This window comes from Hornefia porci (assembly GCF_001940235.1).
GTDB classification, from domain to species: Bacteria; Bacillota; Clostridia; order Peptostreptococcales; family Anaerovoracaceae; genus Aminicella; species Aminicella porci.
Map to the genome: position 1 here is coordinate 632,653 of NZ_MJIE01000001.1, position 461,373 is coordinate 1,094,025.

435 protein-coding genes, 8 tRNA genes, 3 rRNA genes, 5 pseudogenes and 1 riboswitch (2 of these 452 cut by a window edge) are annotated in these 461,373 nt (G+C 51.9%); of the genes and pseudogenes, 91 read left to right on the forward strand and 360 right to left on the reverse strand.

The genetic code is table 11. The features are described from left to right. A protein-coding gene (locus BHK98_RS02980; RefSeq protein WP_075712118.1) for a Fur family transcriptional regulator crosses the window boundary here: on the reverse strand, positions 1–246 show its 5' portion. 138 nt of this gene lie to the left of the window's left edge; the window shows 246 of its 384 coding nt (coding positions 1–246); the start codon lies at positions 244–246; its stop codon lies off the left edge, out of view. A 232-nt stretch (positions 247–478) separates the two neighbouring features. Here BHK98_RS02980 and BHK98_RS02985 point away from each other — a divergent pair, with 232 nt between their 5' ends. Both BHK98_RS02985 and BHK98_RS02990 read left to right on the forward strand, forming a co-directional pair. After that, positions 479–1,789 carry an acetyl-CoA hydrolase/transferase family protein gene (locus BHK98_RS02985; protein WP_075712119.1) on the forward strand — a complete coding sequence of 437 codons (1,311 nt, stop codon included), beginning with the start codon at positions 479–481 and terminating at the stop codon, positions 1,787–1,789. 26 nt (positions 1,790–1,815) lie between these two features. Beyond that, on the forward strand, positions 1,816–2,925 hold the full coding sequence (locus BHK98_RS02990; RefSeq protein WP_192846821.1) for an aminopeptidase: 1,110 nt from the start codon (positions 1,816–1,818) through the stop codon (positions 2,923–2,925). Between the two features lie 202 nt (positions 2,926–3,127). Here BHK98_RS02990 and BHK98_RS02995 read toward each other — a convergent pair whose 3' ends face one another. From BHK98_RS02995 to BHK98_RS03085, 19 genes and pseudogenes are all read right to left on the reverse strand, one after another. Beyond that, entirely contained in the window at positions 3,128–3,673 is a 546-nt protein-coding gene (locus BHK98_RS02995) for a flavodoxin family protein (protein ID WP_075712121.1), read from the reverse strand. Positions 3,674–3,869: 196 nt separating this feature from the next. Continuing rightward, complete coding sequence (locus BHK98_RS03000; RefSeq protein ID WP_075712122.1) at positions 3,870–4,157, reverse strand: BMC domain-containing protein; 288 nt, start codon at positions 4,155–4,157, stop codon at positions 3,870–3,872. A gap of 58 nt (positions 4,158–4,215) precedes the next feature. Then, complete coding sequence (locus BHK98_RS03005; RefSeq protein WP_075712123.1) at positions 4,216–4,884, reverse strand: phosphate propanoyltransferase; 669 nt, start codon at positions 4,882–4,884, stop codon at positions 4,216–4,218. A 3-nt stretch (positions 4,885–4,887) separates the two neighbouring features. Beyond that, positions 4,888–6,564 carry an acetaldehyde dehydrogenase (acetylating) gene (locus BHK98_RS03010; RefSeq protein ID WP_083628022.1) on the reverse strand — a complete coding sequence of 559 codons (1,677 nt, stop codon included), beginning with the start codon at positions 6,562–6,564 and terminating at the stop codon, positions 4,888–4,890. A 442-nt stretch (positions 6,565–7,006) separates the two neighbouring features. After that, positions 7,007–7,273: pseudogene (locus BHK98_RS14180) on the reverse strand (BMC domain-containing protein); the annotation flags it as partial. A 41-nt stretch (positions 7,274–7,314) separates the two neighbouring features. Then, on the reverse strand, positions 7,315–7,995 hold the full coding sequence (locus BHK98_RS03020) for a cupin domain-containing protein (RefSeq protein ID WP_075712125.1): 681 nt from the start codon (positions 7,993–7,995) through the stop codon (positions 7,315–7,317). An 18-nt stretch (positions 7,996–8,013) separates the two neighbouring features. Beyond that, the gene (locus BHK98_RS03025; protein ID WP_075712126.1) at positions 8,014–8,562 is read right to left on the reverse strand and encodes a BMC domain-containing protein; all 549 of its coding nucleotides are present in this window, start codon (positions 8,560–8,562) and stop codon (positions 8,014–8,016) included. Between the two features lie 4 nt (positions 8,563–8,566). Continuing rightward, positions 8,567–9,895 (reverse strand): 4Fe-4S dicluster domain-containing protein, encoded by a 1,329-nt coding sequence (locus BHK98_RS03030; protein ID WP_075712127.1) that lies wholly within the window; start codon positions 9,893–9,895, stop codon positions 8,567–8,569. Between the two features lie 18 nt (positions 9,896–9,913). After that, complete coding sequence (locus BHK98_RS03035) at positions 9,914–10,177, reverse strand: EutN/CcmL family microcompartment protein (RefSeq protein WP_075712128.1); 264 nt, start codon at positions 10,175–10,177, stop codon at positions 9,914–9,916. After that, positions 10,164–10,475, reverse strand: a complete 312-nt coding sequence (locus BHK98_RS03040) for a BMC domain-containing protein (RefSeq protein WP_075712129.1) — start codon at positions 10,473–10,475, stop codon at positions 10,164–10,166. Before BHK98_RS03040 ends, BHK98_RS03035 begins: the two co-directional genes overlap by 14 nt. A gap of 18 nt (positions 10,476–10,493) precedes the next feature. Then, positions 10,494–11,348 (reverse strand): ethanolamine utilization protein EutJ, encoded by an 855-nt coding sequence (eutJ, locus tag BHK98_RS03045; RefSeq protein ID WP_075712130.1) that lies wholly within the window; start codon positions 11,346–11,348, stop codon positions 10,494–10,496. After that, positions 11,330–11,989, reverse strand: coding sequence for a hypothetical protein (locus BHK98_RS03050; RefSeq protein WP_075712131.1), 660 nt, complete (start codon positions 11,987–11,989; stop codon positions 11,330–11,332). The genes eutJ and BHK98_RS03050 overlap by 19 nt, the downstream gene beginning before the upstream one ends. Beyond that, a complete protein-coding gene (locus BHK98_RS03055) occupies positions 11,967–12,443 on the reverse strand; it encodes a EutP/PduV family microcompartment system protein (protein WP_075712132.1) in 477 nt (158 codons plus the stop codon). The genes BHK98_RS03050 and BHK98_RS03055 overlap by 23 nt, the downstream gene beginning before the upstream one ends. Continuing rightward, on the reverse strand, positions 12,443–12,802 hold the full coding sequence (gene eutS / locus BHK98_RS03060) for an ethanolamine utilization microcompartment protein EutS (protein WP_075712133.1): 360 nt from the start codon (positions 12,800–12,802) through the stop codon (positions 12,443–12,445). The genes BHK98_RS03055 and eutS overlap by 1 nt, the downstream gene beginning before the upstream one ends. Positions 12,803–12,825: 23 nt before the next feature. Next, the gene (gene cutD / locus BHK98_RS03065; RefSeq protein WP_083628023.1) at positions 12,826–13,770 is read right to left on the reverse strand and encodes a choline TMA-lyase-activating enzyme; all 945 of its coding nucleotides are present in this window, start codon (positions 13,768–13,770) and stop codon (positions 12,826–12,828) included. A 31-nt stretch (positions 13,771–13,801) separates the two neighbouring features. After that, positions 13,802–16,372 (reverse strand): choline trimethylamine-lyase, encoded by a 2,571-nt coding sequence (gene cutC, locus BHK98_RS03070; RefSeq protein WP_075712135.1) that lies wholly within the window; start codon positions 16,370–16,372, stop codon positions 13,802–13,804. 59 nt (positions 16,373–16,431) lie between these two features. Further along, positions 16,432–17,928: an aldehyde dehydrogenase family protein gene (locus tag BHK98_RS03075; protein ID WP_465250935.1), complete on the reverse strand. Its 1,497-nt coding sequence runs from the start codon at positions 17,926–17,928 to the stop codon at positions 16,432–16,434. A gap of 23 nt (positions 17,929–17,951) precedes the next feature. Next, on the reverse strand, positions 17,952–18,266 hold the full coding sequence (locus tag BHK98_RS03080) for a BMC domain-containing protein (protein ID WP_075712136.1): 315 nt from the start codon (positions 18,264–18,266) through the stop codon (positions 17,952–17,954). A 29-nt stretch (positions 18,267–18,295) separates the two neighbouring features. Continuing rightward, a complete protein-coding gene (locus BHK98_RS03085; protein WP_075712137.1) occupies positions 18,296–18,598 on the reverse strand; it encodes a BMC domain-containing protein in 303 nt (100 codons plus the stop codon). Positions 18,599–19,117: 519 nt separating this feature from the next. On the opposite strand from BHK98_RS03085, the gene BHK98_RS03090 reads away from it, so the two are divergent. Beyond that, positions 19,118–20,476: a DMT family transporter gene (locus BHK98_RS03090; RefSeq protein ID WP_075712138.1), complete on the forward strand. Its 1,359-nt coding sequence runs from the start codon at positions 19,118–19,120 to the stop codon at positions 20,474–20,476. 211 nt (positions 20,477–20,687) lie between these two features. Here the strand turns inward: BHK98_RS03090 and BHK98_RS03095 are convergent, their stop codons facing one another. Genes BHK98_RS03095 through BHK98_RS03110 form a run of 4 tightly spaced genes read right to left on the reverse strand, consistent with a single transcriptional unit; the run spans position 20,688 to position 23,960 of the window. Next, a complete protein-coding gene (locus BHK98_RS03095; RefSeq protein ID WP_075712139.1) occupies positions 20,688–21,515 on the reverse strand; it encodes a MerR family transcriptional regulator in 828 nt (275 codons plus the stop codon). 33 nt (positions 21,516–21,548) lie between these two features. Further along, complete coding sequence (locus BHK98_RS03100; RefSeq protein WP_075712140.1) at positions 21,549–22,193, reverse strand: DUF4125 family protein; 645 nt, start codon at positions 22,191–22,193, stop codon at positions 21,549–21,551. Between the two features lie 22 nt (positions 22,194–22,215). Continuing rightward, positions 22,216–23,151 (reverse strand): DUF4037 domain-containing protein, encoded by a 936-nt coding sequence (locus BHK98_RS03105; RefSeq protein ID WP_075712141.1) that lies wholly within the window; start codon positions 23,149–23,151, stop codon positions 22,216–22,218. After that, complete coding sequence (locus BHK98_RS03110) at positions 23,148–23,960, reverse strand: tetratricopeptide repeat protein (RefSeq protein ID WP_158024448.1); 813 nt, start codon at positions 23,958–23,960, stop codon at positions 23,148–23,150. The genes BHK98_RS03105 and BHK98_RS03110 overlap by 4 nt, the downstream gene beginning before the upstream one ends. Positions 23,961–24,121: 161 nt before the next feature. Between BHK98_RS03110 and BHK98_RS03115 the strand changes: the two genes are divergently transcribed. The 3 genes from BHK98_RS03115 to BHK98_RS03125 all read left to right on the forward strand — a co-directional run bounded on the left by BHK98_RS03115 (position 24,122) and on the right by BHK98_RS03125 (position 25,602). After that, entirely contained in the window at positions 24,122–24,508 is a 387-nt protein-coding gene (locus BHK98_RS03115) for a BMC domain-containing protein (RefSeq protein WP_075712143.1), read from the forward strand. 16 nt (positions 24,509–24,524) lie between these two features. Beyond that, positions 24,525–24,956 carry a BMC domain-containing protein gene (locus BHK98_RS03120; protein ID WP_075712144.1) on the forward strand — a complete coding sequence of 144 codons (432 nt, stop codon included), beginning with the start codon at positions 24,525–24,527 and terminating at the stop codon, positions 24,954–24,956. Between the two features lie 103 nt (positions 24,957–25,059). Further along, the gene (locus tag BHK98_RS03125; protein WP_245796813.1) at positions 25,060–25,602 is read left to right on the forward strand and encodes a EutP/PduV family microcompartment system protein; all 543 of its coding nucleotides are present in this window, start codon (positions 25,060–25,062) and stop codon (positions 25,600–25,602) included. A 26-nt stretch (positions 25,603–25,628) separates the two neighbouring features. On the opposite strand, the gene BHK98_RS03130 is transcribed toward BHK98_RS03125, so the two are convergent. The 5 genes from BHK98_RS03130 to BHK98_RS03150 form a co-directional block, all read right to left on the reverse strand. Further along, entirely contained in the window at positions 25,629–26,771 is a 1,143-nt protein-coding gene (locus BHK98_RS03130) for an acyl-CoA dehydrogenase family protein (protein WP_075712145.1), read from the reverse strand. A gap of 36 nt (positions 26,772–26,807) precedes the next feature. Further along, on the reverse strand, positions 26,808–27,614 hold the full coding sequence (surE, locus tag BHK98_RS03135; protein ID WP_245796814.1) for a 5'/3'-nucleotidase SurE: 807 nt from the start codon (positions 27,612–27,614) through the stop codon (positions 26,808–26,810). 125 nt (positions 27,615–27,739) lie between these two features. Then, entirely contained in the window at positions 27,740–29,170 is a 1,431-nt protein-coding gene (locus BHK98_RS03140) for an FGGY-family carbohydrate kinase (RefSeq protein WP_075712146.1), read from the reverse strand. 19 nt (positions 29,171–29,189) lie between these two features. Continuing rightward, on the reverse strand, positions 29,190–29,978 hold the full coding sequence (locus tag BHK98_RS03145; RefSeq protein WP_075712147.1) for an SDR family oxidoreductase: 789 nt from the start codon (positions 29,976–29,978) through the stop codon (positions 29,190–29,192). Positions 29,979–30,054: 76 nt separating this feature from the next. Beyond that, positions 30,055–31,314 carry an MFS transporter gene (locus BHK98_RS03150; protein ID WP_075712148.1) on the reverse strand — a complete coding sequence of 420 codons (1,260 nt, stop codon included), beginning with the start codon at positions 31,312–31,314 and terminating at the stop codon, positions 30,055–30,057. A 407-nt stretch (positions 31,315–31,721) separates the two neighbouring features. Between BHK98_RS03150 and BHK98_RS03155 the strand changes: the two genes are divergently transcribed. From BHK98_RS03155 to BHK98_RS03180, 6 genes are all read left to right on the forward strand, one after another. Continuing rightward, positions 31,722–33,188: an FAD-binding oxidoreductase gene (locus tag BHK98_RS03155; protein WP_075712149.1), complete on the forward strand. Its 1,467-nt coding sequence runs from the start codon at positions 31,722–31,724 to the stop codon at positions 33,186–33,188. Beyond that, on the forward strand, positions 33,188–34,063 hold the full coding sequence (locus BHK98_RS03160) for an electron transfer flavoprotein subunit beta/FixA family protein (protein WP_075712150.1): 876 nt from the start codon (positions 33,188–33,190) through the stop codon (positions 34,061–34,063). Before BHK98_RS03155 ends, BHK98_RS03160 begins: the two co-directional genes overlap by 1 nt. Further along, positions 34,060–35,007, forward strand: coding sequence for an electron transfer flavoprotein subunit alpha/FixB family protein (locus BHK98_RS03165; protein ID WP_075712151.1), 948 nt, complete (start codon positions 34,060–34,062; stop codon positions 35,005–35,007). The genes BHK98_RS03160 and BHK98_RS03165 overlap by 4 nt, the downstream gene beginning before the upstream one ends. Positions 35,008–35,166: 159 nt before the next feature. Continuing rightward, positions 35,167–35,820, forward strand: coding sequence for a glycerol-3-phosphate responsive antiterminator (locus BHK98_RS03170; protein WP_083628024.1), 654 nt, complete (start codon positions 35,167–35,169; stop codon positions 35,818–35,820). 26 nt (positions 35,821–35,846) lie between these two features. Continuing rightward, on the forward strand, positions 35,847–37,481 hold the full coding sequence (locus BHK98_RS03175; RefSeq protein ID WP_075712152.1) for a BCCT family transporter: 1,635 nt from the start codon (positions 35,847–35,849) through the stop codon (positions 37,479–37,481). Positions 37,482–37,583: 102 nt separating this feature from the next. Beyond that, the gene (locus BHK98_RS03180) at positions 37,584–38,138 is read left to right on the forward strand and encodes a YcxB family protein (protein ID WP_075712153.1); all 555 of its coding nucleotides are present in this window, start codon (positions 37,584–37,586) and stop codon (positions 38,136–38,138) included. Here the strand turns inward: BHK98_RS03180 and BHK98_RS03185 are convergent. The 10 genes from BHK98_RS03185 to BHK98_RS03240 all read right to left on the reverse strand — a co-directional run bounded on the left by BHK98_RS03185 (position 38,135) and on the right by BHK98_RS03240 (position 54,095). After that, the gene (locus tag BHK98_RS03185) at positions 38,135–38,989 is read right to left on the reverse strand and encodes a YitT family protein (RefSeq protein WP_075712154.1); all 855 of its coding nucleotides are present in this window, start codon (positions 38,987–38,989) and stop codon (positions 38,135–38,137) included. The two genes, BHK98_RS03180 and BHK98_RS03185, sit on opposite strands and share 4 nt — an antisense overlap. Before the next feature lie 266 nt (positions 38,990–39,255). Beyond that, entirely contained in the window at positions 39,256–40,551 is a 1,296-nt protein-coding gene (locus BHK98_RS03190; RefSeq protein WP_245796816.1) for an isocitrate/isopropylmalate dehydrogenase family protein, read from the reverse strand. A 2-nt stretch (positions 40,552–40,553) separates the two neighbouring features. Beyond that, positions 40,554–42,485, reverse strand: coding sequence for an aconitate hydratase (locus tag BHK98_RS03195; protein ID WP_075712155.1), 1,932 nt, complete (start codon positions 42,483–42,485; stop codon positions 40,554–40,556). Positions 42,486–42,487: 2 nt separating this feature from the next. Next, positions 42,488–43,192 carry a GntR family transcriptional regulator gene (locus BHK98_RS03200; protein ID WP_075712156.1) on the reverse strand — a complete coding sequence of 235 codons (705 nt, stop codon included), beginning with the start codon at positions 43,190–43,192 and terminating at the stop codon, positions 42,488–42,490. Beyond that, on the reverse strand, positions 43,185–44,549 hold the full coding sequence (locus tag BHK98_RS03205; protein WP_075712157.1) for a beta/alpha barrel domain-containing protein: 1,365 nt from the start codon (positions 44,547–44,549) through the stop codon (positions 43,185–43,187). The genes BHK98_RS03200 and BHK98_RS03205 overlap by 8 nt, the downstream gene beginning before the upstream one ends. A gap of 325 nt (positions 44,550–44,874) precedes the next feature. Next, positions 44,875–46,905: a threonine--tRNA ligase gene (gene thrS, locus BHK98_RS03215; RefSeq protein WP_075712159.1), complete on the reverse strand. Its 2,031-nt coding sequence runs from the start codon at positions 46,903–46,905 to the stop codon at positions 44,875–44,877. Positions 46,906–47,773: 868 nt separating this feature from the next. Next, a complete protein-coding gene (locus tag BHK98_RS03225; protein WP_075712161.1) occupies positions 47,774–49,378 on the reverse strand; it encodes a hypothetical protein in 1,605 nt (534 codons plus the stop codon). Between the two features lie 18 nt (positions 49,379–49,396). Beyond that, positions 49,397–51,838, reverse strand: coding sequence for a S8 family serine peptidase (locus BHK98_RS03230; RefSeq protein WP_158024449.1), 2,442 nt, complete (start codon positions 51,836–51,838; stop codon positions 49,397–49,399). A 230-nt stretch (positions 51,839–52,068) separates the two neighbouring features. Further along, on the reverse strand, positions 52,069–53,181 hold the full coding sequence (gene buk / locus BHK98_RS03235; RefSeq protein WP_075712163.1) for a butyrate kinase: 1,113 nt from the start codon (positions 53,179–53,181) through the stop codon (positions 52,069–52,071). Then, entirely contained in the window at positions 53,178–54,095 is a 918-nt protein-coding gene (locus tag BHK98_RS03240) for a phosphate acyltransferase (protein WP_075712164.1), read from the reverse strand. The genes buk and BHK98_RS03240 overlap by 4 nt, the downstream gene beginning before the upstream one ends. 224 nt (positions 54,096–54,319) lie before the next feature. Between BHK98_RS03240 and BHK98_RS03245 the strand changes: the two genes are divergently transcribed. Further along, positions 54,320–54,979 carry a GntR family transcriptional regulator gene (locus BHK98_RS03245; protein ID WP_075712165.1) on the forward strand — a complete coding sequence of 220 codons (660 nt, stop codon included), beginning with the start codon at positions 54,320–54,322 and terminating at the stop codon, positions 54,977–54,979. Between the two features lie 5 nt (positions 54,980–54,984). After that, the gene (locus tag BHK98_RS03250) at positions 54,985–55,920 is read left to right on the forward strand and encodes an SIR2 family protein (RefSeq protein WP_075712166.1); all 936 of its coding nucleotides are present in this window, start codon (positions 54,985–54,987) and stop codon (positions 55,918–55,920) included. A gap of 188 nt (positions 55,921–56,108) precedes the next feature. On the opposite strand, the gene BHK98_RS03255 is transcribed toward BHK98_RS03250, so the two are convergent. Further along, positions 56,109–57,140, reverse strand: a complete 1,032-nt coding sequence (locus tag BHK98_RS03255) for an NAD(P)H-dependent amine dehydrogenase family protein (protein ID WP_075712167.1) — start codon at positions 57,138–57,140, stop codon at positions 56,109–56,111. A 1,049-nt stretch (positions 57,141–58,189) separates the two neighbouring features. On the opposite strand from BHK98_RS03255, the gene BHK98_RS03265 reads away from it, so the two are divergent. Together BHK98_RS03265 and BHK98_RS03270 are read left to right on the forward strand one after the other, a co-directional pair. Continuing rightward, positions 58,190–59,842, forward strand: coding sequence for an ISL3 family transposase (locus tag BHK98_RS03265; RefSeq protein WP_158024447.1), 1,653 nt, complete (start codon positions 58,190–58,192; stop codon positions 59,840–59,842). Next, positions 59,839–60,030, forward strand: coding sequence for a hypothetical protein (locus BHK98_RS03270; RefSeq protein ID WP_075712099.1), 192 nt, complete (start codon positions 59,839–59,841; stop codon positions 60,028–60,030). The genes BHK98_RS03265 and BHK98_RS03270 overlap by 4 nt, the downstream gene beginning before the upstream one ends. A 244-nt stretch (positions 60,031–60,274) precedes the next feature. On the opposite strand, the gene BHK98_RS03275 is transcribed toward BHK98_RS03270, so the two are convergent. The 34 genes from BHK98_RS03275 to BHK98_RS03435 all read right to left on the reverse strand — a co-directional run bounded on the left by BHK98_RS03275 (position 60,275) and on the right by BHK98_RS03435 (position 91,993). Then, on the reverse strand, positions 60,275–60,778 hold the full coding sequence (locus tag BHK98_RS03275; protein ID WP_075712169.1) for a PIN domain-containing protein: 504 nt from the start codon (positions 60,776–60,778) through the stop codon (positions 60,275–60,277). A gap of 1 nt (position 60,779) precedes the next feature. After that, entirely contained in the window at positions 60,780–61,820 is a 1,041-nt protein-coding gene (locus BHK98_RS03280; RefSeq protein WP_075712170.1) for a helix-turn-helix domain-containing protein, read from the reverse strand. A gap of 161 nt (positions 61,821–61,981) precedes the next feature. Further along, positions 61,982–62,188 carry a ParA family protein gene (locus BHK98_RS13940; RefSeq protein ID WP_143404521.1) on the reverse strand — a complete coding sequence of 69 codons (207 nt, stop codon included), beginning with the start codon at positions 62,186–62,188 and terminating at the stop codon, positions 61,982–61,984. Further along, positions 62,181–62,759: a hypothetical protein gene (locus BHK98_RS03290; protein ID WP_075712172.1), complete on the reverse strand. Its 579-nt coding sequence runs from the start codon at positions 62,757–62,759 to the stop codon at positions 62,181–62,183. The genes BHK98_RS13940 and BHK98_RS03290 overlap by 8 nt, the downstream gene beginning before the upstream one ends. A 74-nt stretch (positions 62,760–62,833) precedes the next feature. Beyond that, positions 62,834–63,001 (reverse strand): hypothetical protein, encoded by a 168-nt coding sequence (locus BHK98_RS13455; protein ID WP_158024450.1) that lies wholly within the window; start codon positions 62,999–63,001, stop codon positions 62,834–62,836. Between the two features lie 642 nt (positions 63,002–63,643). After that, positions 63,644–63,719, reverse strand: a tRNA-Met gene (locus BHK98_RS03295). Positions 63,720–63,763: 44 nt separating this feature from the next. Continuing rightward, positions 63,764–63,852, reverse strand: a tRNA-Leu gene (locus BHK98_RS03300). Between the two features lie 10 nt (positions 63,853–63,862). After that, positions 63,863–63,937 (reverse strand) — tRNA-Asn (locus tag BHK98_RS03305). A 186-nt stretch (positions 63,938–64,123) separates the two neighbouring features. Next, complete coding sequence (locus BHK98_RS03310; protein WP_075712173.1) at positions 64,124–64,408, reverse strand: hypothetical protein; 285 nt, start codon at positions 64,406–64,408, stop codon at positions 64,124–64,126. After that, positions 64,405–64,701 (reverse strand): NifU family protein, encoded by a 297-nt coding sequence (locus BHK98_RS03315; RefSeq protein ID WP_075712174.1) that lies wholly within the window; start codon positions 64,699–64,701, stop codon positions 64,405–64,407. Before BHK98_RS03315 ends, BHK98_RS03310 begins: the two co-directional genes overlap by 4 nt. 84 nt (positions 64,702–64,785) lie before the next feature. Then, positions 64,786–65,727 (reverse strand): AEC family transporter, encoded by a 942-nt coding sequence (locus tag BHK98_RS03320; protein WP_075712175.1) that lies wholly within the window; start codon positions 65,725–65,727, stop codon positions 64,786–64,788. 9 nt (positions 65,728–65,736) lie between these two features. Beyond that, positions 65,737–66,765 carry a tetratricopeptide repeat protein gene (locus BHK98_RS03325; RefSeq protein ID WP_075712176.1) on the reverse strand — a complete coding sequence of 343 codons (1,029 nt, stop codon included), beginning with the start codon at positions 66,763–66,765 and terminating at the stop codon, positions 65,737–65,739. Then, a complete protein-coding gene (locus BHK98_RS03330) occupies positions 66,766–68,280 on the reverse strand; it encodes a B12-binding domain-containing radical SAM protein (protein ID WP_075712177.1) in 1,515 nt (504 codons plus the stop codon). Beyond that, the gene (locus tag BHK98_RS03335; RefSeq protein ID WP_075712178.1) at positions 68,280–69,152 is read right to left on the reverse strand and encodes a radical SAM protein; all 873 of its coding nucleotides are present in this window, start codon (positions 69,150–69,152) and stop codon (positions 68,280–68,282) included. The genes BHK98_RS03330 and BHK98_RS03335 overlap by 1 nt, the downstream gene beginning before the upstream one ends. A 103-nt stretch (positions 69,153–69,255) precedes the next feature. Further along, positions 69,256–70,977 carry an arginine--tRNA ligase gene (argS, locus tag BHK98_RS03340; protein WP_075712179.1) on the reverse strand — a complete coding sequence of 574 codons (1,722 nt, stop codon included), beginning with the start codon at positions 70,975–70,977 and terminating at the stop codon, positions 69,256–69,258. Next, positions 70,944–71,411 carry a 2-thiouracil desulfurase family protein gene (locus BHK98_RS03345; protein ID WP_075712180.1) on the reverse strand — a complete coding sequence of 156 codons (468 nt, stop codon included), beginning with the start codon at positions 71,409–71,411 and terminating at the stop codon, positions 70,944–70,946. The genes argS and BHK98_RS03345 overlap by 34 nt, the downstream gene beginning before the upstream one ends. A 17-nt stretch (positions 71,412–71,428) precedes the next feature. Next, positions 71,429–73,813: an endonuclease MutS2 gene (locus tag BHK98_RS03350; RefSeq protein WP_075712181.1), complete on the reverse strand. Its 2,385-nt coding sequence runs from the start codon at positions 73,811–73,813 to the stop codon at positions 71,429–71,431. A gap of 3 nt (positions 73,814–73,816) precedes the next feature. After that, complete coding sequence (locus BHK98_RS03355; RefSeq protein WP_075712182.1) at positions 73,817–74,278, reverse strand: cell division protein ZapA; 462 nt, start codon at positions 74,276–74,278, stop codon at positions 73,817–73,819. 24 nt (positions 74,279–74,302) lie between these two features. Then, positions 74,303–76,747, reverse strand: coding sequence for a phenylalanine--tRNA ligase subunit beta (gene pheT, locus BHK98_RS03360; RefSeq protein ID WP_075712183.1), 2,445 nt, complete (start codon positions 76,745–76,747; stop codon positions 74,303–74,305). Between the two features lie 73 nt (positions 76,748–76,820). Continuing rightward, the gene (gene pheS, locus BHK98_RS03365) at positions 76,821–77,843 is read right to left on the reverse strand and encodes a phenylalanine--tRNA ligase subunit alpha (RefSeq protein ID WP_075712184.1); all 1,023 of its coding nucleotides are present in this window, start codon (positions 77,841–77,843) and stop codon (positions 76,821–76,823) included. Between the two features lie 18 nt (positions 77,844–77,861). After that, positions 77,862–78,632, reverse strand: coding sequence for a TrmH family RNA methyltransferase (locus BHK98_RS03370; RefSeq protein ID WP_075712185.1), 771 nt, complete (start codon positions 78,630–78,632; stop codon positions 77,862–77,864). 72 nt (positions 78,633–78,704) lie between these two features. Continuing rightward, positions 78,705–79,841: a cell division protein FtsZ gene (gene ftsZ, locus BHK98_RS03375; protein WP_075712186.1), complete on the reverse strand. Its 1,137-nt coding sequence runs from the start codon at positions 79,839–79,841 to the stop codon at positions 78,705–78,707. A 72-nt stretch (positions 79,842–79,913) separates the two neighbouring features. After that, complete coding sequence (locus BHK98_RS03380) at positions 79,914–80,771, reverse strand: cell division protein FtsQ/DivIB (protein ID WP_075712187.1); 858 nt, start codon at positions 80,769–80,771, stop codon at positions 79,914–79,916. A 9-nt stretch (positions 80,772–80,780) separates the two neighbouring features. Then, positions 80,781–81,881 (reverse strand): undecaprenyldiphospho-muramoylpentapeptide beta-N-acetylglucosaminyltransferase, encoded by a 1,101-nt coding sequence (gene murG / locus BHK98_RS03385; RefSeq protein WP_075712188.1) that lies wholly within the window; start codon positions 81,879–81,881, stop codon positions 80,781–80,783. Next, positions 81,878–83,107 carry a putative lipid II flippase FtsW gene (gene ftsW / locus BHK98_RS03390; RefSeq protein WP_075712189.1) on the reverse strand — a complete coding sequence of 410 codons (1,230 nt, stop codon included), beginning with the start codon at positions 83,105–83,107 and terminating at the stop codon, positions 81,878–81,880. Before ftsW ends, murG begins: the two co-directional genes overlap by 4 nt. Then, a complete protein-coding gene (gene murD / locus BHK98_RS03395) occupies positions 83,108–84,481 on the reverse strand; it encodes a UDP-N-acetylmuramoyl-L-alanine--D-glutamate ligase (protein WP_075714951.1) in 1,374 nt (457 codons plus the stop codon). Between the two features lie 76 nt (positions 84,482–84,557). Further along, positions 84,558–85,520, reverse strand: coding sequence for a phospho-N-acetylmuramoyl-pentapeptide-transferase (gene mraY, locus BHK98_RS03400; protein WP_075712190.1), 963 nt, complete (start codon positions 85,518–85,520; stop codon positions 84,558–84,560). Between the two features lie 11 nt (positions 85,521–85,531). Then, on the reverse strand, positions 85,532–86,902 hold the full coding sequence (locus tag BHK98_RS03405) for a UDP-N-acetylmuramoyl-tripeptide--D-alanyl-D-alanine ligase (RefSeq protein ID WP_075712191.1): 1,371 nt from the start codon (positions 86,900–86,902) through the stop codon (positions 85,532–85,534). A gap of 11 nt (positions 86,903–86,913) precedes the next feature. Further along, positions 86,914–88,896: a penicillin-binding transpeptidase domain-containing protein gene (locus tag BHK98_RS03410; protein ID WP_075712192.1), complete on the reverse strand. Its 1,983-nt coding sequence runs from the start codon at positions 88,894–88,896 to the stop codon at positions 86,914–86,916. 112 nt (positions 88,897–89,008) lie between these two features. Beyond that, positions 89,009–89,335, reverse strand: coding sequence for an FtsB family cell division protein (locus BHK98_RS03415; RefSeq protein ID WP_075712193.1), 327 nt, complete (start codon positions 89,333–89,335; stop codon positions 89,009–89,011). Positions 89,336–89,344: 9 nt separating this feature from the next. Further along, the gene (gene rsmH / locus BHK98_RS03420) at positions 89,345–90,280 is read right to left on the reverse strand and encodes a 16S rRNA (cytosine(1402)-N(4))-methyltransferase RsmH (protein ID WP_075712194.1); all 936 of its coding nucleotides are present in this window, start codon (positions 90,278–90,280) and stop codon (positions 89,345–89,347) included. Positions 90,281–90,288: 8 nt separating this feature from the next. Beyond that, positions 90,289–90,720, reverse strand: a complete 432-nt coding sequence (mraZ, locus tag BHK98_RS03425) for a division/cell wall cluster transcriptional repressor MraZ (protein ID WP_075712195.1) — start codon at positions 90,718–90,720, stop codon at positions 90,289–90,291. A 194-nt stretch (positions 90,721–90,914) separates the two neighbouring features. Next, positions 90,915–91,160 (reverse strand): GIY-YIG nuclease family protein, encoded by a 246-nt coding sequence (locus BHK98_RS03430; protein ID WP_075712196.1) that lies wholly within the window; start codon positions 91,158–91,160, stop codon positions 90,915–90,917. Further along, positions 91,157–91,993 (reverse strand): acyl-[acyl-carrier-protein] thioesterase, encoded by an 837-nt coding sequence (locus tag BHK98_RS03435; RefSeq protein ID WP_075712197.1) that lies wholly within the window; start codon positions 91,991–91,993, stop codon positions 91,157–91,159. Before BHK98_RS03435 ends, BHK98_RS03430 begins: the two co-directional genes overlap by 4 nt. Positions 91,994–92,313: 320 nt before the next feature. On the opposite strand from BHK98_RS03435, the gene BHK98_RS03440 reads away from it, so the two are divergent. Together BHK98_RS03440 and BHK98_RS03445 are read left to right on the forward strand one after the other, a co-directional pair. After that, a complete protein-coding gene (locus BHK98_RS03440; protein ID WP_158024447.1) occupies positions 92,314–93,966 on the forward strand; it encodes an ISL3 family transposase in 1,653 nt (550 codons plus the stop codon). After that, positions 93,963–94,154 carry a hypothetical protein gene (locus BHK98_RS03445; protein WP_075712099.1) on the forward strand — a complete coding sequence of 64 codons (192 nt, stop codon included), beginning with the start codon at positions 93,963–93,965 and terminating at the stop codon, positions 94,152–94,154. The genes BHK98_RS03440 and BHK98_RS03445 overlap by 4 nt, the downstream gene beginning before the upstream one ends. 299 nt (positions 94,155–94,453) lie before the next feature. Here the strand turns inward: BHK98_RS03445 and BHK98_RS03450 are convergent, their stop codons facing one another. From BHK98_RS03450 to BHK98_RS03460, 3 genes are all read right to left on the reverse strand, one after another. Beyond that, positions 94,454–94,930: a hypothetical protein gene (locus BHK98_RS03450; RefSeq protein ID WP_075712198.1), complete on the reverse strand. Its 477-nt coding sequence runs from the start codon at positions 94,928–94,930 to the stop codon at positions 94,454–94,456. A gap of 15 nt (positions 94,931–94,945) precedes the next feature. Next, positions 94,946–96,217 carry an ArsB/NhaD family transporter gene (locus BHK98_RS03455; protein WP_075712199.1) on the reverse strand — a complete coding sequence of 424 codons (1,272 nt, stop codon included), beginning with the start codon at positions 96,215–96,217 and terminating at the stop codon, positions 94,946–94,948. 200 nt (positions 96,218–96,417) lie between these two features. Beyond that, positions 96,418–97,068, reverse strand: coding sequence for a GntR family transcriptional regulator (locus tag BHK98_RS03460; RefSeq protein WP_075712200.1), 651 nt, complete (start codon positions 97,066–97,068; stop codon positions 96,418–96,420). 204 nt (positions 97,069–97,272) lie between these two features. On the opposite strand from BHK98_RS03460, the gene BHK98_RS03465 reads away from it, so the two are divergent. Beyond that, positions 97,273–98,049, forward strand: a complete 777-nt coding sequence (locus BHK98_RS03465; RefSeq protein ID WP_075712201.1) for a dimethylarginine dimethylaminohydrolase family protein — start codon at positions 97,273–97,275, stop codon at positions 98,047–98,049. A 330-nt stretch (positions 98,050–98,379) separates the two neighbouring features. On the opposite strand, the gene BHK98_RS03470 is transcribed toward BHK98_RS03465, so the two are convergent. The 8 genes from BHK98_RS03470 to BHK98_RS03500 form a co-directional block, all read right to left on the reverse strand. Then, on the reverse strand, positions 98,380–102,138 hold the full coding sequence (locus BHK98_RS03470) for an LPXTG cell wall anchor domain-containing protein (protein ID WP_075712202.1): 3,759 nt from the start codon (positions 102,136–102,138) through the stop codon (positions 98,380–98,382). 344 nt (positions 102,139–102,482) lie between these two features. Continuing rightward, positions 102,483–105,686, reverse strand: a complete 3,204-nt coding sequence (locus BHK98_RS03475; RefSeq protein WP_075712203.1) for a Cna B-type domain-containing protein — start codon at positions 105,684–105,686, stop codon at positions 102,483–102,485. A 249-nt stretch (positions 105,687–105,935) separates the two neighbouring features. After that, positions 105,936–106,136 carry a hypothetical protein gene (locus BHK98_RS03480; protein WP_075712204.1) on the reverse strand — a complete coding sequence of 67 codons (201 nt, stop codon included), beginning with the start codon at positions 106,134–106,136 and terminating at the stop codon, positions 105,936–105,938. A gap of 19 nt (positions 106,137–106,155) precedes the next feature. Then, a complete protein-coding gene (locus tag BHK98_RS03485) occupies positions 106,156–107,016 on the reverse strand; it encodes a hypothetical protein (RefSeq protein WP_075712205.1) in 861 nt (286 codons plus the stop codon). Positions 107,017–107,029: 13 nt separating this feature from the next. Further along, positions 107,030–107,647 (reverse strand): TM1812 family CRISPR-associated protein, encoded by a 618-nt coding sequence (locus tag BHK98_RS03490; protein WP_075712206.1) that lies wholly within the window; start codon positions 107,645–107,647, stop codon positions 107,030–107,032. Between the two features lie 12 nt (positions 107,648–107,659). Then, positions 107,660–107,971 (reverse strand): hypothetical protein, encoded by a 312-nt coding sequence (locus tag BHK98_RS03495; RefSeq protein WP_075712207.1) that lies wholly within the window; start codon positions 107,969–107,971, stop codon positions 107,660–107,662. A 311-nt stretch (positions 107,972–108,282) separates the two neighbouring features. Further along, positions 108,283–108,450 (reverse strand): hypothetical protein, encoded by a 168-nt coding sequence (locus BHK98_RS13460; protein ID WP_158024451.1) that lies wholly within the window; start codon positions 108,448–108,450, stop codon positions 108,283–108,285. Further along, a complete protein-coding gene (locus tag BHK98_RS03500; protein WP_075712208.1) occupies positions 108,437–108,634 on the reverse strand; it encodes a hypothetical protein in 198 nt (65 codons plus the stop codon). The genes BHK98_RS13460 and BHK98_RS03500 overlap by 14 nt, the downstream gene beginning before the upstream one ends. 38 nt (positions 108,635–108,672) lie before the next feature. On the opposite strand from BHK98_RS03500, the gene BHK98_RS03505 reads away from it, so the two are divergent. Further along, a complete protein-coding gene (locus BHK98_RS03505) occupies positions 108,673–109,101 on the forward strand; it encodes an IS66 family transposase (protein WP_075712209.1) in 429 nt (142 codons plus the stop codon). A 233-nt stretch (positions 109,102–109,334) separates the two neighbouring features. On the opposite strand, the gene BHK98_RS03510 is transcribed toward BHK98_RS03505, so the two are convergent. Together BHK98_RS03510 and BHK98_RS03520 are read right to left on the reverse strand one after the other, a co-directional pair. Beyond that, positions 109,335–109,613: a hypothetical protein gene (locus BHK98_RS03510; RefSeq protein ID WP_075712210.1), complete on the reverse strand. Its 279-nt coding sequence runs from the start codon at positions 109,611–109,613 to the stop codon at positions 109,335–109,337. 708 nt (positions 109,614–110,321) lie between these two features. After that, a tRNA-Glu gene (locus BHK98_RS03520) sits at positions 110,322–110,396 on the reverse strand. Positions 110,397–110,496: 100 nt separating this feature from the next. Between BHK98_RS03520 and thrC the strand changes: the two genes are divergently transcribed. Together thrC and BHK98_RS03530 are read left to right on the forward strand one after the other, a co-directional pair. Next, positions 110,497–111,981, forward strand: a complete 1,485-nt coding sequence (thrC, locus tag BHK98_RS03525) for a threonine synthase (protein ID WP_075712212.1) — start codon at positions 110,497–110,499, stop codon at positions 111,979–111,981. A gap of 240 nt (positions 111,982–112,221) precedes the next feature. Next, positions 112,222–112,309, forward strand: a tRNA-Ser gene (locus BHK98_RS03530). Between the two features lie 142 nt (positions 112,310–112,451). Here the strand turns inward: BHK98_RS03530 and BHK98_RS03535 are convergent. After that, a complete protein-coding gene (locus BHK98_RS03535) occupies positions 112,452–113,618 on the reverse strand; it encodes an IS3 family transposase (RefSeq protein WP_075712213.1) in 1,167 nt (388 codons plus the stop codon). 303 nt (positions 113,619–113,921) lie between these two features. On the opposite strand from BHK98_RS03535, the gene BHK98_RS03540 reads away from it, so the two are divergent. From BHK98_RS03540 to BHK98_RS03580, 10 genes are all read left to right on the forward strand, one after another. Beyond that, complete coding sequence (locus BHK98_RS03540) at positions 113,922–114,239, forward strand: helix-turn-helix domain-containing protein (RefSeq protein ID WP_075712214.1); 318 nt, start codon at positions 113,922–113,924, stop codon at positions 114,237–114,239. Continuing rightward, the gene (locus tag BHK98_RS03545; protein ID WP_075712215.1) at positions 114,239–115,612 is read left to right on the forward strand and encodes an ImmA/IrrE family metallo-endopeptidase; all 1,374 of its coding nucleotides are present in this window, start codon (positions 114,239–114,241) and stop codon (positions 115,610–115,612) included. Before BHK98_RS03540 ends, BHK98_RS03545 begins: the two co-directional genes overlap by 1 nt. Positions 115,613–116,067: 455 nt before the next feature. Further along, entirely contained in the window at positions 116,068–117,018 is a 951-nt protein-coding gene (locus BHK98_RS03550) for a ParB/RepB/Spo0J family partition protein (protein ID WP_083628027.1), read from the forward strand. 129 nt (positions 117,019–117,147) lie between these two features. After that, positions 117,148–117,291: a hypothetical protein gene (locus tag BHK98_RS13625; RefSeq protein ID WP_168851741.1), complete on the forward strand. Its 144-nt coding sequence runs from the start codon at positions 117,148–117,150 to the stop codon at positions 117,289–117,291. Positions 117,292–117,382: 91 nt separating this feature from the next. After that, a complete protein-coding gene (locus tag BHK98_RS03555) occupies positions 117,383–117,814 on the forward strand; it encodes a hypothetical protein (protein WP_075712216.1) in 432 nt (143 codons plus the stop codon). 10 nt (positions 117,815–117,824) lie between these two features. Continuing rightward, positions 117,825–118,649, forward strand: a complete 825-nt coding sequence (locus BHK98_RS03560) for a ParA family protein (RefSeq protein WP_075712217.1) — start codon at positions 117,825–117,827, stop codon at positions 118,647–118,649. Continuing rightward, a complete protein-coding gene (locus tag BHK98_RS03565) occupies positions 118,603–119,544 on the forward strand; it encodes a ParB/RepB/Spo0J family partition protein (RefSeq protein WP_075712218.1) in 942 nt (313 codons plus the stop codon). The genes BHK98_RS03560 and BHK98_RS03565 overlap by 47 nt, the downstream gene beginning before the upstream one ends. Positions 119,545–119,795: 251 nt before the next feature. Beyond that, positions 119,796–120,857, forward strand: a complete 1,062-nt coding sequence (locus BHK98_RS03570; protein WP_143404522.1) for a prealbumin-like fold domain-containing protein — start codon at positions 119,796–119,798, stop codon at positions 120,855–120,857. 274 nt (positions 120,858–121,131) lie between these two features. Continuing rightward, the gene (locus BHK98_RS03575) at positions 121,132–121,422 is read left to right on the forward strand and encodes a transposase (RefSeq protein ID WP_075712220.1); all 291 of its coding nucleotides are present in this window, start codon (positions 121,132–121,134) and stop codon (positions 121,420–121,422) included. Beyond that, positions 121,419–122,315, forward strand: coding sequence for an IS3 family transposase (locus BHK98_RS03580; RefSeq protein WP_143404523.1), 897 nt, complete (start codon positions 121,419–121,421; stop codon positions 122,313–122,315). Before BHK98_RS03575 ends, BHK98_RS03580 begins: the two co-directional genes overlap by 4 nt. Positions 122,316–122,458: 143 nt before the next feature. Here BHK98_RS03580 and BHK98_RS03585 read toward each other — a convergent pair whose 3' ends face one another. From BHK98_RS03585 to BHK98_RS03595, 3 genes are all read right to left on the reverse strand, one after another. Continuing rightward, positions 122,459–123,589 (reverse strand): DUF917 domain-containing protein, encoded by a 1,131-nt coding sequence (locus BHK98_RS03585; protein WP_075712221.1) that lies wholly within the window; start codon positions 123,587–123,589, stop codon positions 122,459–122,461. A 56-nt stretch (positions 123,590–123,645) separates the two neighbouring features. Next, positions 123,646–124,980, reverse strand: coding sequence for a purine-cytosine permease family protein (locus BHK98_RS03590; RefSeq protein ID WP_075712222.1), 1,335 nt, complete (start codon positions 124,978–124,980; stop codon positions 123,646–123,648). 185 nt (positions 124,981–125,165) lie between these two features. Beyond that, the gene (locus BHK98_RS03595) at positions 125,166–126,722 is read right to left on the reverse strand and encodes a PucR family transcriptional regulator (protein ID WP_075712223.1); all 1,557 of its coding nucleotides are present in this window, start codon (positions 126,720–126,722) and stop codon (positions 125,166–125,168) included. A 371-nt stretch (positions 126,723–127,093) separates the two neighbouring features. Here BHK98_RS03595 and BHK98_RS13770 point away from each other — a divergent pair. After that, positions 127,094–127,417, forward strand: a pseudogene (locus BHK98_RS13770) (IS110 family transposase); the annotation flags it as partial. Between the two features lie 197 nt (positions 127,418–127,614). Here BHK98_RS13770 and BHK98_RS13775 read toward each other — a convergent pair. Next, positions 127,615–127,794: a hypothetical protein gene (locus BHK98_RS13775; protein ID WP_245796819.1), complete on the reverse strand. Its 180-nt coding sequence runs from the start codon at positions 127,792–127,794 to the stop codon at positions 127,615–127,617. On the opposite strand from BHK98_RS13775, the gene BHK98_RS13780 reads away from it, so the two are divergent. Then, entirely contained in the window at positions 127,793–128,158 is a 366-nt protein-coding gene (locus tag BHK98_RS13780; RefSeq protein ID WP_245796821.1) for a transposase, read from the forward strand. The two genes, BHK98_RS13775 and BHK98_RS13780, sit on opposite strands and share 2 nt — an antisense overlap. 324 nt (positions 128,159–128,482) lie before the next feature. On the opposite strand, the gene BHK98_RS03605 is transcribed toward BHK98_RS13780, so the two are convergent. The 7 genes from BHK98_RS03605 to BHK98_RS03635 all read right to left on the reverse strand — a co-directional run bounded on the left by BHK98_RS03605 (position 128,483) and on the right by BHK98_RS03635 (position 137,186). Further along, positions 128,483–130,192 (reverse strand): Na+/H+ antiporter NhaC family protein, encoded by a 1,710-nt coding sequence (locus tag BHK98_RS03605; RefSeq protein ID WP_075712224.1) that lies wholly within the window; start codon positions 130,190–130,192, stop codon positions 128,483–128,485. A 23-nt stretch (positions 130,193–130,215) separates the two neighbouring features. Continuing rightward, positions 130,216–131,937, reverse strand: coding sequence for a M28 family peptidase (locus BHK98_RS03610; protein ID WP_075712225.1), 1,722 nt, complete (start codon positions 131,935–131,937; stop codon positions 130,216–130,218). Positions 131,938–131,940: 3 nt separating this feature from the next. Next, the gene (locus BHK98_RS03615) at positions 131,941–132,888 is read right to left on the reverse strand and encodes a dimethylarginine dimethylaminohydrolase family protein (protein ID WP_075712226.1); all 948 of its coding nucleotides are present in this window, start codon (positions 132,886–132,888) and stop codon (positions 131,941–131,943) included. Between the two features lie 198 nt (positions 132,889–133,086). Continuing rightward, on the reverse strand, positions 133,087–134,472 hold the full coding sequence (locus tag BHK98_RS03620; RefSeq protein WP_075712227.1) for a sigma-54 interaction domain-containing protein: 1,386 nt from the start codon (positions 134,470–134,472) through the stop codon (positions 133,087–133,089). Positions 134,473–134,587: 115 nt separating this feature from the next. After that, on the reverse strand, positions 134,588–135,532 hold the full coding sequence (locus BHK98_RS03625; protein WP_075712228.1) for a dimethylarginine dimethylaminohydrolase family protein: 945 nt from the start codon (positions 135,530–135,532) through the stop codon (positions 134,588–134,590). A 464-nt stretch (positions 135,533–135,996) separates the two neighbouring features. Beyond that, positions 135,997–136,401 (reverse strand): transposase, encoded by a 405-nt coding sequence (locus BHK98_RS13785; RefSeq protein ID WP_245796910.1) that lies wholly within the window; start codon positions 136,399–136,401, stop codon positions 135,997–135,999. Further along, entirely contained in the window at positions 136,356–137,186 is an 831-nt protein-coding gene (locus BHK98_RS03635; RefSeq protein WP_075712230.1) for an IS110 family transposase, read from the reverse strand. Before BHK98_RS03635 ends, BHK98_RS13785 begins: the two co-directional genes overlap by 46 nt. 329 nt (positions 137,187–137,515) lie before the next feature. On the opposite strand from BHK98_RS03635, the pseudogene BHK98_RS14185 reads away from it, so the two are divergent. From BHK98_RS14185 to BHK98_RS03645, 3 genes and pseudogenes are all read left to right on the forward strand, one after another. After that, positions 137,516–137,782, forward strand: a pseudogene (locus BHK98_RS14185) (sigma 54-interacting transcriptional regulator); the annotation flags it as partial. Beyond that, entirely contained in the window at positions 137,783–138,139 is a 357-nt protein-coding gene (locus tag BHK98_RS14190; protein ID WP_465250956.1) for an AAA-type ATPase lid domain-containing protein, read from the forward strand. Beyond that, positions 138,136–138,357: a sigma-70 family RNA polymerase sigma factor gene (locus BHK98_RS03645; protein ID WP_075712232.1), complete on the forward strand. Its 222-nt coding sequence runs from the start codon at positions 138,136–138,138 to the stop codon at positions 138,355–138,357. Before BHK98_RS14190 ends, BHK98_RS03645 begins: the two co-directional genes overlap by 4 nt. Before the next feature lie 300 nt (positions 138,358–138,657). Here the strand turns inward: BHK98_RS03645 and BHK98_RS03650 are convergent, their stop codons facing one another. From BHK98_RS03650 to BHK98_RS03655, 3 genes are read right to left on the reverse strand one after another with little or no spacing between them, the layout of a single operon-like run. After that, positions 138,658–139,419 carry a nucleotidyl transferase AbiEii/AbiGii toxin family protein gene (locus BHK98_RS03650; protein ID WP_342718866.1) on the reverse strand — a complete coding sequence of 254 codons (762 nt, stop codon included), beginning with the start codon at positions 139,417–139,419 and terminating at the stop codon, positions 138,658–138,660. Beyond that, a complete protein-coding gene (locus tag BHK98_RS13990) occupies positions 139,367–139,510 on the reverse strand; it encodes a hypothetical protein (protein ID WP_342718721.1) in 144 nt (47 codons plus the stop codon). The genes BHK98_RS03650 and BHK98_RS13990 overlap by 53 nt, the downstream gene beginning before the upstream one ends. Further along, positions 139,507–140,100, reverse strand: coding sequence for a type IV toxin-antitoxin system AbiEi family antitoxin domain-containing protein (locus BHK98_RS03655; protein ID WP_075712233.1), 594 nt, complete (start codon positions 140,098–140,100; stop codon positions 139,507–139,509). The genes BHK98_RS13990 and BHK98_RS03655 overlap by 4 nt, the downstream gene beginning before the upstream one ends. 101 nt (positions 140,101–140,201) lie before the next feature. On the opposite strand from BHK98_RS03655, the gene BHK98_RS14055 reads away from it, so the two are divergent. After that, positions 140,202–140,456, forward strand: coding sequence for a sigma-70 family RNA polymerase sigma factor (locus BHK98_RS14055; RefSeq protein ID WP_075712234.1), 255 nt, complete (start codon positions 140,202–140,204; stop codon positions 140,454–140,456). A 1,377-nt stretch (positions 140,457–141,833) separates the two neighbouring features. Next, positions 141,834–142,373, forward strand: a complete 540-nt coding sequence (locus BHK98_RS03665) for a flavodoxin family protein (RefSeq protein WP_075712235.1) — start codon at positions 141,834–141,836, stop codon at positions 142,371–142,373. Positions 142,374–142,426: 53 nt separating this feature from the next. On the opposite strand, the gene BHK98_RS03670 is transcribed toward BHK98_RS03665, so the two are convergent. Beyond that, a complete protein-coding gene (locus tag BHK98_RS03670; RefSeq protein WP_245796823.1) occupies positions 142,427–142,894 on the reverse strand; it encodes a MerR family transcriptional regulator in 468 nt (155 codons plus the stop codon). A gap of 111 nt (positions 142,895–143,005) precedes the next feature. Between BHK98_RS03670 and BHK98_RS03675 the strand changes: the two genes are divergently transcribed. Then, positions 143,006–144,145 (forward strand): aldo/keto reductase, encoded by a 1,140-nt coding sequence (locus BHK98_RS03675; protein WP_075712237.1) that lies wholly within the window; start codon positions 143,006–143,008, stop codon positions 144,143–144,145. Between the two features lie 37 nt (positions 144,146–144,182). Here BHK98_RS03675 and BHK98_RS03680 read toward each other — a convergent pair whose 3' ends face one another. From BHK98_RS03680 to BHK98_RS03710, 7 genes are all read right to left on the reverse strand, one after another. Further along, positions 144,183–144,743, reverse strand: coding sequence for a hypothetical protein (locus BHK98_RS03680; RefSeq protein WP_075712238.1), 561 nt, complete (start codon positions 144,741–144,743; stop codon positions 144,183–144,185). Beyond that, positions 144,743–145,600 carry a metal ABC transporter permease gene (locus BHK98_RS03685; protein WP_143404605.1) on the reverse strand — a complete coding sequence of 286 codons (858 nt, stop codon included), beginning with the start codon at positions 145,598–145,600 and terminating at the stop codon, positions 144,743–144,745. Before BHK98_RS03685 ends, BHK98_RS03680 begins: the two co-directional genes overlap by 1 nt. Then, positions 145,600–146,307 (reverse strand): metal ABC transporter ATP-binding protein, encoded by a 708-nt coding sequence (locus tag BHK98_RS03690; protein WP_075712239.1) that lies wholly within the window; start codon positions 146,305–146,307, stop codon positions 145,600–145,602. Before BHK98_RS03690 ends, BHK98_RS03685 begins: the two co-directional genes overlap by 1 nt. Before the next feature lie 2 nt (positions 146,308–146,309). Beyond that, positions 146,310–147,317, reverse strand: coding sequence for a metal ABC transporter substrate-binding protein (locus BHK98_RS03695; protein ID WP_075712240.1), 1,008 nt, complete (start codon positions 147,315–147,317; stop codon positions 146,310–146,312). A gap of 75 nt (positions 147,318–147,392) precedes the next feature. Beyond that, the gene (locus tag BHK98_RS03700) at positions 147,393–147,764 is read right to left on the reverse strand and encodes a hypothetical protein (RefSeq protein WP_075712241.1); all 372 of its coding nucleotides are present in this window, start codon (positions 147,762–147,764) and stop codon (positions 147,393–147,395) included. Positions 147,765–147,804: 40 nt separating this feature from the next. Then, on the reverse strand, positions 147,805–148,599 hold the full coding sequence (cobI, locus tag BHK98_RS03705) for a precorrin-2 C(20)-methyltransferase (protein WP_075712242.1): 795 nt from the start codon (positions 148,597–148,599) through the stop codon (positions 147,805–147,807). A gap of 33 nt (positions 148,600–148,632) precedes the next feature. Next, positions 148,633–149,976, reverse strand: coding sequence for a Na+/H+ antiporter NhaC family protein (locus tag BHK98_RS03710; RefSeq protein WP_075712243.1), 1,344 nt, complete (start codon positions 149,974–149,976; stop codon positions 148,633–148,635). A 332-nt stretch (positions 149,977–150,308) separates the two neighbouring features. Between BHK98_RS03710 and BHK98_RS03715 the strand changes: the two genes are divergently transcribed. Then, entirely contained in the window at positions 150,309–151,658 is a 1,350-nt protein-coding gene (locus BHK98_RS03715; RefSeq protein WP_075712244.1) for a Na+/H+ antiporter NhaC family protein, read from the forward strand. Positions 151,659–151,916: 258 nt separating this feature from the next. Next, positions 151,917–152,603, forward strand: a complete 687-nt coding sequence (lexA, locus tag BHK98_RS03720; RefSeq protein WP_075712245.1) for a transcriptional repressor LexA — start codon at positions 151,917–151,919, stop codon at positions 152,601–152,603. 205 nt (positions 152,604–152,808) lie between these two features. Here the strand turns inward: lexA and BHK98_RS03725 are convergent, their stop codons facing one another. The 7 genes from BHK98_RS03725 to BHK98_RS03755 form a co-directional block, all read right to left on the reverse strand. Further along, on the reverse strand, positions 152,809–153,999 hold the full coding sequence (locus BHK98_RS03725; protein WP_075712246.1) for a vWA domain-containing protein: 1,191 nt from the start codon (positions 153,997–153,999) through the stop codon (positions 152,809–152,811). 4 nt (positions 154,000–154,003) lie between these two features. Further along, the gene (locus tag BHK98_RS03730; protein WP_075712247.1) at positions 154,004–154,813 is read right to left on the reverse strand and encodes an AAA family ATPase; all 810 of its coding nucleotides are present in this window, start codon (positions 154,811–154,813) and stop codon (positions 154,004–154,006) included. Between the two features lie 191 nt (positions 154,814–155,004). Next, positions 155,005–156,045: a LysO family transporter gene (locus BHK98_RS03735; RefSeq protein ID WP_075712248.1), complete on the reverse strand. Its 1,041-nt coding sequence runs from the start codon at positions 156,043–156,045 to the stop codon at positions 155,005–155,007. 133 nt (positions 156,046–156,178) lie between these two features. Beyond that, positions 156,179–157,165: a LysO family transporter gene (locus tag BHK98_RS03740; RefSeq protein ID WP_075712249.1), complete on the reverse strand. Its 987-nt coding sequence runs from the start codon at positions 157,163–157,165 to the stop codon at positions 156,179–156,181. Between the two features lie 33 nt (positions 157,166–157,198). Beyond that, positions 157,199–158,029 carry a hypothetical protein gene (locus BHK98_RS03745; RefSeq protein ID WP_075712250.1) on the reverse strand — a complete coding sequence of 277 codons (831 nt, stop codon included), beginning with the start codon at positions 158,027–158,029 and terminating at the stop codon, positions 157,199–157,201. Continuing rightward, entirely contained in the window at positions 158,022–159,113 is a 1,092-nt protein-coding gene (locus BHK98_RS03750) for an alanine/ornithine racemase family PLP-dependent enzyme (protein WP_075712251.1), read from the reverse strand. The genes BHK98_RS03745 and BHK98_RS03750 overlap by 8 nt, the downstream gene beginning before the upstream one ends. Before the next feature lie 329 nt (positions 159,114–159,442). Then, a complete protein-coding gene (locus BHK98_RS03755) occupies positions 159,443–160,660 on the reverse strand; it encodes an IS256 family transposase (RefSeq protein WP_342718868.1) in 1,218 nt (405 codons plus the stop codon). A 255-nt stretch (positions 160,661–160,915) separates the two neighbouring features. On the opposite strand from BHK98_RS03755, the gene BHK98_RS03760 reads away from it, so the two are divergent. From BHK98_RS03760 to BHK98_RS03780, 5 genes are all read left to right on the forward strand, one after another. Continuing rightward, complete coding sequence (locus BHK98_RS03760; RefSeq protein WP_143404524.1) at positions 160,916–161,374, forward strand: transposase; 459 nt, start codon at positions 160,916–160,918, stop codon at positions 161,372–161,374. Positions 161,375–161,521: 147 nt separating this feature from the next. After that, entirely contained in the window at positions 161,522–163,174 is a 1,653-nt protein-coding gene (locus BHK98_RS03765) for an ISL3 family transposase (RefSeq protein WP_158024447.1), read from the forward strand. Further along, a complete protein-coding gene (locus BHK98_RS03770) occupies positions 163,171–163,362 on the forward strand; it encodes a hypothetical protein (protein WP_075712099.1) in 192 nt (63 codons plus the stop codon). Before BHK98_RS03765 ends, BHK98_RS03770 begins: the two co-directional genes overlap by 4 nt. 254 nt (positions 163,363–163,616) lie before the next feature. Continuing rightward, entirely contained in the window at positions 163,617–164,840 is a 1,224-nt protein-coding gene (locus tag BHK98_RS03775) for a transposase (protein ID WP_075712254.1), read from the forward strand. Continuing rightward, positions 164,837–165,028, forward strand: coding sequence for a hypothetical protein (locus BHK98_RS03780; RefSeq protein ID WP_075712099.1), 192 nt, complete (start codon positions 164,837–164,839; stop codon positions 165,026–165,028). The genes BHK98_RS03775 and BHK98_RS03780 overlap by 4 nt, the downstream gene beginning before the upstream one ends. A 392-nt stretch (positions 165,029–165,420) precedes the next feature. On the opposite strand, the gene BHK98_RS13465 is transcribed toward BHK98_RS03780, so the two are convergent. The 4 genes from BHK98_RS13465 to BHK98_RS03795 form a co-directional block, all read right to left on the reverse strand. Then, positions 165,421–165,594 (reverse strand): hypothetical protein, encoded by a 174-nt coding sequence (locus tag BHK98_RS13465; protein WP_158024452.1) that lies wholly within the window; start codon positions 165,592–165,594, stop codon positions 165,421–165,423. A gap of 29 nt (positions 165,595–165,623) precedes the next feature. Continuing rightward, positions 165,624–165,872, reverse strand: a complete 249-nt coding sequence (locus tag BHK98_RS03785; protein ID WP_075712255.1) for a hypothetical protein — start codon at positions 165,870–165,872, stop codon at positions 165,624–165,626. 12 nt (positions 165,873–165,884) lie between these two features. After that, on the reverse strand, positions 165,885–166,481 hold the full coding sequence (locus BHK98_RS03790) for a hypothetical protein (RefSeq protein ID WP_075712256.1): 597 nt from the start codon (positions 166,479–166,481) through the stop codon (positions 165,885–165,887). Between the two features lie 105 nt (positions 166,482–166,586). Beyond that, positions 166,587–168,074 carry a transposase gene (locus BHK98_RS03795; RefSeq protein ID WP_075712257.1) on the reverse strand — a complete coding sequence of 496 codons (1,488 nt, stop codon included), beginning with the start codon at positions 168,072–168,074 and terminating at the stop codon, positions 166,587–166,589. A gap of 687 nt (positions 168,075–168,761) precedes the next feature. Between BHK98_RS03795 and BHK98_RS03800 the strand changes: the two genes are divergently transcribed. The 4 genes from BHK98_RS03800 to BHK98_RS03815 all read left to right on the forward strand — a co-directional run bounded on the left by BHK98_RS03800 (position 168,762) and on the right by BHK98_RS03815 (position 170,057). Beyond that, entirely contained in the window at positions 168,762–168,971 is a 210-nt protein-coding gene (locus BHK98_RS03800) for a hypothetical protein (protein WP_075712258.1), read from the forward strand. A gap of 152 nt (positions 168,972–169,123) precedes the next feature. Beyond that, positions 169,124–169,411: a hypothetical protein gene (locus BHK98_RS03805; RefSeq protein ID WP_075712259.1), complete on the forward strand. Its 288-nt coding sequence runs from the start codon at positions 169,124–169,126 to the stop codon at positions 169,409–169,411. 14 nt (positions 169,412–169,425) lie between these two features. Then, on the forward strand, positions 169,426–169,635 hold the full coding sequence (locus BHK98_RS03810) for a hypothetical protein (protein WP_075712260.1): 210 nt from the start codon (positions 169,426–169,428) through the stop codon (positions 169,633–169,635). Further along, complete coding sequence (locus tag BHK98_RS03815; protein WP_075712261.1) at positions 169,632–170,057, forward strand: ribbon-helix-helix domain-containing protein; 426 nt, start codon at positions 169,632–169,634, stop codon at positions 170,055–170,057. The genes BHK98_RS03810 and BHK98_RS03815 overlap by 4 nt, the downstream gene beginning before the upstream one ends. A 40-nt stretch (positions 170,058–170,097) precedes the next feature. Here the strand turns inward: BHK98_RS03815 and BHK98_RS03820 are convergent, their stop codons facing one another. The 38 genes from BHK98_RS03820 to BHK98_RS03995 form a co-directional block, all read right to left on the reverse strand. Then, the gene (locus BHK98_RS03820; protein WP_075712262.1) at positions 170,098–170,628 is read right to left on the reverse strand and encodes a hypothetical protein; all 531 of its coding nucleotides are present in this window, start codon (positions 170,626–170,628) and stop codon (positions 170,098–170,100) included. Continuing rightward, entirely contained in the window at positions 170,625–170,975 is a 351-nt protein-coding gene (locus tag BHK98_RS03825; RefSeq protein WP_192846833.1) for a restriction endonuclease subunit S, read from the reverse strand. Before BHK98_RS03825 ends, BHK98_RS03820 begins: the two co-directional genes overlap by 4 nt. Then, positions 170,935–171,840 (reverse strand): N-6 DNA methylase, encoded by a 906-nt coding sequence (locus BHK98_RS03830; RefSeq protein ID WP_158024453.1) that lies wholly within the window; start codon positions 171,838–171,840, stop codon positions 170,935–170,937. The genes BHK98_RS03825 and BHK98_RS03830 overlap by 41 nt, the downstream gene beginning before the upstream one ends. Beyond that, positions 171,804–172,286 (reverse strand): hypothetical protein, encoded by a 483-nt coding sequence (locus BHK98_RS13470; RefSeq protein ID WP_075712265.1) that lies wholly within the window; start codon positions 172,284–172,286, stop codon positions 171,804–171,806. Before BHK98_RS13470 ends, BHK98_RS03830 begins: the two co-directional genes overlap by 37 nt. Next, positions 172,283–172,846 carry an N-acetylmuramoyl-L-alanine amidase gene (locus BHK98_RS03840; protein ID WP_075712266.1) on the reverse strand — a complete coding sequence of 188 codons (564 nt, stop codon included), beginning with the start codon at positions 172,844–172,846 and terminating at the stop codon, positions 172,283–172,285. The genes BHK98_RS13470 and BHK98_RS03840 overlap by 4 nt, the downstream gene beginning before the upstream one ends. Before the next feature lies 1 nt (position 172,847). After that, the gene (locus BHK98_RS03845) at positions 172,848–173,120 is read right to left on the reverse strand and encodes a holin (protein WP_075712267.1); all 273 of its coding nucleotides are present in this window, start codon (positions 173,118–173,120) and stop codon (positions 172,848–172,850) included. Further along, a complete protein-coding gene (locus BHK98_RS03850) occupies positions 173,120–173,548 on the reverse strand; it encodes a phage holin family protein (protein WP_075712268.1) in 429 nt (142 codons plus the stop codon). Before BHK98_RS03850 ends, BHK98_RS03845 begins: the two co-directional genes overlap by 1 nt. 9 nt (positions 173,549–173,557) lie before the next feature. Next, a complete protein-coding gene (locus tag BHK98_RS03855) occupies positions 173,558–175,192 on the reverse strand; it encodes a phage baseplate protein (RefSeq protein WP_075712269.1) in 1,635 nt (544 codons plus the stop codon). Continuing rightward, positions 175,185–176,192: a hypothetical protein gene (locus tag BHK98_RS03860; protein WP_075712270.1), complete on the reverse strand. Its 1,008-nt coding sequence runs from the start codon at positions 176,190–176,192 to the stop codon at positions 175,185–175,187. Before BHK98_RS03860 ends, BHK98_RS03855 begins: the two co-directional genes overlap by 8 nt. Then, on the reverse strand, positions 176,193–179,240 hold the full coding sequence (locus tag BHK98_RS03865; protein WP_075712271.1) for a phage tail protein: 3,048 nt from the start codon (positions 179,238–179,240) through the stop codon (positions 176,193–176,195). Beyond that, positions 179,241–181,418: a hypothetical protein gene (locus tag BHK98_RS03870; protein WP_075712272.1), complete on the reverse strand. Its 2,178-nt coding sequence runs from the start codon at positions 181,416–181,418 to the stop codon at positions 179,241–179,243. Between the two features lie 197 nt (positions 181,419–181,615). Continuing rightward, on the reverse strand, positions 181,616–182,029 hold the full coding sequence (locus BHK98_RS03875) for a hypothetical protein (protein ID WP_075712273.1): 414 nt from the start codon (positions 182,027–182,029) through the stop codon (positions 181,616–181,618). A 39-nt stretch (positions 182,030–182,068) separates the two neighbouring features. After that, positions 182,069–182,647: a major tail protein gene (locus BHK98_RS03880; RefSeq protein WP_075712274.1), complete on the reverse strand. Its 579-nt coding sequence runs from the start codon at positions 182,645–182,647 to the stop codon at positions 182,069–182,071. A gap of 11 nt (positions 182,648–182,658) precedes the next feature. Next, positions 182,659–182,961 carry a hypothetical protein gene (locus BHK98_RS03885; RefSeq protein WP_075712275.1) on the reverse strand — a complete coding sequence of 101 codons (303 nt, stop codon included), beginning with the start codon at positions 182,959–182,961 and terminating at the stop codon, positions 182,659–182,661. Continuing rightward, positions 182,961–183,353: an HK97 gp10 family phage protein gene (locus BHK98_RS03890; RefSeq protein WP_075712276.1), complete on the reverse strand. Its 393-nt coding sequence runs from the start codon at positions 183,351–183,353 to the stop codon at positions 182,961–182,963. The genes BHK98_RS03885 and BHK98_RS03890 overlap by 1 nt, the downstream gene beginning before the upstream one ends. Next, positions 183,353–183,664, reverse strand: coding sequence for a phage head closure protein (locus tag BHK98_RS03895; protein ID WP_075712277.1), 312 nt, complete (start codon positions 183,662–183,664; stop codon positions 183,353–183,355). Before BHK98_RS03895 ends, BHK98_RS03890 begins: the two co-directional genes overlap by 1 nt. A 6-nt stretch (positions 183,665–183,670) precedes the next feature. Further along, entirely contained in the window at positions 183,671–184,000 is a 330-nt protein-coding gene (locus tag BHK98_RS03900; RefSeq protein WP_075712278.1) for a hypothetical protein, read from the reverse strand. 18 nt (positions 184,001–184,018) lie between these two features. Continuing rightward, on the reverse strand, positions 184,019–185,194 hold the full coding sequence (locus BHK98_RS03905) for a phage major capsid protein (RefSeq protein WP_075712279.1): 1,176 nt from the start codon (positions 185,192–185,194) through the stop codon (positions 184,019–184,021). Beyond that, positions 185,184–185,876: an HK97 family phage prohead protease gene (locus BHK98_RS03910; RefSeq protein WP_075712280.1), complete on the reverse strand. Its 693-nt coding sequence runs from the start codon at positions 185,874–185,876 to the stop codon at positions 185,184–185,186. The genes BHK98_RS03905 and BHK98_RS03910 overlap by 11 nt, the downstream gene beginning before the upstream one ends. Continuing rightward, on the reverse strand, positions 185,869–187,026 hold the full coding sequence (locus BHK98_RS03915; RefSeq protein ID WP_075712281.1) for a phage portal protein: 1,158 nt from the start codon (positions 187,024–187,026) through the stop codon (positions 185,869–185,871). The genes BHK98_RS03910 and BHK98_RS03915 overlap by 8 nt, the downstream gene beginning before the upstream one ends. Next, entirely contained in the window at positions 187,023–188,675 is a 1,653-nt protein-coding gene (locus tag BHK98_RS03920) for a terminase large subunit (protein ID WP_075712282.1), read from the reverse strand. The genes BHK98_RS03915 and BHK98_RS03920 overlap by 4 nt, the downstream gene beginning before the upstream one ends. Next, the gene (locus BHK98_RS03925) at positions 188,672–189,040 is read right to left on the reverse strand and encodes a hypothetical protein (RefSeq protein ID WP_075712283.1); all 369 of its coding nucleotides are present in this window, start codon (positions 189,038–189,040) and stop codon (positions 188,672–188,674) included. Before BHK98_RS03925 ends, BHK98_RS03920 begins: the two co-directional genes overlap by 4 nt. Positions 189,041–189,214: 174 nt before the next feature. Next, positions 189,215–189,973, reverse strand: coding sequence for a hypothetical protein (locus tag BHK98_RS13630; protein ID WP_075712284.1), 759 nt, complete (start codon positions 189,971–189,973; stop codon positions 189,215–189,217). A 148-nt stretch (positions 189,974–190,121) separates the two neighbouring features. Next, positions 190,122–190,553 (reverse strand): hypothetical protein, encoded by a 432-nt coding sequence (locus BHK98_RS03935; protein WP_075712285.1) that lies wholly within the window; start codon positions 190,551–190,553, stop codon positions 190,122–190,124. A 50-nt stretch (positions 190,554–190,603) separates the two neighbouring features. Then, positions 190,604–191,077, reverse strand: coding sequence for a single-stranded DNA-binding protein (locus BHK98_RS03940; protein WP_245796825.1), 474 nt, complete (start codon positions 191,075–191,077; stop codon positions 190,604–190,606). After that, positions 191,059–191,700 carry a hypothetical protein gene (locus BHK98_RS03945; protein WP_075712286.1) on the reverse strand — a complete coding sequence of 214 codons (642 nt, stop codon included), beginning with the start codon at positions 191,698–191,700 and terminating at the stop codon, positions 191,059–191,061. The genes BHK98_RS03940 and BHK98_RS03945 overlap by 19 nt, the downstream gene beginning before the upstream one ends. A 144-nt stretch (positions 191,701–191,844) precedes the next feature. Continuing rightward, a complete protein-coding gene (locus BHK98_RS03950; protein WP_245796827.1) occupies positions 191,845–192,270 on the reverse strand; it encodes a DUF1064 domain-containing protein in 426 nt (141 codons plus the stop codon). Continuing rightward, positions 192,260–193,105, reverse strand: coding sequence for a rolling circle replication-associated protein (locus tag BHK98_RS03955; protein ID WP_143404527.1), 846 nt, complete (start codon positions 193,103–193,105; stop codon positions 192,260–192,262). The genes BHK98_RS03950 and BHK98_RS03955 overlap by 11 nt, the downstream gene beginning before the upstream one ends. 78 nt (positions 193,106–193,183) lie before the next feature. Beyond that, positions 193,184–193,714, reverse strand: a complete 531-nt coding sequence (locus BHK98_RS03960; RefSeq protein WP_075712288.1) for a DUF551 domain-containing protein — start codon at positions 193,712–193,714, stop codon at positions 193,184–193,186. Beyond that, positions 193,711–193,971, reverse strand: coding sequence for a hypothetical protein (locus BHK98_RS03965; protein WP_143404529.1), 261 nt, complete (start codon positions 193,969–193,971; stop codon positions 193,711–193,713). The genes BHK98_RS03960 and BHK98_RS03965 overlap by 4 nt, the downstream gene beginning before the upstream one ends. 5 nt (positions 193,972–193,976) lie before the next feature. Further along, complete coding sequence (locus tag BHK98_RS03970) at positions 193,977–195,335, reverse strand: ParB/RepB/Spo0J family partition protein (protein WP_075712290.1); 1,359 nt, start codon at positions 195,333–195,335, stop codon at positions 193,977–193,979. Between the two features lie 60 nt (positions 195,336–195,395). After that, entirely contained in the window at positions 195,396–195,767 is a 372-nt protein-coding gene (locus BHK98_RS03975) for a hypothetical protein (RefSeq protein WP_075712291.1), read from the reverse strand. Then, on the reverse strand, positions 195,748–195,990 hold the full coding sequence (locus tag BHK98_RS03980; RefSeq protein WP_075712292.1) for a hypothetical protein: 243 nt from the start codon (positions 195,988–195,990) through the stop codon (positions 195,748–195,750). The genes BHK98_RS03975 and BHK98_RS03980 overlap by 20 nt, the downstream gene beginning before the upstream one ends. Beyond that, positions 195,987–196,250 carry a hypothetical protein gene (locus BHK98_RS03985; protein WP_075712293.1) on the reverse strand — a complete coding sequence of 88 codons (264 nt, stop codon included), beginning with the start codon at positions 196,248–196,250 and terminating at the stop codon, positions 195,987–195,989. Before BHK98_RS03985 ends, BHK98_RS03980 begins: the two co-directional genes overlap by 4 nt. Beyond that, the gene (locus tag BHK98_RS13475; RefSeq protein ID WP_158024454.1) at positions 196,247–196,411 is read right to left on the reverse strand and encodes a hypothetical protein; all 165 of its coding nucleotides are present in this window, start codon (positions 196,409–196,411) and stop codon (positions 196,247–196,249) included. Before BHK98_RS13475 ends, BHK98_RS03985 begins: the two co-directional genes overlap by 4 nt. Positions 196,412–196,426: 15 nt before the next feature. Next, positions 196,427–196,582 carry a hypothetical protein gene (locus BHK98_RS13480; RefSeq protein WP_158024455.1) on the reverse strand — a complete coding sequence of 52 codons (156 nt, stop codon included), beginning with the start codon at positions 196,580–196,582 and terminating at the stop codon, positions 196,427–196,429. 17 nt (positions 196,583–196,599) lie between these two features. Beyond that, positions 196,600–196,767, reverse strand: a complete 168-nt coding sequence (locus BHK98_RS03990) for a helix-turn-helix domain-containing protein (protein WP_083628035.1) — start codon at positions 196,765–196,767, stop codon at positions 196,600–196,602. 42 nt (positions 196,768–196,809) lie between these two features. Then, a complete protein-coding gene (locus BHK98_RS03995; protein ID WP_075712294.1) occupies positions 196,810–197,079 on the reverse strand; it encodes a helix-turn-helix domain-containing protein in 270 nt (89 codons plus the stop codon). 167 nt (positions 197,080–197,246) lie between these two features. Here BHK98_RS03995 and BHK98_RS04000 point away from each other — a divergent pair, with 167 nt between their 5' ends. The 3 genes from BHK98_RS04000 (at position 197,247) to BHK98_RS04010 (ending at position 200,335) form a co-directional block, all read left to right on the forward strand. After that, positions 197,247–197,624 carry a helix-turn-helix transcriptional regulator gene (locus BHK98_RS04000; protein ID WP_075712295.1) on the forward strand — a complete coding sequence of 126 codons (378 nt, stop codon included), beginning with the start codon at positions 197,247–197,249 and terminating at the stop codon, positions 197,622–197,624. Between the two features lie 44 nt (positions 197,625–197,668). Beyond that, on the forward strand, positions 197,669–198,952 hold the full coding sequence (locus tag BHK98_RS04005; protein ID WP_075712296.1) for a hypothetical protein: 1,284 nt from the start codon (positions 197,669–197,671) through the stop codon (positions 198,950–198,952). Between the two features lie 297 nt (positions 198,953–199,249). Then, positions 199,250–200,335: a site-specific integrase gene (locus BHK98_RS04010; protein ID WP_075712297.1), complete on the forward strand. Its 1,086-nt coding sequence runs from the start codon at positions 199,250–199,252 to the stop codon at positions 200,333–200,335. Positions 200,336–200,481: 146 nt separating this feature from the next. Here BHK98_RS04010 and BHK98_RS04015 read toward each other — a convergent pair. The 21 genes from BHK98_RS04015 to prmA form a co-directional block, all read right to left on the reverse strand. Next, positions 200,482–200,557 (reverse strand) — tRNA-Ala (locus BHK98_RS04015). A 261-nt stretch (positions 200,558–200,818) separates the two neighbouring features. Then, complete coding sequence (locus BHK98_RS04020; protein WP_075712298.1) at positions 200,819–202,273, reverse strand: aminoacyl-histidine dipeptidase; 1,455 nt, start codon at positions 202,271–202,273, stop codon at positions 200,819–200,821. Positions 202,274–202,275: 2 nt separating this feature from the next. After that, positions 202,276–202,644 carry a hypothetical protein gene (locus BHK98_RS04025; RefSeq protein WP_075712299.1) on the reverse strand — a complete coding sequence of 123 codons (369 nt, stop codon included), beginning with the start codon at positions 202,642–202,644 and terminating at the stop codon, positions 202,276–202,278. Next, a complete protein-coding gene (locus BHK98_RS04030) occupies positions 202,641–203,018 on the reverse strand; it encodes a PqqD family protein (protein WP_083628036.1) in 378 nt (125 codons plus the stop codon). Before BHK98_RS04030 ends, BHK98_RS04025 begins: the two co-directional genes overlap by 4 nt. Then, positions 203,002–204,945: an OPT family oligopeptide transporter gene (locus tag BHK98_RS04035; RefSeq protein ID WP_075712301.1), complete on the reverse strand. Its 1,944-nt coding sequence runs from the start codon at positions 204,943–204,945 to the stop codon at positions 203,002–203,004. Before BHK98_RS04035 ends, BHK98_RS04030 begins: the two co-directional genes overlap by 17 nt. A gap of 563 nt (positions 204,946–205,508) precedes the next feature. Next, complete coding sequence (ppdK, locus tag BHK98_RS04040) at positions 205,509–208,139, reverse strand: pyruvate, phosphate dikinase (RefSeq protein ID WP_075712302.1); 2,631 nt, start codon at positions 208,137–208,139, stop codon at positions 205,509–205,511. A gap of 25 nt (positions 208,140–208,164) precedes the next feature. After that, a complete protein-coding gene (locus tag BHK98_RS04045) occupies positions 208,165–209,556 on the reverse strand; it encodes a glycine--tRNA ligase (RefSeq protein ID WP_465250936.1) in 1,392 nt (463 codons plus the stop codon). A gap of 38 nt (positions 209,557–209,594) precedes the next feature. Then, entirely contained in the window at positions 209,595–210,803 is a 1,209-nt protein-coding gene (locus BHK98_RS04050) for a DUF4342 domain-containing protein (protein WP_075712304.1), read from the reverse strand. Between the two features lie 27 nt (positions 210,804–210,830). Beyond that, positions 210,831–211,592, reverse strand: coding sequence for a DNA repair protein RecO (gene recO, locus BHK98_RS04055; protein ID WP_075712305.1), 762 nt, complete (start codon positions 211,590–211,592; stop codon positions 210,831–210,833). Next, positions 211,592–212,494, reverse strand: coding sequence for a GTPase Era (gene era, locus BHK98_RS04060; protein ID WP_075712306.1), 903 nt, complete (start codon positions 212,492–212,494; stop codon positions 211,592–211,594). The genes recO and era overlap by 1 nt, the downstream gene beginning before the upstream one ends. A 15-nt stretch (positions 212,495–212,509) precedes the next feature. Next, positions 212,510–212,893, reverse strand: coding sequence for a cytidine deaminase (cdd, locus tag BHK98_RS04065; RefSeq protein WP_075712307.1), 384 nt, complete (start codon positions 212,891–212,893; stop codon positions 212,510–212,512). A 2-nt stretch (positions 212,894–212,895) separates the two neighbouring features. Beyond that, positions 212,896–213,378: an rRNA maturation RNase YbeY gene (gene ybeY, locus BHK98_RS04070; protein ID WP_075712308.1), complete on the reverse strand. Its 483-nt coding sequence runs from the start codon at positions 213,376–213,378 to the stop codon at positions 212,896–212,898. Beyond that, entirely contained in the window at positions 213,375–214,343 is a 969-nt protein-coding gene (locus tag BHK98_RS04075) for a PhoH family protein (RefSeq protein ID WP_075712309.1), read from the reverse strand. The genes ybeY and BHK98_RS04075 overlap by 4 nt, the downstream gene beginning before the upstream one ends. An 81-nt stretch (positions 214,344–214,424) precedes the next feature. Continuing rightward, a complete protein-coding gene (locus BHK98_RS04080) occupies positions 214,425–215,111 on the reverse strand; it encodes a CPBP family intramembrane glutamic endopeptidase (protein ID WP_075712310.1) in 687 nt (228 codons plus the stop codon). A 163-nt stretch (positions 215,112–215,274) separates the two neighbouring features. Next, positions 215,275–215,739, reverse strand: a complete 465-nt coding sequence (locus tag BHK98_RS04085) for a GatB/YqeY domain-containing protein (protein ID WP_075712311.1) — start codon at positions 215,737–215,739, stop codon at positions 215,275–215,277. Positions 215,740–215,777: 38 nt separating this feature from the next. Continuing rightward, entirely contained in the window at positions 215,778–215,963 is a 186-nt protein-coding gene (gene rpsU, locus BHK98_RS04090) for a 30S ribosomal protein S21 (protein ID WP_075712312.1), read from the reverse strand. Between the two features lie 202 nt (positions 215,964–216,165). Next, positions 216,166–217,173, reverse strand: coding sequence for a polysaccharide deacetylase family protein (locus tag BHK98_RS04095; RefSeq protein WP_075712313.1), 1,008 nt, complete (start codon positions 217,171–217,173; stop codon positions 216,166–216,168). Continuing rightward, entirely contained in the window at positions 217,174–217,434 is a 261-nt protein-coding gene (locus BHK98_RS04100; RefSeq protein ID WP_075712314.1) for a TIGR04076 family protein, read from the reverse strand. 31 nt (positions 217,435–217,465) lie between these two features. After that, positions 217,466–217,807: a histidine triad nucleotide-binding protein gene (locus BHK98_RS04105; protein WP_075712315.1), complete on the reverse strand. Its 342-nt coding sequence runs from the start codon at positions 217,805–217,807 to the stop codon at positions 217,466–217,468. Continuing rightward, a complete protein-coding gene (mtaB, locus tag BHK98_RS04110) occupies positions 217,800–219,167 on the reverse strand; it encodes a tRNA (N(6)-L-threonylcarbamoyladenosine(37)-C(2))-methylthiotransferase MtaB (RefSeq protein WP_083628038.1) in 1,368 nt (455 codons plus the stop codon). The genes BHK98_RS04105 and mtaB overlap by 8 nt, the downstream gene beginning before the upstream one ends. Further along, on the reverse strand, positions 219,119–220,099 hold the full coding sequence (prmA, locus tag BHK98_RS04115) for a 50S ribosomal protein L11 methyltransferase (protein ID WP_075712317.1): 981 nt from the start codon (positions 220,097–220,099) through the stop codon (positions 219,119–219,121). The genes mtaB and prmA overlap by 49 nt, the downstream gene beginning before the upstream one ends. A 173-nt stretch (positions 220,100–220,272) precedes the next feature. Here prmA and BHK98_RS04120 point away from each other — a divergent pair, with 173 nt between their 5' ends. Further along, positions 220,273–221,103, forward strand: coding sequence for a MerR family transcriptional regulator (locus BHK98_RS04120; RefSeq protein ID WP_075712318.1), 831 nt, complete (start codon positions 220,273–220,275; stop codon positions 221,101–221,103). On the opposite strand, the gene BHK98_RS04125 is transcribed toward BHK98_RS04120, so the two are convergent. After that, positions 221,075–222,529: an MFS transporter gene (locus tag BHK98_RS04125; RefSeq protein WP_075712319.1), complete on the reverse strand. Its 1,455-nt coding sequence runs from the start codon at positions 222,527–222,529 to the stop codon at positions 221,075–221,077. The genes BHK98_RS04120 and BHK98_RS04125 overlap by 29 nt on opposite strands. A 104-nt stretch (positions 222,530–222,633) precedes the next feature. Further along, a complete protein-coding gene (locus BHK98_RS04130; RefSeq protein WP_075712320.1) occupies positions 222,634–223,155 on the reverse strand; it encodes a CarD family transcriptional regulator in 522 nt (173 codons plus the stop codon). Between the two features lie 383 nt (positions 223,156–223,538). On the opposite strand from BHK98_RS04130, the gene BHK98_RS04135 reads away from it, so the two are divergent. Continuing rightward, the gene (locus BHK98_RS04135) at positions 223,539–223,916 is read left to right on the forward strand and encodes a hypothetical protein (RefSeq protein ID WP_075712321.1); all 378 of its coding nucleotides are present in this window, start codon (positions 223,539–223,541) and stop codon (positions 223,914–223,916) included. Positions 223,917–224,006: 90 nt separating this feature from the next. Here BHK98_RS04135 and BHK98_RS04140 read toward each other — a convergent pair whose 3' ends face one another. Both BHK98_RS04140 and BHK98_RS04145 read right to left on the reverse strand, forming a co-directional pair. Beyond that, complete coding sequence (locus BHK98_RS04140) at positions 224,007–224,567, reverse strand: hydrolase (RefSeq protein WP_083628040.1); 561 nt, start codon at positions 224,565–224,567, stop codon at positions 224,007–224,009. Beyond that, a complete protein-coding gene (locus BHK98_RS04145) occupies positions 224,564–225,007 on the reverse strand; it encodes an SseB family protein (RefSeq protein ID WP_075712322.1) in 444 nt (147 codons plus the stop codon). The genes BHK98_RS04140 and BHK98_RS04145 overlap by 4 nt, the downstream gene beginning before the upstream one ends. A 133-nt stretch (positions 225,008–225,140) precedes the next feature. Here BHK98_RS04145 and BHK98_RS04150 point away from each other — a divergent pair, with 133 nt between their 5' ends. After that, positions 225,141–226,382 (forward strand): arginine deiminase, encoded by a 1,242-nt coding sequence (locus BHK98_RS04150; protein ID WP_342718734.1) that lies wholly within the window; start codon positions 225,141–225,143, stop codon positions 226,380–226,382. A 205-nt stretch (positions 226,383–226,587) separates the two neighbouring features. Here BHK98_RS04150 and BHK98_RS04155 read toward each other — a convergent pair whose 3' ends face one another. Beyond that, complete coding sequence (locus tag BHK98_RS04155) at positions 226,588–227,811, reverse strand: hydantoinase/carbamoylase family amidase (protein WP_075712323.1); 1,224 nt, start codon at positions 227,809–227,811, stop codon at positions 226,588–226,590. Positions 227,812–227,981: 170 nt separating this feature from the next. Here BHK98_RS04155 and BHK98_RS04160 point away from each other — a divergent pair, with 170 nt between their 5' ends. Beyond that, positions 227,982–228,239: a TIGR03905 family TSCPD domain-containing protein gene (locus tag BHK98_RS04160; protein WP_075712324.1), complete on the forward strand. Its 258-nt coding sequence runs from the start codon at positions 227,982–227,984 to the stop codon at positions 228,237–228,239. 95 nt (positions 228,240–228,334) lie between these two features. On the opposite strand, the gene BHK98_RS13150 is transcribed toward BHK98_RS04160, so the two are convergent. From BHK98_RS13150 to BHK98_RS04185, 4 genes and pseudogenes are all read right to left on the reverse strand, one after another. Continuing rightward, positions 228,335–229,351 carry a GNAT family N-acetyltransferase gene (locus BHK98_RS13150; RefSeq protein ID WP_083628041.1) on the reverse strand — a complete coding sequence of 339 codons (1,017 nt, stop codon included), beginning with the start codon at positions 229,349–229,351 and terminating at the stop codon, positions 228,335–228,337. A gap of 127 nt (positions 229,352–229,478) precedes the next feature. After that, positions 229,479–230,893, reverse strand: a pseudogene (locus BHK98_RS04175) (IS5 family transposase). A 418-nt stretch (positions 230,894–231,311) separates the two neighbouring features. Next, on the reverse strand, positions 231,312–232,286 hold the full coding sequence (locus BHK98_RS04180) for a fibronectin type III domain-containing protein (protein WP_075712325.1): 975 nt from the start codon (positions 232,284–232,286) through the stop codon (positions 231,312–231,314). Between the two features lie 55 nt (positions 232,287–232,341). Further along, entirely contained in the window at positions 232,342–233,361 is a 1,020-nt protein-coding gene (locus tag BHK98_RS04185) for a fibronectin type III domain-containing protein (RefSeq protein ID WP_075712326.1), read from the reverse strand. Positions 233,362–233,544: 183 nt separating this feature from the next. Between BHK98_RS04185 and BHK98_RS04190 the strand changes: the two genes are divergently transcribed. Continuing rightward, a complete protein-coding gene (locus BHK98_RS04190) occupies positions 233,545–234,333 on the forward strand; it encodes a PHP-associated domain-containing protein (RefSeq protein WP_075712327.1) in 789 nt (262 codons plus the stop codon). A 2-nt stretch (positions 234,334–234,335) separates the two neighbouring features. Here the strand turns inward: BHK98_RS04190 and BHK98_RS04195 are convergent, their stop codons facing one another. The 4 genes from BHK98_RS04195 to BHK98_RS04210 form a co-directional block, all read right to left on the reverse strand. Next, positions 234,336–235,535 carry a pyridoxal phosphate-dependent aminotransferase gene (locus BHK98_RS04195; protein WP_075712328.1) on the reverse strand — a complete coding sequence of 400 codons (1,200 nt, stop codon included), beginning with the start codon at positions 235,533–235,535 and terminating at the stop codon, positions 234,336–234,338. Then, positions 235,532–236,110, reverse strand: a complete 579-nt coding sequence (locus BHK98_RS04200; protein ID WP_075712329.1) for an indolepyruvate oxidoreductase subunit beta — start codon at positions 236,108–236,110, stop codon at positions 235,532–235,534. Before BHK98_RS04200 ends, BHK98_RS04195 begins: the two co-directional genes overlap by 4 nt. A gap of 6 nt (positions 236,111–236,116) precedes the next feature. Beyond that, positions 236,117–237,898, reverse strand: coding sequence for an indolepyruvate ferredoxin oxidoreductase subunit alpha (gene iorA / locus BHK98_RS04205; protein WP_075712330.1), 1,782 nt, complete (start codon positions 237,896–237,898; stop codon positions 236,117–236,119). Positions 237,899–238,194: 296 nt separating this feature from the next. After that, complete coding sequence (locus BHK98_RS04210; RefSeq protein WP_075712331.1) at positions 238,195–238,533, reverse strand: winged helix-turn-helix transcriptional regulator; 339 nt, start codon at positions 238,531–238,533, stop codon at positions 238,195–238,197. Positions 238,534–238,652: 119 nt separating this feature from the next. Here BHK98_RS04210 and BHK98_RS04215 point away from each other — a divergent pair, with 119 nt between their 5' ends. Further along, complete coding sequence (locus BHK98_RS04215) at positions 238,653–239,279, forward strand: LysE/ArgO family amino acid transporter (RefSeq protein ID WP_075712332.1); 627 nt, start codon at positions 238,653–238,655, stop codon at positions 239,277–239,279. 92 nt (positions 239,280–239,371) lie between these two features. On the opposite strand, the gene BHK98_RS04220 is transcribed toward BHK98_RS04215, so the two are convergent. The 4 genes from BHK98_RS04220 to BHK98_RS13485 all read right to left on the reverse strand — a co-directional run bounded on the left by BHK98_RS04220 (position 239,372) and on the right by BHK98_RS13485 (position 243,887). Then, positions 239,372–239,800, reverse strand: a complete 429-nt coding sequence (locus BHK98_RS04220) for an Hsp20/alpha crystallin family protein (RefSeq protein ID WP_075712333.1) — start codon at positions 239,798–239,800, stop codon at positions 239,372–239,374. A 297-nt stretch (positions 239,801–240,097) separates the two neighbouring features. Beyond that, a complete protein-coding gene (locus BHK98_RS04225; protein WP_075712334.1) occupies positions 240,098–241,252 on the reverse strand; it encodes a YibE/F family protein in 1,155 nt (384 codons plus the stop codon). Between the two features lie 5 nt (positions 241,253–241,257). Then, positions 241,258–243,471: a metallophosphoesterase gene (locus BHK98_RS04230; RefSeq protein WP_158024457.1), complete on the reverse strand. Its 2,214-nt coding sequence runs from the start codon at positions 243,469–243,471 to the stop codon at positions 241,258–241,260. 257 nt (positions 243,472–243,728) lie between these two features. Next, positions 243,729–243,887 carry a hypothetical protein gene (locus BHK98_RS13485; RefSeq protein WP_158024458.1) on the reverse strand — a complete coding sequence of 53 codons (159 nt, stop codon included), beginning with the start codon at positions 243,885–243,887 and terminating at the stop codon, positions 243,729–243,731. 374 nt (positions 243,888–244,261) lie between these two features. Here BHK98_RS13485 and BHK98_RS04235 point away from each other — a divergent pair, with 374 nt between their 5' ends. Next, the gene (locus tag BHK98_RS04235) at positions 244,262–246,868 is read left to right on the forward strand and encodes a cation-translocating P-type ATPase (protein WP_075712336.1); all 2,607 of its coding nucleotides are present in this window, start codon (positions 244,262–244,264) and stop codon (positions 246,866–246,868) included. Positions 246,869–246,895: 27 nt separating this feature from the next. On the opposite strand, the gene BHK98_RS04240 is transcribed toward BHK98_RS04235, so the two are convergent. From BHK98_RS04240 to BHK98_RS04255, 5 genes are all read right to left on the reverse strand, one after another. Continuing rightward, positions 246,896–248,038 (reverse strand): Ldh family oxidoreductase, encoded by a 1,143-nt coding sequence (locus BHK98_RS04240; RefSeq protein WP_075712337.1) that lies wholly within the window; start codon positions 248,036–248,038, stop codon positions 246,896–246,898. A 47-nt stretch (positions 248,039–248,085) separates the two neighbouring features. After that, positions 248,086–248,886: a LytTR family DNA-binding domain-containing protein gene (locus BHK98_RS04245; RefSeq protein ID WP_075712338.1), complete on the reverse strand. Its 801-nt coding sequence runs from the start codon at positions 248,884–248,886 to the stop codon at positions 248,086–248,088. A gap of 173 nt (positions 248,887–249,059) precedes the next feature. Beyond that, positions 249,060–250,106 carry an MATE family efflux transporter gene (locus BHK98_RS04250; RefSeq protein WP_342718740.1) on the reverse strand — a complete coding sequence of 349 codons (1,047 nt, stop codon included), beginning with the start codon at positions 250,104–250,106 and terminating at the stop codon, positions 249,060–249,062. After that, positions 250,103–250,258, reverse strand: a complete 156-nt coding sequence (locus BHK98_RS13995) for a hypothetical protein (RefSeq protein WP_342718741.1) — start codon at positions 250,256–250,258, stop codon at positions 250,103–250,105. Before BHK98_RS13995 ends, BHK98_RS04250 begins: the two co-directional genes overlap by 4 nt. Before the next feature lie 360 nt (positions 250,259–250,618). Then, complete coding sequence (locus BHK98_RS04255; RefSeq protein ID WP_075712339.1) at positions 250,619–252,148, reverse strand: alanine/glycine:cation symporter family protein; 1,530 nt, start codon at positions 252,146–252,148, stop codon at positions 250,619–250,621. A 625-nt stretch (positions 252,149–252,773) separates the two neighbouring features. Between BHK98_RS04255 and BHK98_RS04260 the strand changes: the two genes are divergently transcribed. The 4 genes from BHK98_RS04260 to BHK98_RS04275 all read left to right on the forward strand — a co-directional run bounded on the left by BHK98_RS04260 (position 252,774) and on the right by BHK98_RS04275 (position 256,017). Continuing rightward, positions 252,774–253,895 carry a sensor histidine kinase gene (locus tag BHK98_RS04260; RefSeq protein WP_075712340.1) on the forward strand — a complete coding sequence of 374 codons (1,122 nt, stop codon included), beginning with the start codon at positions 252,774–252,776 and terminating at the stop codon, positions 253,893–253,895. A 44-nt stretch (positions 253,896–253,939) separates the two neighbouring features. Further along, positions 253,940–254,638 carry a response regulator transcription factor gene (locus tag BHK98_RS04265; RefSeq protein ID WP_075712341.1) on the forward strand — a complete coding sequence of 233 codons (699 nt, stop codon included), beginning with the start codon at positions 253,940–253,942 and terminating at the stop codon, positions 254,636–254,638. 171 nt (positions 254,639–254,809) lie between these two features. Beyond that, positions 254,810–255,403 carry a PepSY domain-containing protein gene (locus BHK98_RS04270; protein ID WP_075712342.1) on the forward strand — a complete coding sequence of 198 codons (594 nt, stop codon included), beginning with the start codon at positions 254,810–254,812 and terminating at the stop codon, positions 255,401–255,403. Between the two features lie 206 nt (positions 255,404–255,609). After that, positions 255,610–256,017 (forward strand): hypothetical protein, encoded by a 408-nt coding sequence (locus BHK98_RS04275; RefSeq protein ID WP_075712343.1) that lies wholly within the window; start codon positions 255,610–255,612, stop codon positions 256,015–256,017. 95 nt (positions 256,018–256,112) lie between these two features. Here BHK98_RS04275 and BHK98_RS04280 read toward each other — a convergent pair whose 3' ends face one another. The 5 genes from BHK98_RS04280 to BHK98_RS04300 all read right to left on the reverse strand — a co-directional run bounded on the left by BHK98_RS04280 (position 256,113) and on the right by BHK98_RS04300 (position 261,264). Beyond that, a complete protein-coding gene (locus BHK98_RS04280; RefSeq protein ID WP_075712344.1) occupies positions 256,113–257,420 on the reverse strand; it encodes a pyrimidine-nucleoside phosphorylase in 1,308 nt (435 codons plus the stop codon). A gap of 66 nt (positions 257,421–257,486) precedes the next feature. Beyond that, positions 257,487–258,665, reverse strand: a complete 1,179-nt coding sequence (locus BHK98_RS04285) for a phosphopentomutase (RefSeq protein ID WP_075712345.1) — start codon at positions 258,663–258,665, stop codon at positions 257,487–257,489. Positions 258,666–258,698: 33 nt separating this feature from the next. After that, the gene (locus BHK98_RS04290; RefSeq protein WP_075712346.1) at positions 258,699–259,400 is read right to left on the reverse strand and encodes a metallophosphoesterase; all 702 of its coding nucleotides are present in this window, start codon (positions 259,398–259,400) and stop codon (positions 258,699–258,701) included. 5 nt (positions 259,401–259,405) lie between these two features. Next, positions 259,406–259,981 carry a hypothetical protein gene (locus BHK98_RS04295; protein WP_075712347.1) on the reverse strand — a complete coding sequence of 192 codons (576 nt, stop codon included), beginning with the start codon at positions 259,979–259,981 and terminating at the stop codon, positions 259,406–259,408. 8 nt (positions 259,982–259,989) lie between these two features. Continuing rightward, positions 259,990–261,264, reverse strand: coding sequence for an O-acetylhomoserine aminocarboxypropyltransferase/cysteine synthase family protein (locus tag BHK98_RS04300; RefSeq protein WP_075712348.1), 1,275 nt, complete (start codon positions 261,262–261,264; stop codon positions 259,990–259,992). A 101-nt stretch (positions 261,265–261,365) separates the two neighbouring features. Here BHK98_RS04300 and BHK98_RS04305 point away from each other — a divergent pair, with 101 nt between their 5' ends. Further along, positions 261,366–262,481, forward strand: coding sequence for a YibE/F family protein (locus BHK98_RS04305; protein WP_075712349.1), 1,116 nt, complete (start codon positions 261,366–261,368; stop codon positions 262,479–262,481). Beyond that, the gene (locus BHK98_RS04310) at positions 262,478–263,251 is read left to right on the forward strand and encodes a YibE/F family protein (protein ID WP_075712350.1); all 774 of its coding nucleotides are present in this window, start codon (positions 262,478–262,480) and stop codon (positions 263,249–263,251) included. Before BHK98_RS04305 ends, BHK98_RS04310 begins: the two co-directional genes overlap by 4 nt. On the opposite strand, the gene aroQ is transcribed toward BHK98_RS04310, so the two are convergent. From aroQ to BHK98_RS04355, 9 genes are all read right to left on the reverse strand, one after another. Continuing rightward, a complete protein-coding gene (gene aroQ / locus BHK98_RS04315) occupies positions 263,214–263,654 on the reverse strand; it encodes a type II 3-dehydroquinate dehydratase (RefSeq protein WP_075712351.1) in 441 nt (146 codons plus the stop codon). The genes BHK98_RS04310 and aroQ overlap by 38 nt on opposite strands. Beyond that, positions 263,654–264,844 carry a shikimate kinase gene (locus BHK98_RS04320; protein WP_075712352.1) on the reverse strand — a complete coding sequence of 397 codons (1,191 nt, stop codon included), beginning with the start codon at positions 264,842–264,844 and terminating at the stop codon, positions 263,654–263,656. The genes aroQ and BHK98_RS04320 overlap by 1 nt, the downstream gene beginning before the upstream one ends. Before the next feature lie 25 nt (positions 264,845–264,869). Next, positions 264,870–265,136 (reverse strand): chorismate mutase, encoded by a 267-nt coding sequence (locus BHK98_RS04325; protein WP_075712353.1) that lies wholly within the window; start codon positions 265,134–265,136, stop codon positions 264,870–264,872. Positions 265,137–265,150: 14 nt separating this feature from the next. After that, entirely contained in the window at positions 265,151–266,293 is a 1,143-nt protein-coding gene (locus BHK98_RS04330) for a bifunctional chorismate mutase/prephenate dehydratase (protein ID WP_075712354.1), read from the reverse strand. Beyond that, positions 266,286–267,320: a chorismate synthase gene (locus BHK98_RS04335; RefSeq protein WP_075712355.1), complete on the reverse strand. Its 1,035-nt coding sequence runs from the start codon at positions 267,318–267,320 to the stop codon at positions 266,286–266,288. The genes BHK98_RS04330 and BHK98_RS04335 overlap by 8 nt, the downstream gene beginning before the upstream one ends. 3 nt (positions 267,321–267,323) lie before the next feature. Beyond that, complete coding sequence (gene aroA, locus BHK98_RS04340) at positions 267,324–268,523, reverse strand: 3-phosphoshikimate 1-carboxyvinyltransferase (protein WP_075712356.1); 1,200 nt, start codon at positions 268,521–268,523, stop codon at positions 267,324–267,326. Continuing rightward, positions 268,520–269,389, reverse strand: coding sequence for a prephenate dehydrogenase (locus tag BHK98_RS04345; RefSeq protein WP_075712357.1), 870 nt, complete (start codon positions 269,387–269,389; stop codon positions 268,520–268,522). The genes aroA and BHK98_RS04345 overlap by 4 nt, the downstream gene beginning before the upstream one ends. After that, positions 269,386–270,387 (reverse strand): 3-deoxy-7-phosphoheptulonate synthase, encoded by a 1,002-nt coding sequence (aroF, locus tag BHK98_RS04350; protein ID WP_075712358.1) that lies wholly within the window; start codon positions 270,385–270,387, stop codon positions 269,386–269,388. The genes BHK98_RS04345 and aroF overlap by 4 nt, the downstream gene beginning before the upstream one ends. 511 nt (positions 270,388–270,898) lie before the next feature. Next, on the reverse strand, positions 270,899–272,434 hold the full coding sequence (locus BHK98_RS04355; RefSeq protein ID WP_075712359.1) for an IS1634 family transposase: 1,536 nt from the start codon (positions 272,432–272,434) through the stop codon (positions 270,899–270,901). A gap of 666 nt (positions 272,435–273,100) precedes the next feature. On the opposite strand from BHK98_RS04355, the gene BHK98_RS04360 reads away from it, so the two are divergent. Both BHK98_RS04360 and BHK98_RS04365 read left to right on the forward strand, forming a co-directional pair. Further along, positions 273,101–274,858 carry an AMP-dependent synthetase/ligase gene (locus tag BHK98_RS04360; RefSeq protein WP_075712360.1) on the forward strand — a complete coding sequence of 586 codons (1,758 nt, stop codon included), beginning with the start codon at positions 273,101–273,103 and terminating at the stop codon, positions 274,856–274,858. A gap of 183 nt (positions 274,859–275,041) precedes the next feature. Further along, positions 275,042–276,355 carry a polysaccharide pyruvyl transferase family protein gene (locus tag BHK98_RS04365; RefSeq protein WP_075712361.1) on the forward strand — a complete coding sequence of 438 codons (1,314 nt, stop codon included), beginning with the start codon at positions 275,042–275,044 and terminating at the stop codon, positions 276,353–276,355. A 14-nt stretch (positions 276,356–276,369) separates the two neighbouring features. Here BHK98_RS04365 and BHK98_RS04370 read toward each other — a convergent pair whose 3' ends face one another. The 9 genes from BHK98_RS04370 to BHK98_RS04410 form a co-directional block, all read right to left on the reverse strand. Next, a complete protein-coding gene (locus BHK98_RS04370; RefSeq protein ID WP_245796829.1) occupies positions 276,370–277,182 on the reverse strand; it encodes a YlmH family RNA-binding protein in 813 nt (270 codons plus the stop codon). Continuing rightward, positions 277,139–278,068: a thiamine pyrophosphate-dependent enzyme gene (locus tag BHK98_RS04375; protein ID WP_075712363.1), complete on the reverse strand. Its 930-nt coding sequence runs from the start codon at positions 278,066–278,068 to the stop codon at positions 277,139–277,141. Before BHK98_RS04375 ends, BHK98_RS04370 begins: the two co-directional genes overlap by 44 nt. Before the next feature lie 3 nt (positions 278,069–278,071). Further along, a complete protein-coding gene (locus tag BHK98_RS04380; RefSeq protein ID WP_075712364.1) occupies positions 278,072–279,250 on the reverse strand; it encodes a pyruvate ferredoxin oxidoreductase in 1,179 nt (392 codons plus the stop codon). Further along, positions 279,250–279,555: a 4Fe-4S binding protein gene (locus tag BHK98_RS04385; RefSeq protein WP_075712365.1), complete on the reverse strand. Its 306-nt coding sequence runs from the start codon at positions 279,553–279,555 to the stop codon at positions 279,250–279,252. The genes BHK98_RS04380 and BHK98_RS04385 overlap by 1 nt, the downstream gene beginning before the upstream one ends. Before the next feature lie 28 nt (positions 279,556–279,583). Further along, complete coding sequence (locus tag BHK98_RS04390) at positions 279,584–280,171, reverse strand: 2-oxoacid:acceptor oxidoreductase family protein (RefSeq protein ID WP_075712366.1); 588 nt, start codon at positions 280,169–280,171, stop codon at positions 279,584–279,586. A 414-nt stretch (positions 280,172–280,585) separates the two neighbouring features. After that, positions 280,586–281,479 carry a PhzF family phenazine biosynthesis protein gene (locus BHK98_RS04395; protein ID WP_075712367.1) on the reverse strand — a complete coding sequence of 298 codons (894 nt, stop codon included), beginning with the start codon at positions 281,477–281,479 and terminating at the stop codon, positions 280,586–280,588. Continuing rightward, positions 281,476–283,020, reverse strand: coding sequence for an ATP-binding protein (locus tag BHK98_RS04400; protein ID WP_342718745.1), 1,545 nt, complete (start codon positions 283,018–283,020; stop codon positions 281,476–281,478). Before BHK98_RS04400 ends, BHK98_RS04395 begins: the two co-directional genes overlap by 4 nt. Positions 283,021–283,094: 74 nt before the next feature. Beyond that, the gene (locus BHK98_RS04405; protein ID WP_075712368.1) at positions 283,095–284,459 is read right to left on the reverse strand and encodes a vWA domain-containing protein; all 1,365 of its coding nucleotides are present in this window, start codon (positions 284,457–284,459) and stop codon (positions 283,095–283,097) included. Continuing rightward, positions 284,449–285,426: a hypothetical protein gene (locus tag BHK98_RS04410; RefSeq protein WP_075712369.1), complete on the reverse strand. Its 978-nt coding sequence runs from the start codon at positions 285,424–285,426 to the stop codon at positions 284,449–284,451. Before BHK98_RS04410 ends, BHK98_RS04405 begins: the two co-directional genes overlap by 11 nt. Positions 285,427–286,039: 613 nt before the next feature. Here BHK98_RS04410 and BHK98_RS04415 point away from each other — a divergent pair. After that, on the forward strand, positions 286,040–287,005 hold the full coding sequence (locus BHK98_RS04415; RefSeq protein WP_143404531.1) for a helix-turn-helix domain-containing protein: 966 nt from the start codon (positions 286,040–286,042) through the stop codon (positions 287,003–287,005). A 98-nt stretch (positions 287,006–287,103) separates the two neighbouring features. On the opposite strand, the gene BHK98_RS04420 is transcribed toward BHK98_RS04415, so the two are convergent. The 12 genes from BHK98_RS04420 to BHK98_RS04470 form a co-directional block, all read right to left on the reverse strand. Beyond that, positions 287,104–288,084, reverse strand: coding sequence for a helix-turn-helix domain-containing protein (locus BHK98_RS04420; protein WP_075712371.1), 981 nt, complete (start codon positions 288,082–288,084; stop codon positions 287,104–287,106). Further along, the gene (locus BHK98_RS04425) at positions 288,081–289,337 is read right to left on the reverse strand and encodes a hypothetical protein (protein WP_143404532.1); all 1,257 of its coding nucleotides are present in this window, start codon (positions 289,335–289,337) and stop codon (positions 288,081–288,083) included. The genes BHK98_RS04420 and BHK98_RS04425 overlap by 4 nt, the downstream gene beginning before the upstream one ends. A gap of 32 nt (positions 289,338–289,369) precedes the next feature. Then, positions 289,370–291,355, reverse strand: coding sequence for a Cna B-type domain-containing protein (locus BHK98_RS04430; RefSeq protein WP_143404533.1), 1,986 nt, complete (start codon positions 291,353–291,355; stop codon positions 289,370–289,372). Positions 291,356–291,656: 301 nt separating this feature from the next. Continuing rightward, positions 291,657–292,181 carry a DNA-deoxyinosine glycosylase gene (locus tag BHK98_RS04435; protein WP_075712374.1) on the reverse strand — a complete coding sequence of 175 codons (525 nt, stop codon included), beginning with the start codon at positions 292,179–292,181 and terminating at the stop codon, positions 291,657–291,659. A gap of 689 nt (positions 292,182–292,870) precedes the next feature. Then, a complete protein-coding gene (locus BHK98_RS04440; RefSeq protein ID WP_075712375.1) occupies positions 292,871–293,233 on the reverse strand; it encodes an arsenate reductase family protein in 363 nt (120 codons plus the stop codon). Further along, entirely contained in the window at positions 293,230–293,955 is a 726-nt protein-coding gene (locus BHK98_RS04445) for an AAA family ATPase (protein WP_075712376.1), read from the reverse strand. The genes BHK98_RS04440 and BHK98_RS04445 overlap by 4 nt, the downstream gene beginning before the upstream one ends. A 112-nt stretch (positions 293,956–294,067) precedes the next feature. Beyond that, positions 294,068–294,217, reverse strand: coding sequence for a hypothetical protein (locus tag BHK98_RS13490; RefSeq protein ID WP_158024459.1), 150 nt, complete (start codon positions 294,215–294,217; stop codon positions 294,068–294,070). A 196-nt stretch (positions 294,218–294,413) separates the two neighbouring features. Continuing rightward, entirely contained in the window at positions 294,414–294,740 is a 327-nt protein-coding gene (locus BHK98_RS04450; RefSeq protein WP_075712377.1) for a hypothetical protein, read from the reverse strand. 26 nt (positions 294,741–294,766) lie between these two features. Beyond that, a complete protein-coding gene (locus BHK98_RS04455; protein WP_075712378.1) occupies positions 294,767–295,087 on the reverse strand; it encodes a nucleotide pyrophosphohydrolase in 321 nt (106 codons plus the stop codon). 726 nt (positions 295,088–295,813) lie between these two features. Further along, positions 295,814–296,641 carry a GIY-YIG nuclease family protein gene (locus BHK98_RS04460; protein WP_245796830.1) on the reverse strand — a complete coding sequence of 276 codons (828 nt, stop codon included), beginning with the start codon at positions 296,639–296,641 and terminating at the stop codon, positions 295,814–295,816. A gap of 35 nt (positions 296,642–296,676) precedes the next feature. After that, on the reverse strand, positions 296,677–298,167 hold the full coding sequence (locus BHK98_RS04465; protein ID WP_075712380.1) for an ImmA/IrrE family metallo-endopeptidase: 1,491 nt from the start codon (positions 298,165–298,167) through the stop codon (positions 296,677–296,679). A 10-nt stretch (positions 298,168–298,177) separates the two neighbouring features. Then, positions 298,178–299,014, reverse strand: a complete 837-nt coding sequence (locus BHK98_RS04470) for a hypothetical protein (protein WP_075712381.1) — start codon at positions 299,012–299,014, stop codon at positions 298,178–298,180. Positions 299,015–299,247: 233 nt separating this feature from the next. On the opposite strand from BHK98_RS04470, the gene BHK98_RS04475 reads away from it, so the two are divergent. Next, the gene (locus BHK98_RS04475; protein WP_075712257.1) at positions 299,248–300,735 is read left to right on the forward strand and encodes a transposase; all 1,488 of its coding nucleotides are present in this window, start codon (positions 299,248–299,250) and stop codon (positions 300,733–300,735) included. On the opposite strand, the gene BHK98_RS13790 is transcribed toward BHK98_RS04475, so the two are convergent. The 3 genes from BHK98_RS13790 to BHK98_RS04490 are packed head-to-tail and all read right to left on the reverse strand — an operon-like array spanning position 300,732 to position 303,167. Then, positions 300,732–301,382, reverse strand: coding sequence for a type I restriction enzyme subunit R domain-containing protein (locus BHK98_RS13790; protein WP_075712382.1), 651 nt, complete (start codon positions 301,380–301,382; stop codon positions 300,732–300,734). The two genes, BHK98_RS04475 and BHK98_RS13790, sit on opposite strands and share 4 nt — an antisense overlap. Further along, a complete protein-coding gene (locus BHK98_RS04485) occupies positions 301,379–302,893 on the reverse strand; it encodes a DEAD/DEAH box helicase family protein (protein ID WP_075712383.1) in 1,515 nt (504 codons plus the stop codon). Before BHK98_RS04485 ends, BHK98_RS13790 begins: the two co-directional genes overlap by 4 nt. Before the next feature lies 1 nt (position 302,894). Next, entirely contained in the window at positions 302,895–303,167 is a 273-nt protein-coding gene (locus BHK98_RS04490; RefSeq protein WP_075712384.1) for a restriction endonuclease subunit S, read from the reverse strand. 233 nt (positions 303,168–303,400) lie between these two features. Here BHK98_RS04490 and BHK98_RS04495 point away from each other — a divergent pair, with 233 nt between their 5' ends. Next, a complete protein-coding gene (locus tag BHK98_RS04495) occupies positions 303,401–304,984 on the forward strand; it encodes a transposase (RefSeq protein ID WP_075712385.1) in 1,584 nt (527 codons plus the stop codon). Between the two features lie 115 nt (positions 304,985–305,099). Here BHK98_RS04495 and BHK98_RS04500 read toward each other — a convergent pair whose 3' ends face one another. From BHK98_RS04500 to BHK98_RS04590, 20 genes and pseudogenes are all read right to left on the reverse strand, one after another. Beyond that, on the reverse strand, positions 305,100–305,771 hold the full coding sequence (locus BHK98_RS04500) for an IS110 family transposase (RefSeq protein ID WP_075712386.1): 672 nt from the start codon (positions 305,769–305,771) through the stop codon (positions 305,100–305,102). Positions 305,772–305,857: 86 nt separating this feature from the next. Beyond that, positions 305,858–306,826 carry a DUF5688 family protein gene (locus BHK98_RS04505; RefSeq protein WP_075712387.1) on the reverse strand — a complete coding sequence of 323 codons (969 nt, stop codon included), beginning with the start codon at positions 306,824–306,826 and terminating at the stop codon, positions 305,858–305,860. After that, positions 306,813–306,965 carry a hypothetical protein gene (locus tag BHK98_RS13495; protein ID WP_158024460.1) on the reverse strand — a complete coding sequence of 51 codons (153 nt, stop codon included), beginning with the start codon at positions 306,963–306,965 and terminating at the stop codon, positions 306,813–306,815. Before BHK98_RS13495 ends, BHK98_RS04505 begins: the two co-directional genes overlap by 14 nt. Before the next feature lie 8 nt (positions 306,966–306,973). After that, a complete protein-coding gene (locus tag BHK98_RS14195) occupies positions 306,974–307,456 on the reverse strand; it encodes a VirB6/TrbL-like conjugal transfer protein, CD1112 family (RefSeq protein ID WP_465250937.1) in 483 nt (160 codons plus the stop codon). A gap of 27 nt (positions 307,457–307,483) precedes the next feature. Beyond that, complete coding sequence (locus BHK98_RS14200) at positions 307,484–307,810, reverse strand: hypothetical protein (protein WP_465250938.1); 327 nt, start codon at positions 307,808–307,810, stop codon at positions 307,484–307,486. A 184-nt stretch (positions 307,811–307,994) separates the two neighbouring features. Then, positions 307,995–309,326 carry an ATP-binding protein gene (locus BHK98_RS04515; RefSeq protein WP_075712388.1) on the reverse strand — a complete coding sequence of 444 codons (1,332 nt, stop codon included), beginning with the start codon at positions 309,324–309,326 and terminating at the stop codon, positions 307,995–307,997. 261 nt (positions 309,327–309,587) lie between these two features. Further along, positions 309,588–309,917: a hypothetical protein gene (locus BHK98_RS04520; RefSeq protein ID WP_465250939.1), complete on the reverse strand. Its 330-nt coding sequence runs from the start codon at positions 309,915–309,917 to the stop codon at positions 309,588–309,590. Positions 309,918–309,963: 46 nt separating this feature from the next. Further along, a pseudogene (locus tag BHK98_RS04525) lies at positions 309,964–310,464 on the reverse strand (type IV secretory system conjugative DNA transfer family protein); the annotation flags it as partial. Positions 310,465–310,977: 513 nt separating this feature from the next. Beyond that, positions 310,978–311,952, reverse strand: a complete 975-nt coding sequence (locus tag BHK98_RS04530) for an ORF6N domain-containing protein (RefSeq protein WP_075712390.1) — start codon at positions 311,950–311,952, stop codon at positions 310,978–310,980. A 480-nt stretch (positions 311,953–312,432) separates the two neighbouring features. Next, positions 312,433–313,347, reverse strand: a complete 915-nt coding sequence (gene tsf, locus BHK98_RS04535; protein WP_075712391.1) for a translation elongation factor Ts — start codon at positions 313,345–313,347, stop codon at positions 312,433–312,435. Between the two features lie 22 nt (positions 313,348–313,369). Then, entirely contained in the window at positions 313,370–314,128 is a 759-nt protein-coding gene (gene rpsB / locus BHK98_RS04540) for a 30S ribosomal protein S2 (protein WP_075712392.1), read from the reverse strand. A gap of 327 nt (positions 314,129–314,455) precedes the next feature. Further along, a tRNA-Glu gene (locus tag BHK98_RS04545) sits at positions 314,456–314,530 on the reverse strand. A gap of 19 nt (positions 314,531–314,549) precedes the next feature. Further along, a 5S ribosomal RNA gene (rrf, locus tag BHK98_RS04550) occupies positions 314,550–314,666 on the reverse strand. 76 nt (positions 314,667–314,742) lie between these two features. After that, a 23S ribosomal RNA gene (locus tag BHK98_RS04555) occupies positions 314,743–317,623 on the reverse strand. Positions 317,624–317,918: 295 nt separating this feature from the next. Continuing rightward, positions 317,919–317,994, reverse strand: a tRNA-Ala gene (locus BHK98_RS04560). 68 nt (positions 317,995–318,062) lie between these two features. Then, a 16S ribosomal RNA gene (locus BHK98_RS04565) occupies positions 318,063–319,578 on the reverse strand. Together the 16S, 23S and 5S rRNA genes with 2 tRNA genes alongside form the textbook arrangement of a ribosomal RNA operon. A 468-nt stretch (positions 319,579–320,046) precedes the next feature. Next, a complete protein-coding gene (locus tag BHK98_RS04570; RefSeq protein ID WP_075712393.1) occupies positions 320,047–320,406 on the reverse strand; it encodes a LytTR family transcriptional regulator DNA-binding domain-containing protein in 360 nt (119 codons plus the stop codon). Positions 320,407–320,765: 359 nt separating this feature from the next. Further along, entirely contained in the window at positions 320,766–321,125 is a 360-nt protein-coding gene (gene rpoZ, locus BHK98_RS04580; protein WP_075712395.1) for a DNA-directed RNA polymerase subunit omega, read from the reverse strand. After that, positions 321,126–321,758: a guanylate kinase gene (gene gmk / locus BHK98_RS04585; RefSeq protein WP_075712396.1), complete on the reverse strand. Its 633-nt coding sequence runs from the start codon at positions 321,756–321,758 to the stop codon at positions 321,126–321,128. It lies immediately after the preceding gene. A gap of 110 nt (positions 321,759–321,868) precedes the next feature. Then, positions 321,869–322,753 (reverse strand): YicC/YloC family endoribonuclease, encoded by an 885-nt coding sequence (locus BHK98_RS04590; protein ID WP_075712397.1) that lies wholly within the window; start codon positions 322,751–322,753, stop codon positions 321,869–321,871. A gap of 224 nt (positions 322,754–322,977) precedes the next feature. Between BHK98_RS04590 and BHK98_RS04595 the strand changes: the two genes are divergently transcribed. After that, entirely contained in the window at positions 322,978–324,672 is a 1,695-nt protein-coding gene (locus BHK98_RS04595) for an Rqc2 family fibronectin-binding protein (protein WP_075712398.1), read from the forward strand. 3 nt (positions 324,673–324,675) lie between these two features. Here the strand turns inward: BHK98_RS04595 and BHK98_RS04600 are convergent, their stop codons facing one another. The 15 genes from BHK98_RS04600 to sppA all read right to left on the reverse strand — a co-directional run bounded on the left by BHK98_RS04600 (position 324,676) and on the right by sppA (position 335,532). Further along, complete coding sequence (locus BHK98_RS04600; protein ID WP_075712399.1) at positions 324,676–325,392, reverse strand: GTP pyrophosphokinase; 717 nt, start codon at positions 325,390–325,392, stop codon at positions 324,676–324,678. A 296-nt stretch (positions 325,393–325,688) separates the two neighbouring features. Further along, entirely contained in the window at positions 325,689–326,621 is a 933-nt protein-coding gene (locus tag BHK98_RS04605) for an RluA family pseudouridine synthase (protein ID WP_075712400.1), read from the reverse strand. 5 nt (positions 326,622–326,626) lie between these two features. Continuing rightward, positions 326,627–327,082 carry a signal peptidase II gene (gene lspA, locus BHK98_RS04610; RefSeq protein ID WP_075712401.1) on the reverse strand — a complete coding sequence of 152 codons (456 nt, stop codon included), beginning with the start codon at positions 327,080–327,082 and terminating at the stop codon, positions 326,627–326,629. 71 nt (positions 327,083–327,153) lie between these two features. Beyond that, positions 327,154–327,954, reverse strand: coding sequence for a DivIVA domain-containing protein (locus BHK98_RS04615; protein ID WP_075712402.1), 801 nt, complete (start codon positions 327,952–327,954; stop codon positions 327,154–327,156). A gap of 20 nt (positions 327,955–327,974) precedes the next feature. Further along, entirely contained in the window at positions 327,975–328,259 is a 285-nt protein-coding gene (locus BHK98_RS04620; protein ID WP_075712403.1) for a YggT family protein, read from the reverse strand. Between the two features lie 3 nt (positions 328,260–328,262). Beyond that, entirely contained in the window at positions 328,263–328,814 is a 552-nt protein-coding gene (locus BHK98_RS04625; RefSeq protein ID WP_075712404.1) for a cell division protein SepF, read from the reverse strand. A 14-nt stretch (positions 328,815–328,828) separates the two neighbouring features. Further along, on the reverse strand, positions 328,829–329,533 hold the full coding sequence (locus tag BHK98_RS04630) for a YggS family pyridoxal phosphate-dependent enzyme (protein WP_075712405.1): 705 nt from the start codon (positions 329,531–329,533) through the stop codon (positions 328,829–328,831). A gap of 33 nt (positions 329,534–329,566) precedes the next feature. Further along, positions 329,567–330,538, reverse strand: coding sequence for a biotin/lipoyl attachment domain-containing protein (locus tag BHK98_RS04635; protein ID WP_075712406.1), 972 nt, complete (start codon positions 330,536–330,538; stop codon positions 329,567–329,569). 20 nt (positions 330,539–330,558) lie between these two features. Further along, on the reverse strand, positions 330,559–331,296 hold the full coding sequence (trmD, locus tag BHK98_RS04640; RefSeq protein WP_075712407.1) for a tRNA (guanosine(37)-N1)-methyltransferase TrmD: 738 nt from the start codon (positions 331,294–331,296) through the stop codon (positions 330,559–330,561). Then, on the reverse strand, positions 331,293–331,793 hold the full coding sequence (rimM, locus tag BHK98_RS04645; RefSeq protein ID WP_075712408.1) for a ribosome maturation factor RimM: 501 nt from the start codon (positions 331,791–331,793) through the stop codon (positions 331,293–331,295). The genes trmD and rimM overlap by 4 nt, the downstream gene beginning before the upstream one ends. A gap of 85 nt (positions 331,794–331,878) precedes the next feature. After that, positions 331,879–332,166 carry a KH domain-containing protein gene (locus BHK98_RS04650; protein WP_083628048.1) on the reverse strand — a complete coding sequence of 96 codons (288 nt, stop codon included), beginning with the start codon at positions 332,164–332,166 and terminating at the stop codon, positions 331,879–331,881. A gap of 17 nt (positions 332,167–332,183) precedes the next feature. Further along, positions 332,184–332,426, reverse strand: a complete 243-nt coding sequence (gene rpsP / locus BHK98_RS04655) for a 30S ribosomal protein S16 (RefSeq protein WP_075712409.1) — start codon at positions 332,424–332,426, stop codon at positions 332,184–332,186. A 141-nt stretch (positions 332,427–332,567) separates the two neighbouring features. Then, entirely contained in the window at positions 332,568–333,908 is a 1,341-nt protein-coding gene (gene ffh / locus BHK98_RS04660; RefSeq protein ID WP_075712410.1) for a signal recognition particle protein, read from the reverse strand. Between the two features lies 1 nt (position 333,909). Continuing rightward, positions 333,910–334,266 carry a YlxM family DNA-binding protein gene (gene ylxM / locus BHK98_RS04665; protein ID WP_075714969.1) on the reverse strand — a complete coding sequence of 119 codons (357 nt, stop codon included), beginning with the start codon at positions 334,264–334,266 and terminating at the stop codon, positions 333,910–333,912. Between the two features lie 210 nt (positions 334,267–334,476). Further along, positions 334,477–335,532 (reverse strand): signal peptide peptidase SppA, encoded by a 1,056-nt coding sequence (gene sppA, locus BHK98_RS04670; RefSeq protein WP_083628049.1) that lies wholly within the window; start codon positions 335,530–335,532, stop codon positions 334,477–334,479. A gap of 263 nt (positions 335,533–335,795) precedes the next feature. Between sppA and BHK98_RS04675 the strand changes: the two genes are divergently transcribed. From BHK98_RS04675 to BHK98_RS04685, 3 genes are read left to right on the forward strand one after another with little or no spacing between them, the layout of a single operon-like run. Then, on the forward strand, positions 335,796–336,197 hold the full coding sequence (locus tag BHK98_RS04675) for a GntR family transcriptional regulator (RefSeq protein ID WP_075712411.1): 402 nt from the start codon (positions 335,796–335,798) through the stop codon (positions 336,195–336,197). Continuing rightward, a complete protein-coding gene (locus BHK98_RS04680; protein ID WP_075712412.1) occupies positions 336,194–337,093 on the forward strand; it encodes an ABC transporter ATP-binding protein in 900 nt (299 codons plus the stop codon). Before BHK98_RS04675 ends, BHK98_RS04680 begins: the two co-directional genes overlap by 4 nt. After that, on the forward strand, positions 337,065–338,819 hold the full coding sequence (locus tag BHK98_RS04685) for a hypothetical protein (protein ID WP_143404534.1): 1,755 nt from the start codon (positions 337,065–337,067) through the stop codon (positions 338,817–338,819). Before BHK98_RS04680 ends, BHK98_RS04685 begins: the two co-directional genes overlap by 29 nt. 297 nt (positions 338,820–339,116) lie before the next feature. Here BHK98_RS04685 and BHK98_RS04690 read toward each other — a convergent pair whose 3' ends face one another. From BHK98_RS04690 to BHK98_RS04705, 4 genes are all read right to left on the reverse strand, one after another. Beyond that, a complete protein-coding gene (locus BHK98_RS04690) occupies positions 339,117–339,431 on the reverse strand; it encodes a putative signal transducing protein (RefSeq protein ID WP_075712414.1) in 315 nt (104 codons plus the stop codon). 60 nt (positions 339,432–339,491) lie between these two features. Then, positions 339,492–340,820, reverse strand: a complete 1,329-nt coding sequence (locus BHK98_RS04695; protein ID WP_075712415.1) for an LCP family protein — start codon at positions 340,818–340,820, stop codon at positions 339,492–339,494. Beyond that, positions 340,817–341,647 carry an ABC transporter ATP-binding protein gene (locus BHK98_RS04700; protein ID WP_075712416.1) on the reverse strand — a complete coding sequence of 277 codons (831 nt, stop codon included), beginning with the start codon at positions 341,645–341,647 and terminating at the stop codon, positions 340,817–340,819. Before BHK98_RS04700 ends, BHK98_RS04695 begins: the two co-directional genes overlap by 4 nt. Before the next feature lie 76 nt (positions 341,648–341,723). Beyond that, complete coding sequence (locus BHK98_RS04705) at positions 341,724–342,530, reverse strand: ABC transporter permease (protein WP_158024461.1); 807 nt, start codon at positions 342,528–342,530, stop codon at positions 341,724–341,726. A 358-nt stretch (positions 342,531–342,888) separates the two neighbouring features. Between BHK98_RS04705 and BHK98_RS04710 the strand changes: the two genes are divergently transcribed. Both BHK98_RS04710 and tagD read left to right on the forward strand, forming a co-directional pair. Beyond that, entirely contained in the window at positions 342,889–344,298 is a 1,410-nt protein-coding gene (locus tag BHK98_RS04710) for a CDP-glycerol glycerophosphotransferase family protein (protein WP_083628051.1), read from the forward strand. Positions 344,299–344,383: 85 nt separating this feature from the next. Continuing rightward, entirely contained in the window at positions 344,384–344,773 is a 390-nt protein-coding gene (gene tagD, locus BHK98_RS04715) for a glycerol-3-phosphate cytidylyltransferase (RefSeq protein ID WP_075712417.1), read from the forward strand. Between the two features lie 156 nt (positions 344,774–344,929). Here tagD and BHK98_RS04720 read toward each other — a convergent pair whose 3' ends face one another. From BHK98_RS04720 to BHK98_RS04740, 5 genes are read right to left on the reverse strand one after another with little or no spacing between them, the layout of a single operon-like run. Next, positions 344,930–346,573, reverse strand: a complete 1,644-nt coding sequence (locus BHK98_RS04720) for a CDP-glycerol glycerophosphotransferase family protein (RefSeq protein ID WP_075712418.1) — start codon at positions 346,571–346,573, stop codon at positions 344,930–344,932. A 12-nt stretch (positions 346,574–346,585) separates the two neighbouring features. Continuing rightward, positions 346,586–347,611 carry a ribitol-5-phosphate dehydrogenase gene (locus tag BHK98_RS04725; RefSeq protein ID WP_075712419.1) on the reverse strand — a complete coding sequence of 342 codons (1,026 nt, stop codon included), beginning with the start codon at positions 347,609–347,611 and terminating at the stop codon, positions 346,586–346,588. Further along, positions 347,605–348,318, reverse strand: coding sequence for an IspD/TarI family cytidylyltransferase (locus BHK98_RS04730; protein WP_075712420.1), 714 nt, complete (start codon positions 348,316–348,318; stop codon positions 347,605–347,607). Before BHK98_RS04730 ends, BHK98_RS04725 begins: the two co-directional genes overlap by 7 nt. Before the next feature lie 21 nt (positions 348,319–348,339). Then, positions 348,340–349,476 carry a CDP-glycerol glycerophosphotransferase family protein gene (locus tag BHK98_RS04735; RefSeq protein ID WP_075712421.1) on the reverse strand — a complete coding sequence of 379 codons (1,137 nt, stop codon included), beginning with the start codon at positions 349,474–349,476 and terminating at the stop codon, positions 348,340–348,342. Continuing rightward, positions 349,460–350,629: a CDP-glycerol glycerophosphotransferase family protein gene (locus BHK98_RS04740; RefSeq protein ID WP_075712422.1), complete on the reverse strand. Its 1,170-nt coding sequence runs from the start codon at positions 350,627–350,629 to the stop codon at positions 349,460–349,462. Before BHK98_RS04740 ends, BHK98_RS04735 begins: the two co-directional genes overlap by 17 nt. A gap of 215 nt (positions 350,630–350,844) precedes the next feature. Here BHK98_RS04740 and BHK98_RS04745 point away from each other — a divergent pair, with 215 nt between their 5' ends. After that, positions 350,845–351,417 carry a Maf family protein gene (locus BHK98_RS04745; protein WP_075712423.1) on the forward strand — a complete coding sequence of 191 codons (573 nt, stop codon included), beginning with the start codon at positions 350,845–350,847 and terminating at the stop codon, positions 351,415–351,417. Positions 351,418–351,424: 7 nt separating this feature from the next. On the opposite strand, the gene BHK98_RS04750 is transcribed toward BHK98_RS04745, so the two are convergent. From BHK98_RS04750 to larE, 34 genes are all read right to left on the reverse strand, one after another. Then, positions 351,425–352,936, reverse strand: coding sequence for a polysaccharide deacetylase family protein (locus tag BHK98_RS04750; RefSeq protein WP_143404535.1), 1,512 nt, complete (start codon positions 352,934–352,936; stop codon positions 351,425–351,427). Positions 352,937–353,002: 66 nt separating this feature from the next. Next, positions 353,003–355,645, reverse strand: a complete 2,643-nt coding sequence (locus BHK98_RS04755; protein WP_075712425.1) for a bifunctional glycosyltransferase/CDP-glycerol:glycerophosphate glycerophosphotransferase — start codon at positions 355,643–355,645, stop codon at positions 353,003–353,005. A gap of 255 nt (positions 355,646–355,900) precedes the next feature. Next, a complete protein-coding gene (locus tag BHK98_RS04760) occupies positions 355,901–357,208 on the reverse strand; it encodes an FAD-binding protein (protein ID WP_075712426.1) in 1,308 nt (435 codons plus the stop codon). 15 nt (positions 357,209–357,223) lie between these two features. Beyond that, on the reverse strand, positions 357,224–358,018 hold the full coding sequence (locus BHK98_RS04765) for an electron transfer flavoprotein subunit beta/FixA family protein (RefSeq protein WP_075712427.1): 795 nt from the start codon (positions 358,016–358,018) through the stop codon (positions 357,224–357,226). A gap of 19 nt (positions 358,019–358,037) precedes the next feature. Continuing rightward, positions 358,038–359,183: an acyl-CoA dehydrogenase gene (locus BHK98_RS04770; protein ID WP_075712428.1), complete on the reverse strand. Its 1,146-nt coding sequence runs from the start codon at positions 359,181–359,183 to the stop codon at positions 358,038–358,040. A gap of 355 nt (positions 359,184–359,538) precedes the next feature. Continuing rightward, positions 359,539–360,723 (reverse strand): tRNA uracil 4-sulfurtransferase ThiI, encoded by a 1,185-nt coding sequence (gene thiI, locus BHK98_RS04775; protein ID WP_075712429.1) that lies wholly within the window; start codon positions 360,721–360,723, stop codon positions 359,539–359,541. After that, positions 360,724–361,854, reverse strand: coding sequence for a cysteine desulfurase family protein (locus tag BHK98_RS04780; RefSeq protein WP_075712430.1), 1,131 nt, complete (start codon positions 361,852–361,854; stop codon positions 360,724–360,726). 68 nt (positions 361,855–361,922) lie between these two features. Continuing rightward, the gene (gene rny, locus BHK98_RS04785; RefSeq protein ID WP_075712431.1) at positions 361,923–363,467 is read right to left on the reverse strand and encodes a ribonuclease Y; all 1,545 of its coding nucleotides are present in this window, start codon (positions 363,465–363,467) and stop codon (positions 361,923–361,925) included. A gap of 197 nt (positions 363,468–363,664) precedes the next feature. Further along, positions 363,665–366,283, reverse strand: a complete 2,619-nt coding sequence (locus tag BHK98_RS04790; protein WP_075712432.1) for a CDP-glycerol glycerophosphotransferase family protein — start codon at positions 366,281–366,283, stop codon at positions 363,665–363,667. A gap of 6 nt (positions 366,284–366,289) precedes the next feature. Further along, the gene (minD, locus tag BHK98_RS04795) at positions 366,290–367,021 is read right to left on the reverse strand and encodes a septum site-determining protein MinD (protein WP_075712433.1); all 732 of its coding nucleotides are present in this window, start codon (positions 367,019–367,021) and stop codon (positions 366,290–366,292) included. A gap of 23 nt (positions 367,022–367,044) precedes the next feature. Beyond that, a complete protein-coding gene (gene radC, locus BHK98_RS04800) occupies positions 367,045–367,728 on the reverse strand; it encodes a RadC family protein (RefSeq protein ID WP_075712434.1) in 684 nt (227 codons plus the stop codon). Between the two features lie 125 nt (positions 367,729–367,853). Then, positions 367,854–368,525, reverse strand: a complete 672-nt coding sequence (gene cmk / locus BHK98_RS04805; RefSeq protein WP_075712435.1) for a (d)CMP kinase — start codon at positions 368,523–368,525, stop codon at positions 367,854–367,856. Further along, complete coding sequence (gene nrdR, locus BHK98_RS04810) at positions 368,512–369,045, reverse strand: transcriptional regulator NrdR (RefSeq protein WP_083628053.1); 534 nt, start codon at positions 369,043–369,045, stop codon at positions 368,512–368,514. Before nrdR ends, cmk begins: the two co-directional genes overlap by 14 nt. 172 nt (positions 369,046–369,217) lie before the next feature. Continuing rightward, positions 369,218–370,327, reverse strand: coding sequence for a trigger factor (gene tig / locus BHK98_RS04815; protein ID WP_075712436.1), 1,110 nt, complete (start codon positions 370,325–370,327; stop codon positions 369,218–369,220). 304 nt (positions 370,328–370,631) lie between these two features. Then, positions 370,632–371,402 (reverse strand): histidinol-phosphatase, encoded by a 771-nt coding sequence (locus BHK98_RS04820; protein ID WP_075712437.1) that lies wholly within the window; start codon positions 371,400–371,402, stop codon positions 370,632–370,634. Beyond that, a complete protein-coding gene (hisIE, locus tag BHK98_RS04825; protein ID WP_075712438.1) occupies positions 371,399–372,073 on the reverse strand; it encodes a bifunctional phosphoribosyl-AMP cyclohydrolase/phosphoribosyl-ATP diphosphatase HisIE in 675 nt (224 codons plus the stop codon). The genes BHK98_RS04820 and hisIE overlap by 4 nt, the downstream gene beginning before the upstream one ends. Before the next feature lie 3 nt (positions 372,074–372,076). Beyond that, positions 372,077–372,835, reverse strand: a complete 759-nt coding sequence (hisF, locus tag BHK98_RS04830; protein WP_075712439.1) for an imidazole glycerol phosphate synthase subunit HisF — start codon at positions 372,833–372,835, stop codon at positions 372,077–372,079. Positions 372,836–372,848: 13 nt separating this feature from the next. Next, positions 372,849–373,574: a 1-(5-phosphoribosyl)-5-[(5-phosphoribosylamino)methylideneamino]imidazole-4-carboxamide isomerase gene (hisA, locus tag BHK98_RS04835; protein ID WP_342718751.1), complete on the reverse strand. Its 726-nt coding sequence runs from the start codon at positions 373,572–373,574 to the stop codon at positions 372,849–372,851. Continuing rightward, on the reverse strand, positions 373,574–374,197 hold the full coding sequence (gene hisH, locus BHK98_RS04840; protein ID WP_075712441.1) for an imidazole glycerol phosphate synthase subunit HisH: 624 nt from the start codon (positions 374,195–374,197) through the stop codon (positions 373,574–373,576). Before hisH ends, hisA begins: the two co-directional genes overlap by 1 nt. Beyond that, positions 374,198–374,785, reverse strand: coding sequence for an imidazoleglycerol-phosphate dehydratase HisB (gene hisB, locus BHK98_RS04845; protein ID WP_075712442.1), 588 nt, complete (start codon positions 374,783–374,785; stop codon positions 374,198–374,200). It abuts the gene before it with no gap. Then, positions 374,782–375,852 (reverse strand): histidinol-phosphate transaminase, encoded by a 1,071-nt coding sequence (gene hisC / locus BHK98_RS04850; protein ID WP_075712443.1) that lies wholly within the window; start codon positions 375,850–375,852, stop codon positions 374,782–374,784. Before hisC ends, hisB begins: the two co-directional genes overlap by 4 nt. Next, positions 375,849–376,544, reverse strand: coding sequence for an ATP phosphoribosyltransferase (gene hisG / locus BHK98_RS04855; protein WP_075712444.1), 696 nt, complete (start codon positions 376,542–376,544; stop codon positions 375,849–375,851). The genes hisC and hisG overlap by 4 nt, the downstream gene beginning before the upstream one ends. Continuing rightward, complete coding sequence (locus tag BHK98_RS04860) at positions 376,537–377,658, reverse strand: ATP phosphoribosyltransferase regulatory subunit (protein WP_075712445.1); 1,122 nt, start codon at positions 377,656–377,658, stop codon at positions 376,537–376,539. Before BHK98_RS04860 ends, hisG begins: the two co-directional genes overlap by 8 nt. 166 nt (positions 377,659–377,824) lie before the next feature. Then, positions 377,825–378,052, reverse strand: a complete 228-nt coding sequence (locus BHK98_RS04865) for a hypothetical protein (protein WP_075712446.1) — start codon at positions 378,050–378,052, stop codon at positions 377,825–377,827. Positions 378,053–378,225: 173 nt separating this feature from the next. Continuing rightward, on the reverse strand, positions 378,226–379,224 hold the full coding sequence (locus BHK98_RS04870) for a GGGtGRT protein (RefSeq protein WP_075712447.1): 999 nt from the start codon (positions 379,222–379,224) through the stop codon (positions 378,226–378,228). A gap of 12 nt (positions 379,225–379,236) precedes the next feature. Then, on the reverse strand, positions 379,237–379,932 hold the full coding sequence (locus BHK98_RS04875) for an iron-sulfur cluster assembly scaffold protein (protein ID WP_075712448.1): 696 nt from the start codon (positions 379,930–379,932) through the stop codon (positions 379,237–379,239). Positions 379,933–380,244: 312 nt separating this feature from the next. Next, positions 380,245–381,660: a radical SAM/SPASM domain-containing protein gene (locus BHK98_RS04880; RefSeq protein WP_075712449.1), complete on the reverse strand. Its 1,416-nt coding sequence runs from the start codon at positions 381,658–381,660 to the stop codon at positions 380,245–380,247. Between the two features lie 273 nt (positions 381,661–381,933). Continuing rightward, the gene (locus BHK98_RS04885) at positions 381,934–382,353 is read right to left on the reverse strand and encodes a Fur family transcriptional regulator (protein ID WP_075712450.1); all 420 of its coding nucleotides are present in this window, start codon (positions 382,351–382,353) and stop codon (positions 381,934–381,936) included. 13 nt (positions 382,354–382,366) lie between these two features. Then, the gene (locus tag BHK98_RS04890; RefSeq protein ID WP_075712451.1) at positions 382,367–383,224 is read right to left on the reverse strand and encodes an arsenic efflux protein; all 858 of its coding nucleotides are present in this window, start codon (positions 383,222–383,224) and stop codon (positions 382,367–382,369) included. A 1,004-nt stretch (positions 383,225–384,228) separates the two neighbouring features. Next, the gene (gene coaBC / locus BHK98_RS04895) at positions 384,229–385,425 is read right to left on the reverse strand and encodes a bifunctional phosphopantothenoylcysteine decarboxylase/phosphopantothenate--cysteine ligase CoaBC (protein WP_075712452.1); all 1,197 of its coding nucleotides are present in this window, start codon (positions 385,423–385,425) and stop codon (positions 384,229–384,231) included. After that, on the reverse strand, positions 385,422–385,844 hold the full coding sequence (locus tag BHK98_RS04900) for a DUF3842 family protein (RefSeq protein ID WP_075712453.1): 423 nt from the start codon (positions 385,842–385,844) through the stop codon (positions 385,422–385,424). Before BHK98_RS04900 ends, coaBC begins: the two co-directional genes overlap by 4 nt. Further along, entirely contained in the window at positions 385,841–387,283 is a 1,443-nt protein-coding gene (gene larC / locus BHK98_RS04905) for a nickel pincer cofactor biosynthesis protein LarC (protein ID WP_075712454.1), read from the reverse strand. The genes BHK98_RS04900 and larC overlap by 4 nt, the downstream gene beginning before the upstream one ends. After that, positions 387,280–388,038, reverse strand: a complete 759-nt coding sequence (gene larB / locus BHK98_RS04910) for a nickel pincer cofactor biosynthesis protein LarB (RefSeq protein WP_075712455.1) — start codon at positions 388,036–388,038, stop codon at positions 387,280–387,282. The genes larC and larB overlap by 4 nt, the downstream gene beginning before the upstream one ends. Continuing rightward, on the reverse strand, positions 388,031–388,786 hold the full coding sequence (gene larE, locus BHK98_RS04915) for an ATP-dependent sacrificial sulfur transferase LarE (protein WP_075712456.1): 756 nt from the start codon (positions 388,784–388,786) through the stop codon (positions 388,031–388,033). The genes larB and larE overlap by 8 nt, the downstream gene beginning before the upstream one ends. A gap of 512 nt (positions 388,787–389,298) precedes the next feature. On the opposite strand from larE, the gene cbiM reads away from it, so the two are divergent. The 3 genes from cbiM to BHK98_RS04930 are packed head-to-tail and all read left to right on the forward strand — an operon-like array spanning position 389,299 to position 391,939. Beyond that, complete coding sequence (cbiM, locus tag BHK98_RS04920; RefSeq protein ID WP_075712457.1) at positions 389,299–390,327, forward strand: cobalt transporter CbiM; 1,029 nt, start codon at positions 389,299–389,301, stop codon at positions 390,325–390,327. Further along, positions 390,328–391,173 (forward strand): cobalt ECF transporter T component CbiQ, encoded by an 846-nt coding sequence (gene cbiQ / locus BHK98_RS04925; RefSeq protein ID WP_075712458.1) that lies wholly within the window; start codon positions 390,328–390,330, stop codon positions 391,171–391,173. It begins immediately after the preceding gene. After that, complete coding sequence (locus BHK98_RS04930; RefSeq protein WP_075712459.1) at positions 391,166–391,939, forward strand: energy-coupling factor ABC transporter ATP-binding protein; 774 nt, start codon at positions 391,166–391,168, stop codon at positions 391,937–391,939. Before cbiQ ends, BHK98_RS04930 begins: the two co-directional genes overlap by 8 nt. A 2-nt stretch (positions 391,940–391,941) precedes the next feature. Here BHK98_RS04930 and BHK98_RS04935 read toward each other — a convergent pair whose 3' ends face one another. Further along, positions 391,942–393,486, reverse strand: coding sequence for a PucR family transcriptional regulator (locus BHK98_RS04935; protein ID WP_075712460.1), 1,545 nt, complete (start codon positions 393,484–393,486; stop codon positions 391,942–391,944). A gap of 213 nt (positions 393,487–393,699) precedes the next feature. Between BHK98_RS04935 and BHK98_RS04940 the strand changes: the two genes are divergently transcribed. The 3 genes from BHK98_RS04940 (at position 393,700) to BHK98_RS04950 (ending at position 397,192) form a co-directional block, all read left to right on the forward strand. Next, positions 393,700–394,923 (forward strand): MFS transporter, encoded by a 1,224-nt coding sequence (locus BHK98_RS04940; protein WP_075712461.1) that lies wholly within the window; start codon positions 393,700–393,702, stop codon positions 394,921–394,923. A 151-nt stretch (positions 394,924–395,074) separates the two neighbouring features. Further along, the gene (locus tag BHK98_RS04945) at positions 395,075–395,902 is read left to right on the forward strand and encodes an SDR family NAD(P)-dependent oxidoreductase (RefSeq protein WP_075712462.1); all 828 of its coding nucleotides are present in this window, start codon (positions 395,075–395,077) and stop codon (positions 395,900–395,902) included. A gap of 63 nt (positions 395,903–395,965) precedes the next feature. Continuing rightward, complete coding sequence (locus BHK98_RS04950; RefSeq protein ID WP_075712463.1) at positions 395,966–397,192, forward strand: aldo/keto reductase; 1,227 nt, start codon at positions 395,966–395,968, stop codon at positions 397,190–397,192. 117 nt (positions 397,193–397,309) lie between these two features. Here the strand turns inward: BHK98_RS04950 and BHK98_RS04955 are convergent, their stop codons facing one another. The 15 genes from BHK98_RS04955 to BHK98_RS05025 all read right to left on the reverse strand — a co-directional run bounded on the left by BHK98_RS04955 (position 397,310) and on the right by BHK98_RS05025 (position 420,979). After that, complete coding sequence (locus BHK98_RS04955; RefSeq protein ID WP_075712464.1) at positions 397,310–399,919, reverse strand: DUF5722 domain-containing protein; 2,610 nt, start codon at positions 399,917–399,919, stop codon at positions 397,310–397,312. Between the two features lie 83 nt (positions 399,920–400,002). Then, positions 400,003–402,213, reverse strand: coding sequence for a hypothetical protein (locus BHK98_RS04960; protein WP_075712465.1), 2,211 nt, complete (start codon positions 402,211–402,213; stop codon positions 400,003–400,005). An 82-nt stretch (positions 402,214–402,295) separates the two neighbouring features. Beyond that, entirely contained in the window at positions 402,296–406,246 is a 3,951-nt protein-coding gene (locus tag BHK98_RS04965) for a DUF5722 domain-containing protein (protein WP_075712466.1), read from the reverse strand. Between the two features lie 439 nt (positions 406,247–406,685). Further along, positions 406,686–407,045, reverse strand: coding sequence for a 50S ribosomal protein L20 (gene rplT / locus BHK98_RS04970; RefSeq protein ID WP_075712467.1), 360 nt, complete (start codon positions 407,043–407,045; stop codon positions 406,686–406,688). Between the two features lie 59 nt (positions 407,046–407,104). After that, entirely contained in the window at positions 407,105–407,305 is a 201-nt protein-coding gene (rpmI, locus tag BHK98_RS04975; protein WP_075712468.1) for a 50S ribosomal protein L35, read from the reverse strand. Positions 407,306–407,326: 21 nt separating this feature from the next. Then, complete coding sequence (gene infC / locus BHK98_RS04980; RefSeq protein WP_342718752.1) at positions 407,327–407,824, reverse strand: translation initiation factor IF-3; 498 nt, start codon at positions 407,822–407,824, stop codon at positions 407,327–407,329. A 345-nt stretch (positions 407,825–408,169) separates the two neighbouring features. Beyond that, entirely contained in the window at positions 408,170–409,558 is a 1,389-nt protein-coding gene (locus BHK98_RS04985; protein ID WP_075712470.1) for an alanine/glycine:cation symporter family protein, read from the reverse strand. 276 nt (positions 409,559–409,834) lie between these two features. Further along, positions 409,835–413,278 (reverse strand): pyruvate carboxylase, encoded by a 3,444-nt coding sequence (locus BHK98_RS04990; RefSeq protein WP_075712471.1) that lies wholly within the window; start codon positions 413,276–413,278, stop codon positions 409,835–409,837. Positions 413,279–413,362: 84 nt separating this feature from the next. Further along, positions 413,363–414,181: a mechanosensitive ion channel family protein gene (locus BHK98_RS04995; protein WP_075712472.1), complete on the reverse strand. Its 819-nt coding sequence runs from the start codon at positions 414,179–414,181 to the stop codon at positions 413,363–413,365. Positions 414,182–414,193: 12 nt separating this feature from the next. Continuing rightward, positions 414,194–416,065 (reverse strand): translational GTPase TypA, encoded by a 1,872-nt coding sequence (typA, locus tag BHK98_RS05000; RefSeq protein WP_075712473.1) that lies wholly within the window; start codon positions 416,063–416,065, stop codon positions 414,194–414,196. Positions 416,066–416,176: 111 nt separating this feature from the next. Then, positions 416,177–416,554 (reverse strand): metallopeptidase family protein, encoded by a 378-nt coding sequence (locus tag BHK98_RS05005; protein WP_075712474.1) that lies wholly within the window; start codon positions 416,552–416,554, stop codon positions 416,177–416,179. Then, positions 416,548–418,500 (reverse strand): DUF2207 domain-containing protein, encoded by a 1,953-nt coding sequence (locus BHK98_RS05010; protein WP_083628054.1) that lies wholly within the window; start codon positions 418,498–418,500, stop codon positions 416,548–416,550. Before BHK98_RS05010 ends, BHK98_RS05005 begins: the two co-directional genes overlap by 7 nt. Further along, the gene (locus BHK98_RS05015; RefSeq protein WP_075712476.1) at positions 418,475–419,035 is read right to left on the reverse strand and encodes a LemA family protein; all 561 of its coding nucleotides are present in this window, start codon (positions 419,033–419,035) and stop codon (positions 418,475–418,477) included. Before BHK98_RS05015 ends, BHK98_RS05010 begins: the two co-directional genes overlap by 26 nt. Positions 419,036–419,039: 4 nt before the next feature. Continuing rightward, positions 419,040–419,717 (reverse strand): uracil-DNA glycosylase, encoded by a 678-nt coding sequence (locus BHK98_RS05020; protein ID WP_075712477.1) that lies wholly within the window; start codon positions 419,715–419,717, stop codon positions 419,040–419,042. 59 nt (positions 419,718–419,776) lie between these two features. Further along, entirely contained in the window at positions 419,777–420,979 is a 1,203-nt protein-coding gene (locus BHK98_RS05025) for an amino acid kinase family protein (RefSeq protein ID WP_075712478.1), read from the reverse strand. Positions 420,980–421,290: 311 nt separating this feature from the next. On the opposite strand from BHK98_RS05025, the gene BHK98_RS05030 reads away from it, so the two are divergent. The 3 genes from BHK98_RS05030 to BHK98_RS05040 are packed head-to-tail and all read left to right on the forward strand — an operon-like array spanning position 421,291 to position 423,990. Then, positions 421,291–422,340: an elongator complex protein 3 gene (locus BHK98_RS05030; protein ID WP_075712479.1), complete on the forward strand. Its 1,050-nt coding sequence runs from the start codon at positions 421,291–421,293 to the stop codon at positions 422,338–422,340. Then, on the forward strand, positions 422,337–422,612 hold the full coding sequence (locus BHK98_RS05035; protein ID WP_075712480.1) for an ACT domain-containing protein: 276 nt from the start codon (positions 422,337–422,339) through the stop codon (positions 422,610–422,612). The genes BHK98_RS05030 and BHK98_RS05035 overlap by 4 nt, the downstream gene beginning before the upstream one ends. Before the next feature lie 19 nt (positions 422,613–422,631). Continuing rightward, positions 422,632–423,990, forward strand: a complete 1,359-nt coding sequence (locus BHK98_RS05040; protein ID WP_075712481.1) for a PFL family protein — start codon at positions 422,632–422,634, stop codon at positions 423,988–423,990. A gap of 118 nt (positions 423,991–424,108) precedes the next feature. Here the strand turns inward: BHK98_RS05040 and BHK98_RS05045 are convergent, their stop codons facing one another. After that, positions 424,109–426,709 (reverse strand): heavy metal translocating P-type ATPase, encoded by a 2,601-nt coding sequence (locus BHK98_RS05045; RefSeq protein ID WP_075712482.1) that lies wholly within the window; start codon positions 426,707–426,709, stop codon positions 424,109–424,111. Between the two features lie 28 nt (positions 426,710–426,737). Then, positions 426,738–427,289: a metal-sensing transcriptional repressor gene (locus tag BHK98_RS14205; protein WP_465250940.1), complete on the reverse strand. Its 552-nt coding sequence runs from the start codon at positions 427,287–427,289 to the stop codon at positions 426,738–426,740. A gap of 153 nt (positions 427,290–427,442) precedes the next feature. Between BHK98_RS14205 and BHK98_RS05055 the strand changes: the two genes are divergently transcribed. Beyond that, positions 427,443–428,465 (forward strand): aldo/keto reductase, encoded by a 1,023-nt coding sequence (locus BHK98_RS05055; protein WP_075712483.1) that lies wholly within the window; start codon positions 427,443–427,445, stop codon positions 428,463–428,465. A gap of 1,009 nt (positions 428,466–429,474) precedes the next feature. Here the strand turns inward: BHK98_RS05055 and BHK98_RS05060 are convergent. From BHK98_RS05060 to BHK98_RS05105, 10 genes are all read right to left on the reverse strand, one after another. Then, complete coding sequence (locus tag BHK98_RS05060) at positions 429,475–430,533, reverse strand: fibronectin type III domain-containing protein (protein ID WP_075712484.1); 1,059 nt, start codon at positions 430,531–430,533, stop codon at positions 429,475–429,477. A gap of 21 nt (positions 430,534–430,554) precedes the next feature. Then, a complete protein-coding gene (locus BHK98_RS05065; protein WP_075712485.1) occupies positions 430,555–432,324 on the reverse strand; it encodes a fibronectin type III domain-containing protein in 1,770 nt (589 codons plus the stop codon). Positions 432,325–432,415: 91 nt separating this feature from the next. Next, a riboswitch (cobalamin riboswitch) is annotated at positions 432,416–432,609 on the reverse strand. A gap of 41 nt (positions 432,610–432,650) precedes the next feature. Beyond that, positions 432,651–434,018 carry a class II fumarate hydratase gene (fumC, locus tag BHK98_RS05070; protein WP_075712486.1) on the reverse strand — a complete coding sequence of 456 codons (1,368 nt, stop codon included), beginning with the start codon at positions 434,016–434,018 and terminating at the stop codon, positions 432,651–432,653. 147 nt (positions 434,019–434,165) lie between these two features. Then, positions 434,166–435,329, reverse strand: a complete 1,164-nt coding sequence (locus tag BHK98_RS05075; RefSeq protein ID WP_075712487.1) for an NAD(P)-dependent malic enzyme — start codon at positions 435,327–435,329, stop codon at positions 434,166–434,168. A gap of 69 nt (positions 435,330–435,398) precedes the next feature. Beyond that, positions 435,399–436,781 (reverse strand): argininosuccinate lyase, encoded by a 1,383-nt coding sequence (argH, locus tag BHK98_RS05080; RefSeq protein WP_075712488.1) that lies wholly within the window; start codon positions 436,779–436,781, stop codon positions 435,399–435,401. 54 nt (positions 436,782–436,835) lie between these two features. Further along, positions 436,836–437,672 (reverse strand): polysaccharide deacetylase family protein, encoded by an 837-nt coding sequence (locus BHK98_RS05085; RefSeq protein WP_075712489.1) that lies wholly within the window; start codon positions 437,670–437,672, stop codon positions 436,836–436,838. Further along, a complete protein-coding gene (locus BHK98_RS05090; RefSeq protein WP_075712490.1) occupies positions 437,672–438,535 on the reverse strand; it encodes a polysaccharide deacetylase family protein in 864 nt (287 codons plus the stop codon). Before BHK98_RS05090 ends, BHK98_RS05085 begins: the two co-directional genes overlap by 1 nt. A 146-nt stretch (positions 438,536–438,681) precedes the next feature. Continuing rightward, the gene (locus BHK98_RS05095; RefSeq protein WP_075712491.1) at positions 438,682–440,742 is read right to left on the reverse strand and encodes a sigma-54 interaction domain-containing protein; all 2,061 of its coding nucleotides are present in this window, start codon (positions 440,740–440,742) and stop codon (positions 438,682–438,684) included. A gap of 78 nt (positions 440,743–440,820) precedes the next feature. Next, positions 440,821–441,540: an aspartate/glutamate racemase family protein gene (locus BHK98_RS05100; protein ID WP_158024462.1), complete on the reverse strand. Its 720-nt coding sequence runs from the start codon at positions 441,538–441,540 to the stop codon at positions 440,821–440,823. Positions 441,541–441,554: 14 nt separating this feature from the next. Continuing rightward, complete coding sequence (locus tag BHK98_RS05105; protein ID WP_075712493.1) at positions 441,555–443,114, reverse strand: alanine/glycine:cation symporter family protein; 1,560 nt, start codon at positions 443,112–443,114, stop codon at positions 441,555–441,557. A gap of 311 nt (positions 443,115–443,425) precedes the next feature. Here BHK98_RS05105 and BHK98_RS05110 point away from each other — a divergent pair, with 311 nt between their 5' ends. Then, positions 443,426–444,634 carry an MFS transporter gene (locus BHK98_RS05110; RefSeq protein ID WP_206779521.1) on the forward strand — a complete coding sequence of 403 codons (1,209 nt, stop codon included), beginning with the start codon at positions 443,426–443,428 and terminating at the stop codon, positions 444,632–444,634. 102 nt (positions 444,635–444,736) lie between these two features. Further along, positions 444,737–445,762: a 1-aminocyclopropane-1-carboxylate deaminase/D-cysteine desulfhydrase gene (locus tag BHK98_RS05115; protein ID WP_075714977.1), complete on the forward strand. Its 1,026-nt coding sequence runs from the start codon at positions 444,737–444,739 to the stop codon at positions 445,760–445,762. A 76-nt stretch (positions 445,763–445,838) separates the two neighbouring features. On the opposite strand, the gene BHK98_RS05120 is transcribed toward BHK98_RS05115, so the two are convergent. The 14 genes from BHK98_RS05120 to BHK98_RS05185 all read right to left on the reverse strand — a co-directional run. Then, positions 445,839–446,483: a J domain-containing protein gene (locus tag BHK98_RS05120; RefSeq protein WP_143404537.1), complete on the reverse strand. Its 645-nt coding sequence runs from the start codon at positions 446,481–446,483 to the stop codon at positions 445,839–445,841. After that, complete coding sequence (locus tag BHK98_RS05125) at positions 446,473–447,324, reverse strand: DUF5685 family protein (RefSeq protein ID WP_075712495.1); 852 nt, start codon at positions 447,322–447,324, stop codon at positions 446,473–446,475. Before BHK98_RS05125 ends, BHK98_RS05120 begins: the two co-directional genes overlap by 11 nt. Positions 447,325–447,498: 174 nt before the next feature. Continuing rightward, a complete protein-coding gene (locus tag BHK98_RS05130) occupies positions 447,499–448,584 on the reverse strand; it encodes an ABC transporter substrate-binding protein (RefSeq protein WP_158024464.1) in 1,086 nt (361 codons plus the stop codon). Further along, positions 448,565–449,368: an ABC transporter permease gene (locus BHK98_RS05135; protein WP_075712496.1), complete on the reverse strand. Its 804-nt coding sequence runs from the start codon at positions 449,366–449,368 to the stop codon at positions 448,565–448,567. Before BHK98_RS05135 ends, BHK98_RS05130 begins: the two co-directional genes overlap by 20 nt. Beyond that, positions 449,365–450,177, reverse strand: a complete 813-nt coding sequence (locus BHK98_RS05140) for an ABC transporter permease (RefSeq protein WP_075712497.1) — start codon at positions 450,175–450,177, stop codon at positions 449,365–449,367. The genes BHK98_RS05135 and BHK98_RS05140 overlap by 4 nt, the downstream gene beginning before the upstream one ends. Further along, positions 450,170–451,243 (reverse strand): ABC transporter ATP-binding protein, encoded by a 1,074-nt coding sequence (locus tag BHK98_RS05145; protein WP_075712498.1) that lies wholly within the window; start codon positions 451,241–451,243, stop codon positions 450,170–450,172. The genes BHK98_RS05140 and BHK98_RS05145 overlap by 8 nt, the downstream gene beginning before the upstream one ends. A 195-nt stretch (positions 451,244–451,438) precedes the next feature. Next, entirely contained in the window at positions 451,439–452,602 is a 1,164-nt protein-coding gene (gene dnaJ, locus BHK98_RS05150) for a molecular chaperone DnaJ (RefSeq protein ID WP_075712499.1), read from the reverse strand. A gap of 250 nt (positions 452,603–452,852) precedes the next feature. Continuing rightward, a complete protein-coding gene (gene dnaK, locus BHK98_RS05155; RefSeq protein ID WP_075712500.1) occupies positions 452,853–454,739 on the reverse strand; it encodes a molecular chaperone DnaK in 1,887 nt (628 codons plus the stop codon). Positions 454,740–454,750: 11 nt separating this feature from the next. Beyond that, a complete protein-coding gene (gene grpE, locus BHK98_RS05160) occupies positions 454,751–455,347 on the reverse strand; it encodes a nucleotide exchange factor GrpE (protein WP_075712501.1) in 597 nt (198 codons plus the stop codon). Next, the gene (hrcA, locus tag BHK98_RS05165; RefSeq protein WP_075712502.1) at positions 455,337–456,389 is read right to left on the reverse strand and encodes a heat-inducible transcriptional repressor HrcA; all 1,053 of its coding nucleotides are present in this window, start codon (positions 456,387–456,389) and stop codon (positions 455,337–455,339) included. The genes grpE and hrcA overlap by 11 nt, the downstream gene beginning before the upstream one ends. Positions 456,390–456,559: 170 nt before the next feature. Further along, the gene (gene glpK, locus BHK98_RS05170) at positions 456,560–458,062 is read right to left on the reverse strand and encodes a glycerol kinase GlpK (RefSeq protein WP_075712503.1); all 1,503 of its coding nucleotides are present in this window, start codon (positions 458,060–458,062) and stop codon (positions 456,560–456,562) included. A 14-nt stretch (positions 458,063–458,076) separates the two neighbouring features. Beyond that, a complete protein-coding gene (hemW, locus tag BHK98_RS05175; protein ID WP_083628057.1) occupies positions 458,077–459,225 on the reverse strand; it encodes a radical SAM family heme chaperone HemW in 1,149 nt (382 codons plus the stop codon). After that, the gene (gene lepA, locus BHK98_RS05180) at positions 459,209–461,017 is read right to left on the reverse strand and encodes a translation elongation factor 4 (RefSeq protein ID WP_075712504.1); all 1,809 of its coding nucleotides are present in this window, start codon (positions 461,015–461,017) and stop codon (positions 459,209–459,211) included. Before lepA ends, hemW begins: the two co-directional genes overlap by 17 nt. A 117-nt stretch (positions 461,018–461,134) precedes the next feature. Next, a protein-coding gene (locus BHK98_RS05185; RefSeq protein WP_075712505.1) for a hypothetical protein crosses the window boundary here: on the reverse strand, positions 461,135–461,373 show its final stretch. It continues 376 nt past the right edge of the window; 239 of the gene's 615 nt are visible here — the last part of the coding sequence; its start codon lies beyond the right edge, outside the window; the stop codon is at positions 461,135–461,137.

Consider the following 461,373-nt stretch of genomic DNA (forward strand, 5'->3'; position numbering starts at 1 on the left):
CAGCTTGCCGCAGACATTGCATACCACATGGTCGTGACGCAGTGTCTTGTCGAAGCGATCCGGAGAGCCTTCAATCAGAAGTCTGCGAACCCGTCCTGTATCACAAAGCATATTCAGATTGTTATATACAGACGCCAGGACAATTCCGGGATACTCCTTCTTCATTCGCAGAAATATCTGTTCCGCAGTCAGATGATCATTGGAGCCGTCTACGATCTGTGCGATCTTTCTTGCGTATTTTGTCAATCACATCACTTCCTTTTAGAATTGTTCTAATTGTATATCTGATAGTTTCATTTGTCAACCCCTTTTTTGAAATATGGACATTTTATTTTTTTATGCTATACTGAAAAAGCGGGTTCTATTTTGTTGCAGGCGTATGTCTGACAGCGGAATATGACTGGAATTCCAACGGTCAGACTGCCTCTCTGCGGCAAAACCCGACACAAAAGACTATGCTGTAAGGAACGTGATAAAAATGAAAGACTCTTTAAAAAAGCTATTTGACGAAAAACTCGTCACCCCGGATGAGGCTGTACAATGCATCCGGAGCGGACAGACCGTCTATATCGGCACCTGCACCAGCACCTGCTATGAGCTGGCCCGCGCCCTCGGCCGCAGATCGGACGAGCTGGAAAACGTGACGATCGGGTGCTCCAACCTGTTCAAGCCGCTGGACATCATGACCGACCCGGACCGGTTCCGGATCATTTCATACTTTATGGGGCCGACGGAGCGTCAGGCACAAAAGGCGGGTTCACTGGATTATACCAGCATCCATCTGAGCCTCGTCGACATCTTCTGCCGCGAGACCTGCCCGCCGGACGTCGCCTTTCTGGAGGTCTCCCTTCCCGATGATGACGGGAACATGAGCTTCGGCGCGACCGGCGTCGCCCTGAACAAATTCATTCAGGAGCAGGCGAAAACCGTCATTCTGCAGATTAACAAATACGCTCCCTTTGTCTACGGAGAGGACAACCTCATCAATATCCGTGACTGCGACATGGCGGTCCGTTTCGACGAGGAGATCGCCGAGGTCCCCAATATGGAGCCCACCCCGGAGGTAAAAGCCATCTCCGAATATGTCATCGACCAGATCCCCGACGGCGCGTGCGTTCAGCTGGGAATCGGCGGTATCGGAAATGCGGTGGGATTCGGACTCCGTGACCGGAACGACCTGGGCATCCATACAGAGCTGATGACCGACTCCCTGGCTTTTCTGATGAAGAACGGGAACGTCACTAACAAAGGCAAACGGGTGCTTCCGGGAAAGTCTGTGGCAGCCTTCACCCTGGGAGAAAAGGCGCTGTATGAATTTGTCGATCATAACAAAGATATGTACTATATGCCCTTCACCATCGCCAACGATCCACGGATCATCGCCCGTAACGACCGCGCCGTCTCCGTCAACAGCGCCATCTGCATAGATCTGATGGGACAGGTCGCGGCGGACAACATCGCCGGAAGGCAGTTCAGCGGAACCGGCGGTCAGCTTGACTTTGTACGGGGCGCACAGATGTCCAGAGGCGGCAAGTCGTTTATCGCAGCAACCTCAGAAAACATCAGCAAACGTACAGGAAAGATCAGCAGCCGCATCGTTGCCGCTCTTCCGACCGGCGCGGCAGTCACCACGCCGCGCTCCGATGTACAGTACGTCGTCACGGAATACGGCTGTGTGAATCTGAAGCCGCTGACCATCAAAGAACGTGCTCACGCGCTGATCTCCATCGCGCACCCCGATTTCCGGGAGGAGCTGACAGAAGCGGCCAGAGAGGCCGGACTCTACTGACTTTTCTGAGACCAAAGGAGGACATAATGGATCCGAGAGACAGAAAACTGGCAGACCTGCTGGTAAACTATTCCTGCAAAGTGCAGAAGGATGAAAAGGTTTTAATCGAGTATGAAGGAGCCGAGTGCGTTCCCCTGATTCAGCAGATTGTAAGGGATGTTTACCGGGCAGGCGGAAAGCCCTTTGTAAACTGCAGCGACAGCCTCATCACCCGGGAGCTCCTTCTGGGCGCCGATGAAGATCAGCTGAGTTATATGAACGATTACAAGCTGTATCAGCTGAGAGACGTCGCCGCATATATAGCGGTACGCGCAGGTGCCAATACCGCGGAACTGGCCGACGTTCCCGTCGAAAAGCTGAACCTGTACAGCAGGAAGCTGACCCCTGCGACGGACTACCGCGTGGACAAAACAAAGTGGGTCGTCCTGCGGTATCCCAACGCTTCCATGGCACAGCTGGCCAATACCAGCCGGGAGGCCTTCGCGAATTTTTTCTATGATGTATGCACACTGGATTACGCGAAAATGAGCCGGGCCATGGATCCGCTGAAGGCGCTGATGGAGCGCACGGACAAGGTGCGCATTGAAGGTCCCGGAACTGACCTGACGTTCTCCATCCGGGGCATCCCGGCTGTAAAATGTGCCGGAGAATGCAATATCCCCGACGGAGAGCTTTACACTGCGCCGGTCCGGGAATCGATGAACGGCATCATCAGTTACAACACGGCTTCCCAGGAGCAGGGCTTCACCTTTGAAGACATCCGGTTTGAAATCGAAAACGGGAAGATCGTCAAAGCAACAGCCAACGACACGGCACGGATCAACCAGCTGCTGGATACGGATGAGGGCGCGAGGTATTTCGGCGAGTTCTCCTTCGGCTTCAACCCGTACATCCTGGAGCCCATGAAAGATACTCTATTCGACGAGAAGATCTCCGGAAGCTTTCATCTGACTCCCGGCATGTGCTATGAGGACGCCCCTAACGGAAACAAATCCGCGGTTCACTGGGATCTGGTCATGATCCAGCGGCCGGAATATGGCGGCGGTAAAGTCTGGTTCGACGACGTTCTGATCCGGGAGGACGGTCGGTTCGTGCTACCGGAACTGGAGGGCCTGAATCCCGAGAATCTGAAATAACGAATATAATAACGAACATCTTGCGCGGCGGAGGCTGAACGAATGCGCTGCTTTCCGCCGCCGGCTCGGTTTCAGCGGTTCCCGGTATATTTTCATTGATATTCACTCCCGGTGCGCATATTAAAAACAGAGCTGTCACACTGATTTCTGATTCAGTGCGGCAGTTCTGTTTATTTTACATGCTTACGCGCTTACGCGCCTGCTAAATCGCCTCGCCGATGCGTCTCATGCCGTCGACAGCCGGAGTTCTGAGAACATCTCCGGGTTCGCCGACTCCCGGAACGACAATGTGTCCGCGGTCTTCCCACTTCATGATGTCCGCGATTTTGTGATATGTCGTCACCGCTCCGTCACACGCCGACGGATCAGGCAGCTCGCAGCAGATAACCATGAAACTCTCCTTCACAGGAAGCTTTGTCCCGGAGCAGAAGAAGGAATACATCCTGTCGATGGCCGCCTTCACCTGTGCCGGGAAGGAAAACCAGTACAGAGGCGTGAAAATCGCCAGTGTATCCGCCTGCCGGAGACAGGACGCGAATTCTTCAAAATCGTCCTGATAGGAACATGGGTGCCCGGTGCTGAAACACGTCTTACATGCGACACAGCCGGTCACCTTTTTTCTTCCCGCGTCGAAACGCAGAATCCGGTGTCCCTGACTCTGTGCACCCTGAATAAACGCCTCCGCCATGAGGTCAGAATTTCCTCCCTGACGCGGGCTTCCGGTAAGGACTAAAATCGTTTTACTCATTTTTTTCGCCTGCCTTATTCGATTAAAACAAGTGTCTACTCCCGGAACCGGTCTCCGATTCCGCAAGCGCTGACACAGAACATCCAAAACGACGTGCGGCAGGAACTCCTTCCGCACCGCACGTCATATTTTCAGAATGGCTCGATTGAATTGTTAAGCGATCTTATGTCTGTTTCCTCCGTAAATCCCGGACCGCTTATTTTCCTTCAATCGACGGCAGGATTCCCTCAACCTCAACGTGCGGACGAGGAATTACGTGTACGGACAGCAGCTCGCCGACACGCTGCGCAGCAGCGGCGCCAGCGTCTGTAGCAGCCTTGACCGCACCGACGTCTCCTCTGACCATGACGGTTACCAATCCTCCGCCTACGAACTCTCTGCCGATCAGATATACATTCGCCGCTTTTACCATAGCATCTGCAGCCTCGATGGATCCAACCAGTCCCTTAGTTTCGATCATTCCCAATGCATCATACTTAGCCATTTTCTTATCCTCCTAATATTTCTAATTAAATTTTATATTGTTATTTAACATTTTTCAACTATTTTATGATCCTGAAATGCGATTTGGAGCTGACGCCGAAAGCGTTCGCTTCCTCCGTATCCACATGGCATTCCAGCGCGCTGGTGTCGGTTGCTCTGATGAGCACATTTCTCATGACGCCGCCGCGTTCTGTGTCAAAGTCGATGGAGACCACATCGCCGTCTCTGACGCCATATCGTTCCGCCTCTGCGGGAGTCATATGGATGTGACGCTGGGCAACAATCGTTCCCTCTGTCAGCACCACGCTCCCTTTGGGACCGACCAGCGTGACGCCAGGCGTGCCGGTCAGATCACCTGACTGGCGAACCGGCGCTTTGACGCCGAGTTTGAAGCCGTCTCCGGCCAGGATTTCAACCTGCGTCCTGCTTCTGACCGGACCGAGAACGCGAACCTTTTCAATCGCGCCTTTCGGACCGCAGACGGTCAGCGTCTCCTTACAGGCGAACTGCCCCGGCTGACCCAGATCCTTGATGGCGGTCAGCTCATATCCTGAGCCAAACAGCACATTCAGATCCTGCTGGGACAAATGCAGATGACGATTGGATACGCCTACCGGAATATCCGATCCGTCTGCACAGGTTCCTGCCCCGCAGCCGGCTCCGGTCTTTCCCGCGCCGGCCATGGCCGCATCGACAAGCTGTCTGATCAGCTGTTCATAATTCTCCATTTATCATTCTCCTTTCAGAGCCTTCACCATGGAATTAATCATGTCATTCAGCTGTGCAGTGTTGATTCCCTGATCCCCTGCCGCCGGCGCCGCCTGCGGTGCAGGAGTCGCAGACGCCGCTCCGTTCTGGATTTCAGAAGGAGACGGTGCTCCTGTGATATTCACCGGGCTGTAAGGAGCGCAGGTTCCGCAGGTTGGGCTGTATCCGATATAGCTCTGTACAGGTGCCGCGGGAGCCGGTGCGGCCTGCGGAGCAGTCTGTGTCGGAGCATATCCGCCGTTCAGTTCCGGATGGTTGAAGGTCGGATCGTTCGCCGCCAGGTTTGCACAGTCCACGAGGCCGTAAGCGACCCGTTTGACATTGATCAGGTGCAGCGGAGATACGTTCTCCGAGACGGAGCTTCCGCCCCAGGTTCCGCATCCCAGTGTGAAGGATGGAGCCAGACCGGTGCTCGCACCGACGCCGCCCATGCTTCCACCGGTGTTGACCAGAATTCTGGACGCCGGTTTCGCAGAGAATTCCATCACCATATTTCTGTCCTGCGTATGGATGCTCATCGTGTGACCGATTCCGTTCTGCAGGAGTTTCTTGCTGAGCTCGCAGGCTTCGTGCCAATCCTTCACTGTGTAGAACGCCAGCACGGAGGTCAGCTTCTCGAAGGACAGCGGATACTCTTTTCCAACGCCGCCCATCGGTCCGATCAGCACCTTTGTAGTGTCCGGAACACTGAATCCTGCCGCGTTCGCGATGACCAGCGGAGATCTTCCGACGAACTTGGCGCTCATGGATGTCGTTCCCGGCCGGAACAGGATCTTGCAGACCTTTTCAGTTTCCTCGGGGCTCATGAAATATCCGCCCTGCTTCCGGAATTCCTCGATGACCTGATCCTTGTTGCATTCCTCTGCGATGACAGACTGCTCGGACGCACAGATTGTGCCGTAGTCAAAGCTCTTGCTCGCGATAATGTTCTTCACGGCCTCTGCGACATTCGCTGTTCTCTCGATGTACGCCGGGGAGTTTCCCGCGCCGACGCCGAGAGCCGGTTTACCGGAGCTGTACGCCGCCTTGACCATTCCCGGACCGCCGGTGGCGATAATCATCTTGATATCCGGATGATGCATCAGCTCGTTAGTTGCGGGCATGCTGGGCATCGAAACGCATCCGATGGTGTTCGCCGGCGCGCCCGCCGCTTCTGCCGCCTCCTTCATCAGGACAGCCGCTCTGAGTGTACATTTCTTTGCCGACGGATGCGGAGCGAAAACAATCGCATTTCTCGCCTTGACCGCAATCATCGATTTGAAAATTGCTGTCGATGTCGGATTTGTGGAGGGAACAATTCCCAGCAGAAGTCCGACCGGCTCTGCGATCTCGATTGTTTTGTTGACCGGATCCTCCCGGAGAACGCCGGATGTCTTCATTCCCTTAATATAATTGTAGAGAACGGTTGAGGCGAAATGATTCTTGTAGGTCTTGTCCGGAACCTTTCCGAACCCTGTCTCCTCAACAGCCATCTGCGCCAGCTCATATGCGTGCTCTTCCGCTACGCGTACCATGTTCTGCAGGATCTTATCGATTTGCTCATCTGTGTATGTGGCGATCTGCTCTGTCGCGATCTGGCCGGCTCTGGCAAGATCCCTGGCCTCCTGTACGGAGCGCAGATCAAAATCCATATTCTCCATTATGCAGCACCTCCTTTTAAATTGCTAAAACTTGTTATTTCTTGTAGTATTCCTCGAACTGATCAATGAGCGCTGATTTGTTCGAGTGGGTAATTTCTCTGCCTGAGATGCCGAACTGTCCGTTATATTCACGGGCCAGTGTCCTCAGCTCCACTACCTTTTTCCCGGAAAGGATCTCCCGGACTGCGTCGGCGCCTCTGGCCTCAACAATCTCGTCGAGCTCTGCCTTATGGAGATTTTCAGGGACTTCGACCGTCCTGCTCTCCCCGGTCACTTCGATTTCCGCGGGCTCTTCCGATGTGTCCTCCGCGGGTTCTGCTGTCTCCTCTGCCGGCTCCGACGGAGTTCCGCCGCCTTCATTTTCTTTGTTCCGGCTACTTATGTGAGACTCCTCATCGTCAGGATCGGAGATTTCTTCATCATCCCCGGGGATCCTGTTCACGATCAGACCGCTGAGTGTCGAATGCGGTCTCGGAATGACGTGGGTGGAAACAATCTCGCCGCCCATTCTCTGAACCGCTGACGCCGCCGCGTCGACGGAAGCCTTGCAGGCCGCTACATCGCCGGCAATCACGATCGTCACAAGTCCGCCCTTTACGAATCTTCTTTCGATCAGCGTTACCTCCGCTGCCTTCAGCATCGCATCGGCACTTTCGATTGCGGGAACCAGCCCCTTTGTTTCAATCATACCAATTGCTTTCATAGTAATTGCTCCTTTTCAGATTACTCGTCGTTAACTGCTTTCATCTATTAATACGTTGCGTAGAACGTTTTGGCAAATGTATCGCCGCTGCTGAAGCGGACCTGCTGTCCCTTCTGGATGAAGAACGTGTCGCCCGGATAAGCTGTGTGCTCTTTTCCGTCGATAGTGATCGTCATCTGTCCCTCGACAACATAGTGCGTTTCCTGGATTTCCACCGGATAGTCGAATGTGCAGTGATCCACCGTCATGAAGCCGGACGACACTGAAGCGCCGTCATCCGCGCCGACGATCTCCTGGTACATGACCTTGCCGTAATCGGCAGGCACTCCGGTATCCAGGACCTCCATTTTAATTCCCTGTCCCCGGACCAGTTTCAGACCGTTCTCACATTCCGCGGTGTAGGGTGCGTTTCCGGACGCCGCGTTCAGGCTGTTGACGAATCCGTCCAGCAGTCCCTGATCCGCCAGCTTCTTCAGAACCTGATAGATCATATCGCTGCTCAGGCCGTCCCCTTCACATGCAGGCTGTGCTGCAGGTGCCGCGGACGCGGGTGCAGCCGGTGTACAGCAGGCGGCTGCCGGCGCACAGCCTTCCGTAAGCTCGATCCCGTTCGCACGTATCATGTCGCGGGCGGCCGGTGTGATCAGAGTGTTATCGTCAATGCAGATGCTCTTCTGTCCCTTCTCGATGAATTCTCTGACACACTTCTCAGTTATCAACGTTTTCATTTAGTTTCACTCCTTTCATTACAGTAGTGATTCTATCAATCGATCGGAAGGTGATGGAATAACTTCCGCGTTGACCAGAAGTCCCTTTTCCTTCGCAATTGCCATACCGGTATCGACGCCGGTCTGAACTGCCGCAACCTCTCCGGTAAAGGTGAAGTATGACTTGCCGCCCAATCCATTGCCGAGTCTCAGTTCGATGGGCTCCAGCTCCGCTGACTTGAGAATCTCATCTGCCGCAATGATCATCGTCGCCAGAGAGAAGGATTCCATAATTCCGACGGCGTCCAGCTTCTCCGGCATCGTTGCGCCGGTAATCGCCGGGAAAACGGATTCTGTTACATTCGGCACGACGATGGAATCCACAAAGAATTCCCCGGCCAGCTGCTCTCCCAATGTCACGGAGGACTGAACCGCCGCAACATCGCCGGTCACAATGGTGATGTACTTGCCCGGGCAGGTGCTGACCGACGTGACGATCTCCACCTCTGAGATCTTGACCATCTGGTCCGCTACATATATGCCGCGCGCAATGCTCGTAAATTCGACCATTCCTATCGCTCTCTGCATCCTGCTACCTCCTAATCGCGATGTACTTATCTGTGACTTCGGTTACTTCTCCACCGATGCTGGCGTGTACAGCCGCGCCTAAAGCATCCTCCGGAATTCTGCCGATCATCTGACCGGCGGTTACTCTATCGCCCGCGCGGACAATCGGCTGCGCGGGTGCGCCTACATGCTGAGACAGCATGATGTGCACTTCCTGCGGCTCCAGCCGGATGTCAGACATCGGCGCGGGAGCGTCAAATCCGGTGAGCCCGATCCTGGCGATCAGACGGTGACTCGGAACCAGACGCCAGTCTCTGTTCCTGTTCGGTCTGTATTCCCGGTTCTCGTCTCTCTGGAACCGGACTCCCGCCTTCATTGTCTCATCCTTCAGGGCCATATTGGCCATCTTGGGATGGAGCCCTATCGGACATGCGAAGTATTCACAAAGATTACACTGGCAGCAGAGCTGCCCGATGGTCTTTCCCTGCATGTCGTCTCCGCCGTAGAGCATGAACCGCATCGCTTTATGCGGCGCCGTATCGTGTCCGATCAGCGCTCTGGGGCACATATCCGTACACATACGGCACTGCTCACAGGTAGCGTGATTGATTTTCCGTGCCTGCGGATCAGTGACTTCCTTCTTTCTGATCAACGGATGATCCTTCTTCAGGATGACATATCCTTTGTTCTTCTTGACGACAAAACCATGGATATCCGCCAGCAGCGGTCCCATCATCGGTCCGCCGTCGATAACTTTGTATTCAGAGAAATCCGTGATTCCCGACAGCTTCAGCACATCCAGCACCGGTGTTCCCACCGGAACCTTCAGCGTCAGACGGCTGGGAATGTCGCCCGCCACCGTGACGTAGGTTTCCGTGACCGGAATGCCCTTTGATGCGTTGTAAACATTCAGCGCCGTCTCGGAATTCATGACGACACAGCCGCACATGATAGGGATCCCCGCCTCCGGAACCACTCTTCCGGTCAGCTGATAGACCAGAACCTGCTCGTCTCCCGCAGGATAGATATCCGGCAGAATCCCTACAGAAACGTAATCCGCGAAACCGATTCGGTCAATCGTGTCTCTGAGAATCTGAATTACGTCGCCATGCTTTCCCTTGATTCCGATGATCGCCTGTTTCGCGCCGACCATCCTGCCGGCCATCTCGAATCCCCTGATGATTTCCTCCGGGTACATGGCCATCAGCTGCTGATCCACGCGGAGCAGCGGTTCGCACTCCGCTCCGTTCATCAGAATGTAATCTGCATTTGATGTCAATTTGGCATGAGTCGGAAATCCGGCTCCGCCGGCTCCGATCACGCCCGCACTTTTGATTTGATCCAGAAGCGCCATACTATACCTCCCAGACTCCTAAAATTCACAGTCTTCATCTATGATGCCGACAATCGCGGCATCAACCGGTATGCTGTCGTCCTCCACCATTCTTCTGGCAGACGATCCCAGCGTTACCAGTACTCTGTCTCCGATTCCGGAACTGATGGTATCCACCGCCACAAGGCGCTGTCCATCATTCTTTCCTCCGCCGATCACCTCCACAAGCATCAGCTTGTATCCGTTCAGAAGCGGCGTCTTTCTGGTCGCCCAGATATTATCGATCAGCTTAGCCGTCAGCATTGTACTTACTCCCCTCTGCGTCCTCCCGAATCGCGCGGAGCGCTGATTCCACGGACGCTGTGTCTCCGAATATTGCAAGCATAATCATGTTCTGCGGACAGCTGCCTCTGATATCCTCCACCGTAACGCCTACGGTTTTTTCCGCGATGTCAGCGGCAACCACCATTTCAATCAGCCTGCCCTGCACAAGGCCTACGGCATCGATGCTTTCCGGTCTCTGAGAGGCGGGAGTTCCCTTCCGTCTCATCAGGATATCGAGCGTCCCCTGCGAGGGGGTCTTAATGATTCTGAATTCCATCTCTGCCTCTTCCCGTGTCTACCATTTCCCTTCGTATTCCTCCTGCCTGCAGCTGAGAGCGATTCCCAGCGGCGTGACGAACATCGGATTCCCGGGTTTATGTGTATAGATTCCTGTTTTCTTCTCGATGGTTCCTTCAATCCCGGTCAGACAGCAGGTTCCCCCGACAAGGGAGATTTCCTCAACCTGATGTCCCTCGATATGCTCGTTGATGATCGCCGCGACCTTTTCAATCACAGGCTTGAGCACCGGGAAGATTTCTTTGTGGTTGTCCGGATCACGCTTGAACACCTCTGCCTCCTCGAAGGGCATTTTGTAAGCGCCTGACAAAACCAGTGAGAAGTGTGTTCCACCTGTGGGTTCATCGGCGATATAGACCACCTTCCCGTCCTTGAAGATGGAGATTCCGGTCGTTCCTCCGCCGATGTCGACAACCGCTCCGTTCTGGATCTTCAGCACCTCGTTCGCAGCTGTGGGTTCATCCAGCAGATTGCTCAGAGTGAATCCGGCTCCCCGCACGACGTTCTCCACCGCGCCGGAATCAACCGTTTCCGTTCCCGGCGGGATTGCGGCCGCCGCGTAAATCAGCTCCGTATCCAGTTTCTCCTCCAGCTCCTGCTTCATTTCACGGACGATCTGAACTGCTCCGATGTAGTCTACGACCATGCCGTCTCTGACGACGTCGGCGTATTTGTAGCAGCCTGCCACCGGCTCGTAGTTCTCATCCAGCACCGCCACAACCACACAGGCGGTTCCGAGATCGACGCCGGTATAATACACCGACGATTTGTGAAGCTCCGGCTTTTCGCAGACCTGCTCGAATTTCTCCACCAGTTGATCGCAATACTCAAAGTTTACTCGTTTCTCAGACATTCTCCCCCTCCAAAGGCCTTGCATATCAGCTGCGAAATGCAGTTGATGATCTGATTCAGTCTTTCTGTCACTGCCTTGTTGGTACAATGGACTTCCATAACGGTGACCTGCACCTCATAAAGCTCGCAGCGCAGCCGGTGCAGCAGCAGGATCTGCCGCCCCTTCTCTGTCTGCATATGGAATTCTGTGATATCAAAGCAGTCGCCGATGTCACAGCAGAATGTCTCCGCCGTCATTCCTCCGCATGTTCTGAACGGAACCGGTTCGAAGGTCTTCCCCTCCTTCGCCATATACTTGATTTCCTCGAACTTTCTGCCCAGCTGCAGAACCTCCTGCGCCAGGACCACGTCGAGTTCCATCAGCTCCGATGCGGTCAGAAGAAACAGGGCCTCCGCGGATTTCAGACACGCTCCCAGCCTTCTGTCCTTCAGAAGATCCGGCGTGCCGACGCCCGGCTCTCTGCCTGCCACGACTCCATCGCCGACGTGCATCGCTGTTCCGTCCGCGAATACATTGATCTGTCTGTCCTGCAGGAACTGTCTGGCGCCCGGAGTCAGTCTGGCGCCCGGCTGGATTTCATAGCTTGTAAAAGGATCTTTTCTGTAGATGTCTCTCAGATCATCTTCCGTTATGAATTTCATGTTTCTTCGACCTTTCAATGATGTCTTTCAGCACGTATTCCTTCAGTTCCTCTATGCCTTCGCCCGTTTTCACACTGACCCGGAAATAAGGCTCCTCAACGCCGATGTACTTCAGCTGTTTCCGGCAGGTCTCCTCGTTCTCCGGGTGAAGATCACATTTGGTAATCACTCCCGTAACCGGATAGCGGAAAACCTTTGCGAATCCATGAGAATATTTGTCGACGGGATTGCTCTGATCCACAAGAATCAGAATATGTCCCGCATTGTTCTGTGCCGCGGATATGAGATGCTTGTACATCCACGGATTTTCCAGGTATGCGCCCGGAACATCTATGGTGTATTTCCCGAATATCATATCCTGCGTTTTTCTCGGCGGTCGTTTTTCTCCGTTGATGGCATCCACCAATGCCGTTTTTCCGGACTTTCCGGTACCGATCACCATTATTTTGCGCATCAGGTCTTTGTAACCTCCACTGTACTGAATCCCAGCAGATTGCACAAGGTGTCCGTTACCGCCTGCAGCGCCGTCTCCACGCTCTGCACGTCTCCGGAAATGACGACAGAGCCTGTAAATCTGTCGAGGAAGCCGATCTGGACGTCTGCGGCTTTCGTCGCGATATCGGCCGCGATGATCGCCGTCTCATAGGGGGACAAAGTCAGGATGCCGATGGCTCCCGCCTCGTCAATCCCAAGACGTTCGTAGATGTCCGTCATGGGCGCGGCGATGACATGAGCGATGGTCACCTGTTTGCCGGGGACCGATTCCTCTATGACACGCTGCAGTTCATCATTTGTTTCCTTGATTACACCCATAGCTACCTCAGAAAAATAACTGTCTAATGCCGGATCACCGATACCGGCAGATCGAACGGTCTGATATAACCTTCAATGCGATCCAGGTCCTCCTGTGAAAGACTCGGATCCTCCTTGATCTGGTACTCCATATCAAGCTGTCCGTACTTGTTTACTCCCATCTTGTGATACGGCAGCAGGTCGATCCCCTTGAAATTCTTCATATCCCTGAACGGAAGAAGGAATTTCATTGTATTCTCGATCTCTTCACGGCTGTCGTTCACGCCTTTCAGCATCGGCATCCTGATCTTTACATTATGCTTCGTGTTCAGAAGCTCCGTAAGATTCTTCAGGATGACCTCATTTCTGACGCCTGTCAGTTCACTGTGCCTGTCCGAATTGAAATGCTTGATGTCAAACAGGAACAGATCAACATATTCCGCGATTTTCATCAGTTTGTCATGGGGCGTATATCCGCAGGTCTCGATTGCGGTGTTGACGCCGTTCTGTTTCGCTGTCTGCAGGAGGCTGAGACATGCCTCAGGCTGCGCCGTGCATTCGCCGCCGCCCAAGGTCATACCTCCGCCGGACATATCGTAGAACATCCGGTCCTCCAGCACCACATCCATGATCTCTGAAATGATCCGAACCTCTCCCGCAATATCCAGCGCGTTATACAGACAGGCTTCCATACACTTCCGGCATCCGATACAGTCGATTTCCCGGTTTACAGTATGCCCCTGCTCCGTAATGCTGTGAATGCCTTTGGGGCACACCGGAACGCATGCCCCGCAGCTTACACAGGCGTCTTTCTTGAACATGACCTGGAACTTGCGTTCCAGCCCCTCCGGATTGGCACACCATTTACAGCGAAGCGGACAGCCTTTGAAAAAGACCAGCGTCCTTACCCCGGGACCGTCGTGCATATTATATTTTTGTATGTTGAATATAGTAGCTTTACGCTCCAGCGCTTCTCCGTTGCCGCTCATTATGCTGAACTCCCGCTTATATTATTATTGTTTAAAAATGTGTCAGCATGGTTCTGCTGATGATCTCATCCTGCACGTCCTTACACAGCTCTGTGAAGAACGCGCTGTAGCCGGCGACACGAACGACCAGATCTCTGTAGTTGTCCGGATCCTTCTGTGCGGCGATCATGTCTTCATTGTTCACGTAGTTGAACTGCATTTCGCCGTTCCCGAACAGGCAGGCGGTTCTCAGCAGGGTAATCAGTCCCTGCTCGCCCTCCGGCGTATCCAGGATTCCCGGCATCAGCTTGAAGTTGTGCACCAGACCGATGTTCATGTTGTCGTTGGACATCTTCGAGACGGACTTGATGATGGCCGTCGGGCCCTTCTTGTCCGCGCCCTGTGTCGGAGAAATTCCATCCGACAGCGGCGTCCACGCTTTCCGTCCGTTGGCGGAGGCGCCGGTCATCTGTCCGAACGGCGTGTTGTTGGAGATGGACAGCGTTCCGTGAGACATCTGCGCGAACAGAGTCTTGTACTTGCGGTGCTCCATCTCGGTGAAGTTGATCAGATCTGTGCAGATGTAATCCGCATAATCGTCGTCATTTCCGTATTTCGGCGCTGCCAGGCAGTCCGCTCTCATCTGCTCGTAGCCGACGAAGTCAGCCTTCAGACCTTCGTTCAGCTGCTCCAGCGTATATTTTTTGTCGTCGAATACCAGCTTCTTAATCGCCGCCATGGAATCCGCATAGGTCGCGAGTCCGCTCCAGACGACGCCCGGTCCGTAATTGTACATCGCGCCGCCGGCCTCAACGCCTCTTCCCTTTTCCATGCAGCCTTCAAACATGATGGACATCAGCGGCTTCGGCGCCAGATCTCTCTGTACTCTCTGGGAGATTACCGTCATAACGGCAGTCCACTTGGTGATGTACTGGATCTGCGCCTTGACCGCTTTGTCAAAGTCCTCATAAGTCTTATACTGCGTGAGAGGACCAAGATCAGGTGTGACCTGCTTGCCGTACCAGAGAGGTACACCGTGATTCAGCACCAGCTCGATGCAGATCGGCCACTGGGTATAGGAGGTGGAGGTCCACTGATACAGTCTTCCGGACTTCTGCGGTTCTACACAGCCCATCAGGCAGTAATCTCTCGCGTCCTCAATCGACACTCCCTTGGCAAGCATCATCTTAATATGAGTATCGTCGAAATGGCAGGCCGGGAATCCCATTCCCGCTCTTACGACGTCTACTATCTTCTCCATGTACTTCTGCGGCGATTTGTTATGGATCCGGCAGGCCAGCGACGGCTGATAGATCTTTGTGAATCTCACCGCGTCCATCAGCAGGTAGGTCAGATCGTTGGTCGCGTCGACGCCCTCACGGGTAACGCCGCCTACGCACATATTGACGAAGGGCTGATATCCCGCGAAGAACTTGGATGCGCCTTCACTGGTTACCCACATCATCTCGGACATCTTGATCAGCATGCAGCTCGCCAGCTCAAACGCCTGATACTGATTCATTCTGCCGGATTCCATATCCGCCTTGTAGAACGGATACATATACTGATCCACACGTCCGATGGACATGCCGGTCTGATTCTCCTCTACCGGAAGCAGGGACTCGATGGTCCAGACCGCCTGGATAGCTTCCCAGAAGGTTTCCGGCTTGTTTGCGGGAACCTTGGCGTTGATCTCTGAGATCTTCAGGAGTTCTGCTTTTCTCGTCGGATCGGTGCACTGTCCCGCCAGCTGCGCCGCGTAGTCGGACAGTCTCTTCGCGTAGATCATGACGCCTTCAGTCGTGTCGATCACGCCTTTATAGAAGTAGATTTTGTCAATGTCCGCCGGGTTGGAGTAATCCAGCTCTTTCAGATGCTCTCTCGCCTCCTGCTGGATGTCCTTCATGCCCTTCTTCATCAGAATCACGTCGTAGCCGGGGTTGGAATCGCCGCCGCCGTTCTGCGCGTGATAGGAGCAGTCTGAGACAAAGGATTCGCCGGAAAGCTCCCAGCCTCCGCATTCCTTGTACTGGTCTTCGCAGTACTCGTCAACGGATTTTCCTTCCCAGAAGGGGAACAGCTCCTCTTTCATGTATTTTTTGTCTTCATCGGAAATGTAGAACGGATCCTGGTCTCTGGTGCCGATGGTATCCAGCTCGTCTCTCATCCATTTCCAGGCGATGTCCGGAGCGAACGCGCCGACACGGGGACCGCCCGTCGGATTTCCGACGATCAGCTCATTATCCTGAATGATCAGTGGAGCGGTTTCGCAGCAGTGACGGAACGCCTTGGCTCTCAGGATGATCTTCGGCATTCCCGGATTCGCCTTTGTGATTTCGGTGACCGCTCTCGCACGGTATGTGGAAATCGACGGAACCTGCTTCCTGTAGTTATCCTTCAGCGCCTTGATTCTCGGCGTAGGTCCGTCCGGCTGCCAGTCCGGAGAAGACGGAGCCGGGGCCGCAGCGGCGGGCTGCGCTGCCGCCTGCGCCGGAGCTGCCGCTTCCTTGCGTTCCATTTCCTTAGTAACATTCTCAAACATGGACTTCAGTGCGTTGCGCTCTTCCGCCGACATGTCTTTCGTAGCTTCCGCCAGTTTGTTTGAAAAATCACGAATGTCCAATGGGTTACCTCTCTTTCGTTTCAGGTTTCCACCTTGTTCTTATATGTTATTTGCTCTCCTCAGCTCTTCTGTTCCACAGCCTCCCTGAGAAGTCCCTGTATTACCCTGACCTGTTCCGCAGTCTCAAGATCCTGCGTCTTTATTCTCGGTTCATCCGGAAGACGGTCTCTTCCGAAGAATTCACGATCCGCCGTCTCCACGCTCCGGACGCCGAATCCCACCTTTCTGACATAAATCAGATTTCTCGGGGACACATTGTCCGAGGTGATTCCCTGTCCGGCCGATCCGCTGCCGAGAGTCATCGCCGGAAACATATTCGTGGATGCTCCCATGCTCCCGAAGGTTGCCGGCGTATTGACAAGTATCCTTCCGACCGGTTTGCGAAGCATGAACTGCCGTATCACGTCGCCGTCCGTCGAGTGGATGACCAGCGTGTGTCCGCGTCTGTCCTTCAGCAGGAGCTCGATGCATTTCTCACAGGCGTGCTCCCAGTCCTCCTCGATGAAAAACGCCACCACAGGCGCCAGTTTCTCCCTCGCATAAGGGTTCTCCTGCGACGCGTACTTCTGCTCCGAAATCAGGAGCACCGTTTCCGGGGGAATGCTGAACCCTGCTCTCTTCGCCAGCGTCTCCGCCGTAACTCCCACCAGCGCGGTGTTGGCCGACCCGTCATGATTGAAAATCAGCTTCGCCAGCTGTTCGGATTCCCGATCAGTCATGAAATATGCATGATTCGCAAGGAACTCCGCTCTGACCTGTTCCGCGACGGGAGCATCGACTACGACGGACTGCTCAGCCGCCGGAAGAAGACCGTTGTCAAAAGTCTTGCTGCTGATGATGTCCCGGACCGCCTGACGCACGTCCGCGGTTCTTTCGATAAACGCCGGACCGTTCCCGGCTCCGCCGTAAATCAGCGGCTTTCTCGCTTCATACGCTTCATCGAGCATTCCCGGTACGCCGGTAATCAGAAGAAGAGATGCTGAAGGATGATGCATCAGCTCCACAGTACCGCTCTTTGTCACAGTATGCAGATAACTGAGCGCTCCCTCCGGAAGCCCGTTGGCCTCCGCGGCTTCAATCATGATATCCAGCGCCCTTCCGATCGTGTCCCTCGCTCTGGGATGCGGCGAGAAGATGATCGGATTTCCGGCCTTCACCGCGATCAGCGCTTTGTAAATCGTCGTCGACACCGGACTCGTCGCCGGACAGAGCGCCACGATCACGCCCACGGGAACGCCGACGTCCATCAGCCCCCTCTCAGGCTCCTCGTCGATCACGCCGACACACCGCATTCCCCGCAGCTGCTCCCGCAGATACCCGCAGACAAACCGGTCCTTCGCGTATTTGTCTTTCCAGTTGCCGTAATCAGTCTCTTCGCTGGACAGCACTGCGAACTCCTCGATGTGAGGCTCGACCGCGTCCGCCATGGCTTCCACGATCCGGTCCAGCTGTTCCTGTGTGAACAAAGCAAGCTCCGCCTGCACGCCGCCCGCGTTTTCCGCCAGAATACGCGCTTCCTGGATGGAGAGCAAATCATTGTCTATGATATTCATCATCGTCACTCCCTCCAGTCACATCTTTAATACGGCAACAGCTTATCCAGTGTATATCTCTCAATGATCTTTTCCAGTCCCGGATGGGGCGTCGCGATGACGCAGGAGCTGTAAACCTCTGCGCCCATCTCTTCGACGGCCTTGATTCCCGCCTCGACCGCCGACTTGCACGCTGCGACATCGCCTCTCGTGAGAATCGAGATGTAGCCCGATGCGGTATTTTCATAGCCGACGACTTCCACCTCCGCGGCTTTCACCATCGCGTCCGCCGCCTGAAGCATGAATACCAGTCCGAAGGTCTCAATCATACCCAGTGCCTGTCCCTGACCTTTATTACTCATGTTTAAATCCTTCCTGTACTGTATCGAAATCAATAACAATCGACATCGTGGCAAGATACGATATCGCCGATATCCGGAATCGGCCGCGGCATTACATTCTGCGCCGTCAGCGTTCCGATCGCCGCCGCCGCTCTGGCGCCTGCCTCTACGGAAGCTTTACATGCCGCAACGTCGCCCTTGACAATAATCGTAACCAGAGTGGATCCGATATTCTCATAGGAAATCAGCTCCACGTCTGCAGCCTTCAGCATCTTGTCACAGGCATCCAGCGCGGGAACCATGCCGATGGTTTCGACAAGTCCGATTGCCTGTTCGCCGTAATATCTGCTCATACGTAATCGCTCCTTTCTGCAAAGTCCATGTGATTACACTTCTTCAATCTGATTTCAGTTACTTTGATTCTACAGTTTCCCCCTACGGAAATGTCAATGACGGAAATGCTCCCGCCGGGAAAGCGTCTCGTTTTCGGTGCTCAATTTTCTGAAAATTATTGATTTTTCGGGGTTTTCAGGGCTTTTTTTTGCTTTCCGCGTTAGAACAAAAAAAAATGTCATGGGAGATTTTTACATAAATGAGACAAAAACCTTCCCCTTTGGGGAATAGTATTGCCATATTCTGGAAATTAAGGCGTGAATTTTTTTCTTCTTGTTAAGAAATTGACGAAACCGCTGTAATTCCTTAATTCTGCCGTTTCAAGCGGTCCGGGTCCGCCTCTGTTTCAGATGAATTCTCTGAAAAAAGCATTGACCGCCCCGCTTCCCTTAGAGTATAATCAACGCAACATTGTGTAGAATCGGAACCGACGATTCTCAGTATTAGTTCTTTGATTTTTTTATTTGTGAGGTGAAATTATGAGCAACTTAGCAAACGCTCCCGCAAACGCTCTGGCGGCAAAGGAAGCGCGCGACAAGTCCTTTCGCAAGAAGGGAATTCTGATCGCACTTTTATCCGGTTTCCTCTACGGTGGATACACCGCGTTCATGACGCACGGAATGGAGTCCGGCGTCTGGATCGACTTCTACGGTGCGACAGGCGTCGCCAAGGGTCTGTCTGCGTTCGCGCTGATCTACACGCTGAGCGCACTGGGTGCTGCGGTCAACGACCTCTGCTCCGCAGTCTGGTCTCTGATCTATGCGGCGATCATCGGTCGTCTGGGAGACTTCAAACGGTCCCTGAACACCAAGCCCGGGAAGATCCTGATCGTCGCGGCGATCATCGGAGGACCCTTCGCGTCCACCTGTTATGTAATCGGACTGCAGATGGCCGGTTCCATCATCGTTCCCATTGCGGCTCTGAACGCGGCGATCGGCGCGATCATCGGAAGATTCCTTTATAAGCAGAAGCTGTCCGCAGGCATGATTCTCGGTATCGTGATCTGCTTCTGCGCAGCGGTGCTCATCGGGAGCACCGGCATGACCGGACTTTCCTTCGACGGCAAGGCTGTTCTGGGTATGGCCGCGGCGTTCCTGGCAGCTCTCGGCTGGGGCATTGAAGGCGCAGTCGGCGGCTATGCGTGCTGCATCGTAGACTATGAGGTTGCGATTGTCATCCGTCAGTGCACCTCCGGAATCGTGAACGCGGTTATCCTGGTCTCCATCCTTTCCATTATGGGCGGCGACGAAATCGGAACCGGTTTCCGGCTTCTGGGCGCGGCTCTGACAGACGGTCCTTCCCTCTGGATGTTCTTCATCGCTGGTATGTTCGCGTCCTTCTCCTTCAAGTTCTGGTATAAGGGAGCATCGATGTGCGGCGCGGCGCTGGGCATGGGCTGCAACGGCACATATGCGTTCTGGGGTCCCTTCTGGTGCTTCATTGTCATCGGACTGGCCTTCGGAGTTGACGGTTACGCCATTCCGTGGCAGGGCTGGGTCGGCGCCCTCATCATGGTCGTCGGTATCGTCATCCTCGCTATTTCTCAGGACAAGGCTACAAAGGAGGCGCAAACTATGCTACCACTGAATATGGCAATTCTGAAATTCTTTACGAGCGGCAAGGAAGCCTGCCGCGCTGACGTGCAGGATGCGCTGAGATCCCAATACGGCACTTTCCGGGCCTTCAGCGACAAGCAGATGGACGAGGCTCTCCAGACCGCCTGCTCCAACGGCCTGATCGCCGAGAGCAGACTGGAGATGGACAGCAGCGGAAACCTGGTCATCTATTACAAATCCGACCAGGAGATGATTGACACGATTAACAAATACGTGGACTGATCTGTGTCAGTTCACATCAGATTAACCGCAATCGACAAAGAGGGGGCTGTCGCACTAAGCTGATTAGTGCGACAGCCCCCTCTTTCTGTACGCCTGTATGCTGTTTCAGAATCGTCGCGCCCTGTGTCGCGCAAACCGGCATCCGCCTCGTCTGCTCTGAACCGCAGACATCCGCATCCGTCCTCCGTCATGTGCAGATTCACATCCGTCTTCAGCGGTGCACCTCCAGCCGAATCTCCGTAACAAACATCTCTGTATTCTTTGTGGTCCAGTAATCGGTAACATACCGCTCCCAGGAAGAGTCCCCCAGAAGATAGCCGTGGCTCTGCGCCCAGTTCTCCATTTTATGATAGGTATCCGCGATTGTATCGTGGGGACCGATGTGGTAGCAGGACAGCATCATGCAGCCGCCCATCTGCACCAGATATTCTTTATGTCTGGGGCGGATCATCTTCTGCAGCAGCCGCATCCTGGTGCATCGGTTGTCGATCCGGTCTTTGTACGATGGGAATTCAATCATGACCGGTCCTGTAATCTCGACCGCGATCTGATCCAGAAATTCCGTCCACTCCAGGTTGATCACTGCTTCCTTGGGGTCTCCGATGTAATCCTGATCCATAAAGCCGAACTCATCCGGCTCGATGTACTTGACAGAGACCTCCCGGGCGTCGTTCAGAATGACGGTCTGCGCCTCCAGCAGCAGCGAATACCAGTCGCGCACTGAGGTCAGCTGTCCCTCGATACTGACCTGTTCTTCCTCCAGCTCGCCTATTTTCCGCAGAAAGCCGTGCTCGATTTCCTGATATTCCTCCGTCCCCATCAGACTTCTCATCTCTTCCAGCTTGAAGCCCATCTGCTTGTAGTACTTCAGAATCGTCAGGTTCAGAAGAGCCTCCCGGGAATAGAACCGGTAGTTGTTGCTGCCGATCTTGTCCGGGTGAATCAGTCCGATCTCATCATAAAAACGCATTGCTTTGCGGGATACGTTGCAAAGCCTGCTTACCTCGCCGATTGAATAAAATTCCTTGATCGTTTCCATTTTGTTCCCTCCGGAGAAGTCTGTCCTGCAGTCCTACCGTGACCGCCGACCGTCTTCTCTGCCGGCCAGCGCCTGTTCCGCGGCCTCCGGCCCGGAGTACCCGTAGAACTCCGCAATGCTCCGCTGGATATCCAGCACCATATCCGGATTCTGCTTTACATCCCGCAGCAGCAGCCGCAGCGTTTCCTCCGAATATGTCTTCAACTCGCCGATGGAATAGGATTTCACCGATGTCTCACCCCGATCCTCTCCGACCGGCCGGCCCGCACCCGCAATCCGTGGAAACTGTCCGGCGAATTTCCGGTGAGAGATCAGCTGAAGACCGACAATCTCCGCGATCAGACGTCCCTTCTGCTCCGAAAGAGCCGGCAGCGACGCCTGCAGGTGCTCCCGGTAATATTCCGGGTCAGTGAATTCCATCATATACGCATATTTTTCCGTCAGAAGGTTCCGCCCTGACGCCTCCGCCCGCTTCAGATCGTTCAGATAACTGCGCAGGGTGTCCTCGCTCCACGTCGCGTCCTGGCTGTACCGCATGATGTAAAACGTGTTCCAGTCGTCCTGACAGCCCGCCCGGCCCCCGATGTTCTCCACTCTCTGAAACATGTCCCATTCCAGCGCGATAATTTCATTGATCAGTCTGTCCTTCCCGCTGCCGTTTCTTTGTACCTGCCCCATAATCTGTTCCTTTCTCCGCTCCTCAGTCACAGTCTGCCATCACATGCAGCCTGCGGATCTCAGGATCCTGTATTCCCGCCATGATCTCGCCGCTGTGCGGTGCCAGGAAGGAATCTCCCGATGAGGAGAAGTCCTGCCGCCTCAGCTCTTCTGCCACTTCCGCACATATTCCCTCGATGAGGCTTTGCGCTTCTGCCGGAGGAACAACCTTCTCCAGATCAGCCAGGCGACGCAGACTCCGTACCGAGTCCCGCAGCGCCGGAAGTTCCTCCGCGGCCCGGAACGCCCATTTATAGAACGGCATATATCTGCGGTTCAGCAGAAACACCGCGGAAAGAGCTGCCTGAACAAATTCATTCATCGCGAAAAACGCAGCGCCCCTGTCTCCCCGCTGAACGCAGCGCGGATAGTTATACTGTCCCGCCTGCGCCATCACCGCGGCTCTGGCAGCCAGCTTCTTGCGAAGCACATCGGCCGGATAGAAAGCAAGCAGCTTCCGGCGGACATCAGTAAACGCCCCCTCAGGATCCGTGAAGACCTCACCGTTCGTCGCGACGGACAGAAACCGTTCCGGAACGTTCATCCACTGCATGTTGGTCTCCGGCGCTCCCGGACAGTTCGTGTACCGCTGATAAAAGTAATCTATGCGGAAAAGACCTACCCGTCCCTTCCCTTCCGGGGTTTCGTTCCGGGTATATCCCATGAATTCTTTCGGAAGACCGTCATACAGGGCCTGAATCTCCTTCCCCGCTCTGACTGCCGTATCCGATGTGACCCAGAGGCAGAAGCCCGGACCGAAATCGTGATCCTGTGAATATGCATCGTCATATCCGTAGCACTCGGATCCCTCGCCTACAAGGCCCGCCGCGATGCGGCCCTCATACTCCGGCAGCGCCTGACGGATCAGCGGCGCGCCCAGCTGCGTATAATACGCACGGGCCAGCTCCATGCCCTTCATTTTCTCATCTCCGATTCCACCATTTTCAGGTTGTTTTCAATCATCGTGTAGTAGGCGGATTTTCCGAAATCCCGCTGAATCAGCTCCAGCGCCTTTCTGTACCGCTCTGCGGCCGCCTCAAGGTTTCCCTTGTAGTATTCCAGCGCGCCCATCGCCGCGACAGCGGATGCATAATGAATGTCCAGCCCGCCCGCGTCATGCTCATAGATCGCCGCAGCCGTCCTCAGACTCTCCTCCGCCTCCCGGTATTTTCCGAGGCGGGTCTGCACCTCTCCCAGGTTGATTAAGCTTGTGGCCATATCCAGCCTCGCGTCCGGAATCTCGGAGATGATCAGGATGGACTTGCGCGCCATCTTTTCCGCTTCCTCCAGATCTCCGTTCTCGCGGTACAGCGAGCTGATGTTATTGCAGAGCGCCGCCATTCTGTAGTCTCTTCCCAGCCCCAGCTGTTCCAGAAGACCCTCCGCCTTTTTATACATACTCAGCGCCACATCATACTCACGCGCCGAATTATGGGAATTCGCCGCATTCATCAGCGCGGTCGCATAGTTCTCGTTCCGGTCCTGACCGATCGACTCCAGGGCCTCCAGAACACTGTCGTTCAGCAGCTTCGCCTCGTCCACCTTTCCGGCCGCACGGTAGAAACCTCCAAGTTCATTGCTGACCGCAATAATCAGCGAGATATTCATCTCCTCCTGCGCCGTCTTCAGACTCCCGAGAAGATACTTCTCTGTCTCCCCGTAATCGTGCCGCCCGTACATCCGGTCAAGCCCTTCGTAAAAGCTTTTTACGTCTATCGTCTGTGCCATATTCTCATCTCCGGTTCTCTGTATTTCTGAAATCAGTCTGTACATAAATTTTATCGCATAATGCGGTTTAATTCAATCCGCAATTATTGACAAAACCGTGTTTTCGAGTTATCCTAAATCCGATTATAACAAATGATATTACAAAATGGGGAGATTTTATCATGAATGACCAGTTTAATCAGGGCACAAAGGATTCCCCGGAACAGCTCCGCATCGTACAGGAGCTGGTAGCCGGAAAGGAAATCACCCTTGCTCATATTATCGGCGGTCCGCTGCCCATCGTATACCAGAAGCTGGGACTGAACCCGGAAATCGACTATCGCACCTCTGCCATCGGCATCATGAATATGACGCCGCCGGAGTCCGCGGTAATCGCCTCCGACATCGCCGTCAAGAGCGGAAACGTCTATCTCGGCTTCGCCGACCGTTTCAGCGGAACGCTGATCATCACCGGAGAAATCGCGGAGGTTACAACGGCGATTACGGAAATCGTCGAATATTTCCGCGAAACCCTCGGCTATGTCTGCTGTCCTATCACAAAGCGCTGAATCGGGGTGATCTGTCGTGCAGGAAGACATCGGAAAAACCACAGACCGTGAAAGACTTATCCGTTATATCCGGTCACATTCCAGAAACGGACAGGCCCGGGTCACGCATTCCTCTGTTCCCGCCAGGGAAATCACCCTTGCTCATATCATTGGAATTTCTGACCGCGCAGTCTATCATAACCTGGGACTCGACATTGGATTTCACGGGGGAAACGATCCCCGGGGAAGCTCCATCGGAATTCTTCACATGACTCCGCCGGAAACAGTGGTCATTGCCGCGGACATCTCCACCAAGACGGGAGAAATCGATCTCAGCTTCATGGATCGGTTCAGCGGCGCCCTGATTATTACCGGACCCCGCGCAGACGTTACAGTGGCCATCGAGGAATGCGTCCGGTACTTCAGAGAGGAGCTGCGTTACACCGTCTGCCCGATTTCAGACAGGTGAACCGGACTGCTGATATTTCAAACCTGTCCGACGGCCGGACACACACTGAATAAAACCGTTGAACACACTGACTTGCTGAATTGAATAAGCTGACCTGCTGACAATGAAGAAAATGAAGAAGAAGCTCTTCCTGGCCGGCCGGAGCGAAGCAGGCAAAACCTCGCTCACTCAGGCGCTGAAGGGCGAAAACGTCCATTATCATAAAACACAATATGTTAAAACCTGGGACATCACCATCGATACGCCGGGAGAATACGCCGAAACCAAAACCCTCGCGCTGGCCCTCGGCTGTTTTTCTTTTGACTCTGATGTGATCGGTCTGCTCTGCGCCGCCGACGAACCCTATAATCTGTTTGATCCCGCGATTATCGGCGTGAGCACGCGGCCCATGATCGGCATCATCACCAAAATCGATTCTCCGCTGGCCAACATTCCCATGGTTCGCCAGTGGCTGGAGGATGCCGGCTGCGAGCGGATTTTCCCGGTGAACAACGTGACCGGGGAAGGCGTCGACGCCCTGCGTGACTACCTGATGGAGGAGCCTGTCCCTCTCGATCTCGACAGGGTCATACAGAATCAGAGAAAAGGTCTGAAGGACTGGGACCGGAGCGGTGACACAGAGGTGCAGCAGTCTGAACCGGAATAAATCTGTGAACAGCAGATGAACAGCGGTTACCGCTCCCTCACCAGGGACCGGCCGACGATCAGCCTCTGAATCTCGTTGGTTCCCTCAAAGATCTGGAAGATCTTCGCGTCCCGCAGCAGCTTTTCCACCGGATATTCCTCACAGTAACCGTATCCGCCGAAAATCTGCACAGCTTCCGTTGCGCACTCCATGGCGGCGTCCGCCGCCAGGCATTTCGCGATCGCAGATTCCTTTGTTACCGCCAGACCCTTCTCAAGTCTCTCCAGAGCGGCACTGCAGCAGAGACGCGCCGCCTCTGTCTTCATTTCCATATCCGCCAGCTTAAACAGAATCACCTCATTCTCACTCAGCGGTTTACCGAACTGCCTGCGCTCCTTCGCATACGCCGTCGATTCACTGATCGCGCGCCGGGCCACGCCAAGTGCCGTCACGCCGCACCAGATCCGCGCCTGCTCCAGCGAACGGACCGCAAGGGAAAAGCCCCCGCCCTCTTCTCCGATTCTGTACCCGGCCGGAACTGACACGCGATTGAAACTGATCTCACAGGTTCCGGAATTCCGGATTCCCAGCTTATGCTCCGGGGCGCCGCGAGTCAGCCCCTCCGCATCACCGGGAACCAGAAACGCGCTCAGACTTTCCTTTGTTTCCCCATCCGGATCAGTCACAGCGAACGCCACGAAGATCTCCGCATCGGGCCCGTTCGTCACGAACAGCTTGTTTCCGTCCAGGATGTAGCGATCTCCCTGCCTGACCGCTCTGGTGCGGCAGCCGGAGATGTCGCTTCCCGCCTGATCCTCCGTCAGACAGAAGCCGGCAAAGCCTCCGTCGAGGAGCACGTCATACACCAGCTTTTTCTGAAGCGCACTTCCCGCGATTTCCACCGGAGCCTGAGCGAGACGGTTTGCCATGTATGACACCGCGAATCCGGCGTCGCATGCCGCAAGCTCCTCCAGCACTGCCGCCTGCTCCTGAAGTTCCAGGCCTGCGCCGCCGTATTCCTCTGCGATGAACGCCGCTCCGATCCCCATTTCCGATGCAGCCCGACAGGCCTCCGCCGGCCGCTCTCCGCTCCGGTCCGCAGCCCGCAGCTGAGCCTCAAGCGTTCTGTCGCACAGTCTCTTCACATCGTCCAGTACGTCCTGCCCAAATTCTGTAATCTGATATCCCATCTCTGTCTCCTGCTGTTTCCTAACAAAAACCTGTATTCACTCTTTTGTCAAATCCCATCCCAGCGGCGTCACCGATGTGACGCGATCCACGCACACCGCCCGGATATCTCCTTCAGGAATCAGCTCCGCCTCCTCAAACCGGATTTCAAAATCCATGGTAAACGGCCTGCTCCAGTCTCTCTCAGGCGGCTTTTTCAGGGCATAATAATTCTGACTGTCCAGGCGTGTCATCCTGAATTCCTCCGGTCCGATCCGCCTGTACGGAACGTTCACGTTCAGGATCTCCGCACCTCGCGGCATTCCCTGCCGGAGAATCCTTTCAATCCAGAACGCCGTAACCCTGCGGGCGCTGCTGAATTCGGTATCGTCCTCACTGAAATCGTTTTTCATGATCGTTTCCGCAGGGGTTTCCAGCGAAACCGCCAGGGAAGGAACGCCTTCACTGGCCGCTTCAAAGCAGGCGCCGAGTGTTCCGCTGCAGGTAATCGACCGCGCCAGATTCGCTCCCAGATTGATTCCGCTGACCACCAGATCCGGTTTTCTGTCCGCGATTTCTATTATACCATATGCCGCCGCGTGTGCGGGAGAACTGTGGATTCCGTAAGCGGAAATTTCCCGTTCCCTGACCCGCACCGGAATCCGTTCAATGACACCGAGGTCCGGATACCGCGGATAGGCCCGTCCCATCGAGGTCTGCTGGCTCACCGGAGCTGTAATCATCACCTCACCGAACGCTGCGGCGGCCTCCGCGGCCGCGGCGATTCCGGGAGAACGCACGCCGTCGTCGTTCACGACGAGGATCAGACGGTTCGCATCAAACAGCTCTGACCTGATTTTGTTCAACAGAAACACCTCCCCGAAAGAAAGCGACCCCGCGGGCCGGAGCAGCCGGCGCCGCAGGGATACGCTGTGGTTCAGCGCGCCCCGTCAGATCTGACGCCGACCTGACAGAGTGCGCCGCTTTTTTATTATTTGAAGATCTCATAGGTTTTCTTCAGAATTGCGTCGGTATGATTCGTGATGTCCCAGTAAATCGGATACATCTTGTCATAGACTGCTGTGTTCTCCGGAATCGGCCGGAACCGGTCAGAGAAGCGCACCATATTCGCGACAGCATCCTCGAAGGAAGGATAGACGCCTGCGGCGACAGCCGCGCAGATAGCCGCACCCAGTCCCGCCGCGCCGGTCACCTCATTCCGCACAGTGGGGATGTTCATGACGTCCGCGATGATCTGCATGAACAGATCGCTTCCCGAGCCTCCTCCGGTTACGATAATCTTTTTAATGTCAACTCCGACCTCATCCGTCATATCGAAGATATATTTCTTCATCGTCAGAGCGACCGCTTCCAGAATCGAGCGGTAGATATGCGCCCGGGTGTGCCGGCCGTCGAATCCGATCATGATTCCCTTCTTATACCGGGCGTCTACCCAGGGCAGCCAGTCCAGCACGGTCATCAGGCCGTCGCTGCCCACGGGAACGCCTTCCGCTTCCATGCTGAGCATCTCTTCTGCGGACATTCCCTTCGCAGCCGCTTCCTTCGCATAACCGTCGCCCAGAACATCCCGGAACCAGCTGACGGTCCACATGCCGCGCCGGATTCCCCAGGTGTCGTAAAGATATTTATCCGGAACGCAGGAGAACTTCGGCCAGGTATTCTTTGTATCCCGCAGAAATTCCCTGCCCTCCATCATCGCCGCAGTATATGTCCCCAGCGACAGGCACACGGTGTCGTCTCCCATACAGCCGGTTCCCAGGCCTTCAACCGCCTTGTCGTTCGCTGTCGCCACCACGGGAACGCCCTCCGGAAATCCCGTTGCGGCAGCCGCCTCCGCGGTCACACGACCCAGAACATCTCCCGGCTTCACCAGCTCGAACAGCATTTCCCGGGGCATACCGCAGTCCTTATACGCCTGCGGATCCTCCGACCAGGTCCAGGTATCCACATCCACCGGCCAGCCGCCTTCATAGTTGGCGACAGAATCCTTCTTCTCACCGGTCAGCCGGAACGTGATATATCCGGAGGATGCGACGATATACTTCACCTTCGGGTTTTCATGTACGTAAGGTGCGGAGACACGGACGTCCATCCAGGACAGCGCCGGCTGCGCCAGCATGCAGTTCTCGTCCAGGTAGGCGCGGCAGTAGCGTATGGTACAAAGCCCGATTCCGACGATATCCTTCGGATCTCCCCGGAAAGAGGCCATGCATTTTTTCGCGGCCCCGCAGATGGCGTCCCACCAGTCGTCATCCGGATGCTCAACATGCCCCGGCTCCGGCAGATTATACGGTTTAAGAGGATGCCTGCCCTCGCAGACAATATGTCCCTTTGTATCAAAGATTAAGATCTTCGCGCTCTGGGAGCCTTCGTCAATTCCAATGATGTATTTCTCACTCATTTGCTTCGCCTTCTCTCAATTATCGCACCAGATATCCGCCGTCCACAACCAGAACAGTTCCGTTCACATAATCCGCCGCCCTGCTGGCCAGGAATACCATTGCTCCCATCAGATCCTGCCGCTCGCCCCAGCGATCCATCGGGATATGTTCTTTGATCTTGATATATTTCGGATCGTCCTCGTTTCCGCTTCCGGTGCCGGCGGTCATCGCCGTCTGGAAGTATCCCGGCGCGATTCCGTTCACCGTGATTCCGTACTGTCCCAGCTCATCCGCATAGGCCTTGGTCAGACCCATCAGTCCGGCTTTCATGGCCGCATAGGCCGGAGAGCCCAGTCCGCCCAAGAAGCTGAACAGAGAGCAGATATTGATGATGCGTCCGCTCTTCTGCGGGATCATGTATTTCGCGACTGCGTGACTCATATCAAACGCGCCGGTCAGGTTGATGCCGATCATGGGATCCCATTCCTCTCTGCCGAAGTCCAGAACATCGGCGATCTTGCAGATTCCGGCGCAGTTCACCAGAATATCGACGCTTCCGAACATGCGGACACATTCCTCCGCGACCTTGTCACAGATTCCGTCCTCCATGATATCGCCCTGCATGAAATGATACTTTACGCCGCAGTCTTCAATCAGCTTCTGTGTGGTTCCGTCATCGTTCACCGCCGCGAAGCAGAAGATGTTCGCGCCGGCTTTGGCCAGCGCCAGAGAGAAGCCCTGTCCCAGACCGCTGCAGCCGCCTGTCACGATAGCGTTTTTGCCCTTCAGCGAAAAGAAATCCATTGAAAAATCATTGATATTACGCATTTTCGATACCTCCGTCTGTTTTATTATACCATAATCTCTGATCGTTATGTCACCGTCGGACATAAAGAGCGCTGAATTACGCCGCTCCGTTTTCCGCCGCGCCTGCTTTGCTGCGGATCACTCTGCTGAGCACCAGCGAAAGCACGATGCAGACGCCTGCAGCTGCCACCGCATAGCCCCATGTCATCTTGAATCCGGCCGCACCGTACTGGTCCATCCAGGATCCGACCAGAGTATACATGAACAGATCCGGCGTGTAGCCCAGCGCAGAAGCAATACCGGAAACTCTTCCGCTCATCTCCACCGGAATTCCGGCGTCCTGATGAACTGCGAAGTACTGGCTTCTGACTGCATAGATGAAGACCAGTCCGAAGAAGAAGTTTCCGATCACCGCGCCCACAAGTCCGGCCTGCACCGGCAGAACGATGTAGAGTCCGAAGGAGATCATCAGCAGCACACAGCCGCCCACGATGACTTTAATTCTGGAATGATACCGGTCGGCCAGGAATCCTCCGACAATCCCTCCGACGCCCTGGAGCAGATAGCGGATTCCGCCAAGCGTCGAGCCCATCGTTTCGGAAAGGCCGTAATAGGTGACCGCATACGTGTTGACATATCCGATCAGACCGTAAACGCTGTACGCCGCAAAGATAATGCCCACCAGCAGCCAGACACGCGGAATTGTAAGAGCCTTGAACAGTCCCTTTGTAAGCTCGATAACGCTCTCGCCTTCCTCATTCTTCTCGGTATCCTCGATGAAGATGAAGTTCAGAACGCCGATGATGATCACGACGATGGCGCATACCTTGATTGCGGCAGATGCTCCCGCGACTTCACCCGCCGTTTTGGAGATGTGCGCATACGCCGCGGTCATGCCGAATACCAGCAGAGCGTTCATGATGCCCCGCAGGCCCTCCTGCCATCCGAACAGGCGTCCCTGCTCATCCTCTGTTCCCAGCATTCTCGTCGCCTTGATGCATGCGGACCAGTAGGTGATGATGCTGGAAATTCCCATCAGTACAAAGATAATCCGCGCTGTGGTAAAGCTCGGGAACGTGGAAAACCAAAGTCCGAGAGCTCCCGTTGCGATAAAGGAAAAGGTCAGCAGCTTCCGTGCCGAAAATTTATCGGCGACAGCTCCTCCGATGAAATAGGACAGGGTCGCCATCGTCGCATATCCCGAGGACAGCAGCCCCATCTGGCTGTTCGTCAGATTCATCGCCTTCTGAATCTGCGGATAGAAGGTTTCTCTGATGTACGGCAGCTGGAAAATGATTCCCGCGCCGGCAGCGAGGAGCAGCAGCGTTCCCCACTTCTTTACGAATTCTCTGTTCATAATAATATTTCCTCCAAACGTTTCAGATTTCCGTGCGGGAGGACGGACCTGCGACTTAACGCGCGTCATCGCCCTTTGTAAACAAAAAGAAAGCGGCAATTCAGCGTACAGCAATGTACCTGAACTACCGCTCTCTGATCCGTCTCTCCCGGTAATTAATGCGATAATAGCACAAAGACGAAGCTTTGTCAATCCGCAAATTTTCAGAAACTTCCTGTTCCCCTGTTGACAAATCCGTCCGGGACTGGTAAGATTACCTCAGTTACGTTAAGAGATTCAGAGACGGTAACTCGTTCCACAGTGTTTGTTCTGTGTCCGACGAGTTATTTTTCTATTGCTCTGACAGAAGACAGCCGGCGGAACGATGAGACATTCGACCATACAGAAATATCGAAAGGAGATTCGTTATGTCACTCGCAAGGGAAGAAATCGTAAAAGGTCTGGTGAACATTCTCGGAGAGGACCGGGTAATCACCGATGAAACCGTACTGAAGGAAAGCAGCATCGACCGCTACAGAAAGTTTGAGCAGTGCCACGAGGTTTACACGCAGCCCATCCCTGCCGCTGTTGTATATGTAAAGAGCACTGAAGAGGTCAGAGACGTTCTGATGTTCGCCAATGAAAACGGCGTCAACGTGGTTCCCCGCACCGGTCATTCCGCCATCGAGGGCGGTCTGGAAACAGCGCTGGAGAATTCCGTCGTCATCGACGGTTCGGAAATGAATCAGGTTCTCAATGTCAACACGGAGAGCATGCAGGTCACCTGCCAGTGCGGTGTTCCTCTCCAGTCACTGGAAGACAGCCTTCGGGAGCAGGGGCTGACGACAGGTCATTCTCCGCAGTCCAAGCCGCTCGCACAGATGGGCGGGCTGGTGGCGACCCGCAGCATCGGGCAGTTCTCCACCCTGTACGGCGGAATCGAGGATATGCTGGTGGGCTGCGAAGTGGTGTTCCCGGGCGGACAGGTCTGCCGTATCAAGAATGTGCCGCGGCGTTCCGTCGGACCGGACATCCGTCACATCGTCCTGGGCAACGAGGGCGCGCTCTGCTTCATCACTGAGGTTACCGTTAAAATCTTCAAGTACCAGCCCGAGAACAACCGCTTCCTGGGCTACCGGATCAAGGATATGGAAAAGGGCTTCCAGGCTCTGCGTCAGGTCATGGTTGAGGGTTACAGGCCTTCTGTCGCACGTCTGTACGATCTGCAGGACGCCGAGATGAACTTCGACTGGGCAGACGGCGAAAACGTGCTTCTGTTCATGGCAGAGGGGCCTGCTTCTATAACAAAGGCAACTGCGGAAGGAATCGATGAAATCGTGAGGAAGATCGAAGGCGTCACCCCTGTGGACGCTTCTCTGATTGAAACCTGGTTCAACCACCTCAACTGGGGCGCTGAGCAGATCGCCCAGGAGAAGAAGGAGATCCTGGCGACCGACAACATCGGAATCACGACTGAGATCTCCGGCTGCTGGGACTGCATCTACAAAATCTATGCCTCCGTCGTTGAGCGGATCACCAACGAGGTTCCGGATCTGACCATGATCGGCGGACACTCCTCCCACAGCTACATCAACGGAACCAACATGTACTTTGTCTATTACTACAATGTCGTGGACTGCAAGCCGGAGGATGAAATCAACAAATACCATAATCTGATCAACCGGATCATCTGCGAGGAAACCGTACGGTTTGGAGGCTCCATCGCCCATCACCACGGACTCGGAAAAGCCAGAGCACATTACGTCTGGGAGGAATACGGTTCTTCCTTCTATATGCTGGAAACGCTGAAGCACGCCTTCGACCCCAACGGCGTCATGAATATGGGCACCCTGATTCCGGTAAAACACGACAAAGAACATCCCTGGAACTTTTAATGATGAATATACTGACTGTTTTCAACATAATACCTGACCTGGATCTGATATCGGAAGCCGAATGGGCTTCCGATATTGTCGATACGCGCCTGGATTTCCCGGGCGTGAAAACTGTTCCGGAGACTCAGGACGAAAGCGCGGCAGAACTGGCGCTGCGCTTCCGGGACGCTGCGGCGGCCGGCTCTGCTGATTCCGCGTCGGCCGCGTCCGTAACGGCCGGTTCTCCCGATTCCGCTGCGGCTGCAGCGGCCGGCGATGAAGTCCGGCTGTCTGCCGTCACGCTCGGAGACGCTGTGGCAGACAAAGCTCTGCGCACCCTGACGGCACTCGGATATCAGACCGCCGACCGGATCGATACCGATCGGCCCGGACCGGACAATGCGGAAGCGCACGCCGCCCTTCTGGCGGAATACTGCAGAGAAAGAGGACCTTTTGACCTGATTCTGACGGGCACGCAGAGTGGCGTAAGCGGATTCAGCCAGCTTCCTCTGCTCCTGGCAGAAGCTCTTCAGCTTCCCTGCATCACCGAGGTCACGGGATTTTCCGCCGGTGCGGAGGGACGCATCCGGGCAGAGCACCGGACAGACGCGGGAATTCTGTCTGAAGACCTGCCGACTCCTCTCCTTCTCACAATCGGCGATGTGCCGGACACCTGCCTGCGCATACCGACTCTTCGCCAGAGAAAGGCCTCCGGAAGCAATCCTCCGTCCGTGATTCCTGCCTCCGGGCTTTCCGGAGAGTTCCGGGAACACGGGATGAGACTTCAGTCCGTCTCCGCCATCGATCAGAGCCGCGCCGCGCGGCGGATGGAGGGCGACCCCGACGATGTCGCGAAACAGATTGTTCAGGAATATATCAGGGAGGGAGCACGATGAATTACACGCTTATCCTGCCGAATCCCGGATCCTCCGAGGAAGATCTGGCCAGACTGTCCGGATTCCTGCGAAGCTGCACAGACGATTCGCGAAATCCCCGAAAAATCACTCTGAACGGAGGAGCCTTCTGCCGGGCGGAAGCCGCGCTGATTCCCCTCGCCTCCTTATGCGCTTCAGACGATGTTCTCCTGTTTCCGGCGTCCATCGCCGGACGGGAGCTTGCGGTGCGGCTGGCCGCGAGACTCGGAGGCACCGCCGCCGTCGACGTGACTGAAATGAACTCCTGCGGCGACGGTCTTCATGTGGTGCGCTCTCTGTGTGCGGAACATATCCGGGGCGACTTTGTGCTCCGCCGTAGGCCTTTTTGTATCGCGATTAACAAAAGCTTCCCGGCAGGCTGTGCGCCGGGCGATGACATTGCGAGTCCGTCTGCTCTTTCGGGCGAGAATGCTTCGGCGCCGGCCGGACCTCCTCCGGACGGTGCACCGGAAGAAGACGCTCCGGAAGCCGTCACACTTTCCTCGGATCCTCTGAATCCGATAAATCAGAAGCTCGTTCCGCAGCACGTGTCCTCCTCTCTGACCGAGAGCCGCCTGGTCATTGCTGCCGGCCGCGGGCTGGGCAGCCGCGACGGTGCGGAGGAAGCAGCGGCGCTGGCAAAACAGCTCGGCGCAGCCTTCGGGGTGTCCAGACCTGTGGTCATGAACGCATGGCGTCCGATGGAGGAGCTTCTGGGCGTCAGCGGCAGCATGATCCATCCTGAGCTCTGCATCGTACTGGGGGCCAGTGGATCACCTGCCTTCTGCGCCGGCATTGCAGGCAGCGGAACCATTATCGCCGTGAACCGGGATCCGGACGCGCCGATCATGAAGAAATCCGACGTCTGCATCTGCGGAGACTGGAAAGATTTTCTCCGCGCTATGGCAAAGTATTGTAATTCATGATAAAATATACAGATTCAGTGTGTTTATTTGTCGCATGTGCAGCGCTACGGCGCATCCTGCCGCCGGACTGTGCGCCGCGACTCTGCAAGCAAACTATTGTCAGCGCCCATTAAGTCCGGCGTGACTTAATGAGCAGACACGATTTACAAGGAGAAAACAATGTCCTACTCTGAAAAACTGAATCTGGAAGTCGGCGACGCGCGGGCACAGGCGGAACTGGCCCGAAAAAAGAAAGAGCTTCTGAATTTCTTTTACGACAGCACCGAACGCTGCCCGGTCATCGCCGCCGTCAAGAATGACGAATGGCTGGAGAAAAGCAGTGCTTCCGTCTGCGAAATCGTCTATGTATTATACGGAAACATCTGTACCATCCGCGACATCGTGCACGAGATCAAAAAAGCGGGGAAGATGGCGGTGGTGCATATCGATCTGGTGTCAGGTCTGGCCAGCAAGGAGATCAGCGTGGATTTCATCCGGAAATTCACTGAAGCCGACGGCATCATCAGCACCAAGCCTCATCTGATCAAGCGCGCCAACGAGCTGGGGCTCTTCACGATCCAGAGATTTTTTATGCTGGATACCATCACCTTCAATAACATCAAAAAACATGTGCGCGACACCCGTCCGGACGTTGTGGAGATGATGCCCGCAGGTCTCGGCAAAATGATCCGCTACGCACTGGAGGAGGTGGACGGAAAGCCTCTGGTCGCCAGCGGACTCGTACTGGATTCCGACGATGTCATGGGGGCGCTCTCCGCCGGCGCCATCGCAGTTTCCACCACGAATCTCGAAGTGTGGAAATCCGTAGAATAAAGAACTGTCACAACTGGAGGTATTATATGAGTAACAATAAGCAGATACGCTGGGGTGTCTTCCTGATCCCATGGCTGCTGGCCATTGCGACGATCGCCCTGAACTTCATCAGCGGCAAGGCATTTAACGCGACCATCATGGCCATCACGAATTTCATTCTGGATAAATTCTCCTGGCTCTTCGCGCTGATGGCCTTTGCGTGCGTGATCCTGATTCTTGTGGCGTACATCTCTCCCTTCGGCCGGGTCCGGATAGGCGGGCGGAAGGCGAAGCCGATCATGAATATGACGAATTACGTCTGGATCGTCCTTTGTACGATCATGGCCGCGGGAATACTGCTGTGGGCCTGCGCGGAGCCGATGTACCATTACTACAATCCTCCCGCGTCAGTCAAGGCCCAGTCTCCGGAAGCGATCACCTTCATCATGAAGGATATCTTCCTGGAATGGACGTTTACTCCGATGTGCATCTACGGCGTTCCGGCGATTCTCTTCGCGTTCCTGTTCTATAACGCAAAGAAAAAATATTCCATCGGCAGCATGCTCTATCCGGCGCTTCCCTATTCCATGGCAGAAAAGGCCTCTCCGGTCGTCGACGTCATCTGCCTGCTGGCTCTGGTCTGCGGAATGGCGGCCAGCATGGGTTCCGCGGTGTTCCTCTGCTCTGACGGTCTCGCCAGCATCTTCGATTCCTTCAAGTCCAATGCGGCAACCTGGACCATCGTGGCCGCGATCATCGTAACAGCCTTTGTCGCCTCGGCATCCTCCGGCGTGATGAACGGCATCCGTATTCTGTCCACGATCAACTCCAGGATCTACATGGTGCTCGGCCTGTTCGTCTTCCTGTTCGGTCCCACCTTCTACATTCTGAACCTGACGATTGAAGGCTTCGGCGCATATCTGACGGATTTCTGCAAGCAGTCCCTCTTCCTCTCTGCCGCTGACGGCGACAAATGGGCAAACTGGTGGCCGATATTCTACTGGTGCAACTGGATGGCGTGGATGCCGGTCACTTCGGTGTTCCTCGGCAGAATTTCCCGCGGATTCTCCGTGCGTGAAGCGATCAGGACCATCGTCGTCTATCCGGCTCTGTTCTCTGTCGCCTGGCTGGGGCTGTTCTCCTCCTCCTCCATCTATTATGAGCTGGCAGGGAAAGGAATCAACAAAGCCATGACAGACGGCGGCACCGCCTCGGCAACCTATGCGGTTCTGCATCAGATGCCGGTTCCGGTCGTCACGATTCTGATCTTCCTGCTGATCGTGTTCGTTTCCTTTGTCACCGCTTCAGACTCTAACACAAACGCCATGTCAGGACTCTGCACCACCGGTCTGAGCGCAGAAGACACCGAATCTCCGACCTGGCTGAAAATCGTCTGGGGCGTTACGATCGGCGTCATGTGCGTGATCTTCATCACCGCCTTCAAGAGCACCGACGCTTTGAAGTACCTGTCCAATCTGGGCGGATTCCCGGTGGTGTTCCTGCTGATTCTGATCGCGGTATCCTTTGTGAAGGTCATGTCCAACCCGGCGAAATACGACACGTTCAGCGAGGACTACGATGAATACGGTCAGCCGCTGCCATCTCAGCGCCTGATGTCCGAGCAGGAGGAGGCACGGCAGGGAAAGAAAAATGCCGGAGCCGGAAAGAACGCGACCGCGTAGAGAGAACTCACCCGGCAACGACGCAGGGAAAACTCACGCAGCGTCGCCGACGGAACTCCGTCAGAAACGGCTGCACGGAAATCGCAGAACCAAGGAGCATTTATGAACAGACGAAACCAGCAACCGAAAACACCGATTTCAGAGATGCCCTCCGCGGCCTGCCGGTTTGACTACCGGCTCAGCTATGACGAGGCATATGAGGCGTTTTACCTTCTGTCCTTCAAATGGGACAGGAGGTTCCGTCTCTTTGCCGGGCTCGGGCTGTCCGTCATCGCGATCGTGCTGATGGTGCTGTTCGCCATGGACAACCGGAAGATTCACTATTTCTTTATCGTGATTCTGTGTGTTCTTCTTTTATTTTACCTGGTCTATATGCCCATTGTGAAAGCGCGCCGCGGCGCGCGGTCAGTCGCCCGGGCCGACGGTACATTCCGGGTCGTTCTCAGTCCGGAGGGCACTGTCGGGATTCCGGGACAGGAGCCGCAGGAGCTTGCGGGGGACAAAGATGCCCGCGCCATTGAAACCAGCGATATCTTTGTCATCCGTCCGGACAGCGCAAGCACCTTCTGTCTGCCCAAACGCATCATGAAGCCCGAAGAAATGAAGGATGTGAGAGCGATTCTCTCCGGTCACATGAAATACATCAGCATGGTTTAGGAATCCATGCTGACGGTAAATCCGCGGCCGTCCACCTCTCTCACACTGCTGATGGTCATGAACGCCTTGTCGTCAATCTCCAGAATCCGATCCTTCACATAATTCATGTACCGCACCGAAAGAATCGTAATCAGAACGTCCGTCTCATGGGAGAAATACGCTGTTTTTCCATGCAGAAGCGTGGCGCCGAAGCCCCTTTCCACAAGGAGCTTTTTTATTTTCTCATTCTGCGGGCTGAAAATCATGAACTGCACGTGCCCGCCGCCGGCCAGCAGTGTTTTATTGGCCACGACAGTGTACGTCAGCGTCATCAGAATTCCCAGAATGATCTCGTTCGGTGATGCCAGAAAGCCCTGAAGCACCAGAATCGCCACATCCAGACCGTACATGACCGGCGCGATGGGCAGCCTCGCTTTTTTGTGCAGAATCACAGGAACAACATCAGATCCTCCCAGACTGCCCCCGTTCCGGATCACCAGACCGATGCCGACGCCCATCAGACCGCCTCCGCAGAGCGCCGCCAGCAGCGGATCCTCCACCATATGCCGGATCTGCGGGATCCCTTCGAAAAAAGCCATCAGCACGGGATAGAGGAAGGTGCCCAGAATGATGGAGGCCGAGTACCGCCTGCCCATGCAGAAAAAAGCCAGCACGAGCAGGGCCGCGTTGACCCACATGACGCCCAGAGATACCGGCATATCCGTAAAATAGTGCAGAAGTCGCCCGATTCCGGTGGCGCCTCCCACCAGAATCCCATAGGGAAGACAGAACGCCTCCACCGCAAAAGCATTCAGCGCGATGCCCAGCAGAATCATAGAGATATTCACACCCGCTGTCCTGATTCTTTTCATTAGTCCTTTTCCTTTCGCCTGTCAATAATTTCCGCCGGCAGTCACAAAAAAAGAGACGTGAAGAAACAATGCTCCTCACGGTCTCTCTGATCTTCTCTCTCCGCTGCAGAATGTATATTCGTGCCTGACAAATGAATTTTATCACACTGCCCGCCGTTGTCAATATTCCGGTGCGGGATTTTACTTTATTTTAATCTTATGTTTTTCCGCTGATGCCCCCGCAGCGGAGGGCTCACGTCGGAGCGGAGTTCGCGCCGCTCTGCGCCTCAATCGAGTTTCCCGATCACATAATCCGCGAACTCCCTGCAGGTCGCGCCCTCCGGGAATCCGGTGACCACCACGCTCTTCTCGGTTTCCAGACACTCCTCCAGAATCTTTTCCAGACCGTTTGCCTTTGCCGTGAAGCCGATATGCCGGAGCATCATCACCACAGCCTTGAACAGACTGGCCGGATTGGCGTAATCACCCAGCCCGTCCTCAATCATCCGGGGCGCGCTTCCGTGGATAGCCTCAAACATCGCGTACTGATCTCCGATGTTGGCGCTCCCCGCTGTGCCGACGCCGCCCTGAATTTCCGCCGCCTCGTCAGTGATAATGTCGCCGTAGAGATTCGGGAGCACAAAGACCTGGAACTGACTGCGGATTTCCGGATTGACCAGATTCGCCGTCATGATGTCGATATACCAGTCTTCCATCTCGATTCCCGGATAATGCAGCCCGACCTCATGACAGATCCGGGAGAAATTTCCGTCTGTCTTCTTCATGATATTCGCCTTTGTGACAATCGCCACTTTGTCCTTGCCGTTGTCTCTGGCATAGTCAAACGCCTTTCTCGCGATTCTCCGGGTTCCCGGCTCTGTGGTCACCTTGAAGTCAAAGGAAAGCTTTCCGGGGACCTCGACGCCCTTGCTGCCCAGGACATATTCTCCCTCAGTGTTCTCACGGAAAAATATCCAGTCGATTCCCTCCTCCGGCACACTGACCGGACGGACATTGGCGTACAGATCCAGTTCTCTCCGGAGCGTCACGTTGGCGCTCTCCAGACTTCCGCCCTTCGGCGTGGTAGTGGGGCCCTTCAGCAGGACATCGCATTTCCGGATCTCCTCCAGAACCTCCTCCGGTACAGCCTCCATCTTCTGAAGGCGGTTCTCGATAGTCAGTCCTTCAATCGGCTTCAGCACGATACGGCCGGCGGAGATCTCATCCCGCAGAACGACCCGCAGAAGGCGCTCCGCCTGCTCCATGATAATCGGTCCGATTCCGTCGCCGGGGCAGATTCCGACAGTGATTCTGCTGAGCTCTCTGAAGTTTTTCGGAGGTCTGCTGTTCTCCTCCATCTCCATCACACGGCTGAGCTGATCCATCAGAAGATTCCGGAACTGTCCGGTCAGATCGGCAACCACCGCCATTTCATTCATTTCCTTGATACTCATATCTACAAGATCCGAGACGAAGGAAGACTTCTCCCGTGCTCTTTTTCTCTCCTTTCTGTTGGTTATTCTGATATTCCGCTGTCTGTTGCGCGCCGCGTTTTTCATATTGAGTCGCTTCCGGCCAAACATGTCTACTGTGCCTCCTTCGCCACATACTTCAGCAGACCTCCCGCACGCAGAATCTCTCTCTGCCGCTCCGTGTACGCACAGCGCAGCGGGAAACTCTTCCCGTTCGTTTCGTCCAGCAGCGTAATCGTTCCGTTTTCCATGCCCTTCCCGATACCGGACAGTTTCAGCTCGTCTCCCTGCTGAAGCTGCTCGTAATCCTCCGGATTTTCAAAGGTCAGGGGCATGATTCCGGCGTTAATCAGATTCGCCGCGTGAATCCGTGCGAAGCTCTTTGCGATGACCGCCCCCACGCCAAGATACAGCGGAACCAGCGCCGCGTGCTCCCGGGAAGAACCCTGTCCGTAATTCTCTCCGCCGACAATCATGCTTCTTCCCGCTTTCTTCGCCCGCTCCGGGAACCCGGGATCACAGACCTCGAAGCAGAACTGCGACAGATACGGGATATTGGAACGATACGGCAGAATCCTGGAACCCGCCGGCATGATGTGGTCTGTGGTAATATTGTCGCCGACCTTCAGCGCCAGCGGAGCTGAAAACTCATCCTCCACCGGCTCGCCCGCCGGGCATTCCCGGATATTGGGGCCACGCAGAATCTCGACCTCTGCCGCTTCCTCAACCGGCGCAGGCTGAAGAATCGCACTGTCGTCAATTCTGAACGCCTCCGGCATATGAATCGGAGGAAGCTCTCCCAGCTTTGCGGGATCGGTAATCTCACCGAAAATCGCCGCCGCCACCGCAGTCTCCGGAGAAACAAGATACACCTTTCCGTCCTTTGTTCCGCTGCGCCCCTCAAAGTTGCGGTTAAACGTCCTCAGCGACACGCCTCCGCTGTTCGGCGAAAATCCCATGCCAATACAAGGACCGCAGGCGCATTCCAGCACCCGTGCTCCGCTGGACAGGATATCCGACAGCGCACCGCAGTCCGCCAGCATGGTCAGAACCTGCCTGGATCCCGGCGAGACGGACAGGCTGACGTCCGGACTGATCACTCTGCCCTTCAGCAGCGCAGCTACCTTCAGCATGTCATACAGAGAAGAATTGGTACAGGAGCCGATGCAGACCTGATCCACCTTGGTCCCCTCGATGGACGCCACATCCACCACCGCATCCGGGCTGTGAGGACATGCGATCTTCGGCGTCAATGTATCGAGGTCGATGTCGATGATCCGATCGTAGACAGCATCCGGGTCGCTTGCCAGGGGAACAAAGTCCTCCCCGCGGCCTTCGGCTTCCAGAAACGCCTTTGTCACTTCATCAGAAGGGAAGATGGACGTGGTAGCCCCCAGCTCCGTTCCCATGTTGGTGATCGTCGCCCTTTCCGGTACGGAAAGTTCCCTGATTCCGGGACCTCCCCATTCAATAATCGCGCCTACGCCGCCCTTGACAGACAGAATACGCAGAATTTCAAGACTGATATCCTTCGCGGTGACAAAGGGCCGCAGCCGGCCCGTCAGATTCACTTTGTACATCTTCGGCATATTGATGTAATAAGCTCCGCCGCCCATGGCCACAGCGACATCCAGACCGCCGGCGCCCATCGCCAGCATCCCGATCCCGCCGCCGGTAGGCGTATGGCTGTCTGATCCGATCAGCGTTTTTCCGGGACGGCCGAACCGCTCCAGATGAACCTGATGGCAGATTCCGTTCCCCGGACGGGAAAAGCGGAGTCCGTATTTCCTTGCCATCGACTGAATGAATCTGTGGTCGTCGGCGTTCATGAATCCGGACTGAAGCGTGTTATGGTCGATGTACGCCACGGAAAGCTCAGTGCGGACCCTGGGAATCCCCATGGTTTCGAATTCCAGGTACGCCATGGTTCCCGTCGCGTCCTGCGTCAGCGTCTGATCGATGCGGAGGGCGATTTCCTCTCCCGGCTCCATCCGTCCGCTGACAAGATGCTCTCTGATAATTTTCTGTGCGATGGTCTCTCCCATTCTTATGCCTCCTCTTTCTCTGCTGCGTTCTCATTTTCTGCCGTCTTCCTGTTCCTCCGGCACTCTCTTTCCCTCACGACGCCCTTATATGCGTGTTCCACATGAACGAGCATCAGCGTCTCCACCTTGGTATCCTCGTGCTCCGCCAGTGCATCCAGAATCGCGCGGTGCTCCGCGATGGATTCCGGCACCCGTTTTTCATTACTCTGCAGCGACGCGTTGCGGAACTTCATGATCTTATGGTGCAGGGGGGAAAGAATTCCCTGCAGCACGGCGCTCCCGCAATACTCGTAGATTGTATCGTGAAACTCCGTGTCCAGATCTCTGACCTTGACTGTGTCGTTTTTCTGCGCATAAAATTCCTGCTGATCGATAATGTCGGAAAGCCTGCGGACGCCCTCTCCGTCGATGAGCTGGGAAGCCCACCGGGTCGCCAGCACCTCGATGCGCCGTTTCACCTCATACGCATCGTCCACGTCTTTGTCCGTGATGCCGAGAACGACCGTACCGCTGGGAGAGTCCGCAACCAGGCGCTCCTCCAGCAGCCGGCTCAGCGCCTCCCGGATCGGCGTTCTGCTCACGCCCAGCTCCGCCGCAAGCCGTTTTTCGCTGATGATCTCACCGATGGCGTATTCACCGCTCAGGATATTATATTCGATACGTTCAAATACCTGGTTTGCCAGGGATACACTTTTATATTCAATCATTTTGTTTCATCTCCTTCAGTTTCTCGCGAAGCTCACGATTGGATATATTCGTCGTTCTGCCCTCGTCATACTGCCTGTCGATCCATTCCTTCAGTTCGGCAACAATCGGATCCTCCTTGCGGATCTCATTCTCCCCCGTCAAATTGTAATGATCGTTGATCCAGTACGCGATTCCGGCAAGTCCGCTCGTCTTGCTCACCGTCACGCCCGGCTTGCGCTTCAGCAGCTTCTCCGTGTTGAAGATATTATAGACCTCCTCGTCCTTCAGCAGTCCGTCAGCGTGAATTCCCGCCTTGGTGACGTTGAAGTCTTCTCCGACAAAAGGCGTTCTCGGCGGAATTTCGTAGCCGATTTCCTCCTCGAAGTATTTGCCGATGTCAGTAATCGCCGTCGTATCCATCCCGTCCAGTGATCCCCGGAGCCCGGCATATTCAAACACCATGGCCTCCAGCGGAATATTCCCGGTCCGCTCTCCGATGCCCAGAAGGGAGCAGTTGACCGCACAGCAGCCGTAGAGCCAGGCGGTGGAAGCGTTTGATACCGCGTGATAAAAGTCGTTGTGCCCGTGCCACTCCAGCATCTCGCTGGGCACGCCGGAGTAATGCTGCAGTCCGTAAATGATTCCTGAAACGCTCCGGGGCAGCGCGGCGCCGGTGTACGGCACGCCGTACCCCATGGTGTCGCAGGCGCGAATCTTCACCGGAACCCCCGCCTCCTCCGAAAGCTTCATGATCTCGTTAACGAAAGGAACAACGAATCCGTAAAAGTCCGCTCTGGTGATATCCTCAAGATGGCACCGCGGAACCACGCCGGCGTCGAACGCGGAACGTATGGTTTCCAGGTAGTATTCCACTGCCTGCTTTCTGGTCATGTTCATTTTTTTGAAAATATGGTAGTCGCTGCAGGAAACCAGGATGCCTGTCTCCTTGATTCCCAGATCGCGCACCAGCTTGAAATCTTTTTTGTTGGCGCGGATCCATGTGGTGATCTCCGGAAACTTCAGACCGAGGTCCATACACTCCTGCACCGCCTGACGGTCCTTTTCCGAGTAGATAAAGAACTCTGACTGGCGAATCAGTCCGTAGGGCCCGCCCAGCCGGGACATCAGTTTGAAAAGATCCACGATCTGCTTGACGGTATAGGGCGCCATCGCCTGCTGACCGTCGCGGAACGATGTATCTGTAATCCAGATGTCCTCCGGCATGTTCATCGGCACGCGCCGCTGGTTGAACGCGATTTTCGGAGCCTCCTCATAATTGTACATATCGCGGTAGAGATTAGGCTCCTTTACATCCTGCAGGGAATATTTATAACTGGCCTGCTCCAGCAGATTGGTTTTCCTGGATATCTCCAACATATTGAAATGCCTCCCCCTTTAACACGTTAAACTGTTTCACTATGCATGTATACAAGTATATGCTCAAACGCGTCAAATGTCAAGTTTCCCGGCATGGCTGTATACCGGGATGTACCGGTACGATCCGGCATTTGCATACCCCGACTCTCCCGGTTTTCTCGTTTCCCGGCTTCGCACTTTCCCCGCTTCCTGCGAGAAGAGACCGCCGCCCGGCGTCTGAACGATCGGCGTATCAGATGTCGGGGCAGCGGCCTCTGTGCATTCATGCTGTTTTCTTTTGTGTTTCAGCGTCGGGAACAAAAGTGACCCGGCGCGTTTTTCGTTTTTATTTGCGGATTTCTTTGCGGATTTCTTTTGTGCGAATCTCCTCGCAGATCTGACCCACAAATTCGCTGAGAGGCTTAACTCCCTCGTCTCCCGCAAATCTGCTGCGGACGGATACCGTCCGGTCTTCCTCCTCTTTGGCGCCGACCACCAGCATATACGGGAGCCGGTCCATCTGCGCCTGGCGGAGCTTGTAACCCAGACGCTCTGCACTGTTGTCCACAGTGACGTCAACGCCGTTCCTGCGCAGCTCGCGGAAGACCTCCTGTGCGTAATCCTCGTACTTCTCCGATACAGGAAGGACGCGGACCTGCTCAGGACAAAGCCATGTCGGGAATTTTCCGGCATACTTCTCGATCAGCCACGCCAGCGTGCGCTCGTAGCATCCGATAGATGTTCTGTGGATGATATACGGACGCTTCTTGCTGCCGTCTTTGTCGATGTAATACATATCGTAACGTTCTGCCAGGAACATATCCAGCTGAATCGTGATCATGGTGTCTTCCTTGCCGTATACGTTCTTCGCCTGAATATCCAGCTTCGGTCCGTAGAAGGCGGCTTCGCCCTTCTCTTCCGTATACTCAAGCCCGATCTCATCCAGAATCACCTTCATCGCGTTCTCGACCTTATCCCATTCCTCCGCGGTTCCCAGATATTTATCCGCATCGTCCGGATCCCACTTGGAGAACCGGTACGTCACATCCTCCTCCAGACCCAGGGTGGTCAGGCAGTATTTCGCCAGCGCGACGCAGTTTTTGAATTCCTGATCGATCTGTTCCGGCGTACATACCAGATGACCCTCTGAAATGGTGAACTGGCGGACTCTCGTGAGGCCGTGCATTTCTCCGGAATCCTCGTTGCGGAAGAGCGTCGAGGTTTCGCCCATGCGGTACGGCAGATCACGATAGCTCTTCTGTGTCGCTTTGTACACATAGTACTGGAACGGGCAGGTCATCGGACGAAGTGCGTAGACATTGCTGTCCGCATCATTTTCGATCAGCGGAAGATCCTCCACGCCGTGGATCTGGCGTTCTGCCTCAGCGGCGCTGTTCAGCTGCTCTTTGTTCTCGTAGCCGAAGACGAACATGCCGTCCTTATAGTGGTACCAGTGATCGGAAATCTTATACAGTGCGGACTTCGCCATCAGCGGCGTTCTGGTACGGACATAGCCCCACTCATAATCCTCGGTGTCCTCAATCCATCTCTGGAGCTTCTGGATGATTTTGGCTCCCTTCGGCATGATCAGCGGAAGTCCCTGACCAACGACATCAGCCGTGGTGAACAGCTCCATTTCACGACCCAGACGGTTGTGGTCGCGGTTCTTGATGTCCGCCAGATATTCCAGATATTCTTCCAGATCCGCCTTCTTTGTGAATGCTGTGCCGTAAATTCTGGTCAGCATTTTGTTATGCTCGTCTCCCCTCCAGTATGCTCCGGATGTGGACGTCAGCTTAAACGCCTTGATCTGCCTGGTGCTCATCAGGTGCGGCCCCGCGCAGAGCTCGATGAAATCTCCCTGCTGATAGAAGGAGATGGTCGCGTCCTCCGGCAGATCGTTGATCAGCTCGACCTTGTACGGCTCCTGTCTCTCCTCCATCAGCTTCAGCGCGTCCTCCCGACTCAGCGTGTAATATTCCAGCCGGTCTCCCTTTTTTATGATTTTCTTCATCGCCTCTTCGATCCGGTCCAGATCGGAGCGGTCAAGCGGTTTCAGATCAAAATCGTAGTAAAAGCCGTTGTCGATGGACGGACCGATGGCGAGCTTCGCCTCCGGGAAAACCTGCTGCACAGCCTCTGCCAGCACATGGGCGCAGGTGTGGCGATAGGCCTTCTTTCCGGCGTCGGAATCGAATGTCAGGATGCTGACCTCGCTGTCCTTGTCCACAACAGTTCTCAGATCGACGACCTCGCCGTTCACCTCGCCGACGCAGGCGACCCGGGCAAGCCCTGCGCTGATGTCTTCGGCGATTTCATAGACGGAAAGGGGACTGCTGTACTCCTTAACGCTCCCGTCCTTCAGTGTGATTTTCATAAGTTTTACCTCCTTCTCGCTGTACGCCGGCAAAAACAAACAGCGTCCCTGCCGACATCATATCTGTCAGAAGGGACGCATACTGATCGTATCCGCGGTTCCACCCATCTTCCGGACGACGTGGATGTGTTCTCCGGCGGCGGATTCAGCTGCGGCGTTCCGCCGCGTCCCGCCAGTTCTGTGCCGTCCGACGCTCTTTTCGGCTTTTCACGCAGCCACGCGGGCATGATTGGTGCCACTCGGAGGGGGTCTTCAGTACGCTCCGGCCGGAATGCTCCCACCGTCCACTCCTCTCTGTGCACCGGGATGCGAACCTACTCTTCTCGTCATCGTGATGCCAACATAATACTACGCGGAAGAAAAAAAAGCAACAGGGAAAAACATATGAACGCAAAAAAGTCAAAAAAAAATTGAGCGGTTACATCTTATTTCACTCCGAAGGCTCCATCTTTCGTCCCTGCCCTTCCGCAGTTCCCGAAACTTTCCTCTTCAGCCCAGAACCTTGATCTCCTTTCCGGATAACCCTGGCTCCAATGATGTAACCGGCTCAATTATTCTGTTGCTCAAACACTTCTGGTGGACTCACCCTCCTTCATACGCCATATCAGCCAAGATATGACTTGATCTCAAGCGAACCTGCTTCGTCGCTTTACGCTTCCTTGCTTCTCGCTTTTCTTGTTTTTATTTTAGCACAATCGAAGGGAATGTCAAGTCAAAAACAGAATTTTCAATGTATTATTTCTTTCTCAGACAGAACGGCCTTAGGAAACAGAACGGCCGCGGAAAAGGATTTCCCGCGACCGAACCGTTCATTACCGTTCATTCAGCGATAAGCCCGATTTCCTGCTTTCACGCCATAGTTCCCGGATTACTGAAACACGACATAAACAGTATGGGCTTTCTTCACTGATTTAAACGTGTATTTGTTTTTCAGCTTCTTGTATTTTCCGTCGATTTTCACCGAAACCGTCCGGTGACCGGCGCGCGGCGTCACTTTTACAACGTATTTCTTGCCGTATTTGACTGTTTTAGATTTGCTCACTGTACCTGCTCCGCTCTTGCCGGTTTTAATCCGAAAACTGCGCAGAGTCTTCTTCAGAGCACGCGTATATGACTTGTACATATCGCGCAGATCCTCCGGATCCCTGCAGTCGCTGACCGCCTTTAACGCCTTGCGGACAATCGGCTTTGCCTTCTTCTGATTATACTTTTTCCCGTTCAGGTATTTCTTCAGATTCTTCCGGTATTTTTTCTTCAGCTTCTTCAGTTCCTTCTTTTTATCCGGAACCTTGTCCATCTCGGCCTTCATCTCATCGGCAACACTGTCGCGGACCTGCACCTGCAGATACATCATGTCGGCCCGGTCGATATATTTCCCGTAGATGGTTCCCAGCTTATCCCAGTTGTCGCTGCTGTAATCCCGCCTCTTGTACTGATAGAAGATCTGCTTCATTTTCTTCTTGAGCCGGACAATGTCTCCGCTAGACGCTTCCTCCATCTGGGATTCATCGATTCCCGCGGCCTTTGTCACATCCTGAATGAAGTGATCGTACCGCTTCAGCATGACGGTCATAATCTCATCCTTCTTCAGCTGCGCCTTAAAGGCCTTCAGCTGTCCGTCGAACGCATCCTTCTTTCCTTTGTAGCCCATATCAGGCAGATCCTGACGGATGTATTCCTTCGCCCATTTTACCAGCAGCTTCCGGGCGGCGGACATCTCTTTGTTCGTGTAGAGCCAGTTTCCGATGGAGATGCCTTCCTCTTCATCCTCTGAATCTTCATCGATCTCAATGTAGGAGTCATCCTCGTTCTCTTCGATTTCTTCAACCTCAGCTGCGACAATGGCGTATTCACCGAAGGTGCTCACCTTGTCGATTTTCTCTGCGAGTCCGGCCTTCCTGTCATTGATCAGCCCCCGGTAATAGGAGTTATAATCTGAAGCCTTGTAGCCGGAAAGGGCTTTTTTCGCATCCTTCTTCAGTTCCGTTTTCATATCCCTGAGGTCGGACGCCCCGGTTACATACTGCTTGGTCTGGCTTCCCAGAGCTTCTATGGTCTGAATCGGCTCCAGGATCTCATCGGGAACGATGATGAAAAAGAAGAAATATCCTTCGATTATCTCATCGGCCGAGGTTGCGTCGTTCACCCTCTTCATGACCGTATTGTATGCGGTCTGCATCTCATTCCATACCTCGGGACAATAGTCCTCTTCCTCTTCCACAGAGTCGTTCCAGGTGGATTTGATGGCGTCCCGGAGCATTTCCTTGATGTTTGTCAGGGAAACGTCTTCCTCATCGTTGCGGATTATCGCACCGATTCTCTTCTTGCTGAGTTTCTGTTTGCCGATGCTCACCTTACCGGTTTTTTCCGTGCTCGTTTTCGCAGAACCACTGTCAGCCGCAAAGGCCAGCGACGGCATAAATGTAACCGTCATCACTACGATCAGCAGCGCGATCATCGTCTTTTTTAACATCTTTCTACCGCCTCTCTGCTATTTCTTAACTACCGCCTTTACGACATTGGAATACCCGTAATAACAGGTCTTTCCGCCGTCTTTATAAAACGCTCTTACCTTGTAATATCCTTTTTTCTTCGTCTTGACGCTGCATTTCACGCGGCTGCCTGACGAAATCGTTTTCACTGTCCTGAACTTCCCGTTTCTGGAGTCGGAACGGCTGACGACGTACCCGGCGGCGACCGGATTCTTTTTCCATTTCAGTTTCACTGATGTTTTCTTCTTCTTCCCGTACTGCCGGAGATTATAGTCGCTCTTTCCTTTATACGTCTTCTTCGCGACGATCACTTTTTTGTATACAGTAATATCCGCATCCTCACCCGGCAGGCTGCTGTAGGATGCACTCAGATGGAACACGCCCGGTTTCTTCGGCGTGACCGCGCCCGTCCCGGAATCGACGGCAGCTACCGTACGGTCATTGACGGTCCAGGTTATTTTATCATTAGCAATGATGTCCGAGCCGCTTTTTCCGTTCTCATCCTGCAGAACAGCTCCGAACTCAAACGTCTTTCCCATCGGAATCCATTTGGCGGTCTTTGTGAAGACAATTTTCGCCGCTCTGTTCTTCACCGTGACGCTGATACTTCCTTTTATCATCTTCGGACTGCTCTCGGACAGTGCCGCCGCCGGAGCCGCAAATGCGTATCCGGTGATGGTGGCGGTTCCGGTTCCGACGCCTTCCACAGTTCCGCTCTCGTCTACAGTCGCGACAGACTCGTTATCGGATTTCCAGTAAATCTCTTTATTGCTGGCATTTCCGGGCAAAATCCTGGCCTTCAGATAGACGCTGTCTCCCACCGCGAGTTCATGGCTGGACGGCAGCTCCTTGCTGCTGACTGTCACAGACTCGACCGGCACGACTTTATTCACTGTAACCTCGCAGGCAGCCGTCTTTCCGTTCTCCGTCTTCGCGGTGACTGTCACCGTTCCCTCTGTCTTTCCGGTAACTCTGCCGTTCTGATCCACGGAAGCCACCGACGGGTCGCTGCTGGACCAGGTCACTTTTGACAAAGATGTCGCGGGCAGAACTCTGTATTCCAGACAGATATCATCTCCGGCGGTGACGGTCGCCTCCTTCAGCTTCTGTGTTATCGACTCTGCCTCCACCGAAGCGCTGGCGTTTTTGGCATTCTCCACGCACTTTTTCGCGTTCACCAGTCCGTATCCGCCGCGGTCCCTGCTGAATCCGTCAGACTTCACGGTCGATCCCTTGATGATATTCTGAACCTGCATTGCCGTCAGATCCGGGTTCGCGTCCAGCATCATGGCCGCGATGGCAGCCACCATCGGCGAGGCCATTGACGTTCCGCTCATCATCTCATACGAATCTCCCGGCGTGGTGCTCAGAACCGAGCTTCCCGGCGCCATCACGTCAATATAGGTTCCGTAATTGCTGTAGGAGTTGGCGAACACGCCCTTCTCATCTGCCGCCGCAACATCGATGACCTCTCCCATGCTCCCGGGATCGTTGTATGCGTCGTTTGCGTCATTTCCCGCTGCCGCGACAAAAACAACCTGCCTGTTGTTGACGCCGTCCAGAATCGCTTTTTCCTGCAGACGGTCTCTCGACTCGCCGCCGAAGCTCATGTTGATGACTCTGGCGCCGTTGTCGACGGCGTAATTGATGGCGTTGACGATGTCGAAGCTGTAGAAATATTCGCCATCCCGGCTTCCTCCCACCATCATGAATTTGACCAGATCATTCTTATACCCGGAGGCGACGCCCGCTCCGCCGTATCCGTTCCCGTAGTCGGCCGCGATAATTCCGGCCACATGTGTTCCGTGGTCAGAGGTGTCGTCCTTCGAGGTGATTTTCTGTCCGTTCAGCGTCCTGACATAGGCCGAAGATGCCATATTCGCCTGCAGATCCTGATGCTTCGTATCCATTCCGGTATCCACCGCGGCAACCTTTGTAACCGCATGAGACCCCGAAAGAACATCCCATGCGCCCCTGGCGTCCAGAAGACTGATCTGGTACTGATATTTGGCCGCGCGGGAGGGATTCAGATACGGGTCGTCGTTCCTGACTCTGTACCGGTAGTTCGGCTGTACATCCACAACCTTCCGGTCGTTCTGGAATTCCCGAATCGCTTCCTTCATGGAATCGCCCTGATCGAGCTTCACTCTGACGGCCTTCTCATCCTCGTTGGCCGTGATGATTTTCTTCGCGGTTCCGTCATGATTCTCCACATTTTTCCGAATACTTTTGTTCGAGATGCTGTCGTCATATGTGACAATCAGTTCCTGCTTCGCATACTTTCTTCCCTTGAGCAGCTCCGATGCGGTCTGCTGTCTGGCCGCCACATTACTTTCCGGGCCGGATGCCTCTGGTTTTTCCAACCCGAAAACGCCACAGCCCTGACTGATGATCAGTGCTGCGGAAAGCGACAGGGTAACGATAATCTTACTTCCTTTCACTGCGTCTCCTTTCCCAATAGCTGTGAACATTAACCTCCGGATGAAGGTCTATTCTCTCCACCCTTCCATCTAATTTTCTTATAATTCGCAATACCTGTCAAGTATTTTCTTTTTTATTCGCATGTTCAGCAGCAGCTTATCGGCAGAAGATGCTTGAAATTTCAATACAAAATCAGATCTGTTCTGTTGTCCTGCGGCAGGACTGTCTGTCAGTCGTCTCGCTCAGGAGCTCACGGCGCGGCGAAAGTCATCTGACCGGAGGCTCTGATATCGTCAAGGTGAAATTCCCTGCTCTCCTCTTTTCCGGTCATGATCCTGAGTCCCCCCAGCGCCAGCGCCTGCATCTCATGCTCTCCGGGATAAATATACACCGGTGCAATAAATCCCGCGTATTCCTCAATCATCGCCGTCAGCATCCCGGAATACGCAAGCCCCCCGGTCAGGATCACTCCGTCGCATTTTCCTTTGTGCACGATGGAGAGCTCCCCGATCCCCTTGGAGATCTGATAGGCCTGCGCCCGATACAGCAGCGCCGCCTCTTTGTTCCCGTCCGCAATCATTTTCTCGATTTCCCGGGCGTCAGAGGTTCCCAGATATGCCTTCAGTCCGCCGTTTCCGCGAATCATGGATTTCATTTCCTCATAGGTGTAGTTTCCGCTGTAACAAAGTCTGACGATGGGAAGGATCTGCGTAAACCCGGAGCGTTCCGGGGAAAAGGGACCGTCGTCGTCGCCGATGGAATCTACAATCTGCCCGTTTTCGATGGCACAAAGGGATACCCCTCCGCCCATATGGGCGATAATGAGTCTGAGGGAATCATACGCCACGCCCTGATCCTGCGCGAAGCGCTCCGCCATCGCGTGCATATTCAGCACATGGCAGCTGGATCTTCGTACAATTTCCGGAAATCCCGTGATCTGAGCCACCTTCGGCAGTGATGCGCCCGTAACCGCATCATAAATATATGCGTCGACGCCGGCTTCATCCCCCAGCATTTTACCGAGAATGCCGCCCAGATCGGAGGCATGAGGCGATGCGTACTCCTCATGAGACAGCGCGGTAACCAGTTCATCGTTCACCCGGTATCCGCCCGTCCCTATTCCCCATACCATACCGCCGCGGCACATTATATCATCAAAATCGGAAACGGACAGATTCTGTTTGTCAATGAACCGGCGAATCGCCTTCAGACGGAAGGGAATCTGTTCGTACAGACCGCCACAGGCGGCGAGCTCTTCCGGGGAATGAGAAACAGATTCCCCCGCAATTTCCTTTTCATCCTCATACACCGCCAGCTTCGTACTGGTGGATCCGGGATTGATAATCAGCTGACGGATACTCATAATTCTCCCCTTCCTGCGACCAGCGACGCCAGCGCCATCGATACGAATTTCTCCTCCGCAGACGCGCCTCTTGAGGTCAGCACCACAGGAACCTTCGCGCCTGTGACGATTCCGGCCATCTTTGTTCCTCCATGCAGAATCATCGCCTTGTGCATCAGATTTCCCGCGGACATATTCGGCACCAGCACCATGTCGAAATCGCCGCAGTAGGGACACTGAAAGCCCTTACGCTCAGCAATTTCCCGACTGAACGCGATATCGAAGGAGACTGGCCCCACAACCTCGCATCCCGGAAGCTCCCCGTTCCGGTTCATCTCCTCCAGAGCTGCGGCATCCACCGTCTCCGGCATCTTCGGATTGACCTTTTCGACCCCTGCGAGCACGGCGATGCTTGGATTTTCAACGCCCAGTCTGTGGAAGATATCCACCGCGTTCAGAATGATATCCCGTTTCTGTTCCAGAGTGGGATACAAAATCATGCCCCCGTCGGAGATCGCCAGCAGCCGCGACATCTGCGGAACCTCATTGTAGGAAAAAATATTCATCGTCCTGCCCGTGTTCATTCCGTTCTCTTTGTTCACAAGAGGCTTCAGCACGTCCCGCGTCTCCGACATGCCTTTCATGATAAAATCCGCGCATCCGTCGCGGACAAGCTCCACGGCCTTTTCACCGCAGTCCCCGGAATCTCCTCCGCACACGGTCTCGTACTGCTCCGGCTCTTCGCCGAACTGCTCCAGAAGCTCCCGGATCCGGGCCTCGTCTCCCACAAGAACAGGAACAGCGATACCTTCCCGCGCCGCGCGGATCACCGCCCGTATAACATGCTCCTCAGCAGCGCCCGCCACCGCGACCCGACGGGGCCGTTCATGTGCCTGACACTGCTCTACGATCTGAGAAAAACTGCTGTATTTCATCTTCCATATCACCCGCCTTCCGCGCATCGTGCATAATGCGTAATCTGATTCTTATTATATCGCATCTCCCCCGTCTGTCAATATTCAATACATGCTCTGCCATTGGCTCAGCCATTGAATTGTACGCGTTCCCATCGTTCTTGCACCGCTCCGTACCTTGACATCCCATTCGCACGTCCGTATAATGTACTAAAAATAATGTTTTGTGCACAAAGAAGGATTCCATGACTATCCAGAAAACAACAATCAGAGAACAGATCTATACAATCGTCCGTCAGCGCATCCTTTCCGGAGAACTTGGACTGGGCGAAAAAATCAACATCATGGCACTGTCCGCCGAACTGAACGTCAGCAACACGCCGGTGCGGGAGGCTCTCTCCATGCTGGAGCGCGACGGGCTCATCAAGGTCACTCCGAACGCCGGACCCCGGGTCATCGAATATTCACCTGAGCTTTTCGCGTCCGTGGAAAAGGCCGTGGAGGCGCTGATGCTGGGCGCCCTGGAGCTGAATATCCATACCGGGAAAAAGTCCGCTCTCTGCGATATGCTGCGGGAGGCTCTGACTCATCAGCTGGAAACTCACAAAACCGCACCTCTCCACGAATACACCCGGACCTCCATGAGGTTCGACGGCTGCTTCATCCGCTGCACAGAAAACGACTATCTGCTGAAGATGTATCTGGAGGTCATGGACATCTTCTACCTGGTCGCGCTGTACGACCAGTCCATCAGGGAGGAAGAACGTCTGATTATCATTGAGGAGCACAGAAAAATCCTCCGGGCCATCGAAGACGACAGGTACGAGGAGGCAAGACATCTGATTATGAAGCATTACGGCAGAATGAACGGTGACTCCGTACCGGAAGGGAAACAGACAAGGTGACTTCTATGCCTCAGACACTGACAGAACTTGACCTGAACACCTCCCCCAGAATCCTTCTCCTGGGGAACGGACTGAACCGCGCATATGAAGGCTTCTCCTGGTCGGACATGATCGCCGGCCTGGGCTACCGGGAATTTTCACTGCGGGAGCGCCGGGCCATCGCCAGTCTGCCCTATCCGCTGCAGACGGTAATCGCCACCGGAGACCGGATCGACACCAGACTGATGGAAAACGCTCAGAAATACGATACCGATCTCCTTCCGGCGCAGCAGGCGCTGTTTCAGTGCTTCACTGATCTGCCCTGGGACGCGGTGCTGACCACCAATTACACCTTTGAAATCGAAAAGGCCGTCGACCCCTCCTTCAATTGCCGTACAAAGGCTTATCTGCCTTTTCAGAGGAGAACGGTCGATGACGCGTCGGAAGAGGATACCTATGCCCTCTATCAGTATTACAAAATGGAGGATGCCGCGCCGATCTGGCACATTCACGGGGATCTGACGCAGCCGGACTCCATGATCCTGGGCCATTACTACTACGGAAACGCCATCAGCCGTCTGCACAACTACTCCCGTGTCTTCACAGAGGAAATCGCGCGGCGCGAAAAGGCCGGATCGTCCTTTGTCCCCCGTTCCTGGGTGGACTACTTCCTGCTTGGCGACGTATACATCGTCGGCCTGGGCATGGATTATTCAGAGTCCGATCTGTGGTGGCTGGTGAACTGCAAGAAGATCTTCGGACGCGGCTCCATCCGCCTCTACTACGCTACGGATGAGAAACTGAAACGGCCGGTGGAGCGCATCTCCTATATGCGGAAATGCCTGGCCAAGCAGCTTCTCTGCGAAGCCTACGCCGTGGAATACATCCCGGAGTCCCTGGAAAGCAGCGATTACGCGGACTATTACCGCAGAACTGCAGAGACCATCAGTCAAGATCTGTAAACGCCGGCAGAAAGAGCCATCGGTCAGGTTTTACAGACACCGGCAACAGGAACCGTCGGTCAGGTTCTGCGAACGCCGGCAGAAAAGCCCCGGACGGGAGCCGCAGACCGCCATCGAATCGAAGGCGCAAATCCGGCTATACCCGCCCCGGGGATTTTTTACACTTCAGAAAGGTCTTTTCAGAAGAATTATTCCTCCACATAAAACTCCATCGGATAGGGAAGATACGCGATCGGATCCATCTGATCCACTGTAACATATCCTGCCGGGGCGTTAATCAGCGTCGGAATCCGGTTTACGATGGTGGCGCAGGTGTGTTCCACCGTTGCCGGCTTCACAACGTAGTACTCCACATCCGGCTCTCCGCTTATCCACCAGTCGCACATATCCCCGTCCTCAGGACGGTAAACCTTTCCGATGGTCTCCTCCTCCACGGTAATCCCCTGCATGGTTTCCGCCGTTACCACGGCGGACATTCCGATGCAGCGTCCCGCCTGAATCTCTTTCCCCAGAGTGTCACTGTAAATATCCTCTTCCAGCGTGATCGGCACATGCTTCTGGTCGATGCTTCTGATGGTGAGGTGCAGCTTGTTACAGATGGCCTCTACAGAGTTCCATGCATAGGAGGCTTCAAATTCCTTAGGATGGGCTATATTCTTCTCAAATTCCTCCGGGGTGAGATCGCATCCGTGCGCGTTGGCAAGCGCCATTCCGTACTCATCCACATTGTAGCTGTAAGCTCCTTTAATCTTTGTCACCCTGTTAGAGCCCGCAGCCGCCATCGCCACCATGTTGATCCAGAATATGTCCTGCATCCCCGCGCCGGTAATTGTACATCCGGTCTCCTTTGCCAGCGCGTCCAGACGGTTGATTTCCGCTGCCGCCGTCGTCCACGGGTAAATCGCCTCCTCACAGGTCGTGATAACATTGATTCCCCGGGCAACGCACTTTTCCACCATCGGATAAATGTCTCTGATAAAACTGAATAAGGTCACGATAGCCACATCCGCGTCACATTCATCCAGAACCTTATCCGCATCGTCAGAGATGGAGACCCCGGTCTTGATTCCCAATTCCGCCCAGTCGCCGACATCCATTCCGATAATGTCCGGGTTCACATCAATTGCGCCGACAATTTCCGCCCCGTGCTCATGGGCATACCGCAGAATATACTTACTCATCTTACCGCAGCCATATTGCACAACTTTGATCTTTTCCATGTTTTACCTCCTCCCGTACCGATCAAACCGCGCGAAATAGAACCCGGTGGTACCTGTTCCGTGTCTCCGGTGCGGTGCTGGAATGCATACAAAGCCGGCAAAGAGGAAGCAAAGCATCTAACCATTGATGAAATAAAAGAAAAATATCATTTACATGATTTTGGCGGCCCGTTCTCCAAAAACGGATTAATTGATCTGAAGGAAAAAGGAACGTACCCGGTACGACGTTACAACATGTTTGCTATCCTTGATATCCCGCTGCTACCCTGGATCAAACTAAAAAAGCACCCGCGCGCCTATAAGATCGTTAAATACTCCGCGGTTGGCGCCCTTGTAGGGATTAGCTTTATATCAATCGCGCTTGTTGTAGGGATTATATTCTGTATATTTTTCCTCTTGTATATCGCGAAACTATAGAGCCGAGGATGCCGGCAATTATTTCGCCGCTCTCCGCAGCGGCCTTGGACACACGGCTGCCCGAATGTCCACCGGACATTCTCGCTTCACGCCGTGGCCTTTTCAGGTTCAAGTCCTTTTGATTAATCAATGTAATTAAAAGACGGTGGCACAAGCCACCGTCTTTAATTACATGGTTGCGGGGACTGTGTACGCATTCTGCAGAGCCTGCATTTTAAATGGTTGAGAGGCTCATCGCAGATTTTAATCCAAATACAATCCAATCTGATACATTACTAAATGCTTTAGCATCTGTGTATACCTGTCCTGACAATTTCCTTAAGTTCATCAAGTGATTGGATAATTACTTCTGCTATTTCCGGCCTCCTTTCGTTTTTATGCAATAAAAACCGGAAAGCCTATATGACCTTCCGGCATGTAATTTAGGGTAATCAAAGTTTTTGGGTAATCAAAGTTTTTTAGGGTCTCTGTTCATTCGGGTCTAACAGTGGGCTCCTTCCGTGGGGTCTGACAATGGGGGCAGTGCGTAGGGGCAAAAGAACTCAAAATGATTAGAGGAGGCCGTGATTGCCTCCTCTATGCTTCTTCATTTATCATATAACTGCAACGATTTTAAAATGAAAGGAGCATACATGAATGATATCATAAGATTTCTTGAATTAGAAGACCCTGCAATAACAATCGAGGACATCTCCACAGAGGGACGTGTCAAAACGGTTACGTTGTCGACACCACCGGAGATCAGATTCTGTCCCCGGTGCAGCTTTCGAATGCATTCCAGAGGGATCAGGATCCGAAGGGTCAATCATCCGATATTGCAGGACACGTATCAGTTAGTCCTTTTACTGAAGCAGCGGCGCTGGCGCTGTACGAACGGGCAATGTCGATATGAAGAAAATGAATCTTTTAATTTCATAAGTAAACACCGTCGGAACACAAACGCAGCCGACTTTCTCATCGTCAATGAATTCCGGGATCTGACTAAGTCTGCCGCAGATATCGCAAGGAAGTTCAACACTTCTGACACATACGCCATCAACGTATTTGACCGGTATGTCAACATGAAGAGGATTGCCCTGACGGATGCGATCAGCATCGACGAAGTTCATCTCGACATCGATCAGATATGTCAATATGCGCTGGTCGTTCAGGATTTTCATACAGGAGAAGTGATTGATCTGCTCGAAAGCCGCAGGCAGAATGTGACTGAACCATACTTCGCATCCATTCCAAAGGAAGAACGTTTTGCCGTTCAATATCTCATCACGGACATGAACAATGAATATCTTCGCTATGTTGAGAGATACTTTCCGAACGCAGTATCTGTCGTAGATTCTTTCCATGTGATCCAGTGGATCGTCAAAGAACTTGCGGATTTCATACGCGATCTGCAGAATACGATCAGAGAGCGTGACGAAATACGGCAGAAAAAACTGTCGGAAAAGGCCGGACACCAGGTAAGGCTTCCAATGTCCGATGAACTGTATCTGCTGAAGCACTACCGTTTCCTTTTACTTTCCAATGCAGATTCCATCACATATCACGAGGAACCACACATGGACCGGCACTTCAGATGCCTGATGAGAACCTCCGATTACAAGGAACGCTTTTTTCTCATTGATCCCGCGTTGAAAGAACTCCATGATCTGAAAGAGCGTTATGTGCGATTCAACACAGTAAATGCCGGCAAGCCTCAAAAGGCGGCAATCGAATTGAATCAACTGATCAATGACTACGCCCATTGCGATCACGACATCTTTATCCGTTTTTCCAGACTCCTGAAACGACACAGGGAACCTATCATCAACTCATTCGTTCTGATGGAACGGCTTGATAAAAACGGGGGCGCTATCATTTCGAGATTGTCCAACGGTCCTATCGAATCCACGAACAGAAAGGCCAAAGATCTGAAACGGATGGGGCGGGGTTTCCGTAATTTCAACCATTTTCGGAATCGGTTCCTCTTTGCTTCAAGAAACGATCCCCAATTAAACGGACGCGAGCCTGTCGGACAAGACCGGCCTCGTTCTTTAAGATACCGGAACACAGTTCCTAAGAGTAAACAGCGCGTCCTGAACGCTGAGCTCGAGTCGATTCTCGAAATGTACGACTGCTCAAAGGACGAGCTTCTTTCCCTTCGGCACTGGGTGGCTGAAGGCAACAGTCCTTTTAACAACCCGGATAGGATCCTCAATGAAGCGGGGCTTCCATGTGACTTCATTGCTGCCAGCAGAATACTGGACGAAGCCTTTCTTGACATCAATAAGGGAGGTGATTTGAGATGACCACCTATCAAGAACTGCATCAACATATCCTCGATCTTGAAACGGATCTCGATTTTCAAACAACGGAATTAAACTGCCTGTACGGATTCCTGTCCTGGATGAATCTATGGGATGAATTCATCTATTTCAGAAACCATGCTCATTCTGAACAAAATGAAGACGAACCCTTCCCACGTCTGGTACTTTAACCTAAACTCTCATTAAGAAAACTGACATCAGAATCGTTGCAATTCAAAGCGGAGATCACTTATCGATCCTCCGCTTGATTTTCCGTTCAGTTCTTGTTTGTTCAGACCCCATAGTTCGCCCCTAATGAACGACCCCACAGACTGTCCCTAACGACAGACCATAACGAATGACATCTGACCCTAATGCTTTCCCCCAAAAAACTTTGACAAACCCTAAAAAACTTTGATTACCCGTAATTTACTGTTACTCAATTAATTGTTCTATCATCAGTTCAATAATTCTTGATGGTAATCTGACCTTTCCACCATTGTAATGCTGCAGCTTTTTCAAGCAAGACAAGTATTCTTCTTTATCAATATAGAAATTATCATACAGCTCTTTCAGTATTCCTAGTGTCCCCTTTACTTCAACACCCTCCTTTTCCGCAGCTTTTCGGAGTGGTCCATCACCAGATAATAATACAATTTCTCTATTTTTAGCGATTGCAAGTGCTACACAATCAAATACTGATGGCTTTGCATATTTCATATTTAACTCTTCTGCGAGAAAAAATTCTTCTGTTGTCATTTCTGTAGGAACCAATCCATGCTCAATTAACCGTTCTCCCAAACCCTCTGGTTCTACAAGTTCGTTTCCAATAGCATCGCTATTCATTAAGAATACATATGGAAGCAGGAATGGCAGATTAATTTTGTCTATTGTCAAAAAATCTATCCAAACATTTGTGTCACTACTTATATATTCCATTCTATGCTCCTACAAAACAACAATGATTTGCAACTTCTTCAAATGGTATTTGTAATAGTTCTGCACCTTTCTGAATTGTTATTTCGTCCTCATTCACCGCCCTATAAACAAGTTGAGGAAATAAAGAAGGTTTTTCCATAGGAATCCTTGACTTTTCATTTTTTCTTCCACCTGTTCTGTTCAAATTAATAAAATAGTTTCTACAAACCGATTCATTAATAATACCACAATTTTTAGCACGCATTACTAACAAGGACATGGCTACACCATACTCTTCACAAATCATAAACATGTCAGTTTTTATTGATTTCCTGTGTACTCCAAGCTCTCTTTTAGCATCAATTTCTGGCAACAAAAATGCACCACTAATAGCTGTAGCCATCTTTTCTTTCTGATTTTCATCCATTTCATCAGGCCACTTAAAGGCAAAATGTGCAAGTTCATGACCTAAAGTGGTTCTCAATCGCTCAGCAGTCATATTCTTATTAACGGCAATATATGGGCGGTCATTTACTGTACCATTAATGCCAGAAAAACCATCATTCTCTATATCGATCATATAAACCAATACACCTTTGTTTTCAAGTAGTTCCATTAAATTTCCAACTGGTCCACTCTCTGCAAGCTTTAGATATCGCCTTAATCGTAACGCATTTTCTTCAATATCCTCACTAAGATCCACTGTATTGATTCTTGGGGCTTCAGGAAGAACTTCTCCACCTAAAAGTTCAACAGATTCAAAAAACCTGCTAAAATACTCTTCAACGGATTCCCTGACATAATCCTGTTGAGATTTATTTAGCTTCCCATTTTTACGGAACTCCTCATGTGAAAAAACAAGATTCTCATTTCTTGAAACTAAAAAGTCAGTAACCTTAACATTCAATGCTTCAGCTAATAATTTAATTACTGGCATATCAGGTCTACGTTCGCCGCTTTCATAATGAGTAATCGCCATAGTTGAAACACCTACCATAGAGGCAAGTTTTGTCTTTGTAAAATTATTCTTTAATCTGTAATATTTTAAGTTTTTATTAAACATTTTTCGCCTCCTTCCTTGCTCTTTAAGATTACATGGCGCAATTTATTCTGTTTATATTTTATCATTTCTTCAAAAAAAGTAAACACGTTTTGAATTCATTTTTCATAATTAGTATTATACTATGTATACGAGGCACGTAATTATGTGCCCCTTCTGTGTCTTCATATATTATTCTTACTGGTTGATATGGTTACGTCCAATGCATCAGGATTTGTGTAGTCGAAGCATATGGTAAGGTCTGCCTGTGGATCAAAGTCCACAAGCAGTACTCTATTACCTTGCCTTGCAAGTGCTACTCCAAGGTTTGTGGTACTCGTCGTCTTGGCTACACCCCCTTTTTGTGTACAGATTGAAATGACCTTACTCATCCTCATCACACCCTTTGTCATCGCAGCATTTGCATTCACAAGGATGAAGTGTGCCTTCAGCTATCTGATCACCAACCTTAAAGGAAAATGCGATTTCCTCAATTTCATGCTGGCATTTACAGCTATCACAGCTGCAGCATTCACACTCACATGAGTCCTCGTCATCTTCAAATTCGTCCTCATATTCTGCATCTGCCATATCCAGCTCATCCATAAAGGCTTCGATAGCACATTTTTTGAAGCTGTCATTGAATTTGTCAATTGCATCATTATTTCTTCTGCAAAGCACTCTGAGCTGTTCAGGAATGAAAGAGTAATCATGATCAATCAGAAGAATATCGATAAGGCTGATTGCATGTGCCGGTGAGATTTTCATCAGCTCCTCAAACAGATTCACGTAACCATTGAATATATGGAGTCCGTCTTCATACTCGCCGTGAAGTGTATAAAAGGTTTCTCTTGCTGAGAGTTCAACTGCCTCTGCAACTACTCCAGATAAATCTCTGATTTTCTCCTTCATTTCCTTTTCATTTGCAATAACTGTTTCTCTTTCGATTTTTTTGTTCTCCATTTTGTTTCCTCCTGTTTTTTGAAAATAAAAAAAACACACCCGTATTGGCGTGGTCATGTATAGTGAGGAAACTTTTATATATATTTACGTTTTGCATTCAGGAACTTGATAAGAGCATCATCAATAGCATCGGTATATTTACCTTCTCTGGTAAGTGCGTTTTTCCAGTTGATTAGACTGTATAGAGTAAGATCATGTATATCATCATCCATCGGAACCAAGTATTTATTCTTTCTCGTCATTTCCACCTCCCGAAGATATTGTAACCGAAACAGTTTGCTATTGGAATTATGCAATGAACAGAAAATCGCACATTCTGTCCCCACAAATAACTATGTATGGATGAACTCAGGGGCTCTCAGAAGCCCTCAGGTGCCCTCATATGCACAGTTTTTCTGATTTGCTGAAATCGATGAAACCATTGAAAATGCTGACTTCCCTTGAAAATAAAGAACTCGGAGCATTTGCTCCGAGTGTGAATCCTTGGTTACGGGGAAAGGACTGGCGCGTATGCTTACGCATCCGCCGTTCTGCGGCCGCTCTCTGCAGCGGCCTTGGACACACGGCTGCCCGAACGTCCACCGGACGTTCGAGCTTCACGCCGCGGCCTTTTCAGGTTCAAGTCCTTTCGATTAATCGATGTAATTAAAAGACGATGGTACAAACCACCGTCTTTTTATTACATGGTTGCGGGGAAAGGACTGGCGCGTATGCTTACGCATCCGCCGTCCTGCGGCCACTCTCTGCAGCGGCCTTGGACACACGGCTGCCCGAACGTCCACCGGACGTTCGAGCTTCACGCCGTGGCCTTTTCAGGTTCAAGTCCTTTCGATTAATCGATGTAATTAAAAGACGATGGTACAAACCACCGTCTTTTTATTACATGGTTGCGGGGAAAGGACTTGAACCTTCGACCTCCGGGTTATGAGCCCGACGAGCTACCAACTGCTCTACCCCGCGATATCATATTGTGTTGCTGTGACGCCCATTCTGTGTGATAGTAATGGTGCCGGCGACCGGGGTCGAACCGGTACGGGTATTACTACCCATGGGATTTTAAGTCCCAGGCGTCTGCCAATTCCGCCACGCCGGCAGAAAAAAATTGGCTCCGAGGGTGGGGCTCGAACCCACAGCCTACCGGTTAACAGCCGGTTGCTCCACCATTGAGCTACCTCGGAATAACGTTACTTTGTCCGCAACAGTTAGTATTATATAGCATAAACGGTAGGTTTGTCAACAGGAAAATTTGATATTTTTGGGTATTCTTCCACCGTTATTCCGCGCTCAGCAAAAACGTCAGATTTCGGCCGTTTTCATATCGTAATCCGCTTCCCTATCTCCATGTTTCAATGTTCTGCACAGCGTTATTCGGCGGTTTCACTGCACGCTGATCTGATGACCTCCGCGGCATCCTCCGGTGCGGTGATTCGGCAGATCTGCTCCGCGGTCAGTTCTGAAATATCCGCGCAGGCGCTGGTGCATCCGCAGATTACCAGAAGATATTTGTAGACGGTACCCGGTTCAGCGATATCAATCGCCCAGTCAGACCGCGCGTCCCGGATCTTCTGCAGAAGTGCGCCTCTGTCGTATCGTGGATTGCATCCTCCGCAGAATTTGACGCCGATCGTCACAGGCTCCGGCGCAGTCATCGCCCGCCGCCCTTCATCAGCGAACGGGCAAAGGCCATCATGTCCTCATCCACGGAGTTGTCCAGCAGGATCTCCCTGATTTCCGGCATCTCCCGGCGGAAAACTTCCTTTACAACGTTCTCCAGCGTGTCCTCCGCCGCATAGCAGCCGCCGCATGCGCCGGTGAACCGCACTGTGAGAACGCCGTCTTTGTAATCCCGCATTTCCATGCCGCCCATGTGGCTCTCCAGCACCGGATTTATCTTCTCATCGATAAGCGTCTGTATCTGTTCTCTTTTCTCGTTCTGCGCCATAGCAGCACCGTTTCCTTTCCTTCCGTGTCTCCATACGCGTTCTGTATGCGTTTCATGCGCGTTCCATGCTGCGGCTCCGGCCGCCTACATATACAGCTCCATCAGCGCCATGGCGGCCACCGGCAGAGTTGCCAGCGACATCAGCGTCGTCATCGCGATGCCCTTCGCCATCAGGTCTGCATTTTTGTTTTCCCTGGCGGCAATCGCAACGGAAATCACCGCGCCCGGAAAAGCCGAAGCAAACACCAGCGTCAGCTTGGCCCAGTTCGTGAGAGGCAGCCAGTTACAGCCCAGGAATGTCAGCACCGGCACAAGCACCACGTTGACAAGGCAGACAATAATAAGCTTCCGATCGGTGAAGGCGGATTTCAGATTGCTGTTGCTCAGCTGGATTCCCAGCACAATCATAGAGACCGGCACTGTTGCGTCCGCCAGAATTCCGAAAAAATCCGAGGCGATTTCTGGGAGCCGTATTCCTGTAATCAGAAGGACCAGTCCTATCAGTGCCGCCAGCATACACATGTTGCAGAGAGAGCGGAACACCGCGCGAATGTCCGCCCGTTTTTTTGTGCCGTAATTCAACTGCAAAACCTGCAGGAAATAGAGATAGAAAACGCAGGTGCAGTTTTCGATGACCATGAAATACAGCGCCTGGCTGCCGAAAATCGACGCCGTAACGGGAAATCCCATAAATCCGCTGTTTACGCTGGACATCAGAGCAAGAAGGACCCCCTGATCCTCCGGCGGCCGATACCGCAGTATCTTCAGTACCAGAAGACCCAGCAGCCATACAGCGAAAAACCAGATCAGCGTTCCCAGAAACACCTCTAATGTCGCCCGTTTCATTTCCGGCGTCAGCGGATTTTCCGACATGGAATCGATAATCATGGCCGGGATGGATATATACAGGAGAAGATTGACCAGATACTTGTTCGACTCTACAGGAAGAACACCTGCTTTGTTCGCGGCGTAGCCTACGGCAACGATGCAGAAAATCATAATAACCTTCAGAAAAACTGTCGCCATTTCCCCTCCTCAGGAAAGCCCCGGCATGACCGCCGCTCTTTTCTCTTCTCTGTCTTTTTCCGCGTTTTCCCGTACAATCCGGATTTTCTTCTCGTATTTGAGCCTCTTTTCCTCGTTTCCGCAGGCGTCATAGATTTCCACGAGTTCCCCCATCACATCGGTATTGCTGGGAGAATACTGCAGAGCCCGCAGGAACCTCTGCTCCGCCTCTTCCGGCAGTTCAAGGCCTTTATATGCCACGCCAAGATAATACCACAGCGGCCACCAGGTATTGAACCGTTCGTCGTCTTCATAATCCGACAGAATCGCAATACCCTCCTCATAACGTCCGCTGAGCACTGCGTTATATCCCTCTTCAATTTTGCAGGGCTCTGTGAGCTTATCCAGAAGCCCCCGGATTTCCGCCCGAAGCTCGCCGTCCTCCGACAGCTCCATGAAGCGGTCCCAGGTCAGCTTTGCCTTGATGTACAGCCCGAGATTGATATATCCGAATCCCAGGAAATAGAAGCCCATATCGTAGTCGGGGGCCTTCAATGTAAGCTTTTCAAAGGTTTCCAGCGATTCGGCCTTGAACCGCCCCACATATTCCTCGCCTTCCCCGTTCTCGTAGGCGTCTTTGCACGCGCGCCCGTAGCAGTAGAACGCATCCCGGTTTTCCGGATCCAGCAGGATTGCGGCCCGGAACAGGATACACGCCTCCTCATAGCTGTCATGCGCCGCCAGATCCACGCCTTCATTAATCAGGGGTTTTACAAAATCTGCCGTGAAGGTTCTCAGAATATACGCCTTGTAATTTTCCGCGTAACGGAAGTTGATGTCGCACCCGATCACATACGCCATGTTCCGGGCGATGGCCAGTGTCGAGAGACCCTGATCCAGCTCGGCTCTGCGGATTGGAACCGGAACGTCCTTCATAATGTCCCCGATACCGGCCCGGTTCAGATAATTGTCCGAAAGCTCGTCGAACAGAAATCCCTCTTCAATGCGGGGAATCAGATAATCTGAGATGCGATCCTTAAACTGCTGTTCCTTTTCCATTTACTTCAGTTCCCATCCTTTCTCCATAAACCGTCGGACGACCTCCGGATTCAGCGTGTCCATCAGATCCAGCGTCAGGAAATGCTCTGCTCTCGTGGAGATTCCGCTGAATTTCGCCTCCTGCTTCATGGCGAACCGGTACAGAATCCGGTACAGATCCTCCTTTTTATGAGAAGCCATATGATATTTTCCGGAATAATAGAAATCCGCCAGCCGCTCAAAGAAGCGGAACGGAGTGACTTCCATGTCTTCAATGAGGAATTCCAGCGTGCGCTGAAATCCGCCCCGGTTGTAGTAGAGATCAAGCACAGTCGTGACCATCTTCAGCTTGACAAAATCAATGGCGGACATGTATTTGTTACTGATCACCTCGTATGGCGCTTTGTTCCTGTAAACATACCCGTGCCTCTCTGCTTCCCTGCGGATCCTCGTGCCCTTCAGGAGCTTCAGAAACCCAAGCTGCAGTACCGACGGATGAACCGCATACACACGGTCGAAGGATTCCGCGAAGGACCGGTAATCCTCACAGGGCAGTCCCGCGATAAGGTCGACGTGAACCTCGATGGTTTCCAGTTCCATCAGCTTGCTGATGTTCTGCAGGACCCCGGCGGTTTCGGTCTTCCGGCTGATTTCCCTCAGAGTGTACGGGTTCGCCGACTGCACGCCGATCTCAAACTGAAAAAGCCCCTTCCGCGCTTTGGACAGGATCCGGAAGGAATCCGAATCGAGAAGATCTCCGCAGATCTCAAAGTGGAAGTTCGTGGTTCCGTTGTCTTTGTCGATGATATACTGCCAGATCTCTCCGGCCCGCGCTTTGTTATAGTTAAAGGTCCGGTCAATGAACTTCACCTGACGGATATTTTTGTACATCAGATACCCGATATCCCTGCGCACACGCTCCAGGGAAAGCTCCCTCACCGTGCTGTCCACGGAGGAAATACAGTAAGAGCAGCGGAACGGGCATCCCCGGACGGATTCGTAGTACACGATCTTGTCCGTCTCCACCTCCAGATATGTGTAGGGGAACGGGAGCCGGTCCATATAGGGAAGCGAGCCCGCCTCGTTGGAAATAACCGTGTCCAGACCCCAGTAGGTCAGACTGCTGACCTTGCTGAAGTCCCTGTTCCCCGAAATCAGCTCGCGGCAGAACTGGGAGAACGGCTTTTCGCCCTCTCCGCGGATGATGAAATCGGCCCACGGGTTGTCCCGAAGAAACCTCTCGCTTTCATAACTGACCTCTGGTCCGCCCAGAAGGATGCGGAGATCCGGGCGGGCCTTTTTCAGGTCGCTGCACAAAGAGCGGATCTGTTCTATATTCCAGACATAGCAGGAGAAACACACCAGATCATATCCGCCCCGCATGATTTCTCCGAACACGAGATCCCGTTCGTTATTGATGGTAAATTCGCGGAGCTCCACATCCAGCCCGGAATCCGCCACTACGGAATAGAGATATTTCAGCGACAGATTCGTATGGATATATTTCGAATTTAATGTCGTCAGAAGAATTCTCATTACAGCATCCTAAACCTTTCATCCTTCAGCATTCCGCTGTCCTCCATGGCCCTTCTCAGCTTCGCGAGCATCGCCTCTCTGTCCTCCGGAAGCGTGCCCTTCAGTGAAAGATAGTTGGAGGCATGATTGCTCCGGAACACACACGGCTTCTCCGGATTCATGTTCTCGATCATCAGGCAGGTTTCCGCGATCACCTCTTCCGGCGACAGCAGCCTGAACTCACCGCTCCGGATTTTTTCATAGAGCGGCGCCGCGGGTTCCACCATCAGCGTCAGAAGCGCCACATAGGACGCATTCATCCGGCTGATCATTCTGCCGCTTTCAATGGCGTGCTCGCGCCAGCCGTCTTTACCGGCCAGTCCGGAAATGAAGGTGACTGACGCCTGGATCCCGGAATCCTCAATTTTGTGAACCGCCTCGATGAGCTGTTCTCCGGTCACGCCCTTGCAGATATCCTTCAGAACCTTTTCGCTCCCGGACTCCGCGCCGATATAAATCATGCGCACTCCGTTTTCGTACAGCTCGCGCAGCTCCTCCGGCGTTTTGTGAAGCACATCGGCGGCGTTTCCGTAAACGTTTACTCTCCGGCATTCCGGAAACAGCTCCCGAATTTTCTGCAGAATCACCAGAAGTTTCCGGTTGGACAGGCACAACGCGTCCCCGTCGCACAGGAAGATCCGCTCTACATGCCGGTAAAGCCTCCTGGCCTCTTCCAGATCCTCCATGACCTCATCCATGTTCCTGAGATGAAACTTCTTGTTCTTGAACATGCTGCAGAATGTGCATTTGTTGTGTGTGCAGCCGACCGTTACCTGGACAAGCAGACTGTAAGCCTCGCTGGGCGGCCGGTAGATATCTCCTTCGTATCTCAAAATTTACTCCATTTCGTTTCTGTCTGATTCAGTCCGGAACTGTACCGCACGCTGCGGCGTTCCGCACGGTCTGTCACGGCAGACCACAAAATCCCCGTCCGGATTACATGCGTTCCGGCGCCTTCATTCCCAGCAGCGCCAGACCGTTCCGGATTCCGTTCTTGGCTGCGATGGTCAGTGCAACCTTGGCCACCCGCTCCTCTTCATTTTCTGAAAGAATGTGTTCATCATGATAGAAGCGGTTGTACGCCTGAGCGATGTTGACAATATGACGGGTGATGATGGAAGGCTCGAACTTCTCGCCGGCTTCCACAACAGTCTGCGGAAGAGCGTACAGCAGACGGGTCAGAGCGTACGCACTGTCGCTGTTCAGATAACTGAAGTCCACATCATCCAGATTCCACGCCTTCGCCACAGTTTCTTCGCCCGCCTTGCGGAGCACGCTTGCGCAGCGAGCGTGAGTGTACTGTACGTACGGGCCGGTCTCTCCGTCAAAGTTCAGAACCTTGTCCCACTTGAACACATAGTCCTTGATTTTGTTATTCGAAAGCTCCTGGAAGATCACCGCACCGATTCCCACCTGATGCGCCACATCGTCGATGAACGCCTCATCCGCAGCGGGATTCTTCTCTGCGATAATCTCCCGGGTCTTCTCAACCGCCTTGTTCAGAACGTCCTCCAGGAAGACCACGCGGCCGGCCCGGGTGGACATGGTTCCGTCCTCCAGGCTGACCATTCCGAACGGCACGTGAATGCAGTCCTTCACCCAGTCATAGCCCAGCAGCTCCACGACCTTCATCCACTGCTGGAAATACAGGTTCTGCTGCGAGGCGACCACATAGATGTTCTTATAGAAGTCGTAGGTTTCCTTCCGGTACACCGCGGTGGCAATATCACGCGTACAGTACAGCGTGGAGCCGTCTGATTTCGTGATCAGCGCCGGCGGCATGCCGTACTCCTCCAGGTCCACGATCTGCGCGCCTCTGGATTCCTCCAGCAGCCCTTTCTCCTTCAGCTCATCGATGAAGCGCTGCATCTTATCGGAATAGAAGCTCTCACCGTCCACCTCGTCGAACTCGATGTCCAGCATCTTATACACGCGGTTGAACTCCTTCATGGATTCCTCCCGGAACCACTTCCAGAGCTTAACTTCCTCCTCCTGCCCCTTCTCCAGATCCGCGAAAGCCTTTCTCGCCTCATCGTCCAGCTCGGGGTGCTTCTCCGCCTCCACATGGAATTTCGTATAGTATCCCAGCAGAGTGGTAATTGGATTATCCTTCACGTCCTGCTCATTTCCCCAATGCCGGTACGCGACGATCATTTTCCCGAACTGGGTGCCGTAATCGCCCACATGGTTCAGCCGTCTGACTTTGTAACCCAGCGCCCGGTAAATCAGATTGATGGAATTTCCGATCACGGTGCTGCGGATATGACCGATATGGAACGGCTTGGCGATATTCGGCGAGGAATATTCCACGATCACAAGCTTTCCGTCGCCCACATTCGTCTTTCCGAAGTTCTCCCCGTCCATCGCATCCTCCAGGGTTGACCTGGTATACATTTCCTTGGACAGGAACATATTCACATATGCGTTGACCTGCTCGACCTTCTCGAACAAAGGCCGGTCCGCGATCGCCTGAGCGATGTCTGCCGCGATGCTCTGCGGAGACTTGCGCAAAAGCTTTGCCAGGCGGAAGCACGGGAATGCGTAATCTCCCATTGCCGGATCCTGCGGGATCTCGACCAGCTCCAGAGCGTCCTCCTCGCTCAGCTCGCTGACCTGTCCGGCGATTATCTTTGATATTTCTTCTTTGTAGTTAACCATCTGTCGATCTCCTTTTCCGATATTACTTCTATTCCATGCTCTTTTAATATTCGTACAAAACATCCGTCGCCCGGGATCGTCGTTCCGGTAAAGGTTCCGTCATAGATCGATCCGCTTCCGCAGGATGGACTGTTTCCCTTCAATACGGCCCCTTCAACGGGCTCTCGTCGCTTCTCCGCCTGGCGCAGAACGTGCTTCCAGGATTCCTCCGCACCGCGCCGGAAGGCCTCGGTCACGTCTTTTCCGGCTCGATCCAGGATCCGTTCCCCGGAATATTCCGCCGGCGGACGGGGAGACTGCAGGCCTCCCGCAGTCTCCGGACATACCACGCAGCAGGAATGCGTCTGATAAAACCGGATCACATCCCCGTTCCGGTTATTTCCTCCGTTGTATTTACAATTATTGCCCAGCAGGCAGCTGCTTATGATATACATATTTCTCCCTACTCTGTCTAATCTGTTCTGAGGGTGACGATGGTCACGCCCTCTCCCCCCTCATTATAATTGCCGGGGCGGATCGATGCAACATGCCGGTTTCTTTTCAGCGACTGCCGGAGCCCCTTCTGCAGGATTCCCTCTCCCCGGCCGTGAATGACCGTGACCTCCTTCAGCCCGGCCATATACGCGTCGTCAATGTATTTATCCACGTCCATCCGCGCGCTGTCCAGATTTTCACCCTGCACATTTACCGAGCTGTGAACCGACTCCGTCTTCCGCTTCATCATGCCCCCGTAGCTTTTCCGCGCAGCGGGCTTCTTCGCCTTCGTCTTCTTTCCGTCTACCACCAGCATCAGATCGTCCAGATTTACTGTCACCTTCATGATGCCGACCTGCACCTGAAGTTCTCCCCGGTCGTCGGGCAGTGTGAGCACCTCTCCGTTCTGGTCCAGTGACAGAACGCGGACCCGATCGCCGACCCTCAGCTGAGACGCACTGACAGGTGCGCTGTTGACCTGACGGATCACACGTTCAGCGTATTTTTTCTCATTTTCCTTCAGCCTGCGGCGATTGCGGTCAAAGGCTTTGTTCCGCGCTCCCAGGCTGTCCATCCTGGACAGTTCCCGGAGCTCCTTTTGCACCTCGTCCGCTGTGGCTCTGGCTTCCCGGAGCATCTCTCGGGCCTCCTGACGGCTGTCAGCCATCAGAGTTTCCCTCTTCTTCCTGAATTCCGCCTGTTCCTCTGTCAGTCGCGCCTTTATCTGTTCCGCCTCGGCACGGATCCGTTCCGCTTCGGCCAGTTCTTCCTCAGCTCTTTTTTTGTCCCTGTCGATGGCGGAGATCACGTCCTCGAACTCGAGATCTCCCCGCTCGATCAGTTCTCCGGCGCGGGCCACAATATCTCCGGGCAGCCCCAGCTTGCCGGAAATCTCAAAGGCGTTCGACTTCCCCGGCGTTCCCAGCCGCAGCCGGTAGGTCGGACTCAGGGTTTCCACATCGAATTCCATAGAGCCGTTTTCCACGCCGTCAGTGGAAAGCGCGTACTTTTTAATCTCATTGTAATGGGTCGTCGCCACCGTCTGCGCCCCGCTGCGAAACAGCCGTTCCAGGATCGCGACGGCGAGGGCTGCTCCCTCTGTCGGGTCTGTTCCCGCGCCCAGCTCATCCAGAAGCACCAGAGAATTCTCTCCTGCCCGCCCGACGATTTCCACAATGTTTTTCATATGCGAAGAAAAAGTGGACAGGCTCTGCTCGATGCTCTGCTCATCGCCGATGTCTGCGAAGATCTCACTGTACACCGGTACCCGGCTCTGTCCCGAAGCGGGAATATGAAGACCGCTCTGCGCCATCAGCGCAAGAAGGCCGATGGTTTTCAGCGTCACGGTTTTCCCTCCTGTGTTGGGTCCTGTGATCACCAGCGTGCGGTATTGCTCCCCGATGGAAACTGAAACAGGAACGACGCTGTCCGGATCCAGCAGCGGGTGGCGCCCCTCCCGGATCACCAGCGCACCGTCTGTGCTGATTTTCGGTTCCTCGCCCTTCATGCGGAGGGAAAGCTTCCCCTTCGCCATTATAAAGTCCAGGCGCACCAGATTCTCCTGATTATTGCGCAAATCATGGCAGCACTCCCCTACCTGATCGGAAAGCTTCTGCAGAATACGGGAAATTTCAGCCTGCTCCGCAAGCTCCAGCTCACGCAGCTCATTATTCATGTTCACGATAGCCTGAGGCTCAATGAACAGAGTCGCGCCGCCCTTCGACTGGTCGTGCACGATTCCCGGGAATCTGGACCTGTGCTCCAGTTTCACCGGAATCACATACCGCCCGCCCTTGATCGTCACGATACTGTCCTGAAGATATGGTCTGTTCGCCTGACTGTTCACGATCTGGTTCAGGCGGCTGCGAATGGACTCATTCTGCCGCTGGATGCTCCGGCGGATCCCGCGGAGCTCCGCAGACGCGTTATCCGCCATCTCATCCTCCGACAGGATGCAGCGGTCGATATCCGCCTCAAGCCCCGGATGCGGCACAATCAGCTCCGCAAGAGACGAAATCAGCGGAACCGGGGGAACGTCCTCCTTCAGAAACCGGAGCACGTTGGAGGCCGCTGCCAGATCATAGTGAACCTGAAGCAGCTGTTTCATGGTCAGGCAGCCGCCTTTCCGCGCAAAAGAAACGATCCCGGCGATATCATAAATGCCGCCGACGGGCAGCGGCCCTTTACGCACAATAAGGTCAACCGCTTCCGTAGTTGACCTTAACTCTTCGGATACGCTCCGGGAATCTGTCTCCGGCGTCAGAGAAAGCGCCATTTCCCTCGCCATTTCACAGCCGGCCTCGTCCTTCAAAAGCTCTTTTATTTTATTGTACTCTAAGATATCGATCGCTTTTTCGTTCATTCATCAGCCCTTCTGAAGCTTTTCTATCTGACTTTTCAGCTGGATGTTTTCCATCTGCAGATCGAAGATCTGATTCTCAAACTCGGAGCATTTCGCCTGGAGCTCCTGGAACCGCTTGTCTTCCTTCTGTCCCTCCAGCTTCAGCTTTTCCATCGCCTCCCGGGTCTGCTTGTAATTCTTTTTCGCGTCCTCCCAGAGCTTGATGTAATGCGCGGAATCTCTCTCCAGCTGCTGATTCGCGACGCGGAGCCGCTCCATTTCCTCCTGCTGGTCAAAATACTCCTCCGCAATGTTGATGGAGGACAGCACCGCGACAGCGCCGGTGCCGTTCCGTCCCATCACTTTGGAAACAAGGTGCATACGATCATCCACATAATCCGCGATTCTCTCGATTTCCTCCTGAGTCTTATCTCCGGAAATACTGTAGGTCTGTCCGTAAATCTTAACTTCTACTTTGTCACCCATGGTTTCTCCTTTTTTCTTTGTTCCTTAATCACGCAGCACCGCATGGAAGCGCTCCTTCAGCATCTCGACGACCTCCGCATGAGCTCTGTCGGCTTCCTCGTCGGTCAGTGTCCTGTCGCTGTTCCGGTAGGTCAGGCTGAAGGCCACGCTCTTCTTCCCGCGCCCGACCTGCTCGCCGCGGTAGACGTCGAACAGACGGATGTCCTCCAGAATGCCGGCTTCCATCTCCTTCACCGCCGCTTCAATTTTTCCGACCTCCAGATCCTCATCGACAATCAGCGCCATATCTCTGGAGGTTGCCGGATATTTCGGCGGATGCCGGTACTGCACCTCCCGGTCTGACAGTGTCAGAATCAGGTCGAAGAACAGCTCCGCACAGTATGCTCTGGTTCCGATTCCGAAGTTTTCCGCCACGTCGGGATGCAGTTCTCCCATGATTCCCAGCTCCGTGTCGTCTCCGTTGCGGTCGCGGGCAATGATGCGTGCGCATCTGCCGGGATGATAGACGCCGTACTCGCTTTCTGTAACAAAGGTAAGTTCGCCGATGCCCATCTTGTCCAGCAGGGCGCAGACCATTCCCTTCAGCGTAAAGAAATTCTCCTTTTCCCCGTAGCATCCGATACTCAGATTGCAGGACTCGTCCGGAAGCCCGTCCGGCTCCAGCAGGTTTTTCATAAAGGTATTTCCGATCTCATAAGCCCGGACGGCCTCGATATTTCTGGCGTAGTTTCTGCCCAGAACCTCCAGCATTCCCGGCGTCAGAATCGTCCTCAGAGCAGAGGTGTCCTCTCCCATCGGGTTGATCATCCGAACGAAATTCCGTTCCCAGGAATCCTGATCGATCCGGCACTGATCCAGCACTCTGTCATTGGAGAAGGAGTAGGTCTGAATCTCGTTCGCGCCCATTCCGCAGAGGGTCACGCGGGCGAGTTCTCTCAGATCCCAGTCCTTCGGGAAAGGCGCGGCCGACGATGTGTCCGGAAGTGTCATCGGAAGATTGTCGTAGCCGTACATCCGGGCGACCTCTTCCACATAATCCACCTCCTCCAGCAGATCCTGCCGGACGGTCGGAGGAGTGATGTACATTTCGTCGCCTTCTCCTTCCACCTTCATTTCCAGTCCGTTGAAATAGGACACCATCTGCTCCCGGGAAATATCTGTTCCCAGCACTTTGTTGATGCGGCTCACTCGCGCCATGACCGTCGGCGCCTTCTCCGGGTTCGGATAAACATCGACGGAGCCGTCGAGGACTCTGCCACATCCGAGCATTTCCACAAGCCTGCAGACGCGGTCTGCCGCGGCGGAGCAGAGATTCGGATCAATGCCCTTCTCATACCGTCCGGAAGCCTCCGTCCGCATTCCCAGAGCCTTGGCCGTAAGACGCACACTGCTTCCGAGGAAGTTGGCGGATTCAATGACCACCGTATCGGTATCCTCCACGATTTCAGAGTTCAGTCCGCCCATGACGCCGGCTACTGCCACCGGCTTTTCCGCATCGTTAATCATCAGATTATCCGCATGCAGCGTCCGCTCTGTTCCGTCCAGCGTGGTGAAGCGCTCGCCCTCCTTCGCGGTGTCCACGATAATCTCCCCGCCGGCGAGACTTCTGATATCGAAGGCGTGGAGGGGCTGCCCGTATTCCAGCATAACAAAATTTGTAATATCCACCATGTTGTTGATCGGACGCATGCCGGCCGCCATCAGTCGCTTCTGCAGCCACCAGGGGGACTGCCCGATCTTCACATCCCGAATGACCCGCGCGGTATACCGCTTGCACAGCTCTGACCGAACCGATACCCGGATGTAATCTGCCGCGTTTTCTCCGGCCTTTTCGCATTCCGTGTCAGGATAGCGCACGGTCTTTCCGAAGGTTGCCGCAGCCTCTCTGGCCATTCCCAGCATGGACAGGCAGTCCGGACGGTTGGGCGTAATCTCGAAGTCCACGACGCTGTCCTCCAGTGCAAGGCATTCGGCGAAGTCCTGTCCCAGTTGTTCGTCCCAGTTTCCGGGCAGAATCCAGATCCCGTCTTTTGAAAACATCGGTGCAACCTTGTCATCGAATCCCAGCTCCTGCGCAGAGCAGAGCATACCGTCGCTCTCAACGCCCCGCAGCTTGCCTCGGGTGATCTTGACTCCGCCCTCTGTCTTGGGCTGGCCGTGAAGCGGTCCAGGAATCACGCTTCCGTGAACCGCGACGGGGACAAAGGCTCCCTCGAAGATATTTCCGGCTCCCGTTACCACCTGAAGAAGCTTCTCCTCGCCTATATTGATTCCGCATACCACAAGCTTATCCGCATCCGGATGCTTCTCTATTTTATCGATTCTTCCTACTTTAACGCCGCTTATTCCTGTTCCGATTTCCGTGCAGGTTTCAATGTTCGACCCGGACATGATCATCCGATCGCAGAACTCCTTTACCGGAACATCTATATCGACGTAGTCCCTTAACCAATTAACTGATACTATCATTCCTGCTGTGACCTCCTCATATTGTCAAATACAGATTGCGTATTTTTCAATGTTTCTTGCTTCTGACTGATTTCTATTTGAACTGATTGATGAATCTCATGTCGTTCTCATACAGAAGCCGGATGTCATCAATTCCGTATTTCAGCATCGCGATTCGCTCTACGCCCATTCCGACCGCGAATCCTGTGTATTTTTCCGTATCGATTCCGCCGACACGGTGTACGTGCGGATGCGTCATCCCGCAGCCCAGGATTTCGATCCAGCCGCTTCCCTTGCAGACGTTGCAGCCCTTCCCGCCGCACTTGAAGCAGGAAACGTCCATCTCTGCGCTGGGCTCGGTGAAGGGGAAATGGTGAGGGCGGAATTTGGTTCTCGTTTCCGGTCCGAACAGCTGTTTAGCCATATGATCCAGAGATCCCTTCAGATCTGCCATTGTAATGTTCTCGCCGATTACCATCATTTCCACCTGATGGAAGGTGGGAGAATGGGTGGCGTCCGGCGTGTCGCACCGGAAGCAGCGTCCGGGAATCACGATTTTATAGGGGAGCGGAAGCTCCTTCTCGGCCCGCACCTCACCGGAGGAGGTATGCGGACGGAGCACGATGTCCTTTCCGATATAAAAGGTATCCGACATGTCCCTGGCCGGGTGGAATTCCGGCGAGTTCAGTCCGTCAAACGTGTTGAACACGGTATCGACCTCCGGACTCTCGTAAACGGAATATCCCATGGAGCGGAAAATTCCGACAATCTCGTTTATGACCTGCGTAATCGGATGTTCAACGCCGATCGTGACCTGCACGCCGGGTTCAGTGACATCGATCTTCTCTTCCCTGAACCGGGCTTCTCTGGTCTTTTCGCGAACCTGTTTCACCCGTTCCCGGAGCATTTCCTCAAACTGGGCCTTCGCCCTGTTGGCGGCCATCCCCATTTCCTTTTTCTCTTCTCTGGAGAGCTTGCCCATTCCTCTCAGAATCTGGGTCAGCTGTCCCTTCTTGCCCAGGACGCGGACCCGGATCGCTTCGGTCTCTTCCAGAGTACCGGCTTCCTTCAGCTGCTCCCTTGCTTCCGCTAATACCTTTTCTAATTTTTCCTGCATGTTTTCTTTACCTCATATTTATTTTGTCCGCATGGCCTCGTACATCAAAATGCCGGCGGCCACGGATGCGTTCAGTGATTCCAGCGCTCCCTTCATCGGGATTCGGAGACGGACGTCCGCCTGATCGATCAGACTCCTGCTGGCGCCGTTCCCTTCATTTCCGATTACCAGTGCGATATTTTCTGTAAGGTTTACATCATAATAGATACAGTCGCCCTCGAGACACGTCACCACAAGACGTTTCTTCAGAGGACGTATCAGATCGAATAATTCCTGCTCGGAAGCCACCGTCAGGATCGGCATCCGAAACAGCGATCCGGCTGCGGCTCTCACCACCTTGGGAGAATATACGTCCGCCGTTCCCTTCAGGCAGATCACAGCTCCGTATCCGGCGCCCTCCGCAGTCCGGATAATCGTTCCGATGTTGCCGGGATCCTGAAGCCTGTCCAGAACCACCACATTTCTGCGGGAAAGCAGCATGGGCAGCTCATCTTCCCGGCAGCTCCGCTTCTTTACGATTCCCAGAATTCCCTGGCTCGTTTCCGTCTGCGCAAGCGTATCGAACAGTTTTCTGTCCATGACATAATAACGTACAGGGAAATCGGTACTCTGACTCCAATCTTCTCTCAGAATCAGCCGGTCCAGATCCGCGCCGTATTCAATGGCCTCCTGAATCAGATTCTCTCCCTCGATCAGATATCGTTCCTCCCTGTCCCGGTACTTCTTCCGGGTCAGCCGCTGACATTCCCTGTATATTCGGTTTTCCTTCGATGAAACCCTGTTTTCCATGTTGTAAAGCAACTTCCGGCAATAGTATTAAAAAGCCGGCTTGCACCACCGGCTTTTCAAAAGCTAACTTGATTATTTAGTGTTCAGAAAGGTCGGGATATCGAACTTGCTGTCCGATGGATCTTCCTCTCTGGCTCCTTCGAAAATTTTCTCCAGCGTAACCTCGGTGCCGTTGATGCCATCTTCCGTAACAATTTTCCTCGGCGAACGCGCGGATTCCGGCAGCTTGAAATCGCTGGTATCCGGTCCGGGCTGGCCGCTCTCGAAGCCTGTCGCAATGACCGTGATGGAAATCTCGTTGTTCATCTCCTCACTGACGGATGCGCCGAAGATCAGAATAGCCTCCTTGTCTGCCTGTTCCTCGACGAGGCTCGCGATCTCGTTCACCTCCATCATGCCCAGATCGTAACCGCCGGATACGTACAGCAGAATCGCCTTAGCGCCGTCGATTCTCGTCTCAAGCAGCGGACTCTCGATTGCCGCCTTGACGGCCTCCTTGGCTCTGTCCTCGCCGGAGCCGTGCCCGACGCCCATATGCGCGACGCCCCGGTCGGTCATGACCGATCTCACATCTGCGAAGTCCACGTTGATCAGCGCGAAGTCCGAAATCAGGTCGGAGATGCCCTGCACGCCCTGGCGCAGTACGTCGTCCGCCATCGCAAACGCGTCGATCATCGTCGTATTCTTCTCACAGTTCTCCAGCAGCTTGTCGTTCGGAACGATGACGAGTGAATCCACATATTTCTTCAGAAAGTCCAGTCCGAGATCGGCCTGTGCCTTCCGTTTCTTGCCTTCAAATGAAAACGGTTTGGTAACGACGCCTACGGTGAGGATCCCCATGTCCTTCGCCGCCTTGGCGATGATCGGAGCAGCGCCGGTTCCGGTGCCGCCTCCCATTCCCGCGGTGATGAACACCATGTCAGTCCCCTCAATGAGATCCGCAATCACATCCAGCGTCTCTTCCGCAGATTTCTGTCCGATCTCCGGATTTCCGCCGGCCCCCAATCCCTTGGTCAGTTTCTCGCCGATCTGAATCTTTGTTTCAGCATTACAGCGCCCCAGCGCCTGACTGTCTGTATTAACCGCGATATACTCCACACCCTGCAGGTTCGTTTCCAGCATTCTGTTAACCGCGTTGCAGCCTCCGCCGCCGACGCCGATCACCTTTATAACAGCTCCGCTCGTCTGTTCATTTTCAAATTGCAACATTTATACTGCCTCCTTGGATCCCATATTAGTGATATTTTATCATATAATATGGACATTTGCACGAATTTTTTATTAAAATGAGGGAGAAAACGATATATAATTATGATCTCCCAGCGATATCGTCCCGCGCTTTGTCTTATTCTGATACAGTTTGTTGATCACCTTCTGCAGGTTGCCGCTGTCGATGGCCTTTTTCATCTGTTCCGGCGTCCCCTTTACAATCAGCGTATCGTACACGTACGCCCGTATCGTGCGCTTCTGCACTTTTATCTTCTTGAAGTACAGATCGCCCCGGCTCATGGTGGAAACCATTTCCAGCGTCTCCCTCAGTGTTTCCTTCTCTTCCGCACGGACCGTTTTCCCGACTCTGATGCGGCTCAGTGTCAGACCGGAAAGCGTCGTAAGCTTGGGATCTGTTCTGGCGATCCGGAGCACCCGTCCCTCCTCGTCGATGACGACATAACGGTTGCCGTAAACGATTGCGGCGACCTGCTTTCTCTCTGTCACCTGTATCTCCAGCGTGGACGGCAGATGTCGCTTCACCTTCACCTTTGCAAAATAAGGATCCTGCAGGAGACGTTCCCGTATCTCTTTTTTCCCGGGACGGAACACCAGGTTTCTTCCGGTGACCGCACCGCTCATATTGATGACCTCCTCGTCAGTGTAATACACATTTCCCGATACCGTGACTGTCTTGATATTGAATACCGGTGACGCCAGAAACACGGCGCACACTGCAATGAGAATCAGCGCGATCAGAAACCGCCTCAGCAGATTCTTCTTTCTGCGTTTTTTCTTTTTCCGGGGGATCTCCCTGTACGGAATATCTTCCGCCGCGCCCGGATCTTCCATATTCGGCTGCTCCGCGTCCGATACCTCCGCGGATGCTGCTTCAGCGGAAGCAAGACGTGTGTATTTTTCCTGCTCCATCGTTTTCCCTCACAGGCTTTTCCTGATTTCTTCGTAAATAAGCTCCGCGGAATTATGGGGAACACAGCTTCGGCTCGCTTCTCCCATGGCGTTTCTTTTCTCCGGATCCGATTCCAGCCTGTTCACCTCGGCGATCAGCCGTTCCGGCGTCAGTTCTTTCTCCTCGATTAAGACGGCGCCGCCCCGGTCCGCAACTGATCTGGCGTTAAAATACTGATGATTTCCCGTAACGTTCGGTGAAGGAATCAGAATGGACGGACGGCCGCTGACACAGATTTCCGCCACAGACAGCGCCCCTGCCCGGCCGATCACCAGATCCGCCGCCGCAAGATAGCCCGGCATGTCGCTGATGTATGAGCATACACGGATATTCTGTCCGGTTTCAATCCCCTGCCTCCGGATTTCTTCACAGATTTCATCATAATACTGGCTGCCCGTTCCGAAGAGCAGAACCTTCCCGGAGCATCCCTGAAATGTTTTCATCAGTTCAAACACCACTTCATTGATGCGTTCGGCGCCCTGACTTCCGCCGAAGGAAAACACCGTGAACTGATCCTCTCCGATTTTCAGTCTGTCCCGCGCTTCTTTTCTTCCCACGCGGAAAAAACTGTCCCGCACCGGATTTCCGGTTACCACATGCTTCTCCGGTTCATGAAAATAATCCGACGCCTCCGGAAAACCCAGAAATACTTTGTCCACAAAACGCTCCAGGCTTTTGTTGGCCATGCCCGGAAACGCGTTCTGTTCATGAATAAAACACCTCGCACCGTAACGATGCCCCGCGTACAGCACCGGAAAGCACACGTAACCTCCGCTCCCGATGACCGCCTCCGGCCTGAACCGCTTCATAATGCGCATAGACTGACTGATCCCCCGCAGCGTCGTGAACCCTGTGTCCACGATCTTGAGGGCGTTGCTTCGGTCAATCCATTTCGCCGCAACCATCTCCATCGGATAGCCGGTTCCCGGCACGATGTCCTTTTCCAGACCGATTTCATTGCCGATATAGAGAATCTGCGAATCCGGCTCTCTTTTTTTTATCGCGTCCGCAATGGCGATGGCGGGATAAATATGTCCGCCCGTTCCACCGCCAGTTACAATCGCTCTCATATCAAACTCTCTCTTTCTCTGCGTTCACGCTCGCGCTCCCGCACGCGCTGGACGCGGTTCTGTTTCTTCTTTTTCTGTTCCGGGTTCAGCGTCCTGCTCTGTCTCGAGATATTCAGGACAACCCCGGCCATCCCCATGAATATCCACAGTGCGTTTCCTCCGTAGCTCACAAAAGGCAGCGCAATACCGGTAGGAGGCATGGAAGATGTGACCACCGCCACATTAAGCACCACCTGAATTCCGATCATCAGCGTAACGCCGCCGGCCAGCAGCATGCCGAACTGATCCGGCGCGTTTATGGCCACCATACTGCACCTCCATACGAGAAGCACGAACACAAGCATCAGGATCAGAACCCCCACAAGACCCAGCTCCTCGCCGATAATCGCGAGGATGAAGTCATTCTGCGGTTCGGGAAGATACAGATTCTTCTGCACGCTTTTTCCCAGCCCGAGGCCGAACAGCCCTCCGGTTCCCAGCGCCAGCAGCGACTGCACCGCCTGGAATCCGTCACCCTGCGCATCCCTGAACGGATCGGTGAAACTGGTCAGACGGTCTCCCCAGTAGGTTCCGGTCTGACTGAGGATGAACAGTCCGCCGCCGCCGAGCACGAACGCTCCGATGAGGTACCTCCACTGAAGCCCTGACAGAAACATCATTCCCGCAATAATTCCGACGACAGTGATCGCCGTGGAAAGATTCGGCTGCTTGATGATCAGCATCCCCAGCAGCGCCATGAGCGCCGCCATCGGAAGAACGCCCCGCTTCAGGGACAAAACCCGGTTCGGTTCATCCGCGAAAAAGGACGCCGTGAATAAAATCGCCGCGACCTTCGCGATTTCTCCCGGCATGATGGACAGCGGGCCCATCCGCAGCCAGCGCGTCGCTCCGTTCGTAGTCACGCCCAGCGGCGTAAACAGCAGCACCAGGAGCACGACGCTCAGAATCAGCAGTACCCAGTCAAACCTCCGGTAGAGATGATAGTCCACCACCGATGTGACATACATCAGCGCCGCGCCCGTCAGTGCGAAAAAAAGCTGTTTCCGCAGATATGTGTACGGCGTTCCGCTGTAGTTGATCGAATTATAATAACTCGCGCTGAACACCATCACGACCCCAAAGATCACCAGGATGACCACCAGAAGAAGCACCGTGAAGTCGCACTGTCTCAGTCTTTTCAGGATGCTGAGTTCCTCTGATAACTTCGTTCTCGACCGCTTTTTCATTTACACTCCCAACCGCGCGACACATTCCTTGAAATGCTCTCCGCGCTGTTCGTAGCTGTCATACATGTCCCAGCTCGCGCATGCCGGCGACAGCAGAACCGTATCGCCCGGTTCAGCCAGCTCCGCCGCTTTCTCCACGCACTCTGCCATGTCTCTGCAGTATACATAATCTGAAAATCCCGCCCGGTCGGCCGCCTCCTGAATCAGATGCGCGTCCCGTCCCAGCAGAACAAGCTTCTTCACTCTTCCCGGGAACTCTCTGACGAATCCGTCAAACTCCTGTCCCTTGGCGTCTCCACCCGCAATCAGAACAATGTTCCGTTCAATCGCCTTCAGCGCCGTAATCGACGCGTCCGTGTTCGTTCCCTTGGAATCGTTGTAATATCTGACGCCGCCGTGCTCACCGCAGAACTCAATCCGGTGCTCCACGCCCCGGAATTCACAGATCCCCTTCCGGATCGCCGCCGGATCGACGCCTGCGAAATAACAGATCGCCGCCGCCGCCAGCACATTCTGCAGATTGTGCTTTCCGATGATGCGGATGTCCTCTCTCCTGCAGATTTCTGTCAGCTCTCCGTCCCTTCCGCGAATCACCAGTCTGTCGTCTTTCACAAAGGCCCCGAACTCCAGCTCCTCCTCGACGCTGAACGGAACCACACCCGCTCTGCAGCCCTTCGCCAGCGCATAACAGGCCTTGTCGTCATAATTGATCACGAGCCATCCGTCCGCGGACTGATTGGCAAAGATTTTCGCTTTTGCCGCACCGTAGGCCTCCATCGTATGGTGCCGGTTCAGATGGTCCGGCGTAAGATTCAGGATTGCTGAAACCACCGGCTTGAAATACCGCGTCGTCTCCAGCTGAAAGCTGCTGCATTCCGTGACGAGCCAGTCCTGCTCTTCCGCTGCGGCAGAAGCGCTGATCACCGCAACTCCGATATTTCCCACGACATGGGTCTTTCTCTTCGCTTTGACAAAGATCTCGCCCACCAGCGTCGTTGTGGTCGTCTTTCCGTTGGTTCCGGTAATCGCCACATAATTCCCCCTGCCTATCCGATAGGCGATTTCAAGCTCTCCGATAATCTCCGCGCCTTTTTCCTTTGCCTCTTGAACAAAGGGAAGTTCCGGGCTCACTCCCGGGCTGAGCACCAGCATATCGAAGCAGCCCATATCCGGCGGCATCGTATTCAGATAAAACTGCGCGCCCTGGGTGCGAAAGAAATTCAGCAGGTTCCCGTCAAGGTCCTCTTCCTTCTTCGAGTCCTGCACCGACACCAGCGCCCCCAGCCGAAGCAGCGCCTGCGCCGCAGCGATTCCCGAACGGCCGAAGCCGACCACCAGGATCCGCATCCCCTTCATATTTTCTCTGTTCGTCATTTTCATCATCTCCATCCAGATCCTCAATGCTTTTCTCCTCCGGCAGAGACTGTCGCGGAGCACTTCATAATTCCTCTCAGATTTTCAGGATCCCGTATGCGACGGCACAGCAGACCGCCGCCGCGATCCAGAACATGAGGACAACCCTTTTTTCCGGCATTCCGCCTTCCTCAAAGTGGTGATGAATCGGCGCCATCCGGAACACGCGCTTTCCGGTCGTCTGGAACGAGACGACCTGAATGATCACCGACAGTGCTTCCATCACAAAGACAAAGCCCGCAAACGGGATCAGCAGTTCTGCCTTTGTCATCAGAATCGCCGCCGTCATGCCTCCGCCCAGAGCCATGGAGCCCGTATCGCCCATAAACACCCGGGCCGGATATTTGTTATATACCAGAAAACCGATGCACGCGCCGCAGACCGCGCACAGATAAAATGCGCTGGGATAGCTGGCGAATATGTTCGCGACGATCGCGAAGAAGAACGCGAAGATCGCGGATACTCCGCCACAGAGTCCGTCCATTCCGTCTGTCAGGTTCACCGAATTCGCCATCGCCACCAGAACAAAGGCGACGAAGGGCACAAACCAGATTCCGAAATCGACGTTGCGATCGATGAACGGCACCCATACCTGACTTCCCATGTCGGTGAACTTCATGATGTAGACGCCGAACAGGACTCCTGCCAGAATCTGCAGAACCAGCTTCTGCCACGCCCGCAGTCCGAGGTTGTGCTTCTCAGTGACCTTGATGAAATCATCCAGAAATCCGATCAGGCCGAACGCCAGACCGACCAGGATGATGATCCAGGTATCGCGGGTCGGGCGCGTACCGATAATCGTACACATGACGATGGCCGCATAAATTGCGATTCCACCCATCGTCGGCGTTCCCTGTTTCCTGAGATGGGACTTGGGCCCGTCCTCGCGGATGAACTGCTGGAACTGCCTGTGCTTCAGAATCGGAATCTCGATGGAGGTCAGCACCACACTTGCGATGACCGCCAGAACAATAACAACACCAAATTGATAAGCTCTCATGTTTCTTTCCCCTAACCGTTAATGATTTTGTCGGCGATCTCCCAGAAGTGTCTGGTCATGGAAGCTTTTGTCAGCACCAGATCGCCCTCCTTCAAAAGTTTCGGAAGCTCCGGATACAGATCTTCCTTTTCGTCAAAATACAGAGCGTCGCAGCCGGCTTCCCGTGCGCCTCTTACGATTTCCGCCGCCTTCGGCTCTATCCCGACGACCAGTGAAATCCCGTGTTCCGCCGCGTACCTGCCGACTTCATAGTGGAGTGCGGGCGTGTCGTCTCCCAGCTCGTTCATCGCGCCCAGGATCGCCACCCGGCGTTCCGCCGGCGTTGCCTCCATGGTGCGGACTGCGGACTTCACTGAATCCGGAGCGGCGTTGTAGGAATCGTCCAGCACGCGGATTCCGCGGGCCTCTCTGACCTTCAGACGCTTCCCGGTCAACTGCAGCTTACGCAGCCCCTCCGCCGCCTGATCCATAGTGACGCCGTACTGTGCGCACGCCGCGACCGCCAGTGCAGCGTTCAGAGCGTTGTGCGCGCCCGGAACGTTCAGCCGGAATTCCCGGGATTCTCCGCCCGCCGTAAGTGTGAAGCTCACGCCTTCCAGACCCATGTCCCGAATGTCGGAAACCACGTAGTCCTCCGTACCGGTCTCACCTGCGGTAATCACTTTATAATCGCCGTGAATCCTGCTGCGTTTCAGCAGATCGCAGGACTCATTGATAATCAGAACATTGTCTCTGCCGAAGAAATCGGTAATCTCCATCTTCGCTCTGTAAATATTTTCCCGGGAGCCCAGATTTTCCAGATGACTGATCCCCACATTCGTAATGACCGCCACCTCCGGCCTGGTCATATCCGCCAGGCGGTGAATCTCGCCGGCGTGCTCCATGCCCTCCTCCAGAACCGCCATCTCCATCGTGGAGTCGAAGGTGAACACGGTCAGCGGGATCCCCACATCACTGTTGTAGTTCTTGATGGGGCGTCCCGTCTTATACTTTTCGCTCAGGATATAATAGACCATGTCCCGGGTGGAGGTCTTTCCGACGCTTCCTGTCACCGCGATTTTTCCGACCCCGATTTTGTCCAGGTAATAATGGGTCAGTGCCTGCAGGCCCGCCAGTGTATCCCGCACCAGGATGACGTTCGCGTCAGCGAGTGCCTCTGCCGCATCACTTTCGGAAATCAGGAAGGTCTTTCCTCCCTGTTCCGCGACCTGACGGACAAACCGGTGCGCGTCCGTATTTTCTCCCAGCAGCGCCACAAACAGATCGCCCTGCTGAAAAATTCTGGAATCCGTGCACACGCCCGTGACAACAGCGTCTTCCTTCCCGGCCAGCAGCTGACCGCCTGTCGCGTCCACGATTTCTCTGATCGTAATGGCATCCATTTTACATTCCTCTACTTTCTGTAAAGATATACGGTATCGCCTTTATTGACTTTGGTTCCGGCCTTCGGATACTGATCCACAATTTTGAAATCAGTTTTTCCGTTCTTGACGGCCGGACTCACCTGATATTTAAGTCCCTTCTTACTCAGGATCGCCGCAGCCTGTGCGTAAGTTTTCCCGGCAAGTCCGGGCAGATAAACAACGTTCTGGCTTTTCTCTGAGGAGCTGGTGTATTTGGGACTTATCTCCATATAGGTCAGCGCCTTTTTGAAGAAGGTTCCTGCCACCGGTGCGGCGACCGCGCTTCCGTACTGGCTTCCCTTAGGACTGTCCACGACAACGAGAACCGCCAGTTTCGGATCCTCCATCGGCGCCATGCCCAGGAAGGAGGAATAAGTGTCCTTTGTGTACTTTCCGTTCACAACCTTGTCCGCGGTGCCGGTTTTACCTCCGATCCGGTAGCCCGCGACGGCCGCGTTTTTACCGCCGCCCTTTTCCACCACGTATTCCATGATATCCTTCATTTCGTTCGCGGTTTTCGTGGAGATGACCTTCCGGACTTTCTTTGTCTTAAAGGTCTTCACTGTCTTTCCGCTGCTGTCGGTCATCCTGCTGATGATCCGGGGCTGCATCAGAACGCCGTCGTTTCCGATCGCGCAGGCTGCCGTCAGAATCTGTATCGGCGTCAGCGCGATGCCCTGTCCGTAGGACATGGTCGCGAGATCCACATTGGTCAGCGAGGATTCGTTCTTGATAATCGCAGAGGTTTCCGCAGGCAGATCCACATGCGTCTTATCGGTGATTCCAAACATTTCCAGATAATTGTAGTATTTCTTTTTTCCGAGCTTCTCCACCAGACGAACCTGCACCGTATTGCAGGAATTTCCGACCGCCTGGGTAAGGGTCTGGTTGCCGTGCCCCGCTTTGTTCCAGCAGTACAGGCGTGTTCCGTTCACCAGAATGGAGCCGCTGTCATAATATCGCGTGGTCGGCGTCGTCACCCCTTCCTCCAGCGCCGCGGAGGTTGTGACCAGCTTGAAGGTGGAGCCCGGCTCGTAAAGATCGCTGACGATGGGGTTGCTCCACATCTTGCTGAGATAGCTCGTCTGCTGTTTGGTCGTCATCTTATTGAAGGCGGCGAGCTCCGTCCCGGAAACCGGCTCCGTCGCGTTGTTGGGATCAAAGGACGGATTAGTGACACACGCCAGAATATCTCCTGTCTCCGGATTCATGACAAGACACATAATCCGCTTCGCCTGTGTCTTTTTCATCGCGGCGGCCACCGCCTTTTCCACGTAATTCTGAAGCACCTCGTCGATGGTCAGATACAGATTGTATCCGTCCTTTGCCTGATAGAGCTTCTGCGAACCGTAGGACAGCGTATCTCCGTTGAGGTCGGTTTCCTTGATCCATCTTCCTGAGACTCCGCTCAGATAATTGTCGAACTGCGCTTCGATTCCGCTGCGTCCCACATTGTCATCGGTAACACTCCCCAGCAGTTTCGCGGCGGTCGTGCCCAGCGGATAGTAGCGCTTCGTGCCCTCCGTTATCTCAAGGCCTGTGATATCCAGTTCCCGAATCTTATCGCATTGTTTTTTGTCCAGATATTTCGCCAGGCGCACCAGATTCGACTTGGATTTCAGCCGGCTCTTAATAGTGGACGCCTTCATATCGAGGATCACCGCCAGCTTTGTGGAAATCTCATCCAGCTTGGTGTCGCTGACGTAGTTTTCTGTTATCTGCGCCGGCCGGACCCACACGGAATAACAGATGGCACTGGACGCCATCTCCTTCCCGTTTTTGTCATAAATCACCCCGCGGTTCGCCTCGATGGTACTGTCGCTCATCTGCTGGCTGATCGCCTTCTGGCTGTAATCCTCCGCCCTGACGATCTGAATCCACGCGGTCCGCAGTGCAAGCACCAGTACCAGCGCCAGTATCATCAGGAACACGATGATGATTCTCTTCTTGCTTTTCATTCCGACCTTTGACATATAGTCTGAACCACTCCTGTTCATTACGAAAAAACCAGACAGCCGTTTCTGTATGAAGTTGTCTGGTCACCGTCTATTCAATTATAATAGAAAACGCATCAAGAATAAAGGATTAATTGTATGCTTCCCTGCGGATCACCGCGGCGAAATTCCGCCTGGGCGTATCGCTGTCTTTCAGATAAACACAGTTGTCCGAGGTCGGATAAACCATCCCCAGTTTCGATTTCGCCACCTTCTCGATGTGATCTACGTTATTGGCTGTTTTGATTTTCACGTCCAGTGTATCCACTTCACCCTGCAGCGCTTTGTTCTTCGCGATCAGAGCATTGTTCTCACAGCGGATTTCCGCCGCGTATGCGGTCATCACCACCATCGCCACACAGACGCAGCCGATCATGACGATCGCCGCCAGTATTCTTCTCTTATCAATTACACTCATGATTGACCCCTAAATCTTCTCACACACCCGCAATTTGGCGCTCCGGGCGCGTGGATTCAAATCCAGCTCCGACGCTTCCGCCACGATGGGTTTCCGCGTCACCTTTCTGATATCGGCCTTTTTCCCGCATACACAGACGGGAAATTCCGGCGGACATGTACACGGATCCGCTCTTTTCTGCAGTTTCTGTTTGACGATCCGATCCTCAAGGGAGTGGAAGGTAATGATACAAAGTCTTCCGCCCGGATTCATCACATCCAGATACTCGTCAACCGCCCGCGACAGCTCGCCCAGTTCATCGTTCACTTCAATCCGTATCGCCTGAAACGTCCGTTTCGCCGGATGCGGACCTGACCGCCTCGCCCCGGCCGGAATGGCTTTCTTGATAATTTCCACCAGCTCCGACGTACTCTCTACGGGTTTTTCAGCGCGCGCCCGCACAATGAAAGCCGCGATTCTGGAGGCCCATCGTTCCTCGCCATACTCCCGGATGATCCGTGTCAGCTCATCACGGTCATAACTGTTGACCACGTCATACGCAGTCAGATCGTCCTCCCTGTTCATCCTCATGTCCAGCGGCGCGTCCTGCATATAGGAAAACCCCCTCTCCGCGTTATCCAGCTGAAAGGAGGAAACGCCGATATCCAGCAGCGCCCCGTCTATTTTCTCAATCCCTTTTTCCGCCAGTACCGTTTTGATGTCGGCGTAGTTGCTTTGAACAAAGTACTTCCTGCAGCTGAATTCCTGCAGCCGCTTCTCTGCCGCCTCCAGCGCATCCCTGTCTCTGTCGGTTCCGATCAGCGTTCCCTGCTCTGACAGACGTTCACAGATATGAAAGGAGTGTCCCCCTCCCCCTAACGTTCCGTCCACATAGACGCCGTCCGGTCTGATATTGAGATTTTCGATGCACTGATCCAGCAGCACCGGCGTGTGCCTGAATTCCATAGCCGCTCCTAAAAATTGTACTTCGCGAGAGCTTCTGAGTAGTCCTCCGTCTGCATGCTTCCCTCGTTGTCGGGAGTTTCCCATACCTCCCGGCTCCAGATTTCGATTTTCTTCATCGCCCCCATCGTCACCAGTTCCTTGGTGATTTTCGCGTAATCGATCAGAGGCTGCGGAATAACAATCCTTCCCTGCTTGTCGAATTCACACTCGACCGCATTTGCATAATGATCCCGGATGTATTCCCTGACCTTCGGATCCGACTCCGGAAGTTCCGCGATTTTCTCAGTGAGTTTATCCCACTCGTTCATGGAGTAAATGTACAGGCACGTATCTAACCCCTTCGTCAGGACGCATTTGCCTGCAAGCTGATCTCTGTGCTTCGAGGGCACGATCAGCCTGTTCTTCGCATCTATGGAGTTATAATACGTGCCCATGAACATTTTGGCTGAACTCCTCTTCTACCCCTTTATCTTTTGATACAAATCCATTCTACACCACTTCACACCACCTTTCAAACATTTTTCACCACTAAATTGTCATCTAACACCACTTTTCTCCACCAAACACCATTCTCTTTCCCAGGCATAACAAAAAAGCCACAAGATATTGTGGCTTTCCAAAAATCGTATCCCAATTAGCGGATCCCTTTTATGAGTTTTTCTTTTTCCTGCCGGGTGAGTTTTTTGATCGCCGCCTCCCGGCGCATCGCTTCGTTTTTTGTGTCAAAGGATTCATAATACGCCAGCTCCACGGGAAGCCTGGATCGGGTATATCTGCCGCCCCGCCCCGCGTTATGCGCCGCCAGGCGCTTCTCCAGATCGTTCGTCCATCCTGTGTACAGGCTTCCGTCGCCGCAGCGAAGAATATAGGTGTAATTCATTCCTCCCGACTCTCCGGTTTCTGCGCGGGCTCCGGCCGATCCTGCGTTTGCACTCTCTGCGCGGGCTCCGGCTGCTCCTGTGTTTCCGTTCTCCGCACCCCCATCAGGCACTCCACATTGGTCGCTCCGTTCACCCGGGTTCGAAACGCATAGAGTTCCTCTGCATCGTCATCCTGTCCGAGTGAAATCTCCGGCCGGGCCGCAAAGATCTCAATGTCAGTACCCAGAGCGGCTTCGCGCATAAAACGGATATTGATTGAAGTCACTTCCTTCTCACAGATCTCGGGGATATAGTTCCAGAGCAGATCAGAATAGTTCGCGTTGTTCATATGACGGTTCATATCGCAGTCGCTGTAAAAGACATGGTGCTCCCCCACCGGCTCGAACCGCAGATCCTTCGGGAAATGATACCGCCGGGGGATCGAAAGTGTCAGCGCCTCATCCTGTTCGTATTCTGTGATATCGATTTCATTCGTTCCACAGAGTTTTCCGGTGATCCGGTTGGCCACCGCCCATTCGCTGTATGCCTCCGCCACCAGCTCGTCCCCGCGCAGAATCTCATAGCAGCGCGGAAAAGTCGCCGCCTTCCCCGGACAGATCCACGTGTGTGCCTCTATTTTATCGTATTGCTGAAGCTGCGCGTGGATTTTGATGTTCATGCGGGTGACGATAAACGCCTTGCCGTCAAAAAAAAGGTCATAATACGACGGCTTGCGGTCCCTCATCTGATGGTTCGCCGTCTCCTGCATGTACCGGACGAGATTCGTCGGCTTGATATGATTGTTCTGATCTACATCATGACAGGTCACTTCATAGTGCTCTGAATATTTCATAATTCCCCCCTACTGTAAATGCGTACCTGAACACAGGCGTCAATCAGGGCGTGCTGGGTACGCCTTAATTATATAGCATACGCGAATTTCAAGTCAAACGACAGAACCCTTAATTTGTACAAAAACAAAAGGGTAATCAAAGTTTTTTAGGGTCTCTGTTCATTCGGGTCTAACAGTGGGCTCCTTCCGTGGGGTCTGACAATGGGGGCAGTGCGTAGGGGCAAAAGAACTCAAAATGATTAGAGGAGGCCGTGATTGCCTCCTCTATGCTTCTTCATTTATCATATAACTGCAACGATTTTAAAATGAAAGGAGCATACATGAATGATATCATAAGATTTCTTGAATTAGAAGACCCTGCAATAACAATCGAGGACATCTCCACAGAGGGACGTGTCAAAACGGTTACGTTGTCGACACCACCGGAGATCAGATTCTGTCCCCGGTGCAGCTTTCGAATGCATTCCAGAGGGATCAGGATCCGAAGGGTCAATCATCCGATATTGCAGGACACGTATCAGTTAGTCCTTTTACTGAAGCAGCGGCGCTGGCGCTGTACGAACGGGCAATGTCGATATGAAGAAAATGAATCTTTTAATTTCATAAGTAAACACCGTCGGAACACAAACGCAGCCGACTTTCTCATCGTCAATGAATTCCGGGATCTGACTAAGTCTGCCGCAGATATCGCAAGGAAGTTCAACACTTCTGACACATACGCCATCAACGTATTTGACCGGTATGTCAACATGAAGAGGATTGCCCTGACGGATGCGATCAGCATCGACGAAGTTCATCTCGACATCGATCAGATATGTCAATATGCGCTGGTCGTTCAGGATTTTCATACAGGAGAAGTGATTGATCTGCTCGAAAGCCGCAGGCAGAATGTGACTGAACCATACTTCGCATCCATTCCAAAGGAAGAACGTTTTGCCGTTCAATATCTCATCACGGACATGAACAATGAATATCTTCGCTATGTTGAGAGATACTTTCCGAACGCAGTATCTGTCGTAGATTCTTTCCATGTGATCCAGTGGATCGTCAAAGAACTTGCGGATTTCATACGCGATCTGCAGAATACGATCAGAGAGCGTGACGAAATACGGCAGAAAAAACTGTCGGAAAAGGCCGGACACCAGGTAAGGCTTCCAATGTCCGATGAACTGTATCTGCTGAAGCACTACCGTTTCCTTTTACTTTCCAATGCAGATTCCATCACATATCACGAGGAACCACACATGGACCGGCACTTCAGATGCCTGATGAGAACCTCCGATTACAAGGAACGCTTTTTTCTCATTGATCCCGCGTTGAAAGAACTCCATGATCTGAAAGAGCGTTATGTGCGATTCAACACAGTAAATGCCGGCAAGCCTCAAAAGGCGGCAATCGAATTGAATCAACTGATCAATGACTACGCCCATTGCGATCACGACATCTTTATCCGTTTTTCCAGACTCCTGAAACGACACAGGGAACCTATCATCAACTCATTCGTTCTGATGGAACGGCTTGATAAAAACGGGGGCGCTATCATTTCGAGATTGTCCAACGGTCCTATCGAATCCACGAACAGAAAGGCCAAAGATCTGAAACGGATGGGGCGGGGTTTCCGTAATTTCAACCATTTTCGGAATCGGTTCCTCTTTGCTTCAAGAAACGATCCCCAATTAAACGGACGCGAGCCTGTCGGACAAGACCGGCCTCGTTCTTTAAGATACCGGAACACAGTTCCTAAGAGTAAACAGCGCGTCCTGAACGCTGAGCTCGAGTCGATTCTCGAAATGTACGACTGCTCAAAGGACGAGCTTCTTTCCCTTCGGCACTGGGTGGCTGAAGGCAACAGTCCTTTTAACAACCCGGATAGGATCCTCAATGAAGCGGGGCTTCCATGTGACTTCATTGCTGCCAGCAGAATACTGGACGAAGCCTTTCTTGACATCAATAAGGGAGGTGATTTGAGATGACCACCTATCAAGAACTGCATCAACATATCCTCGATCTTGAAACGGATCTCGATTTTCAAACAACGGAATTAAACTGCCTGTACGGATTCCTGTCCTGGATGAATCTATGGGATGAATTCATCTATTTCAGAAACCATGCTCATTCTGAACAAAATGAAGACGAACCCTTCCCACGTCTGGTACTTTAACCTAAACTCTCATTAAGAAAACTGACATCAGAATCGTTGCAATTCAAAGCGGAGATCACTTATCGATCCTCCGCTTGATTTTCCGTTCAGTTCTTGTTTGTTCAGACCCCATAGTTCGCCCCTAATGAACGACCCCACAGACTGTCCCTAACGACAGACCATAACGAATGACATCTGACCCTAATGCTTTCCCCCAAAAAACTTTGACAAACCCTAAAAAACTTTGATTACCCAAACAAAAAAGAAAAGGCGCGGTTTTCACAAACCGCGCAGCATGCCGGAGGCATTTCCCCGGATGTCTATTCCGAAGCCTTTTTGTCTCCGTCACACAGATTTTTCTCCGCATCCTCCAGGGCCGCCAGCACCTTGTCAAGCGCCGCATCCACCCTGACCAGATCCACCTGATCTGCGTATTTATCCGACAGAAACAGCCTCTCTCTGATTTTCTTTGCCTTGTCCGCCTTGTCCGCAAGCTTCAGAAACAGTTCGAAGTTGCTGCTGTCGAACGCACGCCTGTAGCTGTCCAGATCCTCCTTGATCGCCGCAACCAGCGCATCCGTATTCTCAGGCTCCCCGATGAAATGCTCATAGGGCGTCACCCTCTGAAGGTAGATTGTCTCGTTCTCCTTCATCTCATACACATACTGAACGACGAAATCCTCCGAAAGCGCAAAGGTTACAATATTGATGTAGCCCGGCATCGTCTTGATCTTGGTCGCCCCCATCTGTCTCAGGATATTGTTGACAATATTGTCTGCCACCTGATCACTAAACATAGCATTCTCCTTTCACTACAGAATCGCAAAACGTACCAGCAGGAAAATCATTGCGATGAATACCGTGAGAATCATCATCGGGAATCCGACCTTGGTATATTCGTTGAAGGAAATCGGATAACCGTTCTTTCCCGCTATTCCGCAAAGCACCACGTTCGCCGACGCGCCGATCTGTGTGCCGTTTCCGCCCAGGCAGGCTCCCAGTGAAATCGCCCACCACAGCGGCGTGATATCCATTCCCTGCTTGCCCATGGCAATGATCAGCGGAATCAGAGTCGCCACAAACGGAATATTGTCCAGAATCGCAGACAGGATTGCAGAAGCCCACAGCAGAATCAGCATCATCACGATCGGATGTCCGCCGGACAGATCCATAATCATGGTCGCCAGCTGTTTGATGACGCCGGTCTCCACCATACCGCCGACCACGATGAACAGTCCGAAGAAGAAGAGGATCGTCGGCCACTCTACGTCCATGACCACCTCTTCGATATCCTGCTTTCCGATCACCATCATAATGGCTGCCGCCGTCAGCGCCACCGCGCAGCTCTCGATACCGAACTTGTCGTGCACCATGAACGCGATGATAATCAGTACGATCATCACGATCGCTTCCTTCATCAGAAGCGGATCGACGATCGCTTTTTTCTCATCCAGCTCCATGATTTCCTGCACCGCTTCCGCATCCGCGTTCAGATGCTTTTTGTACAAAAATTTCATGGCAAAGATCATCGCCACCAGCCCGATCACACAGGCAACTCCGGTGTTCTCAAGGAAGTCCGCGAACGTCAGACCCGCGGCGCTGCCGATCATGATGTTCGGCGGGTCGCCGATCATGGTCATGGTTCCGCCGATGTTGGACGCCAGTATCTGCCCCAGCAGAATCGGCACCGGATCGATTTTCATCATCTTGGCCAGCGTGATCGTCATCGGCCCCATCAGAAGAACGGTGGTCACGTTGTCCAGGAAGGCGGAACAGATGGCGGTAATCACGATGAACGCCACCATGATCTTCCACGGATCTCCATGAGACAGCTTAGCTGCTTTGATCGAGATGTATTCAAACAGTCCCGAGTGCTTGATTACGGCGACAAAGAGCATCATGCCTACCAATACGCCGATGGTATTGAAGTCAACATACCCGATTGCCGAGTTCACATCCAGAATCCCGAAGAGCAGCAGCAGAACGACGCCGGCCAGCGCGGCAGCGGTTCTGTGCACCTTCTCCGTAATGATCGCACCAATCACTACGACAAAGATCAGGATGGCAATAATTTCCTGATGCAAAACAAACCTCCAATAGTTACAAAAGTATTTTTCCCACAATTACGGATTGTACCACGGGGAATCTGGCAATGCAACCGGAAAAAACGTTTTTCTTCCTATATTTATAAAGTTTAATCAAAGTTTAAAGTCTGCTTCATCAACAGTTAATATTTCGGGCCCTCAATCCCTTCAAAACAGTCAACTTTCTGACATTTCAGTGTCTATTTGCTGACATCGTAGGCCGCGTTTTCCGGGTTCCAGTGAACCTTCATAAGATAATCGAACAATTCATCACCGGCCTGCCTCTTAAACAGTTCCAGCAACGCCCTGTGTTCTCGATTTGTCTGCAGCAGGATCTCCCTTGTCTTTCCTTCCGGATCGTCCACATAGCTCTTCTTCAGCAGTTTGCTTTTCATCTTCTCAAGCTGCTCAATCAGTGTATCATTTCCGCATTTCTGCGTGTACACATTGTGAAACGCCGTCTGCTGCATGTGATACATTTCAAAGTTCGCCGCCTTAATCGCCACATCCATGCTTTCCACATAGAAGGACATATTGGCGAGATCCTTTTCCGTCAGCTGCCCGCAGGCGCTTTTCGCGGCGTACCCGTCCAGAAGGCCAATTACCACGTAGAGCTCCTTCACCTCCCTCTCCGACAGCGCCCGCACCACGAAGCCCTTTCTGGCCCGGTTGTGCAGAACGCCTTCCGAGGCGAGCTGAATCAGAGCCTCCCGCACCGGCGTCCGGCTGATATTCAGTTCTTCACAGATTGCAGCTTCGTTAATCTTGTCCTCCGGCTCAAGATTCCCCTCCAGGATCTGCTCCGCAATATAATCGTAGACATGGTCCTTCAGAGATTTGTATTTCTCCATTTCTGCTCCTATAATCCAATCATCAGTCTTTGATCAGATTTTCTCCTTTCTCCCGTTTTCTCCTCCATCACACTTGATTTCTTCTTATTATAGCATATTTTAAAAAAATCAAAACCCTATTGACACTCAAAATATATTGTATATAATATATTATACATCGACCGATTACTAATTCATGGAAATCCAGGAACAGGAGGAACAACAATGAAGAAGTTCAATCATGTTATCGTAAGAAGACCCTGCAGAGCTCTGGTGGAGGGCATCACCAGCGGACTGTATCCGGGCAAACCGGATTATGAAAAGGCTCTGCGCCAGCACGACGACTACATCAGCGCGCTCAGCAGATGCGGCGTGGACATCACCATTCTTCCACCGGACGAGAGATATCCGGACTCCGTATTCGTCGAGGATCCGGCTCTGATCACCAGCAAGTGCGCGATCATTACTAATCCGGGCGCACCCTCCAGAAACGGGGAAAAGGAAGAAATCATCGACGCGGTGCGCAAGTTCTTCCCGGAGGACAAAATTGAGCACATCACTGCACCGGGAACCCTGGAAGGCGGCGACGTCATGATGGTCGGCGACCACTTCTACGTCGGAAGATCCGCCAGAACCAACGAAGAAGGCATCCGTCAGCTGACTGAAATCCTGGCGAAATACGGCATGACCTGCAGCGAGGTCAAGCTGGAGGAGGTTCTTCACCTGAAGACCGGCGTAAACTATCTGGAAGACAACAACATGCTGGTTTCGGGAGAATTCGTCAACAAACCTGACTTCGAAAAATACAACAAGACCGAAATCCCCGAGGACGAGGCCTATGCGGCGAACTGCATCTGGGTCAACGATACCGTCATCGTGCCGGAGGGCTATCCCACCGTACTGAAGAAGGTGCAGGACCTGGGTTACAAAACTCTAACCGTCGACACCTCCGAATTCAGAAAGCTGGACGGCGGACTCTCCTGCATGTCCCTGCGGTTCTGATCCCGCGGACCCGAGGCCTTATGGCACAAAACGCCAGATAAAAAGGCGACCGAATCACAATGTTGAACTCAGGAATTCAAACAAATTATGACGAGTGAATCCTTCATTCGTCTAACCTGAAAACAGCGGCCATACAAGCAAGCAGTAATTTGTATGGCCGCTGTTTTTATCGTGCGTGCCGCCGTGCAAAGGCAAAAAAGACATAGCCGCATATTTCGCGACTATGTCAATTTTCCCTGATTAAATTTCCCGGGCTGCACCGCCTTCCGGTCGTTCCTCTGTTCGCGCCCGAATCGACATACGTTCATTCAGCGCGTATCCGTCGGAATGTTATGACCGTCTTCTGCGCTTCAGTATCAGCCCTGCCGCGGCCAGGACCGCCAGCAGCGCTGTTCCTCCCCAGAGAAGAACAGAAGTCTGATCTCCGGTGAGCGGCCCTATGCCGCCCTCATCTTTTTTCTTTTCCGGATTCGTCGGCTTATCTGGCTTATTCGGCTTGTCCGGTTTGTCCGGTTTATCCGGCGTATCAGGTTTGTCCGGCGCCTTCTTCACAACGCTGATCGTGTACTGAATCGTTTTGCTGTCCGGATCCTGAATCATGAAATCCCGGCCCTCTTCAGTCTGCTCAGCCTTCCATCTGTAATTGAACGCCTTCAGCGTCCCCGCCTCGGAGATCGCCTCGCCGGTAAAGGTTCCGGTCACCTCACCGGTAACCTTCAGCTTCGTTCCGCCTTTCGTATCAGCAGGAATCTTCACACCCGGCACCTTCATATCCAGCGTATCGCTGACACCTGTAACATCCCGATAGAGATCGGAGAATTTTGTATACTCCTTTTTCAGTCCCATGACAATCGTCACGCGCTGTCCCTCGCGTTCCACACTGCGAATCTCGAAGAGATCGTTGTCTGTCAGAGATGCGGTCGGATTCTCCGGCAGAACCAGTCCGTCCTCCATCGTCAGGACCGCCGTAAATGTGCTTCTGACCCGGTCGGTCGTGATTTTGTCCGCATCCCCGCCGTAGTTGTCCTTCAGTGACTGTATCTGCTCCTTGATGGAGGATACGTCCAGTCTTCCGGTATATGTAACCGTGTCACCGGCGTTCACCTGATGCAGCGCCTCATGCTCCGTATCCTCTCCGATCAGGATGTCGCCGCCGAGAATCAGCTCCATCGGTTTGGAAATCAGCAGTGTGTGCTGAATCGTGTCTTTCCCCGTCGCATTTTCGTCTCTTCCGGTGTCGGACTGCGTCGCGCTCCAGGAAAAGCGGAACCGTTTCAGCTCGTCATTTTTCTTCGCCACTGCCGAAAAGTTCCCGTTCACCGTTCCCGTCACCGTCAGTTTCTGCTCATCGGCCGTTTTTCCGCCGTCTGTTCCGAGCCCTCCGACAGTCAGTGAAATCGTGTTCTTTCCCTGTGCCAGAGGCGATTCGACTCCTGCGGAATCAACCGCGTCCTTCAGTTTCTGATAATCCGTCAGACCGCCCCGCAGGGTAAACGTGACCGTTATTTTTTGTCCGTCCACGGAAGTTTTCCCCAGAACAAAGCAATCGCCCAGCCCCTCGGCGGAGACCTCGGGATCGTCGGGGATCTTCACTCCCTCCGGCATCGTGAGAACCGCCGTAAAGACAGACCTCGGATCCGTCAGGCCGATCGAAGCAAAGTCTCCCTGCACCTCCGAAAACATGTTTTCGATATAGGTCATCTTCTCCTTGACAGAGGAAATATCCACAGCTCCGGTCAGGCTGAAGGTTTCTCCGTCGCAGACGACCTCCGTTTTACTGCTGGTGCTCTGGCTCCTGCCCCAGAGATCGCCGGGAAGGTTCATCCCGGACGCTTCAATTGTCTGCACCCCGGGATCGTCCTTCCATTTCAGATAATACACCGTATCACCCGTGATTTCCGGATTATCCCCTTTCATCTCAAAGATCCCGAACAGCTTGTAGTCGTCGAACCGATATGATTTTCCGCTGCCGTCCTCGCCGGAATTCCAGTTATTCCGGTCTGCCAGAAGGGAACCGGTCTTCACCGCCCCGGCGTCCGGCTTCAGCTTATTGTAGTCGAAGCTGCCCAGCAGCTCGTGAAGCGTCTGTCCATAGGTCGCTTTGTTCCGGAGCACAGCCGTCTCGCCACCGTTAGCATCCTTCTGAATCTCAAATACATCCGGATTCTGCTTAAACACCGACGTGTCTGAGAACTGCCCGCCGTTGGCCGAGAAGCTCACCTGATACTGCAGATCGTCATACTGTGCATACAGATCGCAGCTGATTTCCCCCTGAGCGAAGCTCACCTCTGAACCGGGCAGAATCGCCTGTGTCTTTCCGGCCGCGTCCTTCGTCCAGTAGCGGAACTGTTTTCCGGGAACGGAAAACTCTGAACTCTGTTTTGTGATAACATCATAGCCCAGAACCGTCGTCTTCTCCTTATCGCTGCTCACCGGAGAAATAAACGTCTCGCCCCGTCCGTTGTGATAGACCACAGTCTTCATATCCCACTTGGCGTATACATCCCGATCCTCTGTGATTTTATCATCCCAGACGAACGCCTTTTCCGCGCCGCTGCTGTCGCGATAGAACCAGCCCAGGAATCTGCTCCCATCGCTGTCCGAAGGATCGCCCGGCCGGGTATTGCCGGTGACATCGTCCAGCCGGTAACCCCGGATCGTCTGCGCCGTTTTATTCTTTGTCGTTCCGTCGGCAAAGGAAGCGTTTCCGTTGTTCAGCCGGAATGTAACTTTGGCGGCAGGCACCCATACGTGCTTCTTTTGATCATCCGACGCCTTCGCCACGGAATACGTGTACGTTTCGCCTTTTTTGTTGATGGGATTCAGACCGGTGACACTCGTGTCGGTCAGAGTGAACAGCGTCAGTCGCTCGTTTCCGTTTTCCTCACCGTTGGTAGGCGTCGTCACGTCATAATTATAGCCTGCATCATAAGCAATTCTGAAGGAGCCTCCGGTGACGATATATTCCGCAGGACTGTCCGCGCCTCCGTTGTCTGCTGTCTTGTCCTTCGCCGGAGTATTGACGACAGAGTCCCCGGTAAACTTGATGAACTGCCCCTTCGGATCGTTCAGTCCCGCGCCGTAGAGCGGCGTACTTCTCATGTTCACGCCGGTCAGCGTGGAATTGGTGAACAAAGCAGTTCCGCCGTAGTTGATGTTCAGGCCGCCCGCGTAGCTGTTTTTAAACACCACTTCAGAATCGGTCACCTTCATCGCTCCTGTGTTCGTAATGCGGGAGCCGTCCGAGGTCAGCACCGACCCATTTTTAATCTCACTGGGACCGAAAATCGACATCGTCTGCTTATACGCAGAGGCGCCGGTGGCTTTATACGCATAGAAATCAGAATGATCCAGCGACAGTAATACGGTGTCTCCCTGCGGGTTGAAATAATACCAGACGCCCTTTGTCGTCAGAGACGCGTTCTCCAGGTGCAGTGCATTATACTGCTCGCTCAGTTCTTTGTTCGCCTGCACATCTACAGTGCATCCGATGAAACGCGAGGCCGAATCGTAACTGAACGCCCTTCCGCTGCTGTTCTTCGCGGAGACCGTCAATGCGCTTCTGCCGCTTCCCTGGAGTTTTCCCGTGCCGGACAAAGCAAACCCGATTTCGTTTCCGTCCAGCACGTATTTTCCATCCTGCACGATGCTCCCGGCTCCGACTGTGAGCGCAGTTTTAAACCCGCTCATCGTCAGAGATGCTCCGCCGGAGCACCGGAGCTTCGCTCCGTTGGACAGTGTGATTCCGTTCGCAGTTCCGTCTCCGTTAATCACGGCGTTTTCTGCAACATCAAGCGTGACGGCTTTGTTGACCGCCGCTCCCTTCGCCGCGGCTCCATCCTCCCGGAAATTCCCCTGAAGGTGGATAACGTCGCCCTCTCCCGCGGCCGCAACGGCCTTATCCAGCGTTTCGTAGGTCTGCTCCCTGTTTTCTCCGATCCAGATCTTTCCTGCGTCGCCGTCGCTTCCGGCCGGAGCAATGGCCGCAAAAGCACACGTGACCGACAGCGCCCCGGTCAGTACTGCCGCAGCAAGTATCGCCGCGTACCTGACAAGCCGCCGGTTCTTTCCCTTGTGATGATGATTCAATTTTTCCTTCCTTTCATGTCAGCTTTCTCAACAGCCGTCTGAACAAGCGCCGTGTCTGCGTAATGCGTGCTCCGCAACTGATTCGTGCTCCGCAGCGCTGCCGGCAGATTTTTACCGGCACCCGTTTGCCGCGCCCGTCAGTCCGACGGGGATGCAACGAGCGAAAACACGGCATATTTTGCGTCTTGTTCATCATCATAATCGGGTATGCTATGCGAGGTCAATTCATCCGGGAGCATTGTGTTTCATTAGGGCTGACATATATCCGTTCCGGGTCACGGAGGGGGGAGAAAGTAAAAATCAGCAGGTAAGAGGTTTTCTCCTGCCTGCTGATTAATTAGTGTTTATATCTGTTTTCTTTTCTTACCGATCAGGAAGAGAATGAATCCCAATGAAGCAATCATGATTCCTCCATATAGCAGAAGATTACTGTTGTCTCCCGTATCCGGCGTATTGGCCGGCGTCTTTGGCGTGTCCCTGGTATTCGTAATCACGAACCCCTTCTTGGCGTCACCATTGATCGCTGTAGTGTAACCGGACACTTTCTCTTCTTTGATGGTGTAGGCAATTTCCTTCCCATCCTTATACTGATCAAGATCTTTGAACGTATATTGCCAGTGATTATCCTTGGACAGCTTCTGTGTATCTATCTTTTTGCCATCCGCGTAGAGATTGACAGTAATGTTGCCTGTCGCGCCGCCAACCCACTTTTTCGTCACCGGTACAGATACCTTGCCGGAAATAGTATTTGTGATGGTAAAGCCATTTTCAGCTGTACCGGAAATGCCGGTTGTATAACCATCTACTTTCACTTCAGCAATTGTGTAAACAATCTCATGGCCATCCGTTTCATCATATTTCGGAAGGTCTTTGAATGTATGCTTCCAGTTTCCGTTCGCTGTCAAGGTGGCCGTATCTTTCTCAACATTATCCGCCAGAAGTTTCACTTTGACCTGATCGGTTTCCTTGCCGACCCACTGTTTGGTTACCGGCACAGATACCTTTTCCGTATTAATGTTCTTTACGGTATATCCGGAAGCTGCATTACCAGTGATTTCCGATTTGTAATTTTCAATAGAATCTTCTTTGATCGTATAGTTGATTTCTTCCCCATCTTTATACTTCTCAAGATTAGTGAAAGTATGCTGCCAGTTATTTGATTTATTCAGTGTAACAGAATCGACTTCTGTGCCGTCCGCATACAGACGAATCTCAGCAGAATCGCCTTCCTTGCCGACCCACGTCTTTGTTACCGGTATCGAAACTTTTCCGGTGATTGTATTGGTTACGGTAAATCCGGTTTCCGCTGTTCCACAGACGACGCTATTATAACCATCCAATTTGACTTCCTCGATAGTGTAATTGATCTTGTGTCCATCTACGCTGTCGTACTTCGGAAGGTCACTGAAACTGCCTTTCCATTGTCCGGCTTCATGCAGGGTAATCGTTTTTCCGGTATCCTTCTTATCTGCAAGAAGTTTTACTGTAACAGAATCTGTTTTCTTTCCCACCCATGACTTTTTTACCGGAATGGAAATTTTTTCTACATTGGTGTTAGTGATGGTATAACCGTCTTTCTGAGAACCAGTTACCTTATCTTCATATCCGGCAGGAACATCTTCTTTGATCGTATATTTGATTTCCTCGCCATTCGTCCGGTACTGCCTCAATCCGTCAAAGCCGTCTGCCCAGCCGTTGGCTGCATCCAAGGTAATAGCCTTGCCTGTGTCTTCACCATCTGCATAAAGATGTACGGTGACTGCGCCGCCTTCCTTTCCGATCCATTTCTTATTTACCTTGACGGAAATTTCCTTTGGCTCATTGCTGATGGTCTTAATCGCGCCCTCTGACCCGACCTTGACTTTGATCGGCTCTTTCAGCAGTTTGAATCCATCAGGCGCCGTAACCTCTGTGATGGTAAAATCACCCTGCGATGCTTCCTGCGAAGTGAATATGCGAGAATAAGTACGCCCGGTAGCATCCGTTGCCGGCAACGTAATTTCCTCGCCGCCTGGTGTTGTTACCTTAAAAACTGCTCCGGCAAGCATGTTTCCTGTCGACTCATCTACTTTATACAGTACAATCCTATACCCGACATCCAGCGTGATAGTCCCGCCTTCCGTTATTTTTGAGTTTCTGATGGTCGTGGTGCTGGTTTGCGTGCTGTCTGTGTTGACAGTAAGCTGTGTTTCATCCCCATACACTTCCACGGTATTTGCTACTGTCGATCCATCCGCCGGCGCAGTTGTGCTATAAGACAATTGATAGGATGCCGGCTTTCCGTTGGATGCCATCCGGGATGATGCGTTCAGGATTTTCAGTTCAAAATCCGTATAAGAACTATTGTATTCAATCGAATAGTCCACGCCCTCTGTTAATTCACCTTCTTTATGGAAAGAATACGTGGAATCATAATATCCATATATCACTTTCGCGGTTTCGGGGATATATTGCATTGGGGCGTGTTCCTTTGAAATCGAATCCACTACCGTAATGTTGTTATACGAGGCCTGACGGACATTCACTCTCACATACCAAGGATGTACGTAATTTCCGCTTTTCCCCAACTTCTCCGAAGTGTACGGCCTGTTTTCCAGAACTCCTCCAAACTTACTGAAATTCGCTTTCCCGATCGCCTCCGTGTAGTCGGTTGTTCCTTTTTCCTTTACGGTAATTTTATGAGTGATTACATCGGCCGTCTCTGTTGTGTTGTAGGTCACGGTCTTTTCTGTCATAATTTCAGATGCCGTGAAGTTCACATAGAATGTTCCTTTTAAATCTCTGACCTCATCCGCGCCTGTTTTTTCCAAGTATTTATCCAGATTCTGTAATGTTACTTTAACCGTTCCGCCCTTTCCTTCTCCGTTCGATGTAACAGTCGCCGCGCCGATCGCAATTCCTGTTTCTTTATGTGTAAGAGCAATCGTTCCGTCTTTGACTGTGAATGGTTCTGGGACCGTCAACGTGAAGGTATCTCCATTCTCCAGATCGCCGTTATAGGCACTCAGATCAAAATCCGTTTCAAAGCGATAACTGCTTCCCTTGACCAGCTGATAAGTATCATTCGTTTTAGTTACATACCGGCCTTCATTTGTATCCCACAATTTAATATCCGAAATGACTTTTGTCAATTCCTTCGCATTTTTGGCCGGAGTTTTTACTGTCGGGGCTCTTCGTGTTTGATTTCTAAGACGCAGAGCTCCTGATTTTATATTATTTTCTGCATCTCCTTCTGTCTCTGCGCTCTGTTGCTGATCATCCTGCACCTTTTCTTTATTCACTTTTACGATTTTCACCTGAGAATTGATCTCCTGCGTTACATTCTTTGTTGATGTCGTATTAACATCTTCCGCATAGACAAAAACATTCACTCCCTGGAATGCAATACTGCACACCACCAGAAGAGACAGCATTACGCCTAACCCTTTCTTCTTCATATCTTTCGTTCCCTTCATTAAATACTTGATATTGTAAATAGAGACTGTCGCAAAAAGTAGACTTTCTGTTTCATATGTACATGGCATATTTTGCGTCTTGTTCTTCATCATAATTGGGTATGCTATGCGAGGTCAATTCTTCCGGGAGCATTGTGTTTCATTAGGGCTGACATATATCCGTTCCGGGCCACGGAATATGCGGAGCATACAAAAAAGCCCGGGTAATCTCGAGCTTTCTTCGCCACTCATTTCGGACAAAACAAAAACCCCCGCGTGTTCCGCGAGGTCTGTCTTCTGATTGTCGTTCATGTCACCCTTTGTGAAAAAGTGCGACTGAACACACTTCCTCTTCAGGCATTGTCAGGGTTTTATACTTCTTTCTTGACAGCCCTCTTTAATCAGGGGTCCTATATAATCTAATACTTCCTGTGACAGCTTATCATGCACACGAAGAAATTCCATAATTTCTTCATAGGTCATGCTTTCGAAATCGATGGGCTCGTCATCAGCCTCCGGTTCTGGCAATTCTTCCAAACCAATCTCTTCGCCATTTATTAACATAACGGTTTTCCCCTTTTTCTCAATCCGTTTCTCTTATTTTTCCTATAAAATCCTTTATGGTTCGGCTGATACTGGCCTCATTACGTCCAAATTTCTCAGCAATTTCCCGCTGCGTCGGCAGCCGCCCGCTCTCAATCCACATCTCCATAACAGACTCGCTTATAAACGAGAATCTTTCTGTCATACGTCCTGTCAGCAGTTCACAAATGCGGATTGTAATCAGATCCGACACAATGGGCTTCTGTCGCGCTTGCAGCGAGCAAAACGCGTCTTCTATTCTGTCCAGAACAGACTCTATTTCTTCTTCACTTTCAAATCTCATGCTTATGTCTTCATCTGCGGGGATCTGATCCCATATACTCTGAGCATCACCTTCATCACTGATACATGTGTCTCCACCTACCGTCGTCCCACCAAGTTTTTCCAGTTCAATTATACGTTCAGGCGGCAGTTCCATCGCTTCAGACAATCTCTCGTACAGTTCCGCTGAGGATATATTTGAGCCTAGCTGTTCTGCAAGTCTGGTGTATTTCCGTACTGCCCGTCGATCCGCCTCAGTTACTTTGATACCTCTGTATTTATCATCCTGAGCTTTCACACCCACTATGTGTGAGTACTCCTGCTTCCATGCAGCATTGAAATAATGAAGAAACACGCCTTTATCCGGGCTGAAATTGTTTATGCATCTGGTCGCAGTCTCTGTGATTTCACATCCATACGGCTCATAGTCTTTTTCATTAATTGAGAGCAGATAACAATACAGATTTTCAACCATTCTATAGGATTCCCGCTTAAAAGCTGTATACTCTGTTTCCCTGTCAATAGAGAACAGCGGCGAGTTCATAATCAGCTGCTCATATTTTTTCTTATCATAATACATACGGACACCTATGTTACAAAGACAGAAGGGACTTCAACATAGACCTGGCTTTTTCCGGCTCAGTGCAGCGGATTGTATTTGTAATAGATCCGAGGCAATACAGCGGGACCATATCACAGATTTTTGTATCAACTGCCTTCCCGTCAACGAAGCTTGCCTGCCCATATACAATGCTATCAACCGTACACTCCAGAAACTTCTCAGCGAAATTAAGAGCTGTAAAAATCACAATCGGCAGATCCTTGGGACCATAAGTTATATCCGCAAAGATATGCGAACCAGTCGATAAGCCGTCCACAATTCTGCCCATCAGTCGCTCGTGGACAGAGCGCGCCTCGTCAAAATCTGTATCAATTACTGTATATTTGACAGCAGCGCCAATCTCAGAATTGGCCTCCTCAAGCTCCTGTTTAAAAAGTTCAGTATTTCTGCTGTAATGACCATAGCGATCCTTTTTTACGAGAATCAGCACCTTCAGCTCATCCTCCGGCTTCATGTTTTTTTCAAGGAATGCACAGATCGGATAGCGCACCTTCTTATCTGCCACAGGAAGGAACTTGTCATCGCTGGTGTACAGCACCGGATCAACATTTTCCTTCATAGGAATACTGCAAATAATTGTTTTCTTCATTCTAAGTACCTCTCACACGCATCTATTCATGCTGAAATTACAGTATCTGTTTTTCTTCTTTGTCTTCTCCAGAACTTCTATCCCATATTCCTTTTCGATGTATTTTACATACATCGGAATTTTGGACATCGTACGTTCTATCGCACTGTCTTTATGGGCTCTTGAATAGTTAATGGATTCGTTCAGCGATACCCCTCTCGAATAATATTCCTGGACGCCTTTGCGGTAATTCTGACTGAAAAGGTAATACTCATAGCCATCATTAACCATAAAGAATGAATGCACACCGCGCTCAGTTTGCTCACAGTAAATCGTTGTCATCATAGAATCACCCTTTCTTTCAAGGCACTACTTTTGTTCCTATTCTTATATAGTGACAAAAACAACGCGGTTTAACATTCTCACGGTTATTTTTCGGAATTATTTCGCCAATGTCATTCAGAGCACAACCAGGTATTTCACTGTTCCTGCAAGCACTCCGATACGAACATCCTCTGTTTTCCCAATTTCTCTTTGCGAAACAGTTGCTCCGTTTCGTATCATCTTCACTAATTTCATGAACTGTCACAGGTCTGTCCTGTAAGCCTGTCGCAGCATTACCCATCCTCCCGTCAGTGAACGAAATCCGTCATAATTCATTTCATAATCGGGATATTTTCTCTTATCTTCCGTTCAATCTCTCTTCTGTCTTCCCAGTACTCTTCTTTGACCCAGTCGGGAGCATCATCCCTTAGTTCTCCTATATAGGGTACCTTGAATTCTCCAATCAACCATAAGGGCCATTCTTTATCAAGAAATCTCACGCTTTACCGCCTCCTCATACATTCTTTCAACCTCTTCCATCATCAGTTTAACATTTTCAGAAGTTCTACTTTTTCGTATACCGTAAGCATCATGAAATGCCTCTGCAAACAACTCAGATTCATTAGTATCGGCATATATCGCTTGAATTATACTCAAAAAAATAGGTCTTTCAATGTTTTTCATTATTTCCTTATGCGATTTTTTGAAATCGATTTTTCAAAGTGCGTGGGGAAGATATCCGGGTATACCCTCTTCCTCAATCGGCGATTAACCGTTATTGCCGTTTAAAGTACTTACTGAGTAGACACTATTTACGAACATTCCTGAATGATCCGCGGGTTCCTCCGGATAACAACCTGGACGAACAGGCAATCAGGCCGTTTTGTGGTGGAAAGAAAAACCGGAAGCTGATTGACACCGTCAGCGGCACTCAGGCAAGTGCAATCCTGTACAGCATCGTAGAAACCGCCAAAGCAAACGACCTGAATATCTGCCAATATTTCAAGTTCCTTTTAACTGAGATTCCAAAGCACATGGACGATATGAATCTCGATTTCCGGTTCCGTTGCTGCCATGGTCCAAAAAACTCCCAGAAGAATGCCGGAAGGAAAGAACCAAGTCAAAGTAACAGAAACGCCGTCAAGTCATGAACCTGGTGGCGATATTTTTTCTATAACTCACTCTCGGGTAAGAATTTTTTTGAGCCAAGATACAGGCTATTTGCCGTTTACAGGAATCCCGCCCGGCGGGCGCGTCCTGCGACGGCGGCAGACATCAAATGAAAACGCGCCCCGGTGTGCAGAGGCGCCGATAATCCGATAATATTCTGTCATTGTCCCTTAGGATATTGCGCTTTTCATACATCCGCATTCCTGATTTCACATTATATCTCTATCAGAATAAGCCAGAGGGCATTGGCAAGTACAAAGAGCTGGTTGATGCGTACATCTTTTTTCACAAGAATCCGCCATTCCATCACTGTCATCCAGATAAAGGCCGTGGACAAAACAAAAAAATATACTCCCCACACATTAGAACTGACATATTTACCTGCGAAAATACAGAAAAACGCAGCGAGCAGCTCAAAGATATAATATGTCATCACATAACCGGGAATAAGCCGCAATTTTTGGATGACAGAGTTCACACTATTCTTTTCCATAGTAGCCATTCCTCCTGCCGTTAAAAAAATTCAGCCGAACCAAAGACAAAAAAGAAAAACAGGATGTTAATCAGAAACAAGTCGGGTGCAATCCTCCCATCATGCCTGACATATCGGCGATATACCATGAACAGGAACCATGAAACGGCGATTCCCGTTGTTATGATGAATATCTCCATATGGCTCTGCCGCCAAGTTCTCCCAAAGAACCAGATTAATGTATATGAAACCTCATACAGGAGATAAATCCATACATAGAAAGGGTGATTCCGAATATGTAAATTTCTTTTTTGCTTTTGTTTACTTCTCATATGTAAAGCATTCCCCCTGCATCAGAATTTAATATGTCCCCAAATTTGTGATTTTTCCTGTTACAGGTCAATAGCGCAAAACAACTGTTTATAGTTTACCATACAAAATTCGGTCTTGGTAGTTTTTTCACAGCTCTTATGCAAACCGGGCATTTTATTACCCACTGATATTCGGGTACGCCATATCGCGTATAGCGGAATAATTGATTTCCCTAGTTTTTTTTGACCTTTTCCTGATCAAAGCCATCATTTTATCTTTGTTCACAGCACCCCAGTATGTCATCCGCTTTCTCTTTAACTCTCATTGCCAAAAGGCTTGCAATTTGAAGTGTTATCAATAAGGAAATATAGAAAAAACACCGAATCCGCTGCGAATGCTCGAATCCGATGTTTTAACTGGTATCGCCTAAGGGAGTCGAACCCTTGATTCAGCCGTGAGAGGGCTGCGTCTTGACCACTTGACCAAGGCGACATATTTTCGTTTGCTCGTCTTGAAAACTGACGAATATTATTATATACTGTGAATTGGCTATTGTAAAGCAAAATTTTTATAGAACAGGAGATTTTTTTCTATGATGAAATATATCAGCACCCGGGGTATGGACAGCAGGCTGACAGGAGCGCAGGCAATCATTCAGGGAATCGCGCCGGATAAGGGGCTTTACGTTCCTGAGGAAATCCCCGCACTTCCCTTTGTTCCCGGAGAAATGACGGACCGTTCCTATCAGGAAATCGCGAAGGCTGTCATCGGCACATTCTTCGACGACTACACCGCAGAGGAAATGCAGCGCTGCATCGACGGCGCCTACGATGAGAAGTTCGAAGAGAAGGAAATCGTTCCGATTACCGAGGCCGGAGGCGCGTTCTTCCTCGAGCTCTACCACGGAAAGACCGCAGCTTTCAAGGACATGGCTTTGTCGATCCTTCCATATCTTCTGACCACTGCCACAAAAAAAGAACACGAGGATAAAAAAATCTGCATTCTGACGGCCACCTCCGGAGATACCGGAAAAGCGGCGCTGGAGGGTTTCGCGGACGTGCCGGGGACGGAGATTATCGTGTTCTTCCCGAATCAGGGCGTGAGCCAGGTGCAGGAACGCCAGATGATCACACAGGAAGGCTCCAACACCCATGTGTTCGCGATCGAAGGCAATTTTGACGACGCCCAGACCGGCGTAAAGAAAATCTTCAATGACCGGAATTTCGCAGTCAGACTGGCGGATATGGGCTGCAGACTTTCCTCCGCGAATTCCATCAATATCGGACGGCTTGTTCCGCAGGTCGCCTATTACGTTTACGGTTACATTCAGCTCATCGCCCGCGGTGTGATCCGGGACGGCGACCCGATCAACATCGTCGTTCCCACCGGCAACTTCGGCAACATTCTGGCAGCTTATTATGCTAAGCAGATGGGTCTTCCGGTGGCGAAGCTGATCTGCGCCTCCAACAAAAATAAAGTTCTGACGGATTTCATCTCCACCGGCGTGTACGATACAAACCGGGACTTTTATCTGACGAATTCTCCGTCCATGGACATTCTCATCTCCAGCAATCTGGAACGCCTGCTCTACCATCTGAGCGAGGGCAAAGGGCCGGAGATCCGCGATCTGATGGAGCAGCTGGAGTCCGCGAAGCATTATGAGGTTTCGGCCGCCATCCGCAGCGGACTGAAGGACTTCTACGGCGGTTTTGCAGATGTGGAGGCGACGAACAAAACCATCGGCGAGATGTATCGGAACAACGGGTACCTGATCGATACCCATACGGCGGTAGCCTACAAAGTCTATTCAGATTACCGCGAGACCACGGGTGACCGGACTCCGACGCTGATTGCATCTACCGCCAGCGCCTATAAATTCGCGGAAAGCGTCGCGAAGTCCATCGGTCTTCCCGAACAGCCCGACGGATTCCGCTACATTGAGGAGGTTGCCTCCGGAACCGGCGTGCGGGTGCCCCGCGGACTGAAGGACCTCGACAAAAAAGAAGTTCGTCACAGCGGTGTCATCGAAATCAGCCAGATGGAAGACACGGTAGCTGAAGCGCTCCGGACGCACTGACCACGCTGACACGCGAGGCTCGCGGGCGAAACAAATGTGAATGCCCCGTAATGATACTGCTCCGGATATGCGGGCCGCACCAGCACACGATGTTCGCGAGGTTTTCACGGAATCCCCGGGGGTTATAAAATTCTACGGGATTCGTAAGATTCAAGGGTTTCAAGAGTTTTTGAGGTTTTGTAAGTTTTCCTCTTGCAAAACCTCTTATTTTATGGTAAATTAGTTCGTGGACACTGATGTGGAGGATTGACCGAGTGGCTAAGGAGCTCGCCTGGAAAGCGAGTAGGGTGTAACAGCCTCGTGGGTTCGAGTCCCATGTCCTCCGCCAAATGAAGAGAGGTAACCTATACGAACAAATTAGTACGTTAGGACCTCTCTTTTATTATTTTTGAGCGGTTTCAGAGAATATGTTTCAATATCATAATTTCGAAAATGCGAATCAAAATGGTAAAAACCTAAAATATGAACCCTTAAGGCTGTTCTTTGCCAGACTTTTTTAGCATCAACTTCCTATAATAGTTCTCTTCGTATGTAGCCGGTGCTACATAACCTAACTCTTCGTGTAGTCGCTGTTCATTATAGAAATCAATATAATTCCTCACGGACTCTTTGAGTTCTCTTTCTGACCGATATCGCATCCGATATAGTTCTTCTTGCTTAAGTGTGGCAAAGAAGGATTCCATTACGGCATTATCGTATGGAGTGTACGGCTTGGAAAAAGATTGTGTGATACCAAGTGATAGTAAAAGTTTTTGTACAGCTTCAGATCGGTAGTTCGCACCTCTGTCGCTATGGAATATCAAATCCCTTGTTGGACAGCGATCATTATATGCTTGTCGTATCGTTCGTTTAACCAGATATGATGTGTTACTTTTACCGATACTGTACGCAATGATTTTTCGACTGAATAAATCTATTATTGCACATATGTAATATGGATTATCTTTAACTCTGAAATATGTTATGTCACTCATCCAAGTTTTGTTTGGTTCATCGGCTTCGAAGAACTGACATACATAGTTTTTGAACTGCGCCATCTCCTTGTTATATACATATTTAGAATATGATCTAACGGTAATAAGGCCTAACTCCCGCATTAAATCACGTATTAAATTCGGGCTGACACAAATGCCTTCCGATTTCAACTTGGCTGTAATCTTTCTTACACCATAAGTCTGATTTGAGTCATTGAATATCTTTTCGATTTTAGGTTTTAATTCTTCACGTCTAAGAAAATACCAGGCTTTATCTCGTTTGTTTCTTTTTATATGATTGTAGAATGTTCCCCTGGATATTTTTAAAGCTTCACACACAAGGTGAATGTTGTATTGAGGATATAATCGTTCTGCTTCTTCAAGTCGCACGCGGAGCGGAGCATTTGGAGTACAGTAAGATGCTTGCAGCACAGATATTACATCTTCCAGGTGATGGTTTTTCTTTATCAGATGACGGAAGTTCATAGGCGTGAATGTGTATGGATCATTAGATGACTGCCCTTCGTATTTTCGTAGCCATTGAGTAAAGGTGCTTTTGGGCACGCCTTCATCGATCAAAAAATCTTTTAATTGCTTTGTGCTGACTGCATATCTTGCTAAGATGGCTTCCTTTTGTTCTTGTGTATAGTGTTTTCGTTTCATAGCAATTCCTTTCGTTAGGGTATTATAAAAAGAATTATAATATCGAAAATATATATGAAATCGGCAACCAACATGAAAAATATTTGCTATTTTTGATTATCGCATATAATAAAAAGTAAGCAAAAGTTCCGTGAAGCGGCAAAGTCGACGTTGTTCTAAATACATAAAGCCACTTACGGTAATGTGAGAGGGTTGCATGTTAGCCCATACTCGGTCATTTAGTGTTAGCAATTCTAACATTGAGCGTTGATTTTTCCAACACAATAGATTATACTAATAATAGAAGATAAGGAGGAGTTAAGTATGAAGGAAATAAATGAAAGATTAAAAAACTATAGGAATCAACTCCATCTATCGCAAGAATATGTATCGAATTACTTAAATATTAACAGAGCATCATATTCTCAGATGGAAAATGGAAACAGAAAAATTACCGCGGATGAGATTGCTAAGTTGAGTAACTTATTTGGTATTTCAGCAGATTCACTTTTAGGTGCTACAGAGTATAGTGAGCCAGCGATGATATTTGCACGAAGCTTTGAAAAACTAAATGAAACTGACCAGGCGGAAATAATGAATTTAATTAGATTTAAGGAACAGATAAAATCACAGAGGTTATAATGACGAATATTTATTCAGATGCGTTAAGGTTTAGTGACCCGGAATTACTAGCAAGCGATTACCTAAATGCGTTCTATAATGCAACTCCGATATCATTTCCCATAAGCCCTTTCGAAATGTTAAATTACGAAAGGGTTACTTTTGTATTAAGAAATTTCAAAAAACTCGAAGGCGTATATATTCCTGCAAAAGGAGAAGATGATGTTCCGATTGTTTCAATAAATGCACGTCGACCAATAACAAGGCAAAGGTTTACTGCAGCGCATGAATTATGCCATCATCTCAAAGATTCAGATAATCAAATCGCGTGCGCAATAGGAGCACGTGATGCATCAGAAAAATTTGCAGACGCTTTTGCCTCGGCACTTCTAATGCCCATGTTTGAACTCAGAAAAAAAGTAAATCAGTATAGTGATGAAAACGGTAATGTTTCTTTAGAATCAGTTTTGCATATCGCAGATTATTTTGGTGTTAGCTTTGAATCATGCTTATATAGAATAGCCTATAAGATTCATGCTATAGACGGCGACACTTCTCCTGACAGTTTAAAAAAACGCATTAAAAAATTCAAACCAGACAATGTCAGGAAAATGCTAGGTCTTACATATTTGGACTTATATTGTGATCTCGTCGACAACTATGCAGAACAACTGAGATTCACTCCTAACGATAATGCAAGATACTTGTTTGAACATGAATACATTTACAATGATAGCCGAATGGAAGGAGCAGAAGTTACAATTGAAGAAGCATCTGAAATAGTAACAGATTTAAGATTAAATGCTCAAAACAGCACATACTGTAACGAAGAACACGAGGCATATATGTCAATTGCTGGTCATTATAAAATGTATCAGTCGATTTTTGAATCGCCGACAAAAGACACGTTAAGCATATATGATACATTTCTTCTAAACCGAGATTTGTTTTCATACTATCCATGTCCGGAATTTGGAGGTAATCCTCGTCAGCAAAATGTTCTCGTTCTAGGTGCAAAATTTGAAGCCGTTGATTTTAGAGACATTTATCCTGAATTGGCGAAGATTGATGTTGAGATCAAATCATTCTTTGAAAAAAGGCACGAACTCAAACCCAGTGAATACATAATGCATATTGCTCGAGTTCATCATCGAATTACGGTAATACATCCTTTCCCTGAAGGTAACGGCAGAACTTCTAGGGCATTTATGAATATGCAACTAGTTAGATCTGAATTAAGTCCAATATATATAAAGGTTGAAGAGAAAGATGAGTACATTTCAGCTCTGGAGTTAGCCGATAAAGAGGGAAATTATACTAATCTGTATGAAATTATATTCAAAGTTATGATTCGAGTTCATGCAGAAATGTACAGTTCAAATGCAAGCACTTAAGAACAAATGGGATAAATGGGATTTCACCGGTTTTGAATTCCCAAAACCCAGTGTTTATGCGGCCTCTGGGGTTCGAACACCGTGTCCTCCGCCAGATCGAGCAGCTTTTCGAAGCTGCTCTTTTTTTATGCAATTCCAAGGGATCCGTCGATTGCAACGGTTTGCGGGTTTCAGAGCATCCGGTTTTGCACCGCATATAACCGCATACAACGGTATATAACGGCATGTTTTTTGAGGATTTTGATGGGAGAAAATGTGCGAATTCGCATATTTTTGAGAGTCCGTGGAACTTGAAGCTGCGGAGTGGTCACACCTGTTGGGAGCGATTCTGCGATTTCGCATAATTGAAGCGGACCCTTTCAGTCCTTAATATCTGAGTATAGAAAAGTTCTGAGACAGAACCGGCAGCTGCTGCAGATCATACATTCAAAAGATATTGAAGGAGATGATACCGGATGACCGATGAAATATATCAGAAAACCAATCCACTGTTTATAGATGAGCCGTTAACCTTACCGGATGACAAGAACGATGCCGTTCAGAAGAAAATTCATCTTATTCCAATCAGTGAGATAGATCCCTTCCCTAAGCATCCGTTCCATGTCAGGGAGGACGAGGATATGAAAGCTCTGGTGGACAGCATCCGGATGAACGGTGTGCTCACTCCAGCCGCCGTCCGGAAAAAAGAAGACGGAAGATATGAACTGCTGTCCGGCCACCGGAGAAAGCGGGCCTGCGAAATTGCAGGACTCAGCACCCTACCCTGCAAAATCGTAGAACTGAATCAGGATGAAGCCGTCATCTTCATGGTGGACAGCAACCTGCAGAGAACAGAAATCCTTCCCAGTGAGAAAGCCTTTTCATATAAGATGCGGCTTGATGCCATGAAACGACAGGGAAAACGAACCGATTTAACTTCTGCACCACTGGAGCAGAAGTTGGAGCAACAAACTTCTCGGAATATTTTAGCCAATCAAATCGGTGAAAGTTCCGAACAAGTTCGCCGGTACATCCGCCTGACCCATCTCATTCCGTCTCTCCTGCGGATGGTGGATGAGAAAAAGATCGCCCTGCGGCCTGCCGTGGAGCTGTCCTATCTTCCACGAGAATGGCAGGAAGTTGTTGTTGCGGCCGTCCATTATCAAAAACGAACGCCCAGCCACGCTCAGGCAAAGGAATTGAGGAAACTGGCCGAAAGCAGCAGCCTCACCAGAGAGCTGGTCTATCAACTGCTGGGTGAGAAAAAGCCGAATCAGAAAGACCGGGTCATTCTGAAAACAGAGACGATCAGAACATATCTGCCGGAGAACCTTCCGGTTTCACAGCGTGAAGATTACATTATCAAAGCACTGGATCACTATGGCAAGTATCGGGCAAGGAGGGAACGGGCGAAGCATTCCCGTTAAGATATGAGAGGCATATTTACATGGGTCGGCTGCAGGAAAAAATAATTTTCCACTTGCTGCCTTCATTCGCATAATTGCCGGTGAATCATTTCTCCCATATGATAAAAGAAAAAAAGGGAGGTCACAAAGATGTTCGGAAACAAATATAAGCTGAGCTACGATGAACGCAGAATCATCGTCCTATGTCTGATCGAAATGAAAAACAAGCTGATACAGGAGAACCGCTACACCGATGCCATCGACGATCTCCTGGTAAAATTCCTTGACGATTAAGCTATCCTTTCAGCCGGAAGCTGAATACATGACCCTGCACAATCCGGTGCGGGGTTATTTTTCTATCCGGCTTTCGGAGAAAGGCTAAGAGATGGCTACAACAAAGGAAACAATGAAAATTATTGCAATGGGACTGGGAGAAACCGGAGCCCGTGAAACAGAAAGCTGCGCAGGCTGCCCTTTGGTGGATGCACTTGCCAGGAGAGCTGCAGAGCATTTTGCCGGTATGACAGAAGAGATGGATGAGGAAGTGGTCCTGGAGATCGTGCGCAAGCTGGAAACAGAGGCCTGTTCGGATGAACCGGGTGCTATGATCGCCCTTCTCGGCAGGATCTTTCGCCAGAATGGAATGGAATCCGCTGCAGCGGAAATGGAGGCACTGGATTACTGCATCAGTGAAGTTCCTGATGCCTGCGAAGTATTTGCCGACTCATTCTTTGATGACGGATATGTTGACTGGTACTGCGTGGAAGGCTGGCTTCGTGACATGTTTCCCAGTAAGGATCAGAAGCTGCTGAGTTAGGAGGTCAGGAATGGCAAAATACGAAACCATTGCGATCTGCAATCAGAAAGGCGGCGTGGGAAAAACCACCACGGCGCTGAATCTGGGCGTGGGTCTTGCCAGAGCCGGAAAGAAGGTGCTGCTCATCGACTCGGATCCACAGGGTGACCTCACCCAGTCTCTGGGATGGAACGGGGATGATCTGGAGAAATCCCTGGGCAGATTGATGTATCTGGTCACCAGAGACTGCAAACCCATCGTGGAGGATACGATCCTTCATCACGAGGAAGGCGTGGATCTGATCCCGTCCAATCTGGATCTCTCTTCTATGGAAGTCAGTCTGGTGAACGCCATGAGCAGAGAAAAGGTGCTGGATAACCTTCTTCAGCCGATAAAGAAAAACTACGAATATATTCTGATCGACTGCATGCCGTCATTAGGCATGATCACCATCAATGCGCTGACCGCAGCGGACAAAGTGATCATCCCGGTGCAGGCCCAGTATCTTCCTGCCAAAGGAATGACGCAGCTGATGAAGAGTATCGACCGGGTCAAGACCCACACCAATCCGGACCTGAAAATCGGAGGCATCGTCATGACGCTGGTGGACAACCGGACCAACCTGGCAAGAGATGTGATCAGCAGCATCCGGACCCACTACGGGATGGCGGTCCGGATCTTCGATACCCAGACCCCGGTGGCGGTGAAAGCGGCAGAGGCAGCCAAGTCCGGACAGAGCATCTTTGACTATGACGGAAACGGAAAAGTGGCAAAAGCCTATGAAGCACTGACGAAGGAGGTGATCCGCGGTGGCGAAAGAGAAAAGAGAAGAGATACAGTTTCCATCACTCGATGAACTGTTTTCCTCTCAGGAAGAACGGGATGACGCTAAACTCAAGCGGATCTACGAAATACCGCTGACTGAGATCGATCCCTTCCCGGATCATCCCTACAAGGTCCGGGATGATGAGGGCATGATGAATCTGGTGGAGAGTGTCCGCGTTAACGGGATCATTACTCCCGCGACGGTACGAAAAAAAGAAGATGGGCGGTATGAACTGCTGTCAGGACACAGGAGAAAAAGAGCCTGCGAGCTGGCCGGACTCCCCACTCTCCGTTGCGACGTCGTAGAAATGGACCGGGATGAAGCTACGGTCTTCATGGTGGAATCCAATTTTCAGAGAACGACAATCCTTCCCAGTGAAAAAGCATTCGCCTACAAGATGAGGCTGGAGGCGATGAATAGGCAGGGAAAACGAACTGATTTAACTTCGTCCCCACTGGGGACGAAGTTAGAAAGATCAAATATAGAATTATCTAATCAAGTTGGAGATAGTAAGAGCCAAATTCACCGATATATCCGCCTCACCGAACTGATTCCGGAAATTCTGGAACTGGTGGATGAAGGAAAGATTGCCCTACGTCCGGCAGTAGAACTGTCATATATCCCGAAAGAGATTCAGGAAGACATCTTAAACTGCATCGACATGGAGCAGTGCACTCCTACCCATTCTCAGGCGATCAGGATGAGAAAAATGGCTGGGGAAAGCAAACTGACTCCGGAATCCATCGAGGCAGTCATGCTGGAGGAGAAGCCTAACCAGAAGGAGCGCATCGTCTTCCGGGGAGACCGGATCGCAAAGCTTTTTCCAAGGGACCTGCCACTGTCCAAACGGGAGGATTTTGTTGCGGCAGCCATGGAGCACTACAACCGCTTTCTCCAGCGAAAAGCGAGGGATCAGGAACGGTAAAATGCGGGAGTACGCATTCCCCGTTTTCCCTCCCTGTAACCCTCCCTTTATTTACTACCAGTTACTACCCGAAGAAGAAAAATACTTAAAAGAAGAGAGGCAAACTGAGGCGTCTGTGTGAATGCACAGGCGTTTTTGCTTGCCCTATCACGGCGCTTCAGCGCCGATGAAGGTCAGCCGCAAGAGATTCCCAAATCTGTGATTTGGTGAATTTTACTGCGATTGCCCTGAAACGGAAAGAAGAAACGGTTTTGAACAGGAAAACAGAACTTAAGCAGAAATTCAAGCAGCTGCTCACCATCGCCTTTGCATCCATGATGGTGCTGGGATCCGCCCTTCCTGCAGTGACGGAGACGGCCAGCGCATTCACCGGCAAGGTGGGAAGCAGCTATACGGTCATTGACGGAGGCAGGATCACCTACGGCTCCGGTGACGGAGGCTACAGCAATTCCAGGAAATGCGATCTGGGCGACGGGCTGGGAAGCCGGTATACCTACTGCGTCCAGCCGGCCAAGGCATCGCCGCCTACAGGAAAGGTCACGGTAGACAAAGTGATCACCGATTCCGACGACAAGGGAAAATGGAATGCGCTCAGGAACATCGTATTCTACTCCCCGTCCTATCCGGGATATGAAAAGAATACCGGCAATATCAAGGGCGCATATTACACCGGAAACTTCACCAAAGACTGGGCTATCGCTCATCTTGCCATGGCTTATGTTTACGAAGGAAGGCCGTCCGATATGGCGACCTGGGGCGGAACGAAAGCTTCCGGCCTGGGGGATATCTGGACAAAGGCAAAGAAACTGGGAGACGGACTCTGGAATGCGGATTCGGAAAAAGATGAGGCCATCCCGGGAAATTTCAAGGTGTTCATCAGCACCATGAGCGGCGTGCAGGACATGGTGGCAGGATATCTGGAGGATATCCGGGGCGGATTCCGCCTGCAGAAGATTGATAACGATCTGGATGAACCGTATGCACAGGGAGATGCCACGCTGGAAGGCGCGGAATTCACCGCATTTAACAAAAGCGGTCATACGGTTTTCCTCGGAGAGAAGAAAATCAACCAAGAAGAAGCGGCAGTTACGATCAGGACGGACAAGAAAGGCCTTGCAAAGTCTGCTGCAGATGCCCTGCCATACGGCTCCCTGAAAGAGACCAAAGCGCCTTCCGGATATCTTCTGAATGAGAAATGGTCCAGAGCCATCAGCATCCGAAAAGACGGAGAGATCATCGACATTACTTCGGATCCGGTGAAAGAAAACGTGGGTAATCAAAGTTTTTTAGGGTCTCTGTTCATTCGGGTCTAACAGTGGGCTCCTTCCGTGGGGTCTGACAATGGGGGGCAGTGCGTAGGGGCAAAAGAACTCAAAATGCATAGAGGAGGCCGTGATTGCCTCCTCTATGCTTCTTCATTTATCATATAACTGCAACGATTTTAAAATGAGAGCGTTTTAGATTCAACTGCGAAAAGGATTTTAGGAGAGTATGAAACAATATTTGCGCAGTTTTGGAGTAGTATCATTTAAATGCAGTCGTTAAATCCACAAAAAGATGATAATATATCATCAGGGAGGTGGAGACATGAAATACGATAAGGAATTCAAACTGCAGGCTCTTGAACTGGCCGATGAAATCGGCGTCAAGGCAGCTGCGGAGCAACTCGGCATCAAGTATTACACACTTGCCGACTGGCGTCGCCAGCGCAAAGCTCACGGCGAAGAATCTTTCGTTGGCAGTGGTAACAAAATGATACCGCTCAGCGAAAAGGATCGTCGCATTAAGGAACTCGAAGCGGAGCTTCGGGAAACCAGGCGAGCTAACGATATACTCAAGGAGGCCCTCGGTTTTTTCGCACAAAGCCGGAAGAAGTGAGAGCCCGGAAACGCTTTGAGTTCATTCGTGAATACAGCAGCAGATGGCCTGTAAGCGTTATGTGCGATGTCCTGAACGTGAGCGAGACCGGTTATTACAGATTCAAAAGGAATCTCGGTAAGCCCGGCAAGGACGCTGTTCTTTCGGCAGTTATGCAGGAAATACTCGATGAGAATATATACAACGATAACTATGGTGTGGATCGAATGCAGATAGCACTTGGAAATCGCGGTTACAAGGCTGGTAAGCGCAGGACAGCCAGAATCATGAAGGAAAATGGTTGGCTCCATGAACGTAAGCGCCGTCCGAAAGGCTTAACCAGGGCAACTACTGAAATACAGGAGAAGGAAAACCTGATCAAACAGGATTTCAGGTCAGATCAGCCGTATCAGAAGTTGCTTACCGATATATCTCAGATAGCATGCCGTGACGGCAAACTATACATATCTCCAATAATGGATTGCTTCAACGGAGAAATACTTTCTCTGGTAATGCGAAGCAATATGTGCAAGGAACTGTGCATTGATACATTCAATGCAGCAGCCAAAAGGTTTCCTTTGAACGGAGCCATACTCCATTCAGATCGCGGAAGCCGGTATACAAGTGAAGCATTCCGTGAAGAACTCAATAATGCCGGTGTTCTGCAGAGCCTCAGCGGCGTGAACCATTGCTTTGATAACGCCCGGATGGAAAGCTTCTTCGCTACTCTCAAGAAGGAGCTCCTCTACAGGATTCCAACATACAAGATGAAGATGGAAGAAGTTAAAACAATCATCTTCAGGTATGTCTTTATCTACTACAACCAGATAAGGATATACACTTCAAATCCGGATGGTCTCCCGCCGGCAGCTTACAGGAGACGTCTGAAACAATCGTTAGCAGAAGCTGCATAATTTTGTGGGTTTAAAGACTGCACAAATATTGACATTTCCAGTTTTGATAAAATACCCATACACAATTCTCCTTATATCCACCAGATATAAAAGAGGAACCCGGCAATATCACCGGAGATCCCTCTGAAATCAATGCACACTCACTACTTTACAGTTTCCTCAATCGGAACGTAATCGAAATCAAACTTAAAGTATCTTGGCCCAAGAATAGCGACTCCTTTTTCCGAGCGGAATACCGGGTTTGCCTTTAAGCCTATTACACAAACCTCATCTCCTACTTTCAGAATCGGATTTGCATAAGGTCCCCCGGTTTTTGCATCCACCACAGTAATGATGTCGGGGCTAGAGACATAAGGTTTCTCATTCTTCCACATTACATGATTCTCGTTCTTAAAGAAAATCTTAAAGGTATTACCTGCGTCAACACCAGTTCCCTCAATGGTATGATATCCATAATAGTAGCCATCATCCCATGTCTCCTTGTTACTAACGGTACCGGTGGCTAGCAAATAACCATCCAACTCCTTAAGAACAGATTTGACAGGGTCTTGCCCTCCCTCTCTTGCTTCTCGAATCATCTTTCCAATATTGTAGCAAGTGCTCAAGGTTCCCTTATTGATACATTCCCTCATTTCCTTGCCGCTCATGATAAATCCCGCCTGTCCCACCAAGCCGTAGGCGCTCTCAGCAATTTTCTTTCCCAAACGTTCTACAATTCGGTAGTTCTTCGCTTTCTCAATATAGGAAATGTCATTGTATGCATCTACGGAAGCAACTGGCCAAAGAGTCTTTCCATGAAGGTAAGGTGTTGTTTGCTGAATTTCAGGAATAGCGCGGCCTGTATAATCACCGTCTACGCATACTGCTCCGCTAACAATGCCTGCTGTAACACCGCCGGGAGTATTGGCCCCACCAAGTTCAATTGGAACAACGGCATCAATCTTTGTTCCACAGAATTTTCCAAGGTATTCAATGGCTTTAGCAAGCATTTCTTTCTCAGAATAATTAGGATTCACGTAACCGAAATCTGTCATCTCCGCTTCAATCTCCGGGGTATGGGGTGCAATAGAGCCCATCAAGAAGGGGCAAGCGGTAGTTGCTTCATCAGGGATATCATCTGCATCTATCCATCCTACCTTAGTTCCTTTTTCAATCTCGCTCATCAGTGAGTCCAGCCCATTAGCCGGCAAACCGCCTCCTCCTGTTCCCATGAAAGTGCATCCACGAACGAAGTCCTCTGCCATCTGACGATTTTCCAAATACATTGTAGCCATAATAAGTTCTCCTTTCCTAGTAATATCTCATTTTGAGATTCTTTTCGCTACCTTTCCTACTCAACTTTCTTCAGTTCACCTCGTTCACTTTCCTCAAAAAGCCCTCCAAAATACATTTTTCCGGAATCATTCTTAAGGCAAGCGGACAACACAATGTGAACAACTGCTGCCACAACCATGCTGTTGATTGCTGCAATACCCCAGGTAACTGTAAATCCTACAGTGCACCCAGCGATCCAACTAATCAATGCTGGAGTAGAACAAAAATAATGTTTTACGCCGACACCAAAGTGATAATCCTTCTTCTTTACAAAGAAGTAATCAACAATTAAGATTCCTGCAACTGGTGGAATAGCAGTTCCCAGAAGGCCCAGCCAAGAAGTAAAGTAATTTACGATACCCATCGCTCCTGCAAAGGTTGCGATAATGCCGAATACAATTACGACATATTTTTTCTTCCACTTAGGCATTGCAACAACTGCCGCCAGAGAAGAGTAGTACAAATTGTTATCGTTGGTGGTCCACTGAGCAAGAATTAGAATCAACAATGACCATGTTCCAAGAATACCCAACAATCCGGTCGCTACGTCACTAGTTCCTACACTTGTGCACATAAAGTAGCCCGCAACAATGACAAAGGTGTTTGCAATCATGAATCCGAAGACAGCCCCTATAACACTATGGCTGCCCTTCTTTCCATAACGTGTAAGATCCGGCTGCAATACTGCACCCATTGCGTAAGCACCAATAACAGAAACAATTCCTACAGCTAAGGACATGGTTCCGTTTGTTTCCAATGTTATTTGGTTAAACGCATCCATTCCACCGACCTTTACAGCTGCAATGCCACATCCGACAATACACATCAATAAAATCAATGGGGATGCAATATTGCTGAGCATTTCCAGGCCTTTATAGCCAATGAATGCTGTGGTCATCATCAAGAAACCACCCCAGACTCCAGCAACTACAGGATCCGTAATTACTCCGGCATTGGGGAACATAACATGTATAGTCTGTCCAAAAAATCCACACTGATAGCCAAACCATCCAAGTTCTACCACGGCAGTAAGAATTGCAAGAATGTAATTCCCTACAACCCCAAAAGACTGACGCATAAGCATGGCAACACCCACGCCTGTCTTCGTACCGATGTAACTCAATAATCCGCCTAAGACTGACAGTATTGCGTTTCCAATCAAACAAGCAATCACAACCTGTGTCAATGTGAGTGCTCCTACGAAACTTGCTCCCACGTACATGGAACTAAGACAAATGATGCTTCCCACAAGAACCATCGCTAGTAAGAACGAAGACCGTCTTTTATCCATCGGCACTGGTATGGTCGCATAATCATTAACATACACTTCTCCATTTTCTGTGCTACTCATAATTCCGCCTCCTCACATATAATCGATTTAGGGCTAATAAAAGATTATGTCCAATAATGCCTACTGTTTATTCACCCTTAAGCCGTTGTAAGAATTATAACAATTATCAAAAAAACAGGCAATGTTCCAAAAACAAAAAAAGCAAGCCTCTTTCGTTTTCAGAACATTGCCACCTTCTTAGGGCTTCATCCTTCCATCATTCGATAAACGCACACAGCATGATATACTACATGCACAGCTGCAGTTTGGTTAAAATCAGTTCCCAGCAGGCTTTCTGCCTTTCGAATGCGGTACTGCGCTGTATTGGGATGAATATAAGTTAATTCTGCAACGTCTTTAAAGCTACGATTTGCATCTATTAAAAATGTAGACAGTGTCTCAATTAACAGTCCATCTCGCTGTTTATCATAATCAATTAGTGGTTTTAGAATTCTTCTTGTTTGCTCACGCGCTTCTTCCTTATCACAGTCTCGTTTGCATGCTACTGCCTCCATCAATTCAAAACGACCAAGCAAACTACGAGAACGGAATAAGTCACAGATAAAGGCCCACTCTTCTACAGTATCGCAAATCATTTGGAAGAGTTCGTGCTCATCACTTACGTTAGATGCATACACCAACTTTCCATCTTCTAGCGGCAAATCAAGATGAAAAAGTGGATCAATTGAGTTACTATTAACGTCAGCGTATTGATTATAAATAATGATTGAAAGGTTCTCTTTCTTTCCTTCTACGTAAGGTACACCTTCTCTTTGTAGCGTTTCTTTGACATTTTGAATTAGTGCGCACGAGGATTTACTCGTATCATACATAATAAAATGCCACGACATGCTCTCCTCTTGCCGATAAAACATCAACTCCCTGCGCGCTCGCTTCCACTCCTTCTGCACAATTGAATTGATTAAACTGTCTCCTTTTGTAAAGATTAAATTCAATCGCCAGAGGTTAATGCAAAAGCTCATACAAGAAAACATAAACTCAACCGGTACTTTTCTTTCACCTTTGGATGTTATTAAAACTAACGACAGTTCCAAATAACCAGAATAGTAACGTTGACCATAATACTGTGTCTCACCTGCCAATAATTCAAAACGCAACATGTTAAGCGGAAGGGTTCGCATTTCTTTATTTTCAAACTCGAATTCTTCCTTTTCCGACAACGTGCTGCATAATATTCTCTGCGAAGTCACATCTACCGCAACAATCTCCGCATGTCGATTTTTTACAATTTGACTCAGCGCCTCTTTTACGCTACCTCCATTTTGCTGAAGTTGTATCATTGAATTAATAGCGGCATGAAGCATCTCATCGCCCTCACCCCGCACCAACGCCTGGATATCGTTCAACACATCTGCATAGGCGACGCTAACTCGCTCATCATAGTCTATAACAATTAGCGGGAATTCTAGTTCGTTGCACAGCTCAACTACCTTCCTATCGAATTCCTTCACGACAAATCCATAGTAAAATACTATCAATCCAGAAGCCTTAAGTCTATTCATTGTCCGTATCGCAGTGCATTGGTCTTCCACATTATTTCTTATGTTATATAATGCGGTAATAAGAATTTCATTTTTTTTAAGAGACCCTTCCAGCAGCTCTTCTCCTCCGCCGCTCCCCATTTCTGTCAATTCTAAAATTGTGGCACCACTGACATGACAAGAAGAGCCTTGTTGTCCTGCAATCAGACGCCCTGTTTGCAAGCTTTGAAGTCGAAGAATATCTTGTACTGTTGTTTGCATCTATGTCTTGTATGATCAATATAGAAGCGAATTGACCATTTTTCCTTTCGTTTTCTAATCGTGATGCCATAATACATTCAGATACTGTGGATAAGTTATTTTTCCCTGTAGTGCGACTACTGGATAGGAGTGTATTACCGCTACATTATCTGAATCGTTTATAGCTGGATTTGCCGGAGCATGCCCTGAGCACTCATTTCCATCAAGTCTACGAAGGCGATCGTTAAAGTGGGCATCACAGTATCTCACTTAAGGAAGGGAGATGTTCCTATGAATTACGTTGGCATTGACATTGCCAAACTCAACCACTTCACCACTTCGCATCAGTCGTTCCGGACGATGGCAAGGTACTCGTTAAGCCGTTTGAATTCACAAACGACAATGATGGCTTCTATCCGCTGCTTTCAAAGCTCAATGTCTTTGATACTGACAGCCTCATCATTGATCTTGAATCTACGGCACACTACGTCAACAACCTGTTGTTCTTCCTCGTTTCAAGAGGCTTCAAGGTTTGCCTGATCAATCCGATCCAGTCGGCCGCCATGCGGAGAAACAACATCCGCAAGCCCAAGACTGACCGTATTGATACATTCATTATCGCTAGGGTCCTGATGAACGAGCCACATCGATTTGTTGAGTTGCAGGATGTTACCTACCTGCAATTGAAAAACCTGGGTCGAAACCGGATGAATCTGATCAAGCAGAGCTCCCGCCGCAAGATCCAGCTGACCACCTATGTGGATCAGGTGTTCCCGGAATTCCAGTACTTCTTCAAACCCAGCATTCATCAGAAAACCTGCTATGCCATCCTGAAAGAGGCACCATCGCATCAGCAGATCGCTTCCATGCATCTGACTCATCTAAAGAACCTTCTTGTTTCTGCCTCCCACGGTCACTTCAAGAAGGAAATGGCCTTAGAGTTAAGAGTTCTCGCACAGAAGTCGTCGGCATCAGCGACCATGCCCTGTCCATCCAGATCGTTCAGGCGATCGAGCAGATCGAACTGCTGGACAGGCAGATCAATGATGTGGACGCCGAGATGAAGGATATCGTTGATACCCTCCGTGATCATGACGATTCCTGGTATCGGATACATCAACGGCGGAATCATTCTCGGAGAGATCGGCGACATCCATCGCTTCTCATGTCCGGGCAAACTGCTTGCCTACGCAGGTCTGGATCCTGTGGTCTATCAGTCTGGTAAATTCAGAGCTGCCAAGACCAGAATGTCCACGAGAGGATCCCGTACGCTACGATTTGCTCTCATGAACGCTGCTCATAACGTCGTGAAGTACAACAAGACCTTTCATGACCTCTATGGGAAGAAACGTGCTGAGGGCCGCAATCACTACAATGCCTTGGGGCATTATGCCGACAAGCTTGTCCGTATCATCTTCAAGATTATGACTGACGAAGTTGCCTTTGATCTGGAGTAATACCGCTTCTAAATCATTGAGCACGTTGCTGTCAGATGGATCAGACCATCATTCCCGTGAGTGAAGAAATCTCTGTAAATCAGGATTTTCTATGATAATCTGAGAATAGAGCGGCCGACCCCTAGTGATCGGCCGCTGTTTACTAAATAACATAAATTGCCACGCATGTCAATAAAACGGCAAAATGTCAGCCTAGGGCAATTCAGTTTTCTGCCTCAATCCAGCAGTCTGTCGGGAAACATGATGGCTAACTCGCCACGTATTAATTTGAAGACCTTTTTCGGCTCTTTTATTTATTAGTTCTTGGATGTTATGACTCGGAGTCTACAAAATTTCTATTGACTCTTGTGCGGTCTCAGCCTGTAAATCTTCAAGTTTAGTGCTCTTTCCGAGGACTCTAACCACGATATACAATACAACGATACCGATAGGAATCAGAATGATAGGCGAAACGCCCAAGGAAGCCGGGATAAAGCCAATTACGCCCGCAACAACAGCGGCCGTTACTGCATACGGAATCTGTGTCCTTATGTGATCCATCAAGTCTGCTGCAGATCCCATAGAAGACATAATCGTTGTATCCGAAATCGGAGAACAATGATCTCCAAAGATGGCTCCGCTGGTTACAGATGCAATTGCAAGAACTGCATATTCATTGAAGGTTCCTCCTGTAACTCCCATAGCCAGAGGGAATGCAATCGGAATCATAATTGCAGTAGTTCCATACGAAGTACCCGTAGAGAAAGATACCAAGCAAGATACTGCGAAAATAATTACTGGAAGAACTACACCCGGAACATTGCCACCAACCAGTTCGGCAATGTAATCACCAGTTCCAAGTTCTCCCATCAGGTTTCCGGAAGTCCACGCGAACAGCAGGATGGTTACAGTCAAAAGAAGTTCTTTGCAACCGTCTAGCCATACATCGATAACTTCTCTCAGTGTCATGATTTTCTGTGCAACCGCCATGACAATACAAACAATCGATGACAGGATTACCGCATAGAAGATACTGGAAGCGGAATCACAATTTCCAAAGGAATTCTGAATGCCTTTGATATTCATTGGCTCCTTGTAACCTTTTCCGGTATACCACATTGCCAGAAGAGTCACCACGATAAATGTAACAATCGGAACAATTGCGTTGCACATTCTGAGTGGCACGCCTTCCTTTACATTCATTGCATCCAGTTCTTTGCTCATCATGGGTTTAGAATTATCCTCATAAAGTTTTCCGCTAAGGCGTGCACGCTTCTCTGCATTATACATCGGTCCGTAGTCTTTTTCTGTCAGGATCAGAATAATGACCAATGCGATAGCAAAGATATTGTAGAATCTGTAAGGAATGGTTTGCAGGAAAATTCCATACGCATTTGCTACAGTCATTCCAGCTGCTGTAAATGCAATTCCAATCATACCGATTTCATAAGCAACCCACGAAGAAATGAACGCCATATCCGTAACTGGCCCCGCGGTGGAATCAATGATATAGGACAGCTTCTCTCGAGATACATTCAACTCATCTGTAACAGGTCTCATCGTAGGTCCTACAATCAAGGAATTTGCCATGTCTTCAAAGAAGATGATAATTCCCATAATCCATGTTGCAATCATAGCATACTTTGCGGTCTTTGCTTTCTTAGCCATAGCCAATGCCATTGCCTGTGTTCCACCCATCCGGGCCATTACAGCAATCAGGCCTCCTACTGCTAAGATAAACAGAATAAGTGTAATATCCCAAGTATCTGTAACTGTTGCAATGATGTAGGTATCACAGGTCCGAAGGAATCCATAAAAGATGTTACCTCCGTTTAAGATAACAGCACCAACAAAGACTGCTGTTCCCAATGATAAAATTACCTGTCTTGTAATGAAAGACATCGCAATTGCGATAATCGGAACCACAAGGGACAAAACCCCGTAATTCTTTGTTTCGTCACCGTCATCCGCCAAAACAATATTGGTAAAAAGCAACATAGCAAAAACGAATATAATGGCTATTGCCCATCGTCTACCCGACACTTTCGTTAACATTTGTCTTCTCCTTTCGGTAATTGCTACTGTGTAGCCAAATCGAAATAGTTAATCGAAATTTGCAGTTCATCATAAACCATGTTACGAACTCTAAGTACTTGCGTCTCCCATTCGTAATATTCATCAGATCCTGCCTCTGCTTTGTTATACTTGCATAATGCTTTATCCAAAGCTGGGATTGCCTTCTCAGTCTGAAGAGATCCACAACCGTCCTGTCCGTATTTTCCAGACCAGCAACGGAACATCGTAGTCTGGCGCTCACACATCAAGGCGAGTTTATTAAACAGTTTTGGATTTGTTGTTCTAAGCGTTTCAACTTTTGCCATCTTGTCTGCATATTCTTCTACAACAGAATCGATTGTGGTTAATACATCCTCTGCACGTCCTGCCTTGCCTGTAACGGAAGCCCATTGACTCTTCACATCGTCACCAAGAGCTTTTAAGTCGTAAGAAACACTCTCACTATTGGCGAACTGATCTAACACATACAAGAAATACTCTGCATGTTTCTGTAACAAATCCCGGTCAATTTTATCAATAGTATCATTCGGAGTATGCAGCCAAGGACTATAAAATGCATAATTGAGTTCCTTCAATTTCTCCTCTGTGTATTCTGTTGCAAAAGAGTTATAAGGAACTCCTACACCGAAAAATGAGGAGTCTCCACCGCCCTTATATGCCTGATGCCAAACGCCTTCCTCTCCAAAGATTTTCTGGATTGCGTCCATTAATACTTCTTTTAATTCCGGCTGTCCCTCTACGCCAGGTACTGTAGTCCCCTGAATAGCAAGATTATCGATATTAATATAGCCAATGCAATTTTTTGTCATGTCCTTCCAGTAATTGTCGGTGTACCAAGTGGAACCACCACCTTCAGCAATCTCGTGTCCATCCCAGAAAACAAATTCTATATCCCTTAATAGTTCGTCCTTGTATTTATTGCAAATTCGCGCAATCTCCAAATTAAGCGCATCGCCAGAAGCATTACAAATTGCCGACTTTCCCCATGCGTCTACATGGCTACCTAACAAAACATATTCGCCATTACTCTTGCCGCCATGAACTCTTCCGACAGGCTGGCTTGCAGTAATCCATTCTCGCGTGGCCTGTGCCGTAATACGAACAGAAACGGTTCCTTCTTTACAAAGGCTTTCCAGTTCCTCTCCCTCTTTTCTGGAGATACTGATAACTGTCAGCCGAACAATTTCATCCTCATTTTCTGGAGTAGGATTTCCCCACTGGGTCTTTACGGCACCCATCTGAATCAAATCACTATCCGAAGTTCCCCAGTTCATGATAATTAATGCTTTCGCACCCATTTCCCAAGCGATTCTCGCTTTCTCCGGACGAGCAGGACTCCAATTCATATCGGTTAAAATAATCTTCCCCTGTGGGTCAACGCCTTTATAGTCTTCATAGCCACCAGAGCCAAGATAAATTACTTCGCCCTCTATTCCTCTATTAGGCGTAGAATCAATATGACACACTGGACGAGCCGGAATGTCCTTTTCGCAAGGAGATGTAACTTTCAAAGTCGCCTCTCCCGGGTAACTCATATACATCGGAAAATGATCGATTCGCCCATTACCGATATTCTCATTTAAACGTTTGCACAAATACTCGGTGGCTTTTGTCATTTCTTCCGAGCCAGAAAGTCTTTCACCGACCTCGTCAATCAGAAATGCCATGTCCTTGTAAATATTGTCCAGAGAAATTTCTGATTTAAGTTTTTCATAAATGTTCATGTTCTACCCCCTCTTCAGGAATGCGGTGCAACAATGCATTGCTCCATAACCTTTCATGACCTCTGAATAATCTACCGGAATAACGTTGATTCCATTCTTCTCTAGCAGTTCTTGAGACCTCGGATTTCCTTCCGGCATTACAATCGTTCCAGGTTCAATCGCAACGAAGTTAATCGCAAACGTTTCTTTTGCCTCAATTCTGGACGGGCATTCCAGAAGTTTGATTCCCTTCTTCTTTAACGCATCGCATACGTCGTACGGCACCTGAGATGCATGAATCATTGCCACATCATGACTCGCCATATTGAGAAGACCATCGATATGCGCATGGCCATAAGGAATCTGCATATGAAGAATGTCCGTTACACCCATTCTTTTCAGCTCATATTCAACCATCTCATATCCGTTTCTATTAGTTCTCACGCCAGAGGCAAGGACAATTGTATGACGGTCAATCCATAGACCCATCGCACCCTCAAAGGTTGCGTCTCCACAGATAGTCCGAATGATAGGAACGCCTAAGTCTGCAAGAGCCTTTGCCATATACCGTTCTTCTCCTCTACGTGCCTCCATTGCTGGCCGGGTAACAATAGCACCCTCTGGAGTCATCAGAAGCAAATCTCTGCAGAATAGCGCATTGGGTTTATCCACTCTCTGTTCTTCCACATAATGAACACGAACACCGTGGTCCCTATAGATCTGAGCTAAATTATCATGCTGAGCTCGAAATTTTTCCGGATCAATAGCGGATTTAAATCTCGCAGCTTGCCAATCAAAATTATCGATTTCCTTTCCTGGACGACGCATGATTACATCGCGAAGGGTATCTACTTCAGAGCATACGCCCCAATCCCCCCAGAGTTCTTTCATGTCATCAATGATTGTAGTTTCTTTCGCAAACCACCTTTCACCGGGGAGAGCATCAATGTCTCTAACCTTAGATAATTCCATAAACAAGCCTCCTTGTCTTAATGGTTTTACTGCTCACGTACAATTTCTAATTGTTACAAAATATATACCGCAAGAACAGTGCCAAGTGTTTTGGGTTGAATACAAGCTATTTAGTAAAAAAAATAGTACTTGGTAAAATTCTTTTTACTAAAAGTAAAGAATATTTTATCAAATACTATCATTAGAATCCAGAGCAGATTATTTCCCCAAGTTATATTTTCCCATCTTGTAATGCAACGACTGTTTAGTAATCCCTAATTGATTAGCCGCATCGACTAACGTTCTACTATTCTCTATTGCATCTTCAATCAGCGCTTTCTCATACGCATTTAAGGCTTCACTTAGGGTTTGTCCCTTTTGAAGAAGGGGTGTTGTTTCCCGATACGAATTTTCACGAGTAGACTTTGGCACAATGGGATTAATCAAATATTCGGGCAAATCTTTCTTCTGTATGAACTTGCTTGCCGATACATTAAACGCACCCTCTATAATATTCCTAAGTTCCCGGACATTTCCGGGCCACTCATATCCTTGAAAAATACGCTCTACCTCTTCATCGACACCCTTAATGTCTTTGCCTTGAACTTCATTGAAGTTTTCAATGAAGTAGTCAATAAGCAATACCAAATCATTCAGCCGCTCTCGTAATGGTGGAATATTAATCTGAACGACGCTTAATCGATAAAAAAGATCCTCCCTCATCTGACCAGTCTCTATGCAAGTAAGCGGCTGTACGTTTGCCGCAGAAACTATCTTGACATCTATTTTGATTGGGTCAAACCCTCCGAGGCGGCAAACTTGTTTTTCCTCAATTGCCTTCAGGATTTTCGCTTGCACGCCTATTTCCATCGAGTTTATTTCATCTAGAAATAGTGTTCCTCCATTTGCGATTTCAAACAGTCCAGCTTTATTTTCCGCACCAGTATAACTTCCTTTGGTAGTTCCAAAAAGAATGCTTTCTAGCAAATTCCCAGGTATTGCTGCACAGTTCTGAGACACAAATCTCTTGTTTTTTCGCTTACTGGAAGTATGGATAGATTGCGCTACTAATTCCTTTCCCGTCCCTGTTTCGCCATAGATTAAAACCGAAGAATCAGTATTTGCAACCATCGGAATTCGTTCTTTAATGATCTCCATACTTTTGGAAGCCGTAATTATATCGTCCAAGGTATAAAGATGACTTGTCTTTATTTCTTTCCTCTCTTTCAGCGTAATATTCTGTCGCCGATACGGTGAATCTAAATAGCGAGAAACATCAACAGCCCCAATAATTTCGTTGTTTTGCTTAATGGGCATAGTCGTATTGATAGCACGAATGCTTTGACCATTATAAGTCATTAACGTCTGATATTCATTTAGAATCGGCTCACCAGTTCTGAGGACTCGCATCACGCTACTAGTTTCGTTGGTAAGTCCTGGGTATACTTCAGTCACATGCTTATGGAGAATATTCTTCTCTTTAAGTTTGTTTACATCAGGTCTGAAAGACTCGAAATACTCAATGTATCCGTCTTTGTCTACAACCATGATGCCATCTATGTAATTATAAACATTGAGCAATTGCTCTACATATCTTCTTAGCATAAGGGCCTCGCTTGTCCTATTGTCTTAATACCAAATATTTTATTACAAACCCCCAGCGTTTGCAATAAACTGAAAGCCCTCACCAAATAAGGATGAAGGCTTTCGAGGTTAGTTACTATCCTCTCTTAAGATATGCAGTGATGCAATGTAGTGCACCCTTTCCCTTACGAATTTCGGAAATGTCAACGGTTTCAACCTTTACACCATTTTGCTCAAGTAACTCCTGTGTTCTAGGATTTCCATCTGGCAAAACGATATGTCCTGGTTCTAATGCAACAAAATTGCATCCAAAAGTTTCTCGAACTTCAGTCCGTGATGGGGCCTCCAGAATCTTGTACCCCTTTTTCTTTAGCATATCGATAATGTCATACGGAACTTGACCTGCATGGATTAAAACCATATCATTACTGATAGGATTCATCAATCCATCAATATGGATATTGCTGTAGGGTTGTTGCATATGATAAACTTCAACGCCCATACGTTCTAATTGATATTTGACTTGGTCATATCCGCTTTTGTTGCATCTTGATCCCGTTGAAACAACACACGTATGGCGGTCGACCCACATACCACATGCGCCTTCAAAGATTCCATCTCCAGCGATTGATGTCAGAATAGGAACACCAATTTTCGCTAAGGCTTGCGCTACGTATCGTTCCTCACCTCGTCTTGCAGCCATTCCGGGTCGCGCAAGAATTGCTCCTTCCGGCGTCATAAAAACTAAATCCCTACAAAAGACAGCATTCGGCCGATCTTCTCTCTGTTCATCAACATAAAAGACCTTTGCACCAAAGTCACTGTAAATCTTGGCAACGTCATCATGCTGTTTGCGAATCAGTTCAACATCCACAGGCTCATCTGAAAAACGAACTTCTTCTGCATTGAAATTTTCAATTTCTTTTCCCGGACGGCGCATCAGTACGGCCTTCAAAGTATCTACTTCTGAGCACACGCCGTAATCTCCCCAGTATTCCTTTATATCCTCTGTAAAAGTAGTTTCTTTTGGGAACCATCTTTCACCAGGTATTGCATCAATGTCAAATTTATTTTCCAGCATACGGTATAACCTCCTCCTACAAAATAATATCTCTGTTTTGTTTGTTCATGCACGTGAGCCGCATATATTCCTAAATCTGTTAATTGCAAGTCTCATGCCAAAGAATCTTTGCACATTTTCTCTCCCTACAAATAAAAAAGATTTTTCTCCCCTGTTATGAAGTGACCTTTGTCAAGAGGTAAATTTTGCATCCAACAAACTTTTTCTTGACGATCACATTTGTGTAATCTGTCAGCATCTGGAAGGAACCTTGATTTAACAGTTCCCGGCATATGGCCACTCTGTTATTCGTGGATTGGTTACCGACAGGCTAATGGTTCCGCCGTGAGCTCTGCGATCTAAAAGCGTGGATCACCGAAGTGCCAACATAGGAGATGGCGCAGATAGTTCGAACCTTACAGTGATCACAGCTTTCAGGTGCTGACAGGTATTCAATTGTTATTGTACTGGCAGCAAGCTGCAGTCTACTGCTGATTGCTGCTCAGGTGCGACTCATATCTGGGACGGATGGCTGTCAAGGGCCGCGCAGCGGTTCTGCTGATGTTACCGGTCATCATACCCCAGATAAAGCACGCAAGTTCCCTTGCCACATCAGCAACCGCTACATTTTTCTTCTTCACATGGCGGATCATTCTGTAATACTTGCTGCGTAGACGGGTATTCGCCTTATCGGCATAGGCAATGACCTCGGCTGACTGGCCGTTTTGTCTGGAGCAAAGTTCTTTGGACTTATGTCCTATGGCCCCTTTGCAGATACCATTTGCTACTTCAATCAGCAGGCAGCGCAGGTGTGCATTTCCTGCTTTGGAAATGCCAAGCCGGTTCACGCTTTTGGAACTGGAGTGTTCTCCGGGTGCCAGCCCAGAAATGCCGCATAAGTGTTCCCTTTGGCGAAACGGGTAAAGTCCCCGGTCTCCACGATCAAAGACAGCGCCGTGTGTGTACGAATGCCCAGGAAACATACCAGTTTTTTGGCATTTTCCTGATAGCGTGCCTCGGCAGAGATTTCTTCGATCCGCTTATCGTAACGCTCGATCTTTGCCTCCTGTTCTTCGTAGGAAGTCATGTATTCGTTCAACGTTTCCCGATACATCGGATCGAGTTCAAGTTTGTTAAGCCAGGTGACATGCTTGATGGTCCATTTCGTCCCGGCATACTGGTGACCGTGCCGGAGAACAAATGCATTGACCTGCTGTTTCATTTTTTTCAGTGCCAGCTTATGGTCGTCTCTCATCCGGACGTATTCTTTGACGGCATCATCTTCGCCGGTAGGGATATAAACCGGATGATACCCGCCATAACACAAGCATTGAGCGATCAGATGAGCGTCACGCTTATCTGTTTTGATCCGTTGCCCCTGCGGGGTGAGCATGGTGGTCGGCGCAAGAATAACACATTTAATCCCGGCTCCTGTGAGCCGGTGATAAATGGTATATCCGAGGCAGCCTGCCTCGTAACCGCATTCAATAGAATAATCGTTCTTGAGACCAAGTTTTAATTTCAAAGATTCAATAAAAAGAATGACCTCTTTGTAGTCCGGAGCGACCTGTATTTCTCCGAAGACCCGGTCTTCTGCTCCGATTGTGGGTTCCATCGCGCATAAAGTGTAGTTTGTACTATGGACATCCATTCCGATTTTGATTATTCTATACATAGGTGACCTCCTTTTGTATGCGGTAATCCCTGTTACCATTGATCTTGACAATCATCAGTATACAGGTAAATCCACGTTGCTACAAATGTGAGGTCACTTCATATTATCTAAAACTTTTTTTCGAAAAACGGTTCTTAAACTGCCTCCGAATGTCCGCTTATTAGTAGATGGGCACATGAGACACCTCGGAAAGAGAGGAACGTCTACGGGAGATGAAAAGGGAACCCACTCCGATGAAGAACTCATCGATGAACTTATCACCATCAGCGTTATCGCAAAACGTTTTGCTGAGAAACTCAGATGCCAAGTAGCCTGCAAAGGGAAGTTATACCGGGTCTATTGATAAACCCGGGTTATTTGAGGTTGCGGAAGGTGGAACATTGTTTTTAGATGAAGTAAACTCAATACCTCTTAATTTGCAGGGTAAACTTTTACGCGCCTTGGAAAACCATGCTATTCGTCGCGTTGGTGAAACATTTGAGCGTGAAACTGATGTGCGAATAATTGCTTCTACTAATGAGATGCTTTACAAAATGCTAGAAAGAGGCGAATTTCGTCGCGATCTTCTGTATAGACTGAAGGTTGCGAGTTTCACCATTCCTCCTCTCAGAGATCGAGCCGATGATATTCCGTTGCTATGCAATCACTACATTACACAGTTCAATAACAGACTGAACTTAAGCATTACCGGTATCGACGATGAAACAATGCTCTTTTTTAGCAAATATCCATGGGCAGGTAATGTTCGTGAATTGCGAAATGTCATTGAGTATGCATGCAGCATCAAACGCATCGGGATGATTACCCAGCGTGATATCCCTGATTATATGCATCTTGATTCTAATTACAAAGATTCTTCTATGTGTATTGTTGAAGCATCCTCGTTATCTGTGGGTACATCGTCAATATCTGAAAACGAATCATATGTGCAGAAGGTGATCCCTTTGCAATGATCGAAGAAGAAAAGTACAGGGATTACAAAGCGGACCATGAAAGAAGAATCGCAAAAGCGTTTTCCGAACTCAGCGTAAGCCAGCGGGACCTGTTGAAGGCTCTCTATGAGGATGGAATGTCAAAACAGGAATATGCAGATGCAATCGGCGTGTCTCCATCAGCCATTTCACACCGGCTTGAAACCATCAGAAAAAAATTAAAAAAAGTTTTGAGATGAGCCTAAGATTTTTCGCTTTTTTGTCTATAACATACCGTGTTTTGATAAAAGATCCCGTACCATTGCGGTACGGGATCGGTTTAGTCTTGGTTGTTCGTATTGCTTTCGTCTTCCCTGCTTCTTCAGCTACCCGGCAACGCCTGGGACCACAGGTGCAGGTTTTCCATAAAAGATATACCAAAAAAAAACGAAAACTCAGGCATAGACAAGGGTAAGCGGGCAAGCCCGATGACCCGATGATCCCGATTGACAAAATCGTGCTCTACGCCGTCAAATGGTCCATTGATAAGCGACCCTCAATTACTGCATGATTGCGTCCATAATGGTTTCTATGGTATTGCAGGTATCTTCAAAGGAAATGTCCTTGGCATATTCATATTCCCGGGTGTATTTGTTCCATAGCTTGCGGAGTTGATTGCTCCCGCGGATTTCTTTCATAATCTCCGGGTACTGCTCCATAATCCTACCACTGCCCCGTTTCTGTGTTGTCCGTTCCAGCGCATGGCGCAACGTAGTTTTGTCACATTCCGCACCCCGCAGCGCATATAAAATATGTACATCGTAATAATCTCTTGGGCGGGTATTGGCAATGTTGCGGGATAGCACCGTTTCAATTTTCTCTGCAAGCACCGTTTCAAGGTTGTAGGCAAGAATACTGATACTGCGGTTATCGAACAGCAGGGAGAATGTGTATTCTACTTCACGGGGGGTTATCATATCGCCCGTGGTAACATCCACCGTAAGCGGTACACTGATCGGCGGGTAATTAGCTTTCAGCGCAATGCGAATGCCAGGATAGTCGTCACCCTCGCGGATATCGGAAACTCCGGCGATCTCAAACTGTACGTCGTCCTCGATCTCAATGGCACAAATCTCCTGAAAGATAGAGTGGATTGCTTCATGCGTCAATGTAAATCCCTTAATTGTAGTGTCAAGATCCATTGTTGTCCGCGTGTCCAGCCCGACAATAGCAGAAATCAGAAAACTGCCTTTGAGAATAAAATTCTTCTTATACTTTGACAGAGAAATTAGAAATTCGTTCCAGCAGCCGCTCCAGCATATAGTTCTGCATGACGAGCTGTGCGGAAATATGTTTCTCTGCTGCTTTCTTTTTGATAAAGGCTTTCAGTTGCATTGGATTATTTGTAATCATAACAATACCTCCATGTAATGCAGCACTTTTGGCTTTACCCGAAGCTGCTCAGCGTACTGCATCAGTTTGTGAATGTCTTTTGTTTTCGACGCTGCATAGCGTTTCATTGCTTCTCCAACAATCTGAATATCGCTTCCACTGCCGCGAAGAATATCGCAAAGTGTCCGTTCCAAATCATAGACACGGATCGGATTACCGGATGGTGACTGAATTTCAATAATGCCAAATTCGTAGTTCTTCGGCACAACACGCTTGACGGTTATATTTTCCTGCTTAAGGGACGGCGTGTTATAGCCCTTGGGAAAGGTCATCGTATATTTGGCAGGAGTACGATCAGAATACCCCAGCAGATACAGGGCGGTATCGTGGGAATAGATCCCACGCTCATATTTTCGCTGCAGCAGATAGAAGTCATCCTCCCATGCGCTGCTTTTTACATACAGCCCGCGTCCGTAACGGTAAAGCTCTCCGCAGTCCACGAGTTTTTGCAGCACGCTGCGGTGCAAGCCCGCTTTTGTGACCTGGGCTGTGGTAATCGTTCCGTCCGTTGACGCTTGCAGCAGTTCATTGATTGTTTCATTGATTTCCATGTTGCTCACCTCACCTTGACATACACACATTAAATTATATGTAAATAATGTGCAGCCGTCAACAGTATGACGACAATCACACATTAAATAAATTAAAAAGAATGTGTGATTGTCAAAAGGCTTTTAGAGATTACAAAGCGGACCATGAACGACGAATCGCAAAAGCATTTTCCGAACTCAGCGAAAGTCAGCGTGAGCTGTTGAAAGCTCTCTATGAGGATGGAATGTCGAAGCAGGAATATGCAGATGCAATCGGCGTGTCTCCTTCAGCAATATCACACCGGCTTGAAACCATCAGAAAAAAATTAAAAAAAGTTTTGAGATTAGTCTCAAGTTTTTTGCTTTTTTGTCTATAGGGTGAGAGGCAAAATCGGGAAAGGCATCTGCAAAGAAATCATGACAGCCGGTGACCTCTCAAGATAACAAACTACACTTTGAAAACGGAATACACATTCATCAGGTACTTTCTCTCTGGTATATCGGGTAACACCGAAAGCATGTGAAGTGATGCGCCGGGACCCTTCGGGATAGCGATAATGTCTCACTTCAAAAGGCGGCATAGCGGCCGTCAGTGTGCGATGACAGCCGGGGAAGACAATGATACTTCCGTCCAGTCACAGCCCTGCAGGAATGCGGGATCACGCAATTAGGGCGGCTCCGGGAGAACCCCGGAGGAGCCGGCAGCTCATGAGAAGGAAGCAGCCACCCTTCGCCTGATTGTTTCCTGGGATCCGGGGCGTCGTGGACAAAATGGATCATGTAAAAACCCGGAATGCAGAATGATGATGCATTTCAAATGTGAAAATCTGAATTCTGCATTTCCGGTCAGTACATGCGCGGTCCATCACACCGGGAGAATCAGAGAATGTCGAATCCAAATCAGATGAAGGAATTCCCCTGATCTACCCTACTCTACTCTACCCTACCCCAATGAGCCTGGTAGATGAATGTGTATCCTTTTTCTACTACAATATATTTGTGGTTAATAATCCTTACCGCCAGATTGAGCAGCTTTTCGAAACTGCTCTTTTTTATGCAATTCCAAGGGATCCGGCGATTGCAACGGGTTGCGGGCTTTGAAGGCTGCGGGGGTGGTCATGCCGGAAGGAATTCTCATCCCTTTTCCGAAAGCCTTTTTGTGCCGCGACGAGTTTGTAGGTTTTGTGGGTTAATAATTAACCTACAAAACCTGTTTTGTCGTCAATTTCCAAAAACATTGTCGGGAGCCCCCAGGTACGGCAACTCGAGCTGCGCCGCAGTGGCTGCCTCGGTTGTGCAATCAGCTCTGCAACAGGCTGACACAGCGACGCGTGCTTTTTTCACAAGCGGAGAAACAGATATCGCAAGCTCCAAGATTAGCATCGAAACAGGAGATAGCCCAAACTCAAGTTCGTCAATACATCCGACTGGCCCGCCTTGCCCGCCTTATTCCACCAATCCTACGGATGATGGATGATCGAAAGATCGCCCTGCGGCCTGCATCAGTTTGTGAAGGTCTTTTGTTTGACGCTGCATAGCGTTTCATTGCTTCTCCAACAATCTGAATATCGCTGCCGCTGACGCTTGCAGCAGTTCATTGATTGTTTCATTGATTCCCATGTTGCTCACCTCACTTTGACAATCACACATCAAATTATTCAATCGGTGTTTTCATTCCACAGATTCTGATGCAATCTGCCCGCTAATATGGCATAATATATGAAAATACATATTAGAGAGCGAGGTTAAGTACTTTGAAAACAGTTATCGTAAACGGAAGTCCACGAAAAGGAAACACATTAACGGCAATCAATGCATATGTCGAAGGAACCGGAAAAGACAACGACATCGAAATCATCCATGCAGACAGGCTGAATATCAGCGGCTGCAAAGGATGTGGGGTATGTCACTGCACAAATGGCTGTATTGCAGAGGATGATACGAATGCAACGGTCGACAAAATTGTTGCAGCAGACATGATAATCTTTGCCACGCCGGTTTACTGGTGGGGCATGACAGCGCAGCTCAAGCTGGTGATTGATAAGTGCTACTGCAAAGGCGCACTCCTCAGGGCCAAAAAAATCGGTGTGCTGGTCGTAGGCGGCGCTCCTACGGACAATATTGAGTATTCGTTAATCAAACAACAGTTTAAGTGCATTGCTGAATATCTGAACTGGGATATTCGGTTCTACAAAACCTATTATGCGACAGAAAAAGATGATCTTGCTAAGAATTCTGCTGCCATCGAAGAATTAAAAAAGCTCAGTGCAACGCGGGGGCTGTCGCACAGTTGATTGATAACAATCAGCTGGAGCGGCAGCCTCTATCATGTATACCGGTATACCGTCTATGCGTTTCCTTTGAACACATCGTCGTAGAGCCGCTGAATTTCCTTCGGCAGGCCGTCCGGCAGCATGTTCTGTATACCCTCTTCATCACCGTCGCGCATGGCGGTTTCATAGTACCAGCATTTGTACTCCAGAAGATTCAGCGTCTTCTGAAGGCGCGCCATCTCCTCCTCCACAGCCTTCCTTCTGGCTTCAAACAGCTGTTTCCTCTGCGGATAGGTGGACGGTCCCTCGCCGCACCACTGCATGAACCGTTTGATGTCCCGAATCTCAAGTCCGGAGTTTTTCAGGCACTCGATCACGCGAAGCGCTTCAACCTCCCGCTCGCTGAATATCCGCCTTCCGGACTGACGGCGCAGCTCAGGGAAAAGTCCTTCCCTGTCATAATATCTCAGTGTGGACACCGGCAGCTGAAACATTTCCGAAATCTGACCGATGGTGTACGTTTCCATAAAAATTCCTTTCATTCGAAAAAAATATCTTGACCTGAAGTCAGGTTCATGTAATATCATATAGATTGTACATCAAAACCGACGAAAAAACAATGCGGACAAGCAGAGAAACATTAGGAGGATATTATGCAATACAGAGACTTTAAGGATATGAAGCTGTCCATGCTGGGATTCGGCGCGATGCGCCTGCCTGTCATTGACGGCGACGATGCGAGGATCGACGCGGAAAAGACCATGCGCATGGTGGATTACGCCATGAAGCACGGCGTCAATTATTATGACACCGCATGGGGATATCACGGAGGACACTCCGAAGAGGTCATGGGACAGGCGCTGCGCAGATTCCCCAGAGACAAATACTTCCTCGCCACCAAATTTCCCGGATACGATCTGGCCAATATGCCGAAGGTTCAGGAGATATTCGAAAAACAGCTTGAGAAGACGGGACACGATTACTTCGATTTCTATCTGTTCCACAATGTCTGTGAAATGAACATCGAGCAGTACCTCGATCCCCGGTACGGCATTATGGATTACCTGCGTAAGCAGAGAGACTGCGGGCGCATCCGGCACCTCGGCTTCTCCTGCCACGGCGAGCTGCCTGTACTGAAACGGTTCCTTGAAGCCTACGGCGACGAGATGGAATTCTGCCAGCTGCAGCTGAACTATCTGGACTGGGAATTCCAGCACGGCCGGGAAAAAGTCGAGCTTCTGAAGAAATATGACATTCCGGTATGGGTCATGGAGCCCCTCCGTGGAGGCAAGCTGGCGTACCTGAACGAGGATCAGGAGAGCAGGCTGAAAGCGCTGCGCCCGCAGGAGGAAATCCCGGCCTGGGCGTTTCGATTCCTGCAGGGGCTGCCGGAGGTCAGAGTAGTTCTCTCCGGGATGACAGACGAGATCCAGCTGAAGGCCAACATCGAAACCTTTGAGCAGGATCTGCCTCTGAACGGTGAGGAGCTGCAGGCTCTGATGCAGATCGCAGGGCAGCTGGCGGATGAACAGACTGTGCCGTGTACCGCCTGCCACTACTGCGTCGACCACTGTCCGGCAGGTCTGGATATTCCGCGCCTGATTTCTCTGTATAACGAGCATACGCTTACAACAAAGTCAGGTCAGGCCGGTTTCATCGCTCCGATGGCGCTGGCCGCGTTCCCGAAAGAGAAACAGCCCGCCGCATGTCTGCACTGCAGAAGCTGTGAAAAGGTCTGTCCGCAGCAGATTAAAATCTCCGAGGTGATGAGTGATTTTGCAAATATACTCTGATGCTCGTGTTCAGGGATTCGGTCGTTTCCGAATCCCTTTATCTTTCCAGAACTGCGTTTTTCAGACACGAATATGTCATTTTCTTTTCTTTATATGTGGTGAAGGTTCCTTTTACGGTAATCTTCGACTGATCCTCCGGATAACTGAGCCCTTTTTTCAGCTTGAATTCAATCCCCTGGCTGCAGCACGCAGTGGCGTCCTTGATGACACAGGCATAATAAGTTTTTCCTGTCGTATCATCCTTTGTGATATAACATACCCCTTTTATCTTTATCGTCCTTCCTTTATAGCTGTCCGGGTCGATCATGATGTTGTAGACCTCTGAATAAATCGCCGTGCTGCTCATCTTAGTCAGATCCAGAAGCTCTTTTTTCCGGCTCTTCTTGTCTTTCCCGGCGTTCCTGTCCGCATCGAATGAGTCTGAAGCTTCTGTTTCCGTACTGTTGTCATCAGAGGACGCACTTTCACTCTGCGTCGTCTTCGGGGCGGAATCTGATTTCTGCGTCTCGTTATCCTTTGTTCCGCAGCCTGTCAGGATCAGGGCACAAAGAAACAGCAGCAGGATCACCCGGAATGTCTGAATTTTACTTTGTTTCATCACACTCCTCCTCTCAGCCTCGCGGCAATCACGCTCAGGCCGAACGCAAGCGCGTCCGCGACAACAATGGTGGAGCCCACCGGAGTCCCCGCGAGAACTGACACGAGGATCCCGATCAGCGCACAGCTTACAGAGATTGCGGCGGAAGCAGCCGTAACTGCCCGAAAGCTCTCAAACAGACGCATTGCCGCCATGGTCGGAAAGATGATCAGCGCCGAAACCAGCAGCGCACCGACGAGGTTCATCGCAAGCACGATGATGACCGCGATGATAACCGCCAGAAGCAGGTTGTAAAATTCTGCGCTGATTCCGCATACCCTGGCAAAATTTTCATCAAAGGTCAGCGCAAACAGCCGGTTGTACAGCAGCAGAAACAGCAGCAGCGTCGCCGCGGAAAGAACCGCGCACAGCGCCACCTCCCCGGTCGTCAGCGTCAGAATAGACGTCGAGCCGAACAGAGTGCTGCAGACGTCCCCAGATACATTTGCCGAGGCCCCCGCCACATTCACCGTAAGATAACCGAAAGCCAGAGCGCCCACCGACAGCATGGCGACCGCGGCGTCACCCTTCACTCTCCTGTTCTGACCCGATTTCAGAAGAATCACCGCACTGAGTATAGTGACCGGCAGAATCAGAAGCATGCGGTCAGAAAGCTTTAGAACGACCGCCACGCTCATCGCGCCGAACGCCACGTGGGACAGTCCGTCCCCGATATAGGAAAAATGACGGAGAACCAGCGTCACTCCGAGCAGCGACGACACCAGCGCGATCAGAAGTCCGACGACGATCGCGTACCGCACAAACGGGTAGTCCAGATAAAACGCCAGTTTCTCCGTCAGCGTCACGATTGCGGTCATCACAGCCCCACCTCCCTCCGGTTCAGGAACCTTTTCCCTGTTTCACTGCGCAGATAGTCCTCCTTCCTGCCGAAAAAGCAGGTGCTCCCGATATGGAGAATGTGATCTGCGTAGCGCACCGCCGAGAGGATGTCGTGAGAGATCATGACGATCGTCATTCCTCTTCTGTTGAGTTCCCCGATTATCGCATACATTTCCCTTGTCGCCTCGGGATCCAGACCTGTCACCGGCTCGTCCATGAACAGGATTTTTCCGGAGGCGCACAGCGCCCTTGCCAGCAGAACCTTCTGCTGCTGCCCGCCGGAAAGGCTGCGAAAGCTTCGGCCCGCAAGTTCTCCGATACACAGCCGGCGCATGATCGCCCGGGCCTCTGCCTTTTCACTTCTCCGGTAGAACGGTCTCCGGCCCGTTTGCCCCTGAAAACCGGACAGTACGATCTCTCCGGCAGTCGCGGGGAAATCCCGCTGTATGTGAAGCTGCTGAGGAAGATACCCGATTTCGTTCTTCCGGATCTCCGGGCTGTAGACCGGATGTCCGCTCACCGGCTTCTGCAGGCCGAGAAGAGTACGCATCAGCGTACTCTTTCCCGCACCGTTTTCTCCTACAATACAGAGGTAATCTCCCGCGTTCACACTGAAACTGAGGCCGGACGCGATGGCTCGTTCTCCGTAACCGATGGATAAATTACTGCAGCGGATCTGTTCCATGACTATTCCTCCCGCTGCAGCGCTTTCTTCAGCACGCCGAGGTTCGCCGTCATGACGCCGAGGTAGGTCTTTCCCTTTTCCACTTCCTCAGAAGTCGTTGACTGCATGGAATCCAGCGTCACAATGTGCTGATTCTTTTTCCCGGTATTTTTTATAATCGTTCTGGCGATTTTCCGGTCGGATCCCTCTATGGTCGCGATATTCTTCAGTTTAAGCTTATCCACCTTCTTCGCCAGGAACGAAATTGTCCTGAAGCTGGCTTCCGTCTCGGCGGAACAGCCCGCAAACGCGGCGTAATAATCCAGACCGTAGTCGTCCACCATGTAGCGGAACGGGAAACGGTCGCCGACCACCAGCGTTTTGCCTGCCGAACGTCGAACCGCTTTTTTGTATTTTTCGTCCAGTGCGGACAGCTGACGAAGATATTCAGCTTCGTTTTTCCCGTATGCGTTCGCGTTCTCCGGATCCAGCGCTTCGATTTCCTTCGCGATCGCTTTTGTCAGCACCTTCGCGTTTTTCAGCGAAAGCCACACGTGTTCATCGTACTCCGGCTCGTCGCTGTCGCCTTCCTCTTCTTCCTTTTCCGGCATCATTCCTTTTTTTGATTCCTCTTCTTTCACAGAATCGCCCAGGACATCCAGAAGATTGATCACTTTCATTTTCCTGTTTGTGGAGTTCTTCAGCGCCTTGCTGACCCATTCGTCCGATTCACCGCCGACATAGATGAACAGGTCGCAGGATTTTACCTTTGCGATGTCCTCCGTCGTCGGCTGATAGCTGTGCAGATCGACTCCGTTGTCCAGAAGCATTGTCACCTCTGCCTGATCCGCTTTGCTGCCGAGGATCTGTGTGACCCAGTCATATTCCGGGAATATGGTTGTAACGATTTTTATTTTTTTGCTGTCCGCGGAAGTTTTCGACTCTGAATTGCCGCTGTCTTTCGCGCAGCCTGAGAGAGCAGCCGCCACAAAGACCACTGCCGCCAGAAGAATTACTGCTGTTTTTTTCATAACAAAACTGACCCTTTCTTTTTTCGTCGTATTGATAGCATTGACTCCCGGCTCACGCCGTCAGAAAGGGGCTTTTCAGTTGTTCATCCGGACTTTGCGGACAATCAGAGTATCCGCTGCCGCAAAATATGAAAAAATGAGAGAAAGGACGGTAAAGAACACTGCCGCGGCTCCCGCCGCGGGCGACGGAGTGTCACCGCCATACAGTGTCTGGACGATATTCTCACACTGGTGCAGACAGACACAGATCGGGCAGTCGTCGCCCGAACAGTGGTGATCGGACTCCTCCGCGATATAGAAGGTGGCCAGAACGACCGTTGCCAGCAGAAGAACGCTGAGAAAAACAGCAGTGAACCTTTCTCTGGTATGAAAACCTGTCATCCTCAGCACGGCTGCTCCCCTCCCTTCTTCTCTGCCCCCGATTTTATGCGGGAATATCTGATTCATGAATTCCTTCTGAAATTGAAAACTACGTTCAATTTTAAATTCATTTTCTCCGGCTGTCAAGTGGATTGAGGATGCTTTCAGATTCAGAGCGCCGCTTTTCCGCGCCTTCAGAGAGGTCGTCAGACGGCTGATTTGAACCTTTCTCTTCCTTCGCGAGAATCATCGAAAAATATCCGGCGGTGTCCGGAATCGAATCCGCTCCGCGGTAGATTTTCTGATCCGGCATCCCGCAGTTTTCGACCATGTAAACCTCTCTCCCGCTGCCGGCGAGGGCTGATTTTACCGCATCCATGCGTGTTCCGGATTTCATCAGTGCGCAGGTTCCCGGCAGGCGGAGCGTCTCCTCCAGTTCCGACTCATCCATCTGACCGGCGGGAATAATATGCAGCGCCTCATCCCATTCCGTCAGCGGCACGCCGGCTTCTGCCGCCGCCGCACAGAAAGACGGTACGCCGCTGATATATCCGGTCGGATATCCCAGCCCGGCGATCCGTTCCTCCAGATAAGCAAACGTGGAATATATCGCCGGATCCCCCAGTGTCAGAAACGCCACATCTCTCCCCTGCTTCAGAAAGGACTCCAGAAGCAGCGCTCCCTGCCGGAAAGACTTTGTCAGTTCCGCTCTGTCGCGGGTCATCGGCATATCCACCGCCAGCAATTCCTTTGTCGCCAGAGACGGCTCCGCCTGTACCGCAATCCTGTACGCCGTACTCTGCCGCGCATCCTTCCCCGGACAGGCAATTACCGCAGACTCGCGGATAATCCTCACCGCCGCCAGCGTCATCAGCTCCGGATTACCCGGTCCTACCCCTACTCCATATAACGTCCCCTTCATACATCTCCTCCAGTCTGTTCTTTCATCAGTTCATCATCCCATCTGCGTCAGAGTTTCCGGCTTCTGCCGCCCCGGAAACGTCCTCTTTTTTGTGAAAAGATAAAACAAAGGCATCAGATACATGAACGCCGCATACGGCAGACACCGGAAGTCCACGCCGAAAAAGGCCAGCGGCACGGAGCATCCGATACTCCAGGGAACAAAGCACGCAATCAGAATGACGGAATTCTCCATATCGACGGCGAGCTCCTCCCGGCTTCCCCCACCGTCCAGATAGGGCTTCTTCAGAAGGTCATTGCACATCAGCGTAGAAATCGTCTGATTGCAGAAGACCACCGCAGACGCCAGGGAAAGAAGCAGCATCACAGGAAACCGCCCGATGCGGGTACACGCCCGTTCCAGACGGAGCTGCAGAGAATCAAGCATTCCCGTCCCGTTGAAAATCCCCGAATAGGTACAGGAAATCAGCAGGATCCCGATAATTTCCAGCATAGACACCAGACCGCCTCCGTTGAGAATCCTGCCCAAACCGTTTCCCTCCGCCTGATAACCGATTACACAGATCTGCAGAACCTTCATCAGAGGAACGCCCTGCACCTGCCAGGCCACCAGAATTCCTGCGGCGATGCTGAGTCCCATGGAAATCATGACGCTGACGTGAAGCAGCGGTAGAAGCAGCATGATGACGGCCGGCACGAACGCCCACAGGGAGAGATTGAACGCCGATTCGAATTCCGAAACCAGAGCGCTGTCAACATGACTGATCGGATTCCGCACAGACAGAACCGCATAGACGACAAAACACAGTGCCAGCGGAACGACAGCAGTACGCATCATGACACGGACATTGTCGAAAATCTTTGTTCCCGTGATCCCCGCCACCATGTTCGCGCTGGACGAAACCGGAGATCCCCGATCCCCGAAATAGACGCCGCTCATCAGTACGCCGGCGGTGATCAGCGGATCCACGCCTCCGCTTCTGGCAAGCGTCATGAAGATGACCCCCACCGTCCCGGCAACCCCGAAGGATGTTCCCAGCGCATAGCTGAGCAGACAGGACAGGAGAAACGTAATAATCAGAAACGCCGACGGCGTAATGATCTTAATCCCGTAATACACAAAAATCGTAATCGTGCCGCTCACCCTCCAGGCTGCTGTGATGAAACCGATCACACACATCACCTCAATGACGATGAGCGATTCCCGGGCTCCGCGGATTCCCATCCCGCAGAGCTTCCGCAGCGTATATCCCCGGTACAGCCCCACCGCCGCGAACGCCGCCAGCCCCGCAAGCAGCGCGAGGATCATAGAGGCTCCGCTGATCAGGGCGGCGACCATACATCCTACAAAAATACAAAACGCAATCAGAAGATCCATTTCTCACTCCTACTCCAAAACAGTTACTGAAACAAGTTTATCACAGCCCTTTTTATTTGTAAATCCGCCGCTCCCGCGAGTTTGTGCCCCCGCCGTTCCCGCGCGGCTTTCCGTCTGCTCCTGTTTTCTGTCCTGCTCTTTGTTTTCCCTTCACAAATATCCGCGGACTGTGATATAATATAGTGTCTGCTCATTAAGTCCCCGTCGGACTTAATGGGTGCCGACGGCTGTTTGTCAGCAGCGCCGCGGCGCACCATCCAATGGAAGAATGCCCGGCATTGGCAAAATGTTCGCGGCCGTCTGATTTATTGAGATCTTATGGAGGCGTATAAATGGAAAAGAAAACACCGAATGTCAGAGCTCTGGCCCCGATTTTAGTCTTTCTCGTTCTCTATCTGGGAAGCGGGATCTATTATGAGTATATCAGGCCCAGGAGCGGTCAGATGGGCTTCTATGTCATGTCTGTCGTCGTCGCGTTCATGGTGGCTCTGGTTGTGGCCTTTCTTCAGAACCCGAAGCTGTCGTTCGATGAGAAGATTCACGTCTGCGCCAGGGGCATCGGTGATGACAATATCACGATCATGCTGTTTATCTTCCTGATGGCCGGCGCGTTCAGCGGAATTGCCCAGGCCTCCGGCGGAGCGACCAGCACCGCCTATATGCTCCTGAACATCATCCCGCCGAACTTCGCTATTCCCTGTCTGTTTCTGATTGCCTGTCTGATTTCCATGGCCATGGGAACCAGTGTCGGAACGATTACCGTGCTCGTCCCGATTGTCTTTGTCGTAGCCAACAGCGCGGACCTCAGCCTCCCGTTCTGCGTCGGAACAGTCGTCGGCGGCGCCATGTTCGGCGACAACCTGTCCTTCATCTCCGACACCACCATCGCCGCGACCAAGACACAGGGCGTGGAAATGAAAGATAAATTCCGGGTCAATTTCCACATCGCGCTCCCCGCGGCCATCATCACCTTTGTCATCTTGATCGTCGCAGCGATGATGGGAGGCTCCGCTGATCTCCAGCACTATCAGTACAATGTCTGGCAGGCCATCCCGTATTTCGTTGTTCTGCTGGCCTCCCTCTGCGGAATCAACGTCTTTATCGTTCTGGGCTGCGGCACAATCCTATGCGGCGTCGTGGGTCTCGCTACCGGCTCACTCACCATCGCCACGGCGTTCAGCGCCATGGGAGAAGGAACAAAGAATATGTTCGAGACCATGATCGTCACGATCCTGGTCGCCTCCATGGGCTCGCTGATGCGGGAATACGGCGGTTTCGAATGGATTCTTCAGACGATCCGGAACCACTCCAGAACACGTAGAGGCGGCATGCTCGGCATAGGACTGCTGACCGCTCTGATGGATATCGCAACGGCGAATAATACAGTAGCCATAGTGATGGCCGGACCGATCGCGAAGGACATCAGCGCCGAGTTCGGCATCGATCCGCGCAAGACTGCGTCCCTGATCGACATCTTCTCCTGCATATGCCAGGGGATCATTCCCTATGGCGCGCAGCTGCTGATCGCGGCCAGTATCGCCAAAATCACCAGCGTGTCCATCATTCCGTTCCTCTTCTATCAGTTCCTGCTTCTGGTCTGCGTCATCATCTCCATCATCGTCGACAGACCCGTCCGGGAACAGAAAGGCACGAAGGATCTTGAGAACAGAAAAATCAGCTGAGCGTTCCGCTCCCGCGCCGGTTATATGCTGCCGGCGCTTTTTTAATGCGCGTCCGGCCATCGGATGCGCCTGAAATATCAATACGCAGAACGCATATCCGTTGGCCTGCCGCAGGGATTTTCAGACGCTTTATCCGGAAACACGACGCGAACATGCGAACAGAGCCGAACAAAAATCCGGTACGAAGCGCGAACAAATGTTTACTTTTTGTTCGCGCTGTGTTATACTTTGTGTATAAATGATTTACAGGGGGACGCTATGGCAGATTTGAAGGAAAAAGAACAGAAGATACTGGATTTCATGAGAAAGGAAATCCGAACCAAGGGATATCCGCCGACTGTTCGCGAGATATGCGCGGCTGTCGGAATCAAGTCCACCTCTACGGCTCATAAAGCCATCGGCGCTCTGGTGGAGAAGGGCTACCTTCGCAAGGATCCGGCCAAGCCGCGGGCGCTGGTTCTGGTGCCGCAGGAGGAAGACGAGCCGGAAGCCGATACACCGGACGTTCCTGAAAACGCCGCCGCTCCGCCGCAGGCTCCCGATCCGGCGCCGGAACGCGAGGACGTCATCGACATCCCCGTTATCGGACGCGTCGCCGCCGGTACGCCGATCACCGCGGAGGAAAATATGGACGGGACCTTCCCGGTTCCCGCGCAGTTCGTGCAGGGAACCTGTTTCATGCTCCGCGTTCGCGGTGAATCCATGATCAATGTGGGCATCATGGACGGGGATCTGATCCTCGTCGAGCAGCAGAACACCGCGGAAAACGGTGATATTGTGGTTGCCATGATTGACGGATTTGAAAGCGAAGCGACCGTGAAGACCTATTACAGAGAAGATGACCACATCCGCCTTCAGCCGGAAAACGACACCATGAGCCCGATTATCGTCCGGGATGTGAGCATTCAGGGGAAGGTTCGCGGCGTCTTCCGCTACCTGAACTGAGCCGTAACTGAGCCGTGCACAATCCGCCGGAAGCCTGACCTGCCGGCGTCAGCTCAGTCAGCTTAGCCGGCTCCGGTTCCGGCTTAACCGGCCGGTGTTGCTCTATGCCCTTGAAGCAAGGCCGAGAGAGATCCCTTCGGTCCGTTCCGTAAAGGCAGCCGGCCGATAGTCTACTATGCCCTCGAAGCGAGGCAGGCCGACTCGCTTATCGTGAAAGAAGCTTCTGTATCGCGGCGTCCAGCCCGTCGAGCGTCAACTCGTACATCGGAAATACGTCCCGTACCAGTGCGATGGTGCGGGATCCCCACGCATATCCCCAGCGTTCTTTTTTTATGGGATTCAGCCAGACGATATTTTTATAATGTCTCTCCAGTTTTTTTAACCAATCGATGCCGGGTTCTTTGTTGTAGACATACCAGTCCAGATTTCCTCCCCGGGATAATAACTCATAGCTGGACATCGCCGCATCACCCACCAGAATCACCTTATAGTCCGAATCCAGATTTCTGAGCACCCACTCGGTCTCGATCCAGCGGCCGCTCGCGCAGGAGGGATCCGTATAAAGGTAATCATAGACACAGTTATGGAAATAATAGATTTTCAGATCTTTCAGGTGTGTTGAATCGTGCAGCGCCTGAAACAGTCTGCTGCAGAGTTCGCTGTGCTGATACATGGAGCCGCCCGCATCCATCAGCAGAAGCAGCTTGACGGTGTTCTTCCGGGGCTTTTCATAAACAAGTCTCAGAAGTCCTGCATTCTCACAGGTGGCGTCAATGGTCTCATCGATGTCCAGTTCTGTTTTCGCCGTGTCTACCCGGGTGGAAAACTGCCGCAGCTTCCGGAAAGCCATCTGAAACTGACGGGTATCCAGCTCATTATCCTGCCGGAAATCACGGAAATTGCGTTCCTCCGCAATCTGCACCGCCGACCGGTGCCGTCCCGCTCCGCCGACCCGGATTCCCGCAGGATTGTAGCCGCCGTGGCCGAAGGGCGATGTCCCTCCGGTTCCGACCCAGTAATTTCCGCCGTCGTGCTTTTCCTTCTGTTCCTCCAGACGTTCCCGGAACATCTTCTGCAGCGTATCGAAATCAAATTCCTTCGCCCATTCCGGCATATCCTCGAGTTCCCGCTCCAGCTCACCCTGATTCAGCCAGTCCCACAGTTCCTCCGGAAGCTCATCCACCGGCCGGATCGACTGGAAAAAAGCAGCAAACGCCATATCAAATTTGTCGTAGTCGCTCTCCCGTTTCACGAGGACATTCCGGCACAGATAATAAAATTCCCGCAGCGAGTTTCCGGCCAGCCCCCGATCCAGAGCATCCATCAGACAGAGCCATTCGTCCAGCGAAACCTCCAAGCCGTATTCCCTCAGTGTATAGAAAAAATGGATGAACATCAGCTTATCTCCTGTACGCCCTGAGGAGCTCGATATCCTGATTTTTCTTCAGCAGCACGCCCACATAGGGAATTTCCTCCCGGATCCTCTTGACATCGACGCCGCCGATCTGCAGCGCCTGGATCCAGTCCAGCAGCTCCGAGGTGCTCGGTTTCTTCATAATATCATTCATATGGCAGATGTCATAAAACGCCTTCATCGCTTCATCCACCAGTCTCCTGTCGATGTCTCCGTAATGCACCCGGATAATCTCCCGCATCTTCTCCTCATCCGGGAAATCGATGTAATGGAAAATACACCGGCGCAGAAAAGCGTCCGGCAGCTCCTTCTCCGCATTTGACGTGATGATCACCACCGGACGATGTTTTGTTCTCACCGTCGTCTTTGTCTCTGTAATATAGAATTCCATACGGTCCAGCTCCCACAGCAGGTCGTTGGGGAACTCCAGATCCGCCTTATCGATCTCATCGATAAGCAGAACCGCCTGTTCCTCGGAGGTGAACGCCTCACCCAGCCTGCCGAGACGTATGTACCGGGAAATGTCCGAGACGTCCCCTTCGCCGAACTGGCTGTCATACAGGCGCTGCACCGTGTCATAGACGTACAGGCCCTCCTGCGCCCGCGTCGTGGATTTGATGCCCCAGATGTACAGCGGCATCTCCAGCGCGTCGGCGATAGACTGGGCAAGCATGGTCTTTCCCGTTCCGGGCTCTCCCTTGATTAACAAAGGCTTTTCCAGTGCGATCGCCACGTTCACGGCGTTCATCAGTTCTCCGGACGCCACATAGTCATTACTTCCTCTGAATTTTTTCATTATTTTCCTCTTTATGCTCTTATGCTTCTTTGTATTCTCCGCCCTATTTCCCCGACGTTCTGCCGACGCAGTCCCGTCTCCGTCTTCATGCCGGCATTTCCCGCCGACGTTTTCATCCTCGCATCAGCCCATCTCCCGCCGCCGGTGCGAAGTGCACCGCGGTCACCGCCGTCGAATGCGACAGCGCTCTCCTATCCGATTGCCAGCGGCACCAGCACGGTTGTGAACAGTTCCTCAAACAGACCGATAGCAAAGGCATAGGCGATAATTTCATCCCTCGTCGCGCGCTGCAGAATCGGCAGCGCCACGTCCATAACACAGATTCCCGGAATCGATGCGGTCTCAATATATCCGATACGTTTCGCCAGAACCGGAATCAGCACGATACCGCCCAGCTCCCGCAGCACGTTGTGCATAAAGGAGATGGCAGACGCCACCTGATGTCCGGCGTGCCCGATACAGATGGGCGCATAGGTGTACCATCCGTAGCCGTATCCGATGGCCATGGATTCCCGCACGGTAATCTGCGGGAAGATCAGGCCGATCAGAATTGCCGAGACTGTAGTCCCCACCAGAATCGCAACGGGAATCACCAGAACCCTTGCTCCGATTTTGCTCAGGGCGCGGATCACTTCACCGCTGAGCCCCATGCCGTAACCGATCGCGAGAATCATGATGCACAGGCCGACCACCAGCGCTCTGGAGCTCAGGTCGTCGAAGACAAGCATCTGCTCATGATCCAGCACGGTTCTGATTCCAAAGAAACCGATCGCAAGGCCGAGTGCAAGCATCAGGAGAATCAGACGGGTCATGCTGTTGTCATTTCCGGTTTTCCGGTCGGCGGTTTCCTCTACATCGTCGATATGCTTCAGCATCACCGACTCCTCCGGCGTATCACCGTCTCCGGTCAGACTTCCCTGCCCGCCGGGTGTCTTTTCATGGAGGAACCCCCATTTGTCCAGGCGCATAAGCCTGCGCGCCGCCGATACCGCGAAGCAGGTGCCGATCCACAGCAGCACGGTAAAGACAAGAGAGATCAGCCCGATCGGTCCGATATTGTCGATCACTTGCTGATTCGATCCCATCCGAAGTCCCATAATCAGTACCAGAAGGGAAATAAACACCATCATAATGACCTCGGAGGCCTTCTCCCCGATCCGGCGATCCCGCATCCGGTATCCTCCGAGATATCCAATTACAAGCATGCTCAGATACAGAGCGACATAAAACATAAAAACCTCTCCTTTGTCAGCGCCCATTGATTGCGACGGCGGCCGGCAGGCAGCCACTGCATAATGCCCGCTCCTCGCTGACCGTTTCCGATATAAATCTGTGAGCAGTCACTTAATGCCCTGGGGCACTTCTTCACGCGATGAACAAAGTAACCAGCACCGGAACGGCAAAGGACAGCACAACGCCGTTCACAAAGGAATAAATCGCCGTCGTTCCGCTGGTCGCCCGTTCGATGATCGGGAGACAGACATCCATTGAGGATGAACCCGGGAGCCCGCAGCTCTCCACAAAGCCCACATATCTTGCTACAAGCGGAATCGAAAGAATCCCCAGCAGTTCACGCATTACATTGTGCATAAAACAGATTGCTCCCGCCAGGACATATCCCCGGTCCATAATGATTCCGGGCGCCAGCGTATACCAGCCGAAGCCGGCGCCGACCGCCAGCGACTCCCTGAGGCTGATCGGCAGAAAAAGCGCACAGACTGCGGATCCCGCCAGTGTTCCGACGATAACCGCGGCTGGAATAGCCAGAATCCGGACTCCCACTTTTCGGAAGTGGGCGACAACCTTTCCTTCAGTCCCGATATCGATTCCGACGAAAATCAGCAGCGTGCAGAGACCGAGCTTGATGATCAGACTGATCGTCTCATTGAAGCTGTCGAAATTTTCCAGACGAAGCGCAAACCCGAAATATCCCGCAGCGATTCCGGCAGCCACAAAACCCAGTATCACCAGCGTCATCGGGTCGACGCCGCGTCTTCCGGACGCTCCGCTCACATTCTCCTCGATGGCCTTCTCCACCGGATCCTCTGTCTGATCCGTCTTCATCAGTCCATAGCGATTGATTCCGAGCAGTTTTCTCACAAAAAAAATGCACACAACGCTGAACACCATCACGACAATGGTGAACGCGAAGGCGTACAGCCCGATGGTATCCAGCTGACCTACGATTTCTCTGTTGGCGCCGATTCGCAGTCCCATCGCGAAAACCAGCACCGCAATCGCCGCAGTCTGCACCTTCGCGGTCCAGGGCAGATTTCTTCCCTTTTTCCGGTACCGGTCGCCGATGAAATATCCGACGACAGTGATTCCCAGATAAAGTGCCATATCTCCCATAAGTGATTCCTTCTCCTTTTTTATTATATCGAATCAGTCTTTGTTCCGCAAGAGACAAAACCCGCATCCGCGAGGGTCTCCTAAGCAGCTCCTGCACGCCTGACCTGGAACCGGGGCGTCCTCCGGGAGCACAAAATATATGCCTGCCGCGGCGGCCGCCGGCCGCATCGAACCCGTCCCGGAAATCTCAACGCCCGCGGCACCGGGATCCGCCAGTTCTCCGCAAACGAAAATTTCCTCCATCGCCATTCCGTAATACCCCGGCCCCATCTGCGGGGAAAGGGTATGTCCGGGAGGAAGTTCTTCAGAGAAGTCCTTCTTCAGCCGGGAAACAGCCGCCGCCAGATAGCTTTCCTCCCAGAGCGTTTCGTAGAAGGTCTCCATGCTCCCGGCGCCGGTGCTCCCATCAACCTTACTGCCGACAATGCCTTCATCGTCCATGTCTGCTCCGGTGCTCCCGCTGTCCATGTCGGCGCAGGATTTCTCCCCGTCAATGCTGACACCGGCAGATTCTAATCCCGAAACGCTCAGAAACCAGACATAAGCTCCCGTCACCGAAGTTTTCGCGTACTGTTCCAGCACGGGCGCCGTCAGGCGCACATACTCCGGGAATTCCGAAGATTTCGCGGCGTGCGCGTGTTTCAGCAGAACGGAGTTCGGGGACTCCCACTTTGTGTCACAGAATGAAACGACCGCACGGATATCGATCTCCTGTATCCGCGCGTCCCGGCACCGCCGCCCGCCGGAAAGAAAAACCTCCCGGCCTATCCCCGTCAGGCCGCGGCCGCCCGCCCTGATGAAATACTGCTCCGCAGGAACACGAAGATCCTTCTCCGGAATTCTGACAGGCGTATCTCTATACATAGACGATCTGCACATTCCTGCAGTTTGTCACGTAGACCAGGGATGCATAGTTGATATCGAAATCCACAATATCTCCGGGCTTCAGATCCCGTCCGCACTCCTCCACATCCAGAATCGTGTGGTCGCTGGAGGCTCCGATCACCTGAACTCCCTTCTCCCTCGGGAAGATGTCCTCGATGCTCCCGTAATCGACCTTACCGATTCCCAGAAGCGCTCTCTTCCGGATTCCGCGGTCCACGTAATCCGGGGTATGCCCGAAAGCGTCCACCGAGATCTGTCCCACCGGATGCGTCGGTTTCTCTTTCACTTCAATAATCTCTGCCTTCAGCGTGTACACATCCTGATGCATAAAACTCATATCATAGCCATAGAACAGCTCCAGGTCTCTGGCCAGGAGGATTCCCTCCCCGCACCGGAGCATATTGATCCGCTCGGGAATATCCCCGTCCAGAACGCGCATCAGACTGCTTGTCGCTCCGCCGGAAATGTACCGGAGCTTTCTGCCGATTCTCGCTTCAATGCGCTCTGCGACATCCACCAGTTCGTCCAGTTTTTCCTTTGTTGCCAGAATCGAGCCGTAGCAGCCCAGATTGGTGCCCACGCCTGCCAGCTCCAGATGTTCCATCCCGGTTTCCACCTGTTCCGCCACATCTGTCATCTCATTCTTGTCCCAGTAGCCTTCCCGCAGATCGCCCAGATCCGCCATGAGAATGACCTCGTGCTTCCGGTTCTGCCTTCCGGCCTCTTCATTCAGCGCCTTCAAAACGGAAAGCTCGCTGTTCAGACTGATATCCGTCAGCCGGATAACCTCCGGAACCTCGCTGGGCATCGGCACCCGCAGCAGCAGAAACGGCAGTTCTATGCCCGCATTCCGCGCGTCCTCCAGCTGCTCCAGACGCGAAGAGGCAATCATGGTGCATCCGCCCTCCGCAAAAGCTCTGGCGCATTCCGGAAGTCCCGTCGTGCCCTTGATGACACCGGCAATCTCGATTCCCTTGTCCGCGCATCGCTTCACCATCTGCTCCGCATTTTCCTTTAAATATTCCAGATTGATCTCAACTCTCGGATATAGCTGTTTTACCATATATAGTACTTCCTTTCATCGTATATCATGGCAGGTAGACAAACTCCACTGTCACTAATAAATATTCTATTACATCCCGGCAGGAAATTCAATCGCTTTGGACGGTTATACAAAAATAGGCTGCAGCGATTATACGGGAATCGGCTGCAGCATCAGAAGGGAGTATGGAATTTTTTCTGTAATTTGGGGCCTTTCATGAGATGAAATATATCTGAATGGGAAAAACTTCCCTTCAGCACCTGTCTACTGTTTATCAGAAATCGGCTGGCATGTCAAGGACACCCGGCAATTCCGGGCGTTTCTGGTTTCGGCATATCAGCTGATTTTTTCTATTCTGGGATCCTGTCCGGGTACATGATCGCCAGTTCTCCCAGGATCTGACCCCAGTTCCGGATCGGCATCGTCCATTTTCTGGTGGCTTCGAACGTGGCCAGATACAGAGCCTTCAGAAGTGCCTGAGCGCTTGGAAATACGGACCTCTGACGGTTCAGCCTGCGCAGCGTGGCATTCAGCGACTCGATCGCATTAGTCGTGTAAAATGCCTTCCGAACGTCCGCGGAAAACTTGAAGATCGGAGAAACAGCATCCCAGTTCTCATACCAGCGTTTCATGGCATACGGGTACTGCGGCGACCATTTTCCGTTCACTCTTTCGAGCTGCTCCAGAGCGACTTCTTCATTTACCGCCGTATAGACTGTTTTCAGATCTTTGGCGAATTCTTTCATGTCTTTGTTTGCCACATATTTCAGCGTGTTTCGCACCATATGGACGATGCAGCGCTGCTGCTCCGTCTCCGGGTAAGCAGTTGTGATCGCCTCTTTGATCCCGGAGAGTCCGTCCGAGCCGAGGATAAGAATGTCCTGGACACCACGGTTTTTCAATGAATTCAATACAGTGAGCCAGTATTTGCTACTCTCGTTCTCTCCGATGACCAGAGAAAGGACTTCCTTCTTTCTTTCGGTGTTGATTCCCAGAACCACATATGCGGCCACCTTGTGAACGATACTGTCCTCCCGTACGGAGAAATGGATGGCATCGATGAATATGATCGGATATACCGCGGAAAGCGGCCGGTTCTGCCATTCTTCGATCTGTGGGAGGATCTTGTCTGTAACATCGGAAATAAAGCCCTCCGACGCCTCGAACCTATAGATATCCTGCATCGTTTCCGAGATCTGCTTCGTTGTCATCCCTTTCGCGTACATGGAGATAATTTTCTGATCGATGTCAGAAATGTCTTTCTGCCGCTTCTTCATGATTTTCGGCTCGAAGGAAGAATTCCGGTCCTGCGGCACATCGATATCCATACTGCCATAGCTGGAATTTACACGTTTGTTTTTGTAGCCGTTCCTGTAATTACGGCCCTCACGGTCATCGCTCGTCCGCTCTGACTTTTCATACCCGAGATGGTCATCCATCTCTGCTTCCATCATTTCTTTGATGGTTCCACCGAGAAGATCTTTCAACGCGTCCTGGATATCCTGAGCATTCTGGATATCATATTCCTGCAGCAGTCCCTGAATGATCGCTCGTTTCCCGTCCGTCATTTCCACGTGATGTACGGATTTTCTTTCTCTTTTTGCCATAAACTAAGGCCCTCCATGATTTTGATGGGTAATCAAAGTTTTTTAGGGTCTCTGTTCATTCGGGTCTAACAGTGGGCTCCTTCCGTGGGGTCTGACAATGGGGGCAGTGCGTAGGGGCAAAAGAACTCAAAATGATTAGAGGAGGCCGTGATTGCCTCCTCTATGCTTCTTCATTTATCATATAACTGCAACGATTTTAAAATGAAAGGAGCATACATGAATGATATCATAAGATTTCTTGAATTAGAAGACCCTGCAATAACAATCGAGGACATCTCCACAGAGGGACGTGTCAAAACGGTTACGTTGTCGACACCACCGGAGATCAGATTCTGTCCCCGGTGCAGCTTTCGAATGCATTCCAGAGGGATCAGGATCCGAAGGGTCAATCATCCGATATTGCAGGACACGTATCAGTTAGTCCTTTTACTGAAGCAGCGGCGCTGGCGCTGTACGAACGGGCAATGTCGATATGAAGAAAATGAATCTTTTAATTTCATAAGTAAACACCGTCGGAACACAAACGCAGCCGACTTTCTCATCGTCAATGAATTCCGGGATCTGACTAAGTCTGCCGCAGATATCGCAAGGAAGTTCAACACTTCTGACACATACGCCATCAACGTATTTGAGGGTAATCAAAGTTTTTTAGGGTCTCTGTTCATTCGGGTCTAACAGTGGGCTCCTTCCGTGGGGTCTGACAATGGGGGCAGTGCGTAGGGGCAAAAGAACTCAAAATGATTAGAGGAGGCCGTGATTGCCTCCTCTATGCTTCTTCATTTATCATATAACTGCAACGATTTTAAAATGAAAGGAGCATACATGAATGATATCATAAGATTTCTTGAATTAGAAGACCCTGCAATAACAATCGAGGACATCTCCACAGAGGGACGTGTCAAAACGGTTACGTTGTCGACACCACCGGAGATCAGATTCTGTCCCCGGTGCAGCTTTCGAATGCATTCCAGAGGGATCAGGATCCGAAGGGTCAATCATCCGATATTGCAGGACACGTATCAGTTAGTCCTTTTACTGAAGCAGCGGCGCTGGCGCTGTACGAACGGGCAATGTCGATATGAAGAAAATGAATCTTTTAATTTCATAAGTAAACACCGTCGGAACACAAACGCAGCCGACTTTCTCATCGTCAATGAATTCCGGGATCTGACTAAGTCTGCCGCAGATATCGCAAGGAAGTTCAACACTTCTGACACATACGCCATCAACGTATTTGACCGGTATGTCAACATGAAGAGGATTGCCCTGACGGATGCGATCAGCATCGACGAAGTTCATCTCGACATCGATCAGATATGTCAATATGCGCTGGTCGTTCAGGATTTTCATACAGGAGAAGTGATTGATCTGCTCGAAAGCCGCAGGCAGAATGTGACTGAACCATACTTCGCATCCATTCCAAAGGAAGAACGTTTTGCCGTTCAATATCTCATCACGGACATGAACAATGAATATCTTCGCTATGTTGAGAGATACTTTCCGAACGCAGTATCTGTCGTAGATTCTTTCCATGTGATCCAGTGGATCGTCAAAGAACTTGCGGATTTCATACGCGATCTGCAGAATACGATCAGAGAGCGTGACGAAATACGGCAGAAAAAACTGTCGGAAAAGGCCGGACACCAGGTAAGGCTTCCAATGTCCGATGAACTGTATCTGCTGAAGCACTACCGTTTCCTTTTACTTTCCAATGCAGATTCCATCACATATCACGAGGAACCACACATGGACCGGCACTTCAGATGCCTGATGAGAACCTCCGATTACAAGGAACGCTTTTTTCTCATTGATCCCGCGTTGAAAGAACTCCATGATCTGAAAGAGCGTTATGTGCGATTCAACACAGTAAATGCCGGCAAGCCTCAAAAGGCGGCAATCGAATTGAATCAACTGATCAATGACTACGCCCATTGCGATCACGACATCTTTATCCGTTTTTCCAGACTCCTGAAACGACACAGGGAACCTATCATCAACTCATTCGTTCTGATGGAACGGCTTGATAAAAACGGGGGCGCTATCATTTCGAGATTGTCCAACGGTCCTATCGAATCCACGAACAGAAAGGCCAAAGATCTGAAACGGATGGGGCGGGGTTTCCGTAATTTCAACCATTTTCGGAATCGGTTCCTCTTTGCTTCAAGAAACGATCCCCAATTAAACGGACGCGAGCCTGTCGGACAAGACCGGCCTCGTTCTTTAAGATACCGGAACACAGTTCCTAAGAGTAAACAGCGCGTCCTGAACGCTGAGCTCGAGTCGATTCTCGAAATGTACGACTGCTCAAAGGACGAGCTTCTTTCCCTTCGGCACTGGGTGGCTGAAGGCAACAGTCCTTTTAACAACCCGGATAGGATCCTCAATGAAGCGGGGCTTCCATGTGACTTCATTGCTGCCAGCAGAATACTGGACGAAGCCTTTCTTGACATCAATAAGGGAGGTGATTTGAGATGACCACCTATCAAGAACTGCATCAACATATCCTCGATCTTGAAACGGATCTCGATTTTCAAACAACGGAATTAAACTGCCTGTACGGATTCCTGTCCTGGATGAATCTATGGGATGAATTCATCTATTTCAGAAACCATGCTCATTCTGAACAAAATGAAGACGAACCCTTCCCACGTCTGGTACTTTAACCTAAACTCTCATTAAGAAAACTGACATCAGAATCGTTGCAATTCAAAGCGGAGATCACTTATCGATCCTCCGCTTGATTTTCCGTTCAGTTCTTGTTTGTTCAGACCCCATAGTTCGCCCCTAATGAACGACCCCACAGACTGTCCCTAACGACAGACCATAACGAATGACATCTGACCCTAATGCTTTCCCCCAAAAAACTTTGACAAACCCTAAAAAACTTTGATTACCCGTATTTGACCGGTATGTCAACATGAAGAGGATTGCCCTGACGGATGCGATCAGCATCGACGAAGTTCATCTCGACATCGATCAGATATGTCAATATGCGCTGGTCGTTCAGGATTTTCATACAGGAGAAGTGATTGATCTGCTCGAAAGCCGCAGGCAGAATGTGACTGAACCATACTTCGCATCCATTCCAAAGGAAGAACGTTTTGCCGTTCAATATCTCATCACGGACATGAACAATGAATATCTTCGCTATGTTGAGAGATACTTTCCGAACGCAGTATCTGTCGTAGATTCTTTCCATGTGATCCAGTGGATCGTCAAAGAACTTGCGGATTTCATACGCGATCTGCAGAATACGATCAGAGAGCGTGACGAAATACGGCAGAAAAAACTGTCGGAAAAGGCCGGACACCAGGTAAGGCTTCCAATGTCCGATGAACTGTATCTGCTGAAGCACTACCGTTTCCTTTTACTTTCCAATGCAGATTCCATCACATATCACGAGGAACCACACATGGACCGGCACTTCAGATGCCTGATGAGAACCTCCGATTACAAGGAACGCTTTTTTCTCATTGATCCCGCGTTGAAAGAACTCCATGATCTGAAAGAGCGTTATGTGCGATTCAACACAGTAAATGCCGGCAAGCCTCAAAAGGCGGCAATCGAATTGAATCAACTGATCAATGACTACGCCCATTGCGATCACGACATCTTTATCCGTTTTTCCAGACTCCTGAAACGACACAGGGAACCTATCATCAACTCATTCGTTCTGATGGAACGGCTTGATAAAAACGGGGGCGCTATCATTTCGAGATTGTCCAACGGTCCTATCGAATCCACGAACAGAAAGGCCAAAGATCTGAAACGGATGGGGCGGGGTTTCCGTAATTTCAACCATTTTCGGAATCGGTTCCTCTTTGCTTCAAGAAACGATCCCCAATTAAACGGACGCGAGCCTGTCGGACAAGACCGGCCTCGTTCTTTAAGATACCGGAACACAGTTCCTAAGAGTAAACAGCGCGTCCTGAACGCTGAGCTCGAGTCGATTCTCGAAATGTACGACTGCTCAAAGGACGAGCTTCTTTCCCTTCGGCACTGGGTGGCTGAAGGCAACAGTCCTTTTAACAACCCGGATAGGATCCTCAATGAAGCGGGGCTTCCATGTGACTTCATTGCTGCCAGCAGAATACTGGACGAAGCCTTTCTTGACATCAATAAGGGAGGTGATTTGAGATGACCACCTATCAAGAACTGCATCAACATATCCTCGATCTTGAAACGGATCTCGATTTTCAAACAACGGAATTAAACTGCCTGTACGGATTCCTGTCCTGGATGAATCTATGGGATGAATTCATCTATTTCAGAAACCATGCTCATTCTGAACAAAATGAAGACGAACCCTTCCCACGTCTGGTACTTTAACCTAAACTCTCATTAAGAAAACTGACATCAGAATCGTTGCAATTCAAAGCGGAGATCACTTATCGATCCTCCGCTTGATTTTCCGTTCAGTTCTTGTTTGTTCAGACCCCATAGTTCGCCCCTAATGAACGACCCCACAGACTGTCCCTAACGACAGACCATAACGAATGACATCTGACCCTAATGCTTTCCCCCAAAAAACTTTGACAAACCCTAAAAAACTTTGATTACCCATTTTGATTGTATCATGAAAGGCCTCAGAAATGAACTTTTACAGAGATTGTTTCATACTCTCAAAAGGTGTGCTCTCCGGGACAATACCGGTGCACACAAAGCATAAAGATATGACCGTTTAATATTCATCCCCGTACTCCACTGGTCTTATTATGTATTCAATCTTGCGTTTTGTGTGATTCATTCTTTTTATCGTTAATTTCACCAAGCAGTCTATTCGTCTCCTTTTGATATTCAAAATGCTTTTTTACTACCTTAACTAAAATTACTATTATCGCAACAACAACTAAAACAGGAATAAGTGCTAACAACAGAGAAATAATAATATTCATGAAGATCACCCACCTTTCAAATATTTTGCTTATATTTTAGACCATGTGTGCTCTACTTTTATTCTATGATTATCCGAATCCTTCTTTATGTATTTGATTTTTGTGCGTTCATAAATTGTGTAATAATAGTATACATTATTTCCTTCATATCCGACAGTCTGTTTTAGGTTCCATCTAGTTTTGATATGAGCATCCTCTCCTTCTGATTTAGCCCATTTATCTTCTATGCTATCCTTATTCCCCGTAACTTCAACGGTAACTCCAACAAATGTTGACACCCAACTATCCCCTTATCTCTCCTGAATTCCACTACTGCTGACATAATAATGGTTTTCCGTACAAAACACACCGTAGCCTGCACCCACGTATCTTTTGTATTTAGCTGTAAAATATCTGGCTTTTTTGCTTCCGTCTTTATTATAATATTTCCACTTCCGCTCTCCATTTGTAGCTGCATAAACACTCGGGCAGACCGTTTCCTTTATTATTGAAACTTGTTTCTGAATTGGTGTTTGTTCTTCTTGGTCTGTGATTGTTAATTCTGCTTTAGACAGACCATCAACATCAATATAATATATTTCTGTACTCTTGTCACAGACAGAATCATACATAACCTTATCAGGTTCACTGTTATTTACTTCCGTACTTACAGTTTCATCAACAAATTCGATATATTCTTTCATTACCTCAGGTTCAACCTCGGATAATATTTCTTTAGCTTCCGCCTTGCTTACATCATCATTTTCATTAGCAGTCTCAATTTCTTGTTTCAATTCTTCCATAGATGTAATTTCGTACTCATTATTAAACTGATTATTATATTTTTCTTCCGTATAATCTTGTTCTTCAAAAGCAAACGATGATGTTGGAACAAAGATAACTATCATTGTTATGGCTACTATTGACGCTAAATCTTAGTTTTCATCATTATCTCCTTCCTAATTGCTGGCTACGACCCCATAGCTTTGTGTTTTATATGTAACACTGAAACATTAGTTTTCACGTAATAGGTCGACTCCGAGTGTGTTCAGCACACGATGAGTCTTCTTCTGGATAGCTGAAACGCGGTACCCTTCGGCATCGCCGGCATCGACTTTGTAGATGTTCTTTACCAGCTTCAGGACATCCTCGGCTGAATAGCGTTCGTCAAGCCCGGTGCTTCTGAGTGCATTGAGCAAGCCATAATAATACAACAGGCTTATATGGTTCAGGAACGCCCAGCCACGGAAGTAATCATCTGTGCGTGCATGAGATGCAGAACAGATGACGCTGTTCTTCAGGTAATCGAAGCACTGCTCAATATCCCAGCGCTGCTTGTACGCAAGATATATCTCCTGCGGCTCCACGTCGAGATTGCTGCAGAATGAGAAGTATCCCATACGGATCTGCTTGAGGACATCTTTTGGCTTACGGTCTTCTTCGCCGTAGTCATTCTCAGCCTTGACCACATAGCGTTCGACAAGCTCTGCCTTGCGTATGTCGTCACGGAACGTGTATATGAAGTTGCCCTTGTTACCGCTGGATTTCTTTCGGTACCAGACAGGCCTGTGGTTGTAGGAAAACACATCATCGAATTTGTTGTCGTCTTTGTCTTCATAGAAGGAATTTTCAACATTCACGGTGTTGTCCTGCAGAGGCAGGATATATTTCATCCCAGCCTCCATCAGCACAGAAAGGTTCCTCTTTGAGTAGAAACCCTTATCTGCAATGATGATGCAGTCCCTGCACCCGGACGCCTTTACCGTATCGATGAATGCCGTCTTGTCAACTATCGATCCCTGAAGAATGCGGTAGAAGACCGGCATGTGAGTATCCTTCTCAAAGACATACAGCATGCGAGCCTGAGTGTTCCGGCTGTGATCAGGATTGTATCCTTTGACCGCCAGCGAGTCCTGCGACCTTGAGAAGATCGAAGTGCCGTCAAACAGCAGAGTCGTGCTCGGCATGACACGGGACCTCATGAATGCATCGATGGTATCCTGCATGGTGCCAAGCTTAGAAACGAATCTGCGCACGGATGTCTCAGATGCTGCGATGTCCCCGCAAATGTCACTCATATATGAGTCAAGGAAAACCGGCTGGATCATCTTTGCAGACGAGACCCTGTCCACGAGTCTGATCAGTGAGATCGTTCTTATCTCCCGGAACATGTTCGGGAAGAATGTCTTGATCTGATCACTGAGATCAGGAGAGAGCTGCTGCATCAACTCATATGCGCCATAGTTCTTTACTACTGGTGCCACATCAGGGGCGATGTGCATCTTTGCCATCAGCCTCAGTCCGTTGGCATTAGGGATGAACCCGTCAGCCTCGGTGATCTTGCCAATACTTTTGCCAGTTACCTTCTTCGGACGGTTCTTTTCGGGATCCCATTTGGATGAGATCTGGTAGACATAATATTTGTCGTCACCGAATCGGCGGATCTCCACCGCTCCGAATTGTGCAGGCTTTTTCTCCTTGATCGATTGCGGAATGCTCATTTTGGTACCTCGCATATATACGTTAATTACGTAATAAGCGTACCAGATATGTAGTGCTAAATCAAGGGTTTCGAATACAAAATATTGCGCAAAGCCAGTATTTCAGGCACTATAGGGCTATGCATTGATCTGGAAGCCTTATTATGTACGTAATTTAGCAGGATTCATATATACGTTAAATTTGAGGTTTCAGTGATGTAATTTGATTGTAACGCAATACCCCCCGTTAGTCAATCCTAACCATTATGTCCCAGGACTCCGACATTTTGCCCCCTACTCTGACACTTTGCCTCATTTCAATTGCCAGATATTTCTTCAAAAACAGTGAAAATCCACTCCGGATTTACCATCCAGAGTGGGCCCTGAAACGCTGAAACCCTTTGGTATCAAGGGCTTCAACTAAAAACGACACATTGTATCAATGCGTCGTCTTAATATGGTGGAGATAAGGGGGACGCGCTTCGTCATCTATAACCGTTGAATTTACTGAAATACGTTAAAAAGCATGGTAAAAGTGTGGCATAGTTTTTTATGTATGCTGTGTCACCTGTTCACTCCGCCTTTAGCCAATGTTTTTTGGCATGTCTTAAACTTTATTTTATATAAAGTCAATTTCCTATTGACATTTATATAAAGTCGTGGTATTATATAGGTACAGTAAAGAACGGAACCGAAAGGAGATAAAAAATGAAACTGTGGAAAGTAAGAGTGAACAATTTGGGGTGGAACAGCGCAAGAACATTTTTCGCCGCAAGCCGCAAGGCCTGTGAGGAGATTGCAAACAAATTCCCCGCAAGTGATGATGTGGAATATGCCGGCAACTTCTCAGAGGCTAACGCGAAAGAGTTGTTGAACGAGACAAAGGCAGAATTTGATGCCATGTCTTGCGGTTGGTAGTGAGCGATTCGATTTTATACCCCGCCCCGGAGGTTACGAGGGCACATTTCGCAAATTTATTTTTATATAAAGTCAATTTTCTATTGACATTTATATAAATGTATGATAATATATAGATACAGTAAAGAACACGAGCCGATAGGAGGTAAATTATGAAGGCTGAAAGAACAACAAGAATGTATAAGAAACTCGGACACTCGGAGGACCACACAAATGTTAACAAGCAGGTGAAAGCTGTTATCATAAATTTTGGTGATGATAGGGGTGACATCATCGTAAATAACGACAACTTCGGAACTCGCCGCAAATATGCTGATTTCACCGAGGGGAAAAAAGCGGCCGGACTGCATCCGTCACAGATCGTTTTCGCTGGTATTGATTCCGCAAAAGCGATGCACGATAGATACATCGGGGCGGACAATGAAGAGCATTATTTTTAGAAAGAGGAGGAATCTTGAAAATAATAAGACATAAAAACGTGAAGCTCAGCGTTGATGAGATCACGGAGATCGTAAACGGCAAGCCTGTTCCCACGGGCTTGTCCATGGATATCGGGGAGGATCACATTGTGATCCAGCCGGAATGTGAAATTAATTTATTCGGGGAATATGGCCCCGATACTGACTACGAACTTATTTATTACCGTGAGGAGGATGAAAGATGAAAAAAATAATTGATAACCGGCGATATGACACTGACACAGCCAAAGAGATCGGCTGTGACGGATACAGCAACAGAAGCGATTTCGGTTTCTGGCAGGAGACGCTTTACCAGAAGAGGACAGGGGAATTTTTCCTCCACGGTGAGGGCGGCCCGTCATCAAAGTATGCCAAGACCGTCGGTCAGAACGAATGGACCGGCGGCGAAAAAATTATTCCACTTAGCTTTGAAAATGCCCGTGATTGGGCGGAAAAGCATCTGGAAGCCGATGAATATGAGGCCGTGTTCGGCCCCGTCGAAGAAGATGACTCTAAGAGACTGATCTCTCTGAGTCTCTCTAATATGGCAGTCGAGACTCTGAAGCGTCTCGCTGCAGAGTCAGGTAAATCTCAGTCCGAAATTGTGACTGAGATGATCCTCAAGTGATATCAAAAAAATCCCGGAAGGTTGGCCCTCCGGGATTTTCCTATGCGTTATTTTTTTTGATCAAGATCACGCCTCTATAAACTTTATTTCCACACTTTCTTTTGATCTCCTGTGTGGCCGTCACCGCGCTGATCTTCCCGGAGCTGATCCGCCTTATGCGTGCTCCGTCCCATACGAGGCACACCGTGTGGATCGGATCGCCTTCCTCAAAGATCACAAGCCATCCTTTCCGCAGCCAGTCCCCCAGCTGCTCCGCGGTCGTTGTCCGACGGAATTTCACGATTTCCGGCCCGATCACTTTTTTCAGCGCTCTGGCAATCTCCACGATCGGAAATTTGCTTTTGCACTTCAAGTTTTTCTTCGCGTACTTTAAGCACTTCCCCATCGTCCATTTTTCCCCGCACCAGCGGAGCGCGATATACATGCCGACCAGCGAGCATCCGTGATCGCGGATAAAGGCTGTCTTAAATCGCTGCTGTTTCGGAATTGGAATCCGCCGGCCGTTTCCGCAGATGATTTCACATGGATATTTGTAGTTATCCGTCTTTCTTATCTTTCCAATACTTGTCATTTTCTTTGCTCCACAAAAAGATTTTTCATGTAAAAGGATTTAATTGCTTTCAGCTTCTCAATCTCTCTTTCCTCCGCCTCGATCGCTTCTTGTACTTTTCTCTGCATTTCGACGATTTTGCGCTGCTCTTCGACGCTTTCGTGATACTCGATTTCAAAATTGTTTAACGTGTCTATCTGTAAATTTATCGTGGTCAGATACTTGTGCACGAATTTTGGCAGCCCTCTTTCTATGACCAAAAATAAGTATTCCGGAAGAATTTCTTTTTTTGATGTGATCACTGCGTATCGTGTACTTACTTCTCCCTCAGAAGAATGAAAGCTGGCCGCTCCTTTGGTTCCCGACAATTCGATCAGCGTCTCCCTTCCGGGGTAGCGCTTCCCTTTCTTGGCTCTCTCTATCGTTGCCACCTGCAGCAGTGTTGCTTCTTTTATTCTTTTCATTTATGTACTCCTTGTACAACGCATTTGCCTTATCGACAATCTCCTGTGCCTCCGGCGTCGTTCCAACTAACTGCGCGGCCATCGCGATCAATTCCCTCTCGGTTTTGTCGATCTCCATGTTGATCGCCTTCAGCTCTGCCAGCGTCTCCAGGAGATCGGGCACGGGCTCCGGCTCAAATGTGTCCACGTAGCGCGGAATGTTCAGATTGTATCCATTTCCCCGGATTTCCTCCAGTGTCGTCACATGCGACAGTTTGTCGATATCTCTCCGGATGCTGACCGCACTGCATACGCGGTTGATCTGCTCCAGCGTCATGATGTTCACCCTGCCTTCTTTGACGTATTCTTTCGATGCGTCAACCATCAGGATGTCATCGCGCTTCCTGCCTTTCTTCAGGATCATCAGCAACACTGGAATGCCCGTGTTCATGAACAAATTGTCCGGAAGTCCGATGATCGCATCAATTAAGTTTGCGTCAATCAGATTTTTTCGTATCGCTTCTTCCTTCTTTCCTCTGAAAAGTACTCCGTGTGGAAGAATTTCCACCAGCGTTCCGCCATCGTCAAGTCTCGACAGCGCATCTTGCACGAAAAGAAAGTCGCTGAATCCAGACGGCGTGAGCCCATAAGAAAACCGCGGATCATCCGCTACCTTGTCTACGTCTTGAAATTTCAGTGAGTATGGCGGGTTGCTCACGATCCGCTTCCACTTACGCGGTGCGCCCTTCGGCTTCAGCACCGGCCGGGTAAATTCTCCGCATGACTGCATCTCGTAAACTTTTTCATCCCCCCCCCGGTCAGCACATCCCGAAGCGCCACTTCGCCGCGATATCCTCGGATCCCAAAATTTAAAAGCAGCACCGGAAGCGCCCTCGTGCTGACCTCTTCGGCTCTGTGGAATCCCCCTGTGCTGCATGCAATTGAAAGCGCGCCTGTTCCGGCGCAGACATCCAACACGTCTTTGCCGTCTCCGGACAGCCGGCGCACCAACTCACATACACAATCGGGAGTGTAATCCTGCTTCAGTTTCCCGCGATCGCCATGCTCCGCCTGGAAGTAGTCCCGCATAACATCTTTTGAAAGATCAAGGTCCCGTGTTAAAAGTTCTTCGTAAAAGTCGATCACGTTTTCTCCGGTCAGAATTTCCATCAACTTCTCCGGCATTTCATACGACTCTTTTATCCCGATAAGATCATTAAAATCCTCATTGGTCATTTTTTCTTCCCTGTAAACTCCACTCCGATATAGGCGCAGATCGCTTTGGCCAGCGCTTTTCCGTATGCTTCGTGCTGCGTCAGCTTCTTCAGATCGGCCTTGATCGCTCCGGTCTCAAAGATCACTGCCGGCATGTCCGTCGCGGTGAGCTCGTACAGATCGGGCCGTCGGCCGGCACCCTTATACTTCATTTTCATCGCCTTCGCCACGGCTTTTCCGACTTTTTTCGCAAAGGCTTTTCCTGCTCCGGAGATGTACAGCGGATACACGCCCGGACCGGCCAGCCGATAGTCGCAGTGTACGGACATATACAGTTTTGCCCTCTGGCGATTCGCCCACTTGACGCAGCTGATCATGTTTCTGTTGTTATTTTTGTCCGCATCGGTGAGGACGCGGACTCCGGAGCCCCGCAGGTAAGCCACGGCCGATTTAGTGATTTTGAGCATCTGGCCTGCTTCTGTGTACTTTCCATAGGTGCAACCAGGATCCCATGATCCGTCGATGCTTTTTCCGTGTCCGCACATCAGCGCCAGCACATCTTTCTTTTTATTCCACGCCATTTCACTTCGCCTCCTCTTCTGTCTCTTCTTCCGGGACATCCTCATCTTCGCCTTCTGCTTCTTCTGTGGTCAGCTCGCTGGGGCCCGTCGCTTCCGGAAGTCCCGCCACAGAGGTCAGCAGTGAAAGAAGTCCTGCCAGCACCGCTGCGGAGACCACCATCTTCCAATCCACGGAGGACAGCACCGCCGCACTTCCGATCGTGGCGATTGCCGTCTGCGCCATCGTCTTCACGGCCCTTACTCCGGCCGCCTTCATCCAAATTCTGTTAATCATCATCCTGCCTCCTTTTTTGATTCCTGGTTTGTGAGCATCTCAATTCCGCGCTGGATCACTTTCGGGATCGGGATCCCCATAAGTCCCGCGTTTTCGATGATGCTTAGCGTTTCATTGGTTATAAATGCGATCACTGTCGCGTCCCGTATAAAGTGCGTGTGTGCTTCAAAGTCCAGCCGACAGGCCACGATCACGATCATCATGATCACGCCTTTTCGGCACAAGCCTTTAAAACCCGCCCTCGACTCCAGCTTCCCGGTCCGCGATTTTTTTGACTTATGAAAAACACCGGCCACGATCAGACCGGTGATATAATCGATTGCCATGAAAATCACGAGAGTAGTCATGGAGTCACTCCAGCCGCCGAAAAATTCAGCGACTATCCCGCCTGCAATTCCGCAGCAGACGGCAAATGTTTTATCTCCCATGTCTTCCTCCTATGCGATTCGCTGCCATACATATACAGCCAGATATGGAGGCATGTTGTTGTGGTACCCCGTTCCTCCTGCTCCTTCAGTAGTCCCTTTGTGTGTATGTTCTCCACCAGAGCCTGTATTCGTTACTGTTTTTATGCCATAATTCGAATCAATATATCCAAATTTACGACCGCTGCCAGATAAATTGCCAGCCGTATCACCAGTCCAATCTCCGCCGGAATTGCCCAGAACATGGCCCAGGCTGTGTGTATGGGCTCCTTCTTTATCCGTGGTAAATGTGTGCTTATGATCGGGAAGTTCTTCAGTGGTGAGTTGATGCTTCGCTTCACCGTCCATGCTCCCAGCAGAGTACGTTTTGCCAGCTGCAAGCAAAAACCTATCTTGTATTCTCTCCCATTTTCCACCGAAGAGCGTTTCAGGCGATACGTTATTCGTAGACATGTAGATTGAGCCAATCGGATAGACCTTCTCCAAGATGTTAACACCTCCGCTGTAGACGCCCCCTTCTGCGTATATTTCGCCTTTCCTTGTTACTCGGAAAGCGTTTTTATAATTTCCGCCGAGAGAACCGTTCCCAACTTCAAAAAGATCTTCTTCTAAGTTCTCGTTAAACGCTCCAATGACGTGCTGATAGTCGTATTGTGCTTTAGTTCCCCAGCCTTCAGCATGCGAGCACATTCCAGTGGCTTTAGTCCACCAACCTTCAGCATGGGACTCACTCCCGCTTGCAACGCATTCAATTCCATTCACAAAAGACATTCCGCCTTCTTTTGATTGTTCTCCTCTCGTTCCAAAAGTCATCGATTTTAAAAAGCGGCTATTTGCTGTAAAAGTAATGACGATGGTGGCACCGTCTGCCGGCGGAGAGTCAAAGACGACATGAGAGCTATCAACGGTTACAGAATCGGTTGGATATGCATCCCCATCAATTATTATGCCTTCAATTTCGACGATATACCAGTTTGTGGAGAATTCAACAGTTTTGCCATCTCCATAATGCGTACTCTCCAGTACTGCAACCCCTGCTTTGTCTCGCAAGTCTTTCACTTCAAAAAATGGGGTCTTCTCCTTGTCTATCAGTGAAAGTGATCGATAGTCCATCTCCTGATGTGCCTCGTCCGTCGCCCCGATGGTAGCGATAGAGTCCCCATCTTCGTCGACCCCAAAAAAAGCCATTTCCTTGCCATCCGAATTCTCGACACTTAGCCCGTGAGCGTTAACCGTCGTTTGATAGCCGTCAGTCATGCCTTTTACGTGTGCGCCGCCATCGTCATGCCAAAAGTGGTTTTGTTGTTTGCCCACCACGTCCGCCGCGGCCTTGGCTGTGGATGCGGCACTGTCCGCCGTGGCCTTGGCTGTGTTGGCGGCAGTGTCGTCAGTCGGCGGTGCGGAGTCATTGCCCGTAATCCACGCTTTTCCGCCCGATATCCTCACGCGTACCGTGTCGCCTGCCGCGCAGTCGATGGATTTTGACACGGGTGTCTCGTCTACCCCGCCCGGGATGTGTACCCATGCGGTCGATCCGTCTACGCGCACTACTGTGGCGGTAGTGTCGTATGGCTTCGTGCCGCTGTCTGCTGATGCAGCGACCGCGGTTTTTACGTCTTTAAGAATTTCTTTAAGTTCTTTATCCAATTTTTACGGCCTCCTCTGCTGTTTTCCCTGCATGTCCAAGTGTTATACTTTGCGATGTTATTCTATATCGACCTTTTATGTTCTGTTTCGGGTAGTTGATTTTCACGATGTCTCCGACCCCGACGTCCGGGACAAAGCGGCGATTGTATGAGATTTTCTCCGCCGTCGCCTGCGCCTCTTCAAGTGCACGCACTGCATACTCAGAAAGAGATTCTGTGCCATAAAGTGACACATCGTCCGCCTCCTGCCACACCTCCCGGCCCCGATTTTTCACGGAAAGCGGTGACGATCCGGAGTCATCCCGCGCGACCGCCACAGTGTCGTCAATTGTGGCGCGCATCACATTCGGCGCACTGAGCCAGTCGCGGGAAACGCTCACCGAAGTTTCGATCACATCAAATGTTGACGCATCAAATATCGCTGCGACCTTCTCCGGATTCGGCTCGATGAGTATCTGTCCGGCTCCGGTCAGCCGGATGCGCCATCCCATCGCGCTGACCACTTTTTCAGCCATAGACAGCTCTGTCTCGCTGTCTTCGGCCACGATGGCCGACTGCAATGTCGGCGCGTCCTTCGCAATCTCGATCGGCGCGTATCCCTTCAGGAGATTCCGAGCGATGATGCCGCCAGACAGCCCGGCCGGTGCGTACCATCCACGCTGTAGAAGTACATCCTGCGCGGGTTTCAGTACGCTGTAAAGATCCGCGCTGTAAGTCGGTGATCCGTGATCATACTTCACTTCCGGCGCGCCAGTCAGTCCGGTGAAAAGTGCGACCCGCTCCGGTTCGGATCCGCTCTGTCTGGCATCGAGATACACACGAAGCCAGACTTCCCGGTCGGTTGGCAGCTCCGGAGCTTCCAAACTCATCGACGCCAGAAGGCCGTCGCTGCTTAAGTCAATGTCGCCGGATATGATTTCTATTTTCTCCACGTCGCGCCAGCTTTTCGGGTCGATCCGGTAGAGCTGATAGCGTGCGCTGTAGCCTTTACTCCAATCCATCTACTTCGCTCCTTCCGCTTCCTGCCACTCTTCCAGCGTCATCGCCTCGGTGCCCTCCGGATCGATACGGATGATCGACAGCGTGACCGCCAGTTTCTTGGATCGCTGCTCCCTCTTTTCCTGCACATCCACATTTCCGGAGAAACTGCTGCCATCTGATGTTCGGATATGACATATTCCTGCGTATGCCGCAAGGTCTCTGAGCTTTTCGACGTTTTCGTCGCCAGCGTCTAAGATCAGATCCGCGTCGATGCTTAAAGTCCGCCCGACCGCGGGGTTCCAGTCGCCCTGCACCGCGCCGCCGAGGTACTGCGTGCTCTCAAAGTCCTTGTCAAAGGTATTATCCAGGGAAATGTCGTACGGTATCCTCACCCGCTCGCCGGCATCGAAGTCGATGATGATCGCCGCATCGTCCAGATAGTCCGCGTCATCCGCGGTAGTGTCGTACCATGCGGGCACATCATCCGCCGTGATACATCCGGATGCCGTACGCGTCACGATCCTGTGCCCGCCTTCCGGGCCGAGTGCCGGATACGGGTCGACGTAAGACGATCCAAAGGCCGCGCCCTGATAGATCAGCTGTGGCTTGTCGATGCTCAAGCGATAGATATCGCACACATCATCATCTGCCGCGTCGGTCGGTGCGGTCGGTGTGATCGTCACCGCCAAGCGGCCGTCATCCGCTGCCACGGTCGCGCCCGGGATGCCCGCCTTGTGCGACCAGTGCACCTCAAATGCTTGCGACGCCTCCGCGGTCTGCCCGTAGTCGTCAGTCACTGTTGCGGTCAGTGTGTACTTTGCGCCATCATCCAAAGATCCCAGAAGGTCATCATATACCACGGTAAAGGTGCCTGCCCCGTGGATCATGGCAAGGTAGATCGTCTCGCCATCAAAGCCGTCGAGCGTCGATTCGTCCGGCCGCGCGCCGCGGAAGCTCTCCGCGCGCTCGATCGCCAGCGTAGTCTCGCCGGCATTTCCGGCCCCGGTCACCGTCACGGAAAGCGGCAAAGCCTCCAGCGCAGTCACCGTGTGGGACTCTGTCTTTGCGTCATCATCGTACACAGTGTATCCGTATGTCAGCGATGTCGCCGAGATCGTACACGATGCAGCGGGCGTGACTGTAATCGCGACCACTGGCGCCCATCCGGAAGTCATGCCGGATGCGGATGTCAGCCGAACAGACAGGTAGTGCGTCGTCCCATCCGCCCACTCCGGCGAGAAGATCAGTTGTTGTTCCGTGTCAGTCGCTGCGATCAATGCGGATGGCGTGACGCCGTCCGAAGAGACCGTCATCTCCCAGATTTCCGCATGCGCCTGACTGGTGCCATCTCCGGAAGCGTACGCCCATCCGGCTGTGACCGTCTGGCCGACCGTGATTGTCGTCCGGGACAGCGTCAGAGCCGGAGTCGTCGGCGCGGAAGACAGGTTGACCGTCGCCGCGTCCGTGATCTCTGACCACTCGCCGCTCGAAGTGTCTGACGTCATGAAGCGTACCCGAAAATACCAGGTCACACCTGCAGTTAACCCGATGATGTTCCACTCCGGTGCGTGCAGCTTGCTGACCGTCACGCTGGAAGGCTCCTCGTTCGACTCCCAAGCGTCCTTCGTCTGCGCCCACGAGATTACTGCGGACACCGCGCCGGAGTATGACCAATGCCACGTGACCAGCGCGCTGTCGGATCCGGTCGCGGTTGCGGCTACATCCTTCGGCACGCTCGCCGGGGCTGTGCCCCATGTGATCGCCGACGCAAGTGACGCAGAAACCGTGTAATCCGGATTTCCTGCAGCGGTCGTGCCCGCGGTGAGCGTCCCCACGATATTCTGCACGCCGAAGACGTCGCTCGATGCCAGTGCGTCGACCTTAAAAGATGTCGCGGTGTCGGACTTTGCCGATCCAAGGCAGCGCATCGGTGCGCCCGCTGGCTGGTACCAAACGATTGTCTGCGCATCCGGCACTTCGGAAGTCGTGGTCGCCGTGATGCTCACCGAGTTGTTGCTCGTGTCGGTTGATGCATCCGATATTGTCGGCGCTTTCAGCGTGCCGTAGCTGCCGCCGACTGCTACCGCGTACGGGCTGCCCGTCGTCGTGCCCTTGTCGTGCGCAGTTGTGATGCGCACAAAAAGCATCTGATCTTCTTTAAGTGTCTCCGTGGTGTTGAACTGCACCGATCGCATCGTCGGTCCGACGGTGAGTTCCGCGGAAGTCCAAGACGCCCCGGAAGGTACGGACATCCCGGCCCCTGGAGTCGCGAAGGTGTACTCCGGTGTGACGCTATCGATCGGATACAGCGCAAGGTCTTCCATGACATCGAAGTTCAGCGTGATCCGATAGCCTCCGTCGGACACTTCCACCAGCGCATCTGACACATCACATCGCGCCGGAAGCGCGTATATATGCTGGGCCTCCGAAAATGCAGATTCACCTGCCATGCCGCGAGCCCTTATTCGAAACCATCTGGAATAGGATGATCCGCTCGGATACGTCTCTTCGTTTGTCAGTGATCCGGATGCGCTCTGCCCGGCAACCTCCGCGCCCCACCGCGGCCCCTCTGCAGTCGGGCCAAATGCCGTCTGGTAGACCGTGTCCGTGAATGGGCAAAGGCTCGATGAAGATGTGTCAAGATTCCAGCTGAAGGTACCCTTATTGGAGAGTGTTTCATCCAACTCGAAGGTGATCGCCGGAGCTGATGGCGGCCGAAGCGTGATTTCTTTATACGCCCAGTTCGACCAAGTGTCATGGTCCTTCTTTTTTCCGGATCCGCTGTCCGCATTTCCACGTACTCTGAACTTCACTTTCGAAAGCTTTTTCGTTTTCCCGGCGGTTGGAAAGTAATCGGCTGCTTTGATCGCCGTTCCCGTATTCACCGTGGTTGCGGTCGCGCTCACCTTTAATGCCTTGTACTTCCCGCTGTTCAGGCTGTATGCGACCTGCTGGCCATCCTTATAGGCCTCTCCCTTTGACCACTTAAATGTGTATTTATTCTCTGATCGTGAAATTGTTAAACCGTATGGGATTTTTGACTTTGTTTTCTTTGCTTTTTTCGCCATCTACCCCTCCATCATGCTGAGCCTCTTCAGCTCTTTCGCCGCGCGTCTCGCGAATTTCTCCGGATTTTCCGTCCCGGACACGTTGAAAGTTACGTTGTATACAATCGGCTGCTTTTTTCCTCCGTCGCCGATATACTCTTTCAGTTTGTCAATCGGCACAACCGCTTCCGGCCCGGCTTCTCCGACGCCAATCACTGAAGGGCTGTCAAAAATTCCGCCCTTGGCGTACCAAGACACGTCCACGCCCGCCGGGATCGTAAAGCTGTGCTTTCCCACCTTTTTCGTCATGGTCTTCAGGCTGAAATGCGGTGTGTCAATATGTGGAAACTTGATGTGCATCCTGCGGAAAGCCGACTCGATCCGGCTAACCCCACTCTTTACGGTTTTCGCTGCGGCACTCATCTTACTGGATGCCGCTGAGTGGAAGTTTCCGAATCGATCCTTTGCTATCCTCACCATGCTACTGAGTTTGCCTCTGGTCAGGATGTCAATTGAATTGTAATACCGATTGAATATCGATTTCACACCAACCATTGCTGCAGAAGCCGCTCCTTTAATGCCTCCACCGTGGATCTTGTACGCGTTTTTCATCGCCCTGAGTGTTGATTCCGTGTTCAACTTCATTGATGAGCCTGTCGCTGCCACCGTACTCTTGATTCCGCCCCAGATCTTCCCGGTTGTCGTCTTCACGCCGCTCCATCCGGCTGATACAACTTTCTTAACTTTGTTTACACCGTTCGAAGCAGATGACTTGATGCCGCTCCAATTCGCCGAAAAGTCCTTCTTAATTCCGTTCCAAGCATCGCTGAAGCTCTTTTTCATGCCGTTCCAAGCATCGCCAATGCCTTTTATGATGCCCTTAACACCGCCAAGCTTTTGAAACAGTGCGTACAATCCGATTCCTGCAGCCACAATTGCCGCGATGATTCCGATCGCCGCCGCACCTCCCGCAAGCAGCGGAGCACCAACGGTGAAAAGCATCCCGAAACCCGCAACAATTCCTCCGATCAGCACGAGAAGCGGCCCACCAATCGCGAGGATTCCCGTGATTGCAACGGCGATCTTTGCGATAATCGGATGTTCTCCCATGAAGTCGATCCCTTTTTGCACCGCCGGCAAGATGTTTGCGCTGATCCACTTTGCCACATCTCCGAGCACCGGAATCAGCTGTGCGCCAAGTTCCTCTTTCAGGTCTCCGATGGTGTTTTTAGCCTGCTGAATCTTTCCGCCGTCTGTCTCTGCGAACTTTTTGTTCATTTCTCCGACGTTCTCCGTGATTACTTTAGAAAGCATCGCGGCTTTTTCTGATTCTGTGCCATATTTCAACACTTCGGCCTGCGCATCGCTGAAGGAAATGCCTACCCTCTTCAGCGCACCGGTATTTCCCATCATGGCCTTGCCCATCAAGTTCGCGATGTTCGTTGCGTCCTGCTGCGTTCCATTCAAGCCTTTTTGCTGTACCAAAAGATTGTCCATCGCAGGAAGAAGTTTATTCACAGTTGCCGGCGTTTTCGCGAAAGTCGCGAGCTGCTGAGCGCCGGCAAGTGTTACTTCATCTCCGACGACGCCGACCTTCTGCAACTTCGACGCATAAGCCATTGTGCTTTTCGAAGCTGCCTCGTTCGCGCCCATACGCTTGTGGTAGATTTCGGTCAGTTTTTCTTCGGCTTGCGACTGTGCTTCCGACGCTTCCACCAGTTTCTTGCCGGCGGCCACCGCTGCGACGCCCGCAATCGTCATGCCTGCGCCAACCTGCGCGACGCCCTGACCTATGCCTTTCATCTTCGCGCCTACGTCTTTGAAGCCTGCGGTTTTGACAGACACGCTGGTCTGCTTTAATTCCCGGTTGTAGTTTTTGAGAAGTTCAGTTTCTTTCTGCGTCTGCAGCTGCAAAGCCCTGAAATCTTTGTTTGTTTCATCAACCCCGCTGTCCTTCAATTTTGACAGTGCTGCCTGATGCGCTTTCAGCTCAGTGGTTGTCGCGCTGATTTTTTCTTTGAGTAGTTCTTCTTTCTGCCTCAAAAGATCGACATTCGTCGGCTGGAACTTCAGTTCCTTCTGGACGTTTCGAAGTTCTGACGACAGCGACCGCGATTCCTTTTCCGCAGTCTTCAGGGATTGCGAAAGATTCGAAGTGTCTCCCAGCAGTTTAATTGTAATTCCTTTTACATTTGCCATGCTTTATCGTCCTCCCAATCTGTCCCAATCCGCCTGTGTTGCGCGCCTCCTGTGCGGCCTCTCGCTTTCTTTTTCTGCAGCTTCCTGCCTTCTGTTCCATGCAATCACATAATCCACGATTGCTCCAGGCGTCATTTTCAGTGCCGCGTCTATGCTCAGCCCCCGCTCGGATGCTGCTATCAATATGTCCTCAATTCTCAGGCTTCCGGATTGATGCTCTGAAACATCTCCAGAAGCCTCTGCCGGTTTTTTTCCGACACGAAAGAAGTCAGGATCGGCTCCAACATGCCTGGAAGGATGATATCCAGCGGGAAGCTGTCCATCCACTTGAAGAAAGATTCCGGCGCACCGACATCATTCGCATTTCGTGCAAGCGCCCACAAGATTTGCGGCACGGTTGATGCCTCAATCATGTAAGCGCTCGTGTTTTCCGAAAGCCCTTTAAAGTCAATCTCGCCATCCGCGTTTACTAAATCAATCAGCGTGTCAATCAGCGGGATCAAATCTTGCATGATATCATGTCCAAATTGGTTTTTGTAAATCATCAGCCAGTTCACTGATGTGTCGATTTCGACCGAATGGTCGTCGCTTATCTTTATTGTTGTTATCATTTGTCCCTCCAAAAGATTTTCTTTTGCCGCGCCTCATGGTCATCCCAGTTTTGGCGCAGTTGGTGCAGTGAAAAGCGTATCGTACCCTGTGTCGCCTGGATGATATGTTGCATGTCGAATTCCAGTTACAGTATCTCCCGTACAGCTTATCGGCGTCGTCTCAGTCTTCACTTCTGTGCTGCCTTCTTTTGTCGCATACTCCCGCTTGATCGGTCCACATGTGCAGTTATACCAAATGTGCCTGGATTTCTGAGCATCTCCGTCTGATTCCATGATCAGACAGAAGGCTGGCCTTGAAGGATTCTTAACGGTTGCCAAGGCGCCGTCTGATGTTTTAACATATCCACCGAAGGTTGTCTTCCACTCATCCGTAAAATGAGCAACTTCCAGATCTCCTGATTCCAGTCCGTCTGTTATTGCTGAAAAATATGCGCCATCGTCGGCATAGAAATCGTCCGTTGAGCTGTCTGTTTCCGGCGAGAAGTTCACCGCTCCCGGAACATGTATCGGCGTTCCGATCGTAACTGGAGATTCGCTATTGCTCGGATCGTATGTGTATTTTGCAAAATGAAGATTCTTGAACCCAAACTCAACACGGTTTTTGTCTGAACTTGCCATTTTTGTCCTCCTTATACATTGTAGTAAATCACGAATATGTCTTCCGAAGAAATATAGATATCCTCCGTCTTTTCGTAGAGCATGCCGGCATCGGTCAATGCTGTCTCGATCCTACCTTCAGTGGATTCATCTTTCTTCGCGAAGTAGTACTCGATCTGATATCTGTTTTTTTTGTGATAAATTCCATCATCCGCCAGCACGGTATCTTGTCCATCTCCCAAGTAAATAATGAACGGCGGTGATTTTGATTCTGTAAATCGTCCGTACGCCACCGGCAGACCCGTGCTTTTCAATATAGAAAAAATAGATGCCATTAAATGTCATCCCCTTCCATCAACTCCGTGAAGCGAGCAATCGCGTGCTCTTCTGCTGGCTTGATGTGTGGACGGGCGTCTACTCTCCCTGAGTAGTGTCCGTGCTGGTTCGCGACCGCGTGTCCATTTTCGAGGAGATATGTTAGACTTGGTTTTTTTGCATTGTGGACAATATATCCTTTTTCATCCTTTCTGGATTTCCAGCCGGACTTATAATCCATATGATTCGGGCCCTGCGGGCTTGTCTGCTTCAACTCTTTCACTGCCTCACCCGCGGCCTGCTTTGCTGCCTTCTCAATTTTCTCCTTCAGGTCCGTGTTGTACTCTTGCAACGTGTCCGCGATGGCCGCCTCCAGCTCGTCTACGCTGATGCTGATTGACAGTTCCTTCATCACTCTGCCCCCTTCCTTCCGATTCGCGCGGTCAGCGTCAGTTCAACTTTTCCTCGGTTGATATACGATCGTGTTACATCGTACAGTCCTCCGTTGTACTCCACGATCTTTTCGCCATCATAGTCGTACTCATCTGGGATGATCAGCCTGAGATCGGCTTTTAGACCGGCAGTCGAAGCTTGGTAGAATTCTCGCATTCCCACCGATTCCGGCTTTACGTCAACTTCTTTTTTTGATAAAGCTCTCTCGATGTTGCCTGCATCGTCCTGTGTCACAGTCTCGCTGCATAGGTATGCAATGTCATTGTACATCCCTACTCAACCCCCTTCTGGAAAGCGTCGCCGCAGAGCGTCTGCTTGCATACGGAAAGCTGATTCATAGCGATCGATTAGATCAGCTTCTTCTGTTAGATGCCAAAGGCAGTATGTGATAATCGCCTGCTGCACCAATGGTGCCGCAAAGGCTGTAAAATTAGTGTTGTCTGTTTGCATCTCAGCATCGAATTTGATGGATGACAGCGCGTCGTATTCCACTCCGACGCGCCTCAGTTCTTCTCTTGCGGCTGCTATGTAGCTTTTTATTTCATCATCATGCCGGTCATTCCGAATGCGTGCGGCCGCTTTAGCCGCATCGAAAAGTGTCCCCATTTCCGGCCGCCTCCTTCTTTACTCCTGAGATACAATCTGAATTCCGTGATAGCATACCAGATCCGCGCCCGCGGTCTGCAATCCACGGATCCCGATCATGTTCCGCTTAAAGTAGTCACCACCCTTGTCAGTCTCTACCGAATAGTCACCCCACATCGGCATGTCGATCGCGCCCGGCTGTCCGAAGAGCTGCTTACCCTTCGCAAGGTTCGGAAGTACCCGGAAGCGCGTCGCAAGTCCGCCCTCTTTAATCACTCCGGATGTCGTGGTGTCAGTGTCGAACTCGAATTCGTACAGTGGCCGCTTCTCCCCAGTTCCGCGCACCTTGCTCAGCGTCGCGATGTCCTCCTGCCCGATATACAGGCAGACGTTTCCCTTGCCTGGAATCGCATGGAAACCAAGCGTCAGCGTTCTCAGGTAATCCTGATCGAGCGCGGCAGTCACCTTCTCGGTCAGCGTGGATGCCTCAATTGCCGCAACGATCTTTGCGCTTGCTTTTACTCTCAGTGCGCGTACCGCGGAGTTTGCGATGGCTGCCTGATAGTCCAGCGGTGTCATTTTCGCAACCTGCTGGGAAATTTCATCCAACACGCCCCACTCCTCCGGATTGATATCCACATAGTCATATGTGGATGCGGTTCCACCTACGGTGGCTCCGTCGGTCACGTCGTCCGCGGCCGCCTCGGTCTTTTTGTACGCTGCACGATATGTGCCTGTCCCGGTCAGTGTGATGGCATTAACATCGTCAACAATGCCGGTCTCGCTTGGTGCGATGTCGCCGATTCCGCCGACCTCTCTTGGCGTCGCAATCTTTCCGGTAGCCAGCAACTGGCGTATTTCCATTCTTCCTGACTCTCTAAATTCTTTTGCTCTTTTTTCTCTTTCGTCCATGTCCTTTCCTTTCTCCTCAATCTTATCGACTGGGATCTTTCTTTCCTTCACCTTTTTTACACGATCACGCTTCTCGGCTTCTGCCTTTTTTTCACTCAGGATTTCCTGTAGCGATCTTTTCTCTGCGATCAATTCTTCCGCTCTTTCTTCCAGCGTATCGACATCCGCGCCCTTTTCTTCCGGATCATCTCCGGCATCGTCACTCTGAATTTCCGTGATCAGCTGATCAAATTCATCCTTGATCTCTCCGAGTCTGTCTTCAATCTCTTCAATTGAGAGTGCTCTCATTTCTTTATCCGTCATATTCATCCTCCATAAATTTTAATCTAAGTATTACCGCCAGCCGATGCCTCCGTTCTGCTTCGCGCTTCCGGCTTTCCGCCTTCTCGCTTTCCGCGTGCCTTCTTTCGCTTTCCGCTTCAAATGCACTGCGCGCGGAGATGCTGGTTGCATCGTACGCTGGTATGTCAACGGCAGACACATCATACAGATGATCGATGCCCTTGATCACTCTTACATATTTCTGCTCTTCCTTGCTTCTGTCTTCATATTCCTCTTTTGTCACCGTAAACGCAAAGCTCATTTTGTCAATATTTCCGCGGTCGATGTCTCTGTACAGTGCACGATGCCCATTGTCGTCTGGCCAGAGATCCGCCTCCATGTGCAATCCATCGTCTTCAACCGATAATCTCAGGCTGTCATTTCGAGTGCGTGCGTACACTCTTCCCCCGTGGTTCATGTTGAAAATCACGTCCGACATGTCGCACTCATCCAGCGCGTGCCGGTCGATCACTTCGCAGTAGTCGATGCCATTCATGTTGAAGAGCACTGTCTCACTGTCAAAGATCACTGGGACACCTTTCACGATCAGGCCCTCCGGCTCGCCTTCCTCTCCGGCCCGCTTCTCCGGCGTGATCCGGAAGTCCCTGAACTGCATGCCCTTCCGGTTCATCAGTCTCTCGATGTTTTCTGTCTCTCTACTCATTTTCATCCTCCTGTGTGTCTGCATTTGCTACCGGCGCAGTGTCCAGTCGCCGCACGAAAGTGTCTCCGCCTTCGATGGCCGGTAAATTCAAAACCTCGCGCCATTCATTGATGCTCATCGCGCCGCGGTCGACGACTGCCTGCAGGTTCAACTTGTCGCTCATGCTCATGAACTGTGTCGTCGAACTGTCGAATGTGATGAAATTTCCGAAGGAAATTTCGCGCTGTGTGAAGACCTTCGATGTCATCTCCAGCGACAGCGCCACCAGAAACGGCTCGATCCGTAGCTCGTAAAAAGTTTGCATTTGCTCCGGCGTCGCGGTGCCCATCAAAATCGTGTCGTTCACACCATAATACCTGTACACGTTTTCGCGAAATTCGCGCATCGTCGTCCATCCGGTGATGGTCGGCGAGATATTCACCTGCTGAAATTCCGTGGTCGCATCCAGTGCGCCAAATCCGTCTCCGGATGTTGGATCCATGTAGTCTTTCACGAACTCCTCTTTGATCCGCTTTGTGTCTTTCGGATCCAACATGGACTTTGTTGACTTCAAGATGCCGCGAAGATTCGCGGTGCTCTTTACGGCATTTTGGATTGATTCATTCGACGTGTTGATTAGCTCCAATGTGTTCAAGATCGGCGAGTTGTCCTCGCCGCCGATATCGCTTTCTGCGTAGTCCTTACGGAGTACAATAAGATCTTCCCAAGCAAACCAGTACTCCGATCCTTCTCTCATCCGGAAGTGAACATAAATGTTTCCATATTCATCCTGGTAACCTTCGTAACTGGCGCACGGAATCGGATACATTCCGGTAGCCTTTCCACCGTCGTCGCGCATTACCAAAATAAATACCGTGTTTCGCAGTTCGTATAACGTCCTAACCTTGTACAGGAAATCCTTCCCGTTCATGTAGGCATTTGGCCGCAGTTTCAGCATCCGCTGCAGTTTGTCGTCATTACTGATCGGCGCCGCCTTTGCAGTCTGGTCGGCCAGCGTCCGGATGCAGGCTCGCACGAGTTCCGACTGGTACGCATCGCGTCCGAAGCTTGAGAAGCTCACCGAGTTCCCGCCCAGCTCCCTGATGCGCATCAGTGTTTTCTGTGTCCTCTCTGTGATTGCATTAATCAATGCTTTAATCGGATTTTTCACTTTATGTACCTCATATAATCCTCTTCATGGTTTTTTAAGCAAGTATAAGCATTCAGCAGGCTCACTGTGCCATCGATCCGTCGATTCGCCTGAGCCTTCACCGGCATGATCGACTCGATCCCGTCGGAGTTTTTCGACTTCACCGCTGTATTTGTCAAACACCACAGCAGCATCGGATTGAAGTCGTAGTTCACACGATGTTCCCGGAATTCTGCGGCCAACTGCTTCATCGGATAAGTCCAGGAAAAAGAACCTTGTGCTATCTTCTCCATGTCGAATCCTGTGTCAGTCATCTCCTGCTGCCAGTATCCGGCCAGCGCCCGGTCATAGCCGATCCAAAGCGGCCTGATGTTGTAGTCTTTCACGATGTGCACAAACCACTCAGTCACTTGCCTATAATCCACGCTCGCGCCTTCACTGACTGTCAGCCAGCCATCGGCCGCCCATCGCTCATATGGCGCCTCCGGCACCGTCTGATCCTTCACCTCTTCAATCCGCTTCCGCGGCAGGAAGTATTTTTGTATCACATACAGTTTCGGATCTTCCGGCTTTCGGATAATTACTGTTGCGCATGTCAAGTCGGTAGTGCTGGATAAGTCGCATCCGCCGATCGCGTAAGAGTCTCGAAGATACTCCATATCCTGCCGCATGTCGTTCTTTGCGTCATTGTACTCCAGCCAACGCGAGAACTGCAGCTCATTCAGGTTGAAGTCCTTCGCCAGCACGGTCGGCTTGAAGGCCGGATCCTGCTCTGCTTTCTTAACTAGCTGCTCCAGCTTGTCCTTTTTCTTGATCGTGCCTAACCCTGGATTCGCGAGTATCCAGTATTTAGGGTCCGTCCACTGCTCGCGTTTGTCCAGTTGGTAATACAGGAAAAGAAAGTGGTCATCCTTGATTTCTCCCCTCAGCATTCCGCGGCCATACTCCACCTGTGCGTCATAGATTCCGCCGCGTACAAAGTTGTTCGACGAAATGCAGAAAAGAAGCGGCTGACGTCTCGAAGACATTGATTGTTTCATGTCATCATAGATCCGGCGATTCGTGATCGCACCAAGTTCATCGACAATGACGCCGCTTGAATTGTAGGAGTCCAGCTTCTTCACATCCGATGCCAGCGGCTTGATGATCCCTTCGTTCGCTGGAAAGTAGATATCGGATGCGCGCTTCCGGAGATGCCGTCTAAGTTCCGGTGACTTTTTCCGCATTCGCTCGCACTCATCAAATCCCTTCTTCGCCTGATCCATCTTTGTCGCTATAAAGTAGATTTCCGGTGCGCCTTCCATATCGTCGCAGAGAAGATCCAGCGCTACAGCCGAAAGCAGGGTTGTCTTTCCATTTTTCCTTCCAAGTAGAAAATTCACTTCATTGAAGCGACGCACACAGTCGTCATCGACGAAACCATAAGTCGCCTCAAGTGCGGCCTTTTGAAAAAGTTCCAGTTTCAGCGGCTTACCTGCGATCCCCTGTGACTGCTTGCAGAATGTTTCGATAAAGCACATGTGATGCTGCGCCAGGTCTTCGTCAAGATGCCATTTGCCGCGATTGGCCACCGCCTCATTCGCCAGCCTGTCATATGCTCTTCTTACGTCTTCCGGAACCAGTATGTCCCCGGATTCGATTTTTTTCGTGTAATCTAAAATGAAACTCACGCATTCTTCATTCCTAAAAATTCCAAGAATTCATCGCCCGATTGCTCGCGATCTTCCTTCGCGAACGATTCCACAACCTTAATCAGCGTCGTGACCGTGCCATTTGCTGCAGTCGCCGTTTTGTTGTACTCGATAATAGCCGGATTTACCACAATGTTTTTCCGTCCCTTCACGTATTCTTTAGTCACCGTCGGACCATGCTCTTTTATGGCCTTCTCCAAGTCTTCCATAACTGACATTTGCACTTGATAACGCTGAAACGTCGTAAGAAAAAAGAAATTCGTCGATACGCCTTTTTCTTCCGCACGTCTCAGCACCTCTTCAGCCTGCTGGCGCAAACTCCTCTTGCTCTTTTTAATTGCCATTATTTTAATCCTTTCTTTCCGTTTCCTTCCCTCTCGGAAAATACCGCAAACGGTTCAATTCGTCTTTATTTTCGCCCATATTTTCCAAAAACCCGCGAGATTTTCACTCGTCAACAGATTGGACTAGCCCGCAACGGTCCCTTCAATAGGTACCGTCTCGAGGAAACAGGGGGGCTACACCCGCACACATCGGAAGATGTGCTTCACGTCACTTCGTTTGAACTCTTTCAAATATCTGCGATTTGCAACTGCTATATGCTCCAGGTCCTGTATATCCCTCGCTCTTCCTCTTCTCTTAACGCGCTTCATGCACACCTCGTACGGTGTGTCAATCCAGATCAACTCAATCTTTTCATAGCTTGCAATCATTTCCCACTCTGCCCGTGTCGGTAAACATGTGATGTGCATACACTCTCCGGTTTTCTCAATCAGTGCTTCGGTCCTCTGGATCTGTTCCGCCTTACTCCGGCTCTTGATTTCATCGAGGTCAGTATACGCTCCGCCTGTCTTCCTGCAGTATGTCGTCTTTCCGGAACCGATCAGGCCACATACCACAACCAGCAGTCCCTGTCTTTCTTGCGTTCCGATCTCGACCGGTACTCCATCCACAAAGATCACCGGCGGAAGTATGCTATTTCCACGCATGATCTTCTCGGCCGCCTTTCTTTTGGCTGCGGCCTTTCGCCCATCCTCTTTATCTCTTATATGAATTTTGGCGTGGCACACATCGCATACCGAAATGAGATTATCTAAATTCAGCGTGACCGCTGGATCGTTGATGTTATACGGCGTGAGTTTGATCTTGTGGTGCACGACCGAAGCCGGCCGGTTGCATCCAGGCACCCGGCACATGCCGCCGTCACGAATCAGCGCCGTCTGTCTCACGGTCTGCCACGCTTTACTGTGGTAGAATGCCTTTGCGAAATCTTGCATGATAGTTTTCCAACCCTCCCATATTTGCTATAACAAGAGAGGCCACGCTTCCGTGGTCTCTCTTGCTGTCAACGCTATATTAGATTGGAGATTAGTAAGATTGCCGAGAGGAATCTTTTGATTTCTCCCATTTACATTATATCCAACGTCAATGTGAATTAGTAGGAACTCTTTTCAGAATCTCCTCAACTTCTTCCAGCGCACGGCCATGCATGGAAATAACCCATCTGTATGTGTAGTTCATCTCCACCGCAATTTCCTCCCACATCTTACCATCTATGTATCTTCTCCTAAGTACATGACATAGGTTGTGATCATCGACAAGCAGTATCACGTTCCTGATTTCCTCCCGCTTCTCCCATGCCTTTGTCCTCTCGTCCATGATCTCCAGCGTCATCTCAGCAATACGCACCGCCAGTTGTCCTGTCCTGTCTGACAGCTTCGTCCCGTGCGGCATTCCATCAAGCGCCATGCTGATGCTTCCCGTTTCACGCTGGAGCGCTTCCAGTTCCTCCGTCATCTGCTCTATGTGCTCTGTGATATTAAGATACCCGCCTAAGAATTCCTTTGCTCTGCCCATACGCTTTCAATTCCTCCAATACACTTCCCTGTAAACTCTCCTTTGATTCATCAGAATGGAACATCATCTTCAATTTCTTCAAATGCCGGCGGGATTCCGGTCATGTCCATCTGCGTCTCCGCTGGTCTTGATGCTGGTCTCTGATCCGTCCGACCCGCGGGCTGTCTCTGCTGCTCTGATGATCTCTGCGCAGCGTTTCTGGATTCCAGGAACTCCACCCTTGAAGCAACGACGTCCGTCGTATAGACAGTATCTCCGTTCTTGTTCTGGTAACTTCCGGTCTGGATTCTGCCCTCGATCGCAACTCTGTTGCCCTTGTTCAGATACTTCTCGCAGTTCTCCGCCTGCCTTCCGAATACCGTAATCCGCGGGAAATCTGCCTTCTGCTCCTCTCCAGATTTCACCGGACGATTGATCGCGATAGTAAATGTTGCTACCGCCATCTGTGACGCTGTGTACCGTACCTCCGGGTCTCTGGTCAGCCTCCCTATTAACTGCACGCTATTCATCTTCTCTTCCTCCATTCATCGTTTCTCTTCAACGCATCGTTTCTAAAAGTCTTAATCACTGCTTCGGGATCAGTAGCATTTATGGTTAATATCGCGAAATCCTTCGACCGGATATATCGCTCATATGCCTTGACTTCCGGAGCTTTGTCCCAGGCTTTTATAATGCATCTGTCCGGCCATCCGACGCTTCTTGCCACTCGCTCTAAATTCCCACGATATGCATTTATCTCAGCAGAGATTATTGCAGCAGCGAATTTTGCAATTTCATCCTCGCTCGCGTTCATCACCTGTGCTCTTGTGATCCTGCGTCCCTCTTCATGGTGCTTTTCGCAGTAAACGTCATCTTCATCGAAAATGACCTTTCCGCAGATAGGGCACGCATGCGGCTTTCCGCGTCCGCCTTCGCAGTTACGCATATCCCTGAGAAATTGTTTCAGTTCTTTCTTACAGTGCTTTCTCAGCTCTTCCCTGCTTCCTCGGTAGCACTTTCCATCAACCATGAGAGCAATATCACCATCCCGCATGATTCCGTTTTCAGTGGTCATGTACCACACACGATCTTTCTTCGGGATTTCCGGCAGTTTTTCGTACACATTCATCGCTACACCCTCGACCTTTCCCTGCGTGTCTTTGTCCATGCAACTCTCTTAACTCGTGTCTTCTCTGCTTTGATTTTTTCAGATTCAGCGTTCCGGCTATCCTTCCACTCTGCGTATATTCCACATTCTGCGTGGCACTCTGCTGTTCTGTTTGTGCATGTCGTGCACGGTGACTTTTTCATGCTACACCTCCGTTATCGTTAAGTTCGGGAACCGATATTCGAACATCTTCTTTTTCTGCTTGTAAACATCTGTTCGCATTCCTTTGACATCGATTACAAATGTTTCTCCTGTCTTGCTCGTGTACATGAAATCTGCAACATATTCAATCTTCCGGTAGTGTTTCCCGTTCTTATCGAACGCCGGCTGTAACTCAAATCTCGGCTGGAGTATGATCTGTGTTATTTCTCCAGCCTCTTCAAGCGCTTTAAGTTTCAGGTAGTATCCCGCCTCTTTCTTGCTGTCGAATATGATCCCGTCAACTTCCGCTTTGCGGTTACCATACTTCGCCCGTGGCTGCATCATCCTTTCTGCCGCGGTCCTATTCTGCTCCTCCAGCTTCTTTTTCGCCTGCGCCTGATACTTCAGCGGCAAATCCTCAACATTCACATGGGCCTCCTTCCGTCTGACCTTCGCATGCTAAATCCATAACCTCCTGTTCTTCAATTTCGGTTATTTTATAATATTCTCGCGGAGTGACTACTTTTCCGCGCGGCCATACTTTATAATTCCTCGGCTCTCCCAGCGCCACCTCAACATACTCAAGATGTTCCAGGCCTGTGACCGGATGCTCGTATCGTCTGACTCTGTCTTTAGGAATATAATATCCGCTGATTGGCTCCGGCTCGTCCGTCATTTCCTTCAGCGTCGTTTCATCCCTTTTGGTTACCGGCATGATTAAATTGCGGCTGCGGGAATATCTCTGTTTGTGTTGGCTGTCCGATTCCCGGAAAGTCTTTTCCGTTTCCTTGATCAGATACTCCGCAAGGTCATGGAAGTCTCCCTCTTCACGCAGTGCTGTAAAGTGTACCCCGCCTTTTCCCCACAGCCTGGTGACCATTTCCACGTCCTGCGAGTTCATCACGATGTGGTGATGGATCCGCTTATTTTTGTATTCCGTAACAACCACATACTTCAGTTCTTTTCCCTGCCGCTTGAACTCTTTCCGCAGCTTCGCGATCATCTTCTTGCGATCCGCGGCCGCCTGATCTTTCTCCGGCTCTTTCCCTGCGTATGTCAGAGTGACGTGGCTTCCGGTCGAGTCGAAATTATTTGCCAGCAGCATCCACAGTCTCCAGATTGCAATGCGCATGTTATTCTTTTTCACTGCCTCGCTCGTGATCCCGGTGCGTGCTCTTCTTTTCTGTCTGTGATTTCCGGAAGGAACAACCACGCGCCGGTGGATGATCCGGCCGGCAACCGTCGTCTCTCTCATTACTCTCATTTTTCTATCGTTAATACTCTAATCAAGTCCCAACCGCTTGCCATTGGCAAGCGGCATGATTTCATATTCGGATCCGGTCTACTGATCTAGATATTTATCTATCGGGCAGTTCTCACAAGCCTTAAATGCGCAGTATCTATTGCAAAATTCGTTCGCCGCCATTTCCTTAAATGCAACGTCATCCATATCGCTGCATTTTTTTACTGTCGTCGTTTTTCCCGCTTTGAATTCAATCCGATATCCCGGCGCCCCTGTTTTTTTGTCATCGGTTATCACGGCGACTTTCTCAGCCCCGTGGAAGACTTCAATGCGGTCTACTTCTTTTCCACCAATAATCATTTTTCTGCTTTCTTCCTCCGGAGGTTCCGGCAGCGGCATCCATGCGTGGATCGTCAGATTATCAGTATCGGCTGAGGCATCGCCGACATACCACGTACCATTTTCATAGCAGCAATCACTTGCCTCTACACCGTGATCATAAATGATATTTCCACGGCGTCCAGATACGCATACAATTACATCTTCACAATTCTCCGGCGGATTGCTTGCCGGTATCCACTGGCCGAAGGCAGGAACTGCCGGCTGTGCTTCTACATTAATTACTCTCATCGTCTCTCCTTTCTCCTTTCCATCTCTTTCCACTCTTCTTTCCATTCCTTTTCATAGCATTTTTCGCACACTCCGTATCCAAAGCCTCCCTGTGTTTGTATCTGCCGCGATGTGTAAGTGTATCCGAAAGATAATTGTTTTCCGCACCGTGCGCATGATACAATTTCATCCATATCCTTCGAAAATGTGCTTGCTCCTTCTGGGAGATCATAATCCTCATACTCGCCTTTACTGAAATTCCATTTTTTCGCTAGCATCTCCATCATCCTTCCCCGTACAGCTCATGCATGCCGTCCAGCATTGCCTTTTCTTCCGGCTCCATCTCGTAGCCGTACTTTGTCAGCAGATTGTAGATTTCCTTGATTTCCTCGGCCAATTTCGTATTGATTTCCCCGTTGTACTGTATGATCATTCTGTACATGCCGGAATACAGACTCATGTCATAGTCTGCTGCCGCAAGAATAACCACCCAAGGCTCCATATTCAGTGTTGCTTCTTTCTGCTCATCCGTAACTTTCCATCGGTCGATTTCCTCTACATATGCGGCCGTTTCGGCGGCTGTAATTGACGTTCCTTGTCCGTACCGGAGCAGAATTTCAATCGCCCGTGTCATGATCTCCTGCTTTTGTTCCTCCGTCAGTTTGCTTCCCTGCAACTCGTTAAGGATAAAGTCGTGTCTGCGTCTATCGTAAGCCTTCTGGATTTCAACGAACGCTTTCCTGCGCTTGTCCAGCTCCTTTCTCCGTTTCTCCTCTTCCGTCATTTCATGCTTTTGCGGCTTTTTCTTTTTCATGATGAAAATTCGGCCGTAGTCCCGCAGATAGATATATTTAGTTTCCGTATCCAGCTCTTCAAGTTTATCTTTCAACATCCGGATTAGCTCCGGATTATTTAACTCATCACTCCAAACTCTGTCTAAACCAGCAGACCACGATTTTACATCCTTTCCTGCCGGCTTTAGCCCTGCTTGCTGCATAATTGCAGCGCACCTTTCGAAAGCTTCATCGACTTTTTCCTGTGCTGCGGCATTCCTTGCCCGCCGTCTCAGGTCCTCGCCGCTGATCGCTGCACCTAAAACGCTGTTCCTTGTTTCCAGGCTTTTGATTTTTTCCAGCTCATACAGATCAGTCAATGAGAGTTGCAGATCGGGATCCTCTTCACGCTTCCGGAGCATTTCACTGTCTAGCTCCGCGATTTTCAGCCGGTGCCGGATCGTCGATTCAGAGAATCCAGTTTTCTCAGTAAGCGATTCGATTGTATTGCCCAACTCTATCATCATCTGGAAGGACTCAGCCTGCTCGAGAACGGTCAAGTCGTTCCGCTGCATGTTCTCCTCCAGCATGATTGCCAGCTGTTCTTCCCGCGTCAGTCCCTCGGCAATCACGCACGGAACTTTACAGATTCCGGCGGCTTTTGCAGCTTCAAGTCTGCGGTGACCAATCAGCACCACGAACTCGTTCATGTCGTCATCCGCCGGCACCACCGTTAAATTCTGCATGATGCCGTTTTTCCGGATGCTCTTTTCAAGTTCCCCGATGTCTCCAAGGTCTTTTCTCGGGTTGTCCGGATTAGGAATCAGCTGATTCGTCCAGAGCATGTGTACTGTGCCTATTGTGTCCATACTAACCTCCTACTATCTCTATCAGCAATCCGGCCGTACAATCGTGCAGCCGGATACCTGTCATTTTTTTATAATCGTTGCTTTGGCTGACATCAGCTTCTTTCTTGTAACATCAATTCCTTCGGCTTTCCGGGTGATTGTAATTGTGCTTCCCTCGGCATGCACAACTATCTGATCCACATGGCCAAAACATATGATTTCCGATACATCCGCAATGCTTCTTGTGACATCCTCTGCGATTGGCTTCATTCCGGTTTCTTCTTTCGGCGACATACACAGCGAGATTACCCGGGCCCTCGTTTTCTTGAGGAGCCGATACTCAAGGCCATCTTCACAATCGCATTCCATCGTAACGGTCTCGTCCACATCATCTTTATTTTCTGTCTGCACATATTTCCCTGTGCCACAAAACTTACAAAATCCCTGTTCCATCATCGCTCCTCTTTCTTCCCATGATTTCTCTGAGGTTAGCTATCATCGTCTCATTATCGATTTTCTTTTCGTTATAAATATGCCAGCGGCAGGTTATGGTTGTCCTTGGATCCGCATCGTAATACCGGCACCGGTAACAGTGGCTTACGCATACCGGCCGTCCGTAATGTTCCGGACACTGCCTTGTCTCCGTCGCTACGATCCCGCAGATCGGGCAGCTCATCGATTCAGCCTCCGGAGGATATCGCTCATGATCGCCATCTTACTATCGGCAGTGACGTCAACGACCTTCGCAAATTTGTTCCGGAAGGTTATCGTCACTTTTTCGCCGGCGACCTCCATGTCTCCGACCATGACCGGAGTGTATTCCATTTTCTCGATGTCCATAATATCTTCATCCCGGAAAATATCTGAAAGCCTTTCGACGAATCTCTGTTTCTCCATGTATGTTTTGATATTCTCCTCGGTAAGCTTCACACTCATCTGATGCACCTCGCTTTCTTTCTCTGCATCGCGATCACTTCCTCTTTGGACAGATGCTTCTTGCCGGCCAAGTGCTTACCGATCCGGTCGCACATGGCTTCATACATCAGCCGCTCGGATTCAATTTCATGTAATTTCTTTTCCTTCCTCGCAACCTGCATCTGCGTTTTCCCTCCCTAAAAAATGGCGTCAATCATAATCCCCAGATACACCAGCACCGCAAAGCTCCATGCGCAGATCGCGACTTCTGCCGCGACCAGCAGGATCGCCTGCCAGTTTGTCATGCTCCAGCGGTATCTCCGCCCGTGGAACCGGAAAATTTTCTTCGTCATTTGCTGCCTCCTTCCTGTCAGTACCTTCCGATCCTGAATCTTTCCAGATCTTTACGACTGTACTTAATCCGTTTTCCGACTTTATACGGCTTCAGTTTGTCGCCTATCCGATTTCTTGTGAATGTTGCCTGTGATATGCCCAGCACGTCGCAGACTTCTTTTCTTGTTATGAATTCCTTCTCCATTCTAACCTCCCTCTTCAGAGCGCTCGGCTCTCGTCGTGTCTCTTAGTCGGCTGCATTTTCTACTCCCGTGTTTCTTTTTTGAAACTTTGACGGCCAAAAAAAATCATCTGCCGAAATTCCGTATTCAGTGCAGATCGTAACCACTTCTCCGACAGTCAAGTCTCCTCCAGTGCCGTTGATGTTTTGGTTGAATGCCGAAGCGCTTTTGCCCAGAAGTCCTGCAACTTCCGCTTGCGAGACGTTGTTTTTTCTCATCCATGCGACAAACTCATTATACGGCTCTCTTCTTCTTTCAACATGTTTTTTTAACATGTAATTCAGTCCTCCTTTCGAGTTTCTAATTTGAAACTTTCTTTCTTCAATATTAACGCTTGCGTGTTTCTATGTCAACAACTTTTTTTATTTTTACTAAATTATATTGCACATTCGAAACTAATGTATTATAATTTCATTACATTAATATCGATTTGAGGTTTTATATGAGTATCGGAAAAATTATTATTAAATTTCGCAAGCAATTCAACTTGACGCAAGCTGAACTTTGCGAGAATATCAACAAACAATTTCATACTGAATTAAATAAGTCCATGATTTCCAAGTGGGAAAACGGCAAAAGTAACCCTAGCTTGGATTATGCAAAAATACTCGCTTTATATTTCAATGTCAGTCTTGATGATATTCTGGGGTTAAAAATATCGGCAGAATCTTTGTCTCTTGATGAGGCTAATTTAATCATTCGATATCGTTCCCTTAACTCTGAGGGGAAAGAAAAACTTCAGGATCAAGCCGAGCTTCTCTCTTCTTCGCCATTATATAAAAACAATCGTTCGACTTGTGTGGTGGAAGAAGCGGAATAAAAAATGATTTGTGGTTATTGATGATTTATTGAGAGGAGAAAAAAATGTCAAAAGAAAAGAAACTTGCAAAAAAACAAGCAAAGCTTGATGCGAAAAAAGCAAAGCTTGACGCAAAGCGTGCTAAGAAAGAGGCTAGATACGCATCTTTAAAATCACCCTCTTCAGCTGCTGCCGATACAGCTCCTGTGTCAGCCTTCGATACGCCGCAGCGCCCGGTTAAGCCGAGGAAGCCTTTTTACAGGCGCTGGTGGTTTTATGTTGCAATTGTTATTTTAATTGTCCTTATAATCAGTGGAATATCGTCACTTTTTGCCCCATCAATTAAAGATGACTTCAATTTGAATGGCACTGGCACTCTTCACGGCTTGGCTTATAAGTATCCGAGTTCCTGGACGCCATCTTCCAAAAACGACAAAGATTCTGCGACTTATACGCTAAAGAAAGACGGTAAGGCGCTGGGGAGCTTTACTCTTGCCTACTCTGGCAGTGGAGATCTTGCCAACAAGCCTATCTCTATCGCCGAGTTTAAAACGGAGAAGGATCAATCCATTGATGAATACGAAAAATTAAGTGTCTCCGGTGCAGAAAAAGTTTTGTACTGCAAAACAAGTTTTACAAAAGGCGATGATCCTTGGGTCTCCCGATCTGTACTTGTTTATAAAGACAACGTGACTTTCGCAATTGACATCCGCGCAAAAGAGTCTGCCATGGACGACGACACTGCAAAAAAACTTATTAACGGCGTCGATTTTAAAAACTTCAAGAGCGGTGTTACAATTCGCAAGCTTTCTGCGTCCTATTTCGGACCAACCAAGGCGGGCACCGCTATTTCCGACAAGTCTAAAATTGTTGTATACGCTAAATTTTCGAACGGGGCCGACGGAAACCTTTCCGACTGGCATGTCACCAATCCACAGAAACTTGCTACCGACAAAACAAGCGTCATTAAAATTAAATGCCAGGATAAGACCGCCAAGCTCAAGATCGTCTGCTCCACCATGTCCAAGTCTAATTACATGGCGCACTGCAAAACGTACAGCTACAGCGATTTAACTCATAAGTCCACCGGTAAACTCCAGGGCGCCCTTGTTAAAGCCACCGGAAAAGTCACACAAGTTATTGGCTCCGGCGAATATCTTATCGACGTTGGCGGGGATTGGGATTTCGGAAAGTATGTTCACATCGTTTCCTCCGGCAACGAAGGAAAGGTTGTTGAAGATGATACCATCACCGTTTACGGTAAAGTCGCCGGCGACTTCCAGTATGAGACGGTACTCGGGGCTAATAAAACGATCCCGGAAATAAATGCTAAATATATTAACAGATAGTCTTCTTTAGATAAATAAAGAAGCCCTCCCACAATTGAGAGAACCTCTTCATTTCGATGGCTGCTAGGCCCCGCCTCATCTACTAACCTCCCAGGTGGAACCTAAGGCTTCGAATCGGTAGGGCCTTTCTTTGCTTAAAGAATAACGCACGCAATTGTCAATGTCAATCTTTTTATTGATGTTTGACAATATGAAAAAAACGCGGTAAACTAAGTTCATATTACAAAAACAAGTACGTTTTATGTAGGGAGGCGCCCGCGCTGACCTACTTTTTTTATTATACAGGCTGGCAGAATTATGAAGATCGATAAATACAAAGCAAGAGGAGAAATCCGTTACCGGTTCCGCGCATACGTCGGACTGGATACCTCCGGAAAGCCGATCCGGATCCAGCAGTCCGGATTCGAGACAAAGAAGGAGGCGCAGCTTGCATATGCAGAAGCGGTCACAAGCATTGCCCCCACAAGAAATAAAAACATCACCGTGCAACAGTTATACAATATCTGGATTGAGTCATATAAGATCGGTGTGAAGGAGAGCACGCTTCAACATACAGAACAGATCTTCCGCGACCATATTCTTCCGGAGTTCGCGCAGCTCAAAGTCATCGAACTGACGCCTATCCAATTGCAGCGCTTTGCTAATCGGACGGTTTCTGAAAGGGTAAATGGGAAACGAACGTTTACCTATCTGAAGAAGCTGCTCGCTTTCGCCTGGAAGCAGGGTGTAATCGACCAAAACCCTGCCGATCGGGTAGATATTCCTAAAGCCTCAAAAGGACCACACAAACCGGAAAATCTTAACGTCTACACAAAGGATGAGCTGCATACATTTTTATCGCTGGCACAGGAGCGCTTGTCTCCAATGTGGTATGCGTTTTTCCGTCTTCTGTCATATACCGGTATGCGCCGCGGTGAGGCACTGGCGCTGAAATGGTCAGACCTTGACGAAGGCGCATGTACAATATCTATCACAAAGACGGTCACACGCGGCTCTAATGGTATCTATGTTTCAGACACGCCGAAGACAGACCGCTCAACTCGCACGATTTTACTCGATCCGGAAACATTGGATATCCTCACTGCTCTGCCTCACAACTGTGATCTGATCTTCCATAATACAAAGATGGAACTGATTACATTGTCTCAGCCCATCCGGCAGGCACACAAAGTCGTGGACGGTACCGATCTGAAATACATCTCGCCTCATGGATTCCGGCACACGCATTGCAGTCTGCTCTTCTCTGCCGGTGTTTCCATCCCGGAAGTGCAGGACCGGTTAGGGCATTCCGATGTAAAGACCACCATTGATATTTATAATCATGTTTATGAAGCAGATAAGACGAAAGCACTGAATCGGTTTATCGACTTCATGGACGCATAAAAAGTATGGTAAAAGTGTGGCAGGTTTGCCAAAAATGTGGCAGTTTTTTGAGCATATTCGTAAACATTTGAAAACATTTTATGCATGACAAAAGCCTTGAAATCTCAACCTAATCGGCTGTTTTCAAGGCTTTTCATCATTACATATGGTGGAGATAAGGGGGATCGAACCCCTGACCTCCTGATTGCGAACCAGGCGCTCTCCCAGCTGAGCTATATCCCCATGAGGTCTTTCATGCGAACCACCAATGAACAGTATAGCGGAACTCAAACCAAAAATCAAGACATATTTTTTCATTTCCGCATTTTTCTAACAGGCGTATGCACATCATCTTCCCGGCACTCTGCCTGACCGGGCGGCCGTGCCCTCCTGCTCATCGGAGGGCACGGCTGACGGTCGTTTCGCGCAGCCCGCATCTTCACGGCCGATGAAGTTAACGGTCGGATCGCGGCCGGCGTAACGGTCACAGCGTCCCGTCATATTTCATCTGCAGTTTTTCAGAATCTCGCAGAGAAGCTTCCAGGTGCGCTCCACCGATGAGATCGAAAGCTTTTCATCTGTGGTATGCACGCCGGACATGTCCGGTCCGAAGGAAACCGCATCGAAATCATCTCCCATTTTTCCGGCAAAGAGTCCGCATTCCAGCCCTGCATGTATCGCATCGATTTCCGGAGCCTTCCCATACAGTTTTGTGTACGCCTCGATACAGGTATCCCGAAGCACCGAATCCTCCCTGTATTCCCAGCCGGGATACGCGCCCGAATACTGCACCGATCCTCCCAGCAGTGCGGAAAGACTTTCCAGCTTATCGCACAGATAATCCTTCCTCGTCGCCACGGAGCTGCGCACCGCATACGCCGCAACCATTTCCGTTTCATCCATACTCAGTGCGCCCAGATTCAGACTCGTTTCCACAAGACCTTCAATCTCTTTACTCATATTCTGAATCCCGTTCGGCGTCTGCATCAGATATGCGATGACGCGGCGTGTGCTGTCTCTGTCCAGCGTCTCTGCGGAAACTTCGGACATCTCTGCGGTGAATGTTACGCGGACCTCCGGATCCGAAGAGCGAAGCTCATGGGCAAAGGTTTTGTTCATCTCATCACAAAGCTCTCTCAGGGCGTCAATGTCTGCGGATTCCGTCAGAATCTCCGCTTCAGAGAGCTTGCAGATCGCATTGTCCTTTGTGCCTCCCGCAAGCCTCACCAGCGAGAAATCCACCCGCTCCGACAGCGTGTACAGCAGCCGTCCCATCAGAAGATTGGCGTTTCCGTGCTCCTTGTCAATCTCAATTCCCGAATGACCGCCCAGGAGTCCGTCGATCCGGAGACGGCCGAGAACGCCCTTTCCGGTCTGACGTCTCACCGGAAGATGAACGGATGCGGTCACGCCGCCCGCGCAGCTGACCGTAATGATTCCCTCCTCTTCTGAGTCAATGTTAATCATCTTGCGGGCGCTGATCCGGGAAACATCGATGGCTTCCGCGCCCAGCATGCCGACTTCTTCGTCCACGGTAAAAACCGCATCTATTCCGGGATGCTGCAGCTCATCGGAGTCCATTGCGGCAAGCGCCATGGCGACGGCAATTCCGTCATCTCCGCCGAGGGTTGTATTCTCTGCATAGAGCCAGTCCCCGTCCACGGCCAGCGTCAGGCCGTCCTTTTCCATGTCAATTGTACTGTCGGGCGTTTTTTCGCAGACCATATCCATGTGCCCCTGGATCATCACCCGGGGAGCATCCTCATAACCCGGTGAAGCGGGTTTGAAAATCACGACATTATTGGCCTCATCCTGACAGTACTCCAATCCGCGATCCTTCGCGAATTTTACGAGATAATCGCTGATCTGCCCGGTATTTCCGGAGCCGTGCGGGATCGCCGCAATCTCCCTGAAGAAATCAAATACCGCCTCAGGCTGCAGGTTTTTAAGCTCATTCATTGTTATCTCTCCTTTTTTGGCAGGGTGTACAAAGTCTCACCCTTTTCATCCTTTATCCTGCGGATATAATCATGTCTCAGCATGTATTCGATCAGCTGTTTCTGAAAATCCGCCCCCCGTGCGATTACCGCCGTTTTCTTGGAATGGAATTCCCGGGCGCGGACATCCTCAATGATATAACCGATTCCGTCCTCAGTGACGGTTTCATGCTGCTTCAGATATTTTCTGACGCGCAGCGCGCCGTTGTTCAGGAGCATCTCTGCAAGACGTTCCTCTTCATTCATTTTCTTGCAAAGTCCGATGGCGTAGAGCACTGCGGTTGCCAGGGCAAACAAAATCACGCCGATTACGATGATCACTGTCTGATTCATTCCTTTTTCCCCGTCTCTACATATTCCACATATTTCACATTCTCCAGCGTATAGAAATAAGTACAGAGTCTCTCGTACAGGGGCTCCGCCTTCTCGCCGAATTCTTCCCGGATCCGCTGTCCGATCTCGTAGATCGTCCGCGTTCCGTCAATCTGACGCCACACAAAACTGCCGAACTCATCCAGATCGATGTTGCTGACAGCCGGCGTCCCGAACAGCTTTTGCGCGATACGGTTGTATGCGCCGGTATTCTGCTGTTCCACCGTCACAAAGCCGTTATTTTCTACCCAGTTAAGACCCCCGCGGATTGCGGGGATCTTGTCCAGGTAGTTCGTTAAGTCGGCATTCTGTTTTTTTCTAAGCCGCTTCGTCATACGCCGTATATACCTTCTTGTTCCAGATGGACCATCTCAGCAGAGTCAGAACCAGCAGTGCGAAGCAAATCAGCGCGCCGATGTTGCCGAGACTGATTCCCTTTGCGGAAATGTCGATAACCGTTCCGACAGTGCCTCCCTGAACCGGAATGATCGCGAAGAGCGCCAGCAGGATTCCGACGATTCCTTCACCGGCAATCATACCGGAGGAATACAGAACGCCGCTTGTGATGACGTTGTTTCTGTCCTGCTCGTTCTTGAACGACCGTTTCTCAAACCACAGCTTGACCAGACCGCCGACCATCAGCGGAGTGGACAGATGAATCGGGAGATACAGTCCGATCGCTACCGGCAGAACCGGAATTCCCAGAATTTCAATGATGACAGCAAAGAACACGCCGACGAAGACCAGGGTCCACGGCAGGTTCGCGTTCATAACGCCCTCGATAACCATCTTCATCAGTGACGCCTGCGGCGCGGGCAGTTCTTTGCTTCCGTATCCCCAGGCCGCGTTCAGCAGATAGAGCACTCCCGCGATAGCGAGACCGGAAGAGATCGTGCCGATAATTTCACCGATCTGCTGTCTGTAAGGCGTAGCGCCTACGATATATCCTGTCTTCAGGTCCTGAGACATGTCGCCCGCCATAGCCGCGATGATGCAGATGACTGTACCGATCATGATGGCGGTTACCATTCCGCTGGGGCCGGTGGTTCCGGTCGCCTTCAGCAGGATCGTCGCGATCAGCAGTGTAGCGATCGCCATTCCGGATACCGGGTTGTTGGAGCTCCCGACAAGTCCTACCATTCTGGAGGATACCGTCGCGAAGAAGAATCCGAAAATTACAATGATAATTGCGCTTCCGAAGCTCATCGGGATCGACGGAACAAAGATCAGAATCGCCAGGACGATCAGCAGAATCAGTCCGAGCCATTTCATATCCAGGTCCTTGTTCGTTCTGTTCAGGTCAAGAACCACTCCGTCTTTGTTTCTCAGGCTTCCCATGGATTCACGGAATGTGCGGATGATAATCGGCAGCGACTTGATCAGGGACATGATTCCGCCCGCGGCGACCGCGCCGGCTCCGATGTATCTGACGTAGCTGCTCCAGATTGCCCAGGTGTCCATCTCGCTGATCGGAACTGTTGATGGGAACATCACCATGTTTCCGCCAAACGCCTTGATCATCGGCATAATGATGAACCACGCCGTGACGCCGCCTGCCAGCATATAGGAGGAAATCACCGGTCCGCAGATGAAACCGACTCCCGCCAGTGCCGGAAGCACGTCCATTCCGATTCCGGAGCCGTCATATTTCTTGAAGGCCCAGTCCGCTTCGCTCGGGAACAGCTTGATTCCGTCCGCGATAAATTTGTAGATGGCCGCAATGCCCAGGCCCCAGAATACGGTGCTCGCGGCTGTTCCGCCTTCCTCGCCTGCCATCAGAACCTCCGCGCAGGCGGTGCCTTCCGGATACGGAAGAACGCCGTGTTCCTTCACAATCAGTGCGCTTCTCAGCGGAACCATGAATACTACGCCCAGCAGACCGCCGCTGATGCAGACCAGCGCGATGGTGAGGAAATTCGGAGCGGTTCCGGTTCCCTCCGCAACCCACATGAACACCGCTGGAAGCGTAAAGATCGCGCCTGCCGCAAGAGATTCTCCTGCGGATCCGATGGTCTGAACCATGTTGTTCTCAAGAATGGAATCCTTCTTCATGATGAGACGGATCACACCCATGGAAATGACCGCCGCCGGGATCGATGCGGAAACCGTCATGCCGACGCGCAATCCCAGGTATGCGTTTGCGGCGCCGAAGACGACAGCCAAAAGGATACCCATGATGATGGATGTGGCCGTGAATTCCGGCATAATCTTGTCCGCCGGAACATACGGTTTAAATCCACTTCCTGGATTCTTGTTTTCCATTGTAATAACTCCTTTCAAAACATAACTTTCCAATAAGAAAAAACTATAGTACCTAAGTATACCATTTTTGTTTTTTTGACACAAGTTTTCGTAAATTCTGGAAAGAAATTTTAGTCCCGTCATAAAACTTACATTAAAATTGATATTTATGTTTAATAATGCGCTATTATGAGATTTTAAAATCGCATCATTCGAGTTACGCTGTATTTTAATGAATTATTAATGTATAAGTATTAACGGCAATATTCACCGATATTTCACGCCTCACGCAGGGACGCAAAATTAGTCAAAAAGTATACAATTTTATTTTGGTCGATGCGACCATTCTTTCAAAAATTCATTGTGGAGATTCAACAAAATGTACAATTCAGTGTCTGTTCATCAGTACGCATTACTTTCATTCGTCTGTGGTGCACCCGCCGGGCGCACGACCACGAAAAAAGGCTGTCCTCCGGCAAACGGGACGTACAGTCATTTGTCCGCTCCGGAAGACAGCCTTTCTTATTCAGTTGTCAGCGTCCATTACGTCCGGCAGGGACTTCATGAGCAGACACTGATTACTTTTATTTTTGTTCCTGCTTAATCGCCGCCTGTGCAGCCGCCAGTCTGGCGACCGGTACACGATACGGTGAGCAGGAGACGTACTGCAGTCCGACTCTGTTGCAGAATTCAATAGATTTCGGATCGCCGCCGTGCTCGCCGCAGATTCCCAGATGGATGTTCGGACGAGTCTTCTTGCCCAGCTTCACAGCATTCTCAACCAGCTTGCCGACGCCGTTCTGGTCGATGGTCTTGAACGGATCAGACTCCAGAATTCCTTTGTCCACATAGGAACGGATCAACTCAGCGGTGTCGTCTCTGGAGAAGCCGAAGGTCATCTGCGTAAGGTCATTTGTACCGAAGGAGAAGAACTCCGCTTCCTCCGCAATCTCATCTGCAGTCAGCGCCGCTCTCGGAATCTCGATCATGGTTCCGACAAGATAATCGATCTTCTTTCCGGCCTTCTCGAAGCATCTGTTAACCGTATCCACAACAGTCTTCTTGACGTTCGCAAGTTCGTTCTTTGAACCGACCAGCGGAATCATGATTTCCGGAACGATCTCGATGCCTTCTTCGTCGATGACTTCCAGTGCCGCCGTGATGATCGCCTCTGTCTGCATTTCAGCAATTTCCGGATAGGATACCGCAAGTCTGCATCCTCTGTGACCCAGCATCGGGTTGAATTCCTTCAGTCTGGCCGCTTCAGCCTCAATCTTCTCAACGGACACGCCGCTGCTCTCGGACAGCTGCTTCACTTCCTCAGGAGTCTTCGGCAGGAACTCGTGAAGCGGAGGATCCAGCAGGCGGACAGTCATCGGACGGTCGCCCATCGTCTTATACATCGCCTTGAAGTCGCTCTTCTGGAAAGGCAGCAGCTTCGCCAGCGCCTTTCTTCTGGCTTCCTCGGTATCCGCAATGATCATCTCACGGATTGCCGGGATTCTCTCTTCCTCAAAGAACATATGCTCTGTACGGCAGAGTCCGATTCCCTCCGCGCCGAATTCGATCGCCTGTTTCGCGTCTCTCGGAGTATCCGCGTTGGTTCTTACCTTCATGGTGCGCAGCTCGTCCGCCCAGCTCATGATCGTATCAAAGTTTCCGGAAATGTCCGGCGGTACCAGCTTCAGCAGACCGCTGTAAACGTCGCCCGTCGTGCCGTCTACTGAAATGTAATCGTCCGGTCCGTAGACCTTGCCGCCGACCTCCAGGGTTCTCTCCTCCTCGCTGATCTTCAGCGCGGAGCAGCCGGTAACGCAGCATTTTCCCATGCCGCGGGCAACGACCGCCGCGTGAGAGGTTGCACCGCCGTGTGCGGTCAGGATTCCCTGTGCGGCAACCATGCCGGCCAGGTCTTCCGGTGAAGTTTCCGTCCGGACCAGAATCGCCTTTTCGCCGGCTTCTGCAACAGCGGCCGCCTCATCAGCGGAGAAGCAGATCTTTCCGCAGGCTGCTCCCGGAGAAGCATTCAGGCCGTGTGCAATCGGAGTTGCCGCCGCTTCTTCATCCGCGTCGAATCTCGGGTGAAGCAGATGCTCCACAAAGTCAGGTTCGATTCTCAGAACCGCCGTTTTCTTGTCGATCAGTCCTTCGTTCACCATATCAACTGCGATATTGACTGCAGCTTCAGCGGTTCTCTTTCCGTTTCTGGTCTGAAGCATGAACAGTTTCCCGTTCTCAACGGTGAACTCCATGTCCTGCATATCTGTATAGTGCTGCTCCAGCTTGGAGGCAATCTCCTTGAACTGCGCATACACTTCCGGGAAGGTTTCTGCCATCTCGGAAATCTTCTTCGGCGTCCGGATGCCGGCTACCACGTCTTCGCCCTGTGCGTTGACTAGGAATTCTCCGTAGAGGACATTTTCTCCCGTCGCCGGGTTTCTGGTGAAGGCAACGCCGGTGCCGGAATCATTTCCTTTGTTTCCGAATACCATGGACTGTACGTTGACAGCAGTTCCCAGATCCTCAGGGATGTCGTTCAGCTTTCTGTACAGAATCGCACGGTCATTTCCCCAGGAGCGGAATACTGCCTTGATAGCCTCCATCAACTGTTCCTGAGGATCCTGCGGGAATTCGCGGCCGAGAACCTTGACGTACAGTTTTTTGTAGCCCTCGATAATGTCCTTCAGATCTTCGGTCTTCAGGTCAACGTCGAACTCCGCGCCGACTTCCGCCTTCTTGCCGTCAAAAATCTCGTTGAACTGCTTCATCGGGACTTCCATTACAACATCGCCGAACATCTGCAGAAATCTTCTGTAGCTGTCATAGGCAAATCTCTCGTTATCTGTCTGCTTCGCCAGCGCGACGACTGTCTCGTCATTCAGTCCGAGGTTCAGAACCGTATCCATCATGCCCGGCATGGAGATCGGCGCTCCGGAACGAACGGAAACCAGCAGGGGATCCTCAGGATCGCCGAGCTTCTTTCCCATGACCGATTCCAGCTCATCCTGATGTGCTTTGATCTCTTCGATGATGCTGTCGTCGATTTTTCCGCCGTCTGCGTAATACTGTTTGCAGGCGTCGGTCGTAACGGTGAATCCAAACGGCACCGGCATGCCGGATTTTGTCATCTCAGCCAGATTCGCTCCCTTTCCGCCGAGCAGGGATCTCATGTCCTTAGAGCCCTCGTTGAATGAGTAAACAAATTTTTTCTCCATTGGTACTACCTCACTTTTTGATTCTTTAGAACTGCAAGCGTTCTTCAATATAACCCTTCACGTCCTCGATCGGAATACGGATCTGTTCCATCGTATCACGATCTCGGATCGTTACGCATCTGTCCGTCTCCGTATCGAAGTCAACACAGATGCAATACGGCGTACCTATCTCATCTTCTCTGCGGTATCGCTTTCCAATCGAACCTGTAACATCGTAGTCCACATTAAAATATCTGGACAACTCTTCATATATGGGCTCCGCCTGGTCCGCCAGTTTCTTTGCCAGCGGGAGCACAGCCGCTTTATACGGCGCAAGCGCGGGATGGAAATGCATGATTACACGGGTATCCTCCTTGCCCTTTGCGTCGGTTACAGTCTCCTCCTCATACGCGTCAATCAGGAACGCCAGCGCGACACGATCCGCACCCAGCGACGGTTCGATGCAGTATGGGATGTATGTTTCTCTGTCCTTGCCCTCACCCTCTGTGAAGGTCAGCTGTTCGCCCGAGTATTCACTGTGTCTGCTCAGATCGAAGTCGGTTCTGTCCGCGATGCCCCACAGCTCGCCCCATCCGAAGGGGAAACGATATTCAATATCGGTGGTCGCGTTGCTGTAATGGGAGAGCTCCTCCTTCTCATGATCCCTGAGGCGGACATTCTCCATGTTCATATTAAGACTCCTCAGGAAGTTTTCACAATAATCCTTCCAGTAGGCGAACCATTCCAGATCAGTTCCGGGCTTGCAGAAGAATTCGCACTCCATCTGCTCGAACTCCCTGGTCCGGAACGTGAAATTTCCCGGCGTGATTTCGTTGCGGAAGGATTTTCCGATCTGACAGATTCCGAACGGAATCTTCTTTCTGGAAGTCCTGGCAACATTTTTAAAGTTTACAAAAATTCCCTGTGCCGTTTCCGGCCGCAGATAAATCTGCGATTTGCTGTCTTCCGTTACTCCCTGGAAGGTTTTAAACATCAGGTTGAACTGCCGGATATTCGTAAAATCACTTTTGCCACAGTCCGGGCACTGAACCTTATGCTCGCGGATATACGCCTCCATCTTTTCATTGGGCCATCCGTCGATAACAGGCTGTTCCTGTCCGTTTGTCATCATGTGATCTTCGATCAGCTTATCCGCGCGGAAGCGGGAATGGCAGTTCTTGCAGTCAATCAGCGGATCCGAAAATCCGCCGACATGACCGGACGCCTCCCAGGTCCTGGGATTCATCAGAATCGCTGCGTCCAGTCCCACGTTGTATTTGTTCTCCTGGACGAATTTCTTCCACCACGCTTTCTTGATGTTGTTCTTGAACTCGACTCCCAGCGGACCGTAATCCCAGGTGTTCGCGAGTCCTCCGTAGATCTCTGACCCCGGGTAAACGAACCCTCTGCCCTTGGCCAGAGCTACGATTTTTTCCATAGTAACTTCATTGCTCATTAATCTGTCTACCAACTTTCTTAGAAAAATTTAAAACGATTCAGCTCGTCTTCTGTCTCTTCGGTTTTTTCTGCCTTCTCGGATTCGTTCTGAATTTCTTCCCGGGCCTTCTCGGCTTTTTCCATCGCCTCTCCCAGCGTATCCTTGACTTCGGGAATGTTGTCGTCTACCGCTGCGGCGACGTCGATTTCACCGGTGTTGTCTAGCACTGAGCCGCCTGTCCTCTCAACTCCGGGGAAATCCGCCGGTTCAGCGGGAATCTCCCGGGCAGCGGTTTCGACTGTTTCGGAAGCTGTCTCAGGCGCAGGTTCCGGTGCTGTTTCGAACACGGTTTCGGGAACTGTTTCCGGTGCAGCTTCAGACGCTGTTTCGAACACGGTTTCGGGAGCCGTTTCCGGCGCGGCTTCCGACGCTGTCTCCGGTGCAGCTTCAAATGCGTCCTTCGGTGCCTCTGCAGCCGCTGTATCCGCCGCGACCGCGTCCGCCGCCCCGGCAGGTTCCTCCGGTTCCGCCTTCGGCGCGGCAGCTGCCTTCGGATGCGCTTCGCCGAACCCGCAGTCGTCACAGGGTTCTTCACAGGGCTCCTCACAGCTTTCGCAGTCTTTGTCGCATACATCGATATCGACAAAGTCGTCTCCGCCTCCGATCCCGCGGATGCGCTGAGCCATATCTCTCGCCGCGTCCGTAGCGTCTCTGGCCATATCTCTGGCTCTGCCGGCCACATCTCCGCTCTTCTCTTTCACTGTCTCATATACGCCGGGAGCCTTGTCCTTCATTCCCTCGTACAGACCGGATCCCCTGCTGACCGCCTCGTCATACAGGTTTCCGGCTTTATCGGAGATGTCAACGACTTCACCGTTATCCTTGATCATCTCCACCTGGCACTTGAAGCTGAACGCCGCAAGCACGCCGATCACGATGCCCCAGGGTGCGACGATCGCTCCCAACACGCCCGCGTTCAGCGGAATGTTCAGGATCGTTTCGCCCCTGCGCTTTACCACAATTCTGGCGACGTTGCCCTTATGCACAACTTCCTTCATTTTGGAAAGAAACTCCTCACCCTGGGCGCTGATCTTCCGGGAGGAAGAGGTCTCGTCAATGTTGTCCTCGATGGCGATGATCGCCTCCACAACATTGCCGTCCGCCTTTTCCAGCGCTTCCTTCGCTTCCTTATAGGTTACCCCCGTTCTGTCCTTCACCAGTTCGATCTTTTCCAATGTAATCTCCATAACTGCCCTCCATATTCGGTGGTTCTCTCAATTCAGTCCACCCGTCAGTATGCTCTCGCTTTTCAAGTCTCCCACATCCAGATGATAGGATATGTAACTGCGGAGAATCGCCCGCAGTGCAGCCGCATCCTCCTCATTCAGCGCAATATTCCGAAAAGACTTTAACGGATTCGACGCAAAATAATTAATTACATTTACTATATCAAATTTTGTACGGTAAATCAATGTTTCATCGCCTGAAGACAGGATTTTTTCAGCGCATTTTTCGCATATCATACCGCCTCGGGTCACACTGAAATGCGTAAGGTTCTGCTTTGTCCCACAGACCGCGCACTCCCCCAGCTCCGGAAACGTACCGAGCAGACGGAGCAGGCGGATCTCATACGCCAGCACAAGCGTCAGGTGCTGTTTTTTCCTCTGCTCCAGTTCCTCCAGAAAATCAATCAGCAGATGAAACACCCCCGGCTGCGCAGCCTCCTCCGGAACGACCTTTTCCGTCAGCTCCAGAACATAAGCCGCCGCCATATATTTGTCGATATCCTCGCCGATACCGTAATAGCTCCGGATGGTTTCCGCACGGTCGAGGTTGTAGTAATTCCGTCCCTGAAAGATCTGATAATTTCCGTAGGTAAACGGGCGCAACGCAAGAGAGGAGCGGCTTTTCCCCTTTTCCGTCATGCTCGTTCCCACACTCAGTTTCCCGTATTTCGCTGTAAAAAGAAGGATCATCCTTCGACCGGACGCGGTTTTCGTCTGCCGGAAAATGATCCCTTCCGAGTTCAGATACATCAGTCTTTTTCCTTATAGCCGAAATTGCTCAGATCGAAATCGCTGTCGCGCCAGTTTTCCCTGACCTTGACAAAAAGCTCCAGATATATTTTTGTGCCCAGCAGAGCCTCCAGCTCCAGGCGGGCCGCCTTGCCGACGCCCTTGATCTTTTTCCCGCCGCTGCCGATGATGATGCCCTTATGACTCTTCTTCTCGCAGTAGATCACCGCGCTTATCCGGGTGAGCTTCGGCTCCTCCCGGAACGACTCAATCTCCACCGCCACGCCGTGGGGCACCTCCTCCTGCAGATACAGAAGAAGTTTCTCCCGGATCACCTCGCTGACCAGAAACCGTTCCGGATAATCCGTAATCATATCCTCCGGGAAATACATGGGGCCCTCCTCCAGGAAGTCCTCAATCCGCTCCACGAGCTCCGGCACATTGGTGCCGTTCTTTGCGGAAGTCCCGTAGATATCGTCAAACAGGCCCAGTTCCTCGTATTCGTTATAAATCTGCAGATAATTCTCCGGCTGCATGGTATCCGTTTTGTTCACCACAAGAATTTTCGGCGTGTCCACCGTTCGGAGCATTTCCACAATGTAGCGGTCTCCGGGTCCCGCCGACAGCGGGCCGTCGATCAGGAACAGAATCAGATCCACCTCGCGCAGCGTTCCGGCAGCCATGTCGGTCATCGCAGCCCCAAGCTTATTTCTGCCCTTGTGAATGCCGGGCGTATCGATGAACACCATCTGAACGCCTTCCCGATCTGCAGTCTCACCTCTGGTGTAGATGCCGCGGATGGTATTTCTCGTGGTCTGCGGCTTGTCGCTGGTGATGGCGATCTTCTCTCCCATGATCTGGTTCAGCAGTGTGGATTTTCCCACATTCGGCCGCCCCACGATCCCGATAAATCCAGATTTCATCCTTCCTCCGTTCTGTTACAGCGTAAAATTCTCCGGCAGCAGCTCTGCCAGCGTCTTCACCTCAAGATGCTCCTCGTCGTCGCCTGTAATCACCTTCATTTCCGTCGAAAATTCCGACAGGAACTGGCGGCAGATCCCGCACATCGGCGCAGCTCCCCGGTCTGAGGCCGTCGCGATCGCCGCGAAATCCCGTTCTCCCTCCGACACCGCTTTGACACAGGCAGTACGCTCCGCACAGATTGCGGCCCCGTAAGAGGCGTTCTCCACATTGACGCCGGTGAACACCCTGCCTGTCTTTGTCAGCAGAGCGGCGCCCACCCGAAACCCCGAGTAAGGCGCATAAGCGTTTTCCCGCGCCTCACGGGCGCTTCTGTATAATTCTTTGTACTCCAGGTCCATGATTACCTCTCGACTCCAAGATACTTCATGATTTCTTCCTCTCTGGCGCGCATGACGCTCTTCTCCTCCGGCTCCATATGATCGTATCCGAGGAGATGCAGCACGCTGTGAACGAACAGATAGAGCAGTTCTCTTTCCGCCGAATGCCCGAATTCCTCCGCCTGTTCCTCTGCCCGCTCCCGGCAGATCACCACATCGCCGAGCGCCGCAGGCTCATCTCCTGTCCGGCTCTGCGCCTCCAGAATCTCTCCGGGGTTCTCGTACTGCGGAAACGAAAGCACATCGGTCACCCGGTCAATTCCGCGGTAATCCCGGTTCAGTTCTCTGATCTCCTCCGGAGAAACAACGCTTACGCTGACCTCGCACCGGGATGCGTCGAGCCCCTCCGACACGGCGCATCGATCCGCCGCTTTCTCCATCGCCGCGGCAATTTCCTGCGAAACGCCTGCGCCCGCGCCGGCGTCCTCCGCGAAATAAACCCTCATCGCCGTTCTCCCTTTCTGTAATAGGCGTCGTAAGCCTTGATGATTCGCCTGACCATCTCATGGCGCACCACATCCACGTCCTTCAGATAACAGAAGTCGATCCCCTTTACATTCTTCAGAATCTTCGCCGCCTCCGTCAGGCCGCTTTTCTTTCCCTTAGGCAGATCGATCTGTGTCACGTCCCCGGTCACCACCACCTTGGAGCCGAAGCCCATACGGGTCAGAAACATTTTCATCTGCTCCTGTGTCGTGTTCTGCGCCTCATCCAGAATAATGAACGCATCGTCCAGCGTCCGTCCGCGCATGTACGCCAGCGGAACGACCTCGATGGCTTCCTTCTCCTTCAGGCGGAGGGCGTTCTCCCGTCCCAGAATATCATACAGGCTGTCATAAAGCGGGCGAAGATACGGGTCTACCTTCTCCTGCAGATCGCCCGGCAGAAATCCCAGATTTTCACCTGCCTCCACCGCCGGACGCGCCAGAATAATCTTCTGTACCTCTTTGTTCTTAAACGCGCTGACCGCCATCGCCACCGCAATATATGTCTTGCCGGTCCCCGCCGGTCCTATGGCGAAAACCACATCCTTCTGGCGGATGCTGTTCACATATTCCTTCTGACCGATCGTTTTCGCCTTAATCGGTTTCCCGCGGCTCGTAAAGCAGATCACGTCCCTGCTGACATTCTGCTCCGCATAGGACATTCCGCTCTCCTGCAGAGAGATGATATAGTTCACCTTCTGTTCGTCCACCCGCTCTCCGCTCTTCACCAGAGCAATCAGTTCCTCCAGGATCCTCTCCGCGGCGTCCGGCTGTTCTCCCCGGATCAGCAGATAATCCTCCCGCTGGATGATCTCCGCTCCCGTCGCCTCTTTAATCAGCCTCAGGTTCGCGTCGAGGTTCCCGAACAGATCCTCTACATCGATGGTGTCGTCGATCTTTATTTTTCTGAATTCCGTTTCCGTCAATCGCTTCTCCTCATCATTTTATTTCTCTCTGACAAAGTCAGGTTCGCCTCTATTATAGCGCAAACCCGCCGGTTTGACCATTCATTTCATGACAATCATCGCGATGATGTTGTTCGCCGCGTGAACCAGAACGGGGACGGCAATATGGCCTGTTTTTTCGTAGACATAACAAAGAACAATCCCCGTGACCAGCGCCGCGGGCGCCGCCGGACCGATTCCGTGCATCAGGGCAAACGGAATGCCTGACAGCAGGGCCGCTGTAACAAAGCTGTACCGGCAGCGTATTCCGATGAAAAAAACGCCGCGGAACACAAGCTCCTCCGTCACCGGCACACACACCGCATAAACCGCAAGCATCAGCGCCGGAGATACGGCCGCGGCTGCACTCGTGCCGGAGGCTTCACCGAAGCCCGCCGCCGCGTCTCCTCCCCACAGCCGCACAATGGCCGATATCAGAGAGTCCGCCGCCAGAATAACCGCCAGTGCGGCCGGGACAGCGATTACCGTGTTTATTGTTTTTGTCCCGCTCCGCAGCAGCAGGCCCCTGCGGAGCAGCGCCGTGAGCGTATACGGAATCAGCGCCGCGGCTGTACAGAGATGAATCACCACCGTATCCACAGCGTCGCTCCACTGCGGATAAAAAGAAATCAGCAGTTTTCCGGCTTCCCGTCCTGCAAAAAACAGCAGCACCGTCAGGACGAAAAGCGATTCCAGTCTTTTATTTTCTGTCGGAGAGTCTCCGAGCCTGACTGTTTTGTTCTTTGCCATCATCCCTCTGCTTTCTCTGACAAACCGTTCCTGCGTGTCAGGTTCCTGACTGCCGGCTGCCGAATATCACGGGACACCGCCGCGCAGCAGCGGCCTGCCGGTTGCCGCGGCAGCCGCACGCTTATCAAAAAGGGCTGTCACCAGCGGGACAGCCCTTTGCAATTTACTCGTTTTTTCCGTCTCCGGAAAGAAACTCCATAACGACAGCTTTAACATCATTTCCGTCCGCAAGACCTCTGACCTTGCCCATGACGGGTCCCATGAGTTTCCCCATGCTTTTCTTTGTTCTCTCAATGTTAAGAGCAGTCGCCGTTTCCTCAACGATTTCGCGGATCTTTTCCTTCGACAGCTGCTCGGGAATGTACTTCTTCAGAACCTCGATCTCTTTGTTATATGCCTCTGCCAGATCGCTCCTTCCGGCCTTTTCAAAATCAGCGAGGGCATCCTTGCGCATCTTGATCTGCTTCTGCAGGATTGCTACGACACCATTGTCATCCAGTTCTTCCCTCTCGTCTATCTCGTGCTGCTTGATCGCAGCCCGCGCCAGACTGATCGTGTTCTTCCGAACCTCATCGTGAGCCTTCATCGCTTCCTTGAAGTCGTTCATGAGTTCTTCTTTTAAGCCCATTTATTTCACCTCGATTCGTTGATAAACCGGCCTAAAAACTAATATCTCTTACTCTTAGCCTTTTTTCTCGCGGCTTCAGACTTTTTCTTTCTCTTGACACTTGGCTTTTCATAATGCTCTCTTTTTCTGACTTCCGCCATGACGCCGTCTCTTGCGCAGGATCTCTTGAATCTCTTCAGAGCGCTTTCCAAGGTCTCGTTATCTCTGACGATAACCTGTGCCATATTCCATTCACCTCCTGACCTGTTGAAATATTCGCCGTGGGCGATCAAAGCCTATAACAGATTGATTATACTATTTTTGCGGTTGATAGGCAAGTTTTTTTTAGCGCCGGTCGGGCCGCCTTTTGCAGCGCCGGGCGAACTGCCTTTTTCGGTACCGGCAGGACCGCCTGTGCGACCCCTCTGTGCAGCGCCTTCCGTCCCTTTATTTCTGTTTCCCGAAGGTCATTTCCGGGCCCCGGTAGTCCTCCAGTCCTTTAAAACTGTAGCCTCTGGCTTTGTAGTGCTTCAGGATTCCTTCCAGCGCCGCCGGCGTTCTCTTCATCGATGCGGAATCGTGCAGCACCACCACCGGTACCTTGAAGGACTTGATTGCCTCATCGATGGTCTTGATCCCGTATTTTGTCATCTCTGCAGAGGTGTATTTCACTCCCACCGCATCGTTGATCATGGCGTTGTAATCCATCTCGGTGTAGCCTCGCCGGTGCAGACGTTTCATAATCTCTTTTTCATCAGACGCAGAGATGAAATCATTGTTGCCGCCTCCGGGGAATCTCCAGTAGGACAATTTCTTTCCCGTGATTTTTTTCAGCAGCTTCTCTTCTTTATTAAAATCCTTTATATAAGAGTCCGCGCTCTTATATAACATGTTATAGTCTTTTTCATAGCAGTGGAGTCCCACCGTGTGACCCTCTGCGATTTCCCGGCGGACCACATCCTGCTGGATCTCCGCGTTCTTTCCGACAACAAAGAACGTCGCTTTCGCGTTGTATTTCTTCAGGATCTTCAGAATACTTCCTGTGACAGTCTCATCCGGCCCGTCCTCAAAGGTCAGATAGATAGTTTTCGTGTACTCCGGTGCCTTCACCTGCACCTTTGCGGAGACATCCTGTCCGCTCCGCGTCTTACAGTGAATTCTGCAGGTTCCGGCCCGCTTCGCGGTAATCGTTCCGTCCTTGCCGACATCCGCCACCGTTTTGTTGCTGGTGGAATAAGCGACCTTCACCGCTCTGCCCTTTTCTTTGTCGAACACGGTCTGCAGCGTCGCGGTATCCCCGATTTCCATGGAATAAGAGGTCTTCTTCAGCGAAAGAGTTCCCTCCCTGAGGAAAATCACGCCAAGAACAGCTCCCGTCAGGACAACGATCAAAAGGACGATCCCAAAGAACAGGACCCGCTGCTTCCTTACCGTATTATGTTTTTTTTCACCCATTTAATCCTCCACATCGATGCGGAACACATTGATCACATCCGCATCCGGGCAGCAGAACCGGATATCCCCGTCCTTTCCCCTGGGCAGCTCGCCGCCATATCTCAAAATGTCAATATACGGGAATGCCACGTGCATGACCATCGGACACAGCTTTCCCCGATCCGTATCGAAGTCAAACCGGTCGCCGATCTTATGGCCGTGATGGCATCCCATCGGACCCTTTTTGTCAATTAATGTCATTGTCACTTTTTTTCTGGACATGAAACTCTTCCTTTCCGAACAGACCGCCGGATCAGCCCGGTGGCCAGGTCATTTTGCGCTTTCCAAGGATATGGAAATGCAGGTGCTTTACTGTCTGAAAAGCGTCTTCACCGTTGTTGATGACTACGCGATAACCGTTTTCCAGTCCAAGGTCAGCGGCGATTTCCGGGATCTTCAGCATGATGTCCGCAATCAGGCCGCGGTCCTCCTCCTTCAGATCATCCAGACACGCGATATGCTTTTTCGGAACCACCAGAACATGAACCGGCGCCTGCGGCTCCAGGTCATGGAAGCAGATGATTTTATCGTCTTCATACGCCGTGTCTGACGGAATCTCATGATTTGCGATTCCGCAGAAAATGCAGTCAGCCATTATTCTCTCCTTTCCTCTCCTGCCCGGCGACCTCGCCAAGCATTCCATCTTTATATTTTCTACAAAGCTTTACGTCGTAAAACCTGTCGAACGAAATATTCTGAGCCCGCGCATATACCTTGACATAATTGTCTGTATACCCGCTGACCATGCCGTCCTCCTCCTGCTCGAACAAAGTCTGCCTCAACTCGCCTGCGCTCCTCTCGAAGAACAGCTCCGCCTGCCGCTCCGCCGCTTCTGTCAGCACGCGGCTGCGGCGGGCCCGCACCTCTCCCGGAACCTGCGCGTCCATCCGGGCAGCCTTTGTTCCCTCACGGGCAGAATATTTGAAGACATGGACGCGACTGAATCCCGCCTCCGTCACCATACGCACGCTGTCCAGGAAATCCTCCTCCGTCTCCGACGGAAACCCCGTGATGATATCCGTAGTGATTCCGTAGCAGGGGTCAAACTCCCGCAGGACCTTTACAATCTCCAGATATTCGCTCCGGCTGTACCCCCGGTTCATCGCGGTCAGCACGTGATCCGACCCGCTCTGGACAGAAAGGTGAAGATGATGGCAGAGCCTGTCATACCGCAGCAGACGCTGCACATACGTCCGGTCGATGACCGTGGGCTCCAGCGAGCTGAGCCGTATCCGGAAGTCTCCCTCCAGGCTGTTCAGTCTTCCGAGCAGCCCGTCGATCTCAAGACCGCCGCGGTCCGCACCGTAAAGCGCGGTATTGATTCCGGTCAGAACAATCTCCCGATACCCGCGGTCCAGAAGTCCCCGGACCTCTTTTTCAATCTCCGCCGCTCCGCGGCTGCGGACATTTCCTCTCGCATAGGGAATGACACAGTAAGAGCAGAAGCGGTTACACCCCTCCTGGATTTTCACGAAGGCCCGGCTCCTGGATTCCATCGCCTCGATGACTCCCAGATCTTCATACCGGACCAGCTCCTCGTAGGAGCGGACCGCCACAGCGCCTCTGTGATTTCTCATATACTCTTCAATCATCGGAAGCAGGCGGCTCTTCTCATCGGTTCCGGCGACAATCTCCACGCCTTCGATCGCCGCAACCTCCTCCGGCTTCATCTGCGCATAGCACCCGGTTACAGCGATCACCGCTTCCGGATTGCGCTTCCTCGATCTGCGGATGAACTGCCGGGATTTCCGGTCTGCCAGACTGGTCACCGTACAGGTGTTGATCACATATACGTCGGCCGCCTCGTCTTCATGCACAATCATATGACCCGCCCGGGAAAATTTTTCCCGCAGGGCCTCTGTCTCATACTGATTGACCTTGCAGCCCAGCGTATGGAACGCCACCCTCATCGCGCGCCGTCCTTCTCCGGAAGCCGAGCCGCGATGCAGCACCATTCTTCTTTGTCACAAATCCTGTCCACCGCAAATCCGGCGTCCCGCAGCTGTTTCACCACCATTTCCTTTTTTTCTGTCAGGATTCCGGAGGTGATGAAAACTCCTCCCGGAGCGAGATGTGCCGGAATATCCGGAGTGATCATGCAGATCAGCTCCGCCATCAGGTTCGCCACCACCAGATCCGCGGTGAAATCCACGCCCTCTGTGACGTCGCCGTAAGCCGCCCCGGCCGTCGAATCCACCCCGTTCTGCACCAGGTTCGCCTTCGCGACCTCTACCGCGGTTTCGTCAATATCGACGCCAAGAACCTCCGCCGCACCCAGCTTCGCCGCGGCGATGGAAAGGATTCCAGAACCGCAGCCCGCATCCAGAACACGCATTCCCGGTTTCACATACTCCTCAAGCATCTGAATGCACATGGCAGTCGTCTCATGGGTTCCGGTCCCGAACGCCATTCCGGGGTCAATCTCAATGACCGCCTCCGCATCCGCCAGCTCCGCCGGAAGGGGTTCCCATGTGGGACGGATCACAATCCTTTCCGATACCCTGAACGGATGGAAATACTCCTTCCACCGGTCTTTCCACAGGGAATCGTCCTGCTCTGTCACCGTCACCTCCAGACTGCCCAGATCCGCTCCGGGTCCGAACATTCCTTCCGCCGCCTCCGCGGCGAGTTCTCCGATGGCCGTTCTGATTTCCCGTGCCTGCGAAGGATCCTCTGTGTAAACCGTAACGCGCGGCGTTTCCTTCATCCGCTCCGTGACCTCTCCGTCAATATAATCCCATTCGTAGGATTCCTTTTTATCCATAATCTCCTGAATGTCACGGGGATCGCTCACCTCGGTATCTTCAATTCCGATGGACAAAAGCTTTCCGACTGCCGCTTCGATACCCGTTTCGGAGGTTTCAATGTCAATCTGATAATATTTCATTTCTTCGCTCCTTCACGCAGAATTATACCATTTTCACCTTCCTGAGGCTATATTTTTTTGAAAATCCTCGTAAACCGTCACAAAAAACCGCCGCACACGGGCTCTCGCCACACCCCTCTTCGTATGGTATAATGATGGCTGAGCACGCATTAATAACTTTCGGGAGGTTCTCGATGCCAGATTCTAAATATTATTTCACCACCGGCGAGTTCGCCGCACTGTTCGGCGTCCCCAAACAGACTCTGTTCTATTACGACGAGATCGATATCTTCAAGCCGGAGCGCGTCGGCGAAAACGGCTACCGCTACTATTCCTTCACACAGTTGGAAACCTTTGAAACCCTGCTGATGCTCCGGGAGCTTTCGGTTCCGCTGAAGGACATCCGCCGTCACATGGAGCATCGCTCTCCGCAGGCGCTGATCGAGCTGATGAACAAATGGAGGGACGAGGTGGATCAGAAAATCCGCCGGCTGGAATTTGCCCGGGATTATATCGACGTCAAAGTCAGAACGACACAGGAAGGCATCCGCGCCGTCATGGACGAAGTCGTCGTTGAGGATCTCCCTCCTGCCCGCCTGATCACCTCGAACTATACCGGCAACGACGATGAAGCCAGCGTCGCCGAAGCCGTCAGCCGCCATTTCCGGCGTTACCGTGACCTCGGACTCGCCGGCAGCGTCGATGTCGGCGGAATCATCCCGATTTCTGATATCCGGGAGGATTCCTATTCTTACTCCCGCTTTTACAGCGTTCTCCCCCCAAACCGCATCCCGGGCGAGAGCAACAACCTGGAAACGCTCGATTACGGCGGCCGGTATCTATGCATTTACGGAAACCGGGGATATGGCGGCGTGCTTTCCATGTGCCACCGGCTCCTCGCATATATAAAAGAGAACCATCTGAAAACAGATGATTCTCTCTATGAGGATCTGATCCTCGACGATCTGTCCGTCGAAGGATATTATCATTATGTCGTCAAGCTTTCCGTGAAGCTTTCTCAATGAACTTTCTGCCATATATATCCTCAAATTCCGCAAGGTCAACCGCCTCTCCCGCTCTCCGCCGTTCCAGCGCCTTCATGATGCGGGCAAACGATGCCTTGTTCACCGGATGTCTGGCAATGACCACCGCGACGACAACCATACACACCCCCGGAATCAGAGTAAAGCTGTTGCTGATCCAGGTCAGTGCGGAGGCCGCCTGCCGGCTCGCCTCCTCATTGAAACGTGCCATCTGGAGAATCACGCCCAGCGCCTGCGATCCGACGGCCGTAGCCAGGGATTCCGACAGCGCCTGAAGGGAAATGACCTGCCCGGAATGCTTCTCACCCGACGCCAGCTCCTCCGCCTCACAGACGTCGTAAATCATCGACGGCATAAGCTGCCAGTAGCAGGTATTCCCGATGGAATAACAGAAACATACCAGGCAGCACGCGCCGAAGGAATCCACGCCGATAAACCTCGAGGCAATCAGCAGGAGTCCCGTCATCCCCACGCCGCCGAGCAGCACCTTCTTTTTGTCGCTCCTGCTGCAGATCGTGGTGACAACGGGCGTCAACGCGATACCGGACGCCGTGATTACCAGCATGATCAGAGATATCTGACCCGCGGAGAGTCCCAGATTATAGGTGAAATAATAGACACGGTCTGACGAAAACAGAGTGTTCGCCACCAGGTAGAGCAGACTTGCTCCGATGATATACTGAATCGGACGCAGCTGAATGATCTCCCCGTAATCACGGAACATCACCCCAATTTCCTTCAGAGAAAACCGACTCTTGCGGTTCGGATCTTTCCTGAAATCCGGAACGTCAGTCTCATGAATTGTCAACGCACAGATCAGCAGCGCGGCGCCGCTGGAAACGCCGACGATGATTCCTGTCATGGACCAGGACATTTCCCGGGTTCTTCCCATATTCATCAAAAGATCCACCATCGCCGTAGGCAGTACCATACCCAGCGCCATTCCGACCTGATTGAACACATAAGCGTAAGACCGCAGCACCGTCCGTTCATGGTAATCCTCCGTCAGATCGGATCCCCACGCCATGTAAGGTACAAAGAACAGTGCGAAGGCCTGCCAGAACAGCAGCGTCATCACAAAGTAATAGACGAGCTTGACCGCATATCCGGCGTCGATCGCCGTAAACAGCAGACTGGTCACGATGGCGACCGGAAACGCCGCCGCCATCAGAAACGGTTTTCTTTTTCCGTAGCGGGTCTCTGTGTTGTCCGACAGAAATCCGGTGATGGGTCCGCAGATCACCTCCCACACTGATCCGATCGCGACGATTGCTCCGGCGGCAGCCGGCTGTATACCCGCCACCGATGTGAGAAAGAACAGCAGGAAGGTTCCCGCCATTGTATACATTGCGTTGTCCGCAACACCGCCGATCCCATAAGAAAGCTTGGTATGGAATCTCAGTTTCATAGTAAACACCTCCAATGATTCTATATTAATCTATACAGTTACTGTATAGTCAAGTATTTTTTCATAAAAACAAGAGGCTTCCGCCTCTCTTCCTGTAATAACGTTTATTCTCTGGTCTCCTCAATCCGCAGACCCGTGCGCTTGCGGATATATGAAGAAACCTCTTCTCTTGGAATCTGCAGTGCGGCTGCGATTTCTCCAAACAAAAGATCCTCTGCCCGTTTCATGAATTTCCTGTCGATCTGTCCGAGATGACGGTTCTGCTTCACAGCCTCCTCCTTCTTCAGATGAATCGATTTGGTGAGTTCAACCAAGCCCTCACATTCATGGGTGTCGATGACTTCCTGATAATGCTTTGACAACTGCTGAATACTGCTGGACTTAAAAACCTCCGAGTGAATTTCCGGCATACTGTCGATAAGCGCGTTTGCCTCATCCTCCGATATAATCGGACGCGTAAACACCTTGTTATTATCGATCGGCGCATAAATCGTGCCGGTCTGATATAACGGCTGCAGCACATAATACTGTCTGTCATCATCCGGATCGAAAACTCCTGTTGAAACTGCATCCACTCTGCAGACGCCTGTAGCACCATACATAATCAGATCGCCTGCTTCATACATTGAGTCACTCCTCTCTGCGTATGTGTCACAATTTTCCAAAATTATTATACACTATTTCGCAGAAAAATGTAAGTCCTATTTCTGAATTTTCCCATCATGGGTCAGTTACATTTTATTGGCGCTTGTCCTTCTCCTCAAGCTTATCCAGACATCGCACGGCATCAAGAGCCGCCCAGACATAAACCAACGCCGCTCCGCCGCGTGCCAGTTTCGCAGAAAAGCCCGACAGATCGAGCCAGTCTTCAAAGTTACCGAACATAAAAACATGAACAGACATGCATCAACAAATATAATTAATGCATGTCTCAGCGAACTGGTTATTTCTTAATATCCGTGGTATTATATAATCAGAACTGTCAGATAGAGATTGGGAGGAAAAAGCTATGGTTGACAAAAAAGTATACCAGCAGGCTTTCGAGGAAGCCCTGAAGGATCCGGACGTGAAGTCCAACGAAACAGACAATGCAGACGAGCAGATCCGTGCGGCGATGATACGCTACATGGAGAAGCAGAATGAGGAGGTCCGCCTGAAGGAGATCGGCGACTATATCCGGGAGCGAACCCTGGCGGAAGACGAGCTGCTCCCGAAGTCCTTTAAGGAGGCGAAGGCAGACAGGGCCGCGCTGGAGGAAGCTCAGGAGCGGGAGCGTGTCGAACGGGAGATGCGCAATTACTTCGAGAAGAAAGAAGAGGCCATCCGTCTCAGACGGATTCAGCTGTACATCAAAGAGCAGGCCGCCAAAGAAGAGTCCGGGAAATAGCGCAGACGCCGGAACACGCAGCGGTATATCAACCGCTGCGACCCGGCGTTTTTTTGTCCTGTTTTTTACACATCGGCGACGATGACAACCTCACCAGATTTCCTTCACCAGGTCCGAAATTCCTCTGAATGCCGGATCTCTGGAATCCACCAGAAGCTCGAACAAAATCGATTCCAGCGTCGTCACCGTGGCGCCGGAATCTGCCAGCCGCGCCAGTCCCCGCTCGTGATTTTCTCTGAAGCGGGCGGAAAGGCAGTCCGCAATCAGATAGACATTATAGCCTTTTTCCATCAGATACAGCGCAGTCTGCTGAACACAGATATGCGTTTCAATTCCGATCAGAATCACGCTTTTTCTGCCCGTTGCCTCCAGCGCCTCCATGAACTCCGGGCACCCTGTGCAGCTGAAGGTTCTTTTGTCGATGGGGACAAAATCACCCAGCGCCTCTGCGACAGCCGCGGTTGTATTCCCGAGGCCCTTCGCGTACTGCGTAGTCGCGATAATCGGCACGTCAAGAATCCGAAATCCCCGGATCGCCTGCACCAGACGGGTTTCCAGCTTCTCATGATTATAAATGACCGGTACGAACCCGTCCTGATAATCAACCTCCACCACCACGGCGTCGTCTCTCTTCATAATAAGGCTGCTCATGCTTCTGCATCTCCTTTCTCCTCTTCCTTCGGATGAAGCCGGGAGGGAATCCGCAGAATCGCGTCCGTAAGATCATACTCGATGATCATGGCCTCCGTAAACCCGTCCAGCACCAGTCCGCTGCAGTCCGGATACTCCTTCGCCAGCCCGACGCATTCCTCGATTCCCATCCTCCTGAGATCAAATTCCTCCATGTAATCCGGCGGAAGCTGCTTTTCCTGGGAAAATACCGGCAGGAAACGCACGCCGTCGTCACTTTCCAGAAAATCCGGTTTTCCGCTCACCGGAAGGGTGGGAACAATCAGGACAGAATCCCGCAGACAGGCCAGCAGCCAGTCCAGCTGCTCCCGTGTTTTTTTGGAAAGGAATCTGTGCTTCAGATAACAGAGCGTGCTCCCGTCCTTCAGCATTTCTTCTGTAAAATTCTTATATTCATCCATTTTCTGTCTCCATTCACTACTGCGATAACCTCTTGTCCATTCTAACAAAATTCGCGGAAAAATCAATCATCAAATGATAGACACCTCTGCCGTAATCGTAGTATAATTAGTCTGAAAGGTAATTATTACTGATATGAAAGGAAAGGTACTGAAAATGAAACCGGGAATTCATAACTTTTCGGAGATCGGAAGGCTGAACAAAGTTCTGATCCACCGCATCGACCACGAGGTAGAGGGTCTGGTGCCGGAAAACTTTGAACGTCTTCTGTTCGACGACATCCCGTTCCTGAAGGTCGCACAGCAGGAGCACGACCACTTCGCCGAAGTATTGAGGAACTGCGGCGCCGATGTGGTCTACCTGGTGGACGAAGCCGCGAAGGCGCTGGCGAATGAGGACGTCCGCGCCCGGTTTATCCGGGAACTTCTGGATGAAAGCGGTATTACCAGCGAAGGCACACTGGAGGCTCTGACGGAATACCTGACGGCAATGGACGCGGAGACCCTTGTGCGGACCGCGATTGACGGAATCAAGAAGGAAGATGTCGTGGTGAACAACGCCAAGTCTCTCTCCGACTTCATCATGTCCGCCTACCCCTTCTATCTGGATCCCATGCCCAACGCCTATTTCACGCGGGATCCCATCGCGGCTATCGGAAAGGGCGTTTCCATCCATCACATGAGTACCGCCACCAGAAGACGGGAAGCACTGCTGATGAAATACATTTATGAAAACGACCGCGACCTGATTCCGGAGGATACGCCTCTCTACTACGACTACAACGATCCGTATTCCCTGGAGGGCGGCGACATTCACGTTCTCAATAAAGACGTCGTCGCGCTCGGTCTCAGCGAGCGCACCACCGCCAGAGGAATCGAGGCTCTGTCGAAGCGCCTGCTTACCGACGGGGGATTCAAAAAAATTCTTGTTCTGGACATTCCCAAAACCCGGGCGTACATGCATCTGGACACGATTTTTACAATGGTGGACTATGACAAGTTCGCGATTTACCCGGCTATGGGCAGCCTGAACCAGAAATTCGAGATCACGATGGGCAAGGGCGGCGAACCGAAGCTGACCACCGTCACCGACTCGCTGGAGGACATGCTGAAGAAAGCGCTGAAGCTCCCCGCGGTGAATCTGATCCAGTGCGGCGGCAGCGATTACCTCGCATCACAGAGAGAGCAGTGGGGCGATGCGGCCAACGCTCTGGCGGTTGCACCGGGCAAGGTCGTCTCCTATCAGAGGAACTACATCACTAACGAGCTTCTGTCCGAAAACGGCGTCGCAATCATCACGATTCCGGGCTCCGAGCTTTCCCGCGGCAGAGGCGGCACGCGCTGCATGGTCTGCCCGCTGAACCGCGACAGTCTGTAGGTTCCGGCACAAAGAACGCCCTGCGGCTTTCAGAACAAAGAACACTTCGGTTCTTTCAGATGCTCCCCGTTTCCCCTTACGGCAGACGGGAGCACCGCGAAAAAACCGATATTGCAGCGGAGGCACCGGAAAAGATCCGGTGCCTCCGTTTCACTGCACAGATATTTCAGGCGTATTCGACAGATGAACACGCTGAAGTAATCCTTTATTTTCCCCAGGCGAGCGTTCTGAGGTACTCCCGCAGAAGAATGTATCCTTCTTCCAGATCCTCTCTGGACGTATACTCCAGCGGAGAGTGTGCGATTCCCTTCTCGCTGGAGACAAAAATCATATTTGTGGGGAAACAGTCTGCAACGATCTGAGCGTCATGTCCGGCTCCGCTGTCGATCCTCATATACTTCATGTTATGCTCCGCCGCGATATCGCGCATCGCCAGAATCCCGTCGAGATCCATATCCGCCGGCGCGTCGTAGGCGGCGATTTTATAATCCACTGAAAATCCCGGTCCGGCGCTGTTCCGGAATTCCTGCAGGATGGAACGCGCCTCGCTGAGAAGAGATTCGTTGGTGGAACGGATATCAAAGGTAATCGTAACGGAGTCAGCGATGATATTCGGCTTTCCGGGCTGCACCTGAACGTTTCCAAAGGTGACGACAACCCGATCGTTCCTGCTGTTGGCCCATTTGGTCAGAGACGCGATAATCTGCGCCGCGTAGGGAACAGGATCCTTTCTCATGCTCATCGGCGTGGTGCCGGCGTGGTTCTGTTCCCCGTGGATCGTGATACTTCCCACCTCCAGTCCGACAATGGACTGCACCAGCCCCACCTTTTTCAGAGACTTTTCCATTACCGATCCCTGTTCGGCGCTGAGCTCTACAAAACGCTCAATGTCCCGACGGGGCTCCGGAAGGCTTCCTTTGTAATATCCGGCGTCCTCCATTGCCTGCTTCAGAGTTATTCCCTGTGCATCCTCCTCTTCCAGATGCTCCGGCTTCAGCTTTCCGGCGATAGCCCTGCTTCCGGTATAACTTGAAATGAAACGGCTTCCTTCTTCCTCTACCGTTGCCACGATTTCCACGGTTTTCACCGGCTGTCCCAGCTCCTGATGCAGCCCGGTAACAGCCGCAACAGCAGATAAAAGCCCCAGTGCGCCGCCGTATTTGCCGTCGTGTTTAACCGTGTCCCGATGTGAGCCGGTCAGAATAACGCCGCTTTCCTTACCTTCCAGCCGGCCGTAGAGATTTCCGACCTCGTCCGTGTAGGCTTTGAAGCCACGCTCCGTATACCATCCGGTCAGCATTTCCACCGCCGCCCTGTCCTCATCTGTATAGGACGCGCGCCAGTATTCGCCGCCCCGGATGGAAGTCTCCGCGAATTCGTCGATGGCTGTCTCCAGCCAGTCCAGTTCTCTGCTTATTTTTGCATCCATAGTAGCACCCCGTCACTTCGTTTTATTCTGATAACGTACTGCTATTTTAGCATAATATATTCTTCCTGTACAGAAATGCGGCGCAGAAATTTGTGAAATAAAAAACAAAGTTGCCCGCAGCCCCGGGTTCGTGTACAATGTCTGTTAGAAATTAATCGAGGAGGCAATAAATGAACAACTATATGTACAGAACCAGCGGAACATGCTCTCAGCTCATCCACTTTAATCTTGACGAAAACGGAAAGCTGCACGAGCTGAGTTTCTACGGAGGCTGCGACGGGAACCTGAAGGCCCTCGGGCTTCTCCTGGAGGGCACGGACGCCAGAGAAGCCGCAGACCGGCTTCGGGGAAACGACTGCGGCGGACGCGGAACCTCCTGCGCCGACCAGCTCGCCCGCGCCATCGATCAGGCTCTTGATAATGCGTAAGCACGCTATTACACGATATAAGCACTTTTTCCATCGCGTACTAAGCGCAGGACTGCTGCTTCGACTCTTGAAGGTCTATTGCAGCAGTCCCGTTTTCATCCATGGTTTATTTTCTCCAGCGTCTCTGCCATGATTCCGTCCACGTCCGCACCCCGGATATCCAGACCCTCCGCACGGTATTCCCGGAAATTCCTGATGCCCAGCATCCGTCCCACTCCGCGGATATAGTCATAGCCAAGATCCATTTCACCGACGGGACCTCCCGCCGTCGTAATATAAGTCAGCTCCCGGCAGGGACACAGTCCCTCATATCCCTGCTCTGTCTCGCGGAAGGTCAGGTCAGACACTACGATATTTTCAATGTAGATTTTCAGGACGGACGGAAAAGAACAGTCCCAGTAAGGTGCTCCCACAAGGATGTAATCTGCCCGACGGAACTGTCGGGCGAGATCGAACATGGGCGCCTCCCAGTCCCTCTGCTGAATCAGTTCATTACGCAGCAGAATCGACTCCCGGTCCATCGGCTGCACCACACCGGGCTCTGCCACCGCGATATCTGTCACCGCGCCGGGATGCTCCTTCCGGAACCTGCGGATCCATGCGTCACAAAGCTGTCGTGTACGGGAACGGTGCGTGGAAACGCAGCTGTCCACAAACAGGAGTCTTTCTTTTGTCAGCTCCATCACCATAAACTCGGGCGTACACTTTGTTCCAAAAGACTCACACTCCCGGCAGTGAAACAGCCCCGGCACCTCGTCAGCGTCAATTTCCGAAAAACCGCAGCTCCGGAAAAACGCCGGCGCCTTCGCCGCCAGACAGACCCGTTCCGCACCCATATCCTGAAACGCGGCCATCGCACTGCAGAGCAGCCGTCTGCCCACGCCTTTACCTCTCAGCGCTTCCGTCACCGCGATATCGTGCAGGACATACTGATTTCCGGTTTTCACCAGGGCTGCGCCCCCTGCGAGCGCGCCGTTCTCATCCTCCGCCGCGAACCCGAACCGGAACCCCTCCGGGACACGTTCTGTGTTTTCAAGTCCCGCGGCAGCAAACAGCGGCGCCAGCTCTCTGTAATCGCCGGTTTTACGAATCGTAAGCTTTCTGATATTCATAGGCTCCTCCCCTCAGTTCAATGCGCACCGGTCAGCGCCCATTAAGTCCGGCGGGGGCTTAATGAGCGGATACTGTTATTTAGTGTCTGCTCAACAACTGAGTTTAAACGGCAATAACGGATAATCGTCAACTGGGGGAGAGGTGCATACTCAGATATCCTCCCCATGCACTTTGAAAAATCGATTTCAAAAAATCACATAAAGAAACAGCGGTCAGCCTGTCGACATTCATTGCGATGATTGACAGGCTGATGGAACTCCTGGTCGTTGTATCCAGCTTCATCCGGATCAATCCAAGTCCATAGCATCGTTTAGCCAAGCTGAAGTCTCGTTCGATCTCGATGCGGTCAACCGCATCGGTATATACGTTCTTTCGACCTTCAGTCAGATCCTTCTTTGGGCGGCTCAATGCCGATCCGGAGAGCCAAATCCCATGCTCCTTGCAATATTTTAGGTTCTTGCGGTTCCGGTAGAGCTTGTCAGCTAGGCTCCGCTCCGGATAGTGGCCGGTCCTTGTATGGTAGCCTCAATTGCTCCGATCAGAACATCGCTTTTGTTGTATGCATCGAAGGACTGTTTTTCGATGCGGGCCATGCCGTGATCGTCGATGCTCATGTCGAGCTTCGCTTCGAACTCTGTTGGTGTCCTGGCTTTGCCTCTGACGATCAGCCGGATGTATGGCTGACTTATGCTCACGATCCGGTCTGGTACTTTGTGCGTCTTGTTGCGGTACATATAGTCCTGCTGTTCGTAGACCTTTCTTATCACGTTCAGTCTGGCGGTATGTGCCGGACACAGTTCTTTGCCTTCAGCCGAGAACCGATCGACGTATCCAATGTCCCGCCGAACATACCGGAGCTGCTTTTTCAACGCCTCACGGATCTCCTTCTTCGTACATTTCTTTTTCTTTGCCAGTGCCAGATAATCTTTTCTGGCGTTCCGCCGATAGGTACGAGGTTTCGGTCCGTTGAATTCGTAGCATATCGTGTCGATGATCGTTTCCGGATTCTCTCTGGCTTCGTTCAGCAGGTTGATATCCTGCGGGAACGCGATATGCTGTGGTGCACATGTGGCATCCGGCATCATGGTTCCCTTGTTTTCTGCGAGAGCATCGTTCTCGGCAGACTCGTCATCGGGAGCATCAATGCTGTTCGCCGGGGGCTCATCGTCCGAATGATTGAACTCAATAATCATCTCGTTGATCTCTCCCGGGATATCCGCGGTCAGTCTCTTCCGGAACTTTACCGGGAGTGATGGTGCGAATGGCGGTTCCTGCTGGTATCCGGGAAATCCGATGAAGTACTGGTAGTATGGATTCTCTGTGATCTGTTCTACCAGTTCTCGGTCTGAGTAATCGTACTGCTCCCGGATGATCAATGATCCCAGTGCTGTGCGTAGCGGCTTGGCCGGCATCCCGGTTTTACCGGGGAAAAGCTTCGCATAGCGATCCTCAATTGCGAACGATGGAATGGCTTCAGTTTTCTTTATCTAGCGGTTTTCCGGATTCATCTTGAGTTCGATGGGTTGGTTGAAATCAGCCATTCCAAGTTGATAAAATCGATCCTTGTATACATTGGGCGCTCCTTGAAGTGCAAGGTTTTTCAGTGGATTTGGTAGTTTTCCTTGCATCTCTATTATATCACAGATTCCCCATAAATGCGATGATTTCAATACTTCAGTCACATTCAAAGTTGTTGTGAGCAGACACTAACCTAAACTCTCATTAAGAAAACTAATATCAGAATCGTTGCAATTCAAAGCGAAGATCACTTATCGATCCTCCGCTTGATTTTCTGTTCAGTTCTTGTTTGTTCAGACCCCATAGATCGCCCCTAATGAACGACCCCACAGACTGCCCCTAACGACAGGCCATGACGAATGATATCTAACCCTAATGCTTTCCCCTAAAAAACTTTGGCAAATCCTAAAAAAATTCGATTACCCGAAATTTCAGTTTTGATTAATGGGTACGAACAACTTTCGTGGAATCGGTAATTGAATAGTATTTCTTACCTTTCACCTTCTTATATGTGCCAACTGAAACGTAGTACTTAGTATGACGCTTCAGTCCAGTTATTTTCAAGGACGTTCTCTTCTGTCCTTTAAAAACGTAATAGTCACATATTTTCCCGTTGGCGTTCTCTAGGTAAACGGTATATCCAGATACACCACTACGTTTTTTCCACTTTACGTAAACGGACTTCTTGTAACCTTTTGCTTTTTTAAATTTAGTACCTTTAGGGCAAATTTCAAAGGTCTTTTTCCCTTTTACGGTTCCGGTATAATTCCCTTTATACTTTACCATCATACTCACAGTTGCCTTGCCAACTTTTTTATTGTTGCCATAGGTATACTTAATTGTATAATCTCTTCCCTCTTTCAAGTAATTCCCCACCCAAATCTTGCATTTAGGGCAAATCTTTTTCCCAGTATATGTGTATCCTTCCTCAAATTCATAAACAAATTCATCGTTAATCGTCCCTTGAGAAATTTTATAAGGGGTCACCTCAAATGAAAGTTCCACAGTTCCTTTATAAGGAGCCTTTCCTGTTAGCTTTATTGTATGTCTCCCAGCACTGTAACGATAAAACTCGCCATAGTCGATACCCGCTTCATAATCTTCATCTACCACTATGTAATCGTACTGTCCCGAGATTTCCCACTTAATAGCTTCGTCAAAGTCAGGATAGATATTGGATGGCAAATCGTATTCCAAGTTTTCCAAAATGTTGCTATCGGTTCCGGCATTCTTATTTGTTTCAAGCTCCCAATCGTATGGCTCAAACTTAAAGGTTGTTTTGTTTAAATGGATATTCCAAGTAGTAATATCATACGGATCCGATTCGCCCTCAGCCTCCGTGTCTGCAAATACACATATACTAGACATCAGAATGAGAATCAGCGCTGATATCAGCATTACTATACTTCTTTTCATTTTCTTCCTCTTCTACAGTTTTCTATAACTGGACTCCTCAACTTTTCATATTCATCTAGTGTGTATATATAGTTTTGGTCTTACCCTTCGAATAAATTTTCTTTCCCTTAACGGTCTTATATGTACGTACCGTCACTTCATACGTTGCGTGCCGCTTAAGCCCAGTAATATTTAAAGAATTACGTTTTTTACCTTTGAACGTATAAGTGTCAATATGGCTTACAAAATAGCCGTCTTCAAAATCATCGTCCCAAACTATTCTATTTACTGTAACTTTATATCCTGATACATCCTTACGAGTTTTCCACTTTACTTTAATAGATTTTTTATACCCTCTGCCACTTTTAAACTTTGTTCCTTTGGGTAAAATTTTAAAGGTCTTCTTTGTCTTTATAGTTCCAGAGTAATTTCCCTTGAACTTAAAAGTAAGGTATACTGTTCCAATTCCAACATTTTTGTTGTTGCTGTACTTATACGACACAGTATAATCTTCACCCTTTACCAATTGATACTGGCTAAACCACTCCTCCTCGTCCTCGTCATATTCCTTAAAATCTATCCCATATTTTGGGTGTTTCGCTTTTCCATTATAAGTAGACTTATAGGTAGCATTTACCAAATCGTGACCATCTACCAAAAAAACTCCTAGTTCACTTTTTTTGACCTTATACGGAGTTACCTCAAAAGGGATTTCTACCTTTCCATAGAAGGGACTCTCCCCGGTTACAATTACTTTACTTTCTCCCACTTCAGGGCTCCCTATATCCATGCAGGTGCCATATGAGTGAAGAAAAATTTGTTCCCCAGAACTATTGATAATAGTAACAACTGCATCTTTAGAAAGATTAAACGATACCTCTGAAGGTTCGTCACACTTTACTGAGTCAAAGACTCCATAGCAACTTCCATAAAAAGGTTGATACACAAGATCTACATCTTCATCCAAATAAAAATTCCATGTAGTGAGATCATATTTGTCAACCTTATCTTCAGATGCAGTATCCGCAAATACGCACATACCGGAAACGAATATAACCAGCAATACTGTGCTCAGCATCAACACAATTCTTTTCATATATTCCTCCCAACCAATACTTCAAAATTAGAACTTTCTCTAAATTAATAGTATCACCTCACGGGAGCACGTTCAACTAAAACTTATCAAAGGCTGTACTTCTGTGACAAAAACATTACGTTACCATGATTGCAAAAACACACTCTTGTGTATAAAATAAAAGACAAGAAAGAAGGTTTGCGTATGAAATTTGATATGCACTGCCACACCAGAGAAGGATCTATTGATTCCCATGTGGCGATCAGAGAATATATTACGATTCTGAAAAGCCGGGGTTTCGGCGGGATGCTGGTTACCGATCACGACTCATACCGGGGATACCGGTACTGGAAAAAGCATCAGGACACGATGCCGGAGGGTTTTGTTGTGCTGAAGGGGATTGAATATGACACCCGGGACGCCGGGCATTTCATCGTCATCATGCCGGACGGCGTGAATGTGCGGTTGCTGTCGGTCCGCGGCATGCGCGCGGAGATTCTCTCCAAACTGGTTCACCACTACGGAGGCATTCTGGGTCCGGCTCATCCATATGGAATGCGCAGCTCCAGCGCTATGTTCTTCCGCAAGATCCGAAAGCATCCGGAAATCATGCGGCGCTTCGACTTCCTGGAAGGCTTCAACACCTGCGAGCTGGTGAGCGCGAACATCAAGGCCCGCGGTCTCGCCCGGGAATACGGTCTTCCCTGTATCGGCGGCTCCGATTCCCACAAATCCATGTACGTGGGCACGGCGTTCACGGAATTTGACCGTGACATCACCTGCAACAACGACCTGATCGACTGCATCAAGAATAACGGGATTGTAGCCTTCGGCGGCAAAGAGCGGGCCTTCCTGCGGCACCATAACAAGCGCTACTGGAAGGTCACCAACTATACGCTGAAAACATTGAACCGGAGCGCCAGCCTGCTGTTGAAGCCTTACCGGAAGATTAAAGTCCTGCGGATGGGGCTCTACGACGAAAACATCGAATAGATTTACCGGGTTTTCAGAGAATATTCCTCTGCGACCCGGCGGAATCCCGGCAGAGAATTCACAATCGTTTCATGGGCGACACAGTACGAGATCCGAATATATCCGGGACCGGCGAAGGCGCTGCCCGGAGTCACCAGGATGTGCTCCTTTTTCAGCCGTCCGACGAATTCGTCCTCATCCTCATCCGGAGATTTCACCCAGAGGTAAAACGCACCCCGGGGCTCCAGACAGTCGTATCCGGCCTCAGTCAGCCCGTCGTACAGCGTCCGCCCGTTCTTCTCATAGAAGTCGATGTCTGCCTTGGCGTCCAGGCAGCGGGTAATCGCCAGCTGAATCAGGGACGGTGCGTTGACGATTCCGATAATACGGTTGGCAATCGTCGCCGCCGTAATGAATTCCTGCGAATCATCCGACGCGTCGGGAACAAGAACATACCCGATCCGCTCCCCCGGCAGGGAAAGCGATTTACTGTAGGAATAACAGATAATCGTATTGTCGTAATAATCCGGGATATGCGGAACCTCTGCACCGCCGTAAACCAGTTCGCGGTACGGCTCGTCCGAAATCAGATAGATCGGATGTCCGATCCGCTCTGATTCCTCCGTCAGAATTTCCGCCAGCTGCCGGATCACCGTCTCCGGATAGACCACCCCCGTGGGATTGTTCGGCGTATTGACGATGACCGCCCTCGTCTTCTCCGTGACCGCCTTCCTCAGTCCTTCCGCATCCGGCAGGAAGGATCCGTCCGGCCGCGGTGCGACTTCCACCGTCCCGGCATAGAAATTTCCGATGTAATTTTTGTATTCCACAAAATACGGTGCGAAGACGATGACCTCGTCCCCGGGATCCAGAATCGTTTTCAGCGCGACATTCAGCGCTGAGCCCGCCCCGGCGCTCATAATCACATTTTCCGCACGATAGGCCGTGCCGTACCGTCGGTTCAGATCCTCCGCAATCGCCTGCCGCGTCTCCTCAAAGCCCGCGTTGGACATGTACCCGTGCACCCGGATCGGATCCTCGTTCTGCAGAATATCGATAATGGCATCGCTGACCGCCCGGGGCGCCGGCACGTTGGGATTTCCCAGACTGAAATCATAGACGTTTTCCGGTCCCACGACCTGCGCCATTTTCTTTCCTTCCTCGAACATCTGCCGGATCACAGAGTTTCCGGCAACTCTCGGTTTCATATTTTCCGCGATCATTTCATCTGCTCCTTTCCGACAGCGAACGCCTTCAGGTTAAGCTCGACGAACTTCTCCTTTACTGTTTTGCGGATGATCTCCTCCCAGTCGATATCATCCAGTCCCATAGCCTGCACCAGCGCGCCCAGCAGAATCACGTTGGCCGCCTTCACGTTACCCAGCTCTTCCGCCTTTCGGGACGCGTCGATGACCACCACCTTCTTCGCCGTCCTCTGCAGCTCTTCAATCACATCCGGCGCGTATTCCTCCTCTCCGGTCAGCACCGTCATTGAAGGAATCTCCTCACTGTTCACCACCACGGTTCCGTCCGCGCGGATGTAATCCAGATTCCTCAGCGCCTCCATCTTCTCAAAGGAAACGATGATGTCGGCGGTTCCCTTCTCGATTACCGGCGACCATACCCGCTCCCTGCTGTATCTCACCTGGGAGGTCACGTCTCCTCCCCGCTGGCTCATTCCGTGAATTTCGCTCATCTTCACGTCATAGCCTTCCTCCATCAGTCCGATGGTCAGCATCTTTGCGGCAAGGATCGTTCCCTGTCCCCCGACTCCCGTCAGCAGTATATTCTTTGTCATCTCTCCTTACCTCCCTGTTTCCTTTGTGATAGCGTCCACAGGACATACCTGCATGCAGACGTCGCAGCCCACGCAATCCGCTCTGTTGATGCGCACCTTTTTCTCTTCCTTCTCAAAGATCAGCGCAGGGCATCCTGTACCCATGCAGGCGCGGCATCCAATGCATTTCTCCGGATCCACCGTGTCCTTCGTGCTGAACAGACCGTCGAATTCCTCCAGATCTGCTTCAGAGAATTTCTTCAGTACACAGGGCCAGCGCGTGATGATTACTGACGGCTCCTTCAGAGGCAGAAATTCATCCAGCGCCGCATCCACCGCCGCAAGGTCGTTGGGGTCGATCACCTTCACATGACGGATTCCGAGTGCCTTCACCAGCTCTTCTATGTCGATAACCGGCGCGGGCTCCATCTTCACGGTGAAGCCCGAACCCGGATTCTGCTGATGTCCCGTCATTCCCGTAATCCTGTTATCCAGAATGATATTAACGGTATCGCTTCCGTTGTACACCGTGTTGATCAGGGATTCCACTCCCGTATGGAAGAATGTGGAATCTCCCAGCACCGTCACTACCTTGCGATTCACTCCTGCGCGGTTGAACGCCTGCTGTGCTCCGTGGCCCACCGAGATGGATGCTCCCATGCACACTGTGGAATTCATCGCATTATACGGTGCTCCCGCCGCCAGCGTGTAGCAGCCGATATCTCCGCTGATCATGATGTCCTTTCTCTTCCCCAGACGGTAGAACAGTCCTCTGTGAGGGCATCCCGCACAGAGCGACGGCGGTCTGCGGATCACCTTGCTCCGGTCGTATTCCACCTCCGGCAGCGTGCTCCCGGTCAGGCTCTTCCGCAGTACGTCGGGCGTCATCTCCCCGTAAGGCGGGAAGGTGTCTTTTCCGTGCACCTCAAATCCCAGCCTCTGGCAGAATTCCTCAATGTACGGATCGTCTTCCTCCACGATGTACACCCGGTCCATTTTCTCACAGAATTCCCGGATCATCTTCTCCGGCAGCGGATTGGTGAATCCCAGCTTCAGGTAGGACGCCTCCTCACCGAACACCTCTCTGGCGTAATAATAGCTGACGCCGGAGGCGATCACGCCGGTCTTTGTTCCATTGATCTCCGCGTGGTTAAAGGGCGAGCGTTCACTGTACTCCGCAAGTTTCTTCATCCGCTCCTCGATCTGCACCCTGAGAATCCTCGAGTGCGCCGGCAGCGCCACATATTTCATCGGGTCCGGCTTCCATTCCTTCACCGGCACCTCCCGCCGTTCGCCGCATTCCACCAGAGACTTGGAATGACAGACACGTGTCACCATGCGGATCATGAAAATCACATTATAGCTCTCCGACAGCTCGAACGCCGTCTTCATCATATCCAGACACTCCTGGCTGTCCGCCGGCTCCAGCATCGGAATCTTTCCCATTTTCGCATAGTTGCGGTTATCCTGCTCATTCTGTGAGGAGAACATTCCCGGCTCATCCGCCGTCACGATCACCGCTCCTCCGTTGACTCCCATATAGGCGAACGTCATCAGCGGGTCCGCCGCCACATTGACCCCCACATGCTTCATGGACGCCATGCTCCGGACTCCCGCCATGGAGGCTCCGATCGCGGATTCCATCGCCACCTTCTCATTGGGCGCCCACTCCGCATAGATCTCATCGTATTTCGCGATATTTTCCAGGATCTCCGTGCTGGGAGTCCCCGGATAGGCTGACGCGTGTCTGACGCCCGCCTCATATGCTCCTCTCGCGATGGCCTCATCGCCTGTTAACAGTTTCTTCATCCTTGTCTTTTCCTCCTGCTATATTAAAGATGTTCTTTCCCGATTTTACCGTTCCTCGCAGACGGGTCTCCCTCCTGCGGCCGGCGACGCTGACAGCCGGCTGTCTCACGTCCTGTTTCTGCGGCGTTCGCCGCGGCGCTGCTGACAAACTGCCGTCAGCGCTCATTAGGTCCGACGGGGACTTAATGAGCAGACTCTATTATAATAGCACAAAATCCGGCTCCTGTTGCCTTTGTCACAAAAAAAATCTGTGTGAAAACGACCGGCTTTTTTCGATTCCCCGGCTGCACACGGAATTACCGTTCCGCCTCATACGCCTCATACCACTCAGACAGCTGGTCGAGAATCGGAATCAGTGCGTCGCAGGCTTCGGTAGTGCTGTATTCCACACGCACCGGCACCTCCATGTATTCTCTGCGTTCCACAAGCCCTACCGACTCCAGTTCCCTCAGCGCCCGGGCGAGCACTGTGTTCGACACGCCGTCCATGCGGCGTTTCAGTTCGTTGTAGCGGGTCGGCCCACCGTTGTTCAGCGTGCAGATGATCTGCATCTTCCACTTTCCTCCGATCAGATCCATGGAGCGGCTCAGGGGGCAGGTTTCCAGGCACGGACAATTGTAATGCGTTTCGATCATGGTCATCTCCTCCTTACCAGGTAACAAAAAAATGCGTTCTTGCGTTTTCTCTCCTGCTGCCATATTATATAAATAGCAAAAAGAAATCAAGTGCTAAATTACTACTTAGGAGAAAAATTATGAGCGCATTTATTCAGGGATACACTCTTGGCCTTGCCTATGTAATGCCCATCGGAACGCAGAACATCTTCGTCATCAATACGGCGCTGACTCAGCGGCGCAGTCGCATCTGGCTGACGACATTCTGCGTCTTCTTCTGCGACATCGTCTGCGCGCTGGCGTGCTTCTACGGCGTGGGAGGAATCATGCAGTCCTCACGCTGGCTGCAGCTGGCGGTTCTCGGCGCCGGTTCGCTGGTGGTCATGTGGATCGGATTTTCGATTTTCCGGGACAAAAGCACCATTGAGGGCGATGAGGGTAAATCTGAGCTTTCTGTCGCGAAGGTATTCACCACCGCCTGCTTCGTGACCTGGGCCAATCCGCAGGCGTGGATCGACGGAAGCATGATGCTGGGCGCCTTCCGCACCTCCCTGAACGGTGCGGACGGCACACGGTTCATCATCGCTGTCTGTCTCGCCTCCCTGTCCTGGTGGGTGGTGATGCCGACGGTTGTTTCGCTGCTCCAGTCCCGCATCAACAACAAAGTATTCCGCGCCATCAACATCATCTGCGGCGCGATCATCATGGTCTACGGGGCAAAACTGCTGGTCAGCTTTGTACGGCTGGCCGCCGTGATGTTCGGATAAGGGCTTTCACCCGTTAAACCCATGCCCTGTCCGGCGTACATACAGAAAAGGGGGCCGCGTGTTATGCGCAGCCCCCTTTCTGTATGGGAAAATTATCCTTCGATTGCAATGTATTTGTTCTGCTCGATCTCCGGTTTGGCCTCTGCCTTCGGCACATCGATTTTCAGAACGCCCTGATCGAATCTGGCCTTGATATCCTCCTGTCTGACGTCATCGCCGACATAGAAGCTCCTGGTGCAGGTTCCCTGGAATCTCTCTCTTCTGATGTAGGAACCGTCCTCGCCCTTCTCGTCATTGCTTGTGGACGTGGTCGCCTCTACCTGCAGAACGCCGTCATTCAACTGGATTTTAACATTGTCCTTGTCAAATCCCGGCAGATCCATATGCAGTTCATAATGGTCTCCGGCGTCTTTCACGTCGCTCTTCATCAAAGTGTTTTCTACACGGTTTCCACGGAACGGCGGGAAATCCATAAAATCATCGTTGAAAAATCTGTCTCCAAAAATGCTCGGTAACAACATAGTAAATACCTCCTTTTAATATCGGCATCTCTGCCTGTTTGTCTGTCTGTTCTGATCAGGTTCCCCTGATCTCTGTTAATCTCTGTCTCCCTATCTCTTTCTGTTTCCTTCGTTCCTCCTTACAAGTATCATTATACTCATTTTGTTAGCACTGTCAATAGGTGAGTGCTAATTTTTTAAAAAAGTTTTTTCGTTGCTTATTTCTGCATTTAATGTGTGCTGGATCCCCGAATATGCTTGAAATATCAATCATGCAGAGAGCATATTCGGCGGCCTTCTGCAGAGTTCCGAGAAGGTTTATCCGAAAACCCTGCGGCTCCATCGCACCGCTAACGCCGTCAGAAGCGCAGAAAACGGCACTGTCAGAATCACCGCTATTGCCGCGGTCATCCCTCCAAGCAGCTCAATGCTTATGAAATCCGCATTTATCATCTGGTTGAACTGATAGCCATAGGAAATTATCACCATCAGCGTCGTTATCACGGAGCCTGTGAACGCGAGGATCAGCGTCTGGCAGTTCGCTCCGGCCAGATCTCTTCCGATGTTCATTCCCGAACGAAAAAGCTCATCACTTCTGATGTCCGGTTTCTGTTCCCATATCTCAAACAGGACCGAAACCACCGACATCGCGATGTCTATCAATGCACCGAGACTTGACACCGCAATGCTGACAAAGAGCAGACCGGATACGCTGAGACCCGATTTCTGCCGGATCAGGATCAATTCCTCCGCCGCCTCCAAATTATATCCGTTTACATGCATGATTCCTGAGAAAACCACATATACGGCCGATGCCACGGCCATACCGAGAACCGTTGCCGCAACTGCGACCCATGTTTTCCGGCTCCAGCCGTTCAGCAGCGTCATGGCGCTGACGATAATCACCGTTACCGTGATGAATGTCACCCCCGCAGGTGAATACCCGTGAAACAGTGCCGGCAAAAGAAATCCCAGAATCATAACCATCGCAAAAGCAAGGCCGAGCAGTGAACGCAGTCCTTTGTGCCCCGCGACAGCAAGCAGCAGCACCGCAAATACTCCCACAAGAAGAATTCTTCCCAGAGTACGGTCGTAGTTATATATATTGTAGAACAGCTTAACTCCCGGGGAACCGTCAACCTTGACGATCACGCGGGTTCCTTTACGGCAGATAATATGATGCGTGTTAGTGACATCGTTGTCTATCGTGAGTTTTCTGCCCTTCAGCGTGCCCTGATCAATGTGAACCTCAAGCTTCTGGTATCCCAGTCTGCGCGCTCCCTCATTGTCTCTGGCGGTCAGCGATTCCTCCGCGACTCCGGTTACATGTCCCTTATAATAATTGAGTGAATCAGACTCATAGATCCGGCTGTCGACCGGATTTGCGTGGTTCCAGATCAGCACAGCAAGGACAATGACTGTCATTGCCCCTGCAGTTATCAGATCCTGTATTTTGTTATTTCTTTTCTTCATTAACTCTATCTGACTTTTACAGTCCTGCTTTCAGACCATTTACCATAGCAGGTTTTACCGTTCACTGTCTTATAGCCTCTGACCCGGACCTTGTATCTGCTGCCGGATTTCAGGCTTCTGATCGTTTTGGAGGTCCGGGTGCTCTTAATGCTCTTCCACTTGGAGCTTCCGGCCTTTCTGTAACTGATCTGATATTTTACGCCCTTTGCAAGCTTACTGTAACTGACAGAAATCTTTTTCTTTCCTGCTTTAACTTTTCTGATTTTCTCTTTGCTGATTTTTATCGGCTCTGCTTTCTGCTCCGTATCTGTACGTGTGATCCTGAATGAGTCCAGAACAGGCATTTCCTTTGTATCCGTAAAATATGTCGTAAAGGTCAGGCTCGTCCGCGTAACTTCGACATTGGTAATGGTCGGACAGTTGCTCTGGTCCTTCAGCGCGATGAAATCCGTCAGGGAATCATTATTATATTTGTAATACTTACTTCCGGACGCGGAATTCGCGGTCAGATAAAACACCTGCCCGTCTTTCGGATCCGTAACGGAGTTGCTGTCCGAAGTCTGCGGGTCGTTGGCGTCCATCAGATAGGTTCTGGTATAGCAGTGATCGTGCCCCATCAGTACAGCGTCGATGTCCAGATCGGAGAAAATCCGGGGCAGCTCTGATCTGCGTTCTAGGATATCATCGTCTGTCGCATGACTCGCCGCGCTGTAGATGGAATGATGGAAACTGACTATTTTCCACTGAGCGTCCGGATTTGCCTGCAGCGCCTGCTTCATAAACGCTCTGTGCTCACTGGTACTCCTGTTGTTGGAGTTGAGATTCATAAACAGAACCCCGTTATACATATACCAGTAGTCTCCGCTGGATTTGCCGGAGCTGTCTACACGTCCCAGGAAAGACACGTTCGGAATATTTCCATGCGCTGTGTACAGTGTACTTCCGGAATCATGATTTCCTTCATTCAGCGCCAGTGCGTAAGACTGCAGCTCATCCGGCGTAAAGAATCCCTGGTACTGAGATTCTTCTGAATCGCCTTTGTCGTTAATCTGATCTCCGGCACTGAGGATGAAGCTTGTCTGCGGAAACTTCTCTGTCGCGAAATCCAGCGTATTGACCCAGCCCTTTGTGTCATTCTCTGTATTGCGGCTGGCACCGATCTGCGGATCTCCGGCGAACAGAAAGCTGAAGGAATCCTTTTTCCCCAGATCCTGCGTTGCAAAAGTGTAGGTTTCCGACCATCCGTCATCATTTCCCACTCTGTAAATGTATGATGTGAATTCGTCCAGGTTCTTCAGTACCGTCTTGTTGGAATAGAATCCGCTGACTCCGCTCTTTACCTGATCGGCTCTGTATTTTCCGGCGGAAGCTTCCGGAAACTCGTCGCCTTCTTTCCATCCGGACGGTTTGACCGCCACCTGCGCATAAGACGCTTTCCCGGACTCTCCCAGCCAGGTCAGATTTCTCTTTGTTTCATCCGCCCCGATCTGCAGAGACACGTCGCGAACTTCTTTCTGTGGAAGGACCGTGCTCACTGTAAGATCCTTCAGATCAATGTAGATATCCGAGCTGTTCGCTCTGCCCTGATGCAGTTCCACCGCCAGAACATTATCCTTTGCCTTCAGGTTCAGGCTGCCGATGTCTATGCCGTCGCTGGCAGCTGAAACAGTACCGGTCTTCGGCGCCCCGGCGTTGGAGCCGCCGTACCCGTTCTCGTCGAACGAGCCGTCATCGAATCCGGCTATCTTCTTGCCGTTGATCGTTACAACCGCCGCATCATCGTACAGGACAGTTCCTGTGATTTCCTTCACCTGACTGACATCAACATCATCGATATCAAATTTTGTCCTCAGATAGTAGACAGGAACGTCGTTTGAGGTTCCGCTGATGTACTGGTTCAGAAGCACATTCGGAACAAAGCCGCTGCCCAGATCGGCTATCTTACCGTTCTTCGCTCCAAAGCTTCCCTTCCCGGAAGACCAGGCGGAATCATCGAAATCCGCATTGCTGTCCCAGCCGGCCGCCGGTTTGGTGTTATTGTCAAGGTAGCGCCAGGTTGTCCCATCAGTGCTCACTACCCTGTCTGTCGTCGCCGCACCCGACACGTTCTCCGCATATATGTCGGAGTCTGTCATCTGCGCCAGGTTTCCCGTTCCCGCGACGATCATGAATGAAAGCGCGAGGGCTGAAATTTTGTACAAACCTCGTAATTTAACCATCTCTTTACCATCCTTTACTTCTGTCAACTTCAGATCTGATACAGAGAGGATATCATACGTCTGTAAGAACCGCATGCCTGCCAGCGTTAATTATTTGTAAACAAAGAACTTTCGCAGAAAATATTATGGTGCCCGAATGAAATTCATTATACGGAAAAACTGTTCTCCCCAAAAGATACAAAAGCTTTTATTTTTAAGAGTACAAAAGCCCGCAGAACAACGCCTGCGGGCTTTTCGTGTCGATTTCATATACAGTTTCAGTTAAAAAGCAGTGTCGGTATTGAAAACATAATCGCCATGACGACACAGAGTCCGACAATGAAGATCTTCAGCGCCAGACTTTTTCCATTGCTCTTTTTCTCTGTATAAACCGGTTTTTTCTCCGGATTCCGATAATTTTTAGGTTTATTGCTCATTCGCGTTCCGCTCCCTTCCTGCACCCTGATTATATATGATATCGCGGTTTTTTGCAATCAGACTTTGTGAAAACGTCGTGTCAGACCGCCGGCACCGCCGGCGCCCCCGCAATCTTTTTTAAACTTTCTCTTGACAACGTCCCCCGTCTGTATGTATAATTTCGGAAACGAAAGCTTGTGCACTGCGCACAGAAGAGGGAGTAGTCAGAATACAGTATCAACAATCGCGGTAACATACCTGGTACTGTAGCCATCGATTCGATATGGTGACGAGACTTTTCATACCGGCTCCGAACACGGGAGCCGGATGAAAGGTCTCGTTTTTTTATCAGGCGCCGGGGCCGCATTATGACAAGGCAGGAAAGGAAACGAACATGAAGGAATATTATCAGCAGACCGTTTCAGAGGTGTTGGAACGGGTGGGGCAGACCCAGGCCGGATGGAGCAGTGCTCAGGCATCTGAATTGCTGGAAAAGCACGGACTGAACGCTCTCCGGGAGGGAAAACGAAAAACTGTATTGCAGATGTTTGCAGAACAGTTCCGGGATCTGATGGTCATCATTCTCATCATCGCGGCGGTCATTTCCATGATCTCCGGCAATGCAGAGAGCACACTGGTGATCTTCGCAGTACTGATCATCAACGCGGTACTCGGCACCGTGCAGAACAAGAAAGCCGAAAAGTCTCTGGACTCCCTGAAGTCTCTGGCTTCTCCGAGTGCCAAGGTCATCCGCGGCGGCGTGACACAGGAAATCGATTCCACACAGGTTGTACCGGGCGACATCGTAGTTCTGGAGGCAGGCGATATGGTGGTTGCGGACGGACGCGTCATCGACAGCTTTTCACTTCAGGTAAATGAAAGCTCCCTGACAGGAGAATCCACCAATGTAGACAAAAGCTCCGGTGTGATCGACGGGCAGGTTCCTCTCGGTGACCGCGTCAACATGGTATATTCCGGCTCTCTGGTCACCTACGGCCGCGCTGTAATCGCCGTAACCGCTACCGGAATGGACACGGAAATCGGCCGGATCGCTTCCATGATGAATGCCACCAAAGAGAAGAAAACACCTCTTCAGCGAAGCCTTGATCAGTTCAGCAGCCGTCTGGCCGTCGTCATCATGGTTATCTGCGCCATCGTGTTCCTTCTGGGTCTCTTCCGCGGCGGACTCTCTATTCTTGATTCCCTGCTGTTCGCTGTGGCACTGGCCGTCGCCGCAATCCCGGAGGCCCTCAGTTCCATCGTCACAATCGTTCAGGCGATGGGAACACAAAAAATGGTTCGGGAGCACGCCATCATCAAAGAACTCAAGGCTGTTGAAAGTCTGGGAAGCGTCTCAGTAATCTGCTCCGACAAAACAGGCACACTGACGCAGAACAAAATGACCGTTCAGGACGTCTACATTGATGAGCACGTTATTCCCTCCTCCAGGCTGACGCTGGACGATCCGATTCACCGGATGCTCCTGTACAACGCCATTCTGACCAATGATTCTTCCCTGCGCGACGGGCAGACAATCGGCGACCCAACCGAATTTTGTCTGCTGGAAATGGCTGAAAATATAAATGTTCCTCATCAGGACATCCGCGCGCAGATGAGCCGTCTGGAGGAAATCCCCTTCGATTCTGACCGTAAACTGATGACCACCCGGTATGAAATTGACGGAGAGGAGCTTCTGCTCACCAAAGGCGCTCCGGACGTCCTGCTGAACCGCTCCGGAAGGCTGCTGACATCAGACGGAATCCGCTCCATCACCGACGCAGACAGAGAACGGATCGTACAGGCCAACATGCAGTTCTCGCAGGACGGACTGCGAGTTCTGGCCTTTGCCTACAAAGACGCTCCTGCCGACCGCGAGATCGGACTGGAGGATGAACACGACTATACATTCATCGGACTGATTTCCATGATGGATCCTCCCCGGGAGGAATCCATGGAAGCCGTTGCAGAGGCAAAACGCGCCGGAATCCGCCCGGTCATGATTACCGGGGACCACAAAATCACCGCTACTGCCATCGCGAAGAAAATCGGGATCTTTGAGGAGGGCGATCTCGCCGTAACCGGCCTGGAGCTGGATGCGATGTCCGAGGATGAACTGAATGAGAAGGTAGAGAAAATTTCTGTCTACGCCCGCGTATCCCCGGAAAACAAAATCAGGATCGTTGATGCGTGGCAGAACAAAGGACACATCACCGCAATGACCGGCGACGGAGTCAACGATGCGCCCGCGCTTAAGAAGGCCGATATCGGCGTCGCCATGGGAATCACCGGAACAGAAGTTTCCAAAGACGCCGCCGCCATGATTCTGACAGACGATAATTTTGCGACAATCATCAAAGCTGTTGCCAATGGCAGGAATGTATTCCGCAATATCAAAAATTCCATCGAATTTCTGCTTTCCGGAAACATGGCCGGAATCTTTGCGGTTCTTTACGCTTCCCTGGCCGCTCTCCCGGTTCCCTTTGCCGCAGTGCATCTGCTGTTCATCAATCTGCTGACAGATTCACTTCCGGCTCTGGCAATCGGCATGGAAAATCCCGAAAAAGATCTGCTGAATGAGAAGCCGCGTGACCCGAACCAGGGAATTATGACAAAAGACTTTCTGCACAGGATCTTCTTCCAGGGTGCTCTGATCGCCATCGTAACGATGACTGCCTTCCATCTGGGAATGCAGGTCAGCCACATGACCGGCATGACAATGGCCTTCTCCACACTGACGATAGCGCGTCTGTTCCACGGCTTCAACTGCCGCAGCAGACACTCGATTTTCCGGCTCGGGCTGACCAGCAACAAATATACCATCGGTGCGTTCTTCCTGGGGCTGCTCCTTCTGAACCTGGTTCTGTTCGTGCCGTTCCTGCGTCCGCTGTTCATGATCGCGGATCTCACCGCATGTCAGTACGGCATGATTTACGCCCTTGCCTTCCTTCCTACCGCAGTCATCCAGGCTGTCAAGGTAGTTCAGGAACACCGGAAACAATAAGTTCCAAAACCCGGTCAGCCTGTGTTCTCATTCAAACGGAAAGCGATACGGAAGGCTAAACCGGTCGCGAAGCTCCCTGAATTCCTTCTGAAGCGATTTCCCTACCGGAACGCCCCTGTTTTTCCGGTATTCGCGGATCAGATGCGCCTTCTCACCCGGAGTGAAGATGCGAACTGCTCCCGGAGCTTTGGCGGAGGAGCGCAGTGCTCGCAGGATATCTCCGGTTTTCTTCCGGAAGACGTCCTCACCGCTGAAAAACTCCGGATTAATAACCAGGAAAAAGTGCCCGAGATGATAGGGCCGCCCGGATCCGTCCGGATTCTTGCCGGTCAGTTCCTTCATGAACAGTCCGTCCGCCAGCGCCGTGCTGAGAATTTCCACAACGGCGGCATAGCCATATCCTTTGTAGCCCGCCAGTTCCTCGCCGATTCCTCCCAGCGGAGCAAGAGACGCCTCTCCCTCCGTCAGCGCCTTCAGGATCGCTTCACTGTCGGTCATGGCGCGTCCGTCCCTTCCGATCACCATACCTGCCGGAGTGTCCCGTCCGTTCCTTGCGAAAAATTCAATCTTTCCTCTTTGGGTAATAGAGGTCGCACAATCCAGAATAAACGGAAACCCTTCGTCGGTGGGAAGCGAGAAAGTCAGCGGATTGGTTCCCATCATATTGTCCACGCCAAAGGTAGGCGCGATAGACGGGCGGGCGTTGGTTCCGGAAATCCCGATCATCCCCCGATCAGTCGCCATGGTCGTCCAGTATCCGGCAATTCCGTAATGTGAAGAATTGCGTATCGCTCCCATCGCCAGTCCATACCGCGAAGCTTTTTCCAGCAGCATCTCCATAACCCTGCGGGACGCCACCATTCCCATTCCGTCATGTGCGTCCGCCACCACCGTCGTCGGCGTATCCTTCAGAATCTCAAGCTCGGTGACCGGCCGAAGAATTCCGGCGTCGATCCGGTCGATGTAAATCGGCTTGAACCGATTGCATCCGTGGCTTTCAACTCCTCTGCGGTCGCTCTCAAGCAGAACGTCCGTACAAATTTCAGCATCCTCTCCTGGTACGCCCACTGCCCGGAAAACATCCGTCATGAAACCGCCGGCTGTCTCCCATGGGACAAAGGGACGCGTCTCATTATCAATCACTCCGTTTTCATCAAACTGAATTGCCATAACTCTTTCATACTCCTGTTCTTCATTAATTCTGTTTTCCACGGACTTCAGCGGAACCTGTCCTTCAGCAGCGCCTTCAGTTCCGCCCTCCTTTTCTCAGGAAAACGAATTTCCGTTCCATCGTCCATAACCGCCTCGTCCCTCTGAATCCGCTTCACATGATGAATATTGATCAGATAGCTGCGATGAATCAGAACGAAGTCCTCGCTCGTCTTCTCCTTCATCTGTGTAATCGTTTCCCGAATCGTCATCTCACCGGATTCCAGCATAATGCTGCACTGCTTGCGCGACGCCTGAATATACAGAATCCGGGATTCAGGCATGACATGCAGCACACCCTCCTCGTCCGTTACCATGACACGCCGGTCCCGTTTTTCCACCTGATAGGCGATATACTGTTTTAAGGTTACCCCGAGGGAGCGGACGAAGTTTTCATTCCCGGAGACCATGACCTCGCCGATCGGACTCGTCGTACTGATATGACGGATTCTGAGTTCGCCGTCAATCAGCTGGTAGACAAACACGCATCGCTGCTCTCCCGCAAGCGCTCCGGGCGAGTCCTCATCGCTGATAACCAGATACCGGCCGATCACCGTACAGGTCTTTCCTTCATTCTGTGTCACAAGGAATTCCTGATTGGCCAGATGGCACGGATACATATCTGCAACCACACGTTCCAGATCATCCCGGAAAGCCTTCAGGCCAATATCAAACTGCCCCTTCTGCGCACCGATCCACGTCATATCGGGCGTGCACAAAGAAAAGACCGTTTCTGTATTCTTCTGATGAAAATCCCGCAGAACCCGTTCGGTCAGTTCGACCGCCTTCAATGTCAATTCCTTTTTCATGCTGTATGCCTGCAATTCCTCCGTTAAAAGCTTTGTGATCTGTAATAAATTTTAATCCATATTCCACGTATTTTCAACCGGTTCCGCGTGAAAAACGCCCGAACGCCTTCCACGCCGAAGCCTTTCGCATTATTCTTTGTGACAGAGCCTTCCCCGTCAGGCGCTGAGGCATCTCACGCCTGCAAAGTTCCTTCAAGCTCCCTGCGCCGCAGCAGGTACAGATATGCGACCGAGAGCACAATCTGCAGAATAGTCGAGCACGGAGTGGCCAGACCAATATGGAAGAGAGAAACCGGCCTGACCTGTGCCATCAGGAACGATACCGGCACACGGACACAAAACGCGCCGATCAGTCCCTGCGCCATAACAAATTTTGTCCTCGCCATCCCGTTGAAATACCCCACGAAGGAAAAGAGGAAGCATGTCAGAAGGCAATCGACGGCATAAGCCTTCAGGTAATCCGCCGCGGCCGAAATCACATCTCCGTCTCCGGAAAACATGCCGGCCAGCACATCCCCGTGGAAGAAAGTAAAGTAAAACATCAGAATTGCCATCGGCACCGAGATCCGAATGGCGTACCGCAGTGCCAGAAATCCGCGCTCCTCCTTTCCCGCACCATTGTTCTGCGCCACAAAAGCGGCAACCGACTGCATGAAGCAGCTCGGCACCAGCATGATAAAGGTACACACCTTTTCCGCCACGCCAACGCCTGCGGAGGCCACCAGCCCCAGTGAATTTACAATCGCCAGGATGATCAGGAACGATACACTCACGAGAAAATCCTGCAGCGCGACCGGCAGCCCGACAGATGTGATATTCGCGGAAAGCGCCGTATTCCAGCGAAGCATCCGGCGATCGAAATCAACGGGAAGCTTTTTGTGCCGGATGATGACAAACGATGCCGCGACAGATATAATCTGCGCCGCGACGGTTGCGCCCGCAGCTCCGGCGGCTCCCGCATGAAACCCCGCCACCATGATCAGATCTCCGCCTATGTTGAAAACACACGCAATCGTAACTGTAATGACCGGCGTCGCCGAGTCGCCCATGCCGCGGAAAACAGCACCGATATAATTATACAGTACAATCGCGACCGACCCGGCTCCGCAAATACGAATGTAGGCGACCGTCGGTACGAACGCGTGCGCCGGAGCCTGCATGACGGAGGCGATTCCTCCTGCGCCCGCGCCTATCGCGATCGTCAGCACTGCGCCTATCACAAAAAAAAGCACCAGACTCGCCCCGGCGATTCTGCCCGCTCCCCCGCGCCGTACATGGCCTGCAGGAAAAGCGCCACCAGAATCGGCAGAGCAAACTTGACCAGCGTACTCAGAATCGGTCCGTCCGTCAGATTTTTTTCATTGTTTCTCATACATTTCCTCCTCGTCATTTTCTCCTGTGCCTTCCTATAAACAAAAAAACCGGATAAGATCTACAGGCGTCTCAGCCTGCACATCTTATCCAGCCCATTAACGTGTTCTGATTTAATGCACCCTCCGATGAACACTGCCATCTTACAGGAAACCGTTTTTGTTGTCAAGGGGCCCGGGGAGAAAAAAACCGGAGGAGAAAAAAATGCGGAAAAGCGAAAGTAAGGTGACCTGCCGAAAACTGTTCCGGGAGCACAAAGACGAAAATTCCCGCATCCGTTATGAACGCGGGAATGTTTTTTTGTAACTGTCGTAATCACGCAATCTGAATCCGCATCTGCGGTTCTTCAAATTTCCGATGATTATTTAATCGCCTCTGCCTCGGTAACGCCGGTTTTGGATTCCGCCGCTCTCTTGGCCGCTTTCAGATCAGAATACTTCTCCTCGACAATCTCATCCCAGAGTTCGCAGTTGTCGAACCCGATATCCTCCGGAATGAAGACAGGATCCAGACCCAGATGCTTCTGGTATTCGTAATCCTTCAGAAGCCTGAAGGACTTTGGTGCCATCAGTGCCAGCACCGGCAGGTTGAGCCAGCACATGATTCCTACACCGACGTCCGCATAGTTCCACGCCGTCGTCATATCCTTCATGGATGCGAACAGCGACAAAGTAGCGATGATGATAACGCCGATGAAGTATGCATATCTCTTTGCCTTATCGGAAACTGCACTCATGATATACTGGATGTTCGCATCCGCATAGACTGCGAAAGACAGCAGCGTTGTGAACGCGAAGAAGAAGATTGCAATGGTGATGAACGGTGCTCCGAATCCCGGAATCAGGGTATCAATCGCTCTCTGAACATAACCGGGACCTGCTTCTACGCCGGGAAGATTTTCGACGATGAAGCTCTTTCCATCCAGCGCCAGAACGTTGTAGCATCCGGTGGACAAAATCATCAGCGCGGTTGCGGTGCAGACCATCAGCGTATCAACGTAAACGGAGAACGCCTGCGCCAGTCCCTGCTTGGCAGGATGAGAAACCTCAGCCGTAGCTGCAGCGTGCGCACCGGAGCCCCAGCCCGCTTCGTTGGAGTAGATTCCTCTTTTAACGCCCATCATGACGCACTGCCCGAAGATTCCTCCGAACAAAGCTTCCTGATTGAATGCGGAGCGGAAAATCAGTGCGAACATCGGTCCGATCTGTTTTGCGTTCGCAACCAGAATGATAATCGCAAGTACGATATATACAATCGCCATGATTGGCACGACATACGATGCAAAGGAGCCGATTCTCTTCAGTCCGCCGATAGTAACCAGCAGGAACAGTACGAAGATCACTACGCCGACAACCAGCGGGCTGATATTGAGGTTCAGACCCTTGAATGCTGTGGAAATCGCGTTAGCCTGAACGGTCGGACCTGTAACGGTCATCGCCAGGATAGTCGCACAGGCAAAGATGATCGCCAGCGGTTTCGCCTTCAGTCCTTTTTCGATGTAGTAAGCCGGGCCGCCTCTGTACTGATTCAGTACCTTTCTTTTGTACACCTGAGCCAGCGCCGACTCGGAAAACGCAGAACCCGCACTTACAAGCGCGATCATCCACATCCAGAATACTGCGCCCGGACCGCCGGTTCCGATAGCACTTGCCACACCGGCGATATTTCCGGTACCGACTCTGCCTCCCAGCGCCATGGCAAAACCCTGGAAAGAGGAAACTCCGTTTTCACTGGATCCTCCCCTGACAAGCTGATGCACCATATCCTTGATCAGCCTGAACTGCGGGAACTTCATTCCGACCGACAGGAAAATGCCTACGCCCAGTGCGAGATAGACAAGTGCCGGAGCCCACAGAAAGCCGTTCAATGTACTTGCTAAGCTGTCTAACATAAAAAACTCCTTTCAATTATTGCGAAAAAGATTCACCGCCATACGGCAAATAATAACTCTATGTTATATAATAGAATATTCAATTCAAAAAAACTCAAAAAAAATCGAGTACATGCGAGATATTTCGGAAAAAAACCGCGATTCAACCAATTGCAGAACCGCCGCAGCGGCGGATTCCCACGAGCGCGCGAGGCTATAGCCACCATACACCTGCTCTCCCACGGAATTTATAATAATTTAATAAATTATTTACAGAATATTTTCGTTGACGTGATAGGCTGAACTTCAGAATATCTGATCTCCCGGCGCTGCCTGACTGAATTGACTGCAACAGTCGTGAAGAGAAGCTGTTTTCGCCGTTCACCATCTTCACATCGACCATGCGGATCCGGGGATGTCAATCGACGCTCAGATATAGTATAATAATCAGTACATACTCGAGATGGAGGCGCACCGTTCGCAAGCACGCCGAAGAGGTGCACAGTTCGCAAACGCTTGGAGAAGCGCACAGCTCGCAAACACACCGAAGAGGCACGCTGGCAAGTGCGCCGGAGTCGTGCAGAAGTTCTCCTGCTCGGCGTGCGCAGAATCCGCACCGGGTCTCTGATACGAGGGAGGTATCTCTATGACAATCAGGAAACGACTGATTCTTTCCAATTTGCTGATGATCCTGCTGCCGGCTGCCATGGCGCTGGCTGCTTCTGTGGTAATCGGAGATATATTTGAGCACCGGATGGACGGGCTCGAAGAAATTTTCGAGGAGGGGCATCTGGATATCGGAGATTTTGAGGATCTGAAAACATCGCTGCTTGCGCTTGCCGGCGGAATTGCGGTGATTTTCATCGGCGCAGTTATTCTGATCAGCGTTATTCTGACCGGAATCATAAGCCGCTCCATCATCCGTCCGCTTGAGGAACTCCGGGAAGGCGCGCGACGCATAGGAAACGGAGATCTGGATGCAGAGATCACCTACAGCAAAAACAATGAAATCGGCGAAGTGTGCAGGGATTTCAATGAGATGCGCATCCGTCTGAAGCAGTCGGTAGAGGAACGGATCCGATACGATCAGTACAGACGTGAGATGATCAGTGGAATCTCTCACGATCTCCGCACGCCTCTGACCTCCATCCGCGGCTACGTCGAGGGTCTGCGGGACGGCATTGCAGATACAGATGAAAAGCGGGAGCGTTACTATGCGGCGATACAGCGGCGCACCTCCGACCTGGAATCATTAGTCGAGACCCTTTCTTTGTTCAGCAGGCTGGAAAATTCATCCTTTCATTACAACCTGCAGAGAACCGGGCTCGGCACGTACATTTCCTCCCTGATCGACGACTATCTGAGCGGCGCAGAGCGCGACCGGATAAATATTTTGTACAAAGCGCAGTCCCCCGAACCTGTGGCCATGATTGATCCCCGGGAAATGAAGCGGCTTTTCGTCAATCTCTTTGAAAACAGCCTGCGATACAGCCAGAAGGACTTAGTCACCGTCAGCGTGGATGTCCGTTCGGACGGTCAGTCGGCGCTTATCACAGTTTCCGACGACGGCCCCGGCGTTCCGGAAGACGAGCTTGAGAGAATATTCGACAGCTTCTACCGGGGCGACAAAGCCAGAACCAACGCCGGCGAAGGCAGCGGCCTGGGGCTCTCCATCGTGAGGAGCATCGCGGAGGGGCACGGCGGCAGTGTGCGCGCCTTCAACCGGGACGGCCTGAGCATTGAAATCGAGCTGCCGGCTGTGCGCTGAAGTCGAATTGCCGGCCGTCTGTTGGAGCCGAAAGGAGTTGACCTATGAAGAAAATACTGATTGCAGAAGACGATGAACTGATTGCGGCGCTGGAGCGGGATTATCTTGAAGCCGCGGAATTTGAGGTGGTCATCGCATCCGACGGATTCGAGGGCATGCGCCTGGCGACGGAGGAGGAATACGCGCTGATCCTGCTTGACGTCATGCTCCCCGGCCCCAGCGGTTTTGACATCTGCCGTGAGGTGCGCAGGAACAAAAACACACCGATCATCATGGTGACAGCAAGGAAAGAAGACGTTGACAAAATTCGTGGACTCGGTCTAGGCGCGGACGATTACATAATCAAGCCGTTCAGCCCCTCTGAAATGGTGGCAAGAGTCCGGGCGCACATTCGGATACACGAAAGACTGCTCAGCGAGGCGCGCGAGCCGGTGAAAACGCAGGTCATTGAGGTCGGCGGACTGAAAATCGATACACTTTCCCACCGTGTCTTTGTAAACGGCTCGGAGGTCGCTCTGACGAACAAAGAATACGAACTGCTTTGTTTCCTCGCATCAAACCCGAACATCGTGTTTTCGAAGGACGCCCTGTTCGACCGGATCTGGGGCATGGACGCCTGCGGGGACACCTCTACCGTGACGGTTCACATCAACAGAATCCGGGAAAAAATCGAAGAGGACACTGCAAACCCCCGTTACATCGAGACCGTCTGGGGCGCCGGATATCGATTTACAATTCTGTAACCGCCGCGAATTCCGTATCCGTGAAAAAAATTCCGGAGTTTATAAAATATTAATAAGCTGTTAAAATCAGTTTAATTTTTTTCCTCTATACTATGTCCAGCAGTTGAAAATGCTTACTAAACAGGAGACTGTGACGTAAACGTCGCAGCAGACACAAAGGAGGAGAATTTTATGGAGGATAAGAATAAGAAGAAGGGAATTTCCGGGAAACTGACAATGACTGAGGCGCGGAGTTTTATCGGCAGGCACAAAAGACTGATGACTGCCGCCGCCGCATTCGTCATAATCGCGGCGATCACACTGCCCGTTGCCAATTACGCGCTGGAGCGTTATGAAGACAAGCTGGAGGCACGGTATGAAACAAAACTGAATGCGCAGGCCGCCGGTCAGACGGATACTCTGAAGACAACAGCGACAGACGCTCAAACCTCCCCGACCCGACTCACGGATGACAACAACGATCCGGAAGACGCTCAGGAGCAGCGCGCACTTGCCGAGCTTGCGAAAAAAGCCGGCTGCACGGAAAGCGAAGCTCTGTCGGTGCTCAAAAAGCATCTGAATCTCAAGGACAGCGCGGACATCGTGTCAGACGGACTGGAAGAAGAAAACGGCGCGCTCTTTTACGAATTCAAATACCTCGATACAAAGGGAGTCGTGCACAGTTATATGGTGAATGCTTCCACCAGGGCAGTCGTTGAAGAAATGGACGAGGACCATGACGACCGGAACGACATCGACGACGACCGCTATGAATACGACGACTGATCAGCACTGTCCGGCGCTGACTAATGCGGCAGAGGGCTTCGCCGTTTCCGAAGCCCTCTGCCGCATTTAACAGCAAGACTGCCTTCGCAGTCTTTTTTTTGTGATGCGGTTCACGGAAAAGGCACTCGGAATAAGTCCCACCAGCGGAGAAAAAGCAAACGCCCTGGCTGGAATTATGGTACAATACGAAGCAGGAGGTTTCTTCTATGAACGCAAAGAAAGAAAATACGGATGCCGATGCCCTGAACCGGAAGGTTCTGACGGGCATCCGTGATGAAATTCTGGACGGGCTGTATGCGGAGTTCGGCGAGCACCCCGCAGAAATGGAGCGCCAGCGCCGGATTGCCGCGGCAAAATACGTCTTCGACCGACGTCAGGTCGGGATACGTTCCGGCATCGTCGCCATTGATTTCGCCATGCGCGACCTTCGTCTTCCTCCGGAAGTCGCCCGGTCCTATAAAAACATCTTCCGTCTGTGTCAGTGCTTTGTTTTCCGGGACGGCGATCTGCGGCAGCAGGTTCTGGACTTCAGTCAGACGCCGGACGCCGCACGGATCCCGAAAAGCATGGACTGGATCCTGAAGAATCTGGACAGCTTCTGCGAATCCGTGTAGCGCCACAGCCGGCTTTACACGCTGCTCTGCTAGCGCCAGCACAGAACCGGACGGCTTCATACGTTGCTCTGCAAGAGCCGGCGCAATACCGCAGTTTATTTCCCGATGATTTCCTTTATCAGCGTCGGTTTTTCCGGTTTTTTCTTATCGATGATGTAGGCCTTCCGGGCCTGCGCGGCCGCAGCATCCGCCTTCTTGCGGCCGCTGCTGAAGACAGACGCGAGAACGTCCCCTTTCGACACGTGATCCCCTACCTTCACATGAAGCAGAATTCCCGCACCGGGATCGATGCTGTCTTCCTTTGTCGCCCGGCCCGCGCCGGAATGCTGTGAAGCGATGCCGATCTGCTCTGCGTCGATCTGCCGGATGTATCCGGTTTCCTGTGCGATAACGTCGCACTCGGACGGACTCACAGTCAGAATCGAGGGATCGTCACACACCAGCGGATCGCCCCCCTGAGCCGTGATCAGCGCACGGAATTTCTCCAGTCCGGCGCCGCTCACCAGAGCCTGCCTGGCCACATACGCTCCCTCTTCATAGGTCCTGACCCGGCCGCCCAGATAAATCATGGCACCGGCGATCTCCACAGAAAGCTCCGTGATATCCTCCGGACCTTCGCCGCGCAGCACATGAATGGCCTCCTGCACCTCCAGCGCGTTTCCTACCGCGTCACCCAGCGGCTGACTCATATCCGTAATCATCGCGATCGTCCGGCGCCCGGCGTCAGCGCCGATATCCACCATAATCTGCGCAAGCCTGCGGGCGTCCTCCTGCGATTTCATAAACGCCCCTCTCCCGCACTTCACATCCAGAACGATGGCGTCGCTGCCGGCAGCCAGTTTTTTGCTCATAATGGAGGACGCGATCAGGCTCATGTTTTCCACCGTGCCTGTCACATCGCGCAGGGCGTACAGTTTTTTGTCCGCCGGCGTGATATGTCCCGACTGCCCGATCAGCGCGATCCCCGTTTCCCGCACCTGCTTCATGAACGCCTCCGGCTCCAACGTCGTCCGAAGCCCCGGAATGGATTCCAGCTTATCCACCGTTCCTCCGGTAAATCCGAGACCGCGTCCGCTCATCTTGGCGACAGGCACGCCGCAGGCCGCGGCGATCGGACCGACGATCAGCGTGGTTTTGTCCCCCACTCCTCCCGTGGAGTGCTTGTCAACTTTAATTCCCGGAACAGCGGAAAGATCCACCGTATCCCCGGAGCGCCGCATCGCCTCAGTCAGCTCCATTGTTTCTCCGCGGTCAAGTCCCTGAAAATAAATTGCCATCAGCAGTGCGGAAGCCTGATAATCCGGAATTTCCTCACGGACATATCCGTCTACGAAAAATCTGATTTCCGCCGGTGACAGCGCGCCGCCGTCCCGCTTCCTGATGATAATATCCTGCATATCCATAAAATCCCACCTCTCAGCGCAAGGGAAAGCCCGGGGTAAACTGCTCCGGGCTCTGCCTGCTGGTCATTACTCAGTTATATCCTTCAGAAAACTCTCGCCCATAGCGGTTTTCTCCACGCCCAGATATTCGGCGATGGTCCGGCCGCAGTCTGCGAAGGTTTTTCTGGTTCCGATGTCCACGCCCGCACGCACGCCTGCGCCGCAGATCAGAACCGGCACATATTCCCGCGTGTGGTCGAAGCCGCTGTGAACCGGATCGTTTCCGTGGTCCGCGGTAATCACGAGAATGTCCTCCTCCTTCATCGCCGCCAGAATTTCCGGAATCCGTTTGTCAAAGTCCATAATCGCGCGTCCGTATCCGGAAGGGTTCCGGCGGTGCCCGTATAAAGAATCAAAATCCACCAGGTTCGTGAAGATCAATCCGCCGAAGTCCTCCTTCATTGCCTCCAGGGTTTTGTCCACGCCGTCCATGTTTCCGTCGGTGTGAACGGAGACTGTACAGCCCTGGCCGTCGAAAATATCGTGAATCTTCCCGACCGCATATACCGTCTGCCCTGCCGCGGATACCTTGTCCAGCAGCGTGGGCTCAGGCGGCGCCACCGCATAATCTCTTCGGTCCGCGGTGCGGATCCGCTTTCCGTCTCTGCGGATGTACGGCCGGGCGATCACTCTGCCGCAGGCCCAGTCTCCCACCAGCATTCCCCGGGCGGTTTCACAGATTTCATACAGCCGTTCCAGCGGAATCACATCCGTGTTCGCCGCGATCTGAAAGACACTGTCCGCGGACGTATAGACGATGGGTTTTCCTGTAGCCTCGTGCTCATCGCCCAGCTCCTCGATGATGACTGTTCCGGAAGCCGGATAGTTTCCCAGCACCTCCGTTCCGATGGCCGCCTCGAACTTCTCAATAAATTCCTTCGGAAATCCGTCCGGATAGGTCTTGAACGGCGTCAGCGTCTCGATGCCGCAGATTTCCCAATGTCCTGTGATGGTGTCCTTCCCCCGGGACATCTCGCGCATGCGCCCGAAGGAGCCTGTGATTTTTTCTTTCGGGAGTACAAAATTCCCGCCTCCGGCGTTTTCGATGTTCCCAAGTCCCAGCTTCTGCAGGTTCGGGATACGGAAGCCTTCCGTATTCTCCGCGGCGTGTAGAAAGGTGTTCGCACCGGCGTCTCCGTACGCCGGCGCGTCCGGTTCCTCTCCTACTCCCATGCTGTCCATAATCATCAGTATGACTCTCTTCATAATCGATTCACCTCAGTTCATGTATTTCCTCTGTCACCGAAGCTTCTCCGGCATACATTTCAGATAATCCAGCGATACCAGCCGGTATTCCACCCCGTTCATCGTTCCCTTCAGTCCGCGGCCGAAATTCTCTTTCCCGTGCAGGTGTCCGTAAACGCAGGTGCTCACCCGGTACCGCGACAGCATCTCCGTGAAATCTGAAGGCTGCAGCTTATCATTTGTGGGAGGATAATGAAGCGCTGCGATAATGTCCCGCGCGCCCATAGCCCTCGCCTCCTCCAGGGAGAATTCCAGACGGATCAGCTCCCGGTCGTAGATCTTCTGATCATGTTCGTCGAAGCCCTCCGTCCCGGGGCAGATCCAGCCCCTCGTCCCGCAGATGACGGTCTCCGTTCCGGGAACGGCGTAACAGTGATTCTGAAGAAACAGAATGTCATCGAACATCTGATTCATCTTGTTAATGGATGTCCACCACAGATCGTGATTTCCCTTTGTAATCACCTTTCGTCCCGGAAGCCCGTGGATCCAGCGGAAATCCGCCAGCGCCTCATCCAGACGCAGACCCCATGATACGTCTCCCGGAATCAGCACCGTATCGCCGTCGCGGACCGTGCCGCGCCAGTTCTCACTGACCCGTGCGGAATGGTCGGTCCACAGATCGCCGAAGATATCCATTGGTTTCTGAATCCGTTCATCAAAGGACAGATGCAGATCCCCGATCGCATATATGCTCATTAATTTTATTCTCCGTTCTGTTCGTTCGCGTCCTCTTCAGAATCCTGCCCGCGGTTCTGAGCCTGCTCGTCATCCGAAACCGTATCTCCGTCTGTCTCGTACTCCGGATCAGGGTCCTGCCGCACCGGTTCCCCGTGAAGAACGTGATTGGCTGTTTCCAGAGCGTTCAACGACTCTACTGATTTCATCATCGCCGCGTTGACTCCGGTCACGGACAGCCTGAAGTCTTCCATGGAGACGTGATTTTTCCGGTACTGCCGACGGTCCATCAGGTCATAGTGAGACATGTTCCGCTCGCAGAGCAGGATGAAATCGCGCAGACTCGCGACAAGCGCCCGGGCGGCAGTCTGCTCCTCCTGCGCCAGCGCAGGGATATCGATTTTCTCTGCGGCCGGCAGCAGTTCCTGCGCCGCGGCCTTCATCTGCCGGAAGTTCTCAATATGGCCGCTGAAATCCGTCTTATGAAACACCGGAAGCTTTTTTCCTGCGTTCGCGGCCGCCACAGTCACTTCTTTATATTTCGGAAGGATCTCCTCGAAGTATTCGCGGATCAGCCCTTCCAGCTGCTTTCTGTTCTCCATAACCGTTCTTAAACCTCCGCAAGTGCCTGCGCCAGATCATCGATGATATCATCCGCGTTCTCGATTCCTACGGAAAGCCGGATCAGATCCGGTCCCACTCCGCCTGCGGTCAGTTCCTCGTCCGTCAGCTGCTTATGTGTGGAGTTCGCCGGGTGCAGAATACATGTGTGGGCGTCTGCCACGTGCGTCGCGATGATCGCCACGTTCAGATGCTTCATGAATTCCTCCGCAGCGGCGCGTCCTCCGCGGATACCGAAGGAAATGACTCCGCAGGTGCCCTCCGGCATATATTTCTTCGCCCGGTCATAATATCTGTTTCCCGGAAGTCCCGGATAATTGACCCAGGCCACCTTCTCGTTTTTCTCCAGGAATTCCGCGACCTTCTGCGCATTTTCCACGTGACGTTTCATTCTCACGTCCAGCGACTCCAGTCCCAGATTCAGGAAAAACGCGTTCATCGGAGCCTGAATGGCTCCCAGATCCCGCATCAGCTGCGCGGTGCATTTTGTGATAAAAGCGCCCTCTTTCCCGAATTTTTCTGCGTAGGTGATTCCGTGATAGGATTCATCCGGAGTGCAGAGACCCGGGAATTTTTCTTTGTGAGCCATCCAGTCGAAATTGCCGCTGTCTACAATACAGCCGCCTACGGAGGTATCGTGGCCGTCCATGTACTTCGTTGTGGAGTGGGTCACGATGTCGGCGCCCCATTCAAAGGGTCTGCAGTTGATGGGCGTGGCGAAGGTGTTGTCTATGATCAGAGGAACGCCGTGAGCGTGGGCCGCATCAGCGAACTTCTCAATGTCGAGTACGATCAGCGCCGGATTGGCGATGGTTTCGCCGAACACCGCCTTTGTATTCGGCCGGAAGGCAGCCTCCAGCTCTTCCGCGGAGCAGTCGGGGTCGACAAAGGTGAAGTCCACGCCCATTCTGCGCATGGTCACGTTGAAGAGGTTGAATGTTCCTCCGTAGATTGTGGAGGAGGAGATCACATGATCCCCCTCGCCCGCTATATTGAAAACCGCGAAAAAGGACGCCGCCTGTCCGGAGGACGTCAGCATTGCCGCAGTCCCTCCCTCAAGCGCCGCGATCTTGGCGGCCACCATATCGTTCGTCGGGTTCTGAAGACGCGTATAAAAGTAGCCCTCCGCCTCCAGGTCGAACAGTTTTCCCATCGCCTCGCTGCTGTCATATCTGAAGGTCGTGCTCTGGATAATCGGAATCATTCGCGGATCACCGTTCCCCGGCGTATATCCCGCCTGAATGCACTTTGTTTCTTTTCTCATCGATGCGTAGCCTCCCTATCGTAAATTCTTGTACAACTAAATATTTTATACCATTCGGGGGCTGATTGCAAATATAACACGAGCGGTGTATAATACCGCTTATGAATAAAAAAAGACTCATTCCTGAAATTCTGATTTTTATCGCTGTGGTCTGCGCCGTATGGATTTTCACGACCAACGATGCGTTCCTGTACAAAACGGGCGTCGCAAGAATCACGAAGGTCCGCAGCGAATACACCGGTTCCCGGACCGGAACGGACGGCTCCCGCAGCTTCCGCGAAAAATATTACCGTCAGACGATTACGGCGGTCATGAAGAACGGCTCTCACAAAGGTGAAACGGTGACGCTGACCGCGTCCTTCACCAGCTCAGGAGTCTACGACACCGAGTACAGCGCCGGCGACTTCATCTTTGTCGAAGCACTGAAGGCCTCTGGCGACGGTCTGACGGGTACTGTGACCGGAACGAAACGGGATGCCCTCGTCATCACGATTCTCACGATTTTATTCGGACTGTTCCTGCTCATCGGCGGCAGGCGGGGCGCGCTGACAATCCTGAGTCTGGTTCTGAATATGGCGGCGTTCTATGTCGTGCTGATGCTGTATACCAGAGGAATCAATATGCTGGTCGCCACGATTCCGATGACCGTCTTCTTTACCGCCATGCTGCTGTTTTTCATGTACGGAAAAAGCGAACGAACCTGGATTTCCTTTGTCGCCACCCTGGTCACCGTCGCAGCTACAACACTCATCGCGGCTGCGGTGATCCGCTTCGGCGGGCGGGTGGATTACGACTTCATGGACTATCTGAACCAGCCCTATGAACAGCGGGATGCAAATCTCATCTTCCTGTCCGAGATTCTGGTCGGCTGTCTGGGCGCAGTCATGGATGTAGTCGTCACGATGGTTATGACGGTGGATCAGATCGCGGAAACAGGTCAGGCCCCCGGCCGCGGAGATTTCATTGCCTCCTGCAGAGCTGTCGGGGACGACCTGATCGGCACGATGATCGGACTGATGTTTTTCACCAACATCGCCGCCAGCCTCCCCTTTTTCCTGCTCTCACTGCGCAACGGGATCGGCCTGCAGACCGTCATCCGCTACAACATCTTCTTTGAGCTGGCCCGCTTCCTGACCGGCTCCATCGGCGTCGTACTGGCGATTCCGGTTTCCGCATCTGTCGCCGTATATTATTACAGAAGGAGAATGACACAATGATACTCGGAATACTCACTGCGATTCTCATCGTTCTGATCCTGCTGATCAGCGGCGACAAAGGCTCCCGCTCCATAGTAACCACGGTTCTGAACGCCGGACTGCTGCTTGCGGCAGTTTTTCTGATCGACCGCGGCGTTTCACCGGTTCCGGTCACCATCGGCTGCTGCGTGCTGATTACAGGAATCACGCTGTATTATCAGAATGAGGGCGGCGTCAAGTCACGCGCCTCCTTCCTGTCCGTTCTGGCTGTGATTTTAATCATGATTCCGCTGGTCTACTGGTTCGCACTGCACGCGAACGCCTCCGGCATCCCCGAAGAGCAGTATGAAATCACCGACTCTAACGGCTATACCCGGAACATCGGAATCAGCATGCTGTCCCTGCAGATCTCCATCATGTTCATCGCACTTATCGGCACGGTGATCGATACCGCGGTCGCCATTACCGCTGCAATCTACGAAATCCGGGCAAACAATAAGGACCTTCCTCTGCGTGCTCTGATCGAATCCTCGTTCACAGTCAGCAAAGCGGTCCTCAGTACGTCCATCCATACGATTTTCTACATCTATATTGCGGAATACATGACGCTGTTCATCCAGTACCTCACGGATTATTCCTTCACAACGGTACTGAACAGTCTGTCTCTCTCCCGGGAGCTGATCACCATCTCCATCAGCGGCATCGGCTGCTGCCTGGCGGTCCCTGTCGCAACCGTTCTGGGCGCGGTCATGATCACTCGCGAGCATTGCGGTGATTCAGCAGAAGCTTGATTCCCTCCACATATCCGTCGAAGCCTTTTCCGGCTATGGTTCCGATGCATGCGTCGCGTACAAAGGAAACCCGGCGGAAATCCTCCCGCTGATCCACATCGGAGAGATGCACCTCCACCGCAGGCAGTCCGACCGCCTTCAGCGCATCCAGGATCGCGATACTGGTATGTGTATAGGCAGCCGGATTGATGACAATGCCGTCCGCGTGCCCATACGCGTTCTGGATCATGTCCACCAGATCCCCTTCATGATTGGACTGGAAATATTCCACCGTAACATCCAGAGCCTGCGCCGCTCCGTCGATGTAATGGAGGAGATCCTGATAGGTCTTTTTTCCGTAAATGTCCGGCTCCCGAATCCCCAGCATATTGAGGTTCGGCCCGTTGATAACAAATACCTTCATTATCTCATCTCCTGATTATTGTCAATATAGTAGTCGCTCCAGCTTTCATAGGCGTCCCTGCGTTCATCGTACAGAATCTCCACGGGGGTCGTCAGAAGAAGCGGTCTGCCGTCGGTTTCCAGCTTGTCCAGATCCCGCTTGATCCAGATCACACTGCCGTTCTGCCGGATAATATTGTAGTTTACTTTGTTCTTGACGATACCGCCGCCCGTGGCGATCACCAGCCCCCGGCGCATGCACGCCTTCCGCAGCATCTCTGTCTCCACACGGCGGAAATAGGGTTCGCCCTTCTTCTCGAAAATTTCGGGGATGCTCATTCCCTCACTCTCTGCCACCATGTCGTCTATGTCCACAAATTCCCGGCCCATGCGCTCCGCCATCTTTCGCCCCAGCATGGTCTTGCCCGAGCCGGGCATCCCGATCAGGATTTTGTTCAGCATCGCATCCCTCACCTCGTCTACCGCGACGGGGATTTCTTCAGGGTCAATTTCCGTTCCCTGAAACAGCTCACTTGCCTCCCATGCCTGCGCCACAAGCATCTCGAGACCGCTGGTGCAGGGGATTTCTCTTTCCATGGCGTCCAGGATCAGCTTGGTTCGGTTCGGATTGTAGATTAAATCCACCACGCCGCGGCAGTCAGGGAACCGGTCCAGATCCACCAGAGACACCAGGTTGTTCGGATACATTCCCACCGGCGTCGTGTTGACGATGATCTGCGCGTCGAAATTTCTGTCCATGTTCTCGTAATTGTTCTCACCGGTTCTGGAAACAGTGACGATCTCCCTCGCTCCCAGATCCTCCAGCACGGTTCTTACTGTGTGTGAGGAGCCGCCGGATCCGAGAATCACGCACTTCTGCCCTCCCGGATCGATACGGTTCGTTTCCAGCATATAGCGGAATCCGAAATAGTCCGTATTATAGCCGGTCAGCCTGCCGCTGTCATCCCGGACAATGGTGTTGACACTTCCGATCCTCCGGCTGTCGTTGCTGATCTCATCACAGAGCTCCATCACCTTCCGTTTGTACGGAATCGTCACATTGAATCCGTCGTAGAGTCCGGATCGGAGCAGTGTCTCCAGATCCTCCGGCTCCACCTCGCAGAGTTCATACTCGTAGTCCCCGAATTTGCTGTGAATCAGCGGTGAATAGCTGTGTCCCAGTCTGCCGCCGATCAGTGCGAACTTATACATATATCTACTCCATGTCTTTTCGGCATTAGCGGTCCAGGAGACGCCGCTGGTAATCGCGGCTCATCTCCAGTATCTTATTATACAGCATTTTGCAGTATTGTGCCATATTTTCATCTGCAAGTTCACCTATCTGACGCATTTTTTCTGTTTCCCGGTCTCTGTCCAGAACGGGCGCGCCCGTCTCCTGCTTGCAGCGGGCAATATCTCCCGCCACACGCATCCGCTGCTGAAACAGCTCCACGATCTGCCGGTCGATCGCGTCGATTTCTTCTCTGTATTCGGTCAGTCCCATACCCTTCCTCACTGTCAGATTTCACTGTAGCTTCCAAGATAACGCAGCTCCTGCGAGAGCTCCTCCGTCTGATTCATCAGACGGATAAATTTTTCGGAATACGCCTCCGCCTCGATGTCGAAATAGAACCGGTACACGAAATCCCGCGTCGGGATCGGACGGCTCTCCAGCTTGAACAGATTGATGTCAAGCGCGTAAAAACGGGCCAGGACATTGTACAGCGAGCCGGGCCTGTGGAAAACCGTCAGCATCAGCGAGGTTTTATTGGCGCCCGGATAGATTTCCAGGTTCTTGCTGATGCAGATGAAGCGCGTGTAATTATTCCCGCTGTCCTGCACAGATTCCTCCAGGCAGTCCAGGTCGTAAAGCTCGCCGCACTCATAGGAGGCCAGCGCCGCAACGTCTCTGCGCTCCGACCGGGAGACAAGCTCCGCCGCCTCTGCCGTATTCGCACACACGGTCACCTTCACATCACGGAAGTTCTTGAGATAGTCCTCGCACTGCAGAATCGCCTGCTCGTGAGAGAAAACTTCGCGTATTTCATCCCGATGCACTCCCTTGTTTGCCAGGAGACAGTGATTGATCTTCAGACGGACGCTTCTGACGATATAGAAATTATATTTTGTCATCAGAGCGTAGATCGTATTGACCGAACCTGCGGTGCTGTTTTCCAGCGGAAGCACGCCGTACTGGCACAGTCCCTGATCGATGGCGGCGAAAACGCCGTTGAAATTTTTCGTATAGAGGATCTTCGGAGTAGAAAACAGTTTGTCACAGGCCTGCTGCTGATAAGCCCCCTGTACCCCCTGGCACGCCACCAGCGCCCGCTCCGGGAACACCTTCGGCGTGGTTTCACAGGCTTTCTTGATTTTCTTCACAAGAGGAGTATCCTCCAGCACCACCTTGCGCTGATGATCCTTTGTCAGCTCATTCAGCGTGTTATACATCAGCTTCGTATAGACAGCCATATCCTCCGGCGCGCGGGCGGTGATATCCTCCAGCTTCCGGCGCTCTGCCACGGGATCGTGAACGGGAAGGCCCTTCTCCTTCTTCAGACGGGCCTCCTCCTCCGAAAGCGCGAGACGCTCCTTCAGCATCCGCATGATTTCATCATCGACCTGACTGATCCTTTTTTCATAGTCCGAAATTTCATTCATTATTCCTGTCCTCCATTCTGTATTCCCTCTCCGGTCTGATTTCGCCGGCCGTCAGATCGTAAATCGCCATCGCGGCGGCCGCTTCCACGCAGGGAACCGCTCTGGGTACGATACAGGGATCGTGACGTCCCTGCACTGTCATTTTCACGTTCTCCCCCGTGTCATATCGGATGCTGTCCTGTTCTTTCCCTATGGATGGCGTCGGCTTGACGGCGACGCGGAACACGATGGGCATTCCGCTGGAGATACCTCCGAGGATCCCGCCGTGGTTATTCGTTCTGGTCTTTACGGTCCCGCCGTCAAAGTAAAATGCGTCGTTGTTTTCGCTTCCCCGGAGCCTGGCGGCCTCGAAGCCTCTGCCGAACTCGATTCCCTTTACGGCCGGGATTCCGAATACGGCGAGGGAAATACGGTTTTCCAGGCCGTCGTAAATGGGATCGCCGATTCCGGGAGGCATCCCGTCCACGACGCATTCGATGATTCCTCCCACAGAATCCTTCTCCGCCATGGCCTTCTCAATCTCACCGCGGGGGTCTTCCGCATTTCCGCCGATTTCCAGTATCCTCGCACGAACTGTAATTTCCTCCGCTTCAAGGGCCTGAAGAAAGATTCCGCCCGCGATGCACAGCGGAGCCGTCAGACGTCCGCTGAAATGACCTCCGCCTCTGCAGTCTTCATTGCCGCCGTACCGCATTCTCGCGGCGTAATCCGCATGCCCCGGACGGGGAATGTTTTCCATCTGCGAATAATCTCCCGACCGGGTATCGCGGTTTCGGATAATGGCGGTAATGGGAGTGCCGCAGGTCACTCCGCCCCGTATTCCGCAGAGAAACTCCGGACGATCCTCCTCCCTTCGCGCTGTCGTAAACCGACTCCGCCCCGGCGCCCGCCGGTCGAGAAAATGCTGAAGCCGCTCCATATCGACGGAAACTCCCGCCGGCATCCCGTCGATGCTGACGCCGACGGCCGCACCGTGAGATTCCCCGAAAATCGAAACTCTGATGTTTTTTCCAAATTCTGATGCCATATTCTACTTCAGATTCCCCGCCAGTCCGGCCCGTTCCAGCTCCTGAAAAAAGCCGGGCCAGGATTTGCTGACGGCCTCCTTTCCTCTGATGATTACTTTGTGCTCACATACCAGCGACGCCATGGCCTCCATCATCACGATGCGATGATCCCCCCAGGACTTCACATAGCCTCCGATCAGACTCGCTCCGCCGGAACCGCGAATCACAAGCTTGTCCTTTTTTTCTCTTACCCGTGCTCCCAGCGCGTTCAGCGACTCTGCGACAGAGGTCAGACGATCGCTTTCCTTCAGTCTGAGGCGCCCGGCGTTGTTGATGTCCGTTCTTCCGGACGCCACCGATGCCGCAAGCGCAATGACCGGAGCCAGATCCGGAACGCCCGAGACGTCCACCTCCGTTCCCGTGAGACGGGAGGGAAACGCGGTGATTTCACTGCCATCCCAGCGAAGCTCCGCTCCGAAGTCCCGCAGAATATCCACAATCCTGCGGTCCCCCTGCAGCGAATCCTTTCGCAGCCCCCGCACCGTCACCGGCTCTTTCCCGATCACTCCGGCACAGAGCCAGAATGCGGCGTTCGACCAGTCGCCCTCGACCACATACTGCCGGGGGCCCTGATACATCTGACCGCCCGGAATTTCGTAGCAGCATCCGTCGCCGGTGATCTTCTTGACCCAGCCGATTCCGAACCTCGTCAGAACCTCCGCGGTGATATCCACATAGGCGGAGGATTCCAGCGGGCCTTCAATCACAACGGTGCTGTTTCCCGGCAGAAGGGGCAGAGCTGTCAGGAGTCCGCTGATGAACTGCGAGGACACGTTTCCGGGAATAACGTATACGCCGGACGTCAGCTGCCCCTCGATGGTCACCGGAGAGACTCCGGGCGGGCTGAGCCTGCACCCGTGCCGCTCCAGCTCTTCCCGCAGCGGGGACAAAGGCCGGTCAGCCAGTCTTCCCTTTGTCATAAACACGCCTCTTCTCCCCAGCGCACCCATGACCGGAAGCAGGAAACGCAGGGTGGAGCCGCTCTCTCCGCATTCCATCACGGACTCTCCCTCCCGCAGCGCACGCACGCATTCCCGTGTGGCCTCGATGTCTTCTGATGTGAATCGGCAGATCACCTGGCTGGGATGATCCGACAGCGCCGAACACAGATAAGCCCTGTGCGCGAATGATTTTGAAGGAATGATGTCTATAATGATACTCAATTTCGTTCTCCGTTGATCTGCGCGGGACCGCACTTCTCCAGCACCGCACTCTTGCATTTTTTGCCCTCTGCCAGCAGCTGCTCCAGACGCCCGCGGTCGCCGTCCTCAATCGCGTCGCGGTACCGGGTCAGCTCCCCGATCAGGCCGTCGATTTCCTTTGTCAGATAATCTCTGTTTTCCAGGAAGAGCTCAGACCACATCTTCTCGTCCAGATATGCCACACGGGTGAAGTCCTGGTAGCTCCCGGCGGAGATCATCTGGCTGTCCGCCAGCGCGGTGTCGCTTTTTATGAATCCGTTTGACACGAGATGCGGCATCTGAGAGGTAAATGCAATGACCCGGTCATGCTCCTCCGCCGTGGTAATTCCCACGCGTCCGAAGCCTGCCAGCATCAGCATCCCCTTCACCTTCATCAGCAGTTCCATGTCGTCTGCATGCTCCGGAACCAGAATAAAGGGCGCGTCCCGGAAGAGATCGTCCGAGCTGTGCTTGATGCCGCCCCGCTCCTTTCCCGCCATGGGATGGCCTCCCATATAAGTCAGTCCGTGCTCCGCGGCGACGGGGAAGCAGTGGCTGCAGACGTACCGCTTGGTTCCGCAGCAGTCGATGACAACAGTCTGTCCGGAAATCTTCTCCGCATTCTCCTTAAACCATTTTACCGCCTGTACCGGTGTGACTGCAATCAGAATCAGATCACATTCCCGGATATTTCCGTCGGTAAGCTCTGCGTCAATCGCCTCTGCCATCAGCGCATACTGGGTCGTGAGAGGATCAATGTCCTGCCCGTATACGGTGACGCCGGCGCTGCGGTATGCTTTCCCGAGGGAACCTCCGATCAGGCCCAGGCCTGCGATTCCCACCTTCATGCTACCACCTCCCGGATCCTGCGCACCTTCTTCATCGTCTCATCAAACTGCAGCGGCGTCAGGGACTGCGCCCCGTCGCACAAAGCCATGGGCGGATTGTTATGCACCTCGATCATCAGGCCGTCCGCGCCGCCCGCGGTCGCCGCCATGGCCATCGGCTCCACCAGATCTGAATGCCCCGTCGCATGACTGGGATCTACTACCACCGGAAGATGCGTCAGGTTATGCAGGACCGGAATCACGGAAAGATCCAGAGTGTTTCGGGTGTAGGTCTCGAATGTCCGGATTCCGCGTTCACAAAGAATCACGTTCTCATTCCCTCCGCTCATGATGTATTCCGCACTCATCAGAAGTTCCTTGATGGTATTCGCCAGTCCCCTCTTCAGCAGAATCGGTTTATCTGTGCGCCCCAGCTCCTTCAGGAGCTCAAAGTTCTGCATATTCCGCGCTCCCACCTGGATCACGTCCACATCCTCGAACAGATCGAGATGATCCTGATTCATAATTTCCGTCACGATGGGAAGCCCCGTCTCCCTCTTCGCCTCCAGAAGGAGCTTCAGCCCTTCCGCCTTCAGTCCCTGAAAGTCATACGGCGAGGTTCTCGGCTTGAACGCGCCGCCCCTGAGCATCGTGGCTCCGGACGCTTTGACCGCCTTTGCGACTTCGATAATCTGCTCCTCCGTCTCTACCGAACACGGGCCCGCAATCACCGCGAAGCTTCCGCCGCCGATCTTTCTTCCCCCGACGTCGATGACCGAGTCCTCCGGATGAAACTTCCGGTTCGCCTTCTTGAACGGCTCTGAGATCAGCGCCACATGCTCGACGATATCGAGGAGCTCCAGCATCTCCACATCAATTCCGCTGGTATCGCCGATCAGACCCAGCACGGTCTGGTTGTCGTTCTCATACTCGTGTACACGAAGTCCCTGATCTTCAAACCATTTAATCAGCATCCGTTTCTGTTCTTCTGTAGTACCTGCCTTTAAAACTGTAACCATTTGATTTCTCCTCCAGTTCTCATAGAAAAACCCCCGCAGCGTTTGCTGAGAGGGTCTGGTTAGCGAATCAGTCTTGTCTGATCAGTCACTGTTACTTTTCCATACAGCAAAACGCTCTTCCTCTGTTACCAAAGCAAAAGTAATAATAAAAGTATTCTGCTGCAAAACCGAATCTGTTCATCACTGATCTCCGTCTGTTATATCGTTTTCTGTATCGTTCCCGGTTCCGGTCCTCCGGCGTCCGCTTCCCGCGGCGCAACCCCGTCACCGTCCTGATTTAACCCTACTTTAGCACATGCGACTATAAAAATCAAGTATTTCCCCAAATAAATTATATTTTTTTGTTGTTTCTTCACAAAACCCTTTCACGATGTTTTCTTGTATACACCAGTACCTTTGTGATATAACCCGACTTTGCCACTTGTTTGAAGTAAAAACTCCCACAGGCGTGTAGTTGCACGCTTTTGGGAGTTTCTTCTCTAGAATTATGTGACGTACTTAATATTTCATCCTAGAACGTTTTAATCTGCTTCTTCAATTTCCGGATCTCCCCATCGGAGTACAGTTTCTTTGGAATCTTCAGGTCAAAAGCATCCAGGATCTTCAATACATCTTCTGTATCTGCATTCGCAAACCAATAACTGTCATCTCCCATAGGAACCACGCCCCACTTCTGAAGAGCCTCCTGCACACGTCTTCCGGAAATTCCATAGGTCCAGTTGCGGCCATCATTCTTGGATCTGGGATTTTTCAGTAAATATTTCCTCTGAATCAGTCGAACCATGATCAATGCGATCATGCAGATCAGAAGATGCGCATGAATGTGTTCTTTGGTTTTTACAAACATCGGACGTGTTTCCAGAGTGCCTTTCATTTCATGGAACTGATCCTCAATTCTGGAAAGACCGTGATATTTATCAATGACTTCCTGCGGGTCCATGCCCAGTTCACTTGTTCTAAGCTGGTAATATCCCATGAGTGAGGTGTACTGTTCCAGTTTTGTTTCATCGATCATTGCAAGCAGTTTATCGGAATCCAGAATCTCTCCGGTATCCTTGTTCACGACGTCTTTTGACAGGAATCTCCTCAGACTTCTGGCCTGTGCATGGGTGACACGAAAAGATGACGGACTGTCCTTCAGTTTCCTGATAAAGTCAAGGAACTTCCTGTGTTCGGCAACATCGCGGGCATAGAATTTTCTGCTCCAGTAAACGACGGATTTCTGCTGAATTGTCCGGATATTCCCCTCCGCATCCCGGACTTTCCTTGTAATGATACGGGATTTGAATTTGAAATTGTCATCCACAACGGTATATCCATCCTGATCCAGTGTCCATTCTACGTCATTTTTCGTTGATTTTTTCAGGCTCTTGCTGATGATGTAACCGTTGCCGTCATCCAGAAGGCGGCACATAATCGGTCCTGTGCAGATCCCTTTGTCTGCGATAAATATGGATCTTCCGGAAAACCCCAGTTTCGTAACGGTTTCATCATATGTCGGAACAGCCGTCTGATGGTCCAGGGTATTTCCGGGAAACAGATTGATGGAAATGGGAATGCCGTTGCGATCAAGGAACATCGCCATCTGGACAATCGGTTGCTTCCTCTGCTCCTTGCAAACACCGTTCTGCCGTATGCCTTTGCCAATGATGTTGCCGGCTTCATCTTCTTCCTCAGGATCAGGATCACCAATCTCAAAGTAAAAATTCGTTACATCGTAGAACAGAAGAGAAGTATCTCTGCCCATACCTTTCATGATGGACGAATTAATTCTCTGCATGATTTTAAAGCGATTTTCATAGACGACATCTAATGTGTCATAGACATGATAGACATAAGAGTCATCCTTGACCAATGGTACATAGTAGTCATCATTCTCGCGGGCAGTAGCAAATTTCGAAGCCGGACGGCAGATTCTTCCGTAGACCAGAAGCCGCATGTAATTTGCAAGATCGTAGGTGATTCTGGAGTTATGCTTGATCGTTGCCATGAGGGAAGCCAGTCCGAGGTCATGAAAAATCGGATCCAGAAGGATCTGCGCACACATACGCGGATGTGCATACTCTCGTAGAAAGAGTTCAGTTGAATCTGACAGCCCATGTTTAGAAGGCACCAAAGGCTCATTGCAGTAAGGAAGCAGCGAATCAATTAAAGGTTTCCCGTCTTTAAAAGACTGCTTCAGTCGTCTGACATAGTCCGGCTTACCATCATCAAAACGAGATAAAGGACCGATCGATAGTTCGGTATGCTTGTAGGAAGTGATTTTGGAAGGATCTTTTTTTGAAGGTCTGCGAACACTTCGAACAAGTCTGAGATAAGGAATTCCGTTATTATTGTAGCATTCAACGAACATAGTCACCTCCGTTACATACCTATAACTCTATATATAATTATATCACAAACGCAAGAAAAAATCCAGCAGAAATACTGGATTTTCAATGTTTTTTTATGTATTTTTAGTTTGTTTTTACCTCTTCAAGTGGCAAAGTCGGGTCGTTCCCGGTTCCGGTCCTCCGGCGTCCGCTTCCCGCGGCGCAACCCCGTCACCGTCCTGATTTAACCCTACTTTAGCACATGCGACTATAAAAATCAAGTATTTCCCCAAATAAATTATATTTTTTTGTTGTTTCTTCACAAAACCCTTTCACGATGTTTTCTTGTATACACCAGTACCTTTGTGATATAATAAACTTATAAAGGATGGAAACAAACAATGACATATGAGAATGCTGTTCGGATCCCGCAGCTGTCTCCCGTCTACAGGACGGTCGAGCACCGGGATTTCCGCGAGCTGCTTCAATACGCAGCAGATACATACGGGGATGACTGCGCGTTCATCCTGAAAGAAAAACGCGCGACGAAAACCAGTCCCGCCGAATACCGGAGAATCAGTTTCCGGGAGCTGAAGCGGGACGTGGACGCCTTCGGAACCGGGCTCCTGAAATCCGGACTGGCCGGCAAGCGCTTCGCCATTATCGGCAAGAACCGCTATGAATGGCTTGTCAGCTACTACGCGGTTCTCTGCGGACTGGGAATCTGCGTTCCGCTGGACAAAGGACTGCCCTGCGAGGAGCTGGTCTCCTCTCTGGAGCGAAGCCGGTGCGACGTCCTGATCTTTGACCGTGATCACAGCTCTCTGGTCCGCCGGGCGGCAGAAAGCAGCGAACTCTCTGTGGAAACGTTCATCTGCATGGATGACTCGGACTCCTCGGAACCGTTTCGCTGGATCCTGGACAAAGGCTATCTGGCGCTGGAAAACGGGGATACGGACTATTCCCGTCTTCCCATCGATCCGCAGGCCATGAGCATTATTCTGTTCACCTCCGGAACCACGAATCTGTCCAAGGCGGTGATGCTGAGTCAGAACAACATCCTCAGCAATATCTATGCGATGCTTCAGGTCGAAGACATCCGCCGCGGGGACGTCAACATGGCGTTTCTGCCGTATCACCACACCTTCGGTTCCACCGGACAGACCCTGATGATCGCGGCCGGCGTCACCACCGCCTTCTGCGACGGGCTGAAATACGTACAGAAGAATCTCGCGGAGTATCACGTTTCCGTGTTCGTCTGCGTTCCGCTTCTCATCGAGGCGATGTACAAAAAGATAATAAACGGTATCCATAAGCAGGGAAAGGATAAGATCTTCCGCAGGGGACTGCGGATCTCCGGTATTCTGCGGCGGCTTCACATCGACCGGCGCCGCCGGATCTTTTCCGATATCATTGAACAGCTGGGAGGAGACCTGCGGTTCATCATCAGCGGCGCATCCCCCCTGGATCCCGTCGCGGCCAGAGGTTTTGACGCTGTCGGAATCAACGTGGTGCAGGGATACGGCATGACGGAGGCCTCTCCGGTACTCGCCGCGGAAAATCCCGGCAGCCGCAGGGCCGGCTCCATCGGCAAGGCCATGCCCGGCGTAGATCTCCGCATCATCGACACAGATGCAGAGGGCGTCGGCGAGCTGGTCGCCAGGGGCCCGAACATCATGGAGGGCTATTATCATAATCCGGAGGAAACTGCCGCCGCGCTCGCAGACGGATGGCTTCACACCGGCGACCTGGCCTCGGTGGACAGGGACGGCTTCCTCTATATCCGCGGCCGCAGGAAAAACGTCATCGTGCTGAAAAACGGCAAAAACGTGTATCCGGAAGAGCTTGAGCTCCGGATCAGCGATTTGCCCTATGTCCGGGAGAACATGGTGTACAGCGAACCGCGCCACAGAAACGGCAGCGATAAGGATCTTGCTCTGTGCGCGAAGATCGTATATGACAAAGCCTATTTCCGCGATCACTTCGGCACCTGGGATCCCGGCAAGATCCAGACGCTGATCCGCCGGGATATCGATAAGATGAACGATGAGCTCCCGAATTACAAGCACATCCTCCGTCTGACGGTGACTGATCAGGAAATGGCGAAAACAACCACCGGGAAGGTCAAGCGGTATGTTGAAACCGGGTCCGACGCATAAAACGCGGCGCTGCCTGCGCAGACGCTGCAGAGAAGGCGACTGTCTGCCCGGGCAGCCCCTGCAGGTCAGGCAGGAAATGGAAAAAATTCCACTTACATTTACCTGTGCAGATATGATATAATACTTTCATTGCAATTTATAACCGGTAAATTTTTACCCGAAATTTGATTTATGGAGAACCAGATGACCAAAATTCTGATGAGGGGCAACTGCTCCCCGCTTTCCAACCCGACGATCAGCGAGCTGATCCGGGACAACACGATAGGATCGAATTCCGGAAATATGATTTTCCAGGCCTCAGTCATGCGGGCGCTGATGAAGAAGGACACACAGATCGATTTCATCAATACGCGGAACGAGGGCTTCCGCGATCATGAAATCGACCGGCTGAAGAATCAGTACGACTGCTTTGTGATTCCTCTGGCCAATGCGTTCCGAACCGGATTTCTGACGGAGCTGACGAATCTTCGCCGCATGGTGAAACGTCTGGAGCTCCCCTGCGTCGTCATCGGCGTCGGCTGTCAGGCGAATCTGAACGGTAAATTTTCCACCCGGCCGGAGGTGGACGAGCAGGCGAAGCTTTTCGTGAGCTCTGTGCTGGAGCATTCCGCGACCATCGGCATCCGCGGCGAATATACGGCGAAATATCTGAATCACCTCGGCTTTTCGGAAGGCCGCCACTTCGAGATCATCGGATGTCCGTCCATGTTCATGTTCGGCGAGAATCTTCCTGCGCCGCGCCCGCACGGCCTCACGCCCCGCAGCCGGATCAATTTCAACCGCAAGCTGGCGCTGCCCGCTGCAGTACATCATCTTCTCGAACGGCTGCTTCAGCCCTTTGAGGATTACTGGTTCGTGCCGCAGAACTACGATGATTTCAAGCTCCTGTACGCAGGAAAATCCATCGACAAGCTTAACGCCGATAAGGATGCGGGAACTTATCCGCTCACAAAGGACGATCCGATCTGCAGGGCAGGCCGGATCCGCGGGTTCCTGAACGTTCCCTCCTGGATTGATTTCATGAAAAAAGGCGACTTCACCTTCGGCACCAGAATCCACGGAAACATCATCAGCGTGCTGTCCGGCGTTCCCACCTATATCTTCGCACCGGATATGCGCGTTCTGGAGCTGGCTGAATATCACAACCTTCCGCACAGGACAATCCGGGAAGCATACGATATCCGGGATCTTTTCACACTCTATGACGAGACGGATTTTTCCTCCGTCATCCGCGGACACCGTGAGCGATTCGCTCATTATGTGGATTTTCTGAACGAAAACGGTCTCCCGCACATCTGGGACGGCTCTGAGCAGTACCGCGGAAACCAGACGCCTTACGACCTCGCGGTTCGCCGCACACGTTTCCACGCTCCGGTGAAGCCCTACGTCACGCACAACCGGCTGAAGCGCAGACTGATCAGCCGCGCCTACGGTCAGGCACAGAAGGAAAGAAAGGAAATAATCCAGGCGAGAAAGAAAATGGACGCCGACCTGTAGCGTCGCGGCGTCCGTTATCGTCCGTATTTCTCCAGCGTCACATAAACGCGGTCTTTCCGGGAGCGGCCTCCGACCTGCGTGACCCGGATTCTCCCGCTTCTGCGCATCGTGACGAGATCCCCCTCCCCGATGTTCATATCCGGTTTTTCCGCCTCCGTATGATTCACAAAGACCAGTCCGGTGCGGACTGCCGCACCTGCCTTTGTTCGGGAAATCCCGAACCCGGACGACAAAATATTATCCAGCCGCATGGAAGCCACAGTGACGCGGGCCGTCACGCTTCGCACCGGCGGAACGATAAGCTCTCCGATGGATTTCTGTTCCACGGAGAGCTCTGTTTTTCCGGCTTTGCTGTAATTGCTGAGGATAAATTCCGCAATCTCCCGGAGAACGATGATATCGGCTCCGTCCTCGCGAACCAGAATGTCTCCGGTCATTTCTCTGCGAATACCGAGACCTGTGAGGGAGCCCAGATAATCTCTGTGTGTCAGCGGCCTCCCTCCGGCCTTCACCCGGGACGCCCGAAGCACGGTCAGAGGTTCTGCATCCTCCAGCTGCAGATACGGCGGAACGCAGGCCAGGATCACCCTCTCTGCGTCGTCATATCCCCCGTAAAATTCCAGCGACACTCCGGTATCCTCCCGGGCGAACGCCTTCCGCAGAACAGACTGAAGGTGACTGTCCAGAAAAGGCGTCCAGGTGATATATCCCCGGGTACGGCTCTGTTCGATCTTGTCCTCTGCCTGAGCGAGGATCAGCTGTTCTTCCTTCTTCATGACATTCCTACTCGCAGCGCTCCAGAAGCTCTTCCCACTTCCGGTCCACATACTGCTGCGCCTCTTCCAGCATCCATTCATTCCCCGGCCTGAACATGTGGCGGAACCGCCCCTGCATTTTCAGGAACTCCTCGATGGGAAGCTTCTTTTTCGGTTCATACGTCAGATGCCAGCGTCCTTCGACGATTTCATACATGGGCCAGGCACAGGTGTCCACAGCCTTTTTACAGATCTCCGCCATATCCTCCATGTTATACCGCCAGCCTCTGGGACAGGGCGCGAGAATGTTCAGGAAGCAGGGTCCCTCGGTATAGATGGCCCTGTGCGCTTTATTGTGAAGGTCACGGAAATCGCCGATCATGGTGGTCTGCGCCGCATACGGAATCCCGTGCGCCGCGATGATCTGCGTCAGATCTTTTTTGTTCTGCCGTTTGCCGTAGCTCTCGGTGCCGACCGGCGTCGTCGTGGCGTCCGCGAACCGGGGCGTCGCAGAGGATCTCTGGATTCCTGTATTCATGTACGCCTCATTATCGTAGCAGACGTAAACCATGTCGTGACCTCTCTCCATCGCGCCGGACAGAGACTGAAGACCGATATCGTAGGTTCCTCCGTCGCCGCCGAAGCAGATGAACTTGAAATTTTCCTTCAGTTTTCCCCTTTTCTTCAGCACACGGTAAGCGGTTTCCACACCCCCTGTCGTCGCGGCGGCGTTCTCAAAGGCGCTGTGGATGTAGCTGTCCTCATACGCCGTATTCGGGTAGATGAAGGTAGAAACCTCCAGACAACTGGTCGCGTTGCTGACCACTGCTTTGTCCCCCTCGTCGAGAGCACGGAGCACGCCCTGCACCGCCGCTCCCGCACCGCATCCGGCACACAGCCTGTGTCCCGGTGCCAGACGGGGCTGTTTATTCAATTCTTCTCTAAGACTGTATCCCATAATTTATTCCTCCCTGACACCGATATGTCTGTATTTCTCGCCGACATGCCCGTCTTCCGCGATCTTCTGCAGTGCGTCAAACGCCGTCTCAAAGGTATCAGTCGTCACATCGCGTCCGCCCAGACCGTATACATAGTTCACCATAAGCGGTCTTCTCTCCGCATCATACAGCGCCGACCGGGTCTCCGCAAACACCGGACCTCCGCAGCCGGAAAAGCCCTCTGCCTTATCCATGACCGCGACCGCTCTGCATCCGGACAGTGCCGCCGCCAGTTCTTCCCGCGGGAAGGGACGGAACACACGGAGCTTAACCAGCCCCGCCTTCACTCCGCGCTCCCGGAGCATATTGACGGCCGCCTTTCCGGTCCCCGCTGAGGAACCGATGACAACCACCGCGAATTCCGCATCCTCCATCCGGTACTCCTCAATCATGTCATAGAATCGTCCGGAAAGCTCTCCAAAGTCCTTTCCCACCTGACGGATACGCTCTCTGGCGTCCTTCATGGCCTCTGCCTGCGCCTTCTTGATTTCCATATAATACGGTGAAACGCCATAAGGGCCCACCGCAAGCGGCTCCTGCGGATTCAGCAGGTAATGCTCCGGATTATATTCTCCGACAAAGCTCCGCACCTCTTCATCCTCCAGCAGACGGATGTTCGCCAGCGCGTGGCTGGTAATGAACCCGTCCTGGCAGATCATGACCGGAAGTCTGCAATGCTCCGCAATGGGCATGGCCTGCAGATAGTTGTCATAGACCTCCTGATTGTTCTCCGCGTAAATCTGAATCCACCCGGTATCTCTGCATCCCATGGAATCAGAGTGGTCGTTGTTGATGTTAATAGGACCGGTCAGCGCCCGGTTCACCACCGCCATCACAATCGGCAGGCGGCTGGACGCCGCTACATACAGCAGTTCCCACATAAACGCCAGGCCGGCAGAGGAAGTGGCGGTAATCGCCCGTGCTCCCGCCGCGGATGCTCCGATGCATGTGGACATCGCGGAATGCTCCGACTCCACCGGAACAAATTCAGTATCGACCTCGCCGTTTGCGATATATGATGCGAAATACTGCGGAATCTCTGTGGAGGGCGTAATCGGAAATGCTCCCATCACATCCGGATTGATCTGCTTCATCGCGTATGCCACGGCTTCATTGCCGCTTAATCTCGTATTCGTTCCCATTACTTTCCTCCCAGCTCCATTCTGATTGCTTCAAAGGGACAGACCTTTGCGCATATCCCGCAGCCCTTGCAGTGATCCAGGTCCGTATCCGTTCTCTTTCCGTCCTTCACCGGAATCGACGCGTCCGGGCAATAAGGAACGCAAAGCATACACTGCTTGCAGCGCTCCGGGTCGAACACCGGAGTCATGGTTCTCCATTCGCCGGTCATCACAAGCTTTGAAGTCGCCGGTTCATAAATTTCCGCTCCCGGCGTCAGCTCCTGCCAGGTGCTCCTCTCATTGATATCTTTTGCTGATCTGAACATCTCTACCTGCCTTTTTCTGTTTGTGGTCTTATCCTACTTTTACCTGCTCCATCGACATCCGCAGCGCCTTCATATTGCCGTCGATAACGTTCGGCTTTGTCGCGAATTTATGACGGAAGGAACCCTCCATATCGTGAAGGAATTTTTTGTTGTCGATCACATTGCTGACCTTGACGGTCGCCGCCAGCATCGGGGTATTCGGGAAATTCTTTCCCAGTGTCTCCAGTGAAATCTTTTCCGCATCCACCGCGCAGACCTTTCCTTTGTAGCCCTTCAGCTGCTCCCTCAGCTCCTCCGGTTCCCGCGTGCTGTTGATGATGATGGCTCCGTCCTCCGACAGCCCCGCCGTAACATCCACTGAATGAAGCAGCGTCTCATCGACCACCACCACGTAATCCGGATGATAGATATTGGAGTGCACCAGATTTTCCGTGTCGGAGATTCTGTTGTAGGCGGTGATCGGCGCGCCCATTCTCTCCGGACCGTATTCCGGGAATCCCTGCACATGCTTTCCGGAGCTGAACGCCGCGTCTGCCAGAAGCAGACATGCGGTCTTAGCGCCCTGTCCGCCTCTTCCGTGCCATCTGATCTCTACTGTTTTCTTTCCGTTTTCCATTTTCTTGCCTCCTACTACAGCGTCGCTGCGGCAGACTGTCAGTCCCGGTGCTCCCGTACAAAACAAAACTCCGCCCTGTATCAGGACGGAGAAAGACTCTTCGCTTGTAAACCACCTGCTACGACGCATACCATCATATGCTCTTCCGATTACGGGGAAGGCCCGTCAGAACCTACTCGCCGGAAACATGTCCGGTCTGTTTCAGCTCTGCAACTCAGGAGTGATTTTCAAAATGTACCGTTCTCGGCGCCGGGCTTCCACCATCCCCGGTTCGCTTGGCCTTCTGATACAAATCTACTGTCTCCGTCAAAGTCTTTGGTAATATTCAATTCACCATGTATGATAACGCAGGTGTTTCCGTTTGTCAACCACTAATTTTCTTTTTTTTATTCGTGCGTAAAACTAAATTCCGGGTCAGATGTTAATCTCACCCTCCGCCAGCGTGACAGCCAGGCCGCCGACTTTAACGCCGGGCTGCCCGCCCTGCATCACAATCCGGGTGTCAACCCTGGAGGGCCTTCCCATTTTCTCTCCCTGGATCACCGTATTCACCACATCCGCCGTCAGAACGCCGTACCGGTAGAGATAATAAGCAAGCGCTCCGTTGGAGGTTCCCGTAGCGGCCTCTTCATCAATATCATACAGAGGCGCGAAGTTCCGTGCGTGAATAAGACCGTCCTTTCCGTTGACAGTGAACGCATGAACTCCCACCACCTCATACTTTCTGGAAAGCTCTGTCAGCGCAGGGAAATCCGGAGCGATGCGTTCCAGCTCCTCCTCGTCCTTCACCGGGAGCATGATGTCGATCAGTCCCGTGGATATTTTTTCCGGCTTCAGCTGTACGGACGGGTTCTTCGACCAGACGCCCTGTCCTTCTGCTGAAATTCCCATAATGCGATACAGCTCTCTCACTGCCTCGTCACCCTCGATGACTCCATAAGCCTTCGGATCCGCCATGTCCATCAGAATGCTGTTTTCCTGCAGCGCGATGTCAATGGGTCCGGCCAGCGTCTCATAGCGGATTGTGTTTCCCAGCCGCGCCATTCCGAGCTGCATCAGCGCATAGGCAGACCCGATGGTCGCATGACCGCACAGTTCCACCTCTGCGGCGGGCGTGAAGTACCGGGTCCGAAAAATACCGTCTCCCTCTCGCCTCACAAAAGCGGTCTCCGAATATCGAAGCTCCGCTGCCGTCCTGCGCATCACCTCATCCTCCGGATAATCCTTTCCGTCAGGAATCACCACAACTCCGGCGGGATTGCCGCCGAACAGCGTGTCCGTAAAAGCATCAACAATCTGAAATCTCATAAGTTTTCCCTCCTATCTCCGGGCTGCTCACGGGCAGCCTGAATCTCTCCGCGAATCCGCTGTTCCACATCGTCAAACAGGAGTTCCCGATTATGGCGATAATACGCGTCGCATCCGAAATTCTCCACAAACCAGCTGGTATCGAACCCTGCCGTGATCTGCGTCACAAAGATGACCATCTCCTGCCGCTGTCCCACAGAGGCCTCCAGGAACCGGAAAGCGTTGTCGAACCGGATGCCGGTATCGTCGATCAGATTCTGGCGCCGGTCGAGAATCTCCTGAAACATCTGTCGCACAAGTTCCATTACCGCATCCTTCCCGGTCAGTTCCTTTTCCTGCCGGAGCTTCTCCGCATATTTCTCCAGCGTGTTCACCTCTCTCTGCCGCAGATCCCGTTCCTCCCCGGAGAGACGGTTTGCCTCCGCGTCCAGACGCATCTGTTTCCGGTGGGCGGCGGCCAGTTCTTCCATCCGCCGGTCACCCATGTCGACGTCCTCCGATTCATCGCGGAACCGGATCAGATCCTGATGCAGACGGTCCGCCAGAATATCCTCACGCCTCGTATTTCCGGCGGCCTCCGACAGTCTGGCAAACAGCAGTCCCATCACCGACAGCTTTTCGTCAAAGGGCGCGGTCTGCATCGTCCGCACAGTCACCGGCTCCCAGCGTCCACGCAGAATTTCCTCGACATGATAAGTGCTCTGATATTTGTAGTACAGATCCAGATACCCCGCAAAGTCGCGGGCGATATCCGGCATCTGAATATATTGCTCGATAACCTGACGGTCCACCCTGACCCCGATCTGCTCGCAGGCCTGAATCATCTCACTGAGGTCCTCCCAGCCTCTGGCCGTCACAAAATGCGTCCCGTCCACGGTATTTTCAATGCGGTAGAAATTCTCCTTCCGGATATCCAGATAACTGATCACCGCACCGTGAAGCCCGTTGCGCCACGCGTATTCCTTCCAGATCTCAAAATCCTCCTCCACCTCGATATATTTCACACGATCCAGCGTCACCACATCGAACGCACGGGCAGACCGGTTATACTCCGGCGGATTTCCCGCCGCGACAATGAGCCATCCCTCCGGCAGCTTCCGGTTCCCGAAGGTTTTGTACTGAAGGAACTGCAGCATCACCGGAGTCAGAGTCTCCGACACACAGTTGATCTCGTCCAGAAACAGGATTCCCTGCTCCAGGCCGGTCTGCTCCATAAGGTCATAAACAGAGGCGAGAATTTCACTCATTGTGTACCGGGTGACAGATACCTCCTCCCCGTTGTAGTCCTCATGCACGATAAAAGGAAGCCCGACCGCGCTCTGACGGGTGTGATGAGTCACCGTATACGCCACCAGCCCCACGCCGGTCTCCGCTACGATCTGTTCCATAATCTGTGTTTTCCCGATTCCGGGAGGTCCCATCAGCAGCACCGGTCTCTGCCGCTTCGACGGAATCCGGTAATTCCCCAGCTCATCCTTTGCCAGATAGGCTCTGAGCGTATCCTCTATCTCCTGCTTTGCCTGTTTTATGTTCATTGCCATAGTGCATTTCTCCTCTAACAAAATCTCGTCCGGCGGGGTTCGTCATCCGACGGTTTGCCGTCGTCCGGCGGAACTCATGTCCGGGGCAGTTCATCCCAGTCCGTCAGCTCCGGTTCCTCTTCCTCCACGCGCTCCAGTGTCCGCTGCAGGTCAGGTATCTCCAGCACCAGGCGGATCGCCCAGGGCGGCACCGGAATCGAAGCCGGCGGCTGCCCCAGAAACACGAACGCAGTCTCGTAAGCCGGACGACTCCGCGGATAGAAGCCGAGCCCGTCCGTAAAGTAAATCAGCCCCCGGAGGGATGTGAATTTCCCCGCCGCAACCAGCTCGTCCACGTATTCGAATACCGGGCGGAAATCCGTGGTATCTCCTCCCTTCAGCCGGAAGCGGCTCATATATTCCCGCAGCTCATCGAGGTCGCGGATCTCGTCATCTGCCCGGACTTTGTTGTCACACTGCAGGATATGGATGTTGACCTTTCTGGTAAACGTCTCCGTACTGCGCAGAATGGCGTAGGTACACGCCAGAAACATCCGCACCGTTTCCCCCGATGTGGACATGGAGGTGTCCACCGCGATGACCAGATCCTCAATCCGCTTTTCCTCTCTGGTTTCCAGCGGCTCCACAAGCGGCATGTTCCCGTAGAGCTCCAGTCCGTAAGTATAATAGATATAGTCGAAGGCGTCGGGATCCGTCTCCATCACCTCTCTCGGCGCCGCAAACCGCCTCAGAAAGCTTCTGTAATCCACATCATCGCGAACAGCGACCTCAAGCCGATCCATGACCTCACGGCCTCTTCCCATATTCTCCCGGAACATGGTCTTCATCAAGCTCATGGTCCGACGCGCCATATTGTCCCACTTCTGATCCTGCTGCTCCTGCTGCCGACGCTGCCGCTCATTCTGCGGTATCCAGAGGCGGTGATCATCCACGCGGAACGCAGCGTCCAGAGTTCCCAGCTGAAGGCGGTCCCGCTCCTCTCTCAGCAGTTTCCGGTAGACGCCTTCCGCAGTCACCACCTTCATCTCTCCGGAGCACTCCGCGATGAAATTCTGCCGGACGGGCATTCTGTCTCTCTCCGCGATACAGTCATACGGGAGCTCCTGCAGCAGCGCCTCCACAGCCGTATCACAGGCAATGTCCCACAGCACCGGATCCTTTCCCGCTGCCTTTCCGATATGCCGCAGAAGACAATGGAAGATCACATGCAGATATCCCCTGTTCATTCCGGTTCTGGATCTGACATAACGGTCCGCGATCCATCTGCCGCTGTAATAGAGAGCGTCTCCGTCCGAAGCCATGGTCGTGATCTTCTGTTCTTCGCCGGAAACAAAGGACAGGGCGCACAGCGCAGTATCCATGTATGGAAAATTCATATATAATTCGTTTCTGACCGCCAGGAGAATCTCTTCTCCGATCCGGTTCAAATCATAGCTCAAAACGCTTCCTCCGTCCCATCGGCTGCTCTCCCCGCAGTCCGGACAGGAGAACGGCGAGGCTCTGCACCGCTCCGCTTTCTCTGGCGAAGTCGCAGCCTTCCTTCAGCTGCTGCGGAGTGTACGCAACGATTTCCAGAAGGCGGCTCAGATCCGTTCCGTCTCCGTTTTCCAGAACCCAGCGCATCAGCCGTTCCCTGTTCTCTGTCACATATTCCAGGTAAGACTGACGCCGCTGCTCCTCCAGACCCTCCGGCCATCTCAGACGAAACCATGCGAGGCGGGTCAGAACGTCCTCGATTCCTCCACGCTCGCGGGACTTTTCCCACAGTCCGTCATAATCCTTCCAGTGCAGCCTTCTGTTCCGAAAAACGTGATGATACGGGTATCCCGCACCGTCCGTCGTATGATCAAACTGCCTGGCCGGCGTATTTTCCTCCCATATCTCCGCATATTCCGGAAACAGCAGCCGCGCCCGCGTTCCCGACGCGTCCCGAATCTGCACATCCAGCTCACGGTCAGTCTCACCGCAGATCTTTGCCAGGCCGCCCTGATCCTCACCCGGGCGGTTCACGATAATCTCATGCAGCGCCATACAGTTCATGAACGGACTGACTCCCCATTCCACAGGTTCGTCACAGAACTCAAACCGCTCCATATAAAACGCACCCATGAACGCGTAGTTTCCGATTCGGCGAATCCCGCAGGGAAGGCGCAGCGAGTGCATCCGGCGATTGGACCACTCCGCCTCCCGATCAGTTCTGCGGCCGGTCAGTTCAAGCTCCTCTCCTCCGCCACCATGATCCCGCGCAGCCAGAGCGTAATCTCCCAGCTCTGTGACCGGCAGACCCAGAAGCTCCTCCGGGAGCACCGCCTCCGCATCGCAGGTCTCCGCCCGCAGAATCGCGATACCGCTGTTCTTTTGTTCATACCGGATCCTCCAGTTTCCGCAGCCCGGAATCTGTCTCATGCCCCAAACCTTTCCGTCCTCAGCCTCCGCGGCGGACTCTCTTCCGTAAACACTGATTTCATTTTATCATGAAAAAGAAATTCTATCTACTGCTTAATACGCACCCGTTGAACCGGCAAAGCTCAATGAGTGTACTCTGTTTAATATACCTCATCTGTCCCGAAGTAAAAGAAAATTTCAGAAATAAAAAAGCCAGCAGGCTGGCTGAAGGAAGAATATCCGTTGAGTAAATTCTCTCTGGAAGTGGTTATAGAGTGTGCTGTAATGACATCCGGGAATCCGGACTCACTACTGAATATCATTCTTCGATGTGTTGTCAGTGTGTGTGTGACAGACAGCCTGCTGTACTTACATTAGAATTTTAACAAAAGATGCGGCCTCTCTGCAACAAAACCGGCGATTCCCGCTTTATTGGGGCAGAACAATACCTTCACAGGGCAGAGCTTCGTCCGTTTCCCTCTCCCTCTGCCCTTCCCGTACCCCCGGATTTACGCCGTTTTCTGCCCAAATGAGGTAAACCTGTGCCCTTTTTAAACAAATAACGGCGCGCATGATTGCCGTATTTCCAATCACTTGTTATATTTTTTAGAAAAGAAGGGATTGGGTGATCGTGATGACAAAAAAATACGTAAGCGATAATATACACACAGAGGGCGGCGGGTCCTTTGATGTTCTGATATCAAACTCCAGCGAATACAATGAAAAAAAATTTCCCGAGGCGGCAGGTTCCATCTCCTCGTGGAAGCTCGGCGTCAGCCACTATACGCGCCTCAGCGTCACAGACATGACGCCTTCGGAGAATATGCGGGTCCGCTTCTCCTTTCCGGACAGAAGCGTCATTGTCCTTTGTTTCAACCTGGAAGGCCCGATGGAGTGGTACTGCGGGAACGAGGATTTTGTTTCCGCGCTGAAACCGTTTGAATGCTGCGTTCAGTTCGGCATCGAGAAGGAAGGACACGTTTACTTCCGGCGGGATACGAGGCACCGTCATATCTGCGTCTATCTGCACGACCGCAACTATCCGTTTCTGCGCGCTGCTCTGGAGCGTTCCGGGCTCCGTCCCGATGAGCTCCCGGTAGAATCAATGCAGAAGTACGCCACCAGCCCCGGGATTCAGAAGACTCTCACGGACATCTTCAGTCCGCCGTGCAGCGAGGCGTATCGCGCTTGTTATCTCGAGGGAAAGGTTCTGGAACTGATTTCCCTCTTCTGCGGCGATATCCTTGAGAAGAATAACGTTGCGGCGAACATCTCCATGGATGAACGGGCCTGCATCCAGCGGGCGAAGGAAATCATCGACGAGCAGTACGCCCGGCCCCTGACCATCAAGAGTCTTGCCAAGTCCTGTTTCATCAGCGAGACGCGCCTGAAGTCCGGATTCAAGGAGCTGTTCGGCTCCACAGTTTATGAATACCTCGTAGACAAAAGAATGGAGGTAGCATTTGATCTGCTGTCCTCCAATCAGTATAATGTTCAGGATGTATGCTGGCGCGTGGGATACGCCAACGGAAGTCATTTCTCCCGTCAGTTCCGGAAAAAATACGGTTTCAACCCCGGAAAAATCAAATCGTCAGACTGATTCTCCTTCCCCGGACGGAAGGCGCCGGAACCGCTCCCTGTGATAAAACCCGTTCCGATGTTCCGAACCGCTTCCGGGCTGCCGGACATATCTCCGTTTCAGGACGAGCCTCCCTGCTGAAGCTGGGTTCTGTACCGGGACGGAATAACGCCGTATTTTCTCTTGAACGCGGCCGCGAAATTGCTCGCCTTTGAATAGCCGATCTCGGTGCAGATTTCTTTCACACTCATATCAGTGCCCAGCAGCAGGGCCGCGCCCTTCTCCAGACGCTGATCGATCACATAGGCGTGAATCGACGTACCGAAAACCTCCCGGAAACTTTTTCCGAGGATCGTGGTGCTGGTCCCCACCAGTCTGGCCAGCTCATTCCTTCCCGGCACATTGCGGATCTCGTCGTCGATGATCCGCCTGGCCTCCACCGCCGCATCCACCTTGCTCTTCTCCAGATGACATGCGGAGGCCGTTACGATATCCGCCTTAAAAACACTGGCAAGCACAAGGGAAAGGAGCTCATTAATCTTGCTCTCCAGATACAGATATCCCGGTCCGCTCTGATACTGCGTGTAATCCTTCAGCTCTGTGAAAATATGTTCCGTCCGGTTATCAATGTCGATATATGCGATATCGCCGGTGATCGCTCCCTGATAGCGGTCCCGCTCCTTTGAGTCGAAATACTTCCCCAGCATGGCGTAGTAATAGGAAACCGGGATCTTCATGCACCGGAGATTATAATTCTTTCCTCCCCGGTAGGTCACCCTCTCAATCAGACCGCTGCCTTCATAGATGCACGCCTGCCCGTTTTCGATATCATAGATTTTCCGTTCCTCGCCGACGGAGCAGGAGACCCGCTCCCCGAAGCAGAACCACAGATAAATGTAATCGTCTCCCGTCTGGCTCTCTGCATCATGATCTTCAAAGAAGGACATATTCAGAGTGATGAGAATCACCCCCTCCTTCGTGACCGTTCTGCTGATGGTGCCGTTCCCCACATCGATGGGGACGAACTCCTCAATCCGCCGGGGAGCGTCTTCAAAGGCCTTTTCGAGGATTTTATTCAACTCGGCCCCGTCGCGTCTCATAACGTCCACCGCTCTGACATCGCGTCATTGCCTGATATTATCCCGCCGGTCTTTGTTGTCGACCCGCTTTTAGAGTTTTTCGCGGCACTGTAATCCTGCAGCGTATTGAACATATTTTCCACACGCTCTTTTGTTTTGCTGCTCATCTGACCCGTTCCCGCGTTGTACACCATGATCATGCTGTACTTTCCAAACACCAGATATCCGTTCAGAGACACATTTCCCTTTGTCAGCTTAACCTGATACGCCTTGCCTCCGTCAATGGGGCTGTCCACAGCCTTTGTCTTCACGGTAACGCCGCTGTACGCACGGTTCAGGTATGCCTTCAGCTGCCGCTCAAAGTCAGAACTGGAATAATCGCCTGTTCCGCCTGAAATCATGCTGTATGCGACCATCAGATTGTCCGCCCCGGTCGCCTTTCCGTTCGGTCCGAAGACCGCCACATTCGCGCTTCCGGAGGACTTGGAATAGGCGCTGTCCTTCGCCCATCCGGTCGGGATCTGAACGACGAAGCCTCCAACGTACTGGCGGGTGTATTCCGGAGGATTCTTTGTATATTTAGCCGCTTCCTCCTTCGCCTTCTCCTTATCCCAGTACATCTTCATGCCGTAGTAGGCTTTCATCTCCTCCAGCAGTCCGTCGGTATCGTCACCGGTGCTGTCAGAACTGACCTTCACAACGCCGGAGACATAGTACTCCTTCTTTTCGACCTCGATTTTGGAAAGGAATTCTGTAATGCAGACACTGTAATAGCTGTTGTCGTACTTCTTCAGAACCTGAAAGCCTGTAGCGTATGCGCTGTTCTCATCCTTGGTCTTCTTCACGCTGTTCATTTCATCAACAGCGGCGCTCAGATTCGGTGAGCTTATCGAGCCGTACTTCTGGATATATTCCTTTGCGCCCCCCGCGTTGTCAACAATAGAAGAGTTAACGGTCTTCAGCGTGATGCTGACGCCCTTTGCCGTTGAGGAAACATAATTCGTCGAGCTGTACTCATTGCTTCCCTTCGGGATGAATGCCTGAATTTCCTCGTCTCCTGATCCCGGCTTCAGCGTCGCATCGCTCAGATACTTGAATCCGTCGTAATCCTTCACGGTGGTTCCCAGTGTCGGCGGTTTGCCGCATCCGGAAACCAGCATCATGGCGGCGATGCACAAAACCATCACGGCAAGAAGCTTCTGCTTCCGCCCCGATCCGGCTGTCCCTCCTTTTGTCCTCACATTCTCTGCACGGTTCCGTTTGAAAATAGTCATGCTTTCCCTGTCCCCTTTCATTCTTTTCAGATTCAGTTTCGTTTCCTTCTCATATATACGCTTATGCCAAGCAGCGCCGCGGCAGAAACCGCAACTGCTGTAAGGTATACCCACAGATTTGTCCGATCCCCGGTGTCAGGGCCTCCGCCTCCCGGTTTCACCCGGCAGGTGTTTGTGATAATCATATTTCCCTGATTCCGGTCGTTTACGGATACGGTGTACCCGGCGGACGTCCCGATCTCCTTCACGGTGTAGCGGATTTTCTTTCCGTCCTTCACTGCCGGAAGATCGCTCCATGTCTTTGTCCACTTGTTTCCCTTATTCAGAACGGCTTCCTGTCCTGCATCGGCTCCGTCTGCCATCAGGCGGACGCGAATCTGCTTCGGACGCTTCCCGTATTTGTCGTCCTTGTCGTTCCAGTGCTTTGTCACCGTCGCGCTGGTCCTGTCCGCGGCGTGGGTGTTGGTGATATCATAGCCGTCAATTTCTGTACGGTATCCCGGAACCGAATCCTCGGTAACCGTGTAGACGATTTCTCTTCCTCCGTCGAATTTCGGCAGATTCCGGAAGCTGTACCTCCATCCGTCCTCTTCAGAGATCGTTTTCTCTGCGACTTCTTTTCCGTCTGCCAGCAGATTAACGGTCACACTCTTCGGTCTCACGCCGTCCCGGTCGTTTTCATCCTTCCAGGTCTTGGTTCCGGACACGGAGATCAGAGCCTTTTTATTTGTTATCGTCTTGATCGTCGCCTCATCTTCTGTAACGGTCACCTCATAAGGCGTGCTGTCAAGCTCATAACCCGCCGGCGCAGTCACCTCGACGATGGAGTATTTCCCCGGAACCAGTTTTCCCGAGGTCGCCTCGCCCCGCGCGTCTGTCGTCAGCGTGAATGAACTGTTGTTCTCAAGATTTGTAATCTTGAATTCAGCGCCCGCCAGAGGAATCGAATGATCCTCCTCATCCACCTTCAGAATCCTGATTTTGCTCATCAGATTACCGTCGCCGCTTCCGCTGGAGGATGCCGACGTGTAGCTGGCCTGAACAGTTCTGGCCACGTTGCTTCCCGTGGCGGAAGCCTTGTTGCGGAGCGTAGTCCCCGGAATATAGGTCGTCTTGTAGCTCAGCTGATACTGCTTCCCGTCCACAATATTCCCCATGTCAATCGTGAATTTTGTTCCGTTGTCGGTAATCTTCAGTTTCCCGTCCAGGCTGATCTCCTGAATCGTTTCAATATTGAACCCGTTTGCATCGTATTTCACTTCTTTCAGAACAAAGGAATCCGGGATGTACTGCATCCCGCCGAGATCTCCGTTTTTAACGGAAAGCTCATCGGAATACACGAAATTCGTGTAATTCCCTTTAACGTGATTGATCCGGACATACCACTGAGCGACATCGTCGCCGTCCCTGGAAGCTTCTCCCCACTTCCCGATCACTTCGTCCTTCAGTCCGGTGGGGCCTGTAATCGGGACACTGATCGTCGAGACCTGCGACCCGATTGAAACGGAGAATTCGTTAGTTTCATCGTTTTTAATGTTCGTGAAGTGTGCCTGCAGCTGCATCTTTCCTTTGATATTGTACCGGTTTTCCACATAGTCGGTAAAGGTAACCTTCACCGTGCCGCCTCCATCACTGCCCGGCGACACGACCGCCGTTCCGATCACACTACCGTCCGGCGCCGTGAGGTTGAAATGGGTAGCGGCCGTATTCTTCGGAAAGACGAATTTATCCGGCAGTTTTACCGTAAAATAATCTCCTTCTTTCAGAGTGTTGCCGTAGACCGACGCATCCCAGTTCATGTTCACGTAGAATCGCTCATTCCATTCAAAACTGGTCGCTGTGCTTGTAGAGTAATGAGAGATATTAAAGTCGGTAATCTTCACCTCTGTGCGTTCAGTCGCATCCTCCGCATGTACGGGCGCGGCTCCCTGCCACAAAATACCTCCCATCAGGCAGACCGCTAAAAGGCATCCGCCCAGAATCGTCCCTGCCTTCTTCAGCCAGATCTTTCTGTGCATAATACGTTCCTCCTGCTTTTTCGCTTTTCCCGCTGTTTTTCGGGCTGTATTATTCTTTCTTTTTTCTTCCGCCCGCTTATCTCCTCCGGCCTTTACCGAAGGGTTTAAAAGCAAGGCTCTGCGTTTTATTTTATAACAGGAGAACCGGTTTTTTGTGCCTCAATGCGACATCTCTCTGTCCGGAAACGACCCTTCAGCCGCCGCAACTGCCCGCAGTGCCGCCTCATGCCGGACGGGCCACGCGCAGTGCAGGAAGGCTGCTGCGACTGCCCGCGAGCCCTTCATTCTGCGAGTGAAGTCTTTATTTCTGCGGCTGCAGATCCTTTGTTATGACTGACCATCTGTCGATCAGTTCTTCTGTGCCGCACCGGGCGTTCGCCGGACTCGTGGAGGGCAGCAGCACCGCTTCACGTCCGGTACGCTCCTCGATATAACGGCGGTAAATTTCATAGGACTTCCGGCCGTTGCAGTAAATCCGCCGTATATCACAGCGATTCAGAATGACGCTGAGATTGTTGGGACGGACACTCCTGATGCTGGAATCCGAGGAACCGCTGATTTCACATACAGCGACGGAATCCCACAGCGCCAGATGATGTTCGAGAATCAGTGACCGTTTTGCCTCGATAGTCTGCGGCTGCGGACAGTTCAGTATCGTCGCCATCACCTTCCAGAAGCGATTCCGCGGATGTCCGTAATAAAAATTCTGTTCTCTAGATCGGACGGAGGGAAACGAACCCAGAATCAGAACCCTGCTGTCTTCATTAAACAGAGGATCAAAGGGATGCTCTATTCGTTCTGCTCCGACTTGAGATTTTCCGGCCATTGTTCTCCTCGCTTTCCGTTCAGATTGATTTCAATTTGTTTCCATTGATTTCAATTGATTTTCCGATGAAGTGTCTGAAATTCCTGCAATACCTGCGGCAGGCCGTCGAATATACTCTTCAGGCTGCCGGTATCTCCGGCCTGTTCGATGCCCCAGCACGTACTAAAATGACTTCTATGATTTAAATTAATTCCGTGAATATGACGATTCGACCGGCAACAGTAAATCTGTACCGGTTTTGAAAAGTACACCCTTTCGGGCTCAAAACACACATAAACCAGCCATCAGACTGGTTTATGCAAAGACAATTCTATCATACATCATACGATCTGATGATGCCCGAAACGCATTTCTCTGTTTCTCCGGGCATTGCATTATAAATGACATATTATTCACTTCTTTTTTTTCACTTCCACTTTCTTTTCCGACAATGCGTGCGCATCCATCGAATATGCCTGAAATATCAATAATACAGAAAGCATACCCGGTGGCCTTCCGGCGCACACCGCCATTGAATTGTGCACCGCGGCGCTGCTGACAAACTGCCGTCAGCGCACGTTAAGTCCGACGGGGATTTAACGGGTGGACATTAATTATAACATTGATCCGGCCGCGATTCAATTGAAAACTTTGTTCCCTCGCGGTTCCCCGCGCGGCAGGCCTCTCACTTCCGCGCGCAGGGCCTCGCCTCAACGCGGCTGTTTCAGCCTGGACTCCCACTCTGCCTCTTTGAATCCGATCAATACAAATCCATCGCCGACTGCCAGCGGTCGTTTCACCAGCATTCCGTTCGTGGCGAGAAGAGCAAGCTGCTCGTCCTCGCTCATCTCCGGCAGTTTTTTCGACAGGCCCATTTCACGGTACAGTATCCCGCTTGTGTTGAAGAACCGTTTCAGCGGCAGACCGCTCATAGCGTAATATTTCCGCAGGGCGTTCTCGTCGGGATGATCCTCCCTGATGTCGATAACCGAATAATCTATCCCGTTATCATCCAGCCACTTCAGAGCCTTCCTGCAAGTGGTACATCTGCTGTAGCAATACACTTTAATCATTCGCTTTCCTCCATCAGCTGTCTGAGTAATCGCTCTCTGTCATTGATGAACAAAGATGTGATCTGATAACTGTCAGTTTCCTCATACTCTATCGGATGAACCGGTCCGTCGTCAAAGTCCAGGAGCTCTGCTCCCGGAAATCCGAGCAGAATCGGCGAGTGCGTAACGATGATGAACTGAGAGCCGCCTTTCACGCAGCGGTCGATCTCCATCAGCAGCGCCAGCTGTCTCTGCGGGGACAAAGCTGCTTCCGGCTCATCCAGCAGATAGATCCCGTCAGGGCGGAAGTTGCTCTTCGCCACCGCAAAAAAGCTCTCTCCGTGAGATCGCTCATGTAAATGCAGCGGAACCCCGCCGGGTCCCCGGCTGTACTCTTCTTCCTTTGTCGCGACATTATAGAAGCTTTCCGCCCGAAGGAAGTACCCTGACTTTGTCCTTCTCGCACCCTTCGACAGGCGCACCGCATCACACAGTTCTGAATGCGAATCATACGTACTGAAGCTGTAATTCTTTGTTCCTCCCTCCGGATTGAAGCCGTAGGCAACCGCAATCGCCTCCAGAAGCGTCGACTTGCCGGAACCGTTCTCACCGACGAAAAGGGTGACCGGCTTGCTGAACATCACCTCGTCTACGCCGCTGATCGCTTCAATACCGCGAAGGTAGCTGTCCTGTTCAATTCTATCCCATTCTATGATGGCTTTGTCTATGAACAAAGAAGTCACTCGTCTGTCCTCTCCTCATGAATTATGCACGCCTCAGGGGCAGCAGAACACAGGTCCGCCGGTTTGTGGAGCCTTTTCAGTATCATGTGCCGTCAGAATCGCCTGACAGTGTTCATCTTCTCCTGTCCGGAAGTGACAACATGATCTCTTTCGCATGAGTGAGCATATGGATCAGCCCGTCAAATGCTTCCATATCTGCATCAAAGTAATAAAAGTTCTTCGTCCCCTCTTTCCTGACCTTGACGATGCCCGCGTTTTTCATTTACAACAGTCATTCGCACCCCTTCTTTCGTTCAAGTGTTTGAACGATTATAACACATTTGAAAAGAAAAAGGTCATTCATAAAGAAAATCAAGACGAATCAATTCCCCACGCAGAATCTTTCACTTCAGTGCACCAGGCTTTGCCTTAGCATGGCTGTTTCAGCCCGGACGCCCACTCTGTCTCTTTGAATCTAATCAATGCGCATCATTAAGTTCCTCAATTCGATTAATCAGTTCATGACTGAATCCCTCCAGATCTCCGAATCCAATTACACCATCGCGAATCAGGCAAATTATATCAAAATCCATATTACTCTTTTCCAATCTAAGAAATACGCCCGGTGTTCGTCTGTCCTGTCTGATTCTTTTCTCCATTTCCCAGAATTTCGTTGAAGCCGGATCATCGCCCTGAAGATATTCAATGTATTCCTCAATAAGCCTCTCCATATATTTCTCCTGCCACTCAGGAAGTCTTTCGCAGAACAGTTTCCAGTCGCTCTTTTTATGTTCAAAATACGCCATGAATTCCTCCTCCCTTTGCGTTCTGCTTACAGCTGATCATATTTTGTGCTTCTGCCGGCTGCTTTCTCCACCGGATACTTAGCCTCATTTTTTGTCATCTTGGAATTGATGATCTCGTCCTCGTCAAGCTCCAGCACATCCAGCATATTTCGGCAGTAGACCATCACGTCAGCGAGTTCCTCCTTCACATGCTCCAGATCATAGTCCGTGTCATTCCACTGAAAGCATTCCAGCAGCTCACTCGCCTCAATGGCAATAGACTTGGCCAGGTTCGCCGGTGTGTGGAACTGCTCCCAGTCCCGGTCTTCCGTAAATTTGCGTATGCGTTCTACTGTTTCCTGTTTCATTGTTTTCTGCCTTGACCTCAAGGTTTTTTTCTGTCTCCTGACATCCCGGTAGAATCACATTTTGTGATTTCAAAGGATATGAGACCTCACGTCTTTATTTTAGCACAGAACCATACATCTATCCATGACAAATATCCATGACAAAAGCAGAGCCGATATGCGCAGCAGATATATTTAATGGTGTAATACGACGTATGCGCCTATCAGATCCAACGGAAATCTAATGGGCAGACACAATCTGATAATTTTCATATGCAGCATACAGAAGCATTATCAGGATCGGCAGGATCAGGAGCAAGATAGTCAGAATTACCATTGCCCGCTTGAATCCCTTAGCTGTCAGTTTCTTAAGCCATGACCCTAATGCTACGCCGGCTGCACTTATCACCGCGCCAAAAGCTGTCTGAGCAACCGCCCTCTGTCGTTGATGAACATCGATGTGAGCTGATAACTGTCCGTATCCTCATAGTCGATCTATCGGCGTGCCGTCTTTGATACAACGGTGATTTTTAACTTCCTGATGTAATCGGCTCAAAACGGCTTGAAATAGCAGCATTTCCAGTGCGCGAATACTATGGAAATACCCTGTCATCCGGCGATATGAAACCCTACTTGTGAATCGATTCGTTTGTGTCATCATCGTTTTGCACCCTCCTTTCTGTGAGAACATGTGCTATCGCTGAAATGTATGGTTATCGCTGAAAAGTGTGGTAACGATAAAAGGTATCACTCGTTTTTCTCGGCTTCAATTTCCTTCAACGATCTGCCGTTCTTATCCTTCCACGTCTTAGGCCCACTGACGCTATACCCGAGAACGAAATCAGCCGCTGCAGAAGAGCTGGAGAAAAGCAGGTCTTCCGTCGTAACCAGATCCTTTAATTTCTCTTCCTCCGTCCATTTCTCCCGGAGTTTCACAATCCCAGTATTCACCGACTTCGCATTCAATTTTTCATTGACCACGGCTCCTTGCAGAACTACAAACCCCTCGGTTGTGGTCTTTCCGGTTGCCTTCGCCGCACCAGTCGATATGTAAAGCAGTTCTTCATCGTCAGAAGGATTGGAAGGACTATGCTGGAGCAACGGTTCAAGAACCTTGTATCCGAGCGCGTTGATGACAACCTTTATGTCATCGATAAATTCTTCCATGACGGCTCGGTCGGATTCCTTCATCACTGTATTTGAATAGGTATTCTTCGTCAGAATCTTATACCGCTTACAGCTTTTCGCTGTTTCTACAAGCCGATTCTCAAGGTATCTGATCAGCGTCTTATTGAGATCGCGTCCAGTAAAAATGACTGCTGTCGTCCAGTAGTATTTTTCCTTATCTGCCTGATAATCACGCAAGTGCTGAACGAGCCGCTCTTTCACATTCTCTGATTCACCAATATAAACGGAATCAGAATCATCATCCTCTTTGCAAAACAGGAAATAAACTCCAGCTTGCGTAATATCGTCACGGGTACAGGACTGAACCTCGATACGCGGGATTTTGATTGCTTTGCCGTTCCAGTTTGAAAGCTCTGCTGTTATGATGCTATCCGCTGTGCCGTTCACGAGGAACAGCTCGATTGTTTTTCCGTATGGCATTTTTAGCTCCTTTCGTGTGTTCCAAGTGTTGGTACATGGACTGCTTCTAAAAACTCATTGCATTCTTCAATCGAATGCCCATACATCCCTGAAAATAAATATTGATAAGCCTGCTGCTCATGATCACCTTTCTTGAAAGAAAGGCCAGCAAGACCGAGTACTTCCTCCATCTCTTGAAGGTCGAGCCCTAAACCGACACCCATCGCGACAAGAGCTGGCATTTTGAATCTATGGTTTGGCTTCTGTCCTCTTGTATAATCCATTGGGCCGAGGTTCGTCCTATCTATGAAAATTGCCGTGTTCCAGTGGTCATTACACATATATTCCCAGAGAAGTTCGTTTGCCGTCTTGTGTGTTGCTGCAGATCGTTGAAACTTCTTCTCAAAGTCTTTAGCCTTGTTATAAATCTCAGTATTCTGAGTGTTGGCATCAAACGACTTTTCTTCTTTGAAAACCGTATCCGATCGGTACATCATGTAGGATGATGTATCGTGAATCAGATACTGTTCCGCTACCAGCCTGACAGAAAAGTCGAGTGTACATTCAGCAAGATGAGTTTTCGCATACTCGGTCAGATGGTGAACAGTTCCTTCTGACTGGACATACCTTGAGTCGCGCAGGACAAAATATCCATCAGCAAAGCAAAAAACGCCTGTATCAATCGTTTCTCTGAGCGATTCGTTTTCAAGGTACAGCTTAAACGCGTCTTCAACTGTAATGGGGAGCTGATGACGTGTTGCCTTTGAGCCGGTGCGCTCTCTTTGCTTTCCGCTTTCATTAGCCGCGCTGTTTGGATCAGTAAACGGCGCTGCATCATCGTACCCAAGCTCCGTCATCCTTATTGCGGCGGACTGCTTTGAAACTGCAAAGAAGTCGGCAAGAGCAGCGATTACTAGTTTCGTGCAATTGGCACGGTCATTTCCCGTAGAGGAGAATCCGGCATACAAAGCCTCAATCTTTTTCTTCGTGGCTTTTCTCGGCATCAGAATTTTAGGAGCTATTGTACGTGCCTGCCATTCCATCCGCTCGACATCTGACCACTTACCCCGGTCTTGATTTTGGCTTTTATCATACCGATTGCAGCGGATACCGAACTCCACGCTTTTATCATGTATTCTTTTATAGTTGAAATAGTTCCTGTGCCGCCACCAGTGGTAACATTCATGAGCCAGCGTGTTGTTAATCCTACCGGCATTGATAATATCCGCATCGACGAAAACTGTCGGTCCAGAAACCTCATAGCCGGTGTATTCCTCCGATGACCAGTCGTAAACCTCTATTGTTCCTTTTGAAAACGCGATGGCTCCTTGTGTGCTATCGTCCGGTGACAAATACTCCGTTTCGACAATATCAAGAGACATGAGCCTTGTCGCTATTTCACAAATCGGTATCCGGCGCGGATTTTCAACTGCATCTGCACAGTTATATTTTTTGAGGAAGGCTTCAGCTTCTTCTTCAAAATCATCTACATAGTGGAAAAATGGATTCTCCATGCGGTCACTGTCACCCTCCTCTCGAATTAATCATCCTTCTCGTCACGGAGAATCTTGTATACCTCAGCATAAAGACGCTGGCAAATTTTGCGCGCACTTCTTCATTATTAAGAAGAAGTGTATAGAAGTCAGCGTTCTGGTCATAGCCCTCCACAAGTGCGTCTTGAATACAATCGTCATAAGTGAACTTGAATTCATCAATCGGATTGCTCTTTGCGCTCTTCTTGAGCCGCTCTTTGAATTCGTCATTTTTGAGCAGAAGGTCACGAAGCTGCATCGCCGCCTTCGTAGTGAAGTCCGGCTCATAGTCTTTATCATACAGAGCATTGACTTCATCGATAATCTGAGAGAGTTTTTTCTTTTGCTGCTCCTCGAGGCTTGCGGGCTTTGGCTTCTTGATTTTCACTTCCGGCTTTGCTTCTATTTCGCCGCCGGTGTGTTCTTCCATTTGTTTTTGCCTGAAATCACTGACTGTGATTTTATCTGCAATATCAAAGTTGTTTCCGCCGCTACCCGGATTCAGTTCCTTGATCAGGTACGACATAAAGTTATAACGTTTATGGAACTCGATGTTCTCATACGCTGTTGCCTGAATCAGGAAGCAGTATCCTTTCAGGAACCGACGCATGGTGATCTTGATTTCCATTTGCTCCTTTTCAGGGCACTTCATGATAATCTTCAGCGATTTGTCGAGCAGTGCCCACATCCGCTGTTTATCCTTTGTGGAACGTGACGGCTGGTAAAGATACTTATTGAACTCATCTATGTCGTCAGCATCGAGGAAATCATACTCATCAATTTCCCGGTCCAGATCACGAATATCGGAAGGCGAAATTGTCTGGAACAAAATCGTATCCTTGTAGTAAGGCTCAAACGCCTTTTTAACACTGAAACCTCAAATTTAACGTATATATGAATCCTGCTAAATTACGTACATAATAAGGCTTCCAGATCAATGCATAGCTCTATAGTGCCTGAAATACTGGCTTTGCGCAATATTTTGTATTCGAAACCCTTGATTTAGCACTACATATCTGGTACACTTATTACGTAATTAACGTATATATTCGAGGTACCAAAATGAGCATTCCGCAATCGATCAAGGAGAAAAAGCCTGCACAATTCGGAGCGGTGGAGATCCGCCGATTCGGTGACGACAAATATTATGTCTACCAGATCTCATCCAAATGGGATCCCGAAAAGAACCGTCCGAAGAAGGTAACTGGCAAAAGCATTGGCAAGATCACCGAGGCTGACGGGTTCATCCCTAATGCCAACGGACTGAGGCTGATGGCAAAGATGCACATCGCCCCTGATGTGGCACCAGTAGTAAAGAACTATGGCGCATATGAGTTGATGCAGCAGCTCTCTCCTGATCTCAGTGATCAGATCAAGACATTCTTCCCGAACATGTTCCGGGAGATAAGAACGATCTCACTGATCAGACTCGTGGACAGGGTCTCGTCTGCAAAGATGATCCAGCCGGTTTTCCTTGACTCATATATGAGTGACATTTGCGGGGACATCGCAGCATCTGAGACATCCGTGCGCAGATTCGTTTCTAAGCTTGGCACCATGCAGGATACCATCGATGCATTCATGAGGTCCCGTGTCATGCCGAGCACGACTCTGCTGTTTGACGGCACTTCGATCTTCTCAAGGTCGCAGGACTCGCTGGCGGTCAAAGGATACAATCCTGATCACAGCCGGAACACTCAGGCTCGCATGCTGTATGTTTTTGAGAAGGATACTCACATGCCGGTCTTCTACCGCATTCTTCAGGGATCGATAGTTGACAAGACGGCATTCATCGATACGGTAAAGGCGTCCGGGTGCAGGGACTGCATCATCATTGCAGATAAGGGTTTCTACTCAAAGAGGAACCTTTCTGTGCTGATGGAGGCTGGGATGAAATATATCCTGCCTCTGCAGGACAACACCGTGAATGTTGAAAATTCCTTCTATGAAGACAAAGACGACAACAAATTCGATGATGTGTTTTCCTACAACCACAGGCCTGTCTGGTACCGAAAGAAATCCAGCGGTAACAAGGGCAACTTCATATACACGTTCCGTGACGACATACGCAAGGCAGAGCTTGTCGAACGCTATGTGGTCAAGGCTGAGAATGACTACGGCGAAGAAGACCGTAAGCCAAAAGATGTCCTCAAGCAGATCCGTATGGGATACTTCTCATTCTGCAGCAATCTCGACGTGGAGCCGCAGGAGATATATCTTGCGTACAAGCAGCGCTGGGATATTGAGCAGTGCTTCGATTACCTGAAGAACAGCGTCATCTGTTCTGCATCTCATGCACGCACAGATGATTACTTCCGTGGCTGGGCGTTCCTGAACCATATAAGCCTGTTGTATTATTATGGCTTGCTCAATGCACTCAGAAGCACCGGGCTTGACGAACGCTATTCAGCCGAGGATGTCCTGAAGCTGGTAAAGAACATCTACAAAGTCGATGCCGGCGATGCCGAAGGGTACCGCGTTTCAGCTATCCAGAAGAAGACTCATCGTGTGCTGAACACACTCGGAGTCGACCTATTACGTGAAAACTAATGTTTCAGTGTTTTAATATCATCGTACTCATTCTTGAAGTCCAAGACGAATGTCGTCTTGTCATACGGCGGGCAGATACGGTTCAAGCGTGACAGCGTCTGAACTGCCGCGACGCCCTTCAGCTTCTTGTCCACATACATTGCGACGAGCTTTGGCTGATCAAATCCTGTCTGATACTTGTCGGCGACAATCAACACCTGGTAGCAACTGCGGTCAAACTCATACCGGAGCTCTTCTTCCTTGATGTCATTCATGCCTTCTTCGGTATATTCTTTATCGTTCAGCTTGACCTTGCCGGAGAATGCAACGAGGGCTTTGATTCCTGTATAGCCCTTGGCCTTGATGTACTTCTCGAATTCCTGCCGGTACTTCACGGCAGCCGGGCGAGAGGAAGTAATGACCATCGCCTTTGCTTTCCCGCCAAGGCATCCCGCGACATTCGCCCGGAAATGCTCGATAATGATTTCAACCTTCTGCGCAATGTTCGTATCGTGCAGGTCAATGAAGCGAGCCATTTTCCTCTTGGCAGTGATAGATGCGAGCTCCGGATCATCCTGAATAGCCTTGTTAATGTGGCAGTATGTCTTCCATGTAACATAGTTGTCCAGCACGTTCAGGATATAGCCTTCCTCGATTGCCTGCTTCATGGAGTACAAATCAAAGGATTCTTTTTTCCGATTGCGTTCAGCGTTCCAAACAGCTGAATCGTGTCGGGCTTCGGCGTAGCGGTGAATGCAATCATAGAAACGTTGCTCTGCTTACCGCTTTTCTGGATTTCTTCGAGCATTTTATCTTCTTCAGTCTTGTCATCACCGTCGCCATCGCTTTCTTCATTCGTCAAAACGCTTGTGACAGACTGCATGTAGACACCTTCCGTGGAAGAATGTGCCTCATCGATCAGGACAGCAAATTTCTTGTCTTTCAGATTGCCCAGAAGGTTGTTGTTCAGGATATAGTAAAATTTGTGGATCGTGGTTACGATAATCTTCGTATTACCGCCCAGCGCGCTCGCCAGATCCTCGGAGTCACACTTGTCGTCCATAACTTTTACCTGACCGCTTTTGTGCTCGATTCCGAGGATAGCCTCCTGCAGCTGGCGGTCAACCACGATACGATCTGTAATGACAAGCACAGAGTCAAAAACATTCTGATTCGCATCATCGTGAACCGTCGCAAGAATATGTGCCAGCCATGAGATAGTTTCCGTCTTGCCGCTGCCTGCGGAATGCTCGATCAGATAGTTGCAGGACGTATGGTTGATAATCACATCATTCATCACGCGCTCCACGGCTCTGAGCTGGTGGAAGCGAGGGAAGATGAGTTCCTTGGCCTTCTTGATTTTTCCGGTGTCCGGATTCCTGCGCTCTTTCTTCTTAATGTAAATGAAGCGCTCGATCAGGAACAGGATATTATCTTTCGTCCAGATTTTCTCCCACATATAGGAGACATTGATGCCATTTTCGTTATGCGGATTTCCCTTACCGAAATTCTCGCCGATGTTGAATGGATTGAAAAATGTGTCTGCTCCTTTAAGCTCGGTAGTGAAGTATACCTCATTCAGATCCATCGCAAACGCAGCGAACACTCCGACGCGCGTCTTGAACAGTCTGGTTGAGGCATCACGCTCTTCCTTATACTGCCGGATCGCATCGTCGACTGACTGCCCGGAAGTATTGCACTTCAGCTCAACGGCAAAAATGGCGAGCCCATTCAAAAACAGAACCAGATCAATGCGCTCGTCGTCCTTGTGGTAGACTTCCTGCATGACTGAGAAGATGTTCTTCTTATAGTTCTCGACGGCTTCCGTATTGATCGTGCTGTCCGGCTTGCGGTACATCAGCTTAAGAGTTGCGCCATTGTCGAACTCCACGCCGTGCTTGATGACGTCGATCAGGCCACGGCTGTCCTTGTTGATTTCGGAATTGATGTAATTGATGATCGTCTCTTCCGTGCGATTCTTATACATCCGGCGGAGCAGATCCATCGTATCCGACTGCGTGTCCTCGAGGAATTCCAGCAGCACTTCCGTATCCATAGCAAGGCCGGGCTTATACGCTGTGTTCGGGCGCTCCCGGAAGTGATTATTATCCTGGAGCTGATCGATAATTAGCCTCTGATAATCTTCCTTCTCTTTTAACTGGTCGGCTCTGATTGGCATATTACACGACCTCCTTTACTCGTTTCTTGCCGGTGACATATTCGTAGATTTCCGAATATTTAAAAGACCGTATTCTTTCAAGTTGAGTTTCTTTACCCCTCAATATTTTGTCTATTTTCAAGCATTGTTGATCTAAGAAAGAAACAATTTCGTTTTGTTCCTCAATCGGGCATAGAATCCCATAGTAATTCATTATTTTTACGAGAATTGTTCTCGGCATTGCGGAACCAGCCATCGAAACCTCAATTTGGCTCTGCATAAATTCTGATTCCATTAAATAATACTTTCCCAAAATGCCGGACTATAGGTTAAGCCTGTAATCCAGCCAAATATACCGTGTTACGCCTCAAAGCAAGGCACCAGTTGACAAGCAACCCTGGAAAACAGCTCCTTTTGGCGGCGCAGCACCCCAGAATCTGCGAAAGATTCTTGTAAAAAAGTGCATAAAGCACTACCATATATAGTCCAGATATGATATAATAGGACTATATAAAGGAGTTGATTTTTATGCCAGTACCAGCTGAAATCAGAGCGGTCCCCCGGCCAGTCAATACCGTTGTAGATGACAACGGTGGGGATGGCCCCAAACGCTATGCTGTCCGGCAGCGAGGATCCTCGAAATACGTTCCCGGCGGCAACCCGCAGCCAAAAAACGGCAAGGTTATCGGTCACATTATTGACTACAAGTTTGTTCCTCTCCCCGAAAAGGATCCGGGTGCAGACTTGCCGGACATGTTGTCCTACGGAGCATCTGCTCTGGTCAAGTCTGTGACTGCAGACCTTAAGGAGGATCTGCTTGCGGTATACGACGCATCCGATGTCTATGCAATGATGTCTCTGGCTACCCTCCGGGTTATCAAGCCAGCCATTACAGCGGATCGAGCGCGGACGCATTACCTCAGGACGTTCGTATGCAAAGATTATCCCGGTGCAGCCATGTCCAGGAATTCCATCGGCAGTCTGCTTCAGCGGATCGGGATGAACGGATCCAGACGAAGACAGTTCTACCAGTTGCGAATGAAGGCAACGGCTGCCGACCATCACATTGCCATCGACGGGATGCTGAAGCAGGACAACAGCAAGGTCAATGACCTGTCTGCGTACTCCCGCAAGGCAAAAGTGCGCGGCATCTGCGAGGTATCCGTCCTGTATGCCTACGACATTGAACGGATGGAGCCGGTGTGCGCTGAGGTCTTCCCCGGCAACAGCATCGATGCTAGCAGTTATCCGGCGTTCATCCGTGACAATGACATCCGCAAAGGGATCATTGTCGCTGACAAGGGATTCCCACCAAGCAAGATCAAGGAGGAACTACAGGAACGTCCGGATCTGCACTTCCTCACACCGATCAAGCGCAATGACACACGTATATCGAGCAATGACATGCTCGCTTTCGAAGGCGTGCTGTCCGGCATCGATGCCCATGTGGTCTACAAGAAGAAGCAGATCAAGGGTGGCCGATACCTGTATGCCTTCAAGGATGCCAGGAAGGCATCCGCCGAAGAAGCCTCGTATCTGGCGAATGCTCAGAAGAAAGGAACCTTCTCTCCTGAGAAATATGCTAGGAAGCAGGCAACTTTCGGAGTGATCGTTCTTGAATCCGATCAGGATCTGGAACCAAAAGCCGCATACCTCTGTTACGAAGACCGCTGGCTTTTGGAGATGGTCTTCAATCGGTACAAGAGCGATGAATGCCTGGACCACACCGATGTTCAGGGAGACTTCTCCGTCATCGGCAGCGAATTCATCAATTTCATATCAACGGTTGCCACCTGTCGGATTATCCGCAAGGCCCAGAACGCAGGATTACTCGAGAAGATATCCTACGGCGAGCTGATGGATGACCTGGCATCTGCCTGGCGAAAGGCAGATGCTCCGGAGGAGCCGGCGACTGATGATGGCTATTGGGTTCACACGTTGCAACTCGTATTCGATGAGCTTGAAGCACTCGGTCTGGCAAGGCCTGTGCCGAAACCGGCACCGAAGAAGCGTGGGCGTAAACCCAAGCCCAAGGATGAAACCGAGCCGAAACCTAAGCGCAAGCGCGGTCGTCCCCGGAAGGATTCAACCCCGTCTGCCGGTACTGTATAGTCCGGCAGATTGGGAATGTATTAATAGATATAATCTGCAGCCTGTACTGTCATCTACCTAAGTCCTCCTGGCTTTCATTTTCGTTTCTTCTGGTTTGAAATTCCCGATAAATATTTCACTTTTTCGTTGTATTTTCCTTACCGGCTAATTCCTCGATCCGTTCGTCAAACCTCTTGATCTTGTCTACGAGATACTCGTAAGTGATCAGATATTCTGACAGTGTTTCCTTATCCAGACCTTCCAGTTCCAGATTCCTGAGCCACTTTACATGTGCTATCGTCCAGTAGGTTTTCCCGCCTTCAAAGCGTTTCCCCTTCCTGAGTACGAATGACAGTATCTGCTGCTTGATCTTCTTCAGCATCAGCTTCTGATCGTCTCTCATCCGGATATATTCCTTGATGGATACATCTTCTTCATCCGGAACATAGACCTCACTGTATGTTCGGAATGCCAGGCATCTGGCTATGTTCGCCGCGTCACGTCGATCTGTCTTTACACGGTTTGTGTTAGTGATCGCCATCGTTGTCGGTGCCAGAATCCTGCACTCTACTGCATGAGCCTTAAGCTGATTGTAGAGTGAATATCCCAGGCATCCCGCCTCGTAGCCGCAGACGAATCTCACTTCACTTTCATATCTTTCACGGATGCGTTCCATATATTTGAGGATCATTCTGTAATCCGCAGGAATCGTCTGTTTGTACTCGACCTTATTGCGGTCATAGGTGTAACAGCATAAAGTGTAACTTTCCTTATGGACACCCATTTCAACATAAACTATAGTATTCATAGTGGCCTCCTTTTGTATGCGGTAATCCCCGCTTCTGAGTTGTTTCGATTAACTTCAGTATACGTTGCTACAAACCGGAGGTCACTTCATATTGTCTCCATACGAGATTCCTTATCTCTTCCCATTGGTACATTGTCCAGATGCTTCGCTTCCCTGTCATAGTGCAGGACCTGATCGGACAGGACATCCTTTGGAGATACCACGCCTTCATTCCTGTTCGCTTCTCTAACCATTTTTGTAAGCTCGGCAGGATCAAGCCCGAAAGACTCGAGGATGATGAGATATTCATGCAGGGAACTCGGAAGTGCATAATATCCTTCACCCAGACTCTCTGCAATCTTCTCCTGCATGCCGGGATAGAACATGGCAGCCGCACCATACCGGCATTCACTGTTGGAGAGTACATACATCATGGCTTTGTCTTCAGAAGCGACCGACCCGGTATTATCAAGAATATTGTCCCCTCCGATTCCGAACAGGCTGGACTGCATATCCCTTAACGTCGGGGGTGCGTTTCGCCAGGCATCCGCCATGGCATTTTCAAAAAGCTCCCGCCTGTCATATCCGTTATGCTCCATCAGATCATTGGTGATGCTGACAAGGCCTGCGCCGTTCTCATCGCTGATCTGAATATCCAGTGCTACGGCAAGCCCGTGCCCCACATTCATACACGGCCTGTCCTGAAGGAACTGTCTATTTCTCTTAACCTCCACCAGACGCATGGTGATTTGTTCCCGAATACTTTCATACGGCATTTCCATAGGCATTCTTTCCATGCTCACCGGCCCCATATCTTTTGTTTCCATATATGCCTTTGCGATATTATCCGCGATCAGATCCATGGACATGCCTCGTTCATGATCCCTGTATGCATCATCCAGATAGAACGTCGGCGCTGCATTTCTGGTCTCCTGCCGGAACACCAGGCCGTGCAGCACCTGATCATTGACCTTGACGACCTCCTGCATGGACAGTTCCAGGCCTGCCCTTGCATCCATCGGTATGAATTCCGGTATTTTATTCATCATTTCTCTGCAAAATTCAGTGCTGTTCATTCCTCTTCCCTTCCTTTCTCAGAATCTGCGCAATGCACTCTGTGATCTCGCGGAGCCTTTTCTTCTGCTCCTCTGTCTGTTTCATTCTGTTGATTTCCTCCATGAATCCTGTCTCCTTTCCTCTTCCATAGGTTTTCATGATTTTGCCTAAAGTCCGAGCATCTCCTGGACGACCCGGTCGCTCATCTTGACTGCCCCGACGAGTACCAGCATGTTAAAGGCCAGTTCACCGATATACTTCCATACCATCGCAGCCGGCGCGGCATCCGTATCCACCACCGGCGGGCTTGATGCGAACAGACTGAATATGATACAGGCCCGTACGATGATCGCTCCTTCCATGCATACCGCCAGGTATGATTTCAGAAAGCTCTTTCCGATGTTCTGCGTCGGCTGTCCGACAAAGGTTGCAAGCGGTATTGGGGCGATGGCGGTGTACATATACAGCCTGAAAAACCTTCCATAGACCGTCAGTATGATGATGAAGGACATCACTGTGATGAAAAGACTGCCGATCAGTGTCACCGCCCACAGCGGGATGCTCTCAAAGAATCCGCAGTCTTCGATCGACTTGATCATCTCATTCGGCAGAGTCACTTTCTGTGCGCTTCCGATCCCTGCAGTCCGCATGATAGAGCTCATCATACCTTGTACAATCTAGAAGATTGCGAGCATCAGCTGCAGTCCGTACGTAACTACACCCTTGGCAATGGCAAAGCGCAGGAACAGTTTCAGAGCATGCTCGGGTCTTTTGATCTCGCCGAGATTGGCACTGGTCTTGACCACACCTGCCAGGAAAAACAGCACCAGCAGCGCCAGTCCCACCGCCTGCAGTGCACCATTGATATTCAGGATCACATGCCAGATGCCGCCTCCCTTGAACTTCTCAGGTGACATGGTGAGAAGCTGCCAGACTTCTGCCAGCTTCTCGTTCCATGTCGTCAGGGCATTCATCAGGTTCTGTACTACCCAGTTATCTGACACTTATCTCTGCCTCCCTTCCGGCAACTGCTGATAATAACGAATGCTCCGGCGCATGCTAGAGCTGCTGCAAGTAACTTCTTCATGTGGTTTCACCTCCGATCTCCCTGAATCAGGACATAATAAAAGACCGGTCAGCGTATTTGCCAACCGGCCATGTAATATATAAGTCAGGATGCTCTATTGATTATTTCACAACGAAAGGCGCCAGATATAACGGCTTTTTCCGAAGGCTGCCTTCTTCACCAACATCCTTTTGCGACAGCAGATAAGTAGAATCCACATTACCTGAATACTTCCTTGTGAACTCAGTGATCGATTCATGCTTTCCGATTCCCGATGACTTCACCTCTATCGCAGAGACCTTACTCCCTTTTGAGATCAGAAAGTCGACCTCATAATAATGAGTACTGTTCGGTTTTTCCCACGTATGATAATACAGTTCCCGACCTGAAGAATTGATCATCTGTGCAACAAGATTCTCATATAAGAACCCAAGATTAGCTGGAAGCTTATCCGACAGAAGCTTTGAATATAGCACATTTTCGACTGAAGGTCTGTCCAGGAACATAGCAGTCACGAACAAGCCTGTGTCCGACAGATACAGCTTATAGCTATCAAAATCCTTAGTATCCGTCAGGCTGACCCTGGGATCAGTTGAATTGTAACACGGTATGATTGTCCTGGAATCTATCAGCTCGTAGAGCAGTTCTTCAGCCCTGGTATTGCCTCTCTTGCCAATGGCAGAATTTATCCTGTACTTTCTGGCATCTTTTGCTAACTGTGCCGGAATAGCGTGATACATAGAAGAAATCCTTCCCGACGGATCGATTTTCCTGAAGTCATCTTCATACAGCTGAATGATCTGCCGCTTCACCTGATCGATGTCGGAAAAATTATTACCTGCAAGATAAGATTCTACTGCCTGCGGCATGCCGCCGACCGCCATATAGAGTCTCAGATCCCGCATCAGCTTTCTGTTTGTTGCCTGCCCGATCGGTCTGTTCGTTTCATATATTTTTTCGAGCAGTGAATACTCATATCCTACAGCATCACAGAACTCCTCATAGTCCATCGGGTAGACCTGTATTTTCATCTCTTCTGACGGTATCAGAATGTCCTTTACATTCTTCCTGATCGAAATGAGAGATCCTGTTTCCAGGTAATGGTACCTTCCGTCCTTGACCAAATGCTTGATCGCCTGCCTGGCATTCGGAAACAATTGTACTTCATCAAATATAATAAGGGATTCTCCCTTATACAGCGTTATGCCTGTCTCTGCCTGAAGTCTCAGAAAAAAAACATCCAGATTCCCAATATCATTAAAGCATTGTAATATATTATCCGCATCCTTTGAAAAATCGATCAGAATATAGGATCTATATTCATTGCGGGCAAAATGCTCTGCAATAGTTGACTTGCCCACACGCCTTGCTCCCTCCAGCAGCACTGCGTACTGATCCGCATAATTCTGCTTCCATTCCAGAAGCCTTGGGTACACTTTTCTCTTGAATATCATACTCATATTCTCCTCTCTAACCTGATAGTATCACCGATTCTGCATTTCTTCAATCTTTATGTCCTATAAATTCTGCATTTCTTCAAAATTTTTCTCTTTATATGCATTTCTTCAAACTATTAATCGCGCAATATATGCATTTCTTCAGAATTGGAACTCCCCTGAATCAGGACATAATAAAAGACCGATCAGTACATTTGCCAACCGGCCATGTAACCGGCAGCATTGCTGCTGCCATGAGTATGGGCTCCTAACCTACGATCAGGTCCAGGATCTCTTTCGAAAAGTTATAATAATCCCGCCCGTCAGGGTCAGGAACCCGTTGGCGCGTTGTGACGAATCGTGGGACTTCAGCGACAAGCCGACCTGCACGATACCAAACCCCAGCAGGATCATGCCAATCGCTCTGATCAGACTGAAAATGAATGTGGACAAATTATTAACCGTTGTGATCGGATCCCCTGCCGCAAATACCATCTGCACACCGAGGGTCACGGAACATACTATGCCGCCGTATATGACCAGCATACGACAGCCTCTTCTCTCAAGTTTACTCATTTCTTCAAGCTCAGTTGTCTTACTCTTCTTCATAGATGTCTTCTTCCTCAGATTATTCGTATTATTTAGCAATATCCTCTTACGACAGCAGCTCGTATCCTGCGCTGTCAATTCCTGCGGCATCGGCTGCATCCGCAAAGTCCGTTGTGAGCGAGATGGTGAATTTGACATCTTTTGCTTCCCCGTGTATATACGGCTCCGCCCTGCCGTCCGATGTCATATCGATGTTCGGATGCTTCAACAGATCATACTTCAGATCTTTGACCGGTCTTTCGCCTCTGATGAACAGCAGCGCAAACTGATTGTCAAGCATTCTGACCTCATCGGGTGTCATAAGCTCACGGCCTGTGATCTGATCGTTTTTGCTGTAATTGCCGTTCCTGCCAAAACTTCGCCCATAGGTATTCATGTCTATAGTCTCTTTGCCCAGCAGTTCCGAAATATACTTGTGTGTGCTCTGCTCGTTTCCGCCGAGATATACCCGTTCATCACAGTTGCCTGTGATCGACTCCCATTGTTTCTCGAACAAAGCCTTCAGCTGCGCCATGTTCTGCAGGATGATGCTGACGGAAACCTCTCTTGATCTGTTGAGCGACTTTACTTAAACTGAAGTGCTAATTATTTCAGCTGTCCGGCGGTTTTATTTGAACTGAGAATCGACATCAGCTCCGCTGCTGCGAACACAGAAACCGGCATTTTGGAGCCCTTTCCCTTGTAAAATCAGTGTTTCGCATATTGTCGCATCCAATCGTATCATCAGGTTTTCATAGCATGTTTCCGGACCAATTCTACCCGTCATTTCCCAAGTTTTTCGAGAAATGACCACTCAATATTTTTTTATTATCAATCCGGCGTTTTATTAAAGTTGGGCCGCTGCCCGCTCCCCCAACTCAAATGCGACTGTTCTGATAAGATCCGATATCATCTTAAAGTCTTAAAGTACACTCGGAATATCCCTTTAGAAGACAGTTATCTCAGTTTACCAGATTCATTATCTTGCACGTGCTTCACCATCTACACTTGAAGTCGACATTTTCGTCTTCAAATTTTGATATTCACCTAAGCAAACCGTCTGCAAACCATAATACTGCTTTTATCTCAAAACCAGCGGTGGATTAGCCAGTGATTCTTTCACCGTCCGCTTATAGTCATCAATCTCCATTAGCCTTGTAATGGTCGTGATACGCTTGCCTGCGTCCTTACTGCTTGCTCCGCAATGATAAACCTTCATATTTGCGGTGCCGTTATCCAAAACGATGTATCTATCATGCGCCCTCTTCTGCGACTGCAAGAAAGTCACAGTTTTCTTAGGGTATTCAGTGATGAAATCGTTATATTCTGCAAGCTTGAGGATCCGGTTCCTGTTGTCACTGATGATCGTCAGATCAACTCCTGCCTTTGCATGCACAAGGTGCTGAAGAGTCTTAACGCTGATGTAATCGTCAACTATAACAATAGACTTTTTCGCGCTGCGGTAGATCTTCTGATAAGCAACATCTGCCTTGAATGGCTGTCCGTCCAGAATCAGGATTTCCTCTGCGTCGATTCCCTGGTCGAAGTTCTTCATGAAGGCGGAGGGATCCGCTCTGGTGATCATGTTGTCTTTGATTTCCCTTACCTCACTCTCTAACAATGCCTGCTTTCCATATAGCCGGAACAAATCCTGCTCGGGTAATAGCCCTTGGTTTACAGAAATATACTGTCGCATGATTTTAAATGCTCGCATGATTGCAACGCTCTGCTGTTCTGCCAGCTCACCCTTCAGCACTGTTGCAAGTTGGTAAACGCCTTGTTCAGTAAACACATACGGAGGTTTTCTTCGACCGCCATGACTTGATGTTGAATTTTTCAACATCAAGTCATCATACTCATCTTTTGTCAACTGGAACATGAAATCTTCCGGAAATCGGTTGGTGTTATGTTTCACCTGCAGATTTAGATATCTGGTTTCATATCCGTATATCTCAGCAAGATCACTGTCCAGCATGACCTGCTGTCCGCGGATCACATATATTTTATCTTTCAGTGATTGCTCATCGACAATCATGATCTCGTTCTTTTCATCCATGTATTGTCTCCTGATCTCTGATTTGATATCGCATTCTTCGATATCAAGATTGTATATATTGTTATGAAATAACAATTCCACTCAGGTATTCTCTAAAATCACAATTTGTGACCTTAAAAGATGCCCTTATCTTATGCATTCATTCTAACACAGAACAACACACCCTTCTATGGCGAAAAATGCATGGGAATCCGGTATTTTGCTCTCTACGCCGTCGTAGCTTGCATCCTCGCTTCGGGCAAGCCTGACGGCTGACCTGCCTACGGCTCTGCAAGGGACTTATAACCCTTGCAATCGCCGGGTTAGGGGCAAGCAAAAACCCCTGAACATGCATGAAATGTGCATTTTCAGGGGTTCCTCCAGTCTTTCTAAGCCTTGGAAATTCAGTATTTCCAAGTGCCCATCAGTTTCAGGACTTTATGCCCTGAAACGCAAGGGTTCCGACCTGACGGCAGCGCCGTAATGATCCGGGGGGAAACCTTATTTGTTCATCTGCGCAGCAACCTCAGCCGCGAAATCCTCTTCCTTCTTCTCGATTCCTTCGCCGACCTCGTAGCGTACCATCTCTGTGACGGTCATATCCTTGCCCAGAGCCTTTGAGGCCTCGGCAACATACTCGGCAACGCTCTGATCGCTGTTCTTGACAAATTTCTGATCAACCAGGCAGACATCCTTCAGAATCGCTTTGATCTTGCCCGGAATTATTCTGTCCAGCAGTTCCGGTTTCTTGCCTTCGTTCAGCAGCTGCTGTCTGGCGATTTCAGTTTCGTTTTCCAACCACGCAGGGTCAACCTCGCTCTCGTTCACAAATCTCGGGCTCATTGAAGCCACCTGCATCGCGACGTCCTTCGCGGTAACCTCGATCTCTTCAGCGGTCGCATCTGTCTTGATTCCGACGATGACTCCGATCAGACCGCCATTGTGAAGATATCCGGTGTAAACCGTTCCCGGCGTATTCATTCTGACGAATCTTCTGATGTTCATATTCTCGCCGATCTTGCTGATTTTAGCCGTCAGTGCATCCTTGACAGTGCCTTCTCCTTCGTAAGGCATCGCCATGAAGTCATCCAGAGAATCAGACGGAGCATCAAGCGCTTTCTTTGCCAGAGTCTCAACAAACTCGATGAATTCAGGGTTCTTAGCAACAAAATCAGTCTCGGAGTTGACCTCAACGACAGCTGCCTCGCTGTGATCCTCGTTGAACGCAACTCTGACCAGACCTTCAGCTGCGATTCTGTCAGCCTTCTTGGCCGCCTTCGACAATCCCTTCTCACGAAGCACGTCGATAGCCTTGTCGATGTCGCCGTCAGTCTCCATCAGCGCTTTCTTGCAGTCCATCATGCCCGCGCCGGTTTTATCTCTGAGTTCCTTTACTAACTTTGCAGTTACTGCCATGTTCTATTCCTCCATATCGTGATTATTCAGCGTCAACAGTCTCTTCAGCAGGAGCCTCCGCCTCTGCCTCACCCTCAGCCGGGCCTTCGTCGAAGCTCTCACCCTGGTTTCCTTCAATTACGGCATCCGCCATCTTGCTGGAAATCAGCTTGACTGCTCTGATCGCATCGTCGTTTGCCGGAATGATGTAATCAACATCGTCCGGATCACAGTTGGTGTCCACGATACCGACAACCGGAATGTTCAGGATGCGGGCCTCCTTGACGGCAATTCTCTCTTTTTTGGGATCGACGATGAAGAGAGCTCCCGGCATTCCCTTCATATCACGGATTCCGCCCAGGAACTTCTGGAGTTTGTCATGCTCAGCTCTGAGCTTTGTGACTTCCTTCTTCGACAGTTTCTCAAAGGTTCCGTCCTCCTCCATCTTCTCGATGTCGTTCAGTCTCTTAATTCTGCCGCTGATGGTTTTGTAGTTGGTCAGCATTCCGCCCAGCCATCTCTGATTGACGTAATACTGTCCGCATCTGGTAGCCTCGTCAAAGATCGCGTTCTGCGCCTGCTTCTTTGTTCCCACAAAGAGAATCGGCTTGCCGGATTCGGCAACGTCCTTCATGAACGCATACGCTTCCTCGATTTTCTTAACCGTCTTCTGCAGATCGATAATGTAGATTCCATTTCTCTCTGTGAAGATGTACGGAGCCATCTTAGGGTTCCATCTCCTGGTCTGATGTCCAAAATGAACACCGGCTTCCAGTAACTGTTTCATTGAAATTACTGCCATTTTGTTATACCTCCTGGTTTTCTCCACCCACTCGGCCTACTCTGACATCCAAACCGCAGGTGCGGCACCATCATGCAGACAGCCGGGTGTGATAAATTTCTATGGTTCAAAAGGCGAACCACCAATAATTATATGCGATATCTCGGGGAATTGCAAGCCTTTTTAGCCGTTTTACCCTGTAATTTGCAAGGGTTTTACAAAGTATTTTCCGGCGTGCTTTTCGACGGATGCGGCAGCGGATCGGAGCCGGAGCCCTCAGCTCCGAACAAAAAAAGAACTGTGAAAAACCTGAACAAAAAAACAGGATCCGGGAAAGATCCTGCCGTGTGGTGACCCCATCGAGAATCGAACTCGAGTTACCGCCGTGAAAGGGCGGTGTCTTAACCGCTTGACCATGGGGCCATATAATGAAGAAGAACCGAACCGGCAGCGACCTACTTTCCCGGGCAGTCACCCGCCAAGTATCATCGGCGCTGAAGAGCTTAACTTCTGTGTTCGGGATGGGAACAGGTGTGACCTCCTCGCTATCGCCACCGGATTCAGTTCTTCTGAGAGCTGGTACCCTCAAAACCGAACAATGGTTCCTGCTTCTTCATCACATTCCGGAATGCCTTCCGGCCAAGCTTTCGGTCTATTAGTATCGGTCAGCTCAATACGTTGCCGTACTTACACCTCCGACCTATCAACGTGGTAGTCTCCCACGGACCTTACCTTGCGGGGGAGATCTCTTCTCGTGGAGGGCTTCGCACTTAGATGCTTTCAGCGCTTATCCCGTCCCTGCGTAGCTACCCAGCTGTGCCCTTGGCAGAACAACTGGTGCACCAGAGGCAAGTCCGTCCCGGTCCTCTCGTACTAAGGACAGCCCCACTCAGATCTCCAACGCCCACAGCGGATAGGGACCGAACTGTCTCACGACGTTCTGAACCCAGCTCGCGTACCTCTTTAATGGGCGAACAGCCCAACCCTTGGGACCTACTCCAGCCCCAGGATGAGACGAGCCGACATCGAGGTGCCAAACACCCCCGTCGATGTGAACTCTTGGGGGGTATCAGCCTGTTATCCCCAGGGTAGCTTTTATCCGTTGAGCGATGGCCCTTCCACTCGGAACCACCGGATCACTAAGCCCGACTTTCGTCCCTGCTCGACCTGTCTGTCTCGCAGTCAAGCTCCCTTCTGCCTTTGCACTCTTCGCGCGATTTCCGTCCGCGCTGAGGGAACCTTTGGGCGCCTCCGTTACTCTTTAGGAGGCGACCGCCCCAGTCAAACTGCCCGCCTGCCACTGTCCCGGCGCCGGCTTACGACGCACGGTTAGAACCCCAACGCTGCAAGGGTGGTATCCCAACGATGACTCCTTAAATACTGGCGTACTTAATTCATAGTCTCCCACCTATCCTGTACATGCAGCGCCGAGGCTCAATATCAGGCTGCAGTGAAGCTCCATGGGGTCTTTCCGTCCTGCTGCGGGTAGCCGGCATCTTTACCGGCACTACAATTTCACCGAGTCCATTGTCGAGACAGCGCCCAGATCATTACGCCTTTCGTGCGGGTCGGAACTTACCCGACAAGGAATTTCGCTACCTTAGGACCGTTATAGTTACGGCCGCCGTTTACTGGGGCTTCAGTTCCGTGCTTCGATTGCTCTGACACTTTCCCTTAACCTTCCAGCACCGGGCAGGCGTCAGCCCCTATACTTCAGCTTTCGCTTTCGCAGAGACCTGTGTTTTTGGTAAACAGTTGCCTGGGCCTTTTCACTGCGACCACGTCTCCGTGGTACCCCTTCTCCCGAAGTTACGGGGTCATTTTGCCGAGTTCCTTGACAATGGTTCTCTCGCTCACCTTAGGATTCTCTCCTCATCTACCTGTGTCGGTTTGCGGTACGGGCACCTTGGGTCTCGCCAGCGGCTTTTCTTGACGGCGTGAAATCGGCTGCTTCCGGCTCTCTTGCCTCCCCTTAACGCCTCAGTTCCACATGAACGGACTTCCCTGCTCATGCTCCCTCAACGCTTGGACGCGCTCGACCAGCGGCGCGCTCAGCCTATCCTTCCGTGTCCCCGCTTCACTCTGCGACCTTCGGTGGTACAGGAATCTCTGCCTGTTTTCCATCGACTACGGCTTTCGCCCTCGCCTTAGGACCCGACTAACCCTGAGTGGACGAACCTTCCTCAGGAAACCTTGGATTTTCGGTGGACAGGATTCTCACCTGCCTTGCGCTACTCATGCCAACATTCTCTCTCGTGTACTGTCCACGGTCTCTTTCAATTCCGCTTCTGCCTGCACACGATGCTCCCCTACCATACTTCTCAGTATCCGCGGCTTCGGTATCAGGTTTCAGCCCCGTTCATCTTCGGCGCAGGGTCACTCGACTAGTGAGCTATTACGCACTCTTTGAATGAATGGCTGCTTCTGAGCCAACATCCTAGCTGTCCAAGCAACCCCACATCCTTTTCCACTTAACCTGAATTTCGGGACCTTAGCCGGCGGTCTGGGCTGTTTCCCTTTCGACCATGAAACTTATCTCACATGGTCTGACTCCCGTGTATGATGCTCTGGTATTCGGAGTTTGATAGTTTTCGGTAACCGGTGAAGGCCCCTAGAACATTCAGTGCTCTACCCCCAGGCATCTTTCCACGAGGCTAGCCCTAAAGCTATTTCGGGGAGAACCAGCTATCTCCGGGTTCGATTGGAATTTCACCGCTATCCACACGTCATCCCAACCTTTTTCAACAGATATGGGTTCGGTCCTCCATGTCCTTTTACGGACACTTCAACCTGCACATGGATAGGTCACCCGGTTTCGGGTCTACAGCATGCAACTGCGGCCGGTTAAGACTCGGTTTCCCTTCGGCTCCGGTGCTCCAGCACCTTAACCTCGCTGCACACCATAACTCGTTGGCCCGTTCTACAAAAAGTACGAGGTCACTTTCGCTCCCTCCGATTGTAGGCATAAGGTTTCAGGTTCTCTTTCACTCCCCTCCCGGGGTTCTTTTCACCTTTCCCTCACGGTACTCTTCTCTATCGGTCACTGGGTAGTATTTAGGCTTGGAGGGTGGTCCCCCTTCTTCAGACCGGGTTTCACGTGTCCGGCCCTACTCCGGATCCCATCCTGCAGCTCATCCTTTCGTCTACGGGAGTTTTACCCTCTTCGCTCTGACTTTCCAGTCATGTTCCACTAGGATGTTACTGTCTTCTGATGGTCCTAAACCCGGGTGCAAGCACCCGGTTTGGCCTCTTTCCCGTTCGCTCGCCGCTACTTGGGAAATCGCGTTTGCTTTCTCTTCCTGCGGGTACTTAGATGTTTCAGTTCCCCGCGTTGCCTTATGTCATACTACTTTACTCGCATGACTATGCCTGAGCATTACCTCAGGCGGGTTCCCCCATTCGGATATCTGCGGATCACCGGATATGTGCTCCTTCCCGCAGCTTTTCGCAGCTTGTCACGTCCTTCTTCGGCTCCCAGTGCCAAGGCATCCGCCTTATGCCCTTCTTTGCTTGGCCTTTTCCTGTATGCCGCGCTTTCGCGCTTCATACGGTTCTCCTTGGCTGCCATACATGGCGCTCATGTATGGGCTTTCTTTGTCAAAAAACTTTTCCTGTTTTTCGCTTTCTTGGCTTCTCGGTTGAAATCGTAGATTTCTTACCCTATTTGCTTAGCTTCTTCGCTAATACCTATACGATATTTCATCTCGATCTCTTTTCTGTGATGCATTGTTTGCATTTTCCATTGTTCGATTTTCAAGGTACTTCCGCAGGCCTCCTTTTCCGGCCCGCCTTCATCAGCCTCTTCGGCTAATGGTGGAGAATAAGGGATTCGAACCCTTGACCCCCTGCGTGCAAAGCAGGTGCTCTCCCATCTGAGCTAATTCCCCTTATCTCCATGGCTCTCGCCATGGGGCTTACCTCAGTAAACCCATAGACAGCAAACGTGTCTCCCTAGAAAGGAGGTGATCCAGCCGCACCTTCCGATACGGCTACCTTGTTACGACTTCACCCCAGTCACCGGTTTTGCCTTAGGCAGCCTTTTCGACCGACTTCGGGCACCCCCGGCTTCCATGGTGTGACGGGCGGTGTGTACAAGACCCGGGAACGCATTCACCGCGGCATTCTGATCCGCGATTACTAGCAACTCCGGCTTCGTGCAGGCGGGTTTCAGCCTGCAGTCCGAACTGGGACCGCCTTTAGGGTTTCGCTCCGGCTCGCGCCTTCGCCTCCCTCTGTGACGGCCATTGTAGCACGTGTGTCGCCCAGGACATAAGGGGCATGATGATTTGACGTCATCCCCGCCTTCCTCCGGGTTGTCCCCGGCAGTCCCACTAGAGTGCCCAACTGAATGATGGCAACTAATGGCAGGGGTTGCGCTCGTTGCGGGACTTAACCCAACATCTCACGACACGAGCTGACGACAACCATGCACCACCTGTCTCCTCTGCTCCGAAGAGGGGACCGGCATTACCCGGCCTTTCAGAGGGATGTCAAGCCCTGGTAAGGTTCTTCGCGTTGCTTCGAATTAAACCACATGCTCCGCTGCTTGTGCGGGTCCCCGTCAATTCCTTTGAGTTTCACACTTGCGTGCGTACTCCCCAGGCGGAGCACTTAATGCGTTTGCTCCGGCACCGAACTCTTGCGAGCCCGACACCTAGTGCTCATCGTTTACGGCGTGGACTACCAGGGTATCTAATCCTGTTTGCTACCCACGCTTTCGTGCCTCAGTGTCAGTTACAGTCCAGAAGGCCGCCTTCGCCACCGGTGTTCCTCCTAATATCTACGCATTTCACCGCTACACTAGGAATTCCGCCTTCCCCTCCTGTACTCAAGCCTTACAGTTCGCGGGGCCAACGACAGTTGGGCTGTCGCCTTATACCCTACGCTTGCAAAGCCACCTACGCACTCTTTACGCCCAGTAATTCCGGATAACGCTCGCCCCCTACGTGTTACCGCGGCTGCTGGCACGTAGTTAGCCGGGGCTTCCTCCAAAGGTACCGTCATTCTTCTTCCCTTTGGACAGAAGTTTACGACCCGAAGGCCTTCCTCCTTCACGCGGCGTTGCTGCATCAGGCTTGCGCCCATTGTGCAATATTCCCCACTGCTGCCTCCCGTAGGAGTCTGGACCGTGTCTCAGTTCCAATGTGGCCGTTCACCCTCTCAGGCCGGCTACTGATCGTCGCCTTGGTGAGCCGCTGCCTCACCAACCAGCTAATCAGACGCGGGACCATCCCTGACCGATAAATCTTTGGCAGATGGACCATGCGGTCTCTCTGCGTTATGGGGTATTAATCGAAGTTTCCCTCGGCTGTCCCCCTGTCAAGGGCAGGTTTCCCACGCGTTACTCACCCGTCCGCCGCTTTCCATCCCGGAATTCTACCGAAGCTTCCTTCCGCGATTTCTCGCTCGACTTGCATGTGTTAAGCACGCCGCCAGCGTTCATCCTGAGCCAGGATCAAACTCTTAATGAAAATGGTATATTAAGCCTTTCGGCTTACTATCTCTTTCCTTCCGTTTAATCCGGTCAGACGCTAACGTCTGTTTCTACAGTTGTTTCTGTTACCGTATTACTGTTTTAGGAAATCTTGGGGATCATTTGGTACATGATCCAAGGTTGTTTCAACCTGTTTCTTTTTGTCTTGTTTGACTTTCGTTTCCTGTCTATGTGGTTTTCTAGGTTCTTCCGGAACCCTTCATTTTTCAAGGTTTCCGTGCTCGCGTGTGCCGCGAACATTTAATATATTACCACCTGTTTACTCCCTTGTCAACATCTTTTTTCCGGTTTTGCAAACTTCTTTTTTGACCCGTTGTGAAAAGGTTATTTCTACCTTTATATAGAGCAAAACAACGCCGTCCGCTCTTCAGCCTCTGTTTCTCAATTCACCGTCAGTGTAACAGTGTCCGTCGGTACGACAGCGGCCGAATCGGATCTGTCAGGCTCACCTGAAGTACTGCTGAAACTGCTCGTTCAGATATTGCGTAAACGCCTTTCTCGCCTTCAGGTAGCAGTCCCTTCCAAGCTCAACCCTGCATCCGTTGCTGAAGGTGATGCTTTGCTGCTTCATACACTCCACCTTTTCAAAATTGATGATGATTCCGTCCGAACACCTGTAAAACTGCCGGCCCAGACATCCCGCAATATTATCCAGCTTCTCATAATACTGGAAATCTCCGCTTTCCGCTTTTATCTCCAGTTTTCGGTAATTCCTGGAAATCATCATTACATCGCTGATTCGCACTCTCGTCGTACAAGCTTTTGTTACAATCGGCAGGTAACCCACATTCATGTCAACCATCATAAGCCTCCTCTCCTCTTCATTATCTCTCTTACAAAATGCTCATGTCTAAAAATAATGTGTGTATTCATTATTTTACCGCAAGTGTGCGAATTTATCACTGGACCTTTTCCGACTCTAACTGCTTTTTTGCCTCCCTTTCTCCGACCTCTACCGACCTTTGCCTACCTTTTACCGACCTTTTCCGACCCGCATCCCCCTCACGCTCTCCCGGCATCAACAAAAAACACCCGCAAATGCAGGTGTCTTCATTCTTATATACCTGTGCTCGCAGATTTGTGACTCGCATGCCTGTGATTCGCATATCTGCAGTCTGTCCCACGGTTCTCTCCGCAGGCCCGCATCCCGAACTGTGCGGGGGGCTACTCAGAAGCCCCGGGTTCCTCCGGCAGCTCCTCCTCCGGCAGCTCTTCTCCCTGAGCCCCGTCTTCAGCGGAAGGCTCCTCTTCAGAAAACTTTTCCGCAGGAGCCGCATCCCGGAGCTCCGCATCATCTGCAGGATCCTCAAATTCCACATCGGAAGCAGTTTCGTCACGCTCATAGGTGATCAGTCCCTCCGCAATCTCCCAGGCCGCGATGGAAACCGGCCGGTCGCAGTGTGCGTCCTCCGTCAGCGCAGGCTTTCCATCGATCAGGTCGCGGGCCCGCTTGGCCGCCAGAATCGCGATTGTATAACGGCTGTCCGCTTTTTTTCTGATTTCATTTATTGACGGGTATAACATTTAGATTTCCTCCTTATATTTCTCAATCAGTTCGTTTATATTCTCCGTCACCCGGGAGTGCTCCGCGACGACGATCGCTTTGACGCGATCCACCGCCTCCTCCAGTTCCCCGTTCACGACGACATAATCATATTCTTCGATATACGACAGCTCTCCCAGCGTTTTGGAAAGACGCATATCAATAATCTCCATGCTGTCTGTTCCCCGTCCCGTCAGACGCTTGCGCAGTATCGACATCGACGGCGGAAGAATAAAGATGAAAATTCCGTCAGGATACGCCTTCTTTACATTCATTGCACCCTGGATATCGATTTCCAAAACAACGTCAATTCCGGCTTCAAGTTTTTCGATGACCTTCGCCTTCGGCGTGCCGTAGCAGTTTCCGTACACCTCCGCGTGCTCCAGAAATCCGTCCGCGAGAACATTCTCCCGGAACTGCTCCATCGTCACAAAATAATAACTGACCCCGTCTACCTCTCCCTTTCTGGGCGGGCGGGTCGTCATCGATACTGACAGTTCCATTCTGTCCGGATCACTGTCCTCAATCAGTCTTTTGCAGATCGTCCCTTTTCCCGCTCCGGAAGGACCTGAAATGATAAACAGCTTCCCCGTATGCTGTGCGTAAGCTTCCATTCTAACTCCTCTGATTGTCATTTTGTCGAAACAAAATTATACCACGTTTGCGGTTCCGGTTCAAGTCCTGTCCGGGGAACAAAGGATATGCCCGCCGGGTAAATAAAGGACTATTCGATGTTCTGCACCTGTTCGCGAATTTTCTCTATTTCTGCCTTAATCTGCAGCATCAGCGACGTAATCTCGAGACTGTTTGCTTTAGAACCGATCGTGTTCGCCTCACGATTCATCTCCTGCACCAGGAAGTCCAGCTTCTTCCCATCCGCTCCGCTGCCTTCCGTAATGATCGTCTTCATCTGGTCCATATGACTCTTCAGACGGGTGAGCTCTTCCGTGATGTTACATTTGTCCGCAAAAATCGCCGCCTCCACCATGATCCGGTCCTCGGGAATCTCAACGCTTCCCTCCAGCAGTTCACCAATGCGGTCACGCAGCCGTTTCGCGTACTCCTTCGGGACGTCATCCGCTTTCGTCTCGATACGGGACACCAGTCCGCGGATGAGGTCCGCCCGCATCAGCAGATCCTGCGCCAGCTTCCTGCCCTCCGCAGCCCGCATCTCTTCCAGATTCTCCACTGCCTGCAGCACCGGCGTCAGAATACAGCGCGTCATCTCATCCTCGTCCTCCACATCCGGAATCTGTTTCAGAACCTCCGGCATCTGCGCGATAAGAGACAGGCTGATTTCACCGTCCAGACGGAATTCATTTTTCAGCCGGTTCAGATTTTCGATATACTGATCCGCGACAGGCTCGTTCAGCCGAATTGTCACGTCGCTTTCTGTGATATTCTCCACAAGGACAGAAACGTCTGCCTTTCCCCGGCTGATCTTTTCCCGGATCGTCTTTCTGACTTTGTCTTCCACAAAGGAATATCTGCGCGGCATTCTGACCGCAATATCGCAGTAGCGATGATTTACTGTCCTGATTTCAACGGTAACACTCCGCTTTCCATCTGAAAATTCTCCGCGGCCGAAGCCGGTCATGCTCTTGATCATTTTCTGTCCTCCTGTACGTCCTCTGCCCTGTATAGTCTACCATAATCCGCCTTCATTGACAAACCAATATCGCTCAAGTAGAATAATACTGTTCCGCCGCGGCGGGCGTACCGGCAGGATCAGCCGGAACCGGAAGAAAAACCGCAGAGCGGCAGAGCGGCGGCTCTGTTCCGCCGCGCAAATTCCGGCGGAGCCTGCCGGACAGCGACAGAAAGGAAACAGAAATGGCATTTGACGGAATCATCACCCAGGCGATCGCCGGCGAGCTGGCAGAGCAGATCACCATGGGGAAAATCGATAAAATTTACCAGCCGGAGGCGGATGAGCTGGTTCTCCACATCCATACCCGGAAGGGAAACCGCCGGCTTTATATCACAGTTGACAGTTCGGCGGCCTGCGTCCGGTTCATCGGAGAGAATCCGGTGAACCCGCCGCAGCCTCTGCCCTTCTGTATGCTGCTTCGCAAGCACATACAGGGCGGCCGGATCGTGGCTGTGGAACAAAAGGATTCTGAGCGGATCCTGGAAATTTCACTTGAAACTCTGAACGAGCTCGGATTTACTGTGGCCCGGAAGCTGATTATCGAGATCATGGGAAAACACAGCAACGTCGTACTGGTGGATATGACAACAGGGAAAATCATTGACAGCATCAAACGGATTTCCATCGATGTCAACCGGGCGCGGCAGCTCCTTCCCGGCAAGCTCTATGAATATCCTCCGGCCCAGAACAAAATCCCCTATAAAGACGCCACAGAAGAAGATCTGCGAGACGCCGGAGATACAGGGAAGGCTGTCCTTTCCAGAATCGGCGGAATTTCCCCCGCAATCGCTGACGAGCTGGCGGCACGGGAGGATCGTTATGAATTTCTGGCGAGCGTGATGCGAAGCATCGAAGAACTTGATTTTGTTCCTCGTGTATACATCGACGAGGCAGGCACTCCCCGGGAATTCCACATCGTACCGCTGACCGCGTTTGAAGAGAGCTGCAGAGTCATGACCTTCGAAAGCCTGAGCCGGGCCATGGAATGGTACTTCGAGCATAAGCGGAGTTCGAACCGCGCGCGGCAGAAATCGCATGATCTGGTGCGGTCGGTGAACGCGTCTCTGGACAAACTGTATCTGAAAAAGCAGCGGCTTTCCGAAGACCTTCTGCAGGCGGAGAACTCAGACGGTCTTCGCCTTTACGGGGAGCTTCTGACCGCGAACATCCATCAGATGCGCCCGGGGATGAAGGAAATCACGGTGACAAATTATTATGACGGCAGCGATGTGACCATCCCGCTGGATCCGCGGTACTCCCCCAACAAAAATGCTCAGCAGTATTTCAAGCGTTTCGGCAAGGCGAAAACCGCCGTGAAGGAGAAAAAACTTCAGCTGGAATCGACTCAGCAGAACATCGACTATCTGGAATCCGTGCTGACATTTCTGAACAACACGGACAGCATCCGGGAGATTGAAGACCTTCGCGAAGAGCTGGAGGAAACGGGATTCGTCCGCCGGCGCAGACAGTCCGGACGAAAAAAGAAGCAGAAGTACCGGCCTGCGCCCCGCCGTTATACGACCAGCGACGGATTCCGGATTCTGGTGGGACGCAACAACCGGGAAAACGATATCCTGACGCTGCAGACGGCCGGAAAAACCGATTACTGGTTCCACACCAAGGACATTCCGGGATCTCATGTGATCCTTTTCACCGAAGGACACGAACCCACCGAAACCGCGATTCTCGAAGCAGCTTCTCTGGCTGCGTTCCACAGCAAGGCCAGGGAATCCGAAAACGTGCCGGTGGACTATGTCCGGGTCCGCTACGTAAAAAAGCCATCCGGGGCAAAGCCGGGGATGGTTGTTTTCACAAATAATAAAACGGTATGGGTAAATCCCGGGGAGCCGGCGTCAGAGAACAGCACGCGCGCCTGAACATCATTTCTTTTTTCCTTTGTCGCCGCGGGTCCCCAGCTTCTCACGGATCGCCAGCATTCTGCGGTCGGTGTCCGCGATGGTATCCGCGCAGGCCTTCAGCTCCGCAGCAATCTCGTCCGCCTTATACTGAGGCAGATCTTTTTTATACCGGATCTGATGCTCCAGACTCGCCCAGAAATCCATCGCGACGGTGCGAATCTGCACCTCGACCCGGATCGGCTGTTTCTCGTGCGTAAAGAAAACGGGAACCTCCAGAATCATATGATAGCTCCGGTATCCGTTGGGTTTGGGATTCTTGATATAGTCCTTCACCTCGATCAGCGTAATGTCATCCTGCTGCACCAGCATTTTCGCGACCTTATAGATGTCGTCCACAAATGCGCAGATCACACGCACGCCGGCAACGTCGTTCAGATTTTCTTCAATAGAACGCAGATTGATGTCATTTCCCTGTCGGACAAGTTTTTCGTAGATGCTCGCCGGCTTCTTCAGCCTGGAATGAATAGAGGAAATCGGGCTGTCATCCTGTGTCAGCGTCAGTTCGGAATTTAAAATCTCCAGCTTGGTCCGCACCTCCAGGATCGCGGACTCGTAGCGCATCATCAGATACTCGAAATCATCAAATGCGATAAGCACATCCTCCGGATGGCTCGGCATCAGCTGTTTCAGAAGATCACTGGGGATTTCGTTCACACTGGCAATTTTCGCCTCGCTCATTTTCAAGACCTCCTGCAGTTAAGTTCTGCATTTCGACATTCAGAGTCGAATCCATGACATCAGAAAAAGTTTCTCTTGCTTTCCCCATACAACGGTTTTACAGTATCCATACAGCAGTCCCTCACTGTGCGGTGTATCGGATAAGAGAGGAGGAACCCATAAAAGAGTGCATATATACACACTGCTGATCGCATGAAATCAATCGACAAACCAATTCAAATTCCCCTGTCTCACGATACGAAGAAAATCACTCTCCTGCCGTCATCCTCAGTACCGGGTCTGCATCGGAACGTCTGTCACAGGCGTTCCGTTTTATTTCTCAGCGTACAGACCACACGCTGAAACTCTTCCGGAGGATCAACCCGGAATTCCATATATTCTCCGCCGGACGGATGGACGAATCCGAGAATCCCGGCGTGAAGCATCTGCCCCTTGACATTGAATATCTGTTTTCTGGATCCGTACAGCGGATCACCGATAAGCGGGTGCTTGATATAGGCCATGTGAACCCGAATCTGATGAGTCCTGCCGGTCTCCAGCTGACAACGGATCAGCGTATATTCTCCATAGCGCTCCAGCACGCGGAAATGCGTAACGGCATCCTTGGCTCCCGCGCCGTTCACCGCCTTCTTCAGCCGGTTTTTCGGGTCTCTGCCGATCGGCAGATCCACCGTACCCTCGTCCTGACGGATATTGTCCTGCACGAGCGCCAGATATTTCCTGGTGATCGTGTGCTCATACAACTGCCTTGAAAGGGAAATATGCGCCCGGTCGTTCTTCGCCACCATCAGAAGTCCGCTGGTGTCTTTGTCGATCCGGTGCACAATGCCCGGGCGGATGACCCCGTTGATGGACGACAGACTGTCGCCGCAGTGATACATTATCGCGTTGACCAGTGTTCCGTCCAGATTCCCGACGGCCGGGTGCACGACCATTCCCGCCGGCTTATTCACAACGAGAACGTCATCGTCCTCATATACGATGTCCAGCGGAATATTCTGGGGCTCGATTTCCAGCTCCACGGGATCCGGAAGAGCCACATCGATTATATCGCCGGCAGCAGCCTTATAATTCTTGGATGTGCACTGTTCGCCATTGACGCGGATCCCTCCGAGATCAAAAATATTCTGGACATGAGAACGAGACATCCCGTCAATTGCCTTCGCCAGCACTGAATCAAGACGTTTGCCTGCTGTTTCTTCACTGATTTCATACCTGAATCTGTCGATCGTTCCTATCCTCTTTTCTGTGATAATTTCTCTCCTCGGAAAACAAATATCATCAGAAGGCCGCAGCCCACTGTCACAGCAATATCTGCCACATTAAACACCGGCGGGAACAGCGAGAAGGAAAACATATCCGTCACATAGCCGAACACGAGCCGGTCGATAAAATTCCCGACGCCGCCTGCCGCGATCATGGTCAGAGACAGCTTGCCCAACCAGTGCATCTGACGGTTTTTCAACAGGAAAATGACGATCAGAGCCGTCATGACCAGAGGAAAAAACATCAGAAACCCCCGCATGCCCGACAGGATTCCCCATGCGGCCCCGTCGTTCCGGATATAGATGATCCGAAAGAAGTCGCCGAGCACGGCAACAGCGCCTCCCACCGGCAGAGCCGCGCGGACAGCCGCCTTCACAAGCTGATCGGCCAGCAGAATCCCCGCCGCAGCAATAAAATATCTCATACAGTTCTTACGGGGCAGTAAACTGCCCCGCCTCCGCTCCATATTTCAATACTTCGCAACAGTCCGGCGCCTTACCGGCCGTCCGGGTTCTGATGCAGAAAATCCTCTGAACCATTCATCACGATCGTCTTCGCATTTTCGTCAAATTCGGACGAGGCATCTTCCTGATCCAGCACCAGGTCGGTCAGGGTTTTGTCGGTCATATTCTCCGCCGGTTCCTCGTCAGCGAAATCCGTCTGAACCGGTACAGGCTCTGAGAACAGATCGTCCATCGGAGTTCTGACCGACGCGACAGGTTCATCACTGATCGTCTCGCTGAACAGACCCGCAGCGATGGCGGGATCCTGCATATCGTTCTCAACAGCCGGAGCCGGCTCCTCCTCCGGCTCTGTCCCCGGATAAAAATCGCTCCGCAGATCTGCGAACAGATCGTTCTGCACACCGTCAATCCGGTTCAGCTCCTGCTTCAGAAGTTTTTTATAGTTGTTCCTGAACGTGTTCAGGTTCGACTTCATCGTATCGCTCTGACTGGTCAGACTGGCGACGGACTCTCTGGCGTCCTGCACGATGCGGGACGCATCGGCGTGCGCGTTCTTGATGATCACTTCCGCTCTCTTTTCCGCGCTCTCAGAGATATCACTCATGAGACTCTTCGCCTGCTCGATGGTTTCCATCACAGAAGACTCGTTCTGCTTATGCTCCTGAATCTCCGCCTGCAGATCCGCAACGTTCTTCTTCAGTCGCTCGTTCTCCGCCAGGAGGGACTCCATTCCCATCATGATCTCGTCCAGAAACTTGTCTACTTCTTCCCTTTTGTATCCCTTCAGCGCGGAAGTAAATACTTTTTGTTCAATATCCTGTGGTGTTATCATATGCCTCCCCCTTCACATCGTTACAATGCGATCAAGACTATAATCCGTATCAGCACCCTCTCGACAATCTCGACCAGAAAGAACGCCAGCAGTACTGAGAAATCAAACATACCGGTATTCCATCGGCTGAGCAGTTTCCGGCAGGGCGCCACCATCGGCTCCGAAAGCCGTACAAACGCCATATAGGCCTTCCCCAGAGATGAATATGGATCTCTCGCGAACCAGCTGAGAATCGCTCTTCCCATCAGGATAAAAACCAGAATGTTGGCGAACCAGCTGATCGCTCTTATCAGTATATAGGCCAAACTTTACTTCCTCCAGGGGTTATCCGCTTTCATTGTCGCTCTGTCGTCCGCGGGAAATTCCGGACCCGGCCGGTCCTCGGAGATTCCGCCCGCAATGTCAACGTTCTCCGGCGCGAAAATAAAGATATTGTTCGCCACCTTCTGGACGTTTCCGTTCAGAGCATAGGTCGCTCCGCTCAAGAAGTCAAAGATCTTTCTGGCGGTCTCGGTCTCCAGCTTCTCCAGGTTGATGATGACCGGTTTTTTACTCTTAAGGCTGTCCACGAGCTTCGGACATTCCTCAAAGGTCTTAGGCTCCAGCAGAACGAGCTTGAACGCATTGGTACTGGTCACTGTAAATCTCCTTTCTCCGCGGGCGGGACTGGAGGATGTCATCGGCGGCGTCTGATGACGCTCCGGCGCGGGCGCCGGTGCCGCCTGAGGAACCTCCTTCGCAGCGCTTCTCATCGGCGCCTGCTTCGTCAACTGATCTTTTGCCGCATTTACTTCCTCTTCCGTGATCTCATCAAGCTCCTCGATGCCGATCAGCTTCTTCATGGAATCCCCAATGCTCATAATTTCTCCTCCTGTTATTTCTCTTCTTTTCTATAATCACGATACCCGAAGATCGCGGTTCCTACCCGGATCAGGTTGGATCCCTCCTCCACGGCTACCTGAAAATCGTGTGTCATGCCCATGGACAGGTACCGGAAATCCACCCGATCCGTTTTCCGATCCGCATATCTGTCATATATCTTCTTCACCGCCGCGAAATACGGCCGGGCGTCCTCCACATTCTCCTCAAAAGGCGCGATGCACATCAGTCCGCGGATCCGGATGTTCGGACATTCCTCAGAAATCTGCCGGATCAGTTCGTCCGTCTCATCTGTAGTAATTCCGAATTTGTTTTCGTCCATTGCCGAATTGACCTGAATCAGGATGTCCATCGTCAGATCATGCTGCGCGGCCCGTTTGTTAATCTCCTTCGCCAGGTGAAAACTGTCAACGGAGTGAATCATGCAGACCTTGTCGATGATATACTTGACCTTATTCGTCTGCAGGTGGCCGATCAGATGCCAGCGCACCGGCTTCACCGCGTCATATTTGTCCATAATCTCCTGGACTTTATTCTCTCCGATATCTGTAATTCCCGCATCGATCGCTTCATTGATCTCTGCAGGGGTATGGAGCTTGGTCACCGCGACCAGAAGAACGTCATCCGCCTTCCGCCCGGATTTCTCCGCTGCCTGCGCCTTCAGTTCGTTTACATAATCGATGTTTGATTTAATTGACATTACTCTCACCGTCTTTTCTTATAAATCTTTATTTCAGGCTCTTCTGAGCACCTCATCGTAATTCTGCACGGTACTGACCGCATTCCCGCCGGAATCATAAAAACTGGAGCTGCTGATCACGGATTTCTTCCCGTCGGTAGTAATCACCTGAATGGGCGTGAATTTGTATTTCCCGCTGTTCTGCCGGACATAGACTCCCTTCTTCCCGTTCTTCTTTGTGATACTGGAATTGTAAATCACAAGCCCGGTCGCGTCAGAGGTAATGATCTTCACCGGCACCGTCCGTACCGACGCAAAGCTCTTATAATAATAGTCTGTCCGGATCACCAGCTTCAGACGGCTCCCCTCCCTGGTCACTCCTGTCACCTTTCCGTAAATCTCTGTCTTCTGATTCAGCACCAGAGTGTACCGCTCGCCGGTCTTATACCGGCTCCTGTTTTCGAGGGGAACATAGCACACCAGATACCAGCCGGACCGATCCACGATTTTAAAGACCGGGTCGCCCTTCGCGACCTCGCTCCGCGCCAGGTCAATGCTCTCCGCCTTTCCCAGTTCCCTGAAATCATCGTATTTCTTTTTGTCAATAGCAGAGGGGGTGAACTCAGCCTCGTATCCGTCGGCGTAATAGCTCACAACGCCCTCCGCCTGAGCGGCGAAGCTGCCCGTCGTGATCCCCGCCTTGCCGATGTTTTCCCGGATCCTCCGGTATCTGCGCTGTTCCCGGCTATCATTGCTCCCGGTCAGCGTCATGACCTTCGTACCCTTCCGGATCAGTCTGCCGGCGCTGATGTAGCGGTTCTCTTCTCCGCCCGCGCCCGCAAAGTAGACCTTCTCATTCCGGACAATGTATCCGTCCGTTTCATCGGAAATCTGAAGCTCGCCATATTCCACGGTATAGGAAGACCTCAGCGCGCCGGTAAGCGTCGGAATCACATAGATCACACAGTAAAGCGCCGCCAGCACGAGAATGAATAATAAAATTGGCTTTCCTTTAATACCCTTCATAAAACCCTCTTTTACCTATTCTACAACATTCCCCGTACTTTTTCCATCACTTTCTGTTCATCTTTTGGCAATTCACCGTGTTTCTTCACAAAATCTTCAAACAGCTCCGGTCTCATCTCCGCCGTCAGCCGCAGAGCCTCTTCAAACCTCCAGAGCTCTATTTTTCTGTGATCCCCGGACAGCAGGATTTCCGGGACATCAAGCCCCCGAAAGGAGCGCGGACGGGTATACTGCGGATACTCCAGCAGGCCGGAATACACCGATTCCCCCATTGCGCCCTCCTCGCTGGCCAGCACTCCGGGAATCAGCCGGGACAGCGAATCCATCAGCACCATCGCCGGCAGCTCTCCGCCCGTCACGATATAATCGCCGATGGAAAGCTCCTCTGCGTTCCAGTAATCCAGAACCCTCTGATCCACGCCCTCGTAATGACCGCAGAGAATCACCAGTTCAGGCTCCTCTGCCAGCGATTCCAGAATCTCTCTGTCAATGATCCTCCCCCGGGGCGACATATAGATGACTTTCTTTGTTCCCGCATCCACAGCCTCCATCGCGCCGAAAATCGGCTCCGCCAGCATGACCATGCCCGGTCCGCCTCCGAAGGAATAATCGTCCGCCCGGTTGTGAGGATCCCGGCTGTAATCCCGGATATTCACAAAGCTGAATTCAATCAGCCCCCGGTTCGCGGCCCGTCCCAGGATGCTCGTCGTCATCGGAGTGAACATCTCCGGAAACAGCGTCAGAACATTGAACTTCATGGCAGCATCCCTTCTATCAGAGCAACCGTGACGCGCCGGGCCGTCTCGTCGATTTTTTTAACAAAGACAGGTACCCCCGGTATCAGAACTTCCCCGCCGTCTTCTGTTTTCACGACATACACCGGCTGCGCCCGCTCTGTAAGTACATCCTTCAGCGTCCCGATGATACGGCCGGAGGGCTCATCGAACACCTCCATGCCGATTATGTCCCGGATGTAATGCTCATCCTCCGGCAGCTCCGGAAGATCCTCCTCCCTCATGTAGACGTTTTTTCCCCGCAGCCGTTCCGCCGCGTCGCGGTCGTCCACACCCTCCAGCTTCAGCAGGATCATGTTCTTCTGACGGCGCGCCTGCTGAATCCGGTACAGTTCTCCGCCGGCAAAGATCTTCTCCAGCTCCTCGTAGCGGTTCTCTGACCCCGAATAATTATAGACCTTCACCTCGCCGGCAAGGCCGAACACATTCACGATTTTTCCGATCAGTATCTTCTCGCTCATAGTTCTCCGTATTCATCCGCAAAAATCATCAAAGCACATGGAACCCTGCCCCAGAAGTTCAGGTCTTCCATGTGCCGATCTACTCTCAGTTCACACCGTTTTCCGATGCTTCCTTTCCGCCGTATTCCGCCTCGAATTCCTCCTCCGAAACGATCTCGACGATCACTTTCTTCTTTTCTCTGGTGGCAGCCGCCTTGACAACCGTTCTCAGAGCCCTGGCAATGCGGCCCTGCTTCCCGATCACCTTGCCCATATCGTCGCCGGCGACCCGAAGCTGCAGAACACTGCCCTGCCTGTCATCCTTTTCCGTTACAATCACCTGATCCGGATGATCCACAAGGGATTTTGCAATGGTTTCGACTAACTTTGTCATTGCGTATCACCGCTTTCCTATTCAATGATTCCGGATTTCTTCAGCAGATCCTTTACAACATTTGTCGGCTGCGCACCCTGCGCCAGCCATTTTTTCGCCTTTTCGTCATCGATGCGGATGACGTTCGGCTCCACCATGGGATCGAAGTAGCCGATCTCTTCGATGAATCTTCCGTCTCTCTGTGTGCGGGAATCTGCAACAACAACTCTATAAAAAGGCTTCTTGTGTGCTCCCATTCTCTTCAATCTGATTTTTACCATTTTATTTCCTCCATCTTTTTATATGTTTTGGTTAACAAAATATGATACGATTCGTTCCGCGGCGCTTCCGGCACTCATCATGCCGCCTCGCTTCCGCCGCTGAAGGTTCTGCCGCCGTCGATGCCGTCGATGCGGACGTTTTTAAAACAGCCCCCGCAGCATGCGGTTTTTCTTCATGGCGCCGGGTCTGCTGAACTGCTTCAGCATTTTCTTTGTTTCCTCATAGCGCTTGATCAGCGTATTGATCCGGCTCACCGGAAGTCCGCAGCCCGCCGCAATGCGCTTTCGCCGGCTGGCGTTCAGGATACTCGGATCCTGCCGCTCTTCCTTTGTCATGGAATAAATGATGGCCTCATACTGACGGAACTCCTTTTCGCTCTCATCGAGGTTGACATTCTGCATCTGCCTGCTGCTGACGCCCGGCATCATCTCCAGAATCTTGCCGATGCCGCCCATGCGTTTGACCTCGCCCATCTGCTCCAGAAAATCCTCCAGCGTGAACTGGTTCTTTTTCAGGCGCTCCAGCTGTTTTTCCGCCTTCGCCTCATCGTAGTCCCGCTCAGCGTTCTCGATGAGGGAGAGCAGGTCTCCCATGCCCAGGATGCGGCTGGCCATCCGGTCCGGATGGAAGGCTTCCAGCGCGTTGTATTTCTCGCCGGTTCCCAGAAACAGGATCGGCTTTCCTGTCACCTTTCTTGCAGACAGTGCGGCTCCGCCTCTGGCGTCTCCGTCCATCTTCGTCATGATGATTCCGTCCACATCCAGTTTTTCATTAAAGCCCTTCGCCGCATTGACCGCATCCTGACCGGTCAGCGCGTCCACCACCAGCAGAATCTGGTGAGGCTTTACTTTTTCCTTGATGTTCTGCAGCTCCTGCATCAGCTCTTCGTCGATCTGCAGACGGCCGGCGGTGTCAATGATCAGGACGTTATAGCCCTTTCTCTCCGCCTCTGCTCTGGCATCGTTGGCGATCTTTACCGGATCCTGGCAGCCGCGGTCAGTGTAAACCGGGGTTCCGCAGGCCTTTCCCACCACCTCCAGCTGATCGATCGCCGCCGGACGGTATACGTCGCAGGCCGCAAGCATAGGCTTCTTCCCCGATTCCTTCAGGTAGTTGGCCAGCTTGCCGCAGGTGGTCGTCTTACCGGTACCCTGAAGGCCCGCCATCATAATGGTCGTAAAGCCTGTCGGCGAATAACTGAGCTTGACGTTCTCGCCACCCATCAGCTCCGTAAGCTGCTGATCGACGATTTTAATCACCTGCTGCGCCGGAGTCAGACTCTTCATGACCTCCTCGCCCAGGCATTTCGCCTTGACATCCGCCACGAATTCCTTCACGACCTTGAAGTTGACGTCCGCTTCCAGCAGGGCCAGCTTGACCTCGCGCATCGCCGCGTCGATGTCCTTCTCTGTCAGAACGCCCTTCCCCTTCAGGTGCTTAAAGGTATTCTGTAATTTATCCGATAAACTCTCAAATGCCATCTCATGCCCTTTCCAGTTCCCCCAGAAGCTTCCGGAGCTCTGTAAGTCTCTTTCGCGCGAGCGGATCTCTTCCGCAGTCCTCTGCGAGCTCCGCAACGATTCCGAGCGCCTGCTCACAGGTGCTCCGCAGCGCGGTCATATGCGCCACCATTCCAAGCTTCCGCTCGTAGTCCGCCAGCTGCCGTTCCGCGCTTTTCAGAGAATCGTGCACCGCGGCTCTGGAGATCCCGAAGTTTTCCGCGATCTCTGCCAGGGAAAGATCCTCCTCGTGATAGAGTTCCATGACCCGGCGTTTCTTTTCTGTCAGGAGGTTTCCGTAGAAATCGAACAAAAGACTTTCCTTTGCTATCTCATTCATCCCGCATCCTCCGTTCGCCGTATTAACGGGATCCGCGCCTTTCACCCCTGCGGAGAAGGCGCCCGGGGACACTCCGCCCCCTTTCCACGTTACCTGACCAATATAACACAGGCTGCAGTCAGTGTCAAGTATTTTTGCTTAACATCCTCTTCCTGACATCATCTCCGTATCCGGGACAGCCTCCGCTCCCGCATCCGATGATGAGCCGCTTTATTTTCGTACCTGGGACAGATAGGTGATCGTGAAGGTCTGATTCTCCTGCATCACCGATTTCAGCGCCGCAAGCTCCGAAACGCCGGATGTGTTTCCGCTTCCCAGCACCCTGCTCAGGCTCTCACTCAGAAGGCTCTGCAGAAATCCGGTATTCTCGTCGTATTCGATTTGCTTCGCCTTCACAGCGGAGCTCATCTTATAACGGGCCTTCATATCAGCGACTGCCTCTTCATAGGTTCCGATCTGATCAACCAGTCCCAGCTTCTTCGCCTGCTTCGCGGTATAGATTCTGCCGTCCGCAAGCTTCCGAACCTTCTTCAGGCTCATATTCCGTCCTTCTGCCACGATGCCGGTGAACTGGTCATATGCCTCGTCCACCAGACTCTGCAGAATTTTCTTTTGTTCCCCGGTCATCTTCACCGTGGAGCTGCCCATGGCTTTGTTCTTCCCGGAAGTGATGGTCACTGTTCTGATGCCGTATTTCTTCAGCAGCCCGGTTATATCATACATGGTTCCCAGTGTGACTCCGATGGAGCCGGTCCAGCAGTTGCGGTTCGCAACGATGCGGTCGCAGTTCGAACTGATGTAATAGCCGCCGGAAGCCGCCTCGCTGGCCATATAGGAATAGACCGGTCTGCCTGTCTTTTTCTGATAGTGCCGGATAGCCAGATACAGCTCGTCGCTGGCATAGACACTGCCGCCCGGCGAATTGACATAGAGAATCATTCCTTTGTTATTGGAATCCTTCTCCATATCGTCGATACGGTTCAGAATCCAGCTGTGATGGTAGCTCGAGCTGCTCAGCAGCCCGGAGGAGTCAGACTCCGAAATCGTCCCCTCTACAGAAAGCACTCCGATATACGGATCACTGAGCTTCAGCGTTCCTCCGTCTCCCACGACCGTGCCGGCAGACTTCATATGCCCCCTGATCAGAACTCCCGCAGCGATGATCACCGCCAGGATAATCAGAAAGATCAGGATGCCCTTCTTCCAGGTGAACGGTTTTTTCGCCTTCCCGGCCTGAGAATCGAATGTATTTACTCTGTTTTCCATGATATTAATCTCTCCTTCTCATTCCTGCTGAATAATTGCCCCTTCGGATTATTGATATTACAGGCTTATCCAATCAAATTCAATGACTGTGCATGTATTAAGTATTATACCATTGAGCCGCTTTTGTTGTAAAGAAATCCCGCAGACAAATTCCCTCTTGACAGTGTACTATCCGAAGTAGTATACTTAGCACACAACAGGGGTAAGTTAATACATCAGCGTCTGTCCTTTCCGGGCAGACGCAAGGAGAAAAGGAGGCTGCGATGTTTCAGCTCGATATGAAATCGGGAAAATCGATTTACGAACAGGTTATCGACAATATCAAAGAGCTGATCATGACCGATGTTCTCGCGGAGAACACCAGACTTCCGTCGGTGAGAACACTCTCCCGGCAGCTGACCATCAATCCGAACACAGTCCAGAAGGCCTTTAAGGAGCTGGAGCGGGAAGGTTACATCTTCACCGTTTCCGGCAAGGGGACCTTTGTCGGCCCGAAGAGCGGCATCAAGGCGGAACCGGCCCGGGTGAAAAGCGCCCTGGCAGATGTGGTCAGCGCCTTCAAGGAGCTGCTCTATCTGGGACTGTCGCCGGAGGAGGCACGGGATATGAGCGTCAGCGCCATCGACGCGCTGATCGGATCGGTCAGAAAGGAGAAGGAGCTATGATTGAAACAAGAGGACTGACAAAGAAATACGACGGCTTTCAGGCACTGTCCGGTCTGGATATGACCGTCCCTTCGGGCTCGATTTACGGACTGATCGGCGTGAACGGCGCCGGAAAGACCACAGTGCTCCGTCACCTGGCGGGAGTTCTTCGGCAGGACGCCGGCGAAATCCTGTTCGACGGAGAGGACGTATGGGAAAACGCTGCCGTGAAGCAGCACATCGGACTGGTTCCCGATGATCTGTTTTTTCCGAACGGATATAATCTGACCGGCATGAAAAAAATCTTTGCGGGCAGCTACGCCGCCTGGGACGAGCGGAGGTTCCACGAAATGACGCAGGCCTTCCGCCTCAGCGAGACCGCACGTCTGCGGAGCTTCTCCAAGGGAATGAAAAAGCAGGCCATGTTCTGTCTGGTCATGTCCACCATGCCGAAGTATCTTCTGCTGGACGAGCCGATTGACGGTCTCGACCCCATCGTGCGCAAGCTGGTATGGAAGTATATCGTGGACGATGTGGCCGACCGGGAAATGTCGGTTCTGGTTTCCTCCCATAACCTCAGGGAAATGGAAGGAATCTGCGACCACATCGGAATCCTGTCCGCAGGGAGAATGAAGCTGGAGAGGGAAATGGATTCTCTGCGGGGAGATCTGCACAAAGTTCAGGTCGCTTTCGGCGCCGACGCGCCGGAGGATCCCTTCGCGGGACTGAACGTGCTCCACCATGAAAAAAGAGGCTCGGTAGAACTGCTTCTGATCAGCGCTCCCGGAGAGGAGATCGAAAGCAGGCTCCGGGTTCACGATCCGCTTATCTTTGACATCCTCCCGCTTTCACTGGAGGAAATCTTTATCTATGAGCTGGGAGGTGACGATGATGAAATCAGCAGTCTCATTTTCTAAGACCTGGATGCGCGAAAATGTCCGGCGTTACTGGATTGTTCCCGTTCTCGGGTTTATGGGATATTTTCTGTCTTCAATACTGCCGGTGCTCCTGTGCTATCAGCGCTTCGACATCGTCAGCAGCTACGCTTCTATATCAATTTCCAATCAGAATCCCGCGATCATCGGAATTGACTGTATTCTCGCTGTCCTGACGGCGGTCTGCGTGTTCAGCTATCTGCATAACAGCGCTTCAGTCACGATGATTCACAGTTTTCCGTCGGGACGCAATCAGCTGTTCGACACCTCCGTTCTCAGCGGATTCTTCATGCTGCTGATTCCCGTCGCCGCGAACGGCATCCTGATGATGTCTCTGTCGGGCGCAAGAACCGATATCAGCGACACGGTTCAGGCATCGGAACTGTTTTCGTCGCTTCGCTGCCTGGAATGGACTGCGGAGACGATGATCATCATCTTCTTTGTCTACGCGCTCTCTGTCCTTGCCGGAGTTCTGGCCGGGAACCGGACGATCCATACGCTGCTGGCGCTTTTCCTCAACGGACTTCCCTTTGTCCTGGTCATCATCATCCGCATGACGGAATCGATGTTTCTCTACGGACATTCGGGCGATATCCTGGCAGACTGGACGCTGAAGCTGTCACCGGTAAGCTATATGGCGCTGAAAGGAACCGGAAGTGTTCCGTCCGGTCTGCAGTACGAGCTTCTATATCTGCCGGCGGCGGCCGCGGTACTGATCATCGCACGTCTCGTCTACCGGAAGGTGAAGCTTGAGCGTGAGGAGCGCGCCTGCGTCTTCCCGCTGGTTGCGGACATCATCTGCATTCTTCTGACCTTCATCTGTGCGGTGCCGTCCGCAAGTTTCATGATGGTCGTCCTGACCTCGGGCGCACATATCAATAATTCGTTCCGGATCCGCTATCTGATTCTGTTTGTCATATTCTCCGCGGTGTACTACCTGATCAGCCGCGCCATTGCAGACGGAATCACCCATGTGCTCAACCGGAGTACGCTGAAGAAATTCGGGATTTATGCAGTTATCGCAGCGGTCTTTCTCTGTTTCACCGTCTTCGATCTGAGCGGTTACGGCACCAGAACTCCAGAGACTTCCGATGTCGCCGCGGTCGAAATCACCTCCGATCTGGTCTCAGACGTCACCGGATACGCACCCTTGCGGCTTACGGGAAGAGCTGCGGTGAACAAAACCATCGCCCTGCAGAAGGAGCTTATCGACTCCCGCGAGGTAAACGACGCCGATGCTGACTGGAGTACCGATATCACGATAACCTATCGCCTGAAAAACGGAACCGCAATGCACAGAACCTACAGCTGCATGTACAGCAAGGATCACCCTGAATCCTTCCGGGCACTCCAGACTCTGTTCGCGGCTCCGGAGGTAATTGAGAAAATCACCGGCAGAGTCTCTAAATTCCAGTCAAGGGCATCCAATGTCAGCCTCAGTCTCGATGAAGCGGCGCTGCAGATCAGACGCTCTGACTGGAACCGCCTGTTCAGCGCATACAGAAAGGATCTGCGTTCCATTTCAGGCAGCATCCTGAAAGCTCTGATGGAAAATTCCAACCTGTACTTTCTGAATGTCGAGCAGGGAAACAATGAGAGCACCATCTATCTTCCGGTTCAGAAGAGCGACCGGAATACCATGAAATTCCTGCAGAGCCGGGGATATCTGAAGGAATTGAAAACGCTGAACTCCGAAAGTGACAAATAGTGTCTGCCTGCTAAGTCCCCGTCGGACTTAACGGGCGCTGAAGGCAGTTTGTCAGAAGCGCCGCGGCACACAGCCCGATCCGTCCGGAGGCTGTGCGCCGGCGCGAATTAATGTATGGAAGCCTTTCCGGTTTCCGCTCCTCACAGAAAAACGGCTGTGTGCCGGCGTTCCTGATATCGCCGGCTTCACAGCCGCTCTTTATATGCTTTATAAACTTTGTTTTCTCTTTTGTCTTTTGTTATATTATCCGCTGTTCCTCTTTTCTCCTGTTCCGCGGAAAGCCGGCTCCTCGCGCCTCTACTCCCCGGAAAGTTCTTCACAGTCGTCCAGATCTACCGGAACGATGATGTTCCTCGCGTCCTCCAGGCATTCCGCCGGCACATACAGCTCGATCTCACCCACCGTATTCGTCCCGAACACAATCTCCAGATAATTACTGGAACCGACATATTTTTTCTCGCAGGGAATGTTCTCGCTTCTCAGCTTGGATTCCAAAATATCCGCCTGGAAGCTGTCGGTGACCGTACAGAGATAAGCCCCGTCCCGCCAGCGATAGCTGTCTTCCTGCTCCGGAGAGGCCTTCCCTCCCCGTCTTCTGAATATTTCCGCCATCCGGTTATGACCTCCTTGACTGTTCTTCTGTCTGCAGCCCCGCTATTCCTCTTCCGCAGCTTACTCGCCGCCCTCTGCCGTTCCTCCGCCGGTACCGCCTGAGCTGCCCGAACCGCCCGAACTTCCGCCTGAACTTCCGGACGAGCTTCCCCCGGAGCTGCCCGAACTGCCGGAGCTGCCTGAACTGCCTGAGGGCCCGGAGCTTCCCGAGCTTCCTGTGCTGCTGCCGGAGGATTTCGATGCGGATGAGCCGGACGAACCGGAGCTTCCGGAAGTCCCGCCGGAGGTGCTCCCTCCGTAGCTTCCGCTTCCGCTGTAAGTGCTGCCCGAGGTGCCTGCCGTTCCCCCGGAGCTCTGTGTCGAGCCTCCCGCCGCACCGGCAATCTGCGCAGCAATCGTAGAAACCGTTCCTGAAACGTTGTAATCCTTCTGCCCGAACATCTGCTGATGTAATTTCACCACATTCGCCGCCAGGTCGGACGGGAACACATAAGAAATACCGTTCAGGTTCCCTGTGGTCACATTATACGGCCAGCCGATGCTCTTGCCGAACTCCATCTTGGAGAGCCGCTGCGCCAGGCCAATCATATCGTTATTGGACAGATTCGTTTCAATCTGCGGAAGCAGATCATCCATAATGTCCATCAGTTCCGCCAGATTCTTCTCCTGCAGCTTTTTTGTCACCTTCTTGATGACCACGCGCATCCGGCTGGTACGCTTGAAGTCGTCCCCGACGCCCTTGCGTATGCGGCCGTATGACACCGCCTGCACGCCTTCCAGCGTCTGCTTTCCCGCCTTCTTGACCAGCTTGTATTTCTTCTGTCCGATATTATGGGCTGTCTGCTTTGTATATTTGTTCAGCTCCTCAATCTCATAGTCATGGACGTTCACCGTAATTCCGCCGACCTTGTCCACCAGGTTCGCCACCATCTTGAAGTTAAACAGCACATATTCCGATACATTCAGATCCATCGTCTGATTGATGGTCTTCATTGCGCCGGCTGCACCGCCGGAGGCGTATGCGCTGTTGATTTTGTTGTAGGTCTCGGTTCCGTTGATCCTCGTGTAGGTATCGCGGTATACGGAAATTAGATTGACCTTTTTCGTCTCCACATTCATGCTGACGATAATAATGCAGTCTGTATTATGCTGCTTCAGGTTCTTTTTCTTCATGCTCCGCGAGTCCACGCCAAGCAGTGCGATATTCACATACCCGTCCACATCCACGCAGGACAGTTCCTTTGTACTGATCTTCTTCGTCTTCTGCACCCTGTTCAGCATACTGTAGACAGATGTTGCCACAAGTGCGCCCGTCACAATCAGGAACGCCACCAGAAGCAGTGCGACAACCGCCGCCGGTTTTTTCCTGAGTTTCTGAATCAGCTTCATAGAGTCTCCTTTTTCTCCAGCGCCCGTTTTTCCGCAAGGCGCCGTTCTCTCTTTTTCCTTCTTCTCTCTGCCTTCTCGGCATCCTCCCTTTCAATCATTTCATCGTAAAACGCCGCAGCCTCGCTGATTCCGCCGTCGAAAATCAGCTTTCCCTTCTTCATGACGAGACCGCGGGTACAAAATTCTTCGGCCACTGCTGTGGAATGAGTCACAAAAAGAAATGTGACATTTTCGTCCTCCACCAGTTCCCTGATTTTTTCTTTGCACTTCTTGCGGAAGGATTTGTCCCCCACACTCAGCGCCTCGTCCACGATCAGGATCTCCGGATGGATGCTCACGTTAATCGCGAAGCCGAGACGCGCTTTCATTCCGCTGGAATACGTTCTGACCGGCTGGTCCATATAGTCGCCCAGCTCGGCGAATTCGATGATCTGCGGCTCCAGTTCCCGGACGTCCTCCTCTTTCAGACCCAGAAGGTTTCCACGGAAATAAATATTTTCCCGTCCTGTGAATTCCGGATCGAATCCGGCGGTCAGCTCCAGCAGCGCGCTGACTCTCCCGTTGACCTCGACCTCTCCGCTGGAGGGATAGGTGACCTGTGTAATCATTTTCAGCAGTGTGGACTTTCCGGCTCCGTTCCGCCCGAAGAGCGCAACCGCTTCCCGCGGCATAACGTCAAAGGAGACATCGTTGATCGCCTTCCTCTGCTTGCACTTCACATTTTTGAAAAAGATCGCGCGAAACCGCTGCTTATCGTCTTTATACAGTTTATAGGTTTTTGTGACATGACGAAATGAAATCGCCGTCTTTGTGTTATTATCTTCCATATCTCATTATCTCTTTGTGTCCGGTCTTGTTTCATCGTGCCCGCTGTACGAGAAGAGGCGACGCTCCGGAGAGCCGTCAGATTACGTCCGGAATCTCCTTCTTCAGTCTTTTGTACGCCCAGACCGCAAGAACGCACATGATCACCGTCATGATTACAAAGTTCCTGATCTGCCCCGGATACTCCCATATCCAGCGGTGATAAATCATGGCGTTGCGGTAGCCGTTGGCGACCAGTGTAATGGGGTTGAACAGCATCGTCTCGCGAATCCAGGGAATTGTGATCCGATTTGCATCATAAATAACCCCCGACAGCCAGAACAGCGCCTGCGTCACAGACTTCACCAGGTTCAGAAAGTCCTTGCTCATGGCAGACAGCATTCCCGCCATAAGACTCCATGCGGTGAAAAAAATAAACATCCCGATAATAATCAGCGGAATCTGCAGGCAGTATTTCGTGGGCATGAATCCGAAACCCATAAAAATGAAGATCATGATGATCTGCAGCGCCAGATTCACGATCAGATTCGACAGACTCACGAAAGTCGGAATCGTATCCACCGGAAACTTAATCCGCTTGACCAGATACTTATACTTCCGGATAGAGCCCGCGCCGCCGGTCAGCGTCGCCTTCATATAAAACCACGGAATGAATCCGCTGATCATCCACAGAAAAAAAGGATACCCGTCCACATCGTGTCCCCGCCGGACTCCGATGGAGAACGCGAACCAGAAAACAAAAATCGTAACGGCCGGTGATATGACCGCCCACATCCATCCGAGCGCCGCGCCGCGGTACTGCTTCACGATATCGGATTTCGCAAGCTTCAGCAGCTGCCTGCGGAATTTAATATGATCGCTGACGATCTCTGAAAGTGTATTCAAATCCCTTCTCCAATCCATTTTTTGCAAATCAGTATATAGTATTATATCCTAAAATCCCTCCCTTCGCAACAGTACATTGAAAACAGGGCGCGACAGGCCGCGATGCGCGTTGCACGCGAGGTCGCGAGAGCGCTGCGCATCGAAGAGCGGCGACGCGGAATGCTGCTTATTGCGGCGGCACGGAAACACCGCCTATTGCAGCCGGGGCGTTATTGCCTTTTCTCAGAATATATGGTATATTTAATTCGTGTTTCATGCGCATCTGTCTTGTCAGCGGAAACTCCGTGAAGGACGGCGCGCACAGTTCAAACCGGGTCATTGTCGTTACAGAGAGAAAAATGTGAATGTGGAGGTGTGAATGAGTATCAGGGCGATACTGCTTAATCTTGCGGATCGGGGCGTGACAGGCACTTATGATCTGCACAGAAGAAGAAAGAAAGCGCGGAGTGTCTACGCGGAGCTGACGGACTATTACAAAAAACGGCCCTTCCTGCATATGGACGCCCGGCAGCGCAAGGAAACGATGGATCATATTCTGGAACTGGAGGATTCTTTTCAGGGACTGGATCATGTTCTTGCCGGGCAGTACCGCCGGGAGGTAAAGGCCCATTATCTTAAGGATCTCGGTCCTCAGTGCTATGCGAAATATGCGAAGCAGCCTGTGAAGGACAAAGTTGTATTTCTGGAAAAGGGCGGTCCCAGGAGCGCTCCAAACGGATATCTCTCTGATGTCCTGAAGGCCCAGGGGAAATACCGGGTCGTCATGATCGGCGCTCAGCTGCGTAAACGCTCTGACATAGAAGCCTATGAAAACATCCTGAATTTTTATCGGGAAGCTGCTGACGCAAAAGCCATCTTCATTTCTTCCGCCAACGAATTTCTGAGTCAGTTTGATCTCCGTCCGGAAACAAAGCTGATTCAGCTCTGGCATGGCCTGGGAATCCTCAAGAAGGTGGGATACAGCACAATCGAAAACGAGCAGTTCGGACGTACCCGTGAAGAAGCGGAGGAGTACGACGCGTATCGGAACTATGATTTTGTTACCCTCCCCTCCATGGAGCAGGCGTGGATCTTCGAGGAATCCATGCACATCCCCGCGGATTCCGGAAAGCTCCTTCCGATCGGCGTTTCCCGCACGGATCAGTTCTATAATCCGGACATCATCCGCAAAGGCTACGAGGATCTCCACCGGAAATTCCCCGCAACTGCCGGGAAAAAAATCATTCTCTACGCGCCGACATATCGCGGCAGGCTTTCCAACGCATCCGCACCGTCCGCCATGAACTACAGGGCGATGGCGCAGGCACTCGGTGACGAATACGTGCTGCTGATCAAACAGCACGGCTCCGTCAGGAATCTCCCGGGCTATCCGGAAGACCTCCTGAACACCTTCCTCTTTGATATGAACCGGACTCCGATCGTCGGCGCCATTGAGCGACTGCTGATGATCGCAGACATCTGCATCACGGATTACTCCTCAATCGCTTTTGAATACGCGCTTCTGGAGCGCCCGCTGCTGTTTTTCGCCTACGACCTGGATGAATATTATGTGGATCGGGGCTTATACTACAAATATGACGAAATCACGCCCGGACCGATCTGCTCCACGACAGAGGAACTCATCGACTGCATTCAGCATATCGACCGGTGCTTCGATAAACAAAAAATCATTGACTTTAAAAACCGCTTCGTCGGAGCATGCGACGGCCATGCGACCGAACGGACGATCGCGCTGATCGAGCAGGCGTCGGAGTCCGCACGCCCGTGAAAGGCCCGCGGCAAAGCGCGTGGGCGTGCCGCGGCGAAACGAAAGATGAAAATGAAATAAAGAAAGAGCAAAGGAGAGCGAACTGATGAAGAGAGTTATTACCTACGGAACCTTTGACCTGCTGCATTACGGTCATGTAAATCTTCTCCGGAGAGCAAAAGAATACGGCGATTATCTGATCGTCGCCATCTCAACCGACGAGTTCAACTGGAATCAGAAGCACAAGAAATGCTACTTTACCTACGAACAGCGTAAAAACCTCGTAGAAGCCATCCGTTATGTGGATCTGGTTATTCCTGAAGAGAACTGGGAACAAAAACTCAGCGACGTAAAAGAGTTCAAAATTGATACCTTTGTCATCGGAGACGACTGGAAAGGAAAATTCGATTTCCTTAAAGACTACTGCGATGTTGTCTATCTGCCGCGAACTCCGGAGATCTCCACAACACAAATCAAAAACGAACTAAAAAAATAAAAGACAGCTCTCTGGTATTCGGAAGCCTGTATTGTCCCATCAAACCAGAAGGTTTGAACCATAGCTGTCAGTTTCAATCCATCTCACTCAGGCCGTCAGATAGTCAGTCGATTAAGGTTAGGAACCCGGCCGCCGCAGGCTTATGCGGGCAACGGCCTATGCCAGTGAATTCCCGTCGTCGTTTCCGAAGATCAGGTCAATTACGCGGTCTGTGGAATGGCCGTCCAGGTCGCGGAAGTTCTTCGTCAGGAAGCCCTGCAGTTTTTCTGCTTCGTAGTCCTCGTTTCCGATGGCTTCGACGAGAGCCCGGAGGGTCTTCACGATTTTGCCGGGCACGATTTCCTCGTAGGGTTCGTAAAAGCCTCTGTCATCGTCGTAATTGTCCAGGTCGAAGGCGAAGAACAGCATCGGGATGTTCAGAAGAGCCGCCTCATAGATGACCGAGGAATAGTCCGTGACCAGAACATCGGTTACCGTCAGCAGTTCGTTGATGTCTGGGTAGTCGGTCGCGTCAATGAAGTAGTCCTGATATTCCTGCGGGATGCGGATTTCACTCTTTACAAAGGGATGCAGCTTGATCATCATGCAGTAGCCTTTGTCCCTCAGAAAGTCGCCGAGAATATGGAAGTTGATTATCTGCAGCGGGAAAGACGCACTGCGGGCGTTATTTCCCCGGAAGGTCGGGGCGTAGAGAATCACCTTTTTCGCCTCCGGCAGCTGCGGATAATGAGCGCGAACCTTTTCTGCGGTGCGTTCCAGATATTCCCGGTCAAAGAACACGTCCGTTCGGGGGATTCCCACCGGATAGAATTTGCTCTCGCTGAGGGCGAACGCCTCCGCGTTATGCCGGGCGGAATGCTCCGAGCTCACAATCACATGGGTGTAATTCTTATGCGTTCTGGTCAGGAGCATCGGCGCGCCCTTTTTGCCCAGTCGCTCGAATCCGATGGTTTTGAACGCGCCGCAGGCGTGCCACAGCTGCACCAACTTGACATCCGGGTCGTACTCATTTTTGTACAGCTCCGGCTGATAATCATCCGTGAAAATCACATCCGAGGTCGCCAGATCATGGGTAAAGCGGAATTTCTCCCGGAAACTGCGCCGCGCCTTGATGCCGTCCTTGAAAGAAAATCTGAATACATATTTGTCTCCCAGACCCCGCTCGATCATACGCTCATAGACAAACTTCTCATTCCCGGCCAGCTCGTTAGTCCGGTCGGAAGTGAAGAATACCTGGTTCCCCTTCTTGGGCCTGTTGTTGAATATATTGAAGACCACATGAAAGCCCCAGGTGGCCAGCCTGCGGTACTGCCGGTACAGATTCTTTTTCAGCTGCTGTGTGAATTTCCGGAATCCGGTCAGCTGTTCCGGAAAAATAAAGGTGACGTCCAGATAATAGGTCCAGTCACTGACGTTCAGCCTGGAAATGCCGTACCAGCTCTGCGTCGCGCTGCGGTCCACCAGAAGGTCTGTTCTGGTTCCGTCCAGAATTGACATGTAAACCCGATCATAAACCGGATCGGAAACATAGTCTCTCAGCCGTTTCTCATCACCGATGTCGGCGCGCAGATACCATTTCCCTGTTCGGATCGGGTATTCCCCGTCCAGCTCCATGACATTGATGCGCAGACGGAAGCGATTCCCCTCTGTTTCCACAGCCTCGATATCCAGTTCCCGCTTCTGCTTCTGTTCCCGCAGATAAAAGCGGGCGCCTTCGAGGGTCTTCACATCCTCCACATGCCCGCTGATGTGCAGAATAATCCTCTGATACTTTACCTGATCGATAATCAGTTTCGTCATATACCGGTTCCTTTACTTCTCCCAGACCATCACGGTTTTTCCTCCGCTCTTGCGAATATCCGCGTCGAACGCGCGGTTCATGTCCGCGATGGAACGGACCGTAATGGTCTCTCCAATGATACTCTCCAGATATTCCTCCACGTCCTTGTTGGAGTTATACAGCTGAATCGTATCCCGAAAATCCTGTACGCCGCTTCTGCTGGAGCCGAACACATTCAGTCCCTTCTCCAGAATCATGCGTGTGTTCAGGGGCACCGGATTCTCCGACACTCCCATGATCGCAATGGTTCCTTCCGGATTAATAAAATCGATAATCTGATTGACGGCAATTCCCGAGGCCTCCGTCCCGACGCATTCGAACGCGTGGTCCACCCGCAGCTCCTGCGGGATGTCCGTGATGTCATACGTTGCGTCCGCAAACACGAAATCCGCCATCTTGTAGTCATTCTTTCCGAAAATCAGCACCTGACTGTCCGGCATCCTCTTTTTCAGCAGCAGCGCCGTGATAAACGCCAGATTTCCGTCACCCCAGACGCCGATCCTGTCACGGCGGCGGTGTGCTCTGACATCGAAACGGTTAATCGTGTGGTAGCTGACCGACACGAGTTCTGTAAACGCTGCCACTCTTTTGTTGATCCCTTCCGGCAGAAGTACAAGACGGTCTCTGCCGATAGCGACACTGTCCTGCATGAAGCCGTCGAAGCCGCTGGCCCGGAACTTACTGCTGCGCAGATAATTTTCCGCGATAACATCGTCCTTTTCCACCGGCGTATTCGGCACCATCGCCACCGACTGCCCCGGCTTATACTCCCCCCGGGGGTCGTACAGCACATCGCCGATGCCTTCATGAATCAGCGCCATCGGAAGCTTCTTCTTCAGCACCTCCGGCGCCCTCTTGCCCTGATAATATCTCTGATCCGCATTGCAGATCGACAGATGAGTGGGCCGGACAATAATATTGTCATCCGTCAGGCTGATATCAGAAAACTCCGCCTCGAAACGCCGGGGCGCTACCAGCCGGTAAATCGTATTCAGCACTTTTTCTCCCCTCCCAGCAAAGTTTCTGCCAGCTGCAGATCATACGGATACGTCACTTTGATATTGAACGTCTCGCCCTGTACCAGCGTGACCTTTTCGCCCTTCATCACAAAGACCTTCGCCGCGTCTGTCAGGATTTCCCGTTCCTCCTCCGTCAGCTCCTGATAAAGCCGTTTGAAGGCCGCCGCCCGGAAGCTCTGAGGCGTCTGCCCCTGATAATAGAACTTGCGGTCCGGAATCGCACTGATCACCGCCCCGTCCCGGCTTTCCACAATGGTATCCGTCGCGGGAATCACCGTGTCACAGATCACGCCCTGCTGCGCCTTCTCGATATTCTCTTCAATGATGCGGTGAGTGACAAAGGGCCGGACAGCATCGTGGGTAACCATGATGGTATCCTCATCCAGTCCGTAATTCTCCTCAATATACCGGATCGCATTCATAATCGTCTCATTACGGACTGCGCCTCCCTGAATCACTTCCACTCTGCTGCCGTCCGGAAGATACTTGCGAAAAAGATCCTTTGTATAGGAAATCCACTGCTCCGGGCAGAGCACGATCACCTTCTCGAACTTGTCATTCATTACGAACTTCTCTACCGTATGAACGATAATCGGCTTGCCGCCGATGGTCAGAAACTGCTTCGGTTTATCTACATTGCCCATGCGGGTTCCCTTGCCGCCGGCCAATACTGCTCCAAAAATCATATCTGTCCTCCTCTCCATGTATCAGACGTTAATAGATTTATTATATAATAATCCCACAAACTGCGCAAGTTTATTCGTATTTCGCGTGCCGCCCGCCACGAAGCGATCTGCGAACGCCTTCTGCTTCGCCGGATCCCAGCGTTCCTCCTCAATCGCCTTCATGACCCCCTCCGGTTCCCGGTACAGCTCCTGCGGCATTTCCGCCGGAAAGTCGATGCAGAATCCCCGGCGCTGAAGATAGTCGTCAAGATCCCACGTATAGAAGAACAAAGGTCTGCCCGCAACGGCTGCCTCAAAAAGAAACGCCGAATAATCAGTAATCACATAATCCGCCACAGACAGCAGCTCCAGACTGCTGTACTCAGGGCACCGGAACACCCCCGCAAGGTCCAGCTTTCTCCGTTCCACCGGATGAAGCTTGACGATCAGATTGAAGCGGGTCCGGTCCACAGCATCGATCAGCCCGCGGACAGCCTGTGCGGTGTCCACGCCCTTTCGGAAGGTGGGCGCATAGAGGATGTTCTTTTTTCCGCCTCCCAGCTCCGGATAGGCTGCGCGGATCCTGTTCCCTCTCTCCTCCATGAACACGCTGCTCCGCAGCAGATCCACACGGGGGAGCGGCAGAACCTTCACCATCTCTTCCGGATAATGAAACGCCTTTGCGTAATACGGACGGCAGAATTCACTGCTGGCCAGAATCGCATCGTAATTCCGGTGCATCCTCAGAGCGCGGATAAGCTTCGGGCTGTAGCCCTCTGCCTCACCTTCAACATAGTATCCGAATTTTTTACAGATCCCCAGGGCGTGCCACATCTGCAGGATTTTCAGCGAACGTCTGTGCCGCAGCACGCTGGCGGTGATGCAGTATCCCTCCAGAATGACGACTCTGGAGGTCGCAAGCGCGTGCATCTCCGGTCCCATCATATGAAAGAGATATTTCACCTTTCCGGACAGTCCCGGAGGAATCATCCGGTACAGGGTATGCGTCTCAATCTCCGGGTATTCCTTTCCGATTTCCTCAAGAAGCAGCTTCACATCAGGCGACGGGACCGCACTCTGTCTGCTGATGACAGAAACCCTGTTCCTGACCGGAGCAAGCTTGTGAAAGCAATAGATCAGGTTCAGGAACGCCACGCCGATATTAATCACGATTTCCATCCGTTCCCGTCTCCTTCCCGAATATCCATTTACAGGTTTTCTCCGTGGAATGCCCGTCGCATGCGCTGAGGAAGCGCTGCCCGAAGGCCCTCCTTTTTTCTTCCGCCATGTCTCCCTCCCGGACGGCGCGAATCAGCTCCTGCTGCCCGGTCACAACCGGACCGTACAGATAATCCTCGTAGGGATAATACAGCCCCCGCCCGTCGGCGTACAGTTCCCTGTCATAGGCGTAGAACACGACAGGTTTATTCACAAAGAAATAGTCGAAGATGACTGAAGAGTAATCAGTAATCAGGACGTCAGTCACCAGCAGCAGGTCATTAATTTCCCGATGCTCCGATAAATCCAGATAAAAGTCTCCGTATTTCCCGGGATCCCATTCTCCCCCCTGACGGCGGAGAATATTGTTGTACACCGCCGGGTGCCATTTAAACACAAAGATAAAGTCCTCGCCAAGTCCCTCGCGAATCCTCTCAAGATCCAGACGGTCGAAATCATACCCCGCATCGTCTGCCCGGAGCCCCCGATAGGTGGGTGCAAACAGAACGACCTTCTTCTGTCTGAGCTGCGGAAATTCCTCATACAGGGCGTTCTGCGTCTCCCGAATCTTCTGTGCATCGAAAAACAGATCCGTCCGCGGAACTCCGGTGGCCCTGACCTTCTCCGGCGGCAGCCCGAAGGCCTCCGCATAGCAGCCCCGGATGCTCTCCGCACTGACGATGGCCTTCGCGTATTTCCGATACCCTTTATGAATGCGGATTTTTTCATTTCCGGCGGCGCGGCTGTAGCCGAATTTTTTAAATGCGCCGGCGCCGTGCCAGAGCTGGCAGATCTGCTGTCCCGGCCTGACGCTGTAATAGGAGGTATATCGGAAATAATCCTCCAGGAGAATTGTTCCCGCCGTGGTCATATCGTAAACAAACCGGAGGAATTTCCCCGGTCCTGTGATCTGTCTCCGGTCTGCTTTCAGGTACGTCACTTTTTCGTAACTCCCGTCGAGATAATCATAAACATCCTTCAGATTTCCGCCCAGCTCCGCCCGGACATCGGAGACGAAAAAAACTTTGTTTTCCCTTACCTCTGTAAAAATAGCGATCAGCCGGCTCAGCAGGATAAACGCCACCGCGCTGATTCCGTTCTTGAAATATCTCATGAATGCTCCAGTAGTTTTCTGCCGTGCCGCCTGCGGCACGCACTCTGTGTCACCGTTTCTCTGTTCCCGGGTTTCTTCGCACCCCCCTACACTATACCATAATCCGGCTGGCCCGGTAAAGTCCGCCTCCCGAAATCTGCGCGCCGAGAACCGCTCTTTGTGATATAATCAAGAGGTATCGCACAGTACGCAGTAACAGAAACGGAGGTTTCATCATGACAGCTTCAGAATATATCCTCGCATCCGCATCTCCCAGAAGGTCCGAGCTGATGAGGGCTCACGGCCTGCGCTTCCTGACGGTCCCCGCGGAGGTCGATGAGACGCTGCCGCCGGACACGGACGGACCGGACGCCGTTATGTATCTGTCCCTGAAAAAAGCTCTCTGGGTGGAGTCCCGTTATCCCGAGCTTGCCGGCAGACGAATCATCGCCGCCGATACGGTCGTCTGCACCAGGCGCATTCTCGGAAAGCCCGCCGATATCGGCGAGGCGCGGGAAATGATTACGGAGCTTCGCGGCGCAGTGCATCACGTATACACCGGCGTGACGCTCCTGGTCGCGGGGGAACCGCGCCGGAGATGCTTTTGTGAGGGTACAAAGGTATTCGTTCGCAACATCAGTGATCCGGCTGTCGAAGCATACATCCGCACGCAGGAGCCCTATGACAAAGCCGGAGGTTACGCCATTCAGGGGACCTTCGGAAAATACATCGATCACATCGAAGGCGACTTTGAGAATGTGGTGGGACTTCCCTGCAGGCGTATGCTGCAGGAGCTCGCGCGCCTCTGACCGGGGATCAGTAATTCCGGACCAGCTTCCGGAATTTTTTCATGGTCATGAACCCGTTAACCTTCAGTCTGCGGATGTTATAGGGATCATCGATCCTGCGGGCGTACACATGCCGGTCGAAGCCGAACGCCATTTTCATTTCGCTGTGTCTGGCCGCCTGCAGGTAGTTTTCCGGTGCGAAGCCGTAGGGATATGCGATGTAGTCATATCCCGCGTCTGTGCATTTTTTCAGATCCTCCGCCAGTTCATCGTAGCTTCTGCTGTAAACTGCTCCTCTTCCGTTCTCATAATGATGCAGATCCCAGGAATGGGCCTGAAATTCGAATTGCGGATATTCCTCCCGGACTTCCCGGATCTTGTCCCATCCGATGAAACGCTCCCTGGCCGAGCCGTCGTAAGGTTCTGTTGTCTCCTGCGTTCTGGTGCCGACCAGGAAGGACGTCATTTTCATTTTGTATTTGCGGATCACCGGATAGACGAGATAATATCCCTCATAGAACCCGTCGTCCATGGTCAGCATCACACTGTTCTGAGGGAGCTCGATGTCTCCGCGGTACCACTTCCGGAACTGATCTGCGGAAATGGTTTCAAATCCGTTGTCGTGCAGATAACGGATCTGTTTTCTGAAATCCGACAGAGACGCCACCCACTGATTGTCCGCATAATACCGGTTCTTTATCTCGTCCGGCACGATCCGATGGAACGTGAGAATCGGCACAGTCCGGATTTTCTGCTTCGGATCCATTCCGACCATGACATGGATTTTCGCACGCTTCCCGTTGTGAGCGGCACAGTAAATATAACATTCGCCCTGATCCTTCGCGCGTATCCTGCCTTTCGCGGAGACCACGGCAATACTTTCGTCACTTGAATACCAGTTCTTTGTCATTTTATACGGCTTCTGTCCGGCACGTCCCGTTTTCAGCGCAACAACAGACTTCACCGTCGCTCCTGTCACCAGACGATAACTCTTTTTTTTCGTCGCGACGCGGCTCACATTATTCTTTTTCGATCCGGAGGGAGCCAGGTATACGCCGATGCTCCGGGAGGTTTTTCCGTACAGCTCGTTTCCGTCCACGTTTTTCCGGGCCCGGATACGGTAGCGATAATACCGTCCCTTTTTCACTCCGCGGTCCACATAACGGCAGGTCGAAGTTCCGAATTTCGCGGTAATCTCCGCGATTTCCCGATACAGTCCGGTACGCCTGCTGTAACGCTGAATGGAATACGCGTCCGCCTCATCGTTTCTTTTCCACTTCAGAACGACCGCCTTTTTCTTTTCTGTTCCTCCCCGGAACTCATGGACCCGCAGCCGGGAGACCGCCTTCCGGACTGCGTCGCTGCTCTTCTCTGACGAGGCGACTGCCATATATGACGACGCAGGATCAGTATTCTCCGCCCAGATCACCGAAACTGCTCCGGGGATCAGCAGTGTCGCCAGGACCACAGCCACGGCCCTCTTCCCGATTGCCTTTCTGATTTTCTCTCCGGTATTCTTCTCTGTTCTCATTATCTTCATCACGCCGCCTCTCCGCCGGCGCCATTTCTCTTCCTTTTCTCTTCCTTCCGCACTGTATGTTCTCAATCACCATTTAGCGGCGATACGGTTCACAATACGCTCCGCTGAATGCCCGTCGCATTTTTCCATAAACCTGTTACGGAACGCCGCCCTGTCATCCGGGTCAATCTGCGGATTCTTTAAAGCGTCAATCAGCTCCTCCTCCGAAAAGACCTGCTGTCCCCACGCATATTCGGTCAGCCTGCGGCCGGGCTTTTTCCGCAGAAGATAGTCGTTAGCGTCGAACCAGTAATGTATCATCGGCCGTTCCAGGAGACTGTACGCGAACCCCAGGTCAGTATAATCCGTAATCAGGATGTCTGCCGCCAGCAGCAGTCCGTTGAGATCCGTTTCCCGAGACAGGTTGAGATCGAAGGATTCCACCGTTTCCCTGTCGCGAAACTCCGTCTCATCCTCCAGAAAGCTCTTTGTCCGCGGGTGCCAGCAGAGCGCCAGCACAAAATCCTCCCCAAGAGCGTCGCTGACGCGCCCGGGATTGAAATATTCAAAATCATATCCGGTCTGAACAGAGAGTCCCTGGTGGAAGGCCGGTGCGAACAGCGCCAGCTTCCGTCCCCGCAGGCGGGGATAACGGCGCTCAAGACGCTTTCTGGCCGCCAGAGCGGCATCCCTGTCGAAGAACCTGTCCGTTTCCGGAATTCCGTACTCCCGCGTCTGCGGACTGACCAGAGGTGAATGTTCCAGCAGATCCCCTCCCCGCGTATGCCAGAGGCGGATCAGCTCCTGGTTTTTCCGGAGCTCCAGTCCGTCCGTTTCCACATCGTCGTCCTCCGCAATCAGCGTCCCCGCAGTCGCATAATCCGCAGCATAGGCGACGTTGATCTGTTCGCTCTGTTCCAGCTCTGCCGCGGCCGCATCCTGCAGAACATCACCTCCTCGGTCGTTCAGGGCGTCTGCCAGAGGTCTCAGGTTCCCTCCCGGCTCATGAGCAACCACACCGAGGAACAAAGTTTTATCTGCCTGTACTCTCCGCAGCTTCCGGGCGACCCAGTAGGAATTTCCCAGAGGAAGCCCGTTCCGGTCCTTCTCTCCGGCCTCCTCCGTCCCGGAAGGCTTCAATCCCTCCGGTTCCGCCGGCGCCTTGGGTTTCTTCGGTTCGTATCCGGACTGAAGGCCGATGCGGACATTGGCGACACGCCGGTATGTCAGCTTCCCGAAGGCGGTTCCGCAGACTTGCTCCGGGCCGGCGGTTTCATCCAGTTCCTCCAGAACCTCCGTCAGGGCGCTCCTTCGGAAAAGCTTGTTGAACAGGCGACAGTCGATTTCATTGTGCCGCTCCATCACCTTCGGATTTTTCTCCGCGTTTCTGCGTCCTTTCTTTGTAAAGCAGTTATTCAGACGGTCGATACGCTCCGTCGTTCCCTCCCGGTATCCCAGAGGAAGAACGGAGATGAAGTCAACATCCAGTTTCTGCAGGTTCCGCAGCATCAGTTTGACCGTATTCTCGTTATATATGGCGCTCCCGTCGATAATCTGCAGGCAGCGTCCCTTCGTCTGTGACGCCAGTTCTCTCAATCCGCAGTTTTCCTGATCGGCGATATACAGATTCTCTTTTTTCGCATATTCCTCCGGAACACTCTGACGATAGCAGCCGTCCAGCCGGACCTCGAAATTCGGACAGTCCTGATAGTACATGGTGTCGAGGAACCGGGAAAGCTCCTTTTCCTTCATGCCTGCGGCGACCGCCACGCTCAGATACGGATCCTGCAGGATTTCCTCTTTCGTTTTCAGTCTTCCTTCAGATTCCAGGTCTGTCATCGCCGGTTCCAATGCGGTCAGCTCTTCTTCCGTCAGTTTTTCACGATACTTCTCCGCTGTCGTCATAACCTTTGAAAGAGTCTCTTTCTCCAGAATCCAAAGATGTCTGTAATACTCATTCACGATGGATGTACGGAATATCCTTACGTTGAGTTCTCTCTGCACAGTTTCCGACCACTTCTCTGCCAGTTTCCGAATCTCCTCCACAGCCGCCGTCAGACTGTCAAACATAGGCGCGTCCAGCCTGCTCAAAGCGCTCTTCGCCTCAAAGGGAAGTGCTCTGTGATATTCATATACGACACGGGGGCATCCGATGATTTGCCCGCAGGCATTCAGAAAGGAATACAGGAACACTCCGTCCTCCGCATGCCGGATTTTCCTGAATCGAAGCCGGTGCTCTTCGATTACACTCCGCCGAAACATTTTGTTGCAGACGCTGAAGCTGTTTACAAACCCTATGTCTTCCTTTCGAAGCATTACCTTTTGAGACATCATTCTGCTGTTCTTCATGATGCTTTCTCCGAAGCTCTGAATTCTGCGGAGTTCTCCCACCACGAGATCTGCTTCCCACTGCCCGGCAAGGTAGAGCATTTCTTCAAGCGCATCAGGACGAAAGTTATCGTCTCCGTCCAGAAAGGCCACGAACTCCCCTGAAGCAGCATCCAGTCCCGCGTTTCGCGCTGCGGATACACCGCGGTTTTCCTGGGTGATAACCCGGATGCAGGGATGCTTCCCCGCCAGATCCTCAAGAATCTCCGCGGAATTGTCGGTAGAGCCATCGTTAATTACAATCAGCTCAAGCTCCTCAATCCCCTGATTGATTACAGAATTCACCGCGCGTTCAATATACTTCCCGTTGTTATACGTCGGTAAAATTACTGAAATATCCAAAATCCCACTCCTTCTGTATTTCGTGAAACCGCTGCTCCACAGTTCCACTCAACTGTTTTCCCCTTATGCAAAAACGAACTAAATAAATGTGCTCAGCAGCGCTGCCGGCAGACCGTTGTCTGTCAGCGCCTGTTGCGTCCGGCAGGGCTCAATGAGCATATGCAAATCGCCTTTTCAGTATACCATAATTTTTCAATTCACCCAATAGAAAATCCCCGGCAAAGCCGGGGATCGGTAAGCATTTAACGAACTTTATCAGTTCTTCTTGGTCGCTGCGTCGTGGAGGTCCTCTGCCTTATCCCACTCTGCGATGATTTCCGGAATAACCTTATACAGGTCTCCTACGATACCATAGTCCGCAACCTCGAAGATCGGAGCATCCGGATCCTTGTTGATCGCGACGATGATGTCGGAGGTCTGCATTCCGGCCAGGTGCTGGATCGCACCGGAGATTCCGCAGGCGAAATAGATTTTCGGCTTAACGGTGGTACCGGTCTGTCCAACCTGATGAGAATGATCGATCCATCCTGCGTCGACTGCCGCACGGGAAGAACCTACAACGCCGCCGACTTTGTCAGCAAACTTCTTGATCAGTTCAAATCCTGAAGCATCGCCCAGACCACGTCCGCCGGAGCAGATGATGTCAGCGTCCGTCAGTGAAACCATTTCCTTAGCGGATTTAACAACATCGACAATCTGAACATGGATATCGGACTCGGAGATCTCCGGCTTGACGTTGATGATCTCGCCGGTCGCTCCCTCTACCTTTTCTCTCTTCTGCATTACGCCGGGGCGTACTGTGGACATCTGCGGTCTTGTCTTCGGGCAGATGATGGTCGCCATCAGGTTTCCGCCGAAAGCAGGACGTGTCTGCTTGATTCCTGTGGAAGGATCATTCGGATCCAGAGTGGAGGTGTCCAGAGTGGTCTTCTTCTTTGCGAAGTCGATGTAGCTGGAAACCTTGACGTCCAGTCTGGTGCAGTCCGCGGTCAGACCGGTGTTGCATCTCGCGGCGATTCTCGGAGCCAGGTCGCGTCCGATATGGGTCGCACCGTACAGAACGATTTCCGGCTTGTATACGTCGATAGCATCGGTGATAACCTTGGTGTAGGCATCTGTGGTGTAGTGCTCCAGAAGCGGATCCTGGATCATGTAGACCTTGTCGGCACCGTACTCGAAGCACTCGGAAGCCAGGTGGTCGATGTTGTTTCCGACCAGAACTGCGCATACCTGCGTGTCCTCGCTGATTTCCTTCGCCAGTCTGTAGCCTTCGCCGATCAGCTCAAGGGCAACGTTCATCAGTTTGCCGTCTCTCTGCTCAGCGTAAACCCAGATGTGCTTGTAAGCGGAAAGGTCAACCGCTCCGCCGACCTGAACTTCTTTAATCGCGCCGAATTTGCAGGATGTCAGACACTGGTTACAGAAATTGCACTTGTCATTCACCTTGCAGACTCTGCCGAGCTTATTTCCATCATAAGGCTCAAACTCGAAGGCGTCATATGGGCAGGCTTTGAAGCAAAGTCCGCAACCGGTACATTTTTCTTTTATAATTTCAATAGCCATTGTTACTCCTCCTCACTAGATGACTTGCTTTTCCTTGAGATTTACCAGCAGTTCGTCAGCGATTTCCTTCTCGGTATCGCCTTCCAGAATCACGCCCTTGCCCTTCGGAGCAGGTGTGAAGGATCTGAATACGTTTGTCGGAGAAGCCTCCAGACCTACTGTGTTCAGGTCAACCTCGATATCCTTTGCGTTCCATGTAGTCATCTTCTTCTCGCCGAAGATTCCGGACATCGACATGTATCTTGGCTCGTTCAGTTCTTTAATCGCGGTCAGCATGCAGGGAGTCTGCAGCTTGATCACTTCATAGCCGTCTTCCAGCTGTCTCTTGACCGTGATGTTCTTCAGATCATCATCGATCTCGAAATCCTCAACATAGGTAACCTGCGGCAGACCGAGTTTCTCAGCCAGCTGCGGTCCGACCTGCGCGGTGTCTCCGTCGATCGCCTGACGTCCTGCCCACAGAAGGTCAAAGTCTCCGACCTTTCTGACTGCTGCTTCCAGAGTGTTGGAAGTCGCCCAGGTGTCGGAACCGCCGACCGCTCTGTCGGATACCAGGATGCCTTCGTCAGCGCCCATCGCGATGCACTCGAACAGCAGATCGTTTGCCTGAGGAGGTCCCATGGTGATTACTGTGATATGAGTATCAGGATACTTGTCCTTGATCTTCAAAGCTTCTTCCAGCGCGTTCGCATCGTCATTGTTCAGAATGCTCGGCACGCCTTCTCTGATCAGAGTACCAGTCTTGGGGTTAATCTTGATAACGTTCGTATCCGGTACCTGTTTTGCGCATACGATAATCTTGAATGCCATTTCTATTTCCTCCTACTTTTTATTTCCCGAAAGTGTTAGCAGCAATTACGATCTTCTGAACTTCAGAGGTGCCCTCATAGATTTCGGTGATCTTGGCGTCTCTCATCATTCTTTCAACCGGATAGTCTGCAGTGTATCCATATCCGCCGTGGAACTGTACACACTTTGTCGTTACCTTCATTGCAGTCTCAGCAGCAAACAGCTTCGCCATGGCAGCGGCCTCACCGTACTTCGCATGCTGATCCTCGAGGAACGCGGCTTTGTAAACCAGCAGTCTCGCAGCCTCGATTCTGGTCTTCAGATCCGCCATCTCAAACTGGAGCGCCTCCATCTGAGACAGCTTCTTGCCGAACTGCTTTCTCGCCTTCATGTAATCTACGGTTACATCAAACGCGCCCTGCGCGATTCCCAGCGCCTGGGAAGCGATTCCGATACGGCCGCCGTCCAGTGTGGACAGAGCGATCTTGAAGCCGTCGCCGACCTCGCCCAGCAGTCTGTCCTTCGGGATTCTGCAGTTCTGGAAAATAAGCTCTGTGGTGGAGGAAGCGTGGATACCCATCTTGTCCTCGGTCTTTCCGATGGAGAAGCCCGGGTCACCCTTCTCTACGATGAAGGAACTGATTCCGCCGTGTGTTCCCTTCTTCTTGTCTGTCATCGCCATAACAACAAATGTGCTGGCATATCCGCCGTTGGTGATGAATACCTTGGCTCCGTCGAGAACCCACTCGTCTCCGTCCAGGACAGCTCTCGTCTGCTGTCCGGCAGCGTCGGTTCCTGCGTTTGGCTCAGTCAGACCGAATGCACCGATCTTTCTTCCGGAAAGAAGATCCGGCAGGTACTTCTGCTTCTGCTCTTCTGTACCATATGCGTAGATCGGCCAGCAGCACAGGGATGTATGCGCAGATACGATAACGCCCGTCGACGCACATACTCTGGAGAGCTCCTCAACAGTAATCGCATAGGATACTTCATCTCCGCCTGCTCCGCCATACTCAGTAGGGAACGGAATGCCCATCATGCCGTACTTCGCCATCTTAGCGACAGTTTCCTCAGGGAATCTGTGCTCTTTGTCGATGTCAGCCGCCAATGGTTCAACTTCGTTAGTGGCAAACTCTCTTACCATTTTCCTTACGAATTCCTGTTCCTTCGTCAGTTGAAAGTTCATGTAAATGCCTCCTTAAATTATAATAACGGTCCCTATCCCACAGGGAGGTTTTTAACCGTTTAACTTTAGCCAGATGAACGCACGCAAAAAAAATGCGAAAATTCTGCGGACGCACAAATGCACCATCTATAGTTAACCACGAATGTATACTTTTTGCAAGTGATTTTTGCCATTTTGAAGGGCATGAATCTTCAGAATTCCGATGATGCGCAAACGAATCACCCGGTAATTTTGCGAAGTGTGTTTTATAAACTTTGCAAAATTGATATATTTGAAAAATGCATTTTTCAAATATCAGTCCATAAACAGACGTAAAAAGACGTTCTCTCAATCCCCGGCCGCGGATACGGGCAAATCATCTCGCGTCGATACGGACAATCTCCTCAGACTTCACCGCAGCGTCCACCAGACCTTCCACGTCCAGAAGCGCCTCTGACGCTTCAATCTGCGCCAGTCTGGGCTTTGTTGAAGGATGTTTGGGCAGGAACACCGTACAGCAGTCCTCGTAAGGCTCGATGGATTTTTCGTAGGTTCCGATCTCCATAGCCTTATCCATGATATCCACCTTGTCCATGGCGATCAGAGGACGCATCACCGGCATCTGCACGCAGGCGTCAGTCACCACCAGGGCTTCCGCCGTCTGACTGGCCACCTGACCCAGATTTTCCCCGGTAATCAGCATCATGCATCCGCTGCGCCGGGCGATTTTCTCGCCTATGCGCATCATGAACCGCCGCACCAGAATCGTGGTCTCCTCCTCCGGGCAGTTCTGTACGATCTGCTCCTGAATCGGCAGCAGATTAATCACATGCATTTTCATCCGGCCGCAGTAGGACGCCACGATGCCGACCAGTTCCTCCACTTTCTGCTGTGCCCGCGGACTTGTGTAGGGATAGCTGTGAAAATGCAGCGCCTCGATGACCATTCCCCGCTTTGCCATCATCCACGCCGCCACAGGCGAATCAATGCCGCCCGACAGCAGAACCAGTCCCTTCCCGTTAGTGCCCAGCGGCAGTCCTCCAAAGCCCCGGATCTTTTCGTCATAGAGATAGGTCCGGTCTCTGCGGAGATCCACGAACAGCTTGCAGTCCGGCTCATGGACGTCCACCTTCAGCACCTTACATCCGATCAGAACGCTTGCGCCGATAATCCGGGCAATCTCAGGCGACTTGACCGGAAACGTCTTATCCGCCCGTTTCGCCTCTACCTTAAAGGTCCGGATTCCCCGCTCCCTGATCTGCTGCTTCATGAAGTCCACCGCCGTTTCGCCGATGGCGTCCAGATCGCTGGGTGCTTCCACCGCAGGGCTGATGGAGGACACGCCGAACACTCTGGACACCTGCCGGATGATTTCCTCCGAATCCAGTTCTTTCGGACTGCGGACAAAGATAAGTCCCTCGTGCCGTTTAACCTCCACGCCTTCGTAATCCTTCAGATTCCTGCGGATCCGTTCCGCCAGCGTCTTCTCAAAATACGGTTTGTTCATCCCCTTCAGCGCGACCTCGCCGCACCGGACGATAAAAATATTTTTCTCGTTCATTTACCGAAAACTCCCTAATCTTCTGAACCGGCTCACCGCCGCTGTCAGGCGGTCGAGCACCACGTCCATCTCTTCTGCGGTGTTGTAACGACTGAAGCTGAAGCGAATCGCGCCCTCGATTTCCTTCGGCGAGAGCCCCATGGCGCTCAGCACATGACTCCTGCCTTTTTTGTTGGAAGAGCACGCCGATCCGGTCGATACATAGATCTCATCCTCCTCCAGTGTGTGCAGAAGCACCTCTCCGCGGGTTCCGAGAAAGCTGACGTTCAGCACTGACGCGACCCCGTCCTCCGGAGAATTCACCCGGATATCCGGAATCTGCTCACGGATTCCCTTCAGAAGATATGTCCTTACCGCGGCCATCTTTTCCGCGGATTCCCTCTCCAGCAGCCGGCACGCCTCGCCGAGACCCGCGATTCCCGGCACATTCTCCGTGCCGGACCTCATGTTTTTCTCCTGGCCGCCTCCCGGCAGCAGCGGCGGAAGATGCGTTCCCTTTCTGATGTACAGTGCGCCGGTTCCCTTAGGTCCGTGAATTTTGTGACCGCTGACTGTAATGAAATCTGCACCGATCCCGGCTAGAGGGAGCTTTCCCAGCGCCTGTACAGCATCTGTATGGAACAAAATTTTTTTCGCATGGGCTGCCTCCGCCATCCGGCGGACCGGCATAACCGCTCCGGTTTCATTATTGACTGTCATCACGGAAACCAGAACAGTCCTCTCATCCAGCTCCGCTTCATAACGTGCCATATCAATCCGGCATTCTCCGTCCACCGGAATACGAACCACCTCGAAGCCCTTCTGCTCCAGGCGCGCGCAAGCCTCCAGCACCGCCGGATGCTCCACCGCGCTGGTGATGATTTTGTTTCCCCGGTGTCTGCGGCTTTCCGCAACGCCGGAAATCACTGTGCTGTCGCCCTCTGTACCGCAGGAGTTGAAGCAGATCTCCTCCGGAGCCGCACCCAGCGCCTTCGCCACCTGTTTCCGCGCTGCGGTGACGCGGTTCTGCGCCGAGAGCCCCAGCCGGTGCAGGGAGGACGGATTCCCGAAATCCTCGCGGGCGACCTCGCTCATCAGCGCTGTAACCTCGTCCGCCTGCCTCGTTGTCGAACTGTTATCCAGATAAATCATATCCACCTCTTAACAAAGGAAGAGCCGGCACCAGCGGTGCAGGCCCTTCGCGTCTTTTCTCTGTGTCGTTACTTCGCATACTCGATCGCGCGGGTCTCCCGCACGACGTTGACCTTAATCTGTCCGGGATATTCCAGCTCGGATTCGATCCGCTTGGAAATATCTCTTGCCAGCAGTGCGATCTCATCATCCTTGACCTCCTCGGGCTTCGCGATGATGCGAATCTCGCGGCCGGCCTGAATCGCGTAGGACTTATCCACGCCCGGCGTCGTATTGGCGATTTCCTCCAGTTTCTCAAGCCGTTTGATGTAAACGTCCAGCGTTTCCCGACGGGCGCCCGGTCTCGCGGCGGAGAGCGCGTCCGCGGCCGCAATCAGCACCGCTTCCATGCTCTTCGGCTCATAGTCGCCGTGATGCGCCGCCATTCCGTTGATTACAGCCTCCGATTCTTTATATTTCCTCAGGATCTGAATTCCGATGTCCACATGAGTTCCCTCGTATTCATGATCCAGTGCTTTTCCGATATCGTGCAGCAGTCCCGCCCGCTTGGCGAGCTTCACGTCCAGTCCCAGTTCTCCCGCCATCAGCCCGGCCAGATGACTGACCTCTATGGAATGCTTCAGAACGTTCTGTCCGTAGGATGTTCTGAAATGCAGGCGTCCCAGAAGTCTGACCAGCTCCGGATGCAGATTGTGAATGCCGACCTCGAAGGTGGCCTGCTCTCCCTCCGCCTTAATCGTCTGATTAACTTCCTTCCGTGCCTTCTCGACCATCTCCTCGATCTTCGCCGGATGGATGCGTCCGTCCACGATCAGCTTCTCCAGCGCCAGTCTGGCGACCTCTCTGCGTACCGGGTCGAAGCCGGATACAATCACGGCCTCCGGCGTGTCGTCGATGATCAGATCCACTCCGGTCAGCGTTTCGATCGCCCGGATATTGCGTCCCTCGCGCCCGATAATTCTGCCCTTCATATCATCGTTCGGCAGATTCACAACTGAAAGGGTCGTCTCTGCCACATGGTCGGCAGCGCAGCGCTGAATCGCTCCGCAGATAATCTCTCTGGCGTTGCGGTCCGCTTCTTCCTTTGCCTTTGTTTCAATGTCCTTAATCATCTGCGACGCCTCGTGCCGGCAGTCCTTCTCGATACCTTCCAGCAGCAGCGCCTTGGCCTCCTCCGCTGTGTAGCCCGAGATCTTCTCAAGCTCCGCGATCTTGCGGTCAAAGACCTTACCGATTTCCTCTCTTTTCCGTGCGATATCTTTCTCGTGCTGTGTAATGCGTTCTTCCTTCTTCTCGATTCCCTCGAGCTTGCGGTCCACGTTTTCTTCCTTTTGGACCACTCTTCTTTCCGCGCGCTGGATCTCGGCCCGCCTCTCACGAACCTCCTTCTCCACGTCGCTCCTCATTTTGTGCGCTTCTTCTTTGGCTTCTAATGTAACTTCCTTCTTTATCGTCTCAGACCGGTTCTCTGCGTCGAGTATCAGGTTTCTGGCCTTCTGCTCCGCGCTTCCGATCGTCTTTTCTGCAACGTTTTTTCTGAGTATATATCCAATCAATATGCCCAAGGCAATTGCTACAATTCCAACGATAACAGCTAAAACAACTGGAGACATTAAAGCACCTCCTTTTCTGTCAGAATTTATTCAGTTTTCATCTATAGAAAATCTGCATTACTTATATTGCACGGTGATATATTCAATATCTTTTATATTATAATTGTTAGTCTGACACAATGTCAAGTGTATCGGAGTGCATTTCTCGGTGAACACAAAAAAATCCGGGGCGAGCCCGCCCCGGGAAGGTTTTTCTGTCATACTTTATCTGTCAGCGCCCGTGTCGCTTCATACAGCCGCTTCGCCGCCAGATGATCATCGTGAAGGAAGAAATCCTCAATGCGTTTTTCATATACCGGTTTCAGAACACAGCCGTGTTCCATATAGTCGCAGAGCACCGTGACAAGCTGCTCCGCGGAACGGCAGATCTCGCCGAAGCCGATTCTTTCGTAATCGAAATTTGTTATACGCCAGTAAGGCAGCGCAGGGTCGTGATAGTAGACAACCGGTTTGCGCATATACGCAAAATCGTATTGAACGCTGCTGTAATCTGTCACCATCAGATCGCTCCGGCGCATAATCGTCACGTAATCGATATCCACAGTGCAACTCAGAGACTGCACTGTTTCATCAGACTCATGGTCCACGGCCTGCGCACTCATCTTGGGATGCAGGAAGAACTTTATCTTATATCCGTTCTTCTCCGCCGTATCAAGAAGCCTCTCATCGCGCAGCACCTGTTCATACAGGCGGAAATAGGCAGACGACCGGTAGTCCCTGTTATACCGCGGTTTTCCGTCTTTCCCTATACCGATGCACAGCGACGGTCTCCAGGTCGGAGCAAACAGAATCTGTTTTCTGCTGTCATCAATCAGATCGTCGTATCGCGGCATTCCGGACTCAATGACCTGCTCCGGTCGGAAACAGTTTTCTTCATTCGTGTAAAGGGCTTTCTCGTATGCGGATCCCACAGCCACAGCGGCCGCGTCATTTGCCATCTGCGCATAGGATGCGCTTCTGGTAATCGGGAATCCGTGATAGAGCCGGATGATTTTCGGATTCATAAGATCCTTCAGATACCTCAGCATATCATCCGCAATGCCAAGCTTTCGATACGGCGGAACATGGGTCATATAAATGACCTCCGCGTGCAGGGCTGCGAGCGCAGCCTCATCTGTACCGGGCCGCATTACAGCATATCCCTGCTTTCGGAGTCTCTCACCGTCCACGCTTTTCTCAATGTAGAACAGCTTTTCGATGCCGTCACTCTGTCCGGCCGCGTATCGCAGCGCGTATTCGGCGTTGTCTCCGGCTTTGAACGCCTTGTCGTTATAGGTCCAGATCCTTCTGTCTTTGTATTCCTCAAAAGTTTCCCAGTACAGTTTTCGCCACCGCAGCGCCTTCTGCAGCTGCTTTCTCTCCCGAGTGCCCTCCTTCATGGAATCAAGGCGTTTTTCGAGTGCCTCAAGATATTTTTTCTCGGCAGTCTGCCGATCTTCCTCTGAAGCCGGTCGAACCCGGATTATGCCGCCTGTGCAGTCGATCAGCATGGAATCCGTATACCAGTAGCTGCCCTCCAGGTTGCTGCTCAGCTTGTTCTGCCAGACATCGGAAAAACTGATTCGTTTCGGATAAATATATTCCCCGAAATGCATCTCTCCGCGAACGGACATGCGCCTTCCCCCTGTCACCGGAACAAACACATGGTAGGCGTCTCTTCTCGCCGCGTCCCGGTCGAAGAAGGTCACCGTTCCCGCCAGTTCCGTCAGAAGCTCCGCCTTATATTTCTCTTCTCCTTCATCATCCTCGCGTACAAAATAAACTTCAAACGAATCTGACGGATAGCAATGCATGACCTGGAATATGATATCCAGACCCGTCCGGCCTGACGAATCCGCTCCATAATGGAAGATAACGACAGAAAGACGAATATCTGGAAGTCTGCAGAGTGCGGATTTCGCATCAGAGCCTCTGAGATACAGCCGCGCGTCTTCACGATCTCTGCGGATGTCGAATTGCAGGGGCTCATCCGGATTCCTCAGCTGCGCCAGATAAATTTTCTTATACCGCTCCCATTTTGTCGCTCTGGTCCGTATGCAGAGGACCTCATCACTGATATTTCTCATGACCTCTCCGGCCTGTTCCAGATATTCGACGCAGCGCTCCGGCGTATCAAAGACCATTTTAATTTTCTGCCCCTGATTAGAACGGAATCTCTGTATGAGAAGAAAAAGCAGAGCAAACTGAGCGATTTCCGAAAGTTTTCCGTCTCTCTTCATCCTGTCCATCAGTTTTACAGCAGAATCAAAATACCAGTCGATATTCTGGCTCTGCGGAGTCATGTCCGATGACTCGTCCAGAATAAGACTGGTTTTATATGTGCAGTGATTGAGGCGCACGGAAACAGGAGCCTGCTCGGCAAACTGTACCGCAAACAGCTCATCCCTGCAGTAATTCAGTTTTTCATCGAAGCGTAGACCCGCCTTCCGGATCACCTCCGTCCGGCAGACCGCCCCGCAGAGGTGCAGGTTCACAAAGGTGAACCTGGTTTCCGCATCCAGCCGCACACATTCCTTCTTCAGGTCTCCGGAACAGGGAACCGGGTTCCCTTTGTGGTCGTAAAGGCGTCCAACTGCAGAATCCGCTTCTACGTCCATCACAAGCTCTCTGAGAAGTTTCAGAAAATAATCCTCCCCGAAATCCGCATGCGGATCTGTGAATCCGACAAACGGTGCCTCTGTCTCCGCAAGGATTTTATTAATCTCGGCAGCTTTCTGTGTGATGTCAATCAGACGGATATCCTTCTCCGAATACCGGGCCGCTCTCACCGAACGGCAGATCTTTCTCACTTTTCTCCTGATACCTCTCAGACGCATCTCTCTTTATCTCCCCTCTTCCTCAATCAGCCTGTCGCAGATGTTTTCAAAATTCTGCTGAATATATGTCCCTTTCTTCAGCACAATCGGCTGCCCCAGGTTGGTCGATATGTTGATGTTCATGTCGAACTGGATTATCCCGATCAGCTTCGCCCGCATGATGGAGCTGATTACCCGGAGCCGCGGAATGTAACCGGAGTTCATCATTTCCGCAATCAGCTTGTTCAGAACGAGATACCGCTTCTTCACGCCCAGCCGGACCAGTTCCCGGTCTACCGCGTCTGCGTCCCGGAGCGCCGCGTATTCCGGCGTCGTGACGATGATCGCCGCATCCGCGCCGGCGCTGGCGAGCACCAGTCCGTCGTCGATGCCCGACGGCGAATCGATGATGATATAGTCGAACTGTTCCTTCAGTTTTTCGCAGAGAACCTGTATATGCAGCGGAGTAAGATCGCCCTTGTCCCTTTCCGGGGAGGATCCGATCATGTACAGCCCGTCGATGCGCCGGTCCCGGACCAGCGCCTGCCGGATCGGGCAGACCCCCGTCACTACGTCGTAGACGTCAAACACGACATTGTTCTCCAGCCCGAGATACAGATCCAGGTTCCGGAGTCCCATATCCATATCGATCACTACGACGCGATATCCCTTTTGTGCATAAGACGCACCCAGGTTCACAGAAAACATCGTTTTTCCTGTGCCGCCCTTTCCGGATGCTACTAAATACACCTTGCTCATTGATTTCCTCCGTTTGATTCCATCTATTGCTCTATAAGCCCCATGCCTCTGAGGCTGGCGTAGGCGCCGTCTCCTATCACGATATGATCCAGCACCCGAATCCCGAGAACCTCTCCGCCCGCGATCAGTCTCTTCGTGGTCAGGATGTCTTCCTCGCTGGGCGTGGGATCGCCGCTGGGGTGATTGTGCACAAAGATCAGTCCGGCAGCGCTTCTGCGCACCGCCTGACGAAATACCTCCCGCGGGTGAACCACCGCGCTGGAAAGTTCTCCAACAGAAACATCATCAATTGAGATCACATCTCCCCTGGAATTGACCATGACCGACTTAAAATGCTCTTTCTTTTCATACCGGAGCGTTTCCATGAACAGCCCCGCCACCTCGTCTGCGGACGATGCGGACAGCCGCCGGGTTCCCGGACTTGTTGCGATACGTTTTCCCAGCTCAATCGCCGCCAGCACGGCTGCGGCCTTGCCTTTGCCGATCCCCGGAATTTCCGTCAGCTCCTCCAGCTCAATCGCGCCGAGATCAGACAGTCCCCGGGAACAGACACTCAAAACGTCCTCCGCGAGGCGTATGGCCGAGCCTCCCGGCATTCCCGTATGAATGATCAGCGCCAGAAGCTCTGCGTTCGACAGAGTCTTCTGACCCGAGCCGACAAGCTTTTCCAACGGCCGTTCCTCTTCAGGCAATGATTTGATACGCATAATAACCTCCAAATCCCTTCGCCTGAAATCAATCCAACTCAATCAAGGTCTTACAACACTCATAAAAAGAATACAGTAATGTAAATTATACCATTGTTTCTGCCTGTCCACAAGTGGGAACTGCCTCAGCTCCGCCCTTCTTTAATCCTGCTGTAGATAGCGTCGATCACTTCCTGCGGACTCATATCCGTGGAATCCACCTCGATGGCGTCCTCCGCTTTCCGCAGCGGATTCAGCGCCCGGTGGGTGTCGTTGTAATCTCTCTGCCGGATATCCTCCAGCACCTGCTCCATCGTTTCGGTTCCGCCTTTTTCCTGAAGCTCGAGGAACCGGCGTCTGGCCCGTTCCTCCGCATCCGCCGTCAGGTAGAATTTGAACTGGGCGTCGGGAAATACGTTGGTCCCGATGTCCCGACCGTCCATGACGACGCTGCGTCGGTGACCGATTTCGCGCTGCGCTCTCACCAGCTTCTCCCGCACCGCGGGAAGCGCCGAATAAACTGAAGCGGCTTCGGAAATTTCAGGAGTCCGGATCCGGCCGCTGACGTCCTCTCCGTCCAGACAGATCACGCCGTTCTGAAAATCGATATCCGTATCCGCCAGAGCGGCTTCCAGACGCTTTCCGTCTCCGGGATCAATTCCCTCCCGCTTCATTTTGTACCCCACGGCGCGGTACATGGCTCCGGTGTCGACATATTCAACGCCCAGCTTCGCGGCCACCGCCTTCGCTATGGTGCTCTTCCCCGCTCCGCTGGGTCCGTCGATTGCGATTCTGATTACACTGTCACTGCTGCTCATTCTGGTTTTCCTGCGCCCTTTCCGGATTTCCCGCGGCGGCGTCTCCTGACGCCCCGTCGCGCGAATCCCTGTTCCCCATCAGTTTTTCAATTTCCTTAATAAATGTATTGACATCCGTAAACTGGCGGTACACGGACGCGAACCGGACGTAGGCAACCTCGTCCAGCTCTTTCAGCTCGTCCATCACAAGCTCGCCGATGAATTCGCTCTTGACTTCCTTCTTCATCAGGTTGCTGAGCCCCCGCTCGATGTTATTGGTAATGCTCTCAATTTCCGCCATGGAGACCGGTCTCTTTTCACAGGCCTTGATGATGCCGTTTGCAACCTTGCCGCGGTCAAAGGCCTCGCGCCTGCCGTCCTTCTTGACAATCATGATGATGGACTCCTCCACCTTCTCATAGGTGGTGAACCGTCTCCCGCATTTTTCACAGCCGCGGCGGCGGCGAATCGCGTGGCCGTCCTCAGTCGGTCTCGAATCGATTACCTTGGTATCCTCGTTTTCACAAAACGGACATTTCATCTTCTGCCTCCTTCGCACGCACAGTCATCCTTCCCGTCTGACCGTACACTATCATTTTACTACACATCCGTCCGCTTTACCATATTTTTTCCCCCTCGCACAAAAAAACCGTCGCGTCGCTGCGGCTCCGCAGATCGCGGACGCCCGGCGCGGCAGTCTTTCTGAAATCCGTCTATTTGGATTTCTCTTTTCCGTATTTCATGACCTTGTTCAGAACCTTCTGCAGCAGCAGATTGGTCTTGTAATCGTTTTCCTTTCCGTACTCTTCGATGGACTGACCGTACTGGCTCTTAAAGCTCTCCTCGGTAAAGCCCGCCTCTTTCAGAAGCTTGGACAGGTAGTTCTTATATTCCTTGTTCGTGACCTTCAGACCCTCCTTCTTGGCGATGGAGTGCATGACCAGCTTCTGCTTCACAACGCTCTTCGCATAGGATTTCGCCTGCTTGTTGAAGCTCTTGGAATCGGTCTTCATGTAGGTCTTCAGGAACTTGGACCAGGACAGGTTATAGCTCTTGGCCATCTTCTTGTAGCGGGCGATGACCTGATCCTGCTCGTACTGAAGCTGCTTCTGCGGATATTTCTTCACCTTGGAGGCGGCGACAACCTGATTCCAGAGAGTATTCTTGACTTCGTTCTCCTTCTCAGACTTCTTTGTCGCCAGCAGCTCCTTCTTCACGGAAGCCTCATATGCTTTCAGTGTCTTGTAGCTCGTGTATTTCTTGACAAAGGCAAGATTGTATTTCGGCGTCGTCGTGACCTGTTTGGAATTAATCGTCACGGTGAAAACGACCTTCTTGTTGGACAGCTTGGTGTTGGCGGAATAGTTCTTGGGGAACCGCAGATTCAGCGTTACCTTGCTTCCCACCTTCTTCCCGATCAGTCCGTCTGTGAAGCCGTCGATCATGGAGGTCTGGCCGATGGTGATATTGCTGTTTTCCGCGCTTCCGCCGCTGAAGGTCTTGCCGTTCACTTTTCCGACATAGGATATGTTGATGGTGTCTCCGTCCTTGACGGTTCCGGTTTTCACGGATTTGGTGGTCGCCTTGGCCGAGACGTTGCTCTTGATCTGCGCCTTCACCTCTTTATCGGTTACGGAAACCTTAATCTTGTCGTAGGTCAGCCCTTTATAATTGCCGACCTTGACATATTTGTCATAGTTCAGCTTGTATTCGGAAGTAAACAGGCCGAACGTATCGAATACAAACACCATCAACAGGATGATCACCGCAATGACCGCAACCGCCGCCGAACATCCAATGATAATCTTCTTTCTTTTTGTCATCTCTAAATCTCTCCTATGTCGTTAATATGCGATAAAATCCGCCTCGGACAGTCCCGTCCTCAGCGTACGTCATAATTCTACCATCACAGTTATACATTTTCAAATGATATCAATTTATTTCACTAAAAAAACACATAAAACCGCTTGCATTCATATTCAAATTCGCATATAATTAGTTTGTCAAAAGGAAGGGAAACTAATCCCCCTTTTGAACGTTCTTTCTTAATTAAATAAATATCGCAACCAAAAGACCCTGTTTCCTGAAATCAGGGCCTTTTGGTTTTTTGATTCATTTGTCCGGCGTTCAGCCCGGAGTACGGCGCAGTGCATCGAAGCCGTAATCCAGCATCGCCGCGCTGTGACAGTCGCTGGACAGCAGGACCGGACAGTCCAGCCGGTCGATTTCATCCAGCAGGAACCGCGCAGGGTACGGACGATCCATATATCCTCTGGCCATGGCCCCCGTATTGATTTCAAAAACCGGGCGGCTCCGGGCCGCTTCCCTGAGCGCGCGCAGCGCCGTCCGCCTGTACCATTCACTGTCCTCGTCGAAGAAACGGTTCCCCCGGTTAAACTTTGTTACAATATCAAAATGCCCGACGATGTCGCAGCCGGTCTTCTCCACCACCTGCGCCGCCGTGTCATAATACTGCTCCACCACCGCCCTGTAATCCCCGTCGAAGAGCTCCTCAGTCTGACGGATCAGCCGCTCCGGCGTATCCTCCACACACATGTATACGCCGTTCTTCCTGAGATAATGCACCGATCCGATGACGAAATCGTAGGGAAAATCGTCCGGTTCACCGTAAAAATCCTTCTCAATACCGAGAAGGATCCGGATCTGTCCTCTGTATTTTTCCTTCAGCCCGAGGATCTCGTTCCGATACTGCACCGTCCCCTCCGGGCTCATGCAGACGTCCGTGTCATACGGGGCGTAGCCGTGTCCGGAGAAGCCGAGCTTCGTAAAGCCCAGCTCAATCGCCCGGCGCACCAGGGCTTCCGGCTCATCCTTTCCGTCGCAGTATTTTGTGTGCGTATGGAGATTCCACCTTCCGTCCGCGTTCAGGATTCTCATTTCGTCATCTTCTCCTGCTTCACCTTGTGGTCGATGATATGGCGGCCCGCAAGCTCCTTCCGGATCTCCTCCACGCTGATTCCCAGCTCCACCATCAGAACCAGCACGTGGTAAGTCAGATCCGCAATCTCGTAAACAGTCTCCGCCTTATCCTCCGCCTTGCCGGCGATAATTACCTCTGTGGATTCCTCGCCGACCTTTTTCAGGATCTTGTCCAGCCCCTTCTCAAAAAGATACGAGGTGTAGGACCCCTCCGGCATCTCTGCCTTCCGTCCCTCCAGCATTTTATACAGCGAATATACAGAGAAGTCGTCTTTCCCCGGTTCCTCTCCGCAGCCCGGATCCACCTCTCCCGCCAGAGGGTATTCAAAGCAGGAGTCGGTTCCCAGATGGCACGCAGGTCCGTCCTTGTCCACCATCACTGTCAGCGCATCCCGGTCGCAGTCCGCGATAATGCTCTTCACATGCTGATAGTTTCCGGAGGTTTCACCTTTTCTCCACAGTTCCTGCCGGGACCTCGACCAGAAGCAGGTCTTCCCTTCCTTCAGCGTGATTTCGAGGCTTTCCCTGTTCATGTAGGCCAGTGTCAGCACTCTCTTTGTCGCAGCGTCCTGCACAATTGCCGGAATCACCCCCCGGTCGTCGAATTTAAGTTCATCTATATTAATCATCGTCTATCTCCTCACATTAATCCCAGCTTCCGCCAGCTGTCTCTTCAGTTCCGGAATCTGCACCTCGCCGAAGTGAAAAATCGAGGCAGCAAGACCCGCGTCGATGTCCGGAATCTCCCGGAACAGATCAATAAAGTCCTGAATGCCGCCGGCGCCTCCGGAAGCGATTACCGGAACGGAAACAATCTCTTCCACAGCCTTCAGCATCTCGATATCAAAGCCCGCCTTCACGCCGTCTGTATCTATACTGTTGACCACAATCTCTCCGGCTCCGTCAGCCTCGCCTCTGCGTATCCATTCAAGGGCGTCCATGCCGGTATTCTCTCTGCCGCCCTTCGCGAACACGGTGAACCTGCCGTCCACCCGTTTCACATCCACGGAGAGCACCACGCACTGATTTCCGTAAAGCTTCGCCGCCTTTCCGATCAGGGACGGATCCCGGATCGCCCCGGAATTGACCGAGACCTTGTCAGCCCCGCATTTCAGCACTCTGTCGAAATCCTCCAGCGTATTGATTCCGCCGCCGACCGTCAGAGGAATAAAAATTGTCGCGGCCACCTCCCGCAGGATATCCGCGAAAAGCCTCCGCCCCTCCGCAGAAGCGGTGATATCGTAAAACACCAGCTCGTCCGCGCCGTTTTCACTATAATATCTGCCCAGCTCCACCGGGGAGGAGACGTCCTGAAGGCCCTCGAAATTGACGCCCTTCACGACTCTCCCGTCCCGCACGTCCAGGCACGGTATGATTCTCTTTGTTATCATCTCTCAGCTCCGTCTATTCACTGTATCGTTCTACCGCTCCGGCAAGGTCGATGGCTCCGGTGTAGAGCGCCTTTCCGATGATCACGCCGTCCACGCCGATTTCCGCCAGCTGCTCCAGCTCGTCCTCCGAGGAGATTCCGCCCGACGCGATGATGTCAGCGTATCCGCCGTATTCCTTTACCAGATGGCGGTACAAATCCATGTTCGTGCCTTCCATGGCGCCGTCTCTGGAGATGTCCGTGCATATGACCGTATGCACTCCGTCATCGATGAGCGTCTCAAACATCTGATCCACTGTCGTCTCAGTCACCTGCGTCCAGCCGTTAATCGCCACCCTGTCGCCGGCGATATCCACGCCGACCGCCACGTTTTTCCCGTGTCTGCGGATCATCCTAGCCGTAAACTCCGGATCCCGGATCGCCATGGTTCCGATAATGACACGCAGCGCGCCGATGGACGCGTACTCCACCACGATCTGCTCGTTCCGGATCCCTCCGCCGATCTCGACCTTCAGATCCGTTCCCTCGATGATTTCACTGACCGCAGCGAAATTCGGCGTGTTTCCGTCCTTCGCGCCGTCGAGATCCACGACATGGAGAAACTCCGCCCCGGCATCCTGAAAACCGCGTGCCACCTCCAGCGGGTCTTCCCCGTATACCGTCATCTTGCTGTAATCTCCCTTGAGCAGACGTACCACATGTCCGTCTTTCAGATCAATTGCCGGAAAAATCTTCATCATTATCCCTCCATGTCACAAAATGCTTTCAATATCTTCATGCCGGTCTCCCCGCTTTTCTCCGGGTGAAACTGCAGTCCGTAAACGCTGCCTGCGGCCACTGCCGCGGTAAGCTCCGGTCCGTACTCGGTGGTGGCGATCACCGATTCGCCGCAGTCTGTGCCGTAGTAGGTATGCACAAAGTAAACAAAGTCGCCCTCCCGGATGTTCCGGAAAATCGGGCTCTTCGGTCTGTCCTTCGGAAAGTGAAGGGCGTTCCACCCGATATGCGGAACCTTATAGCCTTCCGGCACCACAGGCTCCATCGAGACCACACGGCCGGGAATCAGCCCCAGTCCTTTGTGTTCTCCGTATTCAAAGCTTTTCTCAAAGAGCAGCTGCATACCCAGGCAGATTCCCAGAAGCGGTTTCCCCTTCTCCGCCTCCTCTGAAACCACATCTGCAAGGCCGCTGTCCCGCAGCTTCTGCGCGGCGTCTCCGAATGCACCCACGCCGGGCAGGACAATCTTGTCCGCCCGCCGGATCTCTCCGGGATCCGAGCTGAGCCGTGCGTCCGCTCCGATATGCCGGAACGAGCTGTAAAGAGAAAATATATTTCCTACTCCGTAATCAACTATTGCAATCATCTAAAGAACACCTTTCGTTGACGGGATCTCATCCCTGTATTTTTCGTCAATGGCGGCCGCCTCTCCCATGACCCTCGCGAAAGCCTTGAACATTCCTTCTATAATATGATGGGAATTTTCACCGGCCAGCTGCCGGAAGTGGAGCGTGACCCCTGCCTTACGCACAAAGCCGAAAAAAAATTCCTTCACCAACTCGGTATCCAGATCCCCCACCTTCTGCGTGGGTATCTGCACATCGAAGCCCAGATAGTCCCTTCCGGAGATATCAGCCGCGCAGAGAATCAACGCCTCATCCATGGGAAGCGTGATATCCGCATAACGCCGAATCCCCGCTTTGTTCCCCAGAGCCTCATAAAAGGCCTCTCCCAGGGCGATTCCGATGTCCTCCACCGTATGATGGTAGTCCACGTGGGTGTCTCCCGCGCATTCCACGAACAGGTCGAATCTCCCGTGGCGGGCGAACAGCTCCAGCATATGGTTGAGGAAACCGCATCCGGTGTTCACCTCATACCGTCCGCTGCCGTCAACGGTCAGCGCCAGATTGATCTGGGTTTCCGTCGTGTTTCTGTCAATCCTGCTGCGTCTCATCTGCTCTCCTCCTCCCTCAGGATTTCGCGGATCGCGGCCATCAGCCGCTCCATCTCCTCCTGTGTTCCGATGGTGATTCTATTGTACTGTGTAATCCGCGGGTTGTCAAAGTGTCTTATCAGAATCTTCCGTTCCTTCAGTTTCTGATACAGGGCTCCGCCGTCGATGCGGTCGCTTTTGGCGAATACAAAGTTCGCGATAGAGGGAAGGACCTGAAACCCTGTCTTCTTTAGTTCGCTGATCGTCCATTCACGGACAGACATGGTCCGGAGACAGTTCGCCGAATAGTAGTCGTCCTCCCCGATCGCGGCGACTCCCGCCGCCGCCGTGAGGGAATTGACGTTGTACGGGTTGGTGGAATATTTGATTCTCTCCAGATCTCCGATCAGCGCCTCTGACGCTATGGCATAGCCCAGCCGCGCTCCGGCCAGGCTCCGGGATTTGGAGAAGGTCTGCACCACCAGCAGGTTTTCATATTCCTTTGTCAGAGGAATCGCCGATGTACCGCCGAAATCAACGTAGGCCTCGTCAATCAGAACGACGTGCTCCGGATCGGAGGCACAGAGAGCCGCGATGTCCTCCTGCCGGATCTCCAGTCCGGTAGGAGCGTTGGGATTCGCGATCACGATCATCCTGCCCCTGCCTTTGTAATCCTCCGGGTTCAGGGTGAAATCCTCCCGCAACGGAATCCGCGCATAATCCACCCGGTGCAGGTCGCCGAAAACAGGATAGAATCCGTAGGTGATATCCGGAAAGACCGCTCCGTCCTCTGCGAACGCCATGAACGCGAAATTCAGGATGTCGTCGGAACCGTTGGAAACAAATACGTTGCTTCTCCCGACGCCGTAGCGGTCCGCAATGGCGTCCTTCAGCCTGACGGAATCCGGATCCGAGTACAGGCGAAGGTTCCGCGCCGCCTCCCCGCCGCATACGGCCTTCTGAGTCTCCGGACCCGGCGGATACGGAGATTCATTGGTGTTCAGCTTGGTATAGACGGTGTCCTTCGGCTGCTCGCCGGGGGTGTAGGCGTCCAGCGTCCGGAACCTCTGATTCAGATATCTGCTCATCGGCGGTCTCCTTTCTGTTCTCCGCCGGCCTTTCCCGCCTCCGGCGTTTTCTTCGTTTCCTTCAGGGTTTCCTTTGTCACATCCTCCGCGAGAGCGTCCCGGATCTCCTCAATCTCCCGGGTCTTGAAGCGAAAACTCGCCTTGTTCGCGATCAGCCGGGCACTGATGGGAACCACAGTCTCGATGACCTCCAGATTGTTCTCCTTCAGCGTCTTTCCCGTCTCCACAATATCCACAATCACGTCAGAAAGTCCCACCAGCGGCGCAAGCTCAATGCTGCCGTGAAGCTTGATGATGTCGATATCTCTGTTCTCCCCGGCGTAATAGTTCGACGCGATATTGGGGAACTTGCTGGCCACCCGGAGAGTCCGCTCCGGATTATCGTGGTACCCCTTCAGAGCCGCCACCGCCATCCGACACTTCCCCATGTTGAGATCCAGCAGCTCGAACACGTCCGGCTCGTACTCCAGAATGATGTCCTTGCCCGCAATTCCGATATCCGCAGCGCCCCGCTCCACATAGATGGTCACGTCAGTGGGTTTCACCCAGAAATACCGGATCCCCTTCTCTTCATTTTCGAAGATCAGCCGCCGGTTGTCCTCCCGGATCGCCGGGCACTCATAGCCGGCCTTCTCGAACATATCGTATACTTTCTTGCCCAGTCTGCCCTTCGGCAGCGCCACATTAATCATTTTCTTCAACCGTCACAACCTCGCTTCCATCCAGTCTGATTAATTTGCGGTAACGCAGCTTCTCCGGAATCTCCTTCTCCACCAGCACCGTACTGCCCTCCTGAATCATCTGCCGGACAGCCTTGTACATCGCGCCCAGGTCGTCCTCAAGCGTATACCGGAACACGATATCCACGTCGTATTCCCGGTCGCTTCCCTCCATCCGATCCAGATCGTCCAGATAGACAGCGAACCCCAGCGCGCCGCCCTTCTTCCCCATGCGGCTCATCAGTCTGTCGTAGCGTCCTCCGGAGAGCACCGCCTTCGGCACGCCTTCCACAAAGCCCTTGAACAGGATCCCGCTGTAATAGGTCAGGTCGTTGACGATAGAGAAATCGATGTTCACCCTGGAGGCCATCTTGTATGAAGCCAGCAGGCTGACAACATCGCTGAGCTGGTCCAGCGCTTCTCTGCCCCTCTCCGTCAGCGGCAGCTCCCTCATTTTCCGGATCACACGCTTATGATCTCCGTAGGTGGATACCAGCATTTCCAGTGCCTGTATCGTTTCCTCCGCGATTCCGTTCTCCTCCGCCGTCCTTCTCAGCTCGTGGATGTTTTTCTCTCCGATGCACTCTACGATTCTGTCCTGCACATCTTCCTCCACATCCCTCAGCAGGTCCGCCACAACGCCCATATGGGAAATCTCCAGCACGTAGTCGCTGTGAATGGACGCAAGCGAGCGGAGCGCCAGCATCGTCACCTCGAAGGTGTCATACAGACCGACGTCTCCCAGGCACTCCAGTCCGGTCTGCGCGATCTCCCGATAGCGGCGGGAGCTCTGGGACGCCCTGTAGATGTTTTCGCTGTAATAGACCTTCTGTACAAAGCCGGGGCGGTAGCGGTAATTTTTTACGATGGACAAAGTGAGATCCGGCTTCAGCGCCATCAGCCTCCCGTTCAGATCGCTGAATGCGATGATGTTCTCCGTTCCGATAAAGTCTTTGTTCCTCAGGTACAGATCGTATTCCTCGAATTTTCCCATCTTGTACCGGGAATAGCCGTATTTCTGATACAGAGAATGCAGCTCCAGCTGTGTCTTCTCCTCCGTTGTCATTCGGTTTCTGTCGATTCTCATTATTTCTCCCTTCACCAGTATAGAATTGAGGACGTCCCCCGGGCTCCGCGTCTACTCGCCGCGTCTCCTCGCTGCGTCTGTCCCGTCAGCCATAAAAAAAGCACCCCGGCGAAAAGTTCGTCAAGGTGCCATCATGCGCCAATACACGTCAAGACCGCACCTCCTGTCAATGGACAGGGGCGCTGGTATGGTTGTTTTCCTGCTTACCGCAGTTTCCGGACAGGGCACAGCCGCTGCATCCCATGCTGCAGCTCCAGCCGTCGCCGTTCGATTCTCCTTCTGCCTTCTTCTGCTCCTCCCAGCGGGCGGCGGCAAAAGCCCAGACACAGCAGATTGCACCGATCACCAGACCTGCAATTATAATATAGATGATGTGATCCAGAAAATATTCCATTGCAATCTCCTTTCATGTTCTCTTAACGCCTATTAGTATACCACATCTGATACAAAAAACAACACAAAAATTGAAAATACAGCCTAAAGAACAGGCTGTATTTTTGTTGCTTTTCACAAAAGATAATTGGCCGCGGCAAGCCGCCGCACAGACGCACGGCTCCGTCCGCCGTCCTATTTGCAGTGCTCCTGCACCGCAACGGCAGTGGCTACGCTGGCGCCTACCATCGGATTGTTGCCCATGCCGATGAAGCCCATCATTTCCACATGAGCCGGCACGGAGGAGCTTCCCGCAAACTGAGCGTCTGAATGCATTCTGCCCATGGTGTCGGTCATTCCGTAGGAAGACGGACCCGCCGCCATGTTGTCCGGATGCAGAGTTCTGCCCGTACCGCCGCCGGAGGCAACGGAGAAGTATTTCTTTCCCTGCTGGATCCGTTCTTTTTTGTAGGTGCCCGCGACAGGATGCTGGAATCTCGTGGGGTTCGTTGAGTTCCCGGTAATGGAAACATCCACGTTCTCATGATGCATAATCGCGACTCCCTCTCTGACATCAAACGCACCGTAGCATTTCACCTTCGCCCGGTCGCCGTCGGAATAAGGAATTTCCTCCACTATCTTCAGCTCGCCGGTGAAAAAGTCGAATTCTGTTTTCACGTAGGTGAAGCCGTTAATTCTGGATATAATCTTCGCAGCGTCCTTTCCGAGACCGTTCAGAATAACCCGGAGAGGTTTCGTTCTGACTTTGTTCGCGGAGTTTGCGATTCCGATGGCTCCTTCCGCTGCGGCAAAGGATTCATGCCCTGCCAGAAACGCGAAACACTCGGTCTCCTCATCAAGAAGCATAGACGCCAGATTTCCGTGACCGATTCCCACTTTCCGGTCATCCGCAACGGATCCCGGAATGCAGAATGCCTGAAGTCCCTCGCCGATGGCGCGGGCCGCATCCTTCGCGTCCGTCGCTCCTTTTTTAATCGCGATGGCCGCTCCCAGCACATAAGCCCATGCGGCGTCCTCAAAGCAGATGGTCTGGACGCCCTTAGTGATTTCATAGGGGTCAAAGCCCTTATCTGTACATATTTTTCTCGCTTCGTCGAGACTGCCGATACCGTACTGGCTCATGACCTTCTCGATGCCTTCAATTCTTCTCTCGTAATTCTCGAATACTGCCATAGTCCGCACCTCCTATTCCTTCCTCGGATCGATCTTTCTGACCGCTTCATCGAATCTTCCGTAGGAGCCTGTGGCCTTGTCAATCGCTTCCTTCGGATCCATTCCGTCCTTGATGAATTCCAGGAGTTTCCCGGTATTGATATATTTGTACCCGATAATGTTATTGTCCTTATCCAGTCCCTGCTCCAGAATGTATCCCTCTGTCAGCTGCAGATAACGGGGGCCCTTCAGCGCCGTGGAATGAATCGTTCCCACCTGGCTGATTGTGCCTTTTCCGAGATCCTCCAGGCCGGCGCCGACCGCCAGACCGTCCTCGGAGAATGCGGACTGCGTTCTGCCGTAGATAATCTGCAGGAACAGTTCACGCATAGCGGTATTAATCGCATCGCAGACCAGGTCAGTGTTCATCGCTTCCAGGATCGTTTTGCCCACCAGAATTTCCCCGGCCATGGCTGCGGAATGAGTCATTCCGGAACATCCGATGGTTTCAATCAGCGCCTCCTGAATAATTCCTTCCTTTACGTTCAGGGTCAGCTTACATGCTCCCTGCTGCGGCGCGCACCAGCCTACGCCGTGTGTCAGACCGGAAATATCGCGGATCTCCTTCGCCTGCACCCATTTTCCCTCTTCAGGAATCGGGGACGGACCGTGAGTCGCGTCCATCCTGCCAACAGGACACATGCTTTCGACTTCTTTTGTATATATCATAAGCCAAAACCTCCATAAAAACAGTGCAATCACGAACTCAGGCGAAGCGCAGCCTCCCCGCGGAAGTACACGTCGAAGGCGAAGCGGCCGCCCGTTTCCGGAGACGCCGCCGTCGGATGTCGCCGAGGCCGGCGCGCCTGTGCCGCGTAAACTGCGGACGCGCTCTCCGGTATGAGTTAAGTATAGCATCAGTTGTTTTTTTTAGCAACTAAAAACCGGCACCCTTCGGTACCGGTCTGTCTTATCGGGTTCGCCCGCTCCTCTTCATCCCAAAGCCCGAAACCGGGCACGGGAAACCGAATCAGCCCGCGGCTACTGGTTGACTGCCTTCTTCGGCGGCTCAACTGTTTCGCCCGGAAGGGACTTTCCGGTCTGGTCGTCCCAGAGTTCCTCCGCATACGGCTTCCAGCATTCCGCATACTCCCGGCATTTGGCGCAGAGATGCTCCACGCTCTCCGGAGACTGCAGATCCGTGGACTTCGCTCCGCTCTCATGAACGAGCTTAGGCAGAACGTCCGGATTCTCCAGCATCGGGCACGGCCGCAGATGATTGTCGTTGAACGGCTGGTTGTTGTGATACGCCATAAACAGCGGCGACTGCAGAATCTCAAGCAGTGAGTTCTTCTTGATATTCGTGTTGGAATAATGGATGAACACGCAGGGCTCCGCGTCACCGTTGGCGTTGATATGGAAGTAGTTTCTTCCTCCGGCGATGCAGCCTCCCACATATTCTCCATCATTCTGGAAGTCAAAGCAGAACAGCCCTCTGCCGTCTTTCATCGCTCTGACCTTTCTCAGTCTGTCTTTAATCATGATTCTCTGTTCCGGCGTCGGCATCAGCTCAGGCGATGCGTCGTTTCCTACCGGCATCAGATGGAAATACATTGAGAACTTGACGCCCTTCTGGATTTCCATGTCGATGAATTCATCCGACGTAACATAGTCGATATTATTCTTTGTATACGCAATCGAAGTACCGAACAGGCATCCGTTCTCCTTCAGCAGATCCATCGCATGCATGACCTTCTGGAAAACTCCTGAGCCGCGTCTGTCATCGTTGGCTTCCTCGAAGCCCTCCAGACTGATGGCCAGGTAGAGGTTTCCGACTCTCTTCAGCTCTGCAACAAAGGCCTCGTCCACCAGTGTTCCGTTGGTGAAGGAAATAAACGCGCAGTCCGGGTGCATCTCACAAAGCCGGATCAGATCGTCCTTCCGCACCAGCGGCTCTCCGCCGGTATACATATAATAGTAGATTCCCAGCTCCTTGCCTTCGCGGATCACCTTGTCCATGTCCTCGATGCTGAGGTTCAGACGGTTTCCGTACTCCGCCGCCCAGCATCCGGTACAGTGCAGATTGCATGCGCTGGTGGGATCCATCAGAATCAGCCACGGCACATTGCACTGATACTTTTCTCTTGCCTCGTGCATGACCTTGGTTCCGCAGAACATAGCTTCATAGAGGAAATTCAGCAGGAATGTCTTCAGAACATGCTCATCGGTCTCATCGATGATGCGGCAGATGTACTTGTTCAGCGCGCTGTTCTCATCCTCCAGACAGGCTCTCATGCCGCTGAGATCCACGCCCATTCCCAGATTATCGATATACTTTTCGGCGAGATTGAAAATGTCCATCATTCCCTTCTGCCGATCCTTGCCAACTTTATTGTAAGCCACATCAAACGCTTTGCTGAACGCCATGCGCCCCATCTTATGTTTCATTGTCGCCATAATGTTACTCTCCAATCTCTTAATTTTTTACCAACATAAATCACAATTCTCCCGAATCTGTGCTTATTATAAAGCATGTTTTCGCGGATTCCAATTTACAAAAAAGCCCGTTTGTCTAAAATTTTGTCAAACGGGCAAAGTTTATCACCATTGTCGTTTCTGTTTTGCAGCCGTGTCGCTGCCGCATTGCTCACCCTTGCATTTCACCGCATGTCTCGGCTGCGACAGCTGATGCAGGAGCAGACTCCGGCCGGCATATCCTCCCCCTGCATTTCACCGCATGTCTCGGCTGCGACAGCCGGCGCATATACCATAGATTACTGAGTTTCTGCACTGAATCTGAAATCCATGTTCCTTCATGATATGCTCTTCAATCTCGTCCATGAACCCGCAGTCCAGGTGCTGAATGCAGCCGCAGCGCACGCATTTCAGATGCAGATGCTCGCTGCACCTGCGCTCCCGGTTCGTCAGCTGATAGGAGGCCTTTTTTCCGTTTTCTTCCACAAAACGCGCTGCTGTCCCTTCTCTTTCCAGCTTGTCGAGATAACGGTAAATCGTGGTTTTGTTCACCGCGACGCCCGTCTCGTCCAGATGCGCATGAATCTGAGCGACACTGACCGCACGGTCTCCGTTCTCCTTAAGAAACTCCAGAATTTTCATTCTGCTGTTTGTCTTATATTCTCTGTCTGCCATAACTTTGTTCCCCCTAAAAACTGATTCCCAGAACCTCAATCGCAACGCCCCAGAAGACGCTGACCACATAGAGTATTCCGACGACCATTCCATCCTGCTTCCAGTGATGGTTTTCCCGAATCAGCACAAGCAGGCCCACTCCGGCGCTGCACAGAAGTCCGCTCATCATCGGACCTGCGCCGATGACACCTTCCAGATACAGCTGCGTGATCACAACGGACGCCGCACAGTTGGGAATCAGCCCCACCAGCGCCGCAATCAGCTCACCCACGACGGGCAGATCCTGAAAGAGGCCTGAAATCGCCTGATATCCGACAGCCTCGATGACGCATCCGATGACGATTGAAACCAGCAGAATGAATACGAAAACCTGCAATGTTTTCCGAACGGATTCGGCGAAAAGTCCCGACGCGCATCCACAGCCGCATCCCGGTCCGGATTCTCCGTCGTAATCTTTCGGTATTCTGCGGCGCCTGGCCAGCCATCCGAAAAAAAATTCCACCGCATATCCGGAAATCACGCCGATGACCACCTTGGCTGCCATAATAGAGACAATCGTCCGGACCGGAACCTTCTCCGAAATAAAAATCGGCAGCATCTCGTCCGAAGTAGACAGATAGATGGAGATCAGCGTCCCCAGTGTGACCACCTTTCCCACATAAAAATATGTCGCCGCCGCGGAAAACCCGCACTGCGGAATCACTCCCAGTAAGCCGCCCCAAATCGGTCCGACCTTCCCGGCCTCTTGTATCACTGCTCTGGCACGCCGGCCCGCAGCACGTTCCAGCGCTCCCATCACCAGATAGGTGACAAACAGAAACGGAACCAGTTTGACGCTGTCTACCGTCGCCTCAATAATCGCTTCCTGCATAAGACTCCATATTCCCCTATTATTTGCAACTCGATATCATTTGCAAGTCAGTTGCATTTTGTATTATAACAGGAGATTCGCTTTTGTCAATATACAAAAGTCATATAGGGCGGCGGGGAGGTCAAAACTCATATGGGACGACGGCGAGGCCGCGGCAGAAAGTCCGCGAAGGGCCGCGGCACGACGAGGCGTCCACGCTCATATGGGACGACGGCGAGGCCGCGGCAGCGAGGCGTCCACGGCAAAGAGGCCGCGAGGGGCTGTAGCACGAGGGTTCGCAAGGATGACGAGGTGACACGACGCGAATCCACAGCAAAGAGGTCGCGAAGAGCCGCGGCACGGCACACACGAAGGTTTGCGAAGTTCCGCAGAGACGACGAAATTCTCATTCGTTGAAACCGTGTCCGCGAATCTATTAAAAAAACCGATTACTTTATACAAACTCGCAGCCAAAAACTCAGAATCAGGTTAGAATTATTCTAAGCGGTTAGACGGCACTCCGAGTTGCCACATTTTTGGTTTTTTTCGAGAAATGTGGCAGATTTTTTGATTTTTTGCTATGTATAACATATGACGTGCAATTAGAGTATCTAAATTTGGTCATTCGTACCTGATTTTGTAAAATCGCAATGCATACAAAGCGAAAGAATTGCACTTATAGTACATTTCTAAGTGATTAATGCAGAATAATCATTGTATTCCGAACTCAATTCTGCCACATTTTTGGTTTTTTTTGCGTTTTGTGGCAGATTTTCTAATCAATGGGGTTTTAAGTGGCTTTGTAATCGTCTATTTACGATATGATGTCCGCTAATTGACCGCGGTTCGTCTTTCTCCGTTTGACAGATCACACCTGTCATCATCCTTCGTTCATCATGTCGGTAGCTCACCGATGCCGAAGAGTTGAATCAGACCATAGCCGGGCGTCCGCAAGACAGGCCGGCCCGCCATCAGGTCCGCGGTTGTCGGCCCGCCCCCGTCGTCACTTCTTCGGGGGAATGCTTTCAGTTCTGGAGTTCCTGAATCCGGTCAGCGATGAGTTTTGCCACATCGGCTTTGCTCATCAGGGTGTGTGCCTCGTCTGTATTGGCGGTGATCAGCGTCACGAGATTTGTATCGGTGCCGAAGCCCGCGCCCTCGTCCTTCAGATTATTTGCGACGATCATGTCCACATGCTTGCGTTCCAGTTTGCTGCGGGAGTTCTCCAGCAGGTTCTCCGTCTCCATGGAAAATCCGCAGAGGAACTGTCCCTCCCTGTGATGTTCACCAAGATACGCCAGGATGTCCCGGGTTCGCACCAGCGGAATCGAAAGGTCACCGTCCTTTTTCTTGACCTTCTCCTCCTTATATTCGGCAGGCGTATAATCCGATACTGCGGCCGCCATCACGACGACGTCCATTTCCGGCGCGCGGGAAGTGATTTCGTCGAACAGCGCAGAAGCACTCACGGCCTCCACGATGTTACAAAACATCGGCGGCTCAGCGGTAACGGCCGCCTTCACAATCGTAACGTCCGCTCCCCGCAGCATGTACTCCTTCGCGATGGCGAAGCCCATCTTGCCGCTTGAATGATTTGTGATAAAGCGAACCGGGTCCATCGCCTCCCGCGTCGCGCCCGCGGAAACCAGCACGCGCTTTCCGATCATATCCTTCGGACGGGCGACAGCCTTCTCCACATATGCGTACAGCACTTCTGGCTCAGGCATCTTTCCGGCTCCGATGTCGCCACAGGCCAGATACCCTGAAGCCGGCTCGACCACCTCGAAGCCGTAACCCCTGAGCTTCTCCAGATTATCCTGCGTTACCGGGTTCTCATACATTCCGGTGTTCATCGCAGGCACCACAATTTTGGGACAGGAGGCTGCCAGAACCGTGGTCGTCAGCATATCATCCGCAATTCCACAGGCCAGCTTCGCCAGAACGTTGGCCGTTGCCGGTGCAATCATGATCAGGTCCGCCTTTTTGGCAAGCTCCACATGCTCCACTTCATAATGCCCCTTGCGCGCAAAGGTGTCGGTCACACACTCCCGGCCGCTGAGAGTTTCAAAAGTCAGCGGCGCGATGAACTCACAGGCGTTTTTTGTCATAATCACATGGACCTCCGCGCCCGCCTTATGCAGGCGACTGACCAGGTACGCTGTTTTGTACGCCGCGATTCCTCCGCTGACTCCGATTACTACCGTTCTTCCATTCAGATTCATGCCCGGTTCCTTTCTCTGCAAGCCGCCGCAATTTTCTCGACAGCATCCTCAATCAGCTCCGATCCCGACTGAGCGTTGACGCCCGCAATGAGATTGTCGCACATGTTCATCGGAATCAGGACCCGCACCGCAGCGCTCTGACATACAGCCATCGCCATTCCGGGCGTGACCTCGCCCATCAGAGCATCCGCGATCACTATTCCCAGCGGCCCCACAATGAAATCCGCATGACGGCATGCGACCACCACGGGATTTTCCCCCGTCGCACCTTCGTTCGCGCCCGCCTTCAGCATCGTCGCCGTCGCCACACTGTTCGTCCCGATCGCCTGAATCACTGCGTCCGGGAAGCGCCTTCTCAGAGAACTCACCAGTTCCCTTCCCAGCCGTCCGCCCTGACCGTCAATTGCAACAATAATCATTCCTTCTCTCCCTTCATGCCGATCAGCGAACCGTCCCGGCTCCGCGCCAGTTCTGCCAGATCTTCATATTCCGGTTTGCTCCGTTCCACGCCGTATCCGCGGTAAGTCTTGATCCGGAGTCCGTCCCGCTCCGTGCTTTCTCTCTGCAGCACGTATCGCACAAAATCCAGTCTGCGGATCCCTGCGGTGCGGGTGTGTCTGAAGATCACTTCCGCCATGGCTTTCGCTTTCTCCCTCCTGCAAAGGCAGGACAGCTTCACGGCCGGCCTCGATTTCTTCATTATTATAGGCGTATAATAGACGTCCAGCGCTCCTGCGTCCAGGATCCGTTCCATTGCAAAGCCCAGCTCTTCTCCGGTCATGTCATCGATGTTCGCCGAAAGTTCGCAGATCCGGTCCATCTGAGAGTCATCGCCGCTGCAGCAAAGCATTCCTTCGTCTGCGCTGCCACAAAACATTTCCTCGTCTGCAGCCGACCGGAAATCTCTGCCTTCCGGCTGCGTTTCGTCGCCCGCCGTCCGGTTTCCGTCGGAGATTTCCCGGGCTTCACCCAGGAAGACCCGCAGAATATTCGCTCTGGGGAAATCCTTTGTTCCCGCGCCGACCCCCACAGAATCCACCCTCATGCGTGGTCGTGCTCCGGTTTCATCCGCAAAATGAGTCAGGATTGCCGCGCCTGTAGGCGTACAGAGCTCGCCCCGGATCTCATCACTGTAATACTCTGTTCCCTTCAGGATTTCTGCAGTTGCAGGAGCCGGCACCGGAAGAATGCCGTGCGCGCACCGGACACTTCCTGAGCCCACATTGACCGGAGAACTCACGATGCGCTCTGCACCGATGGCTTCCAGCAGAAGACAGTTCCCGACCACATCGGCAACAGCGTCCATCGCGCCGACCTCATGAAAATGAATTTCACTGACGGGCTGACCGTGCACCCTGGATTCCGCAGATGCGATACGCTTGTAAATTGCCAGAGCATTCTCTTTGACCGATGCCGACACGGGAAGTCCGCTGATAATGCTTTCGATATCCCCCATTCCATAGTGATGGTGACCGTGGTGATGCTCATGCTCCGCGTCATGACCATGCCCGGCGTCGTGGCCGTGCTCCCCGGCGTTTCCGTGTCCGTGGTAATGTTCCGGCAGATGATCCTTTTCGTAGGGATATGCATGTCCGTGGTGATAGCCGTGCTCCGCATCGTGACCATGTTCGCCGTGGCTGTGCTCCCCGTCGTGTCCTTCTTCCTCTCCATGTACAAAGACATGCGCATGCGTTCCGCCGATGCCGCACTTTTCGCTGTGTTCAAAGGAAATCTCTGTTCCCGGAATTTTCAGGGCACAAAGCCTTTCAACTGTTTCAGCCGGTGCGATTTCTGCCAGTGCTCCCATCAGCATATCACCGGCGATGCCCATATTGCATTCAATATATAAAGTTTTCATACAGCAACTCCTTTGTGATTAATCATGCTGGCCAAATAGCCGGCACCAAACCCGTTGTCAATATTCACGACGCTGACGCCGCTGGCACAGGAATTCAGCATCGAAAGCAGGGCTGTCACACCGCCGAAGGCAGTCCCATAGCCTACGCTTGTGGGGACAGCAATTACCGGACAGTCCGCCAGTCCGCCCACAACGCTGGCCAGCGCGCCCTCCATTCCTGCGATGGCGATGATAACGTTAGCAGCCATAATAGAATCCGTGTTGCTCAGCAGACGGTGAATCCCGGCAACGCCCACATCAAACACCCGCTCCACTTTGTTCCCCAGAGTTTCTGCCGTTATCGCAGCTTCCTCCGCGACAGGGATATCACTGGTACCGCCAGTAATCACAAGCACCGTGCCTTCACAGTCCGGCTCGATCATCGAGCCGACTACGCCCGCATGCGCGTCGCTGTAATAGGTGAACGGGATGTCCTTTGTCAGAGCATCCGCGGCCTCTTGCGTCATACGCGTGATTAAAATCGTCCGCTGTCCATCCTTCCACAGCGCGTGAGCGATGCGGTCAATCTGCTCAGGAGTTTTGCCCGCGCCGTAAATCACCTCGCCGATGCCCTGCCGCAATCCCCGGTGAGTGTCCAGCCTGGCGATATCAATATCATCATAAGGCGCCATTTTCAGTTTCATCACTGCGTCCTCCACAGTGGAGGAGCCTTCCGCGACTGCCTGCAGCAGCGCTCTTGTTTCCGATTCAGTCATGAGCTGTCCTTCCTTCAAGATCCAGAGCGATTTTTTCAAAATAGGGACGCATGCCCAGTGCGATTTCCTCACGCAGCCGAATCACGGAAATCATCTGGCATTCTGGGACCTGAATCAGTCCCGTGCTACCTCTTTTTCTGACCCGAAAATCAGAGAAACCCATCATCCGGAGCACGTTTTCCGCACCCTCTACCCGGTGCAGTTTGTCCTCCGTGATTTCCTCGCCGTGGGGAATGCGGGTCGCGAGACATGCATAGGAGGGTTTGTTCCAAGTGAACAGGCCGGCCTCACGGGACAGGCGACGGACGTCGTCCTTGGTGAGTCCGCATTCACGAAGAGGCGACCGGACTTTCATTTCCGCCAAAGCACGGGTTCCCGGGCGATCCGATGCATCGTCGGAGGCATTGGTTCCATCAATGATTACGGAATAACCGTCCTTTGCCGCCTGAGCGAGAATACTTCCGAAAACGTTGTTCTTACAATAGTAGCAACGGTCCTCGGGATTCCTTACGACATCCGGGTCACACAGCGCGTCCAGTTCCATTATACAAAGCTCTGCTCCGACTTCACCGGCAAGACGTCGGGCGTCCTCCAGCTCAAACTCCGGCTGGAACTGACTTTTGACGAAATACGCCTGCACGTCCGCCCCGTATTTTGTCGCCGCATAAAGCAGATACGACGAGTCCACGCCTCCGGAGAATCCGAGTGCGACTCTGCTGTTTTCGCGAAAAAAATCCTGTAATGTCATATTGTTCCTCCATCTGAATCAGCAGCGCCCGTCCGTTAGTCAGACTTTCTCAGGCCTGACGTGAGCCGGGCTGTCCCGCCCCGCCGGCGCTGCCGCGCGCCGTTCGGTCCTGCCGCCGGCGCTGCCGTGCGCCGGTTCTGAGCACGCATTTAAGTAAAGGATAGTACAGCGTCGGCGAAAAATCAAGTTATTTTGACGGAGGCCTGTGGCGCGGTTCGACAGCGGACCGGCGTCGCAACGGTCTGCACAGCAGTGCTGCAGATGCGAAGGCCTGTGTCGCGGGCCGCAGCAGGGCGATGTCGCGGGTCGATGGCGATCTGTGGCCACGAATTTGCAACAGGATATGCGGAATTGCAACGCTCCGCCCTATTGACTTGATCCGCCGTCACTGCTAAAATATGTGAAACAGAGGTCACGAAGACCGAAGGACACCCACGAAGGGCTGCTCGCTGCGGACAATCCGCAGATTTTACGATACAGACCCTTGGTGGATTTTTTTTGGAGGTAAAATTATGCATATTCCTGACGGATATATGGCGCCGCAGACGACAATACCGGCGCTTGCAGTGATGGTTCCTGTCTGGGGCGCTGCTGCGAAGAAAGTCACGAAGGAGGTCGGCGAGAAAAACCTGCCGACGCTGGCTCTGGGAGCCGCCTTCTCCTTTACGGTAATGATGATGAATGTGCCGGTGATCGGCGGAAGCTCGGCACATGCGGTGGGTGCGGTCATGGTAGGAATCCTGCTGGGGCCGTGGTCCGCAGTAATCGCAGTATCCTGCGCTTTGCTGATACAAGCGCTGATCTTCGGTGACGGCGGGATTCTCGCCTTCGGCATGAACTGCCTGAATATGGCCGTAATCATGCCGTTTACGGGATACGGAATTTACAAACTTATTGAAGGGAAGAACAAAATCGGAAGCAGCCGCAGTATTCTGGGAGCGGCAGTCGGCGGATATGCGGGGCTCAATATTGCGGCGTTCTGCGCCTCAGTCGAATTCGGTATCCAGCCGCTGCTTTTCCATGCCGCAGATGGAAGTGCGCTGTACTGTCCGTATCCCCTTTCCGTATCTATTCCTGCGATGATGGTTCCTCATCTTCTGATTGCCGGTGTGATTGAAGGTGCGGTGACCGCGATCGCCATCGCCTATATAGCGAAGGTTTCTCCGCAGATCTTCCTGAGAAATCAGGAACTTTCTCCGATGACGCAGGAAACACAGACAGAGCCCTTCTTCAGACGCTATAAAAAAATACTGATTCCTCTCGGCGTTCTCGTTCTGCTCACTCCGCTGGGACTTCTGGCATCCGGAACAGCCTGGGGAGAATGGGGTACCGAGGAAATCAAAGCTCTGACCGGCTATGTTCCAAAGGGTTTCGCCAGATTCGCCGACTGGTGGACGGCAATTATGCCTGACTATTCCGTCGCAGGGCTTGGCGATGTCAGCGGATATATTTTATCTGCAGTTGTCGGAATTCTGCTCATCGCGGTGCTGATTCTCGCTCTGTCTCTGTTTATGAAGAAATCCGGCAGAAGGGAGCAGTAGATGCGTAAATCCGTGAATGTCTGCGGAAACGGTTTTCTCGCTCATACGCTGAATCGTTTCGCGGAGCTCTTTGAAAACGAGCTGTATAACGACCGCTATTCGAGAAACGGAAAAATGCTTCAAAACCTTGATCCACGGATCAAGGTTATTGTTGTTCTCGCATTCATTCTCTACGGGAATTTCACTGCCAGTCTCGCGATTCTTATCGCACTCGGAATCGTCGCGGCGCTGTACGCTGCGGCCTCAGGTCTTCCTCTGGGCAGTTATCTCCGCCGCACCTGGCTGTATCTTCCTGTGCTTCTCTTTCTCTTTTCATTGCCGGGAGCCTCAAGCCTCCTGACGCAAGGAACACCTCTGATCGGGAACGAAACGTTTTATTTCACCGCCGCCGGAATTCAGATGGCGTGCCGGATCGGACTTCGGACAGGTGATTCTCTGGCCTTCGCCTTCCTGCTTCTGATGACTACGCGCTGGACAGATCTGATGGCGGGGCTGCGGGCGCTGCACCTTCCGGCGCTTTTCATTTCTGTGCTGAACATGGCCTACCGCTATATCTTTTTAATCGCGGAGACAGGCAGCTCCATGATGCAGGCGCGGTACCTCCGGACAGTAGGCCGGATATCCGCGCGCTCCGGGCGGCAATATATGGGAAACAGTTTCGGCCGTATTTTTGTCAGCGTTCACCCTTTCAGTGAAAACATTTACGACGCCATGATTCTGCGTGGCTACGACGGTACGCCCCGGACGATGCGCCGTCTGAAAATACAGGCTGCGGACTGGCTATTTCTCCTCATTAATATTATAATATTGATGATTCTGACAACAGGAGGTTACATCTTTGGATAAATACGCGTTTGAACTGAAGAATATCACTTTTTCATATCCTGTCTCCGATCCGGTTCTCCGGGATCTGACCCTGCGGATCCGTGACGGAGAAAGCCTCTGCATTCTCGGTGCGAACGGCTGCGGCAAGTCTACCCTGCTCAAAATTCTGGGCGGGCTGCTGAGTCCTCAGTCGGGAAGCTTTTGTTTTCACGGAAGGATAATTGACTGGCGATCGATCACAAAAAAAGACGCCGCTTCCTACCATCTCCGGGTCGGCTACGTCTTTCAGGACTCTGACGTCCAGCTGTTCTGCGGCAGCGTTCTGGATGAGATCGCCTTCGGGCCTCTTCAGACCGGGCTCCCTCGGGAGGAAATCATGAATCGGGTGTCTTCTCTGGCCCGTTCCCTTGATATTGAAAAGCTCCTGGACAAAGCACCCTACCACCTCAGCGGCGGAGAGAAGAAAAAGGTCGCTATCGCCAGCACTCTGATTCTCGATCCGGAGGTTCTCATTCTGGACGAGCCCACCAACGATCTGGATCCGCGCTCCCAGACCTGGCTCCTGAAGCTTCTGAAGGATCTGCGGAATCAGGGGAAGACACTGATCTTCGCCACCCACAATCTCGAACTCGTTCCCCACGTCGCCGACCGTGCGATTCTGTTTGCGGAGGATCACACGCTTCGCGCAGACAGACCGGTGCGCGAGCTCCTGGAGGACACTGCGCTCCTTCAGGAAGTCAATCTGGTGGACGAGCATTTCCATACCCATCCCTGGGATTTTGAATAACGTTATTTCCCTCTGAGAATGATACAGGAGAGCAGCACCTGAACTATTTCATTTTCGTTCAGGTCGTCCAGATGTACTCCAAGAAAATTCTCCGCAGTCTGAAGACGGTAGGTCAGCGTATTGCGATGGATAAACATTTCCCGGGCGGTTGCCGCCACACTGCGGCCGTTGACGAGGTACATCCGGATACTCTCCAGCAGTTCCTCCCGATTGTTCCGATCGCTCCGGCTCAGCGCCAGGATGCCGGGATCGCAGAGAGAACGCAGATCCCCTGTCTTCTTTAATTCATCCAGAAGAACCTCCATATATTTTTCCGTGAATGCGACGCATCGTCTCTCGTCCGCATCCAGTTCCGCATAATGCAGCGCATTGCTGCACTGTACAAAATAAGTCCCCAGATCCATAAAATCATGAAAACAGTTGCTGACGCCGCAGTACATACGGCTTCCCAGGCAGAAATTCTCCAGTTCCTCGCGCTCTCCGGGCTCCAGCAGATCGCAGTCCTTTCTTCGCATAACGGTAATGATGTAATCGCTGTAATAGAAAATCAGCGCCTTCGGATATTTTTTCTGGATCCTGCGGTGATAGGAATGTCCCTCTCGGGAGATCGTAAAGCCGTCGGAAAACCGGAACGCCGCCATGTAGTAATCATCCTTTGTCGTCCAGCCCAGACGCGCCAGATGCTGCTCCACAGTCCTGGCGTCGTTGCTCTTGCCGGCAATCAGCTGCAGCGCATAAAAGACATCCTCCTCATTGGAGTAGGCGTGGGTTCTGAACTTGAAAATATAGTTCAGAAGCTGTCCGATGCGGTGGCAGAGCTCCAGCTGTCCCTGAGTGATCGGCTCCCGCAGGTCTGCCATTCCGATCGAACCGATCTGCCGTCCGTCCGCCCGTATCGCGCCCATCAGATAGCAGTGCTCCGGATCCCTCCGCGGATTCATCAGCACCGGCTTGTCCCCGGACATGAATTTCCGGTTGACCCACTCGATTTCAGAGCGGTTGAAGAAGCTGACCGTTGGATATTCTTGCGCAAGTGATTCCTCCCATATCGTCCCTCTGGCTTCCTCGGCGGTAATGGGAGAATGGTAAATCAGCGCCTGGGCCGCGTCATAGATGCCGAACGGATTCTTCAGTTTCTGAATCGCAATGGACATGAAATCTTCCAAGCTCCGTTCCTCCATTACCGCGGTGCACAGGTCCGAATCCCAGGCGGAATATTCCTCGCAGATACGCGCCACGGCGGGAAATATACGCTCCACAGGAATATTTTTTCGCAGCACGAGCATGTTGGCGTAGAGCGCCCGTCCCAGCTCATTCTTTGTTTTCCCTGAACAAAAAATAAGATTCACGGGAATCTCCTCTGCCTCCTCCAACAGCTTCTCGTCCTCTGCGATATACAGATATCGCGGATCGCCGGCTCCGTCTCCCGGCCTCCACCAGCGAATACCTCTCGTTCCGGCTGCATCCGGAATCATCTCTATGTATTCCGGATCAAATCCGTTCAGTTCGTTCAGTTCGTCTTTTATCACAGCCAGATGTACGCTCAAAGAAACATCCTTTCGTCATATCGTGAGAAAATATTATAACTTTTTCTAATTATATGACCATACATCGTAAAAAGCAACAGTGCTACAATTTTTGTATTAAAACAAATACATACGCACAGAGTATTCAAAGTCACTGGCCACGCATTGAATTCTTCTCCTGAAGTCACGAAGACTTTCAGGTAACTGTAGTTGCTGTATGAGGAGGTACAAATTATGAGTAGCACAAACAAAGGAGCGGGCGGAAAGGCCTGGGCAATCGTAATATTTTTTACACTGTTCATGGTCACGATGACGTTTAATCTGATCGTCTACCCCGCATGCGCCGCGGATACGATGCGGCAGTACGGCATTTCACAGGCGGGGCTGACGACACTGTCGTCCGTCACCTCTGTTGTCGGTCTGTTTGCCGGATTCATCTTCGGACCGATTCTCGACAAACGCGGGTCCAGAAAAACAATTCTTTTCGGACTTCTCGTCGGAGCAGTTCTGTTCTTCGTAAGGGTGCTGGTCGCCAGTTACGCACTCGCAATAGTTCTGACATTCCTGGCATCTTTCTTTGTCGGAGTCTGTCAGGTTGCGGCGTCTAAAGTTCTGGCCACCTGGTTTACCCCGCAGACGGTTTCCGTCGCATATTCGTTTCAGGCTGCCGGAGCCGGTTTCGGTTCTGCAGGGGCGTTCGTCATCGGTGCAGCTCTCGGACTGAAGGGTTCACTACTTTTGATCGCCATCGCTTACACGGTTTTATTTATCTTCTGGCTGATCGTCGGGAAAGACGGCCCCATCGCCGTACAGGGTGCTCAGCCGCCCAAAGGGAGTTCCGCCATGGTCTGGAAAAGCCGGACGCTCTGGCTCATGTCCATCGCCGCTTCCTGCGCAGTCGGCTCGACACTGCTGATCAATTCCTACTGCATCAACGCTTTTGTCGGAAAAGGAATGAACCCCGGACAGGCCGCCCTGATCGGCACTGTGCTGAATCTGTCGCTGCTGGCCGGCGGATATCTGGGAACCTTCCTGATGAGTGTGATCAAGCGGTATAATATCGTCACTCTGATCTGCTTCATCGGCGGCGCTGTCGGTTACCTGATGAGCTGGTTCTCTCCTCTGGGCGCCGCAACGTGGTGCTGGCTGGTCATCGGCGGCCTTCTGATGGGAGGCACCGTCGGACTGACCATGGGTAGAACCGCCCTCATCCCTCTTACCGGGCAGTTCCCGCCAGAGGCAATCGGAAGCGCCGGAGGTGCGCTGGAAGCCATCAAGGGCGCCATCACCTTTGTATTTCCTATCGTAATCGCGAACATTTTCGCTACAAATTACAATGCGATTTTCATCACCTTCGGCGTTCTCTGCGTCATCGGGTTCGTGACAGGCGGTCTTCTGGTTCCGGAACTTGGCCCGAAGGGGAAGCTGCAGCAGGAGCAGGCACAAAACGCACATTGACCGGTATCTGCGACGCGCTCTGCAATCGGCTCCCGCGCCGCGGCGCTGCTGAAAACACTGTCAGCGCCCGCCGGATCCGGCAGAAGCACAATGAGCAGACATCATTTTACAATATTTATCGTATTTTACACACAACAAGGAGGATTATATCATGAAGGATATGCTGAAAGATCAGGTTGCTATCGTTACAGGAGGAGGATCCGGAATGGGAGAAGCCACCGCGAAACTCTTTGCCCGGGAAGGGGCTAAGGTCGTCATTGCGGATTTCAACGAGGCAAATGCGAAAAAGGTGGAGAAGGAGATCACCGAAGCCGGCGGCGTTGCCAGATTTTATCAGAAGATGGATGTTTCCGACCGGGCGCAGGTCGAAAAGATCGCGGAGATGACCTATAACGAATTCGGCCGCATCGATATTCTCGCCGCATATGCGGGCGGAACCTTCGACGGGGATCCGAATCTGAGTCAGCAGGAGGTTCTGGAAAAGACCACCGCTGTAAATCAGTGGGGCATGTATTACAGCTGCTTTGCCGTCGTTCCGTATATGAAAAAGGCGCACAGCGGCAAGATCATCATCTGCTCCTCAAACGGAGCCTTCAACCCCACCGCGCCGGCCTATGAATATCATATGGCAAAGGGCGCCTGTGAATCCCTCTGCGTCAACCTGGCCATGGACCTGGCGAAGTTCGGCATCCGCGTGAACTGCATCAAGCCGGGCCCCATCGTCACCGCCTTCTGGGACGAGCTGATGGAGGACGGACCGGAGCGGAAGGCGATCCTGAAGGGAATCGCAGACGTGGAAATTCCGCTGGGCCGTACCGGAACTGCGGAGGATATCGCAGGACCTGCTCTGTTCTTCGCATCTGACCTTTCGCAGTATGTCACCGGTCTGTGCATGTACGTCGCGGGCGGCGCAGGATATGTCTACGCCTTCGGGCAGTCTTCCATCGCTCACGCCGGCGTGGGACGCAGTGATCTTTAATCGGCGGCTGAGCACGCGTCAATCAGTTTTTTGTGAACAAAGGATAATACGGAGGACTTTCAGATGAAAAAGGAAATTGATTTCGGGAAGCGGCTCGCCTACGGCTGCCTGCGTCTCCCGATTGTGGAAGCCGGCTTTGTCGCTCCGGGATTTCGGGACGATTCCAATGTGGATGAGGCCGCATGGCAGAAAATCGTGGATCGCGGCATGGCGAACGGATATAACTACTTCGACACCTCCTGGTTTTACCATAACGGTAACTCTGAGCGGGCCATCGGCCATTGTGTAGCCGACAGATATCCGAGAGAATCCTTCATTCTCTCGGATAAGATGCCGGTCAAGTTTATGAAGGACGGTTCGGAAATGGAACCGATCTTTGAGGAGCAGCTGAAAAAATGTCATGTGGACTACTTTGACTTCTATCTGATCCACGCCATCAGCTCGGAAACCTACGACAAGTGGACGAAGGAGGGACTCTTTGACTTCCTCGTCAAAAAGAGAGAAGAAGGCAAGTACCGCGAATTCGGTCTGTCCCTTCACGAGACCCCGGAATTTCTCGACAAAATCCTGACGGAGCATCCCGAGGTGGACTTCGTGATGCTGCAGATTAATTATCTGGACTGGGATTCTCCCGCGATCCGCTCCCGGGAGCTGTATGAGACCGCTGTCCGGCACGGAAAGCCCATCGTGGTCATGGAGCCCTGCAAGGGCGGCACACTGGCCAATCCTCCCGAAGAGGCCGTAAAGCTGATGAAGGACTACAATCCTGACGCTTCCATCGCCTCATGGGCATATCGGTTCGTCGGCTCCCTGCCGGGAGTCCGGGTCGTCTCTGTCGGAATGCCGAAGATGGAATTTCTGGAAGATAACATGAAGACTTTCGACGATTTCCAGCCACTGAACGACGAGGAATACAAAATTCTCAATCAGGTTACAGACATCATCAACAGCAAAACCGCCATCCCCTGCACCAACTGCAAATACTGTGAGGAGGCTTGTCCCTTCGACATCCCCTCCGGTGATTATTTCCAGCTGTTCAACGACTATTACCGGATGACGGAAAGCTCCGACTACAATGACGTCTGTACCCCGGCCATCACCTACGGATTCATGAAGGAGCGGCGCGCCGGCGCAGAGAAATGCGTCGCCTGCGGCAAATGCGAGAAGGTCTGTCCGCAGCATCTGGACATCGCGAATCTGCTGAAAGAGAAAATCGCCGGCGAGCTCTACTCCCATAACCCCGATTCCATGCTGACCGACAAAACCGATGAAATGGGGAAGCCGGAATAAAAAAGACCTCACCAAAGAACTTATTATAAAAGGGAGTGCGAAAAAATGAATTCTTTCACACTCCCTCGATTCACTTAATGCGAATCTGGTGTTATCGGGAGAAAATGGGGTTTTGTTTTATCGGATCTTTGTACTTTTCACTTTACTCCAGGAGGAATAGATCTTAGTCCCCTTGATTTTTTTATATGTGCGAACCCGGACATAGTACTTTCCCTTCTTCATCTTCAGCGTTTTCGACAGTTTGGCTCCGGCTTTTGTTCCGGTTTTTTTCTTAACTGTGTACGTCTTCGCTTTCCTGAACGATTTCTTTGTCGCAAGCTGAATCTGATAACCGGAGATCTGGGTCGGCTGCGCATACCAGTAAACAGTGACTTTTTTCTTACTCGCCCTGAGTTTTTTCAGTCTGGTTCCCTCCGGATGGATCGTAACCTTAAACGAGGTGCGATACTTATATCTGCCGTTAAAATCAAGTTTAACAGTATAGGTATCGACGGAGCCGGAGAGTGTTGTAACGAGATACTGATCCCTCGATACGCTCTTCCTGTCCGATGTTTTCGCCTTGATCTGCGGTATGATCTCGACTCCTTCATAAATATAATCTTTGACAGGTGACACAGTTGTCAGTTTCGGGATCGTTTCTTTATAACTTCCTCCACAAATTTCACATGTATAGGTCAACACGCCGTTTTTTGTCCTTGTCGCCTGCTTCGTGACGTTACCGGAGTCGAACGCACAGTCTTCAGTCTCAATGATTTTTCCTGTATCTTTATCGATCACATCATGCCTGCGGGTCGATTTATCATACTTGTATTCGCATTTCGGTTCGTATTTATAATCGGTACCGTCGGACTGGTCACTTTTCAGCGGGGCAGATTCAATCTTCTTCAGATTCCATGCGGCGTCCCAGTCGAATCCGTCGGTAACAGCCATAGCATCCTTATACGAAGAGATATTTCCCTTTGCCACTGAATGAACCTTCCCGTCCTTCATAAAGGCAATATACGGCAAATACGGGTTAGAATACACGAAACTGTCTTTCGAGTCAATATGCTTATACATATCATAGGCCAGTTTCTTGTCTCCGCTGCTGTCGATCAGACCGAACGATGCATTGTTCTTCGTTTCCGCCTCATGATCCAGAAGTCTGTAGTAACACAACGCCTGAACTGCATTCAGGTTCGCACAGCGGTAGTATAACTGTGCAATATATGCGGCCTGCCGTTTTTGGCCGACCTCAGAGCAGTCTCCTGAAGATACACCGGTCTCTGTCAGATAGATGCCTCTCGGTTTGCCGTCATACATCATGCTTGCCTGTGACAGATATTTCTGAAGTACTTCAAGGTTTAATACCGTTATGAACTGGGACGTGTTGTAATCCCCTGTAATTTTAAAGTACGGATGAGTTGAATCGGCCCCGGTATCGACCATACCGATATCCGTCGACGGAAGGCTACCGCTGTAGTTATGCTGCGCAACTCCCCAGTCGTAATCTCCGCGGGCGGATTCCCGTTTCTCAATCCAGCTGAGGACGGCTTTCGGGGCGTATGTATTCCGAATCAGCGGAGAATAATTATGCCGCACAGATTGTTCATTGTACGCCCAGTCATGCGTCAGCGAAACAAGCACGGCTGCATCCGCAGCATATTTTTTTACGGCCAGGTTGGCGACACGGAGCGCTCTGGTATATTCTTCCATAAAGGTGTCAAGGGATTCTCTCTTTTCGATCCATTTTCCCTTCCATGCACCGCTCTTATACTTCGCTGTATTCTTTGAGACCTTCCAGTAATTGTACGGATGATCAATTTCGTTCCCGATTACATAGCTGGATATCACGCCGTGCCCGGTGTTTGAATACCGCGAGGCAAGGAACTCCATGACGGCCTCGAAATACCCGAGCCCCTTCCGGTTTGATGTGTTGAATCCCATGACAGGGGTCAGCGCTCCGTCTCCGTAAGTCAGGGACACCGGATGGGATGAATAATCGGCATCCGGCATTGCGACCATAATGGCGGTAACGTTGATCCCGGCAGAGGTCGCTTCAGATACAACCTTGTCGTAGTAATCGACGCGTTTTTTATTGAAGAAATAAGTTTTCCCGTTGGAGCGAAATGCGATTCCGCCGTGCTCCCGTTCGTCGATAGGGTTCCCGCTTTTGTCTTCGTTCGCATACAGAAGCTCGTTTACATCAATATTCAGCGCGGCCTGCTGTGCGCCGATATCCTTTGCCGAAGCAACCGGATCGTCACCTTCCAGAAGTATGCCTTTCTTACTCGTCGTCTCAACACGAATCCGATCTTTCTTTGATTGGATATCGGTTGCATAGACTGGTCCTGCAAGAATTTTTTTGTCCTGTATGACATAATATTTATCGTACAGAAGGTCTTCTCTCTCCTCGTTGTATCGATCAATTGTCAGCGTCTTGCTGCTTCCGCAGGTATAAGTACCGATAAGATCTCCATTCCCGCGTATCGTGCTGATTCCGTGAATCGAATCACTTTCTGCATATTCATTTGCTGATGCTGCGTATACCTGTGCTGTGCCGCTGTTGCCGATATTTGAAAGTGTAATTGTAATCTGATCCGATTTGACAGCAACTTTCAGATTTCCTGAATCGGCATATACCGGTCGGAACATTCCCAGGCATAGCATACCGATCAGCACTATCAGGACAGGACTCAGTCTGATGATCCATGCTGATTCGCAACCTGTTTCTTGTAATTTCCTCATCATTTTCTCCCCTTTAATATCTGAGAAAAAGCCGCCGCAGTTTTCCGCTGCAGCGGCATATTGAGCGATTTATGTCGAAATTATTATCTCACCTTAGCGCTCTTCACAGAACTCCACGATCCGTAAAGTTTCACCTTCTTGCCCGAGATGTTCTTTACCGTCTTGTAGGAGCGTACCTGTACATACTTTTTCCCCTTCTTGACTTTCGAGAACTTATAGGATGTTGTCTTATAGTTCTTGACCGTCTTGACCTTCGCACTCTTCATCGACTTCTTCGCGGAGTAGCGAACCTGATATCCGCTGACTTTGGAATCTTTTTTCCAATACGCTTTCAACGTCTTTTTTCCGGCCTTGACCGATTTCAGCGAAGCCTTCTTCGGGTTAATCGTATAGGTCAGTTTCTTCGTTCCGTCATATTCATTCCGGAATTTAACCGTCAACGTATAGTAGCCGATGCTCTTGCTCGATTTAGCGCGAGTCACCAGATAGTGATCATTCTCGACGATAGTCTTGCCGTCCGCATCTGTTACTTCCACGATCGGCTTAATGGTCTTTCCTGTGTATGCATAGGCGGATTTTGTCGTCTTAACGGACGCAATCTTTGCGATCTTGCCGGTCACAACCTGCTTGTGACACACTGTGCAGGTCTCCGCATACTCGCCGTCCTCTTTATCAGTGGCTTTCTTGCTTACAATTTTCTTTCCGTCAAGCTTATGGCCGAGGGCCGGAATGAAATCCTGCTTTGTTTCACCGCATAATTTACAGGTGTATGTACCGGAGCCCTTATCCGTACATGTCGGCTCACTTTCCGGTTTTGTCAGTTCCCATTCATGTCCGGTGATCTTGATATTTTCGATCGTCTGAATCGGATAATCGTATCCTTCGTCTCCGTAGAGGATGATTTTATAGGTTCCCTCGTCCAGTCGGTTCTTCCAGTCCTTGTTTTCTCGGTTATTGGAAACCGCATGAAGGAGATCGACCTCTTTGCCGTTTTCCCACGAAAGCGTCGTTTTGTCGGCAGGATCCTTCCAGTATCCCGTTGTTTTATCAACATCATAGGAACCGTTTACATAGTACCAGAAGTAGGACTCTTTGCCGCCCTTTGAATTGTTCGTGTTCTCATCCGACTGCTTGTAGATTGCGACCCACGCTCCGGAGTCTTTCGGAGCGGATGCTGTTACCGGCAGTGTACCGCACGACGCATAGGACTTCGTGTTATCAATCGAAAGTTTATAGTCATCCTTGTTGATGACCTTCTTGATGCTCACATCAATGCTCTTCTCGATGATATACGGGTTTCCACTGCCGCTCTTGATCAGTACCAGCTTGTACTCGGCCGCCAGAACCGTGCGATCCTTAGTATCGTTATCCTTCAGCAGATTAAAGGTTTCCTTGCGGTCTGAATTAATCATTGCATATGTTGCAGATGTATCTGTGTTAACATTATCACCCTTCTTATACAGACCAACCCATGCTTCCGTATCGCTGTCCGGAACAGAAGCCTTGATGTTCAATGCTTCACCGTCATTGATTTTTGCATTCTCAACGGTCAGATCGTAGCCGTCGTCTGCTTTCACCGTAATGCTCTTTGTTGCGTACTCTGTGTACGGCGGTTTACCTCCGGTCATAAGAGAGATTGTATACTTACCCGGCATCAGTTGAGTCAGTGAGTCCGGTCTTCCTTCACCTTTTGTTCCTTTGGTGATGTCTGCGGTTTTATTTCCATCGATCCACCAGTATGACGCCTGCGTACCATCCAGGTAATCTCCCTCGTCCACGCCGTAAATACCGACCCAGGAACCGCTCGGACCGACCGAAGTGACACTGATCGCTTCGCCGACCGTGTACTCGTCTTTGTCCGTCGTTACGCTGTAACGGCTGTCCGCCTTTACAGTAATAGTTTTTTCGGCGTGCTGCGTGTACGGCGGTTTACCTCCGGTGAGAAGAACAATCTTGTACTTTCCCGGCTTCAACTGGGTCAGCGAGTCCGGTCTTCCTTCACCTTTTGTTCCTTTGGTGATGTCTGCGGTTTTATTTCCATCGATCCACCAGTATGACGCCTGCGTACCATCCAGGTAATCTCCCTCGTCCACGCCGTAAATACCGACCCAGGAACCGCTCGGACCGACCGAAGTGACATTGATCGCTTCGCCGACCGTGTACTCGTCTTTGTCCGTCGTTACGCTGTATTCGCTGTCTGCATAGACCGATCCCGGCGCAAATGCCGCAAATACGGTAATACACAGGAGCGCAATAAGCCATCTGACAGACTTTCTCTTGCGTGCTGTTACCATTTCTTGTCCCTCCTTATATCATGATATGCAGCGCTTGCGGCAGTGCAGGCGCCACATATCGTCTAAACGTGTGTCTGAAGATTTATTTAACGGTTACTTTCACGTCTTTTCGGTTCATCGTCTTTGTTCCGCTTCCGTCCGAGGTGATCGTGATGACAGCTGTTCCCGCCTTCTTAGGCGTCACTTTTCCAGAGCTGCTGACCGTCGCGATCGAGGCGTCTGAGGAAACATAGGACAATGCCGCATTTGATGCAGACTTTGCATTTAGGCTGTATGCCTTTGATGTCTTCTTCAGCCTGACAGATGTCTTTGATACAGTAATCGGATCTTTTTCTACAATGAACATTGCCGACGGAATCCATTTGCCGTTCACAAAGTCACGGCCCAGCACCGCGATCTTATCATCATATACGCGGATATAATATCCGTTCGATCCCTCGGTGTACTCCCCGGTCGTCTCATTGTAGCTTGTCCAGAGATATCCGACTGAGGCGGTGTTGAATGCAACCGGCGCGTTCGTACTGCCGTTGAACATACAGCCGATCGAGTTCAGTTCCCAGTGGCTGTGTCCGTTGTATAAAACGATCTGCCCATATTTCTTCAGGATCTTCTGGAATGATTCTGTGTTATCCACACCATCCCAGCCCTGTCCGCTGAAGCTTCCCGCTACGGTGTTTTTCATGGACTGATGCAGGAAAACGAATACCGGTCTGTTCGGATCTTTTTCGGTGTCTTCCTTCATTTTTTCGTCGAACCACTTCAGCTGAGCATCGGACATCTGCGCATGCAGACCTTCCTTTTCACCGCCCAGATAAATGAAGTGATATCCGTTGATCCACTCGTCATAGTAGACATTCTTCGGCGTTGATACCGACGGATTAAACAAGTGTACGAAATCCTGGAACTGATTGTTCGGATTTCCCGCCATCCAGTCGTGATTTCCGACAGCTATGTGGAGTTTTGGTGTGACGCCGGCGGAGTCGTACAAAGATTTCATCTTGTAGAACTGATCTTTTCTTCCGTTGTTCGCCATATCTCCGTTGATCACAATCGCCCGGCTGTTCGGGCTGTTTTTCTTCACATCATTCAGCATTTCCGTGAAGTGTTCGTTATTGTATTTATCATAGTACTGCAGCGAACTGTCATTTGTGATATGGACATCACTGACAACCTGGAATTCCATGATCGGCGAACCGATCTGATAGCTGCTGCCCTCCGGAATATCGACTGAAACCGCTTTGGAAGACAGTTTCTTTCCGTTTGCCGCATAAGCGATCAGTTTCTTCGCTCCTTCCGGGATAATCGTATGCTCGTACATGTGGAATGTGGTCGAATTCCCTGTCAGCCTGAATTTCGCCAGCGCATCATATCCGACCAGCGGATTTCCATCTGCACCCGCCCAGTACATCACGCAGTCTGTCGCAGTTTCGTTCGCAGCGTCTTTTGTTATTGTAACTGTGCCATTCGCATAACCGTCCGAGTTGTTATCCTGCGAATAGTGAATGGATTTCAGACTGTCCGGAGCCGATTCTCCGACGGAGATTGTGGTCGACGCTACTTCATCATAACCCGAACCCCTGAACAGAATAACCTTATATTTTCCTGCCGGAATCTCGTGTGTAGCGACCCTGTCAGTCCGGTTAAAGTTTGTATTCTGGAGAATGACCGGAACACCCGCTTTTTTTCCACTGTCCTTATCGTTGACATAATACCAGTAGATTGAAGTCGTCGTTCCGCTTCCGGTACCATAGGAATCATCCTCATTATATATACCGACCCAGTACGTTCCTTCTCCGGTTGCCGTCGCGATGATGTTTTCTCCGACGTGGTAGCTGGTCTTGTTCGTTCTGACTGATTCCTTCGCTGTATCAATGCTTCCGGTAATCGTGATGTTGCGGCTCTCAACCACATCGGTGCCGTCTGAAATCAGCGCAATCTTGTATTTACCGGCAGTCAATGTCGCCTCATCATAGCGTGAGTCGCTGATCTGTCCGGCCGCACGAACATCATAGCTCTTTCCGGAAGTATGATTGATTCCATTATTCGTGCTGCCGACATAGTACCAGAAGATCGGCTCTTTCGTTTCCGGATCGTCTCCTGCTTTGTAGAGTCCCACCATATCATTGGATGCTCCGGCAGCCGTTACCTTGATCGAATCATTTACATCATAGGAATCCGCACTTACGGAAAGAGAACGTTTGACACCGGCGGTTTTCCGTTTTTCAATCTTCGCTGTGTTCCACTGCGTATTCCAGTTGAATGTGGAATCGACAACCTTCATCGCATCCTTCCAGTTACTGATGTTGCCGTTGGCCTTCTTATATATCTTTCCACCTTTCTGGAACTGAATATATTCAAGATATCGGTTTGAATAGTCAAAGCTCTTATCCGTATCAATATACTTCCACAAAGTATATGCCGGCTTCTTCTTTCCATCCATTCCGATCAGGCCGAAGTTCGCATTAGCCTTTTCAAGTTCCTTCGTATCATGCAGCCGGAAATACATCAGACTGCTGACGCAATTCATATGCGCCGCTTTATAATACATCTGCGCAGTGTATGCCGCCTGCCGGTACTTGTCAGCTTTCGTGTTCTTCTCCGAGGACACGCCGGTTTCCTGTAAAATCACGTCACGGACTTTTGTGCCGCAGCGCATTTTATTCTGTTCCAGGTATTTCTGCAGGATTTCGAAGTTCGAAATAGTGAGCCATTTTGACGAATTGTAATTTCCGCCGACCTTAACCTTCGGGTACGCCGGATTCATCCCTGTATCATTATAGCCGACATCCGATGCCGGGAGGTTGAAGCCGTATATATGCGGCGCGATACCCCAGTCATAGCTTCCTCTCTGATTCGAATACTTCGCCAGCCACTCCAGCATTGCCTTCGGCGCATAAGCGGTTCCGCCCACAGCTTCATTTCCGGGAGCTGCCCAGTTATGTGTGATGGAGATATGAACCTTCGCATCCCCCGCATATTTTTTTACTGCCGCATTTGAAAGACGAAGTGCTCTCGCGTACTCTTCCATATATTCATTGAAACGGGCCTTTTGTGTCTTTCCCTTCGCTTTTTTCTCCGGCATAAAGCATCCGGTGAAATCCACTTCGTTTCCGATCACATAATTATTGATCAGGCCACGCTCGCGGCCTCTGGAATAACGGGATGCCAAAAACTCCATGCAGGCGATAAAGTAGTCTCTGCCGGAGGAATTGGATGTGTTCATTCCGAAAGATTCTCCCGTACGGTTGCTGTACAGAAGTGCGGAAGGAATTCCGTTACTTTCCCCATTATTCATCAGGAGCAGCGTCGCCGTGGTATTGATACCATTCTGTGTGTTTGCCGAAATTACCTTGTCATAGTATTCAACCTTGCTCTTATTGAAATAATATGTCTTTCCGTTCGACTTGAAGCGGATCGCGTTCGAATGATATTTGGGGTACAGAATTCCGGCCAGGTTGATATTGATGGCCATCGAGGATGCACCAAGATCCTTCGCATCACTCAAAGCGGCTGCATCATCCATAAAGAGGCCTTTCTTGGAGGCCGATTTCATAGTCACAGATTTCACCGGTGAATAAATCTTTGATGCATAGATCGGACCTTTGACAATCTTCCCTTTTTTGTCCACAAGATAGTATTTGCTGTACAGCCGATCAACACCTTTTTTGTACCGACTGACCGTAAACGTCTTGTTCGATCCCATCTTGTACTTACCGATGTATGTCCCCCTGACCTTTGTAGATTTACTGATACCGTTGAGCTTGTCCTTCTTATTGTACTGGTTCGCCCGGCACATATAAAGCTTCGCGGTGCCCTTCTTTCCGACTCGTTTAATCTTGATTCTGACCTTTGACTTCTCCACACTGACCGTCATGCCGGAGGATTTCGCATCCTTGGAGCTGGCTGCATATGTGTCATGGCAGACAAAAGCGAACGCCGCCGTGGCAAAGATAATTGCAAGCAGCGCAATAACAGCCGTATGAACGCCTCCCTTTCTTAATACAACATGGAGGCTTCTCTCTTTCCTAAACATTTCCTTTCTTCGCCTTCTTCCCTTTTTTCACTTTCTTCGCACACGGGTTTAACTGCCGTCCTGCACGGACAAAATGTGTTAAACCTTGAAAACTCAATACCTTAGGCAACAAACACGTATATCGGCTATGTGCCTCTGGTACAACTGAACGATCCGATATTAAATATTGGATTTATCGAAAGTTCGCTGCATCTTATCATATTACCTGCAACCGCAGAAAGGACCAGAATAATGTTACTTACTCTGATCCCTTATTCAAGTTCTGCTTTAGCGGACGGTTCTGACAGTATATATACACTGCATTACCTCTCCGGTCGGGTTACGCAGCGATTGATTTCCAATCACAGCGTCCCTGTGCCAGACCGGATATCATCCGGTTCATATATAGTGCATTTTGTAACACCGCCCCTTTTCTCCGATGTTACCGGCACATTTATCTCTATTTCGTTACAGCGGCCTTCGCTGTTTCGCAGAGTTTCGCGAACCCGGCCTCGTCGTAGATCGCCATCTCGGAGAGCATCTTTCTGTTGATTTCGATTCCGCTCTTCTTCAGTCCGTCCATCAGACGGCTGTAGCTGATGCCGTTCATTCTCGCACCGGCGTTGATCCGGGCGATCCAGAGCTTCCGGTAATCTCTCTTCTTGCGCTTTCTTCCGATGTACGCAGACCGCAGGGATCTCATCACTGCGGGATTCGCCGCGCGGAAGACCTTGCTCTTCTGTCCGTAGAAGCCCTTTGCCTGCTTCAGAACCTTCTTATGTCTCTTGTGAGCGTTTACGCCCTTCTTTACTCTTGCCATATTCTATACCTCCTGTAAACCGATATTTCAACCTTTAGTAACGCGATCTCTCCGATGCGCTATTTCGCCATTGATCTGAGCATTCTCTTCTGATCCGCTGAGGTCAGAACCGTGGATTTACGCAGACCCTGTTTTCTCTTCGGCGTTTTCTTGGTCAGAATATGACTCTTGTATGCCTTATGTCTCTGGATCTTTCCGGATCCGGTGACCTTCATCCTCTTGCATGCGCCTCTGTGAGACTTCATCTTGCATTTTGCCATAATTATACCCTCCTATGTCAATTATTGTTTCTCGTTATCCTTGGATTTCTTATGCTTCTCCGCAGGCTTCGGCGACAAAAACATGGTCAGACTTCTGCCCTCGAAGGAAGGCTTTTTGTCCATAACCCCATATTCTCCACAGGCCTCCGCAAAGGAATTCATGACCTGACGTCCTCTGTTGACGTAATCGCGCTCACGCCCTCTGAAACGGAGACTGACCTTGACTTTGTCCCCTTCCTTCAGGAACTTGCTGGCAGTCTTCGCCTTCACAAGAATATCATGCTCCTCGATAAAGGTGCTCAGTCTGATTTCCTTGACCTGAATCGTCTTCTGTTTTTTCTTGGCCTCTTTTTCCCGCTTCTGAAGTTCATAGCGGTACTTTCCATAGTCCAGTATTTTCGCAACAGGCGGCTTCGCGTTCGGTGAGATTTCCACTAAATCCAGCTTCCGCTGTTCTGCCAGTTCCAAAGCCTCGCTCCGGCTTATGATTCCGACCATTTCTCCATTGCTGTCGATCACTCTCAGTTCTCTGGCACGAATCTCTTCGTTGATTCTACTTTCTCTGCTAATTTTCTCTACCTCCTACTAAAAAACGGATACCTTCTGTATCCGCCTCAAAAAAACGCAAGCTACGCTGTTTTCAACTATTTACCCGACAAACACGATCGTCTGAAAGGTGAGAAGCGGATAACTTCTTCTTGATTACTCCAACAGTATACCATCCGCTGCCGCCTCTGTCAAATATTTTTCAGAAATTCAGAGGCCGCACCGGGCAATCCGGGCGACCTCTGAAAATGTAATTATTTCTTCCGTTTTATTTACTCAATCGTTTAAACTGCCTGCCGCAGAACCGCGATATTCCCATTACAGATCCGCGATCTGCTTATGTACAATCGGGATCGGCGTCGGATCCACCTCGTCGATGTTGCGTACATATTTGTGTACATCCTCCATCAGATGTCCGCTCAGCAGCCATACTCCTATAACGTTCGGAATAACCATCAGACCGTTCAGGATATCTGCGATTGTCCATACGGTATTCAGCGCGATTACGCAGCCGACGAAGGACAGAACCACAAACGCGATCTTATACGGCATAATAATCTTCGGGCCGCAGAGGTATTCCGCACACCGCTCACCGTAGTAGGACCATCCGAGAATCGTTGAGAACGCGAACAGCGCCAGCGAGAGGGCGATGATTGGACGTCCGACAACCGGAATCAGTCCGAACGCATGGAAGGTCAGAACTGTCGTGTCAGTCTTGCTTCCGGCCTCGATGAATTCAGGATGCGCCAGTGCGGAGCTTACCAGCGTAAGTCCGGTCAGCAGACAGATGACTACTGTATCCCAGAAGGTACCGGTCATGGATACCAGAGACTGTCTCACAGGATTTCTGGTCTTCGCCGACGCCGCTACGATCGGAGCGGAGCCCATGCCGGACTCGTTGGAGAACAGGCCTCTCGCACATCCGTAACGCAGTGCGACTGCGACGCTGTAGCCGAACAGTCCGCCGGCGCCTGCCTGCAGTGAAAATGCTGATTTGATAATGAGAACGAGCGCTTCGCCGACAAAATGACCGTTCATGATCATGACCCAGATGGAACCGATTACATAGAACGCCGCCATAAACGGTACCAGCTTCTCGGTGACCATCGTGATGGACTTGACTCCGCCGATGATTACGATCGCCGTGAATACCGCAACCAGAATACCGGCCACCCATTCAGGCAGTCCGAAGTTCTGCTTCAGCGCGGTGGAAATGGAGTTCGCCTGCGTCATACAGCCGATTCCGAACGCCGCGATAGCGCCGAACAGTGCGAACAGGACGCCCAGCCATTTGGCGTGCAGACCTCTCTCCAGCGCAGTGAACGCGCCGCCGATCATGCGTCCGTCCTCCGTCTGCTCTCTGTACTTGACAGACATCGCGGTTTCCATATACTTGGTCGCGATGCCCAACACGCCGGTCATCCACATCCAGAAGACCGCTCCCGGTCCGCCGCTCGCCACCGCGGTGGCGACTCCGATGATGTTTCCGGTTCCGATTGTCGCCGCGAGGGCGGTCGTCAGTGCGCCGAACTGTGATACTTCGCCTTCTCCGTCCGGATCAGGCGTAACGGATAATTTGATTCCCTTAAACGTATACTTCTGGATAAAGCCTGTTCTGACGGTACAGAACAGATGTGTACCGAGCAGAACGATAATCAGGGGCAAACCCCATAGAAAAGCGTCAAAGTTGTCTAGGGCCTTTACCATACTCTCATGCCTCCTTTACAAAAGTGCTAAGACAATAACGAATAATAATTACGTTCTTATTATATCACACACTCTTCACAAAGCAAACCCCTTTTCTAAATAATCACATTATTTTAAGTGACTTTTTTGTGGTTCCCGGACAAGTATACCGTATATTTTATATTTTAAGCTCACAAAAAGCGCTCCGCAATATTTCGCGAAGCACTTTTTGTGTATATTCCATGTATATTTCAGGGTCGTTTCGGCGGAAAATATTCCCTGCCGGATCGTATCCCCCTACTTCAGAAGCGCGATCAGCTGACCCGCTTTGACCTGCTGTCCCTTCTTGATGAAGATTTTCTCCACCTCTCCGGAGGTTCTTGCGATGATGTTGGTCTCCATCTTCATGGCCTCGATTACCGCGATCGGCTGCTGATCCGCCACGGTATCGCCCTCGTTGACCAGCACCTTGACGATGTTCCCGGGGATGTTCGCGCCGATCTCCATGGGGTTCTCCTCATCCGCGTATCGCGCCGAGGAGCTGGAGACCGCGGCCTCCACCTGGTTGTCCTTGATGCGGACGACCCTGCGGTTTCCGTTGACCTCGAAATCCAGATCCCGGAACCCTTCTTTGTCCACATCCCTGACCTCCGTCAGACGGATGACCAGTTCTTTTCCTTCGTCCAGCTTGACCTCACAGGTTTCGCCCTCACGCAGTCCGTGGAAGAACACATCGGAGCCCATCAGGGTGAAGTGCCCGTCCTTCTTTATACTCTTCTGGTACTCCTCGTAGACCTTCGGGTACATGGCGTAGCTGATGACCTCCCGGTCTGTTCCCTCCAGTCCGAAATAGTTCTGCAGCCCCGTGCGGATGTACTCGAAATCCTCCGGCTCCAGCAGTTCTCCCGGCCGTCTGGTAATCGGCTCTTTGTCCTTCAGAACAAGCTTCTGTAAATCCTTCGGGAATCCGCCCTCCGGCTGTCCCATCATTCCCTCGAAGAAAGCGACGATGGAATCGGGGAAGTCGATGCTCTTTCCCTTCTCCATAATGTTCTCCGGCGTCAGATCATTCTGTACCATGAAGATCGCCATGTCGCCGACCGCCTTGGAGGACGGCGTAACCTTGACGATATCGCCCAGCATATCGTTGACGCGCTTGTACATCTCCTTGACCTCGCGAAGCTTGTGTCCCAGTCCGAAGCTCTCCACCTGCGACTGCAGATTGGAGTACTGTCCGCCCGGAATCTCATATTTGTAGATCTCGGCGGAAGCCGTCTTCAGATCACTCTCAAAGGGCTGATACACCGGCCGCACATCCTGCCAGTAATCCGATATCTCCTGCAGTCTGTCCGCGTCGATTCCGGTCTCTCTGTCGGAAAATTCCAGTGCGGCGACGATAGAGTTCAACGCCGGCTGCGAGGTGAGGCCTGACATGCTGTTCACCGCGGCGTCAATGATATCCACTCCCGCATCTGCCGCCCGCAGGCAGGTCGCGACGCCGTTGCCGCTGGTATCGTGGGTATGCAGATGAACCGGCACGCCCACTTCCTCCTTCAGCGCCCGGACCAGCTTATACGCCGCCTCCGGCTTCAGCAGGCCGGACATATCCTTGATTCCGATAATGTGCGTTCCACGCTTCTCCAGCTCCTTTGCCATCCGGACATAGTACTGCAGATTATATTTGTCCCTGCTGGCGTCCATGATGTCGCCGGTATAGCACAGCGTCGCCTCTGCAATCTTGCCCTGATTCAGCACCTCGTCCAGCGCGATTTCCATTCCCGGAATCCAGTTCAGCGAATCGAAGATGCGGAACACGTCGATGCCGCCCTTCGCCGCCTGCTTCACGAACTCCCGGATGACATTGTCCGGGTAATTTTTGTACCCCACCGCGTTCGCGCCGCGGATCAGCATCTGGAACAGGATGTTCGGAATCTTCTCACGCAGCTCATCCAGCCGCTTCCACGGCGACTCCTTCAGGAATCTGTACGCCGTATCGAAGGTCGCGCCGCCCCACATTTCCAGAGAGAACGCGTCCTTCTCGTACAAAGCCACTGCCGGAGCGATCTTGGTCATATCGACGGTCCTCACCCGCGTCGCCATCAGGGACTGCTGCGCGTCCCGCATCGTAGTGTCGGTGACCAGCAGCTTCTTCTGATCCAGGATCCAGTTTTTCACAAATTCCGGTCCGTGTTTGTCCAGCAGCTGCTTGGTGCCGGACAGCTGATTGATCTGCGTCATCTTGATTTTCGGGAAAACCGGAACGTTGAACTCCGGCTTGTTCCCGTGGGTCTCGTTAACCACAATATTCCCGATGTAGCTGAGCACCTTCAGCTCGCGGTCCACCTTGGTGCTGATGTCCAGCAGCTCCGGATTCGCCGCGATAAAGCCCGTATCGCATCTTCCCGCGATGAAGTCCGGATGGTTCAGCACGTTCAGCAGGAATCCGATATTGGTTTTAACTCCTTTAATCTGGGTTTCCTTCAGTGCCCGGATGGCCTTCCGGCGCGTATCCTCGAAGGTGAGTGCGCTGGCCGTAATCTTAACCAGCAGACTGTCGTAATACGGGGTGACCACCGAACCGGTGAAGCCGTTTCCGCCGTCCAGACGGATTCCGAAGCCGGAAGCGCTCCGGTACAGCTCAATCGTGCCCGTATCCGGCGCGAATCCGTTGGCCGGATCCTCAGTGGTGATTCTGCACTGAATCGCCGCTCCCCGCACGTTCACATCGCTCTGCCCGCGAATCCCGATCTCATCGGAATCCAGGGTGTAGCCCTGCGCGATTTTAATCTGTGCCTGTACGATGTCGATTCCGGTCACGAGCTCCGTCACGGTATGCTCCACCTGAATTCTCGGGTTCATCTCGATGAAGTAATGATTGCCGTGCTTGTCCAGCAGGAACTCCACCGTCCCTGCGCTGCGGTAATTCACATGTCTGGCGATTTTCAACGCGTCTTCACAGATTGCCGCTCTCTGCTCTTCCGTCAGACACAGCGCCGGCGTGAACTCCACCACCTTCTGGTGTCTTCTCTGAATTGAGCAGTCGCGCTCGAACAGATGCACGATGTTGCCTTCCTTGTCTCCCAGAATCTGGACCTCGATGTGTTTAGGATTCTCCAGATATTTTTCGATGAAAATGTCGTCGTTTCCGAACGCCTTCGCCGCTTCGCTCTTCGCCGTTCGGTACTCATTGATGATATCCGCCTTGTCGCGAACCACCCGCATTCCCCGGCCACCGCCGCCGGCTGCCGCCTTCAGAATCACCGGGTATCCGCATTTGTCAGCGAATTCCACTGCCTCGTCCTCACTCCGGATCGCTGCCTCGACGCCCGGAATCGTCGGAACTCCTACTTCCTCCGCCACCAGCTTGGACTGGATCTTGTCACCCAGCTGGTTCATCATCTCCGCAGTCGGTCCGATAAACTCAATGCCCGCGTCCTCACAGGCCTGAGCGAAATCGGGGTTTTCCGACAGGAAACCGTATCCCGGGTGAATCGCATCGACGCCCTTCGCTCTGGCGATTTCAATGATTTCATCGATTCCCAGATAGGCGTCCACCGGTGATTTACCCTTGCCCAACTGATAGGACTCATCCGCCTTGGTCCGGAAAAGGGACGTGTTGTCCTCCTCCGAATAAATGGCGACCGTCCGGATCCCCAGTTCACTGCAGGCTCTGAAAATCCGGATCGCGATCTCGCCGCGGTTGGCGACCAGTACTCGCTTGAATCTCTTGATTTGCTTCATCTCTCGTTTCTCCTGTTCTCTAAAGATGCTGTTAAACTTTCCGTCTCTCCGTCTTACGGGCTGCCGGCGCTCTTCCTCTTCGCGTCACTGCGTCGGGTCCTGCCCGTTTTTCATAACCTCGATATGCGGATACGGGATGCGTATCCCCCGCCTGTCGAATTCTTTTTTGATTGCTTCTTCCATATAAATCAGGGCTTCGCTGCGGTTCTCGGTCCGGCACCAGACGCCGACATCAAACACCAGCCCCCGCTCGCCGTGCTGCTTCAGACATATCCAGGGCTCCGGGTCCTCCAGAAGCAGCGGCCCCTCGTGAACCACCTGACGGATGGCGTCCTTCGCCTGATCGATGTCCGAATCGTAGCTGATGATGAACTCCCCGCTCACGCGACGCAGCTCGCGCCTGGACGCGTTGATCACCATGGACGTCGTCACATTTCCGTTGGGAACAATGATATCCCGGTTGTCATAGGTATGCAGATGCGTCGTCAGCAGATCGATCCGGTCGACGATACCGGTGGTTCCGTTAATCTCGACCTCATCTCCCGCCACAAAAGGCTTTGTGAACAAAAGAATGATTCCGCCTGCCACGTTGCTCAGCGAGTCCCGCAGTGCCAGCGCCACCGCCACCCCCGCAGCGGCAAGCGCCGTCACCAGAGGCGCCATGTCCACACCCAGCTTGGACAGGATCGTCAGAACCAGCAGAATCCACAGGACAATGCCGGTTGTCCGCATGATCAGGGTGTGAACCGACCGGTCCAGGGCGGACCTTTCCAGCGCCTTTCTCTCAATGCGGCGGACGACCCGGATGATAATCCAACCGACGATCAGAATGAGCAGCGCCTCTCCGAATTTTTCCAGCAGCGCCAGTCCGTGTTCCGACGTGAAGATATTGCTGAAATTCATGAAAGGAACCTCCTATCTCCCCGCTCTGCGGCGATCCAGCTCGTGCAGGAGTTTCTTGCGCAGACGGATATCGTCCGGCGTAACCTCCACCAGCTCGTCGTCGGCGATAAACTCCAGCGCCTCCTCCAGCGTAAAGGTTCTCGGCGGCGACAGTTTGATCGTCTCATCGGATCCTGCCGCGCGCATATTGCTGACCTTCTTGGCCTTGCACGGGTTGACGTCCATATCGTCACTCCGGGAATTCATTCCTACTATCATTCCTTCATACACATGTGTTCCCGGCTCCACGAACATCTGAACCCGTTCGCCGATATTGAACAGAGCATACGGTGTGCAGTTTCCTTCCTCGATGGCGATGGCGACGCCGTTGGTCCGTCCGGGGATCTCTCCCTTATAGGGCTCGAAATCGAAGAACCGCCGCTCCATGCTTCCCTCTCCCCGGGTATCGTTGATGAACTCAGAGCGGTACCCCAGCAGTCCTCGTGTGGGCACGTGGTATTCCAGTCTGGAATACCCGTTTTCTCCGCTCATCTGCACCATCATTCCCTTCCGCTGATTCAGCTTGGAAATCACAGAGCCTGAATACTCATCCGGAACGTTGATGACGACCTCCTCCACCGGCTCCAGTTTCCGTCCGTTCTCATCCTTATGGAAAATAACCTCGGGCTTGGAAACCGCCAGTTCGTAGCCTTCCCTTCTCATATTTTCTATCAGAATCGACAGATGCAGCTCGCCTCTTCCGGAGACCTTGAAGCAGTCGGTCGAATCCGTGTCCTCCACCAGAAGTCCCACATTGACTTCAAGCTCTTTGTTCAGACGCTCCCGGATGTGGCGCGAGGTCACATATTTCCCCACTCTGCCGGCAAAGGGCGAGGTGTTGACCATGAAATTCATGGACAGGGTCGGTTCTTCAATGTGAATCATCTCCATCGGCTGCGGGTCAGAGGGATCGCAGATGGTTTCCCCGATGGAAATATCCGAGATTCCGGAGACCACAACGATGTCTCCGCACTCTGCCTGCGGCACGGCCATGCGTTTGAGGCCCCGGTAGACAAAGACCTGGTTGATTTTTTTGTTCTCGATAGATCCGTCTTCTCTGGCGACAGCGACAGTCTGTCCCTCCCGGATCACGCCCCTGGTAATCCTGCCGATGCCGAGTCTGCCGATGTAATCGTCATACGCCAGCGTGGAAACCTGAAGCTGCAGCGGCTCATCCCGCAGATCAGGATAAGGGGCACAGTGCTCCACAATCGTGTCGAACAGCGGCGTGATGTCCAGGCCGCCGATTCCTCTCGGCGTATGGCGGAGTTTTTTGTCGCCCTCACCGACCTCGATGCCTTTTACCTCCTCCGGATCGCGTACCGCGATTCCCTGACGGGCGATGCCGTAAAGGATCGGGAAGTCCAGCTGCTCATCATTGGCGTTCAGATCCATGAAGAGTTCATAGACCTCATCCACCACCTCGTCGATGCGGGCGTCCTTCTTATCGATTTTGTTGATCAGAAGAATCGGATTCAGCCCCTGCTCCAGCGACTTGCTCAGCACGAATCTCGTCTGGGGCATCGGTCCTTCGCTGGAGTCCACCAGCAGGATTACCGTGTCCACCGTCTTCATGATCCGTTCCACCTCAGATGAAAAGTCCGCATGTCCCGGAGTGTCCACGATGTTGATCTTGGTATCTCCGTGCATAATTGAACAGTTCTTGGAATAAATCGTGATTCCCCGCTCTCTCTCTATATCATCGCTGTCCATGACGCAGTCCACGACCTCCTCGTTCTCACGAAAAACGCCGCTCTGGTTCAGGAACGCGTCCACCAGCGTGGACTTCCCCGCATCTACATGGGCAATCACAGCGATATTGATTATTTTTTGTTTTTCTGCCATAAAATATAATCCCCTCCAGTGTGTAGGCTTAACAATTAATGTTACCATAATTTCAAAGCCAATTCAACACCCGGAAGGGATTTTCTCACACTCATCGGCAGCGCGATTTTCTCACGCTCTCCCGTGACTTTGCAGATAGCGGGCAAGAAAAATCTCGTCTTCGATTTCCAGACCTCTCTCGCCCGACAGACTCTCCAGATGATGACGGAACTCATGGCGAAGCACCTCCCGGATCCTCCGGGTCACCTGTTCCTCGTCAGCGTCCTCCATCATCCGGACAAATGAACCGTAATACAACGTGATTCCTCTCCCGAAGTTCGGCGAACGCGTATACTCTCCGAGGATGTACAGATCGTCCGCCACGCCCCTGGGATGTGGCCTGGCGTATTCCTGAACGATCACGCCGTTGTTCAGTTCCCGGAAAAAAGCCTCCGGGAGCTCATCCATCATATCTCCCGTGATCTCGCGGAAGCGCGCGAGGCTTACCATGCTCCGCCTCCGCCGCCTCCGAAACCGCCTCCGGAAAAGCCGCCTCCGCCGAAGCCTCCGCCGCCGTCACCGCCGATATCGCCCCAGCCTTCTGACGCAGCGTCCGCGACAGCCGAATCGAATTCGCCGGCGATTCCCCGGCCCCAGGAGTTCAGCATGCTCCCGTACCACAGCGGAGTCCACACAGAAGCGGTATCGTAGCTGTCGTACCATTCCGGCTGCGGAACCTTGATATCGGTGAATTTTTTCGCCCATCGGGTTGACATTCCCATGACATACGCATACGGCATGATATCGAAGAAGTATTCCGGATCCTGGTCGGACAGCATTTTCAGCCGGTCGTACTCCGCGTCCCGGATGAAGTCGCGGAAGCCCAGGATCCTGCCCTGCCACTCCGCGCTCTGCTTCGTGCGGGCCTTCATCAGCGCCACAAGGACATAGGACGCCGCGACGGACACGAGCACCGCCGCCGCGACCGGCATACTCCCCAGCCGGTCGAAGGCCAGCGCCGCCGCCAGCATCGCGCCGGCTCCGGTCAGGGCGATTCCCGCGGAAAAGCGGACGATATTGGAGCCTCTGGTCCGGGCGTCCTTGTGGTCAAAGGCGCTCATAATGCTTCCGATTCCGATGATCTGAATGATCAGCTCGATTACAATCCACAGAATGCTCGTGCCCGCGCCTGTTTCCATCCTGGACAGCTGAATCGCCGCAAGCGGCGGAACGACCAGAAGAGCCATCCCGATCCAGCGGCAGATTCCGGAAGCCTCCGTGAACAGCCTGTTTTCTTTCTTATCATAGTAACCGATCAGTTTATCCTTTGTCACCATCAGCGCATCGCCGAATCCGGCAGGCGGGTTCTGCATATCCGCCTCATCTCCCTCGGCAAACAGCTGATTGAACAGATATTTCACAAAGCTCTTTTCCTGTTCGTCAATCTCCCGGAGCTTTGTCACCCGGAAGGCATTACGTTCATACTCCCGGATCTTCAGATATCCCTTCGATGCGTAGTACATCAGAAGAGAGGAAATATCCGTCCCCTCCACATTTCCGTCGATGATGTACCCCAGCTCTGCCGGCGTCATATTGTCCGGCGGATAGAATTCCACCGTCCGGACCACCCTGGGATCCCGTCCGAACAGGAACCACAGGAGCAGGAGAATCAAAGGAATCAGCGCCAGCACACAGTAAAGCAGAATCCGGAAAATGTGCCGGCTGGCGGGATCCACCCAATAGCCCTGCGGCAGCGTCGCCTTGACCGTCACGCCGTAATGGCGCGGCAGACTGCTGCCCTGAATAGTGAGCGTGTTGCTCTTCTTATCCACTGTCCTGCTGAACATCGGATCCAGGCCGCCGACTGTCCGGTACGCTCCGCTGTAATAGCTGACCTTATCCCAGTCTATCGATTTCGGCATGGTCAGGGTCAGCTTCGTCTTTCCTATCGCGGTCACCCACTCAGTGGGAAGCAGATCCAGCGACAGGTAGTCCTCCTTTTCCGAGTCGTCCTCGTAGCAGACCAGATCGTAAGAAAGCGTATAGGTGTGCCTTCCGGTGATAACCTCGTCGGGGTCGCCGATCTTGATGTAACAGAAGGAATACTGACCGCCCAGACTGCTGTCGGAGCCGGATTCCATCTCATAATCCGACGAATCCTTACCGCTGTCGATATTTTTTATCTTATAGTATTTTTCCGGCACAGGGATGTACCGGGTTACGCCGTGATGCGCGGACTGATTGAAATTAACCCGGATGGTCTCCTTCACATGGATCACATGGTTCTCACTGACGGTCGCCCTGACATTGAATACCTCCGTTTCAAAGTCGTCCGATGCCGCGAACACGCAGTGCGCTGAGGACCAGAACACCGCAATCAGTGCCAGAAACAAAACAAAGGCTGCGATCCGCGGCCTTTTAAATGATACGCTATGCATTGAAATCCACCCTGACATTCCGGCGTTCCTCCTCGTTTTCCACCTCGAACATCGGTTTCCGGGTATAATGGAAAACGTTTGCGATGATGTTGCTCGGGAACATCTGGCATTTGTTGTTAAAAATCTTGACGACCGCGTTGTAGTACTTCCTGGAGTTCGCGATCTCATCCTCGATTCTCTGGAGCTGCGACTGCAGATCCATGAAATTCTGATTTGCCTTCAGATCCGGATACGCCTCCGAAATCGCGAAAAGAGATTTCAGCGTGCCGGACAGAATGTTCTCCGCCTGCGCTCGTTCCTCCACGGTCGACGCACTCTGCGCCATGTTGCGGGCCTCCACGACCTTCTGCAGTGTACCCGACTCATGAGCCGCATACCCCTTGACCGTCTCCACGAGATTCGGAATCAGATCGTATCTCTTCTTCATGTACACGTCCATGGTGGCAAACGCCTCTTCACAGTTGTTGTTCGCCCGGACAAAGCCGTTGTACGCCGCAATCAGCCACACCACAATGACGCCGACGATGACAGCGATAATAATACCAGCAATCATTCAACTACCTCCCTGTCTCCCAGTTGACCGGCTCCTGACCGGTGCTGACCAGGAATTCATTCGCTCTGGAAAAGTACCGCCCTCCGAAAAACCCGTTATAGGCCGACAGCGGACTGGGATGCGCTCCCGTGAGCACAAGATGTCTGCGGCTGGTGAGCAGAGGCCGTTTCGCCTTTGCGTTCCCTCCCCACAAAATAAATACCAGCGGTTTCTCCCGTTCGTTCAGCAGCTGGATGATCCGGTCTGTAAGAATCTCCCAGCCCCTGCCCTTGTGAGAGTTTGCCTGATGCTCCCTGACCGTGAGCACCGTATTCAGAAGAAGCACGCCGTCCTTCGCCCAGTTCACCAGGCTGCCGTTATCCCGGGGCGGCGGAGAGATTCCGAGATCCTCCTGCAGTTCCCTGAAAATATTCACCAGCGACGGCGGCTGGGGAACGCCCGGCATCACGGAAAAAGCCAGTCCGTGCGCCTGTCCCTCTTCATGATACGGATCCTGCCCCAGAATCACAACCTTCACATCATTGTACGACGTATATTTCAGCGCATTGAAAATATCGTACATATCCGGATAAATTCTGCGGCTGCGGTACTCCCGGATCAGAAACTGCCTCAGCTTCTGATAGTAATCCTTATCAAATTCTCCCTTCAGGACTTCATCCCATTCATTTCCAATACTAACCATGTCACAATTATACCTGAAAGACACATGAGATTCAAGAGAAATGCAGAACGGGGCGGCTCTTAAAGGCGGAACGCTTCGGACAGCGCGATGACCGCTTCGTTCTTTTTGTCAGAATCGATCGCCGCGGAAATCGAAATCTCCGAGGTCGTGATGTTATAATGCCGTATCCCGTTTTCCGCCAGCGTCGCAAAGGTTTTTCCGGCAACTCCCACATGGGTGGTCATACCCACGCCCACCAGCGAGACCAGGCAGATGTCTTCCTTTTTCATGACCTCCAGATTACAGAACCGGGAATTCCCGGCAAAGGCTTTGTCGATAACCTCGATATCTCCGCCGGAGCAGCTGAAGGACACCGCGCACGCATTTTCCGAATACGTCTGCTGTGAGATCACATCGACATTCACGCTGAGATCGCCCAGCATCTCAAACAATTCTGACACCGCGTCTCCGCTGGTGGCGATATCCCTGATGGTATAAATCACGATGTCATCCGACACGCTGATTCCACTGACCGCGGCTTCCTGCACAATCACACTTCTGTCCACAATGAATGTACCTCCAATCCTGTTTTCATTAAACGCCGGGCCCACAAAGACCTCGACGCCCAGTGTCTTCGCCAGCTCTATGGCTCCCGCCTCCAGATCCGTTTCGCCCAGCGCGGTCAGCTCCATCGCCTCTTCATAGCTTATTTTCGGAAACACGGTACGGCTCTCCGAAACCTTCGGATCCACGACATAAACGCCCTCAGCATTTCCGTAGAGCTCGCAGCCGCATTTCAGACCGCCCGCAACCGCCACGGCCGTCGCGGCGGAACCGTATCGTCCCAGCCGGTCCTCCATGCCGAAATCGCCGAAGCCCTGAAATCCGGGAACGACCGCAACCTCACCGGCAAGAAACGCGTGCTCAATCCGGTCCAGCATAATCTCATGCTTTCCCCGGTACCGGTCCACGATATCCAGAGACTGCCCCCGGATGTCCTCAACCACGCGGGCTCCGACGCCCCTCTTTTCCAGAGCGCACGCCATCAGTGCCGCGGTCTGAAGCTCCGCCGCCGAAAAAAGCGCGTCCAGCTTGTCCCGGCTGATGTCCTCTCCAAAGGTTTCCGCCCGTTTCAGCGTCTGCTCCGCGATTTCATGCATCGACGCCATAACGAGCACCAGCCCGTCCACGCGGCTGCGGTATTCCGCCACATGATCCGCGATCCGGTTCAGATCCTCCATGTTTCTGAGGTACTTCCCTCCATATTTCTGTACCAGATTCATAGCTCCTCCATTTTCTTCCGGTTCTTCACAACCCTGTCTTATATCGGATATTCTAACATAATCACACAATTTAACAAGTCTTTTTTTGTTATTTTTAACAAAAAATATTGTGCGCCGCCTTCGCGGAAAATACTGTCCGGCATTTACATTTCCTCTCCGCAAGTATATAATGTTGGCAGCGTTATCCCGCCGGCTGCTGCACCGGCAGGCATCTTGCGACAGACACCGCATTGGCGCTCACCTCGCACCAGATGCCCCATCGGCTGCTGCACCGGCGACGAAAACACAAAAAGGAGGAAGCTGAAACCGATATGAAGAAGCATGCGATCATCCCGATATTCATTCCGCATCTCGGATGCCCCCACAGCTGTATTTTCTGCGATCAGCGCACGATTACGGCTCATACGGCGCCCGTCAGCGAGGATGAAGTCACGGAAACCATTGAAACCTGGCTTTCCACACTGGAACACGTGGAGACGCGGGAGATCGCCTTCTACGGCGGAAGCTTCACAGCCATTCCCATGGAACTCCAGAACCGGTACCTGCGGATCGCCGGACGATACAAGGAGAGCGGCAGGATTCACAAAATTCATCTGTCCACCCGGCCGGATGCCATCGACCCGCACATTCTGGAAAATCTCAGAGAACACAGCGTTGATACCATCGAGCTGGGCGTGCAGTCCTTCGACGACCGGGTTCTAGCCCTGAGCCGGCGCGGGCATGACAGTGCCGACGTTTACCGGAGCGCCCGCATGATACAGGAATACGGCTTCGAACTGGGAATCCAGCTGATGATCGGGCTTCCCGGTGACAGCCCGGAGGCCTGCATCCGCAGTGCCCGTGAGACGGTCCTCCTCCGCCCGCAGATCGCCCGGCTCTATCCCGTCATCGTCATCGAAAACACCGGTCTGTATCATTTGTGGCAGAATGGCGGCTATCGTCCGCTCACACAGCAGGAGGCGGTGATGTGGACAAAGGAAATGTACAAGATCCTGGACGCCGCCGGCATAAATATTATCCGGGTGGGGCTGAAAAGCAGCGACCTGATCCGATCGGGAGGGAGCATCGCGGGAACCACCTTTCATCCCGCCTTCCGGCAGCTGGTGGAGGGGGAAATCGCAAAGGAGCGAATCGAAGAGCAGCTCGCCGCACTCGGTTTTGTTCCCTGCAGCAGCAGAAATCCGAAGAGGGAAGTCCTGTGCATGGCAAACGCCCGCGGACTCTCGAATCTCGTGGGGAACGGAGGCCGCAACCGCCAATATTTCCTTGATAAATACCCCGGGATTGTTTTATCATATAGAGTATGCAATGAATTACACGATGGTGAATACATCGCGAGAATAAAGGGAGACAAACAATGAACGAAACACAGAAAGCAGTCGTTACTGTCATCGGCAGGGATATGGTCGGAATTCTGGCCAGGGTTTCCACCGCGGCAGCAGAGGGAAACGCAAATGTCATGGAAGTGACTCAGTCCGTTCTGGACGGTTATTTCTGCATGATCATGATCATCGACATCACGGAGGCGACCCGGTCCATCGAAGAGCTTCAGGACAGCATCCGCACAGCCGTACCCGACATGCAGGTCCATGTCATGCACGAGAACATCTTCAATTCGATGCACCGGATCTAGGAAAGGGGGTGGGAACAGTATGCTGAATATGAGCGACATCATGGAAACCATCACCATGATCCGGGAGGAAAATCTGGACATCCGGACCATTACTATGGGGATTTCCCTGATCGACTGCGCCGACGCGGACATCGACCGGTCCTGTGAAAAAATCTACCGGAAAATCTATTCTCACGCGAAGGATCTGGTACGAACCGGTGAAGTCATCGAGAAGAAATACGGTATTCCTATAGTGAACAAGCGTATCTCTGTCACTCCCGTTTCGATTCTGACCGGAGTCAGCGGCGGCGATCCCGTAAAATACGCCCGGACGCTGGACCGGGTTGCGCACGATGTGGGCGTGGATTTTCTGGGCGGCTATTCCGCGCTGGTGCAGAAGGGATTCAGCGCCGGCGACCGGGAACTGATCGATTCCATCCCGCAGGCGCTTGCGGAAACGGAGCTTGTCTGTTCCTCCGTCAACATCGGTTCCACCAAGGCGGGGATCAATATGGACGCGGTAAGCCTGATGGGAGAAAAGATCCGTGAGGCCGCAGAGCTCACAAAGGACCGTCAGTGCATCGGCGACGCCAAGCTGGTTGTATTCTGTAACGCCGTGGAGGACAATCCCTTTATGGCAGGGGCCTTCCACGGAATCACGGAGGCCGACACAGTTGTCAGCGTCGGCGTGTCGGGTCCAGGCGTGGTCCGCTCCGTACTGTCGAAAATGCCTAAGGACGCTCCCCTGAACGAGGTGGCGGAAACCATCAAGCGCACTGCCTTCAAGATCACGCGGGTCGGTCAGCTGGTAGGGACGGAGGCCGCGGAGATGCTGGGCGTTCGGTTCGGCATCATCGATCTGTCACTGGCCCCCACTCCGGCGGTCGGCGACTCGGTCGCCCATATTCTGGAGGAAATCGGTCTGGAACAGTGCGGCGCTCACGGGACGACGGCGGCGCTGGCCATGCTCAACGATGCGGTAAAGAAGGGCGGCCTGATGGCTTCCTCCAGTGTCGGCGGACTTTCAGGCGCCTTCATCCCGGTCACTGAAGATGCGGGGATGATTGCTGCCGCCCGCGCCGGCACCCTTTCCATTGAAAAGCTGGAGGCCATGACAGCTGTCTGCTCCGTCGGGCTGGACATGATCGTCATTCCGGGCGACACGCCGGCGGATGTGATCTCCGCAATCATCGCCGACGAAGCCGCCATCGGCATGGTCAACTCCAAAACCACCGCCGTCCGTGTGATTCCGGCGATCGGACTGGCCGAAGGCGAAGAGCTGGACTTCGGCGGGCTCCTGGGCAGCGGTCCGGTCATGAAGGTCCGGAGCCAGTCTCCCTCCGTTATGATCCGCCGCGGCGGAAGAATCCCCGCGCCGATGCAGAGTCTGAAGAACTGACAGCACATACCAAATCGCCCTGCAGGCAGCAGCGTCACACAACTGTCCGCAGGGCTATTTAACATTTCAGCGTTTTAGCATTTCAGCAGCTTTGTTTCAGACTTCAGGCGTTTTCAGTTTACTGAATCGACAGGACCTTGTAATCCTTCGCCTCTACCGCCTGCTTCAGCACATCGTCCGACACAGGTTCATTCAGCGTGACCACTGCTTTGTTCGCCTCGTGGCTCACTTCAGCGCTCTCTACGCCCTGCACCTCTTCCAGCGCCTTCTTCACGGTCGCTTCGCAGTGTCCGCACATCATTCCTTCGATATTCATCGTCTTTTCCATTTCCGTAACCTCCTGATTTACATTTTTCTTTTGCTTTATCTTTTTATCCTTTGAAGCGTCATGCAGTCTGAAAAGATTCAGGCGCAGCGCATTCATACACACGCAGAAGCTGGACAGGCTCATGGCCGCGGCTCCCAGCATGGGATTCATGGACCATCCCGTCAGGTGGACATAGGCGCCTGCAGCCACCGGAATCAGAACAGCGTTATAGAAAAACGCCCAGAACAGATTCTCATGAATATTCTTCACCGTCTGACGGCTCAGCCGCAGCGCTGCCGGAACATCGCTGAGTCTGCTGTTCATCAGCACCACATCCGCTGCGTCGATGGCGACATCTGTTCCCGCACCGATGGCGACGCCGGTATCTGCCCGCGTCAGAGCAGGCGCATCGTTGATTCCGTCTCCGACCATGGCTACCTTGCCCTGCTTTTTCAGTCTGCGGATCACAGCCTCCTTGCCGGTCGGCAGAACGCCTGCGATCACCTCGTCCACGCCGGCCTGCTTTCCTATCGCCCGGGCGGTGCGCTCGTTGTCTCCCGTCAGCATGACCACATGGATGCCCATATTTCTGAGCTGCCGGATCGCCTCCGGACTGTCCTCCTTGATGGTATCCGCCACCGCAATCATTCCGGCAAACCGGTCGTCCTCTGCGAAATACAGACAGGTTTTTCCTTCCTCTGCCAGTTTCTCTGCTCTGCCGAGGATCGCCTGAGGCACCGGGCATTTCCTTTGTACAAAATCAAGGTTCCCCCCGGTCAGGGACCGGCCGCTCTGCATACCCTGCAGCCCGTGACCGCTGACGGCCTGAAAAGCCGTGACACCGGCGGGTACGATTCCCTGCGATTCTGCCCGGGCCAGCACTGCCCGCGCCAGCGGATGCTCACTCTTTCCTTCCAGCGCCGCGGCCAGGGACAGCAGTTCAGTTTCTGTAAAACCTTCTGCAGGAACCATATCCGTCACCTGCGGCTCGCCTCTGGTAATCGTTCCGGTCTTATCCAGCGCGACGATCTGCGTGCGTCCGGTTTCCTCCAGCGACTCTGCAGTTTTGAACAAAATCCCGTTCTTCGCGCCCAGGCCGTTTCCGACCATGATGGCGACCGGCGTCGCGAGCCCCAGTGCGCAGGGACAGCTGATCACCAGAACCGCAATTCCGCGGGCCAGCGCATATCCCGGATCCTGCCCGACGAGGAGCCAGATAATCATCGTAACGATTGCAATTCCGATGACAGCGGGTACAAAAATTCCCGAAACCTTATCTGCGATCTTGGCAATCGGAGCCTTTGTCGCCGCAGCATCGCTGACCATCTGAATAATCTGCGCCAGGGTCGTATCCTCGCCTACGCGGGTCGCTTCGGCCCGGATGAATCCGCCCTGATTCACCGTCGCTGCAGAAACCATATCGCCTTTTCCTTTGTCCACCGGAATGCTCTCTCCGGTCAGCGCTGATTCGTCAACCGCGGTCTCACCCTCCAGGATCACTCCGTCCACCGGAATATTCTCCCCCGGCCGGACCACGAACTGATCTCCCGCACGAACTGAGTCAACGGCAACCTCCGTCTCCGCACCGTCCCTCAGAACCGTTGCGGTTTTCGGCGCAAGCTTCATCAGGCCTTTCAGCGCGTCAGTCGTTCTTCCCTTCGACATCGCCTCCAGCATCTTTCCGATTGTGATCAGCGTTACAATCATCGCGGCCGCTTCGAAATAGAAGTCATGCATATCCGCCGTCACTGCCGCGCTGTCTCCAGCCGCCTGATCTCCGGTCATGCGGAACAGAACGAATACGCTCCATCCGAAGGAAACCGCCGACCCCATCGCCACGAGAGTGTCCATGTTCGGTGCGCCGTGCACCAGGCTTTTGAAGCCGCTGACAAAGAATTTTTTGTTGATCATCATAACGACGGCCGCCAGGATCATCTCCAGAAGTCCCATGGCCACATGATTTCCCTGAAAGAACGCCGGCACCGGCCAGCTCCACATCATATGTCCCATGGAGAAATACATCAGCACCAGCAGAAATCCCACGGACGCGATCAGTCGGCGCTTCAGGACCGGCGTTTCGTGATCCGCAAGAGCCTCCTCCTCCGCCGCGTAACGGTCATAACCGGTTCCGGCCGCAGATGCTGATGAGACCGGAGCGCCTCCGGCAGCTTTTTGCGCCATACTCTGCGACGAAGCGTCTCCCGTACCTGTGCGTTTCTTCGGCGAAGCGCCATATCCCGCGTCCTGCACTGCTTTGATGATTTCCGCATCCGATGCGGTACCTTCAACTCCCATGGAATTAGTCAGCAGACTGACCGAGCACCCGGTCACCCCCGACACTCTGTTCACCGCCTTCTCCACCCGGCTCTGACAGGCCGCGCAGCTCATTCCCGTAACAATATACTGTTTCAAAATCTCGCCTCCCTCGCGTTTTATCTCATTATTTCATCAGTTTCTGAAGTGTCTTCAGAAGCTCGTCAATTGTCTCGTCATTTCCCTCCCGGATATCGTCAGCCACACAGGTGCGGATGTGATTCGCCATCAGTACCCGGTTGAAGCTGTTCAGCGCCGAGCCGGCAGCCGCGCTCTGGGTCAGGATGTCAGGGCAGTAAGCGCCTTCCTCCACCATACGTTTCAGCCCGCGAATCTGGCCTTCAATGCGGCTCAGCCGGTTGATCAGGTCCTTATATTCCTCCGGAGTCCGCTCCTTGGTCCGATGCTGACAGCAGCAGTCCGGCGCCGAGCCGGCCGCCGTTTCCGGCGACGTCGGGGCAGACGTTGGCTCGGCTGACGGCGTGACCGCGGACGAAGGTCCCGACTTTGGCGAGGCCGCGGTCACTGTTGACGACGAAACCTCCGTTTCCGGTGTTTTTATTTCTGATATAGTACAGTTCTCCATGATTTCCCTTCCCTTCTTCCGTCGGCACTCCGCAGACTGTGCTTCGCCCGCCGCGGCACATGCCGCACCGTTTTTCTTTTGTTGTCGCCACATACCCCATTGGGGTATCTTCCAGGCACAGCTATTATATACCCACTAGGGGTATTTGTCAAACATCAGATTCTCTGCGTTCTGCATCAATAATTTTCTGCGGTTATTGCGAATCAGCTCACTCTGTGGCATAATGGCCGCAAGGAGGCATCACTCATGAAAAAAATCAGTCTTGGAAAAACAGGAATCACTTCCGACAAAAACGGATTCGGCGCGCTGCCCATCCAGCGCATTTCCTTTGAAGATGCCGAGCGCATCATTCTCAAAGCCATCGAAGGCGGCATTACATATTTCGACACCGCCCGTTTTTACACAGACAGTGAGCAAAAGCTGGGACGCGCACTCGCAGGCCGTCGTCACGAAGTCACTATAGCCACAAAGACAATGTGCAGAACCACCGAAGAATTCTGGACCCAGCTTAATCAGTCGCTGACTGATCTGCGCACCGACTACATCGATATTTACCAGTTCCATAACCCGGACTTCTGTCCCAGACCCGGCGACGGTACCGGACTTTATGAGGTTATGCTGGATGCGAAGAAGCAGGGAAAAATACTACATATCGGCATCACCAATCATCGTCTTCCGGTAGCCGAGGAAGCCATTGACTCCGGACTTTATGAAACACTGCAGTTCCCGTTTTCCTACCTGGCGGCCCCTCAGGATCTTGCACTGGCTGAAAAATGTGCGCAGAACGGAATGGGATTCATCGCAATGAAAGCCCTTAGCGGCGGTCTGATCAACCGCGCCGACGTTGCTTATGCGTTCTGCGATCAATATGATTACGTGCTGCCTATCTGGGGAATCCAGAAAATGTCCGAGCTTGATGAATTTCTGGAGTGCGGAAAAAATCCACCTGCGTATGACGAGGAAATGCGAGCTTTCGTCGCTTCCGAACGCGCCCAGCTCTCCGGTGATTTCTGCCGCGGATGCGGCTATTGCATGCCATGTCCCGCAGGCATTAAAATCAACGACTGCGCACGAATGTCACTGATGATTCGCCGTGCGCCCGTCGAGATTTATATGAACAAAGAATACCAGGCTGAGATGCAGAAAATAAAAGGATGCCTGCACTGCGACAGTTGCCGGCAAAAATGCCCCTACGGTCTGGACACACCGGCGCTGCTGGAGAAAAATCTCCTGGACTACGAAGAGGTTCTGGCCGGAAAAGCTTTGTAGCTGCAGCAGCGCTTACTTTGCTACAACGACGCAGCGAGGCCTCGGACCCCTGCAAACAGGCGGACAGCCCCGGGAGGCCTCGCAAAGCCCGGCAGCCAGGCGAGCAAGGCGGGCAGCCCCACAAACTGAAATCGCGGCGCACGAAGATCTCCGACGAGGATCGCACGCAGGCGGGCAGCCTCGAGAGGCCTCGCAAAGGTCGATATTGTTTCATATCTATTGCCAGCAGCAGGTATTGCATCGCAACGCATCGTAATTAGCCGATTTCAAAGCCCCCTAAATAGCCCTTGATCTGAAAATCTGCCACAAAAAGCAAAAAAATCCAAAAATGTGGCAGACTCCGCGTCAATATTTTACATATTTTACCATTTTGCTCGGAGAAATATATTCATAGTATAAATTTTGCGTCATATTTTCGTTAAACCACGGTACGAATGACTAATTTTCGATACTCCAATTTTAAAATATATGTCATACATAGTAAAAATGCTATGAAATCTGCCACATTTCTCGAAAAAAACCAAAAATGTGGCAACTCTGACCATCATCTAACCTGTACCTGACTTTAACTCCGGCATCAGCCGTTCTTGGCCGACAGTCTCCAGGCTAATCCGAAAATAATTCAAAAATAATCCGAAAACAATTGAAAAAGACAGCCGGAAAAAGAGGCTGTGCATCAGCATTTTGTTTTGCCAGATGCCGCAGCCTCCTGTTTATGCATATTCCGATGTTTAATTTCGGCCCTGCCCAGTTCCGCATGTTAATCTGCGCTTTCTCCGGTCTTGTTGCCCACCTGTGCAGCAAATCCGATTAAATTCTGTCAACTTCGCCGGGTTCGGCTACATTTCCTCGCGGACTCGGCTACATTCCTTCGTCGTGCTCGTCCGCATTCCTTCGCCGGGCTCGTTATCATCGTCGCAGAGATCGCGAAGATTGCGACAATTATAGAGACAGAAAGGGCTGCTCTCGCAAGGTTCGCATTCCCTCGCCGGGCTCGTCATCATCGCAGTTATTTAACCTTTACGGTTTTGGTTGCGGAGAATTTGCCGAAATAGTTTTTGCCGCCGACTGTCTTGTATGCGCGGACTTTGACGGAATACTTCTTTCCTTTCTTCAGGTTCTTAATGGTCTTTTTTGTCAGCTTGGTGTTGACCTTGGACCACTTACTTGAGCCCTTCTTCTTATATTTGATCTGATATTTCGCGCCTTTAATCTTTTTCACGGAAACGGTGGCTTTCTTTGTTCCTGCCTTAAGCCCGGTAATCTTTGCAGTCGCGATTTTCGGAGCCCTGACAGTGACAGTCGACGCCTCGCCGAAGATTTTGCCTGTAATATCTGCGCCGGTCCAGCTCTTAATATTGACGGTTCCTGTCGGCGCAATTGTATAGGTACCCGGCTTTGTCAGAGTAAACGTCGCTGCACCGTTCTTGTAGTATGTCTTGACGGCGGTCAGTTTTCCGGTACTCTTATCGACTGTATTCAGCGTCGCGGCAGCCGGCCTGATGGTGCTGCCGCTTCCGGCGTCATACACTGAGACCTTTGCCGTGATTTTCTCGCCTGCCGTCGCGGTGTACGCGGTCTTTGTCAGATAACTGTACTGGTCCGAGTAGTTTTTGTCGCTGTAGGCTCCCGCAAAAAGCTTGTCTCCGCTCTTCACCGCGATTTCAGAAACGCCCTTCGCATTATATTTGCCGTTTGTAAAATAGTATCCGACGATATCATGCCCGAACTGCTTTGTGACCAGCGAACCGTAGTCGGTTCTGGAGAGCCCGAGATACTCCGTCACCTTGTCTTCTCCGTATTTCTGAATGGTCGCCGCGACAAGGACGTCAGCGTAGGACACACCGTCCGCCTCCACGGTTTTCAATTCCGGGAAATACTTCTCCGCCAGATCGCCGGTGGCCGTAACCTTCTCATTTACCATATCATACTGATTCGGAATGCCGGCGCTGAACGTAACCGTCGCCTTCTGCGACGCCGTACCCTCCGCGAACGCCATTCCCGGCATAAACGCCATTACCATTGTCAGGGCGAGCACCGCGATCAGCGCTCTGGAAAACTTCTTCATAACTTGTCCTCCTCTTGATAACTACTTTACCTTCTTGTATACGATACCGGAATATGCTCCGTATATCTTCTTACCGCTGACTGTGCGGTATGCGCGAACCTTGTAATAATATGTCTTTCCTTTCTTAAGCTTCTGGTTGGTGTATTTCACGGAAGATGATTTCTTCAGGGTCGCAACGGTTTTATACTTTCCGGTTTTACCGGTGGCGCGAACGACCTGATAACCGCCGGCTTTAGACACCTTTTTCCAGCTCACGGTAATCTTCCTGCTTCCCGCTCTGGCTTTCAATGAACCCGGCGCCGGCGGCACGACCTTCACCTTGAGTGTCGACGAATTGCCCGTCACCGAACCGTCCATCAGCTCCGCGCGAATCCGGAAGTAATAGGTTTTCCCTGTTTTCAGACTTCCGACGGCCGCCGATGTGGCGCTGTTCTTTGCGGTCTTCACCTTCCTGTAAGTTTTTTTGTCTGTGCTCTGGTAAATGACATAGGATTTGACATTCTCCCGCGGCGACCAGGACAGCGTGACCGACTCGGTCGTCTTCGGCGCGGATTTCAGACCGGTCACTGCCGAAGTGCTCTTGCCGCTGCCGATGGCCATGATGTCGCCGGCGTCATTTTTGTAGTACAAATTCCCGTCCGCGTCGCTCACAACCGGCGAAATGCAATACTGCTGCAGGGGCGGTATAAAGGTCTCGCCCTGAGCCGAGACACTCAGGTCGTCAGTCAGTTCTATGTAATAGATTCCGCCCGGCGGCCGGTTGTAGGTGGAGTAGATGCAGATCTTTCCGCTGTTTCCTGTGGAGATCAGCATTTCACCCTGTACGTTTGCGGGAGCCTTCACTGTTTTCACAATCTCCATCTTATCCTTGTCAATCGCGTAGATGTTCCCGCCGTTGCTGCCTATGTAGAGGTTATCACCGCTGATAAGCGGCGTATTGACGGAGGGAGCTATTTTGACCTTTCCGGTTTCTGTCAGACTCGTTCCTGAAACCTTATACTTTGTCAGATAGCCGACCCCTGTGCTGTCCCAAGACATGGATGTGGCAGTCTTGGAGGCAACATAGACACTGCTGCCGTCAGACGCCGGGGTGGAACGGATGGTCATGCCCTCTCCGGCATTCAGGACCCTGGTGACAGTTGTTCCTGTCTTCGACGCGATGTAGAGGTTCCCGCCATCGCTTCCGAAGACCACAGAATCGCCCACCTCGCAGGCTCCGTCCCAGTAGTACCCTTCTTTGTCATACTGTCCCTGCTCCCAGGCGAGGGAAAGGTCTGAAAGCTTCAGTGCGAAGTACGTTCCGCCCTCGGTACTGTCGTTCCAGGTTCCGCCGTAGATCCGGTCTCCGATGATCTTCAGCGGTCCCTCGTTCTGTCCTTCAAATTTCTTGCTCTCTGCGAGCTTCTCAAGGTCGCTGCTGTACTTCACCACGCAGGAACCGTTCACAAAGACATATATGTTGTGGCTGCTGTCGATGGCGACCGGCGATGTACCAAAGCCCGCCGTACCGGGCAGCGTGCTTACGGCCAGCACCTTGCCGGTGTCTTTGTCCAGCTTGTACAGCTTCTTTCCCGCGACGAAGTATACATAATTTCCGTCCACTGCCGGCGGCGTCGGCGCGTTAGTGAAATCCATCGGCTTACCGGATGTAATGAAGCGCCATTTCAGATGGGTGTTCCAGGTTCCGACCGGCGTCTCAGCCGTTGTAACCGCCGCAAACGCACTGGCCGGCATCAGCATCGCGACTGCTATGACAAAGGTCAGAAGACCGATTGATATTTTTTTCTTCATTTACTCACTCCTCACTGAGAAAACAAAAGACCGCGGCTTTCGCCGCAGCCCGTTTTCACTGCTGTGCATTCTGCGTCGGAGTATACCGCTCCCGCAGAATTCCTTTCATGCAGGTTTCCTGGCTCGTGTTCTTCATCCTGACCCCGTCTTCCCGGAAATACCAGTGACTGCCCGTGCGGGCGGGGGCCGGACTCCCACTTACAGTGGCGGTACCGCGCAGGTTTCTCACCTGCTTCCCTCTCAGCGCCGCGTTCCGCGCGGCGAACATGAACTGACTTCTTCCATTATCGTACCCGTCTTCACAGAAAAAGTCAAATACTTTCATGTCACACCATCTTCGACGGGTCAACCCAGGCGTCGAAATCCTCCTCAGACACCAGCCCCAGCTTGAGGGCCGCTTCCTTCAGCGTCGTTCCTTCCTTATGCGCCAGTTTGGCGATCTTCGCCGCGTTTTCATATCCGATATGCGGGTTCAGCGCGGTGACCAACATCAGCGATTTCCGCAGATTTTCATCTATTCGCTCCCTGTTCGGGCGAATCCCCTCCGCACAGTTTCTGCGGAAGGAGTCGCAGGCGTCCGCCAGCAGGTTCACCGACTCCAGGAAATCGTAAATCATCACCGGCATGAACACATTCAGCTGAAAGTTCCCCTGCGACGCCGCCAGCCCGATGGTCGTGTCGTGACCCATGACCTGAACGCAGACCATGGTCATCGCTTCACACTGCGTGGGGTTGACCTTTCCGGGCATGATGGAGCTGCCGGGCTCGTTCTCCGGAATCGTGAGTTCGCCGATTCCGCATCGCGGGCCTGATGCCAGCCACCGGACGTCGTTGGCGATTTTCATGAGATCCGCGGCCAGCGCTTTCACGGCTCCGTGAACAAAGACCAGTCCGTCCTTACTTGTCAGAGAGTGAAATTTGTTTTCTGCGGTAACAAAATCCCTGCCCGTGATCCGGCTGACGGCGGCAGCCGACTCCTTTCCAAAATCTTTGTGGGCGTTCAGACCCGTTCCGACTGCCGTGCCGCCCAGCGCAAGCTCCCGCAGATAGCGCAGAGAGTCCCGCAGCATGGCGGCGTCGTGCTCAAGCATAGACCTCCACCCGCTGATCTCCTGACCCAGCGTCAGCGGAGTGGCGTCCTGCAGATGCGTCCGCCCCGTCTTGACGATGTCCATGTACTCCGTTTCCAGTCGCCGGAAGGTCTGCGTCAGGCACTCCACTGCGGGAAGCAGACGGTCCTCTGCGGCGCAGAGCGCCGCGATATGCATCGCGGTCGGGAAGGTGTCGTTAGAGCTCTGAGACTTGTTGACATGGTCGTTGGGATGAAGGAGCTTTTTCCCGGCGATTTCATTTCCGCGATTGGCGATGACTTCGTTTACATTCATGTTCGACTGCGTTCCGCTTCCTGTCTGAAAAATCACCAGCGGAAAATTCCCCTCCAGTTTTCCATCTGTAATCTCATCGCATACACGGCCGATTAACTCCGCACGCTCCGCGTCAAGCATTCCGAGCTTTTCGTTAGCCTGCGCCGCCGCCTTTTTCAGCACCGCGAATGCGCGGATCACCTCCGGCGGCATCCGGTGCGTCCCGATTTTGAAATTCTCAAAGCTTCGCTCCGTCTGAGCGCCCCAGTATCTGTCCGCGGGGACTTTTACCTCGCCCATCGTATCGTGCTCGATTCTGTACCGTTCCATTCGTCTCCCTCCTCATTTGTGTTCCGTGCTCCGACCTTCATCTTCGTGCTCCAGGCTTTCGTTCGGCTTTCATATCATGCTCCGAGCGGCACTGCGTATGCCTTATGCGGATTCCTTCGTGCTCCGGCCTGCCGCCCGGTTTTCGCATCATGCTCCGTATTTTCCCCAGGCCTCTTTTACCGCTGCTGCCACGCGCTCCACCACAAGGGGGTTGAATCCGTCCGGGAGCACGTAATCCGCTCTGAGTTCCTCCTCAGGAATTACGGCCGCGATCGCCCTCGCCGCGGCCTCCTTCATCTCCTCGGTAATCTTTGTCGCCCGGCAGTCAAGCGCGCCGCGGAAGATCCCCGGAAAGGCGATGACATTATTGACCTGGTTCGCGAAATCTGAGCGTCCGGTTCCCACAACCGCCGCACCGGCTTCTCTGGCCAGTTCAGGCATAATCTCCGGGACCGGATTGGCCATCGGGAACACGATGGGATCCTTCGCCATAGATCGGATCATATCCTGCGTCACGACGCCGGGTCTGGAAACGCCGATAAAGATATCCGCACCCTTCATCGCGTCCGCGAGAGAACCCGCCAGGTTGTCTTTGTTGGTCACCCTCGCCATGGCCTCCTGCTCCGGATTGTTATACGGCGCTCCCTCATAGATCGTCCCCCTGCTGCCGCAGAGAATGATATCGCCGAAGCCGAACCGCAGAAACATCTTTGCGATGGAAATTCCCGCCGCCCCGGCGCCGCTGAAAGCGATCCGCAGCTCTCCCGGTTTCTTTCCCGTGACCTTCAGCGCGTTCAGAATTGCAGCCGCGGTGATGATGGCAGTACCGTGCTGGTCATCATGAAATACCGGAATATCACATTTCTCAATAAGCCTGCGCTCAATCTCAAAACAGCGCGGAGCACCGATATCCTCCAGGTTGATACCGCCGAAGCTTTTGGAAATGTGGAACACCGTATCCACAATCACATCCGGATCCTTACTGTTCACGCAGATCGGCACCGCGTCGATATTCGCGAAGGTCTTGAACAGCGCGCACTTTCCCTCCATGACCGGCATTCCGGCCGACGGTCCGATGTCTCCGAGCCCGAGGACCGCGCTGCCATCTGTAATCACAGCCACGGTATTGCCCTTTCCCGTGTAGGTATAGGCCAGCGATTCGTCCTTACTTATCTCCAGGCAGGGCGCGGCTACGCCCGGCGTATAAGCGACCGACAGCTCATCCCGATTTGTTATCGGAGCTTTGCTTTCGACGGAAAGTTTCCCTCTCCATTCCGCATGCTTCTTCAGCGCAATTTCATTATAGTCCATAGTATATTCCCTTTCGTCCAAAAAGAAAAGGGCTGCAGCCTTCACGACAGCCCTCTGTTTCCATTATTTTCAGTCCTTCAATGTCTCAAGCCAGTTCTTCCCGACACGAATCTGGCGGCGAACCTCATCGGGAGCTGTCCCGCCGAAGGATTTTCTGGCGCTGACACACGCCGGAATGCTGATGTCGCCCAGCGCCTCCCGGCTCAGACGCGGATCGATGGCCTGCAGAGATTCCTCGTCCAGTTCTTCCAGCTGACAGCCGCGTTCCTCGCACGCCTTGACCATGTGACCAACGATATTATGCGCCTCCCGGAACGGAATTCCCTCCATCGCAAGATGCTCCGCGACATCAGTCGCATTCAGGAAGCCTTTTGACAGCTGTTTTTCAATCTGATCCATGCGGAATTCGGTTTTGTCCAACATCTTCGCGAATATCCGGATGCACGCCTTCCAGGTGTCCACAGCGTCAAACAGCCCTTCCTTGTCCTCCTGGAAATCTTTGTTGTAGGCGAGAGGCGTTCCCTTGAGCACGGTGAGCATCTGCATCAGATCGCCGTATACTCTGCCGCTCTTGCCCCGGAGCAGCTCCGCCATATCCGGATTCTTCTTCTGCGGCATGATGCTGGAGCCGGTGCAGAAGCTGTCGTCGATGGCGATATAGGAGAATTCCGAGGTATTCCACCATGCAAACTCCTCTGCCCAGCGGGAAATATGCGTCATGGAAATCGACGCGTCGCTGAGAAATTCAATCGCGTAGTCCCTGTCGCTAACGGAATCCATCGCGTTCTCCGTCGGCGCACGGAATCCCAGAAGCTCCGCGGTTCTGGCACGGTCTGTGGGGAAGGTGGTGCCGGCGAGAGCGCATGCTCCCAGCGGGCAGAGATCCATTCTTTCATAGGTATCCGTCAGACGCTCGATATCCCGACGGAACATCTGGAAATACGCCATAAACACGAATCCGACGGTGATGGGCTGAGCGTGCTGGATATGGGTAAATCCAACGGTAATCGCCTCCGCGTACTGCTCCGCCTTGCGCAGGATGACCTCCTCCAGCTCGATGAGTTCTGCCACAATGGTGCGGATCTGCTCCTTCAGGTACAGCCGCCCGTCCACCTGACACTGATCGTTGCGGCTGCGGGCAGTATGCAGTTTCTTGCCCACCTCGCCGATCTCCTCGATCAGGCGGCTTTCGATGCCCATATGAATATCCTCGTCCTCCACAGTGAATACGATTTCACCGCTGCGGATCTTTTCCCGGATCTTTTCCAGGCCGTCTATAATCTGTCTGCTCTCCTCTTCCGTGACGATGCCCTGCGCCGCCAACATGGTCACATGCGCAATGCTCCCGTCGATATCTTCATTATACATTCTCTGGTCAAACCCGATGGAAGCGTTGAACTCCTTCACGATCTGATCCATGTCCTTTTCAAATCTGCCTCCCCAAAGAGCCATATATGTTTACCTCCTGCAATTAAATTCGTTTATATTATACAACAAAAGGGAATATCATTCATCCTGTTTTTTGCTGTACTCCGCGATTTCACCGCATGTCGCGAACCAGACGTCCTTCTCTGACTGCATATGATCCAGCAGCTCCTCCAGAAGACCCGTCCTCCCCGGCGCGCCGATCATGGCCGGATCCAGCTGCAGCACATAGCAAAGTCCGTACTCAGCCGCCCCGTCGAATTCATCGATCCAGTTGTCCAGAACCCCCGTGTAATTCGCAATGCGTCCCTGACCCGCAGGGAACGCCGGATGATAATTGAAGGCGAAATACGGCAGATCATAGTTGACCCAGTGAATAGGAATCTCCGTCATGGTTTCTCCGTCGCCGAGATCGATCTCACAGGGGCGGTCGTCACAGCTGAGATTGCTGGAATACGTGAGACCGAGCTCTTTTGCCGCCTGCAGCGTTTCCAGCGTCAGCTCTCCCTGAGGAGTCCGAAACCCCCGCGGCGTTACGCCGCAGATCTTTTTGACCGCTTCTATGCTCTTTTTCAGGGAACTCTTCTGCTCTTCCTTTGTGTACAAAGCCATATTCTCATCGCGGCTGCCCATGATGCCGATCTCATGTCCCCGCGCCGCAATGCTTCGCAGGGTATCTGCATAATGCTCCGCCGCCCATCCGGGCACAAAGGCTGTCGCGCGCAGCTTCCGCTGCTCCAGAATGTCCAGGATTCTGCCGATGCCCCGATTCATTCCATACTGGCCGAGGGACAGCGTCTTAGGCTTGTCCGCACAGTCCGGATCCAGGTCCAGCCAGAACAGCTCCGCATTCAGGTTTAACGTGACTGTCGCGGCACAGCGATTTCCCCGCGGCCATACCGGTCTTTCCAGTTCCATCATTCTGCCTCCTTTCCGATCGGATACTGCCGGCGGTACCAGTCAGCGATTTCGCTTCCGGTCGCCACCCAGACATCGTCTCTTGCCGTAATGTTCCGGAGCAGATGATCCAGAATCCGGATGCGGCCCGGTGATCCCAGAACCTGGGGATGCCCCATGAAGGAAATCGCGAGTCCGTAACGGTAATGTCCCTCGAATTCTCTGAGGAAATTGTCCTCTACGTTCCGGTAGCAGGAGATCCTGTCCTGTCCGCAGGGTTCTGCCGGATACATGTTATAGGCCATTGCCACATAGTCGTCCAGCTCCCATTTGGTGGGAATTTCAATGAAGTCTGTCGGCTCTCCGTCGATAACGGTCCGATACGGCCGGTCGTCGCCCCGCATTGAGCTGGAATAGCGGAAGCCTCTCTCATACAGAAGCTTCGGCGTCTCGACCGCCCAGTCGCCGGAGGGCGTCCGGAAACCGGTGATTTCTTTGCCGATCAGCTTCCTGAAGATGTCCTGCGACTTTTCGATGATCTCAATCTGCTCCTCCGTGCTCCTTCCCGCGAATCGCTCGTGGGCGTATCCGTGGTGTCCGATCTCATGTCCCTGCGCGTCGATCCGCCGGATCAGATCGGGATATCTTTCCGCTGTGAGCCCCGGCACAAAGAATGTCGCGCGCACGCCGTATTCCTCTAGCTTCGCCATAATGCGGTCCACACACCGGTTCGGTCCGTACCGGCCCACGCTCAGCGACCGCAGGTACCTGTCGCCGTTGGGCAGGCCTTTGTTACCGTTTTCCCATGTCGTGTCCCCGTCCACGTCGAACGTGAACATGACCGCGCACCGTTTTCCGTCCGGCCACTTTATGCTGTTGTCCATGTTTATGCTCCTTTATCATTTTTTATAGTCGCAATCTATAAATTAATATTCGCAAGGAGCATGCCAAAAAAAAAGACGACATTTCAACACTTACCAATACAGCAATATCGAAAAGTCGCCTTCGCCAATATCCAATAGGTTAATTATTAACCCATTATTCCTTCCGTCTGCAGCTGTTCTATCGCATCTAAAAGTTCTCGACCTTCGCCCGTAATTACGCTTCCGCCGCGACCTCTCGCGCTGCGCACAAAGCCATAGGCAGAAAGCCTTGCAAGCGCCTTTCTTACCTCACCCTCTGAATACATCTCACCATTACTGTTTATTTGGTTGGTCAGCCTCTTTCGTCCTGCGCGCTCACCTTGACCGAACGATGTTTTAAGTTCCCTAAGAATTATTCCATGCAACTCAATATCTCTGCCTTCATTGAGAATAAATTTTTCAATAAATGTGGGCTTCCTCATTTCCAGAGGTCTGTAAGGTTTCCCCGCATTATCATGGAACTCCGGAAGTTCCTTTTCCGTAATATTCAAATTTCCAAGACTGGTAAGATACTCTGCAACATTGCGCAGTTCTCTCACGTTCCCCCTCCATCCGTGTCTGATTAATTTCTTTTGTGCAGCTGTGTTTATTTTCATGCCCGGATTTAATTTATTTGTATAAGACTTGAGAATCAGAAGAATGTCTTCTTTCCTTTCTCTCAACGGTGGAAGCTGTAACGGAAGTACATTCAGACGATAATACAAATCTTCTCTGAACTTCCCCTCAGCCATCATGCGATCAAGGTTCTCATTGGTTGCAGAGATAACGCGCACATCAATATCAATATTTTTGCTGGAGCCAACTCTCATAACTTTCTTTTCTTCTAGCACACGCAAAAGTTTCGCCTGAAGCGAAAGAGGCATCTCTCCGATTTCATCCAAAAAAATGGTCCCTTTGTGTGCCAATTCAAAAAAGCCTATTTTCCCTCCCTTTCGAGCACCGGTGAACGACCCCTCTTCATATCCGAACATTTCACTTTCCAGAAGATTCTCCGGAATGGCAGAACAGTTAACCGCAACAAAATTATATCGGCTTCGTCGAGAAGCATTATGTATACTCTGCGCAAACATTTCTTTCCCTGTTCCGCTCTCACCGGTGATCATTACCGCGGCGTCACTGGCTGCCATTCGTTTTGCAGTCTCCACCGTTTTACGAATCGAAGGACTTTCACCAAGGATATCCTCGAAATGATAGTGCGCAATATGGTCTGCTCCACTTAACTTTGCTCTCATTCCGTGCTGTTTTTCTTCTTGTTCATCAAAGTCTGTTATTGTTACAATATGACCGGCCGTCTCATCGCCATTTATGATTTCCACAGGAGCAACAATCAAATTCGCGCCAGAAGTCCGAATCAAAGTTTCTGATGTTGAAGAAAGGTCGATTTCAGGAAGAACTTCATTGATATTGAACCCTTCCAGCACAGCCGTTCTCCCTTGAAGCAGCTCTCTGGCTTTTGCATTGGAAATATAAATTTTTCCCAATTCATCCGTTATGACAATTCCATCCTTCATCAGTTTCAGCATTGCTTCCAGCTTGCTGGTCATGCTTGCAGTATCGTTGAGAAGACGATCCATACTGGAATTCATATAATAATATTCTTTTCTCGCTTCTATGGCTTCATGCGTTGAAAATTCTTCTGAAACGCCCAGTTTGTCCGCAATTGCCATTAAACTGTTCAGGTCAACCGAACTCTCGCCCAGATTGTATACGGTTTCAATCGTTTTCGGAACCAGGTGTGATTCATTTGGCGTAATTGCGACATGAATATCGTGATCATAATCGCCCTCCCCATAATACGGAATCAATTCTACATCACGATACCCCGCATCGTACATTGATGTAATCGTATGCATACATGATCGATTGTCAAAATTGACCAAGAGCGCTCGAGTCCCTTTGGGTATTTCAGACAGACGTTCCATCTGCTTTTTACTTAATGACAAAGAAAGAACTATAATCTCCGAATTTGAACTGATTCGCTTACGAACCTGCTGAAAGATATTAAAGGCTGAGATCAACACAAAGTCTTCGGTTATTCCCCCCTGTCTCTCCACTTCCGGAATTGAGTAAGAATTGAATTCCGCATATCGACCGAGAAACTTGGAAATGTTATCTGTAAGAAAATCCGCATATTCTTTTTTCGTTGCAACCACTGCGATCTTTTTCATTATATTTTGTCCCTTCGTGATATTACCCCTATTATACTACAAAAGAGCCGTCATACAAGGCGGCTCTTTCCAATATAATTAAAGGTTCACATGACTTTCATTCATGAACAGCGGATAAGATGCCCTCGGGTGTGTCAAACCGATACGAACACACATTTCCGCATAAGCTACAGCGATAAACGCCGGGTCAAAAACCTTCACAGGAAGATTCTTTTCTATAGCAGACCCATAGTTTGCCATTCCGAGGCAGCCCAGTACTACGCCATCAATCTGTTCTTTTTCTACCGCTTCACGGCATACTTGAATTAATCGCTTTTCTATGGCCGTAGGATCCTTTCTGAGTTCCCCAATCGGCACATCCAAAGCTCTTACGGAACTCATTTTGTCTCGGGCAATGGCATACCTCCTTAACCTGCGATAAGTCCGGGCAATGTTACGACTTTCTGTTGTGATCACAACATACCGGTTGCAGACAAGTCCTGCTGCAGCGAGAGTGGTTTCTCCCGGGCCGACCACAGGAATACTGACATTTTCACGAATTGCATCTATCGCCACATCGCTGAAACAGTAGATAACGATAGCATCATACCCTTCTTTTTCAGCCTGAATGCTTCTTCGTACCATCTCCGGAGAAGCGAATGCCTCATCAGTATTACAGTCCAGTTCATCCGGACCTTCTTTTATACAATCCACCGATATCTCAGTTTTCTCCGACACAGCGCAGCTTAACATACTTTCGCGCTGATCCATCGTTTCCCGGTCCATCGCCTTATCAGTCATAATTACTTTGATTTTCAAAACGTCCTCCAAAGTCATTCCGCTTTCTTTTCCAGTGCTGCTTCTTCAGTCCAGACATCTGAATCCACTCCGATGTCTGCTGCAACAAATCTTTTTCCTTTTGACATCTTATAATCATTATAAGCTGCTATAACATATTTTCTTCCAATAATCAATGTCGGTACATTAATGAACACCAACACGATATTAATCAAATCAGAGACAGTCCAGAGATTGTCCAGCTGAAGTCCCGCGAGAACAGTCAGTGTTCCAAGAGGAACAAAGATGAATGCGCCCAGCACACGGATAAAGCGAATAAATTCTTTGCTCTGAGAAATTTTATTCGCTGCGATTTCCGAATACGTCAGGTCACAAACCAGCGTCGTAAATGCAAACAATCCGAAGCATAAAGCCACAATAACAACAACAGTTCCATCTAATTTTGTACCCGGGACCAGCGCTCTTATTGATGCAAGGAAAGTTCCAATCTTATCAAGACTGATTTCACTCCAATTGATATTTTTGTCTTCCCAAATTGCTCCCGCAGACACAATAAACCCAGTCAGCGAGCAAATCACTATCGTATCAACGAATACACCTATTGCCTGCACAAATCCCTGCTCACAAGGGTGATTCTGATCTGCGATAGACGATGCCTGAGTGGAAGTTCCCATACCGGCCTCGTTTGACAGCAGAGCTCTCTTCAATCCATTCGCCAGAGTCACACCGAACACCCCGCCAAAAATCGATTGCGGTTTAAACGCCTGCACAAATACTGCCGCAAAAAATCCGGGAACCTTATCGAGATTCAAGAGGATCAGCACAAAGGTAATTGCCAAATACAGAAGTGCCATAAAAGGAACTGCTCCATCCGCGAAAGAAACCGCATTTTTGATTCCTCCAAAAGCGATAACTGCAATCACAACGATAATTACCGCTGCGATTATATAATATGCGGGTTCGCTTACGTCCGTCGTCCTGCCGACAAAAACATTCATAATCGAACTTGCTGCCGTAAAAACATGGAAGGTATGAACCGGTATGCTGAGAAGATTGTAAATCAGATACATCACGCACATCGCCGTGCCAACCCAGATTTTGTTCTTCCAGATCTTCTGAATATAGAAAGTAAATCCTCCGACATACTCATTTCCTTTTTTCTCTTTAAAGATCTGCGAGAGGGTAGCTTCACTGAATGCTGTCGCCATTCCAAACAAAGCAGAAATCCACATCCAGAATATGGCTCCCGGACCGCCCAGCGAAATCGCACCGGTAACCCCAACGATATTACCAGCACCAACTCTACCGCCCATGCTGATCAAAAAAGCCTGCAATGGGGTTGTTCCCGTTTCCCCTTTTTTGCGTTTTGGCGATAACAGTTTCAAACCGGTCTTAAATCCTTTAATCTGTACAAATCCCAGTTTAAAAGTAAAATAAATTCCGCAGCCGAGCAAAAATAAGATGCCAAGTGAGTACTGCCCTAAAATCGGAATTGACGCATACCATTCATAATTAGTCGGAAAGTCCCAAAGGAAATTACTAATCGGAACTACTCCGGCAAAAAGCTGATCTACTGCATTGAAAATTCCATCCATACATTATCTCCTTACATACAATATGATCAATAACAAATAACATTGCGACCATCATTATTCATAGCAACATACATGCCAAATTTCTTTTCACAGAAAATTCAAAGTTTCGCCGATTTGCAATTTTTTATTAACGCCAATTTTGGCATTAATGGGTAAATAATTAACCTATTGTTCCAATTTATTGTCTGTTGTCATAGTCGATGTCGCAGTTGATAATGTTATAACAATTCATTATAAAATCTGTACATCAATATGTTCTTTCTCTGCATATTGACTATCTTGAATCTATGCGCTATATTCAGATTATGAAAATGGTTTCACAGTATCGAGGACTTCCTAAGCAAATCTATTTTCTCTGCGTCGTACGCCTGATTGAAGAAATGGGGCTTATGTTTGTATTCCCGTTTTTATCTTTACTTATGACACAAAGGCTGGGATTCTCTACTATACAGGCTGGTTTTCTCATGCTGTTCACTTCAGCATGCAGTACAGCGGGGACCTTAACAGGAGGGAAACTTGCTGATGAGTTTGGACGGCGCAGAATCTGTATAACGTTGACCATTATCGTGATTATGGCGACATTCGCTGCAGGAGCGACATGCTCCCGTCCGATCGTACTGTTATTTGTGATCATCGCATATACCGCAAATAGTGCGATTGTTCCGGCGGCATCCGCATTCGTCATTGACTTATCAACGCCAGAAACCAGGAATGACTGCTTTTCTCTGCTTTACATCTTTGTTAATGTCGGATGCTCTTTCGGTCCTGTTGTTGCCGGCCTCTTATTTTATAATCATATGAGATGGATTTTCTATTCAATGGCCGGTCTTTATCTGATCGCTCTTTATATTTTGTGCACCCGCATCAAAGATCATTATATTCCGCATTGCAGGCACAGTACAAAAGAAGAAGAAAGCCTGATTTCAATTACATTTCACAGACCTGTGCTCTGTATTTTTATAGGCTGTCTTATAGCCATTACTATGTGTTATATGCAGCTTAGCTATGTTCTTCCGATTCAACTCAGCGACACTTTCGGTCTGAACACAGGTTCCAAGCTCTCATCTCTGCTTTGGACCGCTAATGGTATTCTGTGCGTCATCCTGACACCATCAATGATGCTGATTATTAAAAGACTGGATCCGCTGCTCAATGTTGTTATCGGAGTACTGATTTATATTGCAGGCTTCGGAATATATGCATTTCCAATCACTGTTCCACTTTTTACTGTCTCAACAGTAATCTGGACAATCGGTGAAATCTTTATCAATACAGAATCAACCGTATTTATTGCAGAAATGGCTCCTCACACTCATAACGGAAGAGTGATCAGTCTTTACGAGTTCTCAAGAGGTATGGGAAAGTGCATTGGTCCGCCGATATTCAGCTACGCCTTAGTTTACACAAATTACAGCGGTATATGGATTTCTATCAGTGTGATATTCGGAGTTATCGCCGGAATACTTGCTTTACTTTACCGGAAATCCCATCATTCGCACCGTAATTCTGCGAATTCTTGACAGACAATTCTCTGTTGCTATAATAAAGGCAGAAAAGCAGATCTTTCATCGGTAAATATTCCGGAATCGTATGAGAATAAAGTTTGCAGGAGGTACATGAACATGACATTAGGACGCGAAAAGGTGTGTTTTCTGAACACGCCGACCCCTCTGGAGCAGCTGAAAACCGTGTCGCGGGAGCTGGGGATCCGGTTTTACATGAAGCGGGACGATCTGACCAACTACGGAACGGGCGGCAACAAGCTCCGGAAGCTGGAATATTTTGTAAAGGACGCGCAGGATCACGGCGCGACGATGCTCCTGACCGTGGGAGGAGCACAGACCAATCACGGCAGACTGACTGCGGCGATCGCCGCACGCTACGGATTCCGTTCTGCCATCGTGGCGGTGGACCCGTATCCTGGAGAGATTTCCGCCAACCTTCTGCTGGACGGAATCATGGGATGCCAGGTGTATCTGGTCCGCAAGGACGGCAGAACACCGGACAGTCAACTTCTTCAGGACGCTGTGGCACGGGTCACAAAGGAATGGGAGGAGAAGGGAGAAAAGGTCTACTTCATCCCCATGGGCGGTTCTGACGAGCTGGGAGCGCTGGGTTATTACGACTGTGCTCTGGAGCTGGATGCGCAGATCCGGGAGCAGGGAATCACAAATCCCCATATCATCGTCACTGTCGGGAGCATGGGCACCTATATGGGGCTTGCGGCGGCCATCGCGAACGAGCATCTGAATATGAAGCTTACCGGCATCGGGATCATGCCGTACCGGGACATCACCGGTCACGCACTGGATTACTATGAACGGCTGCGGAAGACTTACGGTCTGGAAGCGGTTCTGCGCCGGGAGGATTTTCACATCAACACTGATTTCGACTATGGGGCTTATAACAATCCGGTGGAGGATGTGCGCAAGGCCATCTATTACATGGGGCGCAGGGAGGGAATCATTCTCGACCCCTGCTACACCGGCAAGACATTCAATGCAGTAAAAAAACTCGCCGAACGCAGCGAGCTTTCGAAAGAGGATTCCTATATCATGATCCATACCGGCGGCATTCCGGGCATCTATACGAAGCACCACCGCTCCGAGATGGAGGTGGAGCTGATGAACTACATGCACATCATCTGAAGCACGTGCTCCGAAAGCAAATTTCTCCGGGCGCCTATCTCTTCAGTCACTGGGATGCGATTGCTCCGGAGCATCCTCAGCAGCACAGGCAGAACGGGAGTGTGGAACAGCAGGCCAGCGCGCCGGCGTCCATGCTCCCGTTTTCATTATAACCGTAAGCATCGGAGCGCTGGCGGTACACTCCGCCCAGAGTGCTCATCTGCTGCAGTGCGTCCCGGTACTCCGGATTTTCCGGATCCATGTTTATCGCCTGCTGCACGTTGGCGATGCCGTCCCGAACCTGCCCCTGATTGTAGGAGAGAACTCCGCTGAGGAAGAACCATTCCGCATCCCGGTTCTCCGCATGGATCAGCATCTCATACGCCGCCGCATTGTCTCTTCGTGCCAGAGCCGCGCGGATCTGCGCATATTCCGGATTTCCGCCTCCATAGGCGCTTCCGTAAGCACCTCCGTACTGTGCTCCGCCGCTGTACGCCGCGCCGCCGGCCGCACTGCCGTATGCTCCGCCATAAGGACTGCCGGAGGCCGCCGGACCGTCCTTTGTGAGCATATCATACGCCTCATTCACCTGCTGCAGCTTCTCCTCAGCGAGATCCGCCAGCGGATTGCCCTGATATTTGTCCGGGTGGTATTTCTTCACCAGTTCGCGATACGCCTGCTTGATTTCCTTCTCCGAAGCGTTCCGCCGAACGCCAAGCACCTCATACGGATCATTTATCATCGCCGGCACCTTCTCCCGCAAGAACCTTCTCGGTGCGGCGGCGCAGGCCGCAGTAGACTATATTGTCCAGAATTGTTTTGTTCTTATGGAACTGAATGAGATCGTAGGCCTTGACCAGTCCGTCCAGATAAAAATACAGCGCCGGCTCGATCATGTCGCGGGCCCTTCTGCGGTCCGTAATTCCCAGATCCAGGAGCGGATTGAAGCGGTGCTCGTCCCGATCCTCCTCAAAGTCGTCAATGATGTCGATGAGATACAGCCAGCAGCCGAGGTTCTCCGCAAACTCCCCGACGCTGCGAATCTGCTCCTCCGGCATCACAAAGCCGGTGAAGACCGCTTTCATGACACGTCCGAAGCAGGTGGACATCTTCCGGACGTTGGATTTCCCTTCTACCTCATAGGAGTAAAGCTCCTGCAGGCTCTCATTGATGATTTTCGCCTCCTCCGGATGCATATTCGCGGCTCTCTCGTACTTCGACGCGATGCGGACAATCTTCCCCCGGTATCTGGAGCGCTCGCCGTCGCGCACATCATCGATATACTGCTCCGCCCGCAGGATAATCATCATGTCCGCCGCGTATTTCACCGACTGCTCCTGAACCTCCACCGGCTTTTTCCGGAACGGATGCACGATGCAGTGCTCATATTTGATGTGATCCTCCCCCGCTGTCAGCGCGCCGAGGAACATGGCGAGGAAGGTCATGTCATTGCTGAGCCACAGCCGGCTCACCTGCCCGTAGGATTCACTGACCTCCTTACACAGTCCGCAGTAATAACCGTTATATGTTTCCAGATCACGAAGTTTCAGATCGTGTTTGTCCGGTTCTATATATCCAAGCATGAATAATCTCTCCTTACTGAGTATGCGTCTGTCCGTCCCGCCACAAGACGGAACCGTTCGCAAATCATTTATCACAATAGAAAAATCTTATAATAAATCTGTGACATTTTCAAGTATTTACGGTGAGAAAGTGGAAAAACCGGGGTAAACTCCGGGGCAAATGCGGCGGAGCCGCTACTTCGACTTAAAGATTTTCCAGTATCTGCTGTACAGATCATCCCCGTCGGGTCCCACATCCCGCAGTGATTCCGACTTCTCCAGCGTCTTGTCGGAGGGGAACAGAATCTCGCTGTTACGCAGCTTCGCGGGCATCATCCGGCGTGCGGCGTCGTTCGGCGTGCTGTACGTCAGGTATTCGAAATTCCGGTACGCCACGTCGGCGCGACACATATAGTCGATAAACTTTTCCGCGTTGCTTTTGTGAAAGGCGTTCCGGGGGATGCACCAGCTGTCGATGAAGATCTCGGTTCCTTCCCGGGGAACCACAAAGGCAAGGTCGCTGTTCAGTTTCTGGCTGTAGAGCACTTCCCCGTTCCATACCACGCCCAGATCTGCGGAATTTCCAATTAAAAGATCCCGGGCAGAATCGTTGGCATACTTGTATACCAGCGGTTTCTGCGCGATCAGATGCCGGGCGGCCGCCGCAAGCTGCTTCTCCTTCACAGAGTTCAGCGAAAAGCCCAGGGACTTCAGGCTGATTCCCATCGTATCCCGGAGACTGTCCTGCATCAGGATCTTACCCTTGTATTTCTTTTTCCACAAATCATTCCAGGAAGTGACGGAGTCCTTCCTCAGCTTTTTTTTGTTGTACATGATTCCCGCGACGCCGTACTGGTAGGGTACGGAATACCGGTTCCCGGGATCATAGGACTCGTCCGCGATTTTCAGATACCGCCTGCCGATATTCTTATAGTGGGGCATGGAGTCCGTGTCGATTTCCGCCAGAAGTCCCTCGTTAATCATCCTCTCCACCATGTAGTCGGAAGGACAGATCACATCGTAGACACCCGCGCGGTTTTTGATGACCGGGTACATCTCCTCCACAGTATCATAAGTGTCCAGAACAACTTTAATCCCGGTTTCCTTCTGAAAGCTCTTAATCACCGCGGGATCGATGTAATCGCCGTAGCAGAAGACGCGGACCTCTTTTTCATTCCGATGTCCGCAGCCCGTCATCACGCCGGCGCAGGCCATGATCATTACTGCCGCCAGCAGCACGGAAAGCACCCTGTATATTTTGTCAGCCCTGAGCAACCTCATAGAAAAAGTCATCCTCCTCTGCGCCGCGGTCGGACGCTGCATTGGCGATCGTCAGCACGATCAGAACGATAACGAAGATCACGGTGGACAGCGCGAACAGCGTCGGCCGGATGCCCACCTTCACCTGACTGTAAATCAACGTTGAAATCGTATTGATGCCGGCGCCCCGGGTGAAATGGGTGACGACAAAATCATCAACCGACATGGTGAAAGAAAGCAGAAAGCCTGTGACGATACCGGAACGGATCTCCGGAATCACCACCCGCCAGAACGCATAGGCCGGCGACGCGCCCAGATCCTGCGCCGCTTCATAGCTGGCGGGCCCCACCTGCTTCAGCTTGGGCATTACTGACAAAATCACATACGGTATCGAAAACGTAATATGCGCCAGAAGCACCGTCCCCCAGTTCAGATAGAAGCCGAAGGCGATAAAACTGAGCATCAGAGAAATTCCCGTCACGATATCCGCGTTCAGCAGCGGAATGTTGTTCAGGCCCATGATGACGTTCTGCGTCTTTTTCCTCATCGCCAGAATCCCGATGCTGGCCAGCGTGCCGATGACCGTAGCCACCGCCGCAGACACCAGCGCGATAGAAAACGTGTTGAAAATCGCCGACAGCATCTGACTGTCCCGGAACATCTCCCGGTACCATTTCAGCGATACGCCGGTCCATCTGAACATGGATTTGCTCTCATTGAAGGAGAACACCATCAGCGTCAGAATCGGCAGATACAGAAACAGCAGGATCAGGACGAGGTAAACTGATGTGAATATCTTTTTCATATGAAGTTCCCCTCCCCGTTTTTATCCAGAGCGTTCAGCGCCGCCATGCTGACGATGATAAACAGCATCATGACCAGAGACAGACCGGAACCCAGATTCCAGTTTGCGCTGGTGGTGAACTCCTGCTCGATGATATTGCCGATGAGATAGATTTTGCCGCCGCCCAGGATGTTGGAGATAACAAAGGTGGTCAAGGACGGCACAAAGACCATCGTGATGCCGCTGGCAATCCCCGGAATGCTCATGGGCAGAAGGATCCGCCGCAGGACCGTGGATTTCCCCGCGCCCAGATCGTAAGCCGCCTCGATGATGCTGTCGTCGATCTTCATCATCGCATTATAAATCGGCAGAACCATAAAGGGCAGAAAGTCATAGACCATGCCCAGCACCACCGCCGCGGGCGTGTTGATGATGGTCAGGGCAGGCAGATGGAGGTGCGTCAGTACTGTATTGAAAATTCCGCCCTTCTCCAGAATCACCTGCCACGCCATCGTCCGCAGCAGAAAATTCATCCACATCGGAAGGATGAAGATGAATATGATAAACCCCCGGCGTCCCAGACTGCTGTCCTTCAGGATCAGCGCCAGGGGAAAAGCCAGAAGCAGGCAGATCGCAGTGCTGATCAGCGCGAGCAGCAGGGACAGACCCAGCGCCTGCCCGTGAACCGGCTGAAAAATCGCCAGGATATTATTCAATGTAAACGCTCCGGTGCGGTCCGTCAGGCCATAATAGAGAATCATCGCCAGCGGAATGACAGTTCCCGCAGCCAGCCATACCAGAAACGGCACAGCACAGTATTTTTTAGACATCGCGGCGTATCGCCTCCTGTTCTCTGGTCTCCGGTTTATGCATAATCTGAATATTCTCCGGCGCGACATCGAGGCTGACCCGGTCTCCCACGGGATGGCTGATCGTGCTTTGTACCAGCCACTCAAAGCCCCCGGCCAGGATCTCCATCTCGTAATGCACTCCGATAAACACGTTGTGAATCACCTCGCCGTCCAGTTTGCCCTCACCCGGCCGTCTCACAATCAGATCCTCCGGGCGGATCACCACATCCACGGGCGCGTCGTTTCCGAATCCCTCATCGATGCATGGGAACATCGTGTCGCAGACGCACACCAGGCGATCCCGCAGCATGATTCCGTCCAGGATGTTGCTGTCACCGATGAAATCCGCCACAAAAGCGTTCTGAGGCTCGTTGTAGATATCCTCCGGCGTCCCCATCTGCTGAATGAAGCCGCCGTTCATGACCACCACCTTGTCACTCATGGTCAGCGCCTCCTCCTGGTCGTGAGTCACATAGATGAACGTGATTCCCAGTTCATTTTTCAGCCGGATCAGTTCGTACTCCATATCCTGACGCAGCTTCAGATCCAGCGCGCCGAGCGGCTCATCCAGTAGCAGAACCTTCGGCTCGTTCACAATCGCCCTCGCCATGGCTACCCGCTGCTGCTGACCGCCGGACAGCGATTCGACCCTCCTGTTTTCAAAGCCCGCCAGATTCACAAGACGCAGTCCGTACCGGACCTTGTCGCGGATGTAGGCGTCGCTCTTGCCGCTGATTCTCAGGCCGAAGGCGATATTCTCCCCCACGTTCATGTGCGGGAACAAAGCATATTTCTGAAAAACTGTGTTAATCTGCCGGAGGTTGGGAGGCGTGTCTGTAATGTCCTCTCCCTCGAAGAAAACCTGCCCCTTATCCGGCGTCTCAAAGCCGCCCACGATACGCAGCGTCGTGGTTTTCCCGCAGCCGGAGGGACCCAGAAGCGTGATGAATTCATTCTCCCCCACCCGCAGATTCAGATCGTCCAGGACCACGTTATCCTCAAAGGTCTTGGTGATATTTCTCAATTCAATCAAGGTATCTCTCATTCGTCTGTCTCCATTTTCTATTTGATTATAACCGTTTGAGGAGTCAAAAGCAATAACATGAAAAAAAGAGCCGCCGCATCAGATTCGGCGCGCCTTTTCCCGGCGTGCGCCGGATTGTTTCTGATGCGGCGGTTCTGTAAAATTCTTAATACAACGGTTCTGTGTAATTCTTACTGCGACAGTCCCGCATAATTCTTATGAAAACAGTTCTCTGACCTTCTGGGCAAAGCCGGACTTCTTTTTGTAGCAGTCTGTCCCGACCTTCTCTCCCATCTCGCGGATCGCCTTTTTCTGCGCCCCGTTGAGCTTGGTGGGAACCTCCAGAAGAACCTTCACGTAGAGGTCTCCCATGCGGCCCGTGCGTACATTTCTGACGCCCTTGCCCTTCAGCCGGAACACTGTGCCGGGCTGAGTTCCCGCAGGCACCTTGTAAGAAACCTTGCCGTCCAGGGTGGGCACGGTGATCTCGTCTCCCAGTGCCGCCTGATTGAATCCGATCGGAATATCGATGTACAGATTGTCCCGATCTCTGCGGAACAGTTCATGCGGACGAACAGAAATCACGACATAGAAGTCGCCGTTGGGACCTCCGTTTTCTCCGGGGTCGCCCTGACCGCGGATAGGAATCACGCTGTCATTATCGACTCCCGCGGGAATATCGACCTTGATTTCAATCGTTTTCTTGACCTTTCCGCTCCCATGGCAGTCCGGACACGGCCTGTCAATAATCTTGCCGGTACCGCCGCAGTCCGGACAGGGACCGCTGCTCTGAAATCTGCCGAAGGGCGTGTTCTGCACCGTATGCACCTGGCCGCTGCCGCTGCACTTGGGGCAGGTCCTTTTCTCTGTTCCCGGAGCCGTTCCCTCGCCGTTACATTTGGGACACCTGACGAACTTCGTCACGCGCAGCGTTTTCTTTGTTCCAAACGCCGCCTCCTCGAAGCTGATCGTAATATTCTTCTGCAGATCTCTTCCCTTCCGCGGACCTGTTCTGCCGGCCGCCTCTCCAAAGCCGCCGCCGAAGCCCCCGCCGAACATATCGCCAAAAGCGCTGAAGATATCCTCAAACCCTCCTGCGCCGCCGCCGAAGCCTCCAAAGCCTCCGCCCGCGCCGCCGAAGCCCGCATTCGGGTCCACTCCCGCAAACCCGAACCGGTCGTATTTATCCTTCTTGTCAGGGTCTGACAGAATACTGTACGCCTCGTTTACCTCTTTAAATTTTTCCTCGGCGTCCTTATCCCCCGGATTCCGATCCGGATGATATTTCAGCGCCATTTTGCGAAAGGCCTTTTTGATTTCCTCTTCACTGGCGCCTTTCTTCAGGCCGAGGACCTCATAATAATCTCTTTTCTCTGCCATACCTCTCACCATCTAATAATACTATACCGTTAACCATAATGAACCGACGCCGCGAACCGGCGCCATACGCACCAAAATTTGCTCCGGCGGCAGGGCGTCTCCCCGCCGCCCGCAAGCAAATTCTCAAATTCAGTCATTCATTCCGCCGCTCGACTGCCGCACAGGATCGCAAGGCGGAAGCGAGGGCGCGTACTTCGGCGTACGTAACCGAGCGGCCGCCGCCGGGATCCGCAGCGGTGCGGAAAAAAGACTAGTTCTGCGGTTTGTCGTCATCCACGACAGTATAATCCGCATCCACAACATTATCGTCGTTTCCGGCCGGACCGGCACTGCCTGCGGCGCCGCCCATATTGGGTCCGGCTCCGCCCATTCCGCTCATGTCGGGGCCGGCGCCCTGGGCGCCCTGCTGCTGATACAGCTTGGCCGCGATGGAGTGGAATTTCTCGGTCAGGATTTCGGTCTTCGCCTTGATGTCGTCGGGATTGTTAGCCTCGAGCGCCTTCTTCAGATCTTCTTTGGCGGCTTCGACATCCTGTTTCTCGTTCGCATCGACTTTGTCGCCGAGCTCCTTCAGGGATTTCTCGGTCTCATAGACGAGGGTCTCGGCCTTGTTGCGGTCTTCGACCTCCTGTTTCCTCTTGGCGTCCTCGGCGGCGTACTGCTCGGCCTCCTTCACCTTCTGATTGATCTCCTCCTCGGACAGGTTGGTGGAGGAGGTGATGGTGATCGCCTGCTCTTTACCGGTCCCGAGGTCTTTGGCGCTGACGTTCACGATACCGTTGGCGTCGATGTCGAAGGTGACCTCAATCTGTGGGATTCCACGGGGCGCGGGTGCGATGCCGGTGAGCTGGAAGCGTCCAAGCGTGATGTTTCCGGCCGCCATCTCACGTTCACCCTGCATGACGTGAATGTCTACTGCAGTCTGATTATCCGCGGCGGTGGAGAAGATCTGGCTCTTCTTCGTCGGGATTGTGGTATTTCTTTCAATCAGTTTGGTCGCCACTCCTCCCAGAGTCTCGATGGACAGGGACAGCGGGGTAACGTCCAGCAGCAGCACGTCGTTGACCTCGCCGGTCAGAACGCCTGCCTGAATTGCCGCGCCGACCGCGACGCATTCATCGGGGTTGATTCCCTTGAACGGCTCTTTGCCGGTTACCTTCTTGACTGCGGCCTGCACTGCCGGGATTCTGGTGGAACCGCCGACCAGAATCACCTTGGAGATGTCGCTGTTGGACACTCCGGCGTCTGCCATGGCTTTGTTCATCGGCTCGATGGTCCGGTTGACCAGATCGGCGGTCAGCTGATCGAACTTGGCTCTTGTCAGATCCATGTTCAGATGGAGCGGACCGGCGTCGGTTACGGTGATGAACGGCAGATTGATGTTGGTGGTCTGCGCGCTGGACAGCTCCTTCTTCGCCTTCTCGGCCGCCTCCTTCAGTCTCTGGAGCGCCATTTTGTCCGCTCTCAGGTCGACGCCGTTTTCCTTGGCGAAGGTGTCTGCCATGTAGTTCATAACCGCATTGTCGAAGTCGTCTCCACCCAGGTGAGTGTCACCGTTGGTGGCCAGTACCTCGAACACGCCGTCGCCCAGCTCCAGGATGGAGACATCGAAGGTTCCGCCGCCCAGATCGTATACCAGGATTTTGTGGGATCCTTCCTCCTTGTCCAGACCGTACGCCAGAGAAGCGGCGGTCGGCTCGTTGATGATTCTCTTTACGTCAAGTCCCGCAATCTTTCCGGCGTCCTTGGTCGCCTGCTTCTGCGCGTCGGAGAAGTATGCCGGTACGGTGATGACGGCCTCTGTGACCTTCTCACCCAGATAAGCTTCAGCATCCGCCTTCAGCTTCCCCAGAATCATCGCGGAGATGTCCTGCGGGGTGTATTTCTTTCCGTCGATTTCAACGGTGTAATCCTCGCCCATATGTCTTTTAATTGAAGTGATTGTCCGTTCCGGATTGGTCACCGCCTGTCTCTTCGCGGTTTCACCGATCAGCCGTTCTCCGCTTTTGGCGAAGCCGACCACGGACGGGGTCGTTCTGTTCCCCTCTGCGTTTGTGATAACAGTCGGATCGCCGCCTTCCAGCACCGCGACGCAGCTGTTTGTGGTTCCAAGATCTATACCAATTACTTTAGCCATAATATTACCTCCTAATTATTGACCTTCACCATGGATGGCCTGATTACTTTACTGTTCAGTCTGTATCCCTTCTGCATGACTCCGGTGACCTTGCCGCTTTCATAATCCGCATTGTCCTCGGTCATGACGGCGTTGTGGAAATTCGGATCGAAATCCTCCCCCAGCGCCTTGATCTCTTCCAGCCCGGCTTTTTCCAGCACGCCGGACAGCTGTCTGAAGATCATCTCCATTCCTTCCGCGTAGCTCTCGTCCGCACACTCGTGGGAAAGCGCCCGCTCGAAGCTGTCCAGAACCTCCAGAAGTTGGGTGACGATTTTTTCGTTCGCATATGCGTAGATATCGCTTTTTTCCTTTTCCGTTCTCTTTTTGTAGTTCTGGAAATCCGCCATCAGACGCATATATCTCGCGTTCAGTGCTTCGTCCTCCTCCGGCTGCGGTTCGTTCTCCGGCTGTTTTTCCGTTTCCTCCTCCGGCTCCGGTTCGGCTCCCGCGTTAACATCCTCGTTCTGGGGATCCTCTGCGGGCGTTTCCTCCTTTTCCGGTTCAGCCGCCTTCTGCTCCTCCTTCTTCAGCTCTTCTTCGTAATTTTTTCTGTCTTCATTCGCCATCTTCTTCTCCCTCACCGCCTTCTAATCGAAATGTATTGTTCAGGTTCTCTGTCAGGTACTTCACAATGGAAGTGACCTCTCCGTACTTCATCCGGGTCGGTCCGATCACTCCGATCTTTCCGACCATTTCACCGTTCACATGATAGGTTGCCGTAATCAGCGAGCAGTCGTTCAGATCATCATCGCCGTTTTCTGTTCCGATGGTCACAATCATTCCATCGTCCCGGTCGAGAAGCTTCTTCGCGAATTCGTCTTTCCTGTCAAACAGGGAGACAAAGTTCTTCGCTCTGGTCAGATCGCTGTACTCCGGAATATCGAAGATATTGGAGAGCCCGTCCAGATACAGACGGACGTTCAGCATATCCGACAGCGTGCGCATGAAGTTCGGCATGATGTTCCCCGCCAGCTGGCTCAGCGCCTCGATGTCCGTCCGGAAGTCATCGATGATGTTTCCGGTCAGCACTTCCGTGATCGTCCTGCCTCGATAGTTGCAGGTGATATTCCTCGCCAGAATGTCCAGGGCTTCATTGGTATACGGAACCCTGAGCTTCAGCGCGGTATTGGAGATTTTCCCGCTCTCAGCCACGATCATCAAGATCACCGTCCGTTCATCCACCGGAAGCAGATTGACGAACTTGAGCTTATCCTCGTCCTTCTTCGGTGAAACCGCAAAGGACGCGAGATTTGTAATCTCTGACAGAAGCTCCGCGGCCCGCTGAATGGTCCTGTCGAACTCATCGATATCCGCCTTCAGCGTCTCGTTGATGAACTGCCGCGTCTGCGGTGAAATCTGAAAATCTCCCATCATATTGTTGACATACAGGCGATAGGCCTTGTCCGACGGAACGCGCCCTGCAGAGGTATGGGGATGCGTCAGGTATCCCATCTCCTCCAGATCGCTCATCTCGTTGCGGATCGTAGCCGGACTCACTGACATGTCTAACTTCCTGGAAAGAGTCCTCGAACCAACAGGCTCGGCCGTCTGAACATAGTCATTGATGATGGCCTGCAAAATTTTAAGTTTTCTTTCTGTTAATTCCATATTCATCTCTCCTTGTTAGCACTCGACTTGTACGAGTGCTAAACACTACATATAATGTACTACCACGAAACGTCGATGTCAACCATATTTCTCAAATATTTTTTTGTAAAATCACAGCAGGAAGGGAGTTTCACCTGATGTTCACAGACTCCTCACGCCGCGCACCGCCGCTAGGGACGTATCCAGCCCTGGGAGCGTTTCACCGCCTCCTGCCAGCCCGCCAGCTTTTCCTCCCGCTCAGACGCGCTCATCTGCGGTGCAAAGACCCGATCGACCTGCCAGTTGTTCCGGATATCCTTCTGATCCTGCCAGTACCCTGTCGCCAGTCCCGCCAGATAAGCCGCTCCCAGAGACGTGGTCTCAATGCATGCGGGACGGAGCACCTCGCAGCCCAGGATATCCGCCTGAAACTGCATCAGATAATTGTTCGCGCAGGCTCCTCCGTCGACCTTCAGTGCCGGAAGTCTTTCTCCCATATCACGGGACATCGCTCCCAGCAGATCATAGCACTGGAACGCCATGGATTCCAGAGTCGCCCGCACCAGATGGTTCCTGCCCGCGCCCCGGGTGATTCCGAAAATCGATCCTCTGGCGTAGGGATCCCAGTATGGCGCTCCGAGGCCTACAAAGGCCGGTACCACGTAAATTCCGGCCGAATCCGGCACAGACATGGCCATACGCTCAGACTCCGCCGCATCATCCAGAATATCCAGTTCATCCCGAAGCCACTGAATTGCCGCTCCGCATACAAAGACCGATCCCTCCAAGGCGTACTCCACAGGGCCTCCTGCGTCCAGCCCCCACGCAATGGTCGTCAGCAGCCCGTTTCCTGATTTCACCGGCGTGTTCCCCGTATTCATCAGCAGAAAATTTCCGGTGCCGTAGGTACTCTTCGCCTCTCCCGGACTGAAGCAGGTCTGGCCGAACAGCGCCGCCTGCTGATCACCCGCGGCGCCTGCGATGGGAACAGGCCCGCCGAACAGCTCCGGCATCGTCTCTCCGTAAACGCAGCTGGAAGGCACGGGTTCCGGAAGCATGCATTTCGGGATATCCAGGATTTTCAGGATCTCTTCATCCCAGCAGAGATCGTGAATATTAAACAGCATCGTTCTCGATGCATTGGAATAATCCGTCACGTGAACCTTTCCGCCGGTCATCTTCCAGATCAGCCAGGTCTCGACGGTTCCAAACAGAAGCTCCCCCGCCTCTGCCCGTTCACGGGCTCCCGGCACGTTTTCCAGAATCCAGCGGAGCTTGGTCGCACTGAAGTAAGCGTCCAGCAGGAGTCCTGTCCTGGACCGGATCCGCTCCACCAGCGCTTTGTCCTCCGCAAGCTCATCACAATATCCCGCCGTGCGCCGGCACTGCCATACAATGGCCCGGCAGACCGGCTCTCCCGAGACTTTGTCCCACACCACCGTGGTCTCCCGCTGATTGGTGATTCCGACAGCCTCGATATTCTCCCAGGTCAGTCCTGCCTTCAGCAGCGCCTCATGAGCCACCGTCATCTGTGTCGTCCAGATTTCATTGGGATCATGTTCCACCCAGCCCTCATGAGGATAATACTGCCTGAATTCCATCTGCGCAACGCTGACGGTATTGCCCTGCCGGTCATAAATAATGCTGCGGGAGCTCGTGGTCCCCTGATCCAGCGCCAGAATATATTTCTTCATCGTATGCTCCTCCGTTACACAAAAATCGCCATGATACTGTTGGAAATATCGATTCCGCGTTCCGAAAGACGGATCACATCGCCCTCCTCCAGCAGCAGACCCTCTTCAAAATATTCCTTCAGATATCCGCGCCGGCTGCCGTAAACCTCCCAGAACTCCCGGCCGAACCGCCGGGCGAAATCCGACTTGCGGATCCCTTCTGTTTTTCTCAGACCCGTGAACACGTATTCACCCGTACTGTCCGCAAAATCATTCTCGTGATACTCCTCCCGGGGCTTTTCCGTCCACCGCGTCCCGTTCATGAAGGATGAGGCGCTGTCCCCGATTCCCAGGTATTCTCCGAACGACCAGTACTTCAGATTGTGACGGCACCGCATGCCCGGCTTCGCCATGTTGGAAATCTCATAATGCTCGTAGCCGGCCCGCCGCATTGCCGCAATCGCGGCGTGATACATGGCGCGGTCCGTTTCCTCGGGCACAAAATCAAGTTCGCCGTTCATATACGCCTCGTAAAACGGAGTGTCCTCTTCAATCTGCAGACTGTAAAAGGAAATGTGCTCCGGATCTAAGCCGACGACCCGGTCCACCGTATCCATCCACTGCTCCATGCTCTGTCCGGGCACCGCAAACATGATATCCAGATTGATGTTCCGGAAGCCTGCTTTCCGCGCCAGCCGGTACGCCTCCACCGCTTCACCGGCGCTGTGAATCCGGCCCAGCGTATGCAGGATTCCGTCGTCCAGAGACTGAACGCCCATCGACAGACGGTTCACTCCGGCCGCACGCCAGCGCCTCAGGTTTCGGAGATTCACAGTGTCCGGATTCGCCTCCAGTGTCACCTCTGCGTCCGAGGACAAAACAAAGTGCTCACGCACAGCCCCCAGTACCGCCTCAACGCCGGCGGCGGGCATCATGCTCGGAGTTCCGCCGCCGATGAAGACACTGTCCGCCACATACTGCCTGCGGTACATCGCGCCCTTCTCCGCGATTTCTGCGATTAATTTCCATATATACTGTTCTATCGCCCTCCCGGAATCCGGGGAGTCCTCTGCCGCCCGGGAATAAAATCCGCAGTAGCGGCACCTGCTCCGGCAGAATGGGATATGAATGTAGATTCCAAGAGCTTTCTTCCTGTTATCTGCTTCGTTATTTGTTGTCATCATATTTCAGAACCGCCGTGAACGCCTCCTGCGGCACCTCCACCTTTCCGAACTGGCGCATTCTTTTCTTTCCTTCCTTCTGTTTCTCCAGAAGCTTCTTCTTTCTGGAAATGTCTCCGCCATAGCACTTCGCGATTACATCCTTGCGATAGGCCTTGACCGTTTCCCGGGCGATGACCTTCTGTCCGACCGCCGCCTGGATGGGCACCTCGAACTGATGCATCGGGATGATCTCCTTCAGCTTCTCGCAGACGAAACGGCCTCTCTGATAGGCCTCCGATTCATGCACAATCATGGAAAACGCATCCACCAGTTCTTTGTTCAGTAGCACGTCAAGCTTCACCAGCTGCGACCGCTCGTAGCGGATAAATTCGTAATCCAGCGAGCCGTAGCCGCGGGTCTTCGACTTCAGCGCGTCGAAGAAATCATAGATTACCTCGTTCAGGGGAAGCTCGTAGTGGATGTCCACCCGCTCTGTCGTGATATAGTCCATTCCCAGCATCTTTCCCCTGCGCTGCTGGCACAGCTCCATGATGGCGCCCACATATTCTTTTGGTATCATGATGTCCGCCTTGACGATAGGCTCTTCTATATGATCGATTTCAGAAGGATCCGGCAGGTTGGTGGGGTTCTGGATCATCCGCACGGAGCCGTCTGTCATCACGACTTTGTACACGACGCTCGGCGACGTCGTCACGACGGAAAGGTTGAATTCCCGTTCCAGCCGCTCCACGATGATCTCCATATGAAGAAGTCCCAGAAAGCCGCACCTGAATCCGAAGCCCAGCGCCGTCGAGGTCTCCGGCTCGAACAGAAAGGCCGCGTCGTTCACCTGCAGCTTTTCCAGCGCGTCCTTGACCGGTTCGTATTTTTCGCCCTCTGCCGGGTAAATACCGCAGTATACCATGGACTGAATCTGCTTGTACCCAGGAAGAGCCTCCTCTGTCGGGTCATCGTCCAGCGTGACGGTATCTCCCACACGGGCGTCCTTCACCTGTTTGATGCTGGCACAGATATATCCGACGTCTCCCGCCCGCAGCCATTTGGTGGGAACGTGTCCGGGCGCCATGACGCCCACTTCTGTCACCTCGTATTTCTTTTCTGTGCTCATCAGGCGGATCATATCGCCGACCCGGACGATTCCGTCGAAGATCCTCACGAAAATCACAACGCCCTTGTAGTTGTCGTAAACTGAATCAAAGATCAGAGCCTTCAGCTTTCCGTTTTCGTCACCTGACGGAGCGGGTATCTTCTCCACGATCTGCTCCAGAAGACTGTCGATGCCGATACCCTCCTTCGCCGACACCAGCGGCGCATCCTCCGCGTCGATGCCGATCATGTCCTCAATCTCCTTCTTCGCCTCCTCCGGCCGGGCGGAGGCAAGATCGATTTTGTTCAGGCAGGGCAGAATCTCCAGATCCTCGTCCAGCGCGAGATAGACATTCCCCATGGTCTGCGCCTCCACGCCCTGGGTCGCGTCCACCACAAGCACCGCTCCCTCGCAGGCCGCAAGGCTCCTGGACACCTCATACGTAAAATCCACGTGTCCCGGCGTGTCGATCAGATTGAACACATACTCGTTACCGTCCTTCGCCTTATATACAAGCCGCGTGGTCTGAAGCTTGATGGTGATTCCCCGTTCCCGTTCCAGATCCATGTTGTCGAGAAACTGCTCCTTCATATCACGGTGCGCGACCAGTCCGGTATTCTCGATAATCCGGTCCGCCAGCGTGGATTTGCCGTGATCAATGTGAGCGATAATGCTGAAATTCCTGATATATTTCTGATAATCCATACTCCGTTCCTTTATATTCCTGTATATCTGTTTCGTATTCCTTTTACGCCTTTATTCTGCCTGTGACTGTCTCCGCACCCGTCAGATCCGGCGGGACTTGATCTTAACAGGCAGATACTATTTAATCAGGTACGCCTTCTGCGCCACCTCCTGCCGGTACTGGCCGAACACCACGAGATTCAGCATGTCGTTTTTCTTTAATTCCCCGATGTCAAACACAAAGGTGCTCTCCGGTTCATTCTTCTTCGCGGTCTGCCGGTATTTTCTGCGGTCGACCATGACAGATACCGTATCTCCCCTGCGGATGTTATGCACTCTGACCGCAATCCTGCTGCTTCCCGCCTCATATTTCCCCG

Coding starts and splice junctions, on each gene's coding strand:
- hisG (WP_075712444.1), bottom strand. CDS start 376,544: ATGATTAATGTGGCGCTGCCGAAGGGCAGACTGGGCAAGAAAGTATAC.
- hisH (WP_075712441.1), bottom strand. CDS start 374,197: ATGATTGCAATAGTTGATTACGGAGTAGGAAATATATTTTCTCTTTAC.
- BHK98_RS04050 (WP_075712304.1), bottom strand. CDS start 210,803: ATGGAGATTACATTGGAAAAGATCGAACTGGTGAAGGACAGAACGGGG.
- BHK98_RS03760 (WP_143404524.1), top strand. CDS start 160,916: ATGAATGATATCATAAGATTTCTTGAATTAGAAGACCCTGCAATAACA.
- BHK98_RS05005 (WP_075712474.1), bottom strand. CDS start 416,554: ATGGTAAGCCTCGCGCGCTTCCGCGAGATCACGGGAGATATGATGGAT.
- BHK98_RS04820 (WP_075712437.1), bottom strand. CDS start 371,402: ATGAGAATCCTGAACGCGGACGGAAGGTGGAATCTCCATACGCACACA.
- BHK98_RS05140 (WP_075712497.1), bottom strand. CDS start 450,177: ATGTCTAAAAAATACTGTGCTGTGCCGTTTCTGGTATGGCTGGCTGCG.
- BHK98_RS04650 (WP_083628048.1), bottom strand. CDS start 332,166: ATGACAAAGTTAGTCGAAACCATTGCAAAATCCCTTGTGGATCATCCG.
- BHK98_RS03860 (WP_075712270.1), bottom strand. CDS start 176,192: ATGGATTGGAGTAAAGGCTACAGCGCACGCTATCAGCTCTACCGGATC.
- BHK98_RS03405 (WP_075712191.1), bottom strand. CDS start 86,902: ATGGATGCCATTACGATCAGAGAAATCGTGGACGCGACAGGCGGTCAG.
- BHK98_RS04860 (WP_075712445.1), bottom strand. CDS start 377,658: ATGAGAATCGACAGAAACCGAATGACAACGGAGGAGAAGACACAGCTG.
- BHK98_RS03935 (WP_075712285.1), bottom strand. CDS start 190,553: ATGGGCAGAGCAAAGGAATTCTTAGGCGGGTATCTTAATATCACAGAG.
- BHK98_RS04590 (WP_075712397.1), bottom strand. CDS start 322,753: ATGATCAAGAGCATGACCGGCTTCGGCCGCGGAGAATTTTCAGATGGA.
- BHK98_RS04035 (WP_075712301.1), bottom strand. CDS start 204,945: ATGGAAAACAAGAATCCAGGAAGTGGATTTAAACCGTATGTTCCGGCG.
- BHK98_RS04240 (WP_075712337.1), bottom strand. CDS start 248,038: ATGGCAATTCAGTTTGATGAAAACGGAGTGATTGATAATGAGACGCGT.
- BHK98_RS03080 (WP_075712136.1), bottom strand. CDS start 18,266: ATGAGTAATAAAGGTCAGGGACAGGCACTGGGTATGATTGAGACCTTC.
- BHK98_RS04735 (WP_075712421.1), bottom strand. CDS start 349,476: ATGGAAATCGTGATTAATATCGGCGTGGCGTTCCTGAACCTGATCTAT.
- BHK98_RS03125 (WP_245796813.1), top strand. CDS start 25,060: ATGAAGAAAATGAAGAAGAAGCTCTTCCTGGCCGGCCGGAGCGAAGCA.
- BHK98_RS03100 (WP_075712140.1), bottom strand. CDS start 22,193: ATGGGGCAGGTACAAAGAAACGGCAGCGGGAAGGACAGACTGATCAAT.
- gmk (WP_075712396.1), bottom strand. CDS start 321,758: ATGGAAGCTTACGCACAGCATACGGGGAAGCTGTTTATCATTTCAGGT.
- BHK98_RS04885 (WP_075712450.1), bottom strand. CDS start 382,353: ATGGCAGACAGAGAATATAAGACAAACAGCAGAATGAAAATTCTGGAG.
- hisB (WP_075712442.1), bottom strand. CDS start 374,785: ATGAGACGCAGCAGGATTGACAGAAACACGACGGAAACCCAGATCAAT.
- BHK98_RS04365 (WP_075712361.1), top strand. CDS start 275,042: ATGACCAAAATTCTGATGAGGGGCAACTGCTCCCCGCTTTCCAACCCG.
- BHK98_RS04600 (WP_075712399.1), bottom strand. CDS start 325,392: ATGAGCGAGGCGAAAATTGCCAGTGTGAACGAAATCCCCAGTGATCTT.
- BHK98_RS03095 (WP_075712139.1), bottom strand. CDS start 21,515: ATGGAAACGATCAAGGAATTTTATTCAATCGGCGAGGTAAGCAGGCTT.
- BHK98_RS03605 (WP_075712224.1), bottom strand. CDS start 130,192: ATGTTAACGAAAGTGTCGGGTAGACGATGGGCAATAGCCATTATATTC.
- BHK98_RS03975 (WP_075712291.1), bottom strand. CDS start 195,767: ATGGAACAGGGATTTTGTAAGTTTTGTGGCACAGGGAAATATGTGCAG.
- rimM (WP_075712408.1), bottom strand. CDS start 331,793: ATGAGCGAGAAGATACTGATCGGAAAAATCGTGAATGTGTTCGGCCTT.
- BHK98_RS03755 (WP_342718868.1), bottom strand. CDS start 160,660: ATGACGGACGGGAAACGAGCGATCATTCAGGGACTGCTGCAGGAATAT.
- BHK98_RS04245 (WP_075712338.1), bottom strand. CDS start 248,886: ATGAAAAAGGAATTGACATTGAAGGCGGTCGAACTGACCGAACGGGTT.
- BHK98_RS03495 (WP_075712207.1), bottom strand. CDS start 107,971: ATGATGACAACGATTTACTGTGAGCAAACTGAGCGCGGTGTGCATTCA.
- BHK98_RS03185 (WP_075712154.1), bottom strand. CDS start 38,989: ATGAAAAGAATCAGGACAGCGGGTGTGAATATCTCTATGATTCTGCTG.
- murG (WP_075712188.1), bottom strand. CDS start 81,881: ATGAGAGCGATTGTAACTGGCGGTGGAACGGGCGGACATATTTATCCC.
- BHK98_RS04280 (WP_075712344.1), bottom strand. CDS start 257,420: ATGGATATGCAGGATATTATCATCAGGAAGCGGGACGGCGGCGCGCTG.
- BHK98_RS03765 (WP_158024447.1), top strand. CDS start 161,522: ATGAATGATATCATAAGATTTCTTGAATTAGAAGACCCTGCAATAACA.
- BHK98_RS03160 (WP_075712150.1), top strand. CDS start 33,188: ATGATGAATATACTGACTGTTTTCAACATAATACCTGACCTGGATCTG.
- BHK98_RS03670 (WP_245796823.1), bottom strand. CDS start 142,894: ATGAAAGGAATTTTTATGGAAACGTACACCATCGGTCAGATTTCGGAA.
- tsf (WP_075712391.1), bottom strand. CDS start 313,347: ATGGCAGTAACTGCAAAGTTAGTAAAGGAACTCAGAGATAAAACCGGC.
- BHK98_RS13995 (WP_342718741.1), bottom strand. CDS start 250,258: ATGAGAAACAATGAAAAAAATCTGACGGACGGACCGATTCTGAGTACG.
- BHK98_RS04630 (WP_075712405.1), bottom strand. CDS start 329,533: ATGTCAATTAAATCAAACATCGATTATGTAAACGAACTGAAGGCGCAG.
- BHK98_RS03465 (WP_075712201.1), top strand. CDS start 97,273: ATGAAGAAGTTCAATCATGTTATCGTAAGAAGACCCTGCAGAGCTCTG.
- BHK98_RS04285 (WP_075712345.1), bottom strand. CDS start 258,665: ATGAAGAGAGTCATACTGATGATTATGGACAGCATGGGAGTAGGAGAG.
- BHK98_RS03995 (WP_075712294.1), bottom strand. CDS start 197,079: ATGTTAAAAAAACATGTTGAAAGAAGAAGAGAGCCGTATAATGAGTTT.
- BHK98_RS04700 (WP_075712416.1), bottom strand. CDS start 341,647: ATGGAAGATAATAACACAAAGACGGCGATTTCATTTCGTCATGTCACA.
- BHK98_RS13150 (WP_083628041.1), bottom strand. CDS start 229,351: ATGAATATCAGAAAGCTTACGATTCGTAAAACCGGCGATTACAGAGAG.
- cdd (WP_075712307.1), bottom strand. CDS start 212,893: ATGGACCTGGAGTACAAAGAATTATACAGAAGCGCCCGTGAGGCGCGG.
- BHK98_RS03990 (WP_083628035.1), bottom strand. CDS start 196,767: ATGGAGAAGGAATTCATAACAAGAAAAGAAGTCTGCGACGTGCTGGGC.
- BHK98_RS04490 (WP_075712384.1), bottom strand. CDS start 303,167: ATGGAATCAGAATTTATGCAGAGCCAAATTGAGGTTTCGATGGCTGGT.
- BHK98_RS03510 (WP_075712210.1), bottom strand. CDS start 109,613: ATGGAAAAGAATAGTGTGAACTCTGTCATCCAAAAATTGCGGCTTATT.
- BHK98_RS04275 (WP_075712343.1), top strand. CDS start 255,610: ATGAACGCAAAGAAAGAAAATACGGATGCCGATGCCCTGAACCGGAAG.
- BHK98_RS03625 (WP_075712228.1), bottom strand. CDS start 135,532: ATGCTGGAAAATAAATTTGACATTGATGCAATACCTGGTGAAAGATGG.
- BHK98_RS04400 (WP_342718745.1), bottom strand. CDS start 283,020: ATGGCAATGAACATAAAACAGGCAAAGCAGGAGATAGAGGATACGCTC.
- BHK98_RS03330 (WP_075712177.1), bottom strand. CDS start 68,280: ATGAGAATTCTTCTGACGACATTAAATTCGAAATATATCCATACGAAT.
- glpK (WP_075712503.1), bottom strand. CDS start 458,062: ATGAAGAAATATATTCTGGCGCTGGATCAGGGGACCACGAGCTCCCGC.
- rpmI (WP_075712468.1), bottom strand. CDS start 407,305: ATGGCAAAATGCAAGATGAAGTCTCACAGAGGCGCATGCAAGAGGATG.
- BHK98_RS04010 (WP_075712297.1), top strand. CDS start 199,250: ATGAAGATCGATAAATACAAAGCAAGAGGAGAAATCCGTTACCGGTTC.
- BHK98_RS04355 (WP_075712359.1), bottom strand. CDS start 272,434: ATGTGTGCGCAGATCCTTCTGGATCCGATTTTTCATGACCTCGGACTG.
- BHK98_RS04875 (WP_075712448.1), bottom strand. CDS start 379,932: ATGATATATACAAAAGAAGTCGAAAGCATGTGTCCTGTTGGCAGGATG.
- BHK98_RS04430 (WP_143404533.1), bottom strand. CDS start 291,355: ATGCACAGAAAGATCTGGCTGAAGAAGGCAGGGACGATTCTGGGCGGA.
- cutD (WP_083628023.1), bottom strand. CDS start 13,770: ATGAGCGGCAACGGAGAAGCGCTGGAGCGTAAAGCTACTATATTCAAC.
- BHK98_RS03200 (WP_075712156.1), bottom strand. CDS start 43,192: ATGATTGAATATAAAAGTGTATCCCTGGCAAACCAGGTATTTGAACGT.
- BHK98_RS03850 (WP_075712268.1), bottom strand. CDS start 173,548: ATGGGAGATAAAACATTTGCCGTCTGCTGCGGAATTGCAGGCGGGATA.
- BHK98_RS03280 (WP_075712170.1), bottom strand. CDS start 61,820: ATGTTTAATAAAAACTTAAAATATTACAGATTAAAGAATAATTTTACA.
- BHK98_RS04150 (WP_342718734.1), top strand. CDS start 225,141: ATGAAAGGAAAGGTACTGAAAATGAAACCGGGAATTCATAACTTTTCG.
- trmD (WP_075712407.1), bottom strand. CDS start 331,296: ATGAAGTTCAATGTTCTGACGCTGTTTCCGGAGATGTTCACTCCGATG.
- BHK98_RS04135 (WP_075712321.1), top strand. CDS start 223,539: ATGGTTGACAAAAAAGTATACCAGCAGGCTTTCGAGGAAGCCCTGAAG.
- BHK98_RS03485 (WP_075712205.1), bottom strand. CDS start 107,016: ATGTATTATGATAAGAAAAAATATGAGCAGCTGATTATGAACTCGCCG.
- BHK98_RS03865 (WP_075712271.1), bottom strand. CDS start 179,240: ATGGCGAAAAAAGCAAAGAAAACAAAGTCAAAAATCCCATACGGTTTA.
- BHK98_RS04395 (WP_075712367.1), bottom strand. CDS start 281,479: ATGAGATTTCAGATTGTTGATGCTTTTACGGACACGCTGTTCGGCGGC.
- BHK98_RS04120 (WP_075712318.1), top strand. CDS start 220,273: ATGCCAGATTCTAAATATTATTTCACCACCGGCGAGTTCGCCGCACTG.
- fumC (WP_075712486.1), bottom strand. CDS start 434,018: ATGGAACGGTACAGAATCGAGCACGATACGATGGGCGAGGTAAAAGTC.
- pheT (WP_075712183.1), bottom strand. CDS start 76,747: ATGATAGTATCAGTTAATTGGTTAAGGGACTACGTCGATATAGATGTT.
- hrcA (WP_075712502.1), bottom strand. CDS start 456,389: ATGGAATTAACAGAAAGAAAACTTAAAATTTTGCAGGCCATCATCAAT.
- BHK98_RS04375 (WP_075712363.1), bottom strand. CDS start 278,068: ATGGGATACAGTCTTAGAGAAGAATTGAATAAACAGCCCCGTCTGGCA.
- BHK98_RS13480 (WP_158024455.1), bottom strand. CDS start 196,582: ATGACGAAGAAAATTTTCCGGTTCCACGGGCGGAGATACCGCTGGAGC.
- hisA (WP_342718751.1), bottom strand. CDS start 373,574: ATGATGAAGATTTTTCCGGCAATTGATCTGAAAGACGGACATGTGGTA.
- BHK98_RS13940 (WP_143404521.1), bottom strand. CDS start 62,188: ATGAGTAAGGTCATTTCAATCTGTACACAAAAAGGGGGTGTAGCCAAG.
- BHK98_RS03445 (WP_075712099.1), top strand. CDS start 93,963: ATGACCACCTATCAAGAACTGCATCAACATATCCTCGATCTTGAAACG.
- BHK98_RS04320 (WP_075712352.1), bottom strand. CDS start 264,844: ATGTATAAGTTCGCACTGATCGGCGGCAGACTGGGACACAGCTATTCA.
- BHK98_RS03415 (WP_075712193.1), bottom strand. CDS start 89,335: ATGAGTGTAATTGATAAGAGAAGAATACTGGCGGCGATCGTCATGATC.
- BHK98_RS03085 (WP_075712137.1), bottom strand. CDS start 18,598: ATGAGCAGATATTACGGCGAACAGGCAATCGGACTTGTCGAAACCATC.
- BHK98_RS03840 (WP_075712266.1), bottom strand. CDS start 172,846: ATGGCGTGGAATAAAAAGAAAGATGTGCTGGCGCTGATGTGCGGACAC.
- BHK98_RS03790 (WP_075712256.1), bottom strand. CDS start 166,481: ATGATAGTTATCTTTGTTCCAACATCATCGTTTGCTTTTGAAGAACAA.
- BHK98_RS05020 (WP_075712477.1), bottom strand. CDS start 419,717: ATGGTTAGTATTGGAAATGAATGGGATGAAGTCCTGAAGGGAGAATTT.
- cobI (WP_075712242.1), bottom strand. CDS start 148,599: ATGAAGGGGACGTTATATGGAGTAGGGGTAGGACCGGGTAATCCGGAG.
- BHK98_RS03725 (WP_075712246.1), bottom strand. CDS start 153,999: ATGTTCATCCATTTTTTCTATACACTGAGGGAATACGGCTTGGAGGTT.
- dnaK (WP_075712500.1), bottom strand. CDS start 454,739: ATGGCTAAAGTAATTGGTATAGATCTTGGAACCACAAACAGCTGCGTC.
- hisF (WP_075712439.1), bottom strand. CDS start 372,835: ATGATAACAAAGAGAATCATACCGTGCCTGGACGTGCGGGACGGGAGA.
- rpoZ (WP_075712395.1), bottom strand. CDS start 321,125: ATGTTATACCCGTCAATAAATGAAATCAGAAAAAAAGCGGACAGCCGT.
- BHK98_RS03245 (WP_075712165.1), top strand. CDS start 54,320: ATGACTATCCAGAAAACAACAATCAGAGAACAGATCTATACAATCGTC.
- BHK98_RS13485 (WP_158024458.1), bottom strand. CDS start 243,887: ATGAGCAATAAACCTAAAAATTATCGGAATCCGGAGAAAAAACCGGTT.
- BHK98_RS04270 (WP_075712342.1), top strand. CDS start 254,810: ATGGAGGATAAGAATAAGAAGAAGGGAATTTCCGGGAAACTGACAATG.
- BHK98_RS03035 (WP_075712128.1), bottom strand. CDS start 10,177: ATGCTGACGGCTAAGCTGATCGATAATATCTGGGCGACCAGAAAGACG.
- mtaB (WP_083628038.1), bottom strand. CDS start 219,167: ATGGTGCTGCATCGCGGCTCGGCTTCCGGAGAAGGACGGCGCGCGATG.
- BHK98_RS03440 (WP_158024447.1), top strand. CDS start 92,314: ATGAATGATATCATAAGATTTCTTGAATTAGAAGACCCTGCAATAACA.
- lexA (WP_075712245.1), top strand. CDS start 151,917: ATGGCAGATTTGAAGGAAAAAGAACAGAAGATACTGGATTTCATGAGA.
- BHK98_RS04870 (WP_075712447.1), bottom strand. CDS start 379,224: ATGGCAGTATTCGAGAATTACGAGAGAAGAATTGAAGGCATCGAGAAG.
- BHK98_RS04370 (WP_245796829.1), bottom strand. CDS start 277,182: ATGTGGACCGGAAGTGGGAAGAGCTTCTGGAGCGCTGCGAGTAGGAAT.
- BHK98_RS13470 (WP_075712265.1), bottom strand. CDS start 172,286: ATGACCAATGAGGATTTTAATGATCTTATCGGGATAAAAGAGTCGTAT.
- BHK98_RS03315 (WP_075712174.1), bottom strand. CDS start 64,701: ATGGCGCAGAACGAGAAAAGAGAACAGATACAGACGCTTATCGATGAG.
- BHK98_RS03905 (WP_075712279.1), bottom strand. CDS start 185,194: ATGACGGATAAAGAAATGAGAGCACTCTCAATTGAAGAGATTGAAGAC.
- BHK98_RS03775 (WP_075712254.1), top strand. CDS start 163,617: ATGAAGAGGATTGCCCTGACGGATGCGATCAGCATCGACGAAGTTCAT.
- rny (WP_075712431.1), bottom strand. CDS start 363,467: ATGTCTCCAGTTGTTTTAGCTGTTATCGTTGGAATTGTAGCAATTGCC.
- BHK98_RS04615 (WP_075712402.1), bottom strand. CDS start 327,954: ATGATAACACCACAGGATATTGAACAAAAAGTATTTACTTCCGCGCTG.
- BHK98_RS03170 (WP_083628024.1), top strand. CDS start 35,167: ATGTCCTACTCTGAAAAACTGAATCTGGAAGTCGGCGACGCGCGGGCA.
- BHK98_RS03195 (WP_075712155.1), bottom strand. CDS start 42,485: ATGGGAGAGACCATCGCACAGAAAATTATCAGAGAGCATCTTGTCAGC.
- BHK98_RS04095 (WP_075712313.1), bottom strand. CDS start 217,173: ATGGGTGAAAAAAAACATAATACGGTAAGGAAGCAGCGGGTCCTGTTC.
- BHK98_RS04215 (WP_075712332.1), top strand. CDS start 238,653: ATGAGCGCATTTATTCAGGGATACACTCTTGGCCTTGCCTATGTAATG.
- BHK98_RS04745 (WP_075712423.1), top strand. CDS start 350,845: ATGACAGCTTCAGAATATATCCTCGCATCCGCATCTCCCAGAAGGTCC.
- BHK98_RS04220 (WP_075712333.1), bottom strand. CDS start 239,800: ATGTTGTTACCGAGCATTTTTGGAGACAGATTTTTCAACGATGATTTT.
- BHK98_RS03575 (WP_075712220.1), top strand. CDS start 121,132: ATGAAATACGATAAGGAATTCAAACTGCAGGCTCTTGAACTGGCCGAT.
- BHK98_RS04185 (WP_075712326.1), bottom strand. CDS start 233,361: ATGAAAAGAATTGTGTTGATGCTGAGCACAGTATTGCTGGTTATATTC.
- BHK98_RS04770 (WP_075712428.1), bottom strand. CDS start 359,183: ATGAACTTTCAACTGACGAAGGAACAGGAATTCGTAAGGAAAATGGTA.
- BHK98_RS04415 (WP_143404531.1), top strand. CDS start 286,040: ATGACAAAAAAATACGTAAGCGATAATATACACACAGAGGGCGGCGGG.
- BHK98_RS03025 (WP_075712126.1), bottom strand. CDS start 8,562: ATGCAGAGAGCGATAGGAATGGTCGAATTTACGAGCATTGCGCGCGGC.
- BHK98_RS03240 (WP_075712164.1), bottom strand. CDS start 54,095: ATGAAATACAGCAGTTTTTCTCAGATCGTAGAGCAGTGTCAGGCACAT.
- BHK98_RS03815 (WP_075712261.1), top strand. CDS start 169,632: ATGAAAAAAATAATTGATAACCGGCGATATGACACTGACACAGCCAAA.
- BHK98_RS02985 (WP_075712119.1), top strand. CDS start 479: ATGAAAGACTCTTTAAAAAAGCTATTTGACGAAAAACTCGTCACCCCG.
- BHK98_RS03350 (WP_075712181.1), bottom strand. CDS start 73,813: ATGAACGAAAAAGCGATCGATATCTTAGAGTACAATAAAATAAAAGAG.
- BHK98_RS13625 (WP_168851741.1), top strand. CDS start 117,148: ATGTTCGGAAACAAATATAAGCTGAGCTACGATGAACGCAGAATCATC.
- BHK98_RS03805 (WP_075712259.1), top strand. CDS start 169,124: ATGAAGGCTGAAAGAACAACAAGAATGTATAAGAAACTCGGACACTCG.
- BHK98_RS04950 (WP_075712463.1), top strand. CDS start 395,966: ATGAAAAAGGAAATTGATTTCGGGAAGCGGCTCGCCTACGGCTGCCTG.
- BHK98_RS03560 (WP_075712217.1), top strand. CDS start 117,825: ATGGCAAAATACGAAACCATTGCGATCTGCAATCAGAAAGGCGGCGTG.
- ylxM (WP_075714969.1), bottom strand. CDS start 334,266: ATGAATGAGATAGCAAAGGAAAGTCTTTTGTTCGATTTCTACGGAAAC.
- BHK98_RS05035 (WP_075712480.1), top strand. CDS start 422,337: ATGAACGAAACACAGAAAGCAGTCGTTACTGTCATCGGCAGGGATATG.
- BHK98_RS03055 (WP_075712132.1), bottom strand. CDS start 12,443: ATGCGCAAAATAATGGTGATCGGTACCGGAAAGTCCGGAAAAACGGCA.
- BHK98_RS03345 (WP_075712180.1), bottom strand. CDS start 71,411: ATGTATATCATAAGCAGCTGCCTGCTGGGCAATAATTGTAAATACAAC.
- BHK98_RS05065 (WP_075712485.1), bottom strand. CDS start 432,324: ATGAAGAAAAAAATATCAATCGGTCTTCTGACCTTTGTCATAGCAGTC.
- BHK98_RS04965 (WP_075712466.1), bottom strand. CDS start 406,246: ATGTTTAGGAAAGAGAGAAGCCTCCATGTTGTATTAAGAAAGGGAGGC.
- BHK98_RS03020 (WP_075712125.1), bottom strand. CDS start 7,995: ATGAAAACGTTGATAACTGAGAAGTGTGTCAGAGAATTCATCGAGAAG.
- ybeY (WP_075712308.1), bottom strand. CDS start 213,378: ATGAGGGTTTATTTCGCGGAGGACGCCGGCGCGGGCGCAGGCGTTTCG.
- BHK98_RS05025 (WP_075712478.1), bottom strand. CDS start 420,979: ATGAATCTGGTACAGAAATATGGAGGGAAGTACCTCAGAAACATGGAG.
- BHK98_RS04085 (WP_075712311.1), bottom strand. CDS start 215,739: ATGGGCTTAAAAGAAGAACTCATGAACGACTTCAAGGAAGCGATGAAG.
- cbiM (WP_075712457.1), top strand. CDS start 389,299: ATGCATATTCCTGACGGATATATGGCGCCGCAGACGACAATACCGGCG.
- BHK98_RS04045 (WP_465250936.1), bottom strand. CDS start 209,556: ATGGAAAAAATCGTAGCTCTGGCCAAGGGCAGAGGGTTCGTTTACCCG.
- BHK98_RS05055 (WP_075712483.1), top strand. CDS start 427,443: ATGAAAAAAATCAGTCTTGGAAAAACAGGAATCACTTCCGACAAAAAC.
- BHK98_RS04020 (WP_075712298.1), bottom strand. CDS start 202,273: ATGAATGAGCTTAAAAACCTGCAGCCTGAGGCGGTATTTGATTTCTTC.
- BHK98_RS05030 (WP_075712479.1), top strand. CDS start 421,291: ATGAAGAAGCATGCGATCATCCCGATATTCATTCCGCATCTCGGATGC.
- BHK98_RS03165 (WP_075712151.1), top strand. CDS start 34,060: ATGAATTACACGCTTATCCTGCCGAATCCCGGATCCTCCGAGGAAGAT.
- ftsW (WP_075712189.1), bottom strand. CDS start 83,107: ATGAAAAAGCGGTCGAGAACGAAGTTATCAGAGGAACTCAGCATCCTG.
- BHK98_RS04000 (WP_075712295.1), top strand. CDS start 197,247: ATGAGTATCGGAAAAATTATTATTAAATTTCGCAAGCAATTCAACTTG.
- BHK98_RS03615 (WP_075712226.1), bottom strand. CDS start 132,888: ATGGAATTATCTAAGGTTAGAGACATTGATGCTCTCCCCGGTGAAAGG.
- hisIE (WP_075712438.1), bottom strand. CDS start 372,073: ATGATTAATATAGATGAACTTAAATTCGACGACCGGGGGGTGATTCCG.
- argS (WP_075712179.1), bottom strand. CDS start 70,977: ATGGTTAACTACAAAGAAGAAATATCAAAGATAATCGCCGGACAGGTC.
- BHK98_RS04500 (WP_075712386.1), bottom strand. CDS start 305,771: ATGAATACTATAGTTTATGTTGAAATGGGTGTCCATAAGGAAAGTTAC.
- BHK98_RS04190 (WP_075712327.1), top strand. CDS start 233,545: ATGAAATTTGATATGCACTGCCACACCAGAGAAGGATCTATTGATTCC.
- BHK98_RS03145 (WP_075712147.1), bottom strand. CDS start 29,978: ATGCGTAATATCAATGATTTTTCAATGGATTTCTTTTCGCTGAAGGGC.
- BHK98_RS03075 (WP_465250935.1), bottom strand. CDS start 17,928: ATGATGAATATCATAGACAATGATTTGCTCTCCATCCAGGAAGCGCGT.
- BHK98_RS04030 (WP_083628036.1), bottom strand. CDS start 203,018: ATGACGAAGCGGCTTAGAAAAAAACAGAATGCCGACTTAACGAACTAC.
- argH (WP_075712488.1), bottom strand. CDS start 436,781: ATGGCTCTTTGGGGAGGCAGATTTGAAAAGGACATGGATCAGATCGTG.
- rpsP (WP_075712409.1), bottom strand. CDS start 332,426: ATGGTAAAAATCAGATTGAAGAGAATGGGAGCACACAAGAAGCCTTTT.
- grpE (WP_075712501.1), bottom strand. CDS start 455,347: ATGGCGAATGAAGACAGAAAAAATTACGAAGAAGAGCTGAAGAAGGAG.
- BHK98_RS05145 (WP_075712498.1), bottom strand. CDS start 451,243: ATGAGAGATACCTTGATTGAATTGAGAAATATCACCAAGACCTTTGAG.
- BHK98_RS04960 (WP_075712465.1), bottom strand. CDS start 402,213: ATGGTAACAGCACGCAAGAGAAAGTCTGTCAGATGGCTTATTGCGCTC.
- eutS (WP_075712133.1), bottom strand. CDS start 12,802: ATGGGTGTAATCAAGGAAACAAATGATGAACTGCAGCGTGTCATAGAG.
- BHK98_RS03770 (WP_075712099.1), top strand. CDS start 163,171: ATGACCACCTATCAAGAACTGCATCAACATATCCTCGATCTTGAAACG.
- BHK98_RS05110 (WP_206779521.1), top strand. CDS start 443,426: ATGGTTTCACAGTATCGAGGACTTCCTAAGCAAATCTATTTTCTCTGC.
- BHK98_RS03110 (WP_158024448.1), bottom strand. CDS start 23,960: ATGGCACAGACGATAGACGTAAAAAGCTTTTACGAAGGGCTTGACCGG.
- BHK98_RS03450 (WP_075712198.1), bottom strand. CDS start 94,930: ATGTTTAGTGATCAGGTGGCAGACAATATTGTCAACAATATCCTGAGA.
- recO (WP_075712305.1), bottom strand. CDS start 211,592: ATGTATCTGAACTCGGAAGGGATCATTTTCCGGCAGACGAAAACCGCG.
- BHK98_RS04985 (WP_075712470.1), bottom strand. CDS start 409,558: ATGGTAAAGGCCCTAGACAACTTTGACGCTTTTCTATGGGGTTTGCCC.
- BHK98_RS04760 (WP_075712426.1), bottom strand. CDS start 357,208: ATGGCTATTGAAATTATAAAAGAAAAATGTACCGGTTGCGGACTTTGC.
- BHK98_RS03190 (WP_245796816.1), bottom strand. CDS start 40,551: ATGTTTGGCCGGAAGCGACTCAATATGAAAAACGCGGCGCGCAACAGA.
- BHK98_RS03870 (WP_075712272.1), bottom strand. CDS start 181,418: ATGGCAAATGTAAAAGGAATTACAATTAAACTGCTGGGAGACACTTCG.
- BHK98_RS04940 (WP_075712461.1), top strand. CDS start 393,700: ATGAGTAGCACAAACAAAGGAGCGGGCGGAAAGGCCTGGGCAATCGTA.
- BHK98_RS04210 (WP_075712331.1), bottom strand. CDS start 238,533: ATGATCGAAACGCATTACAATTGTCCGTGCCTGGAAACCTGCCCCCTG.
- BHK98_RS02990 (WP_192846821.1), top strand. CDS start 1,816: ATGGATCCGAGAGACAGAAAACTGGCAGACCTGCTGGTAAACTATTCC.
- BHK98_RS03205 (WP_075712157.1), bottom strand. CDS start 44,549: ATGTTGGAGATATCCAGGAAAACCAATCTGCTGGAGCAGGCCAGTTAT.
- sppA (WP_083628049.1), bottom strand. CDS start 335,532: ATGGAAAACAGAGTAAATACATTCGATTCTCAGGCCGGGAAGGCGAAA.
- BHK98_RS04695 (WP_075712415.1), bottom strand. CDS start 340,820: ATGAAGCTGATTCAGAAACTCAGGAAAAAACCGGCGGCGGTTGTCGCA.
- BHK98_RS05135 (WP_075712496.1), bottom strand. CDS start 449,368: ATGAAAAAGATATTCACATCAGTTTACCTCGTCCTGATCCTGCTGTTT.
- BHK98_RS04685 (WP_143404534.1), top strand. CDS start 337,065: ATGATGAAATCAGCAGTCTCATTTTCTAAGACCTGGATGCGCGAAAAT.
- BHK98_RS13775 (WP_245796819.1), bottom strand. CDS start 127,794: ATGATCACGGAGGGTATCAACGATATCCTTCATCTCGGCGTCCACATC.
- BHK98_RS04345 (WP_075712357.1), bottom strand. CDS start 269,389: ATGAAGGTGGGAATCGCAGGCCTGGGCCTGATCGGAGGTTCCCTCGGG.
- BHK98_RS04195 (WP_075712328.1), bottom strand. CDS start 235,535: ATGATCGCGGAAAATATGAAACCGAGAGTTGCCGGAAACTCTGTGATC.
- BHK98_RS04740 (WP_075712422.1), bottom strand. CDS start 350,629: ATGAGATATTTCAAGAACGGAATCAGCGCGGTGGCGTTTATCCTGCTG.
- BHK98_RS03745 (WP_075712250.1), bottom strand. CDS start 158,029: ATGTATAGAGATACGCCTGTCAGAATTCCGGAGAAGGATCTTCGTGTT.
- BHK98_RS04765 (WP_075712427.1), bottom strand. CDS start 358,018: ATGGCATTCAAGATTATCGTATGCGCAAAACAGGTACCGGATACGAAC.
- pheS (WP_075712184.1), bottom strand. CDS start 77,843: ATGCAGGAAAAATTAGAAAAGGTATTAGCGGAAGCAAGGGAGCAGCTG.
- BHK98_RS04465 (WP_075712380.1), bottom strand. CDS start 298,167: ATGGAGAATCCATTTTTCCACTATGTAGATGATTTTGAAGAAGAAGCT.
- BHK98_RS03830 (WP_158024453.1), bottom strand. CDS start 171,840: ATGCAGTCATGCGGAGAATTTACCCGGCCGGTGCTGAAGCCGAAGGGC.
- BHK98_RS03410 (WP_075712192.1), bottom strand. CDS start 88,896: ATGTCAAAGGTCGGAATGAAAAGCAAGAAGAGAATCATCATCGTGTTC.
- thiI (WP_075712429.1), bottom strand. CDS start 360,723: ATGAACGAGAAAAATATTTTTATCGTCCGGTGCGGCGAGGTCGCGCTG.
- BHK98_RS04730 (WP_075712420.1), bottom strand. CDS start 348,318: ATGATTTTTGGAGCAGTATTGGCCGGCGGCAAGGGAACCCGCATGGGC.
- BHK98_RS04495 (WP_075712385.1), top strand. CDS start 303,401: ATGCCAGTACCAGCTGAAATCAGAGCGGTCCCCCGGCCAGTCAATACC.
- tig (WP_075712436.1), bottom strand. CDS start 370,327: ATGACAAAAAGAAAGAAGATTATCATTGGATGTTCGGCGGCGGTTGCG.
- BHK98_RS13490 (WP_158024459.1), bottom strand. CDS start 294,217: ATGAAAAACGCGGGCATCGTCAAGGTCAGGAAAGAGGGGACGAAGAAC.
- nrdR (WP_083628053.1), bottom strand. CDS start 369,045: ATGAAATGTCCGTTTTGTGAAAACGAGGATACCAAGGTAATCGATTCG.
- BHK98_RS04485 (WP_075712383.1), bottom strand. CDS start 302,893: ATGCCAATCAGAGCCGACCAGTTAAAAGAGAAGGAAGATTATCAGAGG.
- BHK98_RS03090 (WP_075712138.1), top strand. CDS start 19,118: ATGAGCAACTTAGCAAACGCTCCCGCAAACGCTCTGGCGGCAAAGGAA.
- BHK98_RS03925 (WP_075712283.1), bottom strand. CDS start 189,040: ATGGCAATTAAAAAGAGCAAGAGGAGTTTGCGCCAGCAGGCTGAAGAG.
- BHK98_RS03880 (WP_075712274.1), bottom strand. CDS start 182,647: ATGGCAAGTTCAGACAAAAACCGTGTTGAGTTTGGGTTCAAGAATCTT.
- BHK98_RS03050 (WP_075712131.1), bottom strand. CDS start 11,989: ATGAAATTCATAACGGAAGATGATCTGAGAGACATCTACAGAAAAGAT.
- BHK98_RS03030 (WP_075712127.1), bottom strand. CDS start 9,895: ATGGCGCTTCTGGATCAAATCAAAAGTGCGGGCGTGATCGGAGCCGGC.
- BHK98_RS03910 (WP_075712280.1), bottom strand. CDS start 185,876: ATGAGTAGAGAGACAGAAAACATCGAGAGACTGATGAACCGGAAGGGC.
- BHK98_RS03105 (WP_075712141.1), bottom strand. CDS start 23,151: ATGAAGGGCATGGAGCTGGCCCGTGCGTATTATACGCAGCTGGGCGCG.
- BHK98_RS04750 (WP_143404535.1), bottom strand. CDS start 352,936: ATGAAGATAATGAGAACAGAGAAGAATACCGGAGAGAAAATCAGAAAG.
- BHK98_RS03275 (WP_075712169.1), bottom strand. CDS start 60,778: ATGGAATATATAAGTAGTGACACAAATGTTTGGATAGATTTTTTGACA.
- BHK98_RS04180 (WP_075712325.1), bottom strand. CDS start 232,286: ATGAAAAGAAGTATAGTAATGCTGATATCAGCGCTGATTCTCATTCTG.
- BHK98_RS03795 (WP_075712257.1), bottom strand. CDS start 168,074: ATGAGCATTCCGCAATCGATCAAGGAGAAAAAGCCTGCACAATTCGGA.
- BHK98_RS03635 (WP_075712230.1), bottom strand. CDS start 137,186: ATGTATAGAATAATCAAAATCGGAATGGATGTCCATAGTACAAACTAC.
- BHK98_RS03590 (WP_075712222.1), bottom strand. CDS start 124,980: ATGAGTAGCACAGAAAATGGAGAAGTGTATGTTAATGATTATGCGACC.
- BHK98_RS03540 (WP_075712214.1), top strand. CDS start 113,922: ATGAAGGAAATAAATGAAAGATTAAAAAACTATAGGAATCAACTCCAT.
- BHK98_RS04680 (WP_075712412.1), top strand. CDS start 336,194: ATGATTGAAACAAGAGGACTGACAAAGAAATACGACGGCTTTCAGGCA.
- BHK98_RS03690 (WP_075712239.1), bottom strand. CDS start 146,307: ATGGAACAGATCCGCTGCAGTAATTTATCCATCGGTTACGGAGAACGA.
- BHK98_RS03115 (WP_075712143.1), top strand. CDS start 24,122: ATGAATGACCAGTTTAATCAGGGCACAAAGGATTCCCCGGAACAGCTC.
- BHK98_RS03655 (WP_075712233.1), bottom strand. CDS start 140,100: ATGGAAATCAATGAAACAATCAATGAACTGCTGCAAGCGTCAACGGAC.
- BHK98_RS04025 (WP_075712299.1), bottom strand. CDS start 202,644: ATGAATCAGACAGTGATCATCGTAATCGGCGTGATTTTGTTTGCCCTG.
- BHK98_RS05090 (WP_075712490.1), bottom strand. CDS start 438,535: ATGGACAACAGCATAAAGTGGCCGGACGGAAAACGGTGCGCGGTCATG.
- BHK98_RS03985 (WP_075712293.1), bottom strand. CDS start 196,250: ATGAGTGTGAAGCTTACCGAGGAGAATATCAAAACATACATGGAGAAA.
- lepA (WP_075712504.1), bottom strand. CDS start 461,017: ATGGATTATCAGAAATATATCAGGAATTTCAGCATTATCGCTCACATT.
- BHK98_RS04140 (WP_083628040.1), bottom strand. CDS start 224,567: ATGAGCAGCCTTATTATGAAGAGAGACGACGCCGTGGTGGTGGAGGTT.
- BHK98_RS03005 (WP_075712123.1), bottom strand. CDS start 4,884: ATGGAGAATTATGAACAGCTGATCAGACAGCTTGTCGATGCGGCCATG.
- BHK98_RS04155 (WP_075712323.1), bottom strand. CDS start 227,811: ATGGATGCAAAAATAAGCAGAGAACTGGACTGGCTGGAGACAGCCATC.
- BHK98_RS04435 (WP_075712374.1), bottom strand. CDS start 292,181: ATGGCCGGAAAATCTCAAGTCGGAGCAGAACGAATAGAGCATCCCTTT.
- BHK98_RS04420 (WP_075712371.1), bottom strand. CDS start 288,084: ATGAGACGCGACGGGGCCGAGTTGAATAAAATCCTCGAAAAGGCCTTT.
- BHK98_RS04235 (WP_075712336.1), top strand. CDS start 244,262: ATGAAGGAATATTATCAGCAGACCGTTTCAGAGGTGTTGGAACGGGTG.
- BHK98_RS05040 (WP_075712481.1), top strand. CDS start 422,632: ATGCTGAATATGAGCGACATCATGGAAACCATCACCATGATCCGGGAG.
- BHK98_RS03595 (WP_075712223.1), bottom strand. CDS start 126,722: ATGCAAACAACAGTACAAGATATTCTTCGACTTCAAAGCTTGCAAACA.
- BHK98_RS04955 (WP_075712464.1), bottom strand. CDS start 399,919: ATGAGGAAATTACAAGAAACAGGTTGCGAATCAGCATGGATCATCAGA.
- BHK98_RS03610 (WP_075712225.1), bottom strand. CDS start 131,937: ATGAACATTTATGAAAAACTTAAATCAGAAATTTCTCTGGACAATATT.
- BHK98_RS04425 (WP_143404532.1), bottom strand. CDS start 289,337: ATGACTATTTTCAAACGGAACCGTGCAGAGAATGTGAGGACAAAAGGA.
- BHK98_RS04635 (WP_075712406.1), bottom strand. CDS start 330,538: ATGAAGGGTATTAAAGGAAAGCCAATTTTATTATTCATTCTCGTGCTG.
- BHK98_RS03355 (WP_075712182.1), bottom strand. CDS start 74,278: ATGGGTGACAAAGTAGAAGTTAAGATTTACGGACAGACCTACAGTATT.
- BHK98_RS04450 (WP_075712377.1), bottom strand. CDS start 294,740: ATGGCGTATTTTGAACATAAAAAGAGCGACTGGAAACTGTTCTGCGAA.
- BHK98_RS03955 (WP_143404527.1), bottom strand. CDS start 193,105: ATGAGAGTAATGAGAGAGACGACGGTTGCCGGCCGGATCATCCACCGG.
- BHK98_RS05105 (WP_075712493.1), bottom strand. CDS start 443,114: ATGGATGGAATTTTCAATGCAGTAGATCAGCTTTTTGCCGGAGTAGTT.
- BHK98_RS13495 (WP_158024460.1), bottom strand. CDS start 306,965: ATGAAAACCTATGGAAGAGGAAAGGAGACAGGATTCATGGAGGAAATC.
- BHK98_RS03550 (WP_083628027.1), top strand. CDS start 116,068: ATGACCGATGAAATATATCAGAAAACCAATCCACTGTTTATAGATGAG.
- BHK98_RS04255 (WP_075712339.1), bottom strand. CDS start 252,148: ATGTTAGACAGCTTAGCAAGTACATTGAACGGCTTTCTGTGGGCTCCG.
- BHK98_RS04105 (WP_075712315.1), bottom strand. CDS start 217,807: ATGGCTGACTGCATTTTCTGCGGAATCGCAAATCATGAGATTCCGTCA.
- BHK98_RS05095 (WP_075712491.1), bottom strand. CDS start 440,742: ATGAAAAAGATCGCAGTGGTTGCAACGAAAAAAGAATATGCGGATTTT.
- rplT (WP_075712467.1), bottom strand. CDS start 407,045: ATGGCAAGAGTAAAGAAGGGCGTAAACGCTCACAAGAGACATAAGAAG.
- rpsU (WP_075712312.1), bottom strand. CDS start 215,963: ATGGCACAGGTTATCGTCAGAGATAACGAGACCTTGGAAAGCGCTCTG.
- BHK98_RS04890 (WP_075712451.1), bottom strand. CDS start 383,224: ATGCAGGAAGCGATTATTGAGGCGACGGTAGACAGCGTCAAACTGGTT.
- BHK98_RS04790 (WP_075712432.1), bottom strand. CDS start 366,283: ATGCGTCTGAGAGGTATCAGGAGAAAAGTGAGAAAGATCTGCCGTTCG.
- ffh (WP_075712410.1), bottom strand. CDS start 333,908: ATGGCATTTGAGAGTTTATCGGATAAATTACAGAATACCTTTAAGCAC.
- BHK98_RS03255 (WP_075712167.1), bottom strand. CDS start 57,140: ATGGAAAAGATCAAAGTTGTGCAATATGGCTGCGGTAAGATGAGTAAG.
- larC (WP_075712454.1), bottom strand. CDS start 387,283: ATGAAAACTTTATATATTGAATGCAATATGGGCATCGCCGGTGATATG.
- hemW (WP_083628057.1), bottom strand. CDS start 459,225: ATGATGACAACAAATAACGAAGCAGATAACAGGAAGAAAGCTCTTGGA.
- BHK98_RS03180 (WP_075712153.1), top strand. CDS start 37,584: ATGAACAGACGAAACCAGCAACCGAAAACACCGATTTCAGAGATGCCC.
- BHK98_RS03900 (WP_075712278.1), bottom strand. CDS start 184,000: ATGGGGACACTTTTCGATGCGGCTAAAGCGGCCGCACGCATTCGGAAT.
- BHK98_RS03875 (WP_075712273.1), bottom strand. CDS start 182,029: ATGATAACAACAATAAAGATAAGCGACGACCATTCGGTCGAAATCGAC.
- BHK98_RS04290 (WP_075712346.1), bottom strand. CDS start 259,400: ATGAGCATATATGCGATCGGGGATCTGCATCTGTCCTTTGATGAACGG.
- BHK98_RS03940 (WP_245796825.1), bottom strand. CDS start 191,077: ATGGAGGAAGAGAAGATGAATAGCGTGCAGTTAATAGGGAGGCTGACC.
- BHK98_RS03370 (WP_075712185.1), bottom strand. CDS start 78,632: ATGGAAAACAGGGTTTCATCGAAGGAAAACCGAATATACAGGGAATGT.
- BHK98_RS04335 (WP_075712355.1), bottom strand. CDS start 267,320: ATGGCATCAGAATTTGGAAAAAACATCAGAGTTTCGATTTTCGGGGAA.
- BHK98_RS03130 (WP_075712145.1), bottom strand. CDS start 26,771: ATGGGATATCAGATTACAGAATTTGGGCAGGACGTACTGGACGATGTG.
- murD (WP_075714951.1), bottom strand. CDS start 84,481: ATGACGAACAGAGAAAATATGAAGGGGATGCGGATCCTGGTGGTCGGC.
- cmk (WP_075712435.1), bottom strand. CDS start 368,525: ATGAGCAGCAGTGACAGTGTAATCAGAATCGCAATCGACGGACCCAGC.
- dnaJ (WP_075712499.1), bottom strand. CDS start 452,602: ATGGCAGAGAAAAGAGATTATTATGAGGTCCTCGGCCTGAAGAAAGGC.
- BHK98_RS03380 (WP_075712187.1), bottom strand. CDS start 80,771: ATGGAGCAGGAAAAATACACACGTCTTGCTTCCGCTGAAGCAGCATCC.
- BHK98_RS04200 (WP_075712329.1), bottom strand. CDS start 236,110: ATGACAAAGAATATACTGCTGACGGGAGTCGGGGGACAGGGAACGATC.
- thrC (WP_075712212.1), top strand. CDS start 110,497: ATGATGAAATATATCAGCACCCGGGGTATGGACAGCAGGCTGACAGGA.
- BHK98_RS04475 (WP_075712257.1), top strand. CDS start 299,248: ATGAGCATTCCGCAATCGATCAAGGAGAAAAAGCCTGCACAATTCGGA.
- BHK98_RS04570 (WP_075712393.1), bottom strand. CDS start 320,406: ATGATGGTTGACATGAATGTGGGTTACCTGCCGATTGTAACAAAAGCT.
- BHK98_RS03435 (WP_075712197.1), bottom strand. CDS start 91,993: ATGAAATATTCAGAGCACTATGAAGTGACCTGTCATGATGTAGATCAG.
- BHK98_RS03150 (WP_075712148.1), bottom strand. CDS start 31,314: ATGAACAGAGAATTCGTAAAGAAGTGGGGAACGCTGCTGCTCCTCGCT.
- BHK98_RS04410 (WP_075712369.1), bottom strand. CDS start 285,426: ATGAGACAGATTCCGGGCTGCGGAAACTGGAGGATCCGGTATGAACAA.
- BHK98_RS03500 (WP_075712208.1), bottom strand. CDS start 108,634: ATGAAAAACATTGAAAGACCTATTTTTTTGAGTATAATTCAAGCGATA.
- BHK98_RS03480 (WP_075712204.1), bottom strand. CDS start 106,136: ATGTTAATAAATGGCGAAGAGATTGGTTTGGAAGAATTGCCAGAACCG.
- BHK98_RS03800 (WP_075712258.1), top strand. CDS start 168,762: ATGAAACTGTGGAAAGTAAGAGTGAACAATTTGGGGTGGAACAGCGCA.
- BHK98_RS03270 (WP_075712099.1), top strand. CDS start 59,839: ATGACCACCTATCAAGAACTGCATCAACATATCCTCGATCTTGAAACG.
- BHK98_RS04295 (WP_075712347.1), bottom strand. CDS start 259,981: ATGGAGAACAGAAAGCAGCTGGAAGGGCTGATCCGCGAATACTTCGAG.
- BHK98_RS04300 (WP_075712348.1), bottom strand. CDS start 261,264: ATGAGAAAAGAAACAAAGTGCATTCAGGCGGGATATACGCCGGGGAAC.
- BHK98_RS03750 (WP_075712251.1), bottom strand. CDS start 159,113: ATGGTAAAACAGCTATATCCGAGAGTTGAGATCAATCTGGAATATTTA.
- BHK98_RS03225 (WP_075712161.1), bottom strand. CDS start 49,378: ATGTTAAAAAAGACGATGATCGCGCTGCTGATCGTAGTGATGACGGTT.
- BHK98_RS04675 (WP_075712411.1), top strand. CDS start 335,796: ATGTTTCAGCTCGATATGAAATCGGGAAAATCGATTTACGAACAGGTT.
- BHK98_RS05115 (WP_075714977.1), top strand. CDS start 444,737: ATGACATTAGGACGCGAAAAGGTGTGTTTTCTGAACACGCCGACCCCT.
- BHK98_RS04880 (WP_075712449.1), bottom strand. CDS start 381,660: ATGGCGACAATGAAACATAAGATGGGGCGCATGGCGTTCAGCAAAGCG.
- BHK98_RS04385 (WP_075712365.1), bottom strand. CDS start 279,555: ATGTTCAGATCAGCAAAAGATATCAATGAGAGGAGCACCTGGCAGGAG.
- BHK98_RS02995 (WP_075712121.1), bottom strand. CDS start 3,673: ATGAGTAAAACGATTTTAGTCCTTACCGGAAGCCCGCGTCAGGGAGGA.
- BHK98_RS13780 (WP_245796821.1), top strand. CDS start 127,793: ATGACGATTCCTGGTATCGGATACATCAACGGCGGAATCATTCTCGGA.
- prmA (WP_075712317.1), bottom strand. CDS start 220,099: ATGAAATATTATCAGATTGACATTGAAACCTCCGAAACGGGTATCGAA.
- BHK98_RS05130 (WP_158024464.1), bottom strand. CDS start 448,584: ATGAGGTTGCTCAGGGCTGACAAAATATACAGGGTGCTTTCCGTGCTG.
- BHK98_RS03740 (WP_075712249.1), bottom strand. CDS start 157,165: ATGGGAGATATGGCACTTTATCTGGGAATCACTGTCGTCGGATATTTC.
- BHK98_RS03490 (WP_075712206.1), bottom strand. CDS start 107,647: ATGAAGAAAACAATTATTTGCAGTATTCCTATGAAGGAAAATGTTGAT.
- tagD (WP_075712417.1), top strand. CDS start 344,384: ATGAAGAGAGTTATTACCTACGGAACCTTTGACCTGCTGCATTACGGT.
- BHK98_RS04230 (WP_158024457.1), bottom strand. CDS start 243,471: ATGGTTAAATTACGAGGTTTGTACAAAATTTCAGCCCTCGCGCTTTCA.
- BHK98_RS03010 (WP_083628022.1), bottom strand. CDS start 6,564: ATGGAGAATATGGATTTTGATCTGCGCTCCGTACAGGAGGCCAGGGAT.
- BHK98_RS04145 (WP_075712322.1), bottom strand. CDS start 225,007: ATGGATGAATATAAGAATTTTACAGAAGAAATGCTGAAGGACGGGAGC.
- BHK98_RS04720 (WP_075712418.1), bottom strand. CDS start 346,573: ATGACGAAACTGATTATCGATCAGGTAAAGTATCAGAGGATTATTCTG.
- BHK98_RS04330 (WP_075712354.1), bottom strand. CDS start 266,293: ATGAATGAAATTTCGGACTATGAAAAAAGGATCAGTCAGGTCGATGAT.
- BHK98_RS03885 (WP_075712275.1), bottom strand. CDS start 182,961: ATGGCATCTATTTTTTCTATATTGAAAAGCACGGGTCTGCCGGTGGCG.
- BHK98_RS04225 (WP_075712334.1), bottom strand. CDS start 241,252: ATGAAGAAAAGAAATAACAAAATACAGGATCTGATAACTGCAGGGGCA.
- BHK98_RS14055 (WP_075712234.1), top strand. CDS start 140,202: ATGTGTGATTGTCAAAAGGCTTTTAGAGATTACAAAGCGGACCATGAA.
- cbiQ (WP_075712458.1), top strand. CDS start 390,328: ATGCGTAAATCCGTGAATGTCTGCGGAAACGGTTTTCTCGCTCATACG.
- BHK98_RS03290 (WP_075712172.1), bottom strand. CDS start 62,759: ATGGAGAACAAAAAAATCGAAAGAGAAACAGTTATTGCAAATGAAAAG.
- BHK98_RS05125 (WP_075712495.1), bottom strand. CDS start 447,324: ATGCTTGGATATATAGAACCGGACAAACACGATCTGAAACTTCGTGAT.
- BHK98_RS03710 (WP_075712243.1), bottom strand. CDS start 149,976: ATGGATCTTCTGATTGCGTTTTGTATTTTTGTAGGATGTATGGTCGCC.
- BHK98_RS03680 (WP_075712238.1), bottom strand. CDS start 144,743: ATGAAACAAAGTAAAATTCAGACATTCCGGGTGATCCTGCTGCTGTTT.
- BHK98_RS04710 (WP_083628051.1), top strand. CDS start 342,889: ATGAGTATCAGGGCGATACTGCTTAATCTTGCGGATCGGGGCGTGACA.
- minD (WP_075712433.1), bottom strand. CDS start 367,021: ATGAGCAAGGTGTATTTAGTAGCATCCGGAAAGGGCGGCACAGGAAAA.
- BHK98_RS14195 (WP_465250937.1), bottom strand. CDS start 307,456: ATGCGGACTGCAGGGATCGGAAGCGCACAGAAAGTGACTCTGCCGAAT.
- BHK98_RS03175 (WP_075712152.1), top strand. CDS start 35,847: ATGAGTAACAATAAGCAGATACGCTGGGGTGTCTTCCTGATCCCATGG.
- lspA (WP_075712401.1), bottom strand. CDS start 327,082: ATGAGATATTTTATTGCTGCGGCGGGGATTCTGCTGGCCGATCAGCTT.
- BHK98_RS04995 (WP_075712472.1), bottom strand. CDS start 414,181: ATGAATTTCAGCAATATCTTCACGTCGGAACACGGACTGGCGCTGCTG.
- BHK98_RS03890 (WP_075712276.1), bottom strand. CDS start 183,353: ATGAAGGAACTGTCAATCAGCATCAGCGTAGACGAGCTGGAGGCGGCC.
- BHK98_RS14205 (WP_465250940.1), bottom strand. CDS start 427,289: ATGTGGCGACAACAAAAGAAAAACGGTGCGGCATGTGCCGCGGCGGGC.
- BHK98_RS03265 (WP_158024447.1), top strand. CDS start 58,190: ATGAATGATATCATAAGATTTCTTGAATTAGAAGACCCTGCAATAACA.
- BHK98_RS04455 (WP_075712378.1), bottom strand. CDS start 295,087: ATGAAACAGGAAACAGTAGAACGCATACGCAAATTTACGGAAGACCGG.
- BHK98_RS04325 (WP_075712353.1), bottom strand. CDS start 265,136: ATGGGACTGACCGAATACAGAGAAGAAATCGACGCGATCGACCGGCAG.
- rsmH (WP_075712194.1), bottom strand. CDS start 90,280: ATGGAATTCAGGCACACGCCGGTGCTGCTGGATCAGTGCATCGAAAAT.
- BHK98_RS03700 (WP_075712241.1), bottom strand. CDS start 147,764: ATGAATCAGATATTCCCGCATAAAATCGGGGGCAGAGAAGAAGGGAGG.
- BHK98_RS05085 (WP_075712489.1), bottom strand. CDS start 437,672: ATGGAACTGGAAAGACCGGTATGGCCGCGGGGAAATCGCTGTGCCGCG.
- BHK98_RS03585 (WP_075712221.1), bottom strand. CDS start 123,589: ATGGCTACAATGTATTTGGAAAATCGTCAGATGGCAGAGGACTTCGTT.
- BHK98_RS13455 (WP_158024450.1), bottom strand. CDS start 63,001: ATGACGAGAAAGAATAAATACTTGGTTCCGATGGATGATGATATACAT.
- BHK98_RS03155 (WP_075712149.1), top strand. CDS start 31,722: ATGTCACTCGCAAGGGAAGAAATCGTAAAAGGTCTGGTGAACATTCTC.
- BHK98_RS03820 (WP_075712262.1), bottom strand. CDS start 170,628: ATGACAAGTATTGGAAAGATAAGAAAGACGGATAACTACAAATATCCA.
- BHK98_RS03620 (WP_075712227.1), bottom strand. CDS start 134,472: ATGCTAAGAAGATATGTAGAGCAATTGCTCAATGTTTATAATTACATA.
- larB (WP_075712455.1), bottom strand. CDS start 388,038: ATGACTGAATCGGAAACAAGAGCGCTGCTGCAGGCAGTCGCGGAAGGC.
- ppdK (WP_075712302.1), bottom strand. CDS start 208,139: ATGGAGAAAAAATTTGTTTACTCATTCAACGAGGGCTCTAAGGACATG.
- BHK98_RS04780 (WP_075712430.1), bottom strand. CDS start 361,854: ATGATTTATCTGGATAACAGTTCGACAACGAGGCAGGCGGACGAGGTT.
- BHK98_RS04005 (WP_075712296.1), top strand. CDS start 197,669: ATGTCAAAAGAAAAGAAACTTGCAAAAAAACAAGCAAAGCTTGATGCG.
- BHK98_RS03695 (WP_075712240.1), bottom strand. CDS start 147,317: ATGAAAAAAACAGCAGTAATTCTTCTGGCGGCAGTGGTCTTTGTGGCG.
- BHK98_RS04530 (WP_075712390.1), bottom strand. CDS start 311,952: ATGGATGAAAAGAACGAGATCATGATTGTCGATGAGCAATCACTGAAA.
- BHK98_RS04080 (WP_075712310.1), bottom strand. CDS start 215,111: ATGGCAAAGAACAAAACAGTCAGGCTCGGAGACTCTCCGACAGAAAAT.
- BHK98_RS03140 (WP_075712146.1), bottom strand. CDS start 29,170: ATGAGTGAGAAATACATCATTGGAATTGACGAAGGCTCCCAGAGCGCG.
- BHK98_RS05015 (WP_075712476.1), bottom strand. CDS start 419,035: ATGATTGCTGGTATTATTATCGCTGTCATCGTCGGCGTCATTGTGGTG.
- BHK98_RS03250 (WP_075712166.1), top strand. CDS start 54,985: ATGCCTCAGACACTGACAGAACTTGACCTGAACACCTCCCCCAGAATC.
- BHK98_RS03040 (WP_075712129.1), bottom strand. CDS start 10,475: ATGGAATTCAGAATCATTAAGACCCCCTCGCAGGGGACGCTCGATATC.
- rpsB (WP_075712392.1), bottom strand. CDS start 314,128: ATGGCAGTAATTTCAATGAAACAGTTACTGGAAGCCGGTGTTCATTTT.
- BHK98_RS03320 (WP_075712175.1), bottom strand. CDS start 65,727: ATGGCGACAGTTTTTCTGAAGGTTATTATGATTTTCTGCATCGTTGCC.
- BHK98_RS04505 (WP_075712387.1), bottom strand. CDS start 306,826: ATGAACAGCACTGAATTTTGCAGAGAAATGATGAATAAAATACCGGAA.
- BHK98_RS03715 (WP_075712244.1), top strand. CDS start 150,309: ATGGAAAAGAAAACACCGAATGTCAGAGCTCTGGCCCCGATTTTAGTC.
- BHK98_RS03960 (WP_075712288.1), bottom strand. CDS start 193,714: ATGAGAGTAATTAATGTAGAAGCACAGCCGGCAGTTCCTGCCTTCGGC.
- BHK98_RS04945 (WP_075712462.1), top strand. CDS start 395,075: ATGAAGGATATGCTGAAAGATCAGGTTGCTATCGTTACAGGAGGAGGA.
- aroF (WP_075712358.1), bottom strand. CDS start 270,387: ATGGTTACAGTTTTAAAGGCAGGTACTACAGAAGAACAGAAACGGATG.
- BHK98_RS03730 (WP_075712247.1), bottom strand. CDS start 154,813: ATGAAAAAATTCAGAGGAAGTAATGACTATGTGGCGTCCGGAGAACTG.
- BHK98_RS04440 (WP_075712375.1), bottom strand. CDS start 293,233: ATGATTAAAGTGTATTGCTACAGCAGATGTACCACTTGCAGGAAGGCT.
- BHK98_RS05060 (WP_075712484.1), bottom strand. CDS start 430,533: ATGAAGAAGTTTTCCAGAGCGCTGATCGCGGTGCTCGCCCTGACAATG.
- BHK98_RS03970 (WP_075712290.1), bottom strand. CDS start 195,335: ATGGACACAATAGGCACAGTACACATGCTCTGGACGAATCAGCTGATT.
- BHK98_RS04625 (WP_075712404.1), bottom strand. CDS start 328,814: ATGAGCATTGGGGATTCCATGAAGAAGCTGATCGGCATCGAGGAGCTT.
- BHK98_RS04900 (WP_075712453.1), bottom strand. CDS start 385,844: ATGATTATTGTTGCAATTGACGGTCAGGGCGGACGGCTGGGAAGGGAA.
- BHK98_RS05075 (WP_075712487.1), bottom strand. CDS start 435,329: ATGGACTATAATGAAATTGCGCTGAAGAAGCATGCGGAATGGAGAGGG.
- coaBC (WP_075712452.1), bottom strand. CDS start 385,425: ATGAATCTGAATGGAAGAACGGTAGTAATCGGAGTCAGCGGAGGAATC.
- BHK98_RS05120 (WP_143404537.1), bottom strand. CDS start 446,483: ATGATAAATGATCCGTATGAGGTGCTTGGCGTTCGGCGGAACGCTTCG.
- mraY (WP_075712190.1), bottom strand. CDS start 85,520: ATGAGAGCTTATCAATTTGGTGTTGTTATTGTTCTGGCGGTCATCGCA.
- buk (WP_075712163.1), bottom strand. CDS start 53,181: ATGAGTATCCGTCAGCTGATTATCAATCCCGGATCCACCAGTACGAAG.
- BHK98_RS03555 (WP_075712216.1), top strand. CDS start 117,383: ATGGCTACAACAAAGGAAACAATGAAAATTATTGCAATGGGACTGGGA.
- BHK98_RS04305 (WP_075712349.1), top strand. CDS start 261,366: ATGAATAAAAAAAGACTCATTCCTGAAATTCTGATTTTTATCGCTGTG.
- eutJ (WP_075712130.1), bottom strand. CDS start 11,348: ATGTCTGAGAAACGAGTAAACTTTGAGTATTGCGATCAACTGGTGGAG.
- BHK98_RS03545 (WP_075712215.1), top strand. CDS start 114,239: ATGACGAATATTTATTCAGATGCGTTAAGGTTTAGTGACCCGGAATTA.
- aroQ (WP_075712351.1), bottom strand. CDS start 263,654: ATGAAGGTATTTGTTATCAACGGGCCGAACCTCAATATGCTGGGGATT.
- BHK98_RS04125 (WP_075712319.1), bottom strand. CDS start 222,529: ATGAAACTGAGATTCCATACCAAGCTTTCTTATGGGATCGGCGGTGTT.
- BHK98_RS04595 (WP_075712398.1), top strand. CDS start 322,978: ATGGCATTTGACGGAATCATCACCCAGGCGATCGCCGGCGAGCTGGCA.
- BHK98_RS03780 (WP_075712099.1), top strand. CDS start 164,837: ATGACCACCTATCAAGAACTGCATCAACATATCCTCGATCTTGAAACG.
- BHK98_RS04360 (WP_075712360.1), top strand. CDS start 273,101: ATGACATATGAGAATGCTGTTCGGATCCCGCAGCTGTCTCCCGTCTAC.
- BHK98_RS04260 (WP_075712340.1), top strand. CDS start 252,774: ATGACAATCAGGAAACGACTGATTCTTTCCAATTTGCTGATGATCCTG.
- era (WP_075712306.1), bottom strand. CDS start 212,494: ATGAAATCTGGATTTATCGGGATCGTGGGGCGGCCGAATGTGGGAAAA.
- BHK98_RS03845 (WP_075712267.1), bottom strand. CDS start 173,120: ATGATTAACAGAATTTGGATGAAGGCGGCCGGAGTAAGGGCCGTGAAG.
- BHK98_RS04515 (WP_075712388.1), bottom strand. CDS start 309,326: ATGATATTCAAGAGAAAAGTGTACCCAAGGCTTCTGGAATGGAAGCAG.
- BHK98_RS03980 (WP_075712292.1), bottom strand. CDS start 195,990: ATGAGCTGCCCGATCTGCGGGATCGTAGCGACGGAGACAAGGCAGTGT.
- BHK98_RS13630 (WP_075712284.1), bottom strand. CDS start 189,973: ATGCAAGATTTCGCAAAGGCATTCTACCACAGTAAAGCGTGGCAGACC.
- BHK98_RS04690 (WP_075712414.1), bottom strand. CDS start 339,431: ATGGCGGAAATATTCAGAAGACGGGGAGGGAAGGCCTCTCCGGAGCAG.
- BHK98_RS04380 (WP_075712364.1), bottom strand. CDS start 279,250: ATGGGAACGAATACGAGATTAAGCGGCAATGAAGCCGTGGCATACGCG.
- BHK98_RS03685 (WP_143404605.1), bottom strand. CDS start 145,600: ATGACCGCAATCGTGACGCTGACGGAGAAACTGGCGTTTTATCTGGAC.
- BHK98_RS03965 (WP_143404529.1), bottom strand. CDS start 193,971: ATGCTAGCGAAAAAATGGAATTTCAGTAAAGGCGAGTATGAGGATTAT.
- BHK98_RS13790 (WP_075712382.1), bottom strand. CDS start 301,382: ATGAAGCAGGCAATCGAGGAAGGCTATATCCTGAACGTGCTGGACAAC.
- BHK98_RS03310 (WP_075712173.1), bottom strand. CDS start 64,408: ATGACTGCGCCGGAGCCTGTGACGATCGGCGTCAAATTCTGCGGAGGA.
- BHK98_RS03675 (WP_075712237.1), top strand. CDS start 143,006: ATGCAATACAGAGACTTTAAGGATATGAAGCTGTCCATGCTGGGATTC.
- BHK98_RS03945 (WP_075712286.1), bottom strand. CDS start 191,700: ATGGACAAAGACACGCAGGGAAAGGTCGAGGGTGTAGCGATGAATGTG.
- BHK98_RS03000 (WP_075712122.1), bottom strand. CDS start 4,157: ATGGCTAAGTATGATGCATTGGGAATGATCGAAACTAAGGGACTGGTT.
- BHK98_RS03460 (WP_075712200.1), bottom strand. CDS start 97,068: ATGGAGAAATACAAATCTCTGAAGGACCATGTCTACGATTATATTGCG.
- thrS (WP_075712159.1), bottom strand. CDS start 46,905: ATGAAAATCACACTGAAGGACGGGAGCGTTAAGGAGTACAGCAGTCCC.
- BHK98_RS03475 (WP_075712203.1), bottom strand. CDS start 105,686: ATGATGAAGAACAAGACGCAAAATATGCCATGTACATATGAAACAGAA.
- typA (WP_075712473.1), bottom strand. CDS start 416,065: ATGGCAGAAAAACAAAAAATAATCAATATCGCTGTGATTGCCCATGTA.
- BHK98_RS05010 (WP_083628054.1), bottom strand. CDS start 418,500: ATGTCAGGGTGGATTTCAATGCATAGCGTATCATTTAAAAGGCCGCGG.
- BHK98_RS03325 (WP_075712176.1), bottom strand. CDS start 66,765: ATGGAAAAGGAACAGCAGTTTAAGGATCGCATCTCAGATTATCTGATT.
- BHK98_RS03895 (WP_075712277.1), bottom strand. CDS start 183,664: ATGTACAATGACATTGCATACCTATGCAGCGAGACTGTGACACAGGAC.
- BHK98_RS04265 (WP_075712341.1), top strand. CDS start 253,940: ATGAAGAAAATACTGATTGCAGAAGACGATGAACTGATTGCGGCGCTG.
- hisC (WP_075712443.1), bottom strand. CDS start 375,852: ATGAGCAGATATCTGAATCAGAGGTTCCGGACGCTGGACGCCTACACC.
- BHK98_RS03430 (WP_075712196.1), bottom strand. CDS start 91,160: ATGAATTACACCTATATTCTTCGCTGCGGCGACGGAAGCCTGTACACA.
- BHK98_RS03645 (WP_075712232.1), top strand. CDS start 138,136: ATGATCGAAGAAGAAAAGTACAGGGATTACAAAGCGGACCATGAAAGA.
- BHK98_RS04310 (WP_075712350.1), top strand. CDS start 262,478: ATGATACTCGGAATACTCACTGCGATTCTCATCGTTCTGATCCTGCTG.
- BHK98_RS04520 (WP_465250939.1), bottom strand. CDS start 309,917: ATGAAGAAGAGTAAGACAACTGAGCTTGAAGAAATGAGTAAACTTGAG.
- BHK98_RS13475 (WP_158024454.1), bottom strand. CDS start 196,411: ATGCAGGTTGCGAGGAAGGAAAAGAAATTACATGAAATTGAATCCGAG.
- BHK98_RS13990 (WP_342718721.1), bottom strand. CDS start 139,510: ATGATTACAAATAATCCAATGCAACTGAAAGCCTTTATCAAAAAGAAA.
- ftsZ (WP_075712186.1), bottom strand. CDS start 79,841: ATGTTGCAATTTGAAAATGAACAGACGAGCGGAGCTGTTATAAAGGTG.
- iorA (WP_075712330.1), bottom strand. CDS start 237,898: ATGAAGAAACTGTTAACAGGCGATGAGGCCATCGCGAGAGGAGCATAT.
- BHK98_RS13465 (WP_158024452.1), bottom strand. CDS start 165,594: ATGAATATTATTATTTCTCTGTTGTTAGCACTTATTCCTGTTTTAGTT.
- larE (WP_075712456.1), bottom strand. CDS start 388,786: ATGACATTACAGGATTTTTTTCGCGAAAACAGCAGAGTCGCACTCGGA.
- BHK98_RS04865 (WP_075712446.1), bottom strand. CDS start 378,052: ATGGAATATTTTCTGGATCACATCATCTATATTATAATTGCAGGTCTG.
- BHK98_RS04160 (WP_075712324.1), top strand. CDS start 227,982: ATGAACAACTATATGTACAGAACCAGCGGAACATGCTCTCAGCTCATC.
- mraZ (WP_075712195.1), bottom strand. CDS start 90,720: ATGTTCATGGGCACGTATTATAACTCCATAGATGCGAAGAACAGGCTG.
- BHK98_RS04990 (WP_075712471.1), bottom strand. CDS start 413,278: ATGAAGCAAATCAAGAGATTCAAGCGAGTACTGGTCGCCAACCGCGGC.
- BHK98_RS03535 (WP_075712213.1), bottom strand. CDS start 113,618: ATGAAACGAAAACACTATACACAAGAACAAAAGGAAGCCATCTTAGCA.
- BHK98_RS04100 (WP_075712314.1), bottom strand. CDS start 217,434: ATGTCCAGAAAAAAAGTGACAATGACATTAATTGACAAAAAGGGTCCG.
- BHK98_RS04130 (WP_075712320.1), bottom strand. CDS start 223,155: ATGTATGAAGCAGGCGATCTGATTATGTATGGTGCTACAGGCGTCTGC.
- BHK98_RS04390 (WP_075712366.1), bottom strand. CDS start 280,171: ATGGAAAACGGAAAGAAAACAGTAGAGATCAGATGGCACGGAAGAGGC.
- BHK98_RS03735 (WP_075712248.1), bottom strand. CDS start 156,045: ATGTTTTATGTCGCTCTGTATCTGAGCATGCTTGTAATTGGATATCTC.
- radC (WP_075712434.1), bottom strand. CDS start 367,728: ATGCGTATCAAATCATTGCCTGAAGAGGAACGGCCGTTGGAAAAGCTT.